Raw genomic sequence first — 461373 nt, 5'->3', positions numbered from 1 at the left:
CGCCACCGGCGAGATGATCCGGATGCTGGAACGCTTCTCCAGCGAGACCGCGCGGATGGCCGTGCTGCACGCCGACAAGGACATGTCCCACCGCATGCCGGAGGATTTCCCCGGCGTATACGGCGAACTGGCCGCCAGCATCAACCGCATGATGTTCGAGCACCTGGATGCCATCGTCGATGCCATCGCCGTGCTCAACGAGTACGCCAACGGCGACCTGCATCGCGACGCGCGCCGCCTGCCCGGCAGCCGTGCGGTGCTGCACGAATCGATGGACGCGGCCAAGGCCAGCTTGCTGGCGATCAACACCGAGATCAAGCGCCTGGCCGCGGCCGCCGCGGCCGGCGACTTCAGCGTGCGCGGCGACGCCGAGCACTTCCAGCACGACTTCAGGCTGATGGTGCAGGACCTCAACGCGATGATGGAGGTCAGCGACCGCAACCTGGGCAAGCTCTCGGCCCTGCTGCAGTCCATCGCCGCCGGCGACCTGAGCGCGCGCATGCACGGCGACTTCCACGGCGTGTTCGCGCAGATGCGCGAGGACGCCAACACCACCGCCGACCAGCTCGCCGACATCGTCGGCCGCATCCAGACCGCGGCACGCAGCATCCACGGCGCCACCACCGAACTGGCCGCCGGCAACGAAGACCTGTCGCGCCGCACCGAACAGCAGGCGGCCAACCTGGAAGAGACCGCCGCCTCGATGGAGGAACTGACCTCCACCGTCAAGCAGAACGCCGAGCACGCGCGCCAGGCCAACCAGTTGGCCGCCGGCGCCGCCTCGGTCGCCTCGCAGGGTGGCGACGTGGTCGGCCGCGTGGTCGAGACCATGAGCGGTATCGAGGCCTCGTCGAAGAAGATCGCCGACATCATCTCGGTGATCGACGGTATCGCCTTCCAGACCAACATCCTGGCCTTGAACGCGGCGGTGGAAGCCGCGCGCGCTGGCGAACAGGGCCGTGGCTTCGCCGTGGTCGCCACCGAAGTGCGGACCCTGGCGCAGCGCTCGGCCAACGCCGCCAAGGAGATCAAGACGCTGATCGACGATTCGGTCGGCCGCGTCAGCGAAGGCTCGGTCCTGGTCGACCAGGCCGGCCGCACCATGCAGGAGATCGTGGCCTCGGTGCAGCGGGTGACCGACATCATGGGCGAGATCTCGGCGGCCTCGCAGGAGCAGTCGATGGGCATCGAGCAGGTCAGCCGCACCGTGGCGCAGATGGACCAGGCGATCCAGCAGAACGTCGCCGTGGTCGAGGAAGCCAGCGCCTCGGCGCGGGCGCTGGAAGACCAGGGCCGCCGGCTCGGCGAGGCCGCGGCGGTGTTCCGGCTGGACGCGATCCCGGCCGGCCCGGGCGCTGCGGCGGCGCATGCGACTGGCACGCCGGTGCGCGGCGCGGCGCGGCCGGCAGCGCTGCGGCTGGTCCGCACCGCCGCCTCGACCACCGAGACCGATTGAGCGGGCATACCGTTGCAATAGACACAATCAGGCACGGCATGGCGATTGGCACCCTGGCACGGTTCAAGCAATCGCCGCACTAGTCGATATCAGATCACGCTCCGTGCCCGGTATGACACCGCCGGGTCACGGCCGCGACCGTTCAGGGAGCACGTGATGCCTTGCCGTCCACATCCACCATCGTCCAGTCTCCTGCCACCGCGCCGCGTCGACGCGTGCCCGCAGGTTCTGTCCGTGGTTTCGCGCCAGCCATCCAGGCACTGGAGCCGCGCGCGCATGGCACGCGCCGGCCTCGACCGGTGGCGCGCCTGCGCGCCGCCCTCGCCTCGCCCCCTCGCCGCCAGCTGACGCCGCGGCCCCCCTTCTCCCCCCCGGTTTCCACCCCGTTACCGCACATGGAACGCCCATGAACGTGCTCCCGCATCTGAAAATCCGCGACAAGCTGATCTGCGCCTTCGCCCTGACCACTCTGCTGACGCTGGTGCTGGGCGCGTTCACCTATTCCCGCACCAACCTGTCGATCTCCGAACTCCGGCACATCGAGCGGGACTGGGTGCCGGCGACCCAGGCCCTGTCCGAGGTGCGCGCGCAACTGGGCGAGTTCCGCACCTACGAACTGGCGCAACTGGCGCGCGCCAACGATCCGCAAGCCCAGGCCGACTATTTCAAGCGCATGCAGAAGGTGCGCAACGAGGTGGCCAAGCACCAGCAGGTCATCGCCGCGATGATGCGCGACCCCAAGCAGGTGCAGATGTACGCCGGCGTCCAGGAAACGCTGAAGGCCTATCTGCAGGCCAATACCGAGATGGGCACCGCCTTGCGCGCCGGCGACGTGGCGGCGGCGCAGAGCATCTCCGATGACCGCTCGCGGGCGCTGCGCCGGACCTTGTTCGAGCGCATCGTGGCGTTGACCGAGTACAACGTCGCCGAACTGAACCGGGAGATGGAGCTCGCCCATCGCCAGATGGCCAATACCAAGACGCTGATCCTGGCGCTGCTCGCGCTGGCCGTGCTGTTCGCCGGCGTCACCGCCTGGCTGATCGCGCGCGGCATGGCCCGCCAGCTGCACGCGGCCAAGCGCCTGTCGCAGGCGGTGGCCCGCGGCGAACTGGAGGGCGCCACCTACCCGCACGGCCAGGACGAGATCGGCGAATTGATGGACGACATGCTGGTCATGCGCTCGCGCATCCACGCGGTGATCCGCGCTCAGGACGAGATGGCGCAGCAGCACGCGCGCGGCACCATCAGCTATCGCATGGACGAGACCGCCTTCCCCGGCGAGTACGGGCAGATGGTCAAGGGCACCAACGAGCTGGTCGCCTCGCACATCGCGGTGAAGATGCGCCTGCTGCAGATCATCCAGCGCTATGCCATCGGCGACCTGTCCGAGGACATGGACCGCCTGCCCGGCGAAAAGGCCGTGCTCACCGAAACCATGGACATGGCCAAGCAGAACCTGACCGCGATGAGCGACCAGATCAAGCAGCTGGCGGAGGCGGCCGCGGCCGGCGCGTTCGGCACGCGCGGCGATCCGGACCGCTTCCAGTTCGGCTTCCGTGCGATGGTGCAGGACCTCAACGCGATGATGGCGGTCAGCGACCGCAACCTGGGCGAGCTGTCGACGCTGCTGCAGTCCATCGCCGCCGGCGACCTGACCGCGCGCATGCACGGCGAGTACCACGGCGTGTTCGGGCGCATGCGCGACGACGCCAATGCCACCGCCGCGCAACTGGCTGCGATCGTCGGCCGCATCCAGGCCGCCGCCGCCAACATCAATGTCGCCTCGACCGAGATCGCCGCCGGCAACCACGACCTGTCGCGTCGCACCGAGCAGCAGGCGGCCAGCCTGGAGCGCACCGCCGCGTCGATGGAGGAACTGACCTCCACCGTGAAGCAGAACGCCGAGCATGCACGCCAGGCCAACCAGCTCGCCGCCGGCGCCGCCGCGGTCGCTTCGCAGGGCGGCGAGGTGGTCGGCCAGGTGGTGACCACCATGAACGGCATCGAGGCCTCGTCGAAGAAGATCGCCGACATCATCGGCGTGATCGACGGCATTGCCTTCCAGACCAACATCCTGGCGCTGAACGCGGCGGTGGAAGCCGCCCGCGCTGGCGACCAGGGCCGCGGCTTCGCCGTGGTCGCCAGCGAAGTGCGCACCCTCGCCCAGCGCTCGGCCAGTGCTGCCAAGGAGATCAAGACCCTGATCGACGAGTCGGTCGGCCGCGTCGCCGAAGGCTCGGCGCTGGTGGACCAGGCCGGCCGTACCATGAGCGAGATCGTGACCTCGGTGCGCCGCGTCACCGACATCATGGGCGAGATCGCCGCGGCGTCGCAGGAGCAGTCCGCCGGCATCGAACAGGTCAACCAGACCGTGGTGCAGATGGACGAGAGCACCCAGCAGAACGCCGCGCTGGTTGAGGAAGCCACCGCCGCGGCGCGCTCGATGGAGGACCAGGCCGGGCAGCTCGGCGCGGCCATCGCCGCGTTCAAGCTGGACACCTACCACGGCGCAGCCGCCAACGCGCCGCTCGCGCACGCCGCGCCTGCCCCGGCCCGGGCCAGGACCCGGCCGGCGCCACGGCCGCGCCCCGTTGCCGCGGTCGCCGCCAGCGCCAGCGAGGCGCAGTGGCAGGAGTTCTGAGCAGCGACGCCACCGCCGGCGGCCGTTCCTGACCGCCGGCTGTCAATTTCGTCCATTCCCGGCCGATAACCCGGTTGACCGACCATCGCTGCGCACCATGGCCATCCAGACTCCCGCTTCGCCCTCCTCCGGTTCCGACAATCGCGACTTCGACTTCAGCGACCGCGATTTCAAGCGGGTCTGCGACCTCATCTACCAGAAGGCCGGCATCGCCCTGGCCCCGGCCAAGCGCGACATGGTCTACGGCCGGCTGTCGCGGCGCCTGCGCGTGCTCGGGCTGCGCTCCTTCCGCGACTACCTGGACTGGCTGGAGCGCGACGGCGGCGACGAATGGGAGGCGTTCACCAATGCGCTGACCACCAACCTGACCTCGTTCTTCCGCGAACCGCACCATTTCGAGCGGCTGCGCGAGGAGCTGCAGAAGCATTCCGGCGCGGCGCCGCTGAAGATCTGGTCCTGCGCCTCGTCCACCGGCGAGGAACCCTACTCGCTGGCGATCACCGCCTGCGAGGCGTTCGGCACGCTGACCCCGCCGGTGCGGATCCTGGCCACTGACGTCGACACCCAGGTGCTGGCCACCGCCTCGCGCGGCGTGTACGCGCTGGAGCGCGTCGCCAGCCTGGACCCGGCGCTGAAGCGCAAGTACTTCCAGCGCGGCAGCGGCGCCAACGAGGGCCAGTGCCGGGTGCTGCCGGCGCTGCGCGACCTGCTCGAGTTCCGCCAGCTCAACCTGCTGGAGCCGCGCTACGACGTCGCCGGGCCCTACCTGGCGCTGTTCTGCCGCAACGTGATGATCTATTTCGACAAGCCCACCCAGCGCGGCATCCTGTCGCGGCTGATCCCGCACCTGGACGACGACGGCATGCTCTACACCGGCCATTCGGAAAACTATCTGCATGCCGCCGACCTGATCCAGCCCTGCGGCCGCACGCTGTACCGCCGGGCGCAAAAGGACCGCGCATGAGCCCCGCCGCCATGGCTGTAGACCAGGTGATGCGCTATCACGATACGCGCTTCCAGACGACGGCCGCCAAGCTGCTGCCCACCCAGTACCTGGTGGTGGACGACGACACCGCGCTGACCACCATCCTGGGGTCGTGCGTGGCCGCCTGCATCCGCGACCCGCTGCTGAAGATCGGCGGCATGAACCACTTCATGCTGCCCGACGGCCAGAGCGGCGACGGCGCGCCGGCGCGCTACGGCAGCTACGCGATGGAAGTGCTGATCAACGACCTGCTCAAGCGCGGCGCCGCCCGCAACCGCCTGGAAGCCAAGGTGTTCGGCGGCGGCAACGTGCTCAAGGGCTTCACCAACAACCCGGTCGGCACGCGCAACGCCGACTTCGTCCTGAACTACCTCAAGGCCGAGCAGATCCCGGTGGTGGCCGAGGATCTGCGCGGCATCCATCCGCGCAAGATCTGGTTCTTCCCCGGCACCGGCCGCGTGGTCGTGCAGCGCCTGCCGCACGCGCACGAAGAGGCCGAGATCGCCGCGGCCGAGTCGGCGGTGCGCGCCCGTCTGGCCAAAGCCCCTGTCACCGGCGCCGTGGAGTTGTTCGAATGAGCCTGGAAGCCCCTTGCCGTGTCCTGATCGTCGACGACTCCGCGGTCGTGCGGCAGATCCTCACCGAGATCCTGTCCGGCGCGCCCGGCGTGGAGGTGGTCGGCTCGGCCGCCGACCCGCTGCTGGCGCGCGAGAAGATCAAGCGCCTGAATCCGGACGTCATCACCCTGGACGTGGAAATGCCGCGCATGGACGGCCTGGCGTTCCTGGAAAACCTGATGCGGCTGCGGCCCACGCCGGTGGTGATGATCTCCTCGCTCACCGAGCGCGGCGCCGACACCACCCTGCAGGCGCTGTCGCTGGGCGCAGTCGACTTCGTCTCCAAGCCCAAGCTCGACGTGGCCCGCGGTCTGGAGGAATACGCCGAAGAGATCATCGCCAAGGTCAAGAACGCGGCCAAGGCCAAGGTCCGCGCCCTGGACCGGCCGGCCACGCCGAAGCCGGCCGGTGCCACCGCCACGCCCGCCGCGGTGTCCTCGCTGAAGTTCCGCACCACCGACCGGCTGATCGCGATCGGCGCCTCCGCCGGCGGCACCGAGGCGCTGCGCGTGGTCCTGGAAGGCATGCCGGCCGACGCCCCGGCGGTGGTGATGACCCAGCACCTGCCGGCCGGCTTCAGCACCGCCTTCGCCGACCGCCTCAACCGGCACTCGGCGATGGCCGTGCGCGAGGCCACCGAAGGCGAAGCGATCCTGCCCGGCCATGCCTACCTGCCGCCCGGCGGCAAGCACCTGCAGGTGATCCGCGACGGCGCCCGCTGGCGCTGCAAGATCGACGACGGCCCGCCGGTCAACCGGCACAAGCCGGCGGTCGACGTGCTGTTCCAGTCGGTGGCGCGCAACGCCGGTGCCAACGCCATCGGTGCGATCCTCACCGGCATGGGCGACGACGGCGCACGCGGCCTGCTGGAAATGCTGCAGGCCGGCGCCAGCACCCTGGTCCAGGACGAGGCCACCAGCGTGGTCTGGGGCATGCCCGGCACCGCCTTCCGCCTGGGCGCGGCGCAGGAGGTGCTGCCGCTGGACAAGATCGCCGAGCGCCTGATCGCGCTGTCCGCGCAGGCCCGCTGACGCATGCCGGGCCGCCGCGCCACCACATCGAGCGTCCCCAGCGACCCCAGTGTGGAAACGGCGCGCGCGGCCGCGGCCTGCTCCGAACTCGATCTGCTGCACTGCCTGCACTACGCCCCGCAAGGGGTGCTGGTGATCGATGCGAAGGCGCGCGTGGTCGCCTTCAACCACACCGCCGAAGCGTTGTGGAACCGTCCGCGCGCGCAGGTGCTGGGCTATCCGCTCGGCGAGCTGGTCGACGCCGAGGTGCGCAACGACTTCCTCGCCAGTTGCCTGCACGAGGACGGCAGCGGCAGCTACGAACTGCTGTTGCGCGACGCCGACGGCGCCGCGCGCTGGCTGGCGGTAAGCGCGGCCCGGGTGCCGCAGAACACCAGCCAGTTGCAGGTGCTGTTCGTGCGCGACGTCAGCGCCGAGCGCGCCCGCGATGCCCGGATGCGGCTGCTGTCGCTCGCGCTGGACTCCAGCGACAACGCGATCGTCGTCTGCGATCCGGAATTGAACATTCTCTACGTCAACGCCGGCTTCAGCCAGGTGTTCGGCTACGCCGAGCGCGACGTGCTGGGACACCTGCCCAGCAACGTGCTGACCGGCCCCGGCACCGACCTACAGACGGTGCAGCACACCCGCGAACGCGTGCGCGCCGGCTTCGGCCACCAGACCGACATCCTGGTGTACCGCAAGGACGGCACCCCGCTATGGGCCACCCTGGTGGCCACCCCCATCGCCGAAGAGGACGGCAGCCAACAGCACTACATCCTCTCGTTCACCGACATCACCCAGAGCAAGATGCACGAGGTGCTGCACAAGAACGTGCTGGATGCGCTGGTCCGCGAACAGCCGCTGGTCGAGGTCGCCACGCTGATCTGCAAGGAGGTCGAGCGCATCGCGCCGGAACTGATGGCCGCGATCGTCAGCGTCGACGGCAGCGGCTGCCTGCAGCCCCTGGCGGCACCGAGCATGCCGGCGCAGTTCGGCGAGACCATGACCAGCATGCGCGCGGGACCGCGCTCCGGCGCCCTCGCCACCTCGATCTGGCGCAGCAAGCAGGTGCTGGTGCTCGACCCGCGCACCGACCCGCTGTTCGCCGACTACATGGGGCTGGTGCAGCATGTGCAGTTGGGCACCTGCGTGGCCACCCCGATCAAGTCCAGCAGCGGCCGCGTCCTCGGCAGCTTCGCGCTGTGCTACCGGCAGGTGCGCGAGCCGCTGCCCTGGCACCTGCGCCTGATCGAACTGTGCGTGCATCTGTGCGCGCTGGCGCTGGAGCGCGAGCAGACCAGGGCACGCGTGCACCAGCTTGCCTTCTACGATTCGCTCACCGGCTTGCCCAACCGGGTGATGTTCAGCGCCCGCGCCGAGCAGGCGCTGGCCGCGGCCGAGCACCAGGGGGCGCCGGTGGCGATCCTGTTCGTGGACATCGATCGCTTCAAGCGTGTCAACGAAACCCAGGGCCATGCCGCCGGCGACGGCCTGCTGCGCGACATCGCCCATCGCATCGGCGACACCCTGGGCATGACCGACCTGGTCGGCCGCCAGGCCGGCGACGAATTCGTGCTGATGCTGCCGAACTGCAGCGTCGCGCAGGCCGCCGGTGTCGCCGAGCGCCTGTTGCTGGCATTGGCCGAGCCCCTGGTGGTCGGCCAGGTGACCCTGCACCCCAGCGCCAGCATCGGCGTGGCGATGTTCCCCGACGACGGCCGCGACATCGAGACCCTGCTGCGGCATGCCGACCTGGCCATGTTCCGGGCCAAGCGCGAGGGCGGCGACAGCGTGTGCTACTTCAGTTCCGACATGAACCGCATGGCGCAGGAACGCGTGGCGATGGAGACCGCGCTGCGCGACGCCCTGCATCGCGACAAGCTGCAACTGCACTACCAGCCGCAACTGGACAGCCAGGCGCCGCATGCGCTGTACGGCGTGGAAGCGCTGCTGCGCTGGGAGCATCCCAACCTCGGCGCGATCTCGCCGTCGCGGTTCGTGCCGATGGCCGAGGAATGCGGCCTGATCGACGAGCTCGGACACTGGGTCCTGCGCGAGGCCTGCCGGCAGATGGCCGACTGGCGCCTGCGCGGCATCCCGGTGCCGCGCGTGGCGGTGAACCTGTCGGCCAACAATTTCGCCGATCCGCAGCTGCCGGCGCGGGTCGAGGGCCTGCTCGCCGCCTCCGGTCTGCAGCCGGCCGACCTGGCCCTGGAGATGACCGAGAGCGTCATGCTTTCCAACCCCAATGCGGTGCTGGCCAACCTGCGCCAGCTGCAGGCCGGCGGCGTGCTGCTGTCGCTGGACGACTTCGGCACCGGCTATTCCAGCCTCAGCCATCTGCACCAGTTGCCGGTCAACGAACTGAAGCTGGACATGAGCTTCGTCAGCGACCTGGAGCACTGCCAGACCTCGCGCGCCCTGACCACTTCGGTGCTGCGCATCGGCGAAACCCTGGGCCTGCACACCGTCGCCGAGGGCGTGGAGACCGAAGCGCAACGTGCATTTCTGGCGCGGCTGGGCTGCCGCGTGCTGCAGGGCTTCCTGTTCGCACCGGCGCTGCCTGCCGCGGCGCTGGAGCACTGGCTGCAGGGACGCGCGCCCGCGCCGCAGACGTAAGCCCACGCGAGCGCGGCAGATCGACCGCGCCCCGAAACGCAGCAACACCCACAAAAAAGCCCGGCACTGCCGGGCTTCTTCGTGGCGACGGTGCCGGATGCACGGCACCGTCGCGTCAGCGCATCGCCGGACCGATCAGGCCGCGACCGTGGTGGCCACGTCCTGGTAGTCCTGGATCTGATCGAAGTTCATGTAGCGATAGATCTGCTCGCCACTGGTCTTGATCACGCCCACGTCGGCCATGTACTCGTCCTTGGTCGGGATCCGGCCCAGGCGCGAGCAGATCGCCGCCAGTTCCGCCGAGCCCAGGTACACGTTGGTGTTGCGGCCCAGGCGGTTGGGGAAGTTGCGGGTGGAGGTCGAGAACACGGTGGCGCCCTCGCGCGCCTGCGCCTGGTTGCCCATGCACAGCGAGCAGCCCGGCATTTCCATGCGCGCACCGGCGGCGCCGAAGGTGCCGTAGTGGCCTTCCTTGGTCAGCTCCGAGGCGTCCATCTTGGTCGGCGGCGCGACCCACAGGCGGGTCGGGATGTCGCGCTTGCCTTCCAGCAGCTTGGCCGCGGCACGGAAGTGGCCGATGTTGGTCATGCACGAGCCGATGAACACTTCGTCGATCGCCGCGCCGGCCACGTCGGACAGGGTCTTCACGTCGTCCGGGTCGTTCGGGCAGGCCACGATCGGCTCATGGATGTCGGCCAGGTCGATCTCGATCACCGCCGCGTATTCGGCATCGGCATCGGGCTCGAGCAGTTGCGGGTCGGCCAGCCACTCCTCCATCTTCTTGATCCGCCGCGCCAGCGAACGCGCGTCGGCATAGCCTTCGGCGATCATCCACTTCAGCAGGGTGATGTTGCTGGTGAGGTACTCGACGATCGGCTCCTTGTTCAGGCGCACCGTGCAACCGGCGGCCGACCGCTCGGCCGAGGCGTCGGACAGTTCGAACGCCTGCTCCACCTTCAGCTCCGGCAGGCCTTCGATTTCCAGGATGCGGCCGGAGAAGATGTTCTTCTTGCCCTGCTTGGCCACGGTCAGCAGGCCCTGCTTGATCGCGTACAGCGGGATCGCGTTGACCAGATCGCGCAGGGTCACGCCCGGCTGCATCTGTCCCTTGAAGCGCACCAGCACGCTCTCGGGCATGTCCAGCGGCATGACGCCGGTGGCGGCGGCGAAGGCGACCAGACCGGAGCCGGCCGGGAACGAGATGCCGATCGGGAAGCGGGTGTGCGAGTCGCCGCCGGTACCGACGGTGTCGGGCAGCAGCATGCGGTTGAGCCAGCTGTGGATCACGCCGTCGCCCGGACGCAGCGACACGCCGCCGCGGGTGGAGATGAACTCCGGCAGGGTGTGGTGGGTCTTGACGTCCACCGGCTTCGGGTACGCCGCGGTGTGGCAGAACGACTGCATCACCAGGTCGGCGGAGAAGCCCAGGCAGGCCAGGTCCTTCAGCTCGTCGCGGGTCATCGGGCCGGTGGTGTCCTGCGAGCCGACCGAGGTCATCTTCGGTTCGCAGTAGGTGCCCGGGCGCATGCCCTGGCCTTCCGGCAGGCCGCAGGCGCGGCCGACCATCTTCTGCGCCAGCGAGAAGCCCTTGCCGGTGTCCGGCGGGTCCATCGGCAGACGGAACAGGTTCGAGGCCGGCAGGCCCAGGAACTCGCGCGCCTTGGCGGTGAGGCCGCGGCCCACGATCAGCGGGATACGGCCGCCGGCGCGCACTTCGTCGAACAGCACGTCGGACTTCATCGCGAACTCGGCGATCACCTGCCCGTTCTTCAACGCCTTGCCCTCGTACGGACGCAGCTCGACCACGTCGCCGTGCTCCATCTGCGACACGTCCAGCTCGATCGGCAGCGCGCCGGCGTCTTCCATGGTGTTGTAGAAGATCGGCGCGATCTTCGAGCCCAGGCACACGCCGCCGAAGCGCTTGTTGGGGATGTAGGGGATGTCCTCGCCGGTCCACCACAGCACCGAGTTGGTCGCCGACTTGCGCGAGGAACCGGTACCGACCACGTCGCCGACGTAGGCGACCAGGTGGCCCTTGGCCTTGAGGTCGGCAATGGCCTGGATCGGGCCGCGCTTGCCGTCCTCTTCCGGCTCGAACGGCGCGCCGTCGCGCTTGTTCTTGAGCATCGCCAGCGCGTGCAGCGGGATGTCCGGGCGGGTGGTGGCGTCCGGCGCCGGCGACAGGTCGTCGGTGTTGGTCTCGCCCGGCACCTTGAACACGGTGATGGTCAGGCTCTGCGGCACTTCCGGCTTGCTGGTGAACCACTCGGCCTCGGCCCAGCTCTGCAGCACGGCCTTGGCGTGCGCGTTGCCGGCCTCGGCCTTCTCCTGCACGTCGTGGAAGGCGTCGAAGATCAGCAGCGTGTGCTTGAGGCCTTCGGCGGCGACCGCGCCCAGCTCCGGGTTGTCCAGCAGTTCGATCAGCGGATGGATGTTGTAGCCGCCGAGCATGGTGCCCAGCAGTTCGGTGGCGCGGGTGGGCGAGATCAGCGGGGTCTTCTCGCTGCCGAAGGCGACCGCGGCCAGGTACGACGCCTTGACCTTGGCGGCGTCGTCGACGCCGGCCGGCACGCGGTGGCTCAGCAGTTCGACCAGGAACTGCTCTTCGCCGGCCGGCGGATTCTTCAGCAGTTCGATGACCTGCGCGGTCTGCTGCGCGCTCAGCGGCAGCGGCGGGATTCCGAGCGCGGCGCGCTCTGCAACGTGGTGGCGGTAGGCTTCCAACATGCGGGTTCTCCGGGAAAAAACGGTGGGAATGAGCGGTAGCGGTTGCGCGGCGTCAGCCGGCAGGCTTGGGGACGATGATCTTCAAGCCCTTGAAGTAATCGCGGAAAAAACGGTCGTCGCGGGTGATCAGGCCATCGCATTGCAGCAGCGCATGCGCACCGATCAGGAAATCGGCCACGACCCGCTCGCGCTTGCCGCCGCGGGCGCGGAAGCGGCGCTGCATCTCGCCGGCGCGCAAGGCCGACTTGGCCTCCAGCGCGCTGAAGCGGATGCTCATGTCCTCCAGCACCGACAACGCCTCGGCGCCGTCGCGCAGCGCGCTGCACACTTCGGCCAGGACGATGTCGCAGACCACCACCGGGCCGGTGCTCAGGCACTGGCGCAGGCAGGCTTCGGCGGCGTCGGCCTGCGGGCCGTCGGCCAGCAGATCCACCAGCACGGACGAGTCGATGGCGATCATGCGCCGGCGTCGGGTTCGGGTTCGAACGGATCGCCCGGGGCGCGGCCGCGGATCGCACGCATCGCTTCGTCGGTGCTGGCGAAGCCGTCGAGCTTGAAGCGGCCACGGGCGCGCGAGATGGCATCGTCCACGCTCTTGCGCAGGATGATCCGGCCGCCGTCCAGCTCCACTTTCAGGATGGTGCCCTTGCTCAGGCCGAGCGCATCGCGCACGGCCTTGGGAAGGGTGATCTGACCGCGTTCGGCGACAGTGGCTTCCATCGGTGTAGGCCCGGTTCGGTATGCACGGATTATACATACTCGGGCAGCCATACCGCCAGCGACGGACGCGCCGCGGCACAGCGCCCGGTCAGGTACCCGGGCGCTGTGCCCGCCACACGCAACGACCTCGCGGCCTCCTCGGCAGCCGCCGCACGCCCGCGCGGGAACGCCGTGCCGGTGACCCGCGCGAATGCAGGGCCGCCCCTCCCTCTTTCAGCGGCTCAGAACGCCACCTGCAGGCGGGTGTTGAAGGTCGTGCCCTGGTCCCTGCCCTGCACCGTGCCGCTGCGGTTGTCGGTCTGCCAGCGGATCACGTCGAGCATCAGTCGGCTGACATCGTTGAGGTACCAATTGGTCCCCAGCGTCCAGGCATGGCCGCGGCCGCCGCTCGGCAGCTCGGCGTAGTCCACGTCTTCGTAGCGCAGCTTCAGTTCCCAGGCCCCGGCGCCGCCGGCGGTGGCCGGATCGGCGACCTTGACCCGGCCCCAGGTGCCGGTCTTGCCGGCATACGCGGGCAGCGCGCCGGACAGGAACCAGCCGGCCGACACCGCCCAGGCCTGGTGATCCAGATCGTAGCCGCCGGCCGCGTCGCGCCCGCGCAGATTGCGCGTGCCCCACTCGCCGCTGGCCCAGGCCGGGCCGACGACCCCGGCCAGCTCCGCGCCGTAGCCGTCGCTGCGCTGCGCGCCCAGCAGCGTTCCCGGCGCGATCCGGACCTGGTCGTTGAAATGGCCGGCGATCGCCGAACTGCGCAGCACGCCGCTGGCGCCGGCGGCGATCTCCTCGTGGAAGGCCCAGGCGCCCAGGTGCACGGTCGCGGCCTTGCCGGCCAGCGGATTCCAGTGCGCGCGCGCCGCCCAGGTCAGGCTGTCGTTGTCGTCGCCGGCATTGTTGAGGTCGTTGCCCGCCACCGACAGGCTGGCGTGCCAGTGGCGCCCGTAGATGCGCTCGGTCAGGCCGACGCCGAACAGGCCGCGGTGCGGCAGGATCAGCGTGCCGACCACGTTGCGGTCCTGGAACGGGGTGTTGGACGTGCTGCTGGCGCCATCGATGCCGCGGTCGTTCAGGCGATTGCCCACGCTCAGCTCTGCCGGCAGGCCGAACAGGCGATGGTCGACGCTGGCGTACACCGATTTCCAGGCCACCGCGTTGTCGGCAAAGTCGCCCTCCACCACCCAGCCGAGCTGGCCATAGCGGCCTTCGGCGCCGAGTCGCACCGAGCGGATCTCGGTGCCGGACAGGTTGCGCTGGCTGGCAGCGGAACCGTCGGTGCTGGAGGCATCGACGAACAGGCGGCCGCGCGGCCGGAACACCACGTTGCCGTCGGCGCTGGCGAACTCCGGGGCGCCCTTCGACCACGACACCTTCGGCGCCTTGGCCTGCGCCGATTCGAGCGCGGCGACGCGGCCTTCCAGCGCCGGCGCGGCGGTGGCGGACGCCGTGGTGGCGGGCGCCGGACTCGGCGCGGCGGGGGCCTGCAGCGCGTCGAGCCGCGCCTGCAGTTGCTGGATCTGCAGCGCCTGCTGCCGCACCAGCGCGGTCAGTTCGGCCTGGCTCAACGTGGCCGGCGCGGCCGGCACGGTTTGCGCAGCGGCCTCGTTGGCGCCGCCGAGCAGCAGGCCGAGCGCCAGCGTCAGCGCTGCGCGGGGCAGCACGGGATGGGGATGCATGGATGGGTCTCTCCGGCCAGCCGGGCGCCTGGCCTGGCGCTGGCCCGTTGCGATGGTGCGGGGGATGTGATGCGCGCGACAGGCGCGCCACCGGCCTGGCCGGTGGCGCGCGGCCGTGGTCAGCTGGTGGCCTGGTTCTGCGCGTTGGGACGCCAGGTGATCAGGCGGTTCTCGATCACGTCCAGCAGCGCATCGATGAGCAGCACGAAGGCGGCCAGGATGATGATGCCGGCGAACACACCCACGGCATTGAAGTTGCCCTCGGCCTGCGCGATCAGGTAGCCCAGGCCGGCGGAGGCGCCGAGGTATTCGCCGATGATTGCGCCGACCACGGCAAAGCCCACCGAGGTGCGCAACGACGACAGGATCCAGCTCGCCGCCGCGGGGAAGTACACGTGACGCAGCAGGTCGCGGCGGTTGGCGCCGAGGATGCGCGCATTGGCCAGCACCACCGGATTGACCTCGCGCACGCCCTGCATGGCGTTGAAGAACGTGGTGAAGAACACCAGGGTCACCGCCAGCGCCACCTTCGACCACAGGCCCAGGCCCAGCCACAGCACGAAGATCGGCGCCAGCACCACGCGCGGGATCGCGTTGAATCCCTTGATGAAGGGATCCAGGATCCGCGCCGAGCGCCGGCTCAGGCCCAGCCAGACGCCGCCGGCCACGCCCAGCGCGGTACCGATGACATAGCCGAGCGCGGTTTCGGTCAGGGTGATGTAGACGTGCTGGTAGAAGCCGGCATCGGACAGCCAGGTCCAGGCCTGCTGCACGATCGCGGTCGGCGCGGGGAAGAAGAACGGGTCGATCAGGCCCAGGGCGATGCCGCCCTCCCAGCCGCCGAACACGGCCACGACCAGCGCGAGCTGGATGAGTTTGTCAGTCTTGGCGTGCATAGCTCTTCTCCACTTCGCCGCGCAGGCAGGCCCAGATGTCGCGGTACAGGTCGGTAAAACGCGCGTCGAGCTTGATCTCGGCGACGTTGCGCGGACGCGGCAGGTCCACGTCGAAACTGCGCACCACGCGGCTGGCGGGGCCGGAGGACAGCACCACCACGCGGTCGCCCAGCGCGATCGCCTCTTCCAGGTCGTGGGTGATCAGGATCACCGAGCGGCGCTGCTCCTGCCATAGCCGCAGCAGTTCGTTCTGCATGAGGTGGCGGGTGTGGATGTCCAGCGCCGAGAACGGCTCGTCCATCAGGATCACCTTCGGCTCGACGATCAGCGCCTGCGCCATCTGCACGCGCTTGCGCTGGCCGCCGGAGAGCTGGTGCGGGTAGCGGTGCTCGAACCCCGCCAGGCCGACCTTGGCCAGCCAGGCATTGGCGCGCTGCCTGCGCTCGGCCTCGGCCACGCCACGGAAGCGCAGGCCCAGCTCCACGTTCTGGAAGGCGGTCTTCCACGGCAGCAGCGCATCCTGCTGGAACAGGTAGCCGACCGCTTCCTGCACGCCGGCGACCGGGCGGCCATCGATGACGACCTGGCCAGCGGACGGCGACAGCAGCCCCGCCACCGAGTTGAGGATGGTGCTCTTGCCGCAACCGGTGGGGCCGACGATGGCCAGGAACTCGCCATCGGCGACCTGGATGTCCACGTCGCGCACGGCGGTGAAATCGCCGAAGGACATGGTGACGTTGTTGATCGCGACCATCGTCTGCGCCGGATCGAGGTGCGGCGCGCCGTTGAGGCGCTGCACAGTCGCGTTGCGTGCCATGGTTCCTCCGCTCACGGTTGGGCCGCCTTGCCCGCACCGCTGGCGCGGTCGACGAAGGCGTTGGTGTAGGTCTTGGACAGATCGATGTCCGCGCGCGCCACGTCCTTGTTGAACGCGCGCAGCACGGTCAACGGCGTTTCCAGGTCGGCGGCGACGAAGCGCCCGTCGCGGGTGAAGATGGCGCGGGCGTTCTCCACCGCCCGCGTATAGGTGGCGCGGTCGCCGGAGACGTAGGCATCTGGCAAGGCCGCGACGATCTCCTCGGCGGAGTGGTCGGCGATGAAGCGCAGCGCCATCTGCTCGGCACGCACGATCTTCTCCGCATCCTGCGGCCGCTTTTCCAGGAAGCTGCGGTTGGCGTACATCACCGAGGTCGGGTACAGCCCGCCGTAGACCTGGCGCGCACCGGCATCGCTGCGCGCGTCGATCAGGATCCTGCCGATCCTGCGCTCGCTGATCAGGGTCGCCGCCGGATCGTAGTTGACCAGCAGGTCGATCTTGCCCTGCTCCAGCGCCGCCACCGCGGCCGCGCCGGAGCCGACGCCGATCAACGACACCGCGCTCTCGGGGATGCCGTTGCGCGAGAGGTAATGGCGCACGAAGAAGTCGGACGAGGACCCCGGCGCGGTGATGCCGACCTTCAGGCCCCTGATGGTCTGCGGCCTGGCCGGATCGAAGGCGGTGTCGTTGCGCCCGGCCAGCACCAGCCCGGAATTGCGCGAGAGCAGCACGAAGGCAACCACGTCCTTGCGCTTGGACTGCATCTGGATGGTGTGGTCGTAGAAGCCCACCGCCACGTCGGTGGAGTTGGCCACCAAGGCCTGCAGTACCTTGGAGCCGCCTTGGGCGAAGTTCTCGGTCTTGACCTTGACCCCGACCTGGTCGAAGTAGCCGTTGGCGTCGGCGATGAAGAACGGCAGGTTGTTGAGATTGTAGGACCCGACGCTGATGCGCACCGGGGTGGCGTCGGCGCTCGCCGCATCGCCGCCGCCCTTGCCGCAGGCGGTGAGGAGCAGCAGGCCGGCCGCGGCGAGCGCCGCGGTGAAGAACGTTCTGGACAACATCGATCCCTCCCAGGATTGAAGCGTGTGCGTTGTCGGTCGCGGACGCCTTGCGTGCATGCAGACGTCCGGCCGGTTCAGGTCATGTCATGCCGCGGAGATCCATTGGCGGGCCTCGGTGGACACGGGCGAGGTCGCGAAGACCCGCCCTTCGAACAGCCGGCGGGCGGTGCGCACCACGCTGGCGACGATCGGCGCATCGGCCGCGCTGCGGCTCAATCCCACCTCCAGGGCGCCGCTCGGATGTTCCAGGACGACGTGGCGCGGCAGCGCCGCATCGCCGACGAAGGCGTTGGCCAGGGTGCCCGGCGTGGCCGCCGCGGTGGCGATGCCGACTGCGCCGGTGATGGCCAACGCGGTGTGGCACTGCTGCGGCATGAAATAGCGCACCTGCAGGTCGCCACCGTGTTGCGGGGCCGACAGCAACACCGGCTTGGGAATCACCTTGCTGCCGGGATCGGCGATGCCCATGCGTGCGCCGGCCTGGATCCGCAGCGCCTCCAGCCGCGCCAGCAGCGCGGCATCGGCATTCAGCTCGGCAGGCGAGGCATCGCCGCACACGCCGAGATCGGTGGCGCGCAGCAACATCATCGGCATGGCGCAATCCACCAGACTCGTCGCGACACCGTCGATGGTGTCCTGCGCCTGCCCGCTCGGCAACAGCTTGCCGGTGCGCGCGCCGGCCGCGTCCAGGAACGACAGCCAGATCGGCGCCGCCGCGCCGGGCGCCCCGGCGATGCGCGTCTCGCCACGGTACACCACCCGGCCATGCGGGGTTTCCACCGTGGCCACGATCAGCTTGCCGGTGTTGACGTTGTGGATGCGCACCTGGGTGCGCGGATGCTGCGCCTGCACCAGGCCGCGCTCGATCGCGTACGGCGCCACCGCCGCCAGCATGTTGCCGCAGTTGGGCGAGGTGTCCACCACCTGCTGGTCGACCCGCACCTGCGCGAACAGATAGTCCACGTCCGCGTCGGCACGGTTGGAACGGTCGACGATGGCGACCTTGCTGGTCAGCGCGTTGCCGCCGCCGATGCCGTCGATCTGCAGCGGATGCCCGGCGCCCATCACCTCCAGCAGCAGGCGGTCGCGCCGGGCCGGATCGGCCGGCAGGTCTGGCGCGAAGAAGAACGGCCCCTTGGAGGTGCCGCCGCGCATGAGCACGCAGGGAATGCCGAGCAGATCGTTGGACATGGTGTAGATTGATGCGCCATGAAGATGAATGTCTTCGTCTGATTCGATACTGGCATGACCCCGATTGATCTGTGAATTGCTAATTTTTGGATGATTGATTACCCATGAGCATCAATTGCGAAATCCTCGATCTGCGCGCGTTCCTGCTGGTGGCCGAGACACGCAGCTTCCATCGCGCCGCCGAGGCGCTGCACATGTCGCAGCCGGCGCTGAGCCGGCGCATCCAGAAGCTGGAACAGGCGGTCGGGTCGCCGCTGCTGGAGCGCACCACCCGCAGCGTCGCCACCACCGCCATCGGCGAGAACCTGCTGCCGCTGGTGCGGCGCATGATCGAGGAGTTCGACGGCTCGCTGTTCTCGGTGCGCGGCCACGACGATGTGCGCGGCGCCACCGTCACCATCGCCTGCCTGCCGACCGCCGCGTTCTACTTCCTGCCCAGCGTGATGGCGCGCTTCCGCGAGGCGCATCCGCACGTGCGCTTCCGCATTCTCGACATCCCCGCCACCGAGGGCCTGCAGGCGGTGGAGCGCGGCGAGGTCGAGTTCGGCATCAACTTCATGGGCGCCAACGATCCCAACCTGGATTTCGACGTGCTCGCCGAAGATCCGTTCGTGCTGGCCTGCCGCCGCGACCATCCATTGGCGAAAAAACGCCGGATCGAATGGGCCGACCTCGCCCAGCACCAGTTGATCACCGTGCACCGTACCAGCGGCAACCGCACCCTGCTCGACGGCGCGCTGGCGCGCGAGAACCTGAAGCTGAGCTGGCACTACGAAGTGACCCACCTGTCCACCTCGCTTGGCATGGTCGAGGCGGGCATCGGCGTGTCGGTGCTGCCGAAAATGGCCACGCCCGACGGCGAGCATCCGATCCTGGTGACCCGGCCGATCGGCAACCCGGTGGTCTCGCGCACCATCGGCATCGTGCGCCGGCGCAGCGCGCTGCTCTCGCCCAGCGCCGAACGTTTCCTGCAGATGCTGATGAGCCGCTGGCGCGGCAAGCCGTGACACGAGCGCTACATCTGAACGTGTAAGCTTCCGCCCGACGCCTTGGGCCGCCGCGCCTTCCGGCCGCGCCGCAACGCGACGCAATGCCGGCAACGCAACGTCCCGGCACTCGCAAGCAGGCTCGCGAAAGCGCGCCAATGCAAGCCATCCGCAATCAGGAGTTCCCCGCATGAACGACTCGTTCTCCACCCGCAGCCAGCTGCACGTCGGCGGCAAGACCTACGGTTACTTCAGCCTGCCCAAGCTCGGCGAGCGCTTCGACATCTCGCGCCTGCCCTACTCGCTGAAGATCCTGCTGGAGAATCTGCTGCGCCACGAGGACGGCGGCGCGACCGTCGGCAAGGAGCACATCGAAGCGGTGGCGCAATGGCAGCCGACCGCCGAGCCGGACACCGAGATCGCGTTCATGCCGGCGCGCGTGGTGCTGCAGGACTTCACCGGCGTCCCGTGCGTGGTCGACCTGGCGGCGATGCGCGACGCGGTGGTCAAGCTCGGCGGACGCCCGGAGCAGATCAATCCGCTGATCCCCTCGGAACTGGTGATCGACCACTCGGTGCAGGTGGACGTGTTCGGCAAGCCCGACGCGCTGGATCTCAACGGCAAGATCGAATTCCAGCGCAACAAGGAACGCTACGGCTTCCTGCGCTGGGGCCAGAAGGCCTTCGACAACTTCAAGGTGGTGCCCCCGAACACCGGCATCGTGCACCAGGTCAACCTGGAGCACCTGGCGCGGGTGGTGATGACCGGCGAACGCGACGGCGAGGCGCTGGCCTACCCGGACACCGTGTTCGGCACCGACAGCCACACCACCATGATCAACGGCATCGGCGTGCTCGGCTGGGGCGTGGGCGGCATCGAGGCGGAAGCGGCGATGCTCGGCCAGCCCTCGTCGATGCTGATCCCGCAGGTGGTGGGCTTCAAGCTCACCGGCAAGCTACCCGAAGGCGCCACCGCCACCGACCTGGTGCTGACGGTGACGCAGATGCTGCGCAAGCACGGCGTGGTCGGCAAGTTCGTCGAGTTCTTCGGCGACGGTCTGCAGCACCTGCCGCTGGCCGACCGCGCCACCATCGGCAACATGGCGCCGGAGTACGGCGCCACCTGCGGCATCTTCCCGATCGACGCCGAATCGCTGACCTACCTGCGCCTGTCCGGCCGCAGCGAAGAGCAGATCGCGCTGGTCGAGGCCTACGCCAAGGCGCAGGGCCTGTGGCACGACGCCGACAGCGCGCATGCCAGCTACAGCGCGACGCTGGAGCTGGACATGGGCGACGTCAAGCCGTCGCTGGCCGGCCCCAAGCGCCCGCAGGACCGGGTGCTGCTGGAAGACATGCAGCGCAACTTCCGCGACAGCCTGGTGCCGTTCGCCGACGCGCGCGCCAAGCGCCGCAGCGACGCCGCGCAGGAAGACCGGCTCAAGAACGAAGGCGGCGGCGGCACCGCGGTCGGCGCCCAGGCGGCGCACGCGCAGGACGCCGAGGCCAGCGGCGCCGGCTGGCGCCTGCGCGACGGCGCGGTGGTGATCGCGGCGATCACCTCCTGCACCAACACCTCCAACCCGGCGGTCATGCTCGGCGCCGGCCTGCTCGCGCGCAACGCCGTGGCCAAGGGCCTGAAGGCGCAGCCCTGGGTCAAGACCTCGCTCGGGCCGGGCTCGCTGGTGGTCACCGACTACCTGAAGAAGGCCGGGGTGATGAGCGACCTGGAACAGCTCGGCTTCTACGTGGTCGGCTACGGCTGCACCACCTGCATCGGCAACTCCGGCCCGCTGCCGGAGGACGTGTCCGCGGCGATCGCGCAGGACGACCTGGTGGTGGCCTCGGTGCTGTCGGGCAACCGCAACTTCGAAGGCCGCGTGCATCCGGAAGTGAAGATGAACTACCTGGCGTCGCCGCCGCTGGTGGTCGCCTACGCCATCGCCGGCACCACCGACATCGACCTGACCCGCGAGCCGCTGGGGACCGGCAGCGACGGCCAGCCGGTGTACCTGCGCGACATCTGGCCGAGCAACAAGGAGATCGGCGACACCATCGCCGCCACGGTCGGCCCGGAAATGTTCAAGCAGAACTACGCCGACGTGTTCAAGGGCGACAGCCGCTGGAACACCATCGCTTCGCCCGACGGCGAGCTGTACGCCTGGGACGGCGCCTCCACCTACATCAAGAACCCGCCCTACTTCGACGGCATGACCATGCAGGTCGGCCGCATCGAGGACGTGCATGGCGCGCGCGTGCTCGGCCTGTTCGGCGATTCGATCACCACCGACCACATCTCCCCGGCCGGCAACATCAAGAAGGACTCGCCGGCGGGCCGCTTCCTGCAGGAACGCGGCGTGCAGCCGGCCGACTTCAACAGCTACGGCAGCCGCCGCGGCAACGACGACGTGATGGTCCGCGGCACCTTCGCCAATATCCGCATCAAGAACCTGATGTTCGGCGGCGAGGAAGGCGGCAACACCCTGTACTACCCGGCCGGCGGCGGCCAGCCGGAAAAGCTGGCGATCTACGATGCAGCGATGAAGTACAAGGCCGACGGCGTGCCGCTGGTGGTGATCGGCGGCAAGGAATACGGCACCGGCTCTTCGCGCGACTGGGCGGCCAAGGGCACCAACCTGCTCGGGGTCAAGGCGGTGATCGCCGAGAGCTTCGAGCGCATCCACCGCTCCAACCTGGTCGGCATGGGCGTGCTGCCGCTGCAGTTCCTCGACGGCCAGAACGCGCAGAGCCTGGGCCTGGACGGCTCGGAGACGTTCGAGATCACCGGCCTGCAGGACGGCGCCAGCAAGCGAGCCAAGGTCGTCGCGACCAAGGCCGACGGCAGTGCGCAGTCCTTCGAGGTGGCGGTGATGCTGCTGACGCCGAAGGAAGTGGAGTACTTCCGCCACGGCGGCCTGCTGCAGTACGTGCTGCGGCAGTTGGCTGCGCGCTGACACCTGCACGGGTTTCCCATACGGAAGCCCAGTCCCTGCGCCTAGCGTGCGGGCGATGCTCGGGTACGTGAATTGACACTTGCATGCGCGCGCACTCGAGAGCAAAGGCTTTCGCCTTTCGGCGAGTTACTTTTCTTTGCTTGTGCAAAGAAAAGTAACCAAAAGAAAGCACACCCTGCCTCGCGCCCTCCGCGCTGCGCGCTCCGGGTCCGCGTCCAGCCCGGGGATCCGCGGAAGGGGCATCCTGCCCCTGCCGCGGACGGCGCACGTCCCTGTGCGCCGCCCCTTCGGAGTTTTTCCCCGCGCTGGCCGCCGCTTCGGAAGGGAACCGGTAAAAGCAATAGCAACAGCAACAGCAACAGCAGAAATAGCCTTCGGCACACCCTAGCGGCACAAAACACGCTCGCCCACAAGGCATCCACCCCGCCCCTGTTCGCCTTTTCCCTACGGAACGGTATGCTCCCATTACGGGATTTCGGCGGATACTGTCCGCTGCGCGCCCATCAATACATTTCCTGGAGGGGGAATATGAGTCTGGATCGTCCGTGGTTGCAGAGTTATCCGGCCGGCGTTGGCGCCGACATCAACGTCGACGAGTACCGCTCCGTCGCCGCGGTCTTCGAAAGCTCCGTGGCCAAGTTCGGAGACCGCCCCGCCTACTGCAACTTCGGCAAGACCCTGACCTACCGCGAGGCCGGCGAACTGGCCCGGCAATTCGCCGGCTACCTGCTGGGCGAACTGCAACTCAAGAAGGGCGACCGCGTCGCCCTGATGATGCCCAACTGCCTGCAATACCCCATCGCCACCTTCGGCGTGCTGCTGGCCGGCATGACCGTGGTCAACGTCAATCCGCTCTACACCCCGCGCGAACTGCGCCACCAACTGATCGACTCCGGCGCCAGCGCGCTGGTGGTGATCGACAACTTCGGCACCACCGTGCAGGAAGTGCTGGCCGACACGCCCGTCAAGCAGGTCATCACCACCGGCCTGGGCGACATGCTCGGATTCCCCAAGGGCCCCTTGGTCAACTTCGTCCTGAAGTACGTCAAGAAGCTGGTGCCTGACTACGACATCCCCAATGCGATCCGCTTCCGTGACGCGCTGACCCTCGGCCGCCTGCACACGCTGCCGCCGATCGACATCGCACCGGACGACATCGCCTTCCTGCAATACACCGGCGGCACCACCGGCGTGGCCAAGGGCGCCATGCTGACCCACCGCAACCTGGTCGCCAACATGCTGCAGGCCGGCGCCTGGATCGCGGCGACCGGCAAGCTGGAGGAAGGCAAGGAAGTCATCATCACCGCGCTGCCGCTGTACCACATCTTCGCGCTGACCGCGAACGGGCTGGTCTTCATGAAGCTCGGCGGGCTCAACCACCTGATCAGCAATCCGCGCGACATGCCGGGCTTCGTCAAGGAACTGCAGAAGACCCGCTTCACCGCCTTCACCGGCGTCAATACCCTGTTCAACGGCCTGCTCAACACGCCAGGCTTCGACAAGGTGGACTTCTCCTCGCTGAAGTTCACCCTCGGCGGCGGCATGGCGGTGCAACGCGCGGTGGCCGAGCGCTGGAAGCAGGTCACCGGCGTCACCCTGGTCGAAGCCTACGGCCTCACCGAAACCTCGCCGGCGGCCTGCATCAACCCGCTGACCCTGACCGAGTACAACGGCGCGATCGGCCTGCCGATTCCGTCCACCGACGCCTGCGTCAAGGACGACCAGGGCCAGATCCTGGCCCATGGCGAGGTCGGCGAGCTGTGCATCCGCGGGCCGCAGGTGATGAAGGGCTACTGGCGCCGGCCGGAAGAAACCGCCAGCGCCATCGATGCCGACGGCTGGCTGCACACCGGCGACATGGCGCGAATGGATCCGCAGGGCTTCTTCTATATCGTCGACCGCAAGAAGGACATGATCCTGGTGTCCGGCTTCAACGTGTACCCGAACGAAGTCGAGGACGTCATCGCGATGATGCCGGGCGTGCTCGAAGTGGCCGCGGTCGGCGTGCCCGACGAGAAATCCGGCGAAGTGGTCAAGGTGGTCATCGTCAAGAAGGACCCCAACCTCACCGCCGAGGACGTCAAGGCCCACGCCCGCGCCAACCTCACCGGCTACAAGCATCCGCGCATCGTCGAGTTCCGCAAGGAACTGCCCAAGACCAACGTCGGCAAGATCCTGCGGCGCGAGCTGCGCGACGCGCCGCCGCCGCAATAAGCAGGTCCAACGGGCGCCCACGCGGCGCCCGCGCAGGCGCTGGCGGGCCGAATTCCGGCCGCGGCACCCGGGTGTAGCATCCGCCGGGTGGAAACGCACTCGCCCGCTGCGCCACGCCATCTCCGCGGGCGTCTTTCCGAGAGCCCGCCATGAGCATGACCGACACGCTGCCCTGTACCCGCGCCTATTCCAGCATCCGTATCGATGCGGACGACGACGACGATAGCCACTGGTTGTACATGCATGCAGGCAACGCCGCGACGCAACGGCCCTGCTTCCATCCCACGTTGATGCGCGAGATGCACAGCTATCTCGCGTCCCTCAGCCAGCCCCGCAACCTGGCGTCGGCGCGGCTGGGCACCCTGGTGCTGGCGTCCGATGGCAGCGCGTTCAACCTGGGCGGCGATCTGGAACTGTTCGGCCACTACATCCGCCGCCGCGACCGCGCCGGCCTGATGGCCTACGCGACAAGCTGCATCGATGGCGTGCACCGTTTCCACGAGGGACTTGGCGGCAGTTTCCGCACCATCGCCCTGCTGCAAGGCGATGCGCTCGGCGGCGGTCTGGAGATGGCGCTGTCGTGCCACCTGATCGTGGCCGAAGAGGACGTCGGCATGGGCCTGCCGGAAATCATGTTCGGCCTGTTCCCGGGCATGGGCGCGTATTCGTTCCTCAGCCGCCGCATCGCACCGCAGGCCGCGGAAAAGCTCATCCTGGGAGGTCACGTTTTCAGCAGCCAGGAGATGCACGCCATGGGCATCGTCGACGTGCTGGTGCCCAAGGGCCAGGGCAAGGACGCAGTGCGCGACCTGATCCAGCAACAGCGGCGCGCGCCGCTGGCGCATCTGGCGATGAATGCGATGCGCAAGGTGGTGCAGCCGGTGCGCCGCGAAGAGTTGCTTGCGGTGACGGAAATCTGGGTGGACGCCGCGCTGGCCCTGGGCGAAAAGTCACTGCGGACGATGGATCGGCTGGTGCGTGCCCAGCTCCGGCGCGCCCAGGCGGGCGTCTTTGCCGCCTGAGCCCGGGGCGCTGCTTTCGGCAATGGGGATGACCCGGCTCCGCGTCGGGCATTCCTCAGCGCAGTTCGCCGTCCTGCACGGCGCTGTGCCGTGCACGCAGATCCAGGGCCTCGCGGCCTTCGGTCAGGCTGGCATTGAGCGCCATCAGCCGTGCCCGCCACTCGCTGCGCACCTGCCATTCCGGCATCTGCATCAATTCGCCGCCGAGGCTGGCGAGCCGTACCAGGCCGAGATTGCTGGCGACGCCCTTGATCGCATGCGCGTGCTCGCGCAGGCGTTCCCAGTGCTCGGCTTCACCGGCGATCTGCATGCCACCGAGGCAGCCTTCGGCATCGTTGAGGCACTGCGAGATGAATTCGCGTTCGAACCCGTCGCCCATGCCGAGCCCGGCGAGTTCGTCCAAAACCGATGCATCCAGCACCCCTTCGCTCGACACCGCAATCTGCCGCACGCCGGCCTCGCTGCCCGCACGCAGGCGTCCCTCCATCGCGATATCGGAAAGCGTGTCCAGCAACCGGTTGGCCACCACCGGCTTGGCCAGGAAGGTGCGGGCGCCGGCCTGCTCGCAGCGCTGGATCGACTCGGGGGTGACATCGGCGCTGAGCACCACGACGGGCGTGCGCGGCCCGCCGGCCTGCATCACCCGCAACTGCCGCAGCATGTCCAGGCCGCTCATGCCGGGCATATGCAGGTCGACGATCACCGCATCGAACTCGCTCTCGGCCAGCGCATCCAGCACCGCCTCCGCACCGTCGACGCAGATGGCGCGATGGCCGGCCTTCTGCAGCATGCGCTGCAGCACCATGCGGTTGGCGGCGTGGTCGTCGGCGACCAGGATGCGCATGCCACGCACCCGCGCACGGTGGCGCAGGAACGGGTCGGAGAACGCGATGACGTTGCCGTTGGTGTCGAACTCCTCGGCCGCCGTCGGCACGCTCGCCGCCGGCGCGCCGATCTCCGGCGATGCCGGTACCGCCGCGGCCACGAACGGCAGTTCGAACCAGAAGTGGCTGCCGCGCGGGGCATTTTCCTGATAACCGATGCTGCCCCCCATTGCCTCGACCAGGCCCTTGGCAATCGTGGTGCCCAGGCCGCTGCCTTCGTAGCGGCGCGCCAGGCCGACGTCGGCCTGTTCGAACGCCTCGAACAGGCGCGGCCGCATGTCCGGCGTCACCCCGATCCCGGAATCGACGATGTCGAAACTCAGGCGCTTCGGCTGCCCGTGCTCGTTCTTGTGCAGGCGCACCCGGATATCGACCCGGCCGGTCTCGGTGAACTTGATGGCGTTACCGGCCAGGTTCAGCAGCACCTGGCGCAGATGACCCGGATCGCCGGACAGATAGTCCGGCACGTCGGGAGCGACATCCACCTGGTAGGCCAGGCGCTTGGCCCGCGCCTGCGGCTGCAGGATCAGGCTGATTCCTTCCAGGGTTTCGCGCAGCGAGAAATCGCGCTTGTCGAGCCGCAGCTTGCCGGCCTCGATCGCGGAAATGTCCAGCACCTCCTCCACCAGCGACAGCAGGCTGCGCGCGGAAGCCTGGATGGTGTTGACGCACTCGCGCTGCTCGGCGTCCAACCGTGTCGTCGCCAGCACCTCGGTCATGCCCGACAGGCCGTTCAACGGGGTGCGGAACTCGTGGCTCATGTTGGCCAGGAAGCGGCTCTTGGCCTCGCTGGCGCGGCGCGCCTCGGCGGTCGTCGAGGTCAATTGCCGCAACAGCCCGGACAGATACAGCGGGATGGCGGCCAGGCCGACCAGCAGGCCGATGCCCAGCCCGCGATTGGCGATCCAGTAGTCGCTGGCCATCAGCGTGATGCTGAAACTGGCCACCGCCATGGCCACGGCCAGGTACAGGTAGCGGTTGCCGTAGCGCAGGCCGTTGCCGATGGTGACCCACATGATGACGACGTAGATGCACGCCATCGGTTCGCCGATCGCGCTCATCGCCATCGACATGAGCCCGTAGTCGGCGACCATGCCGATGATCCGGCGCATGTCCGAGCGCTGCGGCCGGGCCACGATCCAGGTCATCAAGGCCAGAGCCACCGCCTGCGAGATCAGGGTCAGGCCGATGACGTAGGCGCGCTGCCGCGGGGCGATGTCCCAGGTGTGCGAGAACGACAGTTCGTACACCAGGATCAGCGCGACCATGCAGATGCGGACGAACGCCTGGCCGTGCTCGGTATCCTTGCGCTCCGCGAACCGTTGCCGCACCCACCTGATCGCCGAGGTCATGTCAGACTCCTGGTCGCGCCGAGGCGGTGGAGAATTTCTCGCAGATCACCTGCAGTTGCTCGCGGCCGCGGAACAGCGCGTCCACGCAGCGCGGGTCGAACAGGCGGCCGCGCTGGGCGTACAGGTAGGCCAGCGTCGCGTCCATGGTCCAGGCCTCCTTGTAGGGACGCGGCGAGATCAGCGCGTCGAACACGTCGGCGACCGCCACGATGCGCGCTTCCAGCGGAATCGCCTCGCCGATCAGGCCGTCCGGGTAGCCGCTGCCGTCGTAGCGCTCATGGTGGCGCAGGGCGATCAGCGCGCCGACCTGGATGAAACGGTTCTGGCTGCCGCTGAGCAGTTCGTAGCCGATGCGCGGGTGCATGCGCATCACCGCCATCTCGTCTTCGTTGAGCTTGCCCGGCTTGAGCAGCACCGCGTCGGGGATGGCGATCTTGCCCATGTCGTGCAGGCTCGCGGCCATCTCGATGACCCGCACCTCGTCCTCGGACAGGCCCAGCTGCTCGGCGATCAGGCCGGCCACGTGCGCCATCCGTTCCAGGTAGGCGCTGGTGCCGACATCGCGGTACTCGATGGCCCGCGCCAGCCGCGACAGGGTCTCGCGCTCGCGTTCCTCGACCTCGCGCATGCTGGCCAGCAGGCGCTGCTCCAGCGACATCGCGCGCTGCTTGATGTTCTCGCTCTGCAGCCGCAGCTGCAGCAGGTTGTGGCAGCGCGCCCGCAGTTCGCGCGGGCGGATCGGCTTGACCAGGAAGTCGATCACCCCCGCCTCCAGGGCGGCCTGGCGGATCGGCTCGTCACCGACCACGGTGATCAGGATGATCGGGATGTCACGGTGCTTGGGCAGCCGGCGCAGGCGCCGCGCGAACTCCAGCCCGTCCATGCCCGGCATGCGGTAGTCGAGCAGCAGCAGATCGACCTTGCCGGCTTCGCACCAGGCCAGCGCGGCCTGCGAATCGCCGAAATCGCGCACGGTCAGTTCCGGGGCGATGTCCTCGATGACATGCCGCAGCATCGTGCGCGCGGAGGTCTGATCGTCGACGATGACGATGTTCAAACGATTGTCGTTTCCGTCCGCCCATTGGAGACGGTCCCCGTTCGAGGACGCGCCGGAGAGGCTCATGCTGGCATCATGCATCTGCAATCCTCCGCCCGTCGCATCTGCGCGAGCTGCTGAGACGACAACGGGAACGCGCCGGCGCCCATTCACGCCGACCCGTCCACCTCACTTCCTTTTGCGTGCAACGCCTGCTGCAAGAACCGCGCCACCTCGTCCGGGGCTAGGTTAAGCCTCCGGACGCATGTACGGAAACAGCAGCACGTCACGGATCGAACTGCTGCCGGTAAGCAACATTACCAGCCGGTCGATGCCGATGCCCAGGCCGCCGGTCGGCGGCAGCCCCACCTCCAGCGCCCGGATGTAGTCGGCATCGAAGTGCATGGCCTCGTCGTCTCCCCCGTCCTTGGCGGCCACCTGGGCCTGGAACCGCGCCGCCTGGTCTTCCGGGTCGTTGAGCTCGGAGAAGCCGTTGGCGATCTCCTTGCCGTTGATGAACAGCTCGAAGCGATCGGTATAGCCCGGCTCGGTGTCGCTGGAGCGGGCCAGCGGCGACACCTCGACCGGGTGGTCGGTGATGAAGGTGGGCTGGATCAGGGTGTGCTCGACGGTGGCCTCGAAGATCTCCAGCAGCAGCTTGCCCCAGCCGTAGGACGGCTTGGTGCGGATCTTCAGCCGCTCGCAGTGGCGCAGCAGCGCCTCGCGGTCGGTGCAGTCGGCGACGCTGATCTCCGGGTTGTGGTGGCGCACCGCCTCGTCCATGCGCCAGCGGCGGAACGCCGGCGCCAGGTCGATGTCGGCGCCGTCCCAGTGCACCTGGATGGTACCCAGCACCTCGCGGGCGACGTCGCGGATGACGTTCTCGGTCAGGTCCATCACCTCGTGGTACGTGGCGTACGCCTCGTACAGCTCCATCATGGTGAATTCCGGATTGTGCCGGGTGCTGACGCCTTCGTTGCGGAAATTGCGGTTGATTTCGTAGACCCGTTCCAGGCCGCCGACCACCAGGCGCTTCAGGTACAGCTCCGGGGCCACTCGCAGGTACAGGTCCAGGTCCAGCGCGTTGTGGTGGGTGGTGAACGGCTTGGCCGTGGCGCCGCCGGGGATGTAGTGCATCATCGGCGTCTCCACTTCCAGGAAGCGGCGCGCGTCCAGCCAGGCGCGCATGGCACGGATGATCTTGGAGCGCTTGACGAACACCTCGCGCGCCTCCGGCGACACGATCAGGTCCACGTAGCGCTGGCGGTAGCGCTGCTCCACGTCCGACAGGCCGTGCCACTTGTCCGGCAACGGGCGCAGCGCCTTGGTCAGCAGCCGCAGCCCGGTGGCCTTGATCGACAGCTCGCCGGTCTTGGTGCGGGTCAACCCGCCCTCCACGCCGATGATGTCGCCGATGTCCCAGCCCTTGAAGGCGTCGTAGGCCTCGCCCAGGGCGTTGGCCTGCAGGAACAGCTGGATGCGCCCGGACTCGTCCTGCAGCTGCACGAAGCTGGCCTTGCCCATCACCCGCTTGGCCAGCAGGCGCCCGGCCAGGCGCAGGCTGCGGCCCTGCCCCTCCAGCACCTCGGCGGTCCAGCGCTCGGCGTCGGCGAACTCGGCCTGCAGATCGCCGGCGAAGTCGCTGCGGCGGAAATCGTTCGGATAGGCCACGCCCTGCGCGCGCAGTGCGGCGAGTTTGGCGCGCCGTTCGGCGATGAGGCTGTTCTCGTCGACGGGAAGGGACGGCGCGGGGGTCTGCTCGGTCATGGGATGGGGGATGCGTGAGGAAGGGAAAGAATGCACCAGCCGACGGGGCCGTGTGCCGTCGCACGGCCTCCGTCGCCAGGACGGAGGCCGCCGGTTCAGGCGTCGCTGCGTTTCGCGCCGGCTTCCAGGCCGGACTTGAGGCTGGCCTCGACGAACTCGTCCAGGTCGCCGTCGAGCACCTTCTGGGTGTCCGAGCGCTCCACGCCGGTGCGCAGGTCCTTGATCCGGCTCTGGTCGAGCACGTAGTTGCGGATCTGGCTGCCCCAGCCGATGTCGGACTTGGTCGCCTCGACCGCGTCGCGTTCGGCATTGCGTTTCTGGATCTCCAGCTCATAGAGCTTGGCGGCCAGCATCTTCATCGCGTTGTCGCGGTTCTGGTGCTGGCTGCGCCCGGTCTGGCAGGCCACCACGATGCCGGTGGGCACGTGGGTGATGCGCACCGCCGACTCGGTCTTGTTGACGTGCTGGCCGCCGGCGCCGGAGGAGCGGTACACGTCGGTCTTCAGGTCGGCCGGATTGATGTCGATGTCGATGTTGTCGTCCACTTCCGGCGACACGAACACCGAGGTGAAGCTGGTATGGCGGCGGTTGTCCGAGTCGAACGGCGACTTGCGCACCAGCCGGTGCACGCCGGTCTCGGTCTTCAGCCAGCCGTAGGCGAAATCGCCTTCCACGCGCAGCGTGGCGGACTTGATCCCGGCCACTTCGCCGCCGGAGACTTCCATCAGCTCGGTCTTCCAGCCGCGCGACTCGCACCAGCGCAGGTACATGCGCAGCAGTATCTCGGCCCAGTCCTGGGCCTCGGTACCGCCGGCGCCGGCCTGGATGTCGACGAAGGCGTTGCTGGCGTCCATCTGCCCGGAGAACATGCGCTGGAATTCCAGCTTCTCCACCTGCGCCTGGAAGCGGTCGACGTCGGCCAGCACCGCCTGCGCGGTGGCCTCGTCGTTCTCGCTCTCGGCCAGTTCCAGGAATTCCAGCGATTCGTTCAGGCCATCGAGCACGCTGGCGATGCCGCCGACGGTCTTCTCCAGGCTGGCGCGTTCGCGGCCCAGGCCCTGGGCGCGCTCGGGGTCGTTCCAGACGTCGGGGCTTTCCAGCTCCCGGGTGACTTCCTCTAGACGCTCTTTCTTGGCGTCGTAGTCAAAGAAACCCCCGTAGCGACAGCACCCGATCGGACAGATCGGCGATGCGGTGGCGAATCGGATTGAGTTCGATCATTGCGGCTTTTTCCGGCAGACAAGAGCGCGATTCTAGCAATTCCGGCCGCTGCGCCACAGCGCTACTCGACCGGGGCGACCTCACCCTCCCCGGCCGCCACGCGCAGCGCGGCGCGGTAGCGGCGGCTGCACGGCACCTGGCTGCCGTCGCGCAGGTGCACGCGCGCCTCGCCCGCCTCCAGCGGCTCGATCGAGACCACGCTGGCTAGGTTGACGATGTAGCTACGGTGGATGCGCACGAACCGCGCCGGGTCCAGCCGCGCCTCGATCGCAGCCATGGTGCTGCGCAGCGGGTAGTCGTGGCCGCGCACGCGCAGGTTGACGTAGTTGCCGGCCGCCTGCAGCCACTCGATGTCGGCGGCGGCGACCAGGAAGTCGCGGCCCAGCTTGCGCACCAGGAAGCGCTCCGGCCGCTCCAGCGAGCCCACCGGCGGGCCGGCGTCGGGGGCACCCAGCAGTGCCGCCTCGCCCTGCCAGCGCCGCAGCAGGAACCGGTACATCTCCACGCACAGCGTGATCGAGGCCAGGCTGCGCACGTCCTTGAGGTATTCGTAGGCCAGCCCTTGCGGCCACGGGCCGAAGTCGTAGTGCTGGCCCTGCAGGCGGTAGACCAGGCTGCGCAAAGCGACCATGCCCAGCACGTGCAGCACCGACAGCGCCACGCTGCCCAACAGATAGCCCGGCAGCCGGCGTCGCCAGGTGTCCCAGTGCAGCGGATAGCGTCGGGTCAGCAGCACCACCAGCGGCACGATCAGCAGGAACATCAGCTGGCTGGACCATTCCCAGACCACCGGCTCCCACGCGGCGAAGTGCAGCCCGGTGTGACGGATGTCGATCAGCACCGTCACGCTGTTGGCGATGGCATTGATCAGGGTGAGCGCGACCCAGAAGCCGATCTCGAAGCTGCGGCGCCAGGGCTGGAAACGGGAATAGGCGCTGGCACCGGAGGGGGCTGACATCGGCAAAGTGTAGCGGCAGATCCTCGCTCGCCGATGCGCCAGGGACGATCAGCGCATCGGATTTGCGAGGCTTCGCCCCGTCCCCTCATCCGCCCCTACGGGGCACCTTCTCCCGGTGGGAGAAGGGAGACGCCAAAGCCCCTCTCCCATCGGGAGAGGGGTTGGGGTGAGGGTGCGGCGCCACGTGCGCCGGCGGACACCCAGCGACTCAGCCCCCCAGCGGCTGGCAGTGCTCCACCACCAACTGCACCGCACTGCCCCCGCGGTAGTCATCCGCGACAAGGCGATAGGCGATATGCACGCGACGGCCGGGTTCGCGACCGTGCCAGCCGTTGAAGTGGATGGCGTTCAGGGGCTCGGCGCGGCCGGGGCAGCGCAGGCTCAGCTTGAGATGGCGTTCCTTCAGCACGCGCCACTGCAGCACCTCGAATTCGCCGTCGAACAGCGGCTCGGGAAAGCCCTGCCCCCATGGCCCACCCTGGCGCAACGCCTCGGCGTGGCGATGGTCGAGTTCGTGCGGGTCCAGCGCACCATCGCTGAGCAGTTCGGCCTGCAGCAGTTCCGCGTCCAGGCTGGCCAGCGCGTGCGCGCGGAACACCTGTTCGAACTCGGCCAGTGCGTCCTGCGGCAGGCTCAGGCCCGCGGCCATGGCATGGCCGCCGAACTTCTCCAACAGCCCCGGCCGCTGCGCCTCCACCGCCGCCATCGCATCGCGGATGTGGAACCCGGGAATCGAACGCGCCGAGCCGCGCAACTGGGTGCTGCCCGGCTCGGCCGGGGCAAAGGCGATCACCGGCCGGTGCAGGCGATCCTTCATCTTCGACGCGACCAGGCCGATCACGCCGGGATGCCACTGCGCATCGAACAGGCACACCGCCACCGGCGGCTGCTCGGGCGCGGCCAGCAACGCCTTGGCCACCACCGCTTCGGCCTCGTCGGTCATCTGCTGCTGCACGGCGCGGCGCTCGGCGTTGATCTCTTCCAGCGTCGCGGCGATCGCACGCGCCTGCTGCGGGTCTTCGCACAGCAACAACTCGATGCCCAGGGCCATGTCCTCGAGGCGGCCGGCGGCGTTGAGCCGCGGCGCCAGCGCGAAGCCGATGTCGCTGGCGCTGAGCCGTGCCGGATCGCGACCGCTGGCTTCGATCAAGGCGCGCAGGCCGATGCAGCCCTCGCCACGCTGTAGCCGGCGCAGACCGGCCGACACCAGCGCCCGATTGTTCGGATCCAGCGGCACCAGGTCGGCGACGGTGCCGACCGCGACGAGGTCCAGCAGCACGCCCAGGTCCGGCGGCGCCGCCGCGAACGCGCCATGCGCGCGCAGGTGCCGGCGCAGCGCCAGCAGCACGTAGAAGATCACGCCGACGCCGGCCAGCATCTTGCTCGGGAACGCGTCGCCGGCCAGGTTCGGATCGACGATGGCATCGGCCGGCGGCAAGGCCGGCCCCGGCAGATGGTGGTCGGTGACCAGCACCTGCCAGCCCAGCGCCTTGGCCGCGGCGACGCCGGCATGGCAGGCGATGCCGTGGTCCACCGTGACCAGCAGGTCCGGCTGCAACGGCGCCAGTTCCGCCACCAGCGCCGGCGACAGGCCGTAGCCATGGACCATGCGGTTGGGCACCGCGTGCAGCACCTGCGCAGCGCCGAGCAGGCGCAGCCCGCGCACCGCCACCGCGCAGGCCGTGGCGCCGTCGCAATCGAAATCGCCGACCACCAGGATGCGCTTGCGCGCCGCGATCGCCTCGGCCAGCAACGCGACCGCGGCGTCGATGCCGCTCAGCGCATCGGGCGGCAGCAGTTGCGCCAGCTTGGGCTGCGCCAGGCCGCTGTCGTGGGCGCCGCGCGCGGCATAGATGCGCCGCAACAGCGGCAAGGTGGCCTCGTGCCACGGGCCGGCCGCGGCCGCCGCGGGCCGCCGCACGATGCGCGCGATGGCATTCATGCGTCCAGGCGCGACAGCGGCCGCCGCCACAGGCGCCAGCGTTGCGCGTGGGCGATGCGGAAACAGGTGCCGTCCTCGAAATCCAGCTGCAGTTGCTGCAGTTCGCCATCGCGCAGCGCCTGCAGCAGCGGCTGCACCACCTCGCCGACGAACTGCTCGGGCGCGCGCAGCTGGCGCAGGTCGACCAGCGCATCGACCCGCGGCGCCTGGCCCTCGGCGACCCCGATGCCGGCGGCCTGGGCCAGCGCACGCAACAGCGGATCGCGGCTGCGCACCTGCGCATGCGCGGTGCCGACCGACGCCGGCAGCCGGCCACCGCCCCAGAACCACAGCGAATTGATCGCCGGCTGGCCGCGGGCGACGCGCTCGCGGTTCCACGGATGCTGGTGCAGCACGATCTGCGCCTCGGTCAGCAACGCACGCCAGCGGCGCGCGTCCTCGCCCTGCGGCAGGTGATCGAACAGGTCCGCGCCGAGTACCTGCGCTGGCGCCGTGAACACCGGCAGCACGCTGTCGGCCGGCAGGCGCAGGTACCAACGGGTCGGATCGGGCGCATCCAGGGTCAACCCGCTCTCGGCGAACAAGGCCTGCACCGCCGGCAGCAGCGCGTCCAGGTCCACTGCGTCGAGCGGCAGCATGTCGCCATGCGCCATCAGCCGCGCGCCCTGCATGTCCGGCACCACGTAGGCCGGATCGGCGCGCAGCCACAGCAGGCCGTCGCCGGCATCGCCGGCGTCCAGTTGCCGGGTCAGCGCCGCGGCCGGCAGCGGTTGCTCCGCCAGCGCGAAATGGCGGCGCAACTGCGCCTCGCCACCCGGCGCGGCCTGCGTGCGGTCGGCACGGCCGAACGCGCGCGCCACCTCGCCGGCCAGCACGGCGCCGGCCAGGCGGACCCGCTCCGGCAACAGCAAGGTGGCGACCGCCATCGGATCAGCCGACGTAGGCGACGCTGACGATCTCGTACTCGCGGCGTCCGGCCGGGGCGTCGATGCTGACGCTGTCGCCTTCCATCTTGCCGATCAGCGCACGCGCCAACGGCGAGGAAATCGCGATCAGGCCCTGCTTGATGTCCGCCTCCAGGTCGCCGACCAGCTGGTAACGCTTCTCCTCGTCGGTCTCCACGTCGGCCAGGGTCACGGTGGCGCCGAACACCACCTTGCTGCCGACCGCCAGCTTGCTGACGTCGATGACCTCGGCGTGCGAGAGCTCGCTCTCCAGCTGCTTGATGCGACCTTCGATGAAGCCCTGCTGCTCGCGCGCGGCGTGGTACTCGGCGTTCTCCTTGAGATCGCCGTGCGCACGCGCCTCGGCGATCGCGGTGATGACCTCGGGACGCTTGACCGACTTCAGGTGATCCAGTTCCTCGCGCAACCGCTGCGCGCCTTGCATGGTGATCGGGGCTCTCACGCTTCCAGCTCCTTGTGCAGTTCCTGCAGCGCCCAGACCGGACCGGTGCCGCGGAATTCCAGTGAATGCACCAGCGCACGCGCGCCGGCGACCGTGGTCGAATAGGTGACGCGATGCTGCAGGGCTTCGCGACGGATCGAGAACGAGTCGGAGATCGCCGCCCGGCCCTCGGTGGTGTTGACGATATACACGATTTCGCCGTTCTTGATCAGATCGACGATGTGCGGGCGGCCCTCGGCGACCTTGTTGACCTGCTCGCACTGCAGGCCGTGCTGCTGCAACCAGGCGCAGGTGCCGCGGGTGGCGACGAGGGTGTAGCCGCGCTCGACCAGCGCCTGCGCCACCGGCAGCACGCGCTGCTTGTCCGGATCGCGCACCGACACGAAGGCCTTGCCCAGCGGCGGCGCCTTGATGCCGCCGGCTTCTTGCGCACGCGCGAACGCCGCGCCGAAGCTGCGGCCCACGCCCATCACCTCACCGGTGGAACGCATCTCCGGGCCGAGGATCGGATCGACGCCCTGGAACTTGGCGAACGGGAAGATCGCCTCCTTCACCGAGTAGTAGTCGGGCACGATTTCCTTCAGCGCGCCCTGCTCGGCCAGGGTCTTGCCGGCCATGCAGCGCGCAGCGATCTTGGCCAGCGGCACGCCGATCGCCTTGGACACGAACGGCACGGTGCGCGAGGCGCGCGGGTTCACTTCCAGCAGGTAGACGATGTCGTCGCCGGCATCGTTGACCTGCACCGCGAACTGGGTGTTCATCAGCCCGACCACGTTCAGCGCCTTGGCCAGTTCGACCACCTGGCGGCGCAGCTCGGTCTGGATGGCCGGCGACAGCGAGTACGGCGGCAGCGAGCAGGACGAATCGCCCGAGTGCACGCCGGCTTCCTCGATGTGCTCCATCACGCCGCCGATCAGCACCTGGCCGCTGTGGTCGGCGATGATGTCCACGTCCACTTCCACCGCGTTGTCGAGGAAGCGGTCCAGCAGCACTGGCGAATCGTTGGAGACCTTGACCGCGTCGCGCACGTAGCGCGCCAGGTCGGATTCGCCGTAGACGATCTCCATGGCGCGGCCGCCGAGCACGTAGCTCGGGCGCACCACCAGCGGATAGCCGATCTCGCGCGCCAGCACCAGCGCCTCATCGGCGTTGCGGGCGATGCGGTTCGGCGGCTGCTTCAGGCCCAGCTTGTCGACCAGCTGCTGGAAGCGCTCGCGGTCCTCGGCCAGGTCGATCGAGTCCGGCGAGGTGCCGATCACCGGCACGCTGTTGGCTTCCAGCGCGCGCGCCAGCTTCAGCGGGGTCTGCCCGCCGTACTGCACGATCACGCCCTTGGGCTGCTCCAGCTCGACGATCTCCAGCACGTCTTCCAGGGTCAGCGGTTCGAAGTAAAGGCGATCGGAGGTGTCGTAGTCGGTGGACACGGTCTCCGGATTGCAGTTGACCATGATGGTCTCGTAGCCGTCCTCGCGCAGCGCCAGCGCCGCGTGCACGCAGCAGTAGTCGAACTCGATGCCCTGGCCGATGCGGTTGGGACCGCCGCCGAGGATCATGATCTTGTCGCGGTCGCTCGGCGCGGCCTCGCACTCGTCCTCGTAGGTCGAGTACAGGTAGGCGGTGCTGGTGGCGAACTCGGCCGCGCACGAGTCCACCCGCTTGTACACCGGGCGCACCTTGTGCGCGCGGCGCAGCGCGCGCACCGCCGCTTCGTTGGTGCCGCACAGCTCGGCCAGGCGCGCATCGGAGAACCCGGCACGCTTGAGCGTGCGCAGGCGCTTGGCGTCCAGCGCACCGAGGCCGTCGGCAGCCAACTGCGCTTCCTGCGCGATCAGGTCTTCCATCTGGTCGAGGAACCAGGGATCGATGAACGACAGCGCGTGGACCTGCTCCACGCTCATGCCGGCGCGGAACGCATCGGCGACATAGAACAGCCGCTCCGGACCGGGCGCCTTCAGCTCGCGCTTGAGCGTGGCTAGGTCGTCTTCGCTGCTCAGGTCCAGGCCGGTCGGGTCCAGGCCGATCTTGCCGGTCTCCAGGCCGCGCAACGCCTTCTGCAGCGATTCGGAGAAGGTGCGGCCCATCGCCATCACCTCGCCCACCGACTTCATCTGCGTGGTCAGGCGCGCGTCGGCCTGCGGGAACTTCTCGAAGGCGAAGCGCGGGATCTTGGTGACCACGTAGTCGATCGACGGCTCGAACGAGGCCGGAGTCAGCCCGCCGGTGATCTCGTTCTTCAGCTCGTCCAGGGTGTAGCCGACCGCCAGCTTGGCCGCGACCTTGGCGATCGGGAAGCCGGTGGCCTTGGAGGCCAGCGCCGAGGAGCGCGACACGCGCGGGTTCATCTCGATCACCACCACGCGGCCGGTCTGCGCGTTGATGCCGAACTGCACGTTGGAGCCGCCGGTATCCACGCCGATCTTGCGCAGCACCGCGATCGAGGCATCGCGCAGGCGCTGGTATTCCTTGTCGGTGAGGGTCTGTGCCGGGGCCACGGTGATCGAGTCGCCGGTGTGCACGCCCATCGGGTCCAGATTCTCGATCGAGCAGACGATGATGCAGTTGTCCGCGGTGTCGCGGACCACTTCCATCTCGAACTCCTTCCAGCCCAGCACCGACTCCTCGACCAGCACTTCGCTGGTCGGCGACAGTTCCAGGCCGCGGCCGACGATCTCGATCAGTTCTTCGCGGTTGTAGGCGATGCCGCCGCCGCTGCCGCCGAGGGTGAAGCTGGGGCGGATAATGGTCGGGTAGCCGACCGTGGCCTGGATCTCCAGCGCCTCTTCCAGGGTATGCGCCACCGCCGCCTTGGGGCACTCCAGGCCGATCTCGCCCATCGCCACGCGGAACAGCTCGCGGTCTTCGGCCATGCGGATGGCCTCGCGCTTGGCGCCGATCAGCTCGACGCCGTACTTCTCCAGCACGCCGTGGTCGGCCAGGTCCAGCGCGCAGTTCAGCGCGGTCTGCCCGCCCATGGTCGGCAGCAGCGCATCGGGCTTTTCCTTGGCGATGATCTTCTCGACCGTCTGCCAGTTGATCGGCTCGATGTACACGGCGTCGGCCATGTTCGGGTCGGTCATGATCGTGGCCGGGTTGCTGTTGACCAGCACCACGCGGTAGCCCTCGTCGCGCAGCGCCTTGCACGCCTGCGCGCCGGAATAGTCGAACTCGCAGGCCTGGCCGATGACGATCGGGCCGGCGCCGATGATGAGGATGGTTTGGAGGTCGGTGCGCTTGGGCATTTCTTTCTCGAAGTCTGGACTTTCGACGTGTGTGAGGCTGAGCGTCTAACGTTTAGAGTCGTTCAGGAAAAATCGGATTCGGACAATCGACAACGATTGACCAGCTCATCCCCAAGCGCTGCCTGCTGCGCTTCCGTCATGGCAGGGGGAGTCAGCGGCGGTGCCGCGCGGAACACCATGCCTGCAGGCGAAGCGATGAACTCCTGCGTCTGCGCCGCTTGAGCAGGGCTCATTCCAAGCAGCAATTCGGCGCGATCAGGCACGGGTCGGCTCAGAAAAACGGCCTTTGCAGCCGCGGCCACATACTGCATGTAGCGCTGACCAGCAGCTGTCTTGGAAAACTGGATCCAGCGCTCTGCCTTGTCGTCATCCTGGAAGAGGGTCTTCAACTGCGCCACGGTATTCCGCGCGATCGTCTCTCCCACGAGCCCAGCAATGCAGCCTTTTTGATCTGAACCGAGTTTTTGGAACAACGGCGCTGATGCCACCGAGTCCTTGGCGTAGATGGACACCGCCTCTTTCAATCCGAGGATCTGGAAAAGTTGCGACGCTTGCCCATCCGATACGTCGGAGGCCGTTGCAGCTCCACTGCACGCGAGAAGAATCGCCAACGTCAGCTGGCGAAGGTTCATGCGCCAGCCGCCGCCATCAGCGCGGTGAAGCGATCGAACAGCGGCGCCACGTCGCGCGGACCCGGCGAGGCTTCAGGATGGCCCTGGAAGCTGAAGGCCGGCGCGTCGGTGAGCGCGATGCCCTGGTTGCTGCCGTCGAACAACGAGCGATGGGTGACGCGCACGTTGGCCGGCAAGGTCGCCTCGTCCACCGCGAAGCCGTGGTTCTGCGAGGTGATCATCACCCGGCCGCTGTCCAGGTCCTGCACCGGGTGGTTGGCGCCGTGGTGGCCGTGGCCCATCTTCAGGGTCTGCGCACCGGCGGCCAGCGCCAGCAACTGGTGGCCCAGGCAGATGCCGAAGGTCGGGATCTTGCGCGCCAGCAGTTCCTGGATCGCGGCGATCGCGTAGTCGCAGGGCGCCGGGTCGCCGGGACCGTTGGACAGGAACACGCCGTGCGGGTTCATCGCCAGCACCTCGGCGACCGGCGTCTGCGCCGGCACCACGGTCACCTCGCAGCCGCGCTCGGCGAGCATGCGCAGGATGTTGAGCTTGACCCCGTAGTCGTAGGCGACGACCTTGAACCTGGGCTCGGCCTGCACGAACGCGTTGCTGTCCAGGTCGAGCTGACCGTCACGCCAGGGATAGGCCTTGTCGGTGGACACCACCTTGGCCAGGTCCATGCCCTTCAGCCCCGGAAACGCGCGCGCCGCTTCCAGCGCGGTGTCCACGTTGACCTCGCCGGCCATCAGCGCGCCGTTCTGCGAGCCCTTCTCGCGCAGGATGCGGGTCAGCTTGCGGGTGTCGATGCCGACGATGGCGACCACGCCGCGCTGGATCAGCCAGTCCGGCAGCGCCACCTGGTTGCGCCAGTTGCTGGGGCGGCGCGGCACGTCGCGCACGATCAGGCCGGCCGACCAGACCTGGGCGGCCTCGTCGTCCTGGTCGGTGCAGCCGGTGTTGCCGATATGCGGATACGTCAGCGTGACCAGTTGGCGGGCGTATGAGGGATCGGTGAGGATCTCCTGGTAGCCGGTCATGGCGGTGTTGAACACCACTTCGCCGACGGACAGGCCGGCAGCGCCTACGGATTCGCCCTCGAACACGGTGCCGTCTTCAAGGACAAGGATTGCGGGTTGAGTCACGGGGTTCGCCTTGGGGAGAGAGGAACCCTGCCCCACCAACTTGCAGGCTGCAAGAAACCGCGAACTCGGCGCTTCTCCGGGTCCGTGGCGATGGGTAACAGGCGAGCGAGAATTGTACCGGCGCGGGGCGGTCCGCGCCAGCCGTTTGGGTGAAGCGCCTGTTCAGCCGAGCAGGTCGCGCAGCCGGTAGGCCCCGGGCGCACGCCCCGGCAGGCGCGTGGCGGCATGCAAAGCGCCGCGGGCGAAGATGTCGCGGTTGCTGGCGCGGTGCACCAGTTCCACCCGCTCGCCGAGCCCGGCGAACTGCACCAGATGCTCGCCGACGATGTCGCCGGCGCGCAGGCTGGCGTAACGCGGGGTGGCACCGCCTTGCGCCGCCGCGTCGCCGAGGGTCAGCGCGGTGCCGGAGGGCGCGTCCTGCTTGTGCACGTGGTGGGATTCGACGATGTCGCAGTCCCAGCCCGGCAGCGCCGCGGCGGCGCGCTCGACCAGATCGTGCAGCACCGCCACGCCCAGGCTGAAGTTCGACGCCCAGATCAAGGGAATGCGCTCGGCGGCGGCGGCCAGCGCCTGCCGCTGCGTCTCCTCCAGCCCGGTGGTGCCGGACACCAGCGCCGCGCCGCGCGCGGTGCACAAGGCCAGCACCGGGTCGAAGCCCTGCGGCAGGCTGAAATCGATCGCCACGTCGAAGGTCGGCACCCCGCCCAACTCGGCCGCGGCGAAGTACGGCACCCCGTCGATCACCCGCTGCGACGGCGCCCGCCGCACCACCGCGGCCACCACCTGCAGCGCCGGGTCCTGCGCGGCCAGCCGCAACAACGCCTGGCCCATCCGGCCGGACGCACCATGGATCAACACACGCAGCGGAGAAGTCGTCATCGGCACAAGGCTAGCGGTTTGCGCGCGGGTGCGACAGAGGGCGCGTGCCGTGGATGGCAGGCGGCGGGCGCCGAAGCGTCCCCGGGTCGTCGATGAAAGAGGTGACGCGTGCCCGCGTGGACAGTGCTCGGTGCCGGCGAGCGCCGCGCTTGGTTCGTCGCGGCTGAAGCCGCTCGTACAGACCATCAACGGCGTCGCTTGCCGGGAAGTGGGTGGGAGGGGCTTCAGCCCCGACGCGGTGCCACCCAATCACGCCACACACGACGACAGACATAGGAATGGCGGCGCCTTGCCTGCCCTACTCCGGCGCCTGCCCCTGCAAGCGCTTGTCCCAATCCTCCACCGCGCGCTGCGCCAGGCGCCGCTCGAACAAGGTGCGCCAGTTCGGCACCAGTGGCAGCGCCAGCACCTCCTGCAGTTGCGCCGGGTCGATCTCGCGCCGGTACAGCAGGCCGACCAGGCGCGCCAACGACCACTGCGGATACGGACGCTCCAGCAGCGCCAACCTGTCGCCGGCGGCGACCTCGCCGGGCTGCAGCACCCGGTAGTACCAGCCGGTACGGCCGCTGTCCTGCACGCGCCGCGCCAGCGCGGCAACGCCGAAACGGTCGGACAGCTTCCAGCACGGCTGCCGCGACTGCGAGACCTCGACCATAGCCGTGCCCAGGCGCAGCCGGTCACCCAGGCACAGGTCGGCTTCGGTCACGCCGCAACTGCTGAGGTTTTCGCCGAACGCGCCCGGCGCGTCCAGCAAGGCATGCGCGCCCAGTTCCTCGCGCCAGGCCGGGTAATGGTCGCGCGGATAATGGTGCAAGGCCTTGTCGGGGCCGCCATGCACACGGCGGTCGCCCTGCTCGTCCAGTTCCAGCCCCTCCAGCCCGATGCGCAGGCGCCCGGCCTGCGGTCGCTTGTCGATCGCGCTGCGGCTGCCCGGGCGGGTGAACGCCTGGGCGCGGCCGACCAGGACCGCATCGATGGTCCACGCTGCCACGGCGGAACCGGAGGGTGTCATGGACGGCACGACGCCGGACTCAGGCCGTCGCGCGCAGGTGCGCGGCGACCTCGTCCTGCAACAGAGCGCCGAGGATGCGCACCCCCATTTCGATGCGTTCGGCCGGCACGGTCACGAACGAGAGCCGCAGGGTATTGCGCTGCGGCGCGACCGCGAAGAACGGCGCACCCGGCACGAAGGCCACATTGCGCTCGATCGCCTTGCTCAGCAGCGCGCCGCCGTCCATGCCCGCCGGCAACTCGACCCAGATGAACATGCCGCCGGCCGGGCGATTCCAGCGCACCTGCGCGGGGAAATACTTGCCCAGGGCGGCGAGCATCTGCTCGCAGCGGCTGGCGTACAGCGCACGGATGCCAGGGATGTGTGCATCCAGGAAGCCGTCCTGCACCGCCTCATGGACGATGCGCTGGCTGAACGACGGGGTGTGCAGGTCGGCGGCCTGCTTGGCCTGCACCAGCTTGGCGTGCACCGCTTCCGGCGCGACCACGTAGCCCAGGCGCAGGCCGGGCGCGAACACCTTGGAGAACGAGCCCATGTAGATGGCGCCGTCCGGGTTCATCGACAGCAGGCTCGGCAGCGTGTCGCCGCCGTAGCACAGCTCGCCGTAGGGATCGTCCTCGACGATCGGCACGCCGGCCTCGGCCGCACGCGCCACCAGCGCCTGGCGCCGGTGCAGCGGCAGGCGCCGCCCGGTCGGATTCTGGAAGTTCGGCAGCACGTACATGAAGCGCGCGCCGGCCAGTTGCGCATCGTCCAGCGCGTCCACCACCACGCCGTCGTCGTCCGACTGCATTGCCGCGAACGCCGGCTGAAACAGCGAGAACGCCTGCAGCGCACCGAGATAGCTGGGCGTTTCCACCAGTACCTTGCTGCCCTCGTCGATGAACACCTTGCCGAGCAGGTCCAGGCCCTGCTGCGACCCGGTGGTGATCAGCACCTGGCTGGGTCGGATGCTGGCGCCATCGCGGCTCAGCCGCGCCGCCACCCATTCGCGCAGCAACAGATAGCCCTCGGTCGGCCCGTACTGCAGCGCCGCCTGCGGCGCATCGCGCAGCACCTTGTCGCAGGCCTCGCGCATGCGCGCGACCGGGAAGGTATCCGGCGACGGCAGGCCACCGGCAAAGGAGATCACTTCCGGACGTTCGGTGACCTTGAGGATTTCGCGGATCGCCGAACTGGTCAGCGCCTGCGCACGGCGGGAGAACGGGAATGGATTGGTCATCGGAATAGGATAGTCGCCGCCCTCGCCGCGCGCATGTGCGGCGCACAAGCAGGCGCAGGCCGGCAACGCGTGGCGCGACTCAGTGTCGCCGCGGCGGCGTCGGCCCGCAGCTGTCGCAGCCGCCGCAGGCGCCAGCGCCGGCGCTGGCCGGCGGTGCGATGCGCCGCCCCAGCGCCTGCAGCCAGGCCGCCCGGCCGGGCCTGAGCAGGCGTAGTGCGAGTGCGCCGCGCAGCTTGCGCGCGGCGCCCGGGAATTGCTTCTTCAGCACCACCCAGGCGCTGACCAGTACCGCCAGCGCGATCACCAGGTACTGCAGCAGCAGCGAGGTGCTCACTTCAGCCGGCTCCCAGCGCCACCGCGACCTGGTAGGTGACCAGCGAGGCCAGGTACGCCAGCGCGAACAGGTAGAACGCAGCGAAGCTCATCTGCTTCCACGAATTGGTCTCGCGCTTGATCGTGGCCAGGGTGGAAATGCACATCGGTGCGTAGATGTACCAGACCAGCAGTGACAGCGCGGTGGCCAGCGACCAGCCGTCGTGGATCAGCGGCGACAGCGCCTGCGCGGCGGCATCGTCGTCGGCCGCCGACAGCGCGTACACCGTCGCCAGCGACGACACCGCCACCTCGCGCGCGGCCAGGCCGGGGATCAGCGCGATGCAGATCTGCCAGTTGAAGCCCAGCGGCGAAAACACCGTGGTCATGGCGTGGCCGATGCGGCCGGCGAAGCTGTAGTCGATCGCCGGCAGGGTGGCGTCGGCCGGCGGCGCCGGGAACGACAACAGGAACCACAGCAGGATGGTCAACGCCAGGATGATGCCGCCGACGCGCTTTAGGAAGATCGCCGCGCGCTCCCACAGGCCCAGCGCCAGGTCGCGCAGGTGCGGCACGCGGTAGGACGGCAGCTCCAGCAGCAGCGGATGCTCGCCCTTGTCGCGGCGCCACTTCTTCATCGTCCACGACACCAGCAGCGCACTGGCGATGGCGGCGAAGTACAGGCCGAACAGCACCAGGCCCTGCTGGTTGAACACGCCCCACACCTGCCGCTGCGGGATGAACGCGCCGATCAGCAGGGCGTACACCGGCAGGCGCGCCGAACAGGTCATCAGCGGCGCCACCAGGATGGTCGCCAGGCGGTCGCGCGGGTCCTGGATGCTGCGGGTGGACATGATCCCGGGCACGGCGCAGGCGAAGCTGGACAGCAGCGGGATGAACGAGCGCCCGGACAGGCCGGCGGCGGCCATCATGCGGTCGAGCAGGAACGCCGCGCGCGGCAGGTAGCCGGACTCCTCCAGCGCCAGGATGAAGGCGAACAGGATCAGGATCTGCGGCAGGAACACCACTACCCCGCCGAGGCCGGCGATGATGCCGTCCACCAGCAGGCTGTTCAGCGGCCCCTCCGGCAGCGTTCCGCCAACCCAGGCACCGAGCGCCTTGGTGCCGCCATCGATCAGGTCCATCAGCGGCGCGGCCCAGGCGTAGACCGCCTGGAAGATCAGGAACATCACCACGGCCAGGGTCAGCAGGCCGGCCACCGGGTGCAGCAACCAGCGGTCCAGCGCGTCGTCGATGCGCGAGGTACGGGTCGGCATCGACACCGCCGCGGCGAGAATCGCGCGCACCTGCTGGTGGTAGTCGCCCTGCCCCTCGGCCGGCGCCACCGCCGGCGGCAGTGCCGGCGCCAGCGTGTCCAGCCGCTCGACCAGGGCGCGCGCGCCGTTGCGGCGCACCGCCACGGTCTCGATCACCGGCACGCCCAGCGCCTGCTCCAGCGCCTGGCGGTCGATCTGGATGCCGCGGCGCTGCGCCGCATCCACCATGTTCAGGGCCACCAGCATCGGCTTGCCCAGCTCGCGCAGCTCCAGCGCAAAGCGCAGGTGCAGGCGCAGGTTGGTGGCGTCGACCACGCACACCAGCACGTCCGGCGCCGGTTCGCCCGGGTAGAAGCCGCGGCACAGGTCGCGGGTGATCGCCTCGTCCAGGCTGGCCGGCTGCAAGCTGTACGCGCCCGGCAGATCCAGCACCGCGAACTCGCGCCCGGACGGCGCGCGGAAGCGGCCCTCCTTGCGCTCCACGGTGACGCCGGCGTAGTTGGCGACCTTCTGCTTGCTGCCGGTCAACTGGTTGAACAGCGCGGTCTTGCCGCAGTTCGGGTTGCCGACCAGGGCCAGCCGCAGCGGCACGGCGACCGCGCTCACGTGCGCACCTCGTCCAGCGTACTGACCTGCACCCGCGCCGCCTCGCTGCGGCGCAGCGCGAAGCGCGTATAGCCCACCTGCACCAGCAGCGGTTCGCCGCCGATCGGCCCGCTGGCCAGCATCTGCACCTGCTCGCCGGCGACGAAGCCCAGCTCGCGCAGACGCCGCGCGATGGCGTCGTTGGGCTGGCGGTCGTGCACGGATTCCACCAGGGCGCTGCTGCGCAACGGCATATCGGACAACGTCACAGCACGTTCCGTCGATAAGAATGGTTATCAATTGTAGCATCGCCGCGGCGCGTCATGGCGGCGCGGGCACGGCCGGCTATCATTCCGTATGGCTGCCGTTTTCCCTGCGTACGAGCGTGTTCGATGAGCGATGTCCTGTTGTTGCAACGATCCGGCAAGGTCCTGACGCTGCAGTTGAACCGACCCGAGGTGCGCAACGCCTTCGACGCCGCGCTGATCGCGCAGCTCAGCGACGCCCTGCTGCAGATCGGCACCGATCCGCAGGTGCAGGTGCTGGTCCTGGCCGGCGGCGGCGCGGCGTTCTCGGCCGGGGCCGACCTGCAGTGGATGCGCTCGATGGCCGGCGCCAGCGAGCAGGAAAACCTGGACGACGCGCTGGCCCTGGCGCGGCTGATGCGCCTGCTCGACGAACTGCCCAAGCCCACCGTGGCACGGGTGCAGGGCGCCGCGTTCGGCGGCGCGGTCGGCCTGGTCGCCTGCTGCGACATCGCCGTGGCTGCCACCGATGCGCGCTTCGCGCTCAGCGAAAGCCGGCTGGGCCTGCTGCCGGCGGTGATCTCGCCGTACGTGATCGCGGCGATCGGCGCGCGCCAGGCGCGGCGCTGGTTCGCCAGCGCGGAAACCTTCGACGCCGCCACCGCGGCGCAGATCGGCCTGGTCCACCAGGCGGTGGCGCCGGAGGCGCTGGACGCGGCGGTGCAGCGCCAGGTCGCCCTGCTCGGCCAGGCCGGGCCGCTGGCCGCTGCCGGCGCCAAGGCGCTGGTGCGGCGGGTTGCCGCCGGCGGCGAGCGCGATGCGCTGGACCAGGCCAACGCGGCCCTGATCGCGCAACTGCGGGTCTCGGCCGAGGGCCAGGAAGGACTGACTGCGTTCCTGGAGAAACGCGAACCGGCCTGGAGGGCCAGCCCATGAATCCGCTCGATCATCTCGGCCTGCGCTGCAGCGACCTCGACCGCAGCCTGGGCTTCTACCGGGCCGCCCTTGCCGCGCTGGACCTGGACGTGGTGATGCAGGTGAGCGCCGAACAGAGCGGCGGCCAGCGCCACGTCGGCTTCGGCCGCGACGGCAAGCCCAGCTTCTGGATCGCCGACGGCGGCCGCGACGCTGGCGACCACGGCGTGCACGTGGCCTTCGTCGCCGCCAGCCGCGCGCAGGTGGATGCCTTCCATCGGGCCGGCCTGGCCGCCGGCGGCCGCGACCACGGCACACCGGGCCTGCGTCCGCACTACCACCCCGACTATTACGGCGCGTTCCTGCTGGATCCGGACGGCCACAACATCGAAGCGGTCTGCCACCACCCGGCAGCGGCCTGATCCGCGCTGCCGCGTCGCGCCGGCGTAGATGGCGCCGCTCGAGCGTGCCGCTGTTTCACCGCCTCTCTCTATCAGGAATCCCCATGACCCTCGTCGCTTCCCGTTTCTTGTGCAGTGCCCAGCCAACGGCACAGGAATCTCGGCGATGAGCGACCGCGTGCGCATCGTCGAGGTCGGCCCGCGCGACGGCTTGCAGAACGAGAAGGCCTGGGTCGCCACCGCCGACAAGATCGAACTGATCGCACGGCTGGGGCGCACCGGCCTGCGCAGCATCGAGGCGACCAGCTTCGTCAGCCCCAAATGGGTGCCGCAGCTGGCCGATGCGGCCGAGGTCTACGCCGGCATCGCGCAGGTGCCGGGGGTGGACTACCCGGTGCTGGTGCCGAACCTGCAGGGCTACGAACGCGCCGCCGCGGTCGGCGTACGCGAGGTAGCCGTGTTCACCGCCGCCTCGGAGGCCTTCAACCGCACCAATACCAATGCCGGCATCGACGAATCGCTGGCGCGCTTCGCCCCGGTGCTGGAGCGCGCGGCCGCGGACGGGGTCAAGGTGCGCGGCTACGTCTCCACCGTGCTCGGCTGCCCCTACCAGGGCGAGGTCCCCCTGGCCGACGTGGTGCGGGTGGCGCAGCGGCTGCACACGATGGGCTGCTACGAGATCTCGCTGGGCGACACCATCGGCGTGGGCACGCCCGGCAAGGCGCGGGCGATGCTGCGCGCGGTCGCCGCGGCGGTGCCGATGGCGGCGCTGGCGGTGCATTTCCACGATACCTACGGCCAGGCCCTGGCCAACATCGCCGCCTGCCTGGAAGAAGGCGTGCGCGTGGTCGATGCCGCGGTGTCCGGCGCCGGCGGCTGCCCGTATGCCAAGGGCGCCAGCGGCAACGTGGCCAGCGAGGACGTGGTCTACCTGCTGCACGGCAATGGCGTGGAGACTGGCATCGACCTGCCGGCGCTGGCCGCGACCGGTCGCTGGCTGGCGCAGAAACTCGGCCGCCCGACCAGCAGCAAGGTCGGCCAGGCGCTAGCCGCCGAGGCCTGAGCCGCGACAGCTCCGCGCCCGACGACAGGCCTGCGCGCCGCGCCGGTCGGCGCGTCTCGCCGCAACGGGGCGGCACCCTCTAAACTGGGCGTTTTCCTGGGAGGGAACATCCATGCAGCTTGCCGATCTGAAAGCGGTGGTCACCGGCGGCGTGTCCGGCCTCGGCCTGGCGGTGGCGCAACGCATCGTCGCCGAAGGCGGGAAGGTGGCGCTGTTCGATCTGAACGACGACAAGGGCGCGGCCGCGGTCGCCGCGCTGGGCGCGGAGCGGGCCCGCTACCTGCGCACCGACGTCAGCGACGAAGCCCAGGTGGCCGCGCAACTCGGCGCGGCACGTGATTTTCTCGGCGGGCTCAACGCCGCGGTCAATTGCGCCGGCATCCTCGGCGCCGGTCGCGTACTCGGCAAGGAAGCGCCGATGCCGCTGGCCACCTTCCAGGGCACGGTGATGGTCAACCTGGTCGGCAGCTTCAACGTCGCCAAGGCCGCCGCCGACCTGATGCAGCACAACGCCCCGGGCGAGGACGGCGAGCGCGGCGCCATCGTCAACACCGCCAGCGTCGCCGCCTACGAAGGCCAGATCGGCCAGGCCGCCTATGCCGCGTCCAAGGGCGGCGTGGTGGCGATGACCCTGCCGATGGCGCGCGAACTGGCGCGCTTCGGCATCCGCGTCAACACCATCGCCCCGGGGATCTTCTGGACCCCGATGGTCGACGGCATGCCCGAGGCCGTGCAGCAGTCGCTGGCCGCGGCGATCCCGTATCCTTCGCGTCTCGGCCGCCCGGACGAATTCGCCGACACGGTGATGTTCCTGCTGCGCAACCGCTACCTCAACGGCGAGACCATCCGCCTGGACGGCGCGGTGCGGTTGGCGCCCAAGTAGCCGGGAATGGAGAATCGGGAATGGGGAATCGCAAAAGCGCTTCCCTCCCGCTGATCCTTTCCGGCCGCTTGACGCCGTTCCGATTCCCTATTCCCCATTCCCGATCCCCAGCTCCCATGAAAGCCAACGAAATCAAGAAAGGCAACGTCGTCGAGTACAACAACGGCGTGTACCAGATCCGCGACATCGAGCGCAGCTCGCCGCAGGGCCGCGGCGGCAACGTGCGCTTCCGCTTCGTGATGTACAGCGTGCCGGGCGGCAACAAGCTCGATGCCAGCTTCGACGGCGACGACGACCTGCGCGAGGTCGAGCTGATGCGTCGCCAGGCCACCTTCTCCTACAAGGACGGCGAGGCCTTCGTGTTCCTCGACGACGAGGACTACACCCCCTACACCCTGGACGCCGATGCGATCGGCACCGACGCCGGCTACATCACCGACGGCCTCAGCGGCATCTACGTGCAGGTCATCGACGACCAGCCGGTGGCGATCCAGCTGCCGCAGAGCGTGACCCTGGAAGTGATCGAGACCCCGCCGGAACTCAAGGGCGGCACCGCCACCAAGCGCCCGAAGCCGGCCAAGCTCAACACCGGCATCGAGATCATGGTGCCGGAATACATCGGCAACGGCGAGCGCGTGCTGGTCAACACCACCACCGGCGAATTCGCCGGCCGCGCCGACTGACTCCATGCGCGGGCGCCGTGCCGGTCACGCCTCCCGCACCGGCAGCGCCGGGCATGCGCCGCAGCGCGCCTGCCTTGGCCTGCTGCTGGCCCTGCCGGCGCTGGCGCTCGCCGCGCCGGCGAGGCCGGCCGCCGCGGCCGCGGCCAAGCCCGCATGCACGATTCCGGACGCGGTCGATCCCGAGCACCACGCCGGCTTCTGCGCGATGCCGGCGCCGATCCGTGCGTTCGTCGCGCGCCAGGACACCTGCAACCATTTCGCCGGCGAAGAACCGTACGACGCGGCGCGGCGTCGCGAACTGGAAAAGGCGATGGACACGTACTGCGACGGCAATGAACAGACCTGGGCGAAGTTGCGCGCGCAGTACCGCCAGGATCCGCCACGCGATGCCTGGCTGCGCCGCTACGGCAAGGATGTCGATCTCGAGTTGCCGTGACGGCGGCCTGCGGGCCGGCAAGGTCGTGCCCTAGCGGGAACGGATCTCGGCCCTGAGGGTGGTCGATATCGCGTAGCTTCCCGGCTTGCGCGTCGCCGCTGAAGCCGCTCCTGCAAAATGGACGGAGGCTGTGCCGCGTTTGTTGTGGAAGCGACTTCAGTCGCGACGACTGCCCCAGCCGATTCGCCTTCGCGCTTCGCTCTCGCGGCCGAAGCCGCTCCCTCAAAGATGGGCGAAAAAAATGGGCCGCTCGCTGTGGGAGGGACTTCAGTCCCGACGACTGGAACTATCGGCCTCCTTTGATGACGACAAGGCTGCACCTGCAACCAGCCGATGCCGCGGACTCACCGCCGGCCGCGTCGCGGTCCCAGCTTCAGCCGCGACCGCGACGTCGTCGACCAAATGCGAGATGCTCCCTTCGGCCTCCCTGACCAACCGCGCATGCCGCACTACGGTTGCCCGCCCCCCTCCTGCAACACCGAAGGCGACCGCAACTGCAGCCCGCCCCCCTCGCGATTGAGCGTGCGCAAGCGTTCGCCCAACGTCGTCAGGTTGGCATCGATCTGCACCAGGTCCGCCTGCAGCGGCGTCGGCAGCAACCCGCGCAGGCGCGTCTGCAGCGCGGCACCGTCGTCATGCAGCGCCGCGATCCGCGCCTGTCCCTGGACCTGCAGCCAGGCGCGCTCCTGCGCCTGCGGCAGGCCGTACCCCGGCTGCCCCTGCAGCAGGCTCGCCGGCTGGCTCAGCAGCCCTTGCTCGGCCAGGACGGCACGCACGGCGCTGGTCGCATCGCGGGTGTCGGCGCCCGTATCGCCCCCACCCGCAGCGGCCGCCGCGGACGGCAGCGGCTTGCCCAGATAACGCCGCTTCAGCGCATCGCGACCGCGCTGTTCGGCACGACGGCGGGCGGCGTTTTCCAACACAAGCAGGGCGGCACTGGCGCGCAAGTCGCCGCGCTGCAGCCACGGCGCGCGTTGCGCGGCGGGCAGGTCCAGCCATGCGTTGGCATTGCGGGCCGGCAGCGCCAAGGAACCGCGCGCCACCGCGAACATCTCCGCAAAATGCGCGCTCGCCGCCGGGAAGAAGTAGCCATTGCGCACCGCCGCGTCGGCATCCTCGAACACCGAGGCATCGGCGATGCCGGCGCGCAGCAGGCGCCGGCGCAGCCCGGTCGGGCTGATCCCGGACAGGTGCGCGGCCGCCAGCCGCGGCACGCCGTCGTGCAGCAAGGCGTAGGTCTCCACCGCGCAGTTGTTGCTGAGGAAATAGTAGCGGCCGTCGTAGCTCCAGTGCAGTTGCGCGGCACGCTCGAGCAGCGCGGCGATCTCCTCGTGCGAGAGCCGCAGCGGCAGCGACTGCAGGCCGCGCAGTTGCACCTGGGTGTAGTCGTCCACCACCTGGCGCAGCGGCAGCACGAACAGCCGCGACGGGTAGGAGCCGGTAAGCCCACGCAGGCTGGAGATCTGCACGTCGTCGACGAAGGCCCGGAACGACAGCACCCGGTGCTCGGCCAGGTCCAGTCGGCACTGCGGCCCCAGCGGATGGCCTGGCGCACAGATCACCAGGCGCAGCATGCTGTGGCCCCAGTGACTCATCGGCTGTGCGTTGCCTTCGGCCAGCAGGTAGTCCACCGCGTAGACCCGCGCCGGGTCCAGCTGCAACAACGCGGCCGCGTCGGCCAGCGGATCCTGCACGAAGACCTGGTCCGGCGCGCACGCAGGCGCCGGGGGCGTCCAGGCCAGGCGCGCGGCGAAGTAGCGGGCCAATGCCGGTCGCCGGCAGGCGTAGTCCGGGTCGAGCAGGAAGTGTTCGAGATTCACCGCCACGAACTCGGCCGGCGACTGCAATTCGTAGCGGTCCGGGCTGCGCTCGGTGAAGCGGTTCTGGCCGCGGCGCAGGCCCAGGCGCATCGGACTGACCTGCCAGCCGGCCAGATCCAGCAGGCGCGGATCGGACGACAACCGCCCCGCCACGGCGCGGTCGTAGAAATGCGCCAGTTCATGCAGCACCGCCGCCAGCGCCGGCCGCCGCGCCGGATCGGCGGCCGGATCGGTGTCGCCCGCCGCCGCCATCCAGTCGCGCAGCAGGCGCTTGTTCAACAGCAGGCGACGCGCCTGCGCGCGCCCGTGCACCTGTGCGGGGAGATCGTCGCGCCATTGCAGCGGCAGCCCTGCCGGCAGCGCCGCGGCCCAGGCCAGCGGCAGCCGCGCCTGCGCCGCGGCCAGCACGGCCTGGCTGGCGGTGCGTTCGGCTGGGCTCAGCCCGCGCTCGTCGACGACCAGCGGCGCGGCCGCGGCGTGCACCGCACCGGCCAGCACCAGCACCGCCAGCCACCGCGCGACTAGGCGCCGTGGCCGGCGCGCGCTCACAGCGCCAGGATCGCCTGCGCCAGTTCCAGGTCGCTGGCCTGCTGCGCCTGCGGGTTGCGCTCGCGCAGCACGCGCAGCGCCGCTTCCAGTTGCGCGCCGCGGATGCGCCCGGCGCTGGCGACGAAGCCGGCCGCGTCGTCGCGCGCCTGCAGCACCACCTTGTCGTTGTTGGAACTGCTGTCCGAGGACGCCGAGCTGCCGGCCGAACCGGCCGAGGCCGACCCGGCGGAGGTGCCGGCGAAGCTGGACGCCTGCGCGAACGCGGGCAGGATCAGGGCGAACAGCAGGGCGCAGCGCGCGGTCACTCGGGTCATCGCAATCGTTCCAAACAGGATCGTGAAAAGGGGGACGGCCGGCGCCGCGCCGCATAGCCTAGCGGTCCGCTGCGCGCAGCGCCTGAACGGGTCGCGCCGGCAGCGGCGCGGCTGGGCTCAGGGATCGAACAGCTTGCCCGGATTGAGCAACCCGGCCGGATCGAACATGCGCTTGACCGCGCGCATCAGCGCGATCTCCTCGGCGCTGCGGGTGCTCTCCAGGTACGGCTTCTTGACCAGGCCGATGCCGTGCTCGGCGGAAATGCTGCCGCCGTGCTCGGCCAGCACCTGCGCCAGCAGCTTGGTGACCTGCTCGCAGGCGGCGATGAACTCGGCCGGCGCGGTGGCGTCGGGCTTGAGCACGTTGATGTGCAGGTTGCCGTCGCCGATATGGCCGAACCACACCACCTCGAACTGTGGATAGGCCTCGCCGAGCAGCGCCTGGGTGCGCGCCAGGAACGCCGGCATCGCCGAGATCCGCACCGACACGTCGTTCTTGTAGGGCGTGTAGCGCGCTACCGCCTCGGTGATGCCTTCGCGCAGGCGCCACAACTGCGCGGCCTGCGCCTCGCTCTGGCTGATCACCCCGTCCAGCACCCAGCCCTGCTCCATGCAGGCCTCGAACGCGGCCAGTGCCGCCGCCTCCTGCACCTCGTTGCCGCTGGCGTACTCGGTGACCACGTAGTACGGATAGACGGTATCGAACGGCGCCTGCGCACCATGCGCGAGCACGTGCTGCAGTGCGCGGTCGGTGAAGAACTCGAACGCCTCCAGCTGCAGGCGGCTGCGGAACGCGGCGAACACCTGCATCAGCACCTCGAACGAGGGCAGCGCCAGCAGCATCACGTTGCTCGGCGGCGGCGGATCGGTGAGCCGCAGGGTGGCCTCGACCACGATGCCCAGGGTGCCTTCGGAGCCGATCAGCAACTGGCGGAAATCGTAGCCGCTGGAATTCTTGATCAAGCCACGGTTGAGCTCGAGCAACTCGCCGCTGCCGGTGACCACCTTCAGCCCGGCGATCCACTCGCGGGTGTTGCCGTAGCGGATCACGCGGATGCCGCCGGCGTTGGTGGCGATGTTGCCGCCGATCGAGCACGACCCACGCGCGGCGAAGTCCACCGGATACAGCAGACCGTGCTCGCGCGCGGCGTTGTGCACCGCTTCCAGCGGCATGCCGGCCTGCACGGTGAGGGTGCGGTCGACCGGGTCGAACGCCAGCGCCTTGTTCATCCGCTCCAGGCTCAGCACCAGTTCGCCGTGCGCGGCCACGGCGCCACCGGACAGGCCGGTGCGGCCGCCGGACGGCACCACCGCCACCGCGTGTTCGTTGGCCCAGCGCAGCACCGCCTGCACCTCCTCCACCGTCGCCGGCAGCGCGATGGCCAGCGGCGCCGGGGTCCAGCGCCGGGTCCAGTCGCGGCCGTAGTGCTCCAGGTCGGCAGGATCGGTCTTCAGGCGCAGGCCGGGAACGGCGAGGGCCAGGGCATCCAGGCGCGGATCGGTCATGGGCGGAGAGGTCAAGGCGTAGACAATCGTTCAAGCGTGCCAGCGTTGCGCAATAACGTCCAGTTGCGGCGTCGACGCCGCCGTTCTTGCGAATCCCCAATCCCCACTCCCGACTCCCACGCCGGCCCAGCTCAATCGATGCACCTGAAACCGTCCCCCGGCGTTGCATCCACGGTTTCCCGGCATCCTATTGCGGCGCACCAAAGCGCGGAGCCATCTGGCATAGTGACCGGCCCGTTGGCCATCGCTCCCTCGCCGCAATGTCGCCCAAGAAAACCTCGTTTCCGAAGCAGGATATCCGCGTGCTGCTGCTCGAAGGCATCAGCCAGACCGCCGTCGACGTGTTCCGCGCGGCCGGCTACTCGCAGATCGAGCTGCACGCCAAGTCGTTGCCGGAAGACGAGCTCAAGCAGCGCATCGCCGAGGCGCACATCGTCGGCATCCGCTCGCGCACGCAGCTCAGCGCCGAGGTGCTGGCCCACGCCAAGCGGCTGATCGCGGTCGGCTGCTTCTGCATCGGCACCAACCAGGTCGACCTGGACGCCGCCGAACTGGCCGGTATCCCGGTGTTCAATGCGCCCTACTCCAATACCCGCAGCGTCGCCGAGCTGGTGATCGCCGAGGCCATCCTGCTGTTGCGCGGCATTCCGCAGAAGAACGCCGAGTGCCACCGCGGCGGCTGGTCGAAGTCGGCCGCCGGCAGCCACGAGACCCGCGGCAAGGTGCTGGGCATCGTCGGCTACGGCCACATCGGCACCCAGGTCGGCGTGCTGGCCGAGTCGCTGGGCATGCAGGTGATCTTCCACGACATCGAGACCAAGCTGTCGCTGGGCAACGCCCGCACCGCCACCGACCTGGACGACCTGCTGGCGCGCTCGGATGTGGTCACCCTGCATGTGCCGGAAACCGCAGCCACCCGCGACATGATCGGCGCGGCGCAACTGGCGCAGATGAAGCCGGGCGCACACCTGATCAACGCCTCGCGCGGCACCGTGATCGACATCGACGCGCTGGACGCGGCGCTGCGCAGCGGCCACATCGGCGGCGCCGCAGTGGACGTGTTCCCGATCGAGCCCAAGGGCAACGGCGACCTATTCGAATCGCCGCTGGCCGCGCACGACAACGTGATCCTGACCCCGCACGTCGGCGGCAGCACGCTGGAGGCGCAGGACAACATCGGTGTGGAAGTGGCGGCCAAGCTGGTGCGCTACAGCGACAACGGCAGCACCCTGTCGGCGGTGAACTTCCCCGAAGTGACCCTGCCCGAGCACGCCGAGAGCCTGCGCCTGCTGCACATCCACCGCAACGTGCCGGGTGTGCTGTCGCAGATCAACGAACTGTTCTCGCGCCACAACGTCAACATCGACGGCCAGTTCCTGCGCACCGACCCCAAGGTCGGCTACGTGGTAATCGACGTCGACGCCAGCGAGGAACTGGCGGCGGTGCTGAAGGACGAACTGGCGCAGGTGGCCGGGACGTTGCGGACGCGCATTCTTTACTAGCGGGGATTGGGGATTGGGGATTGGGGATTCGTGGGTGCGCTGCGCGCCCGTACCCTCACCCCAACCCCTCTCCCGGGGGGAGAGGGGCTCAGCCATCCGACCGCAGCCGGCTTCTCCCTTCTCCCGCCGGGAGAAGGTGCCCCGCAGGGGCGGACGAGGGTCCGGGCGCAGCCTCATGCAGCCCAAACACCGCCCGCGCTGCCCGCCCCACCCTCACCCCAACCCCTCTCCCAGGGGGAGAGGGGCTCTGCCACCCGACCGAAGCCGGCTTTTCCCTTCTCCCGCCGGGAGAAGGTGCCCCGAAGGGGCGGATGAGGGTACGGGCGCAGCCTCGTGCAACCCAAACACCGCCCGCGCTGCCCGCCCCTACCCTCACCCCAACCCCTCTCTCGGGGGGAGAGGGGCTCTGCCATCCGACCGGAGCCGGCTTCTCCCTTCTCCCGCCGGGAGAAGGTGCCCCGCAGGGGCGGATGAGGGTACGGGCGCAGCCTCGTGCAACCAAAACATCGCCCGCGCTGCGCGCCCCACCCTCACACCAACCCCTCTCCCGGGGGGAGAGGGGCTCAGCCATCCGACCGAAGCCGGCTTCTCCCTTCTCCCGCCGGGAGAAGGTGCCCCGAAGGGGCGGATGAGGGTACGGGCGCAGCCTCGTGCAGTCGAAACACCGCGTGCGCTGCGCGCCCCACCCTCACCCCAACCCCTCTCCCGGGGGGAGAGGGGCTTATCGTTGCAGCCACTTGCGCGCCATGCGCTGTAGCGACGGATCCAGGTCTGCTTCGTCCATCAGGTCCGCGATCCGGCGCCAGGCCAGGGCCAGCGATTCTTCGCTGACCGCGAAGGCTTCGTCGGCGCCCGCACGGACCACGTAGCGTGCGTCGTAATGCCAGTGCCCCGGCACGTCGCCGCGGGCGGGAATCCAGTGCCGGTCCAGGTCGAAGATCGCGCCATCCTCCAGCGCCAGGCCAGGCAGCCCCGACTCTTCCTCGGCCTCTTTCAACGCCACCCGCGCCAGATCGCGGTCGCCGTCGGCGTGCCCGCCCAGTTGCAGCCAGCGCTGCAGCTTGCGGTGATGGGTCAGCAAGGTGCGCATACCGTCGGCGCTGACCAGCCAGGCCGAGCCGGTGAAATGGCCGTCCAGGCGTGCGCGCACGAACGGATCGGCGGCATCGTCCAGCAAGGCCAGGAACTGCGCGGCGACCTCGGCCTGATCCGGGCTGTGCCGGGCATGGGCCTGCAACTGCTGGCGTAGGGACGACTCCGGCATCGGCGTTCTCGCGTTCGGGGGCGGCCATTATCGCCGTCCACGGTGCGGCGCGGCTTGTGGCGGCCGGCCGGCTTTGGCATGGTACGACGCTTGCGTCGCCCGCTGTGGGCTCGGCGCTTCGCCATTGCCGGGGCCGCTTGCCCCGTACCGCCACCTGGGGATGCACCGAATGCTCAAGTCTCTGCTGAGGGTCAAGCCGATCGAACCCGCCGGTCACGTCGATGCCGGCGAACCGTTCGAAGGCAGTCTGGAGGGCGAAGCCACCCTCAAACGCACCCTCACCGCCAGACACCTGATCCTGCTCGGCATCGGCGCGGTGATCGGCGCCGGCATCTTCGTGCTCACCGGCCAGGCCGCGGCCAATCATGCCGGCCCCGCGGTGATGCTGTCGTTCGTGTTCGCCGGCCTGGCCTGCGCCTTCGCCGGCCTGTGCTACGCCGAGTTCGCGGCGATGCTGCCGGTCTCCGGCAGCGCCTACTCGTATTCCTACGCCACGCTCGGCGAAGGCGTGGCCTGGTTCATCGGCTGGTGCCTGGTGCTGGAATACCTGTTCGCCGGCTCCAGCGTCGCGGTCGGCTGGTCGGCCTACCTGATCAGCTTCGTCACCGGCACCCTCGGCCTGCCCTTCCCCGCGGAACTGGCCAGCGCGCCGCTGACCTGGACCGGCCATGCGTTTGTGGCCTCGGGCAACATCGTCAACCTGCCGGCGGTGCTGATCGTGGCCGCGGTCAGCACGCTGTGCTACATCGGCGTCACCCAGTCGGCCTTCGTCAACGCCATCGTGGTGGCGATCAAGGTGCTGGTGATCTGCCTGTTCGTCGGCGTCGGCATCTTCTACATCAACCCGGACAACTGGCATCCGTTCATCCCGGAAAACACCGGCCCGGGCGAGTTCGGCTGGAGCGGCATCTTCCGCGCCGCCTCCATCGTGTTCTTCTCCTACATCGGCTTCGATGCGGTCTCCACCTCGGCCGGCGAGACCAAGGACCCACAGAAGAACATGCCGATCGGCATCCTGGTGTCGCTGGCCATCTGCACCATCATCTACATCATCGTCTGCGCGGTGCTGACCGGCCTGCTGCCCTACACCCAACTCGGTACCGCCAAGCCGGTGGCCACCGCGCTGGAGCACTACCCGCACCTGGCCTGGCTGAAGACCTTCGTCGAGATCGGCGCCATCGCCGGCCTGTCCTCGGTGGTGCTGGTGATGCTGATGGCGCAGCCGCGCATCTTCTACACCATGGCGCGCGACGGCCTGCTGCCGAAGCTGTTCGGCAAGGTGCACCGCCGCTTCCACACCCCCTACGTCGGCACCGTGGTGGTCGGCGTGCTGGCCGCGCTGCTGGCCGGGCTGATCCCGCTGGACGTGCTCGGCGAACTGGTGTCGATGGGCACCCTGCTGGCCTTCGCCACGGTCTGCGTCGGCGTGATGGTGCTGCGCTTCACCCGTCCCGATCTGCCGCGTCCGTTTCGGGTGCCGCTGTTCTGGGCGGTGTGCCCGCTGGGCGCGCTGTTCTGCGTGGGCCTGTTCTTCCAGGCGTTCCAGGAGCATTGGAAGGTGTTCGTCGGCTGGACCCTGATCGGCCTGTGCATCTACTTCTTCTACGGCATCCGCAACAGCCGCCTGGCTGCCAAGGCCTGATCCGCTCCCCCGAAGACCGGCGCCCGCGCCGGTCTTCGCGTTCGTCCCCTCTTCCTCGCGCGCCGCGCCCGGCTGGAACCGCTCCATGCTCAAACAACTCTTGGCCACCAAACACCCCCACGCCAGCCACGAGGACGCCGGCGGGCTGGGCCTGCAACGCGCGCTCGGCCCCTGGGGCCTGACCGCGCTGGGCATCGGCGCGGTGATCGGCGGCGGCATCTTCGTCATCACCGGGCAGGCCGCGGCCAACCACGCCGGGCCGGCGATCATGCTCTCGTTCGTGCTGGCCGCGGTGTGCTGCGCGTTCTGCGCGCTGGCCTACGCCGAGTTCGCGGCGATGGTGCCGGTCTCCGGCAGCGCCTACACCTACACCTACGCCACCTTCGGCGAGCTGGCGGCCTGGTTCATCGGCTGGATGCTGGTGCTCGAGTACGGCGTGTCGGCCTCGGCGGTAGCGGTCAGCTGGACCGGCTATTTCCTCAGCCTGCTCGACCACTTCAACATCCACCTGCCCGCGGCCCTGGTCAACGCGCCGCTGGACGGCAAGCTGCAGCCCACCGGCGCGATCGCCAACCTGCCCGCGGCCGGCATCGTGCTGCTGCTGACCTGGCTGTGCTACGTCGGCATCCGCAAGTCCTCGGCGATGAACATGGCGATGGTGGTGCTGAAGAGCGGCCTGATCGTGCTGGTCATCGCCGCCGGCTGGAAGTACGTGGACCCGGCCAACTGGCATCCGTTCATCCCCGCCAACGAAGGCCCGGGCAAGTACGGCCTGGACGGCGTGCTGCGCGGCGCGGCGATGGTGTTCTTCGCCTACATCGGCTTCGAGGCGGTGTCGGTGGCGGCGCAGGAATCGCACCGGCCGCAGCGCGACCTGCCGATCGGCATGATCCTGTCGCTGGTGATCTGCACCGTGCTGTACATCGCCATGGCCGCGGTGATGACCGGGCTGGTGCCGTTCGCGCAACTGGGCACCGACGAGCCGGTGGTGACCGCGGTCGCGGCGCATCCGCAACTGGGCTGGCTGCGCGTGGTGGTGGAGGTCGGCGCGCTGATCGGCCTGTCGTCGGTGGTGCTGGTGATGATCATCGGCCAGCCGCGCATCTTCATGATCATCGCCCGCGACGGCCTGCTGCCGCCGGTGTTCACCAAGATCCACCCGACCTACCGCACCCCGCACATCAACACCGTGATCACCGGCATCGGCATCGCCCTGCTGGCGGCGCTGTTCCCGCTGGACGTGCTCGGCGAACTGACCTCGATGGGCACCCTGATCGCCTTCGCCGCGGTCTGCGCCGGCGTGCTGATCCTGCGCCGCACCCAGCCGGATCTGCCGCGCCCGTTCCGCATCCCGTTCGCCTGGCCGATCTGCATCGCCGGCGTGCTCAGCTGCCTGGCGCTGCTGTCGGCGATGACCGCGCACAACTGGATGCTGATGGCCGGCTGGACGGCGATCGGCCTGGCGATCTACTTCGGCTACGGCTACCGCCACAGCCGCCTGCGCGGCAGCCAAGGCTGAGCGCTATAAGCCCCTCTCCCTCCGGGAGAGGGGTTGGGGTGAGGGTACGGCGCGCGAAGCGCTGCACCCATCTGGCAACATGAGGCTTCGCCCGGACCCTCATCCGCCCCTGCGGGGCACCTTCTCCCAAGGGGAGAAGGGAGAGGCTAGAGCCCCTCTCCCCCCGGGAGAGGGGTTGGGGTGAGGGTCCGACCGCTCATGACCCGTCTGGAGACGGGTTGGCGGGAGGGTACGGCATGAGCAGATGCGCTTGGATCCAGCCACCTGTCATCCCAATCCAACCCCCAAGCCCTACACTACGCGTATGAACGCACTGCCCTACGATTCCGAGCGCCTGCGCACGCTGGCGCACCTGCTGATCGACAACATCCGCGAACTCTCGCAGGCCGGCTGGACGCCCGCCACCAGCAGCAACTTCTCGCACCGCCTGGACGATCGGCATGCCGCGATCACCGTCTCCGGTCGCGACAAGGGCCGGCTGGTCGAAGACGACATCATGGTGGTGGACTTCGACGGCCAGGCCGTCGGCCGGCCGCTGCGCCCCTCCGCCGAGACCCTGCTGCACACCCAGCTGTACCGGCGCTTCCCCGAGGTCGGCTGCATTCTGCACACGCATTCCCCGGTGCAGACCATCGCTTCGCGCCTGTACGCGCCGCAGGGGCATATCCGCCTGGAAGGCTATGAGTTGCTGAAGGCGCTGCACGGCAACCAGACCCACGAGACCGCCGTGGACCTGCCGGTGTTCGCCAACACCCAGGACATGACCGTGCTGGCGGCGCAGGTCGACGCCCTGCTCGACCGCACGCCGCTGTGGGGCTACCTGATCGACGGCCACGGCCTGTACGCCTGGGGCCGCGACATGGCCGAGGCGCGCCGCCATCTGGAGGCCTTCGAGTTCCTGCTGCACTGCGAGCTGGAGCTGCGCAAGCTGCGCGCCGCCGGCTGATCCGCCGCAGCGCGACAGCGTTCCAGCGCCGCAACGGCCGCCGGCTGCGCACCTGCTACCCTTTTCGTCCCCCTGCCGCTTTCGCCCACCGCCATGAGCCGACTCCGCATCTTCGCCGACACCACTCCCGACGCGCCGCTGTTCGACAGCCGCGATGGCGACGCGATCGCCGCCGAACTGCGCAAGATCGGCGTCACCTTCGAGCGCTGGCAGGCCAACCAGCCGATCGAGGCCGGCGCGTCGCCGGAGGCGGTCATGGCCGCCTACAAGACCGACATCGATCGTCTGGTCGCCGCCAACGGCTTCAAGACCGTGGACGTGGTCAGCATCGCGCCGGACAACCCGCAGCGCGAGGAAATGCGCAAGAAGTTCCTCGACGAGCACTTCCACAAGGAAGACGAGGTCCGCTTCTTCGTCGCCGGTTCCGGCCTGTTCACCCTGCACGTGGACGGCAAGGTCTACGAGATCGAGTGCGTGCAGAACGACCTGATCGCCGTGCCCGACGGCACCCACCACTGGTTCGACATGGGGCCGGAGCCGCGCTTCGTGGCGATCCGCTTCTTCACCGAGCCGGACGGCTGGGTCGGCCACTTCACCGGCACCGACATCGCCCAGCGCTTCCCGCGCTACGAGGCGAAGCTGCGCGGCGAGGCGCACTGAGCGATGGCCGATCCGCGCGTCGTGCTCACCGACATCGAAGGCACCACCAGCAGCATCTCCTTCGTCAAGGACGTGCTGTTCCCCTACGCGCGCCGCGCCCTGCCCGGCTTCGTGCGCGAGCACGGCCAGCAGCCGCAGGTACGGCAGTGGCTGGACGCGGTCGCCAGCGAGTGCGGCGGCATCTGCACCGATTTGGTGATCGTGGAGACCCTGCAGGGCTGGATCGACCAGGATCGCAAGCACACCGCGCTGAAGGCGCTGCAGGGCATGATCTGGGAAGCCGGCTACCGCGATGCCGACTTCACCGCGCACATCTATCCCGATGCCGCGCCGGCGCTGCGCCGCTGGCACGCCGACGGCCGTGCGCTGTACGTGTACTCGTCCGGCTCGGTGCCGGCGCAGAAGCTGTTCTTCGGCCACAGCGACGCCGGCGACCTGCGCGGGCTGTTCTCCGGCTGGTTCGATACCGAGATCGGCGGCAAGCGCGAGCAGCCCAGCTACGCACGCATCGCCGAGGCGATCGGGGTGGCGCCGGCGCAGATCGTGTTCCTGTCCGATGTGGTCGCCGAACTGGATGCGGCCCGCGCCGCCGGCCTGGACACGGTGCTGATCGACCGCCGCGAGGATTACCCGCAACCGCGCCAGGGCGAGGCTTGCAACGGCCACCGCCGCGCGGAGAGCTTCGCCGACCTGGGCTTCTGAGCCCGCGCATGCGCAGGCCCGTCGCTGACTCGATCGCCGCGCTGGCGGCGTTGCGGCACCCGCTCGCCGTGTTGCGCGGCCGGCTGCTGCCGGCCGCGCTGCTGGCACTGGCGCTGCCGGCCTGCCATTCCGATGCCGGCGCCATGCCGGCCGGCGCGGCCGACACCGCGCAGGACGAGGCAACGCAGGATCCGGTCGACCAGGCGCAGTTGCGCCAGGCGCTGGACGCGCTGCAGCCGCAGCGTCCGGGCATCCCCGACCTGTACGTGGTCGGCTTCGCCGGCGACGCCAGCGAGGACGTGTTCCGCAACGAAGTGCTGTACCTGCGGCAGTTGTTCGCGCAGCGCTTCGGCGCCGCCGGGCGCATCGCCACCCTGATCAACCACGGCGACAATCTCGGCACGCACGCCTACGCGCCGCAGGCCTCCTACGACAATCTGGCCGATACCCTGGACCGCATCGGCAAGCGGATGGACCCGCGCGAGGACGCGCTGCTGCTGTTCCTGACCAGCCACGGCACCGAGCAGCACGAGCTGTATCTGCAGTTCGGCCCCGGCGAGGATGCCGAGTACGACACCATCACCCCGCAGGAGCTGCGCCGCCTGCTCGACGACGCCGGCATCCGCAACCGCATCATCGTGATCTCGGCCTGCTACTCCGGCGGCTTCGTGCCGGCGCTGAAGACCGCCGACACGCTGGTCATCACCGCCGCGCGCCGCGATCGCCCTTCGTTCGGCTGCGGCAACACCGCCAGCGCCACCTATTTCGGCCGCGCCTGGCTGATCGACGCACTGGCGCGCACCACCGACATGGTCGAAAGCTATCGCCTGGCCAGCGCCGAGATCAGCGCACGCGAACAGGCCGAGGGCGAAGCGCCGTCGTATCCGCAACTGTACGTCGGTGCACGTATCGGCACATGGCTGCAGCACTGGCGCGCGCAGCTGCCGAACGTCGCCGCGCCCGCCTATCCGTATCCGGAACCCGATGCGGAGGACGCGGCGGGTGCGGCCGATGGCGAGCAGACTGGCGAGCGTAGCGCAGCGGCCGCGCCCGCCGCGCCGATGCCAGCGCACGCCTCGGCACCGCCCGCGGCGACCACGCCCGCACGTTGACGCCACCGCGCGGGACGCGGGGGCGCCTGCAGGCGACGGTGCGTGCGGATACCTCGCGTTTGCCGGCCGGTGCGGGTCTCGGCCGCGCCAGCCCTCACAGGTCCAGCGCGCCGAAAAGATGAGAGTGATTCGCGTTCGATCGCGGCGCGCACGGGATCGCTAGAATCCCTCCCGCAGCAAGCCAGCCCGTGTTCGCCAGCCAGCTGCGCTCCGATCCAACCGCCCGCCAGCCTCCGCTCGCCAGCCAGGATCACCTCGCTTCGTCGGCCTCCTTCGTGGAGGTTTTTTTGTTTCTGGGATTGGGCGTGGCACGAGCGCGCTGGCCGCGGCTTGGCCGGGCGCGTCCCGCTCATCACGCTTGTCGCGGCTGAAGCCGCTCCTACAGGTGCGTCGCGATGGCGGCAGGCGGGCTGCGACACCCCCACAGAATGCACCGCCGGCGAGAGATTCCCGTTGTGCCCAGCGCGGACGACACCGGCTGGCATCGTCGCTTCGCTCGTCGCGGCTGAAGCCGCTCCTACAGCAGGCAAACGTTGCGAGATGCTGATCGGCCCACTGTGGGAGGGACTTCAGTCCCGACGCCTGGAGCACATGACCGCCTGAAACCCTGTCGCGGCAGTCACGGTGATCGAGCACGCAGCACCGCTGCGCGCTTGTCTGCCGATCACGGCCTACAGCCGCCGTCCCATCACGGGCTGGCGTCCTGCAAGCGGTAGCTGCCGCTGGCGCGCTGCTCGCCGCGCCAGCGGTCGAACGCACGCACATCGATGCGGTGCGCGCCCACGCTCAGGTCGGTCGGCAAGGCGCCACGCCACAGGTGCTGCGAAGGAATCGCTTCGGGCGAGCGGTCGTAGCCGCGCAGCGCGTCGGCGGCATCGTCGCGCGCGTTCTCGGCCAGCAGCGTCGGGTCGGGCTGTTCGACGCGCTGCATCGGCTTCCAGGCGCCGTCGTCCACGCGGTACTCGACGCGGCTGTCGTTCTCGCCCATGTACACGTTCGCGTATACGCCCCAGGCCGGATAGGCACCGCGGCGCAACACCTTCGGCGCATGCAGGCCGATCTGCGTGTCCTCGGCGGCGCGCGCGGCGTGGTAGGCCAACGCATAGCCGCCATCGCGGCGCACGGTCAGCAGCGCATAGCCGTTCGGGGTGCCGTCGGCCATGGTCGCGGCGGGGATGCCGTCGGCATCCTTGACCCCGGACCAGAACGCGCCGCAGGCCGCGCCGACGTTGTATTCGTGCAGCGGCTGCGCGCCGTGCCAGCCCTCGTCGGCACCATGATCGTAGTGACGCTGGGTGTGGCTGTGGCCGCTGAGCACCAGCACGTGCGGGAACGCCTGCAGCAGCGCGAACAGCCGCGCCCGATCGGCATGCCGGAAGGTTTCCTTGCCGGGCGCCGCGTCGAACAGCGGGATGTGCATGCCCAGCACCACCAAACGGTCCTTGGGCACGCTGGCCAGGTAGGCCTGCAGGAAGGCGAACTGGTCCGCGCGCAGGCCGCCGATGTACTTGGGCTGTTGCGTCGGCTGGTAGACCACGTCGTCCAGGAACACGAAGCTGGCACCACCCTCTTCCACCGCGTAGGTGTCGGGGCCGTAGACCGCACGCCAGCTCGACAGCGAGTCGACATCGTTGGCCGCGTCGAAGTTGAGGTCGTGGTTGCCCGGCACGTGGAACCATGGCACGCCGAGCTTGGCGGTTTCCGCATTCAGCGCCGGATACAGCGACAGGTCGTCGCTGACCACGTCGCCCAGGGTGGTGCCGATGCGCGCATGGGTCTTGCCGCGCAAGGGCGCGACGATGTCGCGGGCGTAGTAGCCCACGTCGGTCATCGACGCGGTCTGGGTATCGGCGAACACCAGCACCTCGGTGCTGTCGGCCTTGGATTGCGCGCGCAACGCGAAGTCCCAGTGATCGGTGGCGCCGCTGGTCGGGGCGATGCCCGGGTACTTGAGCGTGGGCGAGCCGGCCGGCGCGTAGTGCCGCCAGTAGTCCGGCAGGCCGTTGCCGGCGCTGGCGAAACTGTAACCGTCCGGCTTGATCACGAACACGGTGCGGCCGGGCTCCACCTGCAGGCGGTAGCGGCCCTGCGCGTCGGTGCGGACGATGTGCACGCCGTCGGACACCTGCACGCCGGCGATGCCGGCATCGCCCGGGCCGCGGCCCGGGGCATTGTCGCGTTCCTGGTAAACGCTGCCGCTGATCGTGGCGGTCTGCGCCACGGCGGGGGCGGCCGCAGCCAACAGGCAGGCGAGGACGACGGGACGCAGCATGCGGAACATCCGGGGAGGCCGAGGGCCCCCGATTGTAGCCAGGGACGCCGACGCGGCGATGACCGCGCCGGACCGGCTCAGCGGTGCCGCGCCTCCAGCACCGCCACCGCGTCGGCCAGGCCCAGGCCGCGCGCGCGCAGCAGCACGGTCAGGTGATAGAGCAGATCGGCGGATTCGCCGAGCAGTTCGTCGTCGCCCTGGGCGACGCCGGCCAGCGCGGTCTCCACGCCCTCCTCGCCCACCTTCTGCGCGATGCGCCGCGTGCCTTTCTCGAACAGCTGCGTGGTGTAGCTGCCCGCCGGCCGCTCGCGTTCGCGCTGCGCGACCAGGCGATCCAGCGCGCCCAGGAACTGGCCTGGCGCGTACGGGAAGCAGCTGTCGCGGCCGAGGTGGCAGGTCGGCCCGCGCGGATGCGCCAGCACCAGCAAGGTGTCGCGATCGCAATCGGTGTCGATCGCCACCACGTCCAGGACATGGCCGGAACTCTCGCCCTTGGTCCACAGCCGCTGCTTGCTGCGGCTGTAGAAGGTGACCTGGCCGCTGCGGCGCGTGGCCGCCAGCGCCTCCTGGTTCATGTAGCCCAGCATCAGCACGCGCAGGGTGGCGGCGTCCTGTACCACCACCGGCAACAGGCCGTCGCCCTTGCCCCAGTCCAGCGCCGCGTCGGCGACGTCCGCCTCGTGGGAGTGTTCATGCGCCATCGCGCACCTCGATCTGTCGTTGGCGCAGGAAGCGCTTGAGTTCGGGAATGGGAATGGCGCCGCTGTGGAAGACGCTGGCGGCCAGCGCGCCGTCCACGTCGGCACGCTCGAACACATCGGCGAAGTGCTGCATCTCTCCAGCGCCGCCGGAGGCCACCAGCGGCACCTTGCACAGGGCGCGCACCTCGTGCAGTTGGGCGATGTCGTAGCCGCGGCGCACGCCGTCGCTGTCCATGCAGTTGAGCACGATCTCGCCGGCGCCCAGGCGCTGCGCCTCCACCACCCAGTCCAGGGTGCGCACGCGCAGCGCCTGGGTCTTGCTGGGATCGCCGGTGAAGCGGCGTACGCGCCACTGGCCGTCGTCCTCGCGGATCGAATCGATGCCGACCACCACGCACTGCACGCCGAAGGCCTCGGCCAGCTCGGCGATCAGCGCCGGCCGCTCCAGCGCCGGCGAATTGATCGAGATCTTGTCGGCGCCGGCGTGCAGCACCGCGCGCGCGGTGGCGACGTCGCGGATGCCGCCGGCCACGCAGAACGGGATGTCCAGCAACCGCGCCACTTTCTCGACCCAGGCGTAGTCCACCGAGCGCCCTTCCGGGCTGGCGCCGATGTCGTAGAACACCAGTTCGTCGGCGCCCTGGTCGCGGTAGCGCAGCGCCAGCTCGGCGATGTCGCCCATGTCCACGTGGTCGCGGAACTTGACGCCCTTGACCACGCGCCCCTCGCGCACGTCCAGGCACGGGATGATGCGTCGGCTCAGCATGCCAGCGCCTCGTCCAGCCGCAGCCGCCCTTCCAGCAGCGCCTTGCCGAGCACCGCGCCGGCACAGCCGGCCTCGCGCGCACCGCGCACGTCGGCGGCGTCGCGGATACCGCCCGAGGCCTGCACCGCCAACGTCGGCGCGAGCTGGCGCAGGTGCGCATACAGCGCCAGGTTCGGCCCCGACAGCATGCCGTCGCGGGCGATGTCGGTGCACAGCAGATGGACCAGCCCGGCCGCGGCGTATTCGCCGGCCAGCGCATCCAGGCTCAGCGACGAGGTCTCGGTCCAGCCGTGCACCGGCAGACGCCAGACGCCGTGCGTGTCCTGGCGGCTGTCCAGCGCCACGGTGATGCGCTCGGGGCCGAACTCGCGCAGCCACTCCAGGACCGACTCGCGGTCGCGCACCGCCAGCGAGCCGATCACCACGCGGCTGGCACCGGCATCGAGCAGGCGCTGCACGTCCGCGTGCGAGCGCACGCCGCCGCCGGTCTGCACCTGCAGGCCGGTCTCGCTGCGGATCCGCTGCAGCAGCGGCGCCAGGGTGTAGCCGCCGGCGCGGGCCGCATCCAGGTCGACCAGGTGCATCCACTGCGCGCCGGCCTCGGCGAAGGCCTGGGCGCGGCGCAGCGGATCGTCGCCGTAGTGGGTCTCGCGGGCGTAGTCGCCCTGCGCCAGCCGCACCACGCGGCCGTCGCGGATGTCCAGGGCGGGATAGACGACGAAGCTCATGGGAAATCGGTCTCGAGGAAGTTGCGCAGGATGCGCGCGCCAGTGTCGGCCGAGCGCTCGGGATGGAACTGCGCGCCGCAGCGGCGGCCGTGCTGCACCACCGCGGTGAACAGGCCGCCATGGTCGCAGGCGGCGACGGTGTCGGCGGTGACCGGCGCGGCATAGCCATGCACGAAGTAGGCGCTGGCGCCGTCGGGGACGCCTGCCAGCAGCGACGACGGCCGCAGCGGCAGCAGCCGGTTCCAGCCCATGTGCGGCACGCGGATGCCCAGCGCCGGCGGCATGCGCCGGACCACGCCGGTCAGCAGGCCCAGGCAGTCGACATCGCCTTCTTCCGAGCACTCGAACAGCAACTGCATGCCCAGGCAGATGCCGATCAGCGGCACCTGTAGCGCGCGCAATGGCTCGATCAGACCTTGCTCGCGTAGCCGCGCCATCGCGTGCGGCGCGGCGCCGACACCCGGCAAGATCACCCGGTCCGCGCCTTGCAGCCCGGCGGCGTCGCGCACCAGCCGGGCTTCCACGCCGAGGCGCTCGAGCGCGTAGCGCACCGAACCGAGGTTGGCGCCGCCGGCATCGATCAGGGCGACATCGCTCATCGCACGCTCCCTGCGACACCCGCGCGCATCACAGCACCCCCTTGGTCGAGGGCAGCGCCGCACCCTCGCGGCGCAGCGCCTGGCGCAGGGCGCGCGCCAGCGCCTTGAAGCAGGCCTCGACCTTGTGGTGGTCGTTGTCGCCGCGCACGCTCAGGTGCAGGTTCAGCCCGGCGGCGTCGCACAGCGAGCGGAAGAAGTGCGGCACCAGCTCGGTGGGCATGTCGCCGACCCGCTCGCGCTTGAACTCGCCTTCGAACACGAAGTACGGGCGCCCGCTGAAGTCCAGCGCGGCACTGGCCAGGGTCTCGTCCATCGGCAGGGTGAAGCCGTAGCGGCCGATGCCGCGCTTGTCGCCCAGTGCCTGGCGCAGCGCCTGCCCCAAGGCCAGGCCGGTGTCCTCGATGGTGTGGTGTTCGTCGATGTGCAGGTCGCCCTCGGCACGCACGTCCAGCGCGAAACCACCGTGCTTGCCGATCTGCTCGAGCATGTGGTCGAAGAACGGCAGGCCGGTGGCGCAGTGCGGGTCGCGCGCCAGGTCCAGGTCGAGTTCCACCGCGATGCGGGTTTCCTTGGTGTCGCGCTGCACCCGCGCACGCCGCGGTGCATCGGCCAGCTCGTGAGCGATGCCGGCCCAATCCCATTCGCCACCGAACTGCGCGGTGCGCAACTGGAAGCCGCGGATGCGCAGGTTCTCGGCGAACTGGATGTCGGTGGCGCGGTCGCCGACCATGGCCGAACGCGCCCAGTCGATGCTGCGGTCCTGCAGGTACGGCAGCATCAGGCCGATGCCAGGCTTGCGCGTGGGCGCATTGTCGGCCGGCCAGCTGCGATCGACCAGCACCTCGCGGAACACGATGCCCTGGCTGGCGAAGATCTGCAGCATCAGGTCGTTGGGACCGTCGAAGGCGGCCTGCGGATAGGCCTCGCTGCCGAGGCCGTCCTGGTTGGTGACGATGACGAACTGGTAGCCGGCGTCGCGCAGCTTGAGCATGGCCGGGATCACGCCCTGCACGAAGCGCAGCTTCTCGTAGGCGTCGATCTGGAAATCGGCCGGCTCCTCGATCAGGGTGCCGTCGCGGTCCACGAACAGGATCGGGGTCATGCCGCCGCCCTCCACGCCTGCAAGGCACCGAGCACGCGCTGGTTCTGCGCCGGCGTCCCCAGGGTGATGCGCAGCGCATCGCCCAGGCCCGGCGCGGCGCGCTGGTCGCGCACCACCACCCCGGCCGCCAGCAGCGCCTGGAACGCGCCCTCGGCGTCGTCGAAGCGCAGCAGCAGGAAATTGCCCTGCGACGGATACACCTGGCGCACGCCCGGCAACGCCGCCAACGCCGCCTGCATGCGCGCACGCTCGGCGCGCACCTCCTGCACCCGCGCCGCGGTCTGCCGCAGCGGTTCGGGCTGCAGCGCGGCCAGGGCCAGCTGGGTGCACGGTGCCGGAATCGGATACGGCGCCTGGCAGCGGCGCAACACCGCGATCAGCGCCGGATCGGCGATCACGCAACCGATCCGCGCCGCGGCCAGCGCGTGCGCCTTGGACAGCGTGCGCAGCACCGCCAGATTGGCGTGACGCGCCAGCAAGGTCGTGGCCGAGGCTTCGTCGGAAAACTCGCCATAGGCCTCGTCGACCACCAGCACCGCACGGCCCTGCAGGCGCTCGGCGGCGCGGGCGATGTCGGCCAGCGCGATCGCCGCGCCGCCGGGGTTGCCCGGCGAACACAGGAACACCAGCTTGGCCATCTGGCTCAGCGCGGCGTCCACCACCGCGTCCACGTCGGTGAGCAGGCCGTCGGTCGTATCGCGCAGCGGCACCTCGACCACGCGTGCATTCTGCAGCCGCGCGCACACCGCGTACATGCCGAACACCGGCGGGGTGATGACGATGGCGTCGCGGCCCGGCTCGCACAGGGCACGCAGCAGCAGATCGATGGCCTCGTCGCTGCCGCGGCCGAGCAGCAGTTGCTCCGGAGCACAGGCGTACAGCGCGGCCAGGGCGGCGCGCAGCGCCGGCGGTTGCGGATCCGGGTAGCGGCGATTGCCGGCCTCGCCGTCGGCGGCGTTGGCCCAGGCCGATTCGTTGGCGTTGAGCCAGACCTCGCCCTGCAGCGCGCTGCTGCGCGCGGACGAATACCCGGCGAAGTCGCGCAGGTCCGGGCGGACCAGCGCCAGCACCGCGCGTGCGTCGGAGGCCGCGCTCATGCCGCCTTCTCCATGCGCAGCGCCACCGCGTTGGCGTGCGCATCCAGGCCCTCGGCGCGCGCCATCAGCACCGCACAGCCGCCGATCGTGGCAATGCCGGCGGCACTGGCGCTCTGCACGCTGACGAAATTCTGGAAGCTGGCCACGCTCACGCCGCTGTAGGCACGCGCGGCGCCGCTGGTGGGCAGCACATGGTTGGTGCCGCTGCAGTAGTCGCCCAGCGCCTCGGGGGTGTAGTCGCCGAGGAAGACCGAGCCGGCGGCCTCGACGCGCGGCAGCCAGTCGCGCGGGGCACGCAACGCCAGGATCAGGTGTTCCGGCGCATAGCGGTTGCTGATCGCAAAGGCATCGTCCAGCGTGTCGACGCGGATCAGCCGCGACGCGGCCAGCGCCTGCCGGGCGATCGCCGCGCGCGGCAGCGTCGCCAGCTGCCGCTCCAGTTCGTTCTCCACCGCCTCGATCAATGCGGCGCTGTCGGACAGCAGCAGCACCTGCGAATCCGGGCCGTGCTCGGCCTGCGACAGCAGATCGGCGGCGACGAAGGCGGCATCGGCGCCGGCATCGGCGATCACCAGCACCTCGGACGGACCGGCCAGCATGTCGATCGCCGCCGCGCCGGCCTGCGCCACCTGTTGCTTGGCCTCGGTGACGTAGCTGTTGCCGGGACCGAACAGCTTGTCGCAGGACGGCACGCTCTCGGTGCCGTAGCCCATCGCCGCGATCGCCTGGGCGCCGCCGAGCTTGAACACCCGGTCCACCCCGCACAGGGCCGCCGCGACCAGCACCGCCGGATCGGCCGAGCCGTCGGCACGCGGCGGCGTGCACAGCACCACTTCGCGACAGCCGGCCAGCGCCGCCGGCACGCACAGCATCAGCGCGGTGGACGGCAGCGGTGCGCTGCCGGCCGGCACGTACAGGCCGACCCGGCCGATCGGCCGTACCACGCGCTCGCAGACCACGCCCGGCGCGGTCTCGACCGCGTACGGCTGCGCCATGCCGGCGCGGTGGAACGTGTCGATCCGCGCCGCCGCCTCGGCCATCGCCGCGCGCAGCGGCGCCGGCACCGCGGCCTCGGCGGCGGCGAACTCCTCGGCGCTCACTTCGAAGGTATCCAGCACCACGCCGTCGAAGCGCGCGGTGAGTTCGCGCAGCGCGCTGTCGCCGCGGCTGCGCACCGCATCCAGCACCTGCGCCACGGCGCTGCGGGTCTGGTCGGCGACGCGCTGCACCGGCCGGGTCAGCGCCTGGGTGCGCTCCTGCGCGTCGAGCGCGCTCCACTCCAATCGATTCATGCCAGCGACCGCTCCACCGTCAAGACCATCAACCCCTGCGCGCCCGCGCGCTCCAGTTCCTCCATGCGCTGCCAGGTGATCGCCCCGTGGCACATGGTCTGCAACTGCAGTGGGCCATCGGCGTCGCCGGGCAGTTGCACCAGCGGTTCGGCATCCGGCAGCAGCCGCGCCAGGTCGGCGACCCGCTCGCGCGCGGCGCGGAACATCAGCAGCTTGCTGTCGCGCAACTTGAGCACGCCGTCGAGCCGGCGCAGCAGCATCGCCGCCAGGCCGGCGCGGGCGTCGGCCGGTTCGCGCACCGGACCGGCCAGCACCGCCTCGCTCTCCAGCAGCGTCTCCACCGGCTTGAGCTGGTTGGCGGCCAGGGTGGCGCCGCTGGAGACCAGATCGCAGATCAGGTCGGCGGTGCCCAGGCGCGGCGCGATCTCCACCGAACCGGACAACTCCACCACCTGCGCGGCGATGCCGCGCGCGTCCAGCCAGTCGGCCAGCACCGACGGGTAACTGGTGGCGATCCGCAGCCCCTGCACTTGTTGCGGGCCACTCCACTCCCAGCTCTCCGGCACCGCCAGCATCAGCCGGCATTGCCCGAAGTTCAGCCCACGCAGGGCGCGATACGCCTCCGGCAGGCCATTGCGGCGGCGCTCGCCGGCCTGCTCGTCGAGTTCGTTGCGGCCGACGATGCCGAAGTCGCACACGCCATCGGCGATCAGGCCGGGGATATCGTCGTCGCGCACCAGCAGCAGGTCCACCGGCAACGATTCGCCGTAGCAGAACAGCTTGTCGCGGCTCTCGCGCCAGCTCAGCCCGCAGGCGGCCAGCACCGCACGGGCCGGCTCGGCCAAGCGGCCACTCTTCTGGATCGCGATACGCAGCCGGTCGCGGGCCGGTGCTGCCAGGGAAGCACTCATCAGGACATCTCAGTGGGAATCGGAGGGGCGCGCCGTCTGCCGGCGCAGCGCCGCGGCATAGCCGCCGGCGCCGTATTCCAGGGTCCGTGCGACACGGCCGATGGTGGTGACGCTGACCTGGGTCAGGTCGTGGATCTCGCGATACGGCACGCCCTTGAGCAGCAGCGGCACCACCCGCCAGCGGTCCGCCATCGCCTCCAGTTCGGCCGGCGTGCACAGGTCCTGCAGGAACGCCGCCACTTCCTGCGGCTTGCCGAGCTGGGCCAGGGTGCGCGCCAACGCCTTGAACGAGGCGTCGCTGGCACGGTCTTCTGCAGGGGCGGGGCGTTGTTTCATTGCGCTAATGTAATAGCATGCTATTACAAGGTCAAGTTCGCGTGGATGGCGCGGTTCAGCCGTTCGGCGCTGCTGCCTGCCGCCCCGCCCCAGGCCCCGCTCTTTCGCAGGCGTTGCGGAGGTTGGCGCCTGCAGCCTGTGGAAGCCCGGCGCGGCGACCATTAGGATCGGCACGATCACCCCGCTGGAGCACCGCATGCGCCACGCCTGGCTTGCCGGTCTTGCCCTGTGCCCGGCGACGCATGCACCGGCGCAGCCGCCGCCTCCGACAGCACCCGCCCACGTGATTGCCAGCGATACCGAGGTCGCCGCGCAGGGGCTGCCGATCCGCTCCAGCGCCCAGCTCAAGGCCTACCTGCGCGCCCACGCCGGCCAGCGCACGCCGCTGGACGCACTTACCCCCGGCGCCCGCGAACGCTTCCTCGATGGCCTGGTCTTCGGGCGCAACGGCCTGGGCGGATTCGACACGCAAGACCTGCCGCAACTCACCCGCGCGCAGGGCCGCTCCCTGCTGGCCCTGTTCGGAGTGGAACGCTACGCCGAGACCTTGCCGCACTGGGCGACGCAGCCGCGCGCCAGCGCTCCAGCCGCCCGGATCGGCGACCTGGAGCGCCGCTACAACCGCTACAACCGGGCGCTGCACGGCCTGGGCCGCACTGGGCGCGATCCATGGCCCGCATTGCGCAGTGCGCTCCCCGAAGCCTTCGACCGCAGCGCCACCGCGCCGTTGGACGATGCCGCACTGGAACTGCTGTACCGGGCGCTGGTCGCCACCTACGCGCTACGTCCTAACCCCACGGGACTCGAGGCCCAGCTGCAGGTGCTGGCGCAGTTGCGGCGCCGCGGCCACGCCAGTGCGGCGCAGGTGGATGCCGCCGGTCATGCGCTGCTGCTGGCGCATCGCGTGGAGGACGCACGGCGCCTGCTGGCCGATGGCGGCAGCGCCGACTGGCCGCATTGGCTGCGCTTCGAGGACCGCCTGGGCGAGTCGGCGCAAGGGCCGACGCTATGGTCGCTGGACGCCGATGGCCGCACCCTGCATCGGCAGCGCATCGATCTGGGGCCGACCCAACTCCTGGTCACCGCCGGCTGCCATTTCGCCGCCGACGCCGCGCGCGCCATCGCCGCCGATCCCGAACTAGGCCCGGCGTTCCGCCGCCATGCGCTGTGGCTGACCCTGCCGCCCGGCAGCGAGGACCTGGATGCACTGCGCGCCTGGAACCAGGCGCAGCCGCAGACGCCGCTGCATCTGCTCTACGACGTGGAGGAATGGTCGCTGCTGCCGCGCGAATGGCGCATGCCGACGTTCTTGCTGGTGCGCGAATGGCGCATGCCGACGTTCTTGCTGGTGCGCGACGGCAAGGTCGTCGCGCAATTGCAGGGCTGGCCGGTGGACGACGCCGCGCAACGCAGCGCACTGAAAGCGATGCTGCAGGGTGCGGGCCTGCTGTCGCCCGCGCCTGGGGGATCCGCCACGGCCGGGTTTACCGGCCATGCTGGTCGCGGCTGAAGCGCTCCTACGAGAATCTTGCAGAGCGCGACGGCCGTCGCCGGCCGTCGCCACCAGACTCAGGCCATCACCTTGGCCTGCTCCAGCTCCACCTGCAGCGTGCTGGCAAGTTCGTCGCGGGCCACCTCGAACTGCTGCTCGCGCAGCAGGTCCTTGACCGCGACCACACTGCGCGCCAGTTCGTCGTCGCCGGCCAGCACCACGAAGCGGATGCCGGCGCGGGCCGCGTACTGGAACTGCTTGCCGATCTTCTTCGGCTCCATCTGCACTTCGGTGTTGATGCCGCCGGCGCGCAGCCGCCGCGCGATGTCCAGCGCGTCGTCCAGCTTGGCCTCGTCCATCAGCGCCACCATCGCCTGCACGCTGCTGGAGGCGATGCCGTCGATCAGCCCGGCCTCGCGCAACTGCCAGAACAGGCGGGTCAGGCCGATGGAGATGCCCACGCCGGGCAGCCTGGACTTGCTGTAGTGGCTGGCCAGGTCCTCGTAGCGCCCGCCCGAGCAGATCGAGCCGATCTGCGGGTAGTCGGTCAGCAGGGTCTCGTAGACGGTGCCGGTGTAGTAGTCCAGGCCGCGGGCGATGGAGAAATTCAGGCAGTACGCGCTCTCCGGCACGCCCAGCGCCTTGACCAGGGCCAGCACTTCGCGCAGTTCGGCCACGCCCTCGCGCAGGATCGCGCTGGACGCCGCATCGGCCTCCAGCGCCTGCAGCCGCGCCAGCGCATCGGCGTGACCGCTGGAGCGCACCGCAACGAAGTCGAGAATGCGCTGCACCTGCTCGGCGGGAATGCCGAAGCCCTCGCCGGTGAGCGTCTCGCGCACGTAATCGGCGCCGCGCTTGTCCAGCTTGTCGACCTCGCGCAGCACGGCGAGCTGGCGCTCGCCCTCGGCCACGCCCAGGCTTTCGAAGAAGCCGCGCATCAGCTTGCGGTTGTTCAGCTGCACGGCGAAATCGCCGATGCCCAGTTCGGCGAACACCGCGTGGATCACCGCCAGCACCTCGGCGTCGTAGCGGATGCTCAGCACGTCCTTGCCGATCACGTCGATATCGCACTGGTAGAACTCGCGGAAGCGGCCGCGCTGGGCGCGCTCGCCGCGGTACACCCGCTGCATCTGGTAGCGGCGGAACGGGAAGCTCAGCTCGTGCTCGTGCTCGGCCACGTAGCGGGCCAGCGGCACGGTCAGGTCGAAGCGCAGCGCCAGTTCCGGCAGCCCGCCCTCGCCGCCCTCGGCGGCGGCGTTGGCCAGCGCGCCGGTGGACTGCACGAAATACACCTGGCGCTCGGTCTCGCCGCCGGACTTGGTCAACAGCACATCGGACAACTCGAACACCGGCGTCTCCACCGGCAGGAACCCGAACCGCTCGTAATTGCGGCGGATGACGTCCAGCATGCGCTGGAACGCGATCTGCTCGCGCGGCAGCAATTCCATGATGCCGGGCGGCGTACGGGGCTTGATCACGTGCGGAACTCCTGCGATTCGGGGGCGAGCGGGACGCCAATTCTAGCCGCACCGGCCACGCCCGGCCGCATCGGCGTATCATTCGCGGGTGCCGAAGCCGCTGCCACGCCCATGAACAGGCCTCCTTCCGGATTCGCCCTGCCCTATGCCGAGCCGGCCGCCCCGCGCGCCGCGCGCGGCAACGAATGCCTGCATTGCGCGGTCCGCCACCTGGCGATCTGCTCGGCGCTGGCCTGCGACGAGGTGCAGGCGCTGGAACGGGTCACCACCTCGCTGACCTATCCCGCCGGCGCCACCCTGGCGCGCACCGGCGAGGCCCGCCAGGCGGTCTATACCGTCACCGCCGGCGCGCTGCGCCTGGTCCGCACGCTCGCCGACGGGCGCCGCCAGGTGGCCGGTTTCGTCCTGCCCGGCGACTACGTCGGCCTGAGCGAATCGGCCCGGCACCGCCACGACATCGAAGCCATCGCCGACAGCCGGGTGTGCCGGGTGTCGGTGGCGCAGATGCAGCAGTTGCGCGCCCAGTTCCCGCAGCTGGAGCGCAAGCTGCTGCAGCGCGCCTGCCTGGAACTGGACGCGGCGCAGGACGCGGCGCTGGCGCTGGCGCGGCTGCAGCCGGCCGAGAAGCTGGCCGACTTCCTGCTCAAGCTGGCCGCCCGTGCGGCGCGCCAGGGCGATGCCGGCAACAAGGTGGTGCTGCCGATGGGCCGCGGCGACATCGCCGACCATCTCGGCCTGACCATGGAGACGGTCAGCCGCACCTTCACCAAGCTGCGCCAGCAGGGCCTGATCGCGCTGCCGCAACTGCACGTGGTCGAGATCCGCGACTTTGCCGCGCTGCACCGGCTGGCCTCGGACGAAGACTGAGCGGGTCGCGGCGGCGATTTTTTCGCCATGCTGTCACAAGCGCCGACGCCACGCGGCGCCCAGCCACTTATCCACAGGATTCCAGAACAACGCTCCACACCAGGTGTGGACAACCTCGTCGCGCCGGCCGAGGCGGCGGACGGCGGGTGCCGGCGCGGCAACCACCTTGCCACCTCTGAACGCTTCAGACAGTCATCGCGGCGGCGGCGCCCAGCCGGCATAGACTGCGTGCGCAATACACCTGCGGCGCCGCCGCGGTGCCGGTGGGGGGACCACTCGGAGGGCCAACATGGCCGTCGCCATCGAGATGCAACACGCCTCGCGCGCCTGCGTGATGCTGGACCGCGAACGCGAACTGGAGTTCTGGAAGGCGCAGTTCGCGCACAGCAGCTTCCATCAGCCCGGGTACGTCTTCCACGACTACGAGCCGGCGCTGAAGCTGGCCTACGACGCCTACCTCAAGTACCACGGCCAGCGCGTGGAGGACGTGGTCGCGCAGCTGCGCGACGTGTTCCTGCGCGACCACCCGCGCTCGCGCCTGGACTGGCTGCAGGTGCGCGGCATCGTCCTGGCCGCCTGGCAGCGGCTGCAGCCGTCCGACTGAGCCACCACGTGCGCAGGCGCCGCCGCCTGCGCACCGCTCAGCCGGCGAGCAGCCGCGCGCGCAAGGCCGCGTAGTCCGGCGCGATCGGCTCGGCCTGTGCCGGCCGCTGCAGCAACGCCGCCAAGGCCGGCGGCACCGGCACCGGCTGCCCGATCAGCGGCTCCACCACCCCTTCGAACTTGGCCGGATGCGCGGTGGCCGCCACCGCCCAGTCGCCGGCGTCGGCCTCCGCGCCCTCGGCGCGCAGTTGCTGCAGCACGTGCAGCGCGGTGGCGGTATGCGGGCAATGCACCTCACCGTAGCGGCGGAAGCGTTCGCCAATGGTCTGGCGGATCTGCGCATCGTCCACCGAGTACGCCTGGAACTGGGTGCGCAGCGTGGCATCGTCGCCCTGGTACAGCCAGCGCAGACGCTCGACGTTGCTCGGCGCGCCGACGTCCATCGCATTGGCCAGCGTCGCCACGCTGGGCTGCGGCGCATAGTCGGCGCCGGCGAAGAAATCGGGCAGCACGCGGTTGGCATTGGTCGCCAGCACGATCCGGCCCAGCGGCACGCCCAAGGCGCGCGCCAGGATCGCGGCCAGCGCATTGCCCAGATTGCCGGTGGGCACCACTAGGTTCAGCGGCTGCGCATGCGCGGCATGGTGCTGCAGCGCTGCGTGCGCGTAGTAGCTCATCTGCGGCAGCAAGCGCCCCAGGCTGATGCTGTTGGCCGAACTCAACGGCGCCTGCGCCTGCACATCGGCGTCGTTCAGCGCCTGCTTGACCAGCGCCTGGCAGTCGTCGAAGGAGCCGGCCACGCGCAAGGCGTGGATGTTGTCGCCGAAGCAGCCGAGTTGGTGCGCCTGCCGCGGCGACACGCGCCCGTCCGGATACAGCACCACCACGCGCAGCCCGGGCTGGCGATGGAACGCGGCCGCGACCGCGGCGCCGGTGTCCCCGGAAGTGGCGACGAGGATGGTCAGCGGCGTCGCCGCGCCACGCCGCAGCCGGGTCAGGCAGGCGGCCAGGAAGCGCGCGCCGAAGTCCTTGAACGCGGCGGTCGGCCCATGGAACAACTCCAGCGCATGGTCGCCGGGGGTGGCCAGCGGCTGCAGCGGCGCGGCGAAGTCGAAGGCTTCGGCGCAGATGGCCGGCAGTTCCGGGGCCAGGGCGTCGCCCTCGAAGAACGGCGCCAGCAGCTCCGCGGCGGTCTCGGCGAGGCTGGCACCGGCGCGCAGGTCGCGCGCGGCGGGCATGCGCTCGGGCACGTACAGGCCGCCATCGGGCGCGAGTCCGGCGGCGATGGCCTGGCTGAGCGAGACGGGGGGTGCGGCGTTACGGGTGGAAATGAAGTTCATGGGGGTTCCATTAACAGGGGAATTCGATCGCACTATCGTCTTTGGCTGTTGCTGTTGCTGTTGCTGTTGTTGCTCGGCTTTGGCTGTTGCTTTGGCTTTGGCTTTGGCTTTGGCTGTTGCTGTTCTGCTCTACCCGGGCCCCCTCGGCGCGGCAGCCGCGGCGGGCGAATACCCGAAGGGCGACGCGCAGGATGCGCGTCGTTTTTCGCCGGCACATGGATGTGCCGTCGAAAAATGCCCGTCGTGGCTGCGGACCCGGAGCGTGTCAGCGCGGAGGGCGCGCTGCGGGGTGTGCTTTCTTTTGGTTACTTTTCTTTGCACAAGCAAAGAAAAGTGACCCGCGTTAGCGGAAGCTGTTGCTCTTGCTTCAAGCTTTAGAGCTTTAACAGCAAAAGCATCAGCAACGGCAAAGGCTTTCGCCCTTGCGGGCGAGTTACTTTTCTTTGCTCGCGCAAAGAAAAGTAACCAAAAGAAAGCGCGACCTGCCTCGCGCCCTCCGCGCTGCGCGCTCCGGGTCCGCGTCCATCGCGGGGATCCGCGGAAGGGGCATCCTGCCCCTGCCGCGGACGGCGCACATCCCTGTGCGCCGCCCTTCGGGTGTTTCCCCACGATGGCCGCCGCTTCGGAAGGGAACCCGGTACGGCAACAGCAACAACAAGAGCAAGAGCAAGAGCAACAACCAGAGCAACAGCAACGACAAGAGCTACTGCGACAGCAAAAACAAAAGCAAATTCGAAATCAGCAACAGCAGCAGTGGCACTAGCGGGAGCAACAAAGTCGTCGTCGTGCCGCGCCAACACTCAGCTACAACAACGTCGCTCCCGGACACTGCAGCGGCGAGACCCAGTGTTGGCTGCCGAAGCCGGCATCGGCAAAGGCCGCCTGCACCGCCGGTGCCGCCGCCTCGGCCTCGGCGCGGCTGGCGAACCAGGCAAACACGCTGGGGCCAGCGCCGGAAATGCCCGCGCCCATCGCCCCTGCCGCCAGCGCCGCCGCCTTGGCCGCGTCGAAGCCCACGATCAGCGGCGCGCGCCGCGGCTCGATCAGCACGTCGCACAAGCCGGCGCGCACCAGGGACTCGTCGCCCGCATGGCAACCCGCCAGCACCAATGCCAGGTTCGCGCTCTGCGCCACGAACTCGCTCAGCCGGTAATCGCCGGCCAGCGCCGCGCGTGCGTGACGGGTCTCCAGCGTCGCGTCCGGGTGCACCAGCAGGCTGTGCCAACCGCTCGGCACCGGCACCGGCACCAGCCGCTCCAGCGTCGACAGCACCAGCCCGCCCAGCAACATCGGGCCGAGGTTGTCGCCATGGCGGCTGCCACTGGCCACCGCCTCGCCGTCCAGCGCATAGCGATACAGCTGATCGCGCGACAGCGGCGCGGCGAGCAAGGCGTTGGCCGCCACCAGCGCGGCCACGCACGAGGCGGCCGAGCCGCCCATGCCGGAGCTGAGCGGGATGCCCTTGTCGATCTCCAGTTCGAAGCCGAACGGCAGCGCCAACGCCTCGCGCAGCGACATCAGGGCGGCGCCGGCGGTGTTGCGCGCCGCCTCCAAGGGCAACGCCACGGTGGTGCCGCGGATCGCGGCGATGCGGACCTCGGGGGCGTCGATACGGCGCACCGTCACCGTGTCGCCCACGCCCTCCACCGCATAGCCCAGCAGATCGAAGCCCACCGCCACGTTGGCCACCGAGGCCGGCGCGAACGCGCGGGCCTGCGTCGGCAGCGCGGCCGTGCCAACGGTGTGAGCCGGCAGCGTCTGCATCCGGCTCACAGGCGCGCGCCCTCGCCCGCCGCCACCCGCAGCAGGTCGGCGAACACGCCGGCGGCGGTCACTTCCGGGCCGGCGCCCGGGCCCTGCACCACCAGCGGATTGGCGCAGTAGCGGCGGGTGGTGAACTGCACCACGTTGTCGGTCAGGCGCAGGTTGGCGAAGGCATGGTCGGCCGGCAGTTCCACCAGGCCGACGCTGGGCGCATGGCCCGGCGCCAACCGCGCCACGTAGCGCAGCACGCAGCCGCGCGCCTTGGCCGCCTGCAGGCGCTGCGCGAACGCGGCATCGACTTCGTGCAGGCGCGCCATGAAATCGTCCACGCTGGCCTGGCGCAGCGCTTCCGGCACCAGGCTCTCCACCGCCACGTCTTCCAGGCTCAGCTCGTGCCCGGCCTCGCGCGCCAGGATCACCAGCTTGCGCGCCACGTCGGTGCCGGACAGGTCGTCGCGCGGGTCCGGTTCGGTATAGCCCATGCCGCGCGCCTCGGCCACCAGCTGCGCGAACGGCACGCTGCCGTCGTACTTGTTGAACAGCCAGGCCAGGGTGCCGGAGAAGATGCCTTCGATCGCGGTGACGGCATCGCCGGTATCGACCAGGTCGCGCAAGGTGGTGATCACCGGCAGGCCGGCGCCGACCGTGGCCTCGTAGCGGAAGCGTGCGCCGCTGGCGGCGGCCGCGGCGCGGATGGCATGGAAGCGCGGCAGCGGCCCGGCGCCGGCCTGTTTGTTCGGGGTCACCACGTGGATGCCGGCGGCCAGCCAGCCGGCATAGCGGTCGGCGACGTCGGCGCTGCCGCTGCAGTCGATGATCACCGCATGCGGCAGGTGCGCCGACAACAGGTGCGCGGTGAACGCGTCCAGATCGGTCGGCTGCGGGCCGGCGGCCAATGCCTGCCGCCAGTCGCCGGCGAAGGCGCGCGGCTCCAGGCGCATGGTGCTGCGCGAGGCGACCGCGCGCAGGCGCAGGTCGAGGTTGGCCTTGGCCAGCAGTTGCGGCTGCGCCGCGCGCAACTGGTCCAGCAGCGCGGCACCGACGTTGCCTGGGCCGATCACGCCGACCGAGAAGGTCTGCGGCGACAGCCAGAAGCCGGCATGCGCGGCGCGCAACGCCTTGGTCGCATGGGCGCTGTCGATGGCCACGGAGATGTTGCGCTCGGACGAGCCCTGCGCGATCGCCAGGATGTTGACCTGGGCGCGGCCCAGCGACTCGAACAGGCGCGCGGCCACGCCGGGCTGCCCGGCCATGCCGTCGCCGACCGCGGCCAGCACGCTGATGCCGGTGGTCAGTTGCACGCGCTGGACCTGGCCTACCACCAGTTCGTGGGCGAAGGCCGAGAGCACCGCGTCGCGCGCGCGCTCGGCCTCGTTCTGCCGCACCACGCAACAGATGGAATGTTCGGACGAGCCCTGCGAGATCATCACCACCGACACCCGCGCGTTGCGCAATGCGGCGAACACGCGCTCGGCGGTGCCGGGCACGCCGATCAGGCCGGTGCCTTCGAGGTTGAGCACGGCCAGGTCCGGGCTCAGCGTCAGCCCCTTGATCGGGCCGCTGGTGGCGCTGCTGGCGGTGATGCGGGTGCCCGGATGCTCGGGCTGGAAGGTGTTGCGGATGATGATCGGCAGGCCGCGCTCGATCGCCGGCGACATGGTCTGCGGGTGCACCACCTTGGCGCCGAAATAGGCCAGTTCGCAGGCTTCGTCGTAGCTGAGCGTCTCCAGTTGCACCGCTTCGGGGACCACCCGCGGATCGGCCGACAGCACGCCGTCGACGTCGGTCCAGATGTGCAGTTCGGCGGCCTCGAACAGCGCGGCGAAGATCGCGCCGGAGTAGTCGCTGCCGTTGCGGCCGAGCGTGGTGATGCGGCCGGCGCGGTCGCGGGCGACGAAGCCGGTGACCACGATGCGCTGCTGGGGGTGCTGCGCGCGCCACTGCGCCAAGCGTTGCGCGCTGGCCTCCCAGTCCACGTCCACGCCCAGTTCGCCGCGATCGACCACCAGCACCTCGCGCGCATCCAGCACCGCGCAGTCTTCGCCCAGCGCCCGCAGGTGATCGCCCAGCAGTTGCGCCGAGTACACCTCGCCGAGGCCCTGCACGCGGTCCAGCACTTCCCGCGGCAACTCGCCGATCACCGCCAGTGCGGCGAGGATCTCGGCCAGGTGTTCGAAGCGCGCGTCCAGCCATTCCACCGTGGCGCCGGCGTGCTCGCCCAGCAACGCGACCGCGGCGGCGCGATGGCGCGCGCGGGTCTCGTGCCAGCGTTCGCGCCAGTCGCCATGGCCGCGCGCGGCCAGTTCGGCCAGGCCGATCAAGGCGTCGGTGACGCCCTTCATCGCCGAGACGACGGTGACTTGGAGACGCTCCGGGCGCGCCAGCAGCAGCTGCGCGACATGGCGATAGCGTTCGGCATCGGCCACCGAGGTGCCGCCGAACTTGTGCACGACGGTGGCGGCGGCGAGCGCGGGGTCGGCGGCGGAATCAGGCGAAGCGGCGACAGCGGGAGCGACGGCGGGGGACGACATGGGAGACCTCGGAGTGGAGGCCCCGCTCGCATCAGGCCGAGGGATTCCCCCGCATCCTGATCCGGGTGCGGGGCCGTGGTGTTCGACGATCAGACGAAGACGACGGGCCGCACCGGGCGAATGGTGAGGGTGGTAATACCGGTGGTAATGCCCGCAGCGACCGCGGCCGCGTGCCGAAGCGAGCGCGGAAGCGAAGTGGCGATGAGGGCAAGGACCAGGGGCATGGACGCAAGAGGACATCATGCGCCGGGGCGCTGTCAAGCGCCGCGTGTGCAATCGCAGCATCGGCCGACTGGCCAAGCAAGACGGTTGCAAAAGTGACTATCGCGAAAGGCCGCAAAACCCGGCGTTGCACCGGATCGCGCTGCTTCCGCCGCACCCGGAGAACACCAGGCACGGCCAATGTCGAAGCATGCCGCAACAAGCGCGCGGCGCCCATGGCGCCGCGCGCTTGCGCATGTCCTTACTGCTGCTTCTGATCTGCCGGCGGCGTCTGCGTCGGCTGCTGCGGATCCGGGTTGGCCGGGTCCTGCGGCGTGGTCGGCGACGTGCCGTCCTGCCCCTGCATCGTGCCCTGGCCGGCATCGGTGCCGGTGGTGCCGGTCGCGGTGCCGCTGGCGTCGCCGCTGGTGCTGCCCGCCGGGGCCGTACTGCCGGCCGGGGCGGTGCTGCCGCCTGCCGGGCTGCCATCGGCCGCAGCCGGCGGGTTGGCCGCATTCGGGTCGTTGGCCGGGTGATCGCCATCGCGCTTGCATGCGGCCAGCGCGGCCAGCATCGAACCGACCAGGACCATCTTCATCGCTGTTTTCATCTGTGACTCCTGCTTCGCATAGGGGTGGAAATCGCCGTGTGCATGCCGGCAAGCCGGCAATGGCGCCAAGGCGACCAGGACCGCCGATGCGCGGCGGCGATCGCCCCGCCGCAGGCAGTGCGGACGGGACGCTTGTCGCGGACGGGGCGGATGCGACTCCGTCGTCGTCCGTCGCCGCTGCGGCGACCCGGGATCGCAAGGCGAGCCGTCGGGATGCCACAGTGGCGGACGTACGCAGCCTACGCAGGGCGATGCTCAGGCCGCGTCGGCACAAGGTGTAGAGGGTGTTATTGCAGGCCGGCGCGACAACGCGCGATTCAGCGTCGTAGAATCTCCGGCAGGCCAATGGCCCCGTAGCTCAGCTGGATAGAGCGGTCCCCTCCTAAGGGACAGGTCGTGCGTTCGAATCGCGCCGGGGTCACCATTCCGTTTATGCCGGCGGCCGCGACGTCGTGCCCTCAGCCCCCTTACTCGCCTATGCACGCCGTGCAGCCCCGCGCGGCGGCATGCCTGCGCGTTTTTGCGCTTGCCGGGCGCCCAGGCCGGCGGCGGCGGCCGGGCGCGTGCGGTCTGCTAAAATTGCCGGCTGCGCGTCCCGCGTCCCCCGCCTGCGGTCGCCTTCCCTGTCGCAACGAACCCAGGAGATTCCATGTCCGCTGACCTGCTCAAGGCGCTCGGCCTCGCCGCCACCAACTCCGGCACCTACCTCGGCAACGGCGAGTGGTCCAGCGCCACCGGCGCCGGCGTGCTGCAGCCGCTCAACCCGTCGAGCAACGCCATCATCGCCGAGGTCCAGGCCACCACCGAGCAGGACTACGAGACGGTGATCGCCCGCGCCCAGGCCGCGTTCAAGGTCTGGCGCACCACCCCGGCACCGCGCCGCGGCGAGGCGGTGCGGCTGTGCGGCGAGGCGCTGCGCAAGCACAAGGACGCGCTGGGCTCGCTGGTCGCGCTGGAAATGGGCAAGAGCAAGCCGGAAGGCGACGGCGAAGTGCAGGAGATGATCGACATCGCCGATTTCGCGGTCGGCCAGAGCCGCATGCTGTACGGCTACACCCTGCACTCGGAGCGTCCGGGCCACCGCATGTACGAGCAGTACCAGCCACTGGGCCTGGTCGGCATCATCAGCGCGTTCAACTTCCCGGTCGCGGTGTGGAGCTGGAACGCGTTCCTGGCGGCGATCTGCGGCGACATCTGCATCTGGAAGCCGTCCAACAAGACCCCGCTGACCGCGATCGCGTCGATGAAGATCTGCAACGAGGCGCTGCGCGACGCCGGCTTCCCGGACATCTTCTTCCTGGTCAACGATGCCGGCGTGGCCCTGTCCGAGCGCCTGGTCGAGGACACCCGCATCCCGCTGATCAGCTTCACCGGCTCCACCCAGGTCGGCCGCGTCGTCGCCGAGAAGTGCGCGCGCCGCCTGGGCCGCTGCCTGCTGGAGCTGGGCGGCAACAACGCCATCATCCTCGACGAGAGCGCCGACCTGAAGCTGGCCGTGCCCGGCATCGTGTTCGGCGCGGTCGGCACCGCCGGCCAGCGCTGCACCACCACGCGCCGGCTGATCGTGCACGAATCGATCTACGACACCGTGCTGGCGACCCTGGTCAAGGCCTACAAGCAGGTCGAAGGCAAGATCGGCGACCCGACCGACCCGGCCAACCTGATGGGCCCGCTGAACAGCCGCGGTGCGGTCGAGCAGTTCCTGGATTCCATCGCCAAGGCCAAGGCCGCCGGCGGCACCGTCGAGACCGGCGGCACCGCGCTGGACCGTCCGGGCAACTTCGTGTTGCCGGCCATCGTCACCGGCCTGAAGAACAGCGACGAGGTGGTGCAGCACGAGACCTTCGCGCCGATCCTGTACGTGATGAAGTACAGCACCCTGGACGAGGCCATCGACATGCAGAACGGCGTGCCGCAGGGCCTGTCCTCGTCGATCTTCACCCAGAACCTGAAGGCGGCGGAGAAGTTCCTGTCCGCGGCCGGCAGCGACTGCGGCATCGCCAACGTCAACATCGGCACCTCCGGCGCCGAGATCGGCGGCGCCTTCGGCGGCGAGAAGGACACCGGCGGTGGCCGCGAATCCGGCTCGGACGCCTGGAAGGTGTACATGCGCCGGCAGACCAACACGATCAACTACTCCGATTCGCTGCCGCTGGCGCAGGGCATCAAGTTCGATCTGTAAGATGCGCCTGGCCGCGCTCTCCGATATCCACGGCAACCTGCCCGCGCTGGAGGCCGTGCTTGCGGATATCGGACGGCGCGGCGTGGACCGGATCGTCAACCTGGGCGACATCGTCTCCGGCCCGCTGTGGCCGCGGGAAACCGCCGCGCGGCTGATGCCGCTGGCGCTGCCCACGGTGCGCGGCAACCACGAGCGCCAGTTGAGCGAACTGGAACCGGCGGCCATGGGCGCCAGCGACGCCTATGCCCATGCGCAGCTGACGCCGGCACAGCGGCACTGGCTGGCCGCACTGCCGCCGACCCTGTCGTTGCCGCATGCGCTGCTGTGCCACGGCACGCCGCACGACGACCTGTGCTGGCTGCTCGACGAACTGGAACCGCCGCGGCTGCGCGCCGCCGATGCGCAGCGCGTGCGCGAGCGACTGGGCGACGCGCCGCCGGCGGCGCTGGTGCTGTGCGGACACAGCCACCTGCCGCGCACGCTGCGCCTGGACGACGGACGCCTGCTGTGCAATCCCGGCAGCGTTGGTCTGCCCGCCTATGCCGAGACCCATCCGCAACCGCACCGGGTCGAGACCGGCACGCCGCAGGCGCGCTACGCCGTGCTCGACTACCGCGACGGCCAGTGGCACGCGCAGTTGCACGCGATCGACTACGACCACGCCAGCGCCGCCGCGCAGGCCGAGCGCAACGGCCGGCCGCACTGGGCGCATGCGTTGCGGCACGGGCGCATCCCCGCATGAGCGGCGCACGCCAGGCGCGCTTCTGGGATAATTCGCTCATCCCGCGCACGCGCGCGTCCGCATGGCGCATGCCGCCTTGCTCGCACGAGGAATCCAGATGAGCACCGTTCGCGAAACCAATTCCCTCGCCGTGGTCAGCCTGGTCGCCGGCATCCTCGGCTGGACCCTGATGCCGGTGCTGGGCAGCCTCGGCGCGATCGTCACCGGGCATCTGGCGCGCGCGGAGATCCGCCGCCAGCCGCAGCGCTTCCAGGGCGACGGCCTGGCGGTGGGCGGGTTGATCCTGGGTTGGGCCGCGGTGGCGCTGGCCGTGCTGGCGGTGCTGGCCTTCGTGCTGTTCTTCGGCGGGCTGGCGTGGTTCGCCAGCACCCAGTCGTGAGCCGGGACGCCGCCGCGCCGCGCGAGCGCTTCAGCGACCGCGTCGCCGATTACGTGCGCTATCGCCCCAGCTATCCGCCGGCCCTGCTCGACTGGGTGCACGGCGAGCTGGGCGTGGCCGGCGACGCGCTGGTCGCCGACATCGGTGCCGGCACCGGGATCTCCACCCGCCTGTTCCTGCAGGCCGGGCACCCGACCCTGGCGGTGGAGCCGAACGCGGCGATGCGCGAGGCCGCCGTCGCGTTGCTGCAGTATCTGCCTGGCTTCCGCGCCATCGACGGCAGCGCCGAAGCCACCACCCTGGCCGACGCCAGCGTCGACCTGATCAGCGCCGCGCAGGCCTTCCACTGGTTCGACCTGGAGGCGGTGCGCCGCGAATGGGCGCGGGTGTTGCGCCCCGGCGGCCTAGCGCTGGTGTACTGGAACTCGCGCCTGCTCGACGCCACCCCGTTCCTGGAAGGCTACGAGCAGTTGCTGCTGGAGTACGGCACCGACTACAGCGCGGTGGCCGAGCGCTATCACGACGATGCCACCATGCAGCGCTGGTTCGGCACCGGCCTGCGCGGCACCGCGCAGTTTCCCAACGAACAGCGCATGGACTTCGAGGCGCTGCGCGGACGCCTGCTGTCGTCCTCCTACGCGCCGCTGCCCGGCCACCCGCGCCACGCGCCGATGCTGGAGGCGCTGCGTACGCTGTTCGACAGGCACCAGCGCGACGGCGTCGTCGCCTTCCATTACCGCACCCGCGCCTTCGCCGGGACGCTGAACTGAGCCACACGCCATGTATTCCCTCGCCCGACCGTTCCTGTTCGCCTTCGATGCCGAGCGCGCCCACGCCCTGGGCCTGCGCGCGATCGAGCTGGCCTACCGCACCGGCACCAACCCGCTGCTGGCGCGCACGATCGCGCCGATGCCCACGCGCGCCTTCGGCCTGGACTTCCCCAATCCGGTCGGACTGGCCGCGGGCCTGGACAAGAACGGCGAACACATCGATGCGCTGCTGGCGCTGGGCTTCGGTTTCGTCGAGATCGGCACCGTCACCCCGCGCGCGCAGGCCGGCAATCCGCTGCCGCGCATGTTCCGCCTGCCGCGGCAGCAGGCGGTGATCAACCGCATGGGCTTCAACAACCTGGGCGTGGACGCGCTGGTGCGCAACGTCGAACGCGCGCGGCGCCGGCGCGGCCTGCTCGGCATCAACATCGGCAAGAACAAGGACACGCCGAACGAAGACGCCGCGTCCGATTACCTGCACTGCCTGGAGAAGGTCTACGCGCTGGCCGACTACATCACCGTCAACATCTCCTCGCCCAACACCGCCGGCCTGCGCGAACTGCAGGAAGAACAGGCGCTGCGGCAGTTGATCGCGCGCCTGCGCGAGGCGCAGGAAGCGCTCGCCGCACGTCACGGCAAGCGCGTGCCGATGCTGGTCAAGGTGGCGCCGGATCTGAGCGACAGCGACATCGACGCGGCGGCGCGGGTGCTGTCGGACCTGCAGGTGGACGGCGTGATCGCCACCAATACCACGGTTGCCCGCCCCGGCCTGGAGCATGAGCCGCTGGGCGCGGAAAGCGGCGGCCTGTCCGGCGCACCGTTGCTGGGCCAGTCCACCCTGGTGCTGCGCCGGCTGCGCGCGCGCCTGCCCGAACACATCCCGCTGATCGGCGTCGGCGGCATCCTGTCCGGAGCCGACGCGGTGGCGAAGATGGCCGCCGGCGCGGCGCTGGTGCAGTGCTACAGCGGCCTGGTGTTCCGCGGGCCGGAACTGATCGGCGAGTGCGTGGAGGCGATGCGCCGGCGCCGCGAAGCGCCCAGCCGCGGGGACGTGGTCGTCTCATGAGCACGACGGCCTGGTCGCTCACCGCGCAGGCGCCGCTGCAGGCGCTCAACACCTTCCACGTCGCGGCGCAGGCGCCGTGGCTGCTGCAGATCTTCGCGCCCGAGGCGCTGCCCGAGGCGCTGCTGGCGCCGGAACTGGCCGGCGCCGCGCTGCTGCCGCTGGGCAGCGGCAGCAACATGCTGTTCGCCGGCGATGCGCCCGGGGTGGTGCTGTGCTTCGCCAACCGCAGCATCGACACCCTGGAGCACCGCGCCGACTACGCGATCGTCCGTGCCGGCGCCGGCGTGGGCTGGCACGAACTGGTGATGTGGTCGCTGGCGCAGGGCCTGTCCGGCCTGGAGAACCTGGCGCTGATCCCGGGCACGGTCGGCGCCGCACCGATCCAGAACATCGGCGCCTATGGCGCGCAGATGGGCGAGTTCGTGCACGCGGTCGAAGCCTACGACCGTGCCGATGCGCGCTTCGTGCGGCTGGACGCGGTCGCCTGCGAGTTCGGCTACCGCGACAGCCTGTTCAAGCGCCAGCCCGACCGCTATCTGATCGCCGCGGTGGAGTTCAACCTGCCGCGGTTGCACGCGCTGCGCCTGGACTACGCCGGCATCGGCGAGGAACTGCAGGCGATGGGCATCACCACGCCCGGCGCGCCCGACGTGGCCCAGGCGGTGATCAACATCCGCCGGCGCAAGCTGCCCGACCCGGACGTGCTCGGCAACGCCGGCAGCTTCTTCAAGAACCCGTTGCTGCCGCTGGAACAGGCGCTGGCGTTGCAGCACGAGTTCCCGGCCTTGCCGGTATTCCCGGGCGAGGACGACAGCCAGCGCAAGCTGTCGGCAGCCTGGCTGATCGAGGCCTGCGGCTGGAAGGGCTATCGCGACGGCGACGCCGGCGTGTCCGCCGCGCATGCGCTGGTGCTGGTCAACCATGGCCAGGCCAGCGGCGCCGAGCTGCTGGACCTGGCGCGGCGCATCACCGCCTCGGTGCGCGAGCGCTTCGGCGTGGTGCTGGAACCGGAACCGCGCATCGTCGGCGCGCAGTGGTAGCCGCGCCCACGCCGCTGCGCGCGGCGCTGCTGATGCTGGCCAGCACCATGGCCTTCGGGCTGATGGTGGTGGCGATCCGGCTGGCGTCGGCGCAGCTGTCGACGCTGCAGATCGCGTTCTTCCGCAACCTGTTCGGCCTGCTGTTCCTGCTGCCGATGCTGCTGCGCCCGGGCCGGCCGCTGCCGCGCACCGCACAACTGCCGCGCTACCTGCTGCGCACCGCGATCGGCCTGGTGTCGATGCTGGCCGGGTTCTGGGCGATCGGCCACCTGCCGCTGTCGCAGGCGATCGCGCTGTCCTACTCCACCCCGCTGTTCGCGACACTGGCCGCCGCGCTATGGCTGGGCGAGACGGTGCGCCTGCGGCGCTGGCTGGCGGTGCTGTGCGGCTTCGCCGGGGTGCTGCTGATCGTGCGCCCCGGCGCCGCCGCGTTCAGTCCCGGCACCCTGGTGGCGGTGCTGGCGGCGGTAATGAGCGCGCTGGTCGCGATCCAGATCAAGCAACTGGCACGGGTGGACGACGCCAACACGGTGGTGTTCTACACCTACGCGTTCTGGGTGCCGATGTCGCTGCTGCCGGCGCTGTTCGTGTGGCGCTGGCCGCAGGGCATCGACTGGCTGTGGCTGCTGGCCACCGGCCTGTTCGGCACGCTCGGGCAGTTGCTGTGGACGCACGCGCTGCGGCTCGGCGAGGTCTCTGCGCTGACCCCGATCAGCTTCACCCAACTGCCGCTGGTGGCACTGTTCGGCTGGTGGCTGTTCGACGAGACCCTGGACGGCGGTACCGTGCTGGGCGCGCTGGTGATCCTCGGCGCCAACGCCTATATCGCCCACCGCGAGGCGGTGCTGGCACGGCGTGCAGCGCGCGCCGGCGCCGGCACCCCGCCGACACTGGACGCCTGAGTGCCGCGCATGACGCCGCGCCGCGCTCCGGCGTCGTGGCAGTCGCCGGCACGGCCGCCGCGCGCGGTCGCTGCACGCAGCCGATGCCGCTACCATCCTCGCGCACGCGCAACCACGGCAGGCGACGCACGATGAAGACCATCGGCATGATCGGCGGCATGAGCTGGGAATCCACCCTGCCCTACTACCGGCACATCAACGAGACGGTCCGCGCACACCTGGGCGGGCTGCACTCGGCCAGGATCCTGCTGCACAGCGTGGATTTCCACGAGATCGCGCAGTACCAGCGCGACGGCGACTGGGATGCGGCCGGCGTCGCCCTGGCGGCGTCGGCGCGCGCGCTGCAGGCCGGCGGCGCCGATTTCCTGGTGCTGTGCACCAACACCATGCACTGCGTCGCCGACGCGATCGCCGCCGCGGTCCCGCTGCCGCTGCTGCATATCGCCGACGCCACCGCCGATGCGCTGCAGGCCGCCGGCATCGCCCGCGTCGGCCTGCTCGGCACCCGCTTCACCATGGAACAGGCGTTCTACCGCGACCGGCTGCAGCGGCGCGGCTTCGAGGTGCTGATCCCGGATGTGCCGGCGCGCGAGGACGTGCATCGCATCATCTACGAAGAGCTGTGCCAGGGCCTGGTGCTTGCGCCGTCGCGGCTGCGCTACCAGGAGGTGATCGCGGCGCTGCAGGCGCAGGGCGCGGAGGCGGTGATCCTGGGCTGTACCGAGATTTCCCTTTTGATCGGCCCCACCGACGCGGCGATGCCGCTGTTCGATACGACCGCACTGCACGCGCGCGCCGCCGCGCTGCACAGCCTGGCCTAGCGATGCGCAATCAGGCCCCTGCCCTTGTCCCGCGCCGCGATGTTGACGCTGCACGCGCGTGGGCGCCGTTCCGGCTTGGCGCCCTGCTGGTCCTGGCCCTGCTGCTGTGGCCGGCGCTCGGCCGCTGCGCCGTCGCCATTCCGCCGTACACGCCGAACGTGGTCGATCCCGCCGGCACGCTCAGCGCGGACGACACCCAGCGGATCAACGCGGCGCTGCAGCGCCTGCGCGAGCGCCAGCACATCTGGGGCGCGGTCTACCTCGTGCCGTCGCTGCAGGACGAGCCGATCGAACGCCTGGCCGAACGCGCCTTCCGCACCTGGCAGCTCGGCCAGAAAGGGACGGACAACGGCCTGTTGCTGGTGCTGGCGATGCAGGACCGGCGTTCGCGCTTCGAAGTGGGCTACGGGCTGGAAGGCGTGCTGCCCGACGTGGTCGCCCGGCATGCGCTGGACGACTACCTGGCGCCGCGCCTGCGCCAGGGCGACACCGCCGACGCGATCGTGGCCGCGTTCGACTTCATGGGCCGCGCCGCCGCGCAGGATCCCGCAGCCGTCGCCGAACTGGCGCAACCGGCCGACGACGGCATGCACTGGCGGCGCGGCGCCATCGCCTGGGCGGGCCTGCTGGTGCTGGTGTGGCTGCTGCTGCCGCTGCGCAGTGCCTGGACCGGCGTCCTGCGCAGGCGCCTGCTGCGACGGCACCCGCGCCTGTCGGCCCAGCCCGAGGAACTGGTCCAGGACACCAAACCTGGGGGTTTCTGGGCATGGTTCATCCGCCTGTTCCTGAGCGCCAACCCCGGCATCTTCGTGATACTGCTGTCGGCCAGGTCGATGACGATGACGGTAATCTTCCTGGCGCTGGAACTGCTGATCCTGGTACTGACCCTGGTCATCGCCGCGCAGCGCTACCGCTCGCCGCGGCGCTACAGCCGCTTTCTGCAGGCGCTCACGCGGCGGCGCAATGCGCTGATCCGCAAAGGGCATATCGCCGAGACCGCGCCCGGGGTGTTCGCCTACACCGCCAGCTACTACGCCGATCAGGCCGCCAAGGAACGCGCCGCGGCCGAGTCCGCGGGATCGTCCTCGTCCTCCTCCTCGTCCTCCAGCAGTAGCTCGTCCTCCGGCGGCGGCAGCTCCGGCGGCGGCGGCGCCAGTTCGAGCTGGTAGGCGGCGCGCGCGGCGCGTTCAGCGCCACGCATCCTCAGGCGACCGGCGACACGGCTGGCGCCGGGAATCAGTCGACGGACCCGGCGTTGGCGATCATGCGGTGGAGCAAGCCGAGCAGCAGTTGCTGCTCCTCCGGCTGCAGGCCGGCGCAGACCTGCTGGTCGACGCCGCGCAAGGCCTCGCGGCCAGGTTCCAGCAGCGCGAGTGCCTGGTCGGTCAGGGAGATCGCCGCGCTGCGCTTGTCCGCGGCCGCGCGTTCGCGCTTGATCAGTCCGTCGCGCTCCATGCGCGCGAGCAACTGCGCCATGCTCGGCTGTTCGACGCCGGCCATTCGGGCCAGTTCGCCCTGCGTGCGCTGCTCGCCGTGCTTCAACGCCACCAGCACCGGGAGCTGTGCCGCAGTGATGCCGGCCAGGCGCAGCCGCTCGTCGCTCAGCTTGAGCAGCAGGCGCGCCAGGCGACCGACCACCAACGTCGGCATGGCATGCGGCGTCCACTCGGCAGGCGCGTCGGGCATTGCATAGGATCCTATGTATCTATAAGGTGGCGTCCATGCGCAGCCCCACTCCAACCCGCTCAACCCATCCCAGCGTCGCGATCGTCGGTGGCGGCCCCGCCGGACTCACGGCCGCGGTCATCTTAAACCGCCATGGTTGGCCGGTCTCGGTGTTCGAAGGCGACGCCTCGCTGGAGGCGCGCGACCAAGGCGGCACGCTCGACCTGCACCCGGAAGATGGCCAGTTGGCCCTGCACAAGGCCGGGCTGCTGGAGCGGTTCAAGGCGATTGCGCGCTACGAGGACCAGGAGCAGCGATCGCTGGACTACGCCACCGGTGCCGTCCTACGCGAGGAAGTGCCGCTTCCGGGGACCGGCGATCGCCCGGAGATCGACCGTCTGGTGCTGCGCCGACTCCTGCTGGAAGCGACCGATGGCACCGCCATCCGCTGGGACAGCAAGGTGACCGGCGTGATCGGCAACCGCAGCGGGGGCTACCGCTTGCAGTTGCAAGATGGGCTCACGCCCGCCTTCGACATCGTGATCGGCGCAGACGGCGCCTGGTCGCGCGTGCGCAGCGCAGTGACCCCGGTGGTCCCGGCGTACACCGGCGTGACCTTCGTCGAACTGTGGCTGTCCGAGGTGGATACCCGGCATCCGCACAGCGCCGCTCTGGTCGGGCACGGCACGATGTTCGCGCTGCACGGCCCCACCGGGATCATCGCGCAACGCAACGGCGGCGGGACGATTCGCGTCTATGCCGCCTTCCGCACCGGCCCCGAACACGGCGATTGGCCGGACAGCGCCTTGCAGGGCATCGACAAGCCCGCCCTGCTGGCGCGCTTCGATGGCTGGTCGACGACGTTGCGGCGCCTGATCGCCGATGCGGACCGCATTGCCGCCATGCGCCCGATCGTGGCCTTGCCGCCGGGACTGCGCTGGCCGCACCGCAGCGGGTTGGCGCTGGTCGGCGATGCGGCGCACGTCATGCCGCCGTTGGGCGTCGGCGTCAACCTGGCCATGCTCGACGCCGCCGAACTCGCCGAAGCCCTGGTCGGCGCCGCGGACTGGCGCGACGCGATGCAACGCTGGGAAGTGGCGATGCTCGACCGTGCCGCCGGGTTCGCCTCGCTGTGCCGCGACGGGTTTGCCGAGATGTTCCCCGACGCAGCGCCCCCGAGCGTTTGAGTGCCACGCCTTGCGGTTGCGCAGCGCGCGCGCCAAGCGACGCGCAGCCGGCGGTGTCCGGCCTTGCGACGCCATGGGTCACAGCGCCGCGATCGCGCTGCCGCGCGTCAGCTCGCCAGCCGTCGTGCGCGCCAGCGCGGCCGGCGCTCGCCGCGAAACAGCAGCAGGTACAGCCCCACCACCCACACCAGCGCCGCGCTCCAGCCGCCGAGGATGTCCGAGGGGTAATGCACGCCCAGGTACACCCGCGACACGCCGACCAGCAGCGTGAAGCTGCCGGCCAGCCACAGCACCGGCCAGCGCCAGCGGGTGCGCCAGCTCAGCGCGATCAGCACCGCCGCCAGGGTCATCGAGCCCATCGCGTGGCCGCTGGGGAAACTGAAGGTGTGGTGCTCGGGCGCGATCGACTCCCACAGGCTGGGCCGGTCGCGCTGGAAGAACTGCTTGGCGCCCATGTTCAGCAGCGCCGAACCGATGAAGGACAGCGCCGCGAACAGCGCCTCGCGCCAGCGGCGCAGGCCCAGCAGTACCAGCACGATCAAGGTGTCCAGCGGGATCACGCCGTACTGGTAGCCGGCCTCGGTGACCACGGTGAAGAACCGGTCCCAGCCGGGGCTGGTCAGGCCGCGCATGCTCCACAACAGCGGCTCGTCGAAGTAGAGGTCTTCCAGCGCATGCACTTCGTCGGCCAGGGCCACGAACACGCCCAACGGCAGCAGCACCCCGGCGAACAGCAGGATCACGCGCCAGGCATTGCGCCGCAGCCAGCGGCGCAGCCCGGCCGCCTCGGCGGCGGACTCACCCGGTGCGGCGGACATAGGTGCGTTCGACGTAATCGTCGATCAGCGCGACGAACTCGTGGGCGATGTTCTCGCCACGCAGGGTCACCTTCTTCTCGCCGTCGATGAACACCGGCGCGGCCGGCGCCTCGCCGGTGCCGGGCAGCGAGATGCCGATGTTGGCGTGGCGCGACTCGCCCGGCCCGTTGACCACGCAGCCCATCACCGCCAGGGTCATGCTCTCGGCGCCGGGATGGGTCACCTTCCACTCCGGCATCTTCGCGCGGACGTGGTTCTGCACCACCTTGGCCAGCTCCTGGAAGAACTCGGAGGTGGTGCGGCCGCAGCCCGGGCAGGCGGTGACCAGCGGGGTGAAGGCGCGCTGGCCGGTGGTCTGCAGCAGTTCCTGGGCGACGATCACTTCCTGCGTACGCGACTGCCCCGGCTCCGGGGTCAGCGAGATGCGGATGGTGTCGCCGATGCCTTCCTGCAGCAGCACCGCCAGCGCCGCGCTGGAGGCGACGATGCCCTTGCTGCCGATGCCGGCCTCGGTCAGGCCCAGGTGCAGGGCGAAGTCCGAGCGCTGCGCCAGGTCGCGGTACACCGCGATCAGCTCCTGCACGCCGCTGACCTTGCAGCTGAGCACGATGCGGTCGCGGCCCAGGCCCAGTTCCACCGCGCGCTCGGCCGAATCCAGCGCCGAGCGGATCAGCGCCTCGCGCAGCACCCGGCCGGCATCCCAAGGCACCTCGCGCCGCGAGTTCTCGTCCATCAGCTGCGCGGCCAGCGCCTGGTCCAGCGAGCCCCAGTTGGCGCCGATGCGCACCGGCTTGTCGTACTTCAGCGCGAATTCGATCAGCTGCGCGAACTGGGTGTCCTTCTTCTTGCCGAAGCCGACGTTGCCGGGATTGATCCGGTACTTGGCCAGCGCCTGGGCGCAAGCGGGCTCGGCGGCCAGCAGCTGGTGGCCGTTGTAGTGGAAGTCGCCGATCAGCGGCACCTCGATGCCCATCATCCGCAGCTTGTCGACGATGCGCGGGATCGCCGCGGCCGACTCCGGGTTGTTGACGGTCAGGCGCACCAGTTCCGAGCCGGCGCGCCACAGTTCGGCCACCTGCTTGACCGAGGAGGCGACGTCGGCGGTGTCGGTATTGGTCATCGACTGCACCACCACCGGCTTGCCGCCGCCCATGGTGACGCCGCCGATGCGGACCGGCTGGGTGAGACGGCGCGCCCAGGGCGCGGCGTCGGCGGGAGGCGTGGGGCGGCTGACGGCGTCGTACATGCGCCCATTTTAGCCTGCGCGGCGCATCCTGCCGCACGCGCCGGCACCGGCGATTCAGCGAGGCGGCGCCGCTGCGACGGTTTGTCGCAGGCAGGCCCTGGGCCCAGCGCATACGATGCGCAGCATGGATTCCACCGACGCCTCCTTCCTGCGCACCCTGTGCAGCCTGCGCTGGCTGGCCACCGCCGGCCAGGCCGCGACGATCCTCGTGGCGACCTGGCCGCTGCAGTTGCCGCTGCCGCAGGCGCCGCTGTGGGCCGGCGTGGCGGTGCTGGCGCTGTTCAACCTGTACGCGCAACTGCGCCTGCGCCATGCCGACTCGGCCGCGCCGGCCACCGCCTTCGGCCACATCCTGGTCGACGTGACCGTGCTGACCTGGATGGTCGGCTGGAGCGGCGGCATCGGCAACGCCTTCGGCTCGCTGTTCCTGGTGCTGATCGCGCTGGCGGTGCTAGCCCTGCCGCTGCGCTGGGCGCTGGCGGTGGCGCTGGCCTGCGTGGCCGGCTATGCGGTCAGCGCGCTGTTCGGCCTGCCGCTGCCGCACGGCCCCTACCAGGCGCTGGACCTGCAACGCTGGGGCATGGCGGCCAATTTCCTGCTGTCCACGGTGGTGGTGCTGGTGTTCTCCACCCGCCTGGCGATCGCCATGCGCGAACGCGAGCGCGAGCTGGCGCTGCTGCGCGAGCGCTTCACCCGCAACGAGGGCATCGTCGCCCTGGCCACCCATGCCGCGTCGGTGGCGCACGAGCTGAACACGCCGCTGGCGACGATGACCCTGCTCACCGACGACATCGCCGAACAGAGCGACCAGCCGGAACTGCGCGAGGACCTGGACACCCTGCGCGAACTGCTGGTGCAGTGCCGCGAGCGGGTGCTGGCGCTGGCCGCGCCGGCGCAGCGCGCCGGCGGGCAGACCGTGTCGCTGGCGCAAGTGCTGCACCAGTGGCAGTTGGTGCGGCCCACCGTGCGCCTGCGCCGCAACGACGACGCGCCGCTGCAGCTGCGCATGGAAAGCGCGATCGGCCACCTGCTGCAGGTGCTGCTGAACAACGCCGCCGACGCCGGCGAACGCGCCGGCCACCCACAGGTGGACCTGAACGTGCGCGTCACCGGCAGCGAACTGGTCGGCGAAGTGCGCGACTACGGCGGCGGCTTCGACGCCAACCAGGTCGGCCTGCCGGCCACCCTGTTCCGCAGCGGCAAGCCCGAGAGCATGGGCGTGGGCCTGGCGCTGTCGCATGCGACCATCGAACGCCTGGGCGGCGAGCTGTGGACCGAGCCGGCGCCGGACCACGGCGCCCGGGTCGGCTTCCGCCTGCCGCTGCTCGCCCTGGAGACCTCCGCATGAACACCGACACCCCGCTGGGCCTGCTGGTCGACGACGATCCGCTGTACCTGCGCACCCTGCAGCGCACCCTCGCCCGCCGTGGCCTGGACACGCGTACCGCCGACAGCGCCGCCGCCGCGCTGGCGCTGGCCGCCGAAACGCCGCCGGACTATGCGCTGATCGACCTCAAGCTCGGCGACGAATCCGGCCTGGCGCTGATCCAGCCGCTGCGCGCGATCCGCGCCGACATGCGCATCCTGCTGGTCACCGGCTACGCCAGCATCGCCACCGCGGTGGAGGCGATCAAGCTCGGTGCCGACGACTACCTGCCCAAGCCGGCCACCGTGCCGATGATCCTGCGCGCGATCGGCCTGGAGGCCGAGGAGGACGAGGACGAGGACGGCAGCGACGTACCGGACGCGATGACCCCGCTCAGCCGCCTGCAGTGGGAACACATCCAGCAGGCCATGCACGAGACCGGCGGCAACGTCTCCGCGGCCGCACGCCTGCTCGGCATGCACCGCCGTTCGCTGCAACGCAAGCTGGCCAAGCGCCCCAGCCCGCAGCGCGACCCGCCGCGCTGAGCCGCGCGGCGCGGCCTGAACCGCGCCCGCGCCTGGCGCTCAAGTCCCCCAGCGCCGGGCCGCTAACTCGGTATGTTGAAATCTCCGCCCGCCTTGCTGGACGAGCCACAACGGCTCAGCGCCCTGCACCAGCTCTGCCTGCTGGATACCCCGGCCGACCAGGTCTTCGACCTGGTCACGCAGCTGGCGTCCCGCTACCTGCGGGTGCCGATCGCGCTGGTCTCGCTGATCGACGAAAAGCGCCAGTGGTTCAAGTCCCGGGTCGGCCTGGAGGCGGCGCAGACGCCGCGCAGCCAGGCGTTCTGCGCCTACGCGATCCACAGCCCGGAGCTGATGGTGGTGCCCGACGCGCGCCAGGATCCGCGCTTTCGCGACAACCCGCTGGTCACCGGCCCGCCGTTCATTCGCTTCTACGCCGGCGCGCCGCTGCTGATGGCCGACGGTGCCAGCCTCGGCACGCTGTGCGTGATCGATACCGAGCCGCGCCACGAGCTCGACGAGGTCGCGCGCCGCACCTTGCAGGACCTGCGCGACCTGTTGATGGTGCGCATCGACACGTTGCGCAACAGCGGCTTCGTCGACGCCCTGACCGGCCTGCCCAACCGCGGCCGCTTCAACGACGACCTGACCATGTGGCTGTCGCTGCAGAGCGCGGACCAGCACGACACCGCGGTGGCGATCGACGTGTGCGGCATCGAGTATTTCCGCGACATGGTCAAGGCGCTGGGCTGGGAGTACGCCGAGGGCTACCTGCTGGCCGCGCGCGATCGCCTGCGGCAGGCGCTGGACCGCCTGCCGCTATACCGCATCGACACCACCACCTTCGTGTTCATCATGGAAGGCAGCGACACGGCGCACCTGGAGTACTGGTGCGAACACGTCTGCGACGCCTTCGCCGCGGCGATCGACCACCAGGGCATCCCGCATGCGGCCAGCCCCTCGCTGGGCGCGGTGCGCCTGGACGGGGCGCTCAGCGCCAACCATACGGTGCGCTCGCTGACCACCGCGGTGGACATGGCGCGCCAGCGCGGGCAGCACTGGAGCCTGTACGAACGCAATCACGACGCCAACCAGCGCAATGCCTTCCGCATCCTGGCCGCCTTGCCCGAGGCGCTGGAGGCGCAGGGCCAGCTGAGCCTGCACTACCAGCCGCGGGTGAGCCTGCGCAGCGGCGAATGCGTGGGCGTGGAGGCGCTGCTGCGCTGGCAGCATCCGCTGCTGGGCACGGTGGCGCCGAACGACTTCATCCCGCTGGCGGAAAAGACCGCGCTGATGAGCCGGATCACCGCCTGGGTGCTGCGCACCGGCATCGCCCAGGCGGCGCAGTGGCAGCAGCGCGGCTATGGCTTCAGCGTCTCGCTGAACGTGTCGGCGGTGGACCTGGAGCAGGTCGACTTCATCGTCCGGCTGCAGGCGCTGCTGCAGCAGCATGCGCTGGCGCCCGGCGCGCTGGAGATCGAATTCACCGAGAGCGCGATGATCCGCGATCCGCAGCGGGTGGCCGAACAGCTGCAGCAGATCAGCGCGCTCGGGGTGAAGATCGCCATCGACGACTTCGGCACCGGCTACAGCAATCTCGGCTATCTGAAGAACATCCCGGCCAGCGCGCTGAAGATCGACCAGTCGTTCATCCGTGCCCTGCCCGGCAGCCGCAGCGACGGCATGCTGGTGCCGTCGATGATCCATCTCGGCCACGATTTCGGCCAGCAGGTGGTGGCCGAGGGCATCGAGAGCGAAATCGTGTACCGGATGCTGCGCGACTGGGGCTGCGACGAGGGCCAGGGCTACTGGATCGCGCGACCGATGACGGCCGAGGCGCTGGACGCCTGGCTGGCCGAGCCGTGGCAGGGCGGCGACGCCTGAGCGCGCCGCGCCACGGCCCGCCCGTGGCTCACCAGAACACCGCGTACAGCGCCACCAGGATCGCGATCACCGCGGCCGCGCCAAGCTTGAAACCGAGCGTGGTGCCGTAGCGCACGTCGTCGGTGCGGATCAGGTCGCGCGCTGGCGCCTGCGGGGTCAGCAGCGACACCACCACCGCCGCAACAAGCGACAGCACGAACACCAGGCCGATGCGGTCCATGAACGGCAGTTCCGGCCACAGCTTCTTCAGCGCGAACGACAGCAGCACCGAGCCGATCGCCGCGGTCAGCGCGCCGGCCTCGTTGGCGCGCTTCCAGAACAGGCCGAGCATGAAGATCACCACCACGCCCGGGGTGAAGAAGCCGGTGAACTCCTGGATGAACTGGAAGCCCTGGTCGAAATTACCCAGCAGCGGCCGCGCGGTGAGGATGCCGATCAGCACCGAGGTCACCGCGGCCACCCGGCCGACCCGCACCAGCTGCGGCTGGTCGGCCTGCGGGCGGAACTTGGCGTAGAAGTCCAGGGTGAAGATGGTCGCCACCGAATTGATCTTGGACGCCAGCGAGGCCACGATCGCCGCCACCAGCGCAGCGAACACCAGGCCGAGGATGCCGCTGGGCAGCAGTTGCATCATGGTCGGGTAGGCCTGGTCCGGCTTGGCCAGGTCCGGCGCCAGCACCACCGCGGCGATGCCCGGCACCACCACCACCACCGGCATCAGCAGCTTGAGGAAGGCGGCGAACACCATGCCCTTCTGCGCCTCGCCGATGTTCTTGGCCGCGAGCGCGCGCTGGATGATGTACTGGTTGAAGCCCCAGTAGCTGATGTTCATCACCCACAGGCCGCCGAGCAGCACGCTCAGGCCCGGCAGATCCTTGTAGAACGGGTTGTCCTTGGACAGGATCATGTGGAAGTGCTCGGGGTGCGCGTTCCACAGGTGGCGGAAGCCGGCGAGCACGCCGGCGCCGTCGCCGATCCGCGACAAGGTGAGCCCGGCAACCAGCAGGCCGCCCAGCACCAGCAGGGTGACCTGGACGATGTCGGTCAGCGCCACCGCCTTCAGCCCGCCGTACAACTGGTAGACCAGCGCGAACACGCCGATCAGCGCCAGCGCCAGGGTCTGGTCCATGCCGGTGACCTGGCTCACCGCGATCGAGCCCAGCCACAGGATCGAGGTCAGGTTGACGAACACGTACAGCAGCAGCCAGAACACCGCCATCAGCGTGCGGATCCACTTGCCGTAACGCTGCTCCAGGAACTGCGGCATGGTGTAGATGCCGTTGCGCAGGAAGATCGGCAGGAAGAACTTGCCGACGATCAGCAGGGTCAGCGCCGCCATCCACTCGTAGGAGGCGATCGCCAGGCCGATCGCATAGCCGGAACCGGCCATGCCGATGATCTGCTCGGCGGAGATGTTCGCCGCGATCAGCGAGGCGCCGATCGCCCACCACGGCAGGGTCTTGCTGGCCAGGAAGTAGTCCTCCGCGCTCTTGCGATGCCCGGCCTTCTCCCGCGACACCCATTGCGCGAGCAGGAAGATGCCCGCCAGGTAGACCACCACGATCGCCACATCCAACGTCGCCAACCCCACTGCCTTCTCCTACGGGCCGCAGCCCTGTCGCACCGTTGTCCATGACGCCGCCCGCATGGGCGGCGCCGCTCGTTCAAGAAATCCGTCCGCGGCCGTCGCGCCGCCGCTCAGTGCAGCGGGCAGTCGACCACGCTCTGCGCGTCGTTGCTGCTGCCCAGCGCGATCCGCGACAGCGCCAGGTCCAGCGCGCCGTCGCTCTCGATCTCCGGCAGACGCTCCAGCCGGGTCAGGTCGGCGCCGGCCGCCGCGAAGCACTTCAACGGCACGCCCAGCGTGCGCCACTCGCCCTTGGGCAGCGCGGCCAGGGCCTTGCCCAGGTCCACGCGCGCGCCGCAGTCGTGGCCGCAGGCCACGCCGATGCGCGCGGCTGCGCCGGGCGCCGCGTCCACCTTCAACGTCAGGATCAGTTGCACGTCGCCATTGCTCTCGCGCGAGACGTCCAACGGCTTGGGCAACACCAGCGCCATGCCGGCCTTGCCGCCGCCGGACCAGACGAAGCGCCGCGCATCCTCCTGCGCCTTGTCGTCGATCGCGGTGACCTTCAGCGATCCGTCGGCCAACGCCGCCGGAAAGGTCGCCGCCGGCAGGTTGGTCTGGGTGCCGCCGAACAGGATCAGGTTGATGCCGGTCGCCGGCTTGCCGCGGTCCAGGTACACCCCGCCCACCGCCTGCGCGCCGGACACGCCCGACACCTCGGAGAGGCGGCTCAGATCGCCCTTGTCCTCGTAGGTGAGGCCATAGCCGAAGGCGAACTGCGGGTTGTAGTTCTTCTGTCCGACGTTGTTGGCGAACTGCACCGCGGTGCGCGGCCAGGAGAAGCTCAGCTTGCCGTGGAAGTCGTACTGCACGCTGCCGTCGGGCTTGCGCAGCAGCACGTCGGCGATGCCGCCGCCTTCCGAGCCGGGCAACCAGGCCGCGACGAAGGCGTCGGCCGCATTGATCTCGCGGTTCACCCACAGCGGCCGCCCGCTCAGGAACACCGCCACCACCGGGATGCCTTGCGCCTTGAGCGACTTGATCAGGTCCAGGTCGCTGTCGTCGCCGGGCTTGTACAGCAGCGTGGCGACGTCGCCCTGGAATTCGGCGTAGGGATGTTCGCCGAACACCACCACCGCCACGTCCGGCTTGGTGGTGAACTTGCCGTCCACCGCCAGTTCGGCGCTGCCGCCGGCGGCGCTGACCTGCTGCTGCAGGCCCTCCCAGATGGTGGTGCCGTTGGGGTAGTCGGCGCGCTTGGTGCCGGTACCCTGCCAGTTGAGGGTCCAGCCGCCGGCCTGCTTGCCCATGTCGTTGGCGCCGTCGCCGGCCACCAGCAGCTTGAGTTGCGGCTTCAGCGGCAACACCTGCTGCTGGTTCTTCAGCAGCACCAGCGATTCGCGCACGGCCTGCCGCGCCACCGCGCGGTGCTCGGGCGCGCCCAGCAATGCGAACTTGCCGCCCAGCGGACGCTGCGACGGCTTGCCGGCCTCGAACAGGCCCAGGCGCAGCTTCACCCGCAGGATGCGCCGCACCGCATCGTCCAGCCGCGCCATCGGGATCTGGCCCGACTTCACCGCCTTCAGCGCGTTCTCGTAGACGCCCTTCCAGCTGTCCGGCGCCATCAGCATGTCGACGCCGGCGTTGAACGCGGCCGGGCAGTCGTCCTTGCGGCAGCCGGGGACCTGGGCATGGCCGTTCCAGTCGCCGACCACGAAGCCGCCGAAGTGCATCTGCCCCTTCAGCACGTCGGTCAGCATGACCGTGTTGCCGTGCATCTTGACCCCGTTGACGCTGTTGAACGAGGCCATCACCGTCTGCGCCCCCGTGGCGATCGCCGGCGGATAGCCGGCGCCGTGGATGTCGCGCAGTTGCTGCTCGCTGATGCGGGTATCGCCCTGGTCCTTGCCGTCGGTGGTGCCGCCATCGCCGAGGAAGTGCTTGACCGAGGAGATCACGTGCGACCCGTCCAGGAAACCCGGCGTGCCGGGCACGCCCTGCAGCCCCTCGACCACCTTGCCGGCGAAGCTGGCCACCACCTCGGGCGACTCCGAATAGCCCTCGTAGGTGCGGCCCCAGCGGTCGTCCTGCGGCACCGCCACGGTCGGGGCAAAGGTCCACTCCATGCCCGTGGTGCGGGTCTCGACGGCGGTGATCTCGCCAATCTTGCGCATCAGGTCCGGGTCGCGGGTCGCGCCCAGGCCGATGTTGTGCGGGAACAGCGTGGCACCGACGATGTTGCTCTGCCCGTGCACCGCATCGATGCCGAAGATGATCGGGATCGCCGGGCCGGTGCCGTCGGTCTGCATCGACGCCGTGTAATAGGCATCGGCCAGCGCCAGCCACTGCGCCGGGCTGGCGTCGTACTTGCCGCCGGGATCGGAATTGCCGCCGGCCAGCACCGAGCCGATGTGGTACTTGCGCACGTCCTCCGGGGTCATGCTGCCGATGTCGCCCTGCACGGTCTGCCCGACCTTCTGCTCCACCGACATCTGCGCCATCAGCTTGGTGATGCGCGCCTCCAGCGCCGGATCCTCCTTCAGCGGCCAGGCCGGCGACGGCCACCGGTCTGGATGGATCGGCGGCGGCGGCGCGGCCGCCGGTGCGGCCGGGACGGAGCGACCCGGAACGGCGGCGGCCAAAACGAGCAGGCCCAGCGCTGCGGCGACGGCCAGCGCAGTGCGAAGCGGCGCGCGCGCGCCAGCAGGCTGTGTATGCAAGAGACTCCCTCCCAGGAACGGCGAACGCATGCCATGTCGCGGCCGGACCGCCCACGCCGAAGTGCGGCCGGCGCCTACGCTTCCCGAATCGCCCCAAGCCTGTCAACCGCGGCGCGAGGTATGCCCCAATGCCAGCGGGATATCGATTGACGCTATAGCGATGGAATACCGGCCGCGCTTGCCTGGGGCCGCGTCCCGGTCGTCACCAGCGCTCCCGGCCGCCATCCGCGGCCCCGCGTTTGTTGCGCCGCAATATCGACTGGGCGGCGCACTGCGCAAGGCGCGGCGCCGTCCGGCGCCCGTCGCCCGTCGCCGGCCGCGGTGCGTTCGCAGGTTTCAAACAAATGTCACCAAGCACGTCTAGGTTGGGCCTGGCCGGCACAGGGGGGAGTGGCCGGTATCCCGCCCGCTCTGGAGAGTCCCCCGATGTCGCATCTCCCCGATTCCGGTCGCCGCCGTGCCCTGCGCCTGCTGGCCGGTACCTCCCTGCTGCCGCTGGGCAGCCTGTCCGCCGCGGCGTTGGCCAGCGACCCCACGACTGCGCGTCTGCCGGCCCAGCCCCTACCGCGGCCAGGCCACCCGCCCCGGCCGCGCGTGCGCGCGGTCCGCTTCGACGGCATGGCGGCGCCGTCGCTGGCCGAGCCGGCGGCGATGGCCACCACCAGCGTGCGCTCGCATGTCGATGTGGTCCTGCACGACGGCAGCCGCCAGCGCTACGCCGTGGCCTACCGCCCGTTCTTCATGACCGGCGACCAGGTCCCCGACGGCGCCGGCGGCAGCGTGCTGGCCGGCGGCTACTACGACATCCACAACCGCCCGATCCTGGACCGCTCGGTCCCCGGCAGCGAACGTCCGTTCTTCTCGGACTGTCCCGACGGCTCGTCGCTGCTGACCCTGCCGCACGCGCACGTGCCCGGCGTGCGCGGCAACACGGTGTTCGCGGTGGTGCAGTTCGAGTACACCACGCGCGATCTCGCCGGCAACGGCACCTATCGCCAGTTGCCGGCGCCGATCGCGGTGCTGACCCTGGACCAGGACCCGCGCACCGGCCACCTGCGCCTGGTCAAGTACCACAACGTCGACACCTCGGCGGTCCACGGTCTGTGGACCACCTGCGGCGCCAGCCTCTCGCCCTGGAACACGCATCTGTCCAGCGAGGAGTACGAACCCGATGCCGCCAGCATCGCCGGCAATACCCAGTTCCAGCGCTTCAGCGCACACCTCTATGGCGATCCCAAGCGCGCCAATCCCTACCACTATGGGCACCTGCCGGAAGTGACCGTGCACGCCGACGGCAGCGGCAGCATCCGCAAGCACTACTGCCTGGGCCGCATCTCGCACGAACTGGTGCAGGTGATGCCGGACCGGCGCACCGTGCTGATGGGCGACGACGCCAGCAACGGCGGCCTGTTCCTGTTCGTCGCCGACCGCCCCTGCGACCTGTCCAGCGGCACCCTGTACGTGGCGAAGTGGCGGCAGCGCTCGGCCAGCGGCCCCGGCGCCGCCACCCTGGACTGGATCCGCCTCGGCAGCGCCAGCAGCGACGAGATCGAGGCGATGGCCGACGTGTTGCGCATCGACGACATCATGGACGTGGCCACGCGCGATCCGGGCGACACCAGCTACACCCGCATTCCCTACAGCGGCGGCTTCAACTGGGTGCGGCTGCGCCCGGGCATGGAACAGGCCGCCGCCTTCCTGGAAACCCACCGCTACGCCGCGCTGGTCGGCGGCAGCCTGGGCTTCACCAAGATGGAAGGCACCACGGTCGATCCCCGCGACCGCATCGCCTACTCGGCGATGTCCTACATCCAGGGCAGCATGCTCGACGGCTCCGGCGACATCCGTGTGGAAGGGCCGACCGCCGGCGCGATCTACGCGCTGCCGTTGCGCGGCGGCCAGCGCGACCAGCTCGGCCGGCCGATCTGCAGCGACTGGGTACCGGTGTCCATGAGTGCCCCGCCCGCACTGACCGGCCGCGACCTGCCCGCGGCCGACGCGCTGGGCAATCTGGCCGACCCCGAGCGCATCGCCAATCCGGACAACATCAAGTTCTCCGAACGCCTGCGCACGCTGTTCATCGGCGAGGACAGCGCCATGCACGTGAACAACTTCCTGTGGGCCTACAACGTCGACACCGGCACGCTGTCGCGCCTGCTGTCGGTGCCGGCCGGCGCCGAATCCACCGGCCTGCATGCGGTCGACGAGATCCATGGCTGGACCTACGTGATGAGCAACTTCCAGCATCCGGGCGACTGGGAAAGCCCGCTGCACGACAAGGTCAAGGCGCAACTGGATCCGCTGATCCGCGCCAACTACAAGGACCGCTACGGCGCCGCGGTGGGCTACCTCACCGGCGACCCGGTCGGATTGCGCCTGGACGAGGTCTAGGCGCAGCGCCCGGCAGCGGTGAACGATCGCGCGAGCCGCTCAGGCTCGCGCGATCGGGATGTGGACCCGCTCAGCCCTGCAACCGCGCCAACACCGCGCGCGTGACCGGGTCGGCGACCTCGGTGGACTGGCCCTGCAGCGCCGGCAGCAACTGGCTGGCCAGTTGCTTGCCCAGTTCGACGCCGAACTGGTCGAAGGCGTTGATGCCCCAGACCACCGACTGCACGTACACGCTGTGCTCGTACATCGCGATCAGCGCGCCCAGCGCCTGCGGGGTCAGCGCGTCGAGCAGGATCAGGGTGCTCGGGCGGCCGCCCGGGTAGTCGCGGGCCGGATCGTCGCTGCCCTGCCCGTTCGCCAGCGCCTCGGTCTGCGCCAGCAGGTTGGCCAGCAGCGCCTGGTGGTTGACCGTGTACGGGTCGTCGTTGCGGATGCAGCCGATGAAGTCGGCCGGCACGATGCTGGTGCCCTGGTGCAGCGCCTGGAAGAAGCTGTGCTGCACGTCGGTGCCGGCGCCGCCCCACCACACCGGCACGGTGTCGGCCTCGACCGGGCTGCCGTCCAGGCGCACGCGCTTGCCCAGGCTTTCCATCACCAGCTGCTGCAGGTAGGCCGGCAGCAGCGCCAGGCGCTGGTCGTAGGTCATCACCGCCTGCGTCGCGTAGCCGAGCAGGTTGCGGTTCCACAGCGTGGTCAGGCCGTGCAGCACGGCCACGTTGCGCTCCAGCGGCGCGGTCAGGACGTGTTCGTCGAACTGCGCGGCGCCTTCCAGCAACTGTTCGAAGGCGTCGGCGCCGATCGCCAGCGCGATCGGGAAGCCCACCGCCGACCACAGCGAGTAGCGGCCGCCGACCCAGTCCCACATCGGCAGCACGCGGCCGGCGGCGATGTCGAAGGCCTTGGCGGCGCGCTCGGGGTTGGCGCTGACCGCGTACAGGCGCTCGCTGCCGCCCAGCCAGTCGCGCAGGATCTGGCCGTTGAGCAGGGTTTCCTGGGTGCCGAAGGTCTTGGAGATCAGCACGCCGGCGGTGCGCGCCGGATCCAGCGTGGCCAGGGTGCGCTGCATCGCCGCGCCGTCCACGTTGGAGACGAAATGCACGCGGAAGCGCGCGCCAGCGACCGGACGCAGCGCGTCGGCGACCAGGCGCGGGCCGAGATCGGAGCCGCCGATGCCGACGCTGACGATGTCGGTGACCTCGGTCTGCGCCAGGGCGTCGATCAGCGCGCGCATGCGCTGCTGCACCTCGCGGGCGCTGGCGTGGGCCTGGCTGGCCACCGGCGCGCCGGTGAGGTCGCCGCGCAGCGCGGTGTGCAGCGCGGCGCGGCCTTCGGTGACGTTGACCGTCTCGCCACGGAACAGGCGCTGGAAGGCGCCGGCCAGGTCGTGCTCGGCGGCCAGCGCCAGCAGCGCGTCGAGCGCGGCGCGGTCGTACTTCTGCCGCGCGAAATTGAAGTACAGCGGTCCGACCTGCAGCGCCAACGTCTCGGCACGGCCGGGTTCGGCCGCCAGCAGGTCGGGAAGGCGCGCCCCGCGCAAGCGCTGGGCGTGGGAATGCAGTGCGTCGAAACCGGTGGACTGTGTCATGCGGCCTGCTTTGGGATGCTGTGGTTGGTATGGGTGATCTTGTTGTTGCCGTCCACGTAGACCAGGGTCGGCTGGAAGCGCGCGGCTTCCTCTTCGCTCATGCCGGCAAAGGCGGCGATGATGATCAGGTCGCCGACCTGCACGTGGCGCGCGGCGCCGCCGTTGAGCGAGATGATGCCGCTGCCCTCGTCGGCGCGGATCGCATAGGTGCTGAACCGCGCGCCGTTGGTGACGTCCCAGATGTGCACCTGCTCGAACTCGCGGATGCCGGTCGCGTCCAGCAGCAGCCCGTCGATGGCGATCGAGCCTTCGTAGTTCAGCTCGGAATGGGTGACGGTGGCGCGGTGGATCTTGGTCTTCAACAGGCTCAGTTGCATGGGGCGGACTGCGGTCAGGAAAGACGCGCAGTTTAGCAGCCGAGGGTTAGGTGGCGGTGGTGACCGGGCCGCCTCGCATCCAGCACCGCAGGAGCGGCTTCAGCCGCGACAGGCGTTCACGGGAAGCCCGGTCGCGGCTGAAGCCGCTCCTACGACACCGGCCCAGGGCCTGCCGCGCTCAGAATTCCAGGTTGTCGATCAGCCGGGTGCGGCCCAGGCGTGCGGCGATCAGCGCCACGCGCGGGCCGGTACCGTCCTGCGGCTCGCTCAGGTCGGGCGCACGCAGCACGCTGTAGTCGACCTCGAAGCCGGCCGCCTGCAACTGCGCGGTCGCGTCCGCCTCCACCTCGGCGCGCGGGCGCCCGGCCAGGTGACCGTCGCGCATCGCCCGCAGGGTGCGGTGGATCTGCGCCGCGCGCGGCCGCTCCTCGACCGACAGGTACTGGTTGCGCGAGCTCATCGCCAGGCCGTCGGCTTCGCGCACGATGCTGCCGCCCAGGATCTCGATCGGGAACGCCAGGTCGGCGACCATCTGCCGGATCACCGCCAGTTGCTGGTAGTCCTTCTTGCCGAACGCGGCCAGGTCCGGCTGCACCTGGTTGAACAGGCGTGCGACCACGGTACAGACGCCGTCGAAATGGCCGGGCCGGCAGGCGCCCTCCAGCACTTCGCTGACGCCGGGCGTGTGCATGCGCAGCGCCAGTTCCACGCCCAGCGGGTACATGCTCTCCACCGTCGGCAGCCACAGCACGTCGCAGCCGGCGCCTTCCAGGCCGCTGGTGTCGGCTTCCGGGGTGCGCGGGTAGCGGGTGAAATCCTCGTTCGGGCCGAACTGGGTCGGGTTGACGAACACGCTGGAGACCACGCGGTCGGCGTATTGCCGCGCCAGCATCACCAGCGAGAAATGCCCGGCATGCAGGTTGCCCATGGTCGGCACGAAGGCCACGCGCAGGCCCTGCCGCTTCCAGCCGGTGACGACGGCGCGCAGTCGCGCCAGGTCGGTGATGGTCTCGATCATTTGGCGTAGGCGTGTTCGGCGTCGGGGAAGGTGCCGGCGCGCACCGCGTCGGCGTAGGCGCGCGCGGCGCCGGCGATGGAACCGCCCTCGGCCAGGAAATCCTTGACGAAGCGCGGGCGGCGGTGGCCGCTGTCCAGGCCGAGGAAATCGTGCATCACCAGCACCTGGCCGTCGCACTCGGGGCCGGCACCGATGCCGATGGTGGGGATGTCGATCTCGGCGGTGATCCGCGCGGCCAGCGGCGACGGCACGCATTCCAGCACCAGCAGCGCGGCGCCGGCCGCGGCGACCGCCTTGGCGTCGGCGAGCAACCTGGCCGCGGCGGCTTCTTCGCGGCCCTGGATCTTGTAGCCGCCGAAGGTCAGCACCGACTGCGGGGTCAGGCCCAGGTGCGAGCACACCGGGATGTCGCGCTCGCTGAGGAAGCGGATCACCTCCAGCTTGTGCCCGGCGCCCTCCAGCTTGACCATCTCAGCACCGGCCTGCAGCAGCCGGGTCGACGCGTCCAGCGCGCGCTCGGGCGTGGCATCGGACTGGAACGGCAGGTCGGCCACCAGCAGCGCGCGCTGCAGCACCCGTGCCACCGCGGCGGTGTGGTAGACGATGTCGTCCACGGTCACCGGCAGGGTCGAGTCGTGGCCCTGCACCACCATGCCCAGCGAATCGCCGATCAGGATCAGGTCCACGCCGTTGGCATCGAACGCGCGCGCGAAACCGGCGTCGTAGGCGGTCAGCATCACCAGCTTCTGCTGGCGGCGCTTGGCCTCGGCCAGGGCGGGAACGGTCCAGGGCTTGCTGTCGGCGTGGCTGCTCATAAGCTCATGTGCTGCGGTAATGAGCCGAGCATTATCTACCGATTGGCACGATCCCGCCGGTTTCGATGCGGTCGCGTGCGTCACGCACCGTTCCATGCCCCGGAATGACCGCCTCCGCGGCGATCTCGGCCAGCGGCAGCAGCACGAAGGCACGCTGGTGCAGGAACGGATGCGGCACCTGCAGCCCCGGCAGTTCGATCATCGCCTCGGCGTACAGCAGCAGGTCCAGGTCCAGGGTGCGCGGACCCCAGCGTTCGCCGGGCTGGCGTTGGCGGCCGTGGCGCGCCTCCAGCTCGAGCAGGGCCTGCAGCAGGTCCGGCGCCGGCAGCGTGGTGGCGACCTGCGCCGCGGCGTTGATGAAGTCCGGCTGGTCCTCGCGGCCCCAGGCCGGGCTGCGATACAGCTGCGAGGCGCGCAGCAGGCGGGTCTGCGGCAGGGTGTCGAGCGCGGCCAGGGCCGCGCGCAGGGTCGCCGCGGCGTCGCCAAGGTTGCCGCCCAGGCCGATGCAGGCCTGGACCGGCGTCTCCGCCACGGTACTCACTCGACGGGCGCGGTGGCGTCCGGGCGGCGGCGCCGGCGCCGACGGCGCTTGGGGGTCTCCTCGCTGTCGGCCGGCGGCGCGAACGCCAGCTCGTCGCCGGCGTAGTCCACCTCCGGATCGAAGCCGCGCGGCGGCGGCGCATAGCCCGGCTGCTGCTGCAGCTCGCGCCAGTAGGCGATGTCGGCCGCATGCTCGTCGGAGGCCGACTGGCGCACGATCAGGAAGTCGAACGCGGCGCGGAAGCGCGGATGCGACAGCGTGCGCACCACCCGCTTCTTCTGGCGCGAGGTGAAGCGCGACTGCAGCAGCCAGATCTCCTGCATCGGCAGCGAGAAGCGCCGCGGCAGCGCCACCGTGCTCAGCTGGTGCAGGGTCACCCGGTCGGCGGCGCGGCGTTGCGCCTCCTCCATCTGCATGCCCTGCTTCTGCAGGGTCATCAGCGCGCGGCAGTAGGCCGGCCACAGCAGCAGCGCGAACAGGAACGCCGGCGACACCGGCTCGTCGTTGGCGACACGGTTGTCGGTGTTGCGCAGGCCCTCGATCAGCATCCGCCGCAATGCGCCGCTGCGGTTGGAGCGCAGCGCCGCCGCGCTCTCCGGGAACAGCGCGGCCAGCAGGCCGTGCCGTTCCAGGCCCTCGAAGCTGGCCACGCCGTGGCCGGACAGGAACAGCTTGAGCACTTCCTCGAACAGCCGCGCCGGCGCGGCCTCGGCCAGCAGTCCGGCCAGGCGCGGGATCGGCTCGGCGGTGCCGGCCTCGATCTCGAAATCGAGCTTGGCCGCCAGGCGCACCGCGCGCAGCATGCGCACCGGGTCCTCGCGGTAGCGCTGCTCGGGGTCGCCGATCAGCTTCATCAGCCGCGCCTGCACGTCCTCGAAGCCGCCGGTGTAGTCGCGCACCGAGAAGTCCTCGATGGCGTAATACAAGGCGTTGCAGGTGAAGTCGCGGCGCACCGCATCGTCCTCGATGCTGCCGTAGACGTTGTCGCGGACCAGGCGGCCGTTGTCCACCTCGCGGTCGCCGCTGCCGTCATCGACATTGGCGCGGAAGGTGGCGACCTCGATGATCTCGCGGCCGTAGACCACGTGCGCCAGGCGGAAGCGGCGGCCGATCAGGCGGCAGTTGCGGAACAGCTGCTTGACCTGCTCGGGGGTGGCGTCGGTGGCGACGTCGAAGTCCTTGGGCTGGACCTGGACCAGCAGGTCGCGGACCGCGCCGCCGACCAGGTACGCGCCGAAGCCGGCTTCGCGCAGCCGGTACAGCACGCGCAGGGCGTTGGGGCTGATGTCCTTGCGCGAGATGGGGTGCTGATCGCGCGGGATCGCGCGCAGGGTGAATGGCGATGGAACTGGCGGATTGATGATGGCGCTTCCGTATCGGGTTGCGGGATTGCCGAAGGGCGGCGAGACCCATATACTAGCGCGCTGCAATCGACGCGACCAAACGCTCCCTTCGTCTAGTGGTTAGGACGTGGCCCTCTCAAGGCTAAAACAGGGGTTCGAGTCCCCTAGGGAGCGCCATCCTCGCCTCGGCTGCAGCGCGACACAGCAAAAACCCCGCCTTGGCGGGGTTTTTTGCGTTTCGGGGAACTGCGGCATGGGCAGGACGGGGCGCAGGCGCCGGCCATCCTGGACCCGGCGCATCGCGGCTTGGCCCATCCCCGGCAAACGGCCGCGGTCGCCACGCCGCCCGGATGATCGCGGCCAGCCAGGCCGTCGCCACGAACCGCGCGGCCCGGTGGACGGCCAGCAAACGCCTGGCACCGGATCTCAGCGAACGGCCTCGGCCAACGCCCCCGCCGCCGACGCGGTCTCTGCCACCGCATCGTGCGCATGCAGGCTCTCCAGATGCCGCACCTGCACCTGCACGTCCGCGTAGTGCGCGCCCAGCGCCTGCTGCAGGCGCCGCGCAGCGTCCTCCACGTACATCAGATTCTCGCCGTTGCGGCGCGCGAACGCCTGTTCGTCGGCGCGGCGCACCGCCGCCTGCACCGGCGTGGCCAAAGCCTGCTCGGCCAGCGCGATCACGCCCTCGGCGTCGAAACGCACCGCGCGCGCCGACAGGCCGACCCGGACCGAGGCCACGCTGCGCTGGCTATGCGGGGTGGCATGGCTGCCGTGCCGGAGCAGCCAGTCCGCCACCGCCTCGCGCGGGACCGCGGCCTGGTCCTGGTGCTGCTGCACGAAAGCCTCGCTGAGCAGTTGCCGCGCAAGCGCCGCCGAGCATGGGCAGGTCGAGGAGTACAGCAACTCCACGCCCAACCCCAGGCGGACCACGCCGCCGCGCAGTTCGGCGTCGATCCGCAGCGGATACGCCCGCCATCCGGCCAGCCCCGGCGTGTGCAGCGCCGGGCTGCGCCGCAGCAGGTCCAGGCGCAGCGACACCCGCGCTGCGGTCGAGGCGCAGTCGGCATGGCTGTGCACCATCGCCCGCAGCAACTGCGACAGCCGCGACGGCGACAGCGGCTGCTGCGCGCTCTCGTCGAGGAGGCGGTACAGCCGCGACATATGAATGCCCTTGACCTGCGCTGACGGCAGGTCGACGGCGAGCGCGGCCTGCGCCGGCACGGGTGCCGCAGGCGCGCCCTCGCCCACCTCCAGGCACAGCGGCAGCGCGATGCCGTCCATGCCCACCCAGTTCAGGGGTGCGGCGATCTGCGAAGGTTCGTCGGCAGCGACATCGGGCAACGGCGAGGGGATCTGCAGGTTCATCGGATCGACTGGAGCGGCAAGGAGCAAGGGACGGCAAGCAAGCCGGAGTGACAATTGTTATAAAGTAACACAACAAGCGCACGCCGACGGGACCATCGATCGCACACCTCAGCCGTTGGGAGTGCCCGGCACCATCGCCGGGAGAACATCAATGAACGTCTATGGGCTGCGCGGACCTGCTCGCAAGGATTCGCCAGGACCCTCATCCGCCCCTGCGGGGCACCTTCTCCCGGTGGGAGAAGGGAGAGGCCAAAAGCCCCTCTCCCACCGGGAGAGGGGTTGGGGTGAGGGTACGGCGAGCGCAGCGCCCTCGCCGATCTGGGACTGCCTTCAGCCGCTCGCTGCAGGCACCTCGATCCGGACACGGCATGCACGCCGCGTGCGCGTGCGTATCGGCCTCAGCCCTGCATCTGTTCCAGTTCCTTGCCCTTGGTCTCGTACACGTAGCGCAGCACGAAGAACACCGACAGGAACGCGGCCACGGTGTAGATGCCGTAGGCGCCGGCCAGGCCGATGCTGCCGAGCAGGACCGGGAAGGTCACGGTGATGGCGAAGTTGGACATCCACTGCGCCGCACCGGCCACGGCCAGGCCGGAACCGCGGATCTGGTTGGGGAACATCTCGCCCAGCATCACCCACATCACCGGGCCCCAGGACATGTTGAAGAAGACCACGTAGACGTTGGCCGCGATCAGCGCCAGCCGGCCCATGCCCGGCGACAGCGCCAGCTTGCCCGCCGCATCCAGCGAGGCGCTGGCGAAGGCGATGGTGACCAGCGCCAGTGACACCGCCATGCCGGCCGAGCCGATCCACAGCAGCGGCTTGCGCCCGATCCGGTCGATCAGCACCACGGTGACCAGGCAGGCACCGATGCTCAGCGCGCCGGACAGCACGTTGATCAACAGCGCATCGCTCTCGGAGAAACCCACCGCCTGCCACAGCACCGCGCCGTAGTAGAACACCACGTTGATGCCGACCAGTTGCTGGAAGGTGGCCAGGCCGATGCCGATCCACACGATCGGGCGGACCTTGCCGGTGACCTTGCTGACCAGGTCGGACAGGCGCGGCTTGTGCTGGTCGGCCGACAGCGACCCGGAGATCTCGGTCAGCTTGGTCTGCGCGGCGCCGGCGCCGTACAGCCGGGTCAGCACCGCCAGCGCCTGCTCGCGACGGCCCTTCACCACCAGGAAGCGCGGGCTCTCCGGAATCGCCAGCAACAGCAGCAGGAACGCCGTGGACGGCACCGCCTGCATCCAGAACATCCAGCGCCAGGCCGGCTGGCCCAGCCACAGCGCCTCGGTGGACGCGCCGGCGGCCTTGGCCAGCAGGTAGTTGCTGAGGAAGGCGCAGAACAGGCCGCCGATGATGGCGATCTGCTGCACCGTGGCCAGGCGCCCGCGGTAGCGCGCCGAGGCGACCTCGGCGATGTAGGCCGGCGACATCACGCTGGCCGCGCCCACCGCGAAGCCGCCCATCATCCGCGCCAGCACGAACACCGCCGAGTTGTGCGCCGCGCCGGCGCCCAGCGCCGACAGCAGGAACAGTGCCGCCGACACGATCAGCACCGTGCGCCGGCCCCAGCGGTCGGCCAGCGAGCCGGCCAGGAACGCGCCGACCGCACAGCCCAGCAGCATCGACGCGACCTCGAAGCCGGTGCCGGCGGAACTGGACTGGAAGGCCTCCTTGAGGCCATCGACGGTGCCGTTGATGACGCCGCTGTCGAAGCCGAACAGGAAGCCGCCGATGGTGGCGACGCAGCTGATCAGGATGATGAGGCGGGTGTTCTCGCCGGCGTCGGCGTGGCGATCGATCGGAACACTGGACATGGATTCACCTGGTGGCGTGCAAGAGGGAGACGGCCGGCGCGCGGAAGCGGCGTGCGCAGCGACGGCACCGGGCCGCCGCTGCGCACCCGGTTCAGCGCAGCAGGTACTGGTTGATCAGGTTCTCGTAGGCTTCCTGGCGGCCGCTGCGCTGGGTCGGCTCGCCGGCCTGCGCGGCGTGCGCCACCAGGTCGGCCAGCGTGCTCTTGCCGGCGGCGAAGGCCGCACCGGCGCCGCCGTCGAAGCTGGCGTAGCGCTCGCGGCGCCACCGCTCCAGCGGCGAGGCGGTCAGCAGCGCATGGGCGACTTCCAGGCCGCGCGCGAACGCGTCCATGCCGCCGATGTGGGCGATGAACAGGTCCTGCGGATCGGACGACTCGCGGCGCACCTTGGCGTCGAAGTTGAGCCCGCCCGGGGCCAGCCCGCCCTGTCGCAGCACCACCAGCATCGCGCCCACCGTGTCGTACAGGTCGACCGGGAACTGGTCGGTGTCCCAGCCGTTCTGCGGATTGCCGCGGTTGGCATCGATGCTGCCGAGCAGGCCGGCGTCGCTGGCCACCTGCAGGTCGTGCTCGAAGCTGTGCCCGGACAGCGTGGCGTGGTTGGCCTCGATGTTGAGCTTGAAGTCCTGGTCCAGGCCATACTGGCGCAGGAAGCCGACCACGGTGGCGCTGTCGAAGTCGTACTGGTGCTTCATCGGCTCCATCGGCTTGGGCTCGATCAGGAAGTTGCCCTTGAAGCCGATGCTGCGGCCGTAGTCGCGGGCCAGGGTCAGGAACCGCGCCAGGTGCTCCTGTTCGCGCCGCATCTGCGTGTTGTGCAGGCAGGCGTAGCCTTCGCGGCCGCCCCAGAACACGTAGTTCTCGCCGCCCAGTTCGACGGTCGCGTCCAGCGCGGCCTTGACCTGCACCGCCGCACGCGCGACCACGTCGAAGTCCGGGTTGGTCGCCGCGCCATTCATGTAGCGCGGGTGCGAGAACAGGTTGGCGGTGCCCCACAGCAGCTTGACCCCGGTGTCGGCCTGGCGCTGCCTGGCGATGCCGACCATGTGCTTGAGGTTCTTCTCGTACTGGCCGATGTCCTCGGCGTCCGGCGCCAGGTCCACGTCGTGGAAGCAGTAGTACGGCACGCCGAGCTTGGTGAAGAACTCGAACGCCGCATCGGCCTTGGCCTCGGCGCGGCCCAGCGCATCGCTGCCGGCGTCCCAGGGATAGGCGCGGGTGCCCGGGCCGAACGGATCGGCGCCGTTGCCGCAGAAGCTGTGCCAGTAGGCCACGGCGAAGCGCAGGTGCTCGGCCATGGTCTTGTCGCCGATGCGCTTGCCGGCGTCGTAGACCTTGAACGCCAGCGGATTGTCCGAGGCCTTGCCCTCGAACGGAATGCGGCCGATGCCCGGGAAGTACGCCTTGGCGCCGGTGTAGACGGAAGTGCTCATCACGAAGTCCTGGTGCGTTGCGGGGGAAAGGAAATCACGCGGCGTACAGCGGGCCGATGGCCTGCAGATGCCGCTGGAACGTCTGGTAGTGCGCCTGGTACTGCGCGCCGCGCTGCGTATCCGGCTGCGCGGACCGCGCCGCATCGTCCTGCTGGTGCCGCAGCACCACCTCGGCCAGGCTGGCGCGCTCGCCCTGCGCCCAGCCATCGGCCCACAGCGCCTGCAGCGCGGCGCCGAACGCCGCGCCTTCGGCCTGTGCCGGCACCTGCACCGGCAGCCCGAACAGGTCGGCGATGAGCTGGCGCCAGCCGGCGCTGTTGCTGCCGCCGCCGGTGAGGGAGATGGCATCGAAGTGCAGGCCGGCGTCGACGAAGGCGTCGAAGCCGTTGCGCAGGCTGTAGCTAGCGCCCTCCATCGCCGCGCGATAGAAATGCGCCGGCGTGCTGTTGTGCAGGTCCATGCCGGTCACGCAACCGCGCGCGGCCGGCAGGTTGGGGGTGCGTTCGCCGTTGAAGAACGGCAGCAGCACCAGTCCGTCCGCCCCGGGCTCGGTGGCGGCGAGCAATGCCTCGCCCTGCCCGGTCTTGATGCCGAACAGGCGCGCGATGGTCTCGGTGGCCACCGTGCAGTTCATCGTGCAGATCAGCGGCAGCCAGCCGCCGCTGGAGGAGCAGAACGCGGCCCAGCGCGCGTCGGGATCCACCACCGGGCGCTCGGCGTAGGCGAACAGCGTGCCGGAGGTGCCCAGGCTCATGCTCAGGCGCCCCGGCACCACGTTGCCGGTGCCGATCGCCGCCATCATGTTGTCGCCGCCGCCGGTGGCCACGCGCACCTCGCGCGGCAGGCCCAGCGTCTGCGCCGCGGCGGCGGACAGGGCGAAGCTGGTCTCGGTCGGCACCAGCGGCGGCAGCGCCGCGGCCAGGTCGCGCTGCGGATCGATCGCCTGCAGCAGCGGCGCCGACCACTGGCGGGTGCGCACGTCCAGCCAACCGCTGCCGGAGGCATCGCCGACCTCGGCGTAGCGCTCGCCGGTGAGCCAGAAATTGACGTAGTCGTGCGGCAGCAGCACCGAGGTCATCGCGGCATAGGCATCGGGGCGATGCTTGCGCGTCCACGGCAGCTTGGAGGCGGTGTAGCCGGCCAGGATCGGGTTGCCGGCCAGTTCCACGCAGCGCTGCGCGCCGCCGACCGCGTCCATGATCTCCTCGCACTCGCGCTGCGTGCTGGTGTCGCACCACAGCTTCACCGGCGCGGTGACGTGGCCCTGCGCGTCCAGCGGCACGAAGCCGTGCTGCTGCCCGGACACCGCGATCGCCCGCACCTGCGCCCGCTGCGCGGCGCTCAACGCGGCGAAGCATGCAACGATGCCGTCGATCCACCACTGCGCCTCTTGCTCGCGGGTGCCGTCGTCGCGGCTGATCAGTTCCAGCGCATGGCCGTGGGTGGCCACCACCTGCCGAGTGTCGGCATCGTAGGCGAGCAGCTTGACGCTCTGCGTGCCCACGTCCAGACCGATGTACAGACTCATTGCCCTACTCGCCACATCGTGCACACACCCAGTTCCATCGTCGCTCCAGGAGAAAGGCCGGCGTGCGGGGACCACCCGCCATGACGCCGAGTGTAGTGCGCACTGCATGCATCACGTAGCGGTGCATGATGACGGCGTGCGTCGCGCCAGGCCAGACTGTGCCATCGTGCGCCGCATGTATGAGGTGCGCGCGGTGCGTCATAGGTCATGCCGCACGCGTTGCAGTCGCAATACGGACTTCGGATGGGGCCGTCCGCCATGCACGCACAGGTTGTGGGGGTTGCAGCAGATGTGTCGATGCGCATCCACATGCCCCCGTTTTGATGCACTGCATCAAGCACACGCGCAAGCCGTGCGCAGTTGCGCCGGACCGCATTCGCTTCATCCCTTCTCCCACGGGACGATGGCCGCTTTTCGGGACAAGGTGCCCCGCCCGAAACGGATGAGGGTGCGGCGTAGCCCGCGCCCTGTGACGATCTGCGCTGATGTCGGCACGAGGGCTGCGCTCCGTACCCTCACCCCAACCCCTCTCCCGAGGGGAGAGGGGCTGAAGCGCGCTGCGGCTCTTTGCCATAGCAAGGACCACGCCTTTGCGTCCGAGCATGCGCGTCGCTGCATCGCGCCCGCGCAACACACCACGACCGCCGGCATGCGGTAACGGATGTTGGCAACCCCTCGTGCATCGCCCCAGGCTCATCCGGCCTGCGCCGCGGCGGCATGGCCGCTCCCCTTGCGTGGCACCTCCAGGGGCTGACCGCTGTAGTCCACGCTGGCATCGGCAGTGGGCTCGAGCGCACCACCCTCCTCGCGCGTGCCGTCGACGAAGTGCACGTGCATGGTGCGCCGTGCCTGCATGCCGGGCCAGCGACCTTCGCGCGCACCGATGCGCAACACGCCCCGTGCCTGGTCCCACTGCAGCGGGATACGGCTGAACTCGCCCTTCTCGTAGCCGTAGCCGGTGCCGTCGTCCTCGTACAGCGAGAAGCGGCCGTCGGCGCCGGTGTAGACCACCACGGTCAGCGGCGCATCCGGGATCTGGTCGACGTACTGCTGCACGCGGGTCATCGGCACGATGGCGCCGGCGCGCACGAACAGCGGCATGCGCTGCAGCGGCGCGGCAGCGTCGATGGTCTTGCCGCCAGCGTGGCGCGCACCGCTGTTGAAGTCGATCCAGTCGGTACCCGCCGGCAGGTACACCTTGCGCGAGGTCGCGCCGAAGCGGGTCACCGGTGCGACCAGGAACGCCGGCCCGAACAGATACTCGTCGTCGATGTCGGCGACCTTGGGGTCGTGCGGGAAGTCCATCGGCAGGCCGCGCATCATCACCCCGTCGCGGTGATAGGTGTCGCCGGCGAGCGTGTAGATGTAGGGCAGCAGTGCGTAGCGCAGACGGCTGTAGTAGGCCATGCTGGCGTAGTACGGCGTCCCTTCCGGCGCGATGTTCCAGATCTCGCGGTACGGGAACTGGCCGTGCGAGCGGAACAGCGGCACGAACGCGCCGAACTGGAACCAGCGCGTATTGAGTTCGCGCCACTCGGGCAGGTGCGCCGGGTCCTGGGTTTCGTAGCGCTTCTCCACGGCGAAGCCGCCGATGTCGAAGGTCCAGTTCGGCAGGCCCGACATCGACAGGTTGACGCCGGCGGAGATCTGCTCGCGCATGTCCTCCCAGCGCGAGGCGATGTCGCCGCTCCACACCGCTACCGCGTTGCGCTGGATGCCGGCGTAACCCTTGCGCGAGAGGATGAACACGCGCTTGCCATCGGCGGCACGATCGCCGGCATAGACGCCGTGGGTATGTGGCAACGGATAGGCGTTGAAGAATTCGGTGGACGGCCCCAGCGCGGTCGGCGTGGTGCGTGCCTTGCGCTCGGCGATGTCCAGGTTGGAATGCACGTCGGGCTCGTCGGCATCCAGCCACCAGGCATCGATGCCCTTGCGGTTGAGTTTTTCGTCGATCTGCCGCCAGTAGATCGCCTGCGCATCGGCCGCATACGGATCGTAGAACGCGTTGGTGTAGCCCTTGCCGATCCAGTCCAGTTCGCCCACCTCGACGTTGCGCCGGTAGATGTGTCCGGCCGCGTCCAGTTCCTTGTAGTGGGCGGTGCTCGGATAGAACTTCGGCCAGACCGAGATCATCAGTTGCGCATGGCTGGCGTGCACCGCCTTGACCATGCCGTCCGGATCGGGAAAACGGCTGCGATCGAAATCATGCGAGCCCCAGGCGTTCTCCGGCCAGTACGACCAGTCGAGCACGATGTTGTCGATCGGCAACTGGCGCCGGCGGTACTCGGCCAGCGCGCCGAGCAGTTCGTCCTGGGTCTTGTAGCGCTCGCGGCTCTGCCAGAACCCATAGGCCCACTTCGGCAGCAACACCGCCTTGCCGGTCAGTTGCCGGTAGCCGGCGATGACCTGGTCGGCGTTGTCGCCGGCGACGACGTAGTAGTCGATCATCTGCCCCGCTTCGGACCACAGCGACAGGTTGCCGGCCTCGGCCGCCGGCAGCGGATCGCGATGCAGCAGCGCGATGTAGCTGGGATCGATCAGGTCCCACTCGACCTTCAGGGTATGCCGCTGGCCAGGCTGCAGTTGCAGCGCGAACTCGTGGTGCCAGGGGTTCCAGTTCTGCCGCCAGCGGTCGACGCGCAACTTGCCGTCGACCCACAGCCTGGCGTATTCGCTGGCGTAGAGCGAGAAGGTATGCGTGCCGCCGCGCTCGGCCTCGACCTGGCCTTCCCAGCGCACCTGGACGCGGCGCTTGTCGCCGGGCTTGGCGGCCGCGGGAAACCTCGCCAGGTCCTTGATGTACTGATAGTCGATGTCGGGCTCGCGACGCTCCAGCACCGGCTTGCCGTCGATGGCGTAGTGCGCGGTCAGCGCACCGGGCTTGCCGTGCGCGTCGTACAGGCGCAGCGACGCCGGCAGCGGTTGCAGCCCGCGCGGATCGCCGAAGCGGGTGATCGCATTGTTGTCCCAGAGGATGCCGTAGTTGCGACTGGACACCAGGTACGGCACCGCCATGTCCAGATTGCTCTGCAGCAACTCGATGTCGTGGCCCTTCTGGTTCATCCAGCCCTGCTGGTGCTGGCCGAATCCGTAGAAGGCCTCGTCGGGCGGCGAGACGAAACGCTGGCGCACGCTCAGGTAGTGGCGCCCTTCGACCTGCAGCGGCGCGAAGCTGCGTCCGCCCGCCACTTCCGCCAGCAGCGGCGTGCCCTGCGCATCGGCGAAGCCGACATGGCCGTCGATGGTGGAGACCTGCGCGGTCATCCGCGCGGTCTTGAGCTGCACCGTGTCGCCGCGTTGCTCCAGCGTAAAGCCGGTGTCGCCCTGCACCGGCACCCGCATCAGGCTGGGCGTGCGCTGGAACGTACCGGCCGGATCGGCGCTGACGCGGACGATGCCGCGGTCGATCACCTGCAGGCGCACCGGCGCCGCGCCCTTGGCGCTGGGATGCACGGTGACGCCATCGGCATCGCGGGTCACCTGCTGCGCGGGAGCGGACGCGGCGACAAGCGAGAGCGACAGCAGCAACAGGCCTCGCAACGAGGGCGGCAGGGGGCGATTGGCGTTGTGCATGTTCACTCCATTGGATCGTCACGCAGCGCGGCACCACAGGCGCCGCCGCGTCGTCAGTAGGTCGCCAGGGTGACGCGCAGCAACTGCGGCACGTCGGAGAAGTTGAGGCCGTAGTCGGTCTGGTCGCCGTTCCAGTTGCGCCGGAACTGCCAGTGCTCGCCGTCGTAGACGCCCTCCTCGACCCGGTCGTAGAGCAGGTTGGCGGTCGCTGCGCTGGCCGGGTGCAGGGTCACCCGCGCGTGCTGGGCGGTGATCAGGAAGGTGTCCGGGCCGAGTTCGGCGATCAATGCCGCGCCGATCGGTGCGGCATTGCCCGGCGGCGTGCCCTGGAACCAGAACTGCGGCACGCCATAGGTGATGGTGGCACTCCAGCGCGCGTTGAGCGGCAGCTCCTGTACCGCCTGGCCCGGCGCCTCGGCAGTGCCGTGCAGTTTGCCCGCGGCCGCGGCGCGGGCGAACACGCGCATGCCCATGCCCACCGCACGGTAGCCCAGCGCGAACGGCGCCAGCGCCTGCGCGTCCACGCGCTTGGCGCCGAGCGGATAGTTGGAGTAGCCGCTGTAGTCGATGCCGAAGGTCGACCAGCCGATGCCGTCATGGCCCAGCGCCGGATACAGGTAGCGCGCGTATTCGGGCCGGTTGCCGGTCTCGGCCACGAACAGCGCGTTGTCCGTCCGCGCGTAGCGCTGCAGCACCGTGGTGTACAGCGGGTACTCGGGCATGTAGATGTCCGGTGCCAGCAGGTCGATGTGCGGCGCCGCCGCCTTCCACACGTCCAGCACGTTGTCGGTGGGGCCGCCGCTGGCGTACTGCCCGGGCTGGCCGGGATTGAACGGACCGCGCAAGGCCGCGTTGACGTAGATCGGCAAGGGATAGGCGGCCTTGCCGGCCTCGGCGATGCGGTCGATGAAGCGCGCGATGTGCCAGGCATGGAAGATCTCGTCGGCATCGGCGCCGAACACCTGCGCCCAGCTGCCCGGCGACTTGCCGAGCCGCTGCAGCAGCGCCTGCGGCACCGGGCCGTCGAACTCGCGCTGCGCCATCGGCGAGAAGTCGCGCACGCTGCCGTAGGTGCCCGGCTCGTTCTCGGCCTGGACCATGATCACGGTGCGCTGCGGATCGGCCTGGCGCAAATACCGCATGAAGGCAACGAAGGCGGTGCGGTCGGCCTCCAGCGTGGCCGGCGCCAGCGGCGACAGCGAGCCCAGGCGCCGTCCGTCGCGGGCGACCACCCGCGGGAAGCGCGCATCGTCGGTCTTGACCCAGTGCGGTGCGTAGTTGGGCCCGTTGTTCTTCCAGGTGCCGAACCACAGCAGCACCAGCCGCACCCGCTGCGCGCGCGCCTGCGCCAGCAGCGTGTCGACGAAGGAGAAATCGAAACGGCCCTCTTCCGGTTCCACCTGTTCCCAGGCGATCGGCACCTGCACGGTGTTCGGCCCCAACGCGCGGATCGCCGGCCACACCTGTGCCAGCGCCGCCGGATAATTGCTGGAGTTGTTGACCTGCGCGCCGAGGATCAGGAACGGCGCGCCATCGACCAGCAGCGCGTGGCGGCCGTCGCTGCTCACCAGGCGCGGGATCGGCGCCTGCGCCTGCGCCGATGGCGCGGCGTTGGCGGCAACAGCGCGTGTCTGGGCCGGCGGCGCATCCGGCGCGGCCCGGCAGGCCGCAAGCAGCAGCGACAGCAGCACGGGCAGCAGGCATCGACGGCGGGCGGTGCGCGGCTGCGGCCCGGTGTCTCCCATGCGACGCGTGCCCTGCCTCACCAGCTGTCGGTGCGGAACGGGCCCACCGGCAACTGCTCGCGGTTGACCAGGTTGGCGTCCTCGGGGTTCTCGCTCCAGGCGTAGCGCAGCGCCTGCGGCTGCGGCACCTCGGCGCTGCGGACCACCACCTGGTCGCCCTCGATGCGCGCCTGCGCCGGATGGAAGCGGCGATCGGCGCCGGCCAGGGCGAAACCGCGCACCGCGTTGCCGCCGCGCACCGCCAGCGCGCTGCCCATCAGGTCGAACATCACCCGCGCCTGGCCGTCGGCAAACGTGGCACGCGCGAACACCGGCGCGCTGTAGACCAGGGTTTCACCGTAGGCCACGTGCCGCGCGACCAGCGCCAGGCGATGCCCCACATCCTGCTTGTTGGTGGGATGGATGTTGTCCGGCATGCCGATGTCGATGGTCACCGCCTGCCCGGTCGCCGGCAGCGCCAGCGTCCTGGTCTGCGATTCGCGCAGTTGCGCCCACGGGCTCAGGTCGCCCTGGTCGTTGCCGGCCTTCCAGTTGGCCAGTTGCACCCACAGGAACGGCAGTTGCGGCTGTCCACGCTCCTGCCGCCAGCGGCCGATCAGCGACGCGAACTGCTCGCGGTAGCGCAGCGCACCGTACGGATAGGCGTTGCTCTCGCCCTGGTACCAGATCACACCCTTGACCGGGAACGGCTGCAAGGGATGGATCATCGCGTTGTACAACAGCGTCGGGATCTGGTTCTTGTCGTCGTTGGCAGCCAGCGTGACCTTGCCCGGACGGAACTGCCAGTCGCCGGCGAGCGAGTGCGGCTGGCCACCATCGGGCTGCACGAAGAATGCCGCCGCGTCGCCGGGAATGCCGCCGAAGCCGCCGGTATCCAGGATCCGGATCGCGATGTGGTTGACCCCGGCGCGCAATGCCGTCGGTCGTACGCGATAACGGCGCGGCTCGGTGTAGCGCCCTTCGGTATGGCCGACCACGACGCCGTTGACGTAGGTGGTGTCGGCATCGTCGGCCGGGCCGATGCCCACGACCGCGCCGGCCCTGGCTTCGGCCGCGCTCAGGGTGAAGCTGGTGCGGTACCAGGCGACGCCGTCCATGCCAACGTAGCCGTGCTGCTCCCACAGCCCCGGCAGCGGCTGGCGGTCCCAGTCGCGGTCGTCCAGATCGGCGGCGGCCCAGCCTGCATCCGCATCCGCGGTAGCCGGCGGCGGCCAGCGCGCCAGGCGCCGCCTGGTCTCGCCAAGCTCCTTCGCGTCCTTGACCTGCATCTGCGCGATGCGCGTGCGCACCTGCGCCGCGTCCACGCCGGGCGAGTCCGCGTCCATCCAGGCCTCGATCGCGCTGCCCCCCCAGGTGCTGTCGATGATGCCGATCGGCACCCCGGTGCGCTGGCGCAGGTCGCGCGCGAAGAAGTACGCCACCGCCGAGAACGCACCCGCGGTGCTCGGCGTCGCCGCGACCCAGTGGCCCCCGGGCAGGCGCGGCTGCGGTTGCGCCGCCCAGGCCTTGGGGACCTTAAAGTTGCGCAGCTGCGGATCGGTCGCCGCCGCCACCTCGCGCGCACCGTCGCGCGCCTGCGCCAGCGGCCATTCCATGTTGGACTGGCCACTGGCCAGCCACACGTCGCCGATCAGCACGTCGCCGATGCGGCGCTGGCCGCCGTCGCCCTGCACGTCCAGCACGTACGGACCGCCGGCCGCATGCGCCGGCAACTGCAACTGCCAGCGGCCATCGACGCCCGCGACCGCACTGGCGTTGGCGCCATCCAGGCGCGCCTGGATGCGCGCGCCGGGCGTGGCCCAGCCCCACACCGGGATCGGCGCATCGCGCTGCAGCACCGCGCCGTCGTCGAACAGCAGCGGCAGTTGCAGCGCGGCCGCGGCCGGCCATGACGCGGTCGCCAGGGCCAGCAGGGCCAGGCGGCGGACGGTGGAAAACAATGGGACGGCCATGAGCGGATCCTGCATCGGGGGAGAGCCCGGCCGCGGCCCCCGCCTCGCCGCAGGCGGACCGCGTGCCGGATGCGGCGCGGCGCCTACCAGTTGGCGCGCAGCACCAGCGAGTAACGGCGATCGTTGACGAACCAGCTGCGCGTGTACAGGCGGCGGTCGACCTCGCCGTCGCTGTACGAGGTCGGCCCCATCAGCACCTTGGTCACCGAATTGGTGAGGTTGTTGGCCTGGATGCCCAACTGCAGGTGCGGGGTGAAGCGGTAGAACACCGAGCCGTCGAGCTGGCCGTAGTCGTCCGACCAGGTCGGCAGCTTGGTTGCCACGTCGCTGGCGGTGAGCAGGTAGCGCGAGCGCCAGTTGTAGGCCAACCGCACCGACAACGGCCCCTTCTCGTAGATGCCGGCCAGGTTGTAGCTGCGCCGCGACAGGCCTTCCAGCGGCAGCGCCACGCCGGTCACGGTGGTCTTGGTGTACGGATCGGTGGCGGTGTTCACGCCGCCGCTGCTGTCGACGAAGGTGAAGTTGGCATTGACGCCGAAGCCGCTCATCCAGCCCGGCAGCGAATCGAAGAACTGCGTGTAGCCGTACTCGAAGCCGCGGATGCGGCCCTTGTCCATGTTGTACGGGCGCGTCACCAGGAAGTCCTGGCCGCCGTAGTTCTCGGTGACGGTCTGGTTGGAGAAGTAGTCCTTGACGCTCTTGTAGAACAGCGTCAGGTACATCATGTCGCTGCTGTCGAAATACCACTCCAGCGCCGCGTCGTACTGGTCGGCTTTCATCGGCTTGAGGTTGGGGTTGCCGGCGGTGCCGGTCCATTCCTTCGGCGTTCCGTCGTCGTTGAAGGTCGCGGTCAGCAGCAGGTACGGCTGCAACTGCGTGTAGTCCGGTCGCGCCATCGCCTTGGAGGCGGCCAGGCGCAGCTGCAGCGCATCGGAGAACTTGAAACGCAGGTTCAGGCTCGGCAACACGTCGGTGTAGCGGCCGCGCGCGTTGTTGGGGAAGTACTGACCGTCGTACTGCGCCTTCAGCGCCTCCGAGGCCGCGGTGGCGGAGAGGTCCGGATACTGGCCGTAGCCGGCTGCCTCGGTCCTGGTCTGCACCACGCGCACGCCGATGTTGCCGTCCACCGGCACGCCCAACGTCTCGTCGTTGCCGAAGTACATCACCATGTACGCGGCCTGGGTGCGTTCGAACTGGCGGTTGGTGTCCTGCAACTGGTATTGGTCCGGCGCCCAGCCGGAGCCGCGCAGCGCCACGATCTGCTCGATCAGCGCCGAGGTGCCGGCGTAGTCCTTGACCGCGCTGTTGCGCGGAAAGACCAGTTGGGTCGGCACGTTCACCTTGCCGCGGAACAGGTTCGAATAGGTGTACAGCGACGACGAGGCGGTCATGTAGCTGGCCAGGTCGGCCAGGCCGGTGGCGGTGCCGGGGACGGTGGCCCAGTTGTCGGTGATCACGCCCCAGTTGTAGCCGGAATTCTTGTTGGTCTGGGTCCGATCGGTGGCGCGGATGCCGGCGCGGAAGGTACGCAGCCACGGGTTGTCGTCGTAGCTGTATTCCAGGTCGAAGCGCGTGGCCAGTTCGCGGCCGCGGTTCTTCGCCAGGTGGTCCATCGCCGCGCTCCAGAAGTAGTTGGAGGGGTTGGCGGTGTAACCGGGATCGGCCAGGGTCACCGCCGGGTAGCGGCCACCGAGGTCCACGTTCAGGCCCGGCAGGTAGATCGAACTGAACAAGGTGAAATCCAGCACGTCGCTCTGCGAGCGCACCAATTGCATGTCGCCGCGCACGGTCAGCCGGTCGGTCAGGCGATGGGTGAAGCCGCCGGACAGGTCGGAGGTCGTGGTGCTCTGCTGGGCATAGCGGTTGTCGGTGTAGAAGCGCACGCCGTCGTTGCCGGTGACGTTGCCGCGCCAGGAGGTGGACACCGGCGAGCCGCTGACGAACCGACCCTCGCTGTCGTAGGTGAAGGTGGTGCCCGGCGCCGGCACGATGGCGTTGGTGTCGTCGTTGAAGAACGCGGCGCGGTCGCGCCAGTTCATGTCGTAGGACGAGCGCAGGTATTGCACGTACACGTCGGTGGCGTCGCTGGGGCGCCACTGGAACGCCGCCGCCACGCCCTTGCGCTTGCGCTCGAAATCCATCTGCCGCCAGTTCACCCCGCCCGGCACGTAGACCTTGTCGAAGGTGGTGCCGGCCAGCAGCGCCGGATCGGTGCGGCGCACGAACGGCTCGACCTGGATGCCGTCGCTGCGCGTGGCCAGTTCCGAGTGCGCCACGTCGAGCATGAGGCCCATCTCGCCGAGGCCGGTGTTCCAGCGATCGCTGAACAGGAACGAGCCGGACGGCTTGTAGGTCTTGCTCATGTCGCCGTAGTTGACGTCCGCGGTGGCGCCGACCACCCGCCCTGGCTGGTCGAACGGCATGCGCGTACGCAGGTTGACCGTGCCGCCGAGGCCGCCTTCGATGATCTCGGCCGACGGGTTCTTGTACACGTCCACGCCGGCCATCAGTTCGGCCGGCACGTCCTCGAAACTGAGCCCGCGCCCGCTGGCGGCGCTGAAGCTGTCGCGTCCGTTGAGTTCGCCGCGCACCTGGGTCATGCCGCGGATCATCACCCCGCTGCCTTCGGCCGAGAAGTGGTCCGGATCGTTGCGCGCCATGAAGTGATCGATGGTCACGCCGCTGACCCGCTGCAGGGTCTCGGTGACGCTGCGGTCCGGCAACGCGCCGATGTCCTCGGCGCTGACCGAATCGACGATCTGCTCGGCATCGTGCTTGATCGACTGCGACTTGATCAGGCTGCCGCGCACGCCCTTGACCTCGACCGCGTCGAGCTGGGTCACCGAGCCAGGCGTCTGCGCCTTGGCGGCGCGCTCCGCGTCCTGCGCCAGCGCCTGCGCGCTGAGCAGCAGGCCGATGCTGAGCGCCATGATGGAACGCGGCAAAACGCGGGTACGGCGTGACGCTGCGGTCGGCCAGGCCGGACCACGGGGATGCTGCGAGGCCATGCTGTTTCCCTCCCAGGAGACATGCACACAGACACGGGCGACGGTCGCCAAGGGCGCCGTCCTGCGAGTTGTGACGGCATCGGTCTCGGCCGCTGCCGTATCGGATGGCGCCGCTGCACGGATCGGCAGGTCGCTCGCTATCGCGATCGGCCGAGACTAGGGAATGACAAACGCGTGAAGCAAATGAAGATTTCACGCCCAGCTATGCGATTCCCGACTAACGGGATGCGCACCACGGCATGTCTACGAAATCGTCCGCTTGTGTCAGGAAAGTGCCTGCAACGGCGCCGTTCAGATGCCTGCCGCCCGCTCGGGGTACAGCCGCTTGGCGGCGTTGCGCAATGCCAGCAACACCCGTTCGGCACCGGGCGGCAACAGATAGTCGCAACGGCGCACGATGCCGAACGATTCCATGCGCACGCCCAGCGCGATCGGCAACACCGTCAGCAGCTTGGCCTGCACGTACGGCGCCACCGCCTCGGCCGGGAGCGCGGCCAGCAGGTCGCTGCCGCGCAGCAGGCTGGTCATCACCGGCAGCGACGAGGTCTCGATGACGTTCTGCGGCGCCGGCACCGCGTGCTCCAGGAACATCGCGTCCAGCCGCGCGCGCAGCACGCTGTCGGCTGGCGGCAGCACCCAGCCGTAGCGCGCCAGGTCGGCATGGCGCAGGTCGGCGCGGGTGGACAGCGGGTGCCCGGCGCGGGCGATCACCGAATGCGGCTCGTCGGCCAGCGGCTCGAACTCCAGCGCCTCGGCGCCGTAGGGGCCGAGGATGCGTCCGATGACGATGTCGAGCTGGCCGTCGAGCAGTTTGGCCACCAGCGGCCGGCTGTAGTCCATCTCCACCCGCACCAGGATGCCGGGGAACTCGCGCTTGACCTCGGCGATCGCCTGCGGCACCAGGTTGGTGCCCGGATTGACCACGGTCCCGATCGAGACCTGGCCCATGCGCCCTTCGCACAGCGCCGCGATCTCTTCCTGGGCGCGGCCGATCTCCGACATCGCCGCGCGCGCGCGGCGGATCAGCACCTGCCCGTACCAGGTCGGCTCGACCCCGCGCGCATGGCGCTCGAACAGCTTCACCCCCAGCAGGTCCTCCATTTCCGCCAGCAGCTTGGACGCCGCCGGCTGGGTCATGCTGGCCGCCTCGGCCGCGCGCAACACCGAGCGGTGCTCGTGCAACTGCAGCAGCAGCAACAGGTGCCGGGTCTTCAGGCGCGCGGCGTTGAACCAGGGATTGGCGGAGGCATTCATCGTGGGCAGGCATCCTGAGGGCGGCGCCGCGTATTCGGCGGCGGAATAGAATATGCCTAAAATTTCATTTGCAGAGCATAGCTCACGCGCGCAGGCTACTGCCCGTCGCGCCCCCTGCTGGCGTCGCCGCCGCCCCCGCTCGCGCAGGCAGGCCGATTCAGCCGGGTTCGCGCCAGCGCCGATGCAGCGGGCGCGGACCGCGGCCTTGCCGACCGGCCCCACCGCGGCACCGCGCTGACCGCGCGCCTTCTTCACCGCCGCTTCCGTCAGGTACCCCGATGTCCGCCGCTTCCCCGTTCCGACTCCCGCTGATCGCGATCCTGCGCGGCCTCACCCCGGAGGACGCGCTGGCGCACGTCGGGGCGCTGGCCGATGCCGGCTACGACGCGATCGAGATCCCGCTCAATTCGCCGCGCTGGGCCGACAGCATCGGCCCGGCCGCGCAGGCGTTCGGGCAGCGCTGCTGGATCGGCGGCGGCACCGTGCTGCAGATCGGCGACGTCGACGCGCTGGCCGATCTGGGCGCGCGCTTCATCGTCACCCCCAACACGCGCCCGCCGGTGATCCGCCATGCGGTGGCGCGCGGCCTGCAGGTGGTGGCCGGCTTCGCCACCGCCACCGAGGCGTTCGACGCGCTGGACGCCGGTGCGCAGATGCTCAAGCTGTTCCCCGCCGCCACCTACGGCCCCGGCCACGTGCGCGCCCTGCGCGCAGTGCTGCCGGCGCAGGTACCGCTGTTCGTGGTCGGCGGCATCAACACCGAGACCCTGCACGATTACCTGGGCGCCGGCGCGATCGGCGCCGGCATCGGCGGCGAGCTGTACCGCCCCGGCCAGTCGCTGACACAGACCCAGGCGCATGCCGCCGCCTTCCGCCTCGCCTATCTGGACCGCGCATGAAGATCGTCCGCCTCACCACCTACCACGCCGCGCCGCGCTGGCTGTTCCTGAAGGTCGAGACCGACGAAGGCATCACCGGCTGGGGCGAGCCGGTCATCGAAGGCCGCGCGCGCAGCGTCGAGGCCGCGGTGCGCGAACTCGGCGAGAGCCTGATCGGCAAGGACCCGGCGCGGATCAACGACATCTGGCAGATGCTCTACCGCGGCGGCTTCTACCGCGGCGGCCCGATCCTGATGAGCGCCATCGCCGGCATCGACCAGGCGCTGTGGGACATCAAGGGCAAGGCGCTGGGCGTGCCGGTGTACGAACTGCTCGGCGGGCGCGTGCGCGATCGCATGAAGACCTACCGCTGGGTCGGCGGCGACCGCCCCGCGGCGACCATCGCGCAGATCCAGGGCTACCGCGACCTCGGCTTCGACACCTTCAAGTTCAACGGCACAGAGGAAATGAAGCTGATCGACGGCCCGCGCGCGGTGGATGCGGCGGTGGCCAAGGTGGCGCAGATCCGCGAGGCATTCGGCACCGCCATCGACTTCGGCATCGACTTCCACGGCCGCGTCGCCGCGCCGATGGCGCGCGTGCTGCTGCGCGAGCTGGAGCCGTTCAAGCCGCTGTTCGTCGAGGAGCCGGTGCTGCCCGAGCAGGCCGAGTACTACCCGCGGCTGGCCGCGTCCACGCCGATCCCGCTGGCCGCCGGCGAGCGCATGTTCTCGCGCTTCGACTTCAAGCCGGTGCTGCAGGCCGGCGGCCTGTCGCTGCTGCAGCCGGACCTCTCGCACGCCGGCGGCATCACCGAATGCCTGAAGATCGCCAGCATGGCCGAGGCCTACGAAGTCGGCCTGGCGCCGCATTGCCCGCTCGGCCCGGTGGCGCTGGCCGCCTGCCTGCAGGTGGACTTCGTCTCGCACAACGCGGTGCTGCAGGAACAGAGCATCGGCATCCACTACAACGAAGGCGCCGACCTGCTCGACTACGTGCTCAACAAGGACGACTTCGCCTGCGACAATGGCGGCAGCATCGCCGCCCTTCCCAAACCGGGCCTGGGCGTGGAAATCGACGAGGAGCGCCTGCGCCATGCCAACGCCAACCCACCCGACTGGCACAACCCCATCTGGCGTCACGCCGACGGCAGCATCGCCGAGTGGTGAGCCGATGAACGTTTCCGCCGCGCCCCGCCACACCGCCACCCTGGCGGTGGACAGCCGCTGCGAGCATGGCGAAGGCATGCTGTGGTGCGAGCGCCGCGGCGTGCTGTTCTGGGTCGACATCAGCGGCCGCCGCCTGTGGCGCCACGATCCCGCCAGCAACGTCAGCCGTCATTGGGACCTGCCCGACCGCCCCGGCTGCCTGGGCCTGTTCGACGACGGCCGCCTGCTGCTGGCGCTGGCCAAGGGCGTGTACGCCGCCGATCCGGATGCCGCCGCCGAGGCCGACGGCGCGCTGCCGCTGCAGCACCTGGCGGACGTGGAACCGGAGCGCGACGACACCCGCAGCAACGACGGCCGCGCCGACCGCCACGGCAACTTCGTGTTCGGCACCATGAGCGAGCGCGCGGACCAGGCGCCGGTCGGCAGCTTCTACCAATGGTCGGCGCGCCACGGCCTGCGCCGCCTGCCGTTGCCGGGCGTGGCCATTCCCAACGCGATCTGCTTCAGCGCCGACGGCCGCACCCTGTACTACTGCGATTCGGTGCAGCCGCGCATCCTGTGCTGCGACTACGACCCGGACAGCGCGCACACCGCCAACAGCCGCGTGTTCGCCGAACTGGATCACCCCGGTGCCGAGCCGGACGGCGCCATCGTCGATGCCGAAGGTCACCTGTGGAACGCGCAGTGGCGCGCCTGGCGCGTGGTGCGCTATCGCCCCGACGGCAGCGTCGAGCGCAGCGTCGCCCTGCCGGTCAAGCATCCCACCTGCCCCACCCTCGGCGGCGCCGACGGCGGCACCCTGTATTTGAGCACCTCGCGGCAGGACCACAGCGAGGACGAACTGGCGCGCACGCCGCAGGCCGGCGGCGTGTTCGTGGCCGCGGTCGGCATCGCCGGCCTGCCCGAAGGACGCATCGCCAGCGCATGATCGTCGTCGATTGGGGCACCAGCAGCCTGCGCGGCTATCGGCTCGACGCCGACGGCGGCATCCGCGACCAGCGCCGCAGCGACCAGGGCATCGCCGCCTGCCAGGGCCGCTTCGCCGCGACCCTGGCCGCCTTGATCGACGGCTGGGACGGCGACGTCGTCCTGTGCGGGATGATCGGCAGCCGCAACGGCTGGATCGAACTGCCGTACGCGCCCTGCCCGGCCGACGCCGCCGCGCTGGCCGCGGCGATGCAGCCGCTGCAGGATCCGGCCCTGCCCGGTCGCACGCTGTGGTTCGTGCCCGGCGTGGCCAGCGACGCCGACGCCGTACCGGACGTGATGCGCGGCGAAGAGGCCCAGTTGATCGGCCTGCTCGCGTCGCTCGCGCAGGAACCGCCGACGGCCGAGGCCCACCACGTCTGCCTGCCCGGCACCCACAGCAAGTGGGTGACCCTGCAGCATGGGCGCATCGCCTCGGTGGCGACGATGATGACCGGCGAACTGTACGCGCTGCTGCGCACGCACAGCCTGCTGGCGCGACTGATGGACGCCGACGATGGCGCCTTCGATGCGGCCGCGTTCGATGCGGGCGTGCAGCGCAGCGGCGACCCCGGCGGCTTGCTGCACCATCTGTTCGGCGTGCGCAGCCTGGGCCTGTTCGAGCGACTGAGCGGTGCCGCGGCACCGTCCTACCTGTCCGGCCTGCTGATCGGCCACGAGTTGCGCGCGCGCGCCTTGCCGCCGGTGGTGCACCTGGTCGGCGGCAGCGGCCTGCTGGCGCGCTATGCGCATGCGCTGGCCGCGCTCGGCAGCGGCGTGCGCACCCACCCGGAGGATCTGGCCGCGCGCGGCCTGTATCGGCTGGCACAGCAGCACGGCGGCCTGACCGGCTGAGCCGCGCGCGTCGCCCGGCTCCTGCCCGGCTGCCCCGCACACACGGCGGCGAGCGCCGCTTTGCATTAGAATTACCGGGTTAATCGCCGGATCCCGCCATGCCTTTCGTCGTCACCGAAAACTGCATCAAGTGCAAATACACCGACTGCGTGGAAGTGTGCCCCGTGGATTGCTTCCACGCCGGCCCGAACTTCCTGGTGATCGATCCGGACGAATGCATCGACTGCACCCTGTGCGAGCCGGAGTGCCCGGCCAACGCCATCTATCCCGAAGACGACGTGCCGGCCGGCCAGGAAGGCTTCGTCGCGCTCAACGCGGAACTGGCCAAGGCCTGGCCGGTACTGACCACGCGCCAGGAACCGCTGCCCGATGCCGCCGAGTGGGACGGCAAGCCGAACAAGCTGCCGCTGCTGCAGAAGTAACTGCGCGCGGCGGCGCAGAAGCCGCTTCAGCCGCGATGGATGTGCCGGATACACGCGGTCGCGGCTGAAGTCGCTCCTACAGAAGACAAAACGGGCGCCCCAGGGCGTCCGTTTTGCGTTTCAAGCGGCGGAAGCGACACCAACGTCGCATCGGTGCGCAGCTCGGCCTTTACTGCGCGATCAACGCGACCGCCCATTGCCGCTAGCACACCGCGCAGATCAACCGCCAAGACTTGCACGCCAGCCTTTACCGCCATCGCATAGTCGTAGGAGCGGCTTCAGCCGCGACACAAGCGCCGGTACGGCGGTCGCGGCCAAAACCGCACCTGCTCCAAACAAAACGGGCGCACAAGGCGCCCGTTTCGCATGCGAATCGCATGGCAGCCCGGCGCATGCGCCGGACCCGTACCGGATCAATGACCCAGCTTGGCCTTCAGCGCGGCGATCAGCTTGACCGGCGCATCGCCGGTGGCCGGCAGGCCGCGTGGATCCACCGCCGAAACGTAGACGCCGGCATCCACCGCCACCACGCGGATGAGGAAGTTGCTGCCTTCGTAGGCCACGTCGTAGGAGCCGAGCAACTGCGCGCGGCTGGCGATGGTCACGCCGGGAATGGCACCCAACGCGTCGCCGACCTGGCCGAACACCTGGTCGCGCGCGCCCGGCACCACGAAGCCGCTGTTCGACGCCGCCGGCGCCTGCCCGGCCGGCGCGGCAGGACGCTGCGCCGAAGCCAGCGCCGGCACCTTCATCGCCGCCGAGGTATCGGGCGTGGTCAGATCCGGCGGCACTTCCAGCGGGCGCATCTCGGGCGCCAGCGCATAGTCGCCGCGCGGCTTGCCCTTGTGGAACCAGCTGCAACCGCTGGTGGCCGCGACCATGGTGGTCGCCAGCACGGCGGCCGACAGCACGCGGACGTAGGGAACGGAAGCACGCATCAATCAATCTCCTGGGGTCAGGCCGCGAGCGTTTCGCGGCTGGATAGGTCTTCCAACGCGGCAGCGTCGGCGGCAAGTCGGTCGGCCGTGGCGTGGTGCGCCGAGGACAGCGGCAGCAGCGGCAGCCGCAGCCCCTGGCCGATCCCGGCACGCTGCAGCAGTGCCTTCACCGGGATCGGGTTGGATTCGATGCCGCAGAACGCATGGAACGGCTGCAGCCGCGCGTCCCAGGCCTGCGCCGGCTCGGCCTGGCGCGCGCGCGCCAGGTCGCACAGGCGCCGGTAGGCGCGCGGCAAGGCATTGGAGGCGACCGAGATCAGCCCGTCGAAGCCGGCCAGCATCGCCTGCGCGGCGCTGCCGTCGTCGCCGCTGAGCACGGCGAAGCGGTCGCTGCGCAGGGCGGCGAGCGCGGCGATGCGCTGCGGATCGCTGCTGGCGTCCTTGATGCCGACGATGTTCGGGTGCTGCGCCAGTTGCGCCACGGTCTCCGGCAGCAGATAGCAGCCGGTGCGGCCGGGCACGTTGTACAGCACCACCGGCAGGCCGCCCTGCTCGGCGACCTGGGTGTAGTGCGCGATCAGCCCGGCCTGGGTCGGGCGCACGTACGGCGGCGTCACCACCAGGGCGTACTGCGCGCCGCCGGCGGCGGCGCGCTGGGTCAGCGCCACGGTCTTGGCGGTACCGGACAGGCCGGTGCCGGCCAGCACCGGCACGCGCCCGCCGATCGCCTGCACTGCCTCGCGCAGGATGCGGTCGTATTCCTCGTCCAGCAGCGTGGCCGCCTCGCCGGTCGATCCCGCCACCACCAGCCCCTGCACGCCGCCGTCGAGCTGGCGTTTGAGCAGGCGCTGCCAGGCGTCGAGGTCGAGGTCGCCATTGCCCTGAAAGGGCGTGGCCAGGGCGGTGATGATGCCGGAGAGGGACAAGATGCCGGGTGCTCGCTGGGAGATGAGGGCCGCGCAGGTTGCGCGGACGGATCGGCCCCGCACGCGGGGCAGGGTCGCCCCGCATGTTACTTGCGGCCCGAAAGCGCGGGCAAGTATGCTGCACACCATGCCGGGCGACCGCCCGGATGCCGTTCAGCCTTACGCAATGCCGGAAGCCCCTTTGACCGACACCACACCCCGGCCCGCGCCGACCGAAAACCACCTCCTGATCAACGCCTACACGACGCATCCGGAGTCGCCGCTGTTGCCGGTGACGCGTCGCATCGCCGATAGCGGCTGCAATCTCGTCGATGCGCGCCTGGCCACGGTCGGCCGCGACGTGTCGGTGACCGCGCTGGCGACCGGCTCGTGGGACTCGGTGGCCAAGCTGGAAGCCATGCTCACCCGCCTCGACCGCGAGGAAGGCATGAAGCTGGTCTGGTACCGCACCGGCGCCAAGCAGGCGCAGTCGAACCTGCTGCCGTACATCGTCGAAGTGATCGCCGCCGACAAACCGGGCATCCTGTTCCAGTTGGCCGACTTCTTCGACCGCCAGGGCATCACCATCGAGAACCTGCAGAGCACGCGCTACCGCGCTATGCAGACCGGCGCGGAGATGTTCTCGGCGCAGGTGACGATCGGGGTGCCCGCGAACATGCACATCGCCGCCCTGCGCGACGACTTCCTCGAGTTCTGCGACCACCTCAACCTGGACGCGATCATGGACCCGATGAAGTTCTGAGTGCACCGCGCTGGACACCGACGCAATCGAACGCAGATGATGGCGATGCACGCGGAGGAGACCCCATGAAGGACGGCGATACCCTGGACCGCAGCACGCTGGCCTTGCCGCTGGCGCTGTCCGGCGGCGCCAGCGCCACGCTCGGCGACTACGCCGGCCGCTGGCTGGTGCTGTATTTCTACCCGAAGGACAGCACGCCCGGCTGCACCACCGAGGGCATCGAGTTCAACGCGCTGCTGCCGCAGTTCGAACAGGCCAACGCCACCGTGCTCGGCGTGTCGCGCGACTCGGTGAAGTCGCACGACAACTTCTGCGCCAAGCAGGGCTTCCGCTTCCCGCTGATCAGCGACGCCGACGAAGCGCTGTGCCGCGCCTTCGACGTGATCAAGGAAAAGAACATGTACGGCCGCCAGGTGCTGGGCATCGAGCGCAGTACCTTCCTGATCTCGCCGACCGGCCAACTGCTGCGCAGCTGGCGCAAGGTCAAGGTTCCCGGCCACGCCCAGGCCGTGCTCGACGCGCTGCAGGCCGCCGCCAAGCAGTGACCACTGCCGTTTCCCGCACCCCGCATCGCCCTGCCCCGCAGGCAGCGATGGCTCGTCCCTGCTCCTCTTTCAGGAATCCATGATGACCCGAGGCAAGCGCATCTACGTGCTGGATACCAACGTGCTGATGCACGATCCGACCGCGCTGTTCAAGTTCGAGGAACACGACGTGTTCCTGCCGATGCAGGTGATCGAGGAACTGGACAATGCCAAGAAGGGCATGTCCGAAGTCAGCCGCAACGCGCGCCAGGTCAGCCGTTTTCTCAACGAGCTGATCGAGGGCGCCGGCGCCGAGCAGATCGAATCCGGCATTCCGCTCAGCCACCCGCAGGGCATCCAGCTCAAGAGCACCGGCAGCATCGGCCGGCTGTACTTCCAGGTGCGCCCGGTCGAGCCGGGGCGCAGTTTCGGCACCGTGGCGCCGGACAACAAGATCCTGGCCGCGGTGCTGGCGCTGCGCGAGGAGCACCCGGACATCCCGGTGATCCTGGTCTCCAAGGACATCAACCTGCGGATCAAGGCCGCGATCAGCGGCCTGGTCGCCGAGGACTACGAGAACGACCGCGCGCTCGACGATTTCAGCCTGCTCTACACCGGCGCGATCGAACTGCCCGAGGATTTCTGGCAGAAGCACAACCAGGACCTGCGCAGCTGGAGCGACAAGGGCCGCACCTGTTACGAGATCGCCCTGGCCGCCGACGAGGACTGGCACCCGAACCAGTACCTGTACCTGCCCGGCGAGGACGAAGTGGAACTGCGCGTGGTCAAGGTCAATGCCGAGCGCAAGGCGACGCTGGCGCTGGTCGACGACTTCCGCAGCGGCCAGCACGCGGTGTGGGGCATCGCCGCGCGCAACCGCGAGCAGAACTTCGCGCTCAACGCGCTGATGGATCCGGAAATCGACTTCGTCACCCTGCTCGGCACCGCCGGCACCGGCAAGACCCTGCTGGCGCTGGCCGCGGGCCTGGCGCAGACCATGGACCAGCAGCGCTACCGCGAGATCATCATGACCCGCGCCACGGTCAGCGTCGGCGAGGACATCGGCTTCCTGCCCGGCACCGAGGAAGAGAAGATGACGCCGTGGATGGGCGCGCTCACCGACAACCTGGAAGTGCTCACCCACACCCAGGAAGGCGGCACCTGGGGCCGCCAGGCCACCAACGACCTGCTCGCCAGCCGCATCAAGATCCGCTCGATGAACTTCATGCGCGGGCGCACCTTCCTGTCGCGCTACCTGATCCTGGACGAAGCGCAGAACCTGACCCCGAAGCAGATGAAGACGCTGATCACCCGTGCCGGCCCCGGCACCAAGATCGTGTGCCTGGGCAACGTCGAACAGATCGACACCCCGTACCTGACCGAGACCACCTCCGGCCTGACCTACGCCGTGGACCGCTTCAAGGCCTGGCCGCACAGCGCGCACATCACCCTGCGTCGCGGCGAGCGTTCGCGCCTGGCCGACTACGCCTCGGAGGTCCTGTGAACGCGGCCGCCGGCATGCGCCTGGCCGGCGCGGCGCTGGCCATGGCCCTGCTCGGCGCCTGCGCCACCGCGCGCGGGCCGGCCACGGTGCCGACCGCGGTCAAGGCCGGGCAGTCGTGGATCGTCACCCGCAACAGCACCGCCGCGCAGGTGCTGGACACCTGCTCGCGCGACAGCCCGGCGCGCCAGGATGGCGCAGTCACCGGCTACTGGATCCCGACCCCGGAACAGATCGCGCAGCTGGAAGCGCACCTGGCGCAACTGCAGCCGCAGATCGCCGACCCCACCGCGTCCGATCGCCAGTACGTCGGCATCCTGTACCGCGGCAAGCAAGCGATCTACATCAATGCCTTCGCGCCGGACGACACCAGCGAGCGCGATCCCACGGTCGATGCGGTTCGCGCCTGCGGCGGCGGCGGCCGCTTCTGGGGCGCGGTCTACGATCCGGCCAGCGCCAGCTTCTCCGAGATCGCGGTCAACGGCGCACGCTGAGATGGCCGCGGGCAGGCGCCAGTGGCGGCGCACTGGCGCCGCCGCACACCGCGGCCGCCGCGCCGCAGCTGCACGGCGCGCGGCATGAACCTGGAACTGCCGCGCTGGGCCTGGGCGTTCGCCGGCGCACTCGCCGCCGTCGCCGGCATGGTCAACGTGGTCGGCTATCTCGGCTTCGAGCACCAGGCGGTCACCCACCTCACCGGCACCACCACCCTGCTCGGCGCGGCGCTGGCCGACGGCGACGCGCGCGCGATCGCACAGCTGGTCGGCGTGGTCCTGGCCTTCCTCGGCGGCTCGATGCTGGGCGGCTTCATCGTGCAGGACAGCCGCCTGCGCCTGGGCCGCCGCTACGGCGTGGCGCTGGCGCTGGAGGCGCTGTTGCTGCTGGCGGCGATGCAGGCGTTCAAGCAGCAGCAACTCGCCGGCGCCGTGCTCGCCGCGATCGCCTGCGGCCTGCAGAACGCCACCACCACCATCTACAGCGGCGCGGTGGTGCGCACCACCCACCTGACCGGCATGTTCACCGACCTGGGCATCGGCATCGGCCAGGCGCTGCGCGGCCTGCCGCTGCCGCGCCGGCGCATCCGCCTGAGCCTGCTGATCATCGGCGGCTTCCTGTGCGGCGGCGTGCTCGGCGCCTGGGCCTACCGACAGGTCGGCTTCGACGCACTGCTCGGCCCCGCCCTGCTGACCGGCACGGTCGGCATCCTGTACGCGCTGCAGGCGCACTACCGCAGCCACGAGCGCTGAAGGCGCGGCCGAGTGCATAACCCGCGCCAGCCCTGCACAATCGGCGCATGAGCGAACCCACCGTCGTCTCCGCGCTGAGCATCGCCGGCACCGATTCCGGCGGCGGCGCCGGCATCCAGGCCGATCTCAAGACCTTCGCCGCGCATCGCGTGCACGGGCTGGCGGCGGCCGCCGCGCTGACCGCGCAGCACACCCGCGGCGTCACCGCGGTGCACGTGCCGCCGCTGTCGTTCCTGCGCGCGCAGATCGACGCCTGCTTCGCCGACTTCGACATCGCCGCGGTCAAGCTCGGCATGCTCGCCAACGCCGAGGTGATCCACCTGGTCGCCGATGCACTGGAGGAGTACCGCCCGCCGTGGGTGGTGCTGGACCCGGTGATGGTGGCCACCAGCGGCGCCAAGCTGTTGCAGGACGACGCCCTGGACGCGCTGCGCAGCCGTCTGTTGCCGCTGGCCACGCTGGTGACGCCGAACGTGCCGGAAGCGCAGTTGCTGCTCGGCCGCCCGATCAACAACGCCGACGACGCCGAGCACGCCACCGCCGCGCTGCTCGCGGCCGGCGCGCAGGCGGTGTTGTTGAAGGGCGGCCACCTGCAGGAAGGCCAGCGGGTGATCGACCGCTACGACGACGGCGTTAGCCGCAGCGAATTCAGCCATGCACGGCTGGCGCTGGAGGCACACGGCACCGGCTGCACCCTGGCCGCGGCGATCGCCGCACAACTGTGCCAGGGCCTGGCCCTGCCGGCCGCCTGCGAAGCGGCGATCGACTACGTGGCGCGCGCGCTGCACGGCAGCTACCGCCCCGGCCGCGGCGATGTGGCGGTGCTGGATCACTTCGGCGCGGCGCGCGGCCCATGAGCGCCGTACCCATCGGCTCGCCAATCGCCGAACACGCCCTGCCCGTCGCCGCGGCCGACGGCCATCGCTGGACCTTGCTGGCGCGCGTGCCCGACGCGCCGCGGCAGGCGCTGCTGTGGCTGCCGGCGCTGGGCGTGGCCGCGCGTCACTACCTGCCGTTTGCCGACGTGTTGGCCGCGCACGGTGTCGCCGTGTTCCTGCACGAATGGCGCGGCAACGGCAGCAGCACACTGCGGCCGTCGCGGCAATGCGACTGGGGGTATCGCGCGTTGCTGCAACTGGACCTGCCCGCCAGCCAGGCGGCGATCGCCGGAGCCGGCATCACTATGCCGCTGCTCGTCGGCGGCCACAGCCTGGGCGGACAGCTCGCCTGTTGCTATGCCGGCCTGCAGCCGCAGGCCTTCGCCGCGTTGTGGCTGGTGGCCAGCGGCACCCCGTACTGGCGCCGTTTCCCCGCGCCGCGCGGCTATCTGCTGCCGCTGGCATACCGCCTGCTGCCGTGGCTGGCGCAGCGGCAAGGCGTGCTGCACGGCCGCCGTCTCGGCTTCGGCGGCACCGAAGCGCGCGGCCTGATCGCCGACTGGGCGCGCGTGGGCCGAAGCGGCCGCTACGCCGCGGCCGGCCTGGCGGCCGACCTGGACGCACGCCTGGCGCACCTGACGCTGCCGCTGCGCGGCGTGGTGCTGCAGGACGACTGGCTGGCGCCGGAATCCTCGCTGCGCGGCCTGCTGGACAAGCTGGCCACGCCGACAGCGCAGATCCGCTGCCTGGACGCCGCGCAGCTGGGCACGGCCGCCGACCATTTCGCCTGGATGAAGCGCCCCGCGGCGGTGGCCGCAACGCTGCTGACAGAGCGCTGGTGAAATTTTTCGGAAAGAGCATTGACGGGCCAGATCGACTCCCGCATAATTCCGCTCCTGACGACGCGCCCGTAGCTCAGTTGGATAGAGTACCTGGCTACGAACCAGGCGGTCGGGAGTTCGAATCTCTCCGGGCGCACCAGTCAGATGAAAAACGACAAGCCACCGCTTGTCGTTTTTTTTTTGCTCTGTCGCGGCACCGCGATCGCATCGGGACAGGCTGCGGCAGCGCATTCGCTCGCGATTGGTCATGCCAACGACACGCAGGTGTAGACGAATCGCCGCAACTCGTGAATAATCCCGCGCCTGACAACGCGCCCGTAGCTCAGTTGGATAGAGTACCTGGCTACGAACCAGGCGGTCGGGAGTTCGAATCTCTCCGGGCGCACCAGTCAGATCAAAAACGACAAGCCAGCGCTTGTCGTTTTTTTTGCCTGCGCTTTGGCGATTTGCACGCCGCGCGCAGGGACCGGTGACGCATCCGCACCGTGGCGTTGCGCCGATCACGGCGCCCGTCTCGCACACGGGCGTCCGCACCACCCACGCGCACTCCAGAACGCGACGCAGCTTGCACACCGCCTCGCCCTCGCCTGCGCGAACGCCGAGGCCGCCAACCGACTCAGGCGATGGTGTCCACCACGCCACCGTCGACGCGCAGCGCCGCACCGGTGGTGGCGGATGCCTGCGGCGAGGCGACGTAGACGCAGAGATTGGCGACCTCCTCCACGGTGGCGGCGCGGCGGATGATCGAGCTGGCACGATGCGCCTTCACGAAATCGGCGGCGACCTCTTCCAGCGGCTTGCCGGACTGCTCCACCTGCTCGGCCAGCATGGCCGCGACGCCCTCGGTCAGCGTCGGCCCCGGCAGGATGGCGTTCACGGTGACGCCGGTACCGGCCATGCGCTTGGCCAACCCGCGCGCCAGGGCGAGATCGGCGGTCTTGGTGACCCCGTAGTGGATCATTTCGACCGGGATATTGAGCCCGGACTCCGAGGAGACGAACAGCACGCGTCCCCAGCCCTTGTCCGCCATCCGCGGCAGGTACGCGCGCGACAAGCGCACGCCGGACATCACGTTCACCGCCAGGAAGCGCTCCCACTCCGCGTCGGGCGTGTCGAAGAAATCCTGCATCCCGAAGATGCCGGCGTTGTTGACCAGGATATCGGCCGCAGGAAGCGCCGCGACGATCGCATCGCAGCCGGCTGCGGTCGCCACGTCGCCCGCCACGGCGCGCACGCTGGCAGCGGAGACATCGCGCTTGAGTGCGGCAACCGCCGCCTGGGTGCGGGCCTCGTCGCGGCCGTTCAGCGCCACTTCGGCGCCCGCCGCGGCCAGCCCCTTGGCGATCCCGAAGCCGATGCCGGCGGTGGAACCGGTGACGAGGGCGGTTTTCCCGGATAGATCGATCTTCATGGCTGTCTCCATGCATGAGGGTGAGGGTGAGGATCCGCTGCGACGCCCTTGCGGGATCGCCACCCGACACGGGCTTGCCGCGCCGGTGTTGCCGTCGCCGGATCATGGACGCATCCGCGGGCGAGCAAGTGAACGCCCCCTGGTCGCCACGCCAGCTCGGCCACGCCAGCGGAATGCGGCGACGCAGGCGGAAGGATCGAGCGTATCAGGGCATGACGGGCGCCCCTGCCCACCTCGCCCACGCCTGCAGACGACCCACGCGCCGGCATCGACGGGCATGCATGCGCCTGCGCCTCGTGATGTCACTGGAACGCATGACGCTCGCGCTGCGGCGACTCACGCCGCGATCGTGTTGCCTTTCGGCGGTGGCGCCACTGCAGCAGCGGAGCCCAGCGCAACCAGCGGATGACCCGCCGCACGCCACGCCTCCAGGCCACCGCGCAGCGGCAGCACATCCTCGAAGTCGTGCTGGCGCAGGCGCTTGGCCAGCACCGCGGCCGAGACCTCGTTCGGGCAGGCGCAGTAGATGACGATCGTGCGATCGCGCGGCAAGCGCGCGACCAGTGCATCGACCTGACGCTCGTCCACTTCCAGTGCGCCGGGAATGGCGTACGGCTCCAGCGTGCGGTAGCCCGGGGCGCGAATGTCCAGCAGCAGCGGCGGCGTCTCGCTCTGCAGCAGCGCATGCAGCGCGTCGACGTCGATGCGCAGGGTCTCCATCGCCTTGCGCAGCGTATGCCGGCGCCAGGCGCGGTAACCGATGTACAGCGCCAGCAGGCCGACCAGCAGCAGCGCCGCGCGCCTGCCGAGCAGGCTCAGCCAGTCCAGCAAGTCCTGCACCTGGTCGGCGAAGCACAGACCCAGCAACAAGCCGCCACCGGCCCACAGCGCCGCGCCCAGCGCGTCGTAGCGCAGGAAGGCTGCAGGACGCACGCGCATGGCGCCGGCCATCGGCACCGACACCATCGACAGGCCGGGCACGAACTTGGCCACCGCCAGCACGCGCACGCCCCAGCGCGAGTAGAAGCGCTCGGTGCGCTTCATGCAGGTGTCGCGCGACAGCGACAGCCGGCACAACGATTGCAGCGTGCGGTTGCCGTAGCGACGGCCCGCGCCGAACCACAACAGGTCGCCGAGCAGGCTGGCCACGATCGACACCGACAAGGCGCCCAGCAATGCGCTCCACATCGCTGCCCCATCGAGCAGCGCATAGGTCGCGCCGACCAGGATCAGCGTGGGCAGCGCCGGCACCGGCAGGCCCAGCGACAAGGCCAGGACATTGACGAAGACCAGCCCGAGTCCGTAGCGCGCAATCAGGTCCTGCATGGCGTGGCGGGCGGAGAGAAGAGGATGCCGCGCATTATCCTCCCGGCATCCGCGGCGCGCATGGGCGCGACGGCATCACCGGCGGAACAGACCCATCCATCGCCGCCCTGAAGCACGCGTTGCCGGTGCCCCGACGTGCATCACCCGCCCTCGTCCAGCCGCGCCGCCATCTGCGCCAGCCACGCCGAGAACACGCCCGGCGCGCGCATGCGCGCGCGCCACCAGGCCAGCGCCGCGCCCTCCTCGCCGCTGCGCCAGGCCAACTGGAACACCTCGTCCGGCTTCGGCTCCTCCACGGCCTTGCGCACCAGCGCGCCCCGCGCCAGCGCCGCGCGCGCATAGGGCTCGGGCAGGAAGCCGAAGCCGAGCCCGGCCAGTTGCAACCGATACTTGCTGCGCATGTCCGGTACGGTCAGTGCGTCCTGGCCGAACAGCAGCCCCACCGTGCGCGGCAGCAGCCGCCGCGCCGAATCCGCCACCGCGATCGCGCGATGCGCACTCAACTGGCTGCGGCTGAGCGGTTCCGGCGCCTGCGCCAGCGGGTGCCCGGGCGCGACCGCGAACACGAACGGCAGCGTGCCGAGCGGCTCGGCCACGTAGCCGCCGCCGCTCGGGCCTTCGCCGGCCGCCCCGACCAGCAGATCCACCCGCCGGTCCAGCAGCGCCTCCCAGGTGCCGGACAGCGATTCCTGCACCACCCGCAACCGGGTGCGGTCGGCGACCGCGTAGAACGCCGCCATGTCCTGCGCCAGGCACTCCGGCGCGAACACCGCATCCAGGCCCAGCGCGAACTCGGTCTCCCAGCCCGAGGCGACGCGGCGCACGCGCAGTTCCAGGTCGCCGGCCGCGCGCAGCAGATGGCGGCCTTCGCGCAGCAGTTCGGCGCCTGCGGCAGTCGGCACCGCCTTCGGCCCCAGGCGCTCGAACAGTTGCACGCCCAGGTCCTCCTCCAGCTTGGCGACCGTGTAGGAGATGGTCGACGGCACCTTGTGCAAGGCCTTGCCGGCAGCCGAGAACGAGCCACGACGGTCGATGGCGTCGAGGATCTGCAGGGCATCGAGGCTGAGCTTGAGCATTCGAATTTTTCGATGATGGATGCCGAATCTATCCGTTTTTCAAAGCCGGCGACAGCGCGGATACTTGTTTCCAAGCCAGAGCGCACGCGAAATCAATGCAAACGGCGCTTTCGATCCACTTGCACATCAACGTCACCAAGGAGTCTCCCATGCTGCAGATCCGCCCCGCCAACACCCGTGGCCGCGCCGAACACGGCTGGCTGTCCTCGCGCCACACCTTCTCCTTCGGCCACTACCACGACCCGCGCCACATGGGCTTCGGGCCACTGCGGGTGATCAACGAAGACCGCGTGCAGCCCGGCGAGGGCTTCGGCACCCACGCCCATCGCGACATGGAGATCCTGTCCTACGTGGTCGACGGCGCGCTGGAGCACAAGGACAGCATGGGCAACGGCTCGGTGCTGCGCTATGGCGACGTGCAGCGCATGAGCGCCGGCTCCGGGGTCACCCACAGCGAGTTCAACCATTCGGCCAGTGAGCCGGTGCACTTCCTGCAGATCTGGGTGATGCCCGAGCGCGCCGGAATCGAGCCGGGCTACGAGGAGAAGCACTTCGCCCCGGACAGCAAGCGTGGTCAGTTGCGGCTGATCGCGGCCCCGCAGGGCGAGGATGGTGCGGTGCGCATCCATCAGGACGCGCGCATCTACGCCTCGATCCTCGACGGCGACGCGCGCCTGGACTATCCGCTGGCGGCCGGGCGCGGCGCCTATGTGCAGGTGGTGCGCGGCACCCTGACCGTCAATGGCCAGACCCTGCAGGCCGGCGACGCCCTCCAGGCGGTGGACGAGGCCAGCCTGCAGTTCGCCGACGCCCAGGACAGCGAGTTCCTGCTGTTCGACCTGCCGCGCTGAGCGCTGCAGCCCAGGTCGTGCCCGGGGCCATGGACCGGGCCACGACCGCGACCACGCGTGATCGGACCGCGCAGCTGCGCCACGGCGTCGCTGCACCGGTTGCGCCTCGCGCCGCCGGTGTCCTCACGCCACCCTCGGCACCCCGTAACGCGTCCTGCACGGCCTCCGCGGCGATGCTTCCGCTCTCCCTCCCCTACTGCCGGTATGCCGGCCGAGAGCCGCCGATGCGCCACCCCACCAGCGCCGCCTACGCCACCCCTTCGCGCATCCGCGAAGGGCGTCCCTTTCCGCGCGGCGCCGTGTTCGACGGACAGGGCACCAACTTCGCCCTGTTCTCGGCGCACGCCACCCGCGTGGAGCTGTGCCTTTTCGACGAGGCCGGCACCGAGACGCGCCTGGACCTGCCCGAATACACCAACGAAATCTGGCATGGCTACCTGCCCGACGTGAAGCCCGGTCAGCGCTATGGCTATCGCGTGCATGGCCCATACGCCCCCAGCGAAGGCCACCGCTTCAATCCCAACAAGCTGCTGCTCGATCCCTATGCGCGCGAGCTCGAAGGCGACCTGATCTGGGCCGACGAGCTGTACGGCTACACCGTCGGCCACCCAGACGGCGACCTCAGCTTCGACGAGCGCGACAGCGCGCCGTTCATGCCCAAGTGCGTGGTGGTCGAGGACACCTACGATTGGGAAGACGACCAGCGCCTGCTGACGCCCTGGAACCAGACCCTGGTCTACGAGACCCACGTGCGCGGCTACACCATGCGCCACCCGCAGGTGCCGGACGAACTGCGCGGCACCTGCGCCGGGCTGGCGCAGGAACCGGTACTGCGCTACATCAAGGAACTGGGCGTCAGCGCGGTGGAGCTGCTGCCGGTCCACGCCTACCTCGACGACCAGCACCTGCTCGACAAGGACCTGCGCAACTACTGGGGCTACAACACGCTCGGCTTCTTCGCGATCAAGTCGCGCTACCTCGCCAGCGGCCACCGCGACGAGTTCCGCGACATGGTCAAGGCCATGCACCGCCAAGGCCTGGAGGTGATCCTGGACGTGGTCTACAACCACACCGCCGAGGGCAGCGAACTGGGGCCCACCCTGTCCTTCCGTGGCATCGACAACGCTAGCTACTACCGCCTGGCCGAGGACAAGCGCTATTACATCAACGACACCGGCACCGGCAACACGCTCAACCTGAGCAACTCGCGGGTGATCCAGTTCGTCAACGACTCGCTGCGCTACTGGGCCGGCGAAATGCACGTGGATGGCTTCCGCTTCGACCTGGCCACCATCCTCGGCCGCGAGCCCACCGGCTTCGACCAGCGCGGCGGCTTCCTCGACGCCTGCAACCAGGATCCGCTGCTGTCGCAGGTCAAGCTCATCGCCGAACCCTGGGACTGCGGCCCCGGCGGCTACCAGGTCGGCCACTTCCCGCCAGGCTGGTCGGAGTGGAACGACAAGTTCCGCGACAACGCCCGCGCGTTCTGGAAGGGCGACGACGGCAAGCTCGCCGAATTCGCCACCCGCTTCACCGGCTCGGCCGACCTGTTCGACCGGCGCGGGCGACGGCCGTGGGCCTCGGTGAACTTCATCACCGCGCACGACGGCTTCACCCTGCACGACCTGGTCAGCTACAACGGCAAGCACAACGACGCCAACGGCGAGGACAATCGCGACGGCTCCGATCACGACAGCTCCTGCAATTACGGCGCCGAGGGCGAGACTGACGACGCCGGCATCCTGCAGCTGCGCGAGCGGCAGATGAAGAACCTGCTGGCGACGCTGTTGCTGTCGCAAGGCACGCCGATGCTGCTGGCCGGCGACGAACGCGCGCAGACCCAGGGTGGCAACAACAACACCTATTGCCAGGACAACGAGATCACCTGGATCGACTGGGAGCGCGACCCGAGCGAGGGCCGCCTCACCGCCTTCGTCAAAGCCCTGACCGCGCTGCGCCGGCGCTACCCGATCCTCACCCGCGGGCGTTTTCTCAACGGCCAGTACAACGAGGAAGCCGGCGTGCGCGACCTCACCTGGCTCAATCCCGGCGGCACCGAGATGGACGAGGCGCACTGGACCGACGCCGGCGCGCGTTCGGTCGGCCTGCTGCTGGAAGGCAAGGCGCAGACCTCCGGCGTCAAGGAACTGGCCAACGACCACACCTTGCTGATCGTCATCAATGCCTACCACGAGGGCGTGAGCTTCGTACTGCCCTCCTCGGAAGATGAGCTGCACTGGAAGCTGGTGCTGTCCACCGACGACGCGCTGCAGGTCGACAGCATGCCGGCCGGTGCCAGCGAGTTCCTGGCCCCGCCGCGCAGCGTCAGCGTGTTCGAGTGCCAGGCGCCCGCGTCGGCGTGACCCCACACCGCGTCGCGCACTGACAGCGTTTCGCCCTCGCCGCCAGCATGCGACGCTGGCGGCGAGCGCGTGTCTGTGCGCATGACCGACAGCACGGCAGCATGGCTGACGCCTCGCCGCGTAGACCTCAGAGTCAGCTGCGCTGTCGAAGCACGCAGCATGGACTGCATGCGCAGATGCGCTCCGTGCGTGCGCGCGACTGCCCGTTTGACTCGTTGCCTGGTCGTGGCCGTGACTCGTCTCGCGGAGCGCAATGCAGGAAGTCCGCCTCGCGAGAATTGCGGCGGCGCCTGGTAGCGTCGCGATCGAACCCGGTCACATGCGTGCCGAACCCGCCACATCCGGCAAGCGCCAGCCGCGTCTGATTCGAAAGACGCCTCGCACGAAACCACGATGCAGCACCCGCTGCTGACGGCGAAGCACTACTGAAAGAGCGCGCTCGGTTTTCAGCTTCTATCTGCACGGCACGGCACGGCTGCCGGCGCCGGCCACGCCGCTGCGCCGGTGACACGACATCGCCTCGCGCCACTACAACGCCGCCGCAGTGCAGGTGCAATTGGCCTGCATGGCCTTTGGCACAGTGTTGGAGAGCGCAAGCTCGTTACGCTGAGCGCCCACCCGCTTCCCCATCCGGCATGCGCGACTCGACTCAGCACAGCACTTTCCACCCGACCCACGGCATCGCCGTCATGCGCCACCCGTTGCTGCGCATCGCACTGAGCGCCGCAATTCTCGCGCTGGCGTCCTACCCATGGCTGCCGTTCCCCTGGCGGATGCCGGTGGTCGGCCTGCTCGGTCTCGCCCTGGTGTGGCTCGAGACGCGTTCGCCCGCGGCCTGCGGCGTGGCGCGCCCTCGCCTGCTGTCCATGATCGGCTGGACGGCCCTGCTGGTGCTGCTGACCGTCGGCTTCATCACGCCGGTGCTGCAACCGCTGATCGATACCATCACCGGACACAAGACCGACTACAGCGCCTACGGTGCGCTCAAAGGCAACGTCCAGGCCACGACCCACTTGATCGGCGCGGCATGGCTGAGCGCGGCACTCGGCGAAGAACTGGTGTTCCGCGCCTTCCTCATGCACCAGCTCGATGCCCTGTTCGGGCGGCTGCGCGGCGGCCGCTGGATCGCCGCACTGGCCGGCGGCGTGGTGTTCGGCCTGATGCACGCCGCGCAAGGCACCTCCGGCATCCTGCTGACCGGCGTGGTCGGCATGATGTTCGGGTATGCCTATCTGCGTTCCCGGCGCAACCTGTGGGCGATGATCCTCGCGCACGGCCTGATCGACACCTGGGGCGTGACCACCCTGTATCTCGGCTGGTACTGACGCAGCGCAGGCGCAGACGCAGACGCAGGCCGCCGATCGGCCTGCCGATGCTGACGAACGGCTCCGCTCGGAGCTGGAGGACGGAAGATCGCGCCGCTATCCCTGTGCCTCCGGTGCAAGACCCCTAGCACCCCCGCATAAGGAATGCGCCATGACGCGTTTGATGAATAGCGCAGGCGTCAGCGCGCAACCCGTCCGCCGCCTAAATGGCGCGTGCGCATCGGCTCGATTTTCACACGGGCGCTACCGGCCGGCGCGCAGTTTGGCGATGCCCACTTGAGGGCATCCCTACTGCGGAGTCAACGATGGACAAGAATCGCACCGAAGGCGCCAAGAACCAGATCAAGGGCACCGTCAAGGAAGTCGCCGGCAAGGTGACCGGCAACAAGATGAAGGAAGTCGAAGGCAAGATGCAGAAGAACGCCGGCAAGGTACAGAGCGAAGTCGGCAAGGCGCGCGACCACGCGCGCGGCTGAATAGCAGGCCTTGGTGCTCCCCTGCCGTACATCGCTGGGGAGCTTCTGCTAGCGGCGTCAGCTTGCCGACTCACTGGTTTGCCGATTTGCTTTGCGCATTGGACTCTCTGGATTTGCTCAGCCCTCTAGAGCAATTGGCGAATCGACCGACGTATCGAACATTGCCGCCATGCAATCAGCTATGCCGTCACACCAGTCGGTCGGCGACGCGCATGGCGAGCAAACACCAGGACGCCCACCTCCAAGCTGGTGGACCGCGTCCACAACGACCTGATGCACTGCGCACTCGACTAGGTCCGTAAGCAGCCCAACTGCACCACCAATCGAGTTCGCATGAAGATCGTCACGGCGGCAGTTCGCGCCGGAACTGCATGCTGCACGCCCGCCCACGCGCAGTGGCGTCACTCCAGGTGCAGACGTACGCCGCAGTGCCACACGCAGTGGCGCCTCATGACATCGCCCAGGAGTCGCTGCTGACGTGGGAGCCACCGCGAAACGTGGCAGTGCTCGCGATCGCCGTCACGATGGACGGCACCAGGTCATCCGCCGCGCGTTGCCTGGCCTGAGCCAGCAACCCGATAATGTTCGGCAGCTTTTCCAACACAAATCTACCGATGATGCTCCTCGCCTCAATTGAACAATCGATCGCCATCACCGCCCCACCCAGAGGTGCAACACGTTTGCTCTTTTTACTACTTGCTGCCACCCAGGCCGGCATGACTGCGGCGGCAGCAACGGGCGCAGCACCCGCCGAAATAACGGCCAATGATTTCACCGTGGAAATCAACAGCCATGCTTTCGCCCTCGGTGAAAGCTGGACCGACCAGGCCAGGAAGCAGGCAGGCGCTCAGATCAGCGAAAGCTTCGTGGGAGATGTGCCTGCCGGGGACACCAGCTACAGGTACTACCAGCACCGGTATGCCGGCTTTGAAATCCACACTGCCAACTTATTCTGGCAAACAGCGCAGCGCGACATTGACAGCTACATGATTGCGCAGATCACCATCACCGCACCCGCGATCAAAACAGCCAGGGGCGTCACGGTAGGCGATACGCAGAATGTGCTGATCGGCAAGTATGGCCCAGGCACGGCAGATGACAGAGACGATCAGCACTGGCGGTATTATGAAGCCGGCAATAAGCGAATCTCTTTTCAGCTTGAACATGGAAAAATCAGCCACATCATGATGACCCTCGACCCGGGCAACTGAAAGCAAGCCCGTGTGGCGCGGCAGGCAGGATCAAATCATCGCCGCTGCCGATGCCACCGAACTGGCCGTTTTCGCCATGCCTGCAACACCTGCCCAGACGTAGCGACCATCCGCCGCCCAAGCGAAGCCACCCAGATGCGTCACTGCCGTCCATCCGTCGAAGGTGACGTGAGCGACCCAACCTTGATGCGACTCCACTGCGCACGATCACGGCAAGCCCGCTGAAGTACGCAATGCGCGGTCGGCGGCGCAACAGGGATGTTGAGGCTTAACCCGCCAGGCGGGCCCGGTCGCATGTCACGCCGGTGCTGCGCGTTATGGCCTTGCAGCCGCAATGCACTCGCCGCTCGACAGGAACGCGCAACGAGTGGAGCAGACGCCACCCTCGCCACGTTTTGAGGGAATGCGCTACACCAATGAAAGCTCCAGGCGAGCCTCCAAGGGGATCAAAGAGCACACGCGCAGAAGGCGCTCGCCTGCTGCGAGCGCCATCCGGCTTCGGCCTGGCTACAAGCGCCTCGACCCGAGAACGCACCGCTGCACCATGAGGCGTCTTCCCAAGAGAAGAGAAGCCCCGATACTGCCATTCTCCAACCCCCTTGGCGTTGGTTATGCCTTGCGAGCGAGATGCAGGAAGTACCCCGCCCCCGCCAATGCGAGCAGCCCGAAGATGATCCCGTTTTTGCCGTTTTCGCGCCGCGCTTGCAGCGCTTGGTCCGGCGTCACAACCACGCGATCGCCCAGCCGCAATCCCCACACTTCGCGCTCGCCGTCTTCTTCGGAAAAGGTGACGCGCACCGGTGCTCCTGCCCTGATCTCATTCCACAGCGGATCGATACCTGGAAGGATGCTGGAATACTTGAATTCGTCACCCGCGGGCGCCACGGTAAAGTTGACGCTTTGCAACCTTGACTTGCTACGCGATGCGCGGACCGAGCCCACCGTGCCACTCGACTCGAGCAGCCTGTCCGGCACAGCCGATGGTCGGCTCAAGAAGGTGACCACGCTGGCAACCGTCATGCAAAAGCAGAGCACCGCGATGATGATGAAACGAATCCTGTGTGATTGCATCTAGATACCAGAGTAGAAACGAAACGCCGCCAGTCTGCGGCGTGCACATTCTTTAGAGAGCGGCCGCATTGGTCAATGCGAAGTTGCCCGCTCGATCGCACACGACCGTCTTCATCGCGCCCTGCCAAAGGTGCGCTGTCATCAGGCTCAGCTGGAGCGACCGAATGAACTTCATGCAAGCAGCACCATGGAAACTCAGTGCAACACGCGCTCTCTTCTCTTTGCGCAAGGAGATGGCCATGGGGCACAACGGTGAGTCCACGCATGCTCTTGCCGACCCGAGATGAGCGCTCGTCGCTACTCACCATGTCAATCACGAGACTGCCCATGAGGATTGCCGCGCGCAGCGATAGGCCACCACGTGCTTGCGGTCGAACGCGCCCTGTTCTGGTCAAATCCTGCAACATGTCCAGGTATCGATGGCGCTGAACTGCTGTCGCTGGAACATCTGCAGAAAATTCGGAGTTCTTGTGCCCCCCCCCCATAGAGCGGCACATGCGTGTGATGGAGCGCGATCCACCGCGTCGCGCCGTTCCTCAACTGCGCGAGATGTCCAGGCCGAGATGCGCTAGATCGGGCCGCAGGTGAGTACATGCTGCAGGGGCTCCTTACCCGCTGCTTTTGCGCTGCCAGCCCAGGACGCGTGCAGAGAAGCCGCCTCGCAGGCAGTGGTGCGCTTTGCGTGCCTTCAATGCGCTTCGTGCACGCGAGAGCCCGGCACCGATGCAGGCAGGGACATGCCTCCGCGCCGTCTGGCGCAAGAACCAATGCGAGAAGTCGTTCCATGCAAGCTCGTTCGGCAACACGATCTGCTTGCCCTCATGCTGGTTGGCCACGCACAGCGCTGTACAGCCCTGAGCCCGCGGGTCTTATGGACGATTGTCCTGGTGGGCGCTTGCCTTAGATGTTGACCGGCAGTTATCGCGATGGCGGAGGCCACGCCGACCAGAGGGCCTCGCCGATGGGCATGATGACCTTGCACGAGGGAAGCGAGGTGGACGCTAGACGAAGGCACGGGCAGTGGCACGATGGCCGCGTCGCCAGTCGCCGAAACGGCGACCGAACCTTGGTCTCGCCTCTCCACCGGCCCGCACAGGCTCTGCTGGTGGCTGCACGCACTTGAGGTCCGCGCGCGATGACACGCCCTTCCGCCGCCGCAACGATTCCTTAGCGCCGCCCCATGCGGCTTGTCCTGATACGGAAGCGCTGTAACGGCTTGAGCGTGGGCACAGCAGACGACAAGCGTCACCGCATGGTCGAGTGCAGCACGATCGCAGGTCGCACGGCACTGACTGCGCTGCCGCTCTCGCGTTCAAAGCGCGCCTGCAGCTCAGCGGGAACGCGCAAACAAGCGCAGCAACGACGTCTCGCCGCACGTCAGGGAGTGCGCGACTCGCATGGAAGTGTCCAAGCGAGTGTCCAAGGTCGGGAAAAAGAAAAACGCCCACAAATCGTTGATTTGCGGGCGTTTCCTTGACACTGGCGGAGTGAGAGGGATTCGAACCCTCGATAGAGCTTTTGACCCTATACTCCCTTAGCAGGGGAGCCCCTTCAGCCACTCGGGCATCACTCCGGATTTATGCGCTGCGGATATTCCGCGACCGGGCGCGAAGAATACCGGGTTGTGGGGGCTCAGGTAAACCCTTTTGACGCATCAATCGGCAGATTGATCGCCGTGACCGCCGCCGTGCGAGTTCGGCTCGTCGCCGCGCTGGATGCGCTGGTAGATCTCTTCGCGATGCACCGCCACGTCCTTCGGCGCGGTGATGCCGATGCGCACTTGATTGCCCTTGACCCCAAGCACCGTCACGGTGACCGAATCGCCGATCATCAAGGTTTCGCCTACCCGGCGAGTCAGGATCAACATTGTTTGAATTCTCCAGGGAACCGGTGGGTCTCACCGGCACGGCGCCCGCGCTGCGGCACGCCCCATAATGAAAGGGAAAAGAGGGGTGATGTTACGGGAAGCCGCGCCTTGCCAGCAAGGCACGCGGCTCGGGTGTTCAGGGGAGATGTTGCTTGACCCAGGCCGGGACGCCGGCGAGCGCAGGGGCAAGGGCGGGCCCGTCCTCGCCACCACCCTGGGCGAGGTCCGGGCGGCCGCCGCCCTTGCCCGAGATCTGACCGGCGATGTGGCTCAACAGTTCCCCGGCCTTGACCCGCCCCATTGGGCTGCCGTTCACGCCTGCCACCAGGGCGACCTTGCCCTCGCTGGCACCGGCCAACACGATCACGCTGTCGCCCAACTGCTGCTTCAGGCGGTCCATGGCCTCGCGCAGGGCCTTGGCGTCGAAGCCTTCCAGCCGCACCGCCAGCACCTTCACGCCGGCAACGTCGACCGCCGAACCGGCCAGGTCGGCGGTGGCACCGGACGCCAGCTTGGCCTTCAGCGCCTCCAGTTCGCGCTCCATGCGCTTGTAGCGGTCGCCGAGCTGGCGGATCTTGTCGACCACGTCGTGGCTGTTGCCGCCGACCAGGTCGGCCGCCTCGCGCAGCCGGGCTTCCTCGGCCGCCACGTAGTCCAGCGCGCCCTGCCCGGTCACCGCCTCGATGCGGCGCACGCCGGCAGAAACACCGCCTTCGCTGGTGATCTTGAACAGGCCGATGTCGCCGGTCCGCCCGACATGCGTGCCGCCGCACAGTTCGGTGGAGTAGTCGCCCATCTTGAGCACACGCACACGCTCGCCGTACTTCTCGCCGAACAGCGCCATGGCGCCGAAATCCAGCGCCTCCTGCATGCCCATCTGATGCACTTCGGCGGCGTTGTTGGCCCGGACCTGCTGATTGACCTTGCGCTCGATCAGCGCCAGTTCCTCGGCCCCGATCGGCTGGAAATGCGAGAAGTCGAAACGCAGGCGATCCGGCGCCACCAGCGACCCCTTCTGCTGGACGTGGGTACCCAGCACCTCGCGCAGGGCAGCATGCAGCAGGTGCGTCGCGGAGTGGTTGAGGATGGTGGCGCCGCGGCGCTCGGCATCGACCTGGCCGGCCAGGACGTCGCCGATCTTCAGGCTGCCTTCTTCCAGCGTGCCGACATGGCCATGGAACTGGCCGGCGAATTTCTGCGTATCGGTGACCGTCAGGCGAGTGCCGGCGGCGGTCAGTGTGCCGAGATCGCCGACCTGGCCGCCGGATTCGGCATAGAAAGGCGTTTTGTCGGTGAGCACGATGACTGCGTCGCCGGCCTGGACCGACTGCACCGGGCGACCGTCCTTGAGCAGGGCGACCACGCGCAGGCCGTCGGCCTGCAGGCTGTCGTAACCCAGGAACACGGTCGGGGCCAGGGTCGCCACCAGGTCCGCCGGCAGCTGCACGCCACCGCCGAACTTGCCGGCTTCGCGCGCCCGCCGGCGCTGCTCGTCCATTGCCGTCTCGAAGCCCTGCTCGTCCACGCGCAGGTCGCGCTCGCGGGCGATGTCCTGGGTCAGGTCCAGCGGGAAGCCGTAGGTGTCGTACAGGCGGAAGGCATCTTCGCCGGCGATCACCCCGCCCTGCGCCTTGGCGGCGACGTCCTCGAAGATCTTCATGCCGGCATCGAGGGTTTCGGCGAAGCGCTCCTCCTCGGCCTGCAGGGCGCGCAGCACGGTGTCCTGGGCCGCAGTCAGCTCCGGATAGGCCTCGCCCATCAGTTCCACCAGGGTCGGCACCAGCTTGCTGAAGAACGGCTGGCGCACGCCGAGCATCCAGCCATGGCGCAGGGCGCGGCGGATGATCCGGCGCAGCACGTAGCCGCGGCCTTCGTTGGACGGCAACACGCCGTCGACGATCAGGAACGCGCAGGCACGGATATGGTCGGCGATCACACGCAGCGACTTGTTCTCCAGGTCGGCGGTGCCGGTCAGCTCGGAGGCCTTGCGGATCAGCGTCTGGAACAGGTCGATCTCGTAGTTGGTGTGCACGTGCTGCAGGATCGCCGCCAGGCGCTCCAGGCCCATGCCGGTATCGACGCAGGGCGCCGGCAGCGGCACAAGGGTGCCGTCGGGCTGGCGGTCGAACTGCATGAACACCAGGTTCCAGATCTCGATGAAGCGATCGCCGTCTTCGTCCGGCGAGCCCGGAGGACCGCCGGCGATGTGCGCGCCGTGGTCGTAGAAGATCTCGGTGCACGGGCCGCAGGGACCGGTGTCGGCCATCTGCCAAAAGTTGTCCGAGGCGTACGGCGCGCCCTTGTTGTCGCCGATGCGCACGATGCGCTCGGCGGGTACGCCGATCATGTCGCGCCACAAGGCATAGGCCTCGTCGTCGGTGTGATAGACGGTGACCAGCAGGCGCTCGGCCGGCAGCTTCCAGACCTGGGTCAGCAGTTCCCAGGCCCAGGCGATGGCGTCCTTCTTGAAGTAGTCGCCGAACGACCAGTTGCCGAGCATTTCGAAGAAGGTGTGGTGGCGCGCGGTGTAGCCGACCGAATCGAGGTCGTTGTGCTTGCCACCGGCGCGCAGGCAGCGCTGCACGTCCGCCGCGCGCACGTAGCTGCGCTTCTCGGCGCCCAGGAACACGTCCTTGAACTGCACCATGCCGGAATTGGTGAACAGCAGCGTCGGGTCGTTGCCGGGCACCAGCGGCGCGGACGGCACGATGGTATGGCCCTTCCCCTTGAAGAAGTCGAGGAAGTCGCTGCGGATCTGGGAGGTGGAGAATTTGGCGGGTGCGTTCATGGGCTGGCTATAGACGAGCGGACGGGCTTCCGGCAACTCCCTCCTAGATGAGGGCGCCACGGAAACCGGACAAGACAACTCGCCAAGGGTAGCAGGCCCGGCCCGCTCAGTCCTCCGTAGCGTCGCGGACCGCGGCGCGGATGCTGTCGCCATCGAAGCCACGCCGTGCCAGCAGATCGGCGGCCTTGCGCCGCTGCGGCAAGTCCATCGCCCCGGCAGCGCCGAAGCGGCGCCGCACCAGATCGCGGGCGTTTTCGGTCCAGTCGCCTTCGAAAGCGCCCATCGCGGTGGCGATGGCCTCGCTGTCCAGGCCGTGGGTACCGAGCTCGGCACGGATATGCAGAGGGCCGTAGCCGGACCCGGCGCGACTGCGCACCAGCAGTTCGGCGAAGCGGCCATCGTCCTGCCAGCCCTCGCCGCTCAGGCGCTCCACCGCCTCGGCGGCGGCCTCGGCCTCCACGCCGCGCGCGCGCAGCTTGCGGGTCAGTTCCTTGCGCGAATGCTCGCGCCGCACCAGCAGGCCCAGCGCTTTCTGCAGCGGCGTCTGCTCAGCTTGCCGGCGACGCCGGCGTGGTTCCTGCGCGTGTTCGTCGCTCATGCGCCAGCCACCCTACTCTGAAAAATGCGCCGTCCCTGGCGCGCGCCCTCCTGGCTTGCTCAAGACTGCCGAGGGAGACGAGCGGCACTGACTCCACCGCTCCCCCGGCAGAAAACCGTTACGCGTCGTCGTCTTCCGCCTCGGCCTCGCTCGGCGCGATCTCCGTGGGCTGGAACTTCTCGCGCAGCTCGCTTTCCAGCTTGGCCGCGACCTGCGGGTTGTCGCGCAGGTAACCACGGGCGTTGTCCTTGCCTTGGCCGATGCGCTCGCTGCCGTAGCTGTACCAGGCACCGGCCTTCTCGACCAGCTTTGCTTCCACGCCCATGTCGATCAACTCGCCCTCGCGGCTGATGCCTTCGCCGTAGAGGATTTCGGTGATGACCTGCTTGAACGGAGGCGCCAGCTTGTTCTTGACGACCTTGATCTTGGTCTGGTTACCGATGATCTCGTCGCCCTTCTTGATCGCGCCGATGCGGCGGATGTCCAGGCGCACCGAGGCATAGAACTTCAGCGCGTTGCCGCCGGTGGTGGTTTCCGGGCTCTGGCCCGGCATCATCACGCCGATCTTCATGCGCAACTGGTTGATGAAGATCACCAGGGTGTTGGAGCGCTTGATGTTGCCGGTGAGCTTGCGCAGCGCCTGGCTCATCAGGCGGGCCTGCAGACCCGGCAACTGGTCGCCCATCTCGCCTTCGATTTCGGCCTTCGGGGTCAGCGCGGCGACCGAGTCGACCACCACGATGTCCACCGAGCCCGAGCGCACCAGCATGTCGGCGATTTCCAGCGCCTGCTCGCCGGTGTCCGGCTGCGACAGCAGCAGCTCGTCGACGTTGACGCCCAGCTTGGCGGCGTAGATCGGGTCCAGCGCGTGCTCGGCGTCGATGAACGCGGCGGTGCCGCCGTTCTTCTGGCACTGGGCGATGGCCTGCAGGGTCAGGGTGGTCTTGCCCGAGGATTCCGGACCGTAGATCTCGACCACGCGGCCCTTCGGCAGGCCGCCGATGCCCAGCGCGATGTCCAGCATCAGCGAGCCGGTCGGGATCACTTCCACCGCTTCGATGACGCGATCGCCCATCCGCATCACCGAGCCCTTGCCGAACTGCTTCTCGATCTGGCTCAGGGCGGCAGCGAGCGCGCGCTTCTTGTTCTCGTCCATTGTGGTGTCCTTGGAAGGTGAGGAGGATTTGCGGAGTGAGGTCAATGTAAGGGCCTGGTATCGCACGGACTGAGACAGTGCGTGGCGAGATGAAAATAATTCGTCCGCACCGGGCTGCGGCAGCGGCGAATGGCGATATCTGGGGTCGGAAAAGTCCGGCCGGCGCTGTAGTGCATGCCCTGTTCCACGCGCGGCATCAGCGATTGGGGCGCAGCAGGCCGCAGTACAGGCCTTCGATGGCGAACTCCTGATCCGGCAACACCTCGATCGGCGCGTAGTCCGGGTTGCGCGGCAACAGGCGGATGCGGTCCTTGCCGATCTTCAGCAGCTTGACCGTGATCTCCTCATCGATGCGTGCCACCACGATCTGCCCGGAGCGGGCATCGCGGGTGCGGTGCACGCCGATCAGGTCGCCGTCGAAGATGCCTTCGTCGCGCATGGAGTCGCCCTGCACCTTCAGCAGATAGTCCGGCGCCGGCGAGAAGAACACCCGGTCCAGCACCACGAAGTCGTCCGAGCCGATGTCCGCGCCGATCGGCAGGCCGGCGGCGACGCGCCCGAGCACCGGCAGGCGCAGCACGTCGGCGCTGTCCACCTGTGCCGCCGGCGGCGGGGTCGCCGCCCCGCCGAGCAGGCGGATGCCGCGCGCCTGCCCGGGCACGCGGCGGATCGCGCCGGCCTGTTCCAGCGCTTCCAGGTGGTATTGGGCCGCGCGCACGCCTTTGAAGCCGAAGGCACGGGCGATCTCGGTCTGCGACGGCGGCACGCCATCGTGTTCGATGCGCTCGGCGATCAGATCGAGGATCGCCTGCTGGGTTTCGGTCAGGTCCATGGTTAGTAGTAATACTACTAAATAGACTGGCGAGCAACTGGCGCGTGGAACCGGAGTGCCGGTGCGCAGCGTTGCCGGCGGCTTGGGCAGGTCCGCACGGCAGCCTGCCTTCGCTGCAGGCGCCTCGCGGCCTCTGCTTCGCGCGTCCTTCCAGGCGGCTCTGCATCTCGTCATAGCGCTGTGGGCAGAGCGACTTGGCCACATCGCGCCGGGGCTGAAGCCCCTCCCACAGTGGGAGTACGTGTGCGCTGGCTCGTGTGGACGCGGCGCGGTGCCCGACCCACAGCCTCGACGCCTTGCGGCGGAGCGTGCTCGACGGTGTGTGCCGCGCTCAGCGCCCGCTGCGCCAGATCGAGAACAGGATCCACACGCCGGACAACGCCGCGCCGACGAAGCCGCAGACGCCGATCGCCAGCAGCCAGCGGCTGGAAATGCCGCCGACGCTGTTCATCACGATCGACGAGCCGATGATCAGTGCGGCGGTGACGATGCCCATGGTCAGGCGGTTGGCGGCGCGGTTGACCTGGTCGCCGAAGCCTTTCAGCGAACCGGTCTCCACGTTCAACTGCAGGCGCCCGCGGCGCGCCGCCTGCAGCAGCCGGCGCGTGTCGCGCGGCAGGTCGCCGAGCAGTTCCAGCGCGCCCAGTACGGTGCGCCGGCCGCGCCGGGCCATCGCCCGCGGCGCGAACCGCTGCAGCATCACCCGCTCCAGGTACGGGGCGGCGGCGCCGGCCATGTCGAAGTCCGGATCGAGCTGGCGCCCCACCCCTTCCAGGGTCAGGAAGGTCTTGATCATCAGCGCCAGGTCGGCCGGCAGCGCCAGCGCGTGCTGGCGCAGCAACGCGGTGACGTCGCCGAGCATGGCGCCCACCCGCAGGTCCTTCAGCGCCACGCCGCGGTACTGGTCGACGAAGGCGGCGATCTCCAACTGCAGGCGCGCCTCGTCGACCTCGACCTCGCCGTCGGTCCACTCCAGCAGGATGTCGGCCACCGCTTCGGCGTCCTGGGTGACCAGCCCGTGCAGCAGTTGCACCACCTGGTAGCGGCGCTGCTCGGAAATGCGCCCGACCATGCCGAAGTCGATCACCGCGATGCGCTCGCCGGGCAGGTAGAAGATGTTGCCCGGATGCGGATCGGCGTGGAAACAGCCGTCCTCCAGCACCATCTTCAGCACGATGTCGGCACCGGTGCGCGCCAGCCGGCGCCGGTCCAGGCCGGCGGCTTCGACCCCAGCCAGGTCGCGACCGCCGATGCCGGCGACGAAGTCCTGCACGTTCAGCGTCTCGCAGGTCCACTGCCAATGCACCCGCGGGATCACGATCTCGTCGTGTCCCTGGAAGTTGGCGGCGATGCGCTCGGCGTTGCGGCATTCGCCGGCGAAATCCAGCTCGCGGCGCAGCGACAGGGTGAACTGGTGCACCACCGCGGCCGGGTGGTAGCGTTTCAGGTCCGGCGCGCGCGCCTCGACGATCTCGGCCAGCCGCGCCAGCAGTCGCAGGTCGGCCTCGATCACCTCGCGGATGCCGGGGCGACGCACCTTGATCACCACCGCGGTGCCGTCGTGCAGCCAGGCGCGATGGGTCTGCGCCAGCGAGGCGGCGGCCAGCGGGGCTTCCTCGACCTCGGCGAAGATCGCCGTCGGCGCCTCGCCGAGCGCCTCGATCAGTTGCGGCAGGATCTGCGGATAATCCAGCGCCGGCGCCGCGTTCTGCAGTTCGCCGAGTTCGTCGATCCACTCCGGCGGCAGCAGGTCCACGCGCGTGGCCAGCACCTGGCCCAGCTTGACGAAGGTCGGGCCGAGATCCTGCAGCGCGCGCCGCACCCGTTGCGGCGCCGACATGCGCAGCATCTCCTCGGCGTTGTGCCAGTGCAGCAGGCGCCCGGCGCGTTCCAGCACGTCGGCCATGCCGATGCGCCGGACCACGTCGCCGAACCCGTAGCGGATCAGCACCGAGGCGATTTCCTGCAGACGCCCCAGGTCGCGGACGGTGCTCAAGGCCTCCCACATCGCGCTCATCCTCGGGGAAGGCGCGCGGCCATGATCACAGCAACGCGTCCAGGCCGTGCAGGGCCGCGGCCACGGTCTGCCGGCGCACCGCATCGCGGTCGCCCGGGAAATGGAACAACTGCGCGCTGGCGTAGCCGCCGCGGCGCTTCCAGCCCAGCCACACGCTGCCGACCGGCTTGTCGGCCGAACCGCCACCGGGGCCGGCGATGCCGGTGACCGCCACCGCGACGCTGGCGCCGGAATTGACCAGCGCCCCGGACACCATCTCGATCACCGTCTCGCGGCTGACCGCGCCGTGATGCTCCAGCGTCTGCGGACGCACGCCCAGCAGCGCCTGCTTGGCCTCGTAGCTGTAGGCGACGATGCCGCAGTCGAACCACGCCGAGGACCCGGCGACGTCGGTCATCACCTTGGCGATCCAGCCGCCGCTGCAGCTTTCGGCGGTGACCAGGCGCTCGCGCGCGGTGCGCAAGCGGTCGCTGAGCGCGGTGGCCTGTTGCAACAACTCCGAATCGGTGGGAAGCGTCATGGCACAGCTCGGGAAACCAGTGCGCTTTGTAGCCCAATTCGCCGTGGCTGTCGCGCCTGTGCGCGCCGGCGGACGGCTGGGCGTCAGCCGACGCGGCGCAGGTGTAGCTGCCACGCCGGCCGTCACTCGCTCGATCGCGGTGGCCCGACGCACCGTGCACCGCTAGCGCTGCTGCCACTCCTCCTGCTCGCGCGGCGGCAGCAGCGCGCGGATCGGCGCGCCGTCGGCCGCGGCGGCCAGGCGCTCGGCCTCGGTGATCGGGATGTCCACCTGCAGCAGCCAACCGTCCTCGTCGGCCAGCTCGCTGCGGATCACCTGCAACTGGTGCAGTTGCGAGCGCAGGCGTCCGGCACTCGGCGGCAGGCGCAGGCTGCCCTGCACGTGGCGCAGGCCCAGGCGCTGGCCGAGCACGTGCTGCAGCAGGTCCAGGCCGCGGCCGTCGCGTGCGGAGATCCACACCCGCTCGCGCCGCGCCGTGTCCGGCACGCCGTCCTGCGCATCGTGGCGCACCTCGGCGCCGTCGATACGGTCGATCTTGTTGAACACCAGCAACTGCGGCAGTTCGCCGGCGCCGACCGCGTGCAGCACCTCGTCGACCTGGGCGATGCGCTCCTCACGCAACGGGTCGGCGGCATCGACCACGTGCAGCAGCAGATCGGCTTCGCGGGCCTCGGACAACGTCGAGCGGAACGCCGCGACCAGTTCGTGCGGCAGGTTGCGCACGAAGCCGACGGTGTCGGCCAGCATCGCGTTGCCGCCAGGCAATGCGATGCGCCGCACGGTCGGGTCCAGCGTCGCGAACAACTGGTCGGCAGCGTAGGCCTCGGCGCCGGTCAGGGCGTTGAACAGCGTGGACTTGCCGGCGTTGGTATAGCCCACCACCGCGATCCGCGGCAGTTCGCTGCGCACCCGCGCACGGCGCATCTGGGTGTGCTGCACCTCGACCTTCTCCAGCCGCTTCTGCAACTGCTCCACCCGCTTCTGCAGCAGGCGGCGGTCGGTCTCCAGCTGGGTTTCGCCGGGCCCACGCAGGCCGATCGAACCGCCGCGCTGGCGCTCCAGGTGGGTCCAGCCGCGCACCAGCCGCGTGGCCATGTGCCGCAACTGGGCCAGCTCGACCTGCAGCTTGCCTTCGTGGCTGCGCGCGCGCTGGGCGAAGATGTCCAGGATCAGCCCGGTGCGGTCGATCACCCGCCGCTCCAGGATCTTCTCCAGGTTGCGCTCCTGGCCGGGACTGAGCGCGTGGTTGACCAGGACCAGGTCGGCGCCGCTGGCGTCGGCGGCGGCCTTGACCTCCTCCAGCTTGCCGCTGCCGATCAGCGTCGCCGGACTCGGCTTGTCGATACGCGCGGTCACGGTGGCGGCGATGCTGGCGCCGGCCGAGCGCGCCAGGTCGGCGAACTCTTCCAGCACATCGTCTTCCAACGGACCGCCCGCGTAGGGCTGGATCAGCAGTGCGTGTTCGCCGCGGCGGGACCGATCAAACACCCGCGGCTCCGCTCTTTACCACCGAACTACTCGACTTCGTCATCACCCGCACTGCCACCTTCGTTCTGCTGCACATAACCGCCGCCCGGTCCCACGCGCACGTTGCGCGCCGGCACCACGGTGGAAATGGCGTGTTTGTAGACCATCTGGCTGACGGTATTGCGCAGCAGGACCACGAACTGATCGAACGACTCGATCGTGCCCTGCAGCTTGATGCCGTTGACCAGATACACCGAGACAGGCACCCGTTCGCGACGCAACGCGTTGAGGAAAGGATCCTGCAAGGATTGCCCCTTGGACATGCTTCACTCCCAAATTATTGTTTTTATTGTCCGGGACGGCACTGCAGCTCCCCTGCCGTGGTCCGGAACGTCGATGTTACACAACCGCGGGCGCCAGCACAGCGCGACCGGCCGCCGGATCAGCCGAGGAAGGCGTCCACGGCCGCCCGCAGGCGCCCGGCGTCACACGCCGGGTCGAACCAGCGTGCGTCCTGCTCGCCGCGCAGCCAGGTGAACTGGCGCTTGGCCAGTTGCCGGGTGGCGGCGATGCCGCGGGCGCGGAAGTCCGCCGCATTGCCGATGCCGTCCAGGTACTCCCAGGCCTGGCGGTAGCCGACCGCGCGCACCGCCGGCAGCGCCAGCGGCTGCGCGACCGCCTGCATCCCGGGCAGCGCGCGCAGGGCGCGCACTTCCTCCAGGAAGCCCTGCTCCAGCATCGCGTCGAAGCGGGCTTCGATGCGCCCGTGCAGCACCGCGCGCTCGGCCGGCGCCAGCACCAGCTTCAGCACCCGCAGCGGCAACCGCGGCGGCCCCGGATCCGCCTGCCAGGCGCTGATCGGCCGGCCGCTGAGCCGGTACACCTCCAGCGCACGCTGGATGCGCTGGGCGTCGCCGGGGCGGATGCGCTGCGCGGCCAGCGGATCGATCCGCTGCAGTTCCGCGTGCAGCGCCGCCCAGCCTTCGGCCTGCGCACGCGCGGCCAGCGCCGCACGCAGCTGCGGGTCGGCCGCCGGCATCGGCGCCAGCCCCTCCAGCAGCGCCTGGAAGTACAGGCCGGTGCCGCCGGCCAGGATCGGCAGGCGGCCGCGGGCGGCGATCGCCTCCAGCGCGGCGCGCGCGTCGGCGGCAAACTCGGCCGCCGAATAGGGCTGCCAGGGATCGCGCAGGTCCAGCAGATGGTGCGGCACCCGCGCGCGCTCTGCCGCATCGGGTTTGGCCGCGCCGATGTCCAGGCCGCGGTAGACCAGCGCCGAATCGACGCTGACGATCTCGCCGCCGTAGCGTTCGGCCAGGGCGATCGCCGCGGCGGTCTTGCCCGAGGCGGTCGGGCCCATCAGCGCGATCGCGCGCGGGCGCCGGTCGGCCGCCATCAATCCTCGTCCGGCCAGCGGATCGCCGCTGCGGCGGACGAGCCGGTGGCGCGCGGCAACGGCACCGCCTGCAGCGCCTGCCAGACCTTCAGCGCGTCGACGGTGGCGGCGACGTCGTGCACACGCAGCAGCGTGGCACCGCGTTGCGCGGCCAGCAGGTGCGCGGCGACCGAACCGGCCACCCGCTGCTCCGGCGCCTCGCGCCCGGTCAGCTCGCCGATGCTGCGCTTGCGCGACAGCCCTGCCAACACCGGCACGCCCAGCTCGACCAGCCGCGCCAACTGCGCCAGCAACTGCAGGTTGTCGGCGGTGCTCTTGCCGAAACCGAAGCCCGGATCGACCAGGATGCGCCGCTTGTCGATCCCGGCCATCTCCGCCGCGAAGATGCGCTCGGCCAGGAACCGGTGCACTTCGCCGACCACGTCGTCGTAGCCGGGCGCGCTGCCGGCGGCGTAGGCATCGGCGGGCATGTGCATCAGCACCACCGGCACCCCAAGTTCCGCAGCGGCATCCAGCGCGCCGGGCTGGCGCAGGGCCTGCACGTCGTTGATCATGCCGGCGCCGGCGGCGACCGCGGCGCGCATCACCTCCGGCTTGAAGGTGTCCACGCTCAGCGGCAGCGCGGTCTGCGCAGCCAGCCGCTCGATCACCGGGATCACCCGTCGCAGTTCCTCCTCCACCGGCACCGGGGTGGCGCCCGGGCGCGTCGATTCGCCACCGATGTCCAGCAGGTCGGCGCCCTCCGCGGCCAGGCGCAGGCCATGCGCCACCGCCGCGTCCACGCTGGCGTGCGCGCCGCCGTCGGAAAACGAGTCCGGGGTGACGTTGACGATGCCCATCACCCGCGGGCGATCGAGCAGCAGCCGGTGGGCGCCGCACTGCAGGCTGGGCGAGGTGTCGAACATCGGCAGATCTCCTGGAGGATGGCCGCCGCCTGCGGCGAGCACGGCGCCGGCGATGGCCGCAACGTGGGTTCGCGGCTGCGCCGCGCGCCGCGCATGGCAGCGGGTCGTGAATCAAGCGGCCATTGTCGCGCACCCTCGAGCGGACGACGAGCCGGCGGGCGGCATCGCCAGCGGCCAGCGACAAAAAAGCCAGGGATCGCTCCCTGGCTTTTCGGTGCTTGCAGGTTCGCCGCGCTTAGACCTGTTCGGCGGGCCCGGCGATCGGCGGCAGTGGCCGCGAATTGCCCTTGTCGTTGCCGCCGTCCTTGCCGGACCGGTTCCAGCCCATCGGCGGCGGCGGATCGCGGCCTTCCATGATCGCGTCGATCTGCGGCGCGTCGATGGTCTCGTACTGCAATAGCAACTGCGACATGGTGTGCAGCTTGTCCAGATTCTCGGTGAGAATCTGGGTGGTCTTGGCATATGCCTTGTCGAGGATCGACCGCACCACTTCATCGATGCGCCGCGCGGTGTCGTCGGAGACGCTCTTGTGCTGGGTCACCGAACGGCCCAGGAACACCTCGTCGTCCTCCTCGCCGTAGGCGATCGGACCCAGCTCGTCGGACAGGCCCCACTTGGTGACCATGTTGCGCGCCATCTTGGTCGCCCGCTCGATGTCGTTGGACGCACCGGTGGTGACCTTGTCGGTGCCGAAGATCAGTTCTTCGGCGACGCGGCCGCCGTACAGCGAGCACAGCTGCGATTCGATCGCCACGCGGTTCATCGAGTACTTGTCGCCCTCGGGCAGGTACATGGTCACGCCCAGCGCACGGCCGCGCGGGATGATCGTGACCTTGTAGACCGGGTCGTGTTCGGGCACCAGCCGGCCGACGATGGCGTGGCCGGCCTCGTGATAGGCGGTCAGCGTCTTCTCGTCCTCGCTCATCGCCATCGAGCGGCGCTCGGCGCCCATCAGGATCTTGTCGCGGGCACGGTCGAAGTGATCCATGCGCACTTCCTTGACCGACTCGCGCGCGGCGAACAGGGCCGCCTCGTTGCACAGATTGGCCAGATCGGCGCCGGAGAAACCCGGGGTACCGCGGGCGATCACCATCGGCTCAATGTCGTCGGCCAGCGGCAGCTTGCGCATGTGCACCTTGAGGATCTGCTCGCGGCCGCGCACGTCCGGCAGGCCGACCACGACCTGGCGGTCGAAACGGCCCGGACGCAGCAGCGCCGGATCCAGCACGTCCGGACGGTTGGTCGCGGCGATCACGATCACGCCCTCGCCGCCCTCGAAGCCGTCCATCTCCACCAGCAACTGGTTGAGGGTCTGCTCGCGCTCGTCGTGACCGCCGCCCAGGCCGGCGCCGCGGTGACGGCCCACCGCATCGATTTCGTCGATGAAGATGATGCACGGCGCGTGCTTCTTGGCCTGCTCGAACATGTCGCGCACGCGGCTGGCACCGACGCCGACGAACATTTCCACGAAGTCCGAACCGGAGATGCTGAAGAACGGTACCTTGGCCTCGCCGGCGATGGCCTTGGCCAGCAGGGTCTTGCCGGTACCCGGCGGGCCCACCATCAGCACGCCGCGCGGAATCTTGCCGCCGAGCTTGGTGAACTTGGTCGGGTCGCGCAGGAAATCGACCAGCTCGCCGACCTCTTCCTTGGCCTCGTCGCAGCCGGCGACGTCGGCGAAGGTGATCTTGATCTGGTCCTCGCCCTGCAGCTTGGCCCGCGACTTGCCGAAGGACATCGCGCCCTTGGCGCCGCCGCCACCGCCCTGCATCTGGCGCATGATGAACAGCCAGAAGCCGATGATCAGGATGACCGGCAGGAAGTTCAGCACCAGCGACCAGAAGCTCGGGCCGTTGTCCGGCTTCTGCCGGGTGATGTCCACGTTCTTGCTGTACAGCACGTCGATCAGCTTGTCGTCGCTCGGACCATAGACCATGCCCTCGCTGTTGTCGGCGCGCTTGAAGCGGATCGCGTTGACCGAGAGATTGGTGGCGTCGGTGAAATCGACCGACTTCACCCGCCCGGCATCCACGTCCTTCAGGAACTGGGAGTAGGTGACGTTGTCGACGCCCGCGCCGCCGGCGAGACGCGGCGAGAAGCTATTGAACACCACCATCAGCACGACGGCGACGACTACCCACAACAGCAGATTCTTGGTCAAGTCGTTCATCCTCATTGGCTCCGGTGTCCCTTCAACTCTGTCTCGATGCGTAGCATTGCGGGTTCAGCCTTGCGTTCAGCTTACTTGATCTGGGCGCGCTTGCCCTGTCCGAGGGCATAGACCTCCGGCGAGCGCTTGCGCGACGCGGCCGGCTTGCGGATGGTCACCTTTTCATAGCGGCGGCGCATGTCGCGGATGTAGTCGTCGAACCCCACGCCCTGGAACAGCTTGATCAGGAACGCGCCATTCGGCTTCAGGTGGCTGTCGGCGAATGCCATCGCCAATTCCGCCAGATGCATCATCCGCGGCTGGTCGACCGCATCCATTCCGCTCTTATTGGGGGCCATATCCGACAGCACAAGGTCCACCGGGGTATCGCCCAGCATGGCCTCGAATTGCGATAGCACCGCGTCCTCCCTGAAGTCACCGTGAAGGAACTCCACGCCGGCCAACGGCGGCATCTCCAGGATGTCCAGGGCCAGGACCCGGCCGCGGTCGCCCATCGACTTGCGCACCTGCTGCGACCAGCCGCCCGGGGCGGCGCCGAGATCGACCACCACCATGTCCGGCTTCAGCAGCCTGTCGCGCTGCAGCAACTCTTCCAGCTTGTAGGCCGCGCGCGAGCGCATGCCTTCGGCCTGGGCCTTCTTCACGAAGGGATCGGCGAAATGTTCGCGGAGCCAGCGTTGGCTGCTTTTGCTGCGGGTGGCCATGGACGCACGGTCGGGAGGGGCGGCCATGATACCCTGATCGCCCTTGCCAACCCTGCTCCCACCTGCATGTCGATCAGCCTGACCTCGGCCCAGAACCGCTTCCTGCGCGGCCTGGCCCACGACCTCAAACCCCTGTTGCAGATCGGCAGCAAGGGCGTCACCCCGGCCTTCCTGGCCGAACTGGACGAGGTGCTGGAGCGCCACGAACTGGTCAAGGTGAAGGTCGGCGGCGACGACCGCGAGGCCCGCAACGCCGCCATCGGCAGCCTGGTGGAGCAGTCGCACAGCGTGCTAGTGCAGCGCATCGGCCATACCGCGATCCTGTATCGCCCGGCCAAGGAAGACCGGCAGATCGTGCTGCCGCGCGCCTGAGCGCGCCCTCGGTGACCCCATGCAACTGACCCAGGACCTGCCCGACTACGCCTACGCCCTGCGCATGGCCGACGGCCGCCAGGCCAAGGTGAACGACCGGCTGCTGACCCGCAGCTTCATCCTCGCCCCGGACACCCTGGTCGAGGACTGGCAGGCGCCGCTGGCCGGCGACCTGCAGCCGCAGCATCTGCAGCCGCTGCTCGCGCTCAACCCTGCCCTGGTGATCCTCGGCACCGGCGAACGCCAGGTGTTTCCTGCTGCGGCGGTGATGGCGCTGTTCCTGACCCGCGGCATCGGCATCGAAGTGATGAGCAACGCGGCCGCGGCGCGCACCTACAACGTGCTGGCCGCCGAAGGCCGGCGCGTGGCGGTGGGGTTCCTGCTCGAAGGCTGAGCCCGGCGTCTCTGCGGACCCGTCCCACGCCCTCCACAGACATTCACTCCCGTAGGAGCGGCTTCAGCCGCGACCTGTGACATTCGCTAGAACCCCGGTCGCGGCTGAAGCCGCTCCTACGAAAGCCGGAGATGAGGACCGGCTACACGCTGCGCCAGGGCGGCAACCCATTGGTCGCGCCGGCGTTACTTCGGCGGAAGATACAGCAGCGGGTCGACCCGCTTGCCGTTGTAGCGGGTGAGCCGGCGGCGCTTGCGGCCCACTGGGCCGCGCCGTTGGCGAACGCCCGGCGCGCTGCGCCGGGCCGGGGATCCGCCCGCTTGAGGATGCGACCGGTTACTTCGGCGGAAGATACAGCAGCGGGTCGACCGGCTTGCCGTTGTAGCGGATCTCGAAGTGCAGCATGTCGCGCGCCGCGCCGCTGTGGCCCATCTCTGCGATCTGCTGGCCGGCCTTGACGTTCTGGCCTTCGTTGACCAGGCGCTTGCGGTTGTGGCCGTAGGCCGACAGCCACTGTTCGTTGTGCTTGACGATGATCAGTTCGCCATAGCCCACCAGGCCGGCGCCGGAATACACCACCACGCCATCGGCGGCGGCCCGCACCGCTTCGCCGTTGCTGCCGGCGATGTCCACGCCCTGCTTGGTGGTTTCGCCGCTGACGAAGCGGCTGACCACCACGCCATCGGCCGGCCAGCGCCAGGAGAACCCGCTGCTGACCGGTGTCGGCGACGCGGCGATCGGCGGCCGCGCCGCCGCTGCCGTGCCGGCAGCCGGCGGTACTACCGCGGTGCCGCTGCCGGGCCGCGCGGCACCCGCGCCGCCGGGCGGATACAGCCGCAGCGATTGCCCCGGGTAGATCGTGTACGGCGGCTGCAGGCCGTTCCAGCCCGCCAGGTCCTGCGGGGTGATGTTGTTGGCACGGGCGATCGCATACAGCGTGTCGCCGCGGCGCACGGTGGCGCTGACCCCGGGCTTGGGCACGGACACCCGCGGCGCCGAGGCGGCGCTGCCGCGTACGGGCGCACCGCCGGGGGTGCGGACCACCGTGGCGCTGCTGCAGGCGCCGAGCGCCACCGCCACCAGCACACCCAGGCCGCAACGCAGGCCGTTCCGCACCACCCGATCGACGCTCATCCGAACTTGGCTCTCCATATGACCCACACCACCAGCAGCGCCAGGATCGCCGAGGCGACCCAGCCGAGCGGCTCGATCCAGCGGCGCAACGCGGCTTCCGCGCGCGGCCCGCCGAGGCGAATCGCTCCGGCCACCAGGTACACGCGCTTGCCGCGCCCGACCAGCATGCTCGCCAGGAACGGTAGCAGCGGCACCCCGACGATGCCTGAGGCCCAGGTGAATATCTTCAGCGGGATCGGCGTGAACCCGGCCAGCACCAACAGCCAGAACGCGCGCCACGGCGACTCGGCGATGACCTCGCGCAGGTGGCTGACCTGCGCGTCGATCTTCTGCGTCCAGCCCAGCCATTCGATCAGCGGCTGCACCGCGGCGAAGGCGAAATGCCCGAGCAGGTAGCCGATCATCGCACCGGCCAGCGAGCCGAGCAGGCTCAGCGTGGCGAACCACAGCGCGCGCCGCGGCTGCGCCAGCGACATCGGCGCCAGCATCACCTCCGGCGGCACCGGGAACACGATGGCCTCGGCAAAACTGAGCCCGGTCAGCAGCGCCGGCGCGCGGCGGTGCCGCGACCAACTGATGGCGCGTTCGTACAACGGCCCAAAAATCTTCATCCAGTGCGGCTCCGGGAGGTCAATCCAGCATGCCCGACAGCAACGGGACGAAGGTCACCGGCGCCAGGACGTCTTGTTCGATCTGGCCGTCGGCAGCGCGGCGCAGGCGGATCAGCGATTGCGCGGACGGGCCGCCGACCGGCGCCACCAGGCACCCGCCCGGCGCCAGTTGCTCGATCAGGGCATCGACCAGCGCCGGCGCCGCGGCGGTGACCACGATCGCATCGAAGGGACCGTGCTCGGGCCAGCCGATGCGGCCGTCGTCGTGCTTGCTGCGCACGTTCATGCCGAGCTGGCGGAAGCGCTTGCGCGCCTGCCGCAGCAGGTCGCCGATGCGCTCGACGGTGTGCACCTCCAGGCCCAGTGCGGCCAGGATCGCCGCCTGGTAGCCGGAGCCGGTGCCGACTTCCAGCACCTTCTTCGGCGCCGCTTCCAGCACCGTCTCGGTCATGCGCGCCACCACCCACGGTTGCGAGATGGTCTGGCCGTGGCCGATCGGCAGCGCGGTGTCCTCGTAGGCGCGCGAGGCCAGTGCCTCGTCGATGAACAGGTGCCGCGGCACGGTGCGTACCGCGTTGAGCACGCTCTCGTCGCGGATGCCGGCTTCGCGCAGGCGCTCGACCAGGCGGTCGCGCACGCGTTGCGAGGTCATGCCGATGCCGATCGCTTCCGGCTGCAGGCGCAACCGCGGGGTCATGCCGGGCGGTCCAGCGCGGCGGTCAGGCCGCCGACCCAGCTGGCGACCTTTTCCAGCGCCTGATAGCGGGTCAGGTCGACCTGGATCGGGGTGATCGAGATGAAGCCGGTACGCACCGCGTGGAAGTCGGTGCCGGGGCCGGCGTCCTGCTCGCGTCCGGCCGGGCCGATCCAGTACACGGTGCCGCCGCGCGGGTCGGTCTGCGGCAGGCAGGGTTCGGAGCGGTGGCGGTTGCCGAGCCGGGTGACCTCGAAGCCCTTGATCTCCTGCCACGGCAGGTCGGGCACGTTGACGTTGAGGATGGTGTCGGCCGGCAGCGGATCGGCCTTGAGCCGCGCCACGATCTCCACCGCCGCGCGCGCGGCGGTCTGGAAATGCTTGGGTTCGTGGTTGTGGGTGACCAACGACACCGCCACTGCAGGCAGGCCCAGGAAGCGGCCTTCCATCGCCGCCGAGACGGTGCCGGAATAGATCACGTCATCGCCGAGGTTGGCGGAATTGTTGATGCCGGAGACCACGATGTCCGGGTCGAACTCCAGCATGCCGGTGAGCGCCAGATGCACGCAGTCGGTCGGGGTGCCGGCGACGCTGCAGGTGTAATGGTCGATGCGCTTGAGCCGGATCGGCAGATCCAGGGTCAGCGAATTGCTGGCGCCGGACCGGTCGCGGTCGGGTGCGACCACCGTCACTTCGTGGCCGGCGCCGCGCAACTGCTCGGCCAGCATGCGAATGCCGGGGGCGTCGACGCCGTCGTCGTTGCTCACTAATACGCGCATGGTGCTCCTCGAAAACCGGTGCATGATACCGGATGCGTCCGGCCAGGTCGCTGACAGCGCGCCGACCATCGCGATGGCCGCCTTTGCGCGGGACGCCGCACAGGCAACACGGCACGACCTCCTGCGCGCTGGGCGCCGAGAACGCCGCGCCCCGCGGCGCAGGCACTGTCGGCGCTACCGTACTCACCTCAAACCACGCAGCACGCTCTAAGCTGTGCGCATGGCGCATTCCGACGACGAAGACCCCGCCGCGCTGTTCCGCGCGGCCATCGGCAAGGTGGCCCCGCTCAATGCGACGCCGCCGGCCAATGCCAAGCCACGCCCCAAGCCGCGCGCACGCATGGCCGAACGCGACGAGGCCGAGGCGCAGGGCGAGTTCCAGCAATTGCTGCGACAGAGCGCGCCACTGGAAGCCGGCGATGTCGCCAGCTACCGCCGCGAGCATCTGCCGGCGCGGGTGTTCCAGCGCCTGCGCAAGGGCCAGTTCTCGGCCCAGGACGAACTGGATCTGCACGGCGCCTCCGCCGCGCAGGCCGAGGCGCTGCTGCGGCAGTTCCTGGCCGAGGCGCACGCGCACGAGTTCGGCTGCGTGCGGATCGTGCACGGCAAGGGCCTGCAATCCGGCGGCGTGCCCCTGCTGAAGAATCTGGTGGACCGCCTGCTGCGCCAGCGCAACGACGTACTGGCCTTCCATTCGGCGCCCACCACGCAAGGCGGCACCGGCGCGATGCTGGTGCTGCTGGCACGCCGCTGAGCGGCGCTGCGCGCGACGCCGGTCACGCTCGGGCCAGGCGTGGCGCCTGCGTTCCAGTTCGGGTCGCACGCTCTGCCTGACTGCGCGAGCGCACGACGGCGCGCATCGGCTCGCGCGGGACGGATGTAGGAGCGGCTTCAGCCGCGACGTGCGTTCTCGATAGCGCCCATCGCGGCTGCAGGGCATCTCGCGCATCCCCTGCTTTCGCCACACATGAGCCGGATGCCGCTGGTCCTGTGGGAGCGTCTTTCAGCCGCCACCGGGGGGCGTTACCGGGAAGGCCGGTCGCGGCTGAAGCCGCTCCTACAAGAGATTTTTCGTCTCCTAGTTAGTTGGAGGCGCCCTGAAGCCCTCCCTGTCGGTCGCGGCAAAAGCAGCAGCCGAGGCGCCTTCGCCCCCGGCGCGGCAGCCTCCAGTTCGACAACACGCCACCCGACAGGGGCATCGTCGCGCGCCCCGCGCTGGAACTGCACGCGCGCATTTCAATTTTCGCCCGCTGAAACGTCTTGCCAGAGAGTACCGCCCCTCTGCGAGCCAAAAGTGACCGACGCAACCACCGAATTCCTCCTGCAACCCACTGATAACGTGGACGTTTCCGCAAGCGCCGCGAGCTTCGCGGCAGCGCCGACGCACATCGCCCGGCCACGGCGGCCGCTCCCGGCGCCGTCCCGGGCCGCCGGCTCCACCGCGCCCACGCGGTGGCCGGCACTGTTCCTGGCCTCGCTCAAGGGGCGCACGGACTGGCACGGCGATCGCTGGCAGCGCGTGATGAAAGCGGGCAAGTACCTGGTGCGCGCGCTGTCCGTGCCGATCGCCCACGGCCGCTTTCTGGAGGAACTGCAGCGCGAGCCGCGCATGCACGGCTATGCGGCGCGCGATCCGCGCCTGCTCGAGCGCCACCTGCACCGCTTCGTCAACACCCGCTGGAACCGTTCGACGCGCCTGCGCCATCTGCAGCAGCACTACCGGCTCCTGCTCGATCGCCTGCCGCACGCCCTGTTCGACGCGATCTACCGGCAAGGCCAGGCGGACCTGGGGACGCTGCCGCTGCACGACGGCAGCGCGCTGACGCTGTCGCTGCTGCCACCGGCGCCGATGAGCTGCGAAGGCGAGCTTTGGTTGCAGCTCAGCGACGCGGCGGGACGCGAGCTGTATCGCCTGGTGCTGACCGTGACCGGCGACGATGCCCATCCGACGGTACTGATCGGTTGCCTGCAAGGCCCCAAGGGTACCGACGCCCGCGACGTGGTGCGCGCGCTGACCAAGCAGATGCACGGGCTGCGGCCCAAGCAACTGATGCTGTCACTGGCCTGCACCTTCGCCGAGCGCCTCGGCGCGCACGCGATCCGTGCCGTCTGCAATGGCGCGCATCCGCTGCAGCGCAAGCGCGACGTGTTCCTGGCCGACTACGACGCGTTCTGGATCGAGCAAGGCGGTACGCCCATCGCCGATGGCTGGTTCGCGTTGCCGCTGACCCCGGCGCGCAAGACCGTGGCCGATGTCCCCAGCCAGCATCGCGCGGCGTTTCGTCGCCGCGAGGCATTGCGGGCGCACGCCGAGGGCTTGCTGGCTGCCGCGCTGCCGACGGCGTGCGCCGGTGCGTCGCGTGGCGGCCGGTGAGCCTGGCTATACTGCCGCGGCCGCTTCCCTCCAGGAGCACCAGCAGTCGTGAGTCGGCTCGAGCACACCGAGGGCGCGCCGTCGCCGGAGCGGACGCATGCGCATCACGTCGACGCATTGTTCAAGGAGCATCACCGCGCCCTGCTCGCCTTCCTGCACTGCAAGCTCGGCTCGATGGCGGACGCGCAGGACGTGGCGCAGGAGGCGTACATGCGCATCGTGACCCTTGAGCGCCCGGACGCGCTGGCATCGCCGCGCGCCTATCTGTTCCATGTCGCCTCGAACCTGGCCGTGGACCGACTGCGCATGCGCAAGGTGCGCGAGAACGCGGCCGTGGAACTCCCGGAGCAGGACCTGCCGCTGCCGCCGATTCCCGAGCGGCACGCCACGGCCAGCGAGCAGTTGCGCGAACTGACCCGGGCACTGAAGGAACTTCCCGCCAAGACCAGCCGCGCCTTCGTGCTGCACGTGATCGAAGGCAAGGACTTCGGCATGATCGCCAAGGCGATGAACGTGAGCGAACGCATGGTCCGCTACCATGTGGCCAACGCCCTCGCGCATTGCCGCAAACGCTTCGACGAAGCGGAGATCCCGTAATGGACAGCGGCATCGACCAACACATCCTCGACGACGCGGCGCGCTGGTGGACCCTGCTCCGCGAACCCGACAGCAACGAGGACACCATCGCGCGCTGGCTGGACTGGACCGCGGCCGACCCGCGGCATCTGCAGGCGTTCGAACGCATCAATGCGCTCGGTGGCGACCTGGGCGCGCTCGACACCGCCGCACGGGGCGACCTGCTGCGCAGGTTCGCGGCGCCGCGTGCGCGCTGGCGGCCGCTGCAGGTGGCGGCCTGCATCGGCGCGCTGGCGCTCGGCGGCGCCCTGGCCTGGCGGCAGCTGAACCCGCCGCCGGTCACCCAGGTCTACAGCAGCGCGATCAGCCGCCACCGGGACATCGTGCTGGCGGACGGCTCGAAGATCGCGCTCGGCGGCGCATCGCGGCTGAGCACCCGGTTCAGCGCCGCGCAGCGCCGGGTGGAGCTGATCGCCGGCGAGGCGTTCTTCGACGTGGCGCATCACGCCGGGCGACCGTTCGTGGTCGACGCCGGCGGCGTCTCGATCCTGGACGTGGGCACGGCATTCGATGTCAGCCGCGACGGCGAACGCGTCGCGATCGCGGTCACCGAAGGCCGGGTGCGCATCTACGGCGCCGGCCAGGTACCGGCCGACGGCCGCGGCGGGCTGGAAGCGGTGGCCGGACAGCGCGTGTCCTACGATCCGGCCAGGCCGACGTTGCAGGTCGGCCAGATCAGCGTGGCGCAGGCCATCGCCTGGCGCGATCACCGGCTGGAATTCGTCGATACGCCGCTGGACACGGTGATCGCTCGGGTCAACCGCTACAGCGACCGCCCACTGCGCCTGGCCGACCCGGCGCTGGCGCGGCTGAGCTTCACCGGCACCGTCGACACCCGGGCCACGGCGCAGTGGATCGAGGCCTTGCCGCAGGTCTTCCCGCTACAGGTGCGCCAGGGCAAGGACGAGATCGTGCTGAGCCGCCGTTAGGCGATACTGGTCCCCATCCTGGCCCCGCCGAGGCGGCGTCCACGCCGCCCGGGCACCGCATCGGCGATGCCGCGCATGGCATAATCCGTGCTTCCGCTGGGGGGCGACGGGCAGTGCGTGGGCTGAGGCGACTGATCATCTGTGGCAGCCTGGCGCTGCAGCTCGTTCCCTGGAACCGCGCCCTCGCCGCCCCCCTCGCGTCCGACGCACGGCAGATCGCCTTCTCGATCCCGCCGCAGGCGTTGTCCACCGCGCTGATCGCCTACGGCAAGCAGGCCGACGTGCAGATCCTCACCGCCAGTCCGACCCTGGCCGGGCTGCGCAGCGACGGGGTGCAAGGCGTATTCACCCGGGACGCGGCGCTGCGGCGCCTGTTGCAGTCGAGCGGCCTCGCCTATAGCGCGCTCGATGCGAACACGGTGGCCATCACGCCCGCCACCGTGGCGCCGCCCGATCCTGCCGAGGCCGCCGACGAGCATCGCGCCGGCACGCCCCCCAAGCTGCTGGAACAGGTCGATGCCGCGGCGCTGACCGCGCGCGCCATGGGCGACGCGCCCGCCTATGCCAGCGACGCGCTGCGCTATGCCACCGACGCCATCGCCGTGCCGCAATCGGTGAATGTCGTCGCCCCCCACCTGATGGCGACACAACAAGTCTGCACCGTCGCCGACGCACTGCGCAACGTGGCCAGCGTGCAGCACATCGAAAACCCGTTGCGCGCGCCGCTGTTCAAGATCCGCGGCATCTACACCGGCAACGGCATGACCGACGGGATGCCGAACAGCTTCGTCGGGCTCGGCGGCTATCCGCCGATGATCGGCGTGGAGCGGGTCGAGGTGCTCAAGGGCCCGGAATCGATCCTCGGCGACAGCAATGGCGGCGACATGAGCGGACTGGTCAACGTCGTCACCAAGCAGCCGCTGCGCAAGCCGCAGCGTGAACTGCGCTATGCCTTCGGCGAACGCGGCGACGTGCAGGCCGGGCTCGATGCGACCGGACCGATCGGCACCACGGCGCTGAGCTACCGGCTCGTCGTCTCCGGCCAGCATGCCGATTCCACTGCGCAGGGCTACGGTCCGCGCAACGCCGCCTACCTGGCGCCGTCCATCGCCTGGCAGAGCGACGGCACCCGCCTGGTGCTCGGCGTGCAGCGCGTGACCGATCGCCAGCCGGCCGCCGATCACGCGCTGCTGCTGCGCAACCGCGTGTCGGCGATGACGCCCAGGTCCTTGCGCCTCGGCAATTCGCAGGACCACACCGCCTACCGGACCCAACGCGCCTACTACCTGCTCGATCAGCGGCTCAGCGACCGCTGGCAACTGCGCAGCCGTGGGCAGTACGTGAACCAGGCGGTCGACGCACGCAACTGGGGCATGTTGTCGCCGTCGCCGACCGGCCTGGTCCGTGCCTATGCCGAGGCCTATCGCAACGAAACGGCGTACTACACCGTCCAGAACGACCTGGTCGGCAGCTTCGGCGACGGGCCGCTGCAGCAGACCGTGACCCTGGGCCTGGACTACACGCGTGCGCGCCTGGGCAGCAGCGATTACTTCATCCGCATGCGCCGCAACCGCTACGACGTCTTCGGCGACGCGCCGCTGGGACCGGTGCACTGGCCGCATTCGCGGCGCGGGATCCGGCATTACCCCGGCAGCCCCTGGTCGAGCCGCAGCGGCATCCTGCTGCAGGACCAGATCAGCGTGGGCGAGCGCTGGGACGTGTTGCTGGCGCTGCGCCGCTCGGCATACGAGATCTCCAGCTACGACGCCAGGGGCAAGCTGCGCCAGTTGCGCCGGCGCCGCTGGGTGCCCAACGTCGGCGTGGTCTACAAATTGAGCCCGGAGGCGTCGCTGTACGCCAGCAGCATGAACGGCTTCGCGCCGAGCGCGGTACTCGGCAAGAACGGCCGGCCATTGCCGCCCGCGCTGTCGCGGCAGGTGGAGGCCGGGGCGAAGCTCGACCTGTTCGACCACCGGGTGCGACTCAACATCGCGTACTACCAGATCACCGTCGACCGCAGTTTCGACCTGGTGCTGGCGCATCCGTCGTACTTCGCCAAGCCGATCGACAGCCAGAGCAACCGCGGGCTCGATCTCGACGTCGTCGGCGCACTCGCTCCCGGCCTGGAACTGAGCAGCAGCCTGGCACTGGCGCGCATCGGCCGGCACGACGGCACGCCCACCACCGGCGTGCCGCGCGCGCGCTTCACCCTGTGGAGCAGCTACCGGTTCCAGGACAGCCGCTGGAGCGGCTGGGGCGTGGCGGGCGGCATCCTGGCGCGCGACCACACCCTCGGCCGCCGCCTGGCCGGCGGCTACTTCAAGATCCCCGGGCAGGCCAGCGTGGACGCGAACGTGTCCTACCACACCGAGACCTGGGGGGTGACCGTAGGCATGCGCAACGTCTTCGACCGGCGCCTGTATGCCGACGATTTCGACGAGACCTTCGTCCCGTTACCGGACGGTCGCAGCCTGCTGCTGACCGGCTCCTACCGCTTCTAGCGCGCGTCGCGGACCTGCGTGCCGCGCTCAGGCCTCGGTGGAGGCCTGCGGCGCTTCCTCGACCTGGCCGAGTTCGTGCAGCAGCGCCGTGGCGTAGCTGCCCGGCGGCAGTGCGAAGCGCAGCTCCAGGGCCTCGCCCTGCCCGTCCAGCCAGCGCCACTGCAGGTCGGCCACGCGCAGGCGGGTCGCCCGCCGCTCCTGCTTCAGCCCCTCGCGCTCCAGGCCGTCGCGCAGGCGCAGCGCCACCGCCTCGTCCAGCGCCGCCAGCTCCAGCGCACGCGCCGCCTCGGCGCTGCGCAGTTCACCGGCACCCCACAGCGGCGCGGACGGGTGGATGTCGAAGCGCTGCAGGCGCTCGGCCAGCGCCTCCGACCACGGCTCCGGACCGAACACGCTGCGGCTGCCGTCGAGCATCCAGACTTCGCCGTCCAGCGCACTGTCCCAGTTGCCGGCGGCCACGCGGGCGGCCAGCACCCGGTTGAACAGCTCCGAACGGGCGGCCGACAGCAGCAGCGAGCGCTGCTCGCGCCGCACCCGGCGGCCGCCGAACATCGCCAGCGCGGCACCGACGTTGCCGCCATCGCGGCCGAAGCGCTGCTCGCCGAACCAGTTGGGAATCCCGCGCGCGGCGATCTGCGCCAGCCGCGCCTCGATCGCCGTGCGCTCGCCGCGCACCTCGCGCAGCACCAGCACGAAGCCGTTGCCGGCCAGCGCACCGCGCGGCAGCTTGCGGTTGTGCCAATGCGACTCCAGCACCTGCAGGTCCGCGTCCTGCAGGCTCTCCAGCGCTGGGGCCACGCGCTTGGGCAGATGCACCGAAAAGCGTTGGGTGGTGACCGCATGGCGGTCCTTCATGCCGGCATAGCCGATCGCCAGCTCCGCCACGCCGGCCCACTGCGCCAGGCGGCGCGCGGCAAAGGCGGTGTTCATGCCGCGCTTGCGCACCGTCAGCAACAGATGCTCGCCCTCGCCACTGGGCGCGAACGCGGGCAGCTCGTCGACCTGGAAATCCTCGGCGCTGCTGCGCATGCGCGCCTGCAGCGGCGCGGCACCGAACGCGCGCGGCAACTCGCTCACAGTGCCACCAGCAAGGCCACCGCCTGCGCCGCGATACCCTCGCCGCGGCCGGTGAAGCCCAGCTTTTCGCTGGTGGTGGCCTTGACGCTGATGCAGTCCAGTTCGACCTGCAGCAGCGCCGCCAGGCGTTCGCGCATCGCCTGCGCGTGCGGGCCGACCTTGGGCCGTTCGCAGATCACGGTGACATCGGCATTGCCCAGGCGCCAGCCGCGCGCATGCAGCAGGCCCACGCAGTGATCGAGGAACTGCGCGCTGTCGGCGCCCTTCCAGCGCGGATCCGATGGCGGGAAATGCTGGCCGATGTCGCCCAGCGCCAGCGCGCCGAGCAAGGCGTCGCACAGCGCGTGGATCACCACGTCGCCATCGCTGTGGGCAAGCACGCCGCGCTCGTGCGCCACGCGCACGCCGCCGAGCATGATGTGGTCGCCCTCGCCGAAGGCGTGGACGTCGTAGCCCTGGCCGATGCGGAAAGAAGGAGGAGCAGAGGTACCGTGTGACATGGGAGTCCTGTTCGTGAGAAGCGTCGACGCCTGGCGGTCAGACGCCGGGGTGCAACGTGCGCATGTAGACCGGCAGGGCCGCGGACGCCGGCATCGCGTCGTCGTCCACGTCCGCTGCCCCCCACTGCGGGTTGCGCCAGTCGGTCTGGACGATGCGCGCGACGAGCGCCGGCAACGACGTCTGCTGGATCGGCACGCCAAACGGCAGGCGGCCGTGCGCCGCCGACACCAGGCTGAAGCGCAACTGCCGCGCCTGCCCGTCGTGCCAGCAATAGAAGATCATCGAAGGCGCCCCCTGGGCGCGCAGCCTGGCCTGCCGATCGTCGGCGACCGCCTCCACGAACCGCGCCACGCTCGCGACGTCGATCCCCGCCGATTGCGCCTCGCGCGGCGAGAACGCCCACAGGTTGGCCTGGGCCTCGTGCTGGATGGCGTCGCCATCGACCACGATCGCAGCGTCCGCGGCCTGCCGCAGCCAGGCATGCGCCACCGACGTTTCGAACCGCATCAGCCGCCCTGCCGCTGGAACAGTTCGAACTCGAAGCGCGCCAGGTCCGCGGGTGTGGTGACCTTGAAATTGTCTTCGGCGCCTTCCACCAGCAGCGGCCGCAGCCCCAGCAACTCCATCGCCATGGCGTCGTCGGTGACCTCCACGCCGGCCGCGGCGGCCTGCTCCAGCGCGCGGCTGAGCTGCATGCGCCGGAACAGCTGCGGGGTCAGCGCGCGCCACAGGCGCTCGCGCGGCTCGGTGCCGTCGATGCCGCCGTCGTCGCCGGCGCGCTTGAGCGTGTCGCGCACCGGCGCGGCCAGGATCGCGCCGACCGGATCGCCGCGCCCCGCTTCCAGCAGCCGGTCCAGATCGGCCAGCGCCAGGTTCGGCCGCGCCGCATCGTGCACCAGCACGAAATCGTCCGCCTTCACCGAATCGGGCAAGGCGTGCAGCGCGGCCAGCACCGAGCCGGCGCGGCTGCCGGCGCCCAGGCAGGTCAGCACCGGCTTGCCGGCCAGTTCGGTCCAGCCCGGCCACTGCGCATCGTCCACGCCCAGCGCGACCATCGCCCCAGCCACCGCCGGATGCGCCAGCAGCGCTTCCAGCGCATGCGCGAGCAACGGGCGCCCGCCCGCCTGCAGATACTGCTTGGGGGTGGCGCCGCCGAAACGGGTGCCGCGGCCGGCCGCCGGGACCACGGCCCAGACCGTGGCCATCAGGGTTGCTCGCCCGGCGCTGGCGTGACAGGCGCAGGCTGCGCAGCCGCGGCCGTGCCGGCCGGGGTCGACACCGGCGCATTCTCGACCACGCGGTAGAACTTTTCGCCCGGCTTGATCATGCCCAGTTCGCTCCGCGCGCGCTCCTCGATCGCCGCCTCGCCGTCCTTGAGATCCTTGACCTCGGCGGCGAGCGCGGCGTTGCGTTGCTGCAGTCCTTCGTTGTCGCGCTTCTGGTGCTCGACCTGGCTTTCGAGCACCAGCACCTCGCCGGAATTCCCCGGACCGAGCCAGAAGCGGTACTGCAGCCACGCCAGCAGTCCCGCCAGCACCAGCAGCAGCCAGCGCCAGTTGCGCACGGCTTATCGCTTGAGCGAGACGAACGCGCCGCGCCCGGCATAGCGCGCGGCGCTGCCCAGCGCTTCTTCGATGCGCAGCAGCTGGTTGTACTTGGCCACGCGATCGCTGCGGCACAGCGAACCGGTCTTGATCTGGGTGGCGGTGGTGGCCACGGCGATGTCGGCGATGGTGGTGTCCTCGGTCTCGCCGGAACGGTGCGACACGATGGCCGCATAGCCGGCCTTGTCGGCCATGGCGATGGCTTCCAGGGTCTCGGTCAGGGTGCCGATCTGGTTGACCTTGATCAGGATCGCGTTGGCGGTGCCGGACTCGATGCCCTGCTTGAAGATCTTCGGGTTGGTCACGAACAGGTCGTCGCCGACCAGTTGCACCTTGCTGCCGATGCGGTCGGTGAGCAGCTTCCAGCCGGCCCAGTCGTCCTCGGCCAGGCCGTCCTCGATGCTGACGATCGGGTACTGCGCGGCCCAGTCGGCGAGGAAGTCGACGAACTGCTCGCTGGTCAGGCGCTTGCCCTCGCCCACCAGGTGGTACTTGCCGTTGTCGTAGAACTCGCTGGAGGCCACGTCCAGACCCAGCAGCACGTCTTCGCCGGCGGTGTAGCCGGCCTTGCCGATCGCTTCCAGGATCGTGTCCAGCGCTTCCACGTTGCTGCGGAAATCCGGCGCGAAGCCGCCTTCGTCGCCGACCGCGGTGGACAGGCCGTGGCCCTTCAGTACCGACTTCAGCGCGTGGAAGATCTCGGTGCCGGCGCGCAGCGCCTCGGAGAACGAGGCGGCGCCGACCGGCAGCACCATGAATTCCTGGAAATCGACGTTGTTGTCGGCATGCGCGCCGCCGTTGATGATGTTCATCATCGGCACCGGCAGCGCCAGGTTGGCGGTGTTGCCACCGGCCAGCGACTGCCACAGCGGCTGCTTGCGCGAGGCGGCAATGGCATGCGCGTTGGCCAGCGAGACGCCGAGCAGCGCATTGGCGCCGAGGCGGCCCTTGTTCTCGGTGCCGTCCAGGTCGATCAGGCGCCGATCCAGGCCCTGCTGGTCGGCGGCGTCGAAGCCCTTCAGCGCGCTGGCGATGGTGGTGTTGACGTTCTCCACCGCCTTGCGCACGCCCTTGCCGAGATAGCGGGTCTTGTCGCCGTCGCGCAGCTCGACCGCTTCCTTGGTGCCGGTGGACGCGCCCGAGGGCACCGCGGCACGACCGAACGAACCGTCCTCCAGGATGACATCGGCTTCCAGCGTGGGATTGCCGCGGCTGTCGAGGATTTCACGGGCGTGGATGCTGCGGATCGTACTCATGGGCGGGCCGGTTACCTGTAGGAAGAGGGGGCGGAAACGAATGCCGGCTGATTATCCCCGGCTGCCCGTTCCTTGCCAAATGCCGCCTCAGCCAAGGCGCACCGCGCCCAGCGGGATCCCGCCGAGGAACAGCAGGATCAGGACCAGCATCGCCAGCAACAGGCCGGCGCCGATGCCGGCCAGGACGCGGCCACGCCGCAGGGCCCAGCCCAGCGCGGCGGCGATCAGCGTGCCCAGCGCGGCGACCGCCAGCACCAGCAGGCCGCCGACGATCCAGGGCTGCATGGCCAGGATGCCGTGGTCGCCGTCGCCGGGCGGACCGATCGCGCGGATAAAGGCGAACAGCACCACGCCCAACGCCGCCCAGGCCAGCAGCGACAGCAGCAGCGCGCACAGGCCCCACGAGAAACGGGTCCGGGTGCGTGCGCTCATCGCCCGCGTCCCACGGCCCAGGCAGGGACCCGGCAGGACGCGTCCCGCCAGGCGTGGGACGGATGCCGCGGCAGCAGCCAGGGCCTCACGCGAAGCGCGAGAACCCGTGCTTCTTGGTGACCGCGTCCAGTTCCATCAGCGTTTCCAGCAACGCTTCCATCTGGTCCAACGGCCACGCGTTGGGGCCGTCGGACAGCGCCTTGGACGGATCCGGGTGGGTCTCGGCGAACAGGCCGGCCACGCCCACGGCGACCGCCGCGCGCGCGAGGACCGGCACGAATTCGCGCTGGCCACCGGAACTGCCGCCCTGCCCGCCCGGCAGCTGCACCGAATGGGTGGCGTCGAACACCACCGGGCAGCCGGTCTCGCGCATCACGCTCAGCGAGCGCATGTCGCTGACCAGGTTGTTGTAGCCGAAGCTGGCGCCGCGCTCACAGACCATGATCTGCTCGTTGCCGGTGGACTTGGCCTTGTCCACCACCGGCTTCATGTCCCACGGCGACAGGAACTGGCCCTTCTTGATGTTGACCGGCTTGCCGGCGGCGCACACGTTCTTGATGAAGTCGGTCTGCCGCACCAGGAACGCCGGGGTCTGCAGCACGTCGACCACCGCCGCCACCTCGTGCATCGGCGTGTATTCGTGCACGTCGGTCAGCACCGGCACGCCGATCTGCGTCTTCACCGCCTCCAGCACCTTCAAGCCTTCTTCCAAGCCGGGGCCGCGGAAGCTGGTGCCGGAAGTGCGGTTGGCCTTGTCGAAGCTGGACTTGAAGATGAAGTTGATGCCCAGCCGGCCGGTGATCTCCTTGAGCCGGCCGGCGACGTCGAGCTGCAGCTGCATCGACTCGATCACGCACGGGCCGGCGATGAGGAACAGCGGCTGGTCCAGGCCGACGTCGAAGCCACACAGTTTCATTGGATCACCTATCGGTTGAGCCCCGTACCGTTCGGGCACGAGATGTTTGGCGAGGTTACTCCCCTCTCCCACCGGGAGAGGGGTCGGGGGCGAGGGTCCGGGCGAAGCCTCGTGCAATCAAGCCCCTCTCCCGCCGGGAGAGGGGTTGGGGTGAGAGTCCGGGCGAAGCCTCATGCAATCTAGCCCCTCTCCCGCCGGGAGAGGGGTTGGGGTGAGGGTCGGGGCGGAGCCTAGGGAACTCAAACGACGCGAGGCTTCGCCCCGTACCCTCATCCGGCGCTTCGCGCCACCTTCTCCCACAGGGAGAAGGAACTACGCGCGCGCTTCCTTCAATAGCTTCCCACCCGCCTTGCGCTCGCGCGCAGCGCGGACGAAGCCGATGAACAACGGATGGCCGTCGCGCGGCGTGGACAGGAACTCCGGGTGCGCCTGGCAGGCCAGGAACCACGGGTGCGTCTCGCGCGGCAGTTCCACCATCTCCACCAGGGTGTCGTCCATCGACTTGGCGGCAATCACCAGGCCGGCGTCCTCCAACTGGGTGCGGTAGCGGTTGTTGAACTCGTAGCGATGGCGGTGGCGCTCGGCCACCACGTCCTTGCCGTACAGTTCGCGCGCCAGCGTGCCCGGCTTGAGCCGCTGCTCCTGCAGGCCCAGGCGCATGGTGCCGCCGAGGTCGGACTTCTCGTCGCGCTTCTCGACATCGCCGCTGGCGGTGCGCCACTCGGTGATCAGGCCGATCACCGGATACGGCGACTGCCGGTCGTTCTCGGTGCTGTTGGCCGCATCCAGGCCGGCGACATGCCGCGCATAGTCGACCACCGCGGCCTGCATGCCGTAGCAGATGCCGAAATACGGCACGCCATGCTGGCGCGCATAACGCGAGGTCAGCACCTTGCCTTCGAAGCCGCGGTCGCCGAAGCCGCCGGGCACCAGGATGCCGTCCACGTCGGCCAGCGCCGCCATGTCGCTGCCTTCCAGGTCTTGCGCCTCCAGCCACTTCAGGTTGACCTTGGTGCGCTGGCGCAGGCCGCCGTGCTTGAGCGCCTCGCCGACCGACTTGTACGCGTCCTGGTGGTCGACGTACTTGCCGACCACGGCGATGGTGACCTCGTCGAGCGGATGCTTGATCGCGTCGACCACCGCCTCCCATTCCGACAGGTTGGCCGCGCCGACCTTGTCGCGCAGCTTGAACTGCTCGATGACGATCTCGTCCAGGCCCTGCCGGTGCAGTTCCAGCGGCATGCCGTAGAGCACGTCGATGTCGGCGGCGCTGATCACCGCGCGCTCCGAGACATTGGTGAACAGCGCGATCTTGCGCCGCTCCGAATCGGGGATCGCCTGCTCCGAGCGGCACAGCAGCACGTCCGGCTGGATGCCGATCGAGCGCAGTTCCTTGACCGAATGCTGGGTCGGCTTGGTCTTCAGCTCGCCGGCCGCGGCGATGTACGGCACCAGGGTGAGGTGCATGAACATGGCCTTCTCGGCGCCGCGCTCGGTGCGCACCTGGCGGATGGCCTCCAGGAACGGCAGCGACTCGATGTCGCCGACGGTGCCGCCAATCTCGACCAGGGCCACGTCGTAACCGGCGGTGGCCTCATCCACGCAACGGCGGATCTCGTCGGTGATGTGCGGAATCACCTGCACGGTGGCGCCGAGGTAGTCGCCGCGGCGCTCCTTGCGGATCACGTTCTCGTAGATGCGACCGGTGGTGACCGAATTCTTGCGCGACAGGCGCGTGCGCACAAAGCGCTCGTAGTGGCCCAGGTCCAGGTCGGTCTCGGCGCCGTCGTCGGTGACGTACACCTCGCCGTGCTGGAACGGGCTCATCGTGCCCGGGTCGACGTTGATGTAGGGGTCCAGCTTCATCATCGTGACCGACAGGCCACGTGCTTCGAGAATGGACGCAAGCGAAGCGGCCGCGATGCCCTTGCCAAGCGAGGACACTACGCCGCCGGTAACGAAGATCAGGGGGGTCATGGCTCAAAGGCCTCCCGGAAAGCCATAGTTTAACGGGTGAAGCGGATTTGCCCAAGCGCTTTTGCGCAACAGCCGCCCCACAAAAAAGCGACGCCCCGGGCGACCGGGGCGTCGTGTGCAGGAAACCGTGCGCAGACTCAGGGCTTGCGCGCTTCCTCTTCCTCTTCCTTCTTGGGCGCCGCCGCATCCTTGCCGGCCTTGTGCTCGGCGGCGGCAGCGGCGCGGCGCTTGGCCTTGGCGTCGGCCTCGGCCTTTTCCTTGGCGACCTGCGCCTCGTAGGCGGCGGCACCGGAGGCGGCCGGATCGGCGCTGCGCGCCTGGGCCATCGCGACCGGCACGGCCACCGCGGCGGCGACCAGGGCGGCCAGGGTCAACAGCTTGCGAACGTTCATGGCGGACTCCTTTGGGACGTGCGACGAAGATGTGGGCGACGTCGCGGTTTTTCCAGGGCCAGCCTAGCGTGACGCCCCCGCACCCGCCCTGAACACCGGCGACGTGCAAAAAACCGCCGCAGACCGCACACTTCCGGATCTGCTTCGCGCCACCTGCTGAGACGCATGAATACCCGCTACAACGCCGCCGACATCGAAGTTCTCTCTGGCCTGGACCCGGTCAAGCGCCGGCCGGGCATGTACACCGACACCGCACGCCCCAACCACCTGGCGCAGGAAGTCATCGACAACGCCGTGGACGAGGCGCTGGCCGGCCACGCCCGGCACATCGAGGTGACGCTGTACAAGGACGGCAGTTGCGAGGTGTCCGACGATGGCCGCGGCATGCCGGTGGACATCCACCCGGAAGAGAAGATCTCCGGCGTCGAACTGATCCTGACCCGGCTGCACGCCGGCGGCAAGTTCAGCGACCGCAACTACACCTTCAGCGGCGGCCTGCACGGCGTCGGCGTCAGCGTGGTCAACGCGCTGTCCAAGCACGTGGAACTGTTCATCAAGCGCGAAGGTAACGAATACCGCATGGCCTTCGCCGATGGCCACGCCGCCTCCAAGCTGGAGATCGTCGGCAGCGTCGGCAAGAAGAACACCGGCACGCGCCTGCGCTTCTGGCCGGACCCGAAGTATTTCGACACGCCGAAGTTCGCGGTGCGCGCGCTGCGCCACCTGCTGCGCGCCAAGGCCGTGCTGTGCCCCGGCCTGACCGTCAAGCTGCACGACGAGGCCACCGGCGAACAGGACACCTGGTACTTCGAGGACGGCCTGCGCGACTACCTGCGCGGCGAACTGGCCGAGCGCGAGCTGCTGCCGGCCGAGCTGTCCGTCGGCAGCCTGAAGAAGGACCGCGAGATCGTCGACTGGGCGGTAGCCTGGGTGGTGGAAGGCGAGCTGGTGCAGGAGAGCTACGTCAACCTGATTCCGACCGCGCAGCACGGCACCCACGTCAACGGCCTGCGCAGCGGCCTCACCGATGCGCTGCGCGAGTTCTGCGATTTCCGCAACCTGCTGCCGCGCGGCGTCAAGCTGGCGCCGGAAGACGTGTGGGACCGCGTCGCGTTCGTGCTGTCGCTGAAGATGACCGACCCGCAGTTCAGCGGCCAGACCAAGGAACGCCTGTCCTCGCGCCAGGCCGCCGGCTTCATCGAGGGCGCCGCGCACGATGCCTTCAGCCTGTGGCTGAACCAGAACGTGGAGACCGGCACGCGCATCGCGCAGATCGCCATCGACCGCGCCAGCGCGCGACTGAAGACCGAGAAGCAGATCGTGCGCAAGAAGGTCACCCAGGGTCCGGCGCTGCCGGGCAAGCTGGCCGACTGCATCAGCCAGGACCTGTCGCGTACCGAGCTGTTCCTGGTCGAGGGCGACTCGGCCGGCGGCAGCGCCAAGCAGGCCCGCGACAAGGATTTCCAGGCGATCCTGCCGCTGCGCGGCAAGATCCTCAACACCTGGGAAGTGGCCTCCGGCAGCGTGCTGGCCTCCGAGGAAGTGCACAACCTGGCGATCGCGATCGGCTGCGACCCAGGCAAGGAAGAGATCGACGGCCTGCGCTACGGCAAGGTGGTGATCCTGGCCGACGCCGACTCCGACGGCCTGCACATCGCCACCCTGCTGACCGCGCTGTTCCTGCGCCACTTCCCTGCCCTGGTGCGCGCCGGCCACGTGTTCGTGGCGATGCCGCCGCTGTTCCGCGTGGACGTCGGCAAGCAGGTGTTCTACGCGCTGGACGAGGAAGAGAAGCGCTCGCTGCTGGACAAGATCCAGCGCGAGAAGATCAAGGGCCAGGTCAGCGTCACCCGCTTCAAGGGCCTGGGCGAGATGAATCCGCAGCAGTTGCGCGAGTCCACCATCCACCCGGACACCCGGCGCCTGGTGCAACTCACCGTGGACGACGGCGACCAGACCCGCTCGCTGATGGACATGTTGCTGGCCAAGAAGCGCGCAGGCGACCGCAAGCAGTGGCTGGAGACCAAGGGCGACCTGGCTTCGCTGGAGGTCTGAGGCGGGCGCAGCTCGATTGCTTGCTGCCGTCGTAGGAGCGGCTTCAGCCGCGACAGGGCTTTCCCGAACAAGCCGGGTCGCGGCTGAAGCCGCTCCTACGATGGAAGACGGCGGCATTGGCGGGCTTACGCACCGACTTCCTCGTTCGTCACGCCGGCTATCCGGCGATGGATTGCCATCCACGCAATCAGCCGTGCGCAGGCGCCGCCGGGACCACCCCGGTGCAGTCGTGATCCTGCAACTCTTCCGCGCCGACCCCGTCGCCAGGAAGCGCGGTGGCGGCCAGCAGCACGAAGCCAGGGTGGCCATCGAACGTCGCGCCGACCACCGCCAGGGTCTGTTGCGCCATGCCCTGCTGCGGCGGTAACGCGCGCGCCAGCAACGTCAACGGATTCGCATCAAGCGCCTCGCCCTCCACGCGCATGGCCCGATAGACATGGCCGTGCAGCGGTTGCGGCAACGGTGCCCAAGCCGGGCCGATCGACGCCTGCATCGCCTGCAGTTGATCGCGCACCTGCGGCGCCAGGCAATCGATGTGGATGTGCAACTGGTCCTGCGAGCGCGCCGAGGGCGGGTTGATCGTCAGGCTGGCCAGGTCGCGCGGCAGCGGCCTGCCCAGTGCAGTCGCGACCCGGCTGCGCGCCTGCCAGGCCAGGTCCAGCCAGTTCGGCGCACCGGCGGCACGCGCGCGCGGATCCTCGATGCCGCTGACCGGCACGGTCGGGATCAGCAGGTACTGGTAGGCGCCGCGCAGGTCCTTCATCAACGCGTAGCGCTGGCCGGGCTCGGCATGGACTTCGCTGCACGGCGCCGGATCGGCGCCGGCCCGTGCCTGCGGCAGGCAGCGGGTGCTCAGCAGCCGCCACAGGCGCTGCCGATCGTGGGCATGCGGATCGTGTGCCGCTGGCGAATCGGTTACGGACTGCGGCGATGGCAGGCTGGTGCAGCCGGCCAGCAGCGTCGCCAGCAACAGGCATAGCGGCAGGCGGAAACGAAAGACGGGCATGCGCAGCGGACCGGACGCGGGACGAACTGGCGATTGTAGCCAGCGCCGATGAACCGGCATGCCGCGGTGGCGCCGCCAGCGACCATGGCTTTGTGCACATCCGCCATGCCGACGCCGCGGCCTAGCATGCCGGCTCCCTCCCTGCGAGCGACTGCCCGTGCCGACCTTCCCCTCCGTCCTGCTGGCCGCGCTGCTGGCCGCGACGCCGATGACCGCGGCGCTGGCCGCCGATGCCGATGCGGCGAATGCCGACAAGCCCGACAAGGCCGCCGTCGAACCGGCGCCGCTGCCGGCCGACGCGCAGACCAGCCAGTCCACCCAGCTCGACGGCCGCACCCTGCGCTACACGGTCAAGGTCGGCACGCTGCCGGTGAAGGACAAGCAGGGCAAGGTCGTGGCCGACGTGGTCTATACCGCCTACACCATGGACGGCAAGGACCGCCCGGTGACCTTCGCGCTCAACGGCGGCCCCGGCGCGGCCTCGGTGTATCTCAACCTGGGCGCGATCGGGCCGAAGGTGGTGGCGTTCGGCAGCGAGGGCGACAGCGCCTCGGCACCGGCGCAACTGCGCGACAACCCCGGCACCTGGCTGGACTTCACCGACCTGGTGTTCATCGACCCGGTCGGGACCGGCTTCAGCCGCTCGCGGGTGCCCGACGAGCAGGCCAAGAAGCAGTTCTACAACCCGCAGGCCGACGTCGAGTACCTCTCGCGCACCATCTACGACTGGCTGCTGAAGAACCAGCGCCTGCAATCGCGCAAGTACCTGGTCGGCGAAAGCTATGGCGGCTTCCGCGGCCCGCGCATCACCCACTACCTGCAGACCAAGCTCGGCGTGGCGATGAACGGCGTGGTCCTGGTCTCGCCGTATCTGAACCCGACGCTGGACGACAACGGCGACGTCTCGCCGCTGCCGTGGATGCTGACCCTGCCGTCGATCGCCGCCGCGCACCTGGAGCGCGAGGGCAAGCTGACCCCGGAAGCGATGCGCCAGGTGATCGACTACACCCGCGGCGATTACGTCACCGCGCTACTGCGCGGGCGTTCCGACCCGGCCGGCACCACCCGCATGATCCAGCAGGTGACGGCGATGACTGGCCTGGACCCGGCCTTCGTGCGCCGCGCCGGCGGTCGCCTGGAGACCCAGGCCTATCTGCGCGAGGTGTTCCGCGACAAGGGCGAACTGGGCAGCCGCTACGACTCCAACGTCACCGCCTTCGACCCGTTTCCCAACGCCCCCGAGCAGCGCGCCAACGATCCGCTGCTGGACAGCATCATTGCCCCCACCACCACCGCGATGGTCGATTTCGTGACCCGCGTGGTCGGCTGGAAGATCGACGCCCGCTACGAGGCGCTGAACTACGACGTGAACCGGTTGTGGGACTGGGACGACGAGCTGCGCAAGGGCTCGGTGACGCAACTGCGCCAGTCGGTGGCGATCGATCCGAAGCTGCGCGTGCTGATCGTGCACGGCTGGAACGACCTGTCGTGCCCGTTCATGGGCTCGGTGCTGACCGTGGACCAGATGCCGGTGATGGGCAACGACCCGACTCGCGTGCAGGTCAAGAACTACCCCGGCGGCCACATGTTCTACAACCGCGCCGACAGCCAGCGCGCGTTGCGCCAGGACGTTTTGGCGATGTATCGGGCTAATTGATGGGAATGGGGAATTGGGAATGGGGAATCGCAAAAGCGATTCCCCAGTCGTCGAGACAATACCCCGACCTGCGTGGTTCGGGAGTGCTATCGCGATAGAGTCACTGCGACGTCGCCACGCAGGCAACACTCCTTGCGACAAGAGGACGTAAGACGTATCCAGATTCCTTTCGGAGGGCGACATCGTCACCGTTCGCGGGAAATCTATGCTTTTACGATTCCCGTTTCCCCACTCCCGATTCCCGGCTCCCTCACACCCACCCAGCCAGCGCGAATCCCCGAAAAATCAGATACGCCACGCCGGCGGCGGCGGGGATGGTCAGGATCCAGGCCCAGACGATGCGTTCGATGACGCCGAAGCGCAGCGAGCGCGGGTTCTTGGCGAAGCCCACGCCCATGATCGCGGTGGAGATGCTGTGGGTGGTGGACACCGGCATGCCGAAGTGCGCGGCCAGGGTCAGGATCGTGGCCGAGCTGGTCTCCGCGGCGAAGCCGTGGATCGGATGCAGCTTGACCATCTTGTGGCCCAGGGTCTTGATGATCTTCCAGCCGCCGGAGGCGGTGCCGGCGGCCATCACCACCGCGCAGGTCAGCACGATCCAGGTGGCGATGCCCTGCCCCTGATGGGCGTCGGGGTGCAGGAACGCCAGCCACGACGGCAGGTCGTCCAGGGCGCCGGTGCTCTGCGCGCCGATCAGGGTCATGGCGATGATGCCCATGGTCTTCTGCGCATCGTTGTGGCCGTGCGCGTAGCCCATGTACGCGGCCGAGGCGATCTGCGCCTTGCCGAAGAAGGCGTTGACCCAGCGTGGCCGCGCCAGCCGCCCCAGCGGACCGCCCAGCTTGGCCAGGCCGGCGATCGCCGCCCACAGCAGCAGCATCACCGCGATGCCGAGCAGGAAACCGGCGATCGGCGAAGTGACCATCGGCACGAACACCTTCCACAGCAGGCCCTTGTTCTTGGCCCAGTCGCCGACGTTCTGCGACCAGATCAGCGCGCCCCAGTTGTTGTGCGCGGCGGCCAGGCCGGCGCCGCACAGGCCGCCGATCAGCGCGTGCGAGGACGAGGACGGCAGGCCCTTCCACCAGGTGATCAGGTTCCAGACGATGCCGCCGAGCAACGCACACAGCACCACCTGCGGGGTCACCGCGACCACGTCGGTGTTGAGCAGGCCCGAGGCGATGGTCATCGCCACGGCGGTGCCGGTCAGCGCGCCGACCAGGTTCATCGCCGCGGCCAGCATCACCGCCCAGCCGGGGCTGAGCACCTTGGTGGCGACCACGGTGGCGATCGAGTTGGCGGTGTCGTGGAAGCCGTTGATGAACTCGAACACCAGCGCCGCCAGGATCACGATCAGGACCAGGGTCAGCATCGGCGCGCCTCCGCGCACGGACCAGCGGCGGCCGGCGCGCACAGGGCGCCGCGGCCGCGCAGGCAGCAACTCCGCAGCGCGTCCATCAGGAGTTCTTCAGCACGATCTGGTAGACCACCACGCCGGCCTCGCGGCAGCGGTCGATGGCCTTCTCCAGGATTTCGAAGAACTCCTTGAGCAGGAACATCTGCAGGTTGTCCAGGCGCCCGGAGTAGATGTCGCGGTACAACTCCAGCATCAGCCGGTCGGCCTCGTTCTCCAGCGAGCGCAGCTTGTCGTTGAGCGCGCTCATCCGGTCCAGGTTCATGTTGCGCAGGTCGTGGACCATGTCCACCACCACCGCCGCGGCCTGCTCGAGCATCGCCGCGCGCGGGGCGAAGTCGATGTGCTCCAGGTGCTGGATCGCCAGCGAGTAGCGGTCGGCGAACTTTTCGACCTGCTTGGGGATCTTGTACAGCGCCGAGCCCAGCGCCTCGATGTCCTCGCGCTCGATCGGGGTCATGAAGCTGTCCACCAGCGCCTGGCCGATCTTGTCGGAGGCCGCGCGCTCGCGCAGGCGCGCCAGCTTGAAGCCGTCCAGCGCCGGCTGCCGGTCGGACTCGCGCATCATCGCGTGCAGGGCCTTGGTGCTGTCGTAGGCGGCCTGCGCCGCCTCGTCGAGCAGAGTGTAGAACTGCTTGCCGGAACCGAAGATGGTCTGCAACGAAAACATGCAACGCGCTTCCCGCCGTCGCGGGAAGGACGGCACTGGGGCGGAATTATGACTGTTTGCTGACACCTGCGGGTAGTCGCGGCCGCCAGGCATGCCCCTGGCGGCGTCGCGGCGGCGTGGACGCGGCCCCCGCCCGGGTTTGCTACCATCGCAGCCGCGCCCTCCGCGGGCGCACCCTATGGACGATCACCCTAGCCCCCCTCCCCCGCGCCGCAACGGCGCCCATGTCCCCGCTTTCCTTGGCGCCAAGGAGCGCGCGCATGCTTGAACTGTTGATCGTGGCAGCCCTGGTGCTGCTGAACGGTTTCTTCGCGATGTCCGAGATGTCGCTGATGACCTCGCGCAAGAGCCGCCTGAAGCAGATGGCGCAGACCAGCACGCGCGCGGCCAAGGCGTTGGCGCTGGCCGAGAACCCCGAGCACTTCCTGTCCACCGTGCAGATCGGCATCACCGCGATCGGCATCCTGACCGGTGTGTTCGGCGGCGAGGCCATCGGCGTGGCGATCGCGACCAAGCTGCAGGCGCTGTTCCCGGCGCTGTCCGCCAACTTCACCCTGTTCGGCGATCCGCAGCCGTGGTCGGCGCTGATCGGCAAGACCCTGGCGATCGTGCTGATCACCTTCCTGACGCTGATCTTCGGCGAACTGGTGCCCAAGCGCCTGGCGCTGACTCGTTCTGAGGTCATCGCCGGCTTCGTCGCCATCCCCATGGGCTGGCTGGCCTGGATCGCCGCGCCGTTCGTCTGGGTGCTGTCGCGCACGACCCGGCTGGTGCTGCGCCTGCTCGGCCTGGGCAAGGAGGAGTCGGCCTCGGTGTCCGAAGAAGAGATCCGCATGCTGGTGGCCGAGAGCCACGAGGCCGGCGTGATCGACGCGCACGAGCGCGACATGATGAACCGGGTCATGCGCCTGGGCGACCGCACCGCCGACAGCCTGATGACCCCGCGCAACCGCATCGCCTGGCTCGACGCCAACGCCGAGCCGCAGCGCAACCTGCAGGTGATGCGCGAGCACGAGTTCTCGCGCTACCCGGTGTACCGCGGCAGCGACCAGGACATCGCCGGCGTGCTGGAGGTGAAATCGTTGGTCACGCGCATGGACGGCGACGCCACCCAGCTGTTCCAGAGCCTGCGCGACACCCTGTTCGTATCCGAGTCCACCCACGCAATGAAGCTGCTTGAGATCTTCCGCGAGGAGCAGCAGTCGATGGCGCTGGTGGTGGACGAGTACGGCGAGATCCAGGGCCTGGTGACGATCAGCGACCTGATGGGCGCGGTGGTCGGGCGCCTGCAGTCGGCCGACAACGCCGACGAGGACGCACTGGTGGTGACCCGCGCCGACGGTTCGCTGCTGATCGACGGCTCGCTGGCGATCGAGGACCTGCGCGAACTGCTGGGCGGCGCCGAGCTGCCCAGCGCCGAGGAAGGCGACTACAACACCCTGGCCGGGCTGTGCATCTACTACTTCGGGCGCATCCCGCACGCGGGCGAGTTCTTCGACTGGGCCGGCTGGCGCATCGAGATCGTCGACCTGGACGGCGCGCGCGTGGACAAGCTGCTGCTGCGCAAGCTGCAGGACGAGAACAGCGATGACATCACCGGGTGACGCACCCGGCGGTGAGCAGCACGACGGCGACTACGGCTACAGCGCCGAGGGCATCCGCACCCTGCTCGACACCTTCGTCCTCGGCGATCCGGACGAACACCTGCGGCTGCGGTTGATCCTCGCCGACCTGCAGCAGAGCGCGTTCGGCGTGTTCCTGTTCGTGGCGATCCTGCCGGCGTTCCTGCCGGTGCCAGGCCTGGCCGGCGGCATCAGCGGGCCGCTGGTGACGCTGATCGGCGTGCAGATGCTGATCGGCCTGCGCAAGCCGTGGCTGCCGCGCTTCATCGGCGAGCGCGGGCCGCGCCGCCGCACCATGCAGCGCTTCGTCGGCCGTATCGCGCCGTGGCTGCGGCGCCTGGACCGTCTGCTCAAGCCGCGCCTGCCGGCGCTGGTCGACACGCTGCCGGCGCGCGCCTTCAGCGGCCTGTTGCTGATCGTGCTGGGGATCCTGCTGTCGCTGCCGATCCCGTTCACCAACTACGCCTTCGGCGCGATGCTGCTGCTGTTCGCGCTGGCGCTGCTGGAACGCGACGGCGGGCTGATGCTGCTGTCATGGCTGGGCAGCATCGCCGTGGCGCTGAGCCTGGGATTGGCCTCGGATCAGGTGGTCGACCTGGGCCGGGAATGGATGCAGAAGCTGCGTTGATCCCGCGGCCGCAGCGGCGCTGCGCCGCTGGCCTGGCTCACTTCACCAGAGACAGTTCCACATCGCCGGCGAAGACGTTGCGTCTGTACGACGGGCGCGGCGGTGCGCTCTGCGCGGCGCGTTCGCTCGCCTGGCTGCGCGCGCGCTCGAAATACTTGCTCATCTGTTGCAAGGCCGCTTCCAGTCCACATTCGTGCGCCGGCGCCATCGGATGTTGTGCCTTCATTGCCGATCCCCTGTTTGCGTCGTTGTACGGCCATTTCATGAGCCGAACGCCACGCTGATGCGCGGCGCGAGACGATCACATACCCGGGAAAATCAAGACGTCGTGAAAGCAGCACATGCTGTGATGCGCATCAACACAGATGCGGCATTGCTCGCTCGAGTGCGTCTGCGCTCGTAGACACGCGCGCAGAGCTGCGCATCAGGCGGCCGCAGCCACCTGCGTCCACGCTTCTGCCGCCAGTTGGAACGAGCGCAAGCGCGCGGCGTGATCGTGGATGTTCGCGGTCAGCAGCAACTCGTCCGGCCGGTGCCGCGCGACGAAGTCGGCCAGGCCCTGCGCGACCGTGCCGGGATCGCCCAGCACCGTACAGGCCAGCGCCCGCTCCACGCCCAGCTTCTCGTGCGGCGCCCAGAACGCCTCGATGTCGTCGATCGGCGGCGGAATCAGCCCGGGGCGGCCGCGGCGCAGGTTGACGAAGCTCTGCTGCTGGGTGGTGAACAGGCGCCGCGCCTCGGCCGTGGATGCAGCGGCCACCACGTTCAGGGCCAGCACTGCATACGGCGCCTGCAGCCGCGCCGACGCGCGGAATTCGCGGCGATACACGGCCAGCGCCTCGTCCATCGCATCCGGCGCGAAATGCGAGGCGAAGGCGAACGGCAGCCCCATCGCCGCGGCCAGGCGTGCACTGAACAGGCTCGAGCCGAGCAGCCACACCGGCACCTCGATGCCCGCACCCGGCACGGCACGTACCAGTTGCCCGTCCACCGCCGGCTCGAAGTAGCGCAGCAACTCGGCCACGTCGTGCGGGAACTGGTCGGCGCTGTCGAAGTAACGGCGCAAGGCACGCGCCGTGGCCTGGTCGGTGCCGGGCGCGCGGCCCAGGCCCAGGTCGATGCGTCCGGGATACAGCGAGGCCAGGGTGCCGAACTGTTCGGCCACCTGCAGCGGCGCATGGTTGGGCAGCATGATGCCGCCGGCACCGACGCGGATGCGCTTGGTGCCGCCGGCCACATGCCCGATCAACACCGCGGTGGCGGCGCTGGCGATGCCGGGCATGTTGTGGTGCTCGGCCAGCCAGTAGCGGTGGTAGCCCCAGCGTTCGGCGTGTTGGGCCAGGTCCAGCATGTTGGCGAAGGCGGCGGTGGCGTCGCTGCCTTCGCAGACCGGGGCGAGGTCGAGGATGGAGATCGGCATCATGGTGAGGCGTGTTCCTGCAGGCGATGCGGTCGAATTGGGGGCGCCGGCCGCCGATTGCAGCGGCTGCGGCCGGAACGCTGATTTGCGCTGGGCGTGGGGTGTGGGTGGCGGGGCAGGAAGCTTGGCTGGCGGTCGTACCCTCACCCCAACCCCTCTCCCGGGGGGAGAGGGGCTTTTACTGCCTGCACCACCGCGCTACCACGCGGGTTGCACGGCACGCCGGCTACGCTGGCGCCCCCGCCCTCGCCTGGTCATCCCCATGTCGCTGATTCCGCCGCCCGCCCCCGTTCCCGCCCTGCCCCTGCGCGACCGTGTGGTGCTGGTCACCGGCGGCGCGCAAGGCATCGGCCGCGGTGTGGTGCAGGCGGTGCTGGGCGCCGGCGGTCGGGTCGCCTTCTGCGACCTCGACGCCGATGCCGGGCGTGCCTGCGTGGCCGAACTGGACGCCGGCGAGCGCCTGCTGTTCCGCCGCGTCGACGTGGCCGCAGAGGCCAGCGTGCGCCGCTTCGTCGATGTGGCCTTGGCCCGCTTCGGCCACATCGACGGCCTGGTCAACAACGCCGGCATCGCCGATCCGCATACCGGACCGCTGGAGCGGCTGTCGCTGCGCGAATGGAACCGGCGCCTCGGGGCAAGCCTGGGCGGCGCATTCCTGTGCAGCAAGCACGCCCTGCCGGCGCTGCGCGACAGCCGCGACGGCGGCGCCATCGTCAACATCGCCTCCACCCGCGCGCAGCAGTCCGAACCGGACACCGAGGCCTATGCCGCGTCCAAGGGCGGGCTGGTGGCCTTCACCCATGCGCTGGCGATCAGCGCCGGCCCGGCGGTGCGGGTCAATTGCATCAGCCCCGGCTGGATCGCCACCGACGCCTGGCGCATGCCGAACGCGCGGCGCACGCCAAAGCTGTCGCGGCAGGACAATGCGCAGCACCCGGCCGGGCGGGTCGGCACGCCGCAAGACATCGGCGCATTGGCGGTCTACCTGCTCTCGGCGCAGGCCGGCTTCATCACCGGCCAGGAGTTCGTGGTCGATGGGGGCATGACGCGCAAGATGCAGTACGCCTGACGGCGCTGGGATTGGGGAATCGGGAATGGGGATTCGTTGGAGCGGCTGGTGCCTCACCTGACGGGCCGAGTGCACCATCTGGCAGCAAACCGCCTTTGCCAATCCCCAATCCCGACTCCCGAATCCCCGCCGCGGCAATCAATCGCTGGCCGACGCCACGACATCCACTAGCGGCCGCAATTGCGGATCCAGCGCCACGCGTTCGTCGAAGACGAAGCAGCGGCCTTCGTAGCCGTCGCCGCCCACCTCCTCGAAGTAGCCGAGGATGCCGCCGTCCAGTTGCAGCACGTTGTCCATGCCATCGGCGCGCATCCACAGCGCTGCCTTTTCGCAGCGGATGCCGCCGGTGCAGAAGCTGACCACGGTGGCGTCGGCCAGCGCCGCGCGATGCGGGGCCAGCGCCTCCGGCAGGTCGGTGAACTTGACGATCGGCAGGGTCAGTGCGCCAGCGAAGGTGCCGTGGACCACTTCCTGCGCATTGCGCGTGTCCAGCAACACCACGCGCCGGCCGGCGTCGTCGTGGCCCTGGCGCAGCCAGCGCTGCAGCGTGGCCGGCGCCACCGCCGGCGCGCGCGCCGCCTCCAGCGGCGAGGCGGCGTCGCGGCGGAAGCTGATGATCTCCGGCTTGACCTTGACCTTCAGCCGCGCGAACGGCTGCCGTGCGCTGGCGCTGGTCTTGATGCGCAGATCGGCGAAGCGCGGATCGCCGCGCAACTGCGCGTAGAAGCCGTCGATCGCCGCCGGCGCGCCGGCCAGGAACAGGTTGATGCCCTCGCCCGCCACCAGGATGGTGCCGCGCAGACCGCCGTCCTGCGCCCAGGCGTGCAGTTGCGCGGCGAGCGTGTCGGGGTCGGCGATGGCGACGAAGTGGTAGGCGGCGGTATTGGCGATCATCGGCGCATTTTAGAGCCTGCGACGTGCAACCGCTGCAGGACATGCTGCTGCCCACGCGCCGGCGAAGCGCGCCCAGGCAGGGCCCGCAGCGCCAGCGCCGCCGCTAGCCGCGCAGCAGCAGGAACGGCAGCAACACCAGCGAGGCCACCAGCAGCATGCCCAGCAAGGTCGCCAGCACGAACAGCGGGCGCTGCCGCAGCAGGCTGGCGAAGGTCTCGGCGCTGCCGTCGCGCAGCGCCGCGGCGCGCTCGGCACGGGCGCGTTGGCCACGTTCGGCCTGGTACTCGGCCAGCAGCGCCTTGGCTCGCGCCTGCTCGGCGTCCTCGCGCAGCCAGATGCCGCCGGCGGAGATGCCGAAGGTGCCGGCGCGGGTTTCGTAGTAGCCGATGCCGGCGGCGTCTAGCAGCGCGCAGACCTCGGCGCGTTCGTCGTCGGGCACGTGGCGCAGATTGAGCAGCAGTTTGGCCATGCGCCGATGATAGCCGCTGCGGCGATGCGCTACCCTTGCACGCCCTGCCCGCCGTGGACGTCCCGCATGCGCCGAATCCTGCTGCTGTTGAGCCTGTCGTTGCCGGCGTGGCTGCTGAGCGGCTGCACGCCGCCGGGTCCGCCGCCCGGCGGCAGCATCGCCGCGTTCCAGGCCACCGACGAGCGCGTCGGCGACGGCGCCGAGGCCCGGCCCGGCAGCCGCGTCACCGTGCACTACACCGGTTGGCTGTACGACGAGCACGCCAAGGACAAGCGCGGCGAGAAATTCGATGCCTCCGCCGACCACGGCCAGCCCTTCAGCTTCGTGCTCGGCGCCGGCCAGGTGATCCGCGGCTGGGACGACGGCGTGGCCGGCATGCGCGTGGGCGGCAAGCGCCTGCTGATGCTGCCGTCGGATTACGGCTACGGCGCCAGCGGCGCCGGCGGGGTGATCCCGCCGGGCGCCTCGCTGGTGTTCGAGGTCGAGCTGCTCGATGTCCAGCCGCGTTGAGCCGCGCCCGCACATGTCCGCTGCCAAACACGCCGCGCCGGTGCGCGGCCGACTCGCCATCGTCGGCGGCGGCCCGGCCGGGCTGATCGCCGCCGAGACCGCGCGCGCCGCCGGCGCCGAGGTCGATGTCTACGAGGCCAAGGGCTCGGTCGGACGCAAGTTCCTGATCGCCGGCAAGGGCGGCCTCAACCTGACCCACTCCGATCCGTTCGCCCGTTTCGTCGCGCGCTATCGCGAGCGCGCCACGGCGGTCGGCGACTGGCTGGCCGACTTCGATGCCGATGCGCTGCGCGCCTGGGCGCAGGCGCAGGGCGTGGAGACCTACGTCGGCAGCTCCGGACGGGTGTTCCCGCTGGACCGCAAGGCGGCGCCGCTGCTGCGTGGCTGGGTGCGGCGATTGAAGGACGCCGGCGTGCGCTTCCACGTGCAGCAGCGCTGGCTGGGTTGGGACGCGGACGGCGCGCTGCGCTTTGCCGGTGCCGACGGCGAGCAGCGGGTGCAGGCCGATGCCTGCGTGCTCGCGCTGGGCGGCGGCAGCTGGCCGCAGCTCGGCTCCGACGGCGCCTGGCAGGACACCCTGCGCGCGCGCGGCGTGGCGGTGGCGCCGCTGCAGCCGGCCAACTGCGGCTTCGACGTGGACTGGAGCGCGCATTTCCGCGAACGCCATGCCGGCGCGCCGCTGAAGCCGGTGGTCGCACACTGGCACGATGCGCAGGGCCAGGCGCAGTCGCTGCAGGGCGAATGCGTGGTCGGCGAGCACGGCATCGAAGGCAGCCTGATCTATGCGCTGGCTGCGGACCTGCGCGAGGCCATCGCCGCGCACGGCCCGGCCACGCTGTGGCTGGACCTGGTACCCGGCCGCGACCTGCCGCGGCTGCAGGCCGAGCTGGGCAAGCCGCGCGGCGGCCGCAGCTTCGGCGAGCACCTGCGCCGCCAGGCCGGCATCGACGGGGTCAAGGCGGCGCTGCTGTTCGAGATCCTCGGCAAGCAGGCCGGCCAGGATCCGGCGCTGGCCGCGGCCACGCTCAAGCGCCTGCCGCTGACCCTGCAGCGTCCACGCCCGCTGGCCGAGGCGATCAGCAGCGCCGGCGGCGTGCGCCTGGAGGCGCTGGATGCGCAACTGATGCTGCACGCGCTGCCCGGCACCTTCTGCGCCGGCGAAATGCTCGACTGGGAAGCGCCGACCGGCGGCTACCTGCTCACGGCGTGCTTCGCCAGCGGCGTGCGTGCCGGGCGCGGCGCGGTGGCCTGGCTGCAGCGCCAAGCCGCGCACTGACCGCCGCTGCGCGTGGTGCTCAGAGCACCGCGATCTGCACCCGCGCCTGCGGGTCGCGCTTGGCCACGTACATGGCCTCGTCGGCGCGCTGGGTGAGCAGCACCGGGTCGAAGCCCGGTCCCGTCTGCACGGCGATGCCGATGCTCGGTTGCAGCGGCAGATGCCGGCCGCTGACCACGCAGCCTTCCGCACACGCCTCCATGATCCGCGCGGCGGCGGCCAGCACTTCGTGCCGGGCGTCGGCCAGCCCTTCCAGCAGGACCACGAACTCGTCGCCGCCCAGCCGGGCGATGCTGTCCTGCCCGCGCAGGCAGCGCTGCAGCAGCCGCGCGAAGTGCACCAGCAGCGCATCGCCGACGTGATGGCCGAAACGGTCGTTGACGCTCTTGAAGTCGTTCAGATCCAGGAACATCACTGCCACCTGGCTCTGGCTGCGGCGCTCGTTCATGCGCCGCCGCAGCGTCTGGTTCCAGGCCATCCGGTTCGGCAGCCCGGTCAGCTCGTCGCGCAGTGCACGCTCTTCCAGCAACCGTGCCAGCCGGGTCTGCCCGGTGATGTCGCTGATCATCAGGTGCAGGCCGACCCGCTGCGGTGCCAACGCCACGTCCGGGATCAGGCTGAAATGCATGATCCGCAGGGCGTCGGTGGCATCGCACAGTTCGGCGTCGAACTGCGCCGGGACGCCCTGCAGCGCTGCCGGCAGATGCGCTTGCAGCAAGGCCTGCTGCTGCGGATCCAGCACCTCGTGCAGGCGGCGGCCGATGATGCGCTCCGGCGCCAGCCCGAACCACGCCGCATACGGTCGGTTGACGAACTGGTAGCGCAGGTCGTGGTCGAGGTAGGCGATCAGCGCCGGCGCGTTGTCGGCGATGGTGCGCAGTTGCGCCTCGCTGGCGCGCAGGCGGTGCTCGGCCTGGTGCTGCTCGGTGATGTCCTGGATATGGGTGACGAAGTGCAGCGGGCGCTGCTGTTCGTCGCGCACCAGCGACACCGCCAGGCGCGCACGCACGGTATGGCCGTCGCGGTGGTGATAGCGCTTTTCGCTGTGGTAGTCGTTGCGGCGGCCGTCGATCAACGCGGCCACCTGATCCATGTCTTCGGCGAGGTCCTCAGGATGGGTCAGATCCTGGAAGCGCAGCTCCAGCAGCTCCGCGCGGCTGTAGCCGAGCATGGCGCACAAGGCGTCGTTGACGTCCAGCCAGCGCCCTTCCAGCGACACCAGCGCCATGCCGTGCGCGGCCACCGAGAACGCGCCGGAGAAGCGCTGCCCGGCCAGCAGCGCCGCGTGCGACGCCGCGCGTTCGGCGCTGACGTCGCGCATCACGCAGACCGCGCCCAGGCTGCGCCCATCGCCGCCTTCCAGCCGTTCCGCATTGCACAGCACGCTGCGCGGCGCTTGCCCCTTGGCGGCGATCATGATCTCCGCATCGCGCACCGATTCGCCGCGCCAGGCACGGACCAGCGGCACCTCCTCGCTGGTCAGCAGGCGCTTGCCGCTGGCGTCGAACAGGTCGAAGTACTGTGGCCACTGCTCGGGCGGCAAGGCGCGCGGATCGGCGCCATGCCACTGCCGTGCCACCTGGTTGAACTCGCCCAGGGTGCCGTCGGCCATGCACGATACGACGCCGTCGGGCATGGTTTCCAGCAGCAGGCCCAGGGTCTTGGCCTGGTCGTGGGCGATGCGCGCGTCGCGGCGCGCTTCCAGTTGCGCAGTGACCTGCCTGGCCAGCCGCCGCAGGCCCTCGCGCTGGCGCGCGTCCAGCTGCCGCGGACGGATGTCGATCACGCACAGGGTGCCGTAGATGTGGCCCTGGTCGCCGACCAATGGCATGCCGGCGTAGAAGCGCAGGTGCGGCGCACCGAGCACCAGCGGGTTGCCGGCGAAGCGCGGGTCCAGCGTGGTGTCCGGCACCTCCAGCAACTGCGGCGACAGCAAGGCATAGGTGCAGAACGCGATCTCGCGTGGATAGCCGGTGGTGCCGCCGGGCAGGCCACAGCTGGCCTTGAGCCATTGCCGGCGTTCGTCGATCAGCGAGATCAGCGCGATCGGCACTTCGCACAGCTGGCTGGTCAGCCAGATCAGGTCGTCGAAGGCCGGTTCCTGCGCGGTGTCGAGCATGCCCAGTTCGGCCAGCGCGTGCAGGCGGCCCGCTTCGTCGGCGGGCAGCGGCACGGAAGCGACGTCGGGGACCGAGGGTGGGTTCATGCGCTGCACGCTGAGGAGATAGCGGCACGATAACGGGCGGCGGTGATGATGGCGAGCACGCCGCGAAATGCTGCAGTGCAAAAAGCACGCGATGGCCGGCTGGAACGCCGCCATGGCTGCCGGCGGCGAACCGTCAGGCGTACTAGGCCCTTCCGGTCCGACGCCGCACCGGCTGCAATCGATCACCCGGTCGCGACGGTCTTCTCCATGAACACGCAAGCGAGGACGATTCCGCTCGGGTGCGGATAGCCGCCCTCGCGCACCACCGCGTAGCCCTGCGCACGGTAGAACGCCACCGCATTGAGCGCCGCCGCCACCTGGATGCGCGGGCACGCGGCCAGGCGCTGCTCCAGCGCCTGCAGCAGTTGCCGGCCGAGGCCGCTGCCGCGCAGCGCCGGGTCGACGAACAGGCCGTCGATCTCGGCACCGGCCAGGTCGACCACGCCGAACCCGAGCACGCGACCGTCGGCGTCCTCGGCGACGATCGCGCCGCCGGCGGCGACCAGCCCACGGTACGAGGCCGGTGCCGGTGCCGCCGACCAGCGCGCGATCACCTCCGGCGGATAATGGCTGCTGCAGACCTCGCGGACACAGCGGGTGCGCAACGCCCAGAGCGTGGGGATGTCCTCGGACAGACCCGGCCGCAACCGCGTCGGCAGCGCCACGCCGCTCATTCCGATTTGCTGTCGCGCAGGCGCCGGATCCGCTCCGGCGGCTGGAACGAATCGCTGCGCGCGTCGCCCCAGTAGTCGTGGAAGACCGCATGGTCGGGCACCGTGCGCAGCAGTTCGCCCGGCTCCAGGTAGCGGTACAGCGAGGCCAGCGAGCGGATCTCCACCTGCGAGATGCGGCGCAGGATGTGCTCCGGCCCCAGTTGCGAGGGATGCGTCAGCCCGGCGGCGCTGAGCAGTTCGCGCAGCGCCTTGAGCGTGTTGGCGTGGTAATGCGCGACCCGGGTGGCCTTGTCGGTGGGGTCCAGATGCTGCCAGCGGCGCCGGTCCTGGGTGGCGATGCCGGTGGGGCAGCGGTCGCTGTGGCAGCTCAGCGACTGGATGCAGCCCAGCGCGAACATGAAGCCGCGCCCGGCATTGCACCAGTCCGCGCCCAGCGCCAGGGTGCGCGCGATGTCGAAGGCGCTGGTGATCTTGCCGGCGGCGCCGAGCTTGATGCGCTCGCGGATGTCCAGCCCGACCAGGGTGTTGTGCACCAGCAGCAGGGCCTCGTGCATCGGCACGCCGACGTGGTCGATGAATTCCGCTGGCGCCGCGCCGGTGCCGCCCTCGGCACCGTCGACGACGATGAAATCCGGGTACAGGCCGCTTTCCTGCATCGCCTTGGCGATGGCGAACCACTCCCAGGGGTGGCCGATCGCCAGCTTGAAGCCGGTGGGCTTGCCGCCGGACAGCTCGCGCAGCCGGGCCACGAACTGCAGCAGTTCCAGCGGCGTGGAGAACGCCGAATGCCGCGACGGCGACACGCAGTCGCGGCCCATGGCGACGCCGCGGGTGGCAGCGATTTCGGCGCTGACCTTGGCCGCCGGCAGCACCCCGCCATGGCCCGGCTTTGCGCCCTGCGAGAGCTTGATCTCGATCATCTTGACCTGCTCCAGCGTCGCGTTGGCGACGAAGCGCTGCGGGTCGAAGCGCCCGTCCTCGTCGCGGCAGCCGAAGTAGCCCGAGCCGATCTCCCACACCAGGTCGCCGCCGCACTCGCGGTGGTAGGGCGAGATCGAGCCCTCGCCGGTGTCGTGGTAGAAGCCGCCCTGGCGCGCGCCGGCATTGAGCGCGCGGATGGCGTTGGCCGACAGCGCGCCGAAGCTCATCGCCGAGATGTTGAACACGCTGGCCGCGTACGGCTGCGCGCACTCCGCGCCAATGGTGATGCGGAAGTCGTGGTCGGCGATCTCGCTAGTGGCCAGCGAGTGGTTGATCCATTCGTAGTCCGGCGCATAGGTGCTGCGCTGGGTACCGAACGGCACCACATCCATCACGTTCTTGGCGCGCTGGTAGACCAGGGCACGCTGCTGGCGCGAGAACGGCGCCTCCTCGATGTCGCTCTGCAGGAAGTACTGGCGCATCTCCGGGCCGACCGATTCCAGGCCATAGCGGAAATGCGCCAGGATCGGATAGTTGCGGCGCAGGGTGCTGCGGGTCTGCAGCAGGTCCACCGTGCCCAGCACCGCCAGCACGGCGAAGGCGGCCACGCCCCAGCCCCACAGCGGCCAGATCGCGCACAGGGCGATGGACAGCGCCAGCAGCAGGCAACTGGCGATATAGGCTAGGTAACGGTGCATCGCGTTCCTCGCAGGAGTCGGAAGCCGGCGAGTGTAGAGGGTGTCGCGGGTCAGGCGCGGCGGTGGCGGCGCGGTCCGCTCCGCCCGGGTACAGCTTGCCGGTGCCGCCGCCCGCGGCGCGCCGGCGGCGCGGGAGCGCGGGCCGCGCGCGGCGGCATGCTAGAGGCGGTCGTCCACCGCCGCGCGCGGCCACACCGACTTGACGTCGTAGACCACCAGGTCGGGCTTGCCGAGCGCCCGGATCTGGGCGGCGTCCAGGTCGCGGTAGGCCGCGTGCGCCACCGCCAGCACCACCGCGTCGTAGCGGCCGGGCACCGGGTCGGGCAACAGGGCGACGCCGTGCGTCTGCGCCGCCTGCGGATCGGCCCAGGGATCGCAAGCGTCGACGCGGGCGCCGGCCGCGGCCAGCGCCTGCACCAGTTCCAGCGCGCGGCTGTTGCGCAGGTCCGGGCAGTTCTCCTTGAAGGTGACGCCGAGCACCAGCACGGCCGCATCGGCCATCGCCACGCCCTTGCCGGCCAGCAGCGCCTGCACCCGCGCGGCGACATGCGCACCGACCCGGTTGTTGACCTGGCGCGCGGTGTGGATCAGGTCCGGGTGGTAGCCGACGCTCTCGGACTTGTGCAGCAGATAGTAAGGATCGACGCCGATGCAGTGGCCGCCGACCAGGCCCGGCCGGAACGGCAGGAAGTTCCACTTGGTGCCGGCCGCGTCCAGCACGTCCTGAGTGTCGATACCGAGCCGGTCGAAGATCAGCGCCAGTTCGTTGACCAGGGCGATGTTGACGTCGCGCTGGATGTTCTCCACCACCTTGGCCGCCTCGGCCACGCGGATCGACGGCGCGCGCCAGGTGCCGGCGGCGATGATGCCGGCATACAGGGCGTCCACCGCCTCGGCGGCGGCCGGGTTCGAACCGGAGGTGATCTTGCGGATGTCGGCCAGGCGCCGCTGGCGGTCGCCGGGGTTGACCCGCTCCGGGCTGTAGCCGCAATGGAAGTCGATGTCGCAGCGCAATCCCGAGCCCTGCTCCAGCAACGGCACGCACACTTCTTCGGTGGTGCCCGGATAGACGGTGGACTCGTAGATCACCAGGTCGCCGCGCTTGAGCACGCCGGCCAGCAGTTCGCTGGCCTGACGCAGCGGCTGCAGGTCGGGCTGTTCGTGCGCATCGATCGGGGTCGGCACGGTGACGATGTACACGTTGCGGTCGCGCAGTTCCGCCGCGTCGTTGCTGTAGCGCAGGTGCACGCCGGCGCGCAATTCCTCGGCCTCCAGTTCCAGGGTCTGGTCGTGCCCGGCGCGCAATTGCGCCACGCGCTGCGCATCGATGTCGTAGCCGAGCGTGTCGTGGCGGGCACCGAAGGCCACCGCCAGCGGCAGGCCGACGTAGCCGAGGCCGATCACGGCGATGCGCGGCGGCGCGGAATCGAACACGGGGGCAACGGGCATGCCAGTCCTTTGCGGGCACCGGCAGCGGCGGCCGTCGGCGCATGGTGGTGGTAATCGGAGTGCCCGCGCGTGCGGACCTCGCCATGGTAAGCCGCGCCACCCGCACGGACCAAGTCGATCTGCGCCATGCTGGACGCGCCGCGCGCGCGGCGCGTCTTCACACGCGCTGGCGCCTGCCTTCACAACGCCGTGTGTGAAAGTCGGCGCGCCACATCACGCTTTGTGACCTCGCGCGCGCGACTTTTGTCACGCACACCACACCAGCACCACCTGGCCTTTACGCATCAGGGCCTAGGGTGGCGGAGCGGTTGCTGCCAGGGGGGGCACCATTCGCCTCCCTCTACCCTCTTACTCAAGGAGAACTCGCGTGAGTCACGCTCCGAGCCTGCTCGTGGATGTCGAAGCCGAATTGGCGCATTGGAAAGCGCTGCACGCGGCGGGCAAACTGGGGTCGCAATCGTTCAGCGAGCATGCGCGTCTGATCAAGATGGCCTGCGACGTGTTCCTGCAGTTGCCGCGCGAAACCAACGATGTGCGGCTGCAACGCCTGCGTCAGCGCTACGACGCCGAGCACCCCTGGCCGCGCATCGCCTGGAGCGATGCCGAAACCCTGGTCGTCGCCTGCTGGGCACGCCTCGACGGATCGGAGCAGCGCGACCGCAGCCCCGATCCGGCGCACACCCCCGCCTGATCCACGAGGTCCGCCATGTCCCCGCCCGCCAACCGCGACAACGCCCACGATCCGCAGCAACGCAGCCAAACGCCCGACAAGATCCACAACGACGACGCGCAATGGACCGATCGCGATCAACCCGATAGCGACCCCAAACGCGACCACGCCGATCCGGAACACGACTATCCGCGCCCGGACGGCAGCGAGTAACTGATAAGAAGCAAGCCACTCCCGCTGCGGCAGACCCTCGTCCCCGCAGCGGCAACCTCCCGCTGCCCTACCGACCAGACGTGCGGCGTCAGCGCAGGCTCGAGCCGCGCACGATGCAGCGGCCGCTGAGCACCACCTTGCGGGTCGGCTGCGTCGGCGCGTTCATCCGCTCCAGCAGCAACGACATGGCGGTGCGGCCCATCTCTTCCACCGGCTGTTCGATCACGGTGATGCCGGGTTCGACCAGATCGGTCCAGCTTTCGTTATCGAAACCGGCCAGGGCCAGGTCCTGCGGAATGCGCAGGCCGGCGCCGCGCGCGGCCTTCATCGCGCCCATCAACAACAGGCTGTTGCTGGCCACCAGCGCATCCGGCCGCGGCGTCTGCGTCAGCCAGGCCTGGACTTCGGCGATCGCCGCCTCCGCGCTCGGTGCCACCTCGCGGTAGTCCGGGGCCAGGCCATGCCCGCGCATCGCCTCCAGATAGCCGTCGCGGCGCTCGGCAGCGGTGCTGCTGGTCTTGCCGAACAGGCCGCCGATGCGGCGCACGCCACGGCCGACCAGATGGTCGACCAACGCGGCCATCGCCGCCGCGTTGTCGAGCACCACGCTGTCGTGAGCGCCGCCCTTGCCGGCGCGGTCCAGCAGCACCACCGGATGATCGAACGTCAATTTGCCCAGTTGGCCCTGGGTGGTGCGGGTGGGGGCGAAGATCAGCCCGCTGACCCGCTCTTCCTGCATCAGTTGCAGATACAGCGCCTCGCGCTGCGGATCCTCGTCGGTGTTGCACAGGATCACACGCATGCCGGCGCGGTAGGCCACGTCCTCGACCGCGCGGATGGCCGCGGTGAAGAACGGATTGCGGATGTCGGCGACGATCAGGCCCACCACCCCGGAACGCTGCGAGCGTAACCGCCGCGCCATCAGGTTGGGGCGGTAGCCGGTCTCGCGCACCGCCGCTTCCACCCGTGCCCGGACCTCTTCGCTGACCGGGCCGTGGCCCAGCGCGCGCGACACCGTCGAGGTCGAGACGCCGGCGACCCGGGCCACGTCGTGGATGCTGACGCTCACTGGCAACGTTCCCGCATCATTTTCATTTCCACTCCCTGTCGCCTAGCGTGAGGAGATAGTAGCACCGGGCTTTTCCGAAGGATTTGTGCACTGCACATTGACGATTGACTGGGAACGTTCCCACACTGCGCCCACTCGCCGCCCACCCTCAAGGAACCCGCGTGTCCCAGACGCCCTCCTCCCCCCTGGTTTCCAGCGATCTGGTCCGGATCGATGTCCAGGCCCGCGACAAGGCCGACGCGATCGCCCAGGCGGCGCAGTTGCTGGTCGCCGCCGGCTGCGTGCCGCCGGCCTACGAGGCCAGCATGCTGCGCCGCGAAGCGCTGGCCAACACCTTCCTGGGCCACGGCGTGGCGATCCCGCACTGCACCGGCGAAGACCGCCACCTGGTGCGCCGCGACGGCATCGCGGTGCTGCAGCTCCGCGACGGCGTGGAGTGGAACCCGGGCCAGACCACGCGCCTGGTGGTCGCCATCGCCGCCCAGTCCGACACCCATATCGCCCTGTTGCGGCGGCTGACCCGGTTGATCCAGGACCCGCCGCGGCTGGAGGCGCTGTTCGCCAGCGGCGATCCGCAGGCGATCGTCGCCGCGCTGAGCGAGGACGCGGCCCCCACCGCGCCCGCCGCCCCGGCCAGCGACCTGGCCGAACGCTTCGACTGGACCGTGCGCTACCCCACCGGCCTGCACGCGCGTCCGGCCACGCGCTGGGTGGAAACCGCGCGCGGGTTCGCCGCCCGCATCCAGGTGCGTGCCGGCGACCAGGTCGGCGACGCCAAGAACCTGGTGTCGCTGCTGCAGCTGGGCCTGCATGCCGGCGACACGGTGACCATTTCCGCAGAAGGCCAGGACGCCGCGGCGGCGCTGGCGCGGCTGCGCAGCGTGATCGACGGCCTGACCGCCCAGGAACAGGCCGACGCCGAGGCGGCGGCGCAGCGCCGCGCCGCGCCGGTCGCCGGCTGGACCCCGCCGCAGGCGCAGCCGGCCATCGTCGGCATCGGCGCCAGCCCCGGGCTGGCGATCGGCGTGGTGCACAAACTGGCCGGCCACGCCGTCGCGGTGGCGGACACGCCGGTGCCGCTGAGCGACGGCGGCGCCCTGCTGCACGACGCCCTGCAGCGCACCCGCGCGCAGTTGCAGGCCATCGAGGAGGACACCCGGCGCCGGCTCGGCGCTGGCGACGCGGCGATCTTCCGCGCCCAGGCCGAACTGCTCAACGACACCGACCTGATCACCCTGGCCTGCCAGCTGATGGTCGAGGGCCACGGCGTCGCCTGGTCCTGGCAGCAGTCGGTGGAGCGCCTGGCCAACAAGCTCTCGGCGCTGGGCAATGCGGTGCTGGCCGGGCGCGCCAGCGACCTGCGCGACGTCGGCCGCCGGGTGCTGGCGCAACTGGATCCGAGCCTGGCCGGCGGCAGCCTGGAGCAGCTGCCGGCCGCGCCGTGCATCCTGCTCGCCCACGACCTGTCGCCGTCGGATACCGCCAACCTCGACACCGGTCGCGTGCTCGGCCTGGCCACCGCCGTGGGCGGCCCGACCTCGCACACCGCGATCCTCTCGCGCACCCTCGGGCTGCCGGCGCTGGTCGCCGGCGGCGCCGACCTGCTGGACCTGGAGAATGGCGCCACCGTCATCGTCGACGGCAGCAGCGGCCGCCTGTACCTGGCGCCATCGGAAGCCGACCTGGCCTCGGCCCGCGCCTACATCGACGAACAGCAGCAGCTGCGCGCGCGCGAGGCCGAGCAGCGCAACCAGCCGGCGCAGACCGAGGACGGCCATCGCCTGGAGATCGGCGCCAACGTCAACCTGCCCGAGCAGGTCGCCGCCGCACTGGCGCAGGGCGCCGAGAGCGTGGGCCTGATGCGCACCGAATTCCTGTTCCTGGAGCGCGGCAGCACCCCCAGCGAGGACGAGCAATACGCCACCTACACCGCGATGGCGCAGGCACTGGACGGCCGCGCGCTGATCGTGCGCGCGCTGGACATCGGCGGCGACAAGCAGGTCGCGCACCTGAACCTGCCGCGCGAGGACAACCCGTTCCTGGGCGTGCGCGGCGCGCGCCTGCTGCTGCGCCGTGCCGACCTGCTGCAACCGCAGCTGCGCGCGCTGTACCGCGCGGCCAAGGACGGCGCGCGCCTGGCGATCATGTTCCCGATGATCACCTCGGCGGCGGAACTGCTGACGCTGCGCGCCGAATGCGAGCGCCTGCGCGCGGAGCTGCAGGCGCCGGAGGTGCCGCTGGGCATCATGATCGAAGTGCCGGCGGCGGCGATCCAGGCCGATGCGCTGGCCAAGCACGCGGACTTCTTCTCGATCGGCACCAACGACCTGACCCAGTACACCCTGGCCATCGACCGCCAGAACCCGGACCTGGCCGCCGAGGCCGACAGCCTGCACCCGGCGGTGCTGCGCCTGATCCGCACCACCGTCGAGGGCGCGGCGCGCCACGGCCGCTGGGTCGGCGTGTGCGGCGGGCTGGCCGGCGATGCATTCGGCGCGGCGCTGCTGGCCGGGCTGGGCGTGCACGAACTGTCGATGACGCCCAACGACATCCCCGCGGTGAAGGCGCGCCTGCGCGGCAGCCGCCTGGACGCGCTGCAGGCGCTGGCGCAGCGCGCGCTGGACTGCGAGGGCGCGGCCGAGGTGCGGGCGCTCGATGGCGGAGCCGGCGCATGAGCGTCGATGCCGTCACCGTGACCCTGAATCCGGCGATCGACCTGACCGTGGCGATCGACCGGCTGCAACCGGGCCAGGTGCACCGCGCACGCAGCGCCTACGCCATCGCCGGCGGCAAGGGCATCAACGTCGCCGCCTGCCTGGCCGATGCCGGCCTGCGTTGCGCCGCGCTCGGCGTGCTCGGCGCCGGCAATGCGCCGGTGTTCGAAACCCTGTTCGCCGAGCGCGGCATCGACGACCGCTGCCTGCGCGTGCCCGGCGACACCCGCAGCAACCTCAAGCTGGTCGCCGCCGACAGCGGCGCCACCACCGACATCAACCTGCCCGGCCTGGCCCTGGATCAGGCGCAGCTCGACACCGTCGGCGCGCGCCTGGGCGAACTGCTGCGCCCCGGCCTGCCGGTGGTGCTCAGCGGCAGCCTGCCCGCCGGCCTGGCCGAGGACACCTGGCGGCAACTGCAGGCGCAGGCCGCCGCCGCCGGCGCGCGGGTGCTGCTGGACACCAGCGGCGCGCCGCTGCACGCCGCCCTCGACGCGCCGCGCGCGCAACTGCCATTCGCGATCAAGCCCAACCGCCACGAACTGGAGGAATGGGCCGGTACGCCTTTGACCACCACCGCCGACCTGCTCGGCGCCGCGCGCGCGTTGCTGGCGCGCGGCATCGGCCTGGTCGCCGTGTCGCTGGGTACCGACGGTGCGCTGTTCGTGCGCGGCGAGCAGGCGCTGCTGGCGCAGCCGCCGCAGGTGACCGGCGGCAGCAGCGTCGGCGCCGGCGATGCGATGGTCGCCGGGCTGGTCGCGGCCTTGCGCGCCGACGCCGACCTGGCGACCTGCGCGCGCCAGGCCACCGCCTTCGCCGTGGCCACGCTGGGCAGCGGCGTCGCCCGCCGCCTGCCGCGCGAGCGCCTGCCGGCGCTGGCCGCCGCGGTCCGCCTGGAGACCCTGGCATGACTTCCGCCGCGTCGCTGCTGTGCGCCGCGTCCTCTTGCGCTCATCGGGAGCCCGCATGAATCCGATTCTCGTGGTGATCGCCGCTGGCGATCGCAGTACCGAAGCCGTCCTCGCCGCCGAGGCGCTGCGCCATGCCGCCACGGCGCGGGGCGCGGTGCTGCAGGCCGAGGTGCGCACGCCGCAGGGCGTGATCGCGCCGCTGGACCTGGCCGCGGCATCCGCCGCCGCGCCGCTGCTGCTGGTCGGCGACGACGACGCCGATGCCGCCCGCTTCGCCGGCCGCCGCGTGCAGCGCAGCAGCCTGGACGCGGTGCTGGCCGATGCCGAGGCGGTGCTGGCGCCGCTGCTGGCGGGCGCCGCGGCGACCACGGCCGCGGCCGGCAGCGCCGAGGGCGCCGGCAAGCGCATCGTCGCCATCACCTCCTGCCCCACCGGCATCGCCCATACCTTCATGGCCGCCGAAGGCCTGCAGCAGGCGGCCAAGGTGCTGGGCCACCAGATCCGGGTGGAAACCCAGGGCTCGGTGGGCGCGCAGGACGCGCTCAGCGCCGAGGAGATCGCCGCGGCCGACCTGGTGCTGATCGCCGCCGACCGCGAGGTCGACCTGGGCCGCTTCGGCGGCAAGCGCCTGTTCAAGAGCGGCACCAAGCCGGCGATCAACGACGGCCCGGGGCTGATCCGCAAAGCGCTGGCCGAGGCCAGCGTGCACGCCGCCGGCAACGGCGCCAGCGCGCCGACCAAGGCCCAGGGCGGCCGCTCCGCCGGCCCGTACAAGCATCTGATGACCGGCGTGTCGTTCATGCTGCCCTTCGTCACCGCCGGCGGCCTGCTGATCGCGCTGGCGTTCGCGCTCGGCGGCATCTACGCCTTCGACGACGCGCACAAGGGCACCCTGGCCTGGTCGCTGTTCCAGATCGGCGCCAAGGCCGGCTTCACCCTGATGGTGCCGGCACTGGCCGGCTACATCGCCTACTCCATCGCCGACCGCCCCGGCATCGCCCCGGGCATGATCGGCGGCATGGTCGCGGCCAACCTGGGCGCCGGCTTCATCGGCGGCATCCTGGCCGGCTTCATCGCCGGCTACGGCGTGGCCGCACTGAACCGCGCGATCAAGCTGCCGCGCACCCTGGAGGGCCTCAAGCCGGTGCTGATCCTGCCGGTGCTGGGCACCTTGCTGGTCGGCCTGGCCATGCTCTACGTGGTCGGCCAGCCGGTGTCCGAACTGCTGGCCTGGCTCACCGAGTGGTTGCGCGGCATGCAGGGCAGCAGCGCGGTGCTGCTGGGCCTGCTGCTGGGCGCGATGATGGCCTTCGACATGGGCGGGCCGGTCAACAAGGCCGCCTACGCCTTCTCCACCGGCCTGATCGCCAGCCAGGTGTACACGCCGATGGCCGCGGCCATGGTCGCCGGCATGACCCCGCCGCTGGGCATCGCCCTGGCCACCTGGGTGTTCCGCAGCCGCTTCACCCAGGACGAGCGCGGCAGCAGCGCCGCCACCGGCGTGCTTGGCCTGGCCTTCGTCACCGAAGGCGCCATCCCGTACGCCGCGCGCGACCCGCTGCGCACCATCCCCGCGCTGATGCTGGGCTCGGCGCTGGCCGGCGCGATCTCGATGGCCGCCGGCGCCGAACTGAAGGTCCCGCACGGCGGCGTGTTCGTGCTGCCCATCCCCAATGCGGTCAGCCACCTGGGGATGTACCTGGTGGCGCTGCTCGCCGGCACCGTGGTCACCGCGGTGGCGCTGCGGGTGCTGAAGAAGCCGGTCGTCGCCTAGTCCCGTCCATGCGCCGGCGCGTCGCCATGCGATGCCCCTCCCCCCGTCGCCGCTGGCGGCGCGCCGGCCTTTCCCTGCTCAGGAGTTCCGCCATGTCTCGTCCCCTCGTCTCGCACCTGCCCCTGGCCACCCTGGCGCTGGCCCTCGCTGCGCCGCTGGCCCATGCCCAGGACGCCAGCGATGCGTTCACGCCCAAGCTCGCCTACACCGGCGAAGGCGCGGTCTCGCTGGATGGCGGCAAGCACCAGGGCAGCGCCTACGCCGGCCAGCTGATGTTCGGCACCGACGTGGACCTGCAACGGCTGATGGGCTGGAACGGCGCCACGCTGAAGGTCTACGGCATCAACCGCCACGGCACCAACCTGGCCAACGGCAACATCGGCAACAGTACCTCGGTGCAGGAAATCTACGGTGGCCAGGGCACCCGCCTGGCCAATTTCACCATCGACCAGAAGCTGTTCAACGACCGCCTGGAGCTGGAGGCCGGCCGCAGCGTGGCCAACATCCACTTCCTGGGCTCGGACCTGTGCGGCTACTTTCAGGGCAACTCAGCCTGCGGCAACCCGACCTTCGTGTTCCGCACCAGCAACTTCACCTACTGGCCGGTGTCGAGCTGGGCCGCGCATGCCAAGGCCTGGGTGACCCCGAACGTCTACGTCCACGTCGGCGCCTACGAGGTCAACCCGATCCAGGCCGAACGCGGCCAGCACGGCCTGAACTGGAGTACCAACGACCGCACTGGGGTGATCGTGCCCTACGCGATCGGCTATACCACCCAGGCCAGCGGCGCGCGCCTGCCGGCGATGTACGAGATCGGCGGCTGGCAGGACAACTCCGATTACCGCGATCCGCTCAACGACCGCAACGGCAACCCGGCGCGGCTGAGCGGACTGGACTACGCCAATCGCAACGGCCGCTCCGGCGCGTTCGTGCGCTTCGAGCAGCAGGTCACCCGCCCCGACCCGGACAGCAACCGTGGCCTGGTGCTGTTCGGCTCGGCGCTCAAGGGCACCTCCGGGCAGTTGATCGAAGACCACTTCCTGGAACTGGGCCTGGTCCAGCGCGGCACCTTCGCCAGCCGCCCGCAGGACAACATCGCCTTCGTCGTCACCCAACAGCACTACAGCGACGACGCCCTGGAAGACCTGCGCCTGGCGCGCGCGGCGGCCGGCGGCAGCGGCACCCCGCACCGCTCCCAGACCATGATGGAACTGAGCTACGGCATCGCGGTGACCCCGAAACTGCGCATTGCCCCGAACCTGCACTACATCGTGCACCCGGACCAGTTCAACGAGCCGGCGCGCACCCGCGACCTGCCCAATGCCTTGGTGGCGGGGTTGCGGCTGGACTGGGCGCTCTGAGGGGCCGGGATTTGGGATTCGGGATTGGGGATTCGCAAAGGCGGCGGATTGCGGCCTGAGGGAGTGCGTGCAGACGTGGCGGGCGGTGCGGCGGGACGGTACCGGAGCAGCTCGACCCTGCTAGCGCATGATGCCGACATGATTCCTGCTCGATGGCAGCACGTTGAACGCACGAGGCCCTGGCATGCCAGGGCCTCGTGCGTTTTCTTCCCTCTGATTCCGATCGCAGTGGCGCTGCGCCGATCCTTCGGCGCCTGCGGGAGCGAAACGTGGCCGGCGAATCGAGATCCGTTCGATTCCGTGCGAGCCGCCTCCCTGGCGCGGGAGCGGTGACGTTGCCGACGCATGCATGATGCCGCCGCCGCGGGGGCGTGAGGATCGGCGGATGCCGTGGCCGGCTATAGGATTTTTCCTACCCTGCGGAGCCAGGACCGGCGAGCGCGGGAACGATGTCATGGATGACAATCGTCATCACCGCATCGCAGAATCTGGATGCAGTCTCCATCGAAGCTACATCGACGTATGTGAACGTACTGACTTCGCGGCCGCCGATTACGACGGTTTTCCCACATCCCCGTTGCAAGCATTCGCGTCATGCGCATCCTGGTTGCCGAAGACGATACGTCCATTGCCGTTGCCTTGCGCGACTCGCTCGCCGAGTGCGGGCACGTGGTGGACCATGTCAGCGACGGCGCCGCCGCCGAACGCGCGCTCGGTAGCGAAAGCTATCAATTGCTGGTCCTGGACCTGGGCCTGCCGCGCCGCGACGGGCTGCAGGTGCTGCAGCGCCTGCGCGCCCGCCGCGACGAGATCCCGGTGCTGGTGGTGACCGCGCGCGACGCGGTGGAAGACCGTATCCACGCGCTCGACCAGGGCGCCGACGACTACCTGATCAAGCCCTTCGAACTGTCCGAGTTCCTCGCCCGCACCCGCGCGCTCCTGCGCCGCAGCAGCAGCGGCGGCGTGCCGGAACTGGTGCTGGGGCAACTGCGCATCAACCTGGCCGGGCGCCGGGTGTGGCTGCAGGACCAGCCGCTGGACCTGACCGCACGCGAGTTCGCGCTGCTGGAGACCCTGTTGCTGCGCAGCGGGCGCGTGGTCAGCCGCAGCCAGCTGACCGAGGCGCTGTGCGACTGGCAACACGAAATCACCGACAACGGCCTGGACATCTCCATGCACCGCCTGCGGCGCAAGCTGCATGGCGCCGGCGTCGGCATCCGCACCATCCGCGGCCTGGGCTACCTGCTGGAGGAGTCGCGCGCCGCCTCACCGGCCGCCGACCACGCACAGATCCCGCAGTGAGCGCGACCACTGCCGCGCAGGCGCCGGCCTACCGCCATCCCAGCCTGCGCCAGCGACTGCTGGCGTTCCTGCTGATTCCGACCGTGCTGCTGATGCTGGTGGTGTCGGCGCTGTTCTACCTGCTGATGCTCAAGTACACCAATCACGTCCACGACATGGACCTGAAGGAGGACACGCAGGGCTTGGCCAACGCGGTCAACGACCCCGGCGAGCGCATGCCGCTGACCCTGCAGGCGCGGCAACTGTTGGAGTACAGCAGCGACGGCCGGGTGTTCTTCAAGCTGGACAGCCGCCGCCACGGGGTGATCAGCGGCAGTACCCAGCCGATTCCGATGCACCCGGATCCGGCCGAGATCGGCCGGGTGATGCTGTACGACGACCGCATGGACAACGGCGTGCCGGTGCGCGTGGCCAGCCTGTTGCTGCCCTCGGCGCTGGAGCCGGGCGACTGGCTCACCGTGTCGGTGGCCGAGACCCTGGACGACCGCCATCGCCGCGCCCGCGAGATCCTGGTGCTGATGCTGCCGACCGAACTGCTGCTCACCTGCTCCCTGCTGGTGCTGGTCTGGCACGGCGTGCGGGTCGGCCTGCGCATGCTGGAGCCGGCGGTGCGCCGGCTCGACGACAGCCAGCGCGACCTCAGCCCGGTGTCCGGGCCGGACATCCCGGTGGAGATCCTGCCGCTGACCCAGGCCATCGACGGCCTGCTCGGCCGCCTCAAGCACATGATGGCGCTGCAGGAGCGCTTCCTCGCCGACGCCGCACACCAGCTGCGCACGCCGCTGGCCGGGCTGAGCATGCACGTGCAGCGCGCCCAGGCCAGCCAACGCCCGGGGGACACCGCTCAGGCGCTGCAGCACATCCGCCAGCTGACCGACCGCGCCACCCGCACCTCCACCCAGTTGCTGGCGCTGACCCGCACCCAGGCACCGCGCGAAAGCATCCGCCCGCTGCTGCCGCTGGACCTGGCGCAATGGCTGCCGCAGGCCCTGGCCGAGCGCATCCCCGACGCACTGCACGCCGGCGTGGACCTGGGCTACGACGGCGGCGACGACGACACGCCTGCCTGGGTGGCCGCCGATGCCTATGCGCTGCGCGAGCTGCTCGACAACCTGCTGGACAACGCCTTCCGCCATGCCGCCGGCCGCGTGGTCACGGTGAGCCTGCGGCGCGAGCCGCAGGCCGTGCGCCTGGCGGTGGACGACGCCGGCAGCGGCATCGACGAGGCCCTGCTGCCGCGCCTGGGCGAGCGCTTCTTCCGTGCCCCGGACGCGCCCGAAGGCGGCACCGGCCTGGGCCTGGCGATCGTCGCCAACATCGCCGCCCGCCACCACGCCACGCTGCGCTACCGGCGCTCGGCGCTGGGCGGCTTGCGTGCGGAGCTGGACCTGCCGGCCGGCGCGGAGCCGCAGGCATGAGCCGGATCCGCGTTTGTCCGGCCGGCGTGCTGGCGCTGGCCGCCGCGCTCGCGCTCGCTGGCTGCGCCAGCCAGCCCATCCCCGACCTGCGCCAGCCGTCGCTGCCCGCACAGTGGAGCAGCGCGACGCCGCAGGCGGCCGCGCCGCGTCCGCCGGGCAGCGCCTGGTGGCAGGATTTCCACGATCCGCAACTCGACGCGCTGGTCGCGCAGGCGCTGCGGGACGATCTCGAGGTCGGCCAGGCGCTGGCACGGCTGCGCGCGGCGCGGCGGCTGGACGCGGTCGCCGACGCCACGCTGCGGCCGCAGCTGCGCGCGCGCACCGAGGACCCGATCGACCCGGACGCCAGCGCCTCGTTCCTGGTCGTGGGTGTCGATTCGGAGTGGGAGCTGCCGCTGTTCGGCCGCGGCGAAGCCACCAACCGCGTCGCCCGCGGCGACCTGCAGAGCGCCCAGGCCAACCTGGCGCAGGTGCGCGCGGCGACGATCTCCGACGTGGCGCACAACTGGATCGACCTGCGCCACGCGCAGCAGGCCGAACGCCTGCTGCAGGACATCGCCAGCGCACGCCAGCGCCAGGCTGGCCTGCAACAGACCCTGGTCGACCTGCATCTGGCCGCGCCGGCCACCGCCGCGCAGGCGCAGGCCGCGGCGCTGCAGGCGCAGGGCGCGGTGAACGAGCCGCGCGATGCCGCCGCCGCCGCGGCGCGGCGCCTGGCGGTGCTGCTGGGCCGCGACACGCCCGACCCGGCATGGAGCGCGGCCGCGGCCACCACCGTGCCGGGACAACTGCAGATCGCGGCGGTCGACAGCGTGCCGGCCGACCTGCTGCGGCGACGCCCGGACATCGCGGCGCGCGAGGCCGAGGTGATCAGCGCCGCCGGCGCGCTGGGCATCGCCCGCGCCGACCGCTACGGCAGCATCGGCCTGGGCGGCGCGATCCGCTGGTCGACCAGCCTGCTGAGCCACCGCCGCACCGCCACCCACGGCATCGCCTCGTTCGGCCCGGTGATCGACATCCCGCTGTTCGACTGGGGCATCCGCCAGGCCAGGGCCAAGGCGCGCGGCGACCTGCTGGAAGCGGCCACCCTGGCCTACCGGCAGACCGTGCTGGACGCGGTCAACGAGGTCGAGACTGCGCTGACCACGCTGGAGCAGCAGCGGCGCAACACCGAGACCCAGCAGCAGGTGCTGCAGGCGCAGCAGCAGGTCGCCGAGGCGGCGCAACAGCGCCGGCGGCTGGGCCTGGGCAGCGACCTGGACGTGGCCACGCAGCAGGCCGCACGCGACCAGGCAGCACTGGAACTGCTGGAAGCGCAGCGCCAGCGCGACCTGGCCTACGTCGCCCTGCACACCGCGCTGGGCAGCGCCACCGCGCCGATCCCCGGCGCCGGTGACGGCAGCGACCGCAGAGGCGCGCATCCCTGATGGTCGCGCTGGCCCGACAGACACTGCGCTACGAGTGGCGCCGTTTCCTGCCGGTGGTGGTATCGGTGGGCTTCGCCAGCCTGTTGCTGCTGCTGCAGACCGCGCTGGTGCTGGGCATCTTCGGCAGCGCCAGCGTCTATGTCTCCGGCTCCGACGCCGACCTGTGGCTGGGCTATCCCGGCACGCAGAGCGTGGACCAGGGCCGCGCCATCGATCCGGACGCGGCCGCGCCGCTGTACCTGGACCCGCGGGTGGCGCAGATCGAGCCGTTCATCTGGTTCGACGGCGACTGGCGCGGCCCCGGCGACACCGGCGCGGTGTCGGTCTACATCTCCGGCATCGACACCCGCGATGGCGGCCTGATGTTCTCCCGCCTGCTCAGCCCGGCGCTGCGCGCGGCGCTGCGCGAGCCGGACACCGTGGTGGTGGACCGCGCGGAACTGGACAAGCTCGGCGTCGGGGTCGGCAGCAGCGCGCGCATCAACGGCCACCGCGTGCGGGTGATCGGGGTGGGCCGCGGCCTGCGCGCGCTGGGTGGCGTCAACGTACTGGCCTCGCTGGACACCGCGCGCGCGCTCAACAGCGACACCGCGCATCCGGACTGGCCGACCTACATGGTGGCCAGGCTGCGCCCCGGCGCCGACCCGCAGGCGGTGGCGCAGGCGATCGACGGTGCGGTCACGCGGCCGCGCGTGGAAGCCTGGAGCGCCGACGATTTCGCCCGGCGCAGCATCCTGTTCTGGATGTTCGACACCGGCGCCGGCTCCGGCGTGCTGTTCCTCGGCGGCATCGTGCTGCTGGTCGGCGTGGCCATCACCAGCCAGACCCTGCTCGGCACGGTGCTCGGCGCCGCGCGCGAGTACGCCACGCTCAACGCGCTGGGCGTGAGCATGCGCAACCTGCGCTGGGTGGTGCTGGAACAGGCCGCCTGGGTCGGCGCGCTGGGCCTGATCGGCGCCAGCGCGCTGGGCGCGGCGCTGGTCGCGCTGGCCCGTGCGCACGACGTGCCGGTGGCGTTCAACGCCAGCGGCTGGGGCCTGTGCGTGTGTGCGGTGATGCTGCTGACCGTGGTCTCGGCCCTGGCCGCGCTGCGCGGGCTGCGCCGCGCCGATCCGGCGTTGCTGCTGCGATGAACCGCATCGCCGCCCCCGCCGCGCTGCACCCGGCCGCCGCCACGCTCAGCGGCAGCGGCCTGTGCAAGAGCTTCGTCTCCGGCAGCCTGCGCACGCCGGTGCTGCGCGACGTGGCGCTGCAGGTGTGGCCGGGCGAGCTGACCCTGATCTCCGGCCCGTCCGGCTGCGGCAAGAGCACCCTGCTGTCGATCCTCAGCGGCCTGCAGCGCGCCGACGCCGGCCAGGTGCTGGCGCTGGGCGAGGAACTGGGCACGCTCGGCGCCACCGCGCTGGAGCAGTTCCGCCTGCGCCACACCGGCTTCATCTTCCAGGGCTTCAACCTGTTCCCGGCGCTGTGCGCGCTGGACCAGGTGCGGCTGCCGCTGCAGTACATGGGCCTGGCCCCGGCCGAGGTGCGCAGCCGCGCCGAAGAAGCGCTGGCCGAGGTCGGCATCGCCCACCGCCAGCACCTGCGCCCGGCCGAGCTGTCCGGCGGCGAGAAGCAGCGCGTGGCGATCGCCCGCGCGCTGGCCAAGCATCCGGCGCTGCTGTTCGCCGACGAACCGACCAGCGCGCTGGATGCCGGCAACGGCCAGATCGTGATCGACCTGCTACACCGCATCGCGCGCCGCCACAACACCATGGTGCTGTGCGTGAGCCACGACCCGCGCCTGATCCGCCACGCCGACCGCGTGCTGTCGATGGAGGACGGCCGCATCCTCGACGACCGCCGCGTGAACGCGCCGCCCTCGCCCCTGCCCTCACGGAATCCCGCACCATGAAAGCGTTCGCCGCCGCGCCCCTGCTGAGCCTGCTGCTGGCCGCATGCGCGCCATCGGACCGCACGCCGGCCCCGGCGCCGGCCGCCGCCCCCGCCGCCTACCTGGCAGTGGCGCGCGGCCGCATCGACGTGGAGGGCGGCGTGCTCAAGCTCGGCCTGCCGGTCGCCGCGACCCTGCGCGCGGTGCCGGTGCACGAGGGCGACGCCGTGCAGAAAGGGGCCTTGCTGGTCGCCGGCGACGACCGCGCCGCCGCGGTCGACCTGGACATCGCCCGCACCCGCGCGCAGGCCGCGGCCACCCACTTGAAACAGCTGCAGCAGCGCCTGCAAAGCGTCCAGCAGAAGCAGCGGCGGCTGGCCGAGGCCGCGCGCCTGGGCGCCAGCGACGGCCAGAGCGCCGACGACGCCAGCGACGCGGTGCAGAGCCTGGTCGACGCACTGGACACCGCACGCAGCGATGCGGCCCTGGCCGACGCGCAGGTGCGCGCGGCCGAGCTGCAACGCGCGCAGTACCGGCTGCAGGCGCCGGTCGCCGGGCGCGTGCTGCAGCTGTCGGCCGCGGTCGGCGCACGCAGCGAGGCCAACGCGCCGCTGCTGACCCTGCTGCCGGACGCGCCGCGCCTGGTCCGCGCCGAATTGAACGAAAGCTATGCCGGCAGCGTCGCTCCGGGCATGGCCGCCGAGGTCATCAGCGACGACGGCCGCCAGACCGTGCTCGGCCAGGCGGTGGTGCGCTGGCTGGCGCCGGCCTACGGCCCCACCCAGTTGCACGACGACGCCACGCCCGCCGGCAACGACCGCAGCGTGGCCTGCGTCCTGGCCTTCACCCAGCCCTCGACCCTGCGCATTGGCCAGCGCGTGCTGGTACGCTTCCGCAATCCGGCCGCGGCCAAGCACTGACCCGTTCGCCGCGGCGGCGGCGAAAGGCTGCTGAAACGCGCAGCGGCCACCCTGCACGGATTGCCGAGACTGCGCAGCCGCGCCCATTCCAATGATCGAATCTGCCGAGTTCCACTTCGAAGGCGGCCGCAACGGCGTGCTGCTGATCCATGGCCTGACCGGCACGCCCAGCGAGATGCGCCTGCTCGGCAAGAGCCTGAACCGCGAAGGCTTCAGCGTCCACGGCGTGCAGCTGGCCGGCCACTGCGGCGACGAGGACGACCTGCTGGCCACCAGTTGGCGCGACTGGTACGCCAGCGTCGAGGCCGCCGCCGCGCGGATGCGTCCGCAGGTCGACCGGCTATTCGTGGCCGGGCTGTCGATGGGCGCGCTGCTGGCGTTGCGCCTGGCCCAGGAGCGGCCGCAGTGGGTGGACGGCGTCGGCGTGCTCGGCGCCACCTTCCGCTACGACGGCTGGAACATTCCCAAGCGCGCGCGCCTGGCGTTCCTGCTGCCGTGGTTCAAGCGCCTGGGCATCGGCAAGCGCCGCATGTTCCTGGAAGAGCCGCCGTACGGCCTGCGCGACGAGCGCATCCGCGCCCAGGTCAGCAGCGCCATGCTCGGCGGCGACAGCAGCGCCGCCGGCCTGCCCGGCAACCCCTGGCACGCCCTGGCCGAGATGTACCTGCTCTCGCGCGACGTGCGCCGCAACCTGCCCAAGGTCGTCGCGCCGTGCCTGGTCGCGCACGCGGCCGAGGACGACATCGCCGACCTGCGCAACGCGCGGCTGGTGATCGCCAACGTCTCCGGGCCGACCGAACTGCTGCTGCTGCACGACAGCTACCACATGATCACCCTGGACCGCGAACGGCGCGTGCTCGGCGCGCGCCTGGCGCAGTTCTTCGCGGCGCTCACCCCCCCGCAGCAGGCCGCCGCCTGATGGCGATGACCGGCTCGGTGGTGGCGATCTGGCTGGCGACGGTGGCGCTCGACACCGCCGGCCAGTTGGCCTTCAAGTATGTCGCCAGCCACCCGCAGGGCACCGGCATGGCGCGCTGGCAGCACATGGCGCGGCAGCCGCAGCTGTGGTTCGGCGTGGCCTGCTACGTGTTCGAATTCCTTGCCTGGACCGCGTTCCTGTCGCTGGTGCCGCTGGGCCGCGGCGTGCTGCTGGGCTCGATCAACATCGTGGCGATCATGCTGGCCGGGCGCTGGCTGTTCGGCGAACGCCTCGGGCGCATGCAGGTGGCCGGCATCTGCCTGGTCAGCGCCGGCGTGGCCGTGGTGGGGCTGGGCTCATGAGCCGGCCGCCGCTGCATCGCTATGCGGTGGGCTTCGCCCTGCTGCTGAGCTTCGACACCCTGGCCCAGATCGGCTTCAAGTTGGCCGGCACCCACGCGTTTCCGCCGCAGGCCGAACTGGCCTGGGTGCTGCGCCTGCTCGGCAGCCCGTGGCTGTACGCCGCGCTGCTGGGCTACGTCGGTGCGTTCTTCACCTGGATGAAGCTGCTCGAGCACGCGCCGATCGGCCCGGCCTTCGCCGCCTCGCACCTGGAGGTGGTCAGCGTGATGCTGCTGTCGGCCTGGTGGTTCAACGAGCACATCGGCCTGTTGCAGGCACTGGGCGCGGCGCTGATCGTCGGCGGCATCGTCTGCCTGGCGATCGGCGAACGCGCGGATCCCGCCGATGCGCATTGAGGTGCCACCGACCGCGGGCCTGCCGCTGCAGTGGCAGGACCTGTGGCCAGGCCGCCCGCGCACGCGGCTGGCCACTGCGCTCGGCCTGCCGCAGGCGCTGCTGACCTGCTCCGGCACCGCCGCGCTGATCGTGGCGCTGCGCACCCTGACCGCGGCCAGCCGGCGCCGGCAGGTGCTGGTGTCGGCCTACACCTGCCCGCTGGTAGCGTTGGCGGTGGCGCACTGCGGCCTGCAGCTGGTGCTGTGCGATCTGCTGCCCGGCTCGCTGGAACTGGACCCGACGCAGTTGGCACAACGCTGCGGCAGCGACACCCTGGCGATCATCGCCACCCACCTCGGCGGGCGCCTGACCGACCTGGCGCCGCTGCGCCGCGCCGCCGAAGGCTGCGGCGCGTTGCTGATCGAGGACGCGGCGCAGGCGCTGGGCGGCGTGCACCCCGACGGCCGCCCGGCCGGCCTGGGCGGCGACATCGGCTTCTGCAGCCTGGCCGCCGGCAAGGGCCTGACCCTCTACGAAGGCGGGTTGCTGATGTCGCGGCATGCGCCGCTGCAGCGCAGCCTGGCCGACACCGCCGCACGCCTGGGCCAGCGCGACTGGCGCTGGGAACTGCGCCGCAGCCTGGAACTGCTCGGCTACGCGGCGCTGTACCGGCCGCAGCCACTGCGCTGGGCGTACGGCGCACCGGTACGCCGCGCACTGCGTCGCGGCGACCGCGTGGGCGCGGCCGGCGACCGCTTCGGGACGGCCATCGCCCAACACGCGGTCGGCGCCTGGCGCGAAGGCGTCGGCGTGCGCGCCAGCGCGCGCTGGCCGGCATTCCTGGCGCAGATCCGCGAGCAGGGTCGGCGCCGCAGCGCCCACCTGGCCAGCATCCCCGGCCTGACCGTGATCGCCGATACCCCCGGCGCCCAGGGCAGCTGGCCGATCCTGATGGTGCTGCTGCCCGATGCGACCGCGCGCGAATCGGTGCTGGCCGCGCTGTGGCCGCGCGGGCTCGGCGTGGCGGTGCCGTTCGTGCATGCCCTGCCCGACTACGACTACCTGGACGGCATCGTCGAGCGCACGCCGATGCCCAACGCCAGCGACTTCGCCGCACGCTGCCTGAGCATCAGCAACAGCCCCTGGCTGGACGAGGCGCGCTTCGAGACCATCGTGGCCACGCTGCAGGCGGCCTGCGCCGCCACAGTCGGACCGGCGCCGCTGCATGTCGATCTGGTGCATGCCGCTGCGCCGAGCGCTTGATCGAGCGACGGGCGGCTTCGCCAGCGTCGCGATGACAATGCGCCGCTCGTGACGACGGGAAGACTCCTGTAGGAGCGGCTTCAGCCGCGAGGGCATTACCGGTGATGCCCTCGCGGCTGAAGCCGCTCCTACACACCGACAAGGCCGCGCTAGCCGACGCTGGCCGCATCCAACGCCGCCAGCAACCGCAGGTTCAACGCATGCTGCTGCGCCTGCCACGCCGACAGATCCGCCGGCGATGGTTCCGGCTGCGCGTCCAGCGCCGCCAGCTTGCGCTTCCACCACTGCGGGTAATGGGCGAGCGAGACTTCGCCGGTGATGTCGCTGCCGCACACCTGTCCGCGCAGCGCGTCGATCGCCTGCAGCAGCTGCGGCACGCGCAGTTGGCCCTGGTCCCAGTTGGTGCGCACGTCCTGCGGATCCAGCACGTCCTTGTCCAGCGACAGATAGGTCGGCATCGGCGTGCGCCGCAGGTGTTCGACGAAGGCGTCGCTCAGTTCGCTCACGCTGGCGAAGCCGCGCACCGCCTGGCCCAGGCCCAGCCGTCGCGCCCAGCCCACGTCCACGCCGCTGCACCAGTAGCGCAGCTTGCCGCGGTACAGCGGCAGCAGATGATTCTCCCAGGCATGGCCAGGGCCGACGTCGCCGGAGGTGATGCCGGCCACTTCGACCTGCGCCACCTGCGGCAGCGCGGCGATGCGCCGCACCCATGAGCCGCAGTGCACCCCGAACGGGAAGCGCATGTTGTCCGGATGGTTGTCGAACACCACGACCCGCAACGGCGCCTGCGCGCGCTGCGCCAGGCGCACGATCAGCGGCAGGCTCAGGTGATGGAAATCGCCGCTGCCCAGCAGCACGGTGCCGTACTGCGCCGGCAGCGCCTGCTCCAGCGCCGCGCCGAAGCGGCGCAGCCACGCCATCGAGCAGGCGAAGCGCAGGCCGTCGCACCAGTCGCGCAGCGGCAGGCGCACGGCATCGGGCACTGCGCCCAGCGAATCATCGAGATCGAGCAGGACCGGAGTGCGCATCTCAGTCCTCCTCGGCGGCATCGGCCGCCGGCCCGACGTCGTCGGATTCGAACAGCGGCCGCAATCGGCGCAGCACGGCGCGCAGCAGCGGATTGCGCAGGTATACCGCATGCCAGGTGTAGGTGAAGCTGGCGCCGAGCTGGGCCTTCACTTCCGGATCGGTCCAGCCGGCGACATAGGCGGTCAGGCCGTGGCGGCAGGCGTAGTCGAGGTTCTCGATCCAGCTCAGCGCGTACAGGTTGTGCTCGCGCGCGTCCGGGTAATGCAGGCCGATGTACTTGTCCAGCAGCCGGCCTTCGTGCACGTAGCACAGGTTCCAGCCGATGATGCGGCCCTGGTGCCGGTACACGAACACCTGCCCGCCCGACGCGGCGTCGGTCAGCAGCGCGTCGAAGAACGGCGCGGTGAGCAGGTCGAAATGGATCTCGCTCTGCGCATACACCTCCTGGTACAGCGCATAGCAGTGCGCGCGCAGCGCCGCATCGGCGAAGGCCGGGCCGGTCGGCAGCACCTCGATCTCCAGATCGGCGCGCGAGCGCAGCTTGCGGCGGATGTTGCGCCGGCGCCCGCGCGAAAGTCGCGCCAGGTACTCGTCGGTGGAGGCGAAGTCGATCGGCACCCAGGCCAGCGCCTGCCCGCGCAGCAGCACATAGCCGTTGCGCTCGCAGGCATCCAGGAACGCCTGCGCCCAGGCGTTGTCGGCGTCGTCGAGCAGCGGCGAGCGCTGCGGCACGTCCTTGACGATCAGCAGCGCGCGTTTCCGCCCCAGTTGCGCGCGCCATTGCCGCGGCAACTGCGCCGGGTCGGCCGCACGCGGCAGCCAGGCGTATTCGCTGACGGTGCTGCCGACGAAGCTGGTGCGCGGCCGCAGCAGGCGCTGCCACAGGCGCTGCAGCGGCAGCCGCGCCACCTTCGCGCGCAGCGCCGGTTCGGCGGTGGTGAGCAGGTCGAAATCGGCCTCGAAGGCCGGCACCCCGTGCTCCAGGGGCTGGATCAGGAAACCGGCCGGCGGGTGCTGCAGGAACTGCCGCTGCAAGGCCGGCGGCTCGAGTTGGTTGACGAAAGGCATCTGCAAGATTGATCGTCTAGCGTGGAGAATGGATGCTGCGGCCCAGGCCGCAGCGTGCGATCCACCGGCGGCGGGCGCCGCACGGTGGCCCTTCATTTCGCGGAGCACTGCCATGACCCCGTCCATCGAGTCGCAAATCCACAGCATCGTCGCCAAGCATGGCGAGATCGACCCGGCGCGCCTGACCCCCGATGCCAAGCTGCAGGACCTGGGCGTGGATTCGCTCGAGGCCATCGAAATCCTGTTCGACATCGAGGAACACTTCGACATCACCTTCCCGCAGCGCGACCCGAACCTGGACGACGGTTCGCTCGGCAAGCTGGTGCAGGCGGTCGAGGACGCGCTGGCGGCCAAGGCGGCCAGCGCGGCGCAACCGGCGCACTGACGCGCCATGGGCGCCTCTCCGCACGCGCGGCGCGTCGTCATCACCGGCATGGGCGCGGTCAGCGCGCTCGGCCTCGGCGCCGCGGCGCTGTGGAGCGCGATGCGCGAGGGCCGCAGCGGCATCGCCGCCCTGCCCTCGCCCGATCCGCTCAGCACCCTGAAGATGCGCCTGGCCGCGACCCTGCCCGGGTTCGCGCCCGACGCCACGCAGACCGGCGGCATCGCCCCCGGCCAGCTCGATCGCATGACCCAGATGGCGTTGGTCGCCGCCCGCGAGGCGATCGCCCAATCCGGCCTGGCCGTGGATGCCGCGCTCGGCGCGCGCTGCGCGGTGGTGGTCGGCACCGGCGTCGGCGCCGAACTCAGCCGCGACGAGCAATCGCGCCGGCTGTACCGCGACCAGGCCGAACGCCTGCATCCACTGACCATCGTGCGCAGCATGGCCAACGCCCCGGCCAGCCAGATCAGTATCGCCTTCGGCCTGCGCGGCCCGGCCTTCGCCGTGTCCAGCGCCTGCGCCTCGGCCAACCACGCGTTCGCCCAGGCCGTGCTGATGCTCCGTCACGGCCTGGCCGACGTGGCCATCGCCGGCGGCAGCGAAGCCTGCCTGAGCCTGCCGCTGATCCGCGCCTGGGAAGCGATGCGCGTGGTCAGCGACGACACCTGCCGGCCGTTCTGCGCGCAGCGCAGCGGCCTGGTGCTGGGTGAAGGCGCCGGGATGTTCGTGCTGGAAAGCGCCGAACACGCCGCTGCCCGCGGCGCGCGGCCGCTGGCGGAACTGGCGGGATTCGGCATGAGTTCCGATGCCGGCGACATCGTCGCGCCCAGCATCGACGGCGCCGCCACGGCGATGCGCCTGGCCTTGCAGGACGCCGGCCTGGCCCCGGAGCAGATCGACTACATCAACGCCCACGGCACCGGCACGCAGGCCAACGACCGCTGCGAGACGCAAGCGCTGCGCCAGGTATTCGGCGCGCACGCGGAGGCGCTGGCGGTGAGTTCGACCAAGGCGGTGCACGGCCATGCGCTCGGTGCGGCCGGCGCGCTGGAACTGGTGGCGGCGCTCGGCGCGCTGCGCGAGCAGGAGGTCCCGCCCACGGCCAACTTCCTCGATGCCGATCCGGAATGCGATCTGGACTACGTGCCCAACCAGGCGCGCGCCCGCCATGTGCAGGCGGTGCTGAGCAATTCCTTTGCCTTCGGCGGACTCAATGCGGTGATCGCGCTGCGCGCGGCGGGCTGAAGCGCCCGCCGCCGCGGCGAACGGCGGGAGGCAACGCGAACCGCGCGCGTCGTCTCCCGCCCGGCTCATGCGACCTGCTTGGCGCGGGTCAGCAACTGGTCCAGCAAGGACAGGCCCAGGTCGATCTCGTCGTGGCTGATGTGCAGCGACGGCGCCAGCGTGATGACGTTCTTGTAGTAGCCGCCCACGTCCAGGATCAGGCCGATGCGCTTGCCGTTGTGGCGCAGTTCGCCTTCCAGGCCCATGTCGACCATGGTGTCGAGCAGCTTGCGGTTCGGCGTGAAGCCGTCCGCCTGGCAGATTTCCGCACGCAGGGCCAGGCCCAGGCCGTCGACGTCGCCGATTTCCGGGTGCCGCTTCTGCAGGTCGCGCAGGCCGTCCAGGAAATGCGCGCCCTTGGCCATGACCATGGACTCGTAGTCGGTCTCGGCCAGCATGCGCATGGTCTCCAGGCCGACCGCGGTGCCCAGCGGGTTGGAGGCGAAGGTGGAGTGGGTCGAACCCGGCGGGAACACGGTCGGGTTGATCAGCTCCTCGCGCGCCCAGATGCCGGCCAGCGGATTGAGGCCGTTGGTCAGCGCCTTGCCGAACACCAGCACGTCCGGGGTCACGCCGAAATGCTCGATCGCCCACAGCTTGCCGGTGCGGAAGAAGCCCATCTGGATCTCGTCGACCACCAGCAGGATGCCGTACTTGTCCAGCACCCGCTTCAGGCCGGTGAAGAAGTTCGGCGGCGGGATCACGTAGCCGCCGGTGCCCTGGATCGGCTCGACGTAGAACGCCGCGTACTCGCACTGCCCGGCCTTGGGATCCCACACGCCGTTGTACTCGGTCTCGAACAGGCGCTCGAACTTGGCCACGCACTGCTCGCCGTACTCTTCCTTGGACATGCCCTTGGGGCCGCGGAAGTGATACGGAAATTCGATGAACTGGGCGCGGTCGAAATGGCCGAAGCGGCGGCGGTAGCGGTACGACGAAGTGATCGCCGAGGCGCCGAGGGTCCGGCCGTGGTAGCCGCCTTCGAAGGCGAACACCAGGCTCTTGCCGGCGCTGGCGTTGCGCACCAGCTTCAGCGAGTCTTCCACCGACTGCGCGCCGCCGACGTTGAAGTGCACGCGGCCCTTGCGGCCCCACTTGCGCTCGGCGTCGACCGCGATGGTCTTGGCCAGCTCGATCTTGGTCGGGTGCAGGTACTGGCTGGCGACCTGCGGCAGGGTCTCGATCTGGCGGGTCAGCGCCTGGTTCAGGCGCGGATTGGCGTAGCCGAAGTTGACCGCCGAGTACCACATCTGCAGGTCCAGGTACGGCACTTCTTCGGTGTCGTACAGGTAGCTGCCGTCGCAACGGCCGAAGATGCGCGGCGGCTCGCTGTAGTGCACGGTGTCGCCGTAGGAGCAGTACTGGGACTCGTCGGCCAGCATCTGCGCATCGCTCAGCGCGCGCTGGTGGTCGGCACCGGTGCGCAGCAGCGCCTCCGGATCGGGCGCGGCATCGCCATGCAGCGGTGCGAGCGAGGAAAGCGAAACATTCCGGTTCATCGGGATCAGGCTCGTTGGGTGACGGGAAGCGGGAAGGACACGGCGGCCGTGGCCGGCACGGCCAGGTCGGGCAACAGGGCGATGGCGTCGTCGAAACCGGTGATCGCGCAGTGGGCGATCCCGTTGGCGCGGCAATGGCGCAGCAGCCCGTCCTTGGCGAACACCAGGTCGGCCTTGCCGGCCAGGCAGAAATCGGAGCGGCCGTCGCCGATCAGCAAGGTGGCGCGCTCGGGCGGCTGCTGCGCCATGACCGCGCACTTGCAGGTGCCGCTGGGGCAGTCCGGCCGCGCATGCGGCGAGGCCATGCGCCATTCACCGGCGTCGGTGCGCAGCAGGCGGTTGGCGATGATCGGCAGATGGTGCAGGCCGTGGCGGGCGAGGATCCGGGCGATACCGTAGTCCAGGCCGTCGCTGACGATGCTCAGCGGGATGCCCAGGCGCTCGGCCTGCGCGACGAAGCGCACGAAGGCCGGGTCGATCCGCACCGCATCCAGCACCCGGTGCAGCGCATCGACGTCGCCGTCGAGCAACGCGACCTGCTTGCTCATGCATTCGCGGGCGCCGATCCGACCGGCGACCCAGTCGTCCTCCAGCGCCTGCCAACCGGGGCGCCCGAGGTGCTCGAGCAGGCTGTCGGTCACGTCCTGCAGGGACACGGTACCGTCAAAATCGCAAAGGATGTTCCATTGGGCGCGCAAGGTGGCTCTCCGGCTGATGGGGGCAGAGCCTAGGCACGCTGTCTTTCGCACTCCTTTCGGCGAGGTGAAAGAAAGCGGAGCGTTCACATTGGGCGTGGTACGGGGCTGCGCGTTGCGCCTGGGTTTGCTTGGGACGCTGGCACGGTTCCCAATTCGGACGCGATCGGGCAACCTACTCGCACCAGGCCCGGATGGCGAAACTGGTAGACGCATCGGACTTAAAATCCGCCGGGGGCGACCCCATGCCGGTTCGATTCCGGCTCCGGGCACCATTCACTGGCAGGCCAAACACGCCAACGGCAGCGCATCTGTGCCGTCCAGGGCGCCATTCCTCCCGACAATGCCGGATTCGCCTCGCGGAGCGATGTCCCACATTCCGGCTGTGCAACAAGAACTGCCAAGCGCAGGGTTGCACTCTCTCATTAAGCCAACGATGCCGCCGGAAAGGCGCATCCGATTATGGAATGACCCGCAAACTGTCGAAACGCAAGGCACAGGCATCGCATTGCTCTGGCCGGCACCGTGCTAAAAACCTCGCGACACCAGCCACGCCGGCTGCTTAGGGAGAAGCGAGTGAACGAGACCTACCAGAGAGAGAAGCATGCGCATGCGTTCGCCCAATCCATCAGGGACACGTGGAGTGGCCCGCTTTCCCGCGACGAAAAGAAACAGTTGGGCGAGATGATCCGGGACGAAGTAGATGGCGCACCGGATCGCGACAGCCTGGAGTACATCATCATCGCGGCGCTCAGAGAGAAGGATATCGATCCCGACGACCTGGGCATCCGCTGGTCTTTGGATTGAGATTGAAACCCGTTGCACGACGCTCTCGAGGATACCGCCCAGCTTGAACGCCCGAAACAAAGTGGGTAGGCAACTCATCGCGGACTGACGTCGGATCCCCTCGCAACGCCACCCCACCGAAAAATCCCCGGCGCCGCCGCCACGGCGGCACCGGGGTTGCCAACGGCAAGCGAAACGCGCGGCGCGTTCAGATCGCGCGCGAATAGCGCGCCGGCTGGTCCGGCTGGCGCAGGTAGCGGTCGAAGCACATGGCGATCAGGCGCAGCAGCGGGCGGCCGCGGGCGGTGGCCTGGACCACGCCGTCGCGGTCGTCGGCCAGGCCGTCCGCGCAGAGTGGCGCCAGCGCGCGTAGTTCCTCGCGGAAATAACTGGCGAAGTCGATGCCGTGGCGCTGCGCCAGCGCCGCCACATCCACCCGCCCCTGGCACATCAGCTGCTGGATCAGTTCGGCGCGCAGGGCGTCGTCGGCGCTGAGCTGCAGGCCGCGCAGCACCGGGCTGTCGCCGGCGTCCACCGCCGCTTCCCAGGCCGGCAGCTCGCGCTGGTTCTGGCTGTAGCTGGCGCCGATGCGGCTGATCGCGCTGACGCCCAGGCCCAGCAGGTCGGTCTCGGCGTGGGTGGTGTAGCCCATGAAGTTGCGGTGCAGGCTGCCTTGCCGCTGTGCGCGCGCCAGGTCTTCCTGCGGCAGCGCGAAGTGGTCCATGCCGATGTACTGGTAACCGGCCGCCGACAGCCTGCGCACTGCCAGGCCGAGCAATGCCAGCTTCTGTTCGGCGTCCGGCAGGTCGGCGTCGGCGATGCGCCGCTGCGCCTTGAACAGCTGCGGCATGTGCGCGTAGCCGTAGACCGCCAGGCGGTCCGGCCGCGCGGCGATCACCGTCTCCAGGGTTTGCTTGAACCCTTCCAGGGTCTGCCGCGGCAGGCCGTAGATCAGGTCGACGTTGACCGAGCGCATGCCGTGCACGCGGCAGGCGCGCAGGATGTCCAGGGTCTCGTGCACGCCCTGGCGTCGGTTGATCGCCTGCTGCACCAGCGGGTCGAAATCCTGGATGCCGAGGCTGGCGCGGTTGAAGCCCAGTTCGGCCAGTGCGGCGATGTCCTGCGGCATCACCGTGCGCGGGTCCAGTTCGATGGACATCTCGCGGTCCGGCGCTTCGCTGAAGCGGAACAGGCCACGCAGTCCCTGCACCAGCTCGCCCAGCAACGCCGGCGCGAGGAAGTTGGGGGTGCCGCCGCCCAGGTGCAGTTGCACCACCTCGCGCTCGCCCTCGAAACACGCCGCCATCATCGCCGCCTCGCGCAGCAGCCGCTGCACGTAGGCGCGGCCGCGCTCCGGGTCGCGGGTGATCACCCGGTGGCAGCCGCAGTAGAAACAGGGACTGCGGCAAAACGGCACGTGCACGTACAGCGACAGCGGCCGCCGCGGATCGCTGGCCTGGACCGCGGCGAACAATTGCGCCGGGCCGAAGCCGGTCTGGAAATGCGGCGCGGTCGGGTACGAGGTGTAGCGCGGGCCGGGACGGTCGTAGCGGCGCAGCAGGTCGGCGTCGAAGATCCAGGCGGCGGAGGGATCGGGCGCGGAGAGGATGTCCATGGATCCAGCATGCGCGGCACCCAGCGCGGCCGCCTTGACCTGGATCAATCCGCGCACGCGGCCGGCAGCGGCGACACCGGCTCGAACGGACGCCAGCTCATCTGGTGGCGGCGCCAGAAGGTCTCGGCGATGCGCTGGGCGATGTCGTCGGCCAGCAGGCGCATCGGCTGGTTGGTCAGCTCGGCGGTGGTGGCGCGGAACAGGCCCAGCCAGCGCTGGAACAGCAGGGCGCTGAGTTCGCGCATGGCCATGTGCCGGGGCATCGGCGCACCGTGGAAGCGGCGGGTTCCGCGCAGCATCGCCGACCAGAAATCGCACAGCTGTTGCTCGTGCGCGTCCCAGTCCTCGATGTGCGCGGCGAACACCGTCGACAGATCGGCGTCGGCGCGCACGCGGCGGTAGAACGCCTCGACCAGGGCCCGCACCTCGGCCTCGCTGCACAGCTCCGGTCCAGGCAAGGGCATCCCCACGATCTCGTCCTGCATGCTGGCTCCGCGTCGCTCGACGCCCACCAGTCTCCACGCCGCCACCGCGACGGCCTTGATCAGGATCAATGTCGGACCGGCCGGCGCTGCCTAGTCTGCAGCTGCGGCATGCGCCGACGCCGGTGTCGACGGGGGATCGGCGGCCAGGCGGCTGGCAGGCGCGGCGACGTGTGGCGCCGCTGCCTTGGCGCATGCCGCACTCTCCTTTCGCAATGGAATCCACCGTCATGGCGTCTCCCGACGATCCGCTGCTCGACCCGCTCGATCCCGCCACGCCGCGCCCGCTGGTGCAGCGGCTGGGGGTGATCCTGTGGCCGAGCTTCCTGGTCGCCGGGGCCATGAGCGTGCTGTTCTTCGCCCTGGTCGATCCGCTGGCGCTGCGCGACATCACCTTCCCCGGCCGCCAGCTGAGCCGCGAACTGGGCTATACGGTGGGGTTCTTCATGTTCTGGCTGGCGACGCTGGCCTCGAGCCTGCTCACCGGCTTCCTGTTGCGTCCGGCGCCGCACGGCGACGACGCCACGCCGCTGTCCTGAGCGGGCTGCGCATGCCCCGCCCCATTCCGTTGCGCCTGGTCACCCCGCCCGTCAGCGCGGCCTGCCCGGCGCCGCCGCATCGCTACACGCAGCTGCGCCGCAGTGCGCTGTGGCTGCTGTTCGCCGCGTTCTACCTGCTGCCATGGCTGCACTGGCAGGGCCGCCAGGCGCTGCTGCTGGACCTGCCGGCGCGGCGCTTCGACCTGTTCGGCTGGACCCTGTGGCCGCACGACGTCGGCTGGCTGCTGCTGGCCCTGGGCGTCGCTGCCGCGGCCCTGGCGGTGTTCACCACCCTGGCCGGGCGCCTGTGGTGCGGCTTCGCCTGTCCGCAGACGGTGTGGAGCCATGCCTTCGCCTGGATCGAACGCCGCTTCGCCGACTGGCCGCCCGCGGCGCGGCACCTGGTGTGGGCGACCGTGGCGCTGTGGACCGGGGTCAGCTTCGTCGGCTACTTCGTGCCGATCGCCGACCTGGTCGCGCGCCTGCATCCGTTCGCCTGGAGCGGCTGGGAGACGTTCTGGGTGCTGTTCTACGCGCTGGCCACCTGGGGCAATGCCGGCTTCCTGCGCAGCCAGGCCTGCCGCTACCTGTGTCCGTACGCGCGCCTGCAACCGCTGCTGTGCGACCGCGACACGCCGCTGATCGGCTACGACGCGATGCGCGGCGAACCGCGCGGCGCCCGCGAACGCGGCCACGGCAGCATCGCCCAGCGCGGGCGGCGCCTGCTCGACCCGGTCACCGCCCGCGACTATGCCTTGCGCGCCAGCATCGCCCAGCTCGCCGGCCAGGGCGGCAGCCGCGGCGAGGCGCTGGCCGCGTATGCCGGCACCCTGCCCAAGTTCAGCGCCGAGCAACTCGGCGACTGCGTGGCCTGCGACGCCTGCGTGCAGGCCTGCCCGGCCGGCATCGATCCGCGCAACGGCGCGCACTACGCCTGCACCGCATGCGGCGCCTGCGTCGACGCGTGCGACCGCAGCATGGATCGCCACGGGTTCGCCCGCGGCCTGCTGCGCCGGGCCGGCGCCAATGCCATCGACCGCCAGCCGCGGCGCTGGTGGCGGCGGCCGCGCTTGCTGGGCGGCACTGCGACCTTGCTGGTGGCATTGCTGGCGTGGTGGTGGCTGGCGGCGTGAGCCGGGCCGGGGCGACGGTCGCGGTTCCTTGGGCGCGGCGGAACCGCCTGCCGCCCGCCTGGGCCAGCGGCGGACATTTTTTTGCAACGAAGGGCTAGCGCAGCCCCCGGCAGGCGTGTAGAATGCGCGGCTCCCAAGCGGGAATAGCTCAGTTGGTAGAGCGCAACCTTGCCAAGGTTGAGGTCGCGAGTTCGAGTCTCGTTTCCCGCTCCAAATTGCGTCACTTGCCTCCTGCGATGCGAGTGAGCCACTGAAAAAAGGAGCTTCGGCTCCTTTTTTCGTTTCCGCGATCCGCGGACGCGGCAGCAACACTGCCAGGATCAGCGCCGCTCCGGCAATCCGCCGCGGAGCGAACCCCTTACTTCAGCGGATTCTCCGGCTCCTTGCCCCGCAGCGCCTTGTCCTGCCGGCAGGTCTTCAAGGGCTGCACTGTGGCAGACACGATCGTGGTCACTTCCCGGGTGTCGTCTTGCGAGCGTAGCTCCAGACAGGCGCAGCCATAGCCGGCACTGCCGGTCCCGGTCGCCACCCAGCGCGCATGGGGAAACGTCGGCCACGTGCCGTCGGCCTGATGCCCGCCCTGCTGGCCGACCGTCCATTCGCCGTCCCTGTCCACGAGCGTGGCGTTGCCTGGCGAGGGATTGTCGAACCAGCCGCAGCGCGTCACGGCCGCCGCCGGCGGCGCGGCCTGCGCGACAGCGCACACGCTGAGCGCGGCGACCAGAGCCGCGCCACACATGCTTGCGAAATGCGCAACCGGCCGCGATGGCTTCATGACATCAGGATCGCATGACGAGGCCGGCATCATCGCAAAGTGGCGTTCGCCCACGTTGCCGAGAGACGGCCACAGGCGTCGGAGCACCGCGCCGGCGCAGCGCGTCAATGCGCCTGCTCCTGGTAATCGGTCAGGTAGTGCTCCGGGTTGCTCTGCGCCGACAGGTCCGCGTCGTAGCGCACCCAGGCCGGCTTCGGCGTGCCCGGCAGGTACAGCTCGCCGGCAGCGTCGCTGACGATCAGCAGCACGTAGGGGCGCCCGTCCAGTTGCACGGTGTAGCGGGTGTCCTTGTCGGTGGTGCGGGTGCTGGCGAGCAGGATCTTGCCATCGAGGGCGCTGTCCGCATCGATGACCTGGATCAACGCCTGCTGGCGCTCGCGCGGCCCGTAGCGCAGCGTGGACACCTTGACGCCATCGGCCGAGGCGTAGGCCTTGACCTGCTTGGCCACCTCCGGCCGCGCCGGCTCCGCATGCGCGGCAGCCGTGGCGCCGGCGAGCGGCAGCGTGCACAGCAGGAGGGCGAAGGTGTGGTGACGCAAACGGGACAGCAGGTGCATTGGCCGGGTCCTTGGTGGGAAACTAGAGGGGATGAGCGGGCCGATCGCTTCGGCCCGTGCTGGAATAGACGAAGCAGACCGCCGCGTCCCCCATGGCAGCGGCTCAAGGAGAAGCGCGTGACAGGACGCACCCTGCTTTGCCGCTGCGGCGGTTGCCTGGCATTACCGACGCCGCCGCCTGGTGCAGCGACGCGCCGGCCCCGTCGCTTGCGCCGCGCCGGCCGTGCGCGGCGCGCCTGCAGGGAGCGACGCGATGCGCAATGAACTGGACCGCTGGTTCGCCCAGCACATCCTCATTCACGAGTCGGCGCTGGTCGCCTACCTGATGCGGTGCTGGCCGCATCCGCAGGAAATCCACGATCTGCGCCAGGAGGTCTACACCCGCGTCTACGAAGCGGCGCGGCGCGCCTTGCCGGACACGCCGCAGGCCTTCCTGTTCGCCACCGCGCGCAACCTGATGGCCGACCGGGTGCGGCGCAACCGCATCGTCTCCATCGAGGCGGTGGGGAATCCGGACGACTTGAACGTCTTGATAGAAGAACGCTCGCCGGAACGCTGGCTCGGCGGCCGCCAGGTGCTGGCGCGGCTGGCACACGCGCTGGACCGGCTGCCGGACCGCTGCCGCGAGGTGCTCTGGCTGCGCCGGGTGGAGGAACTTTCGCAAAAGGAGGTGGCGGTGCGCCTGGGGATCAGCGAGAAGACCGTCGAAAAACACATGGCCAAGGGCGTGCGCCTGCTCGCCGATCATTTCCATGGCGCGGTGGTGACCGCCGCGCCGATGCCCGTGGTGGTGCAGGAACCGCAAGATGGAAAGCTGGGCGATTGAAGCGCTGGCCGCGCAGTGGCTGACGCGGCGCGAGAGCGGAAACTGGAGCGAGGCGGATCAGGCCGAACTCGACGCATGGCTGGAGGCGTCCACCGCGCACCGGGTGGCGTTCCTGCGCCTGGACGTGGCCTGGAACGAAGCTGCGCGCCTGCGCGCGCTGGGCGCCGGCATTCCCGCCGGGCAACCGGCGCCGCGCGGCTTGAGCACCGGTCTGGCGGTGACGCCGGGGCCGTCGATCCCGCCGCCGCTGCAGGTGCCGACCGTCGCGCGCTCGGCCCGCACGCACCGGCGCGCCGTGCCCCGCCGCCGTGGCTGGCTGCTGGCCGCGCTCGGCACCGTGGCCAGCGTTGCCGTTGCCGCCGGCCTGTACCTGGGGCTGGCGCCCGCGGCACCGACGGCCCAGGCCTACCGCACCGAGATCGGCGAACTGCGCACCGTCACCCTCGCCGATGGCTCGCAGGCGACGCTGAGCAGCGACAGCCTGCTCGAGGCCAGCATCGGGCCGCAGGCGCGCCGGGTGGTGCTGCAGCGAGGCGAGGCGTTCTTCGCGGTGCGCAAGGATCCGGCGCGGCCGTTCGTGGTGCAGAGCGGCGCGCGCCGCGTGGTCGCGGTCGGCACCCGCTTCGACGTGCGCCAGGACCGCGACGCGCTGCGCGTGGTGGTGACCGAGGGCCTGGTGCGCATGGAGGATCCCGGCGCCGCCGACCGCACCCAGGCCATGCTGCTGCCGGCCGGCAGCATCGCCACGGCCGGCCCGCAGGGCGCACGCGTTCACCGTGCCAGCCTCGCCGAGGCGGAGCGGCAACTGGACTGGCGCCAGGGCTACCTGAGTTTCGACGACGTGACGCTGCCGCAGGCGGTGGCCGAGATCAACCGCTTCAACCGGCGGCCGCTGGTGCTGGCCGATCCGGCGCTGCACGCGCTGCGGATCAGCGGCAGCATCCGCTGGAACGATCTGGAGGGCTTCGCGCGACTGCTGGAACGCGAGTATCCGGTGCGGATGGAATCGCATGCGGAAGCGGTGATCCTGCACAGGCGTTAGCCGTCGCGGCCGCGCCGTGCAGCGGCGCGCCGCCCTCCCCGTTCCGTCGCGCCACCAGGAGATGCATATGTCGCAGCGGTCGATCCAGCGGAGACGGACGTGGGGCGTGCTGCTCGCCACGGCCGCCGCCTCGGCGATCGCGCAGCCGGGCGGCTTCGACATCCCGGCCGGGCCATTGGCGCCGGCGTTGAACACGCTGGCGCGGCAGGCAGGCCTGCAACTGCTGTATCGGCCCGATCTGGTCCGCGACCTGTCCACCCCCGGCGTGCGCGATATCGCCGATCCGCTGCAGGCGCTGGACGCACTGCTGCAGGGCACCGGCCTGCAGGCGCAGCGCGAGGGCAGCGACATCGTGCTGCGGCGCCAGGCCGCGGTCGTCGCACCGGCGGTTGCAGCGACGCCCGCGAAGACGCCGCCTGTCGCCGCGGCGCCGGCCCAACTGGCCACCCTGCACGTCACCGGCTCGCGGATCCCGCGCGCACAACTGGAAGGACCGGCGCCGGTGACGGTGATCGACGCCGAGCAGATCCGCGCCAACGGCTTCCAGCGCCTGCCGGACGTGCTGCGTGCGCTGACCCAGAACGGTGGCGAGACCCAGAGCCAGCAATCGGCCAGTGGCGCCGACTACTCGCCCGGTGCCGAACAGGTGAGCCTGCGCGGACTGGGGCCGAACCACACCCTGGTGCTGATCAACGGCCGCCGCGTGGCCGACTTCCCGCTGCCGTTCAACGGCCGCAGCAACTTCGTCGACGTGGCCAGCATTCCGCTGGCCATGGTCGAGCGCATCGAGGTGCTGAGCGGCAGCGCCTCGGCGATCTACGGCTCCGACGCGATCGCCGGGGTGATCAACATCCTGCTCAGGCGCGACGCCGACGGCACCACGCTGGACGTGCGCGTCGGCCAGAGCAGCCGCGGCGATGCGCGCACGCTGCAGGCCAGCCTCACGCACGGTTTTTCCGGCCAGGCGCTGTCCGGCCTGGTCAGCATCGAGGCGAACCTGCAGCAGCCGCTGTGGGCCTACCAACGCGACCGCCAGGATTCCAGCAACGACGCCCCCACCGCGCGCGCGGCCGCACCACGGCGCGCATTCCTGCGCACCGATGCCGACGACCGCTACCTCGACCCGGGCGCCGCGGCCTGTGCAGGGCTGGCGTCGCTCAACGGGCACGACACCGGCTACAGCGCGCGCGACGGCGCCGGTGCCGGCGGCCTGCCCGGCTACTACTGCGGCAGTGCGCACGCCATCGCTTACGGCACCGTGCTGCACCGTCGGCGCAGCCTCGATGCCTATGCCACGCTGCACCGCACGCTGGGCACGCGTGCCGAGTGGTTCGCCGACGTGCAGGTGGGCCTGCAGGACATCGCCCTGATGCGCAGCGTCCAGACCTGGGCCTACATGCGCCCGGACGGCAACGAGGAAGGCTATTTCTACAATCGGCGTACCGCGCAGGTGGAGTACTGGAACCGGCAGTTCGCGCCGGAGGAAATGGGTGGCCTGGCGGTCGGCATGGTCCACAACCGGCAGCAGCGCCTCAGCGTGGCCACCGGCGTCGAGGGCGAGCTCGGCACCGGCGGTTGGTCGTACGAGGCGGTGCTGAGCCACGCCCAGGCGCGCCTGCGCACCACCTGGCCGCAGATCGTCGCCGCGCGCGCCAACGCCTGGTTCCTCGGCGAGCAGGTCGGCGTGGACCCGCGCTCGGGCTATCCGAGCTTCGACGCCGATCCGGCGCGGCTGTACACCGCCCTGACGCCCGCCGAGTACGCCGCGATCGCCGCGCGCACCACCTACCGCCCGCAGACGCGGGTCGACGCGGCCACGCTGACGCTGCGCCAGCCTGCGCTGTTCGGCCTGCGCGGCGGCGATGCCGGCTTCGCGCTCACCGCCGAAGTCGGCGAGCAGGCCTACGCCCTGCACCCCGATCCGCTGGCGACCCGGTCCTACTACTACAGCTGGCGCGATGCCGACGGCGCCGGCCAACGCCGGCGCTGGGCGCTGGCCGCGGAACTGCGCCTGCCGTTGCTGGAACCGCTGACCATGGACAGTGCGGTGCGCTACGACCGCTACGCCTATTCCGGCCGACAGATCGGCCGCTTCACCTGGAGCGCCGGCCTGGAGTGGCGGCCCAGCGACCGCCTGCTGCTGCGCGCCTCGCAGGGCCTGGGGTTCCGCGCCCCCGACCTGCACTACCTGTACGCCGGTGAGGGCATCGACGAAAGCCAGGGCACCGACTACGTCCGTTGCGCCCGCGAAGATGCCGCCGTGGCCGCAGCCGATTGCCGCTTCGACAACGAGCCGCTGCTGCGCCGGCGCGCCGGCAACCTGGAGCTGAAACCGGAAACCAGCCGCGCCTGGACCGCCGGACTGGTCTGGTCGCCGCTGCAGGGGCTGGACCTGAGCGTGGACTACTTCGCCATCGACCTGCGCGACCAGGTCGAGGATCTGTCCGCCGACCGCGCATTGCGCGACGAAGCCGACTGCCGCCTCGGCCGCCGCCCGCTCGCCTCGCCCGCCTGCCAGCAGAGCATCTCGCGGGTCGTCCGCACGGCAGATGGACGGCTCTACGCCGTGGCCCTGGGCCCGATGAATCTGGCCCGCACCACCACCAGCGGCGTCGATGCGCTGCTGCATGGGCAACGCGAGACCCGCTTCGGCACGTTCGACGCATCGCTCGCCTACACCTGGGTCCGCGAATACCGCACCCAGCTCTACGCCGGCGAACCGATGCAGGACGCGTTCGCGGTGAACAGCCGGGTCGACATGCCACGCACCAAGGCCAGCGCCAGCCTGACCTGGTCGCGCCAGGCCTGGTCGGCGACCCTGCATGCGCAGCGGCTGGGGCGCCTGCCCAGCTGGGCCTCCTCCGCCGGCACCTACGACCCGAGCAGCGGGCTGCCGGCGTGGATCGGCGCCAGCTACCGCGTCAATGCCACCGTGGAACGCCGGCTGGATGCGCGCAGCACGCTGTCCCTGGGCGCCACCAATCTGTTCGACGCGATGCCCCCGCGCGACCGCAGCGCCGTCGTGTACCCGTTCTACGACATGTCCTGGTTCGATACCGTCGGCCGCCAGCTGTTCGTGCAGTACAACCGACGCTTCGGGGCGGCGGCGCCCTAGGGCGTGTCGCCCAGGTACGGTACGCGCAGTCCGTCTCGCGCCCGATCGGCTCCGAGCACGGTAGGGAAAGCCGCCACTGGCTCGTCTATCTACCGCAACGTCCCCCGCGGGAGACGCTGCCGCGCGCTGCTGCCGGTTCCCGCACCGCCCTGTTCCGGAGCACCGCTGCATGCAGACCCTGATCCAACGCGGCATGGCCGCCCTTCACCAGGACGACTTCGAGGGCCTGTACACGCTGTGGTCGGGCACGAGCGCGCTCGATCACCTGCAGGAGGCCGACCTCGCGCTGCTGATGCAGCGCTGCGACGCGCGGATCCAGGCCGCGCCGGGCGACGCCGGGCCATGGTTGATGAAGTGCCTGATCTACCTGGACCGCAGCGCGCACTTCAACAACAACCGCGAGCAGGCGCTGCGCACTGTCGCCGACTGGGCCGGGCGCGCGATCGGCCTGGCCCCGGACAAGGCCGAGGCGCACCGACTGCTCGGCAGCGCGCACTACTGGCTGGACGAACACGCCGCCGCGATCGGCGCCTACCGCAATGCGCAGGCGCTGCAGCCGCAGGTGGACCTGCAGGTCCGCCTGTTCGAGATGGAGTCGCTGCCGGCCGGGCAGTCGCCGCAACTGCTGCAGCTGGACTTCCGCGACGGCAACGCTTGCCACTACTACGGTGCCGGTGTGTCCATCGGCAAATGGAAGCACGCGGGGCTGGATCCGGCCGACGCCGGCTACGTCGACGCCGTGCAGTTCGCGCTCTACGAACACTGCACCACGCTGTTCCGGCAGGGCCTGGAACTGGGCGACACCGCCACCTGCAACACCGACACCCACACCTTCGCGATGTGCTGCAACAACCTCGGCATCCTGTACATGGACCGCGGCCTCTACGCGCAGGCGCAGGCCATCCTCGAGGAGGGCCTGCGCCACAGCCAGTTCCAGTTCCTGTACCAGAACCTGCGCGAGGCCTATCGCCATCAGGGCCTGCGCGCCGAGGCGGCGGACCTGGCGCTGACCCTGATGATGGACTACGAACTGGACACGCCGCTGTTCCTGGATTGCGCGCAGGCGGCCTGCAGCCATCTCAACCGTGTCGGCCGCCATGCCGACGTGCTGGAGATCGCCGATGCGGCGCAGGAAGCGTTCGAGGCGCTGCCCGACGACGCCCAGGCCGATCCGGAACTGCTGCGGATGTACGCGCTGGTGCAGGCGCACCACCGGCTCACCGCGGCGCGGGCGCTGGGCGGGCTGCAGCCGCAGCAGGTCGACACTGCCCTGTCGCGGGCGGCGGCGGAGGCGAATCCGCACGACCTGGACACGCTGTTCGTGCACGCCAGCGCGCTCGGCGAGGCGCGCGAATATCCGGCCGCGGTCGACGCCTACACCACGCTGATCGCCCAGGCCGCGCAGCAGCAGGACGCGCAGGCGCTCAAGCGCTCGCGGCACGGGCGCGGCTACCTGCTGCTGTACTATCTGCCGGACACCAAGGCCGCGCTGCAGGACTTCCTCGCCGTGCAGCGCGACGGCACGGACGACTTCTACACGCACTACTACCAGGCCAACTGCCATTACGTGCTCAAGGACTACCGCAGCGCATTGCCGGCCTGCGACGCCGCACGCGCCCTGCTCGACGACGCGATGTTGCAGGCGGACCCCGGCTCGGCGGCGCAGCTGTACATGATGGAAGCCAATTGCCACATGAACCTCGGCGCCTACCCCGCATCGCTCGCCGCCTTCGAGCGCTCGCTGTCGCTGCACGAGCGTGCGGACGTGCGCGAGAGCTACGAGCTGGCCCGGCAACTGGCGGCCAAGCCGAAGAAGCGCCTGTTCGGGCTATTCTCGTGATGACCAGCGCATGAGCCGCGCTGCGCACAGTGCCTGCCCGTCGGTGCCGTGGCCGCGCCGCCGCCGCGTGCAGCCGTGCCTGGCCTGACCCGGCCGCCGTGTCGCTGCGCCGCGCGCTCCTCGGACTGAGTCTGCTGCTGGGCGGCTGCGCGGCATCGGCACCGGCGCCGCTGGAACAACAGGTCTACGTCTGGCAACGGCAATGGAGCGGCGCGCATGCGGTGGCGCTGGCCCAAACCCGCGCGGACTTCGCGGCGCTGCGCGTGCTGGCGTTGCAGGCGCATCCGCGCGCCGGCTGGGGCCGCGCCGCCGTGGATCTGCGGCAGCTCGCCGCCGATGGCCGCCCGGTGATCGCGGTGGTGCGGCTGGACGGGCAGTTGCCGGCACTGGATGCGACGCGCATCGACGTCGAAGTACTACAGGTAGTACGCCGCTGGCGCGCCGCCGGCGTGGCGCTGCGCGGGGTGGAGATCGACCACGACTGCGCCACCGCACGCCTGCCCGCCTATGCGGCACTGCTGCGGCAACTGCGCGGCGCGTTGCCGGCCGAGCTGACGCTGAGCATCACCGCCCTGCCCGCCTGGCTGGAGAGCTCGGCGCTGACGCTGCTGCTGCGCACGGTCGACAGCTCGGTGCTGCAGGTGCATGCGGTCAATGCGCCCGCCACCGGCCTGTTCGATCCGGTGCAGGCGCGGCGCTGGACCGACCGCTACGCCCAGCGCAGCGCCACGCCATTCTGGCTGGCCCTGCCGGCCTACGGCGTGGCGCTGGTCGACAGCGCCGATGCCGACGTTGCCCCGCTGGTCGAGAGTGAAGCGCCGCTGGCGGCACGCGGCACACGCCACGAACTGCGGGTGTCGCCGCAGCAGCTCGCCGCGTTCGTCGCTGCGCTGCGCGACCGCCGTCCGCCGCACCTGGCCGGGCTGGTCTGGTTCCGCCTGCCGCTGCCGGGCGACCGCCGCGCCTGGCCGCTGGCGACGCTGCAGGCCGTGGTGCACGGGCGCCCCTTGCACGCGGCGGTGCAGGTGCAGGCCAGCGGCACCGGCCCGGTCTACGATCTGAGCTTGACCAACCATGGCAACACCGCAGCCGCGCCGCCGCAGCACGTCGTCCTGCACGGCAGCGCCTGCGAGGCCGGCGACGCGCTCGGCGATTACCGCCTGCAACTGCCGGCACAGGCGCCCCGTTTCGACCGCACCACCGCATCCCCGCCCCTGGCCGCCGGAGAACGCCGCGCGCTCGGCTGGGTCCGCTGCCGCGCCCTGCACACAGGTGCCATCGATGTCCTGCCGTGATTCCCGACCCGCGGCCGCGCTGGCCGCCGCGCTGCTGGTCCTGCTGCCGCTGGGCGGCGCCCGCGCCTGCGGCCCGGATTTCCCGTACCGCCTGCTCGACGACCGCGCCGGCGCCCTGGCGCAGTTGCCGGAGGGCAGCTTCGCCCGCGAGGTGCAGCGCCTGGGTGCGCCGATCGACGGCCTCGGCCGCGCCAGCGCAGCGACCTTGCCGCGCTACTGGGACGCTGGCGCGCAATTCCCGCAGCAGCGCAGCGACGTCGAACGCACGCAACTGAGCGCTGCGCAATTCGCCCGGATCGAGCAACTCCGCGCGCTGGACGATGCGCGGCGCGTGGAGCGCGAAGGTGCCGACCTGCCGCCGGAACTGCGCCTTTACACCGCTGGCGCGGTGGCGTTCGCGCAGGGCCAGTACCCTTCGGCGGCGGACTACTTCCGCCAGGTGCTGGCGCTGCCCGAAGCACAGCGCCGCGCGCGCAGCACCTGGGCCGCCTACTCGCTGGGGCGCAGCCTGGCGCTGGCCGCCGAGCGCGCGCTGCCGGGCGATGCCGCCGCGCAGCGCCAGGCGGAGCGGCAGCAGGCGCAGCAGGCCTTCCAGCAGACCCGGACGTTGCGCCTGGCCGGGTTCGACGATCCGCTGGAGCTGGGCATCGCCAGCCTCGGCGAGGAGGCGCGCCTGCTGCTGGCCGCCGGCGACTGGAACGGCGCGATCGGCCTGTATGCGGTGCAGGCCGCGCAGGGCTCGGCCACCGGCATGAGCTCGCTGCAGCAGGTGGCCGCCGATCTCGCCCGCCGTAGCGATGCGGCACTGGCACCGCTGCTGCGACAGCAGGCGGTGCGCCGGCTGCTGATCGCCAAGCTGCTCAGCGACACCACCGCCTTCGATCCCGAGACCGGCAGCGCGCTGTCCTCGGCGCGCTTCCTGCGCCTGCTGCAGGAGGGGCAAGGCGATCCGGTGGAAGACGCCGACCGGCTGGCGGCGCTGGCCTATCGACAGGGCGATTATCCCGGCACCGCGCGCCTGCTCGCGCATGCCGGCGACAGCGGCCTGGCGTGGTGGTTGCGCGCCAAGATGGCACTGCGCGACGGCGATGCCGCGCGCGCGGCACAGGCCTACGCGCAGGCATCGCGGCGCTTCCCGCCGAACGAGGACTGGGGCACGCGCCGTGCCGCCGGCTGGAGCAACGAGACGGTCAAACCGCAGTGCCGCATCGACGGCGAAGCGGCGATCCTGGCATTGCAACGCGGCAGCTACGTGGAGGCGTTCGCGCAGCTGTACCGCAGCGGCGACCTCTATTGGGAAGACGCCGCCGCGGTCGCCGAGCGCGTGCTCACCGTGCAGGAACTGCAGGACTACGTGGATCGCCACGTCCCCGCCGCACCGCCGGTCGCCACGGACGCGACGACGAATGACTGGGAACGGACGCCGCCGCTGAAACTGCGCGAACTGCTGGCGCGCCGGCTGATGCGCGCCGGCCATTACGACGACGCGCTGCCCTATTTCGCCCAGCCCGAGCTGCGCGAGGCGGCACGCCGCTATCGCGATGCGCGGCGGCAGGCGGCCTCGGCCTGGACCGGCATCGGCCGCGCCGAGGGCCACTACCAGGCCGCGCTGATCGCGCGCCGCCACGGCATGGAATTGCTGGGCTACGAGCTGGGGCCGGACAACCGGGTCTACGCCGGCAACTATGCCGACACCACACTGCACGCGCGATTGCGCCCTGGCGGCCTGGTCGCCGCCGCCGAAGCCCAGCGCTGGGACGCCACCGCCGCGCAACCCTATCGCCGTTACCACTACCGCTGGATCGCCGCCGCCCTGGCCGATCGCGCTGCCGACGACCTGCCGGCACGCAGCCAGGCCTATGCCGCCGTGCTGTGCCAGGCCACCGACTGGCTGATCACCCTCGACCCGGCACAGGCACGTCGTTCCTACCAGCGCTACGTCGCGCACGGCGCGCTCAATCCGCTGCCCGGCAAGGCCTACGTGTTCGGCGTGGGCGCCTGCGAGACACCGGATTTCGACGGCGCGCGGCGGCGCCTGTGGAGCGATCGCGGCCAGGCCTTGCGCCAGGTCGTGCACGCGCACCGACTCGCCCTGGGCGCGACCGGGCTGGCGCTGCTGACCGCGGCGGGCTGGCTGCTGCGCCGGCGTATGCGACGCAAGGCGCGCACCGCCACAGCGTCGCCACCGCAGGACTGATCCATGGCGCGGGGCCGGACGCGGTCCGGCACGTGACCGCCCTCGCCTGCATCAACCGCGAAACCATCAGGCGCGCGCTGCCCCGCCCTGACCAATCCCCAATCCCGACTCCCCAATCCCCAAGGTAGGGATCGCCGCCCCTCGCTCGTCTCTTCAACAGGACTTTCCTCTTTCGGGCTGGAATCGCGTCGGCATACGCGGCACCGCCCGCTCCGCCGTCCTGGACGACCGTTCTCCCGATGCAGCACCGCACCACGCGCGACAAGGACGTCACCGCCCGCGGCATGCGCCGCGCGGTGCGCGTGTGCCTGCGTGCATCGTGTGCGCACGCGGGGTGGAGACTGCGCTCAGTTCCAGCAAGACCAGGCCAGGCAGGCCAACGCCATCGCGCCCAGGCAGCACCCACGCACCCTGCGGCGACGGCTGAGCAACGCGTGCACGCCCTGCAGCAGCACCAGCGCGACCAGCACGCACAGGCCGACCAGGCGCCCATTGCCGCTGTCCTGGAAACCGGCCGAGGACAGCGACGGATCGCTGCCGTCCACCCACGCGTACGGGCTGCCCGAGACGGCGTACAGCAGCAACATGCCCAGCACGTAGACGCTCCAGGACAGCACCTGCGCGGCGATCGCCACGGCCTTGCGCGGGCGTGCCATCGCGCGGCCTCACTCGCACACGAACAGGATGCCGGCGGTCGCATCGGCGCTGCTCGGGCGCACCGGCGTCGCCTCGCAGCGCACGACATCGCCGACACGCCGGGAGACCTGCACCAAGCCGTCCGGCCCGTATCCGCACACCAGATAGAGGCCATGCGGATCGGGCGCATCGAAGCGCCAGATCGACACGCCCGCATCGCCGGGGCGGCGGGTGTCCTCGTTGCTCGGCACCAGCGCGGCCATCTCGCGCGGCGGCCCGGAATAGACGCCGCTGGAGAACAGCCGCAGCGGCGGCGTGGCGGCGAGGTCGACGCGGGCCCCCGCCGGCAGGTCCGGGCTCTGCAATGGCGCGTCGGCGACGCGCAGGCGCTCGGGGCAATGCAGCGTCTCCCTGGCCGCGGCAGGCGCGGCGAACAGGATGCCAATGAGCAGCGGCAGTGCGCGGCTCGCCGTGGCGGACATTTCCTGCAACCCCATCGCGTGCTCCTTGTCGACTGCCGCATCGAGACCGGCCGACACCGCGTCCCGGCCTTCCACTCCCAGGGGCGTCCCTCGCAAACACCGCAGGTCGCCTCGCTGGAGCGCGCCTACGGTGCCCGCGCCGCCGGCAAAGGTCAACGCGGCACCTCCGCACACCGCCGGCGCCCTGGCGCGCACTAGCGCGCGATCACGCATCCCCCCGCCCCATCCACCCGCAGAAGAGAACCACGATGCACAGCACGACCCACGATTACAGCCAGTACAGCCCCAAATGGCAGTTCCGCTTCCACTTCTACGACACCTACGGCGAACCCAAGTCGGCGCGCTTCAAGGACGCGATGAAAGCGCTGCCGTTCAAGGAGAAGCTGCGCCTCAACATGAACTGGTTCGCCTTCTTCTTCGGCTTCATCTACCTGTTCGTCATCGGGCTGTGGCGCAAGGCGCTGGTGCTGCTCGCCATCTCGCTGTGCTGCGGGATCGCGTTGGCCTTCCTTCCGGACGCGGCCAGCCGGGCCTTCGGCATCGCCTATTCGATCCTGGTCGGCATGACCGCCAACTACGCCTACTATCTGGACAAGGTGAAGGGCAGCACCAGCTGGAACCCGTTCGAAGGCATCCGCTGGTAAGCGCTCCCTCGCGCAACGCCTTGCATGCGCACCGGTCCGCCGCCGCAGTGGCGGCGGACCACCCCATTCCCTCGCCACCCAGGCCCGCGGCCAGGCAGCCCTTCCCCCCGCCTGTGCGCCTCATCGGTCGCGCGCAGGCTCCGCAAAGGAGTCGCCTGATGTCGCCCACTTTCCACCGCCCGGCGTTCGCGCGCCGCACCCGCCGCGTCGCACCGCTGGCCGCCGCCATCGCCGTCCTCGCCACGGCCGGCTCACCCGCTGCCGGCGCGCAAACCGACGCCACCACGCTGCCCGCGGTGCGCGTCAGCGAGCGCAGCGATCCCGGCAAGCGCAGTAGCGCCGCCACCAAGACCGACACCAGCCTGCTGGAAACGCCGCAGTCGCTGTCGGTGATCGACGATGCGCGCATGCAGACCCAGGGCGCGCAGACGCTCAAGGACGCGCTGAGCTACACGCCCGGAGTGATCCCCACCCGCTACGGCACCGACTCGCGCTACGACTGGATCTCGCTGCGCGGCTTCGACGCCTATGCGCCCGGCTTCTACCTGGACGGCATGCCGCTGCGCAATAACGGCAACTGGGGCATCTGGCCGATCGAGCGCTACGGCGCCGAACGCATCGAGGTGCTGCGCGGCCCGGCCTCGGTGCTGTACGGGCAGAGTGGCCCTGGCGGGCTGGTCAACGCGGTCAGCAAGCGCCCCACCGCCGAGCCGCTGCACGAACTGCAGGTGCAGCTTGGCGATCACCGGCGGCGGCAACTCGCCGGCGACCTGTCCGGGCCGCTGAGCGAGGACGGCACCGTCCTGTATCGCCTCACCGCGTTGGCGCGCGAGGCCGAGCTGCCGGCCGGCGGCATGCGCGACGACCGCCGTTTCCTGGCCCCGGCGCTGACCTGGGCGCCCAGCGAGGCCACCCGCCTCACCCTGCTCTCGCAACTCGGCCGCACCCGCGCCGGCGTCTACCTGCGCATGCGGCCGGCGGTGGGATCGCTGGTGCCGACGGCGATCGGCACCTATCTCCCCAGCCGCCTGTTCGAAAGCGACCCGGCCTACAACCGTTTCGACCTGGACACGGCGATGGTCGCCGCGCTGTTCGAACACCGCATCAACGACGTGCTGCGCCTGCGCCAGAACGCCCGCTACGGCCGCCTGCAAGTGGACTACCGCAGCGTGCAGGGACGCGGCTTCGTCATCGACGACCCGGCCGATCCGCTGGACCCGGCCAACTTCACCCGGCTGCGCCGCACCGCTTCGGACAGCAAGGAAACGGTGCATGCGCTGAACCTGGACAACCAGCTCGAGCTGCGCCTGCACGCCGGCGCCGTGCAGCACACGCTGCTGTTCGGCCTGGACTATCAACGCACGCGCATCGACCAGGTCAGCCACAGCGGCGGCACCACCACGCCGCTGGACATCCGCCATCCGGTCTACGGCGATCCGGTGCAACTGCCCGCCCCCTGGTACGACGGCATCGCCACGGTGAGCCAGACCGGCCTGTACGTGCAGGACCAGGTGCGCTGGCGCGAGCGCTGGCTGCTCACCATCGGCGCCCGCTACGACCGGGCCGACAGCCAACTGCACAGCCGCCTGGACGGCAGCCGCAGCGACATCGTCGAACGCAAGGCCAGCAAGCGCGCCGGTCTGACCTACGTGGCCGCGAACGGCTGGGCGCCGTACCTGAGCTATAGCGAGTCCTTCGTGCCGACCGCCACGCGCGACCCGCTGAGCGGCCGCGCGTTCCGCCCGGAAAGCGGGCGCCAGTACGAAGCCGGCCTGCGCTTCCAGCCCGATGGCGGCACGCAGACGTACAGCGCCGCCGTGTTCGACCTGCGCCGGCGCAACTACCTGACCTACGACCCTGACTTCATGCCGCGCCAGACCGGCGAGACCCTGGTGCGCGGCCTGGAACTGGAGGCGTCGCTGCACCCGCTGCCGCGGTTGCAACTGATCGGCTCCTACAGCTACACGCCGACGGTGCACGTCACCGCCAGCAGCAACCCGCGCGAACTGGGCAAGCCGCTGTCGGCGGTCTCGCGCCATGCCGCCGCGCTGTGGGGCGACTACCGCTTCGACAACGGCATCCGGCTCGGCCTGGGCGCCCGCTACACCGGCGCCAACCGCGGCGACCTGGACGCCGCGCGCGCCGAGGTACCGGCATTCACCCTGTTCGACGCGCTGCTCGGCTACGACCGCGACCGCTGGAGCCTGGCCGTGAATGTGCGCAATCTCGCCGACAAGACCTACCTCAGCAACTGCGACGCCTACGACAACTGCTATTACGGCGAGCAGCGCCGCGTGATGGCCACGGCCACGTATCGGTGGTGAGGCCGCGTGTGCGCGATGGCCAGAGGAGCGATCGCGCACATGTCTCCTTATGTCGAGGCTCGGACCATGTCGCCATCGGATCTGGTCATGTCCGACCCAAGATGGATGTTCTATTGCGTCATGAACGCTTCGGAGCAGGACCTACTGGGTAAACATCGCGCCTCAGAAGCCGTCAAATGGCGTATCGAAGGCAGGCTAAGAATCCCAACTGGCTGGGCTCAGGCCTGCCACTTGTCGGACGCAACCTCCAGGTCGACTGCGTCTTCCGCTGCCTACTGGCGACTGTTCTAGTTGACATGAGTCACGAGTCTGGAATAGCTAATTAGCTGCGACTTGATGTAGCGTTTCCGACTAGGATCAAAGCCTTCCGCTTCACTAGCGACGCCTAGCCAGGAAGCCCCCAATACGCAGACGAGAGGCCGCTTGCGCATGATCAACTCAAATGTTCTGCACTGCGTTCGTCAAGTTAAGATTGGCGACAATGTGGGAACGCTATTTACCATAGAAGTCCAGGGTCTTCAGTACTTGGTGACGGCTAATCACCTGCTTGAGCAATGGGAATCGGGTGATTATATTGGCATCTGGCAAGGCAAGGAATGGCGAGGCATGCCTGTTGAGCTAGTTGGCACACACGAAGCAGGAGATGTAGCGGTGTTTGCTTCCTCCATGCAACTGTCCCAGCGCCTGCCCTTGGAGGCGAGCAGCAAAGGCCTGATATGGAGTCAAGATGTATTTTTCCTTGGCTTCCCATACGGATGGCGTGCAGAAGTGCCCCCCGAACTTAATGGAAAATACCCCCTTCCCTTCGTCAAAAAAGCAATTGTTTCCGCCATGGTCGTTGCAGATGGTTTCGAAACGATATTTCTAGACGGCCTCAACAACCCTGGATTCTCTGGCGGGCCTGTAGTTTTTATTCCACCAGGCTCAAATGATTTTCAGGTCTGCAGTGTCGTGACTAGCTTCCGATATGTAGCCGAGCCTGTATACGAGGGTGACTCGGAGCACTCATTGGTCTACAGGGCGAATACCGGAATCATCGAGTCAACCAACATCCGCATCATCTTAGAGTTGATCAAGAACAACCCCATCGGTCTAGCCCGGCCTTCAACTTAAATGCTCACATTGATCGCTGTAGATCACGACTTGGCAGATGCCGAACTGGTCGTGTGCGTCGCGAGCGAGACGAACAAAATTTCTCGCAACCTGTGCTCATAGCTGGGCGGGCGCATTACGTTCGACGCCGCCGCATGCCGACCCGCCTGCGGCGCCGCAAACCATCAAGCCCATTCACGTCCGTCAGTACGTGACCTGGTGTGCCATCGCGGGCAGTGGCACGTCAGCGCGAACCGCGAGAAAGCTCCCGATATCGTACATCTGTAATTCGCGCGTGAACGAAGTTACACCGCGATGCCGAATCAGTGCACTGGCGTCAAAGGATTGCGCGAGACCAGCGGGGACCTGTGCATCGAGGACGAGCAGTAAGAGGCTGTCAGCAGATGAGGCGGGCGACATTTGGCAGGCCCAGAAGCAGGTCAGACACAGATCGGTGGTTATGACCGAGCACTATGTGCGCAATCGCTACGGGGCAAAGTTGACCCCAAATGCGCTGACGATTGCGGAAAAGGCCCCTGGATTGCGGAAAGATCAGGACCCGCAAAAACGAACGTAAGTCGTTGAAACGAAATGGAGGCCTGGGTCGGAATTGAACCGGCGTACGCGGATTTGCAGTCCGCTGCATAACCACTCTGCCACCAGGCCGGTGGACTGACGTCTTGCCGCAACGCCAGTGGCGTCCGACAAAAACAAAGCCCCGCTGTCGGGGCCCTTGCGGCGGGCACTGGACGATGCCTTGCGGCTCTCGTTCAACGCATTGATTCAAAAGATGTTTTTGAATCAGCCCGGCGCACAACGGACTGCATTGTGTACCAAGCTCCCCGGCTTGGCAACCCTGCGCATAGGTGACCGGGACCGCGCAGAGGAAACCACGGCAGGCGCGCGGCGTCGCCAGCCGACTGGAATGCCGACCACAGCGCCATGCCAGCTGAGGTAGACAAGCGCCGCATCGCGCGCCGCCGCGCAGGATCGGCGTGCTGCCGCGCTCTAGCATGGCGCCACACCCAAACGAGGCATCGTCATGAACCGATGGACACGCTGGAGCGGGGCCGCGCTGTGCCTGGCCGCAAGCGCCACCGCCGCCGCGCAGACCTGCGCGTTGCAGACGCAGACTGTGAACCTGCCGCTGGCCTCCAAGGCCACGCCAACGTTCGCTTATCAGGTGCGGGTGCAGCTCGGCAGCGATGCCGATGGCCGCAGCAGCGGCAGCCAGGTGCTGGAGGTGGATACCGGCTCCACCGGCGTGGTGGTGCCGTTGAGCGACGCGCTGCGCAGCGCCTGGGACGCCTCCAAGACGCCTGGCTACATCTTCTATTCGAGCGACAGCAAGTATCACCCCGGCAAGTACGTGGACGTGCCGATGCGACTCGGCGTCTCCGCCGACGGCAAGACCGCCGCGGCGCGCGTGGATCGCATCACCGTGCTCGCCGCGCAGTGCACCTGCGATGTCGCCAGCGTGGCCCAGCAACCGAAGCCGCTGGCGCAGGTGCCGACCACCTGCGCCGGCTATGACGGCAGCCCCGCGCTGAGCAGCAGAACGCAGGTGCTACGCAACTGCAGCACCATCTCCCCGCACTTCGGCATGATGGGTGTGGGTTACGACCGCGGCGTCGATGCCGCGCGCAATCCGTTTCTCAATCTGGTGCAGATGCGTGCGCAGCGCATGAGTCCCGGCTACATCGTCAGCGCCAAGGGCATCACCCTGGGCGTCAGCAAGCAGGCGCTGAGCGGTTTCGCCCTGGTGCCGCTGCAGCGCGGCGCGGCCACCGCCACAGCACCGAGCGACTGGCAGGCGCCCACCGCCTGCGCCAGCTTCCCCGGCAGCGGCAGCGACTACCGCGTCTGCGGCAAGTTGCTGCCCGACACCGGCGTGTCCTACATGATGCTCAACCCGGTGGTGCCGCCCGCCACGCCCACCAGCCTGCAACAGACCGTGGAGATCGCCGGCCACCCCACGCGGGCGGTGCCGGATGCCACCCAACTTCGGCTCGACGTCGTCGACGCCAAGGGGCAGCCGGTGTTCGGCTACGGCTTCGCGGTCGGCGACGGCAAGGCGGCGACGCCGGACAGCGTGCAGTGGCGCGGACCGCTGAAGACACCACCGGCGCACATCAATAGCGGCCGTCACCTGCTCGCCGCCGGCGACTACGCCTACGACGCCGCCTGCGGGCATGCCGGCTTCAGGACGACGCAACCTGGCGATTGAATGCGCCGGCGGGTGTCGTCAGATACGCGCGGACCTCGGAGGCAGCGGTGGGGCTAGCTGTCTCTTGAGGACAAGGTGCCCATCGGGCGACAACGCCGCGTTGTTCAAGCGACCGGTGCACCTGTTTCGCGGGCGGATACGCGCGCGCTGCCCGCCCCTTCACGCGCTGTACGCAGCATCGCCCACAGCACATTTAGGCCATCCTGATTAGGTTTGCGGCTCTGCCCGAGCTGCCGATCGCGATGACGCCACCCGCTGCGCCTGCCGAATCCGCGCCTGCACCGCGGCGCAATCTGTTCCGTCTGCTCGGGTCCGGCGTGGTCACCGGCGCGGCCGACGACGATCCCTCCGCCATCGGTACCTACGCCAGCGCCGGCGCGCGCTACGGCTTCGCGTTCCTGTGGATCGCGCCGGTGCTGCTGCCGATGATGTACCTGGTGGTGTATCTGTCGGCCAAGCTCGGGCGCGTGGCCGGCAAGGGCTTGTTCGCGATCATTCGCGACCGCTACCCGCGCTGGGTGCTGTATCCGGCGGTGGCCGGCGCCTTCGTCGGCAATGTGATCGAGGCGGCCGCCAACCTGGGTGGCATCGGCGCGGCGCTGAACCTGCTGATCCCGTTGCCGGTGCCGGCGATCGTGGTGATCGCAGCGGTGACCATCTTCGCCCTGCAAGTCTTCGGCTCCTACCGCCTGCTGAAACGGATCTTCCGCTGGCTGGCGTTGGCGCTGTTCGCCTACGTCGCCGCCGCCCTGATGGCCCGACCCGACCTGCGGCAGGTGCTGCGCGGCACCTTCGTGCCGCATGCCGAGTTCAGCCGCGAGTATCTGTCGATGATCGTGGCCTGCATCGGCACTTCGTTGTCGGCCTACATCTTCACCTGGCAGTCCAATCAGGAAGTGGAAGAGCAGATCGCCAAGGGCCACCGCAGCCTTGCCGCACGCCAGGGCGCCAGCCGCGGCGAACTGCGCCATACCCGCCGCGACGTCATGGTCGGCATGCTGTTCTCCAACCTGATCCTTTACTTCATCATCCTCTCCACCGCTGCGACCCTGCACCGCTCCGGCCAGACCGAGATCGCGACGGCGGCGCAGGCGGCCGCCGCGCTGGAACCGCTGGCAGGCCCCGCCGCCAAGTGGCTGTTCGCGCTGGGCGTGGTCGGCGTGGGCTTTCTGGCGGTGCCGGTGATGACCACGGGCGCGGCCTACGACCTGGTGCAGGGCATCGGCCGCGAGGGCAGCCTGCACGCGCGACCGCGCGAGGCCAAGCTGTTCTATGCCACCATCGCGCTGGTCACGGCCATTGCCGTGGGGCTGAACTTCCTTGGCGTCAATCCGATGAAGGCGCTGGTGCTGTCGGGCATCGTGCAGGGCATGTCGGTGCCGCCGTTGCTGTTGTTGATGATGCTGATGAGCAACGACCGCACGCTGATGCGCGGTCGCGTCAACAGCCGCATCACCAACGCACTCGGCTGGATCACGGTGGTAGTGACCTTCGGCGCCAGCGGTTGCCTGCTGGTCACCCTGCTGCTGTAGGCACGCAAAAGCTGCGCGACTGAAAAACTTTCGCCGGCGCGCTGCGCCTGTCGCGCCGCGCCGGTGCAGCACAGCGCACCGTGGGGAAGAAGAAGATGCTGGCACGCATTCTGCGTTTCAAAGGCATCCGCTTTCGACGCCTCGCCGATGATCCTCAGCATTCTGCAACACCGTCTGCCCGCATGGCCGCTGCACGATCCGGTCACCGCCGGACGCACCAGCGAGATCACGGCAGGCCAGCAGGCGCAGATCCTGGTGCTGTGGGGCGGCGAAGTGCGCAACGAGCGGGCGCTGTTCGGCCGCCGCGATGCGCCGGACGGACCATTGATCACCAGCGAACGGCGCGACCGCACCTGGCCCGCCGCGCAGGCCGCGGTCTGGGAAACACAGCGCTGCCTGGTGCCGATCGCCGGCTTCAGCGTCGCCGGCGACACCGCGCATGGCGCATGGATCTGCGACACGTCCGGTGCCCTGTTCGCGGCCGGCCTGCGCAGCAGCATGCAGACCCAGGACGGCTTCCATCTGTCGTGCTTTTCCCTGCTCACCGAGGCGGCGGCGACGCCGGACCTGCCGAACGAAGTGCCGTTGCTGATCGGCGCCGACGACGTGATCGAGTGGCTGTACCTCGACGGCGCCGAGGCCCTGCGGCGCCTGCAGCACGTGCCGGCACAGCGCTTCGTCTCCATCGCTGCACTGTTACGCGGTCCGCTGCCGCACGAGCGCCCGCACTGAGTGCCACCGCGCGGCGCGGTTGCGATGCGCAAAACAACGTGAGTCAAACGCGGCATGCCGCACACATTGCATGCGCATGCGCGCGAGGATGCGGCGGCGCTTGACGACATTGCTGAAGCACCCCGAATCCGCTTCAGCATGATGAGGACGCGTCTTAGCCTGTTTTCGCCTTGCGCTCACACACGCGGAGGACGATGGAATGACCTGATCCGCAGAGTGCAATCCGCATGACAAAACCCCTGCTGGCGATCGTGGAGGGCAATGCCGCGTTGTCGGACCACGTGTCCACCTTCTCCCTGCGCCGCGGCCTGGCGTTGACCCGACTGCCCTCGATCGCGCATGCCCGGCATTGGCTGCAACAGCAACGCATCGACCTGCTGCTGCTCGATGGCGATGTCGAGCGCGTGGCCGCAATGGAACTGATCAACAGCATGGCCGGCCGCGCCGATGCGCGCATCGTGCTGCTGGCCACCGAGGCGCAGATGCCGAAATGGCGCGGCCTGGCCGGCGGCAGCGTGGAGTTGTTGCAGACCTCGCTGCCGTGGCCGCAGATCGATGCCGAACTTGAGCAGGTCCTGCACCGGCTGCCACCACGGCGCGGCAAGGCCCGCTTCGGCCTGGTCGGCGAATGCGCGGCGATCGCGCGCGTGCAGTCCGACATCGCCCGCGTCGCACCGCTGGACATCTCGGTGCTGATTGCCGGCGAAACCGGCACCGGCAAGGAGCTGCTGGCCAAGGCGATCCACGACGCCAGCGGCCGCAGCGGGCGCCTGGTCGCAGTGAACTGCGGCGCGATTCCGCCGGAGCTGCTCGCCAGCCAGTTGTTCGGTCACGAGCGCGGCAGCTTCACCGGCGCCAACCAGCGCCATGCCGGCTATTTCGAACAGGCGCAGGGCGGCACCCTGTTCCTGGACGAGATCGGCGAGATGGCGCCGGAACTGCAGGTGTACCTGCTGCGCTGCCTGGAAACCGGCGCGATCACCCGGGTCGGCAGCGATGCGGAGGTCAAGCTGGACGTGCGCATCGTCGCCGCCACCCACCGCGACCTGCTCGGCAGCGCCAGCACCCTGCGCCGCGACCTGTACTACCGACTGTCGCACTACGTCATCGAACTGCCGCCGCTGCGCGAGCGCGGCGACGACGTGCACCTGATCGCCGATGCGCTGCTCGACACGCTCAACCGGCGTTACGGCACGCGCAAGCAGTTCGACGCCTTCTCGCGCACAGTGCTGGCCCAGCATCGTTGGCCGGGCAATGTGCGCGAACTGTCCAGTGCGGTGGCGCGCAGCTACTACCGTGCCGATAGCGATGCGGTGACGGTCGAGCCCCTGCTGCAAGGCGAGGCAGCGGCGCCGGTGCGCGAGACACATGGCCGGTACGCAGCGACGGACGACGAGGTGACCTTCCGCGTGGGCACGCCTCTGAAGCAGATCGAGCAGGAGATGTTGGCGCGCACCCTGCACGTCAACGGCGGCGACAAGTCCGCGGCCGCGCGCAGCCTGGGCATCAGCGTGCGCACCATCTACAACCTGATGTCGCGCAGCGATCGCGATTTCCGCTGATCGCCGGGGCACCGCGGCACGGTGGCCGCATCTCAATGTGTCAGCGCCTCGCGGCTGAAGCCGCTCCTACAGCAGGCTGCCCGACGTCAACTCGGCAGGCTCTACGGCAGGCCGCAGGCCGCGCGCAACTCGTCCTCGATCGGCGCCACCTGCCCCGGCGGCCGCGACTGCGGCCGGCACAGGTAGGTTTCCTCGGCGATGCGCGCGTCCACGGCAAATCCGGCACTGCGCAGCATGGCCTCCACGCCGGCGTGGTTCGGTGCCCACCAGTTGGTCGGGTCGTCGGCCAGGCGATGCTCGATGAAGGCCATCTTCGGCCAGCCCGGTTTGCACATCAGGCTGCGCTCGAGCATGCCGATGTCGCGCGGCGCCGGATACACTGCCTCGCCCGGCATGGTCATGGTCTGCAGCACCAGGGCGCGGCGGCACAGGCGCCGCACGATATCCAGCGCCAGCAGCGGATGCCGCAGGTGGTACAGCACGCCCATCAGCCACACCAGGTCGTACTGCTCGGCTTCGCGCGCCAGATCGTACAGCTGCATCTGCCGGAACCGCACGCGCCGCTCCAGACCGAACTGTTGCGCCGCCCAACGCGCCTGCCGCAGGTAGTGCGGGTTCATGTCGATCGCCACCACCTCCGCGCCGCGCCTGGTCAGCTCGAAGCTGTAGAAGCCGGCGTTGCAGCCGATGTCCAGCACCCGCCAGCCCTGCAGATCGGCCGGGATATGTGCGGCCATCTGCCGCCACTTGCAGGCCGGGAAGTCGCCGTAGGGATGCGCCGGCAAGGTCTGGCGTCCATCTGGCAGGTGCAGGTTGTGGAACCACGGCCCCAGCGCCTGGATCGGGTCGGCGGGATCGGCGGACGGAACGGCGGAGTGCATGGACGGACCCTCCCGGGAAACCTGGCGTCCCGCGCTTCAGCGGTTGACCAACTTGAAGAAGCGGCTCTGGCTGCCATCGCTGGTCTTCTCCTGGTACAGGAAGGCCAGTTCCTCTTCTTCGAACTTGTCGAAGAAGTCGTCCCAGCTGATCTCCTCCAGCGCCGCATCGTCGCGGAACAGGATGCGCAGCACGCCGGCGTCCTCATCGGCTTCGGTGCCGCGCACGCTGGCTGGGCGGCCGCCGCGGGCCTCGGCCCAGCGGCGGATTTCGTCGTGATCGGTGGTGGTCTTGGCGTCATGCGAGGGCATGGGGAGCGCTCCTGGCGGGGGTGGACGTGGTGGCCGCGTCGGCGACGCGGTCGAGGGCATCGTGCAGGGTCTGCGCGCGATGCGCGGCGGTGTGTTCGGCGAGCACGCGGCGGCGCCCTGCCTCGCCGATCGCCAGGCGCTGCGCCTCGGGCAGGTCGCGGATCCAGCCCAGCACCTCGGACGTGCGCCGCGCGATCAGGATGTCCTTGCCGGGCGCGAACAGCGTCTCCAGCCCGTCCCATGCGTCGGAAATGATCGGGGTGGCGCAGGCCGCCGCTTCGAACAGGCGCACGCTCGGCGACCAGCCCGCCAGCACCATGTCGGCGCGGGTCAGATTGAGGGTGAAGCGCTGTTGGTTGTAGAAGGCGCCGTGCTGCGCCGGCGGCAGATGCTCGCAGCGCGGCACGTTGTCCGGCCAGACCAGATGCGGCGGATACAGGGGGCCGGCGACCACGAAACGGCCCTGCGGCCAAGCCATCGCCGGCTGCAGCAACAGCCGCTCCAGCGGCGGCTGTCGGTCGTCGCTGTAGGTGCCCATGTAGCCCAGGTCGTAGCGGTGCGCCTGCGGCTGCGGTCGGTATTGCTCCGGGTCGAACGCGCAGTACAGCGGCACGGCGCGCGGCGCGCCGTAGACGCGTTCCAACCGTTGCAGGGTCGGGCCGCCGGTGAAGGACAGATACAGGTCGTAGTGCGGAATCAGCGCCGGCGACAGATAGGCGCAGTCGCCGCGCTGCAGCGCCGCCAGGGTCACCGGCGTGTCGATGTCGTAGAAGCCGACCACGCCGCGCGCGGTCTGCTGTACCCACGCGCCCACCGCGATGCCGTCGGGCACGTAGGAGCCCACGATCACCAAATCCGCCGCGGCGATCGCCGCGGCGTGCCGATCCTGCAGTTCCTCGAGGCTGGCATACAGCACCGGCGCGCACGGCAACTGCGCCGGCGGATCCTGGTGCTCGGCGTACCACGGCACGTCGCGCTCCAGGAACACCACGCGGTCGCCACGCGCCTGCAGCGCGGCGATCAGTCCGCGGTAGGTGGTGGCGTGGCCGTTGCCCCACGACGAGCGCAGGCTCAGGCCGAGGATGACGATATCGCGCGCGGCCATCACGCCGCCTCCCGCTGGCGCGCATCCAGCAGGGCTTCCACCTCGCGCGCGCGGTGCGTGTAGGTGTGATCGCGCAGCAGGCGCTGCCGCGCCCGCGCGCCGATCGCCTGCGCCTGTACGGCATCGATACGCTGTAGATAATCCGCCACCTGCTCGCTGTCGTGCGCGACCAGCACCTCGCGCTGCGGTTCGAGGAACGCCTCGATGCCTTCCCAGGCATCGACGATCAGGCAGGCGCCGGCGCCGGCCGCCTCGAACACCCGGGTCGGCGGCGACCAGCCGAAGCGCGCCATGCTGTCGCGGTTGACGTTGAGCACCATCCGCACGCTGCAGTTGAAGGCATTGTGGTCGCGCGTGGACACGTGGCCGAGCGTGCGCACGTTGTCCGGCAGCGCATCGTCCCAGCCGCTACCGCCGAGCAGGAAGCGCGCCTGCGGCAGGCGCCGCGCCGGCTCGAGGAAGAACTGCCGCACCCGTGCTTCGCGGTCCGGCAGCCGATTGCCGAGAAAGCCCAGGTCGGCGGCGAAGGACGCCTGCGCCGGCGCCGGGTGGTGGCTCAGCGGATCCAGCGCGTTGTAGATCGGCACGCACTCGGCTGCGCCCAATGCACGATACGCCGCCACCACGCGCGGCCCGCCGCCGTAGGTCAGCACCAGGTCGTAGCGCGGGATCTGCGCGCGGAACGGATCCTCGGCATCGGCCTGCACGCGCTCCAGCGTGGCCGGTGCGTCCACGTCCCAGAACAGCACCTGGGTGCGCGAGGAGCGCAGTCCCAACACCTCGCGCTCCAGGAATGCATCGAACACGCCGACGCCGCTGGCCTTGACCACCACGTCGGCGCCGCGTGCCTGCTCCAGTGCGCGCGCCGCGTCGGCTTCGGCCGCCCCGGGATAGACGGTGACCTGGGCCCAGTCCGGATCGTCGATGTCGCGGTGCTGCTGGCGCCCGAACGCATCGGGTTCGAAGAAGTGGATGCGGTGGCCACGCTGCGCCAGCGCGTGCAGCAGGCCGCGGTAGTAGGTGGCGGCGCCGTTCCAGTACGAGGACACCAGGCTGGAACCGAAGAAGGCGATGTGCAACGGACTAGGCATGACGGAGGCTCCGTTCGTCGGGAAGCGTGGCGCGCGGGCTGGGCGCGTCGAGTTCGGCGAGCACCGCCAGCAGTTCGTCGACGCGGTGCGCGCAGCTGTGGCGGGTGCGGATGGTATGCAGGCCATGCATGCGCAGCGCCGCGGCCAGTTCGGCGTCGTGCAGCACGTCGTGCAGGTGGCGCTGCATCTGCGCGCCGTCGCGCGCCACCAGGTAATCGCGCCCGGGCGTGAGCAACTGCTCGACGTCGTCCCACGGCGCACACACCAGCGGGATGCCGCAGGCCAGCGCCTCGAACACGCGGATCGTGGGGATGCCGGGCAGCGCGCGCACATACGGCCGTCGCGGCACGTGCACGGTGACCCGGAAATGCGCGAACGCCTGCGGCGCGCGATGGTTGGGCAGCCAGCCGGCGTAGTCGATGCCGGCCTCGGCCAGCGCCTGCAAGGCCTGTGGCGGATAGCGCACGCCGTGGATGCGGGCGCGCAGGCGCAGCCGCCGTACCGGCTGGATCAGGAACGCGTCCAGTTCCTGCGCGCGCTCGTCGTCGCCCCAGTTGCCGATCCATAGCAGGTCGCCCTGCTGCGCCTGCCCGAGCTGCGGCTGGAACACGCGCAGATCCGCCGCCTCGTGCCAGGTCCACACGCGCCGGCTCCAGCCATGGCGCAGATACTGCTGGCGCACCGCTTCGCCGAAGGCGAGCACGCCGTCGTAGTCGGACAGATCGAACCGCGCCATCTCGTCGGGGGCGCTGACCGAACGGTGGTGGGTGTCGTGGAACAGCACGCGGCACCCGGCAGGCGCCTCGCGGCCGATCCGCGCGATCAGCGCGGGCGCGTTCCATTCGTGCACCAGCACCACGTCGGCGCCGTCCAGCACCTGCGCCAGATCCAGCGTGGCCAGGTCGTAGCGCGTGCTGCGCAGCTGCGGAAAGGCATCGGCGAAGGCCTGCAACGGCGCCTCGCCCTCCTCCGCCTGCAGTTGCGCACGGCTCCAGCTGTCGTGCGGCTCGTACACCGCCAGCGCATGCCCGCGCGCCTGCAGTTCGGCGACGATGCCACGCAGGAAATGCGCGTTGCCGTGGTTCCAGTCTGACACCAGCGAGTGATAGAACAGCACGAATTTCATGCACCGACTCCGATCGAGGAAAGCATGGGGACCGGCGGGCCGGCCCGTCCGGCCGCGCGGGGCGTGCCGCGATGCGCGATCAGCGCCCGATAACGCTGGCGGTAGGCCGCGGCCATGGCGGTGGCGGTGTAGCGCCGCGCCTGCGCAACCGCGCGCCGGGCCATGCGCTGCCGCAGCAACGGATCGCCGATCAGGCGCTGCAACTGCGCCGTCAGCGCCCGTGCGTCGTCCGGCGCGACGTACAGCGCCGCATCGCCCCAGACCTCGCGCAGGCTGGGGATGTCGCCCAGCACCAGGGCGCAGCCGGCCTGCGCCGCTTCCAGCGCCGACAGCCCGAACGGCTCGTAGCGCGCCGGCAGCGCATACACGCTGGCGCGGGCCATCCAGCGGCGCAGACGCGACGGCGGCAGCTGGCCCAGCAGCAACGCCGGCGCGATCGCCGCGGTGCCGCCGTCCGGATGCGCCGCTTGCCCGGCGATGCGCAGCGCCCAGGGCAGCTGCGGCGCTACCGCGGCCAGCGTGCGCAGATTCTTCGCCTCGTCCCACAGCCGCCCTGCCGCCAGCACCAGGGGCCGCTTGGCGCTGGCCGGCACCGGCCGCGACAGCGGCGCGGCGCCATTGGCGATCACGCTGCACGGCACGTCCAGCGGATACTGCGCGCGCAACGCCGCCAGCATCGCCTGGGTCGGCGCGACCACGTGATCGGCCGCCGCCAGACCCGCGGCGACCGTGGCGCGGTAGTGATCCCATTCGGGCGGCAGCGCCTCGCCGCGCACCGCCTGCCACCAGGAGCCGACGCAGGAATGCGCGGTCATCAGCACCGGCGCAGGCCACGCCAGGGCGCCGTGCGCATAGTCGTTCAGATGCACCACATCCGGGCGCACCTGCGCCGCCAGCGCCTGCAGCCAGCGCCCGGCCGAGGACACATCGGCCCAGGGATCGTCCATCCACAGCAGCCGGTAGCCGCTGGCATGCAGGCGCAGCCCCTGGATCGCCGCGGCCTCGCGCCACTGCGCCGGCGTCGGGCTCGCGCCCATCGTCGCCAATTCCACGCGGTCGCCCTGCGCGGTCAGCACGCGGCACAGGCTCAGCGCGTACTGCCACACGCCGCCGACGGTGTCGGCGGTCATCAGGATCCGCAGCGGACGCTCAGCGTCCATAGAGCGCATCCACGGTGCGAGCGACCTCGAGCAGGTGCAGCGCCGCCGGGTCGAAGCCGGGGTCGGCGCCCAGGCGCTCGGCCCAGTCCAGCAAGGCGCGGCCGCCCCAGGCGTCCGGTGGCGAGGCCAGGCGCTCGCAGCGTGTGCCGTCGAAGCGGTCCACGGTGAAGTCGAAGAACGAGCCGTCGACATTGCGCAGCGCCGCGCCGCCACCGGTGCCGTACACATGCGCCTGGATCACCGCATCGCAGCCGGCCGGCAGGCGCCAGGAGCAGGCCATGCGCACGCTGGAGCCGTTGTCCATGCGCCACTGCGCGCTGGCGTAGTCCTCCACCTGCTGCACCGGCCGGGTCAGTTGCCGGCCTTGCGCGTACAGCGCCGCCTGCAACTCGCGATGGCCGCCGCTGCCGGTCAGCCACATCGCCAGATCCAGCAGATGGATGCCCAGGTCCATCACGCAACCGCCGCCGGAACGGGCGATGTCGTAGAACCAGTCCTTGTCCGGGCCGTAGGCGTTGTGGAACAGCAGGTCGATCGCGAACACCTCGCCCAGTGCGCCCTGCGCGATCTGCTCGCGCAGCGTCGCCATGCCCTTGGCGAAGCGGTAGCTGAAATCCACCGCGAGCAGGCGGTCGTGGCGTTGCGCCAGCGCCAGCACCTGCTCGGCTTCGGCGGCGGTGCGGGTCAGCGGCTTCTGGCAGAACACCGCCAGGCCGCGCTGCAGGGCCGCGGCGGCCTGCGCGGCGTGCGCGCCACTGGGCGTGGCGATGACCACGCCGTCCAGGTCCTCGCGCGCCAGCAGCGCCTCCAGGTCAGGCAGCAGGTCGGCGGCCGGTGCGTCCTGGCGTGCGTCGAGCAGCGCCGTCGCGCTGGCATCGGCGATCGCCACCACCTGGCCCAGTCCGCTGTCGGCCAGGGCGCGCATGCGCGCACGGCCGATCCAGCCGACGCCGAGGAACCCCAGCCGCGGCGCACGCCAACGCGGTTGCGCCCACGCGTTCATGCCAGCACCACGCCTTTGAGGAAGCCCTCGGGGCGCGCCTCCATGTCCGCGAATGCCTGCGGCAGCCGATCCGGCGGATAGCGGTGGGTCAACAGCGGAAACGGATCCAGGCGCCCGTCGGCGACCGCGTCCACCGCCTCCTGCAGGCCACGTCGCGCCACCCGCGGATCGCGCTCGTGCGCGTTGACCACGTCCAGGCCGCGCCAGTTCCACTGCTGCATGTCGACCTGGCGCGGGCCGTCCTGGTGGTAGCCGGCGATGACCAGGCGCCCGCCTTCACCGCACAGCGCGCTGGCGATGTCGAGGGTGACCTGCTCGCCGGCGGCCTCGATCACCCGCAGGCAGCCGCTGCCGCCGGTGAGTTCGTGCACCGCGCCGATCGCCGCGTACCGATCCTCGGTGGCGAGCGTGGCGCTGGCGCCGCACTGGCGCGCGATCTGCAGCGCGTACTCGCGCCGCGACAGCGCGATCACCTGCGCGCCGAGCCCGGTGGCCAACTGGATCAGCAGCGCACCGATGAAGCCGACGCCGACCACCGCGACGGTATGGCCCGGCTGGATGTCGCTGCGGCGCAGGATGTTCATCGCGCAGGCCAGCGGCTCGCCGGGCAGATCGCGGCCGGACAGCGACGGCGGCAAGCGCACCAGCGCGTCGGGTTCGGCCAGGTCGTACTCGGCATAGGCGCGGCCGGACAGCAGCACGACGCGGTCGCCCGGCGCCCAGTCGCGGACGTCGGCGCCGACCGCGTCGACCTCGCCCCAGCCTTCGTGGCCCGGCGCACCGGGTTCGAACGGATAGGCGAACCATGGCCGGCCGGCCCATACCGGCAGATTGGACGCACACACGCCGCAGCCGTGCAGGCGCACCCGCACCTGCTGCGGCGCGGGTTCGGGGCGTGGCTGGCGCTGGGCGACGATGCGGCCCGGGCCTTCGAAGACGGCGGCATGCATGCTGTTCATGCGGCGTGGATCCTCCGTTGCGGTGGGGAAACAGGTGCGGCGCGCTCGGCCTGCGTGTGCAGCCAGCGGTGCAGCCGCGTGATGCCGGCATCGGCGCCGACGCGAGGCGACCAGCCCGTGGCCGCGGCGAAGGCGCGGGTGTCGGAGACGTAGTAGCGCTGGTCGCCGACCCGCGGCGCGGCATGCGCCAGTTCCAGGCGATGGCCGACCAGGACCTCGATCCGCCGCAGCACCTCGCGCAGGCTGGCGGCATTGGCCGGCCCGCCGCCCATGTTGAACGCCCGCCCGGACAGCCGCGGCATCTGCGCCTGGCACTGCAAAAACGCCTCGACCAGGTCGTCGACGAACAGCAGGTCGCGGACCTGGCGGCCATCGCCGTACACGGTGATCGGCTGCTGCTGCAACGCGCGGATCAGGAAGTGCGCGACCCAGCCCTGGTCCTCGTTGCCGCACTGGTGCGGGCCATAGATGCAGCTCATCCGCAGCACCACCGCCTGCAGGCCGAAGCTGCGCGCGTAATCCAGCACGTACTGGTCGGCACCGCCCTTGGAGCAGCCGTAGGGGCTGTGGAAATCCAGCGCGCGGCGCTCGTCGATGCCGCGCGCGCGCAGCAGCGGATCGCTGGGCTGGTAGCGCTGCGCGTCGGCCTCCAGCGGCACGTCGTCGAGCGCGCCATACACCTTGTTGGTGGAAGTGAACAGCAGCGGCGGCGGCCGCCGCGCGCAGCGAATCGCATCGAGCACGTTGAAGGTGCCGCGCAGGTTGACCTCGAAGTCGTGCGACGGATCCTCCAGGCTGGAGGTCACCGCCACCTGCGCGGCCAGGTGGAACACCTGCGCCGCCTGCGCCACCGCATCGCCGAGCAGGTGCCGGTCGCGCACGTCGCCCACCTCCACGTGCAGGCGTTCGGCGGGATAGTGGCGACGCAGCCATTGCAGGTTGTGCTCCACGCCGGGCCGCGACAGGTTGTCGTAGACGATGACGCGGCGCCCGCTGTCGAGCAGGCGCGCGGCCAGGTTGGTACCGATGAAGCCGGCGCCACCGGTGATCAGCACTGCATCGGCGCGCGGACGCGACAGCGCATGCACCGGCGCGCGGCCAGTTGCGCTGGGCGCTGTGGCGAGCGGCTCCTGGGCGACCTCCGGGCGCGGCGCGCGCGACAGGTTGGCGCCGTGCTCGTGGTGCAGCGACGCCAATGCCTCGATACCGTCGTAGCCCTGCTCGGCCCACAGCCGGTACAGCAGCTTGGCGCGGCCGCGCTCGTCGCGCAGGCCGAAGTGATAGTGGCGCTCGTCCTCGTGGAAACCGTCCTGGTGGCTGATGCTGCCGTGCAGGTCGCACGCGGCGTACCAGTACAGCCGCTCCACCGGCGCATCCAGCGTCTCGCGCAACTGCCGCACCTGCTCGATCTCGTCGTGGCGCCAGGTCGAGTAACCGGTCTCGCTGAGCCAGACCTGCGGCTGCAACCCGTGCGCGGCGAGCACCGCGCGTACCTCGCCGAGGACGTCCGCCCAGGGCCGGCGACGGAAATCCCAGGTGCCGGGGAACCCATGCACGCCGATCGCATCGATATGCGCCAGCGCACCGCGCCGCGCCATCAGCGCCAGCCAGTTGGGATCGGTCGGGCACATGCCGCCCAGCAGGGTCTTCTTGCCCAACTGGTGCGCCCAGTGCGCGGCCTGGCCGATCATCTCGGCGAAGCGCTGCCAGTCGTGGTCCAGGTGCCAGTCCCAGTCGTTGAGGTTGTTCGGCTCGTTCCACAGCTCGATCCACTCGAAGCCGTCGCCGAAGCGCCCCACCACTTGGTCGATGAAATCGGCGAAAGCCTTGCTGTCGCGCGGCGGCGACGCGGTGCGCGGCTCCAGCCCCAGCGATGGCGGGGTGTAGCAGAAGCACGGCAGCACCTCGCAGTGCGCGCTGAGCAGCGGTATCAGCCACGCATACCAGCGCTCGCCCTCGGCGGTGTGCCAGTCGGCCCAGGAAAACTGGGTGCGCAGCCGGCGCACGCCGAGCTCGCGCATGTCGTGCAACAGCGCATGCACGGCGTCCTCGTCGCCGATCCGCAACCATTCGATCAGGCCGATCTCGGCCAGCCGTTCGCGTGCCTGCGCGCTCATCCCTGCAACCCCCGCCGTGCCAGCTCGGCATTGGCCGCTTCGATGCCATCGGCGGCGGTCTGCTCGCGCAGCCACGTCACCAGCTCGCCCAGCCCCTGCTGCAACTCCATCTGCGGCGTATAGCCGATGCGGTCGCGGGCCAGGGAGATGTCGGCGAAGCAGTGCCGGATGTCGCCCACCCGGTAGTTGCCGGACACCTGGGGCGGCAGGTCGTCGATGCCCATGGCCGCGGCGATGCGCTGCGCCACCTCGTTGATGCTGATCGCCTGGCCGCTGCCGATGTTCAACGCCAGGCCCGCGGCGGATTCGCTTTCGTAGGCCAGGCGGCAGGCGCGGGCGACGTCGCTGACATGCACGAAATCGCGGCGTTGCGCGCCGTCCTCGAAGATCACCGGCGGTTTGCGGTTGAGCAGCCGCGCCGCGAAGATCGCCAGCACCCCGGTGTAGGGATTGGACAGTGCCTGGCGCGTGCCGTAGATGTTGAAGAAGCGCAATGCCGTGGTCGGGATCGCATAGGCCTGGCCGACGATCAGGCACAGGCGCTCCTGGTCCAGCTTGGACAGCGCGTACACCGACGAAGGTTCGGCCGGCTTGCCCTCGTCGGTCGGCACCGGCTGCAGCGGGCGTCCGTCCACGCTCGGCTCCCACTGCGCGCGGCGCAGTTGCGCCAGCGGCCGTTCGCGCACCGGCACGCGCGTGCCGTCGGCATCGACGTAGGCACCTTCGCCGTAGACGCTCATGCTCGACGCCACCACCAGCCGCTGCACCGGTCGCTCCACCAAGGCTTCCAGCAGCACCGCGGTGCCGAGATTGTTGGTGTGGGTGTAGTGGGCGATCTGGTACATGCTCTGGCCCACGCCGACCGCGGCGGCGAGATGGAACACGCCGTCCACGTCCTGCAGCGCCTCGCGCACCGTGGCCGGATCGCAGACATCGCCGACGATCAGTTCCACCTGCGCGGACAGGTAATCGGGCCGCGTCGCATTGGCGCCGTGCACCTACGCGCACAGGTTGTCGAGCACCCGCACCCGGTAGCCCTGCGCCAGCAACTCGTCGGCCAGGTGGGAGCCGACGAAGCCGGCGCCGCCGGTTATCAGCACGCGCTTGCCGGCGTGCGGGCGGCCCGTGCCGCCCCTGAGTTCATGCACAGTCACGTTGCACCTCCAGTTCCGGGATGTCGTGCAGATGCGCCTGAAACCAGGCGATGGTGCGGCGCAGGCCGTCGTCCAAGGCCACCTGCGGCTCCCAGCCGAGTTCGCGCCGGGCCAGGCCGATGTCCGGGCAGCGCCGGGTCGGGTCGTCCTTGGGCATCGGCCGGCGCACGATGCGCGAGGACGAGCCGGTCAGGGCCAGGATCCGCTGCGCCAGCTCGGCCACGGTGATCTCGTGCGGATTGCCGAGGTTGACTGGGCCGGTGAAGCCACGCGGGCTGCGCATCAGTTGCACGATGCCCTCGACCAGATCGGAGACGTAGCAGAACGAACGGGTCTGGCTGCCGTCGCCGTACAGGGTCAGCGGCTGCTCGCGCAGCGCCTGCACGATCAGGTTGGAGACCACCCGACCGTCGTCGTTGCGCATGCGCGGGCCGTAGGTATTGAAGATGCGGCCGACCTTGATGTCGGTGGCGTGCAGCCGGTGGTAATCGAAGAACGCCGCTTCGGCGCAGCGCTTGCCCTCGTCGTAACAGGCGCGCGGCCCGATCGGGCTGACCGCACCGCGGTAGTCCTCGCGTTGCGGATGCACCTCCGGCTCGCCGTAGACCTCGCTGGTGGAGGCCTGGAAGATGGTCGCGCCGTTGCTGCGCGCCACCTCCAACAGGTTGATCGCGCCTTCCAGGCAGGTCTGCAAGGTATGCAGCGGACGCGCCTGGTAATGCACCGGCGAAGCGCAGCAGGCCAGGTTGAACACCCAGTCGACCTTGGCCTGGTACGGCTGCACCACGTCGTGGGCCACGAAACGGAAGCGCGGCTGTCCCAGCAGGTGCGTGAGATTGTCCAGCGAGCCGGTCAGCAGGTTGTCCAGCACGGTGACGTCGTAGCCGTCCTCGAGCAGGCGCTCGCACAGATGCGCACCGACGAAGCCGGCACCGCCGGCGACCAGCGCGCGCGGTGGCGCTTGGGTGGTAGGGGAAGCAATTGCGCCATCCATCATCGACTCCTCGCAGAGGCCGGGCGTCATCGCCTGGCGTGGGAGAGGTCAGCGCAAATGGCGTGCCAAGTGCGCGCGGTACGGGCCACGCACATGCAGATGTGGCGTCCTGTCAGGGTTTGGGGGCGGATCGCGACTGCCGCGGCGCACGCGCCTTGGCGGCACTCGTATGGAGGGCGTGCACGCCGCTGTCAGCGGCCCGTGAAACGACGATGCCGCGTTGCAGCGACCGAGGAAAAATTTGCCAACGCGGCGATGCCGCGCCAGACAACTCGCAAACACGCGAGCCAACGGCGCGACCGTCGGCGCCGACGTCGCGCCGCATCATCGACGCGTCAGCGCACGCTGCGCATGCGCCGCGGGTGCACGAGCACCGCGCGGCACGCCGTCGGTCTGGAACGCGATCGCGTGCGCGGATCGCAGGCCTCGGCGTTGCGGCGCCCGAACGCCGGGCACAAAAAAAGAGGCTTGCGCCTCTTGGTTTGATCGGCCCTGCCGTGACGGCAGCACCGAGACTCTGGAGCGGGAAACGAGACTCGAACTCGCGACCTCAACCTTGGCAAGGTTGCGCTCTACCAACTGAGCTATTCCCGCTTGAGGCCGCGAATTCTACCGGGACCACGCAGGCTGTCAACCATTGCCTTCGATTTTTTTCGCGTTCTTTTCCGCCATCGCCGCGCGCTCGTCGTCGCGCAGGCTCGGCCAGGCCGCATGCAGGTACTGGATGCCCGACCACAGCGTCAGGATCGCCGCGATCGCCAGGGTCCAGTCGCCGACGTGGAAGATGAACAGGCCCATCCACACGCTCTCCGGCGGCGAGCCGTCGGGCATCACCGAGTACAGCAGGCACAGCAGCGCCACCATCTGCGCGGTGGTCTTGATCTTGCCGATCATCGCCACGCGCACCTTGGCGCGCTGGCCGATCTCGGCCATCCATTCGCGCAGCGCCGACACGGCGATCTCGCGGCCGACGATCACCGCCGCCCAGAACGCCATCCACGGCGTCGGATGGCCCTGCACGATCAGGAACAGCGCCACCGCCACCATCAGCTTGTCGGCCACCGGATCCAGGAACGCGCCGAACGCGGAGTACTGGTGGTAGCGCCGCGCCACCCAGCCGTCCAGCCAGTCGGTGAACGCGGCCAGGCCGAAGATCGCCGCCGAGGCGAAGTTGGTCCAGTTGTACGGCAGATAGAACACCAGCACCAGCACGGGGATCATCACGATCCGCAGCAGCGTGAGCCAGGTGGGGATGGTCAACTTCATTGCGCTGCTCTACTCGCCTGCCGGATCGGGTACCGGCAGCCCGTGCAGGTTAGCGTAGATTCGTGCGGCCAGTGCGTCATTGATGCCCTCCACCCGCGCGATCTCGGCCTCGCCGGCGGCCTTTAGCCCGGCCAGTCCACCGAAATGCTTGAGCAGGCTGGCGCGGCGCCGCGGGCCGATGCCGGGGATGTCCTCCAGCTTGCTGGTCATGCGCGCCTTCTGGCGGCGCCCGCGGTGGCCGGTGATGGCGAAACGGTGCGCCTCGTCGCGCACCTGCTGGATGAACTGCAGCGCCGGCGACGCCGCGCCCGGCCGCAGTTCGCGCCCGTCCGGCATCACCAGGGTCTCGTGGCCGGCGCGGCGCTCGGCGCCCTTGGCCACGCCGATCAGCAGCACACCGTCCACGCCCAGGTCGGCGAGCGCGCCCGTGGCCTGCGCCAGCTGGCCGGCACCACCGTCGATCAGCAGCACGTCCGGCAGCACCACGTCGCCCTTGCCCTCGCCTTCGGCGGCGCGACGGAAGCGGCGCTCGATCGCCTGGCGCATCGCCGCGTAGTCGTCGCCCGGCTCGATGCCGCTGATGTTGTAGCGCCGGTACTGGCTGCGCACCGGGCCGCTGGCATCGAACACCACGCACGAGGCCACCGTGGCCTCGCCCATGGTGTGGCTGATGTCGAAGCATTCCACCCGCTTGACCGGCTCGGCCAGGCCGAGCATCTCGCGCAGCGCCTCGCTGCGCGCGTGCTGGGCGTTGCGGCTGGTCAGTTCGGTGACCAGGGTCGCCTGGGCGTTGCGGCTGGCCAGTTCCAGGTAGCCGGCGCGCTCGCCGCGCACGTTCCACTTCAACTGCACCTTGCGCTCGGCGGCCGAACTCAGCGCCGCCTCGATCAGCTCGGCATCGGGGATCTCGCGGTCCAGCAGCACCTCGCGCGGCGGCGCGTGCTCGACGTAGTACTGCGACACGAACGCGCCCAGCACTTCGGCGGCGCTGTCCTCGCCGTTGGTCTTGGGGAAGAACGCGCGGGTACCGAGGTTGCGGCCGTCGCGGAACGCCAGCAGCAGCACGCAGGCGTTGGCGCCCTGGGTGGCGCAGGCCAGCACGTCCAGGTCGGCGGCGCGGCCGTCCACGTACTGCCGGCTCTGCATGCTGCGCAGCGAGCCGAGCAGGTCGCGCAGGCGCGCGGCGCGCTCGAACTCCAGGCGTTCGCTGGCGGCCTGCATGGCCTGCACCAGTTCCTCGCCGAGCTGGTCGCTGCGCCCTTCCAGGAACAGCGTGGAGCGGCGCACCGCCTCGGCGTACTCGTCGGCCGCCACCAGCGCCACGCACGGCGCGCTGCAGCGGCCGATCTGGTACTGCAGGCACGGCCGCGAGCGGTTGCGGAACACGCTGTCCTCGCAACTGCGCAGCTTGAACAGCTTGTGCATCAGGTTCAGCGTCTCGCGCACCGCGGTGACGCCGGGATACGGGCCGAAATAGCGCCCCGGCACCGCGCGCGGGCCGCGATGCAGGGTGATCCGCGGCCACTCCTCGCGGGTCAGCAATACGTAGGGATAGCTCTTGTCGTCGCGCAGCGACACGTTGTAGCGCGGCGACAGCGACTTGATCAGCTGGTTTTCCAGCAGCAGCGCCTCGCCCTCGCTGCGGGTGACGGTGACGTCCATGCGCGCCACCTGCGCCAGCATGGCCATGGTCCGCGCGTTCTTCGGCGAACCACTGAAGTAGCTGGAGACGCGCTTGCGCAGCGCGCCGGCCTTGCCGACGTAGAGCAAGGTGTCGTCCGCGGCGTACATGCGGTAGACGCCGGGCGCGGTACTGAGGTTGGCGGCAAAGGCCTTGCCGTCGAACGGCGGCGCTGCAGGAGTACTCATTCGCCGATCGCGACGTCGCGCAGTTCGCCGCTGGCGATGTCGTAGCGCAGCACCGCATGCGCGTCGGTCTCGGCGATCCACACCGTGCCGGCGCCCACCGCCAGCCCGCCCGGGCCGTGCAGGCGCCGCGGCAAGGCCGCGGTGGACAGTTCGCCGCCGCCCAGGCGCAGGCTGCGCAGGCTGCCGTTGCCGCTGTCGGCGATCCACAGCAACGGCGCGTCCGGGCTCAGCGCGATCGCCTGTGGGAACTGCAGCCGGGCGCGGCTGCGCGGCCCGTCCTCGTCGCCGAAATCCCACGGCCCCTGGCCGCCGAGCAGGGTCTGCACCAGGTCGCCGCGCAACTGCATCGAGCGCACCGCCGAGCCCAGCGCATCGCACACGTACAGCACCTGCTGCACCGCGGCCAGGCTGCACGGCTGCGCGAACGCGGCCAGGTGGCCGCTGCCGTCGCGCAACTCCAGCGCGCCCGCGCCGGCCCGCCAGCGCAGGCTGCGGCTGCCCAGGTCGTAGCTCCAGATACGGTTGTCGCCGGCCATCGCCAGGTGCACCTGGTTGTCGGCGATCACCACGTCCTGCGGATGGTTCAACGGCGCCAGCAGCGGTTGTTCCACTGGCCCTTCCACCGGCTCGCCGGCGCGGCCGTTGCCGCACAGGGTGTCGACCTGGCCGGTGAGCAGGTTGATCCGGCGCAGCGCATGGTTGCCGGTGTCGGCCACGTACAGCACCCCGCGCTCCAGGGCCAGCCCGCGCGGGCGGTGGAACGCCGCCTCGCCGATCGCGCCGTCGATGAAGTCGGCGGTGCCGATGCCGAACTGGCGCAGCACGCGGCCGCTGGTGCTGCACTCGAGGATGCGGTGGTGGCCGCTGTCGGCGACGTACAGGCGGTCCTCGGCCAGCGCCAGGCCGGTTGGGAAGCGCAGCGGCAGGCGCGGCTCCGGCTGGGTCTCGCGGGCGTCGCGCAGGTCCTCGTCCAGCGGCAAGGGCTGTCCGGCGCACAGCGCGTGCAGCGCCTTGTCCAGTTCCGCGCCGCCGATCCCGACCAGGCGCTCGCGTTCCACCCCGCCGGCATCGATCAGGACCAGGGTCGGCCAGGCCTGGACGCCGAAGCGCTGCCAGGCGGCCCAGTCGGCATCGAGCAGGATCGGCGCGGACACGCCCTGGCTGCGCAGCAGCTTCAGCGCCCGCTGCGGCTCGCGCTCGCTGTCGAAGCGCGGTACCTGCACCACGATCACCTGCAGCCGCCCGGGATTGCGCGCCTGCCACTGGCCGAGTTCGGCCAGGCGCTGCGAACACCACACCGACGCGGCGTTGACGAAGGCCAGCACCAGCGCCCGGCCCTGCAGGTCGCGCAGCCGGATCGGCGCCGCGTTGAGCCAGGCGCCGGACGCGGGAAGTTCCAAGGCGGCGATGGAATTCATCGGCCGATTATGCCGGAGCCGAGGTCCACGGACAGTCGTGCCACGCTGCCGGCGGCGGCTTCGTCTACCAGTTGCCAGACCTGCTCGAACTGGGCGCTGCCGCCGGTGTACGGATCGGGGATCTCGCGATGGCTGCGCACCCCGGCCCACGGCAGCCACAGCGCCACGCGGTCGTGCGCCGATGCCGGAGCACGCTGGAGCACGTCGCGCAGGTTGGCCGCATCGGCGCACAGGATCCAGTCGAACTCGGCAAAGTCGCGGTCGTGCAGCTGGCGCGCGCGCAGCCCGGCGATGTCCACGTCGTGGGCGGCGGCGCAGGCCACCGCGCGCCGGTCCGGCGGTTCGCCCCGGTGCCAGTCGCCGGTGCCCGCCGAGTCGACCTGGACCAGCCCGGCCAGCGGCGAGCGCTGCAGGTGATGGCGCAGCGCGCCCTCGGCCATCGGCGACCGGCAGATGTTGCCCAGGCACACCAGCAGCAGCTTCATGCCTGGCCCTGCAGGTGGGCCTCGGCGCGCGCCAGGTCCTCGGGCGTGTCCACGCCGGGCGGGAACGGCGCCGGCGACAGCGCCACCGCGATGCGGAAGCCGGCTTCCAGCACCCGCAACTGTTCCAGCGACTCGATCCGCTCCAACTGCCCCGGCGGCATCGCCGCGAACCGGCGCAGGAAGCCCGCGCGGTAGGCGTAGATGCCGATATGCCGCAGCCACGGGCCCGGCAGCGGCCGCTGCGCCTGCGAGGCGGCGAAGGCGTCGCGGTGCCAGGGGATCGGCGCGCGGCTGAAGTACAGCGCATCGCCAGCGGCACTGCGCACCAGCTTGACCACGTTGGGATCGAACAGATGCTCCGCCGCGTCCACCGGCGTACCCAGGGTCGCCATCTCGGCGCCGCTGTCGGCCAGGGTCCGGGCCACCGCGACGATGCCGGCGACCGGCGCGAACGGCTCGTCGCCCTGCAGGTTGACCACCAGGGTCGCGTCGTCCCAGCCGGCGATGTCGGCGCATTCGGCCAGGCGATCGGTGCCGGACGCGTGGTCGGTGGAGGTATGGGCCACGTGCACGCCGTCCAGGTCGGCCACCGCGGCGGCGATGCGCGCATCGTCGGCGGCCACCCACACCTGCGAAGCGCCGGCGGCGAGCGCACGCCGTGCCACGTGGCGGATCAGCGGCTCGCCGCCGAGCGCGCGCAAGGGCTTGCCCGGCAGCCGCGACGCGGCATAGCGGGCCGGGATGGCGACGACGAAGGACGGGACGGCGGCGTTCATGCCGCCACCGCGCCGACGGCGGGAAGGTCGATGGCGGCGGCAGGCAGGTGCGGGAGCGGGGCGAATCCGGCCATGAATTGATCTTTCTCCGTCAATTATTGAGAATAGTTCGCATTCGCCATTTGACGACCGAACTGCCCCGGCACATGTGCCGCTGCGACAGCCTCTGGCGCGACGGCGTTGCCTCCCGCCCATTCTATAGACCCCACCGATGAACCTCCCTGCCCCCTCCCTCCGATCCGCTGCGCAGCTCCCTTCCGCCATCACGCGCCGCGCACTGTGCCTGGCCATCGCCGCACTGCTTCTGCCAGCCGCGGCCAGCGCCGCCGAGGCCGGCGTTGGCGCGGCCGACGCCCTGGCGACCGGCGACCGGCAACCCACCGAGTTGGAGAAACTGGATGTGGTCGCGCAGCGCAAGGACGGCTATACCGCGCCGTCCAGCGCCACCGGCACCGGCTTGGTGCTCAGTCCGCTGGAGACGCCGCAGTCGGTGAGCAGCATCGGCCGCGAGCAGATGGACGACTTCGGCCTGCGCAACGCCAACGACGTGCTGGCGCTGGCCACCGGCATCAACGTCGAGAAGATCGAGACCGATCGCACCTACTACAGCGCGCGCGGCTTCGACGTCGTCAACTTCCAGGTCGACGGCCTCGGTCTGCCGTTCACCAACGGCGGCGCCGAAGGTGACCTGGACACTGCGATGTACGAGCGGGTGGAGGTCTTGCGCGGTGCCAACGGCTTGCTGTCCTCGACCGGCAATCCGTCGGCCACGATCAACTTCGTGCGCAAGCGACCCACCGAGGACCTGCAAGGCAGCGCCGGGGTGACGGTGGGCAGCTGGGACACGCGGCGGCTGGACGCCGACCTGTCCGGCCCGCTCAACGCCAGCGGCAGCGTGCGCGGCCGCGTAGTCGCCGCTGGCCAGGACGGCGACAGCTACCTGGACCGCTATGCGCTGAAGAAGCACAGCCTCTATGGCATCGTCGAGACCGATCTCGGCGATCGCACCCGCCTGAGCGTCGGCGCAAGCTATCAAAAAAACGACGCCACCGGCGGCATGTGGGGCGCACTGCCGCTGTACTACAGCGATGGCAGCGCCACGGATTTCGCGCGGTCCACCAGCACCTCGGCCGACTGGTCGTACTGGACCACCGAAGACAAGCGCGGGTTCCTGGAACTGCGGCAGGACCTGGGCGCGGACTGGCAGCTCACGCTGGCGCTGAACTACCGCAAGCTCGACAACGATGCCCAGCTGTTCTACGTCTACGGCACCCCCGACCGCGCGACCGGCCTGGGCCTGTTCTCCTATCCCTCGCAGTACGGCAGCACCGAAACGCAGAAGTACGCCGACGTGTACGCGAGCGGCCCGTTCGCGCTCGGCGGGCGCGAGCACGAGTTGGTGGTGGGCGTGAAGTGGGGCCGCGTGGAGGCCGACCAGGTGTCCTGGTACGGCAACGACATCGGCACGCCACTGCCGCCTCTGCAGGACTGGACCGGCGCCTATCCCAAGCCGCGGTTCGATGCCTTCTCCGACGGCGCGCAGTTCGACATCACCCGGCGCACCGCCTACGCCACTGCGCGCTGGAACCTCGGCGAGACGCTGAAGCTGATCACCGGCGTCAACCACACCCGGATCGAGAGCCGCGGCCAGAACTACGGCGTGCAGCACGCCTACGACGACAGCAAGACCACGCCGTTCGTCGGTGCGGTCTATAACTTCGCTCCGAACTACGCGCTGTACGCCAGCTATGCGGAGATCTTCAACCCGCAGACCGAACTGGACCGCACGCTGCGGGTGCTCGACCCCATCACCGGCAGCAACGCCGAACTCGGCATCAAGGGCCAGTGGTTGCAGCAGCGCGTCAATGCCTCCTTCGCCCTGTTCCGTGCCAAGCAGGACAACACCGCCGAAGCCGATGTCTTCGTCGGCACCCTGCAGACCTACCGGCCGATCGACGCCACCTCCACCGGCTACGAGTTCGACGTCGCCGGCCGGATCGGCGCGCACTGGCAACTCAACGCCGGCTATACCCAACTGGGCATCAAGGGCGACGACGGGCGCAACGTGCGCACCTACGTGCCGCGCCGCACGTTCAAGCTGGCGACCACCTACACCGTGCCGCAATGGGACGCCTTGCAGTTGGGCGCGACCCTGACCTGGCAGGACGCCATCGTCCGCGACCAGGAGGCCGTGGACACCGCCGGCAATCCCATCTACACCCGCCAAGGCAGCTATGCGCTGCTGGGGCTGATGGCGCAGTACGCCATCACGCCGCGGCTCAGCGCGACGCTCAACGTCTACAACATTACCGACCGTAAATACATCAACAGCCTGTACTGGGCGCAGGGCTACTACGGCGCGCCACGCAACACGGCGCTGTCGCTGACCTACCGGTTCTAGCGCAGGCCGCTGGCGGAACGCGTCGCGCCGGGCCCCTGCCGCGACGCGGGGTGCCGTCGCTGGTAATTGCGAAACGTGCGACGGCCGCTGGCGGAAGCGCGGTACGCGCGGACAGCGGAACGCGCCGTCGGCACGGCGCGACAGGTGGAGCGTGGCGCGCCGCGAGGACGCCGCTCATCACGCCGAAAAGTGCCTCGTAGGAGCGGCTTCAGCCGCGACGGGCGTTACCGGAAACGCCCCATCGCGACTGAAGCCGCTCCTACGGGGCATGCGGATCCGGCGCGATGGTGGCGGAAACCGGTGCCGAGAGGCGCCGCTAGTCGGCGGACTCGCCGGCGCGGCCGCGCAGCTTGTCCAGCCGGTCCAGCAGGCCGATCCAGAACGCCGCCGGCAGTTCGGCAACCAGCGGCACGCTGAAGCACCAATCGTTGACGAAGGCGGCGCACTTGACCGCATCCTTCTCGGTCATCAGCACCGGCAGTTCGCTGCCGAAGGCCAGGTCCGCGGCGCGGTACTGGTGATGGTCGGGAAAGGCATGCGGGACCACGCCGATGCCCTGCGCCCGCAGCATGTCGAAGAAGCGCTGCGGATGGGCGATGCCGGCGACGGCATGCACGCGCTGGCCGGCGAAGCTGCGCAGCGGCCGCGCACGGCCGCCGCGCAACGGCTGCGCGCTGTCGATGCGCAGGCGCATCGCCCATTCGCCGAAGCCGGCGTCGAGCGTGCCGCTGTCGCTGGCCTGGCCCAGGTTGATGACCCGGAAATCGCATTCGTTGCCGCGCGCCACCGGCTCGCGCAGCGGCCCGGCCGGCAGCAGGCGGCCGTTGCCGTAGCGGCGCTGGCCGTCCACCACCTCGATCTCGATGTCGCGCTGCAGACGGTAGTGCTGCAGGCCATCGTCGCAGACCACGATGTCGCAGCCGGCCTGCAGCAGCGCGCGCGCCGCGGCCACGCGGTCGCGGTCCACCCGCACCGGCACGCCGGTCTTGCGCGCGATCAGCACCGGCTCGTCGCCGCCCTGCTCGGCCGACGTGCCCGGCTCGATCCAGCGCGGTTCCTGCGGCTGGCTGCGGCCGTAGCCGCGGCTGGCCACGCCCGGGCTCCAGCCGGCCTCGCGCAGGCGCTGCACCAGGGCGATGGTCAGCGGCGTCTTGCCGGTGCCGCCCGCGGTGAGATTGCCCACCACCACCACCGGCGCGGCGATGCTGTGGCGCTTGCGCCAGCCGCGCCGGTACAGCGCACGGCGCAGCGCGATCGCCGCCGCGTACAGCGGGGTCAGCACGCGCGCGTGCAGCGGCGGCGCGCCCGTGCCGTACCAGTAGGCGGGGGTGTGTGGCCCGCGCTCGCTCATCCGAACTGCCTTTCGCGGAACTGCATGCTGTGCAGGTGCGCATACACCCCGCCCAGCGCCAGCAGTTCGTGGTGGGTGCCGCGCTCGACGATGCGGCCATGGTCCATCACCAGCACCTGGTCGGCGTGTTCGATGGTCGACAAACGGTGGGCGATGACCAGCGTGGTGCGATCGGGCATCAACCGGTGCAAGGCGTCCTGCACCAGCCGTTCGGATTCGTTGTCCAACGCGGCGGTGGCCTCGTCGAGGATCAGGATCGGCGCGTCCTTGAGCATCGCGCGGGCGATCGCCAGGCGCTGGCGCTGGCCGCCGGACAGGCGCCCGCCCTTGGCCCCGACCTGCGCCTGCACGCCCTCGGGCAGGTGCTCGACGAACTCCATCGCGTTGGCGTCGGCGATCGCCTGCTGCAGTTGCGCCGGGCCCGCCTCGCGCATCTCGCCATAGGCGACGTTCTCGGCGATGCTGCCGTCGAACAGCATCACCTGCTGGCCGACCAGGGCGATCTGCCGGCGCAGATCCTCCAGGCGGTACTCCTGCAGCGGATGGCCATCGAGCAGGATCTGCCCGGACTGCGGATCGTAGAAACGCGGGATCAGCTTGACCAGGCTGGACTTGCCGCTGCCGGAGCGGCCGACGATGGCGGTGACGGTGCCGGGCTCGGCGACGAAGCTGACCTCGGCCAGCGCCGGCCGTGCCTGCCCCGGATAGGCGGCGGTGACCTCGCGGAATTCGATCCGCCCCTGCGCGCGCTCGATGTGGCGGCTGCCGCTGTCCTGTTCCTCGGGCGCATCCAGCACCACGAACAGCCGCTGCGCCGAGGCGACGCCCCGCTGCAGCATGTTCTGCACGTTGGTCAGGTTCTTCAGCGCCGGGATGATCGCCATCATCGCGGTCATCAGCGAGACGAACTCGCCGGCGGTCAGGCGCCCGGCCAGTGCCTCGTGGCCGGCGATCAGCAGCAGCGCGGCCAGGCCGATCGCGCCCAGCAACTGCACCGCGGCCGAGGAGATGCCGCGGGTAGATTCGACCTTCATCGCCAGATGCAGGTTGGTGTCGGCCAGGTGCTGGTAGCGCTCCATCTCGCTGGCGCGCGCGCCGTAGACCTTGACCTCCTGGTTGCCGGACAGCGCCTGCTCGGCGGCCTGCATCAGTTCGGCGTTGCTCTCCTGGATGCGGTGGCTGACCCGGCGGTAACGCTTGGCCACGCGGTCCATCACCCAGGCCAGCGGCGGCGCCACCAGCAGGATGGTGACGGTCACGGTCCAGCTGTACCACAGCATCACCGCCAGCGCGCCGACGATCTGCAGAGTCTGCTGCACCATCACCTTCATCGCGTCGACCGCGGCCTGCGCCACCTGCTCGCTGTCCGAGCCCAGCCGCACCAGCATCGAGGCCACCGGCTCGGCGTCGAAGCGGCTGCCCGGCAGGCGCAGGTACTTGTCCAGCACGTTGACCCGGAAATCGCGGGAGATGCTCCGCGCCGCGCGCCCCATCGACATGTCGGTGACGTAGCCGGCGATGCCGCGCAGCACGAACAGGCCGACGATCTGCAACGGCAGCCACATCGCCACCTCGCGATTGCGCGCGATGAAGGTCTCGTCGGTGATGGGCTTCATCAGCGCCAGGAAGCCGGAGCCGGCCAGCGCCTCCAGCAGCGCGCCGACCGCGGCGATCAGCAGCAGTCCGCGGTAGCCGCCGGCATAGGACAACAGGCGGCGATAGGTCCGCCAGGGGGAATCCTGGACGGGCACGTCGGTAGGTACATTCACTTGGAGCTTCCGTCCCTGTTGACTTCGGGAGCAGTGGCGATGGCGATGCGGCGGAACCCGAGCTGGCCCAACGCGTCCTGGGCGGTGACCACCGCCTGGTACGGCGTGCGCGCGTCGGCGCGCAGCAGTACCGGCTGCTCGCGGTCGTCGCCGGCGACCTGGGCGATGCTGCGCTTGACCGACTCCACGTCGGTGCGCAGCACTTCCTGGTCGTTGATGAAGTAATGCCCGTCGGCGTTGATCAGCACGCTCAGCGCACGCGCCGGCGGCGGCGCGTTGCGGTCGCTGGCATTGGGCAGCTGCAGTTGCAGCGTGGAACGGGCATCGAAGGTGGTGGTCACGACGAAGAAGATGATCAGCACCAGGATGACGTCGATCAAGGGCACCAGGTCGATATGCGGCTCGTCCTGGCCACGGTCGTCGCGGATCCGCACCGGCTCAGCCCTTGGCCGCCGCGGCGTTCGGCGCGGCGCCACGCGCCGGCGCGGCCGGCGCCGTGGCACGGCCGTGGCCGTCCAGCGCGTCGGTCAGTGCGGTGGCTTCCTGCTCCATCTCGATCACGTAGCCGGCGATGCGGCCCTTGAAATGGCGATGGAAGATCAGCGCCGGCACCGCGATGATCATGCCGGTAGCGGTGCACACCAGCGCCTTGCCGATGCCGCCGGCGAGCTGGTTCACGTCGCCCAGGCCATGGTCGAGGATGCCGAGGAACATCTGGATCATGCCGACCACGGTGCCGAGCAGGCCCAGCAGCGGCCCGGCCGAAGCGATCGTGCCCAACGCGTTCAGGTAACGCTCCATGCGGTGCACGACGTGCCGGCCGGTGTCCTCGATGCGCTCGCGCACGATCTCGCGCGGTCGGTTGCGCACGTCCAGGCCGGCGGCGAGCAGCGCGCCCAGCGGCGAATTGCGCCGCAGCGATTCGATGTGGGTGGGATCGAGCTTGCCGCGCGTGGCCCAGTTGCGCACTTCCTGGCCCAGTCCCGGCGGCAAGACCTCGCTACGGCGCAGGCTCCAGAACCGCTCCAGGACGATCGCCAGCGCGACCACGCCCAACAGCAGCAACGGCACCATCGGCCAGCCACCGGCCTTGACCAGTTCCCACACGTCGCAATCCTCCGGCACGCTCGGCCGTTCGTTCACTGACCGATAGGATAGCAGCCGTCCGCGCCCGCTCCGCCGCATCCCACAGCCGCGCCCGCCAGGGCCGCCGCTCGCGCAGTTGCAGGCCGGCGCGCCCCAGCCACACGCGCAGCGCCCCGCCCTGCGGGGTGCCGACGACTTCGGCCCCGGCCGCCTGCCAACGCGCCACCACGCCCGGATGCGGATGGCCGAAGCGATTGCCGTAGGCCGCCGAGACCAGCACCAGCCGTGCGCCGGTGGCGGCGACGAAGGCCGGCTGCGAGGAATGCGCGCTGCCGTGGTGCGGCGCCACCACCACGTCGGCGCGCAGCGCCTGCGGCGCCTCGCGCAGCAGCTTGCGCTCGACCACATCGCCGATGTCGCCGGCCAGCAACAGCGCACCGTGCGCGGTCTCCACGCGCAGGACGCAACTGGACTCGTTGCGCAGATAGGGAAAGTGCGGCGTCGGATGCAGGAACCGGAAACGCACTCCATCCCACTCCCAGGCCTCGCCGGCCACGCAGGCCCGGTCCACCGGCAACGGCGCGCCGGCGGGAGCCTGAACCAGGCCGATCGGCAACGCCGCGCGCACCGCGGCCAGGCCGCCGGCGTGGTCGTTGTCGCCATGACTGATCACCGCGCCATCCAGCCGCGCCACGCCGAGCGCGTGCAGCGCCGGCACCACCACGCGCTCGCCGGCGTCGTAGCCGTCCTCGACCGCCGGCCCGGCGTCGTACAGCACCTGGTGATGCGCGGTGCGCACCAGCAAGGACAGCCCCTGCCCCACGTCGAACATCACCAGATCGACCTCGCCCTGTCGCGGCCGCTCCAGCGGTGGCCACAGCAACGGCAGCCACAGCAACGCCGCCAGCGGCTTGCCCGGCACCGCGCGCGGCAGCAGCAGCCAGAACGCGCCCAGCAGGGCCAGCGGCAGCGCCCAGCCGCGCGCCTCCGGCAGCCAGTGCAACGCGAAGCGGCTTTCGCCCAGGGCGACGAACCACGGCCAGGTCAGGTCGAAACAGGCGGCGGCCAGCCGCCACAGCCAGACGCCCGCGCCGGCATGCAGTGCCTCCAGCGCAGTGCCGAGCAGGGCCAGCGGCACCACCACCAGGCTCCACCACGGGATCGCCAGCAGATTGGCCAGCGGCCCGACCAGCGACGCCTGCCCGAACAGCATCGTGCTCACCGGCAGCAGGCCGACCGTGGCCACGCCCTGCGCGGTCAGGAAGCTGCGCAGCGTCTCGCGCCAGCCGCGACCGGCCTCAGGCATGCACCAGGCCAGCCAGGCGACACCGAGGAAGCTCAGCCAGAAGCCGGCCGAGAGCACCGCCAGCGGGTCGCAGAGCAGCATGGCGATTGCCGCCAGCGCCAGCGCGTCGACCACCCGCACCGGCCGCCGCCACAGCCGCGCCGCGACCACCACCGCGATCATCAGGGCGGTGCGCACGGTCGGCAGGGCCATGCCCGACACCAGGGTGTAGCCGCCGGCACCGAGCAGCGCCAGCGCGGCCGCGGCCTGGCGGCGCGGCCAATGGCGGCCCAGTTGCGGCCACAGCCGCCACAGGCCGCCGCCGAGCAAGGCGAAGGCGCCGGCCACCAGCCCGACGTGGAAGCCCGAGATGGCGATGAGATGGGTCAGGCCGGCGGCACGCAGGATGCGCCAGTCGCGATCGTCCAGCCGCCGCGTATCGCCCAGCGCCAGTGCCTGCACGAAGCGCGCCGAGGCCTGCGGCACGGCCGCGGCGATGCGCGCGGACATGCCCGCACGCCAGGCGTCGATGCCCTGCCCCGGCGCCAGCGGCGCTGCCGCATGCGGCGCCACCACGTAGCCGCTGGCGCTGATCCGCTGCGCCAGCGCGTAGGTTTCGGCGTCGAAGCCGCCGGGATTGCTCAAGCCGCGCGGCGCGCGCAGGCGCACCTGCAGCTGCCAGCGCGCGCCGGCGCGCAGGGCGCTGCGCCGCCCGGCCTGATGCGTGCCGAAGTCGTCGTACCACGCCAGTTGCAGCAAACGCCCGCGCAACGGCGCCGGCTGCGCCGCATCGGCCTCCACGCGGAACAGGAAGCGGGTGCGCCGGGTCTCCGCCTGCGGCAGTTCCACCACCTGGCCACGGACGGTGACCACGCGCTTTTCCCAGTCGGCCGGCAACTGCCGCGCCAGCACCACGCCGGCGACCAGCGCCAGCCAGCCGGCGCCGATCGCGAACGCCCCCAGCCAGCGCCAGCGCGGCGCTGCCACGTACAGCACCGCTCCGGCGAGCAGGAGTGCCAGGGCCAGCGGCCAAGGCGGCAGGCGCGGCAACCACAGCGCGGCCAGCACGCCGGCGGCGAGGCTGGCGGCGACCGCAGCACCCAACTGCGCCAGGGCCGGCCAGCCCGAGGCGCCAGCACCAGTGTCAATGCCACCGGCGTCTGGGCGCGGCACGGCTTCTGCAGAGCGATGCATCTACTTGCCCTCCTTGGCATCGGCAGATCGGAAACAGCAACCACGTCCGCGCTGACATCCGCATCGTGCACTGCCATCGCGTTCGCCACGCCAGCGTCGCATCGCGGCTCGACGCGGGCCATCGGTCTACGCCGGGGGACTGCGTCAGAATTTGCCTAGGCCTGGGTGCGCGCCGCGTCACAGTCCCGGCGAAGTTCGCCGCAGCTTCATCGGCGGGCGCCTATGGTGCGGTGCCCAACGTCGTAAGGAGTGCGCGCATGCGCAAGGGCATTGCACTGATCGTCGGAGTCACCGGCATCTCCGGCTACAACCTCGCCAACGTGCTGGTCGCCGATGGCTGGACCGTCTACGGGCTGGCGCGCCGCCCGGTGCCGCAGGAGGGCGTGATCCCGGTGGCGGCCGATCTGCTCGACCGCGAGGCCACCGTGGCCGCGCTGCGCGGGCTGCCGATCACCCACGTGTTCTTCTGCACCTGGACCCGGCGCGACACCGAGAAGGAGAACGTCGCCGCCAACGGCGCGATGTTGCGGCATCTGTGCGAAGGCCTGGACGGCGCGCCGCTGCAGCACATGGCGCTGGTCACCGGCACCAAGCACTACCTGGGCTCGTTCGAGCACTACGGCAGCGGCAAGGCGGAGACGCCGTTCCGCGAGAGCGAGCCGCGGCAACCGGGCGAGAATTTCTACTACACGCTGGAAGACCTGCTGTTCGACGCCGCCGCGCGCCACGGCTTCGGCTGGAGCGTGCACCGCTCGCACACCATGATCGGCCAGGCCAACGGCAGCAATGCGATGAACATGGGCGTGACCCTGGCGGTGTATGCGACGTTGTGCAAGCACACCGGGCAGCCGTTCGTGTTCCCCGGTTCGCGCGCGCAGTGGGACAGCCTCACCGACCTCACCGACGCCGGCCTGCTCGGCCGCCAGCTGGCCTGGGCCGCGACCAATCCGGCCGCGCGCAACCAGGCCTTCAACACGGTCAACGGCGACGTGTTCCGCTGGCGCTGGATGTGGGGCGAGATCGCCGCGTTCTTCGGCCTGCAGCCGGCGCCCTATCCGGAGGCACCGATGCCGCTGCAAGCGCGTCTGCAGGACACCGCGCCGGCCCTGTGGCGCGAGATCGCCGAGCGCCATGGGCTGGTACAGGCGGACGTGAACCAGCTCGCGTCGTGGTGGCACACCGATGCCGACCTCGGCCGCGAGATCGAATGCGTCAACGACATGACCAAGAGCCGCGACCTGGGCTTCCTCGGTTACTACGACAGCCGCGCCTCGTTCCTGGAACTGTTCACGCGGCTGCGCGTGCAGCGGGTGATTCCCTGAGCCGCGCGACCGGATGAGGAGTCGTCTCGGCAGCGGGAACGCGGCAATCCGAAAGGTTGCCGCCCCACGGCGCATGCGATGCGCTGCAGGACGGTCGCCGTTGTAGGGACATCCGCGGCATGACCGCGGCGGCGCGTTTGCAGGGCTGCTGTGCGAGGGTTTCGGTGCCGACAGCAACGAAGGCCGGCGACGTGCCGACTCCGTTCGTCGCGGCTGAAGCCGCTCCTACGTGGGGTGCACGTGTAGGAGCGGCTTCAGCCGCGACAGGCTCTACCGATGACGCACCGTCGCGACCGCAGCCGCTCCTATGAGGCAATGGTGTGTCTCGCCACCTAGGGCGAAAGAAAGCGATTAGATGTGCCTCGGAGTCACGCCCAGAAACGTACCGCGACGGCCAGTTTCGCGACAGGGAAAGGTGGTTGCGGATCGCGCACTGAAACGTCGCGTTCTCCGACTTGGTTCGTCGCGGCTGAAGCCGCTCCTACGGGGCGCTTGCGACGAGGTGCTTTCGCCTGTCCGAGGCTCTTTGGCGTCGGCAGATGCAGTGAAGCCACTGCGGCTCGCTGCCTCGTTCGTCGCGCCTGGCGTCGCTTCACCGCTCGGCGAAGCGGCGATGTGCACTGTGGGAGGGGCTTCAGTCCCGACGCACACTGCACCGGGTCGCAGGACACTGCTCTTGTCGTGACCCCGAGCGCTGCACAGCAAGCCAAGCTGTCACGCCCGGCCCCGCATGCACCAGACTTCAGCGGCTCGCGACCTCAGGCCGCGATCCTGCCCGAGAACATGCAAGACGGCGGCACATGCGGCCGCCACCGCGCTCGTTCACACGTCCGCAGGCGCCAGTTCGCGCAGCTTGCCCTGGTGCAGTTCCAGCACACGGTCCAGCTTGCGCGCCAGGCTGCGGTCGTGGGTGACCAGGACCAGGCTGGTGCCCTGCGCGCGGTTGAGTTCGAGCATCAGCGCGAACACGTTGGCCGCGGTCTTGTCGTCGAGGTTGCCGGTCGGCTCGTCGCCGAGCACGCAGGCCGGGCGATTGACCAGGGCACGCGCCACCGCGGCGCGCTGGCGTTCGCCGCCGGACAGTTCGCCCGGCTTGTGCTCCAGGCGATGACCCAGGCCTACCGATTCCAGCAGCGCGCGTGCGCGCGCATCGGCATCGGGCATCGCCGCGCCGCCCAGCAGCACCGGCATCATCACGTTCTCCAGCGCGGTGAACTCCGGCAGCAGGTGATGGAACTGGTAGACGAAGCCCAGCGAGCGGTTGCGCAGTTGCCCGCGCGCCGCGTCGGTCAGCGCCGACATGCGCTGCCCGGCCACGTAGACCTCGCCGGAGGTCGGCACGTCGAGGCCGCCGAGCAGGTGCAGCAAGGTGCTCTTGCCGGCACCGGAGGCGCCGACGATGGCCACGGTCTCGCCCGCCGCCACGCTCAACTCCAGGCCGTCGAACACCGGCGTGCGCATCTTGCCTTCGGCGTAGGTCTTGGCCAGGCCTTCGGCGCGGATCGCCGCGTCCGCTTGTGGCTTCTGCATTCCCGACTCCCGATTCCCCATTCCCGATTCCCGGCCCTCATTCATAGCGCAGCGCCTCCGCCGGCTGCGTGCGCGCCGCGCGCCAGGCCGGATACAGCGTGGCCAGGAAGCTCATCAGCAAGGCCACGATGGTGATCACCATGACGTCGTGCGGCTGCATGTCGGTGGGCAGGCCGGTGATGTAGTAGACGTCCTCCGGCAGCAGCTTGATGTTGAACACCGCCTCGATGCCGGCCAGGATCCGCTCCAGGTTGAGCGTCAGCACGATGCCGCCGATCACGCCGGCGACGGTGCCGATCACGCCGATCAGCGTGCCCTGCACCATGAACACCTGCATCACCCCGCCCGGGCTCAATCCCAGCGTGCGCAGGATGGCGATGTCGGCCTGCTTGTCGGTCACCAGCATCACCTGCGAGGACACCAGGTTGAACGCGCCCATCGCGATGATCAGCGACAGCAGGATGCCCATCACCGTCTTTTCCATCTTCAGCGACTGGTACAGGTTGGCGTTCTCGCGGGTCCAGTCGCTGACCATGTAAGGACCGTGCAGGTTCAGCGCCAGGTCGCGCGCCACGTTCCAGGCCTGGTCCATGTCGTACAGCTTCAGGCGCACGCCGGTGACGCCGTCACCCATGCGCAGCACCCGCTGCAGGTCCGGCATGCTGGTCACCGCCAGGCCACGGTCGATCTCGTTGTAGCCGGCCTCGAAGATGCCGCTGACAGTGAAGCGCTTGTAGCGCGGCACCATGCCCATCGGGCTGGCCTGCGGCTCGCCGAGCATCACCACCACCTTGTCGCCCACGCCCACGCCCAGCCACAGCGCCAGTTCCTGGCCGAGCAGGATGTTGTACGAACCCGGGGTCAGGCTGTCGACCGAGCCCTGCTTCATCTTCTGCGCCAGCACCGAGACCTTGGCCTCTTCCTTGGGCAGGATGCCGCGGACGATCGCCGGCTGGTTGCGCTGGCCGGTCAGCAGCGCCTCTTCCTCGACGTAGGGCGCGGCGCCGGCGACGCGCTTGTCGCGCATGGCCACGTCCACCGCGTGCTGCCAGTCCTCCATCGGTGCGCCCTGCGCGCTGACCGTGGCGTGCGCGGCCATCTGCAGCAGGCGGTCGCGGATCTCCTTCTGGAAGCCGCTCATCACCGCCAGGGTGGTGATCAGCACGGTCACGCCCAGGGCGATGCCGAGGATCGAGGCCATGGAGATGAAGGAGATGAAATTATTGCGGCGCTTGGCGCGCAGATAGCGCAGGCCGATGGCCACGGGTAAGGGTTTGAACATGCGCAGCCACCATCCAGGGAGCGCTATGGTGCCATTTGCGGCGGCGCAGACGAAGCGGCATGGGCCGAAGCGGCCAGACGCAGTTCACGTCGTGCCGCCGGCGGCAGCGTGTCCGGCCACCACGCCAGGCGCTGGGTGCGCCCCTGCGCATCGCGCCAGCGCACGAACGCCAGCGGCCCGCGCCAGGCGACCTGCAGGTCGTTCACCGCCGCGCCGTCGACGCTGGGCGCACCGGCGCCGGCAGGAAGCACCAGCGTGCGCGGCGCCCGCCCGGCCTCACGGCGCAGCAGCCACGCCGCATACAGCAGCGCCAGCGCGGCGGCCGGCCAGGCCAGGTGTGGCGGCAGGTCGGAACCGAGCAGCGCCAGCGGCGCCAGCGCGCCGAGCAGGGTCAGCGCGGCCAGCAGCCAGCGCGAGGGACGCCAGTCAAGCCGGCATGGCGCGGATGGAAGCGATGAGATCGGCGGCGCGTGCATCGGGACAGGCCTCGTAGCCCATGAACCAGCGCCACAACTTATCGTCCTCGCAATCGAGCAGGTATAGGAAAACCCCGCGCTCGTCTTCGGAAGCCTGCGCCCAGCGCCGGTCCAGGTAGCGGCCGAACAGCTGGTCCAGTTCGCGCATGCCGCGCCGGCAGCGCCAGCGCAGCTTCTTCAGTTCGGTGGTCTCGTCCATCGCATGCGCCCTTGCCTGGGGGCGGCGCCGCACGGCAGCCGCCGAAAACGAACGCGGCACCGAACCCGAAAGCCGGTGCCGCGCGGTCGGCGGGCAGGCCCGCCGCTTGGAATGTGCGCCGCTGCGATCAGGCGCGGCGCGCCATCATCAGCTTCTTGATCTCGGCGATGGCCAGCGCCGGGTTCAGCCCCTTCGGGCAGGTCCGCGCGCAGTTCATGATGGTGTGGCAGCGGTACAGCTTGAACGGATCTTCCAGATCATCCAGACGCGCACCGGTGTCCTCGTCGCGCGAGTCGATGATCCAGCGGTAGGCCTGCAGCAGGATCGCCGGACCCAGGTAACGCTCGCCGTTCCACCAGTAGCTCGGGCAGCTGGTCGAGCAGCACGCGCACAGGATGCACTCGTACAGGCCGTCGAGCTTCTTGCGGTCTTCCGGCGACTGCAGCCGCTCGCGGTCCGGCGGCGGCGGGGTCTGGGTACGGATCCACGGCTTGATCGAGGCGTACTGCGCGTAGAAATGGGTCAGGTCCGGCACCAGATCCTTGACCACGCTCATGTGCGGCAGCGGGTAGATCGGCACTTCCTTCTTGCCGCAGTCGCTGATCGCCTTGGTGCAGGCCAGCGTGTTGGTGCCGTCGATGTTCATCGCGCACGACCCGCAGATGCCCTCGCGGCACGAGCGGCGGAAGGTCAGGGTCGGGTCGATCTCGTTCTTGATCTTGATCAGCGCGTCCAACACCATCGGGCCGCACGCGTCCAGATCCACCTCGTAGGTGTCGGTCCGCGGGTTGCTGTCGTCGTCCGGATTCCACCGGTAGACCTTGAAGGTCCGCACATTCTTCGCGCCCTTGGCGGGAAAGTGCTTGCCCTTGCCGATCTTGGAATTCTTGGGGAGGGTGAACTCTGCCATGGCTTTAAAATCCGGGAATGGGGATTGGGGAATGGGGAATGGGAAGCGGGGGCGAAGAGCGCATGCGCTGTTCTCGATTCCCGATTCCCTACTCCCGTTTCCCGGCTGTGGTCAGTAAACGCGCGGCTTCGGCGGCACCACGTCCACGTCCTTGCTGAGCGTGTACATGTGCACCGGGCGGTAGTCGAAGCTGCACTGGCCCTTGTCGTCGACGGTGACCAGCGTGTGCTTCTGCCAGTTGACGTCGTCGCGGTCGGGGAAATCCTCGTGGGCGTGCGCGCCGCGGCTTTCCTTGCGCTGTTCGGCCGAGTTGATCGTCGCCACTGCGTTGAGCAGCAGGTTGTTCAACTCGTAGGTCTCGATCAGGTCGGAATTCCACACCAGCGAGCGGTCGGAGACCTTCACGTCCTCGAAGCTGGCGAAGATGTCGGCCATCTTGTCCACGCCTTCCTTCAGCGTCTTGCTGGTGCGGAACACCGCCGCGTCGGACTGCATGGTGCGCTGCATCTTGTCGCGGATCACCGAGGTCGGGGTGCTGCCGTTGGCGTTGCGCAGCTTGTCCAGCAGGCCCAGCGCCTTGTCGCAGGCGTCGCCCGGCAGGCCCTTGTGCGGCGCGCCGGTCTTGATCGTCTCGGCGCAGCGGTTGGCCACCGCGCGGCCGAACACCACCAGGTCGAGCAGCGAGTTGGAGCCCAGGCGGTTGGCGCCGTGCACCGACACGCAGGCGGCCTCGCCGATGGCATACAGACCCGGCACCACCGCATCGGGGTTGTCGCCGTCCTTGCGCACCACTTCGCCGTGGTAGTTGGTGGGGATGCCGCCCATGTTGTAGTGCACGGTCGGGATCACCGGGATCGGCTGCTTGTGCACGTCGACGCCGGCGAAGATGCGCGCGCTCTCGGCGATGCCCGGCAGCTTGTCGTCGATCACGCCCGGGCCGAGATGGGTCAGGTCGAGCAGGATGTGGTCCTTGTGCTCGCCGACGCCGCGGCCTTCGCGGATCTCGATGGTCATCGAACGCGACACCACGTCGCGCGAGGCCAGATCCTTGTAGTGCGGGGCGTAGCGCTCCATGAAGCGCTCGCCGCTGCTGTTGCGCAGGATGCCGCCTTCGCCGCGCACGCCTTCGGTGATCAGGCAGCCGGCGCCGTAGATGCCGGTCGGGTGGAACTGCACGAACTCCATGTCTTGCATCGGCAGGCCCGCGCGCATCACCAGGCCACCGCCGTCGCCGGTGCAGGTGTGCGCGGAGGTGGCGCTGAAGTAGGCGCGGCCGTAGCCGCCGGTGGCCAGCACCACGCCGTGGGCACGGAACAGGTGCAGCGAGCCTTCGGCCATGTCCAGGGCGAGCACGCCGCGGCAGGCGCCTTCCTCGTCGAAGATCAGGTCGAGCGCGAAGTACTCGATCATGAAGCGCGCGTTGTGCGCCAGCGACTGCTGGTACAGCGTGTGCAGCATGGCGTGGCCGGTGCGGTCGGCGGCGGCGCAGGTGCGCTGCGCGGACGGGCCTTCGCCGTACTTGGTGGTCATGCCGCCGAACGGACGCTGGTAGATCTTGCCGTCCTCGGTGCGGCTGAACGGCACGCCGTAGTGCTCCAGCTCGATGATCGCCGGGATCGCCTCGCGGCACATGTACTCGATGGCGTCCTGGTCGCCCAGCCAGTCCGACCCCTTGATGGTGTCGTAGAAGTGGTAGCGCCAGTCGTCCTCGCCCATGTTGCCGAGCGCGGCGGAGATGCCGCCCTGCGCGGCCACGGTGTGCGACCGGGTCGGGAAGACCTTGGTCAGGCAGACCGTCTGCAGGCCCTTCTGGGCCAGGCCGAAGGTCGCGCGCAGGCCGGCGCCGCCGGCGCCGACCACGACCATGTCGTACTTGTGTTCGGTGATCTTGTAAGCAGACATCGAAATGTGGTTCCTAGAGGGGGCGCCGATGGATCAGGCGATGCCCAGCGCGATGCGCGCCACGGCGAAGATGCTGACGATGGCGCCGAGCACGGCGACGAAGCGCACGATGGTCTGCGCGGCCAGGGCCAGCAGCGAGGTGTGCACGTAGTCTTCCAGCACCACCTGCATGCCGAGCTGGGCGTGCCAGAACGCGGCGATCAGGAAGCCGACCAGCAGGATCGCGTTCCACGGCTTGGCCACGGCCTCGGTGGCGGCGACATAGTCCGAGCCGAGCAGGCTCAGCACGAAGATCAGGAACCAGATCGACAACGGCACCAGCGCGGTCGCGGTCAGGCGCTGCACCACGAAATGCTCGGTGCCGGTCTTGGCCGCGCCCAGGCCGCGGACGTTCTTCAACGGAGTGCGATAGCGGCTCATGCGGTGGCTCCCAGCAGCACGTAGGCCCACACGGCGGCGGTCAGCACGAAGCTGAGCACGACCGACAGCCAGCCGATGGTGACGAAGGCGCGGACGGCGTAGCCCTGGCCGAAATCCTGCAGGATGTGGCGCAGGCCGCCGAACAGATGGAAGGCGAAGCACCAGGTCCAGCCGAACAGGAACACCTGGCCGTACCAGGCGCCGGCGATGTCGCGGAAGAGATTCCAGGAGGCGGGGCCGAGCATCAGGGCCAACAGGCCGGCGGCGATGATCAGGGCACCGATCGACAGCACGATGCCGGTGGCCCGATTCAGGATCGAGGTCACCATCTGGATCTGCCAGCGATAGACCTGCAGATGCGGGGAAAGAGGACGTTCGCGCGTAGCCATTCGCTGGGCTCGTTGTCTCGGCTGGGCGGCGTGCTTAAGGCCGCGTTGGCTCAAAGCTGCTCAAAAATCGATGCAGCGTCCGTTTTTCTCCCAGTCGCCGTAGCGCGTCGGCTCGAGGCCGCCGCGCCCGCCGATCTCCCGCGGCGCAGGCGTGGTCTGCGGAGGGGTCTCCTCGGCGGGCCGCTGCGTTTCGGGATCGGACTCGGGTGTGGGGGTTGGTTGGCCTATCATGCGGGTCTCACAACTCGTCAATTTTAGTCCTCCCCTCTCGTGCCTGACAACCTGAATCTCGATTCCGGCGGTTTTTCCGCCTTGCCACACCTGCAATACGTCGCCTTGCGCGGTCCGGATGCAGTGGCCTTCGCCCATGCGCAGTTCGCCAACGACGTGCAGGCGCTGGCCGCGGGCCAGTGGCAGTGGAACGCCTGGCTCACCGCCAAGGGCCGGGTGATCGCGGTGTTCGCGCTGCTGCGCCAGGCCGACGACGCCTTGCTGATGCTGCTGCCCGACGGCGGCGCCGAGGACCTGGCGGCGGCACTGGGCCGCTTCGTGTTCCGGCGCAAGCTGCACATCGCGGTCGAGGACACGCTGCTTGCCTTGGGTCGCCTGAGCCTACCGGAGCAGGCCCGGGGCGCGACGTCGGCGCGCGATGAGGCCGGCGTGATCGAATTGGACATGGGCGGCGACGGCCTGCCGCGTACGTTGCGGCTGATGCCGGCGCCGGCACCGGCGTCGGATATGCCGGCCGCCGCCCCGGCGCTGGCGGAGGCCTGGCGCGCGGCCGATCTGCGCCTGGGCCTGGCGCGGCTGGCGCCGCGCCAGCGCGAACAGTGGACGCCGCAGCAACTGGGCCTGGACAGGCTGCATGCCTTCAGCGTCAAGAAGGGCTGCTACCCGGGCCAGGAAATCGTCGCCCGCACGCACTTCCTGGGCAAGGCCAAGCGCGCCGTGCAGTTGCTGGAAACAGAGGCCGCGGTCGCGATCGACGCAGCGGTGCTGCGCGACGGCCAGTCGTTCGGCAGCGTGGTCAGCGTCGCCGGGACCCTGGCGCTGGCGGTGCTGCCGCTGGACGAGACGCCACCGGCGGGGCTGGACGTCGACGGCCACCCCGCACGTTGGCAGCCCCTGATCGACGGCCTGGCGCGCTGAGCGCGCCGGCGTTTCGCGCTGCTGCTTTTGCTATTCCCGATTCCCGATTCCGGAGTCCGGCGCCTCCAGACGCACCCCACTCTCGGCATCGAAGAAGTGCAGCGCGTCGCCGCGCACCGCCACCCGCAGGCGCTCGCCCAGGCCCGGCAGCGCGCGCGGCGCCACCCGCATCACCAGCGGCTGCGCGCCGTGGCTGAGATTGACGAAGATTTCGTTGCCGACCGGCTCAATCACCTCGATGGTGGCCTCGAAGCCGCCCTGCGCGTCGTCGCTGGGCTGCAGGTGTTCCGGCCGCACGCCGACCGCCAGTTCGCGGCCCAGCCACTGCGGCGCCAGCTGCGCGCCCGGCAGCGGCACCCGGCCGCCGTCCTGCAAGTGCAACTGCAGGCCGCCCTCGTCGACCAGCCGCCCGCGCAGCACGTTCATCGCCGGGCTGCCGAGGAAGCCGGCCACGAACAGGTTGGCCGGGCGGTCGTACAGCGCCATCGGCGTGTCGATCTGCTGGATCACCCCGTCCTTGAGCACGACGATGCGCTGGCCCAGGGTCATCGCCTCGACCTGGTCGTGGGTGACGTAGATCATGGTGGTGCCGAGCTTGCGGTGCAGCTGCGCGATCTCGGTGCGCACCGAATGGCGCAGCTTGGCGTCCAGGTTGGACAGCGGCTCGTCGAGCAGGAACACCGCCGGCTCGCGCACCAGGGCGCGGCCCAGCGCCACGCGCTGGCGCTGGCCGCCGGACATCGCGCGCGGCAGCTTGTCCAGCATCGGGGTCAGGCCCAGGGTGTCGGCGGCGGCGGCCACGCGCTGGCGGATGACATCCTTGCTCTCGCCGCGCAGCTTGAGCCCGAACGCCAGGTTCTCGGCCACGGTCATGTGCGGGTACAGCGCATAGCTCTGGAACACCATGGCGATGTCGCGATCCTTCGGCGCCACCTCGTTGACCACGCGCTCGCCGATGCGCAGCTCGCCGCCGCTGATCTCCTCCAGGCCGGCGATCATCCGCAGCAGCGTGGACTTGCCGCAGCCCGAAGGCCCGACCAGCACCATCAGTTCGCCGTCGGCCACTTCGAAGCTGGCCCCGTGCACGGCGACCTGGCCGTTGTCGTAGACCTTGCGGATGTTGTCCAGTTGTACTTTCGCCATGTATCCGGTTTCCGGCAGTGAGGAACGGGCTGCCGCCGGTCCCTCCCGAGGGCAGTGCATACGAATGCGGGTCGCATCGTGCCAGCGCGCAGGCAACAATGGATCGCGATGCGGTATTCTGCCATGTAACCGTTTTCACGGGGCAACCTCGAGCCTGGGAGGGCACGCAATGCGATCCGCCGCCAGCCGCCGATCCGGCGCGCCGTCGTTATCCGGCCTGCAGCATGAGGCATGGGAGAGGTATGCTCAGAGGTCTGGCAGTCGTATTCATCTCCTGGATCGTGCGTCCCCGCCTGGCGGCCGTCCCGCGTCACGCCTTCGCCCGAACCGGCCGGATACAGGCCGTTCCCGCCGTTCGCTTTCCCACGCCACGTCACTTCTAGCCCCCAGGTGATCGACACCATGTCACCCGAAACCGAAACCCGGTCGATGCACGATACCTTCCTGTTGTTCGGCGCCACCGGCGATCTGGCCCAGCGCTACCTGTTCCCTTCGTTGCTGCGCATGCTCGACGACGGCTTCCTGCCGGAAGACTTCCGCATCCGCGCGCTGGCGCTGTCGCCGCACGACACCGCCAAGTTCCACGAACTCCTCAAGCCGCGCCTGCAGGCGGCGATGCCGCAGATCGGCGAATCGATCGTGCAGGCGCTGCTGGCGCGCATCGACTACCGCTCGGTGGACCTGCGCGACGCCGAATCGGTGGCCGCCGCGGTGCGCGACCTGACCGCGCGCCGCTGCGTGAGCTACCTGGCGATCCCGCCGGGGCTGTACATCAGCACCTGCCAGGGCCTGGCCCTGGGCGGGGCGCTGGCCGCGCCGCACCGGCTGATGCTGGAGAAGCCGATCGGCCACGATTCGGACAGCGCCCGCGAGATCGTGCAGGCGATCGGCGCGCTGATCGACGAGGACCGCGTGTTCCGCCTGGACCACTACCTGGGCAAGGCCGCGGTGCAGAACCTGATCGCGCTGCGCTTCGGCAACACGCTGCTGGAGGCGGTGTGGAACCGCACCTACATCGAGTCGGTGGACATCCTGGTCGCCGAGAGCGAGGGCGTGGACGGCCGCGATGCCTACTACGCGCGCTCCGGCGCGCTGCGCGACATGGTGCAGAGCCATATCCTGCAGCTGCTGTGCCTGGTGGCGATGGAGCCGCCGGCGTCGCTGGAAGCCGACCGCATCCGCGACGAGAAGGTCAAGGTGCTGCGCGCGCTGCGGCCGCTGAGCGCGGAGCATGCCGCCCGCGACAGCGTGCGCGGGCGCTACACCGCCGGCACCATCAACGGCCAGCCGGCGCAGGCCTACCAGCCGCCGGAAGGCAGCGACGTGGAAACCTTCGCCGCGGTCACCGCCTACATCGACAACTGGCGCTGGGCCGGGGTGCCGTTCCGGCTGTGCACCGGCAAGCGCCTGGCCGAGCGCTCCACCCGCGTGGTGGTCACGCTCAAGCCGGTCACCCACTGGCTGTTCGAGCGCCCGGCCGCACAGCAGGCCGCGCCGAACCGGCTGACCTTCCAGCTGCAGCCGCAGGAGAACATCGAACTGGGGCTGATGAGCAGCCTGGCCGGCCCGGAATGGGGCGCGCTGGAACTGCAGCCGCTGGAACTGGAACTGTCGGTGCCCACCGGCCTTCACCGGCGCATCGCCTACGAGCGGCTGATGCTCGACGCGCTCAACGGCAACCACGCGCTGTTCGTGCGCGACGACGAGGTGCGCGCCGCCTGGGCCTGGATCGACAGCGTCAGCGCCGCCTGGGCGCAGGCGCACCTGCCGTTGCTGCCCTACCCGGCCGGCAGTTGGGGGCCGGAGGAAGCGCAGGCCTACGTGTCCTGCGACCAGTCCGGCGCCGCGCCGCGGGTCGCTTCGTGAGCGCCCCGCAGCGCCCGGTGCTGGTGGCCGACATCGGCGGCACCAATGCCCGTTTCGCCCTCGCCGATCTCGACGCCTCGGTGCCGCTGCTCGACGACAGCACGCAGACCTACTCGGTGGTGGAGTTCCCGTCGCTGGGCGACGCCGCCCGCCATTATCTGGAACAGACCGGGGTGGACGCGCGCAGCGGCACCTTCGCGGTGGCCGGCCGCGTCGACGGCGACGAGGCACGCATCACCAACCACCCGTGGGTGATCTCGCGGGCGCGCACCCGCGCCATGCTCGGCTTCGACGAACTGCACCTGATCAACGACTTCGCCGCGCAGGCGATGGCGATCAGCCTGCTGCGGCCGCAGGATGTGGTCCAGGTCGGCGGCGCCAGCTGGACACCGGCGCCGGTCGAGGTGCCGCGCAACTACGGCGTGATCGGCCCCGGCACCGGCCTGGGCGTGGGCGGTCTGCTGATGCGCGGCGGGCGCTGCTTTCCGCTGGAGACCGAGGGCGGCCACGTCAGCTTCCCGCCGGGCACGCCGGAGGAGATCCGCATCCTGGAACTGTTGTCGCAGCAGTTCGGCCGCGTCTCCAACGAGCGCCTGATCTGCGGCCCGGGCCTGGTCAACATCCACCGCGCGCTCAGCGAGATCGCCGGCGACGATCCGGGCCCGCTGCAGCCGGAAGACATCACCGCGCGCGCCGCGCAGGGCGACTACCGGGCGATGCGCACGGTGGACGTGTTCTGCGCCGTGTTCGGCGCCATCGCCGGCGACCTGGTGCTGATGCAGGGCGCCTGGGACGGCGTGTTCCTGACCGGCGGGCTGGTGCCGAAGATGCTCGACGCGATCCAGCATTCCGGGTTCCGCCAGCGTTTCGAGCACAAGGGCCGGTTTTCGTCGATCATGGCGCGGGTGCCGTCGCTGGCGGTGATCCACCCCCGTCCCGGCCTGCTCGGCGCCGCCGCCTACGCGGTGGACGCCGCGCGGCAATCCCCAGGAGCCATTGCATGAGCCCCACGCTGTCCGACCGCATCACGCTGATCCGCTACGACGATCCGGACGAATGGATCGACGCGGCGGCGGCCGAGATCGGCACCGCGCTGCGCGAGGAGATCCAGCGCCGCGGCGGCGCGCGCCTGCTGCTGTCCGGCGGCACCACCCCGGCGCCGGTGTACCAGGCGCTGGCCGAGCTGCCGCTGGACTGGTCGAAGCTGGAAGTCGGCCTGGTCGACGAGCGCTGGCTGTCGCCGCAGGACAGCGACAGCAACGCCTACCTGATCCGGCACAGCCTGCTGGACCGCGCCGAGGAGGCGCGCTTCGAGCCGCTGGTACGGGTCGGCAAGCCGCTGCAGGACTGCGTGCATGCCGCCAACCTGCATGCGCGGCACGCCCCGGCCGCGTGCATGGCGGTGCTGGGCATGGGCGGCGATGGCCACACCGCCTCGCTGTTCCCCGGCGCCACCGACCTGAACAAGGCCCTGGCCAATCCCCTGCCCTACGCCGCGCTCGACGCCACCGGCTGCCCCGGCGCCAACACCTGGCCGCTGCGCATCACCCTGACCCCGGCCGGCCTGGCGCCGATCGGCCAGCGGATGCTGCTGTTGCGCGGCACGCAGAAGCTGGAGGTGCTGGAGCGTGCGCTGGCCGGCACCGATCCGCACGAGTATCCGATCCGCGTCGCCTTCGATACGCCGGGTGCGCGCTTGCGCGTGCATTGGTGCGAGTGAGGCGGGGATTGGGGAGTCGGGAGTGGGGATTGGCAACAACTGCGCGCTGACGCATTTCCGCCCTTCCGATTCCCGATTCCCGATTCCCGCTCTTGCGATTCCCGATTCCCGTTTCCCGATTCCCCCCTTCATAGCCATTTCCGCCAATGAGCCTGCATCCGACCCTCCACGCGATCACCGAACGCATCCGCCAGCGCAGTGCGCCGTCGCGGCGCGCCTACCTGGCCGGCATCGACGCCGCGCTGCGCGACGGTCCGTTCCGCAGCCGCCTGAGCTGCGGCAACCTCGCCCACGGCTTCGCCGCCTGCGGCCCCACCGACAAGAGCCGGCTGGAAGGCGGGATCACCCCCAACCTGGGCATCATCACCGCCTACAACGACATGCTCTCGGCGCACCAGCCGTTCGAGCACTACCCGGAAATCATCCGCAGCACCGCGCGCGCGCTCGGCGCCACCGCGCAGGTCGCCGGCGGCGTGCCGGCGATGTGCGACGGCGTGACCCAGGGCCGTCCCGGCATGGAGCTGTCGCTGTTCTCGCGCGATGTGATCGCCCAGGCCACCGCGATCGGCCTCAGCCACGACATGTTCGACACCAGCCTGTACCTGGGCGTATGCGACAAGATCGTGCCCGGCCTGCTGATCGGCGCGCTGGCCTTCGGCCACCTGCCGGCGGTGTTCGTGCCGGCCGGGCCGATGACCCCGGGCATCCCCAACAAGCAGAAGGCCGAGGTGCGCGAGCGCTACGCCGCCGGCCAGGCCACCCGCGAGGAGCTGCTGGCCGCCGAATCGGCGTCCTACCACGCTCCCGGTACCTGCACCTTCTATGGCACCGCCAATTCCAACCAGGTGCTGCTGGAAGCGATGGGCGTGCAGTTGCCCGGCGCCTCCTTCGTCAACCCCGGCACCCCGCTACGCGAGGCGCTGACCCAGCAGGCGACCGAGCGCGCGCTGCGCATCACCGCGCTGGGCAACGACTTCCGCCCGCTGGGCCGGTTGATCGACGAGCGCGCCATCGTCAACGCCGTGGTCGCGCTGATGGCCACCGGCGGCTCCACCAACCACACCATCCACTGGCTGGCGGTGGCGCGCGCGGCCGGCATCGTGCTGACCTGGGACGACCTGGACGCGCTGTCGCAGCTGGTGCCGCTGCTGGCGCGGGTGTATCCGAACGGCGAGGCCGACGTGAACCACTTCGCCGCTGCCGGCGGCATCGGCTTCGTGTTCCGCGAGCTGATGGACGCCGGGCTGATGCACGACGACCTGGCCACCATCGTGCCCGGCGGCATGCGCGCCTACGGCGACGAGCCGTGCCTGCAGGACGGCAAGCTGGCCTACGTGCCGAGCCCGGCCAAGAGCGCCGACGAAGCGGTGGTGCGCCCGGCGTCCAACCCGTTCGAGGCACAGGGCGGCCTGCGCCTGCTGCGCGGCAACCTGGGCCGCTCGCTGATCAAGCTGTCGGCGGTGAAGCCGCAGTTCCGCACCATCGAAGCCCCGGCCGTGGTGATCGACGCGCCGCAGGCGCTGAACAAGCTGCACGCCGCCGGCGCACTGCCGCACGACTTCGTGGTGGTGCTGCGCTACCAGGGCCCGCAGGCCAACGGCATGCCGGAACTGCATTCGCTGGCGCCGTTGCTGGGCCTGCTGCAGAACCAGGGCCGGCGCGTGGCGCTGGTCACCGACGGACGCCTGTCCGGCGCGTCCGGCAAGTTCCCCGCGGCCATCCACGTGACCCCGGAAGCGGCGCGCGGCGGCCCCATCGCCCGCGTGCGCGAGGGCGACATCGTGCGCCTGGACGGCGAGGCCGGCACCCTGGAAGTGCTGGTGGACGCCGCCGAGTGGGCGGCGCGGCCGCTGGCGCCGAACACCGCGCCGGCCGCACACGACCTGGGCCGCAACCTGTTCGGGCTCAACCGCCGCATGGTCGGCCCGGCCGACCAGGGCGCGCTGTCGATCTCCTGCGGCCCGCCGGCCGCCGACGGCGACCTGTGGAACTACGACGCCGAGTACGACCTGGGCCGCGATGCCGAGGCCGCCGCCGCGCCGCACGAATCCAAGGACGCCTGAGTCGCGCCGCCTGCCCCACCCTGCCCTGGCCGGTCGCGGCCAGGGCCTCCCCCTCGCAACCGAGACCGTCATGACCATCGCCGAACACCAGACCAAGGCCGAGCAGCTGCTGCGCGCGGCCGGCATCCTGCCCGTCGTCACCGTCCACACCCTGGAGGAGGCGCGCCGCGTCTCGGCCGCGCTGCTTGAAGGCGGCCTGCCGGCGATCGAGCTGACCCTGCGCACGCCGGTGGCGATGGAAGCGCTGGCGATGCTCAAGCGCGAACTGCCGGACATCGTGATCGGCGCCGGCACCGTGCTCAACGCCACCCAGCTGCAGCAGTCGATCGACGCCGGCGCCGACTTCATCGTCACCCCCGGCACCACCCCGACCCTGGCCGACGCCCTGGCGCAGGCGCCGCTGCCGGTGGTGCCGGGCGCGGCCACCCCGAGCGAGCTGCTGGCGCTGATGGAGCGCGGTTTCCGCGTGTGCAAGCTGTTCCCCGCCTCCGCCGTCGGCGGCCTGGCGATGCTCAAGGGCCTGGCCGGCCCCCTGGCCGAGCTCAAGCTGTGCCCCACCGGCGGCATCGGCGAAAGCACTGCCGCCGAGTACCTGGCGCAGCCCAACGTGGTCTGCATCGGCGGCTCGTGGATGGTGCCCAAGGACTGGCTGGCCGACGGCGCCTGGGACAAGGTGCGGGAGAGCTCGGCGAAGGCGGCCGCGATCGCGGCGGCGGCGCGGTAGCGCTGCGGCGGCGTGGCCGCCGCCGGGATTGGGGATTCGGGATTGGGGATTCGTAAAAGCAACTCCACCCAGCACCCTGAAAAAAAAGCGCCGGCATGCCGGCGCTTTTTTTTGCTTTTAGCTGTTACGAATCCCCAATCCCGAATCCCCAATCCCGGCCTCACCGCACCTCAATCTGCACATCCGCCGGCAACGCGTGAATGCGCAGTTCGCCGTGTTCCCACTGCGCCGCTTCGCCGTTGACCAGCGTGCGGCCCGGTTCGCCCGGGTACGGCCACGGCAGCACCAGGCCGCCGCTGGGCATGCGCAGGCCGTCGGGGATGTTCAGCAACAGCCGGTTCTTCTGTCGCCGCAGCTGGTAGCTCAGCGGTCCCTGCGGGGTGCGCAACTGTTCGATCGCCACGCCCTTGCCGTCGAACCAGTCGGCCGGGATGCCGGCGGCCAGCACCAGGCTGTCGTCGACGTCGCGGGCGTAGGCGAACATGTCCAGCACCGAGCGCACGAAGTCCGAGGCGACCCAGGCATGCGGCAGGTCGCCCAGGAAGAACGGCTTGCGCGGCGTGCGCGAGACCACCTCGGCCCACTGGTTCCAGGGCTGCGGCGCGCGGTCCTTGAAGAAGAACGCGGTCGCCTCCCAGGCGCGCTCGCGCCAGCCCAGGCGCACGAACGCGGACACGTTGCGCCACTCGTAGGGGGTGTAGTCCTTCCACTCGCGGGTGCCGTCGCGGCGGCCGACGAATTCGCTCCAGTAGCGCTCGAAGGTGTTGTCGAGCAGCGCCTGCGGCAGCCGGCCCTGCTCGCCGCCCGGCGCCAGCGCGATGGTGGTCGAGGTCGGATCGAAGTCGCCCAGCTCCGCCGAACCCGGCAGGAAGTTGATGTGGTGCTGCTGGGTGGCCGCGTCCAGAGAGGCGTACAGGTCCTGGCGGAACTGGTCGCGCGAGGCGGCGAAACGCGCGGCGTCGTCGATGCGGCCCAGCTCGGCGGCGATGCTCACCGCGTCCTTGTAGCCGCGCAGCGCCCAGAAGTTGTCCCAGTACGAGTGCATCGGCTTGGCCGAGTAGCCCTCGTGGCTGATCGACACCGGCATCATCCCGTAGAAGGCCGCATTGCGCGCGCGGTTCTCGTCGGTGCGCTCGCTCAGCCGCAACTGCTCCATGTAGTCGTAGGCGCCAAGCACGTGCGGCCACATCTGCTCGAGGAAGGCGCGGTCGCCGGTGTAGCGGTAGTAGTCGGCGACGCTGTAGATCAGCTCGCCGTGGCTGTCGTTTTCCGGCACCGGGTCGCTGCCGCGATCGTCCACGCAGCACGGCACCATGCCGTTGGCGAACTGGTACGGCGCATACCACGCCACGTACTCGCGGACCACGTCGGCGCGGCCCAGCCGCAGCAGGCCTTCGGAGATCATCGCGCCGTCGCGGATCCAGCTGCGCGAGTACGAGCGCGTGCCCGGCTGCAGGCGCGGCCCGATGCGCGAGATCAACATGTGCGCCAGCGCGGTGCGCAGCGTATCGGCGACCGCCTTGCCCTGTGCCGGCACATGCAACTGCACGCGGTCCAGCTTCTCGTGCCACTGCGCGGCGACCTGCTGCTGCGCGCGTGCGGCATCGAAGCCCGCCGGCAGCGCGGCGTTGCCGGTCTGCGGGATCACCAGCGCCACCTCGCGCACCTCGCCCGGGGCCAGGCGTCCGCGGTACAGCAAGGCGCCGGACGCCAGCCCGTCCGGATCCTGCGCCTGCTGCGGCAGGCTGCCGGCATCGGCGCCGAGCCGTTCGATGTCCATGCCGGCGTCGAACGCGCTGGCGTAGGCGGCATCGGGCTTCTGCACGGCGAACACCCGCGGCTGGCCGTTGACCTGCACCTGCGTGCCGGCGAAGGCGAGCGAGCGGATCGGGCTGACCCCGCCGACGGTGTTGAGGAACTGGCTGGGCGGATTGACCTGGAACGGGCGCACCGCCAGCGCCAGGGTGTAATCGTGCGGCTGCTTGCTGGGGTTGCTGAGCCGGTAGCGCGCCACCAGTTGCGCCTGCTCCGGCTCGCCCTGCACGAAGGCGGTGACGCGCAGCGCGGCGTTGTCGTGGGTCCAGTCCACGCTGGGAATCGGCAGATAGTCGTCCTGCAGGCTCTGCGCGGCCTTGACGTCGGCCCAGCTCAGGCGCTTGCCGTCCAGCAGCAGGAACGGTTCGATGCTGAAGCCGCCCTTGCCCACCTCGATCGCGCCATCCTCGCCGACCAGGCCCTGTTCGCGGCCGCCGTCCAGGCCGATGATGGTCCAGTACGGTTGCTCGCCGCTGAAGCCGCGCGGGAACCAGCCGCGGGCGGACTGCGCCGCCACCGACTTGATGAAGTCGTTCTGGGTCGCGGCGAAGGCCAGCGGCTGCAGTGCGATGTCGGCGATGCCGTAGCGGAAGCTGGGGCCATCCTGCAGGTCGAAGCGCACGTAGCGCGCCTCGGTGTCCGGCAGCGCCAGCCAGTCGGTGCCGCCGTTGCCGGCGGTCACCGCGCGCAGTTCGCGCCAGCTGCGCCCGTCGGCCGAGCCCTGCACGGTATAACGCGAGGCGTATACGCCCGGCGCCCACTGCACCTTGGCGCCGCCGAACTCGCGCACCTTGCCCAGGTCCAGCATGATCGTCTGGGTCTTGGCGTTGCCGCTGTACCAGACCGTATCGGGCTTGCCGTCGGCGATGCGCTGCTGCAGCGCCGGCGCGGTATCGGCGCTGACCTTGACCGTCAGCGGCGAGGTGTCCTGCGGCGGCAACGGGGTCAGGGTCAGTTGGTCGAAGCACACCGTGCCGGCGCCGCCGACCTGGTTGTAGATGGTGAACTCGATCTGCGCGCTGCGGGTCAGCTCCTTCTCCGGGCTCGGGCCCCAGGCCTTGTCGATCTGCCGCTTCTTGAAGGTGACCGTGCTCCACTGCGTGGGGAACGCGTAGCGCGGCCGGTTGACCCACCACACGTTGTCGCCGCTGGCGTCGACCAGCTTGAACTGCAGGTCGTTGCTCGGCGAATCGCCGCGCAGTTGGAACGCGAACTCGTAGTTGTCCGGATAGTCGATCGGCACGTTGCGGCGGATCCCGGCATAGCCGGAGACGCCGTTGAAGTCGTAGTCCAGGCACAGCGCCTTGGCGCGGCCGCCGCTGGGCGCCTGCACCAGCCGGGTCGAGGCGGTGACCTGGTTGGAGACGACGATCTGCCATTTGTCCAGATCGTTGAAGCTGTCCAGCGCCACCGTGGAGGTCGGCGGCGCGGCGACGGCATGGGCGGCCGCCAGTCCCAGCATCGCCAGCATCGCACGTGCGCACGTCATCGCCATCCCGTCCATCATCGCCTTCCCCGTTGCTGTCGTCGTGTCTGCTTCTGTCGGAGGGGCATCGGCCCCGATGGAGTATCCGGTCCTGCTGTCGCGGCTGACGCCGCTGCGACAGGCGCGCGCCCAAGACCGCGCGCGGCGTGGTATGGGCTTACGGCGCCCGATGATACGCATCCATGCTGCCGTCCATGGCGTGACAGTCCCACGCCAGAACGTCCGGCCCGGCCATGCATGGCCGGGCGTTCGGCAACGCGCGAGCCAGTGGCTCGCAAGCGCGCCGCCGCACTCGCCTCTTTCCCATGCCATCCCTGGCGCAACTGATCGGCTCCGGACGACCCGGCCCGGCCATCCGTGGCCGGGCGTTCGGCGCAACGCGCGCCAGTGGCGCTCGATGTTTCGCTTCACCGCTGCCATCCATGGCGCAACACTCCCACACCAGAACGTCCGGCCCGGCCATCCATGGCCGGGCGTTCGGCAACGCGCGAGCTAGTGGCTCGCAAGCGCGTCGCCGCACTCGCCTCGTTCCCATGCCATCCCTGGCGCAACTGATCGGCTCCGGACGACCCGGCCCGGCCATCCGTGGCCGGGCGTTCGGCGCAACGCGCGCCAGTGGCGCGCAAGCGTTGCGCCTCACCCCTTCACGCTGCCGAGCAGCAGGCCCTGGATGTAGTAGCGCTGCAGGGCCAGGAACAGGGCCAGCACCGGGATCACCGTGACCACCGCGCCGGCCATCATCATCTCCACGTCCATGATGTGCTCGCGCGACAGCGCCGCCAGCGCCACCGGCAGGGTGTAGTGCTCCTGGTCGGTCAGCACGATCAGCGGCCACATGAAGTCGTTCCACGCCGCCATGAAGGTGAAGATGGTCAGCGTCACCAGCACCGGCTTGAGCATCGGCAGCACGATCTGGAAGAAGATCCGCAGCTCGCCGGCGCCGTCGATGCGGGCGGCCTCCAGCAGCTCGTCCGGGATCGAACGCGCGTACTGACGCACCAGGAAGATGCCGAACACCGTCGCCAGCGCCGGCACGACCACCCCGCCGAAGCTGTTGACCAGGTGCAGCTGCTTCATCAGCAGGAACAGCGGCAGCATCGCCACCTGCGCCGGGATCACCAGCGCCGCCAGCAGGACCTGGAAGATCCGCTCCTTGCCGACGAAGCGCAGCTTGGCGAAGGCATAGCCGGCCATGGTGTTGATCAGCAGCGAGCCGAAGGTAATCGCGCACGACACCAGCAGGCTGTTGGCGAAATTGCGCGCCATGCCGGTGCGCGAGAACAGCTCGCCGTAGTTGGCCAGGGTGGCGCCGGTGGGCAGCATCGGCGGCGGGAAGCGACTGGCCTGCCCGGCCGGCATGAACGACACCGACACCATCCACAACAGCGGCGCCAGGCTGATCACGGCGAGCAGCAGCAGCCCGCCGTTGACCAGCAGCGTGTTCCAGCGCGAGGCGCCGATCTCCCGGCTCATACCAGGTCCCTCTTGCGGCCGAAGCGCAGCATCACCGTCGTCACTCCCAGGATGATCAGGAACAGCAGGAACGCCACCGCCGAGGCGCGGCCGAGGTTCCACCACTTGAAGCCTTCCTCGAACATGTAATACAGCACGCTCACCGTGCTCTGCAGGGGGTCGCCACGGGTCATCACGTAGGGTTCGGCGAACAGCTGGAAGTAGCCGGACACGGTAATCACCCCGACCACCAGCAGCACCGGCCCCAGCATCGGCAGGGTGATGTGCAGGAACTGCCGCCACTTGGAGGCGCCATCGATGCGCGCGGCCTCGTACAGGTCCTGCGGGATGGCCTGCAGGCCGGCGAGGAAGATCACCATGTTGTAGCCGAAGTTCTTCCACACCGCGAACAGCATGATGGTCGGCATCGCCCAGTGCGGGTCGCCGAGCCAGTCGATCGGGCCGATGCCCAGGTGCGCCAGGCCGTAGTTGACCAGGCCGTAGCTGGTATGGAACAGGTAGCGCCAGATCACCGCCACCGCCACCAGCGTGGTCACCACCGGCGCGAACAGCGCGGTGCGGAACAGCGCCTTGAAGCGTGCCACCGGTGCGTTCAGCAGCAGCGCCGCGCCCAGCGAGGCGCCGATGGACAGCGGCACGCCGACGATCACGAAATACGTGGTGTTCCACAGCGACTTCCAGAACATCGGCGTCTGCAGCAACTCGATGTAGTTGCCGAAGCCGACGAAGCGCAGGTTGTGGCGGTCGGCCAGCGCATACAGGTCGAAGTCGGTGACGCTCAGCGCCAGTGCCGACAGCACCGGCAGGCCGAAGAACACGCCGATCACGATCAGTGCCGGGCCGGCGAACAGCCAGCCGATCAGGGAACCGCGCTTCATGGCGTGGCTCCCGCGGCCGGCGCCGCCGTGGCCTCGCGGTGCTGCTGATGGATCCAGCGGCGTTTCTCCAGGATCTCGTCGACCCGCTTGTCCAGTTCCCGCATTGCCTTCTCCTGCGGCTCACCGCCGCGCACCACCCGCTCGGTGGCCAGCCGCATCTCCTGCACGATGCGCTCCCACTCCAACACCTTCGGTGCCGGCTTGACCCGCTCCAGCTGATCGCGGAACGCATGCGCCAGCGGATCGTCGGCCAGCGACGGATACGCCCAGGTGCTGCGCCGCGGCGGCATGTCGCCGATCAGCGCGTGGAAGCGCGCCTGGATCTGCGGCCGCGACAGGAACTCGATCAGCTTCCAGGCCGCGTCCTTGTGCTCGGACTTGCGGAAGATCACCAGGCTGGTGCCGCCGGCGATGCCGGCGCCGGGGCCGTCCGGACCGGGCAGCGGCATGGTGCCCCACTGGTCCTTCAACGCCGGCGGCTGCACCTTGCGGAACTCGCGGATGTTCCACGGGCCGGAGATGTAGAAGGCGTAGAAGCCGTTGAAGAACTCGTCCCAGACGTTGGAGATCTGCGTCTCCGACATCTTCGGCGCCCAGCCCTGGTCGAACGTGTTGGCGTAGAACGCCAGCGCCTTGCGGAAGCCGGGGCTTTCGAAGTTGCCGTAGTTGTTGTGGTCGCGCAGCAGCGGATCGGGCAGTTGCAGGCCCAGCGACAGCTGCTGCTCGAACTCGTTGAGCGGCATCAGGATGGCGTAGCGCTTCGGGCCCACGTGCTTCTTCACCGCCGCCATCGCCTGCTCCCACTCGGCCCAGGTCTGCGGCAGCTTGGTCACCCCGGCGTCGCGCAGCATGTCCTTGCGGTAGAACAGCAGGCGCGTGTCCACGTACCAGGGGATGCCGTAGAGCTGGCCGTCGATGACGCTGGTGTCCCAGATGCCGGGGAAGTAGTCCTTCGGGTCGACCACCTTGGAGCGGTCGACGTAGGGCTGCAGTGGCTGCAGCGTGCCCAGCTCGGCGAATTCCGGAATCCAGGTGTTGCCCAACTGACACACGTCCGGCAGGCCATCGGCCGCGAACGCGGTCAGCAGCTTCTCGTGCGCGGCAGTCCAGGGGATGTTCTGGATATCCACATGGATGCCGGGATTTTCCTTCTCGAACTCCGGGATCAGCTCGGCCACCACCTCGGCCTCGCGGCCCATCGCCCAGAACCGCACCACCTCGCCCTGCGGCGCGCGTGCGCAGCCGCACACCGCCAATACAACCAGACCCAGCGAAATCCAACGACCGATCATGCGTGCTGTGCTCATTCCGGCTGCTGCGGCTGGCGCTGTGGAGGGGTGGACTGCGCCTCGGCGGCGGCGGCGCGCGACTCGGCGATGCCCAGCGCACGCGCATTGGCCGCCTGCTCGTCCTTCTTGGGCAGCGGCTGGGCCTCGCCTTCCGGGGTCAGCCAGCCGCCGGTGAAGCCGGCGCGCTCCAGCCCGGTGCGGATGTACTTGTTCTTCTTCATCACGTTCCAGACGAACTCATTGCGGTAATTGGCGATCATGGTGACGATCGCGCCCTGGTCGATGCCGATGTAGTCGCTGGCCACCCAGCCGCGGTTGGGGATCATGCGGCCGGTCTTGAGCGGGATATCGTAGTTGAAGCTGGGATTGAACGAATCCAGGAAGCCGTAGCTCGAATACAGGAAGTCGCCGAAGCGCTTGTGCATTTCCTGGGTCGCCGGAATCACCACCTCAGGTGCGAACACGATCGAGGACACCGCCGCGGTCGGCGCGATGGTGCCGTCGTCGAACGCCTCGAACAGGCCGGCGCCGCGGGTGCGGTAGTGGAAGAACTGGCGCTGCTCGCCGCGGTACTCCTGGGTGGTGTTCTGCGGACCGTCGCTGGCGGTCAGGCCCCACACATTCTCGCCGTACTCCTTCCACTTCATCGGGTTGTCGATGGCGTACTCGCGCTGCGCCAGGGTGGCGCGGCGGCTGTTGAGGAAATAGTCGATGCCATGCTCGCGCATGTACTGGTCCTGGATGTCGCGGAAATCGATCCAGACGTGGTTGTACTGGTGCGCGAACAGCGGGCCGAACGCCAGGTATTCCTGGCCGTAGTACACGCCCCAGTCCTTGTTGTAGGTGCGGGTCCACTCCTGCCACGCGTCCGGTTCCACCGGATGGGTCGGCGAGCCCAGCGCCAGCAGGTACACCATCATGCCTTCGTTGTAGCCCATCCAGTCGTGCTGGATGAAGCCGCGCTCGGGATACCAGCCCATCGAGATCAGCGGCTTGCGCTGCTGCATCCACGGCCAGTCCACGCGCCGGTACAGCGTGTCGGCGATCTGGCGGATCTCCTTCTCGTCGGCCGTGTCGCCTTCGTAGTAGGACTGGGCGAACAGCACGCCCATCATCAGCAGCGCGGTGTCCACGCTCGACAGTTCCACCCACTGGTCGTAGCGCAGCCCTTTTTGCATGTCCAGGAAGTGGTAGTAGAAGCCCTTGTAGCCGGCGCGCCCGGTGCGCTGCGGGCCGACCGGCACGTCGCGCAGGAAGCGCAGCGTGGTCAGGGTGCGTTGCACGGCCTGCTCACGGCTGATCCAGCCGTTCTCGTAGCCGATGGGATAGACGGTGAGCGCGAAGCCGACCGACGCGATCGACGCGAACGGCCGCGACGGATAGCGGTCCACCGCCATGCCGTTCTGCTCGTTGGTGGTGTCCCAGAAGAACTGGAAGGTGCGGCGTTCGATGTCCTCGAACAGGGGCGGCAGCTCCGGCTTCAGCAGTTTCGGCGGCAGTTCGGCCTCGACCAGGATGACCTTGACCGGCTTCTTCTCCACCGCCTTCGGCTCCTCGGTCTTCTTGCAGGCCGTCAGCAGCACCCCTGCTGCCATCAGCATCAACGAAAACCTGATGAAACTGCGCTGCTTCTTCATCGTGCCCCCCGTGAAATCGTTTACACGCACGCAAAAAATACCCCACTTCCGCATCGCCGCGGCCCCCGTGCGAGGGAGCCGCGGCGACCTTGCTTACCAGTTCAAGCCAAACGACAGCTTGAACGTCCGCATCGGCGAGGCGAGCACGCCGTTCGGCGTGCCGAACGCCGTGTTCAGGTCGGCATAGGTGCCGGTATCGGTGCTGTAGTCCGCGTAGTTGGTCCAATTGAACAGGTTGATGACATCGGCGCGGACGTTGAACTTGATGCCCGAGCCGGTATCCCATTCCTTGTTCGCCGCCAGGCTGAATTCCTTGTAGCCCAACGTCGCATCCGGCTTGTACTGGATGATATAGCACTGGTCGTTGCCCGCCAGGCAGTTGGTGCCGTAGCGCGGGGTCTGGCTGGCCAGCGACAGCTTGGCCGACAGGGTGACGTCGTACGGCAGGTCGTAGATGCCGGTGACCACCAGGCGGTTCTTCGGGATGCCGCCGGCCTCACGCCAGCCGTAGCCGGCCATCGACGGTTGGTCCAGCGCGTAGTGCTCGCCGTACTGACGGTTCTCCTTGGCATCGGAGAAGGTATAGGCCACGGTCAGGCCCCAGCCGGACTCCTTGTCGTAGGGCTTGTCCAGCTTCAGCGCCAGTTGGTTGTTGCGCGTCTTCAGGCCATTGGTGCCGAGCACGATCGCGCTGTAGCCATTGGGCGAGTCGGTGGGCACGCCGGAGGTGGTGCCGGGCAGGAAGAACGAGCCGTCGGCACGACGGTTGCCGCGCAGGAACACGAAGCCGTCCTCGCTGACGATGCGGCTCAGGGTCACGTCCGTGTACCAGTCGTTGCCCCAGAAATGCACCATGTTGCGCATGCCCAGGCTGAACTGGTCGGAGTACGGCACCTTGATGTTGTTGTCGATCAGGTAGACCTCGCGGCCACCGCCGGTGCCGGCGGTGGTGGAGGCGGCCAGCCCGTTCAGGCCGGCCTGGGTCGCATAGCTCGGATCCCATGCCACGCACGGCTGGCCGAGGCACGGCGTGTTGGCGCTGTTGAAGTAGTAGCTGTAGGAGCGGAAGTTGTTGTTCAGCTGCTCCAGCGCCAGGTAGTCGAACAGGTTGCGGTCGTAGGCACGGCCGGCACCGCCGTAGATCACGTGCGCCTGGTCGCCGAACAGGTCGTAGGAGAAGCCCAGGCGCGGCTGCCAGGCATCCTTGAACGCCTTGCGGTTGTTGCCGGTGCTGATGTAGTTGGCGATGTCGTAGTTGGCGTTGTCCAGGTTGCGCCAGTTCAGCAGCGCGCTGGCGACGTCGGCCGGGGTGACGAAGTCGAGGAACGAGGGGGTCTTCTCGTAGTCGTAGCGCACGCCCAGGTTCAGGGTCAGGTGCTCGTTGACCTCCCAGTCGTCCTGTAGGTAGATGCCGTACTGCTTGTTCTGCGACTGCACCGAACCGCCGTCGCCGGTGTCGCCGAAGCGCACCCGGTACGGCGTGCCGACATCGCTGAGGATGTTGTAGTAGTACTGCGGATTGGCCGGATTGATCTGGGTCGAATCGAGCTGAATGTCCTTGTACTTCACACCCATCTTGATGGTGTGGCTGCCGTGCCAGTCGAGGCTGTTGAGGGTGAGGTCGTCCTGCAGGGTCCAGCCCTTCTGGCCCTTGTTCTGGAAGCTGCTGCCGGCGCCGGCGCTGAGGATGGTGGTCTCGTTGCCGGCCTGCGGCACGTAGGACAACACGTAGCCGCTGCCGTCGGTGAGCGGGGTCTGGGTCCAGAACGCGCTCTCGTAGCTCAGGTTCAGATCGTTGAGGAAGGCCTCGCCGCTGTACTGCCAGCGCAGGTTGGCGCGCTTTTCCTTCTGGCCGTTGGTGCTGCCGTGCTGGTAGGTGGTGGTGTCGCCGATGTCCGACAGCTCGTCTTCCTTGCGGTACTTGCCGGTCAGCTCGAACAGGTTGTTGTCGCCCAGCGTCCAGTCGATCTTGCCGAAGTACAGGTCTTCCTTGAACGGCGTGCTGTAGGTGGCGACCAGCGGCTGCAACTGCGCCGGCAACTGGTCGACGCGGTCGGCATAGATGCCGCCGGGGATGACCGTGTTGGGCGTGGTGTACTCCTTGGCCTCGTAGGCCACGAAGAAATGCGCGCGGTCCTTGAGGATCGGGCCGCTGAAGGTGGCGCCGTACTGGGTCTCGGAGAAGTCGTCGCGCTGGCCGGCCTTGCGCTCCAGCGGGCTTTCGGCGCGCCAGTCGTCGTTGGTCGTATCCCAGAAGAAGCTGCCGTGGAAATCGTTGGTGCCGGACTTGGTCGAGGCCACGATCGCCGCACTGCTGACCTGGTCGAACTCGGCCTTGTAGTTGGAGGTGATGACCTTGTACTCGCCGATTGCCGACTGCGGAAACGGATTGCCGCGGCTGGAATCCTGGCCGCTGACGCCGCCGGTCAGCACGTAGTTCTTCTGGCTGATGCCGTCGATGTAGACGTTGGTGCCGTTGGCCGAGGTCGCGCCGGAGCGCACGGTGGTGTTGCCCTTGGCGTCGCGCTGGAACTGCACGCTCGGCACGCTGTCGGCCAGTTCGAGGAAGTTGCGCGTGGCCTGCGGCAGCTTCTCGATCTGCACGTTGGAGATGTAGGTGGCGTTCTCCGAGGTGCGGGTTTCCACCAGCACCGGCGGCGCCTGCACCTGCACCGCGTCGAGCGTGGTCGCGCCCTGCCCGTTGGCGGTGGCCGCTTCGCCGCCCACGCCCAGGTCCAGGGTCGCGGTCTGGCCGACCTGCACGGTGACGTTCTGCGAGGTGGTCTTGCCGTCGGCGGTGACGTCGATGCGGTAGGAACCCGGCGGCAGGCCGCCGACCGAATAGGTGCCGTTGCTGGTCTGCACGCTGCGGGTCAGACCGGTGGCGAGGTTGGTGGCGGTGACCTGCGCGGACGCAGCCGGCGCCGAATCGACCTTGACCTGTCCGCGAATGGTGGCGCCGGTGCTTTGCGCGAATGCCGGCGCGGCGCCCAGCAGCAGGCAACTGGCGAGGGCGCAGCTCAACAGCTTGCGCGTGGGCCGGGCGGAGTGCGGGGTGTGTTGCATGTGGGGTTTTCCCTCCAGGAAGACGTGATGCTCGTTATGGGTGGTGCGTGGTGCTTCGATCAAACGAAGTGGAACAAGCGATGCGGCGCGAACCACCGCGTCGCATCAGGAACGGGCCGTGCTGGAATCGCGCACGACCAACGTAGGAACCAGGGTCTGCCGCCGTCCATCGTCCGCGTCGGGACGATCGATCAGGTGCAGTAGGCGATGCATCGCCTGCTCACCAAGCCCGGCGATGCTGACGCGCATGGTGGTGAGAGACGGGTGAACGAAACGCGCCAGCGGAATGTCGTCGAAGCCGGCCAACGCGATGTCGTGGGGCACGCGCACACCGCTCTGGGTAAAGGCGTAGAGGCAGCCGAGCGCGGTCATGTCGTTGGCGGCGAACACCGCATCGGGCAGCGTGCCGGCCTGCAGCATCGCCTGCCCCGCGCGATAGCCGGAGGCTTCGTCGAAGTCGCCCGGGAACTCCTGGCCGTGCGCCTGCCCGGGATGACGCGCGATGGTGTCGCGGAAGCCGCGCAGGCGTTCGCGCGCGTCGAAGTTCAGTTCCGGGCCGCCGATGAAGGCGATGCGGCGATGCCCCATCGCCAGCAGGTGCTCGGTCATCGCCACCGCACCGGCATGGTCGTCGATGCTCAGCACCGGGTATTCGGTGCCCGGCAGATGGGTGTTGATCAACACCGTCGGCAGCGCCTGCGGCAGGTTGTCGGTGAGGAAGCCCGGGCGCTCGGCATACGGCGACAGCACCAGCAGGCCGTCGACGCGGCCGCGCATCGCGCGCAGCGCCCGTCCCTGCTCTTCCGGGTCGCCGTGGTAACTGGACACCAGCAGGTGCTGGCGGCGCGCGCGGGCGGCGCCGTCGATGCCGCGGATCAGTTCGGAGAAGAATTCGCCGTACAGGTCGGGCAGCACCACGCCCAGGGTCTGGGTGCGGCGGCTGCTGAGGCTGCGCGCCGCCGCATGCGGGCTGTAGCGCAGGCGCTCGGCCACTTCCAGGACGAGAGTGCGCACCGGCGCGGCCACGTTCTCGTGGCCATTGAGCGCACGCGACACGGTGGCCACGGAAACCCGGGCCTCGCGTGCGACGTCTTTGATGGTGACCGCGCTCTTCGCCATCGTGCCGCCCTCCGCGGCAGAGACCTTGAGAAACTGGCGCGGACTGTAATCGTTTTCAGCGCAAGGCAGAAGCCCTTTGTTATTTTTCCAATAAAAGTCTTATTTTTCAGTTACTTGAATAATGCGAAACCGGTCGGAATCGTGCCGCAACGCAACATAATCCAGGTGCAGATTCCGCTTTTCCGCGGGGCCTACACTCCTATTTGGACCTGTGTTGGACCTGGCACCCCTTCGCCGCAACGCGTCAGCGGGCGGCGCCCGGCACCTCGGCGCGGATCGACAGCGCATGGATGTCGGTCTGCATCATCTCGCCCAGCGCCGCGTAGACGGCACGGTGCCGGGCCAGCGGCGCCATCCCGGCAAAGGCCGCGCTGACCACCCTTACATTGAAATGTCCACGGCCGTCGCGCGCCCCGGCGTGGCCGGCATGGCGATGGCTGTCGTCCTCCACCTCCAGCGCCTGCGGCGCGAACGCCGCCTCCAGCGCGGCGCGGATCCGCGCCACCCGTTCGGCGCCGACCTGGCTCATGGCAGCACCTTGCGGAACGGCCGCACCTCGACCCGCGCGTAGACCCCGGCCTCGACATACGGATCGGCCTCGGCCCAGGCCCGCGCCTCGGCCAGCGAGTCGAACGCGGCCACCACCAGGCTGCCACTGAAGCCGGCTGGGCCCGGATCCTCGGCGTCGATGGCCGGGCACGGCCCGGCCAGCAGCAGCCGGCCGGCCTCCTGCAGCTGGGTCAGCCGCTGCAGATGCGCCGGCCGCGCCGCCGCCCGCCGCGGCAGCGCATCGGCCACGTCGTACCCCTCGATCACGTACCACATCGCGTATCCGCCCTCGTTCCATCCTCAGAGACGTGCCATTGTAGGACCTGCCCCGGTGCGGCGGCGCTGGACACCGACCCCGCCGGCGCATTACCCTTGGTCCCATTGCACGCGGCCGGATGCAGCGGCCCGTCGGTGATCGGCGACCCCAAGCCCCTTCCGACGACCGATTCGCTGCCTGACACCGCCCGCGCAGACGTCCTCCTCTGCAGTTCCCGCCGCCACGACACGCGTGGCGTGCGTCGTGTGTCTTGTTGAAGTACCGAGCGCGTTGCGGGGACGACGTGCCATTGAACCGCAGCACTGCCGGCAAGGAGCCGCGCCGGGTCGCGCCTGCCCGGCCCTTCGCTACCGCAACACCGATGTCCAACCGATGACCTCCGAACTCGCGCTCGACGCGAACCCGCCAACCCAGACGACCCCGCCACAGCAGCAGGAAATGCCGCTGGCGGTCGTGCATGGGCAGCCGGTGCTGCAGATCCCGCAGGATCTGTACATCCCGCCGGATGCGCTGGAAGTCATCCTGGACGCGTTCGAAGGCCCGCTGGACCTGCTGCTGTACCTGATCCGCCGGCAGAACCTGGACATCCTGGACATCCCCGTCGCCGAGATCACCCGGCAGTACGTGGACTACATCAACGTGATGCAGGAGCTGCGCTTCGAACTGGCGGCCGAGTACCTGGTGATGGCCGCGATCCTGGCCGAGATCAAGTCGCGGATGCTGCTGCCGCGGCCGCCGGCCGAAGACGGCGAGGAAGTGGACCCGCGCGCCGAACTGGTCCGCCGCTTGCAGGAGTACGAACGCTTCAAGCAGGCGGCCGAGGACATCGACGCGCTGCCGCGGCAGGACCGCGACACCACCCCGGCGCACGCCCACGTGCCGGACCGCGCCGCGATCAAGCTGCCGCCGCCGGTGGAGTTGAAGGAAATGCTGCTGGCGCTGTACGACGTGCTCAAGCGCGCCGAACTGTTCAGCGGCCACGCCATCAAGCGCGAGGCGCTGAGCGTGCGCCAGCGCATGGGCGACGTGCTGGGCCGTCTGGACGACGGCAAGTTCCACCGTTTCGAATCGCTGTTCAGTGCCGAGGAAGGCAAGCTCGGCGTGCTGGTCACCTTCCTGGCGCTGCTGGAACTGGCCAAGGAGCAGTTGCTGGACATCGTCCAGGAGCCGCTGGCGCACGTCCCCGCCGAGGCCACCGAGCGGCCGCCGATGCCACCGATCTACGTCAAGTCGCTGGCGCTGGGCAACACCAACGCGCCGCTGCAGTTCAACAGCGAGTTCGACGACAGCGACGCCGCCGACGCCACCACCTGAGTCCCCGAGAACCCGCCCCCGCATGGATCAAGCGCTGATCAACCGCATCGTCGAGGCCGCCCTGCTCGCCGCCAACCAGCCGTTGCCGCTGGCGCAGTTGCACGGCCTGTTCCCGGAGGAGGAGCCCGCGCCGCCGGGCAGCATCGAGCGCGCGCTGGAACTGCTGCGCGAGGCCTGCGAGGGCCGCGGCGTCGAGCTGGTCGAAGTGGCCTCCGGGTTCCGCTACCAGGTGCGCAGCGACGTGCACGCCTGGGTGGCGCGGCTGTGGACCGAGCGCAAGACCCGCTACACCCGCGCCACGCTGGAGACCCTGGCGCTGATCGCCTACCGGCAGCCGATCACCCGCGGCGAGATCGAGCAGGTGCGCGGCGTGGCGGTCAGCAGCAACATCATCCAGGCGCTGGAAGAGCGCGAGTGGATCCGCGTGGTCGGGCACCGCGACGTGCCGGGCAAGCCGGCGCTGTTCGGCACCACCAAGACCTTCCTGGACTATTTCGGGCTCAAGCGCCTGGACGAACTGCCGCCGCTGTCCGAACTCAAGGACATCGGCGAGCTGGAACCGCAGCTGCCGCTGGACCGCGACGCGCTGCCGGTCGGCGACGTGGCCCAGGCCGGCGCCGCGCCGGGCGAGGACGCCGACCAGGGCAACCAGGGCGACACCACGGCGCAGGCCGCGGCCGCCAACGAATCCGCCGCGCCTGCCGCGACGGCGCAGGCAGACGCGGCCGTGGCCGCAGACGCCACGGACACCGACACCAGCGACACCGCAGGACCGAACACCCCCGCGACCGACGACGCCGACGCGCCGACGGCCACGGATTCCACGACCGCCCCGACGGGCGAACCCGAAGCCGCGCCGGGAGAGCGCGCGGCGGATGCGAACGAAGCCGAAGACAACGCCGTCGCGACGACGACCGTGGCTGTTGACGATGCCGATTCCGAACCACAGGCCGACGCGCAACGCGCCGGCCGGAGCCAAGTAAATGAGTGACACCTCCCGCAAGCTGTCGTTGAACAAGCTCTCGCTCAAGCGCGATGCCGCTGCCGCCGAGCAGCCGAAACTGGAAGAACGCCTGCACAAGGTCCTGGCCCAGGCCGGGCTGGGGTCGCGCCGGGCGCTGGAACAGCGCATCGCCGACGGCCTGGTCAAGGTCAATGGCGAGGTCGCGCAGACCGGCATGTCGATCCGCAGCGGCGACAAGATCGAGCTGGACGGCCGCAGCTTCGTCGCCAGCGCGCTGACCGAGCCCTCGCGCGTGCTGATCTACAACAAGCCCGAAGGCGAAGTGACCACGCGCGAAGATCCCGAAGGCCGCCCGACCATCTTCGAGGCGCTGCCGGCGCTGAAGGGCGCGCGCTGGATCGCGATCGGCCGCCTGGACATCAACACCACCGGCCTGCTGCTGCTCACCACCGACGGCGAGCTGGCCAACGCGATGATGCACCCCTCCTACGAGATCGAGCGCGAGTACGTGGTGCGCGTACGCGCCCCGGAAGGCGAAGAGACCGTGCCCGACAGCATGATCGAGCGGCTCTCGCGCGGCGTGCTGCTGGAGGACGGCGGCGCCAAGTTCGACGAGATCGAACGCATCGGCGGCACCGACTCGCACGACTGGTTCCGGGTGGTGGTCAAGGAAGGCCGCAACCGCGAAGTGCGGCGCCTGTGGGAATCGCAGGGCTGCCAGGTCAGCCGGCTCAAGCGCACCCGCTACGGCAAGATCGCGCTGCCGCGCGAACTGCTGCGCGGGCACTCGATGGAGCTGGCGCAGGACAAGGTCGAGGCGCTGCGCGCCGAACTGAAGCTGGAGGAAGGCACCCCGTCGGCGCTGACCCTGCAGCCGGTGATCGGCCAGCGCAAGGCGGCCAAGGCCACCGTGCAGGTCGGCCGCGGCGGCAACGCCTACGTCAACGGCCACAACACCGCCGACGAAGGCCGCGAGCTGCGCCGCTTCGACACCTTCCGCGAGGATCGCGGCCGCGGCCGCGGCGGCAAGAAGCCGCACGGCGGCCTGACCGTGAGCGGCGAAATGGCCGCCAAGCAGTCGCAGAAGCCGTTCAAGCAGCGCACGCCGAAGGGCCCCAAGCCGCTGCCGGACGGCAACCCGGCGGCGTTCCGCACCTGGTACGTGCCGGACGGCGTCAGCACCGGTCCGACCGGCCACCGCAACGCCGGTCCCGGCGGCCGCGGCGGCCAGGGTCAGGGCCAGGGGCGTCCTTATGCCAATGCCAAACCGCGTCCGGCCGGCGCCGGTGCGGGCGCTGGCGGCCAGGGTCGCGGCCAGGGCCAGCAGCGCAAGGCGCATCCCTACGGGCATCCGGGCAACGCGCCGAGCTTCCCGTCCGATCACGCCACCCCCGGCTTCAACCCCTACGGCGCCGCGCCGCGCGCCGCGCGCCCGGCCGGCGGCCAGAAGCGCGGCCCGGGTCCGGGCGGGCGCCCCGGCGGCGGCAACCGCCCGGCCGGTGGGCGTCCGGGCGGCGGCGGCCGTCCTGGTGGCGGCGGCAACCGTGGCGGCAACCGCGGCGGCTGAGTGACGGCGCCGACGCGGCCTGCGTCGGCCAGCCCGCTCCCGACAAGGGCGTCTGCGCAAGCGGCGCCCTTTTTCGTGGGCGCTACCGCCAGCCGGAATGGAGCGCGCCGCTGGACGCCGGCGTCCGCGCCATGGACGCAAGACGGTCCACATCGCGGCCGCCTGCTCGCTCACGCATCGACAGGATCGTTCCTGCAGTCCGCAAACCCCGCGGAGACCTGCCTGGCGGTCCAGTTGCCATGGGAAGATTTCGAGACCAGCAACGCCGAGGTTGCGTTGTAGCTGGGGGCGCGTGTCTCGCCGGGTCTGGCCAATCCCGTGTCATGGAAGCACAAGCGCACGGACGTGGCGTCGGCCGACAGCACCTCGAAGCGCATCATCCAGCCCTTGTCGGTCTGGAGCAGGCGCGCACCATCGGCGGTTTTCGTGACATCCACGAAGCCATAGTCCGCGAACGTCGTCTTCCCCGGCAGGCGGCGCGGGCCGACCGAATTGGGGAACGAGGTCAGGTCCAGATGCTGGATGACCGCGTCCGTGATGCCCGCCTGCGGCGGCGCGGCCGGGGACGCCGCACCGACACCAAACACGACAAGGCCAACCAGCATTCCGGCGTTCATGCGGACGATCTCGCGTGCAGAGGGAGAAGCGAGATGATAGGCAGCGCGAAGGTCCGCGCTCAATGGCGATGGCCGTGGCGCCGGCGCTCAAGCGGCGCCGATGGTGTCCCCGCTATTGAGCGACACCAGCGCGCCCGGCGTTGCGCCGTTCGCCCTGAGCGGACGAAGCCGATATCCTGGCGCATCCGGCCGCCGCTGCTGGTGGCCGCTCTCACCGACCAGGAATCCCGATGACACGGAAGATGAAGATCGCCCTGCCGCTGCTGATCGCCGGCGTGCTGAGCCTCGGCGCCTGCCAGAAGGCGCAGCAGAAGGCCCAGGAAGAGATCGCCGCGGCGCAGAACCCCTACCCTGCCGGCTCGCCGCTGCACGCGCCGTTCGATCGCATGCTGCGCAAGCTGGCCAACGATCCGCGCTACGTGGCGCTGCTCAAGCAGAGCGGCCCGCAGGCGCAGCAGGCCGGCTTCCAACTGGCGCAGAACGGCATCGCGCGGCTGGACCACGCCACGCTGGAACAGCGCCTGGAGATCCTGTCCCAGGTCAGCGACAAGGTCACCGTGCCGCAGTGTGCGGTGCTGGCCCGCGGCGGCAATCCCAACGATGCGCAGGCGCTGAGCGCGGCGATGCTGTCCGGCCTGGAAAAGCTGCCGCAGGCGCAGATCGACCGCTGGTTCGATGTCTCGCTGAAGGCCACCGACGCGGAATTGAACAAGACCCCGGCGCAGCCGGTGACCCAGGAGCAGATCCACGCGGCGATGGGCACGCTGGTCAAATCGCTGCCCGCCGACCAGCAGCAACGCCTGATGCGGGTGTTGCCGGAGATCACCAAGGCCAGCGACGAGGACGCCTGCTGGACGGCGCGCACCCTGTACCGCCAGGCGCTGGCCACCCCGGAGCCGGTGCGCGGCCAGCTGGCCTGGGTGTTCGCGCAGCAGTAAGCGCGCGGTAAGCGCGACACGCGTCCTCGCACGGGGCGCGCGTCGCCGCATCGCATTGCATCTCCAACGGCGGCCAACTTGCGGTCGATGGCCGCTGGAGCCGTTGACCCAAAAAAGAATCCAGGCGCGCTGCGCCTGGATTCGATGCACTGCTCAATCGTAACGGTCCTGCCTGCGCCGTGGCGTCAGGCAGGACGCGGCGCCTTACTTGCGGCGCTCGATCACGAAGTTGCCGACGTTGACGCCCAGATCGACGCCTTCGCCGGTGCCGGCCAGGGCCAGCGAGATGTCACCCTTGGTGACCACCTGCGCAGTGCTGGACTTCACCACGCCGGCATGCGCTTCGGCGGCGGCATAGGTGCCGAACAGATCGTTGAGGCTGTAGGCGCCAGTGAAGGTGCCGCGGCCGCCGACGATCTTCGACTTGCCGACGGTCAGGCCACCGCCCTTGCTGCTGATCTTGACCGGAATCACCGCGCCGTCGTTGCAGGTGATGGTGCCGGTGCCCTTTGCGGTCTTGTAGAACACCGACCAGCCCGACAGGTTGAAGGACAGCTTGCAATCGATGTTGCCGGCGGCCTGGGCCTGCGGCGCCAGGGCGGCCGCGCCCAGCAATGCGAGCAGGGAAAGCGACTTGATCATGTGGGCATTCCGGTGAGTGGACCAGGCGCGAGCGTAGCAATGGGATTGTCGCGGCCGCGACAAGGTTGCCGGCGCGCGGCGCACGCGTTCAGCAGGCATTTCCAATCGCGGCAGGCAGGATCGGTTCCAGCCCGGCCGGAGTACATGCAGGGCGCGACGCCGACGCCAAGCATCTTCAAAATTCGTTTGCGGCGGCTTGGCCTGATTGGCTCTGTACTTTGTAGGCGTCAACGCTCATGCAGCGGCGACGTGCGAAGCACTTTCCGATGGCGCAATGCGTCGGGACTGAAGTCCCTCCCACAGTGAAGCCGCCAAACTTGCCGCAGCATGGTGCGGGCCGGGCTATTGCCGCGTTTTCGAAGTCAGCCGCGACAGGCATTGCAGGCAGAGCCCGTCGCGGCTGAAGCCACTCCTACAACGAGGGCCTTCAGGGATAGCGCAGGTGAGCTCTCCGGCGTCACTGGAGCCGCAGGCTAGTCGTCCAGGCTGAAAGCGTCGGCATCGAGCATGGCCGGGAAACGCGCGCGGTGCGCGGCCAGCGCGGCGGCGGAGATGGTGGTGGTGGCCACCTGCTCGCGCTCGCGGATTTCCAGTTGCGGCTGGCCTAGGAAATCGATCACCGCGCTGTCGCCGGCATAGTGCAGGTCGTTGCCGTCCACGCCGACGCGGTTGACCGCGGCCACGAAGCACAGGTTCTCGATCGCACGCGCGCGCAGCAGCGTACGCCAGGCATAAGCCCGCGCCGACGGCCAGTTGGCGACGAACAATTGCAGATCGAAATCCAGTTGCCCCGGGCGCTCGACGTCGTAGCGGTTGCGGCAGAACACCGGGAAGCGCAGGTCGTAGCAGACCTGCGGATTGATCCGCCAGCCCTTCCATTCCACGCACAGGCGTTCGCGCCCGGCGGCGTAACGCAGGTGTTCGTTGCCGTAGCGGAACAGGTGGCGCTTGTCGTAATGCTGCAATGCGCCATCGGGCGTGGCCCACAGCAGGCGGTTGAACACCTTGGCCTGGCCATCGGCGCCGGGCACGCGCAACTGGACGCTACCTGTCACCGCGGCGCCCAGCCGCGCCGCCTGCTCGCGGATCCACGCCACGGTCGGCCCGTCCATGTCCTCGGCCTGCGCCAGCGCATCGTTGGAGAAACCGCTGGTGAAGGTCTCCGGCAGGATCACCACATCGGTGATGCCGGCCAGCGGCGCCAGCAGTTCGGCGTAATGCGCGCGGTTGCCGGCGGGGTCGTGCCAGCGGGTATCGCCCTGGACCAATGAGATCCTCAGATCCTGTGCTACCTGTGTCATCCCCAACGTACTCCGATGCAGATCGTGCCGACCAGGCACAGCAGGCCCAGTGTAGGCGTTACCCATGGCAGGTGGCGCACCAGGCGGTTGGCCAGCGTGCCCCGCTCCTGCGGCGTCAGCAGCGCAAGGTAGCGATCCACATAGGCCTGGCGCCGGAACGGCACCACGCCGACATCCATCCCGACACGCTGACCGCGATCAGCCAATCCGGTCAGCACATGCCCGTAGAACAGCGCCCCGTCGACCACCGCACTGACCGCCGCCACCCCAAACGTCACCCCAAAATAGATGCCAGCGATCGACATGCCCCACCCCACACCAGGAACCCGCTTCTACGATTCCCCATTCCCGAATCCCCAATCCCGGCGCTTACGCGCGCTACAGCGCGCGCAAGCGCTCGATCGCCGCATCCAGCGTCGCCTCGTTCTTGGCGAAGCACAGCCGCGCCAGGCGCTGCCCTTGCGGCGGCTCCTGGTAGAACGGCGACAGCGGGATCGCCGCCACGCCCTTTTCGATGGTCAGCCACTTCACGAACTCGGTGTCGGGCAGGTCGCTGACCGCCGAATAGTCGACCAGTTGGAAATAGCCACCCGGCACCGGCAGCGGCTTCAGCCGGGTACCCAGCAATTGTTCGCGGAAGCGGTCGCGCTTGGCCTGGTAGAACGCGCCGAGCTGCTCGTCGTGCTCGGGCTGCTCGCGGATCATCGCGGCGAAGGCGTGTTGGGCCGGGCCGAAGCTGGTGAAGGTGTTGTACTGGTGGACCTTGCGGAACTCGGCGCTGAGTGCCGGCGGGGCGATCGCGTAGCCGATCTTCCAGCCGGTGCAGTGATAGGTCTTGCCGAAGCTGGAGACCACGAAGGCGCGCGCGCGCAGTTCCGGCCAGCGCAGCACCGACTCGTGGCGGCGGCCGTCGAACACGATGTGCTCGTAGACCTCGTCGGAGATCAGGAAGATGTCGCTGCCGCGCAGCAGCTCGGTCACCGCCTGCAGGTCGTCGGCGCCGAACATCGCCCCGGACGGGTTGTGCGGGCTGTTAAGCATCAGCAGGCGGGTGCGCGGGGTGATCGCCGCGCGCACGCGCTCCCAGTCCACGGCGAAGTTCTGCGGGTCCAGCGGCACGTGCACCGCGCGCGCGCCTGCCAGGTCGATCGCCGGCTCGTAGCTGTCGTAGGCCGGATCCAGCACGATCACTTCCTCGCCCGGGCGCACCACGGCGTGGATGGCGTTGAACAGCGCCTCGGTGGCGCCGCTGGTGACGGTGACCTCGGTGTCGGCATCGACCTGGGCGCCGTAGCAGCGCAACGCCTTTTCGGCGATCGCCTGGCGCAGCGCCGGCACGCCGGTCATCGGCGGGTACTGGTTGTGGCCCTCGCGCATGGCCTGGTCCAGCGCCTCGATCAGCCGCGGCGGTACCGGGAAGTCGGGAAAACCCTGGCCCAGGTTGACCGCGCCGTGCTCGGCGGCCAGTTGCGACATCACGGTGAAGATGGTGGTGCCCACCTTGGGCAGCTTGGTCTGCGGATGCATGCGGGGGATCTGCGGGCAGCGGGAAAACGCCGAGTGTACGCAAAGCCGCTTGCGCGCGATGCGCCAGCGGCCCGCGGCTCCACTGCAACAGCGCGCGCGCATCGCCGCGTGTGGCCGCCGCCGGCATCCGCCGGACGCCCGCATGCCGATACAATGCGCGCCTTCCCTGCCCCCTTCGCCGCGCCATCCGCCGCGGCCTTCGCCGATGACCGATCCGCTGTACACCCCGCCGCCGCTGCTGGCCGCGCACGGGCTCACGTTCGCCCGCGACGACGCGGCGGTGTTCGGTCCGCTGGATTTCCACCTGGATGCCGGCGAGGCGTTGCTGGTGCAGGGCGACAACGGCGCCGGCAAGACCACCCTGCTGCGGGTGCTGGTCGGCCTGCTGCGCGCCGAGGCCGGGCGCATCGAGATCGACGGCCATCCGGTGCGGCGCGGCGACCGCGCCCGCTTCATGGCCTACCTGGGCCACCTGGGCGCGCTGAAGGCCGACCTGAGCACCCTGGAGAACCTGCACTACCTGTGTGGCCTGCAGGGGCGCCGGGCCAAGCAGATGCCCGGCAGCGCGCTGGCCATCGTCGGCCTGGCCGGCTACGAGGACACGCTGGTGCGGCAGTTGTCGGCCGGGCAGAAGAAGCGCCTGGCGCTGGCGCGGATGTGGCTGTCGCCGGCGCCGCTGTGGCTGCTCGACGAGCCCTACGCCAACCTCGACCTGGACGGCATCACCCTGGTCAACCGCATGATCGCCGCGCACCTGCGCAGCGGCGGCGCGGCCTTGGTCACCACCCATGGCGCCTATGCCGCGCCCCCCGTGCGCACCCGCATGCTGACCTTGAGCGGAGCCGCCGCATGAGCCTGGCCACGCCCGTCCCCTCCCTCTGGCAGGCCACCCGCGCATTGCTGGTGCGCGACCTGCGCCTGCTGTGGCGGCGCCGCGGCGACGCGTTGCAGCCGGCGCTGTTCGCCCTGCTGATCGTGGCCCTGTTCGCGCTAGCGCTGGGCAACCAGCCGCGCCTGCTCGGCGAGGTGGCCGGTGCCGCGCTGTGGCTGGCGGTGCTGCTGGCCGGCCTGCTGGCGCTGGACAGCCTGTTCCGCAGCGATGCCGAGGACGGCTCGCTGGAGCAATGGCTGCTGGCGCCGGTGCCGCTGGCCTGGCTGGTGCTGGTGCGGGTGCTCCTGCACTGGGTCACCACCGCCTTGCCACTGATCGTGGCCGCGCCGCTGCTGGGCGAATTGCTGCACCTGCCGCATGACCGCATGCCGGTGCTGCTGGCATCGTTGGCGCTGGGGACCCCGCTGCTGAGCCTGCTCGGTGCGGTGGTTGCGGCGCTGACGGTGGGCATGAAGCGCGCCGGCATCCTGGTCGCGCTGCTGGCCTTGCCGCTGTACGTGCCGGTGCTGGTATTCGGCGCCGGCAGCGTGGCGGCGGCGGCGCAGGGCCTGGACCCGGCCGGTGGCCTGCTGTTGCTGGCCGCGGGCCTGGTGGCGGGCCTGGTGCTGGCACCGCTGGCGGCGGCCGCGGCGATCCGCATCTCGCTGAGCTGAGCCAGCGGCGGCGCGGCGGCGGCCGTCCCATGCAAGCGCAGTGCTCCATCGCCATTCCGTTGTTGTCGCATCGACGCCCGCCTCTCGCCAGCTAGAATCGTCCGCATGGCCTCTCTCGTCCGCTGGTTCCACCAACTCGGTTCGCCGCCGACCTTCGATCGCTTCGCGGCGCGCTGGACCCCGTGGTGCTACCTGGCGGCGCTGCTGCTGGCCGGCGTGGGCATCTGGCAGGCGCTGTTCGTGGTGCCGGCCGACCGCCTGCAGAGCGACGCCTTCCGCATCCTCTACATCCACGTGCCCAGCGCCTGGATGAGCCTGTTCGTGTTCGGCCTGATGGCCGTGTACGCCGCCATCGCCCAGGTGTGGCGGATCAAGCTGTGCGAGATCCTGGCGATGGCCTGCGCGCCGATCGGTGCCGCCTTCACCCTGATCACCCTGCTGACCGGCAGCATCTGGGGCAAGCCGATGTGGGGCGCCTGGTGGGACTGGGACCCGCGCCTGACCACCGAGCTGATCCTGCTATTCCTGTACATCGGCGTGATGGGCCTGTACCTGGCCATCGAGGACCGGCGCACCGCGGCGCGCGCGGCCGGGTTGCTGGCCATCGTCGGCGTGGTGCTGCTGCCGGTGATCCGCTATTCGGTGGTGTGGTGGAACTCGCTGCACCAGGGCCAGACCATCCGCCTGTTCGGCCAGTCCAGCATGGACCCGAGCATGCTGCCGCCGCTGTGGCTGATGGTGGCCGCGACCAAGTTCTGGTTCGCCGGCTCGCTGCTGGCGCGCGCACGCGCCGACAACCTGCGCCGCGAGGCGGGCAAGGACTGGGTGACGCAGTTGGCGGAGGCACGCGGATGAACTACCTGCCGTATGTGGTCGGGGCCTATGCGGTATTCGCCGGGGTGCTGCTGGCCGATTTCGTGCTGGCGCGGCTGCAGGTGCGCAACGCCTTGCGCGCGGCGCGGCTGCGCGCGCAACGCAAGCGCCAGGCCAAGGCCGAACCGGCGCCGCCGCTGGAGCTGAGCCGATGAACCCGCAGCGCAAGCGCCGCCTGCTGTGGCTGATGCTGCTGGTGCTGGCCGCCGGCCTCACCACCACGTTGGTGGCGATGGCGCTGCAGCGCAATACCGCCTACCTGTACACCCCGGCCGAGGTGCTGGCCGGCAAGACCGGCGCGCACGCGCGTTTCCGCCTCGGCGGCATGGTCGAGAAAGGTTCCTTCCAGCGCGCACCCGGGTCGCTGCAGTCGCACTTCCGCGTCACCGACGGCGACGCGCAACTGACCGTGCGCTACGACCGGATCCTGCCCGACCTGTTCCGCGAGGGCCAGGCGGTGGTGGCCACCGGCAGCATGCACGACGGCGTGTTCGTCGCCGAGGACGTGCTGGCCAAGCACGACGAGACCTACATGCCGAAGGAACTGGCGGACAAGATGGGCAGCGCGCATCGCAAGCACGATGTGGGGGCGATGCAGTGACGTGCCGGAGGGGCGGGAACCGGGAATCGGGATTGGGGAATGGTCGAAGCAGACGCATGCCGCCGACCGTCGGCACCGCCGCGCAGCGTCCAGGCAAGCCTGTGGTCCAGGTCGTTCGCCTCGACCTCCCGACGCCGGGTTTTCCGTGTGGACACCTAGCACCGCATCCTGGCGTCTTGGATGCCGCGTGCCGGCGCGAGCGCCATGCTGCCTGAGGTCGGTCAGCTCCTGCTGATCCTTGCCCTGCTCACCGCCGTGCTGCAGGCGGCGCTGCCGCTGGCCGGTGCGCAGCGCGGCGATGCACGCTGGATGGGCGTGGCGCGGCCGGCGGCGTTCGCGCAACTGGCGCTGGTCGCCGGCGCGTTCGCGATCCTTACCCATGCCTTCGTGACCCAGGATTTCTCGGTGGCCTACGTGGCCGAGAACTCCAACTCCTTGCTGCCGCTGGTGTACCGCTACTCCGCGGTGTGGGGCGCGCACGAGGGCTCGCTGCTGCTGTGGACGCTGATCCTCGCGCTATGGACCGGCGCGGTGGCGCTGTACTCGCGGCGCCTGCCGGCCCAGGTAGTGGCGCGGGTGATCGGCACCCTGGCGCTGGTCAGCGTGGGTTTCCTGGCGTTCCTGCTGTTCACCTCCAACCCGTTCGCGCGGCTGCTGCCGGCGCCGCTGGAAGGGCGCGATCTCAATCCGTTGCTGCAGGATCCCGGCCTGGTGATCCATCCGCCGCTGCTGTACGCCGGCTACGTCGGCTTCGCGGTGCCGTTCGCGTTCGCCATCGCCGCGTTGCTGGACGGCCAGGTGGACGCGCGCTGGCTGCGCTGGACGCGGCCGTGGACCAACGTGGCCTGGGGCTTTCTGACCATCGGCATTGCCCTCGGCAGCTGGTGGGCGTACTACGAACTGGGCTGGGGCGGCTGGTGGTTCTGGGACCCGGTGGAGAACGCCAGCTTCATGCCGTGGCTGGCCGGTGCGGCATTGCTGCATTCGCAGGCGGTCACCGAGAAGCGCGGCAGCTTCGGCGCCTGGACCCTGCTGCTGGCGATCGCCGCGTTCTCGCTGTCGCTGCTCGGCACCTTCCTGGTCCGCTCGGGCGTGCTGACCAGCGTGCACTCCTTCGCGGCCGATCCCGCCCGCGGCCTGTTCATCCTGGTGTTCCTGAGCCTGCTGTGCGGTGGTGCGCTGCTGCTGTACGCGCTGCGCGGCGGACGGGTGGCGGCGGCGGCCGACGAGGCGCGGCAACGTTTCGCGCCGGCCTCGCGCGAGACCCTGCTGCTGGCCAACAACCTGCTGCTGACCTGCGCCTGCGCCATGGTGCTGCTGGGCACGCTGTATCCGCTGCTGGCCGATGCGCTGGACCTGGGCAAGCTCTCGGTGGGGCCGCCCTACTTCGGCACCTTGTTCATCGTGCTGATGGCGCCGCTGGTGGCGCTGTTGCCGTTCGGGCCGCTGACCCGCTGGCAGCGCGAACAGGCATCGCGGCCGCTGGCGTTGCTGGCGCCCTGGGCCAGCCTGGCCCTGCTGGCCGGCGCGATCGGCTTCTTCCTGGCACCGCAGGGCGCGTGGAAGACCGCCGCCGGTGTCGCCGCTGCGACCTGGGTGCTGCTGGGCACCGCGCGTTTCGTGTGGAGCCGGCGCCAGCTCAAGGGCAGCCGCTTCACCGCCGAGATGCTGGGCATGACCCTGGCCCACACCGGCATCGCGGTGTTCCTGGCCGGCGCGCTGCTGGTCGAGGCGCTGGAGCAGCAGCGCGAAGTGGCGCTGGCGCCCGGGCAGCACCTGGACCTGGGCCGCTATCGGTTCGAGCTGCAGGGCCTGGACCAGCGCAAGGGCCCCAACTACGTGGCCGAACGCGCACACGTGCAGGTACTGCGCGACGATCGCCCGCTGGCGCTGCTGCACCCGGAAAAGCGCCTGTACGCCAGCGGCGGCCAGAACATGACCGAGGCCGGCATCCACCCCGGCCTGTTCGGCGACGTCTACGTCGCCCTCGGCGAGCCGCTGGGCAACAATGCCTGGGCGATGCGCGTGCACGTCAAACCTTTTGTGCGCTGGATCTGGCTTGGCGCGGCGCTGATGGCGCTGGGCGGTTTCGTCACCGCCGCCGACCGGCGCTTCCGTCGTTCTCCGGAGACCCCCTGATGTCCGCTCCCGCTCCACGTCGCCTGCCGCTGCCCGCCATCCTGCTGGGCGCCCTGTTCTTCCTCGGCCTGCTGGCGTTGATGGTGTATGCGGTGCAGCGCTCCGGCAGCGCCGATCGCGACGCGCTGCCGTCGGCGCTGATCGGCAAGCCGGCACCGGCGTTCGAACTGCCGCTGCTGCACGACGCCTCGATCCGCGTGCGCAGCAGCGAATTGCTGGGTGCGCCATACGTGCTCAACGTGTGGGGCAGCTGGTGCCCGGCCTGCCGCGAGGAACACCCGGTGCTGACCCGCTTCGCGCTGAGCAAGCGCGTGCGGGTGATCGGCTACGACTGGAAGGACAACCGCGAGGACGCGCTGCGCTGGCTGGAACAGCTCGGCAATCCGTTCCTGGCGGTGCTGTTCGATCCCGAGGGGCGCACCGCGATCGACTGGGGCGTGGCCGCGGCGCCGGAGACCTTCCTGGTCGATGCGCGCGGCGTGGTGCGCTGGAAGCATGCCGGCCCGCTGACCGACCAGATCATCCGCGACGACCTGCTGCCGGCCTTGCAGCAGGCCGAGCGCGATGCCCCGCCGACGCGGGCGCAGGGCAAGGCCACGCCATGAGCCGCGGCCGGCGCGCGCTGCGGCTGGGCCTGCTGGCGCTGCTGGCGTGGTCCACGCTGGCCGGCGCCGAGCCGGTGTCCGATCCGACGCCGCTGGCCTACCGCTCCACCGCCGAGGAAGCGCGCTTCCATGCGCTGACTGCGGAATTGCGTTGCGTGCAATGCCAGAACCAGTCGCTGGCCGACTCGCACGCGCAGATCGCCATGGACCTGCGCCGCGAAGTGCTGGAGCTCATGCACCAGGGCAAGTCGGATGCGCAGATCAAGCAGTTCCTGGTCGATCGCTACGGCGAGTTCGTGCTGTACCGGCCGCAGCTGGAAGCACGGACCTGGCTGCTATGGTTCGGCCCCTTGCTGCTGCTGGCCGGCGGCGCCGTGCTGCTGATCCGGATGGTGCGGCGGCGCACACCAGCGGCGACCGCGCTGCCGCTGCAGGACGAACAGGAATGGTGAGGCGATGCTGAGTTGGGGCATGTCGGCCGCGGCGGTGGCGCTGGCGGCGCTGGTGTTCGCGGTGGTGTTGTGGCCGCTGCGCGGCCGTGGCCGCAACGGCGCGCTGCTGGCGGTCGCGGTGCTGGCGCTGGGCGTGGCCACGGCGGCGCTGTACGCCCTGGTCGGCACCCCGCGCGCCCTGCAGGCGCAGAACCGCGAGGCGCCACGCACGCTGGAGGATGGGGTCAAGCAACTGCAGGCAGCGCTGGCCAAGGATCCGAATCGCGCAGACGGCTGGGCCTTGCTCGGCCGCAGCCATTTGTCGCTGGGGCACAACGCCGAGGCCGCGGCCGCGTTCGCGCGTGCGGTGCGCCTGGCGCCGGAGCAGGCGCCACTGCTGATCGAAGCGGCCGAGGCACGTGCGTTGGCCGACCCGCAACGGCAGTTCGACGACCAGGCGCTGGCCTGGCTGCAGCATGCCCTGCAACTGGCGCCAGGCAGCGAACGCGGCGCCTGGTTCCTGGGCATCGCCCAACGCCAACGCGGCCAGGACGCCGCCGCGGCCGCCACCTGGGAAGCCCTGTTGCCGCGCGTGGACGCGGCCACCGCTGCGGCACTGCGGCCGCAAATCGACGCCGCCCGTCTTGCGGCCGGCCTGCCCGCCCTGCCCGCTGCCGCGGCCACCACGGCGCAGGCTGCAAAGGCGCCGGCGAGCACCGGCCTGACCGTGGCGGTGTCGCTGGATCCGACGTTCGCCGCCCGTGTGCGCCTGCGCGGCGACGCCAGCGTGTTCGTGATCGCGCGCGTCCCGGGCGGTCCACCGATGCCGGTGGCGGTGCAGAAGCATCCGCTGCAGGCCCTGCCGTTGCGGGTGACGCTGAGCGATGCGGACAGCCCGATGCCGACGCAGAAACTCTCGCAGCTCAAGCAGGTGCAGGTGGTCGCGCGGCTGTCGGCCAGCGGCAATGCGATGCGCCAGGAGGGCGATCTGGAGTCGGCACCGGTGACGGTGAGCCTGCCGGCGACTGGGCCGGTGGAGTTGGTGATCGGCACGCCGTAGCGAACGCATCCGTGCAGGAGCGACCGTGCCTGATCGGGAACGCCCGGTCGCAACTAGGCAAGACGCCAGCAAGAATGCGAAACGTCGTTGTAGGAGCGGCTTCAGCCGCGACGCGCTTTACCAAGAGGCCTGTCGCGGCAACAGCGTGTCGGACTGGATCGCTGTGGAAGCGAATGACCAGACGGGCAGTAGATTCGTCCCTGCGTCACTAACGGACGCCATTGCTGCCCGACACGCGCCATCTCGCACCACGCATACGCCGGATGCGCGATAGCGCAGCTAGAATCGGCGCATGACCGAATTCATCCCGCCCGGCAGCCGCTTCCTCGCCCTGCCCTCGCCGTTCCCGATGAAGCGTGGCGGCCAGTTGCACGGCGCGCGGGTCGCCTACGAGACCTGGGGCACGCTGTCGGCCGCCCGCGACAACGCGATCCTGATCGTCACCGGGCTGTCGCCCGATGCACATGCCGCCGCGAATGCCGACGATCCCACGCCCGGCTGGTGGGAAGGCATGCTCGGCCCGGGCAAGCCGATCGACACCCAGCGCTGGTTCGTGATCTGCGTGAACTCGCTGGGCAGTTGCAAGGGCTCGACCGGCCCCGCTTCGCCGCACCCGGACGACGGCCAGCCGTATCGCCTGCGTTTCCCGGAGCTGTCGATCGAGGACGGCGCGGATGCCGCCGCGCAGGTGGTGCACGCGCTGGGCATCGCGCAGTTGGCCTGCGTGATCGGCAACTCGATGGGCGGCATGACCGCCCTGGCGCTGCTGCACCGGCACCCCGGCCTGGCGCGCAGCCACATCAACATTTCCGGCAGCGCGCAGGCGCTGCCGTTCTCGATCGCGATCCGCTCGCTGCAGCGCGAGGCGATCCGCCTGGATCCGAACTGGAACGGCGGCGACTACGACGAAGCCACCTACCCCGAATCGGGCATGCGCATGGCACGCAAGCTCGGCGTGATCACCTACCGTTCGGCGCTGGAATGGGACGGCCGCTTCGGCCGCGTGCGGCTGGATTCGGACCAGACCGACGACGATCCGTTCGGCCTGGAGTTCCAGGTGGAAAGCTACCTGGAAGGCCACGCCCGGCGCTTCGTGCGCCGCTTCGACCCGAACTGCTATCTATACCTGAGCCGCTCGATGGACTGGTTCGACCTGGCCGAACCGGCCGGCGGCGACGTGCTCGCCGGCATCGCCACGATCCGCATCGAACGTGCCCTGGCGATCGGCGCCAACACCGACATCCTGTTCCCGGTGCAACAGCAGCAACAGATCGCCGACGGCCTGCGCGCCGGCGGTGCGCAAGCGCAGTTCCTGGGGCTGGATTCGCCGCAGGGCCACGATGCCTTCCTGGTGGATTTCGCGCGGTTCGGACCGGCAGTGCGGGCGTTTCTGGACGCGCTGTAGCGATTGAGCGCCTTGCTGACCATAAGCGACCGAGGATTCCGTTCCGATCTCGGATGATTCCACCCCAGGTCGATACTTTCGGGGCTAACGGCTCGCCTCCAGAAGGTTTTGTAGTCCACTCGTCGCGACTGAAGTCGCTCCCACAAAGACTTCCTGCAACATGGAGGCTGGCACCGGCCGGGTGTGGGAGGGACTTCAGTCCCGACTGCAGAACGCATCAGCACACGCACCGCGACGTCACGCGGGATCGCGCCATGGCTCGACCTGCAGCCGCCCCTCCTGCAACCGATAGCGCACATGCACCACGCCCTCGGGCAGCACGTCGTGGCTGATCAGCAGCAGGCTGCGCTGGCCCAGCGCCTGCGCCAGGTCGCGCAGCAGCGCCTGCGCCGTGTCCACGTCCAGGCCTTCGGTGGGTTCGTCCAGCACCAGCAGCGGTGCTTCGCGCAGCAGTGCACGGGCCAGGGCCAGGCGCCGGGCCTGGCCGGCGGACATGGTGGCGCCGTTTTCGCCGAGCCAGGCATCGAGGCCACCGACTTCGTCCAGCCAGGCATCCAGCCGCACGTCGGCCAGCACCTGCTGCAGGCGCGCATCGTCGGCCACGGGATCGCCCAGGCGCAGGTTGTCGCGCACGCTGCCAGCGAACACCGGTGCGCCCTGCGGCAGCCAGGCGATGCGGCGATGCCACTGCGCCTCGGCCACCTCGCGCAGGTCCAGGCCGGCGTAGCGGACGCTGCCCTGTTGTGGATCCCACAAGCGCAGCAGCAACGCCGACAGGGTGGTCTTGCCGCTGCCGCTGTCGCCGGAGAGGGCGATGCGCTCGCCCGGCGCGATGCGTAGTGTCACACCGTCGAGCACGCGCCGGGTCTCGCCCGGCCAGGCGAACGCCACGTCGTCGAACTGCACCTCGCCACTGGCCGGCAGCGCCTGCGGGTGCGCCGGATCGACCACCGGCGGCGCCTGCCCGGCGATCGCCTGCAAACGCCGCGCGGCGACCCGGCCGGACTGCAGCGCCTGCCAGGCCAGGCCGGCGCCGGCCCAGACCTCGAGCAGGGCCACGGTCAGGAACACCAGGCCGGCCGCCTGTTCGGCGCTGATCGCATCGGCGCGCGCCGCACCCAACGCCACCCACAGCATCGCCAGCAGGCCCGCCGCGGCGCACAGCGCGTGCAAGGCGTTGCCGCCGATCAGCCGTTGCCGCTGGCGCCGGTCCTCGGCGCGCAGCGCCTGCGCGCTGGCGTCCACGCGCGCGATCCAGGCGGCCTGCGCTTCGAGCGCGGCCAGGTCGGCGGCGCCCTCCAGGCCTTCGTAGGCCAGCGTGCGCAAGGCTTCGCGCTGCTGCGCGCGTGCGCGTTCGCGGGCTTCGCCGCCACGCGCCACCACCCAGGGCACGCCGAGTCCGATCACCAACACCAGCGCGGTCAGCACCAGCGCCGCCGGCCAGTGGATCGCCGCCGCCGCGGCGATGCCGATCGCGCCGACGCCGAGCAGCGCCGCCAGCGGCGCCAGCGCGCGCACCACCAGGCCGTCGACCTCGCCGATGTCCGACATCAGCCGTGCCAGCAGTTCGCCGGTGCGGCTGGCGCCGAGCCGTGCCGGGGCCAGCGGTAGCGCGCGACGGAAGAACCACACGCGCAGGTCGCGGGCGATGCGCAAGGTGGCATCGTGCCCGACCAACTTTTCGCCGTAGCGCGAGGCGATGCGGGCGAAGGTCAGTGCGCGGATGCCGGCCGATGGCGAAAAGAAATTGAAGCCGCTGCCCATGCCGACCCCACCGGCCAGCGCCGCGGCGGTGAGGAAGCCGCCGGACAGGCCGAGCAACCCGACCCCGGCCAGCATCGTGCACAGCACCAGCAGCGCGGTCAGCAGCAGCCGGCCGAGATGGCGGCCGAACACGTCGCGCAGGGTGTCGCGCTTGGTGCGGCTCATGGCCGTGCTCCCTGCGCCGCGGCGGACGCGTCGCGCGCCGGCAGCCGCAGCACGGCATCGGCCCACCGCATCGCCGCCTCGCTGTGGGTGGCGACGATCACGCTGCGGCCGCGGGCGAAGGCCGCCAGCGTGCGCAGCAGCGCCGCCTCGGTGTCCGCATCCAGGAACGCGGTCGGCTCGTCCAGCAACAGCAGTTCCGGATCGCGCAGCAGCAACCGCGCCAGGCCGATGCGCCGTGCCTCGCCGCCGGACAGGCCGAAGCCGCGCTCGCCGATCGGCGTGTCCAACCCCTGCGGCAGGCGCGCGGCGAAGCGCAGCACCTGCGCCGCTTCGGCGGCGGCATGCAGCTGCGCTTCGCTGGCCTGCGGATCGGCCAGGCGCAGGTTGTCGGCGATGCTGCCGTGGAACAGATACGGCCGCTGCCCGGCGTAGCCGATACGCAGTCCCGCACGCACCTGCAAGGTACCGGCACGCGGCGACAACCACCCCGCCAACGCCTCCAGCAGCGTGCTCTTGCCGCTGCCGCTGGGCCCGACCAGGGCCAGGCGCTGGCCGGCATCCAGGTCGAAATCCAGGTCCTGCAGCGCATCGCAGCGCGCGCCCACTGGCCGCAGGCGCAGCGCGCGCGCCTGCACAAGCGGTGCCGCACGCGATGCGATGACGGCGGGCGCGGCGACGGGCGCAGTCGCGACATCGTTCGGCTCGACGACACCCTCCTCGCGCGCTGCCGGCGCGTCCGTGGCCGGCGGCAGGCCCTCCAGCAGACGCTCCACCTCCGCCGCCGCGGCCAGCGCATTGGCGCGGTCGTGGTAATGCGCGGCCAGGCGCCGCAGCGGCGCATAGAACTCCGGTGCCAGCAGCAGGCAGAACACGCCCGTGCCCAGGGTCGGCACGCTGCCGTGCAGGGCGATCATGCCGAGGTAGCTCAGGCCCAGGTAGAGCGCGACGATCGCCACGCTGACCGAGGCGAAGAACTCCAGGACGGTGGAGGACAGGAACGCGATGCGCAGCACTTTCAGGGTGCGCTCGCGCACACCCTCGGCGGCATCGGCGATCCCGCGCAGCTCGTCGTCGCCGCGTCCGTACAGGCGCAACAGGCCCAGGCCCTTGAGCCGGTCGGCGAAGTGCCCGCCCATCCGCGCCAGTTCGCGCAGTTGGCGGCGGCCGGCGGCCTCGGCGCCCCACCCCACCAGCATCATGAAGATCGGCACCAGTGGCGCGGTGAACAGCAGGATCAGGCCCACCACCCAGTCGCTCCACGCCACCGCCAGCACGATCAGCAGCGGCACCACGCTCACTTCCCAGCGCGCAGGCCGGTAGCCGGCGTAGTAGCCGTCCAGCGCATCGCCATGCGCCAGCAGCAGTTCGCCCAGTTCGCCGTTGCGCTGTCCGCGCAGCCACAGCGGCCCGCGCTGCAGCAGCTGCCGGTACACGCGGCGACGCAGTTCGAGTTTGGCCGCATCGGCGACATCGCCGGCGGCACGCTGCGCGGCGGCGCCGAGCCCCGCGCGCAGGACCAGCATCAGCGCCAGCAGGCCGAAGGCCGGCAGTGCCTGCGCCAGCTCGCGGCGCTCGACCAGCAGGGCCTGCACCAGCCAGGCGATGGCGCCGGACTGCACGATGAGCAGCGCGCCGGACACGCTGATGGCCGACGCGGCCAGGCGCTGGCGGCCGCGCGCCGCCGCGGCCAGGGCATCCAGCCAACGCATGCGCTGCTGCCGCTGTTGCGGCGCGTCGGCGGGCGGTGCGGCGGACGGCTCGGCGGAATCGGTCAAAACGGGCTCGGCGCGGCGAACGAAGCCGCCAGTTTAGCGGGGAAGGCGGTTCCGGGCTGGAACCGCCGTGGCCGCCACGATGCCGGGCCCCCATGGCGCACATTGATCTGGATCAAGGTCGAACGCGCCGGGGCGGCGGAAGATCGCCTCCAATCTCCCGCCACTCGGCCACCCAGATGCACATCTTCCACGAGGTAGCACAGCCATGATCGACACCACTGTCGTAGAGCTGTCGCGGCTGCAGTTCGCCATGACCGCCATGTACCACTTCCTGTTCGTCCCGCTCACCCTGGGCCTGTCCTTCATGATCGCGATCATGGAGAGCGTGTACGTCATGACCCGCAAGGACGTGTGGCGGCGCATGACCCTGTTCTGGGGCGTGCTGTTCGGCATCAACTTCGCGATGGGCGTGGCCACCGGCATCGTGATGGAGTTCCAGTTCGGCATGAACTGGTCCTACTACAGCCACTACGTCGGCGACATCTTCGGCGCGCCGCTGGCGATCGAAGGGCTGATGGCGTTCTTCCTGGAAGCGACCTTCATCGGCCTGTTCTTCTTCGGCTGGAGCAAGCTCACGCCGGTCAAGCACCTGATGGTGACCTGGCTGATGGCGCTGGGCACCAACCTGTCGGCGGTGTGGATCCTGATCGCCAACGGCTGGATGCAGAACCCGACCGGCGCGGTGTTCAACCCGGACACCATGCGCATGGAAGTGGTCGACTTCATGGCAGTGGTGTTCAACCCGGTGGCGCAGGCCAAGTTCGTGCACACGGTCAGCGCCGGCTATGTGACCGGCGCGGTGTTCGTGATGTCGATCAGCGCGCTGTACCTGCTGCGCGGCAAGCACCGCGACATCGCCCGGCGCTCGTTCGCGGTGGCCGCCGCGTTCGGCATGGCGTCCTCGCTGTCGGTGGTGGTGCTGGGCGACGAGAGCGGCTACGCCGCCAACGAACACCAGAAGATGAAGCTCGCCGCGATCGAAGCGATGTGGGAAACCGAGCAGGCGCCGGCCGACTTCACCGCCTTCGGCATCCCCAACCAGGCCACCGGCAAGAACGACTACGCGATCAAGGTGCCGTACCTGATGGGCCTGATCGCCACGCGCTCGTTGAACACGCCGGTGCCGGGCATCCTGGAGTTGGTCAAGCGCGCCGAGCACCGCGTGCGCGGCGGGCAGATCGCCTACGGCGCGCTGCAGCGGCTCAAGGCCAACCGCAACGACGCCGAGGCGCGCGCGGTGTTCGACCGTCACTGGCAGGACCTGGGCCACGGCCTGCTGCTCAAGCGCTACCGCGAGGACATCCTCAACGCCACCCCGGAGGAGATCGCCAAGGCCGCGCTGGACACGGTACCGCGCGTGCTGCCGCTGTTCTGGACGTTCCGGGTGATGGCCGGCCTGGGCTTCTACCTGATCGCCTTCTTCGCCGCCGCGCTGTGGTTCTCGTGCAAGCACAACTTCGAGGACAAGCGCTGGTTCCTGACGCTGGCGCTATGGACCCTGCCGGCGCCGTGGATCGCGATCGAGTGCGGCTGGTTCGTGGCCGAGTACGGCCGCCAGCCGTGGGCGGTGGAAGGCGTGCTGCCGACCTTCTATGCCGCCTCCGGCCTGGCCCTGCACGACATCCTGATCACCCTCGCCGGCTTCGTGGCGATCTACACCACGCTGCTGATCATCGAGATCAAGCTGATGCTCAAGGCGATCCGCAAGGGGCCGGACGCGCTGCCGGCCCTGCTGCAACCCGCCCCGCGTCCCGTTCCCCCGATCGCCGCACCTGCGGCCGCCGGCCACCTCTGACCCCGGCAGGAGACACACCATGGACTTCATTGCATTGGACTACACCACGCTGCGCGTAATCTGGTGGCTGCTGCTGGGCATCCTGCTGATCGGCTTCGCGGTGATGGACGGATTCGACCTGGGCGTGGGCGCGCTGCTGCCGTTCGTGGCCAGGACCGACGCCGAACGCCGGCTGGTGGTGAACACCATCGGCCCGGTCTGGGAAGGCAACCAGGTCTGGTTGATCCTGGGCGGCGGCGCGATCTTCGCCGCATTCCCGCCGCTGTACGCGGTCAGCTTCTCCGGCTTCTACCTGGCCATGTTCGTGATCCTGTTCGCGCTGATCCTGCGCCCGGTCGGGTTCAAGTTCCGCGGCAAGCTGCCCGGCCAACGCTGGCGCAACGGCTGGGACTGGGCGCTGTTTCTCGGCGGCTTCATCCCGGCGCTGATCATGGGCGTAGCGGTGGGCAACGTGCTGCTGGGCGTGCCGTTCCACTTCGACGACACCCTGCGGGTGTTCTACACCGGCAGCTTCTTCGGCCTGCTGATGCCGTTCGCCCTGCTCGCCGGCCTGCTCAGCGTGAGCATGCTGGTGGCGCACGGCGCAGCGATGCTGGTGCTGAAGACCGACGGCCCGGTGGCCGAGCGCGCCGCGCGCTACGGCAGCGTCGCCGCCCTGACGGCCTGTACGCTGTTCGCCGGCGCCGGGGTGTGGGTGGCCACCGGCCTGCCCGGCTACGCGGTCACCTCGCAGGTGGTCACCGACGGCGCCACCAACCCGCTGCTGAAGACCGCCGTGCTCGGCGAGGTCGGCGGCTGGATGCACAACTACCAGAGCATGCCGCTGACCGCCCTGGCCCCGGCCGCCGGCCTGCTCGGCCTGTTGCTCAGCGCGGTGCTGCTGCGCAAGCGCCGCGGCGGCCTGGCGTTCATCGCCTCCGGTGCGGCCATCGCCGGCATCATCCTGACCGTGGGCTTTGCGATCTTCCCGTTCCTGTTGCCGTCCTCCAGCCAGCCGGGCTCCAGCCTGACCGTGTGGGACGCCTCCAGCAGCCACCTGACCCTGTGGATCATGCTGCTGGCCACCGTGGTGTTCCTGCCGATCATCCTCGGCTACACCACCTGGGTGTACCGCGTGCTGAAGGGCAAGGTCACCGCCGCCTCCCTGGACGACAACCCCAACGCGTACTGACGCACCCGCAAGGAGAAACGATCATGTGGTACTTCGCCTGGATTCTCGGTGTCGGCCTGGCTTCCACCGCTGCCATCCTCAACGGCATGTGGTTCGAGGCGCGCGAGCGCAACGCGGCGGATGCCGCCGCCGACGCCGCCGACGCGACGGACTGAAATTTTTTTGCAAAGGCGCTTGCCGAATGCGGAAGACCTCCGTATCATGTGCGGCTCCTTCGGGGTGTAGCTCAGTCTGGTAGAGCGCTACGTTCGGGACGTAGAGGTCGCAGGTTCGAATCCTGTCTCCCCGACCAGTTTCAAGGTCACAAGAAGCCTGGAAAACCACCGTTTTCCGGGTTTTTTTGTGCCCGCAATCCGGCACTGGCCGCGCATCGCGGCAACCGGCCGTCCGCGCCCGGCTGCCCCGATCCTCTCGCGGCAGCCGGGCCTTGACGCCGGGGCCTGGCGTCTCGCCACAATGGCGACGGGGGAACCGGCGCATTCATCACGCCCTGCGTCTTCGGCGACGACACGTACCGAGGCGAGGCGGCGGGCATGTCCGTTTCGACGCTCACGACTCAGACAAACGGACACGACACCATGAAACTGCAAGCGACGCTCTGCCTCTCACTGATCGCGTTCTACTGCGCGCCCGCGGCCGCGGTGAGCGAAACCGACAAGGCGGTGGACCGCCTCGGCGTGCAGGGGGGCACCGCTTACTTCAGCACCAAGGATGCGTTCTCCACCACCTGCAAGTTCGACGTCGTCTATTTCAGCATCGGCGACGATTTCGGCAAGGCCGCCTATGCGAGCCTGCTCGCCGCACAGACCTCGGGCAAGAAGCTTTCGCGCTTCGATTACGCGCAATCCGCTCCAGGCGAAACCTGCACCCTTTCGCTGGTCGAATCGCGCAGCTGAGCGGTGCCGGCCGCGGTTGCGCTCAGCGCAACCGCGCCTTCAACAGCGGCCGCAACAGGTAGTTCAGCACGCTGCGCTTGCCGGTGAGGATGTCGACCTCGGCGACCATGCCCGGGATGATCGGCAGCGTGTCGCCGTCGCGACGCAACTGGCTGCCGTCGGTGCGGATCAGCACCTGGTAGAACGACTCCTTGCCGTGCGCGGTCTGCTCCTCGATGGTGTCGGCGCTGATCTGCTCGACGGTGCCATTCAACTCGCCGTAGATGGTGTAGTCGTAGGCGGTGATCTTGACCCGGGCCTGCATGCCCGGCACCAGGAACGCCACGTCGCGCGGCTTGATCCGCGCCTCCACCAGCAACCGCTCCTCCACCGGGATGATCTCCATGATCGGCTCGCCGGGCGGGATCACCCCGCCGCGGGTATTGATCAGCACCGTGTTCACCCGTCCGCGCACCGGCGACAGGATCTCGGTGCGGCGCAACTGGTCGTGGCGCTGTTGCACGATCGGCTCCAGCGCGCTGAGATCGGCCTTGCGCTTGGCCAACTCGGTGTAGGCCTCCTGGAAATAGCTGTTGCGCAGCTCGCCAAGGCGCCCGCGCAGGGTGGCGATGTCCTGGCTGAGCTTGAGCGCCTCGACCTGGCTGACCGCCCCCTTGGCTACCAGCGGGCGCACGATGTTCAACTGGTCCTGGGCCAGGGCGATCTGGTGCTGGATCGCCTGGGTGCCTTCGGCCAGCTTGCTGCGCCGCGAGTCGAACAGGTCGCGCTCGGACCGCAGCAGGGCGCTCTCGCCGGCGATCTGCGCCGGGAAGGCGATGCTGGTCTTGCCCAGCACTTCCGCCTCCAGCCGCGCGATCGCCGCATGCAGCACCTGCGCCTGGTTGACCGACTCCTGGTAGTTGGTCAGGAAGTGGGTGCGCTCCAGCCGCAACAGCGGCTGCCCCGGCTTGACCAGTTCGCCCTCCTGCACCAGCAACCGATCGAGGATGCCGCCCTCCAGGCTCTGGATCTTCTGGATGCGGCTGTACGGCACCACCCGGCCATCGCCACGGGTGACTTCGTCCAGCTCGGCCCAGGCCGCCCAGCCCAGGAACAGCGCCACCGTCGCCAGCACCGTCCACAGCAGCGGCCGATACCAGGGATGCGTGGACGCCAGCAGCGGGTCGCCCAGCCGCCGCCGCACCGCCACTGCCGCGCGCTCAGCCATGGCTGCCCGCCATTGCCGTCGCCGGCACCTGCACCCGGTTGCCCTGCAGCACCTGCTCCACCGGCCCGTCCACCACCACCCGCCCCTGCCGCAGCACCACGGCGCGTTGCGCCAGCTCCAGCATGCTGCGCTTGTGCGTGCTGACGATCAGCGTGCGCGTGCCCAGCCAGCGCTGCAGGTAGGCGATGAACACGTGTTCGCTGTGCTGATCGAAGGCCGCGGTGGGTTCGTCGAGCAGCACCACGCTGGGGTCCTGCAGCAACAGCCGCGCCAGTCCCAGCGCCTGCCGCTGTCCGCCGGACAGGCTGGCATTGCCCTGGATCGGCAGGTCCAGCCCGAACGGATGCGCGCGCACGAACGTGCCCAGCCCGACCCCGTCCAGCGCCGCATACAGTTCCTCGTCGCCGAGCGCGGCGCCGTGCAGGTTGAGGTTGTCGCGCAGGCTGCCATGGAACAGCGCCACGTCCTGCGGCAGGTAGCCGATGTTGCGCATGCGGTCGGCCGGGTCGATCTGCGCGATCGCCACGTCGTCCAGCAACAGCCGCCCCGCGTGCGGATCCAGCAGGCCGGCCAGCACCCGCAGCAGCGTGGACTTGCCGGCGCCGTTGCCGCCCAGCAGCGCCACGCGCTCGCCGGCGCCGATGCGCAGCGCCTGCACGTCCAGCACCGGCGGCTGCTCGCCGTAGCGCAGGCTCACCGCCTCCAGGCGGTAGTCGCCGCGCACGCGCAGCTTGTGCACGAAGCGCTTGCCCGGCGGCCGCTCCTGTTCGGCCCCCAGCAACTGGTCCAGGCCCTCCATGGCCACGCGGGTGTGCTGCCAGCGCCCCAGCACCGCCGCGGCCTGCCCCAGCGGCGCAATCGCGCGCGCGGCCAGCAGCGAACAGGCCACCAGCGCACCCACGCTCATCTCGCCCTGCTGGATGCGGTAGACGCCGAACACCACCACCCCGACATAGGCCAGTTGCTGCACCACCGATGCGGCATAGCTGAGCGCGGTGGTCAGCGCGTACGTCCGCATCGCCGAGGCGGACAACTGCGCGGTCAGCGCTTCCCACAGCCCCTGGCAGCGGCCTTCGCCGCGTGCGGCCTTGATCGACTCCAGATGCTCGAAGGCCTCCAGCAGCAGGCCGTTCTTCATCGCCCCCTCGCGCAGGTTCTGCCGCGACAGCTCGCCCAGCAGGCGCTGCGCCAGCAGCCCCGGCAACACCATCAGCACGCAGGCGACCAGCGGCACCCAGACCACGTGGCCGCCGATCAGGGCGATGATCCCCAGGAAGATCGCCACGAACGGCAGGTCGCTGATCAGCGCCGCACTGGAACTGGTGAAGAACTCGCGCACCGATTCGAACTCGCGCACCTGGGTGCTGAACGCGCCCATCGACGCCGGCTTGGCGGCCATGCGCATGGCCAGCACGCGCGAGAACAGCAACGTGGACAATTGCAGGTCCAGGCGCTTGCCCAGCACCGCCAGCAACTGCCCGCGCAGGGTGCGCAGCACGCCTTCCATCACGATCGCCAGGACCACGCCGCTGGCCAGGATCCACAGCGTGTCGAAGGCGGCGTTGGGCACCACGCGGTCGTAGACCTGCATGGCGAACAGCGCGGTGGCGATGGCCAGCAGGTTGGCGACCATCGCCGCCAGCGCCACCTCCGCGTAGGAGCGCCACAGCTTCTTCAGCGGCCCGTAGAACCAATGCTCCGACGCGCTGCCGGCGTACCCGCCGATGCGCCCGTCGTCGCGGAAGCGCGGTTTGGCGAAGACCGCCGACCCGCTATACAGCGTCTCCAGTTCCGCCACCGGCACCGCCTGCTCGCCACCGCCGGCATGCGGCAGCAGCAGCCGTGCCTGCCCCGCCTCGACCGCCTCCAGCAGCACCGTGCGCCCATCGTGCAACAGCAGCAGTGCCGGCAGCAGGTAGCGGTCCATGCCGTCCAGCGGGTACGCCAGCACCTCGGCCGTGAGCTCGGCACGGCGCAGCGCGCGTGGTACCAGGTGCAGTGGCAGGCGTCCCTGCACCAGGGCGATGCCGTCCACCAGTTCGGCATCGCTCAACGGCCGTCCCAGGCGTTGGCACAACAGCAGCAAGCCCTCGCGCAGTCCGTCCGCGGCGCCGGCCGGCGGCGTCGCCACGGATGCCTCGATTCCCCCTTCACCCTGCATGCGTCGTCTCCTGGAACAGCGCGTGCAAGGCGCCGATCTGTGCCGCCGCGCGGTAGCGCAGGCGCTTGCGTTCGATCCGCAGGCTGATCAATTGCCGCTCGGCTTCCAGGCGTTCGCGCTGCACGTTCAGCAGCTCGATCACCTCGCGCCGGCCCACGCTCAACTGCTCGCGGTACAACTCCGCCACTTCCACCGCCTGCTGCGCCTGCCGCAGCAGCGCCTGCTCGCGCCCGCGCAAGGCCTCGCCGCTGTCGGCGAGGGTCTGTACGGTGCGCCGCACCTCGCGGCGCATCGCCTCCAGGTTCCACTGCGCCGCTTCCAGGCGCTGGCGCGCGGCCTGCGGGCGCAGGAACGTGGACATGCCCTGGAACACGTCCATGCTCAGCCGCAGCGAAATGGTCGAATCGTTCTGCAGGCGGCCGCCGACGTCGCGACGCAGCGCGGCGGCCTCCAGATTGAGTTGCGGCTTCATCGCCGCGCGCGCTTCGCGCACTTCGGCCTCGGCCGCGCGTACCTGTTCGCCGGCCTTGCGCAGCAGTGGCGAGGCGTCCACCGCCTGCGCCAGCAGCGGCGGCGCCAGTTGCGGCAATTCCAGCGTCTCCGGTTCGACCAGATCCTCGGCCTCGGCCCCGACCAGCAGCAGGAACTGGTTGCGCAGCTCCTGCAGCGCGCCCTGCTCGGTCGCCAACTGATCCTGGCCGCGGGCCAGTTCCAGCCGCGTGCGCTCCAGTTCGCTGCGATCGGCATAGCCGCCGCTGCGCGCCTCGCTGAGGTCGGCGATCACCTGCAGGCGTTGCAGATGCGCCTGCACCGCCTGCAGCCGTTGCTGCGCCGCCAACACGTCCAGATACACCTCCACAATCTGCAGCGCGGCGTCGTCGGCGGCCACCTCCACCGCCGCGTCCTGCCCGCGCTGCTGCGCGCGTGCATTCGCCACCCGGCTCGACACGCGCCCCCAGTCGTACAGCATCTGCGAGAGATTGACGTCGTAGACCATCTCGCCCGGGTCCAGCGCCTTGGGCCCGGCGGCGACCGACAACGCCGGGTAGTAGCCGCTGCGGGCGATGCGCACGTCGGTGGCGGCGCGCGCCGCGTCCGCCATCGCCGCGCGCAACTGCGGCTCGATCGCCAAGCCGCGCTGCACGGCCTGCGTCAGCGACATCGCGCAGGCGCACGCCGGCAGCGCCAACCACAGGCCGACGGCCAGCGCCGGGCCGGACCGGCGCGTGCGCCTGTCCCCATCCCCCTTCCTCGCCATCAGGCCGTCACCACCGCGAGCGTGTTGTCCTCCACCAGCAAGGTCGCGGTGCCGAAGCTGTAGACGTGATAGGTGATGCCGTCGATCGCCTGGGTGGTGCCGCTGTCCACCGCGCCGATCACGTTGAGCACATCCGCCCCGTCGCCGGTGATCTGCAGGGTGTCGTTGCTGTCGGTAATCGCCAGCACTTCCGACGCGGTCAAGGTCAGCGTGCTGCCGGAATCGCCCTTGCCGAGGTCCACGCGCTCGATGTTGCTCAGGGTGCCGATGCCCGCGGCGTTGTAGTCCAGATCGATGCCGTTGGCGAACAGCAGCGTGTCGAAGCCGGCGCCACCGTCGATGCTGACGAACGTGTTGCCGGTGATCTGGATCGTGTCATCGCCGTTGCCGGCCAACACCTGATCGCCGCTGCCGACGTTGAAGATCAGGTCGCTGCCGTCGCCGGCGAGGATGCGTTCGCTGCTGCCGTCGGCACCGGACAGGATGTCGATGCCGCCGGTGCCATTCACGCTGATGGTGCCGATGCCCAGGCTGGCGCCGTTGTTGGACAGGGTGATGCCGTAGCGGGCGCTGTCGTTGCCCTGCGTATCGGTGCCCACCACCTCGAACGACACCTGGGTTCCCAGGTTGAGCAGGCCCGAGGCAGTGAGCCCGAGCTGGTTCAGCACGCTGGAACTGAGCAGGTTCAAGGCGAAGTCGCCGTTGGCGTCGGCCTGGATCGGCGTGAGTTCGACATTGAGTGCGGGCGTGATGACCCGGATCGCCAGGGTGGCGTTCGGCTCGGCCTGCCCGCTGAAGCCGAACGTCGCCGGCAGCAGCGCGAAATTCACGCCGAAGTCGCCGAGCGTCAGCGGCTGCGCGATGTTGGCGCCCACGCCCAGCGAGACGACCGGGCTGGGATTGCCGGCCGGGTCGGCACCGACCACCGAGACCTGCGCGTTCAGCAGTTGCGCCCAGCTCAGGTCGATGTCCAGGCCGGTCAGCAGGTCCAGCGAGGCCAGGCCGCTGTTGTCGGCGGCGAGCGTGGCGGTGGCCTGCACGCCGCCGACATTGACGTTGACCGTCAGCGCGACGCCCGGCTCGCTGGAAATCGTCAGCAGGCTGCCGACCAGCGACAGCACCGGCGTCGCCGGCGCGACCGTGTCGATGGTGAAGCCGACCGAGGACGACAGCGGGCCGCCGTTGAGGTCGGCCGTGACCGTCGCCGCCCCTTGCGGCAACGCCGCGCCGCCGCTGGGCGGCAGCACCGACACCAGCACGTTGCCGGCGCTCAGGTCGGCGCTGGTCAGGGTGTGGCTGACGTCGACCTCGTAGCCGTTCTGGCCGGCGAAGTGCACGGTGACCACCTGCCCGACCAGCATGTTCGGCCGCAGTTGCACCGCCACCTGGATGCCGTTGCCGATCTCCGCAGCGTTGATCCAGGTATCGCCCGCCTCGGGCACGCTGAGCAGCGGCGGCGACAGGTCGGGTGCGTTGAGCAGCGCCGGTGCGCTGACATTGCCGGCGGCGTCCACCGCCACCACCGACAGCGCCTGACCGATCACCAGCGGCGGCGACAGCGGCAGGCTGAAGCTGCCATTGCCATCCACCTGGATCAGCAGCGGATTGGCGGTATCGCCGTTCACCACCACGCGCAGTTGCGCATTGGCCTCGGCGGTGCCGCTGAGCAGGCTGCCATCCAGGCTGATCGACACCACCGGCGCCGCCGGCGCCAGCGCATCCACGGTCAAGGTCGCCGGCGGGCTGGCATTGCCGGCCGCGTCGGTGGCGATGGCGCTGATCACGGTGCCGTTCGGCAATGCAGCCCCCGGGGTCACACTCCAGTTGCCGGACGCGTCGGCCGTGGCCTGGCCGATCAGCGTGCCGTTGCCGTCGGTCACGGTGATCGTCGCCCCCGCTTCCGCGGTGCCGACGATGGCCACGCCATTGCTCGCCTGCAGGATCGGGGCGGCGGGCGCCACTGCATCCACGATCAACGTCGCCGGCGCACTGGCGTTGCCCGCGACATCGGTGGCGATGGCGGTCACCACCGTGCCGTTCGGCAATGCAGTGCCAGGCGTCACGCTCCAATTGCCGGACGCATCGGCGGTGACCTGGCCGATCAGCGTGCCGTTGCCGTCGGTCACGGTGATCGTCGCCCCCGCTTCCGCGGTGCCGACGATGGCGACGCCATTGCTCGCCTGCAGGATCGGCGCCGCCGGCGCCAGTGCATCCACGGTCAACGTTGCCGGTGCACTGGCATTGCCGGCCGCATCGGTGGCGATCGCGTTGATCACGGTACCGTTGGGCAACGCCGCGCCCGGCGTCACACTCCAGTTGCCGGACGCATCGGCCGTGGCCTGGCCGATCAGCGTACCGTTGCCGTCGGTCACGGTGACCGTCGCGCCGGCTTCGGCGGTACCGACGATCGCCAGGCCATTGCTGACCTGCAGGATCGGGGCGGCCGGGGCCACGGCATCAATGGTCAGCGTCGCCGGCGGGCTGGCATTGCCGGCCGCATCGGTGGCGATGGCGCTGATCACGGTGCCGTCCGGCAATGCGGCCCCCGGGGTGACGCTCCAGTTGCCGGACGCGTCCGCCGTGGCCTGGCCGATCAGCGTGCCGTTGCCATCGGTGACGGTGATGGTCGCACCCGCTTCCGCGCTGCCGACGATGGCCACGCCATTGCTCGGCTGCAGGATCGGGGCGGCGGGCGCCACTGCATCCACGGTCAAGGTCGCCGGCGCACTGGCATTGCCGGCCGCATCGGTGGCGATGGCCGTCACCACGGTGCCGTCGGGCAACGCGACGCCCGGCGTCACGCTCCAATTGCCAGACGCATCGGCGGTGACCTGGCCGATCAGCGTGCCGTTGCCGTCGGTGACGGTGACCGTCGTACCGGCTTCCGCGGTGCCGACGATGGCGACGCCATTGCTCGCCTGCAGGATCGGGGCCGCCGGCGCCAGCGCATCCACGGTCAACGTTGCCGGTGCACTGGCATTGCCGGCCGCATCGGTGGCGATGGCGGTCACCACGGTGCCGTCGGGCAACGCCGCCCCCGGGGTGATGCTCCAGTTGCCGGAGGCATCGGCGGTGGCCTGGCCGATCAGCGTGCCGTTGCCGTCGGTCACGGTGACCGTCGCCCCGGCTTCGGCGGTGCCGACGATCGCCAGGCCATTGCTGACCTGCAGGATGGGGGCGGCCGGGGCCACGGCATCGACGATCAGCGTCGCCGGCGCACTGGCGTTGCCAGCGGCATCGATGGCGATCGCCGTCACCACGGTGCCGTCGGGCAACATCGCCCCCGGCGTGATGCTCCAGTTGCCGGACGCATCGGCGGTGACCTGGCCGATCAGCGTGCCGTTAGAGTCGGTCACGGTGATGGTCGCACCGGCCTCCGCCGTGCCGACGATCGCGCTGCCATTGCTCGGCTGCAACACCGGCGCCGACGGCGCCAGCGCGTCGATGGTCGTCGTCGCCGGCGCGCTGGCATTGCCGGCTGCGTCGGTGGCGATGGCGGTCAGCACGGTGCCGTCGGGCAATGCCGCCCCCGGGGTGATGCTCCAGTTGCCGGAGGCATCGGCCGTGGCCTGGCCGATCAGCGTGCCGTTAGAGTCGGTCACGGTGACCGTCGCACCGGCTTCGGCCGACCCGACGATCGTCAGGCCGTTGCTCGGCTGCAGGATCGGCGCCGACGGTGCCGTCGTATCCACGGTGGTCGTGCCCGGCGCGCTGACGTTGCCGGTCGCGTCGGTGGCCACGGCGTTGATCACCGTGCCATCGGGCAGCGGTGCTCCGGGCGTCACGCTCCAGTTGCCGGACGCATCGGCGGTGGTCTGGCCGATCAGCGTGCCGTTGCCGTCGGTCACGGTGACCGTCGCCCCGGCTTCGGCGGTGCCGACGATCGCGGTGCCGTTGCTCGGCTGCAGCACCGGCGCCGCTGGCGCCACGGCATCGACGGTCAGCGTGGCCGGCGCACTGGCGTTGCCGGCCGCGTCGGTGACCACGGCGTTGACCACCGTGCCGTCGGGCAGCGCCGTGCCGGGTGTGATGCTCCAGTTGCCGGACGCATCGGCGGTGACCTGGCCGATCAGCGCGCCGTTACCATCGGTGACGGTGACCGTCGCACCGGCTTCGGCGGTGCCGACGATCGCACTGCCGTTGCTCGGCTGCAGCACCGGGGTGGCCGGCGCCACGGCATCCACCGTGGTCGTCGCCGGCGCGCTGGCATTGCCGGCTGCGTCGGTGGCGATGGCGGTCAGCACGGTGCCGTCGGGCAATGCCGCCCCCGGGGTGATGCTCCAGTTGCCGGAGGCATCGGCCGTGGCCTGGCCGATCAGCGTGCCGTTAGAGTCGGTCACGGTGACGGTCGCGCCGGCTTCGGCCGACCCGACGATCGTCAGGCCGTTGCTCGGCTGCAGGATCGGCGCCGACGGTGCCGTCGTATCCACGGTGGTCGTGCCCGGCGCGCTGACGTTGCCGGTCGCGTCGGTGGCCACGGCGTTGATCACCGTGCCATCGGGCAGCGGTGCTCCGGGCGTCACGCTCCAGTTGCCGGACGCATCGGCGGTGGTCTGGCCGATCAGCGTGCCGTTGCCGTCGGTCACGGTGACCGTCGCCCCGGCTTCGGCGGTGCCGACGATCGCGGTGCCGTTGCTCGGCTGCAGCACCGGCGCCGCCGGCGCCACGGCATCGACGGTCAGCGTGGCCGGCGCGCTGGCATTGCCGGCCGCGTCGCTGGCCACAGCGTTGACCACCGTGCCGTCGGGCAGCGCCGTGCCGGGTGTGATGCTCCAGTTGCCGGACGCATCGGCGGTGACCTGGCCGATCAGCGCGCCGTTGCCATCGGTGACGATGACCGTCGCCCCGGCTTCAGCGGTGCCGACGATCGCACTGCCGTTGCTCGGCTGCAGCACCGGGGTGGCCGGCGCCACGGCATCCACCGTGGTCGTCGCCGGCGCGCTGGCATTGCCGGCCGCGTCGGTGGCGATGGCGCTCAGCACGGTGCCGTCGGGCAATGCCGCCCCCGGGGTGATGCTCCAGTTGCCGGAGGCATCGGCCGTGGCCTGGCCGATCAGCGTGCCGTTGGCGTCGGTGACGGTGACCGTCGCGCCGGCCTCGGCGCTGCCGGCGACGACGCTGCCGTTGCTCGGTTGCAGCACCGGCGCCGCCGGCGCCACCGCATCCACGGTGGTGGTCGCCGGCGGACTGACCGTGCCTGCGGCATTGCTGGCGACGGCGGTGATCACCGTGCCGTCCGGCAGCGGCGTGGCCGGGGTGAAGCTCCAGTTGCCGGCGGCATCGACGACGGCCTGGCCGATCGGCGCGCCATTGCCGTCGCTCAGCGTGATGGTGGCACCCGCTTCGGAGGTGCCGGCGATCACGCTGCCGTTGGTCGCCTGGATGATCGGTGCCGCCAGCAGATCCGGCGCCTGCACGCTGGTCGGGGGGCTGTTGTTGCCGGCCGGATCGGTCACCACCACGGTCAGCGTCTGGCCGTCGGTCAGGGGCGGCTGCAACGGCACGCTGAAGCTGCCGTCGCCGCCCACCACGACGGTGAAGTCGGGCACGCCGTCGCCGTTCGCATCGACGCCCACCGTCGCGCCCGCCTCGGCGGTGCCGGTCAAGGTACCGCCATCGGCCGAGACCTGCAGATTCCCCGCCGCCGTCGGCGGCGTAGTGTCGGGCGCATTGACGCTGGCGCCGGGGCCGGTGTTGCCGGCCGTATCGGTCACCACCACGGTCACGGTCTCGCCGTTGGTCAGCGGTGGCTGCAACGGCACGCTGAAGCTGCCGTCGCTGCCGACCACGGCGGTCACGTCCGGCACGCCATCGCCATTGGTGTCCACACCCACCGTCGCACCCGCCTCCGCGGTGCCGGTGAGGCTGCTGCCGTCCGCCGCGACCTGCAGGTTGGCGGCCGCAGCGGGCGGGGTGACGTCCGGCGCCTGCACCATCGCCGGCGGGCTGGAGGCCCCATCCGGGCTGGTGACCACCACGGCCACCATCTGGCCATCGACCACCGGCGCCGGCAGCGTCACGGTGAAGCTGCCGTCGGTGCCGACCACGACCACCGTGTCCACCTGTCCGTCGCCGTCGGCATCGACGCCGACCGAGTGGCCGGGAGGCGCGTTGCCGCTGATCTGGGTGCCGTCCGGGGAGATCTGCAGATTGCTCGCCACGGCCGGTGCCGACGGCTGCGGTTGCGGCTGGGGCTGTGGCTGCACGATCTCGTTGCGGTCGTCCTCGCTGCTCATGCTGGCCAGCGCGCCCGCGCCGAGTGCGACGCCGCCCGCCATCAGCCAGGGCGCAGCCAGCCCACCGGCCGCGCCGCCCGCGCCGGCCGCGGTCAAGGATTCGAACCCGGCATCGCCGCCCACCGGCGCATAGCTGGCCAGCAACACGGCCCCTTCGCCGCCGGCGAACTGCACCGCCAGCAGATCCTGCTCCTGCGTCAGGAACAACGCGCTCGGCTCGGACGCAGAGTCGAAGAAATGAACGATGCGCACCGTCTCGCCGTTCTTCATCCGCACCAGCAGATCGTCGCCTTCGCGGCTGTAGGCGGCGACCCTGTCGGGCGGCACATCCAGTACCACCTGGCTGGCCTGGGTCAGTCGCACCACGCCGTCGGCCGGCAGCGGGACGGCGTGGGCGCGGGCGATGTCGGCACCGTGCGGGACAACCTTGACCTGGATACTCATGGCGAACACTCCTATCGCGAAATGGGACGGCAGCGTGCGAGCGCAAGCCAAAGGTGTTGGGCGGTCGGCGCGACAGCACGCCGTGCCGGCCGCTGCGCAGGCAAGACCTCACCTGCGCGGCCCGATTGGTCCACGACAAGCATTGGGATTGACGATCAGGCGACGCGGAAGGCGACGAACGCGCTACCGCGGCACGTCTGCAGGCAGAACGCGCCTAGCGTCGACAGCGTGGAGGTGCCCGATCGGGCGGGCGGCGGCAGCGGAACGCGAGGCACGGCGAACGGGACACACCGGCGGTATCGGTAGACATCACGGACCCTCCTTCCTTGAGTCGCTCACACTTCGAAAGCGGTACAGCAAACACGCGTGCAAAGACAATGCGCCTAGCTCCCCCCGGGCCGCCCCGACGGAACCGCCGATGGTGCCGGCCCCGCCTTTCACTACTGAAGCGATCACGCACATATGGATGCTGGCAACAGCGCCGACGTCGTATGCGATGCACCTCCGTCTGCACGCGGCGATCTTTGCCAACGACGCCACGCGATGGCAATAAAGCGTTACTTACTGTTTCTGAAAATGTGTTGAGCACCAACAAAAGATGACGGTTTTTTCACCATGTCGTCTACGCAATTCAAGGCGTGTTTGCGCAAGACCGCGCGGCAGTGCGCGGCGTGGACGACAATGACGACGCGCGCCGGTGCGCTCTGCAAGCGATTGCAACGATGTCGAAACAGCGCCGTACCTGTGCGTACGCAAACCATGCACACACGCATCGTGCGCACACACGCTGGAGTGCAGCTGCGCACCATGGAGCGATCGCGCGCGATGGCGTGGTCAAGCGACGACCAGGATGGATCTGTACGCCAGCGCATGGCGGGACGCGCAGCGTGGGAGGCATGACGCAGTCGTGCGGAAGCAGCCGGTTTCGAGCGCTTTTTGCAGACACTGTCTGCTGCCACGTTCGCATCCTGCGGCAAGACTGCACGACCAGCATCGACGCGGCCACGGGCAACTTGGGTGTCGTATCGCGTCGCGATCTCCCTTGTTATGCCTTGGCGCTCGGCGAGATCGGTGATGCCGGCGATGACCCATCGCGCCTGGTCGAACAGATGATCAGACATGCGATGAGGTCGCGCCGGGCGACAGCGTGGCAGTGACATCCATGCACCTGGCTTCCATCGTCGGCATGATCCTTCGTCGCTGTCGAAGGCGACCGCGCTGGTGTAGGAGAGCCTGTTGCGCCCCTTCCGCAGCACCGTCTTCGATCCGATGGAGACGATGGCACTCGACGCGCTCGCGCTGAGCAGCCGCATCATGATCTCGGCTCTCTTTCAGTCCGGCGATGCCCAGCGCCCACGTCGTGCAGACGCTCCTCGCCGGCGCCAGCGGACCGATCGCTGCGGATGGACGCGAGAGCTGTGCGAAGGGTGCATCGCCTGTTCGCGCCCGGCAGCGAATTCCTGCAGTTCGCGGGGTCGGCCATCGTCAACACCCTGAACACGCACTGCCATCCCGACGATCGCCCGCCGTCTCGGCCACGGCCATGCGCGCCGGGCGCGCGCATGGCTGCGAAGACCTGCATGCGTCCGCACCGCCAGTGACGCATGCATCGCGCCCCGAGCCAGGCGGCGGCGCCGGCAGCGCCGCCGTCTGGCCATCGACACCCCCGGGCGCGACGGCGCAGGCGGCAACCGCCGCGCATTCAGTCCACCGGCAATGCGATGTAGCTCGCCTGCTGCGGCGTGTGCCAGATCCGCTGCGTCGCCTTCTGGTAGTCGCCCGGCTTGGCGAAGTAGATGTTCGGCACGTAGGTCTGCGGGTTGCGGTCGTACAACGGGAACAGCGTGGACTGCACCTGCACCATGATCCGGTGGCCGCGTTCGAAGGTGTGGTTGGCGGTGGGCAGGCCGAAGCGGTAGGCCAGCGGCTGGTTCGGGGTCAGCGGCGCCGGATGCTCGAAGCTCTCGCGGTAGCGGCCGCGGAAGATCGCCAGCGACACCGGCAGCTCGTAGCCGCCCAGCTTCGGCTCGGAGGCCATCTGGTCCGGGTACACGTCGATCAGCTTCACCACCCAGTCGCTGTCGCTGCCGCTGGTGGACGCCTGCAGGTGCACCTGCGGCGCGCCGGCGATGCGCAGCGGGGCCTGCAGCGGTTCGCTGACGAAGGTCAGCACGTCCGGGCGGCCGTCGACGAAGCGCTGGTCGTGCACCAGCCAGGTGGTCCACATGTCGCGATCGCCGAACACCACCGGGCGCGGCACGAACGGCACCGGCTTGGCCGGGTCGGACACGTACTCGGTGTACTCGCCCTGCCCGGCCTTGGGCGCCTCGAACGAGACGCGGCCGCCGGCCTGCAGGTACAGCGGCTTGCTCTGCGCCGGGCAGCCCTGCGCGCAGCTCAGCGGCCAGCGCTGCAGGCGGTCCCAGTGGTTGGCACCGGTGTCGTAGATCAGCACCGGCGGCGTGTCGGCCTTGGGCGCGCCATCGACCAGGTACTGGTCGAAGAACGGCTTGAGCACGTCGCGGCGGAACTGCAGCGCGGTATCGCCGTCGAACTGCAGCGCGCCCAGCGAGGCGCCCTCGTAGTTGACCTGGCTATGCCGCCACGGCCCCATCACCAGGTAGTTCTTGTCGTTGCCGGTGTCGCGCGGCTCCATCGCCTCGTAGCTGTGGATCGCGCCCCACATGTCTTCCTGGTCCCACAGCCCCTGCAGCCACATCGTCGGCACCTTCAGCGGAGTACGCGCCATCACCTTGTCCAGCGCCTGCTCCTGCCAGAACGCATCGTAGGCCGGGTGCTCGGTGAGCTTGCGCCACCACGGCAACTGTTCCAACCCGGCGGCCTTGGCGTAGTCGCCGGCCGAGCCGGCGCGCAGGAAGTTGCTGTAGTCGTCGTAGCCCTGGCGCGGGATGCCTTCGCCCTTGCCGCGCCGGGTCATCTGCCCGGTGAAGTAATCCAGGTTGACCTGGCGGAAGGCGCCGTAGTTGAGCCAGTCGTCGCCCATCCAGCCGTCGATCATCGGGCTCTCCGGCGCGGCCACCTTCAGCGCCGGATGCGGATCGGCCAGCGCCATCACCACGGTGAAGCCCTCATAGGACGAGCCGATCATGCCGACCTTGCCGTTGGATTCGGGCACGTGCTTGACCAGCCAGTCGATGGTGTCCCAGGCATCGGTGGCGTGGTCGACCTTGGTCGGATTGAGCGGCCCGCGCAGCGGCCGGGTCACCACGTAATCGCCCTCGGAACCGTACTTGCCGCGGATGTCCTGGAACACGCGGATATAGCCGCCATCGACGAACACCTCGTCGCCCTGCGGCAGCAGATCGCGCATGTGCGGCGAGGCCAGCCGGCTGGCGCGGCCGCTGGCGTCGTAGGGCGTGCGGGTCAACAGGATCGGCGCGCCGTGCGCGCCCTTGGGCAGCACGATCACCGTGTGCAGCTTGACCCCGTCGCGCATCGGGATCATCACCTCGCGCTTGATGTAGTCGTTGGCCGCGGTCGGCGCCACGAACGGCTTGCCGGTGATGTCCGGGGTCATCGGCGCGGTCTGGGCGAACGCGGTGCCGGCAGTGGCGAAGGCGACGGCAGCGGCGAGCAGGCAGGGAGCGAGGCGGCGCATGGGCGTTGGATCCCGAAAGGAGGCGAATCCGCGACGCTAGGCGACGGCGCCTCGCTCGGCAAGTGACAAAGGCTGGGTCGTCGGTCGCGCCTGGCCGCCGCCACGCCATGCAGGGGCGCCGCGCGCTTCCGTCCGGGTCGCTCAGCCCAGGCCGACGCCCGGCCCCATCGCCGCCACGAACAGAACGCTGGCCACGTGGCTGTTCGCCGCGTGACCGCACCCCATCTCAGTGCCGGACCTGCCCTTCGCCGCGCACCACGAAGCGCTCCACGGTCAGCGCTTCCAGGCCCATCGGGCCGTAGGCGTGCAGGCGCGTGGTGGAGATGCCGATCTCCGCGCCCAGGCCGAGTTCGCCGCCGTCGGAGAAGCGCGAGGAGGCGTTGACCATCACCACCGCCGCGCGCAGCGCCTGCACGAAGGCCTCGGCATTGGCGGGATCGCCGGTCGCGATCACCTCGGTATGGTCCGAGCCGTAGCGGCGGATGTGCGCGATCGCCGCGTCTAGGTCCGGCACCACCGCCACCGCCAGGATCAGGTCCAGGTATTCGGCGGCGTAGTCGTCGTCGCTGGCGGGGGCGATGTCCGGCAGCAGCGCGCGGGTGGCGGCATCGCCGCGCAGGGCGACGCCGCGCTCGCGCAGCGCCTGCGCCGCCAGCGGCAGGAAGCGCGCGGCCACGTCGGCGTGCACCAGCAGCGTCTCCAGGGAATTGCAGGCGGCCGGCCGCGTGGTCTTGCCGTCGATGAGCAGCTTCACCGCCAGGTCCAGGTCGGCCGAGGCGTCGACGAACAGATGGCACACGCCCTTGTAGTGCTTGATCACCGGCACCCGCGCATGTTCGGCGACGAAGCGGATCAGGCCCTCGCCGCCGCGCGGGATCGCCAGGTCGACGATGTCGTGGAGCTGCAGCAGTTCCAGCATGGTCTCACGGCGCAGGTCTTCGACCAGGGTCAGCGCGGCCTCGCCGATGCCGGCCTCGCGCAATGCCCGGCGCAAGGCCGCGGCGATGGCGGTGTTGGAGTGGATCGCTTCGGAACCGCCACGCAGGATCACCCCGTTGCCGGCCTTGATGCACAGCGCCGCGGCATCGGCGGTGACGTTGGGGCGCGCCTCGTAGATCATCGCGACCACGCCCAGCGGCACGCGGATCTTCTGCACGCGGATGCCATTGGGGCGCACGTCGTCGCGGGTGACCTGCCCCACCGGATCCGGCAAGGCCGCCACCTCGCGCAGCGCCGCGGCGATGCCGTCCAAGCGCTTGCGGTCCAGCGCCAGGCGATCCAGCATCGCACTGCCGACCTCCTTGGCCCGCGCCGCGGCCAGATCGCGCGCATTGGCGGCGAGGATCACCTCCGCATCCGCTTCCAGCGCCGCCGCCATCGCCTCCAGGAGTTCCTGTTTGGCCGAGGACGACAACTGCGCCAGCGCTTGCGCGGCATCGCGGCAGTGCAGGGCCTGGGTGCGGATGGAGGTCATTGGGGGCTCCGATGGCTGGATTCGGGATTCGGGATTCGGGATTCGGGATTCGGGATTCGGGATTCGGGATTCGAAAAGGCTACGCGCGGCGCCGGGTCATCAGAGACGGCGAGCGCGAGACGCGACACGCGGGTGTCGGCGTTGCGGCGCGACGCGCGGCGCCATCGCGGACGGCACGGGGCTGGCGCACTCAGGCCGATTCCCCATTCCCCATTCCCGATTCCCGCAGCACCACCAGATCGTCCCGATGAATCACGTTCTCGCCGTAGTTGTAGCCCAGGATCGCGTCGATGTCGCGCGAGTGGCGGCCGGCGATGCGGCGGATGTCCACCGCCGCGTACTGGCTGACCCCGCGCGCCACGCAGCGCTCGCCGGCCGCGTCGCGCAGCCGCACCTCGACCATGTCGCCGCGGCGGAACTCGCCCACCGCGCCGGCGACGCCGCCCGGCAGCAGCGAGGCGCCCTTGTCGCGCAGCGCGGTCGCAGCGCCGGCATCGACCAGGATCGCGCCCGGCTCCACCGGCACATGGCGCAGCCAGTATTTGCGCGCGGCGATGCGGGTGCGCGCGGCATGGATGCGGGTACCGCGCAGGCGGTCCTGGGCCAGGCCGCGCACGACGTCGGCGCTGCGGCCGTTGAACAGATAGGTCTCGATGCCGGCGGCGCCGGCCTTGGCCGCGGCCTCCAGCTTGGTGCGCATGCCGCCGGTGCCCACGCCGCTGCCGCTGCCACCGGCCATCGCCAGCACCGCCGCGCTCAGCTCCTGCACCTCGTGCAGCGGCTGCGCCTGCGGGTCGCGGCGCGGGTCGGCGGTGTACAGGCCATCGATGTCGGTGGCGATGAACAGCGCATCGGCGTCGACCAGGGCGGCAACGATCGCGGCGAGATTGTCGTTGTCGCCGAGCTTGAGTTCGTCCACCGAGACCGTGTCGTTCTCGTTGACCACCGGCAGCGCGCCCAGCCGCAACAGCTCGCCCAGGGTGGCGCGCGCGTTGAGGTAGCGGCGGCGGTTGCGCAGGTCGTCGTGGGTCAGCAGCACCTGCGCCACCGGCCGCTCGAAGAAACGCTGCCACAGCGCGATCAGCTGCGCCTGGCCGAGCGCCGCCAGCGCCTGCCGCGCCGCCAGCGCCGCGCCGGCTTCGGCGGCCTTGGGCACGATGGCGCGGCCGGCGGCGACCGCGCCGGAGGACACGATCACCAGTTCGCGCCCGGCCGCCAGATTGGCCGAGACGAACTGCGCCAGGCCCAGCGCGAAACGCGGGGTCAGCCCGCCACCGTCTGCGGCCAGCAGGCTGCTGCCGACCTTGAGCACCGCGCGCCGCCAGGGCGGCAGGCGTTGTTCGGCGAAGGGCGATGGCGTTTGTGTGGTCATTGGATCAGCGCGTGTTCCATTCGTGCACGGTGAGGTCGGAGCAGCCCTGGATCGCCAGCGGATCGGCGGCGACGATCGCCTGCGCCTGCGCCAGGTCGTCCACGCCCTGCAGCAGGTAGGCGCCGCCGCTGCGGTCGCTGAAGCCGCCGGTCAGCGCCAGCAGGCCGCGTGCGCGCAGGTCGTCGAGAGGAAGGTCAGGTGCGGGGCGACCACGCTCTCGTCGAAGTTGGGGTTGCGCATCGCCAGGACCAGGTAGTACTTCATCGTACGGTCTTCCTTCTGCAATCGGTTTGAATGGTCGGCGTCGCAGCGAATGCTGTGTGTGGGAGGGGCTTCAGCTCCAGCGCGTTCGCGCTGAGGCGTCGGGGCTGAAGCCCTCCCTCGCATCAGCCGCCCAGCGCGTGCCAACGCGCCTGCAGCGCGTCCAGGCGCAGATCCGCCGCCGCCCCTGGCGAGACCCGCGCGGCCAGGCTGCCTTCCGGCGTACGCCCCTGCCCCGCGCTGTCGGCGGACGCGGCGGCGGCCTGGTAGGCCTCGCGGAACGGCACGCCGGCCACCGCGGCTTCCACCGCCACGTCGGTGGCGTACATGCCCGAATCGATCGCCGCGCGCAGCCTGTCCTCGCGCCACTCCAGGTTGGCCAGCAGCGCCGGCAGCAATTCCAGCGCGGCCAGGCCGCGGCCGAAGCCGTGGAAGATCGCGCCCTTGCTGCTCTGCAGGTCGCGGTGATAGCCCGAGGGCAGCGACAGTAACTGTTCGATCTCGGTGCGCGCGGCGGCCACGCTGGCGTGGGTGGCGCGCATCAGCTCGATCACGTCGGGGTTGCGCTTGTTGGGCATGATCGAGCTGCCGGTGGTGTACTGCGCCGGCAGCGCGACGAAACCGAATTCGCCGCTGGTGAACAGCGACAGGTCCCAGGCCAGGCGACGCAGGTCCAGGGTGGCGCTGCCCAGCGCTTCCAGCGCGGCCATCTCGAACTTGCCCCGCGACAGTTGCGCGTAGATCGGGCTGACCTGCAGGCGCGCGAAGCCCAGCGCCGCAGTGGTGTGTTCGCGGTCCAGCGGCAGGTTGACGCCGTAGCCGGCGGCGGTGCCCAGCGGATTGCAGTCGACCAGGCGCAGAGTGTCGCGGGCGCGCAGCGCGTCGTCGATGAACGCCTCGGCCCAGCCCGCCCACCACATGCCGGCCGAGGACACCACGGCGCGCTGGATGTGGGTGTAGCCGGGCACCGGCAGCTCGCGCTCGGCCTGGGCGCGGTCCAGCGCCACCTTGGCGATCTCGGCGCTCAGTTGCGCCAGGCGCGCCAGCTTGTCCTTCAGCCACAGCCGGGTGGCGACCAGGATCTGGTCGTTGCGGCTGCGCCCGGTGTGGATCTTGCGCCCGGCATCGCCCAGGCGCTCGGTCAGCCGCGCCTCGATCGCCGAGTGGCCGTCCTCGAAGCGCGCATCCAGCACGAACGCGCCGCTGCGGAAATCCTCGGCCAGCACCGCCAGCTCGCGCTGCAGCCCGGCCAGTTCGTCGGCGGACAGGATGCCGATGCGCTGCAGGCCTTCGGCGTGCGCGCCGCTGGCGGCGATGTCGTGCAGGAAGAACTCGCGGTCCAGGAGCACGTCGTCGCCGGCCAGGAACGCCTGGATCTGCGTGTCGACGGCGACGCCGGGTTTTTGCCAGAGGAGGTTGGTCATTGGGGAGCCGGGATTGGGAATTGGGGAATGGGGAATCGGAAAGGCGGCAGGCTGCGGCGGTGATGGATGCCGCGCTGACATGGCGCCCTACTCCTGAGCGTCCATCCGGGGGATCGACGTCAGTTCGTCCACGCCCAGCGCCAGGTTGAGGTTCTGCATCGCCTGCGTCGCCGCGCCCTTGAGCAGGTTGTCCAGCGTCGCCACCAGCACCAGCCGCTTGTTGCCCGGGGCCAGGGTGAAGCCGCCGAGCTGCACGCCGTGGCGGCCGGCGATGCGGCTGACCCACGGCGCCTCGTCGACTACCTCGATCAGCGGCTCATCCGCATAGCGGGCGCGATACAGCTGCTGCACCGCCTCCCGCTTCAGCGGCTGCTGCAGCCACAGGTTCACAGTCATGGTGATGCCGCGGAAATGCGGCGCCACATGCGGCATGAATTCCACCGGCACCCCGAGCTGCGCGGACACCTCGCGCTCGTGCATGTGGTCGGTCAGCGCGTACGGCATCAGGTTGTCGTGCAGCAGCGCGGGGTTGTTCTTGTCCGACGGCGTGGTGCCGGCGCCGGAATAGCCGGACACGCCGAAGCACTGCGGCGGCCCGGCGAGCTGCTCGCGCAGCGGCGCGATCGCCAGCTGCATCGCGGTGGCGTAGCAGCCAGGATTGCTGATGCGGCGCTGCCCGGCATAGCGCGCGCGGGTCAGTTCCGGCAGGCCGTAGTACCAGGCCGGGTCGAAGCGGTAGTCGGCGGACAGGTCGACCACGATCGGATCGGCCGCACCGGCGGCGACCGCGGCGTCCAGCGCCGCCACGTAGGGCGCGGCCTTGCCGTTGGGCAGCGCCAGCACCACCACGTCGGCGCGCTTGGCCGCCACCGCCTCGGGATCGAGGTTCTCGTAGCGCAACTCGCCCTGGTAGGCGTCGTGGTGCGCATCGACGCGCTGCCCGTCCAGCTCGCGCGAGGACAGGAACGCCAGGCGCAACTGCGGATGCGCGGCGATCAGGCGGATCAGTTCGGCGCCGGTGTGGCCGCGGGCGCCGACGATGCCGATGGAATAAACGGGAATGCTCATGCGTGCGAATCCAGGCGGAACTGCAGGTGGCGTTTCACCCCGGCCCATTCCGTATCGATGATGGAGAAGATGACGGTGTCGCGCGGGGTGCCGTCGGCGTGGCGCTTGTGGTTGCGCAGCACGCCGTCCTGCTTGGCCCCCAGCCGTGCGATCGCGGTGCGCGAGGCGTGATTGAACCAACTGGTCTCGAACACCACGCTGAGGCAGCCGAGCGTGTCGAAGGCATGCCCGAGCAACAGCAGCTTGGCCTCGGTGTTCAGGCCGCTGCGCTGCACACGCGGCGCATACCAGGTGTAGCCGATCGACAGCGTCGGCACCTGCGGATCCAGGCCGTAGAAGCGCGTGCTGCCGACGATCTCGCCCTGCGCATCGCGTACCACGAACGGCAGCACTCGGCCCAGTGCCTGCACCTCCAGCGCGGCGGCGACATAGGCGTCCACGCGCTCCGGCGCCGGCACATTGGTGTACCACAGTGCGTCCAGGCCGCTGCCGCGCACGGCGTTGCGCAGGCCCTCGGCGTGCGCCGCCTGCAGCGGCTCCAGGCTGACGTGGCGGCCGCGCAGCGTCGGCACCTGGCGCCAGGAGTCGGGAAGCTCGGGATCGATGCTGGACATGGGGTCGGTCCTAGGCGAAAGGTCGCTCAACCCTGCAGGGTCGGCGTGCGCGTGGCGCAATGCGCCACGCAGTGCTGGATCTGCTCGAAGGTGTCCAGGCCATACCAAAACACCTTCCACTTCTCCTGCTTGAAGCAGCCGTCGGACTCGGCGTAGTAGAAGATGTTGACCTGGTTGTTGTGGCGCGAGCGCCAGAACAGCTGCGGCGTCTCCTCGCGCATCACGTTCCACACCGCCCGCCCCAGGCCCTCGCCTTGCGCGTCGTCAAGCACGGCGAACTTGTCCAGGTAGGTATAGCCACCCTCGTCGGTCAGGATCACCGCGGTGCGATAGTTCTCGCTGACATAGGCGCGCAGCAGCTTGGTGGTGTCGAAGTAGTCCGGCACCAGGGTGCGGCCGAAACTGGATTCGATCAGGGTCTTCAGCCGCGGCAGGTCCAGCTCGCTCCACGCCGTGGCGCGCAGCACCTTCTCGCCGCGCCGCACCAGGGTACCCGAACCCTTGTGAGTGAACAGTTCCTTGGCCAGGTCGGCCGGGCGCGTGATCGACACCGACGACTCCAGCGGCAGCCGGTCCAGCAGGTCCTTGATCTGCTCGATCTTCACCTTCATGCCGCCATGGATCCACGGCTGCGCGATCAGGTGGTCATACTCGGTGGACAGGTTGATCGAATCGATCACCGTGCCGCGCTCGTCGAGCAGGCCGCCGGTACCGGTGAGGAAGATGATCTTGTAAGGCTGCAGTTCCTGCACCAGTTCGTTGGCGGCGAAATCGGCATTGATGTTGAGGATCTGCCCGCTGGGGGTCTCGCCCAGGCTGGTGATGACCGGGATCGAGCCGGCCTGCAGACTGGCCTCGATCGGCGCCAGGTTCACCGCGGTGACCTCGCCGACCAGCCCGTAGGTGTCGCGGTCCAGGTACTGCGCCTCGAACACCCCGCCGGTGATCGAGGTGGCGCGCGCGCCGTTCTGCTGCAGCGCTTCGACCAGCTTGAGGTTGGAGGCCTGGAACACCCGGCGCACGATCGCCAGCGCTTCCGGCGAGGTCACCCGCAGACCGTTGACGGTCTGCTTCTCGATGCCGGCGGCGGACAGCTCCGTGTCCAGTTGCGGGCCGGCGCCGTGCAGCACGATCGGGGTCAGGCCCACTTCCTGCAGGAACGACAGCGAGGAGGTCAGCGCCTCCAGGTCGTCGCGCAGCACCGCGCCGCCGACCTTGACCACGGCGAAGCGCTTGGCGTCCAGTTGCGAGAAGCGCTTGAGGTACTGGCTGATCTCCTTCGCGCTGGCCATGCTCGAGAGCAGGCGCACGATGGTCTGGCGGGTTTGGCGGTTGGCGTGCATGGCGTGGGGCGGTGTCCGAAGGAATCCAGGGTGGCGCCGATCGCGGGACCGGTCCGGGCGACGTGGGAAGGCGCGCGGCTCAGCGCGCGCCGTTGATGATGCGGTGTACCGAGGCGGCGTAGCGCTGCAGTTGCTCCAGCGTCACGAACTCGTCGGCGGTGTGCGCCTGGGCGATGTCGCCCGGGCCGTAGACCAGCGCGGTGTAGCCGCCGGCGGAGAACAGCGAGGCCTCGGTCCAGAAGTCCACCGCGTTGCCGATCGGCAGCTCCAGCGCATCGGCGACATCGCGCGCGGCCAGGCGCTTGTCCTCGGCGCGGGCGATGTCGCCGGAGGGCAGACTCGGCCCGCGGAAGGTCTCCTCGAAGTGCGCCGCGGCCGGCTCGGCGAAGCCGGCGAAGGTCGCCAGCAGCGCGTCCACGTCCATCGACGGCAGCGGGCGGAAGCCGAAGCGCAGCTCCGCCGCCGGCGCGATCATGTTGGCCTTGATCCCGCCCTCGACCCGGCCGATGTTGAAGCGCAGCCCGGTCAGCCCGCCGAAGCGCGCGTGCGCCAGCGACTCCACGTGGTCCAGCGCACGGCCGCCCCAGCGCATCGCCTGGTGCAGCGCGCTGGCCGCGGCGTCCTGCTTGCCGGAGGCATGCCCGGCGCGGCCGGCGAAACGCATCAGCACCGAACTGATGCCACGGTGCGCCAGCACCGCCTCGCTCATGGTCGGCTCGGCCACCAGCACCGCCTCGTAGGCGATACCGCGGGCCAGGAACGCGGCGATGCAACGCGGGTCGTTGGCTTCCTCGTCGCTGGAGAACAGGAACGCGGCATCGCCGTCGCCGGCATTGGCCGCGGCCAGCAGCGCCGCCGCCGCGCCCTTGATGTCGCATACGCCCAGGCCGACCACGCGGTCGTCCAGGCGCCGCATCACGTGCGGATCGGCGCTCCAGTGCGGCGAATCCGGCACCGTGTCCAGGTGCACGTTGAACAGGTACTTCGGCGTGCCGCGCACCGCATACAGGCTGACCGCGCCGGCGCCGTGGTCGATCACCTCCACCGCGAAACCGGGCAGCTGCGCGCGGAGGTAGTCGAAGATGCCATCGGTCCCGATCGCACGCGGTGGATTGCGGGTGTCGAAGGACACCAATTCTTTCAGGTGGGTCAGGGTGGATTCGAGCAGGTCTGTCATGGCGGATCGGATCAGGCGGCCGTCGCATCGGCCTGGTAGATGTCGGGACGCAGCACTTCCATCAGCGTCTGCGGCCGCGCCGGCGCGGCGAAGCCGTACTGCGCATACAGCGCATGCGCATCGGAGGTGGCGAGCATGAAGCGACGCAGGCCTTGCAGCTGCGGGTGGGCCATCACCGCCGCCACCAACTGCTTGGCGTAGCCGCGGCCGCGGTAGGCGTCGAGCACGAACACGTCGGCGAGATAGCCGAACGTCGCCCCGTCGGTGATCGTCCGCGCGAACGCCACCTGCCCCACGCCGTCGAGGTAACCGCCGAAGCACAGCGAGCCGGCGATCGCCCGCTGCACCGTGTCCAGCGGGATGCCCAGGCTCCAATAGGCCTGTTCGCTGAGGAAGCGATGGATCAACGGCAGATCCAGTTCCTGCTTGTCGGTGCTGATGCGCAGTGCGTGCATGGGTTCCATCGCAGTGGCCCCCTTCTCCCACTGGGAGAAGGTGTTCCCGAAGGGGGCGGATGAGGGGCGCCTCGCGACACGTCGAGAAGCGCCCAGGCCGAACGCGTCGCCACGCGCCCGGATGGCGAACGATGGGAGCAAATGCTGCAGCAGTTCCCCATGGCTGGCGCGTGGCGACGCGTTCGTCATGTCGGTTCCGAAGGCTTCCTGCGGCGCCCCCAACCCCTCTCCCGAAGGGAGAGGGGCTCTAAGCGTCAGCGGTTGACCTGCGCGTACAGCGTCGAGCTCATCCCGAACAGCTTGATGAAGCCCTCCGCCTCGGCCACGCCCCAGTCCGCCGACTGCGCGTAGGTGGCGCCCTTGGCGTTGAGCAGGTGCGGCGACTTCACCGCCACCGCGTCGACGCGGCCGCCGCGGGTCTCCAGCGTCACTTCGCCGTTGACCATCGCCTGCGACGACTTCAGGAAGGCTTCCAGGTCGGTCTTCAGCGGATCGTGGTAGAAGCCTTCGTAGACCAGCTCCACCCACTTGCGCGCCACGTCCGGCTTGAAACGGTTCTGCTGCTTGGTCAGCACCGCGTCCTCCAGCGCGCGGTGCGCGGCCAGCAGCGCCACCAGGCCCGGCGCCTCGAACACGATGCGGCCCTTCAGGCCGATCACGGTGTCGCCGGTGTACACGCCGCGGCCCACGCCGTAGGGCGCGAACAGCTTGTTGAGCTTGGCCAGGATCTGTTCGCCCGGCAGCGCCTTGCCGTCGAGCTCGACCGCCTCGCCCTGCACGAACTTCAGCTTCACCGTCAGCGGCTCGGTCGGCCACGCGCTGCGCGGCGCGCACCAGCCGCGGGCGCCCTCGCCCGGCGCTTCCCAGCGGTCGATCTCGCCGCCGGACATGGTCAGGCCGAGCAGGTTCTCGTTGATGGTGTAGGCCTGCTGCTTGGCGCGCACACCGAAGCCGCGCTCTTCCAGGTACTTCTGCTCGTAGGCGCGGGTCTGGGTGTGTTCCTTCTGGATCTCGCGGATCGGCGCGACGATCTCGTAGTCGCCCAGCGCCTTGACCGCCAGGTCGAAGCGCACCTGGTCGTTGCCCATGCCGGTGCAGCCGTGCGCGATGGTCTTGGTGCCCAGTTCCTCGGCGCGCTTGAGCGCGGCATCGACGATCAGGTAGCGGTCGGACACCAGCAGCGGATACTGGCCCTGGTAGCCCTCGCCGGCCCACACGAACGGCTTGACGAAGCCGGCCCAGATCGCCGGGCCGCCATCGACGGTGACGTGGCTGGCCGCGCCCAGTTCCGCCGCGCGCTTCTCGATGAAGTCGCGCTCCTCGGCATCCACGCCGCCGGTATCGGCGAACACCGTGTGCACGGCGTAGCCCTTGGCCTGCAGGTAGGGAATGCAGAAGCTGGTGTCGAGACCGCCGGAGAAGGCAAGGACGATGTCCTTGAGGCCGGGAGTGGGGAGTGGGGAATCGGGAATGGTAGAAGCGGTGCTCATGGTTGTTTCCTTATCACGCGTAAAAGTGGGGGCTAACGCTGTTGCTGTACCGATTCTCTATTCCCGATTCCCGATTCCCGCTTGCGAAGCAAGCGCCGCCATGATCGCCTTCTGCACATGCAGGCGGTTCTCGGCCTCGTCGATGGCGATGCAGTTGGGCGAGTCCATCACGGCGTCGGTGGCCTTGACGTTGCGGCGCAGCGGCAGGCAGTGCGAGAACACGCCGTTGTTGGTCAGCGCCATCTTGCGTTCGTCGACGATGAAGTGCTGGTACTGGTCGCGGATCGGCTTCTCCGGGCCCCAGTTGCCGAAGAACGGCAGCGCGCCCCAGCTCTTGGCGTAGACCACGTCGGCGCCGGCGTAGGCGCTGTCGATGTCGTGGCTGACGGTCAGCGAGCCGCCGCTCTCTTCCACGTTCTGCGCGGCCCAGCCCATGTAGCGCTCGTCGAGCACGTAGTCCGGGGTCGGGCACAGCAGGGTCACGTCCATCCCCAGGCGGGTGGCGATGGTCAGTGCGGAATTGGCCACCGCGGTATTCAGCGGCTTGGGATGGTAGGTCCAGGTCAGCACGTACTTCTTGCCGCGCAGGTCGCGGGTGCCGAAGTGCTCCTGCAGCGCCAGCGCGTGCGCCAGCTCCTGGCACGGGTGGGTGATGGTCTCCATGTTGATCACCGGCACCGGCGAGTACTTGGCGAAGCTCTTCAGCACCAGGTCCTCGCGGTCCTTGGCCCAGTCGACGAACTTCGGGAACGCGCGCACGCCGATCAGGTCGACGTAGCGGCCCAGCACCCGCGCCACTTCGGCGATGTGCTCCTCGGTGTCGCCGTCCATCACCGTGCCCAGGTCGAACTCGATCGGCCACGCGTCCTTGCCCGGCTGCAGCACCACCGCGTGGCCGCCCAGCTGGAATGCGCCCAGCTCGAAGCTCGTGCGGGTGCGCATGGACGGGTTGAAGAACACCAGCGCGATCGACTTGCCCTTGAGCTCGCTGCCGAGACGGTTGCGCTTGAACAGCGCCGCCTGGGTCAGCAGCGCGTCGAGGTCGGCGCGGCTCCAGTCCTGGGTGTTCAAGAAGTGCTTCAGAGACATCGATCGATCCTTTGCAGCGGTGGGGACGCGGGACGCGCGGGAGGTTCTACAGCCTGGTTCTTTACGGGTGAAACTTTTCCGGGCGATGAAAACGAAAAAACCCAGCCTCGGGCTGGGTTTTCAGAACGAACGGCACGACGCTCCGGTTACCCAGCGAGAATGTGGGATTCCGGTCGACGCGCGCGCGACGTCATGCCCGAGGCCATGCGTGCGGCGCTGAGATCGTGCTGGGGCAGGTTCGCTTTCATCGGCGCGCATCCTCGCACGCGCACGCCACAGGCGCAAGCGCACGCGGCGCTCAGCGTGGCGGCACCACCACCGCATCGGGCACGTACGGGGCCACCGAGACGCGGATGCGCAGCCGGTTGCCCGGATCTTCCGGCAGCCGCGAGCGGTACTTGGTGCCCTTGTAGACATAGTCCACGTCGTAGGCGATGGGCCGGCGGAACTCGCGGCCGACCTCGACCATCCGGCAGTTGCGTCCGCCCGCCGGCGCCGTGGTCGGCGTGGCCGCCGGAGCCGGCTCCTCGTGGCGACGGCTGAAGATGTCCTTCACCGAATCCATCAGCCGGTTGAAGCGGCTGTCGTCCTCGGCCGGTCTGGGCGCCGGGGCCGCCGGGGCCGGCGCGGGGGCCGGATCGCATTGCTGCTCGGTCCGGGTGGCGCGCAGGGTCTGGTAGACCGGCTCCACGTTCAGCACCTGGGCGTAATCCAGCTTGACGTTCTCGATCACCACCACCCGGTTGCGCGCCTCGGAGTCCTGCGCCCAGGCCGGCGCGGCGGCGCAGGCAAGGAGGCCGACCAGCGGCAACAACGGGTTCGGACGCATCGGCAGCAGGCTTCGCAAGGGCAGACCAGTGAGTGTAGGCATGCCGCCTTGCGTCGGGCTGAACGCGAGCCGACAACCGCGCCACTTGGCCAGGACCCGTCCCGCATCCCCGGGCACCCCGCGTCGGATCCCCAGGCGCTCGGCCCCCGCGTGGCGCAGCGCCCGACCGGCCGTCGGTCAAACCGTGCGGCCAGCGTGCCAGCCCACCCCGACGGGCATGAGTGAGGCGCCCGTGGCGGCGGCGTCGCTCCGGCATGAAGACATGGCCGCGTCCTAGCGCTGTTGCCCTACCGGCACGTGCACCGGCGGCGCGGCGCGCTCGGGAATGGATGGCCCGTCCTGGGGCGGCTGCCGGTAGAATCGGGCGGTTTCCCCACCGCCGATGCCGATGAGCCTGCGCCTGCACAACAACCTGACCCGCCGGGTCGACGCCTTCGAACCGCTCGATCCGGTGGCCGGCCCGACGCTCTACGTCTGCGGCCCCACCGTCTACAACTACGCGCACATCGGCAACGCCCGCGGCCCGGTGGTGTTCGACGTGCTGGCGGCGCTGCTGCGGCGCCGCTACGGCAAGCTGCGCTACGCCCGCAACATCACCGACGTGGACGACAAGATCAACGCCGCCGCGCAGGCGCAGGGCGTGCCGATCTCGGCCATCACCGACCGCTTCGCCGCCATCTACCGCCAGGACATGGCCGCGCTGGGCGTGACCCCGCCGGACATCGAGCCGGCGGCCACCGCGCACATCCCGCACATCGTGGCGATGATCGAGCGGCTGATCGCCAGCGGCCACGCCTACGCCGCCGAGGGCCACGTGCTGTTCGCGGTGGCCAGCTTCGCCGACTACGGCAAGCTGTCGCGGCGCGACCCGGAGGAGATGCTGGCCGGCGCCCGCGTCGAGGTGGCCCCGTACAAGCGCGACCCGAGCGACTTCGTGTTGTGGAAGCCCTCCAGCGACGACCTCCCCGGCTGGGACTCGCCGTGGGGCCGCGGCCGCCCCGGATGGCACATCGAGTGCTCGGCGATGGCCGCCGCGCACCTGGGCGAGACCATCGACATCCATGCCGGCGGCGTCGACCTGCAGTTCCCGCACCACGAGAACGAGATCGCGCAGAGCGAATGCGCCCACGGTGGCGCCACCTTCGCCCGCGTCTGGCTGCACAACGGCATGCTGACATTCAGCGGCGCCAAGATGAGCAAGTCGCTGGGCAACATCGAGACCGTGCACGACCTGATCGAGCGGCATCGGCCAGAGGCCCTGCGCTGCGCGCTGCTCAGCGCGCACTACCGGCAGCCGCTGGACTGGTCCGACGCCCTGATCCAGGCCCAGGTCGCCCGGCTCGACGGCCTGTACGGAACGCTGCGCGACCTGCAGGGCATCGACGCCGCGCCGGTCATTCCGGCGGAGATCGAAGAAGCGCTGGACGACGACCTCAATACGCCGCTGGCGCTGTCGGTGCTGTCGAGCCTGGCGACACAGGCGCGGCAGGCGCTGCGCGAAGCGGCACCGGCCGGCGGCCCCGACCCTGCCGATGCCGCGCAACGTGCCGACGCGCTGCGCCAGGCCAAGAGCCACCTGCTCGGCGCCGGCCTGGCCCTGGGGCTGTTGCAGCAGGATCCGCAGGTCTGGTTCCAGGGCGCCGGCAGCGACGACGACGCCCGCATCCAGGCGCTGATCGACGCCCGCAGCGACGCCAAGAAGGCCCGCGACTTCGCCCGCGCCGACGCCATCCGCCAGGAACTGGCCGAGGCCGGCATTGTCCTGGAGGACACGCCACAGGGCGTACGCTGGAAGCGTGGGTGAACGCCACACGCGCAGTCAGAGGAAGCGCGGCTGTCCCTTCTCCCCTTGGGAGAAGGTGCCCCGCAGGGGCGGATGAGGGTACGGGCGCCGGATGAGGGTACGGCGCGAAGCGACTCGCATGGACAGTTCGCGAGGCTACGCTCGGACCCTCACCCCACCCCCCCTCCCGGAGGGAGAGGGGCTTTACATCGCTTGATCTTGGATTGCTGATGACCGATACCGACTTTCCGCTCGAACCCACGCCTGCCGACGCCCAGGCCGCCATCGCCGAGGAATTCGGCTTCTTCGGCGACTGGTCCGAGCGCTACCAGTACCTGATCGACCTGGGCCGCAAGCTGCCCGCCTTCCCCGAGCACTGGAAGACCGAGGAACATCGCCTGCACGGCTGCCAGTCGATGGTGTGGATCGTGCCGGAGGGCAATGCCGAACGCCTGGTGTTTCATGCGATCAGCGACTCGGCGATCGTCTCCGGGTTGATCTACCTGGCGCTGCGCGTCTATTCCGGGCGCAGCGCCGCGGACATCCTCGCCACCGCGCCGGACTTCGTCGCCGCCATCGGCCTGGGCAAGCACCTGTCGCCGACCCGCAGCAACGGCCTGGCCGCGCTGCTGGCCTTCATCCAGGACACCGCGCGCGCCCAGCAGGCATGAGCGCGCCGCTGCCTACCCCACCGCAGACCTTGCGCACGCTGCTGGCGCACCCCGGCTTCGCCCTGGTGCTGGCCTACCGCATCCTGGCGATGCTGTCCTACCAGATCGTCGCGGTCACGGTCGGCTGGCACATCTACGAAATCACCCGCGATCCGTTCTCGCTGGGCCTGATCGGGCTGGCCGAGATCCTGCCGTTCTTCTGCATCGCCCCGTTTGCCGGCTACCTGGTCGACCACCTGCCGCGGCGCTATCTCGGCATGCTCGCCAGCGTCGGCCTGATCGCCACCGCGGCGGTGCTGCTGGCGGTGAGCCGCGGCTGGCTGTCGGCGCACGGGGTGTGGCCGATCTACGCGGCGATCGCACTGACCGGCGCCGCGCGCGCGTTCCTGTCGCCGGTGTACAACGCGCTGTTCGCCCGCGTCCTGCCCCGCGAGGCCTATGCGCGCGGCGCAAGCGTCGGCAGCGTCGCGTTCCAGGCCGGCATGGTGATCGGCCCGGCGCTGGGCGGGCTGCTGGTCGGCTGGGGCGGCAAGAGCCTGGCCTACGGCACCGCCATCGGCGCCTCGTCCGCGGCGCTGCTGGCGCTGTGGCTGCTGCGCGTCGCCGAGCCGGTCCACGAAGGCCCGCGCGCGCCGATCTTCCGCAGCATCGCCGAAGGTGCGCAATTCGTGTTCTCCAACCAGATCATGCTCGGCGCGATGGCGCTGGACATGTTCTCGGTGCTGCTGGGCGGCGCGGTGTCGATGCTGCCGGCCTTCATCCACGACATCCTGCACTACGGTCCGGAAGGCCTGGGCATCCTGCGCGGCGCGCCGGCACTGGGTTCGATCCTGGTCGGCGTATGGCTCGCGCGGCACCCGCTGCAGCGCAACGCCGGACGCGTGTTGCTGCTGGCGGTGGCCGGCTTCGGCCTGTGCACCATCGCCTTCGGACTGTCGCGGCACTTCTGGCTGTCCGCGGCGATCCTGCTGGCCTACGGCATGTGCGACGGCGTCTCGGTGATCGTGCGCCAGACCATCCTGCAACTGGCCACGCCGGACGCGATGCGCGGCCGCGTGTCCTCGATCAACGGCATCTTCATCGGCTCGTCGAACGAGCTGGGCGCGTTCTACGACGGCGTGATGGCGCGACTGATCGGCCTGGTACCGGCGGTGGTGCTCGGTGGCTGCGTGACGCTAGGCGTGGTCGGCGTTACCAGTTGGAAGGCGCCCAAGCTGCGCAACCTGGATCTGCGCGACCTGCAGTAGGCTCGCCTGCGTCGTCGCCCGGCGGGCGCGGCGACGGCGCGGCCTCGCCGCACCTCACGCGCAGCGCCACCGGCCTGCGCGCCATCCAATGCACGTCGGCTCCCCCGCAACGGCTGCGCTCAGTGCGCGGCCGCCACCGCATGCGCCTGCGCCTCGTCGTCGGCCCAGGCATGCGCGCAATCCGGCACGCCGACCGGCTGGGTCAGGCCACCCTGCCCCGCCAGGAACCGGCAGGTGGCGGCGAACACTGCCGGCACCGCCCGCGAACGGATCGGCGAGGCCAGCACGTGATTGTCGGCGCCCGGGAAATCCACCGCCTGGCGCAAGGCCGGCGGCGTGCCCAGTTGCTTGAACATCGCCTGCAGCGCCGCCACCGACACCGTGCGGTCCTGGTGCTGCGGATCGCGGTAGTAGTAGCCGAGGAACACCGGCACATGGATCCGTGCATACGTCGCCGGCTGCATGCCGCCACGGGTCAGCGCCGCCAGCGCGCGATAGCCGTCCAGATGGGTGGCGTCGGCCCAATAGGCGCTGTCGACCGGATAGCGCAGGATCGGGTTGCCGCCGTTGTGCGTCCACGCCAGCACCTGCGCGCCCCAGGGCCACAGCATCGGCTGCAGCTGATCGCCGTACTCGCGCACCAGCGGCGACCACAGCACCAGCGCCTGCACCTGGCGCGGATTCGCCGCCACCGCCTGCACCGCCAGCGCGCCGCCCATCGAATTGCCGATCACCACCACGCGGTCGCCCAGCACCCGGGTCACCGCCAGCGCCTCGGCCGCGCCGCCGAGCAGGCGCCCGGCATCGACGCCGCGCAGGGCGTCGGCCTCGACCAGCCCGTGCCCAGGCAGCCGCGGCAGATACAGATTGCAGCCGAAGCTGCGCGCCAGCCGCACGTGCGTGGGCGCGCCCTCGCCCTGGCTGGCGGTGAAGCCATGCAGATAGACCATCGCGCATGCGCGTCGCCCCGGATGCGCCGGATCGGCCCAGACGATCCGCGCCTGGTTGTCCGGGCGCAATCCCGGGGTGGCGCGCTCGCGCGCGTCGATCCACGCCTGCAGCGCCAGCGGATCCTGCGGCACCGCCGGCGCCGCCACCTGCGGCAGCGCCACGCTGACCCGTGGTCCCAGCGCAATGGCCGCGAGCAACAACAAGGCGATCAGGATCGGCAACCGCCAACGACGGCGGCGCGTGCGCACGGATGACTCGGCCAGGTCGGCATTGCGGTTCAAGGACGGCACTCCATTATCGACGCAACCCCGGATACATGATTGAAATAATTTGCGTGCAATGACATTGATTGCCAGCAGCGACACGGCGATATACCACTTTCCGCATTATGCGACACCGTCATGACAGGCACATTTAAAACCTTTCTACCGCTATCGAAGACGCTGCAATTCCAACACTAAACAGCTGAATTTCAAGATCAAATCAGCAACCCACCAACGCCACGATAGCGCAATTTGTAGACAAGATAAAAAGCCCTCAAGTACGGAAAGGAAGAAGAAAGAAGCCGCCGAAATTATCTCCCACCAATTAAGTTTCAACCCGCTTTCGAAAAACGGACGCGCATCGAAACAAGCGCCCCCTATCAAACACGGATGGAATCAGCCGAATGGAACATTCGCTTTTCCGTGACGAGGCAGTGGACGCCCGAAGCCAGGCATGGCTGGGGACGGTGCGACTGGCAACTCCCCTTTCGACCAGAGCATGGACCTTGGTCGCCCTCGGCATCGCCGCTGCTATTCTGATGTGGTTGTTTTGCGGCCATTACACGCAGCGCATTCATGTCACCGGCCTCCTGGTCCCGCGCGCGGGCTTGATCAGCCTGACCGCCAATACGCTCGGCGTGATCGATCACGTCGGCGTCGCCGAAGGCGATCGGGTCGCGAGCGGACAGGTCCTGGTCTCGCTGTCGGGCGAGCACACCAGCAAGGCACTCGGCAACACGGCAGCCAGCGTCAGCGCGCAGTTGCAACGCCAGGCCGGCAGCCTGCGCCAGGACATCGGCGATACCCAGCAGTTGCAGGACAAGCAGGCAGAGGACAACCGCACGCAGCAATCCGCGCTGAAAGAGCAACTGGTTCAAATCGATGCGCAGATCGCGATCGAGAAGAAGCAGATGCAGTTGGTGCAGGAGTTGGTGGACAAGTGGTCGGGCCTGGTCGCCGGTGGCTACATTCCGGCGTTGCAAGTCGAGCAGGAGCAATCGGCGTTGCTCGCCGACGAATCGCAGCTGCGTTCGTTGCAGCAGCAACGCGCCAGTACGCAGCAGCAACTGAGCGTGCTCAACGATCAACTGACCCAACTGCCACTGGCCGTGTCTGCCAAGCTCAACGACCTGCGCCGGCAACTCGCGCAGGTCGAACAGACCCTTGCGCAGAACGAAGCCGCACGCGCCAGCGAACTGCGCGCGCCGGCCAGCGGCACCGTCTCCACCTTGCTGGTCAAACCTGGCGCTTCGGTCGCACTTGGCCAACCGCTGCTCGCCATCGTCCCGGACGGCTCGACCCTGCAGGCGCAGATCCTGGTTCCCAGCCAGGCGGTCGGCTTCGTCCATCCGGGCATCCAGGTCACCCTGCATTACCAGGCATTCCCTTACCAGAAATTCGGCCTGCACCACGGTGTGGTGCGCAGCGTCTCGCGCAGCGCACTGACGCCGGGCGAAGTTACCTTGCTGCTCGGCGGCGGCAATCCGCCCTCCTCCGATCCCCTGTACCTGGCCCGCGTGGACCTGGCGGATCAGAACGTCGAAGCATACGGACGCAAGGAACCCTTGCGCCCGGGCATGGCGCTGGATGCGGACATGTTGCTGGACCGGCGCCGGATCGTCGAATGGATCTTCGAGCCGCTGTACGGCATGGGCCATCGCTGGAGCAGTGGCGCATGAACGCGGCCCCCACGCATCACAGCACGAAGGCACAGACCGCGAACGCGCAGGACGCGCGCGCCGCGAAACTGCGCTTCTGGCGTATGCGCGTCCTGCCGAACGTGCTGCAGGCCGAAGCCGCAGAGTGCGGCCTGGCCTGCATCGCGATGATCGCCGGCTATCACGGACACCATACCGATCTGCCCGCGCTGCGGCGCCGCTTCAGTCTGTCGCTGAAGGGCATGACCGCGCGACGCCTGATCGAGATCGCGCATGCGCTTGGGCTGCAATGCCGGCCACTTCGGCTGGACCTGGAAGAGCTCGGTCAGTTACAGACGCCCTGCGTGTTGCACTGGGACATGGATCACTTCGTGGTGCTGCGCAGCGTCGGCCAGCACGGGATCGTCGTGCACGACCCCGCGGTGGGCGTGCGCAACTTGAGCATGAGCGACGTCGGCAGGCACTTCACCGGCGTGGCGATCGAGTTTTCCAGAGGGCCGACCTTCCAGCGCCAGCGCGAGACGCCGCCGGTGTCGCTGCGCGCGCTCGCCGGCTCGGTGCAGGGGCTGGGCCGCGGACTGGCGCAGATCTTCGGGCTGGCCTTGGTCCTGGAAGTCTTCGCGCTCCTGGCGCCCTTGTTCATGCAACTTGTGGTGGATCAGGTGATCGCCGATGGCGACCACGACCTGCTCACGTTCCTCGGCCTGAGCTTCGCACTGCTGATCGTGCTCGAAACACTCGTCTCGGCCTTGCGCAGTTGGACCGTGATGTGGCTCAGCACGCACTTCAACCTCGGCTGGACCGGTAACGTGTTCCAGCATCTGATGCGCCTTCCGCAGTCCTACTTCGGCACGCGCCATCTCGGCGACATCGTGTCCCGCTTCGGTGCGATCGATACGATCCAGCAGACGCTCACCACCCGCTTCGTCGAGATCCTGCTCGACGGACTGCTCGCCAGCGTCACCCTGGTCGTGCTGTTCGTCTACAGCCCCTTGCTGTCGGCCATCGTACTCGGCGCGGTCGCCGTGTATGCGGCACTTCGGCTGCTGTACTTCCGCGTCTACCGCGAGGCCAACCTCAGCCAGATCACCGTCACCGCCAAGCAGCACAGCCGATTCCTGGAGGCGGTACGCGGCGTGCAGACGATCCGCCTGAACAACCAGGAGGCCGAGCAGACCGCGCGCTACCTCAACGCTGCGACCGACACGCTGAACACGTCCATCGCCGTGCAACGCCTGGACATGCTGTTCACCGCACTGCAGAACCTGGCGGCAGGCGCGCAGCGCCTGGGCGTGCTCTGGCTGGGTGCTTGGCTGGGATTGAAAGGCCAGTTCACCGTCGGCATGTTGACCGCCTTCGTGGCTTACGGAGACCAGTTCAGCAGCCGCGTCGCCAGCCTGGTCGACTATGCGATCGAACTGCGCATGCTGCGTCTGCAGGCCGAAAGACTGGCCGACATCGTACTGACGCCACCCGAGGCGCACGCCGTCAGCGAGCACGCGGGTCCGTTGCCACAGCCCAGCATCACCTTCAACAAGGTCAGCTTCCGCTATGCCGAAGGTGAGCCCTGGATCTTGCGCGAGTGCAGCTTTGCGGTGCAAGCGGGCGAATCGGTCGCCATCGTCGGCCCATCGGGGTGCGGCAAGAGCACCCTGGTGAGGGTGCTGCTCGGCCTGCTCGATCCGCAGCAGGGCGCAATCGAGATCGGCGGACTCGATCTGCGCCGCCTCGGCAAGTCCCGCTACCGCGCGATCACCGGCAGCGTGATGCAGGACGACCACCTGTTCACCGGGTCGATCGCCGAGAACATCAGCATGTTCGACGTCCTCGCCACGCCGCAGGACATCGAGGACGCGGCCAGCCTGGCCGGCATACACGAGGACATCATGGCCATGCCGATGGGCTACCACAGCCTGGTCGGCGACATGGGATCCTCGCTTTCCGGCGGCCAGCAGCAACGCCTGTTCCTGGCGCGCGCTCTGTACCGGCGCCCGCACATCCTGGTGCTCGACGAGGCGACCAGCCATCTCGATCTCGCGCTGGAGCGCCAGCTCAACCAGGCGATCAAGGCCCTGAACATCACGCGCATCGTCATCGCGCACCGCCCCGAAACGATCGCGCATGCCGATCGCGTCATCGAATTGCACGAAGGAGCAGTCCGCACGCGCCAGCCTGCGGCGCATGCGCCAGCCGTCCCCGTCACCTCCTAGCTCGCCGCCGGCGCGACAGCCAGCTCGTCGCGCCGCCTGGTCCCATCCCGTATCGCCAACGTGAGGTCGCCATCGTGTCAGCGTCGGAAGCGTCGTCCCTGCAAGTCGTCAACAATTTCGTCGAAGTCCAGCATCTGCCGGAACTGCTGCGCGGTCGCGGCGGCTGGTCCTACGGCCTCTATCCAGGATTGCTCGGCGACGCAGCGCCGTCCTGGCATATCCATCTGTGCGGCAGCCGCAAAGCGCACGAGCGTGCGATCCACGACGACGTCCTCGCCGCAACCCCGGGCATGGAACCGCTGCATGAACTCTGGACGCAGATCAAGGACAACCTGGCGCAGGACTACGGCCTGGTCCGCGCCTACGTCACCGGTCACACGCATGGACAGGACGGCGTGGCGCACCACTACGCCAAGCCGTCGGATCAGGAGCGTGTCGCACTGCTCTACGCCAGCACCGAATGGAAGGACGACTGGGCCGGCGAAACCGTGTTCTACGACACCGCGCGCGAGTGCATCTCGATCCGCCCGCGTCCTGGCCGGCTGGTGTTGTTCGACGGCGCCGTCACCCGTGCCTCGCGTGCCCCGGCACGAGAGTGCCCGACGTTGTGCTCGACCATCACCTTCCACATGCGACGCGTCCGTCGCTGAGACCGACGCAGCGGGGAACTCCACCATGTCATCCACCTGCCGACGCTGCCTGTTGGCCACGACTGTCCTGCTGCTCTTCTGCGGCATGGCGCCCTGCATCGCCTCGGCGCGCGGCTTCGGCGGCACGCATGCCGATCTCGGCGAGCCACTGCAGATTCCCATCGCCGATCCGGACGGACACCCCTGGACCTTGCAGGGACGGCTGTGCCGCCCTGCCGGTGTCAGCCGCCCACGTGTGGTGGTGATCGCGCACGGCTCACCGGCGAAGGCCTCCGACCGACCCGGCATGACCCTGGAAACCTGCGATGGCGAATCGGCACGCTGGTTCCTGCGACACCACTATGCGGTGGCATTGGTCCTGCGCCTCGGCTACGGCGCCACCGGCGGCCCCTGGAGCGAGGGCTACGACGGCTGCGACCGTGCCGACTATGTCAAGGCCGGATTGGAGACCGCACGCCAACTCAAGCGCATCGTGGACGCCCTGACCGCACTGCCAGACTACAGTCCGACCGGCGCCATCGTGGTCGGACAGTCGGCCGGTGGCTGGGGCACGCTGGCGTACGACAGCCTGCCGCATCCCAACGTCAGCGCATTCGTCAACATGGCCGGCGGCCGCGGCGGCCACTTCCAAGATCGGCCCAACAGCAATTGCCATGCCGACAGGTTGATCGCGGCAGCCGCCACCTTCGGCCGACAGGCCACCACCCCGATGCTGTGGATCTATACGGCCAACGACAGCTTCTTCGGGCCTGACCTTGCAGCGTCGTTGCATCGCGCCTTCACCGAGGCAGGTGGCCATGCGGTTCTGGTGACGCCGGCCGCTTTCGGCGACGACGGTCACCATCTGTTCTTCGGCCATGGCGGTTCCTCGATCTGGGGACCGGCCGTGGACCGCTATCTCGGCTCGATGGATGCTCCGGCGTCTCCTTGACCCTCCGTCACCCACATCCTCCCATTCCCAGCAGGGCGGCACGATGACCATGCAATCGCTTCGGGACCTGATCCAGACCGTCGGCCTGCACACCAGCGCCGAGAACATCCACCTCATCACCAAGAAGGGCGGCTCCTACCTCTGGCTGTTCGACCTGCGCCGGGTGTTCATGCGACGCGCTGCGCTCGAGCAGATCGCCGCAGCGTTCTGGGAGCGCAATGCCGCACGCCCGCCTTTCCAGCTCGGCGGCCTGGAAACCGCGGCGATCCCGCTACTCACCGCGCTGCTGTTGACCGCCCCGAAAGAACGCGGCCCGGTCAACGGCTTCATCATTCGCAAGGATCGCAAGACCACGGGGATGGGCAACGCCATCGAGGGCGATGTGCTCGACCTGCCCATCGTGCTGGTCGACGACTCGCTCAATTCAGGCAACAGCGCCGAGAAGGCGCGTGCGGTGATTGCGGCGGCCGGACACGCGCTCGACGAGGTGTTCGTGGTGGTCGATTTCCTGTCCAAGGCCGGCATGCAGTGGCGCAAGACGCACGCGATCTCGGTGCAAACACTGTTCACGCTCAAGGATTTCGACCTGCCGCCGGAACAAAGCGCGCCGCCGCCCACCCAGGCGTATCGCGAACTGTGGCGGACGGCGACGCCGGGAGGCTTCGCCTTCCACGTGGTCCCCAAGTCCGCGCCGCTGCTGGTCGGCGACATGATCTACCGCGGCTGCGACGCCGCCAAGATGCAGGCGTTCTCCGCCGAGACCGGCGGGTTGGTCTGGGAATACCCGGTGACCGGTGCGGCGTACACCAAGAAGGGAATCTGGTCTTGCCCCGCCTACCATGACGGACGCCTGTACTTCGGCGCGTACAACGGCACCGTCTATTGCCTGGATGCGGCCAGCGGCGAGGAGATCTGGACACATCCGGATGGCGACTGGGTCGGGGCTTCGCCGCTGCTGGTGCCGCGCCACAAGCTGATGTACGTGGGCATCGAATATGTCCGCCCATGGGCGCAGGGCAGCCTCGCCGCCTATGCGATGGACACCGGCGAAAAGATCTGGGAGCACCAGGTGCAGAAGCTGCAGCACGGATCGCCCGGCTACTGGGAAGGCGGCGACCTGGTGATCTGGGGCAGCGCGGACCATGAGACGCTCGCGCTCGACGCCAGGACAGGACGCATCGCCTGGCGCTTTAAGACGCGGCGCTCGGTGAAGTACGCGCCCGCAGTGGACGAGCGTCGCGGGCTGACCGCCTTCGCCTCGTTCGACAAGTCCATCTACGTGCTGGATGTCGCCACCGGCGAAAAGCGTGGCGAGTGGCAGACAGACGAAATCTGCTACACCACGCCGCTGTTCGCCGGCAACAAGCTGTTCTGCGGCTCGGGCGACCGCCATCTGTACGTGATCGACATCGACACGATGCAACTGATCAAGAAGATCAACCTGCGCTCGCGCGTGTACGCCTCGCCCAAGCGGATCGGCAACCGGGTGATCGTCGGCAGCAACGGCGGCCGCGTCGTCGAGATCGACATCGACACGCTCGAAACCGTGGGCGTGCTGCAGTTGCCCGACGCAGTGACCAACGGTGTCGCGATCTCGCCTGACGAACGGCGCATCTACGTGTCCACCTACATGAACCATCTCTATGCGTTCGAGCGCCTGAGCGACGTGCACGCGCAGTCCGCGCGCCCCGCCCTCGTCGCATCCTGACGTGCGGCACGCGTGAACGGGACCGGTCCACGCCTGTGGCGCCATCGTTGCATGCGCGGATCAGCCGAAGCGAGGACGGCCTCTTCCCCGCATACCTGTTCGAGGATCACCATGAGAACGCTCGATATCATCGAAATCGACCTGGTCGCAGGTGGAACGCGCACATCGATCGGCGCACACCCGCTGTCCAGTTCGATCCACCATGCCAAGGCGCACAACAAGACGCATCACGCCAAGGCCAAGCTCCATCACCACCACACCGCGATGCACAAGTCCGCGGCCGCGCAGATGGCGCGGATGGAAGAGGTCGAACCGATCGGTGAAGGCGGTGAGGGGGGCGAAGGTGGAGAAGGTGGAGAAGGTGGAGAAGGTGGAGAAGGTGGTGAGGGAGGCGAAGGTGGTGAGGGAGGCGAAGGAGGCGAAGGCAGCGAAGGAGGAGAAGGCGACGGCAGCGGCGGTTACGACGACGGCAACGATGCCGACGGCAACGGCCCGGCCGATACCTCGATAGGCAGCAGCCATACCACGTCCGATGGCCGGACGGTCTCGATCACCTACCAGAACACCCAGGACGGTGCGAGCAGCAACAACCCGGTCACGTCCAAGATGGCCTCGACCCTGGGCTCGGTGCTCGACGGGGATCAGAGCGTCGACAGCATCGACATCTCGGCCACGACCAACGGCAGCCACAACCCCAATTCCGCCCACTACACGGGCAACGCCGTCGACATCAACATTATCAACGACGTCCATGTCGGGACGAGCGGCGAAGGCTTCCAGAACGCCCAGGCGCTGGAGAATGCGGCGATGGCCAATCCCAACGTGAGCTACGTGGAAGGCCCTGCGGGCAATTTCATCCGGTCCAGTCCCACCGCGGACTGGACCCAGGCTAGCCGGGAAAGCGGCGATACCACCCACGTCCACATCAGCGTCTTCAAGTAACACGCACCCCACCCTCTCCCGGGCCGGCGCACGCCAGCCCGGGAGACACTCGCCTATCGGAGCTCTCCGCATGACGTCTTTCTGGTTACCGCGCATCTGCACGGCCTTGGCGCTCACCGTCGCCGCGCAAGGATCGTCGCAGGCGAAGCAAGTCCCTTCCCAAGCCGGCGGAGAACAGGCGATCGCCTATGTGCTGAAGAACGACATCGCCCTGTCGAGGTTGTTCGGCGACTGTCCTACGCTGAAATTCACCCGCACCGGCGCCGAAGCCGGCAAGGCCTTCCTGATCGAAGGCAACTGCGACATCAAGAACAACCCGGAGGAAGACGCGGACTGCCCCGCCTATCACGTCCATGCGACCGGGACGATGGACACGCCGTCGCATTGGACGGTCCGTCGCCTGGACCTGACCTTGGTGTGCTCCAGCGAGGGGGCGACGACGCAGCGGATGTAGCCACCGTATCGGCGCTTGGCGCCATTGCTGCGGGACGCAGTGTGGGGAACAGCACGGTGCCTGCTCACGCAGTTCGACCCCGTGTGCGCAGCCCACGCGCAGCGCAGCGTGCGACATGGCGGCGCTGTCCGTGTCGCTTGGCGCAGCAGCATGCCCCAAGTTCCATGCGTTCGAACACGTCGCCACGCGCGGCACCGGGGCCGTACGCCCTGCCCGCGCCCTGGGACGCGCCGCGCGCAGCCCGAACCGATCCGATCGTCGGCCACGCCGAACGCACCGGATCAGCCGAAGCGGGGACGGCGCTTTTCCCGCACCTCTGTTCAAGGATCAACATGAGAACGCTCGATATCATCGAAATCGATATGGTTGCAGGCGGCACGCGCACGTCCATCGGCGCGCATCCGTTGTCCAGTTCGATTCACCACGCCAAGGCGCACAAGAAAACCCACCACGCCAAAGCCAAGACCCATCACCATCACCACATGGCGATGCACAAGACTGCGACGGCCCAGATGGCCATCAGCGACGAAATCGCACCGGTCGAATCGGAGGGCGGTGGCGAAGGCGGCGAAGGCGGCGAAGGCGGCGAAGGCGGTGAAGGTGGTGAAGGTGGTGAGGGAGGCGAAGGCGGTGAAGGTGGCGAAGGCGGTGAGGGCGACGGTGGTGAGGGCGACGGTGGTGACGGTGATGGTGACGGCGGCGACGGCGACGGCGACGGTGATGGCAGCGATGGCGACGGTGCCGGCAGCAACGACAAGCCCGCGACGTCCGCGTCGGCCAGCGGCACCACGGTGACCTATACCGCGGCCGATGGCACCACGCAGGAAGTCACCGGCACCCACCCCAACCGCGACAACAACCCGCTCGACATCCGCTCCGGCACGTTCGCGGACAATCACGGCACGCTCGGCGACGACCGCGGCTTTGCGATCTTCTCCAGCCCGCAAGCCGGTCTGGACGCCGCGGCGGCCAACATGGACCGCCTCAACAACAACGCCGGTGGCACCGCCACGCTGAGTGACCTCATCACCAGCTGGTCGCCGCCGAGCGAAAATCCGACCTCGGAGATGATCACCACGATCACCACCAATTCGGGCCTGAATCCGTCCGATCAGTGGTCATCGTTGAACAGCGACCAGCGCAACGCGTTCATTACCGCCTACGGGCACCGCGAAGGCTGGCACGGCAATTAATTCACCCTGTGGCGAGGCCGGGGTTTTCCGGCCTCGCCACGCACGACTCGTCAATGGAGATGTCTCATGGAACCCCGATTTCTTTCGCTGTTCGGCCTGCTCGTGCTCTGCATGGTCTTCCCGCAGGCCCATGCCGCCGGCAGCGATGCTGCGGCCTGCACGCACGCGCTGCACCAGGCCTTTGCGAGTTCCAGCAGCGCCGCCACGCTGCCCAGCTCATGCACGCGTCTCGGCCCGGTCGCGCTCGGCATGCGCAAGCAACAGGTCCTGGCCGCGCTGGGCCAGCCGGACATCAGCCGCAGCGATGCGGCGCATCCGGACACGCTCAGCGTGGTGTATCTGTATCCGCGCGAGTTCAATGCGCAGCTGGCGCAGCAACCGCGGCCGGCCGCCGCCCTCGCCTACAGCCAATTGGCGGTGCGCTTTCATGACGACCGGGTCACCAACCTGATCGCCGTCGCCAATCCCGACGTGCCTTTGCCGTTCGATCTGCTCGGCCAGCCGGCCGGCACGCACGTCGATCGCGTGCTGCAGGCGATCGGCGGCCAGCCGCAATGGAACGCCAGCCGCGACTACGTGCAGTTCGCCACGATGCCGCTGGGCCTGGAGGTCGACCCGGACACCTCGGCCCTCATCGGGGTCTACGTCGCAGCCACCAAGCAGGATCTGGACAGCTTCGCCCTGCCCGGCTTGCAACTGAGCAAGGACACGCAAAGCGGGCTGGTCAACGGCGTACGTTGAAGGGCGCCGTGACCCATGTAACGGCACGCCTCCCACACCCACGCGCCATCCATGCAGCCGCAGGTGGCTGGCAGCAACGGGCCGCGGCTGCGCACCGTGCACCGACGCTGCGAGCAGCGGCTCCCGAGGCGGCATCGCCTCCCAGGCATGTGCCACCCGCGGGCAGGCGCTGCGCCCGGACCGGCTGTGCCCAAAAAACGCAAAGCCCCGCATGCGCGGGGCCTTGCCTTGACACGCTGGAGCTGGTGGGGACTCAGTCGCCCTGCTGCTTCTGCAAGTGCTCCCAACGCTCCTGCGCGTCGATGGTGCGCTCGGCGGTCAGGCGCGCTTCCAGGCGCTCCAGGCCGATCTCTTCGCCGGTGTCCACGCAGTAGCCGTAGTCGCCGGCGTCCAGGCGCTTGAGCGTGCTGTCGATCTTGCCGATCAGCTTGCGGTAGCGGTCGCGGGTCCGCAGTTCCAGCGAGTTCTCGGTCTCGCGGGTCGCGCGCTCGGCCTCGTCGCCGATGTCGCGGACTTCGTCGCGCAGGTTCTCGATGGTCTGCTTGGATTCCTCGACCAGGTCGGCGCGCCAGGTGAGCAGGCGCTGGCGGAAGTACTCCTGCTGCAGCGGGCTCATGTACTCCTCGTCCGCCGCCGGCTTGTAGCCCTTGGGCAGGATCGGACGGCCGGTGGCCTCGTCGGTCTTGTACTCGACCACCTTGTACTTGGCCGGCTTGGCCGGGGTGTTGGACTTGGCGGTCACGGCCACGGCGACCTTGCCGGTGGGCTTGGCGATCGGCGCCTTCGGGGTGGATTCGGACTTGGTGGGGGTCTTCGCGGAGGATTTCGAAACGGACACGGGATTCTTTTGTGGCGGGGTCGACGGCGCGGCGGACTTGGCGGCAACGGGCTTGGGGGCCGGTGCTGCGGCAGGCGCGGCGGGCTTGACCGGGACAGGCTTGGCCGCAGCCGGCTTGGGCGCCGACTTCGGTACGGAGGTGGTCACCGCGGGTGCGACGGGGGCGGTGGCCGGTTTGGATTTGGCGGGGGCGGCCGCGGCCTTGGCCACGGGCTTGGCCGCCGGCGTCTTCGCTGCCGGCTTGGCGGCGGGGGCGGGCTTGGCCGCGGCCTTGGCGGGCGCGACCGACTTGGCGGGCGCCTTCTTGGCCGGGGCTTTCTTGGCGGGAGCGGGCTTGGCCGGTGCAGCCGCGACCGGCTTGGCCGCCGGCTTCTTGGCCACGGCCTTGCTGGCCGATTTGGCCGGCGCGGACTTGGCCGCCGGCTTCGCGGGCGCGGCTTTCTTCGGCGGTTTGCTGGCGGCGGACACCGGCGCTTTCTTGGCGACGGGCTTGGCGGGCTTCTTGGCGGCCTGGACGGCCTTCTTTGCAGGTTTTTTAGCAGCCACGAACGCTCTTCCTTGGTCTTCCCGGGGCCCGGGAAAGCGGGCCTTTATAGCCTACCCTACCCCCCGCGGCAACAACGCGGCGTATACGCCGAGCGACCCGCCTAGTCGAGCACAGTGGCATATCATGGCGGTGTGATCGCCCGCGCTCTCATCGCCTTGCTGCGCCTGTACCAGCGCTTCATCAGCCCGCTGCTGGGGCCGCGCTGCCGTTTCGTGCCCAGTTGCTCGGCCTACGCGGTGACCGCCATCGCCCGTTTCGGCGCATTGCGCGGCGGCTGGATGGCCGCCCGCCGTGTCGGCCGCTGCCATCCCTTCCATCCTGGCGGGTTCGACCCGGTGCCCGACCCCACGGCGCCGCCACCCTGCCGCTGCCAAGGAAAACACTGATGTCCGCTTCCACACTGATCGTCAACGCGCGCCTGGTCAACGAAGGCCGCGAAACCCAGGGCGACCTGCGCATCGCCGACGGCCGCATCGCCGCGATCGCCCCGCAGCTGGCCGCGCGCGACGGCGAGACCGTGGTCGACGCCGCCGGGCGCTGGCTGCTGCCCGGCATGATCGACGACCAGGTGCACTTCCGCGAACCCGGCCTGACCCACAAGGGCGACATCGCCACCGAATCGGCGGCGGCGGTGGCCGGCGGCCTGACCAGCTTCATGGACATGCCCAACACCAACCCGCCGACGCTCGACGCCGCCGCGCTGCAGGCCAAGTACGACGCCGCGCGCGGCCGCGCCTGGGGCAACTACGGCTTCTACCTGGGCGCCAGCAACGACAACCTGGCCGCGATCCAGACCCTGGACCCGAAGACCGCGCCCGGCATCAAGGTGTTCATGGGCGCCTCCACCGGCAACATGCTGGTCGACAACCCGCAGACCCTGGACGCGATCTTCCGCGACGCGCCGACGCCGATCATCACCCACTGCGAAGACACCCCGACCATCGACGCGACCCTGGCCGCGTTCAAGGAAAAGTACGGCGATGCGCTGACCCCGGACATGCACCCTGACATCCGCTCGCGCGAGGCCTGCCTGAAGTCCTCGCAGCTGGCGGTGTCGCTGGCGAAGAAGCACGGCACCCGCCTGCACGTGCTGCACATCTCCACCGCCGACGAGCTGGCGCTGTTCACGCCCGGCCCGATCCAGGGCAAGCGCATCACCGCCGAGACCTGCATCCACTTCCTGCGCTTCGACCGCGCCGACTACGCCACGCTGGGCAACCTGATCAAGTGCAACCCGGCGATCAAGGACGCCAGCGACCGCGAGGCGCTGATCCGCGCGATTGCCGAGGACGTGATCGACGTGCTCGCCACCGACCACGCGCCGCACACCTGGGAAGAAAAGAGCAAGCCGTATGCGCAGGCGCCGTCCGGCCTGCCGCTGGTGCAGTACGCCCTGGTCGCGGCGCTGGAACTGGTCCACGAGGGCCGGCTCAGCGTGGCCCAGGTGGTGCACAAGTTCGCGCACGCGCCGGCGCTGTTGTTCGACGTGCACGAGCGCGGCTTCCTGCGCGAGGGCTACCACGCCGACCTGGTGCTGATCGACGACACCGCCTTCACCGTGCGCCGCGAGGACGTGCTGTCCAAGTGCGGCTGGTCGCCGTTCGAGGGCCGCAGCTTCCGCTCGAAGATCGCCGCGACCTGGGTCAACGGCGTGCTGGCCTGGGACGGGACCCGCCTGGTCGGCAGCCCCAACGGGCAGCGCCTGGCGTTCGACCGCTGATGCGCGGCGCCCTGGTGTCCGGCGCCGCACTGGCGCTGGTGCTGCTGACCGTACCGGTCGCCCCGGTACTGCACGCGCAGACGCCGGCCGCGGCCGCGGCCGAGGCGCGCAGCGTGTTCCCGCACAGCGCCTCGCAGGGCGCGCTGGTGATCGGCAAGGTGGCGCCGGGCAGCCGCGTGCAGTACGCCGGCCGCACCCTGCGGGTCAGCGACTACGGCAGCGTGGTGTTCGGCATCGGCCGCGACGAGCGCGGCCCGCTGCGCATCGCCGTGCAGCGCCCGGATGGCGGCAGCGAAACCATCGAGATCGCGGTGACGCCGCGCGACTGGCCGCTGGAACAGGTCAACGGGGTGCCGCCGAAGACGGTGAACCCGCCGCCGGCGATCGCCGAGCGGATCAAGCGCGAACAGGCCCAGGTCACCGCCGCGCGCGACCGCGACGACCCGCGCACCGATTTCGCCGCGCCCTTCATCTGGCCGGTGCAGGGCCGCATCAGCGGCCGCTTCGGCAACGCCCGGGTCTACAACGGCCAGCCTGGCGCCGGCCATTCGGGCATGGACATCGCCGTGCCCACCGGCACCCCGGTCAAGGCCCCGGCGGCCGGCGTCATCACCTTCGCCGCCCCGGACCTGTACCTGACCGGCGGCACCGTGCTGCTGGATCACGGCTACGGCGTCAGCTCCAACTTCCTGCATCTGTCGCGGATCGACGTGAAGGTCGGCGACCGCATCGCCCAGGGCCAGGTGATCGGCGCGGTGGGCGCCACCGGGCGTGCGACCGGGCCGCATCTGCATTGGGGGATGAATTGGTTCGATGTACGCATCGATCCGTTGTTGGTGCTGGAGCGTACGAAGCAGCCTTGAAGCGCTTGTGTATCAGGTGCACTGACGCGCGGCGGCGCGTTCATCAGATGAAATGACGTACAGCAGCGCATGCATTTTGTAGGAGCGGCTTCAGCGGCGACGGGCATTCCCGGGAACGCTCGTCGCGGCGGAAGCCGCTCCTGCAATCGCGGCGATACATCGTGCCGAGCGGCGGCAATGACGCGTTATTCGGGATGTCCCGACGTCGCTCCCACATCGGAACGCTGCGCGGCATCCACATCGCGCCGCGCCTGGAGCGGCGGGTCTTGGCGCAGGAACGCAAGCGGCGGCGGAGAGGTGCGCCGGCGCTTGCTCGAATGGCGGCGCGCGGCACGGGCGGTGTGGCGCGAGGCCGCACCCTCACCCCACCCCCTCTCCCGGTGGGAGAGGGGCTTGCTGCCGTTCCTTCTCCCGTCCGGACCGCGGCCCCCTTTGTGGAGAAGGTGCCCCGCAGTGGGGGATGAAGTGGCGCATGCAGCCTCGCGCAATGCGCTGGCGCGCAGCCTTTCCGCTACGCAGGCGTGACCACCTCCAGCAGCCGTCCCAGCACCACGTGCGATGGGCTGTTGGCCAGGTCCAGCGGCATCACCAGCTTGGGATTGGGATGCGGCAAGGGCGTTCCCGGGGCCTCTTCACCGGCTTCTTGCAGCAGCGTGCCGTTGTCGTCCACCTGATTGGTGACCGGCGGCAGCGGCGGCAGACCCAGCCCGGCACGGACCGCGTTGGCGCGGCTGAGCAGTTCGTCGTCGGCGACCGTGGTCAGCGCCGAGGCGGCCAGGCTGGCCGGGGCGCCCTCCACCGCTGCCAGGCGCTGCGCCACGTCGGCCAGGGCCTGCTGCCGATGCGGATGCAGCAGCTGCCACCCCTCTTCCCACAGCGCCTTCCAGTCCAGGTGCGGGAACGGCATATGGGTCGGCCCGCTGAGCACGATCTGCGGCGCCAGCCGGCCCGGCGGCGTCACGTCGCATTCGGCCAGCGCGCGGTACACCACCTCGCTGCACACCATGTGCGAAGGATTGTCGCGCACCAGGTAATCCAGCGCCTCGCGCACCACGATCCGCGCCAGCCAGTGTTGCGGCCACTTGCCGCGGATGGCGACCAGCAGGCCGAGCGTGGCCAGGCTGTCCAGCGGGTACGGCACGCCCAGCAGCGACTGCGCCTTGGCCAGCACGCTGGCGCGGTCGGTGTCGTCCAGCGCCACGCCGGCATAGCTGAGCGGCCGGTAGGCGTCGATGATGAGGTAGTCGGTGGTGTCGGTCAGCCGCTGCGACAGCGGATAGCGGCGCACGCCGCTGGCCGACGCCTCGATCAGGTCGCCCTGATCGGCGACGATGGCGGCATGGCTGTAGATGCTGTCGCCGCACCAGGCGATCAGTTCGGACACCGGGCCGCAGCCCAGTTGCAGCAGGATGTCGCCGACCTGCAACTGATCGGGAGCGAACGCGGGCAAAGCGGGCTGTGCAGTCATGGCTGAGGCTCCTGGTGGGTGACGCGGTGGGGGGTGGACACGCTGACGCGGTTGCGGCCGGCGGCCTTGCTGGCGTAGAGCGCGGCATCGGCCCGCTGCAACAGCGCCGCGACGCTCTCGCCGCGCTGCCATTGCGCCACGCCGACACTCAGCGTGCATGACAGCGCCTGGCCTTCGCGCGGCAACGGCTGCGCGGCCACGTGCTGGCGGATGTCCTCGGCCACGCGGCGCGCGGCCTCCAGGGTGGCGCCGGGCATCAGCAGCAGCATTTCGTCGCCGCCCTGGCGGCCGAGCGTGTCGGTGCTGCGCAGGCGCGCCCGCGCGCAGGCGGCGACCCAGCGCAGGCAGGCATCGCCGCTGGCGTGGCCATGGATGTCGTTGATGCGCTTGAAATGGTCGATGTCGATGTAGGCCAGCGCCAGCGGCCGTTCGCTGTGCGCGGCCTCCTGCAGCGCGTCGGCCAGGCGCTGCTGCAGGGCGGCGCGGGTGAGGATGCCGGTGAGTTCGTCCACCGTCGCCATGCGGCTGGCACGGTCGCGGTCGCGGCGCAGCTCCAGGATCTGCTCGGCCAGGCCGAAGGTCACCAGCAGGCAGGAGATCGCCAGGGCCAGGCTGATGCCGTGCGCCAGCACCGGCGCGGCCAGATCCAGGCGCAGCCAGCCGGTCAGCTCCAGGCAGCGCAGCACGCACAGCATCCACAACGGGGTCCACGAGGCCAGCAGCGGCCAGGCGTAGCGCTGCCCGCGCAAGGCCAGCAGCAGGCAACACGGCAGCAGCAGCGCTGCGCCGACGATCAGCCCGAGGTTGCCGAGCAGGCTCAGCACCGCCGCGTCCGACAGCAGGCAGGCGATGGCGATGACCAGCAAATACAGCGCACACAGCCGCAGCACCCGGTCCAGCCGCGGCAGTTGCCGCTGCATCTCCAGTTGCCGGCGCTGGAAGGTGATGATGAAGAAGCCGCCGAGCGCGGCGACGATGCGCATCGGCGTCGGCGAGGACGCGAACACGCTGGCCAGGCCGGGCACCGCGCGCGCCTCGCCGCCGAGGCCGAGCAGGTACAGCAGCACGCACATCACGTTGGCGGTGAAGTAGCCGTAGATCGACTCGCGCAGGCGCGCCCACAACGCGATCGCCAGGATCGCCAGCACCGCGGTCGAGCCGAGGATGAAGGCGCGCCAGCCGACGTAGTGCAGGTCCTCGCGCTGCACCTGCGCCAGCGGCACGATGCCCACCGGCATCGGCATCGCCGCCGGCGCATGCACCCGCAGCCAGATCGAGGCGCCGCGCGGCAGCCCCTGCGGCAAGGCGATCACCAGGGCGCGGGTGGAATAGCGCAGGTCGGCGTCGGCACCGTAGATCGCGCGCCGGATCGGCGCGGCGCGTCCCGGCACCCAGGCCTCGACCCGGGTCAGGTACGGCGACTGCAGCACCAGTTGCGGCTGGCCTTCGCTGCCGATCGCGCGGTCGGCGCGGATGCGCCACCAGGTGGGCTGCTTGCTGCGCTCGTACAGGGTCGCGCCATGGCCGGCATCGGCAAACGCGGCATCGTGGCGCCCCGCCACCACCTCCTGCGCCGGCGGGTCGGCGGCCAGCCGTTGCAACAGCAGTTCCTGCCCCAGCGCCGACCCGACCATCCCCAGGCACAGCAGCAGGCAGCACCAACGGCACAGGCGCTTCAATCGACGGGTTCCAAGTGGGATGGGCGTCGAGCGTAGCGCAAGCCGCGACGACGTTCGTATCCAAATTCACACCGCCATCACACCGAGACGCCGCATCGGCCTACATGCGCAGATCCATGCCGCAGTGCCGCGACGGGCTGGCGATCGACGGCCCGAAAGTGCGGCAACTCCCCTGCTCTCCCGGCGATCTGCGCCGTCGCTCAACGGCGAACGTGATGGAGACGGCACAACCGATCGCTGGCTGCGGCATCGGCCGGACGCGGTAGGCAAAGGCCCCTACCATCGCCGGTCCGCTGACGACGCCGTATCACGTGACCGGATGACACCGGTATCATTCCGAGCGTCGCCGCGGGCCCTTATCCTTGAGCGGAGGCTTTCCATGACCGTATCGCGCTGGTTGCTGCTTTCCTCCACCCTCGCCCTGGCGGCGGGGGTCGTCACCGACGCCCCGGCTGTGACCGGGACCGCGTCGCGCCCGCAACTGACCAGCAGCGAGGCGGCCAACCAGACCGTCGCCCGCCACCTGGCCCAGGCCGGCCCGATCGGCGCGCTGGTTACCGACAACTGGGATCCGAGCGCCGGGGTCGCGCTGCTGCAGTCGGACTACGCGGTGGCGGCCGACGGCAGCACCCGCTACCGCACCGTGCAGGCCGCGGTGGACGCCGCAGTCGCCGCCGGCGGCAGCATGCGCCGCTACATCAGCGTGGCGCCGGGCACCTACACCGAACTGGTCTGCGTCCCCGCCACGGCGCCGCCGCTCACCCTGTTCGGCCTCGGCGGCAGCCCGGCCAGCACCACGATCCGCTTCGGCAACGCCAACCCAACGCCCAAGCCCACCGGCAGCGCCACCCACCCCTGCGCCAGCAATGCCGCCAGCAGCACCGTCGGCACCTCCGACAGCGGCACCGTCACCGTACGCGCCGCGCAGTTCCAGGCGCGCAACCTGGCGATCGTCAACAGCTACGTCGAAGGCACCTACAGCGGCAGCAACCAGTCGGCGGTGGCGCTGGCGTTGCGCGGCGACAAGGCGGTGATTGAGAACGTGGTGCTGACCGGCAACCAGGACACCCTGCTGGTCAGCGCCGGCAGCGCCAACACGGTGATCCGCGCCTATTTCAAGGGCGGCACCATCGAGGGCGACACCGACTTCATCTTCGGCTCGGGCGTGGCGGTGTTCGCCGGCAGCACCATCCGCTACACCGCCGCGCGTCGTGGCGCCAACGATGGCGGCGTGATCTTCGCACCCAGCACCCGGCCGGGCAGCAGCTACGGCTTCCTCGCCGTCGGCAGCACCTTCGATGCGGTCGGCGCTCCGGGCAGCGGCACGGTATGGCTGGGGCGGGCCTGGGACGAGAGCGTGGGCAGCCTGTCCAACTACGTCGACGGCACCTCGCCCAACGGCAAGGTGGTGATCCGCGACTCGGCGCTGGGCGGCCACATCCGCAAGAGCGCGCCGTGGAACGCCTCGACCATCGGCCGGCCGTACTGCAGCAGCGGCTGCAGCACCTCGGCCAATCGCTTCTACGAGTACGCCAACAGTGGCGCCGGCAGCGCGCCCTGAGGCAAGGCCGCGGCGCGGGCTGGCGGACTCAGCCCAGCCCGGCCCACCAGGCGCGCCACAGCGTCGCCATCTGCCCCGGTGGCTTGGGCGCGGTGGCCGCCTGCTGCGCGATGCGCGCACGCGCCAGCGCCGACAGGATGCGTCGCGGCCGCGGCCCGCGCACGCGACGCGGCCACGGCTTCAGTAGCGCCTGTGCCCAGCGCTGGCGCTGCTGCGCTTCATCGCCGCCGCGCAGCGCCAGCGGCGCGGTGGCGGCGCCAGCCTCGGCCAGGCGCTGGGCCAGCACCTGCAGCGCGACCGGCACCGCGGCGCCGTCGGCCGGGCCATCGAACAACACGCGCTCGACCGCGACCACTGCCTGCGCGAACGGCTCCAGCCGCTCCAGCGCATGCGCCGTGTCGGCCGCGGCCGCGCGCGACTGCGGCAGGCTCGGCAAGGCCTCGGCCAGTTGCGTCCACGGCGCGGCCACCGGCTCCAGCACCCGGCCCAGCGGATGCCGCGAACGCTGCCCGGCCCAGCTGCGCAGCTCCTCGCCCCACCAGGCCAGCTTGGCGTCGGCCGGCAGCGGATCGCCGGCGATGTTGAGGATGTCGTCGAATTCCTGCAGCAGGGCGAACCAGGCCACGGTGCGGGCGCGCTGCGGCGCCGGCACGAAGGCCTCGGCCACGGCCCATTCCGGCCAACGGCGGCGCCATTTGTCGAGGAAGGCATCCAGGGCGGACGTACTGCTCATGCGGTCGGTGAATCCGGAGTCAAGCGCGCGCGACGAAGGCATCGCGCAACGGGGAAGTGGGCGCGGTTGTCGCGCAGAACGCGCAGTTTACGTGCGTGGCCGGTGGATGCCGAGCGGTGTCGGCGTGCAGGCGGCGACGCGGCGTTCGCGGCCTCCGCGCGGCGGCGTCGCCAACGCGGCGACAGCCCCTGTCTCAGGAAGCGACTGCGCTGACCGGCCAGGCCGCAGCGTCGTACAGCTCGGCCGGCGCGGCGACCATCGCATCGGCGCGCCAGGCCAGCGGGTCGTCCTCGTCCAGCCGGTAGCCCCACAGCACCGCGACCGAGGCCATGCCGGCGGCGCGCGCGGCAAGGATGTCGCGTTCGTCGTCGCCGACGTAGACCACCTCATGCGGCGCCACGCCCAGGCGCTGCGCCGCGATCTGCAGCGGCAACGGATGCGGCTTGCGCTCGGGCAGCGTGTCGCCGCCGATCAGCACCGCGCAGCGCCGCTCCCACTGCAGTTGCGGCAGGATCAATCGCGCCAGTGCCTCGGGCTTGTTGGTGACGATGCCCCACACGCGGCCCGCGGCCTCCAGCCGCTGCAGCAGCTCGGCGATGCCGTCGAACAACTGCGAATACCGGCCGATCAGCGCCTCGTAGTGGCGCAGGAACACCGGAATCAGCGCATCGCGCTCGGCCGCTGGCAGATCCGGAAACGCGACGCCGAGCATCGCCCGCGAGCCCTTGGACACCACCGGCCGCAACTGCGCCAGGGTCAACGCCGCGCGGCCCTGCTCGGCCAGCACCGCATTGGCCGCGGCCAGCAGGTCCGGCGCACTGTCCAGCAGCGTGCCATCCAGATCGAACAGCACCACCCGCGGAAACCCTCGCCGCGGCAGCGGCGCTTCCCTATTCCCCATTCCCGATTCCCGGCTTTGCAGCACACGCCAGGTAATTGACCTCGGTGCGCGAGGACAACCGCGCGCGGTTGCGCCACGGCTCGTAGGCCAGGCCGCTGACGTCGCGCAGCTGCAACTCGGCCTGGCGCAACCAGGCAGCCAATTCCGCCGGCTTGATGAAATCCTGATAGCGGTGGGTGCCGGTGGGCAGCAGCCGCGCCACGTACTCGGCACCGACGATGGCCAGGGCGAACGCGGCCGGGGTGCGGTTGAGGGTGGACAGGAACAGCTGTCCGCCCGGCTTGAGCAGGGTCGCGCAAGCGCGCACGATCGCCGCCGGATCGGGCACGTGCTCGAGCATCTCCATGCAGGTGATCGCATCGAAGCTGGCCGGCTGCGCCGCCGCCAGGTCCTCCACCGACTGCACGCGGTAATCCACCTCGACCCCGGATTCGAACTGGTGCAGGCGCGCGACCTTGATCAGTTCCGGCGACAGGTCGATGGCGGTGACCTGCGCGCCCTCCTTGGCCAGCGCCTCGCTGAGCAGGCCGCCGCCGCAGCCCACGTCCAGCACCGTCGCACCGCGCAGCGGCAGGCGCTCGGCGACGTAGCGCAGGCGCACCGGGTTGAGCGCGTGCAGCGGCTTCTGCGGGCCGTCGGCATCCCACCAGCGGGTGGCCAGGGCGCCGAACTTGTCCAGTTCGGCCTGATCGAAATTGGCGGAGGCGTTGGCGGCGGAAGCGGTCATGGCGGACTCTCGTTGGGGCCGCGCTCGCGGCGCGGCACGGCGAACATAGGGGATCAGGCGTGGACGCTGCGGATACGTTCGCGCCACTGCCGGGCATTGGCGACCAGCGCGTCGACGTCCATGTCCACCAGCACGCGCTGGCTCAGCTTGGGCTGGCCGGCGATCCACACGTCGCTGACCTGCTGCCGGCCGGTGGCGTACACCAGCTGCGACAGCACGTTGTGCAGCGGCTGGGTCTCCAGCGCCGACAGGTCCACGCAGATCAGATCGGCCTGCTTGCCCGGCTCGATCGAGCCGATCGTCTCGCCGAAGCCCAGCGCGCGCGCGCCGCCCAGGGTGGCCGCGCGCAGCGTGCTGGCCGCGTCCAGCGCGGTGGCGTCGTTGGCCACGGCCTTGGCCAGGATCGCCGCGGTGCGGTTCTCGCTGAACATGTCCAGATCGTTGTTGCTGGCGCAGCCGTCGGTGCCGATCGCCAGGTTCACGCCCGCACGCTGCAGTGCGCAGGCCGGGCAGAACCCGGAGGCGAGCTTGAGGTTGGATTCGGGGCAATGCACCACGCTGACCCCGCGCTCGGCGCACAGATGGATCTCCGCGTCGGTGAGCTGGGTCATGTGCACCGCGATCAGGCGGTCGTTGACCAGGCCCAGCCGGTCCAGCCGCGCCAGCGGGCGTTGCCCGTACTGCTTGAGCGAGTCGGCGATTTCCTGCGCGGTCTCGTGGGTGTGCAGGTGCACCGGCACCTCGAGCTGGTCGGACAGCATCCGTACCCGCTCGAAGTTGGCGTCGTTGACCGTGTACGGCGCATGCGGGGCGAAGGCGATGCCGACCAGCGGATCGTCGCGCCACTGGTCGTGCACCTCGCAGGCGCGCGCGAAGTATTCGTCGGAGGTCTTGGCCCAGGCGGTCGGGAAATCGATGATCACCGTGCCGACCCGCGCGCGGAAGCCGTGCTGCTTGTACACGGCGGCCTGCACGTCGGCGAAGAAATAGTTCTCGTTGGCGCAGGTGGTGCCGCCGCGCAGCATCTCGGCGATGGCCAGCGCGGTGCCGTCGGCGACGAACTCCGGGCCGATCACCGCGGTCTCCACCGGCCAGATGTGCTGCTGCAGCCACACCATCAGCGGCAGGTCGTCGGCGATGCCGCGCAGCAGGGTCATCGGGTTGTGCGTGTGCGCGTTGACCAGGCCCGGCAGCAGCGCCGCGTCCGGGCGCGAGACGGTGCGTGCGGGGGCGAAGCGCGTGCGCGCCTCGGCCGTCGGCAGCACCGCCACGATCTCGCTGCCGCGTACCGCCACCGCGTGGTCTTCGAGCACCACCGCATGCGGTTCGATCGGGACCACGTAGCCGGCTTCGATCAGCAGGTCACAGGATTCGGGAATGGAGGTCATCGCAGGGGCTCTAGAAAAGGAAGGATCACGGTGCCGGTGCCGCCTGGGCCTGGCGGATGCGCCGCTGGTACACGCGCATCACCCCCCACTGCAGCAGGAAGATCGCCAGGAAGCCGACGCGGCCCAGCCAGGGCGCGGCCATGCCCACGGGGATGCACAACGCAAACACCACCGGCGACACCGCCGCACGCAGCTTCATCGCCTGCGCCTGCAGCGGGCCCAGCCGCTGCGCCAGGCCTTCCTTGCGCACCGCATAGGCGTGCAGCCAGACCCGGCCAGGCCGATCGCGGCCAGGTGCGCGCAGTACACCGAGAAAGCCTCGTGACTGCCGAAATAATCCGAATACAGCGCGGTGGAGAACGGCAGCAGGCCGATCAGCAACAGCTGCAGCACGTTGAGCCAGATCAGCCGGTCGTCGAACTGGCGGATGTGGCGGCACAGCTGCAGGTGCGACTTCCAGAACAGCGCGGTGACCAGGAAGCTGACCGCAAAGCCGATGAACAGCGGCAACATCCGGTGCAGGGCAGCGAGGATGCCGCCGGCGGCCTCGACCTCGGCGTGTCCCGGCACCTTGATTTCCACCGCCAGCAAGGTGATGGCGATGGCGAAGACCGCATCGCTGAAGAACACGACCCGATCGTGCGGGTACTTGCTGTCGGCGCTGTCGGCGTGGCTGGTGGTCACGGGGTTTCCTTGGGAGCGAGGTGGTCCTTCACCGCCGCGCGGCGCTCCGGCGCATGGCGCTGCCTCGCCGCCGCACGCCAGCGCGTGCGCATGCCCGCGGCCGGCGGCGGCCGCGGGCACGTCGCCTTACTTGACGCGCGAGACGTATTCGCCCGAGCGCGTATCGACGCGGATCACTTCCTCCTGGCCGACGAACAGCGGCACGCGCACCACCGCGCCGGTCTCCAGGGTCGCCGGCTTGCCGCCGCCACCGGAGGTATCGCCGCGCACGCCCGGGTCGGTCTCGACGATCTTCAGTTCGACGAAGTTCGGCGGGGTGACCTGGATCGGCGTGCCGTTCCACAGCGTGACCACGCAATCTTCCTCGCCCTTGATCCACTTGGCGGCGTCGCCGACGCCGGCCTTGTCGGCCTGCACCTGCTCGAAGGTTTCCTGCTGCATGAAGTGCCAGTACTCGCCGTCGCTGTACAGGTACTGCATGTCGGTGTCGACCACGTCGGCCGCTTCCACGCTGTCGGTCGCCTTCATGGTCATTTCGACCACGCGCCCGGACTTGATGAAGCGGTACTTGACGCGGGTGAACGCCTGGCCCTTGCCGGGCTTGACGTATTCGGTATCGGTGATGATCGCAGGCTCGCTGTTGACCAGGATCTTCATCCCGTTCTTGACGTCGTTCATGCCGTAGCTGGCCATCTGAAACTCCTCGGGTAAGGCAAACCCGCCGCGTTCGGCGGCCGGCCGGATAGAATGGAAGCTCCGCCGCAACGGCGGGCGCTCGTGTGATGACCGCCTATGATAACCGCAGCCCCCCGCCCGATGCAGCCGTTCCCGCCCCTGCCCACCGCCGCGCCGCCGCGCTGGCAGCAGGCCTGGCGCGATGCCGTGCGCGATCCGTGCGAGCTGCTGGCCCTGCTGGACCTGGATCCGCAGGCGCTGGGCGTCTCCGAACAGGCTGCGACGCAGTTCGCGCTGCGCGTGCCGCGCAGCTTCGTCGCGCGCATGCGCCCGGGCGATCCGCACGATCCCCTGCTGCGCCAGGTCCTGCCGATCGACGACGAGCAGCGCCGGGTCGCCGGCTTCTCGCTGGATGCGGTCGGCGACACGGCGGCCAAGAAAGCCGACGGAGTGATCCACAAGTACCGCGGCCGCGCCCTGCTGGTGGCCACCGGCAGCTGCGCGGTGCACTGCCGCTACTGCTTCCGCCGGCATTTCCCGTATGCCGACGAGACCGCTGCGCGCGACGGCTGGCGCACGGCGGTGGCGGCGATCGCCGCCGATCCCAGCATCGAGGAAGTGATCCTGTCCGGCGGCGATCCGCTGTCGCTGGCCACGCCGAAACTGGCCGAACTGACCGAGGCGCTGGCGACGCTGCCGCAGCTCAAGCGCCTGCGCATCCACAGCCGCCTGCCGGTGGTGCTGCCCGAACGCGTCGACGCGCCGCTGCTGGCCTGGCTGCGCGCGCTGCCGTGGCCACTGGCGTTCGTGATCCACGCCAACCACGCCAACGAATTCGACGCCGGCGTCGATGCCGCGCTGGCGCGCCTGCGCGAGGCCGGCGCGCAGCTGCTCAACCAGGCGGTGCTGCTGCGCGGAGTCAACGACAGCGTGGAGGCACTGGCCGCGCTGAGCGAGCGCAGCTTCGCCGCCGGCGTGCTGCCCTACTACCTGCACCAGCTGGACCGGGTGCAGGGCGTGGCCCATTTCGAAGTGGACGACGCCACCGCACTGGCGCTGCACCAAGCGCTGGCCGCGCGCCTGTCCGGCTACCTGGTGCCGAAGCTGGTGCGCGAGATCGCCGGCGACACCGGCAAGCGCCCGCTGCTGCCCTGACCCGCGTGACGACGGTCGCCGCGCGCGCGGCGGCCGCAGGCCGCGGTGCCGCGGCAGCACTCAGGCATCGGCCGGCGGCGCGTCCTCGCTGGCCAGCAACTGGCGGAATTCCTCCGCGCTGAGCGGGCGGCTGAGCCAGAAGCCCTGCCCCAATTCGCAGCCGCGCTCGCGTAACAGCTCGAACTGCGCCTCCTGCTCGATGCCCTCGGCGACCACGGTGATGTCCAGCGAATGCGCCATGGCGATGATCGCGGTGGTCAGCGCCAGATCGTCCGGATCGCGCTGCAGGTCGGCGACGAAGCTCTTGTCGATCTTGACCCCGTCCACCGGGACCTGGCGCAGGTGGCTCAGGCCGGAGAAGCCGGTACCGAAGTCGTCCAGCCAGACCTTGACCCCGGTGCGGTGCAGCCGCGCCAGCATGCTCGCCGCCTGCAGCTCGTCGCCGATCACCGCGGTCTCGGTCAGCTCCAGGTGCAACTGCGCCGCGGGCAAGCCGGAGTCGCGCAGGCAGTCGGCCACCAGTTCGGGCAGATCGCCGCTGCGCAACTGCCGCGGCGAGACGTTGACCGAGACGAACAGGTCGCGGCTGCCGTCGGTACGCCGCCACTGGGTGGCCTCGCTGCAGGCCGCGCGCAGCACCTTGGGACCGATGCTTTCGATCAGCCCGCTCTGCTCGGCCACATCGATGAACACCGTCGGCGAGATCGTGCCCATCGCCGGATGCTGCCAGCGCAGCAGCACCTCCACGCCGACCATGCGCCGGTCCTGGGTGCGGAAGATCGGCTGGTAGACCAGCTTGAGTTCGTCGCGTTCCCAGGCGCCGCGCAGTTCGTGCTCCATGTGCACGCGCCGCTCCACCGCATAGTCCATCGCGCGGCTGTAGAAACGGTGGCAGTTCTTGCCGGCCAGCTTGGCCTGGTACATGGCGATGTCGCCGTTCTTCAGCAGCGCCGAGGCGTCCTCGGCATCGCCCGGGTAGACGGTGATGCCGATCGAGGTGCCCATGAACACCTCGCGGCCCTGGATCCGCAGCGGTTCGCGCAGTTCCTGCACCAGCCGCTGCGCCAGCGCGGTGGCGACCTTGGCCGCCTGCGCATCCTCCACCAGGATCACGAACTCGTCGCCGCCGAAGCGCGCCAGCAGCGCGTCGTCGCCGCCCAGTTGCTCCACCGCCAGCTGGATGCGCCGCGCGAACTGCAGCAGCGCTTCGTCGCCGGCCTCATGGCCCAGGGTGTCGTTGATCCGCTTGAAATCGTCGATGTCGGCGAACAGCAGCGCCAAGCGGCGTTGCGAGGCGCGTGCCGACAGCATGCGGTGGTCCAGCGCCTCGCGGAACGCGAGCCGGTTGGTCAGCCCGGTCAACGCATCGGTGTAGGCCATGTGCCGTACGTCGCGGTCGTGCCGGGCGATCGCCTCGCTCATGCGCCCGAACGCGCGCAGCAATTCGCTGACCTCGTCGTGGCGGCCGCTGTCGCGGCGCTCCACCGCGTAGTTGCCGGCCTCGATCTGGCGCGCCGCCGCCGCCATCCAGCGCAACGGCGCCACCAGCGTGCGCTGCACGTACACCGTCACCATCGCCGCGGTCAGGCCCAGGGCGGCCAGCAACAGCAGCAGCCAGCCGAGGTGGCGCTTGCCCAGCGCGCCCAGGCGCTGATCCAGGTTCTGCCCGGCCTTGCGCTCGTATTCCTGCGCCCGCGCCCAGGACATGCCCACCCGCACCCCGCCCACGCGCTGGTCGCCGATCATGATCGGCATCGACACGTCGAGGAACTCCGGCGACTCCTGCGCCAGCAGGCCCTTGGCGCGGATCGCGGCGTCGGCCATCGGCCCGCGCATGCGCTGGCCATAGTCGAGTAGGTCCTCGCTGCCGTCGTGGATCAGCCGCCCGTCGGCGTCGTAGACCAGCACATAGGCCACCGCGACGTAGCCGAGCGCGCCGCGCACCTGGGTGCCGATCGCGTCCAGGTCGGAGTAGTACACCGGGTTGGTCAGCGAGTCCGCCAGTTGCCGCGCCAGCGACTCGCCACGGGTGCGCATGCTGCTGTCGAACAGGTCGTGGATGGCATTGCCGCTGAGCGTGCGCACCTCGTGCTGCATCGCCGCCTGGCGCTCCAGCAGCAGGGCCAGGATCGCCATCACCAGCAGCGCAGCCACGCCCATGGCCAGCAGGAACCTGGCCTGCAACCCGAAACGCATCGTCTTCATTCCACTTCCAGCCTCACCCGCGCCACACCGGCACGCAGCGTGTCCAGGCGTTTCTGCGACGCCGGATCGATCGGGTAGAAACCGGAGGTGCCGAAGAACTGGCGCAGCGCGGCGCGTCCCTGCGGGTCGTCGGCGGCGTGCAGCAGGACCTCGCGCAGGCGCGTCTCCACCTCGCTCGGCAGGTCATTGCGGACCATTTCGATCGCACGCGGATACGGCTCGCTGCGGTAGATCACCCGGAAGTCGCGACGGAACGCCGGCGGAATGCGGCGGTCGTCGTCCCAGTCGAGATTGCTGAACGCCCCGGCATCCACCAGGTGCTTGTGCACGAAGGCGGCGATGTTGAGTTCCGAGCGCGCGAACACGTAGCCGACCGTCTCGGCCGAGGGCTGGTCCTTGGTCGAGAGCAGGATCTCAGGGTGCAGGCCGTGCTCGAACAGGGTCATCATCGGCACCATGTAGGCGCTGGTGGACAGCGCGCTCTGCAGGGCCAGCGTGCGTCCCTTCAGGTCCGCCAGGTCATGCACGGGCCCGTCGCGGCGCACGAAGAACACGGTGTGGTACTGGCGTACGCCGTTGCGCTCGGTCAGCAGCAGCGGCTTGGCGCCGCCGCGCTGCTCCAGCGCCATCGCCGTGGCGGCAGTCTCGGTGACCCAGTCGATGCGGCCACGGCGCAGGTAGCTGCTCATCTGCTGGCTGTCGCGGGCCATCAGGATCTGCCCGGAGGTGATGCCGACCTCGCGCATGCGCGGCACCACGTAGTCCAGCAGCGGCTTGAGTTGCTCGTAATGGGCCTTGGGGTTGTCGCTGATGCGCCCCAGCACCAGGACCGAGGGCCGCGCGTGCGCGGACGCGGGCCAGCAGATCGCCAGCGCCAGCCACACCACGACCACCCGCCAACGCGAACTGGACAAACCACGATCCCCAAGTAGACCTTGCAAAGCCTAGCCGAAAGCGCATGCCGGTGACAGCGTCACAGAATGGCGCCTGCCGCGCGTGCGGCAGACCCCAGGCGAACGCGCCGCGACGCGCGCCGCGATGGGGCCGTCGCGCCCTGCCCGGCCTCAGTGTCCGGCCTGTCCGGCGAGCCGCGCCATCCGCTGCGCATCGGACAGCACGCCGCGCAGCAGGCGCACTTCCTGCTCGGTCAGCTCGGTGCGCAGGAACAGCCGGCGCAGTTTGCGCATCGCCGAGTCCGGGGCGCGCCCCTTGTGGAAGTCGATGTCGTCCAGGGTCTCGGCCAACTGCCCGAACAGCCCTTCCACCTGCGCATGGCTGGCCGGCGCCTCACGGAAGCCCGGGGCCGGCGCCGGCGCCGGGGCGGCGCCGCGCAGTTGCGCCAGGCGCAGTTCGTAGGCCAGCACCTGCACCGCCGCCGCCAGATTGAGCGAGCTGAATGCCGGATCGGAGGGAATGTGCACGGCCGCGTGGCACAGCTGCAGTTCCTCGTTGGTCAGGCCGGTGCGCTCGCGTCCGAACACCAGCGCCACTTCCGCCGGCTCGGCGCTGACCGCGGTCAGCCGCTGCGCGGCATCGGCCGGCAGCAATTCCTCCAGCGACACGCGGCGGCTGCGCGCGGTGCAGCCCAGCACCAGCCGGCAATCGGCCACCGCGTCGGCCAGCGCCGGCAGCACCGGCGCCTGCTGCAGCAGGTCCTCGGCCCCGGCAGAACGCCGGTAGGCCTCGGTGTCCAGTTCGCACTCCGGCGCCACCAGCACCAGCCGCGACAGGCCCATGGTCTTCATCGCGCGCGCCGCCGCACCGATGTTGCCGGGATGCTGGGTCCCGACCAGGACGAAGCGGATACGCAGGGAATCGGTCATGGCGGCACGGCAGACGAAGCGAACGGGGGTGTAGATGGTAAACTGCGCGGCCGGCCTTGGCGCCGGACTGCTCTTTTCCTCCTCCAGACCCACCTCCGCCTTCTCGGGAGCGCTTGCCATGCAAAAACCCGCCGTCACCGTCATGGTCAAGGCCGCCCGCCTCGCCGGCAACGTCCTGTTGCGCCACATCAACCGCCTGGAAGCGCTGAACGTGGTGCAGAAGGACCGCATGGACTACGCCAGCGAAGTCGATGCCGATGCCGAGAAGGTGATCGTCAAGGAGCTGCGCCGCGCCTACCCCGATTACGGCGTGATGGGCGAGGAAAGCGGCGTGCAGGGCGGCGGTCGCTACATGTGGGTGATCGATCCGCTCGACGGCACCAGCAACTACCTGCGCGGCTTCCCGCACTACTGCGTGTCGATCGCCCTGGTCGAGAACGGCGAGCCAGTGGACGCGGTGATCTTCGATCCGCTGCGCAACGAACTGTTCACCGCCAGCCGCGGCAACGGCGCCGTGCTCAACGACCGCCGCATCCGCGTCAGCGAGCGCAAGGAACTCAACGGCGCCATGGTCCACACCGGTTTCGCCCCGCGCGAGCGCAAGCGCGCCAGCCCGCAGCTGAAGTGCGTGGACGCGCTGCTGGTGCAGGCCGAGGACATCCGCCGCACCGGCTCGGCGGCGCTGGACCTGGCCTACGTCGCCTGCGGTCGCAGCGACGCCTACTTCGAAGCCGGGGTGAAGGCCTGGGACATCGCCGCCGGCGTGCTGCTGGTGCGCGAGGCCGGCGGCCGCGTCACCGACTTCAAGGGCGGCACCCTGGGCCGCATCGACGACCGCGGCCCGCCGCAGTTCCAGGTGGTCGCCGGCAACCTCAAAGTCGGCGATGCGCTGCAGAAGCTGATCGCCAACACCGGCTACGCCGGGGAGTTCGACGCGAAGTTCTGAGCGCGGGGCCGCACGGCGGCCCTAGCCACTGCCAGCGGCGCGCCAAGCCGGTGCGTTCGGCCCGCCGGCTCGGCATCTCCCCTACTGCCGGCGCAACAGATAGACCGACTGCAGATACAGCAGCAACTGCAGCGTATTGAAGCCGGCGCCGCTCAGCGCGTCGGCGACGGGCCCTTGCAGCAACTGCGGCCCGCCGATGACCAGCAGGCCCAGCACCACGGGATTGCCGCTCAGCGCGAACCAGCGCGGATAGGCGCTGCGGCCGCTGGCCACGACCAGTGCGAACGCCAGCAAGCCCAGCGCCGTGCAGGCCACCGACGGCACATAGACGATGAGCAATGCCTGACGGAATTGGCCGGCCAGCGCCAGCAACGGCGGGTGTGCCGCCGCATCGGTCAGCAGCAGCGTCTGGTACACCGCGCCGACGAAGTAGAACGCCGCATGCGCCAGCGGCGACCAGGCATAGCCGAGCAACAGCAGCACCGCCGCCGGCAACGCCCAGCGGCGCCCGGCCGGGCGCAGCCCACGCCACAGATGCCAGTTGCCGGCCAGGTACAAGGGCAGCGCGAACACCGGCAACAGCGCACCGGCGAGCAGCCGCCAGCGCGGCACACCGACCAGGCGCTCGGCCATCTCCGCATCGATCTGCGTGGCGTAGTGCTGGAACAGCAACGGGAACTGCGCCCGCGCCGCGACCTGGCCGACGACCAGCACATCGCCCGCGATCCAGGCCAGAGCGCCAAGTACGCCGGCCCAGCCCGCCCACGCCACCCAATCGCGCTCGCCGGCTGCCGCGCTCACGACTGCGCCCTTTTCGCTGCCGCGCCGGACCGGCGCAGCCACCACCAGCATCCGGCGCCGACCAGCAGCGGCGATGCCGCCAGCGCAAAGCACAGCCGGTCCAGCGCCCCTTCGGCCAGCAACATGCCGACGATGCCGCCGACCGCCGCCAGCGCCAGCACCGCCAGCAGGCACAGCGCGCGCAGACCGGTCATGGCCGGCCTGCCCGCACGCCCGCCGCTCGCAGCGATCCGGTGCCCGCCGGCATCGCCGGCGCACGCCGATGCCGGCGCCGGCGGTCCCACCACAGCCAGGCGCCGTTGGCGGTGACGAACAGGGTCAGCCAGGCGCACAGCGTCCACAGCAGCTTCAGCGGTAGGCCGCCGTAGTCGCCGAAATGCAGCGGCTGCGCCAGCGCGATCGCCTTCAGATAGCCCGGCAGTTCCACCACCGCCGGCACCTGGCCGCTGGCCGCGTCTACCAGCACCACCCGGAACAGCCGCTGATCCAGCCCCTGCCCTGCGACCAACACCGTGTAGTGACGGTCGGTGGAAAATTCCGTCTGCGGGAAGACGATCGAGATCGCATGCCAGCCGCGCGGCATCGCCGCCAGCGCCGCGGCCTGCGCACGGTCCACATCGACTGGCGGCCGCAGCCGGTCGACCGCCGGGCCGGCATGGCGGCGCTGCAGCGCGACCAGCTCGGTGCGCTGCCACACACTCTGCGCCAGCGTGCCGAAGCCCAGCAGGAAACCGCTCAGGCCGACCGTCAGCGCCCAGCCCATCACCACCACGCCGAGCGTGTTGTGCAGATCCAGTTGCCGCAACCGCGGCCCACGCCCGCGCCGCAGCAGCCCGAACGCCACCTTCTTCACGTGCGGCCAGTACACCACCACGCCCGACAGCAACGCGATCAGCACCAGCAAGGCGACCAGCGCGCCGAGCAGTTCGCCGGGCAGCCCGAGGAACCAATGCGCATGCAGCTCCAGCAGGAAGCCGGTCAAGGTCCCGGTCTGTCGCGTCGCCGCGTCGGTCACCGGCCGTGCATCGGCCAGCCGTGTGTAGCGCATCCGGTAATGGTCGAAACCGCGTTCGTCCGCCGGCGCGGTCACCAGCAGCGCCACCCCCGGATGCGCCTGCGGATCGAGGCCGATGCTGAGCACGCGCTCGCCGGGGAACGCCGCCAGCACGCTGTCGACCGAGCGTGCCAACGGTAACCGCGGCGCGCGATCGGCGCCATGCGCCTCCGGCACCGTGCCCAGCGCCGCATCGATCTCGTCATGGAAGATCAACACCGTGCCGCTCAGGCACAGGATCAGGAACGGCAGCGTCGCCACCAGGCCGCACCAGCGGTGCAGCCACAGGTTCAGCCGAAGCCAGCGCGAGGCGCCGACGGCGTCAGGAGCGCCCACGCGACGGCGGCGCATCAGCGGAAATCCACGCGCAGACCGGCATACCAGGTGCGTGGCTCCGGCATCGTGCCGGTGTTGTAGGCCGAGTACGCGCCGGCCTTGGCATACACATAGATCATCAGCGGATCACGATGATCGAACAGATTGTTGACGCCGGCGAACAGGTAGACGTTGCCCAGGTGGTAACCACCGCTGGCTCGCCCCAGCCAATACGGACCGATCCGCGCCAGCGGCGTGTTCTGCACGTCGGAGTAATACGCACCGCTGTGCCGAAGGTCGAGACTCAGATCCAGGCCGGACGCGCCGCGCCAACTGGCGCCGATGCCGCCGGTGACCCTCGGCGCATTGGCGAAGGCGTTGCCCCGGGTGCCCCAGCCGGCATCGTGGGTAATGCGCGTGCGCAGCAGGCCGAGGTTGGCATGCAGGTCGAAGCGCGACGTGGCCAGCCAGCGCAGCCCCACCTCGGCGCCGGCGTTGTGGGCACGTCGCGCATTGCGGATCACGAACTGGTAATAAGGCTCGGTGCTGGTCAGGAATGGCAGTTGCAGCCCGCGGTAGTCGCCGTGGAACAGATTGCCGTTCACTTGCAGCCTGCCCTCGGCCAGCTCGCCGCGCACATACAGTTCGTAGTCGCGCACATATTCCGGGGCGTAGCGGTAGATCGTCGCCTGCGGGTAGCCGAGGGTCACCCCGCCACCGCCGGCGTTGTAGCCGCGCTGGGCGAGCAGGCCCACGGTCCACGCCGCACTCGGGTGCCAGGCCAGGTCGAGCTTGGGCAGGAAGGTGCGCCAGGCCTCGTCGAAATCCAGGGCGATGTAGCGCGCGGCATCGCCGCCATCGCGGCGGTGGCGTTCGCGCTCATAACGCGCGCCTACCGTCAGCTCCAGGCGCTCGCTCAGCGCCAGCGTCGCTTGCGCATAGACCGCCGCGGTGTCCACGCGGTCGTGGAAGCGCTCGTCGAACGGGTAGTCGATGCGCTCGTCCTGTCGCGCGCGGAACAGATACAGCCCGACCAGCCCACTGAAGACCGAATCGCCGCGCGCCAGCACCAGGTTCGGCTCCAGGGTGTACTGGGTGGCGTGCAAATCGGCGATTCCCAAGCGCGGCATCGCCTCGCGATCGACATGCAGGTCGGTTGCGGTGAACAGGCTGTGGAACGCGAGCCGTTCGCCGAGCGGCCACAGCGTGTCGGACAGCAAGGCGTTGGCGCGGGTCCGGAACACCGGCATCTGTGGCGTGCTGGCGATGCGGGAGGTGTAGGGAAAACTGGTGGTCTCCGATTGCGGCGCAATCGCGTCGGTATGTTGCAGGGTGAGCAACTGGCGCACGCCGGGAAGCGCCTTGGGCGTGTACAGCAGCTTGGCACGGACGTCGCGGGTCTCGAAGCGCCCCGGGCGGCTGACCCCCCGGTAGCCGCTGTAGGCCAGAGCGCTGTCGTGATGCTGCACGTCGGCCGCGGCGCGCAAGGCCAGTTCGTCGGCCAGCAGCGGTGCATTGAAATACAGCGCGCCCTGGTAATGCGCCAGATTGCCGGCGGAGAACAGCACTGCGCCCTCCGGCACGAAGACCGGATCGTGGGTCTTGATCGCCAGCGTACCGGCGATGGCATTGCGTCCCTGCAGCAGGCTCTGCGGACCGCGCAGCAGTTCGGTCTGCTCCACGTCCCACAGACCGCTGCTGCCGAACACGATCTCGTTGAAGCTCAGCGGCCGCCCGTCCAGGGTGATACCCAGGCGTGGACGCGAGCCAGCAAAGTAGGCATCGACGCCGACCGCCGCGCCGGAGCCGTCGATCCCGCGGATGGCCGGCGCAGCGTTGTCCTGGCCCAGATACACGACGTTGGCCGCCGCGCCGAACACGTCGCGGCTGCTGAAGAAGCCGCGCCGACGCAGTTCCTGCTCGCTCAGCACATCGGCACTGGTGGCGGTGTCGTGCTGCGCGCGCGCCTGCTTCTCAGCCGTCACCACGATGCGCGTCAGCGTGGTCGTCTCGCCCCGGTCGGCCGACTGCGCGGCAGCGCCACAGCAGGCCAGGCCGGCGACGACCGCGCAGGCGAGCGGTACCGGGCGAAATGCGGGGAGGCACGACAGGGGACGTCGCGCGCGTGCAGCGAGCAGCATGGAGGACCTCATCGGGACGGTGGACTGGCTCGCGACAAGGGACGCTGGCGACTCCCGCTAGCCTAGCGCCGAGGTGGCAGCACGCGCTTTCGCGCGGCGCAATCCTGCTTTCGCGCGACGCAATTTTTGCGCCGTGCGCTCACTGCGGCGCGGGCGGACGCCGTCTTGCCGCCATCGGCGGATGCCCGAACCGGCGCTTGTAGGCGGTGGCGAAGGCCGCCGGATTGGAAAAGCCGACACGGCGACCGATCTCGGCCGCCGCCATGTCGCCTTGCTGCAGCAGGGAGCGCGCCATCAGCAGGCGTTGCTCGCGCACGTAACCGAAGACGGTGGTGCCATGCACGTACTTGAAGTTGATCTGCAGCGTGGTCACGTTCACGCCGACCAGCCGGGCCAGCGCCAGCGTCGACGGCGGCGCGGCGATGCGTGCGTCGAGAATGGCGCGGGCCAGCATGGCCTGTTCGTAGCGGCGCTTGCCGATGCGCGGAACCTGGTGGTGCTCCTGCGTCAGCAGCGCCGCCACCTCCGCCACCAGGGCAAGCGCGCTGCTTTCGAGGAACAGGCGGCCCAACGAACCGTCGTACGGACACTCGAGGATCTGCCGGGCGATGTCGAGCAGCCGCGGCGAACGCGCCAGCGTCGTGGTGCGGTAGTCGGTGTCGGCGAACGCGCACAGCGCGGCCAGATTGTCCTCGGCCAACTGCGCACCGAAGCGTTCGAAGAACGCCGGCTTGAGCATGAAGCCGGCATCGCAGCTGCGATGCGCGCGAACGACCTCCGGCCGTTCGACATGCACCTGCCCGGCATGGCCGATCAGCACCGGCCGCTCCAGGCACTTCGCGACCACGGCATGCTGGTCGATCCGCATCTGCTCGGGCTCGCCCGCGAGCAGGATGCTGCAGCTCAACGCGGGCCCGGCGTGCAGCTGCGCTGCGCCTCCTTCGAGATGGAGGACGTCGCTGGCGGTGACGATCAGCCCGGGCTGCACCTCGTGCATCAGCAAGCGCCCGGAAAGCCACGGCGTGCGCAGCACACGCGCGGACATGTCGACCGGCGTCAGTTCCACCGCAAGGTCGGCAGCGCACCGCAGCAGGCGCTCGCCAGTGAAACGCTCCTGGATATCCCAAAGTCCGGTCGCCATCGCGCGCACCCGTTGTTTCGCGTTCGCCGCAAATGATACGCAGCCGCATCGGCGGCGCAACTGCAGATGTCCACGGCTGCGTGGCGCCACGATGCGCGCTGCGCGCTGCGCGCAGCCGCCCCTTCGAGCGGCTGCGGCACCACGCGGCTGACAACACCACGAAAAAAGACTGCACGCCACCTCCGCGGGGCCTGCACGACGCGACAAACGGCCGCGCGCCCACTCACGTCGCGCTCACGCCATACGCGCTGCGCGCTTCACTCTTGCTTGATCGGCGCTTGCGTAGAAAACGGCGACACGCGGCGCTCCGTGCAGGTGCCATGGCCTGTGCGATGCGCCCGATGCGACCGGCGAACACAGCCCTAAAGATCCAGGGAACGCGGCCGATACCGATGCGGGTTTTTACCCGAACCTCCCCCGCTGATCCGCGCTGCGTTGCCGTCCCTGCGGCGATGGAGCCGGTGGCGCCCGCTCTCGCATCTTTCGGAGATCTCGCGTGTCCTTCCATCATCTCACCGTCACCAAACGCCTGGCAATCGGCTTCTGCGGCGTGATCGCCATGTTATTGCTGGTCGGCATCACCAGCCTGATCGGCTTCCGCAAGTTCACCAGTGCCGCGGCACTGGACGCGCACACCTACAAGGTCATCACCCTCGGCGACCGCATGCTGGTGAGCCTGCTCAACATCGAGAGCGGCGCGCGTGGCTTCGCCCTGACCCGCGATCCGTCCTATCTTGCGCCACTGGAACTCGGCGAACGCGAGTTCAGCGCACAGTGGCAGGAGTCCAAGCAGCTGACCGCGGACAACGCGGCGCAGCAGGCGCGCCTGCAGACCCTGATACAGGACTACACGCAGTTCATGGCGACCAAGCGCAAGGCCGTGGAGCACATGCGCAACACCCCCGCCGACAGCGACGACGCCCAGTTGGACGCGTTCCGGACCGTCGGCAAGCAGCAGATGGACGGGATGCGCGCCACGATCGGCCAGTACGAGGACGCCGAACGCGCGCTGCTGCAGGTGCGCAAGGCCGAGAGCGAGGCGCGCGCGCGGTCCGGCGAATGGACCAGCCTGGGCGGCATGCTGATCGGCATCGTCGCCGCGATGCTGCTCGGCCTGCTGGTGCGCAACAGCCTGATGCGCCAGCTCGGCGGCGAGCCGGCCTACGCGGCCGACGTGGTGCGCCGCATCGCCAGTGGCGACCTGTCGCAGGAGGTGCGGGTGCGCACGCAGGCGCCGTCGCTGCTCAACGACATGCGGCAGATGCAGGAGGAGCTGCGCACGGTGATCCAGGCGCAGACCGAGATGGCCCGGCAGCATGCCGCCGGCCAGATCAGCTTCCGCATGGACGAGGCGCGCTTCCCCGGCGATTACGGGCGCATGGTGCGCGACACCAACGCCTTGGTGCACAGCCATATTTCGGTCAAGCAGCGGCTGATCGCGCTGATGGGCGAGTACGCCGAAGGCGACCTCAGCCGCGACCTGGAGCAGTTCCCGGGCGAGATGGCGATCCTGACCGAGACCATGGGCAAGGTGAAGCGCAACCTCGGCGCGATCAACCACGAGATCGACCTGCTGGTGCGCGCCGCCGCGCAGGGCGATTTCTCCCGCCGCGGCGAGGAGCAGCGCTTCCAGCATGCCTTCCGTGGCATGGTCGCCAACCTCAACACCATGATGACCGGCACCGAGACCAACCTGGCCGCGCTGTCGCAGTTGTTGCGTGCGATCGCCGCCGGCGACCTGACCCAGACCATGCAGGGCGATTTCCACGGCGTGTTCGCGCGGATGCGCGACGACGCCAACGCCACCGTCGCGCAGCTGACCGACATGGTCGGCCGCATCCAGCAGGCCGCGGCCAGCATCGACACCGCCGCAGGCGAGATCGCCAGCGGCAACGACGACCTGTCGCGCCGTACCGAGCAGCAGGCTGCCAGCCTGGAGGAAACCGCCGCGTCGATGGAGGAACTGACCGCCACGGTGAAGCAGAACGCCGAGCATGCGCGCCAGGCCAACCAGCTCGCCGCCGGCGCCGCCTCGGTCGCCTCGCAGGGCGGCGCGGTGGTCGGCCAGGTGGTCACGACCATGGACGGCATCGAGGCAGCCTCCAAGAAGATCGCCGACATCATCGGCGTCATCGACGGGATCGCGTTCCAGACCAACATCCTGGCGCTGAACGCCGCCGTCGAAGCCGCGCGCGCCGGCGAACAGGGCCGCGGGTTTGCCGTGGTCGCCAGCGAGGTGCGCACCCTCGCCCAGCGCTCGGCCAGCGCCGCCAAGGAAATCAAGACGCTGATCGACGATTCGGTCGAGCGGGTGAGCGCGGGCTCGGCACTGGTCGCCCAGGCCGGCACGACGATGCAGGACATCGTGGCCTCGGTGCAGCGCGTCACCGACATCATGGGCGAGATCGCCGCCGCCTCGCAAGAGCAGTCCGCCGGCATCGAACAGGTCAACCACACCGTCACCCAGATGGACGAGACCACCCAACAGAACGCCGCCCTGGTCGAGGAAGCCACCGCCGCGGCACGCGCGATGGAACAGCAGGCCGGCGACCTGGTGGAGATCGTCGGCCAGTTCCAGGTGCGCAGCGAGCCCTACCCGGTGGTGGCACACCTGGTCGCCCGCGCCACCGCCAACGCGGCCTAGTCAGAACGCCCCACGCGGCACGCACGGGGACGGGCCGTCGTCGACGGCCCATCTCGCGGCACAGCAAGGCATGGCACCCGCCCGACGTGGCCGCAACGCTGTAGGAGCGGCTTCAGCCGCGACGCGTTACCGGTAAGGCATCGCGGCTGAAGCCGCTCCTACGACAAAGCGGAAGTCGCCCTGCCCCAACCAAAGCGCTGACAGCCGCACAAAGAAAAAGCCGCGAATCCGCGCGGCTTTTCTTGTTCGCTGGAGGAAGTTTCAGGGCCAGGAAATCACGCTTTTGCGAATCCCCACTCCCGAATCCCCAATCCCGGCCCAATCAGGGCCGACGCGCCAGCGCCTCCACATCCTTCGACTTCGGCAGCAGGTCCTGCTTGGTGACCTGGAACGGCCCGATCGACAGCAGCGGCACCGCCACGATCACCGAGGACACCACCACCACCACCGCGCCGATCATGTGGGTCAGCGCCAGGCCTTCCATCGACTCACCGCCGTACAGGTACAGCGCCAGCGCCGACAGGAAGAACATCACCGCGGTGATCACCGTACGCGACAGGGTCTGGTTGATCGACCGGTTCAGCACCTCGACCGGCTCCACGCGCAGGCTGCGGAAGTTCTCGCGCACGCGGTCGAACACCACGATGATGTCGTTGATCGCAAAGCCCATCACCGACAGCAGGCCGGCCAGCACGGTGAGGTCGAACTCGCGGCCGGTGACCGACACGTAGGCCACCGTCACCAGCAGGTCGAACAGCGCGGTCAGGCTGGCCACCACCGCGAACTTCCACTCGAAGCGGAAGCCGATGTAGATCAGGAAGCCGACCAGCATGAACACCGTGGCGTAGACGCCGTTCAAGGCCAGGTCCTTGCCGACCTGCGGGCCGACGAACTCGCCCGGCTTGACCGTGGCCGGGTTCTGCGGCGTGCTCACCGCCTTGCGCACCTGCTCGGCGAGGTTCTTGGTGATGTCCTCGTTGTTGTGCTCGCCCTGCGGCTGCAGGCGGATCACCACCTCGTTGCCGCTGCCGACGTTCTGCACCTGCGCGTTGTCGAAGCCGGCCTTGGCCAGCTGCTCGCGTACCTGGTCCACGTCGACCGGCTTCTGGAAGCTGGTCTGCACCAGCGCGCCGCCGGTGAACTCCAGCGCGTAGTTGAAGCCCTTGGCGAAGATCACCGCGAACGAGGCCAGCGCCAGCACCAGCATCAGCACCAGGGTCGGGTGCCGCCAGCGCATGAAGTCGATCTTGGTGTCGTTGGGGATCAGGTGAAGCGGGAAGATTTTCATTGGAGACCGCTCTGCGTTTTTTTGGAGCCCGCGCCTGCCGGCGCGGGGTCGTGCGGAAGATGGCGTACGCGGCTCAAATCGCCACGGACTTGAGCTTCTTGCGACGGCCGTAGATCAGCACCGCCAGCGCGCGCGACACGGTGATCGCGGTGAACATCGAGGCGAGGATGCCGATGATCATGGTCAGCGCGAAGCCCTTCAGCGGGCCGGTACCGAACGCGTACAGCGCCACGCCGACGATGATGCCGGTGAGGTTGGCGTCGAGGATGGTGCCGCCGGCCTTCTCGTAACCGGCCGCGATCGCCGACTTGGGCGGCACGCCCAGGCGCAGTTCTTCGCGGATACGCTCGTTGATCAGCACGTTGGCGTCCACCGACAGGCCCACCGACAGCGCCAGGCCGGCGAAGCCGGGCAAGGTCATGGTGGCGCCGAACAGCGACATCACCGAGACCACGATCAGCAGGTTCATCAGCAGCGCGACCGAGGTGATCAGGCCAAACATGCGGTAGTACACGCTGAAGAACACCAGGGTGAACAGGAACGCGTAGACCACCGCGGTGATGCCGCGCTCCACGTTCTCCGCACCCAGGCTGGGGCCGATCACGTATTCCTCGACGAAGTCCATCGGCGCGGCCAGCGAACCGGCACGCAGCAACTTGGCCAGGTTCTCGGCCTCGGTCTTCTCCAGACCGGTGGTCTGGAAGTTCTTGCCGAACACGCCGGCGATGCGGGTCGGCGCCAGCGCCTCTTCGTTGACCCGCACGCTGCGCACTTCCTTGCCGTCGACCATGGTCACGGTGGGGATGCGCTCGATGTAGACCACCGACATCAGCTTGCCGGTATTGGCGCTGGTGTAGTCGAACATGCGCTGGCCGGCGGCGTTGTTGAGCGTCACCGCCACGGCCGGCATGCCGTTCTGGTCGGTGCTGACGGTGGCATTGACCATCTGGTCGCCGGACACCAGCACGCGCTTGCTCAGCAGAACCGGGGCGCCGCTGTCGCGCAGGCGGTAGACCTTGGCGTCGGGCGGGATGTTGCCGCTGCGCACCGCGTCCTCGGCATTGCCGTCGACCACGCCGCGGAACTCCAGCGTGGCGGTGGCGCCGATCATGCGCTTGGCCTCGGCGGTGTCCTGCACGCCCGGCAGCTCGACCACGATGCGGTCGTCGCCCTGGCGCTGGATGATCGGCTCGGCCACGCCCAACTGGTTGACGCGGTTGCGCAGCGTGGTCAGGTTCTGCTCGATGGCGCCGGCGGCGATCTGCTTCAGCTCGGCCTCGGGCACGGTCACGGCGATGGTCTGCCCGGACACGGCATAGCTGAGGGTCGGCTGCGCCTTGGCGATGGCCGCGCGCGCGGCGCTGGCGTCCACGCCCTCGCCCAGGCTGACCTGGATGCTGTTGTCCGGACGGCGCTCGACCGAGCGGTAGGCCAGGCGGTTGTCGCGCAGGGTGGTGCGGATGTCCTCGGCGAAGGCGTCCAGGCGCTTTTCCAGCGCCGCCTTCTGGTCCACCTGCAGGGCGAAGTGCACGCCGCCGACCAGGTCAAGACCCAGCACCATCGGCTTGCCGCCCAGCCGCGACAGCCAGTCCGGCACGGTCGAGGCCAGGTTCAGCGCCACCGTGTAGTTCTCGCCGACCTGCTGACGCAGCACGTCGTTGGCGCGGGTCTGCGCCTGCAGGTTCGGCAGGCGCACCATCAGGCTGTCGCCTTCCTTGTCAACCCGCTTCGGGGTGATCCCGGCCGTCTTCAGGTCGGCGAGGACCCGCTCGCGCAGGGCGTCGTCGATCTTGCCGCCGCGGCTGGCGGTGATCTGGACCGACGGATCCTTCTGGTACACGTTGGGCAGCGCGTACAACGCGCTCAACGCCAGCACGATCAGGATGAGGACATACTTCCAGCGCGGAAACTCGAGCATTGCGGGACCCCGCACGACGCCACGCCGGCGTCGCGCCTAGCAGTAGGAGAAATGGATCAGGCGGACTTCAGCGTGCCCTTCGGCAGGACATTGCCGATGGCGCCCTTCTGCACGCGGATGCGCACGTTGTCGGCCACTTCGATGGTGACGAAGTTGTCGCCGATATCGGTGACCACGCCGGCCACGCCGCCGGAGGTGATGACCTCGTCGCCGCGGCCGAGCTTGTCCAGCATCGACTTGTGTTCCTTCTGGCGCTTCATCTGCGGCCGGATCATCACGAAATACATCACCGCGATCAGGATGATGGGCAGCAGGAACATCTGCAGGCCGCCACCGGCCGGCGCGGTGCCGCCGGCGGTCTGCGCCTGGGCGACGGGAATCAGGAAATCGAGCGGATTCATCGGGTGTGTCCTATGGTTTGGGCAGCCCGCCGCCCTGGGGGCACGGACCGCTGGTTTGCCTTGAGGCGGCAAGCAGCCGCCGATTATGCCACGATCTTCCCCCAACCCCCGGAACGGCCGCGGCGCCCTTCCCTGCGTCCTTCGCGGCCCACGGCCCCTTCCTGGGGAAAGGGGCCGCGTGGCGGCGAATCGGGGATGGGTGAAGCCTTGTGCGGTCGACATGACACGAGGCTGCGCCAGGACCCTCACCCCAACCCCTCTCCCGGGGGGACAGGGGCTTAGCCTTGCTCCGAGGGGAGCGGCGTGGCCTCGACCCCGCGCGCCGCATAGAAGGACCGCCGGAACTGGGCAAAGGTTCCCGCGGCGATCGCCGCGCGCATGTCGGCCATGAGCTTCTGGTAGTACCAGAGGTTGTGCAGGGTGCCCAGCATCGGCGCCAGCATCTCGTTGCAGCGGTCCAGGTGACGCAGGTAGGCGCGGGTGTAGCCGCTGCTGCAGGCATGGCAGCCGCAGCCCGGCTCGATCGGGTCCAGGTCGCGCTCGTACTTGGCGTTGCGGATGCGCACCGTGCCGAACGAGGTGAAATAATGGCCGTTGCGCGCGTTGCGGGTCGGCATCACGCAGTCGAACATGTCCACGCCGCGGGCCACGCCCTCGACCAGGTCCTCCGGCCGGCCCACGCCCATCAGGTAGCGCGGGCGGTCGGCCGGCAGGCGCGGGTGCAGGTGCTCGAGCATGGCGTTGCGCTCGTGCTCCGGCTCGCCCACCGCCAGGCCGCCGATCGCGTAGCCGTCGAAGCCGATCGCCTGCAGGCCGTCGATCGAACGGCTGCGCAGGTCCGCATGCACCCCGCCCTGGACGATGCCGAACAGCGCCGCGTCGTTGCCCAGCGCATCGTGCGCGTCGCGCGAGCGCTGCGCCCAGCGCAGGCTCAGTTCCATCGAGCGCCGCGCCACGTCCTCGGTGGCCGGGTACGGGGTGCACTCGTCGAAGATCATCACGATGTCCGAATCGAGCACCCGCTGGATCTTCATGCTCTCCTCCGGCCCCAGGAACACCTTGGCGCCGTCGGTGGGCGAGGCGAAGGTCACGCCCTGCTCGCTGATCTTGCGCCGGTGCGCCAGCGAGAACACCTGGAAGCCGCCGGAATCGGTCAGGATCGGCCCATCCCAGCGGGCGAAGCCGTGCAGGCCGCCGTGGTCGCCGATCACGTCCAGGCCCGGGCGCAGGTACAGGTGGAAGGTGTTGCCGAGGATGATCTGCGCGCCCAGCGCCTTGATCTGCTCGGGCAGCACGCCCTTGACCGAGCCGTAGGTGCCCACCGGCATGAACGCGGGCGTCTCCACCGTTCCGCGCGGGAAGGTCAGGCGGCCGCGGCGGGCGGCACCGTCAGTGGTGTGAAGTTGGAACTGCAATCGGGACATGGTCTGGCGAATCTGGGTAAGCCCGGCATTGTCGCATTGCCGGGCCACAGGCGCCGAAACCGACGCCGCGCCGCGGTGACCCGCGCGGGCGCCGACCGACCGCCGGCCAGGCAGCGAATCGTGCGACGCCCTGGTTGTGCAAACCTAGTCCGCCGCGACGAAGCCGCCGGTCTGGCGCGCCCACAGCCGCGCGTACAGGCCGCCGCGGGCAACGAGTTCGGCATGGCTGCCGGTCTCGACGATGGCGCCGCGGTCCATCACCACCAGCCGGTCCATCCGTGCGATGGTCGAGAGCCGGTGGGCGATCGCGATCACCGTCTTGCCGGCCATCAGCTCGTCCAGGCTGTCCTGGATCGCCGCTTCCACTTCCGAATCCAGCGCCGAGGTGGCCTCGTCCAGGATCAAGATCGGTGCGTCCTTGAGCAGCACGCGGGCGATGGCGATGCGTTGGCGCTGGCCGCCGGACAGCTTGACCCCGCGCTCGCCGACCTGCGCGTCGTAGCCGCGCAGGCCCTCGCCGTCCTGCAGCTGTTCGATGAACTCGTCGGCGCGCGCCTTGGCCACCGCGGCGCGCAGCTGCGCCTCGCTGGCATCGGGGCGGCCGTACAGCAGGTTGTCGCGGATCGAACGATGCAGCAACGAGGTGTCCTGGGTGACCAGGCCGATCTGCTGGCGCAGGCTCTCCTGGGTGACGCCGGCGATGTCCTGCCCGTCGATCAGGATGCGGCCCTGCTCCAGGTCGTACAGCCGCAGCAGCACGTTGACCAGGGTCGACTTGCCGGCGCCGGATGGCCCGACCAGGCCGATCTTCTCGCCCGCGCGCACCTGCAGGTCGAGCCCGGCGATGACCCCGCCGCGCTTGCCGTAGTGGAAGTGGATGTGCTCGAAGCGCACCTCGCCACGCTCCACGCGCAGCGGCGCCGCGTCGGCGCGGTCCTGCACCTGCGCCGGCTGCGCGATCGTCTCCATGCCGTCCTGCACGGCGCCGATGTCCTCGAAGATGCCGTTGACCGTCCACATGATCCACCCGGACATGTTGTGGATGCGGATCACCAGGCCGGTGGCCAGGGTGATCGCGCCCACGCTGATCTGGCCGCGGCTCCACAGCCACAGCGCCAGCCCGCAGGTCACCGCGATCAGGAAGCCGTTGATGATGGCGATGGCGCTGTCCATCGCCGTGGTCATGCGGGTCTGCCCGCGGTGCTTGACCGCCAGTTCGTCGATCGCCTCGCGCACGTAGGCCTGCTCGCGCCCGGCATGCGAGAACAGCTTGAGCGTGGCGATGTTGGTGTAGCCATCGACGATGCGGCCCATCGCCTTGGAGCGCGCGTCCGAGGCGATCCAGGCGCGGTGCTTCATGCGCGGCACGAAGTAGACCATCAGCGCCACGTAGGCCAGCACCCACACCAGCAGCGGCGCCATCAGCCAGGGATCGGCCTGCGCGAACAGGTACAGCGCGCTGCCGGTGTAGACCACGATGTACCAGAGCGCATCGACCATCTGCACCGCCGACTCGCGCAGCGAGGTGCCGGTCTGCATCACCCGGTTGGCGATGCGCCCGGCGAAGTCGTTCTGGAAGAAGCCCAGGCTCTGCCGCACCACGTAGTTGTGCATCAGCCAGCGCGCGCGGTTGCTCAGGCCCGGCACGATGGCCTGGTTCACCAGCAGGTTGTGCAGGGCCACGAACAGCGGCCGCGCCACCAGCACGATGAAGGCCATCCACAACAACTCGCCGGCATGGCGCTGAAAGAAGTCCGGCCCCGGCTGCTCGGCGACCATGTCGACGATGCGGCCAAGGAAGTCGAACATCGCCACTTCCACCAGTGCCAGCGCCAGACCGGCCAGCAAGGTGGCCAGCAGCAGCGGCCACAGCGGGCGCAGGTAATGCAGATAGAAGCGCACCACGCCACGCGGCGGCATCTGCGTCTCGATCTTCGGGAAGACCTCGATCAGGGACTCGAACCAGCGGAACATCGCCACGTCACGCAAAAAGGGGCGTCAGGGTAGCGTATCGGGCGTCACGCTTCGTGACGCTGGGAATGGGGTGTGGGGAATGGGGAATCGCAAAAGCGGCTGCCTGTGCGCATCGCTTCCCCTTGCAGGAGCGGCTTCAGCCGCGACGCGGTAGCGCCGGGAGTGGGGATTGGGGATTCGCAACAGCGGCTCCTCTATCGCCCCCCCTCGTAGGAGCGGCTTCAGCCGCGACGGGCTTCACCGAGGAAGCCCGGTCGCGGCTGAAGCCGCTCCTACCACTCCCTATTCCCCATTCCCGATTCCCAGCAGTCACTCCACCGGCGTCAGCACCAGGTCCTGGAAATCGAAGCTGAAATCGGTCAAGGGCGAAATCGCCTGCATGCGTGCCTCGCGCACCTTGCCGTCGGCGGTCAGGGCGAACGTCAGGAAGGCGTCGGCATTGAGCGAGCGGTCGCGCCAGCGCACGATGAAGGTGTCGTGCTGCCAGTGCTCCAGGGTGCCGACCAGTTGCGCGGTCTTGCTGAACTGCAGCTCCAGGCGCTTGCCCTGCTGGCGCACCACCACGTCGCCGTACCACGCGTCGCGGTAGGTGCCGGCATAGCCGGACAGCGGCAGCGACGGCGTGGATTTGGCGTCGCGCGCGGCCACATGCTTGGCCCAGTCCTCGTCGGCGTTGGCGTCGGCCTTGGCCACGGCCTTGGCGTAGGCGGCGGTCCAGTCGGTCGCCGGCGCGCCCAGGTAGGCATCCAGCACGCGCAGGGTGATCGCGTTGAAGGCGGCGCCGACCTCCTGGTTGGTCAGCACGATCACGCCCAGCTTGCGCTCCGGCACCAGGGTCAGCCGCGAGACCATGCCCGGCCAGCCGCCGGTGTGCCAGACCAGCTTGGCGCCGCGGTAGTCGCTCAGGCTCCAGCCCTCGCCGTAGCCGGCGAAGTTCGGCTTGGCCGGCAGCAGCTCCGGCACGCTCGGCTCGGACACCGCGATCGGCGTGATCATCTGCCACATCTCCTGCTGGCGCTGGGCGCTGAACAACTGCCGCGCCTGGCCGTCGGCCGACGGCAGGCGCCCGCCGTCGAGCTGCACCTGCATCCACTTGGCCATGTCGTGCACGTTGGCGTAGATGCCGCCGGCACCGGAATTATTGGACCAGGTCAGCGGCGCCACGGTGCGCAGCTCGCGGAAGTCGAACTTGGCGTGGCCGACCGCGGCTTCATCGCCCGGCTGCAGGTGGTCGCTGTTGATGCGCGCGCCGGTCATGCCCACCGGCACGAAGATGCGCTGGCGCACGAACTCGGCGTAGCTCTGCCCGGAGACCTGCTCGATCAGCTTCTGCGCCACCGCGTACAGGATGTTGTCGTAGGCGTAGCGGTCGCGGAAGCCGCCCTTCAGCGGCACGTGGGCCAGGCGCCGCACCACCTCCTCGTTGCTGTAGCTGGTGGCCGGCCAGAACAGCAGGTCGCCCGCCCCCAGGCTCAGGCCGCTGCGGTGGCTGAGCAGGTCGCGCACGCGCATCTCGCGGGTGACGTAGGCATCGGACATCTGGAACCACGGCAGGTGGTCCACCACCCGGTCCTCGAGCTTGAGCTTGCCTTCGTCGGCCAGGATCGACAGCGCCGCGGAGGTGAAGGCCTTGGTGTTGGAGGCGATGGCGAACAGGGTCTGCGCGTCCACCGGTTCCGGCTTGCCGAGTTCGCGCACGCCGTAGCCGCGCTCCAGCACCACCTTCCCGTCCTTGACGATGGCGATGGCGATGCCCGGCACGTCGAACTGCTTGCGCACGCGCTCCACTTGCGCGTCCAGGTCCTGCAGCCCCGGCGGCAAGGCGGCCGGGGCCGGTACGGGAGCCGCGGCGGGGGCAGGCGCCTGCGCCTGCACGGTGGCGCTCATTGCCAGCAACAGGCCGCAGCCCATCGAGATGCTCTTCAACTGCGTCGCTCCTGAAGAAAGGGAACCAAGGCCGCGCGCAGCCGCACGCGTCCCGGGCGAGTGTAGAGCCTGTCAGGCCGTTTGCGACGGTGCCACGACGCGCCGTGGCGGCACCACGCAGTGCTGGGTGCCGTCCCGGCGGGTACCGACGCTGCGGCCCACCTCGCAACCAGCACGCCGCCACGGCGACCTCCCACCCGCGTGCAAGCCTGTCCCCCCATATGCTGCACGGCACGGGGCGCACACCATCTCACTGGGCCTCGAGGCCCCTGGCGTCCGCGACGACACCCCGCAACGCCGCGCTGCGGCACAATCGCCGCCCGCCTGCAGCCGGACACGCCCGCATGAACGATCTCTTCGACTCCGCCCCGGCCGCGCCGGACGGCATCCGCGTCGGCATCGGCGGCTGGACCTATGCGCCGTGGCGCGGCGGCATGTTCTATCCGCAGGGCCTGGTGCAGCGCCGCGAGCTGGAATACGCCAGCCGCCACGTCACCAGCATCGAGATCAACGGCACCTACTACGGCGCGCAGAAGCCGGAGACCTATGCGCGCTGGCGCGACGAGACGCCGCCGGGCTTCCTGTTCTCGGCCAAGGCGCCCAAGCGCATCACCACGCTGCGGCGGCTGGCCGGTGCCGGCACGCAGATCGAGGACTTCGTCGGCGGCATCGCCAGCCTCGGCGACCGCCTCGGCCCGCTGCTGTGGCAGTTCGAGCACGGCCATCGCCTGGACCTGGACGACCTGGCCGCGTTCCTGGAGCTGCTGCCGCGCAAGGCCGGCGGACACCGGCTGCGCCACGTGCTGGAAGTGCGCGATCCGGCCTGCGTGGGCCCGGAACTGCTGCAACTGACCCGTCGGCACGGCGTGGCCACGGTGTTCACCGATTCGCCCGAATTCCCCTCCTTCGCCGACCTGAGCACCGACTTCGTCTATGCGCGGCTGATGCGCAGCCGCGCAGACCTCGCCCATGGCTACACGCCCAAGGACCTGCAGGCCTGGGCCGCACACGCGCAGGCCTGGCGCCGCGGCGAGGATCCGCAGGCGCTGCCGCACGCCGATGCGACGATGGCCAAGACCACGCCGCGCGAGGTCTTCGTCTACTTCATCAGCGCCGCCAAGGAACGCAATCCGGCCGCGGCGATGGCCTTGCTGAAGATCCTGGGGTCCGCCGCCAAGGCGTGACGCGTTCGGCCGCACGCAGACGACGTGCGGCACAGCGCAAGCGCGACCGGCGACGCGACGGTCGCAAGACGCCTGAACCGGGCCCCGACTGCGTGCACCCATCGACACCCGGCGGCCGCCGCGCTGCGGTACAACACCGCCCGTCCGGCGCCGTCGCCGGGCCGCGGCCGCGGGCCGCGCCTCCACACGCGGAGCCCCTCGATGCGGATCAAGCGCACGCTCGAACGTCTTCCCGGCGGCATGATGCTGGCACCGCTGCTGCTCGGCGCCCTCTGCCACACCGTGTGGCCGCAGGCCGGCGCCTGGTTCGGCTCGTTCACCCAGGGCCTGATCGGCGGGCTGGTGCCGATCCTGGCGGTGTGGTGCTTCTGCCTGGGCGCCTCGATCCGGCTGCGCAGCGGCGGCCGCGTGCTGCGCGCCTCCGGCGTGCTGGTGCTGACCAAGCTCGCGGTGGCGTGGATCGCCGCGGTGATCGCCGCGCGCCTGCTGCCGCCGGGCGGCATCGTCGCCGGCATGTGGAGCGGCATGTCGGTGCTGGCGCTGGTCGCGGCGATGGACATGACCAATGCCGGCCTGTTCGCCGCGCTGATGCAGCAGTACGGCCGCCGCGGCGAGGCCGGCGCGATGGCGCTGATGTCGCTGGAATCCGGGCCGCTGATGACCATGCTGATCCTCGGCACCGCCGGCGTCGCCAGCTTCGAGCCGCGCCTGCTGCTGGGCGCGGTGCTGCCGCTGCTGGCCGGTTTTGCGCTCGGTAATTTGGATCCGGCGCTGCGCGCCCTGTTCGCACGGGCGGTGCCGGCGCTGATCCCGTTCTTCGCCTTCGCCCTGGGCAACACGCTGGACCTGCGCATGGTCGCCCACGCCGGCGTGGCCGGGGTCGCGCTGGGCCTGCTGGTGATCGTGGCGACCGGAATCCCGCTGCTGCTGGCCGATCGCTGGCTGGCCGGCGGCAACGGCAGCGCCGGCCTCGCCGCGTCCAGCACCGCCGGCGCGGCGGTCGCCACGCCGGCGCTGGTGGCGGCGGTGGCGCCGCAGTTCCGCGCCACCGCGCCCGCCGCGACCGCGTTGGTGGCGACGTCGGTGGTGGTGACGGCCCTGCTGGTGCCGCCGCTCACCGCCGCCTATGCGCGCAGGATGGCGCGGACCGCGTCGCCGCCGGCAGCGGACGGCTGACCCGCGCGTGCCGATTGGCGACCGCCGCGCCGCGCTTTGCGCGACAATACGCCGATGCCGATGCACCCCACCACCAAAGCCCAGTTGCAAATCCATTTCTGTGTCCTGCTGTGGGGGATCACCGCGATTCTCGGCAAGCTGATCACCCTGCCCGCGCTGCCGCTGGTGTGGTGGCGAATGCTGATGGTGGTGGCCGCACTGGCCCTGCTACCGCGGGTATGGCGCGGACTGGCGGCGCTGACGCCGAAGCTGGCGCTCGGCTACGCAGTGGTCGGCGCCCTGGTCGGCCTGCACTGGCTGACCTTCTATGGCGCGATCAAGCTGGCCAACGCCTCGGTCGCGGCGACCTGCATCGCGCTGGCGCCGGTGTTCACCGCGGTGATCGAACCGTGGGTGGCGAAGCGGCCGTTCCGCCCCAGCGAACTGGCCTTCGGCCTGGCGGTGCTGCCGGGCGTGGCCCTGGTGGTCGGCGGGGTGCCACACGGGATGCGCGCCGGCGTGGCGGTCGGGGCGGTGTCGGCGCTGCTGGTGGCGGCCTTCGGCTCGCTCAACAAGCGCCTGGTCGACCATGCCGATCCGCTGACCGTGACCGCACTGGAACTGGGCGCCGGCACCCTGACCCTGACCGCGCTGGCGCCGTTGCTGCCGTTCGTGCTGCCGGCCCTGAGCGGACCGTTGCTGGTGCTGCCCAGCCTGCACGACACCGCGCTGCTGCTGGCGCTGGCGCTGCTGTGCACGCTGCTGCCGTTCGCCCTGGCCCTGGTCGCGCTGCGCCGGCTCAGCGCCTACGCGGTGCAACTGGTCACCAACCTGGAACCGGTCTACGCGATCGTGTTCGCGATCGTGCTGCTGGACGAGCAACGCCAGCTCACCGGGCTGTTCTATCTCGGCGTGGCGGTGATCCTGGGCGCGGTGTTCCTGCATCCGCTGCTGACCCGCACGCGCGCGGTGCAGCACCCGGAACTGCTGGCGACCTGCGAGGCGAAGAACGTGGTGGAGTGAGCGCGGCGGCGCTCAGTCCGGGATTGGGGATTGAGGATTGGAGATTCGGGATTCGAGATTGGCCCGGTCCTGTGCATGTGCGGCATGGCCGCAGGCCCAACGCGAAGGGCACCGCATGCTCGGGAAATAGCCCCTCTCCCCCAGTGAGAGGGGTTGGGGCGAGGGTACGGCGCGAAGGCGCCTTGCGTCATCCGAGTTCGCGAGGTGGCGTGCCTACGCCGCCAGCGACACGCAATCGCGGCCGGCGCGCTTGGCCTGGAACAGGCCGTGGTCGGCGCGCTTGAGCAGGTCTTCGGCACTCTCGCGGCCCTGCAACGTGGCCACGCCGATGCTGGCGGTCAGCGGAACGCCCAACTGCAGCAGGCTGGTGTCCTGGCGCAGGCGCTCGCAGGCGCGCATCGCCTGTGCCGCGTCCAGACCGGGCAGCAACAACCCGAACTCGCCGCCACCGTAGCGCGCCACCACGCTGTCCGGCGGCATGCGCGCACGCAGCATGTCGGCCAGCGCCAGCAGCACCTCGTCGCCCTTGTCGTGGCCGTGCAGGTCGTTGACGCTCTTGAAGTAATCCAGGTCCAGGATCGCCACGCTGAGCGGCGCGGTGCCCAGTTGCGCGGCCTCGGCGTGGATCATCAGCGCGGTGGCGAAGGCGCGGCGGTTGAGCAGGCCGGTCAGCGGATCGGTGCGCGCCTGCTCCAGCAGTTCGGCGTTGAGCGATTCCAGCGACTGCTGGTACTGCAGCAACTGCTGCTCGTACCAGGCGCGTTCGCGCAGTTGCAGCGCCAGCGCATGGCTGGTGCGGCGCAGTTCGATCAGTTGCATCACCTGCCGCGACAACGCCTGCAGCGCCGCCAGTTGTCCGGGCTGGAGGGTGCGCGGCTCATTGTCGAGCACGCACACGGTGCCGACCGGCAGGCCGTCGCGGGTCAGCAGCGGCGCGCCGGCGTAGAACCGCACCCCACCCTCGGTGACCAGGGGATTGTTCTGGAAGCGCGCATCGGCGGTGGCGTCGGCGACCATCATGACCTGCTCCGGGGTCAGGATGGTGTGCCCGCAGAACGACTCGTCGCGCGCATTGCTCAACAGGCAGACGTTGCGCTGCGCCTTCAGCCATTGCCGCTCGTCGTCCACCAGCGAGATCAGCGCCGAGGGCGTGCCGCACAGCTTGGCGGCGATGTCGACCAGATCGTCGTAGGACGCTTCCGGCTCGGTATCGAGGATCTGCAGCGCATGCAGCGCCTGCAGGCGTGCGGCTTCGTTGTCGGGCTTGCGGGGCTTGATCACGGGGTACCCAGCGGCGGCGTTGGTTCGCGTTGCGCAGTATGGCCAAATCCGTGGCGGACGCCAGCCCTGGCCGGCGCGGCGGCGGCCGGCCGCGGACACTGAGACGCGGTTACCACTCCTGGCGCTGCGGCAGCAGGCCGCGCAGTTCCTGCTCGGTGAGATTGCGCCACTGGCCCGGCTTCAGCGCGCCGAGCTTGATGTTGTCGATGCGCACGCGGCGCAACTGGGTGACGCGGTAGTCGAACGCCGCCGCCATCAACCGGATCTGCCGGTTGAGCCCTTGCTCCAGCACGATGCGGAATCCGAACTTGGCGATGCGCGCGGTGCGGCACGGCAGGGTCATCTGGTCGTGCACGCGCACGCCGCGCGCCATGCCGCGCAGGAACTCGTCGGTGACCGGCTTGTTCACCGCCACCAGGTATTCCTTCTGGTGACGATTCTCCGCGCGCAGGATCTCGTTGACGATGTCGCCGTTGCTGGTCATCAGGATCAGCCCCTCGGACTCCTTGTCCAGGCGCCCGATCGGGAAGATGCGCTGCTCATGGCCGACGAAGTCGACGATGTTGCCCTTGACCGCGCTCTCGGTGGTGCAGGTCACCCCGACCGGCTTGTTCAGCGCGATGTAGACGTGGCGGCGCCCGGTCTTGGCCTTGGCGCGCGCGCGCAGCGGCTGCCCATCGACCTTGACCTCGTCGCCCTCGCCCACCACCGAACCGACCCCGCCAGGCAGGCCGTTGACGGTGACGCGGCGCGCGGCGATCAGCCGATCGGCCTCGCGGCGCGAGCAAAAACCGGTCTCGGCGATGTGCTTGTTGAGGCGGACTGACATGGGCTGGGAGTGGGGAATCGGGAATGGGGAATGGCAACAGCGGGCTGCGGCCGACTGGGCCATGGCTAACGTTGGGAACGGCGGCAGGGAGCGACAGCGGGGACGTCCCCCATTCCCGATTCCCTACTCCCAATTCCCAGCTTCTCAGCGCTTCGGCGGCCCCTTGCGCGGCGGGCGGTCGGCGGCGAAGCGGCCGGCCGGGCGTGGGCCGGCGGCATTGGGCTTGCCGCCGGGCTTGCCGGTGCGCGCGAACTTCGGCTTGAACGGGGCGCCGCCGGGGGCGTCGTCGTCGAGCTTGCGCATCTGCAGTTGCTGGCCGGAGACCCAGACCTTCTTCAGGTGCGTCAGCAGTTCGCGCGGCATGTCCGCCGGCAGGTCCAGGATCGAGTGGTCGTCGTGGATGTCGATGCGGCCGATGTACTTGCTCTCCAGCCCGGCTTCGTTGGCGATCGCGCCGACGATGTTGGCCGGCTTGACCCCATGCTGGTGGCCGACCTCGATGCGGTAGGTCTCCATGCCCACGTCCGGGGCACCGCGCGGCGCTTTCGGCGCCTTGTCGCGGCGCGGGGCCTCGAAGCTGCCGACGTCGCGGTGGTAGTCGAAGTCCTCGCCACGCGCGGGCGGCGCCGGACGGGCGGCGCGCTCGCCGTCGTCGCGGCGCGGTGCGCGCGGTTCGCGCTCGAACTTCGGCTCGAAGCGGGCGCGCTCCGGGCGCTCGCCGCGCTCGGGCCGCTCGCGGCGTTCGAAGCGTTCGCCCTGCGGCGGGCGCGGGCGGTCCGGGGCCAGCAGCAACGGCGTCTCGCCCTGCAGCAGGCGCGCCAGCGCCGCGGCCACTTCCACCATCGGCACGTTCTTCTCGGCCTCGAACTTCTGCAGCAGGTCGCGGTACATGTCGATGCCGCCAGCGGCGATGGTCTCGCTGATCTTCTCCATGAAGCGGCTCACGCGCTGGTCGTTGACCGCGTCCACGCTGGGCAGCTGCATTTCCTCGATCGGCTGGCGGGTGGCGCGCTCGATCGCGCGCAGCATGCCGCGCTCGCGCGGGCTGACGAACAGGATCGCCTCGCCGCTGCGCCCGGCCCGGCCGGTGCGGCCGATGCGGTGCACGTAGCTTTCGGTGTCGTAGGGAATGTCGTAGTTCAGCACGTGGCTGATCCGCTCCACGTCCAGGCCGCGCGCGGCCACGTCGGTGGCGACCAGGATGTCGAGCTTGCCGTCCTTGAGCTGCTGGATCACCCGCTCGCGCTGCGCCTGCTGGATGTCGCCATTGATCGCCGCCGCGGCCAGGCCGCGCGCCTGCAGCTTCTGCGCCAGCTCGTCGGTGCCGGCCTTGGTGCGGGCGAAGATGATCATCGCGTCGAACGGCTCGACCTCCAGGATCCGGGTCAGCGCGTCGAGCTTGTGCAGCCCGCTCACCGCCCAGTAGCGCTGGCGGATGTTGGCCGAGGTGGTGGTCTTGGAGGCGATGATCACCTCGGCCGGGTCGTTCAGATAGGTCTGTGCGATGCGCTTGATTGCCGGCGGCATGGTCGCCGAGAACAGCGCCACCTGGCGCGAGTCCGGCAGCTTCTTCAGCACCGCCTCGACGTCGTCGATGAAGCCCATGCGCAGCATTTCGTCCGCTTCGTCCAGCACCAGCGTCTTCAGCTCGGACAGGTCCAGGGTGCCGCGATCGAGATGGTCGATGACCCGTCCCGGGGTGCCCACCACCACGTGCACGCCGCGCTTGAGCGCCGACAGCTGCTGCACGTAGGGCTGGCCGCCGTACACCGGCAGCACCTGGAAGCCGGGGATCGCCGCGGCGTAGCGGTGGAACGCTTCGGCCACCTGGATCGCCAGTTCGCGGGTCGGCGCCAGCACCAGCGCCTGCGGCTTGCGCTGGGCAAAATCCAGCCGCGACAGGATCGGCAGCGCGAACGCGGCGGTCTTGCCGGTGCCGGTCTGCGCCTGGCCGAGCAGGTCGCGGCCGGTCAGCAGCGCCGGGATGGTGGCGGCCTGGATCGGCGACGGCGACTCGTAGCCGACGTCGGCGACCGCCTTCATCACAGCAGGGGAGAGGCCGAGATCTGCGAACAGCAGCGGCGCGGGGGTATCTTGGGACATGGGAGACTCCGGGGGCGCCGCAGAGAACCGGCAGGCGCAAAGAAGCCCCTATTGTGCGCTCTGCCGGGCCGCATGTCGAAATCAGGTGAACGGCACCGTTCAGGCGTGACCCGCTCCGCACTGCCGGCCACCGCCATTGCGGCCGGCCACGGGCGTCCCGACGCCGCAGCCAACCGCCGCGGCAGGTGAGCTCGGACGATCGACATGGTGGGCGTTTTGCCGCGAATGACCGACAATGGGCACCGATTTCCGAGCAGCCCCCAATGCAGACCATCGATCTCCAGCTAGAAAGCGACTACGTGGAACTCAAGCACCTGTTGAAACTGACCGGCCTGTGCGACAGCGGCGGCGCGGCCAAGGCCGTGATCAGCGACGGTCAGGTGCGCGTGGACGGCGAGGTCGAGCTGCGCAAGGCCTGCAAGGTGCGCGCGGGCCAGGTGGTGCAGTTGGGCGACGTGCAGGTGCAGGTGCTCGGCAAGGCATGACCGGCATCGGCGCGCGCGGCCTGCCACTTGCTGGCCGACGCTGCCGGGCAACGCGGAGCGCCGGACGATGCTGATCGAGCTCGGCGCCCGCAACATCGCGCCGTCCGCGGCACATCCGCGGCACGACGTGTACATCGTGCAGCTCGATCCGGACGCGGCGCGTCCGTTCTGCCTGGGCCAATCCATCTGCGGCGGGCATGGCGAGCGCGGCGGCTCCATCCACCTGGCGCTGGACGAACTGGAGGCCTGGCCCGGCGACTGGCGCCAGCACCTGCGCCAGGCCGGCTGCGCCTGGGCCATCGCCCCGATCGAAGCGGCGCAGCGCTCGGGCGACCTGCAAACCGCCCTCGCCCAACTCGTCGCCGGTGCGGCGCAACCGCGTTCACCCTGAGGTTGCCGGACCCAGGAGGCATGCCTCCACCTCGTAGGAGCGGCTTCAGCCGCGACCGGGCTTTCCTGGTAAAGCGTGGTCGCGGCTGAAGCCGCTCCTACGAGGACGCGCACGACAGGCTCAGCCCGCGCGACGACCACCACAGCGCACGCGCCGACGCGTCGCTCCGCTCGCCGCGGCCTGACCTCAGCGCGCCATGGCCGCCACGCGCTGGGTCAGGTGCGCGGCGATCGCGCGCTTGAACGGCGCGACCCGGTCGGCCACGCGCAACGCGGCACTGCGCAGGGCGCGCGCCGGCAGGCGGTCGTCGGTGTACAGCGCGGCGATCGCATTGGTCGCCTCGTACAGCGGGCGGGTGGCCAGGCGGTGCCCGCGCTGGTAGCCGGCCAGCAGCGCGGGCGCGGCGATGTCGCCACCGCGTGCCACCGCCTGGTGCAGCGCGCGGGCCAGCCGCGCCTGGCTCTGCAGGCCGAAGTTGAAGCCGTGCGCGGTCACCGGATGCATGCCGACCGCAGCATCGCCGATCAAGGCATAGCGCTCGGCGACGAAGCGCTGCGCATACACCGCCACCAGCGGATAGGCCTGCGGCCGCACCAACGGGGTCATCGCGCCCAGGCGATGCTCGAAGCAGGCGCTGATCTCCGCCCCCAACGCCGCCTCGTCCATCTGCAGCAGCGCCTGCGCGCGCTCCGGCGGCAGGGTCAGCACCGCCGAGGCGGCGTTGCCGTGCAGCGGCAGCAACGCCATGGTGCGGCCGTAGCCGAACCACTCCCAGGCGGTCTGATGGTGCGGACGCGCATGGCGCACCCGGCATACCAGCATGGTGCGGCCGAAATCGCGCAGCTGCGCGCCAATGCCGCTCATGCGGCGGGTGCTGGAAAAACGACTGTCGGCCGCCACCACCAGCCGCGCAGCCACGCTGCGCCCGTCGGAAAGCTGCAACTCCGCCTGGCGCGCGTCGCGGCGCAGCGCCTGCACCGAAACCCCGTCGAGCAACGTCAGGCCGGGCTGGTCCTGCACCGCGGCGAACGCGGCGCGGCGGATCAGGTGATTGGGCACCAGCCAGCCCAGGTCGCCACGGCTGCCCTCGCCCGCCGCGAAGGTCAGCGCGAACGGCGAGGAGCCGTTCATCACCCGCGCATCGCGCAGCGGCGCGATCGCCTGCGGGTCGATGCGTGCCCACAGGTCCAGCTGCTCCAGCAGCGCCCGCGAGGCATGGGTCAGGGCGATCTCGCGGCCGTCGAAGGCGGCCTCGGCCAGCGCCGCGCGCGGCTGCGGCTCGATCAGCGCCAGCGACAGGCCGCTGCCGGCCAGCGAGCGGGCGAAGCACAGGCCGGCAGGACCGGCCCCGACGATGGCGATATCCACTTGCATGCGGCAACTCCCTGATCGGACCCGGCCAGGATACGACCGCCGCGCACCGCGTCCTTGATCTGGATCAGCGCTGCGACGATCGGTCGCAGCCTGCGAGGTTCAGAGCAAGGCCCACACCAGCTGCAGGATCGCCCACAACGACACCACCCACACCAGGCTGCGCACGTACGGCACGCCGGCCGCGTACAGCGGCACGTAGGCCACCCGCGCCCACACATAAATCTGTGCCGACAGCGCGGTGTGCGCATCGCCCTTGCCCAGTGCCGCCACCGCCACCGCCGCGGCGGCGAAGAACGGGAAGGTCTCCAGGAAGTTGCGCAGGGCGCGATCCAGGCGCCCGGCCACGCCGGCCGGCGGCGGCTGCGGCGCATCGCGTGCGCCGGCGTTCCACTTCAAGCCGCGCTGCGCGGTGACGAAGGCGGACGCGAGCAGCAATTGCGCGATGCCGAGCAGGATCGCCCAGGCCAGCATGCGGATTTCGGTAGGCATCGGAGCCTCGTCGGGAAAGGGAAGACGGCGCGCAGCATGCCGCTCAATCGGGCATGGCGACGTGATAACCGACCAGGCGCCAGGTCTTGTCCTCGTCCAGCCGCAAGGACACCAGCTCGCGCACCGGCTGCGGCGCGTTGGCGAAGCGGCTGGGGAAGCTGATGTTGACGTAGGTGCCCGGCGGCACCTGCGAGCCGGCGGCGTACTGCACCCGCGCCACACTGGCCACGCCGCGGCCGAGCAGCGCGCCCAGCCGTGCACGCGCGGCGTCGATCTCGCGCACGAACACGGCACGCGTCACCGCCTTCTTCGCCACCGCCGAGGCGCCGTCCCACAGTTCGCCAGTGCGCCCGGCGTCGACCAGCTGCGCGGCGCGCAGCCCGGCCTGGGCCATCTGCGCATCCTGCTTGGCCAGCGGTCCGGGGGCGGGGGTCGCGGTGCCGGCATGGCGCGGCGCCGGCTTCGCTGTCGCCGCGGGAGCGCCGGCGGGCGCGGCGGGTGCCGCTGGCGGGGCAGTCGTCGGCGTCGGCGTGGGTGCGGACGACGGTGCCGGGGACGCGGTTTGCGCGGAGGCGGCGCCGGCCATCAAGGCCAGCAGGACGACAGGAAAGCGGAACGGGACGGACATGGGCAAGGACATCGCTCGGCAGCGGCGGTGGCGAGGGCCGCAGTCTACGCCGCCATGGCGGACCGACGCAGCGGCGCCTACGGCGTTTCCTCGCTCGCCACCACCGCGGCCGCGGCGGCGTAACGCTGGCGGTGCCAGGCGCGCCAACTGGCCCACAGCGCCCAGGCGGTGGCCGCGAGCAGGCCGAACAGGCTCAGCAGCGAGCCGGTCCGCGCCAGCCAGGGCGCATGCAGGCCATTGGCGAGGTGCAGCAGCACTTCGGCGATCACGAAGCCACCCAGCGCCAGCAAGGCCGGGGGCAGATACAGCCGCAGCATCAAGCGGGTTCCGGCGGCCATGCGCGCGCTCCGGGGTGGTGATGCGGCGACGCTAGTCCCGCATCGATGCGCGCCACGTGAACGCGCGGAACGCGCCGCAGCCGCCGTTCAGGCCCCGGGCGAGGCCAGCGGCAGGGTCGCCACGTCGATCTCCGACAGCGGGCTTTCCATCGGGCAGGCCTGGTCCGGGAACCCGAAGCGCTGCTTCAGCGCCTGGCCGCAGGCGGTCAGGCTCTCCAGATCCACGTCCTTCCTGGTCTTGCACTCCTGGTCGAACGCGACCAGGAAGGCATCCTTGCGCCGCACGAAGTCGTCGCCGCACTTGCGCAATTGCTTGATGCGCTCCAGATCGTCCTGCACCGCGTTGGTGCCATCGAGCCCGTACTGCTTGAGTTCGTCGTTGCTGAGCAGGCGCAGGCTGCGGTTGGGCACGGTCATCATCAAATCCGCCACCGCCACCGCCACGCCGTTGCGCTCCAGGTAGTCCTTGACGTTGCCATAGACCTCCTGCAGTTCGCGGTTGAGTTCGGCGCGCGAGGTCGCGGTGGAGCTGATCCGCATCATCCGGTGGATGCCGACCTTGCCGGAAATCAATCGGTTGTCGCCGGCGGCCAGCACGAACACGCAGGCGCTGTGGCAGACCGAGCCCTCGCGCACCCACACGGTCCAGCCGGATTCGCCGATGGCGTCGCCGGCGCGAATCGCCGCCTCGACCTGGCCGCCGCTGGAATCGAGGTCGAGCACGCGCTTGCCGATGCCGGTTTGTCTGGCCACCTCGGCCAGCCGTCGCACCAGCTCGGCGAAGCCGGCGTTGATCTTGCCGACATAGCGCACCCGCATCAGCCCGCGCTCGCGGCACGGCGCCAGCGCCGCTTCCACCGCGGGCCGGTCCAGCCCGGCCAGCGGCTGGCCGTCGCCGGCCTCGTCGGCATAGTCGATATCGCAGCTGATGAAGGCCTCGCCGTTTTCCAGGGTGGCCTCGTCCCAGGCTTGCGGATCGTGCTTGGGCGCGACCGCATGCGGCGGCGGTGCCGGCGGTGCGCCGATCGAGACCATGTGCTCGCCGTCGGCCGAGGGGCTGTCGGCGACGGTCCGCGGCGCCGACGCCGGCTGCTGCCCGCAGGCCAACAGGCCCAGGCAACATAGCGACAACCAGCAGAGTCTGAACGGAGCGGCCAAACAGGGATCCAGGGCGAACACGAAAAAGCCAGGCGCCAGGCGCCCGTGGACCTAGTCTAGTGCGGCAGCGCGGAGCCTCCCCAACTGCGCCTAAACCGCGGTCACCACGGCGACGCGCACGCGGCGGCATTGCTGTCCGAAAACGGCCAGTGCGCCGCGTCGGGGCCGACTAGACTGGCGCCATGCCCGCCCTCGCCGCCACCGACCACGCCCTCTACGACCGCGCCCGCCAGTCGCGCGATGCGCGCTTCGACGGCGTGTTCTTCACCGCCGTGCGCAGCACCGGCATCTACTGCCGGCCGGTGTGCCCGGCGCCGCCACCCAAGCGCAGCAATGTGCGCTACTACCCCAGCGCCGCGGCCGCCGCAGCGGCCGGCTACCGGCCGTGCCTGCGCTGCCGCCCCGAACTGTCGCCGGAGGCGCAGCAGCACCTGGGCGAGGAGGTCGTGCGGCGTGCGCTGGCGCTGATCGCCGAAGGCGCCCTGCAGGACGCCAGTGTCGCCGCGCTGGCCGCCGAACTGGGGATCAGCGCGCGCCAGCTGCAGCGCCTGTTCGTCGCCCAGCTCGGCGCCACCCCGGCGGCGGTGCACGCCACCCGGCGCCTGTTGCTGGCCAAGCAACTGCTGACCGAAACCGCACTGCCGATCACCCAGGTGGCGCTGGCGGCCGGCTTCAACAGCCTGCGCCGCTTCAACGCCGCCTTCCTCGACGGCTGCGGCATGCCGCCCTCGGCGATCCGCAAGCAGCGCGCCGAGAGCCCCGGCGGCGACCTGGTGCTGCGCCTGGGCTATCGGCCACCGCTGGACTTCCCGGCGATGCTGGCGTTCCTGCGCAAGCGCGCGATCCCCGGCATCGAGCGCATCGGCGAAGCCAGCTACGAACGCGTGCTCGGTCCCTGCGCGGCCTCTACCCGCATCCGTGTCGAAGCCGATCCGCAGCGCCACGAACTGCGCCTGCACATCGCCGCGGCCGATCCGCGCGCCATTCCCGACATCGTGCGCCGGGTGCGCCGCGTGTTCGACCTGGATGCCGACCTGCGCGCGGTGCACGCCACGCTCGGCGAGGATCCGCTGCTGGCGCGGGCCATCGCCCGGCGCCCCGGGCTGCGCGTGCCGGGCGGCTGGGACGGCTTCGAAGTGGCGGTGCGCGCGGTGCTCGGCCAGCAGGTCAGCGTGGCCGGCGCCGCGACCCTGGCCGCGCGCCTGGTCGATCGCCATGGCGCCGCGCGGCCCGGCCAGCCGCCGGGGCTGGATCGCGCCTTCCCGACCCCGCAGGCGCTGCGCGACGCGCCGCTGGAAGCGATCGGCCTGCCGCGCTCGCGGGCGGCGACGATCCGTGCGCTGGCGCAGGCGGTGCTGGACGGCCGCCTGTCCTTCCGCGCCGGCCAGCGCCTGGACGACTTCGTCGCCCACGCCATCACCTTGCCCGGCATCGGTGCCTGGACCGCGCAGTACATCGCCCTGCGCGCGCTCGGCCAGCCCGACGCCTTCCCCGCCGGCGACCTGGTGCTGCAACGCATGCTCGGCGAAGGCGGCTCGCGCCTGAGCGAACGCGCCACCGAGGCGCGCGCGCAGGCCTGGCGGCCCTGGCGCGCCTATGCGGTGCTGCACCTGTGGCACCTGGCCAACGATCCTCCCGAGGAGACCCGCGCATGACCACGTCCCCGCTGTCCTACGACTGCTTCGCCACCCCGATCGGCGAGCTGACCGTCGCCGTCGGCGCCGATGGCGTGCGCCACATCCTGTTCCCGGAGAACCGCTATGACGCCCGCGGCCGTGCCGACTGGGTGCACGATCCGACCCCGGTGCGCGCCGCGCGCGAGCAGTTGCTGGCCTACTTCGCCGGCGAGCGCGAGCGCTTCGACCTGCCGCTGGCCCCGCACGGCACCGAGTTCCAGCGGCGGGTATGGCTGGCGCTGGCCGAAATCCCGTTCGGCGCGACCTGGAGCTACGCGCAGTTGGCGCAGCACCTCGGCCAGCCGCGTGCGGTGCGTGCGGTGGGCGCCGCCAACGGCCGCAACCCGCTGCCGATCGTGCTGCCCTGCCATCGGGTGATCGGCGCCAACGGCGCACTGACCGGCTTCGGCGGCGGCCTGCCGACCAAGGCCGCACTGCTGGCGCTGGAGCGGCGCGACGGCGGCGGCGCGGCCACCGGCACGATGGCCTCGCTGTTCGGCTGAGCGCCGCGGCACGCGGTGGGCCTGCCGCCAACGCCGTGGCCTTGCCGCATTCGCCAGCCGATGGGCGCGCGGCGGGCGCTGTCTTCGCCACGTCACCGTGCGCGCTTTATGATGCGGCGATGATGTCCTCCGTCCTGCGCTCCACGCTCGTCTGCGCCACCCTGCTGCTCGGTGCCTGCGCCTCCGCCCCCTCCACGCCCCCGCATGCGACTGCCGCGGCCAGCGCCGCCGCGCCGGCGGCGCTGCCCACGCCGGTGCTGTTGATCTCGATCGACGGCCTGCGCGCGGACATGCTCGATCGCGGCATCGCCCCGAACCTGAGCCGCCTGGTCCACGACGGCGTGCGTGCGCAGTGGATGACGCCCTCGTATCCGTCGCTGACCTTCCCCAACCACTACACCATCGCCACCGGCCTGCGTCCGGACCATCACGGCATCGTCCACAACAGCATGCAGGACCCGGTACTGGGCACGTTCCAGATCAGCGATCGCGCCGCGGTCGGCGATGGCCGCTGGTGGGGTGGCGAACCGATCTGGGTCGGCGTCGAGAAGGCGGGCCTGCACGCGGCGACCTGGGCCTGGCCGGGCAGCGAGGCGGCCATCCAGGGCGTGCGCCCCAGCCGCCGCCAGACCTTCGACGCGGACATGCCGCCGAACGCGCGGGTCGATCAGGTACTGGGCTGGCTGGACGATGCCAGCGCGCCGCGGCCGCAGCTGCTGACGCTGTACTTCGAACAGGTGGACGAAGCCGGCCACGACCACGGCCCGGAGTCGCGGGAATACGCGCAGGCCATCGCCAGCATCGATGCCGCGATCGGGCATCTGCTCGACGGCCTGGCGCAGCGTGGCGAACTGGACCACATCAACCTGGTGCTGGTGTCCGACCACGGCATGGCCGCGGTGCCGCCCAGGCAGGTGCTGGCGGTGGAGGAGATGGTATCGCCGCAACAGGCCACGGTGATCAGCTACGGGCAATCGGTGGGCATCGCCCCGCGCCCGGGCCAGGAGGCCGCGGCCGAGGCGCGGCTGCTCGGCGCGCACCCGCAGTACGACTGCTGGCGCAAGGGCGAGCTGCCGGCGCGTTGGCATTACGGCAGCAACCCGCGCATCCCGCCGATCGTGTGCCAGATGCACGAGGGCTGGGATGCGCTACCGCGTGCACGCATCGCCGAGAAGCCGCGCGGCCTGCGCGGTTCGCACGGCTACGACCCGGCGCTGCCGTCGATGCGCGCGGTGTTCGTCGCCCGCGGTCCGGCGTTCCGCCGCGGTGTCACCCTGCCGCCGATCGACAACGTCGACGTCTATCCCTTGCTGACCCGCCTGCTCGGCATCCCCGCCGCGCCCAACGACGGCGATCCGCAGGCCCTGTTGCCGGCGCTGCGCTAGGGCGGGCCACCCATCCCCGAGCGATGACGCGGCCACAGGCGCGCGCAGCCGCGGCGCGGCATACTCGGGAATGGGTGACTCGCCCTAAGCGCCAGGGCAACGGCGTCGGCGCGCCGACGCCCGCCCGGGGCAACGCGTGCGACAATGGCCGCATGCACTCGCCCGACTCCGCGCAACCACCGCGCCTGCGCCAACTGATCTCGCAGGAGAGCTGGAAGCAGCGCGCCGTGCTGTGGGGCGGCGCGGTGGCGGTGGCACTGGTATCCATCGTCTTCGCCAAGGCCAGCGACGCCGCCTTCCACGTGTTCCAGCGCATCACCGCGCATTCGCCGTGGTGGGCGCTGCTGCTGACCCCGAGCGTGTTCGCCCTGCTCGCCTGGCTGACCAACGGCGCCCTGCGCCCCACCCGCGGCAGCGGCATTCCGCAGGTGATCGCCGCGCTGGACCGCACCGACGACGGCTTCCGCCAATCCAACCTGTCGCTGCGCGTGTCCGCCGGCAAGCTGATGCTGACCACCATGGCCCTGTTCGGCGGCGCCTCGATCGGCCGCGAAGGCCCGACCGTGCACGTCGGCGCCAGCCTGATGTACGTGTTCGGGCGCTGGTTCGGCTTCCGCGACGCACGGCAGGCCAGTCATTTCCTGCTGGCCGGCGGCGCCGCCGGCATCGCCGCCGCGTTCAATACGCCGCTGGCCGGCGTGGTGTTCGCCATCGAGGAACTGAGCGGGCGCTTCGAGCACCACTTCTCCGGCACCCTGCTGACCGCGGTGATCGTCGGCGGCGTGATCTCGCTGGGCCTGCTCGGCGACTACACCTACTTCGGCCGGGTCGCCACCGCCGGCCTGCCGCTGGGCAAGGCGTGGCTGGCGATCCTGCTGTGCGGCGTGGTCGCCGGCCTGCTCGGCGGCGCCTTCTCGCGCATGGTGCTGGCCAGCGCCGCCGGCCGGCCGCGCTGGCTGGGCGACCTGCGCCGGCGGCAGCCGGTGCTGCTGGCCGCGCTGTGCGGCCTGGCGCTGGTGCTGCTGGGCCTGATCTTCGGCGCCGGCGCGTTCGGCACCGGCTACGAGCAGGCCCGCAGCCTGGTGCAGGGGCACGCCAGCGTCGGCCACGAGTTCGGCCTGATGAAGCTGCTGGCGAACCTGGTGTCCTACGTCGCCGGCATCCCCGGCGGCCTGTTCTCGCCGGCGCTGGCGGTCGGCGCCGGGCTCGGCCACAACCTGGCCGTGCTGATGCCGGGCGTGGACCCGCGCATCTTCGTGCTGCTGGGCATGTGCGCCTATCTCACCGGGGTGACCCAGGCGCCACTGACCTCGGCGGTGATCTCGCTGGAACTCACCGACAGCAGCGACATGCTGCTGCCGATCCTGGCCACGGTGCTGATCGCCCGCGGCGCCTCGGCGCTGGTGTGCCGCACGCCGATCTATCGCGGCCTGGCCGAGCTGTTGCTGGTGGCACCGCCGCCGGCGTCGGCGCCGCCCGCCGAAGAGGAAGCGCCGACCTCGCTGGTCGCCGATCTGGCCGGTAGCGACCACGACGACCGCGACGACGGCCCGACCGCGCCACGCCCGCACTGATTGCCGGCGCGTCTCCGGCACTGGCGCGATCCGCAAGCGCGCCGCCACTCCCGCTTTCGCAAGGCCGCTGCCTGGCGGCGGCCGGGCAGCAAAAAACAGACATAAAAAAACGCGGCGCAAGCGCCGCGTTCTTCGTCGCAACCGGTGGCTGGCTCAGCCGGCCTTGGCGACCGTCTTCTTGGCCACGGCCTTCTTGGCCGCCGGCGCCTTGACCACCGACTTCTTCGCGACCGGCGCACCAGCGCCCACGGCCACCTTGCTCACGCTGTGCGAGCGCGCATTGCCGTAGCTGGCGTTATAGCGCTTGCCCTTGGCGGTCTTGCGGTCACCCTTACCCATGCTCATCGACTCCTGAATGTATGTGCGAAAACCCCCGCGCGACGCACGGGGTTTGGCGAGGCCAACGCGGTCGGCGCCCTCGCGCAAGGGCGGCAAGCCTACCACGTGCGCTCAGTGGGCGCAGCTTGCGTCGTGCACGTGGCCGTGATTGAGGCGCAGGTTGAGCAGGTGGGCAAGGCCGACCAGGGTGCCGCCGAAGGTCATGATCGCCGCGTGCGGCGCCACCGCGTGGTGCAGCGCCGGCACCAGCAGGCCGGCCCACAGCGCCAGCAGGCCGAGCACCAGCAGGCCCAGCGCCTGCCAGGCGCGGTGCCGGCGATAACCGAGCACCAGGCTGAACAGCCCCAGGCAGGTCACGAACAGCACCAGGCTGCGCTCCACGCCCTCGCCCAGCCACATCGCCAGACCCAGCGACGGCAGCACCGCCAGCGCCAGCGGCAGCACCGCGCAATGCACCGCGCACAGCAGCGAACCGGTGGCGCCGAGGCGGTCGAGCGTGGCGCGCAGATCGAACGGTGAGGACATGACGAGCGGCACGGGTTGAAAGTGTTACGGAATAATATAACATTCGGCCGCCGGCGACCAGCGCGTCCCGTGCCCCTTCCCCGACCGTCCACCGCCGCTGTGCGGTGTCGGCAGCGCGCACGTCGCCCCGACTGTCCCTCCTGATGGAATGCCCATGCCCTCTCACCGTCCCGCCCTGCTCCGCCGTTCCGCCCTGTCCCTGGCCCTGCTTGGCCTGTTGAGCCCGTCACTGGCCCTGGCCGCCGATCCCACCACTGCGACCGCCGCGGCCGACGCCACGCCGCCGGCCAGCGACAGTCGCCACGGCGCGGGCCACAAGCAGGACCGGCACGTGAAGGACATGGACCAGGTCGTCGTCACCGCCAGCCCGCTGCGCGATGCGGCCGGCGCGCTGAGCCAGCCGGTGGACGTGCTGGCCGGCGAGCGCCTGGACGAAAACCGCGGCGCCAGCATCGGCGAAACCGTGGCCAGCCTGCCTGGCGTGCAGAGCTCCAACTTCGGCCCCGGCGTGGGCCGGCCGATCATCCGCGGCCTCGACGGCCCGCGCGTGGCGGTGCTCAACGACGGCCTGTCCTCGCAGGACGTGTCCACGGTCAGCCAGGACCATTCGCCGGCGGTGGAGCCGTTCCTGGCCGACCAGATCGAAGTGCTGAAGGGCCCGTCGACGCTGCTGTACGGCTCCGGAGCCATCGGCGGCGTGGTCAACGTGGTCGACGGGCGCATCGCCGAGACCCCGGTCGACGGCGTGCACGGCCGTGCCGAAGCGCGCTGGGAAGGCGGCGACAAGAGCGGCAACACCGACATGTTCCGCGTCGATGCCGGCAACGGCAGCGGCCTGTCGATCCACGCCGATGGCGTGTATCGCAACCTGAAGGACTACGACACGCCGCAGGGCCCGCAGCTGAACTCGTTCGTCAAGTCCAAGGTCGGCTCGATCGGCAGCTCGCTGGCCGGCGACTGGGGCTTCGTCGGCGTGTCGATCTCGCGCTTCCGCGACAACTACGGCAACCCGGGCGAACCCGGCGACCCGGCTGCCGGCGAGCGCGGCGTGTCGCTGCAGCTGCACCAGGACCGTTTCGAACTCAAGGGCGCGCTGAACGACCCGTGGGGCGACGGCAGCGCGCTGCGCTACAGCTTCGGCCACACCGCCTACACCCACACCGAGTTCGAAGGCGCGGAAGTGGGCACCAAGTTCGACAAGCGCGCCAACGAAGGCCGCGTGGAGGCCTCCTTCGGTTTGGGCGGCGGCTGGCAGACCGCGGTCGGCGTGCAGGGCAGCGATTCCACCTTCCAGGCCATCGGCGAAGAAGCCTTCGTGCCGAAGACCGACACCCGCGCCCTCGGCGTGTTCGCGCTGGCGCGCAACAGCTGGGACCGCGTGCAGGCCGAGGTCGGCGCACGCGTGGACAAGACCAAGTACGAGACCGACACCGGCGTGGACCGCGACTTCACCCCGAAGAGCCTGTCGCTCAGCGGCGGCTTCCGCTTCAACGACCAGTGGCGCCTGACCGCCAACCTCGACCACGCCGAGCGCGCCCCGGCCGAGGAAGAACTGTTCGCCAACGGCCCGCACATCGCCACCCTCGCCTACGAGATCGGCAACCCCGACCTGAAGACCGAGAAGGCCAACCAGGCCGAACTGGGCCTGATCTTCAAGAACGACTGGGTCGACGCCAAGGTGGCCGGCTACTACAACCGCTACGACGACTTCATCTACATCGTCGACACCGGTGGCCAGTGGTACCACGAGGAAGACAACGACTTCCTGCCGATCCGCCAGTGGACCCAGGCCGATGCGATCTTCCACGGCTTCGAGGGCGAAGCCACCTTCCACCTGGCCAACAACGACAGCGGCGCCTGGGACCTGCGCGTGTTCGGCGACACCGTGCGTGCGCGGCTGAAGGACGGCGGCAACCTGCCGCGCATCGCGCCGGCGCGCTACGGCGCGCAGCTGCGCTGGGACGCCAGCAACTGGCGCGCCGCGCTGGGCGCCACCCGCTACCAGAAGCAGGACAAGGTGGCGGTCAACGAGACCCCGACCGCCGGCTACACCCTGGTCGATGCGCACCTGGCCTATCACATCGACAGCGGCAGCACCGCCTGGGAAGTGTTCCTGGACGGCAACAACCTGACCAACCAGGATGCGCGCGTGCACACCTCGTTCCTCAAGGACGACGTCATGCTGCCCGGCCGCAGCGCCTCGTTCGGCGTGCGCCTGTTCTTCTGACCGGGCACGCTCGCCGCAGCGTGAGGAGGCCGCCTTCGGGCGGCCTTTTCTTTGGCTAATGCGGCGCGCTGCGCGAGAACACGTTGATCACCACCACGCCAGCGACGATCAGCGCCATGCCGACGATCGCCGGCGGATCCAGCGCCTGGCCGAACCGCCACCACGCCAGCAGCGAGATCAACACGATGCCGATGCCCGACCAGAGCGCATAGGCCACGCCCACCGGCACGCTGCGCAGGGTCAGCGACAGCAGGTAGAAGGCGATGCCATAGCCGCACAGCGCCAGCAGCGTCGGCCCCAGCCGGGTGAAGCCCTCGCTGGCCTTCAGTGCCGAGGTCGCGACCACCTCGGCGAGGATGGCCACCAGCAGGAACAACCAGTTCTTCATTGCGGGACGCTCCTGGAAATACGCGCGCGACCATAGCAAGTGCGGCGTGGCGACGATGGCGACGGCGCGCCTGCCCTGGTCGCGCGACACCGCATTGCGCAGCGCAGGCCGTGCATGGCCGTGCGATGGCGGCCTGCGTGGGCAACCTGTCACGCAAACCCGGCGCGTACCGCGCTGCACAACAGCCCGCTCGCTGGACGGGGGTACAAAGAGCGCCGCGCGTTGCCCCCTGTCTCGCGCCGTCGCGGCCGCTGCGACGTGGCCACGCGCTGCACGCGCGTACCGCCTGCCGGCCGCCCGTTCCGGATGAAGAAAGGAGAGATTCTTCATGCAATTTGCCCCGCTCCGCCAGCTGCTGCCCCTGTCCGTCGCCGCCGCCCTGCTCGCGCCCCCCGCGCTGGCGCAGACCGCCGATGCCCCCGCTGCGCCTGCCGCGCAGCCCGACGCCACCACCCTGGATACCGTGGTCGTCAGCGGCACTGCACGCTTCAGCGGCCTGCGCAAGCGCGATGCGAGCTTCTCGATCACCACCGCCACGCCCGAACAGATCCAGCAGGCGGTGCCACAGAGCAGCGCCGACCTGCTGAAGATCGTGCCCGGGGTGTGGGCCGAGCCCAGCGGCGGCGGCACCGGCGCCAACATCTTCGTGCGTGGCATGCCGTCCGAAGGCGATGCGCCGTTCGTCACCTTCCAGCTCGACGGCGCACCGCTGTTCCCGCCGCCGACCCTGTCATTCCTGGAAAACTCCACGCTGTTCCGCACCGACGACACCATCGAACGCATGGAGGTGCTGCGCGGCGGCTCCAGTCCGATCTTCTCCAACGGCCAGGCCGGCATCACCGTCAACTTCATCCAGAAGAAGGGCCAGGACGAGCCGGAAGGCAGCGTGCGCCTCACTGGTGGCAGCGACGCCCTGCGCCGCATCGACCTGTTCGACAGCGGGCCGATGGGCAATGGCTGGTACTACAGCGTCGGGGGTTTCTTCCGCGAGACCGACGGCGTGCGCGACCCGCAGTTCCCCGCCGACAAGGGCGGCCAGTTCAGCGCCACCCTGAGCAAGCGCTGGGACAGCGGCGAACTGTCGTTCTATGCGCGCCACACCGACGACAACAACGCCTTCTACACCGCGATCCCGCTGCTGTCGCGCAACAACGGCCGCGACCTGTCCAGCTTCCCCGGCCTCAATGCGCAGCGCGGCACGCTGCTGAGCGACGATTTCCGCAACGTCACCCTGCCGGTCGGCCCGAACGGCCAGACCATCCGGCGCGACCTCGGCGACGGCCGCGGCGTCAACATCGACGTGTTCGGCGGCGAGCTGAACTGGCAGCTGGGCGACTGGACCATCGCCGACCGCTTCAACGTGATGGGCGGCACCGCACCGACCTATGCGCTGTTCACCGGCGACGCGCCGCAGCGGCTGGGCGACTTCATCGCCGGCTACGGCAGCACCGGCAGCGCGCGCTATACCAATGGCGGCGGTGCGGTCGATCCGAACCAGCAGGTGCTGGAAGCCGGCTGGTGGTCGGTGGACAAGCGCCTGAACTCCTTCACCAACGACCTGCGCCTGAGCCGCGCGCTGTTCGCCGGCAACACGCTCACCGTGGGCAGCTACTACGCCAGGTATACCTCCAACGACACCTGGTACCTCGGCAACACCATGCTGCTGACCGCGCGCAACCATGCGCGGCGCATCGACGTGACGCTGGACGACGGCCGCCAGCCCACCCGCGACGGCTTCACCAGCACCGCTTTCCTGGCCCTGCGTGCGCACTACGAGGGCGAGAACGCCGCGGTGTTCGTCGCCGACGAATGGGAGCTGGACGAGCGCCTGCGCCTGGACCTGGGCGTGCGCTACGAGCGTCAGCACGTCACCGGCACCGTGCACGACACCGCCACCGTGGACCTGGACGGCAATCCGGCCACGCTGTACGACAATGCCACCTCGATCTCGCTGCCGAGCGCGCGGCGCATCGACCAGGACGACAATGCGCTGTCGTGGACCGCCGGATTGAACGTCAAGCTCGACGCGCACAACAGCGTATTCGCGCGGGTCAATTCCGGGGTCAAGTTCCCAGGCTTCGACAACCTGCGCGACGGGCAGACCAAGGTGCAGGACATCCGGCAGTACGAACTGGGATTGAAGTCGGGTGCGGCCAACTACGATCTGTACCTGACCGCGTTCTACAACACCTTCAAGAATTCGCCGTTCCAGGCCTTCCTGGCCAACGGCAGCAACTTCACCACGGTCGGCGATTCGCGCGCCTACGGCCTGGAGGTGGAAGGCGCGATCCGCCCGTTCGGTGGCTTCGAGCTGGCGGGCACCGGCGTGTGGCTGGACGCGAAGTACCGCAACTACCGCGAGTACACCGGCAACCAGGTCATGCGCCAGCCCAAGCGCCAGTTCCGGCTGACGCCGAGCTACTACTGGATGCTGCCGTTCGGCGATCTGCGCGTGTTCGCCACCTACTCCTACATCGGCGAGCGCTACGCCGACCTGGCCAACAGCCAGCGCCTGCCGTCCTACGACATGCTCGATCTCGGCGCCAGCCTGCACAGCGGCGAGCACTGGGAGTTCACCGTCAGCGGCAGCAACGTGACCGACACCCTGGGCCTGACCGAGGGCAATGTGCGTGTGCCCGGTGCGGCCACCGGGGGCGTGTTCATGGGCCGCCCGATCGCCGGCCGCCAGTACCAGCTGTCGGTGGCGTACCGCTGGTAGCGCCCGCACGGTGGCACACGCATGTGCTGCCATCGCCACGGCGCGTGGCACGGCGTCCGCCGCGACAGGCGCGATCGATGCCTGTCGCGGCGGTGACCGCTCCTGCAGATGCGCTCGACGCCGCGCATGTGCGCCGTTCCCGGTCCCGCGCATCCGCCTGACCGCGTCACTGCCTCGACACCCTGCCTTCGCGATCTCTTCGCAATCCCTTCGCGGTATCGCCGCGATGCTGGCGCTCGGGTGCCGATGCGCGCCCCTACGCCGGCGTCGCGATGGCGGCGCCGCTACCCAGGTCGATTCGCTCCATGCTGCGCCACGGCGCGCGTGGTGGCGGTCCCCAGGCAGGAGAGACCGATGCAGCATGACCCCCGCCGTTCCGAGGCCGCGTCCGGCGCCGCCGACAGCGCGCCCGATACCCCGCTGAGCGAGGACGAGGCAGCGCTCGCGCGCCGGCTCGGCATCAATGGCCTCTCGCGCCGCGAATTCATTGCCCTGCTCTCGGCCGCCGGGCTGAGCAGCGCGGGCGGGCAGATCCTCTTCAGCGAGGCCGCATTCGCCGCGCCGGTTGCCAAGGCCGCACCGCCGCAGAATGCGCTGCCGGTGGTCCTGGAGGTCAACGGCCAGCGCCACGCGTTGCAGTTGGACCCACGGACCACCCTGCTGGACGCGCTGCGCGAACATCTGGCGCTGACCGGCACCAAGAAGGGTTGCGACCACGGCCAGTGTGGCGCCTGCACGGTGATCGTCGACGGCGAGCGGCGCCTGTCCTGCCTGACCCTGGCCGCACAGGCCGAAGACGCGCAGATCACCACCATCGAAGGTCTGGCCGACGGCGAACGGCTGCATCCGATGCAGGCTGCGTTCGTGCAGCACGACGGGTTCCAGTGCGGCTATTGCACGCCTGGGCAGATCTGCTCGGCCGTGGCCCTGCTGAACGAGATCAAGCGCGGCGACGCCAGCCACGTCAGCGCCGACGTCAGCCGGCCAGTCACCGAACTCAGCGACGCCGAGGTGCGCGAGCGGATGAGCGGCAACATCTGCCGCTGCGGCGCCTACCCGAAGATCGTCGCCGCCATCCAGGACGTGCACAGCGGCGGCGCGCCGCGGCCGCTGACCTGGCGCTATGTCGACCAATCCGAACTGACCGCCCTGAAGATGGCCAAGGAGGTGGCGGATGACGCCGTTTAAGTATCAGCGCGCCACCTCGCCGGAGGAGGCGGTCCGCCGCGTCGCCGCCAACCCGAACGCGCGCTTCCTCGGCGGCGGCACCAATCTGCTCGACCTGATGAAGGAAGGGGTGACCGGCGCCGACGAGATCGTCGACCTGACCCGGCTCAAGGGCCTGGCCGAGATCGCCGAAACCGCCGACGGCGGCCTGCGCCTGGGCGCGCTCGCCAACAACACCCAGACCGCCAACCATCCGCTGGTGCGCCAACGCTATCCGCTGCTGAGCCAGGCGATCCTGGCCGGGGCCACGATGCAATTGCGCAACATGGCCAGCAACGGCGGCAACCTGCTGCAGCGCACGCGCTGCGGCTACTTCTACGACATCGCCCTGCCCTGCAACAAGCGCGAACCCGGCAGCGGCTGCGGCGCGCGCGAAGGGCTCAACCGTACCCACGCGATCTTCGGCCACAGCCCGCACTGCGTGGCGGTGCATCCGTCGGACATGTGCGTGGCGCTTGCCGCGCTGGACGCGACCGTGCACGTGCGCACGCCGGCCGGCGCACACCGCGAGATCCCGTTCGCCGAGTTTCACCTGCTGCCCGACGCACGCGCCGACCTGGACAACCAGTTGGCGCACGGCGAGCTGATCGAGTCGATCACGCTGCCGGCGCAGAGCTTCGCCGCGCATAGCCACTACCTGAAGGTGCGCGACCGGGCCAGCTATGCGTTCGCGCTGGTCTCGGTGGCCGCGGCGCTGGCGCTGGAACCGGATGGACGCATCCGCGAAGCGCGCATCGCCATGGGCGGGGTGGCGCACAAACCCTGGCGCGCGCGCACCGCCGAACGTGCGCTGGTCGGGCAGCATGTCGGTGAAGCCGCCTTCGCCGCCGCCGCGCAGGCCGAGATGGCCTCGGCGCGGCCGCTGACGCACAACGCCTACAAGATCCCGATGGGCACGCACGCGATGATCCGCGCCCTGCACCGCGCCAGCGGCAGCGACGCCGCGTGAGCGGCCAAACCGGAGAACCGGCAATGAACTACATCGGCAAGGAAATGCGCCGCGTCGACGGCTACGCCAAAGTCACCGGCAAGGCCCGTTATGCGGCGGAATTCCAGATCCCGCACCTGGTCCACGGCTACATCCTCACCAGCACCATCGCCAAGGGCCGCATCGTGCGCATCGACACCCGCGCCGCCGAGGCCGCGCCGGGCGTGATCAAGGTGCTGACCCACCTCAATGCGATCAAGCCGGTCTCCGACGCGGTCAAGAAGAAGGGCGAGGACCTGTCGTTCCGCGCCCTGGTCGACGACCGCATCCATTTCAACGCGCAGCCGATCGCGGTGGTGGTGGCCACCACCTTCGAGCAGGCACGGCACGCGTCGCGGCTGATCCAGGTCGAGTATGCCGCCGAGACCGCGCACACGGATTTCGACGCGCTGCTCGACCAGGCGCACGATCCGACCCCGGAAGACTCGCCGAAACCGCGCGGCAACCCGGCCGCGGCGTTTGCTGCCGCGCCGGTGAAGCTCGAGGCCGCGTACACGATGCCGGTCGAGCACCACAACCCGATGGAGCCGCACGGCGGCATCGGCTATTGGATCGGCGACACCCTGACCGTGGTCAACAAGAGCCAGAACGTCTACCAGGACCGCGAACAGTTGGCCGGCTACTTCGGCATTCCGGTGGACAAGGTCAACGTGGTGTCGCTGTTCGTCGGCGGCGCGTTCGGCTCGTGCCTGCGTCCGAACTACTACACCTTCCTGCTCGGCGCGGTGTCCAAGGCGGTCGGGCTGCCGGTAAAAATCGTCTACACGCGGCGGCAGATGTTCAGCGGCCACGGTTACCGTCCGTACTATCGCGTGGAACTGGGCCTGGGCGCCGATGCGGCCGGCACGCTGCAGGCGATCCGCTACCGGCACGTGCTCAACACCTCGCGCATCGAGGCGTTCAACGAGGCCATCTTCCGCAATGCGCGCTCGCTGTACGCCTGTCCCAACGTGGAGGATCGCTTCGAGGTGGTGGAGACCGACCTGCCGACACCGCAGGCGATGCGTGCGCCCGGCACCATCAGCCAGATGTTCGGCATCGAGTGCGCGATGGACGAACTGGCCTATGCGCTGAAGATGGACCCCTTGCAACTGCGCCTGGCCAACTACGCCGAGACCGACCCGGAAAGCGGCAAGCCGTTCTCGAGCAAGGCGCTGCGCGAGTGCTACGCGCTCGCCGCCGAGACCTTCGGCTGGAGCAAGCGTTCGCATGCGCCGCGCTCCATGCGCGATGGTCGCCTGCTGGTCGGCTGGGGCATGGCCACCGGCACCTGGGCGGCCATGCAGATGCCGGCGCTGGCGCGGGTCGTACTGAAGGCCGACGGCAGCGCACGGGTCGGCAGTGCCACCGCCGACATCGGCCCCGGCACCTACACGGTGATGACCCTGATCGCCGCCGAGTATCTGGGCATCGACGCCAAGCGCGTGCAGTTCGAACTCGGCGACACGCGCCTGCCCAAGGCGCCGGCACAGGGCGGCTCGTGGACCACCGCCAGCGTCGGCAGCGCGATCCATGGCGCAGCGCGCGAGATCCGCGGCAAGCTGCTGGAACTGGCCAGGCAGGATGGGCAGACCGCGTTCAGTGGGCTGGACGTGGATGCGGTGGAACTGGTCGATGGCCGGCTGCGCCCGGCCGGCAAGCCCGAGGCCGGCCTGGAGGTCGCCAAGCTGATGCGTCAGCACGGCCTGCAGGAACTGGAGGTGGTGCACGAATCCAAGCCCTCGGCCGAGCGCAAACAGTACGCGACCGCCGCCCACGGTGCGCAGTTCATCGAGGTCAAGGTCGATCCGGATACCGGCATGGTGCAGGTGACGCGGGTCATCGAGGCCACTGCCTGCGGCAAGATCATGAATCCGCTGACCTCGCACAGCCAGGAAATCGGTGGCGTGGTGATGGGCATCGGCATGGCGCTCAGCGAAGGCACCGAGATCGACCATCGCTACGGGCGCATGCTCAACGCCTCGCTGGCCGACTATCACGTGCCGGTCAACGCCGACGTGCACGAGATCCAGACCATGTTCGTCGAAGAGGACGACACCATCGTCAACCCGCTCGGGGTCAAGGGCATGGGCGAACTGGGCATGGTCGGCATTCCCGCAGCCATCGCCAACGCCGTATTCCACGCCACCGGCAAGCGCATCCGCGACCTGCCGATTACGCCGGACAAGTTGATCGGCTGAGCGCGGGCGCCCCTACGGCGTCGCGCTCCAGAAACGTGCCGTGCACCCTTCCCCCTCGTAGGAGCGGCTTCAGCCGCGACAGGCATCCCCGTTAATGCCTGTCGCGGCTGAAGCCGCTCCTACGACGGGGCTTCCGGCGGCGTGAGAGGCGCCTTTCAGTCGCGACGAGCGAAGCAGGACGTTCTTCCAACGTCAGTCGTCGTCCGACGGCACCCAGCTCGGCTGCACCTCGCACAATGCAATGCAAGCTGCGCGGAAACCACCGCCACGCCACGCCCGACCGCAACCGCTACGGATCCAGCCACCCCCGCGCGACCGCCGCCTGCACATCTTCCGGCGTATCCAGATCCAGCGCCAACGCCGGTGCGACGATGCAGCCGAGGCTGTCCGGCGCCAGCGTTGCGAACAACGCGCGCAAGCCCTGGTCGCCGCCCAATGGCAGTGTGCGCCAGCGCTGCTGCGCCACCACCGCCGGCATGCCGCGCACGCCGGCGTAGGCGCTGACCGCGCAACCGGAGGCCGCCCGCGCAGCCGCCGCCAGCAGGTCGTGCAGATGCGCCGCGGCCAGTGCCGGCTGGTCGCAGCCGAGCACCAGGCTGCGGGTGATCGCGGCATCGTCGCGTACCGCCGCACGCAGGCAGTCGAGGCTGCCGCCCATGCCGGTGGACCAGCCCGGATTGCGCACGCATTCCACCGGCAATCCCTCCAACAGCGGGCGCAGCGCCTCGGCCTGCGCGCCCAGCACCACCACGCAGCGCGCCGGCGCGGTGGACAAGGCCAGCCGCACGACCTTGCGCAGCAGCGGCTCGCCGTCGCTGGTCAGCGCCTGCTTGGCGCGGCCGAGGCGGCGGCTGGCGCCGGCCGCCAGGATCAACGCCGCGTGCGCCTGCGCCATCAGCCGCCGCCCTCGGCCAGCAAGGGCCGTGCTGCCGCCAGCGCATCGCGATGCGATCGCCGCGGCCTGTCGCTCGCCTGCACGACCGCGCTCAGCCGCGGCGGCGCCGCCCGGCTGGCCTGCAATTGCGCGGCAATGCTCAGTGCGATCGCCTCCGCGCCGTTGCCCCCCAGGCGCAGCCCGACCGGCGAATGCAGGCGCGGCAGCAACTGCGCGCATTGCGCCGGGCTCAGCAAACGGAACAGGTCCTCGCGCCGCCGCACCGGCCCCAGCAGGCCGACGAACGGGATCGTGCTGCCGGCCAGCGCATCCAGTGCTTCGCGGTCCAGTTCGAAATGATGGTGCATCACCAGCGCCGCATCGCTGCCGGCACAGTCGGCCACCGCGCGCGTCGGCGTGCATGTCAGGGCACGATCGGCCAGCGCGGCCAACCCAGACCAGCGCGGCCGCTGCTCGACCAGGGTGGTCATCCAGCCCAACTGCCGCAGCAAGGGCAGCAGCAAGGTGGTTTCCGGGCCGGCGCCGAAGACACTGACCCGGGGTGCAGGCGGCACGTACACCTCGCCGACACGCGGCGACGCGGCCGAGACCGTGCGCCACGGCAGGCACCACCGCGCCGCCTGCTCGGCGACCCTGGCGACGATGCCGCCGTCGGCGTCCAGCGCCAGGGTCAGGCCACCGCGGCCCTGCAGCCAGGCCTGGGCCACCCCGTCGAAACCCGGCAAGGCGTGCAGCGGCAACAAGGCCAGGTGCAAGCGCCCCCGGCAACCGGCTGCCGAGCCGGACAGCAGGTCTTCGTCCTCGCGCGTGTCGATCTCCATCCACACCGGCGTACCGGCGTCGGCGGCCTCTGCGGCGCAGCGCGCGATCTCCGGCTCCAGGCAACCGCCGCTGAGCCAACCCTGCTGCATCCCATCGGCACCGAACAGGGCCATCGCCCCGGCATGCGCGTAGGTGGAGCCTTCGCGGGCCATCGCCACGGCCAGGACCGCAGGCGTGCCACGGCGGCAGGCGTCGAGGGCATCATGGAGGCAGTGTCGGGCAGCGGACATGCGGCGGCCGGGCGAAGGGGGAATCCAGAGCCTAAGCGGCGGCTTGTGGTCGCGAGGTGACCCTCTGGCTGCTCGTGGGCATCGCGTTCGCGGCGGCGGCGCAGGGAGATCGACGATGCGCGGCGCGATGCCGGAGTCCGGCGCGGCGCTGCGGATGCGGCGCCCGCCGACCTTGCGCCACCGGCACGCCACACACTCGCGGCGGCGACGGCCCGCTACGACAGATGGAAGCGCTCGAACCGCTGCAGCGCCGCGTCGATCGTCGCCTGCAGCGCCGCCCGTCGCGGTTCCAGCCAGGTCCATTGCTGGATCAGCAGGCGACCGGCACGGCGATCCATCTTCAGGTCGAGCGCGGCGACGATGCGGTCGCCGACCAGGACCGGCAGCGCGAAATAGCCCAGCACCCGCTGCGGCGCCGGCACGTAGGCCTCGAAGCGGTGGGTATAGCCGAAGAACTGCTGCAGCCGCTTGCGCTGGATCACCAGCGGATCGAATGGCGACAGCAACAGCGCCCGGGTCGGATCCGGCGGCGGCGGCGCGCTGTCCAGCACCTCGGGCTCGGCCCACAGGGCCACGCCTTCCTGGCCCTGCAGATGCACCGGGATCAGGCGCTTGCGCGCCACTTCCGCGGCGATCAACGCACGTACCGCCGGTTTGGCGGCGGTCTCGCCATAGCAGATCGACTCCACGCCGACGATGGCTTGCGCGCGCAGCGCACGCTGCAGCAGGTAACGCGCGTACTGCGCCTCGCTGACCGGACGCGGCCGCTGCCGCCAGCCGAAATGCCGCGCGGCCAGTTCGTAGGTCTTGAGCATGCCGCTGCGCTGGCTGATCACCAGGTCGCCGCTGAAGAAACCGTATTGCAACGCCGCCCGGGACGGCTTGCGGCTGCCCCAGGGGTGGGTCTTCTCGACCAGCACGTCGTCGTCGATGTCGCGGATCGACAACGGCCCCTCGCTGCGGATACGCCGCAGCAGCCGCGCGTAGTCCTGCGCATCCACCGCGCCCCTGGCGTCGGCCTGCGCCCGTCGGCGGGCCATCTGTGCCACGTACATGCGGTAGTCGGCGACCGGCACGTAGGCCAAGGCATGGGTCCAGTACTCGAACAGCGACTTGTCCTGCGACTGCGCCTGCTCCAGGTCCTGTTCGCGGTACTCGGGAATGCGCGTATAGAGCACGTGGTGATGGCTGCGTGCGATCACGTGGATGGTGTCGATCTGCACATAGCCCAGGTGCGCAGTGGCCTGCCGCACCGCCTCGGCACCATCGCCGAACGGCGCCGGCGTGCTCAGCCGCTGGGCATGCAGCCACAGTGCGCGCGCCCGCGCGGGCGCGAGTGGGACAGAAGCGACGGGAGTGCGCATCGAAACGACCTTCCTGGTAACGCGGCAGCGCCGGCCAGGATAGCAATCCCGGATGCGCAGCGCGGGCCGCAGAGCACGCGTCGCATCCGGCCGTCGCAGCCCTCGTCGCTTCGATCACCCTAGCCCACGCCGAGTCCTGCGTAACATGCCATCGCCACGATTCACGGCGGACAGGACGTACCGGCATTGCGGTGATAGCAGGCATTGCCGACCGCAACCCATCCCGATCCAGTCACGCTCAAATCAAGCGCATGCCTCGCCCCGCGGGCCTGCAACCCACGGCGATGCAGGCCAGGCTCAGCCCGCGCACTTCGCGCACAGCCCGTGCACTTCCAGGGTCTGCGCCTGCGGCTGGAAGCCCAGGGCCTTGGCGCGCTGCTCCAGTTGCGCGACCACGTCGCGGTCCTCCAGCTCCACCGCGCTGTGGCAGCGGTCGCAGATCAGGAATGGCACCGAGTGCTGGGCGCTGCTCGGGTGGTGGCAGGCGACGAAGGCGTTGACCGATTCGAGCTTGTGCACGAAGCCGTTGGCCATCAGGAAGTCCAGCGCGCGGTACACGGTGGGCGGGGCGTCGGCGCCCACGCCCTTGCCTTCGCGCACCCATTCCAGCAGGTCGTAGGCCTTGACCGGGCGCCCGGCCTCGGCGATCAGCCGCAGCACGTTGGCGCGGATCGGGGTCAGGCGCAGACCGCGCTCGCGGCTGACCCGCTCCACCACCTTGACGAAGTCGGCAGCGTCGTGGACGTGGTGGTGCGGCTCGGTGCAGGCGGTCTTCTTGCTGGACATGGCGGTCTCCCGGGAATCAGCTTCCCGCTGGGATCTTGATGAGCGCGGCGTCGATGCGTTTCAAGGCCTCCTCGCGACCGGCCAGGTAGACGGTCTGCGAGATGTCGGGGCTGACCTGGGTGCCGGTGATGGCCACGCGCAGCGGCTGCGCCACCTTGCCCATGCCGATCTCCAGGGCGGCGGCGGTGTCGTGCAGCGCGGCGGCGACGCCGTCCAGGCTCCACTGCGGCAGCGCGGCCAGCAGTTCCCGGGCCTTGCCCAGCGCCAGTTCGGCGCCCGACTTGAAGTGCTTTGCCACCGCCGCGTCGTCGTAACTGGTCAGCGGGCGGTACCAGACCTCGGCCTTCTCGGCCATTTCCTTCAGGGTCTGCACGCGCTCGCGCAGTGCCACCACCACCTCGGCCGCGGCCGGGCCGGCGGCCGGGTCGATGCCGAGCTTGCGCAACTGGAACTCCAGTTGCGGCGCGATCGTCGCCGGGTCGTCGCTCTTGAGGTAGTGCTGGTTGACCCAGCCCAGCTTGGCCATGTCCAGGCGCGCGGCCTTGGAATTGACGTCCTTCACGTCGAACAGGTCGATCAGCTCCTGCCGCCCGAACAGTTCCTGGTCGCCGTGCGACCAGCCCAGCCGCGCCAGGTAGTTGATCAGCGCGTGCGGCAGGTAGCCGGCATCCTTGTACTGCATCACGTCGGCCGCACCGGTGCGCTTGGACAGCTTGGCGCCCTGCTCGTCGAGGATCATCGGCATGTGCGCGAACTTCGGCACCGGCGCGCCCAGCGCCTGGTAGATGTTGATCTGCCGCGGGGTGTTGTTGATGTGGTCGTCGCCGCGGATCACCTCGGTGATGGCCATGTCCCAATCGTCCACCACCACCGCGAAGTTGTAGGTGGGATAGCCGTCGGGACGGAAGATCACCATGTCGTCCAGTTCGCTGTTGGCGATCTCGATGCGGCCCTTGATCAGGTCGTCGAACGCCACCACGCCCTCGGTCGGGTTCTTGAAGCGGATCACCCGGTTGGGATCGTCGCGATACGGCAGGTTCAGTTCGCGCGCGGCGCCGTTGTAGCGCGGCTTTTCCTGCCGCGCCATCGCCGCTTCGCGCATGGCGTCCAGTTCCTCGCGGGTCTCGTAGGCGTAGTAGGCCTTGCCCTGCGCCAGCAACTGCTCGGCGACCTCGCGGTAACGGTCCAGGCGCCGGGTCTGGTAGATCGGGCCTTCGTCGTAGTCCAGGCCCAGCCACTCCATCGCCTCCAGGATCGCGTCGATCGCCGCCTGGGTGCTGCGCTCGCGGTCGGTGTCCTCGATCCGCAGCACGAATTCGCCGCCGCGGTGGCGCGCCTCCAGCCAGCAGTACAGCGCGGTACGCGCGCCGCCGATGTGCAGGTAACCGGTGGGACTGGGGGCAAAACGGGTGCGGCAGGCCATGGAACGCTCGAAACGACGGGAATCGGGCGATTTTACTCTGCCGTGGCGGCGCCTGCTGGCGCCGCGGGATTCGGGAGTGGGGATTCGGGAGTGGGGCAAGCGGCTTGGTGCCGGGGCGACAGGTCCTCGCGAACCGGGTGCGCAGTCGATTGCAGGGAACTTCCCGCTATGCGAAGGCGCTCAGCTCCGCGCGGAGCACGGCTGGCGCCAGTTGGCCGCGCCAGTCGCGGTCGTTGGCTACCTGCGCGGTGGCGCGGCTGGCCTCGAACGCCGCGAAATCCAGTTCGGCGATCGCCCAGACCTGCTCGCCGCGGGTCTGCGCGACGATGCCGTCGGCGGGGAAGCCGACGTCCATCGGCGCGTACAGCGTCGCCTCGCCGGTGTTCACGTCCAGCGCCGGGCTCCACTCGGCGACGCCAGCGGTCACCGACTGGGCCACGAAGATGCGGTTCTCCAGCGCCCGCGCCAGGCAGCCCACGCGCACGCGGGTAGCGCCGGCCTCGGTGTCGGTGCAACTGGGCACCACCAGCAAGCGCGCGCCGGCCTCGTACTGGGCGCGGACCGGCAGGGGAAACTCGCTGTCGTAGCAGACCGCCACGCCGGCGCGCACGCCCTCGGCCTCGAACACCTTCAGCGCCTCGCCGCCGTGGATCAGGCCGGTGGCCTTCTCGAACCCGGTCAGCTGCAGCTTGTCCTGCCAGCCGTGGCCCCCGTCGGGGGTGAACCAGTAGGCGCGATTGCGGTAGCGGCCCTGCCCGTGGGCGAGCAGGAAACTGCCGGCAACCACGTGCAGGCGGAAGCGCCGCGCCAGGTCGGCAAACAACCTCATGTACGGCGCATGCAACGCCTGGATCGCGGCCAGCGAAGCCGGCAGCCGCGCCGACACCTCGGCGCCGAAGGTCGCGGCCAGTTCCAGCGACAGATACTCGGGCAGCACCGCCAGCCGCGCGCCAGCCTGCGCGGCCTCGCCGAGCAGCGCGGCCTGCTTGTCGGCGAAGGCGGCGAAATCGGCGGGCGCGCCGATCGGATACTTGGCGACGGCGACTTTCATGCGGCAGGCTCCAGCGCGCGGGTCCAGAAACCCAGGGTATGCGGCGTTTCGCCCCGGTCGACTTCGTTCCACGGCAGGTGCATGCGCAAGGCCGGCTGCGGCTGGTAGCCGCGCTTGCGCCAGAACGCGTCGTTGCCGCGATAGTCCGGCGGCCGTCGCGGATCGTCGGCTGACCGCTCCACCGAACAGAACGCGGTCAGGCGGAAGCGACCGAGCGCGCGCGCATGCGCCTCGCGCTCGTCGAAGAAGGCATGGCCGACGCCGCGACCGCGGTACTGCGGCAACAACACCGATTCGCCGAAATAGAACACCTCTGCCGGGTCGATCTCGCTGCCGGCGAAGGCCGCGGCGAAGGCCTCGGCGTCGTCGGCCAGCGGCAGCCCGGTGGAGGCGCCGATCACCTGGTCGCCGTCGCGCGCCAGCACGAACACACTGTCCGGCGACGCCGCATAGGCCGCCAGGTACGCGCGTTCGTAGCCCAGGTCGCCGTCGTAGAGGTAGGGCCAGTCGCGGAACACCGCGATGCGCAGCTGCGCGACCGCGTCCAGGAACGGCACGATCCCGGCGCCGCGCAGGCGCTGAATGGAGAGCGGAGAGTGCATCCGTGCACTCTACCGCAAGCGTTTCCCTGGCGCTGCCTGCCTGGCGATGCCCTTGCACATGCGTCGTTGCTGCGTCCCTGCATGGGCGTCCTGTCCGTCCTACGACGCACGCGCTTCCTTGCCCTGCCTGCCTGCGAAGCCCTGGCGTGTGCGTCCTTGCCGCATCCGTGCGTGGACCTCCTGCCCGTCCTGAGACGCAAGCGCCTCCTTGCACTACTGCCTGGCGAGCTCCTTGCGCCTGCCTCCTTGCCGCCTCCCTGCGTGCGCATCCTTGCGCGTCCTGTGACGTACGCGTTTCCTTACGCTGCGTGGCCTGCGGCGTCCTTGCGCATGCTCTTGTCGCTTCCCTGCGCGGGCGTCCTACCCGTCCCATACCCGGTGGTGGCGTCCTGCCACCGCCGGCATTCCTGTCGTCCATGGCCGATCGCCATCCGATCCTCCCGCCGTGGCGGCGATCGACGCAGGTGCCCTGCCTCAGCGCCACCATCGGCACAGCAGTGCCGCCTGTGCCGGCAGCACCAGCAGCCGCGCGCGCCCCTGCGTCTCCCAGGTGACGAAGCCGGGCGCGGACGTAACGCCGGCGTTCTCCGCGTCCACGTCCGCGGCCGGATCGCGGCGCACCGCGCGCCAGGGGCGGTAGCGCCACGGCACGGCGTCGCCGGGCAGGGCCGCACGCGCCTGCAATGCGCCGCCCAGAAACGCCGCCGCGTCGCCGGCCAGGGCCGCACGGCTGCGTTCGCTCAGGCGCAGCCACAGGGCGCCGCCGCGGTCGGCGGCGGTGACCAGCGCGGCCTGCGCACTGCGCGCCAGCATCGCCGGCAGGTTGCCGTGATGCAGGCCATGGGTTTCGAATGCGGCAGGCAGCAGTGCCTGCAGGCGACGATGCAGATGACGGTGCGCGACCACGTCCGGTGCTCCTCGCGGCGGCTCAGCGCAGCGACGCGCCGAGCGCGTACCAGTCGATCCGGCGGGTGATCCACATGATCGCGCCGAGGATGCCGAACAGCAGCAGCGAGCCCATCAGCAGGGCGTTGTCTTCCGAGGCCAGCAGCCCGTACAGCGCGCCATAC

At 69.9% G+C, this 461373-nt stretch carries 391 protein-coding genes, 10 tRNA genes and 2 pseudogenes (2 of these 403 running past the window's edge); 171 read left to right on the top strand and 232 right to left on the bottom strand.

Annotation, left to right across the window (positions count from 1 at the left end; genetic code table 11):
• The 6 genes from M3U25_RS05450 to M3U25_RS05425 form a co-directional block, all read left to right on the top strand.
• A protein-coding gene (locus M3U25_RS05450) for a methyl-accepting chemotaxis protein (protein WP_355499332.1) crosses the window boundary here: on the top strand, positions 1–1456 show its 3' portion. The gene continues 770 nt to the left of window position 1, outside the view; 1456 of the gene's 2226 nt are visible here — the last part of the coding sequence; the start codon falls outside the window, past its left edge; it ends in the stop codon at positions 1454–1456.
• 406 nt (positions 1457–1862) lie between these two features.
• On the top strand, positions 1863–4097 hold the full coding sequence (locus tag M3U25_RS05445) for a methyl-accepting chemotaxis protein (RefSeq protein WP_355499335.1): 2235 nt from the start codon (positions 1863–1865) through the stop codon (positions 4095–4097).
• Positions 4098–4194: 97 nt separating this feature from the next.
• Complete coding sequence (locus M3U25_RS05440) at positions 4195–5061, top strand: CheR family methyltransferase (protein ID WP_017917563.1); 867 nt, start codon at positions 4195–4197, stop codon at positions 5059–5061.
• Positions 5058–5660, top strand: a complete 603-nt coding sequence (gene cheD / locus M3U25_RS05435) for a chemoreceptor glutamine deamidase CheD (protein WP_048489105.1) — start codon at positions 5058–5060, stop codon at positions 5658–5660. Before M3U25_RS05440 ends, cheD begins: the two co-directional genes overlap by 4 nt.
• Positions 5657–6730: a chemotaxis response regulator protein-glutamate methylesterase gene (locus M3U25_RS05430; protein WP_242161293.1), complete on the top strand. Its 1074-nt coding sequence runs from the start codon at positions 5657–5659 to the stop codon at positions 6728–6730. Before cheD ends, M3U25_RS05430 begins: the two co-directional genes overlap by 4 nt.
• A 3-nt stretch (positions 6731–6733) precedes the next feature.
• Positions 6734–9331 carry an EAL domain-containing protein gene (locus M3U25_RS05425; protein WP_355499341.1) on the top strand — a complete coding sequence of 866 codons (2598 nt, stop codon included), beginning with the start codon at positions 6734–6736 and terminating at the stop codon, positions 9329–9331.
• Positions 9332–9466: 135 nt separating this feature from the next.
• Here M3U25_RS05425 and acnB read toward each other — a convergent pair whose 3' ends face one another.
• The 8 genes from acnB to M3U25_RS05385 all read right to left on the bottom strand — a co-directional run bounded on the left by acnB (position 9467) and on the right by M3U25_RS05385 (position 18416).
• Positions 9467–12058: a bifunctional aconitate hydratase 2/2-methylisocitrate dehydratase gene (gene acnB / locus M3U25_RS05420; protein WP_355499344.1), complete on the bottom strand. Its 2592-nt coding sequence runs from the start codon at positions 12056–12058 to the stop codon at positions 9467–9469.
• 52 nt (positions 12059–12110) lie between these two features.
• Positions 12111–12518 carry a type II toxin-antitoxin system VapC family toxin gene (locus M3U25_RS05415; RefSeq protein WP_019798091.1) on the bottom strand — a complete coding sequence of 136 codons (408 nt, stop codon included), beginning with the start codon at positions 12516–12518 and terminating at the stop codon, positions 12111–12113.
• Positions 12515–12778 (bottom strand): AbrB/MazE/SpoVT family DNA-binding domain-containing protein, encoded by a 264-nt coding sequence (locus tag M3U25_RS05410; RefSeq protein WP_010343322.1) that lies wholly within the window; start codon positions 12776–12778, stop codon positions 12515–12517. Before M3U25_RS05410 ends, M3U25_RS05415 begins: the two co-directional genes overlap by 4 nt.
• A 221-nt stretch (positions 12779–12999) precedes the next feature.
• Positions 13000–14448, bottom strand: a complete 1449-nt coding sequence (locus M3U25_RS05405) for a porin (protein ID WP_355499348.1) — start codon at positions 14446–14448, stop codon at positions 13000–13002.
• A gap of 119 nt (positions 14449–14567) precedes the next feature.
• Positions 14568–15344, bottom strand: a complete 777-nt coding sequence (locus tag M3U25_RS05400) for an ABC transporter permease (RefSeq protein ID WP_355499351.1) — start codon at positions 15342–15344, stop codon at positions 14568–14570.
• On the bottom strand, positions 15328–16161 hold the full coding sequence (locus M3U25_RS05395) for an ABC transporter ATP-binding protein (protein ID WP_160946664.1): 834 nt from the start codon (positions 16159–16161) through the stop codon (positions 15328–15330). Before M3U25_RS05395 ends, M3U25_RS05400 begins: the two co-directional genes overlap by 17 nt.
• A gap of 11 nt (positions 16162–16172) precedes the next feature.
• On the bottom strand, positions 16173–17225 hold the full coding sequence (locus tag M3U25_RS05390; protein ID WP_355499354.1) for an ABC transporter substrate-binding protein: 1053 nt from the start codon (positions 17223–17225) through the stop codon (positions 16173–16175).
• Between the two features lie 84 nt (positions 17226–17309).
• A complete protein-coding gene (locus M3U25_RS05385; RefSeq protein ID WP_355499357.1) occupies positions 17310–18416 on the bottom strand; it encodes a 4-oxalomesaconate tautomerase in 1107 nt (368 codons plus the stop codon).
• A 104-nt stretch (positions 18417–18520) separates the two neighbouring features.
• Here M3U25_RS05385 and M3U25_RS05380 point away from each other — a divergent pair, with 104 nt between their 5' ends.
• The 4 genes from M3U25_RS05380 (at position 18521) to M3U25_RS05365 (ending at position 25588) form a co-directional block, all read left to right on the top strand.
• Positions 18521–19423, top strand: coding sequence for a LysR substrate-binding domain-containing protein (locus tag M3U25_RS05380; protein ID WP_355499360.1), 903 nt, complete (start codon positions 18521–18523; stop codon positions 19421–19423).
• 169 nt (positions 19424–19592) lie between these two features.
• Positions 19593–22352 carry an aconitate hydratase AcnA gene (acnA, locus tag M3U25_RS05375; protein ID WP_355499363.1) on the top strand — a complete coding sequence of 920 codons (2760 nt, stop codon included), beginning with the start codon at positions 19593–19595 and terminating at the stop codon, positions 22350–22352.
• Between the two features lie 528 nt (positions 22353–22880).
• Entirely contained in the window at positions 22881–24566 is a 1686-nt protein-coding gene (locus M3U25_RS05370) for a long-chain fatty acid--CoA ligase (protein WP_160946660.1), read from the top strand.
• Positions 24567–24715: 149 nt separating this feature from the next.
• Positions 24716–25588, top strand: coding sequence for a crotonase/enoyl-CoA hydratase family protein (locus M3U25_RS05365; RefSeq protein ID WP_242161285.1), 873 nt, complete (start codon positions 24716–24718; stop codon positions 25586–25588).
• Between the two features lie 55 nt (positions 25589–25643).
• On the opposite strand, the gene M3U25_RS05360 is transcribed toward M3U25_RS05365, so the two are convergent.
• The 17 genes from M3U25_RS05360 to M3U25_RS05280 all read right to left on the bottom strand — a co-directional run bounded on the left by M3U25_RS05360 (position 25644) and on the right by M3U25_RS05280 (position 46706).
• Positions 25644–27824: an ATP-binding protein gene (locus M3U25_RS05360; protein WP_355499368.1), complete on the bottom strand. Its 2181-nt coding sequence runs from the start codon at positions 27822–27824 to the stop codon at positions 25644–25646.
• A gap of 1 nt (position 27825) precedes the next feature.
• The gene (locus M3U25_RS05355; protein WP_160946657.1) at positions 27826–28962 is read right to left on the bottom strand and encodes a two-component system response regulator; all 1137 of its coding nucleotides are present in this window, start codon (positions 28960–28962) and stop codon (positions 27826–27828) included.
• Between the two features lie 147 nt (positions 28963–29109).
• On the bottom strand, positions 29110–30627 hold the full coding sequence (lysS, locus tag M3U25_RS05350) for a lysine--tRNA ligase (RefSeq protein WP_355499372.1): 1518 nt from the start codon (positions 30625–30627) through the stop codon (positions 29110–29112).
• Positions 30628–30722: 95 nt separating this feature from the next.
• Positions 30723–31848 (bottom strand): peptide chain release factor 2 gene (prfB, locus tag M3U25_RS05345; protein ID WP_100224025.1). Its coding sequence is split into 2 segments (ribosomal slippage): positions 30723–31772 and positions 31774–31848, totalling 1125 coding nucleotides; the frame shifts between segments, so codons are not numbered across the junction.
• 61 nt (positions 31849–31909) lie between these two features.
• Positions 31910–32806 carry a LytTR family DNA-binding domain-containing protein gene (locus tag M3U25_RS05340; protein WP_355499375.1) on the bottom strand — a complete coding sequence of 299 codons (897 nt, stop codon included), beginning with the start codon at positions 32804–32806 and terminating at the stop codon, positions 31910–31912.
• 208 nt (positions 32807–33014) lie between these two features.
• Positions 33015–34748 (bottom strand): single-stranded-DNA-specific exonuclease RecJ, encoded by a 1734-nt coding sequence (recJ, locus tag M3U25_RS05335; RefSeq protein ID WP_355499379.1) that lies wholly within the window; start codon positions 34746–34748, stop codon positions 33015–33017.
• Positions 34745–35674 (bottom strand): phosphoglycerate mutase, encoded by a 930-nt coding sequence (locus M3U25_RS05330; protein WP_355499382.1) that lies wholly within the window; start codon positions 35672–35674, stop codon positions 34745–34747. The genes recJ and M3U25_RS05330 overlap by 4 nt, the downstream gene beginning before the upstream one ends.
• Before the next feature lie 4 nt (positions 35675–35678).
• A complete protein-coding gene (gene greA / locus M3U25_RS05325) occupies positions 35679–36143 on the bottom strand; it encodes a transcription elongation factor GreA (protein ID WP_184502593.1) in 465 nt (154 codons plus the stop codon).
• An 8-nt stretch (positions 36144–36151) separates the two neighbouring features.
• Entirely contained in the window at positions 36152–39394 is a 3243-nt protein-coding gene (gene carB / locus M3U25_RS05320; RefSeq protein ID WP_355499385.1) for a carbamoyl-phosphate synthase large subunit, read from the bottom strand.
• Between the two features lie 62 nt (positions 39395–39456).
• Positions 39457–40026, bottom strand: a complete 570-nt coding sequence (locus tag M3U25_RS05315) for a hypothetical protein (RefSeq protein WP_355499388.1) — start codon at positions 40024–40026, stop codon at positions 39457–39459.
• Entirely contained in the window at positions 40023–41150 is a 1128-nt protein-coding gene (gene carA, locus M3U25_RS05310; RefSeq protein WP_355499391.1) for a glutamine-hydrolyzing carbamoyl-phosphate synthase small subunit, read from the bottom strand. Before carA ends, M3U25_RS05315 begins: the two co-directional genes overlap by 4 nt.
• Positions 41151–41312: 162 nt before the next feature.
• The gene (dapB, locus tag M3U25_RS05305) at positions 41313–42029 is read right to left on the bottom strand and encodes a 4-hydroxy-tetrahydrodipicolinate reductase (RefSeq protein ID WP_355499395.1); all 717 of its coding nucleotides are present in this window, start codon (positions 42027–42029) and stop codon (positions 41313–41315) included.
• A gap of 298 nt (positions 42030–42327) precedes the next feature.
• Positions 42328–43041, bottom strand: coding sequence for an MOSC domain-containing protein (locus M3U25_RS05300; RefSeq protein WP_355499397.1), 714 nt, complete (start codon positions 43039–43041; stop codon positions 42328–42330).
• A 19-nt stretch (positions 43042–43060) separates the two neighbouring features.
• Positions 43061–44263 (bottom strand): PLP-dependent aminotransferase family protein, encoded by a 1203-nt coding sequence (locus M3U25_RS05295; protein ID WP_355499400.1) that lies wholly within the window; start codon positions 44261–44263, stop codon positions 43061–43063.
• Between the two features lie 79 nt (positions 44264–44342).
• Positions 44343–44597 carry a DUF6587 family protein gene (locus tag M3U25_RS05290; protein WP_355499403.1) on the bottom strand — a complete coding sequence of 85 codons (255 nt, stop codon included), beginning with the start codon at positions 44595–44597 and terminating at the stop codon, positions 44343–44345.
• 1 nt (position 44598) lies between these two features.
• Positions 44599–46458 carry a ferrous iron transporter B gene (locus M3U25_RS05285; RefSeq protein ID WP_160946645.1) on the bottom strand — a complete coding sequence of 620 codons (1860 nt, stop codon included), beginning with the start codon at positions 46456–46458 and terminating at the stop codon, positions 44599–44601.
• Complete coding sequence (locus M3U25_RS05280) at positions 46455–46706, bottom strand: FeoA family protein (protein ID WP_184502436.1); 252 nt, start codon at positions 46704–46706, stop codon at positions 46455–46457. The genes M3U25_RS05285 and M3U25_RS05280 overlap by 4 nt, the downstream gene beginning before the upstream one ends.
• 123 nt (positions 46707–46829) lie before the next feature.
• Between M3U25_RS05280 and M3U25_RS05275 the strand changes: the two genes are divergently transcribed.
• The 6 genes from M3U25_RS05275 (at position 46830) to M3U25_RS05250 (ending at position 51063) form a co-directional block, all read left to right on the top strand.
• Positions 46830–47618 carry an enoyl-CoA hydratase-related protein gene (locus tag M3U25_RS05275; RefSeq protein WP_355499408.1) on the top strand — a complete coding sequence of 263 codons (789 nt, stop codon included), beginning with the start codon at positions 46830–46832 and terminating at the stop codon, positions 47616–47618.
• Positions 47615–48019 carry a VOC family protein gene (locus M3U25_RS05270; protein WP_355499411.1) on the top strand — a complete coding sequence of 135 codons (405 nt, stop codon included), beginning with the start codon at positions 47615–47617 and terminating at the stop codon, positions 48017–48019. The genes M3U25_RS05275 and M3U25_RS05270 overlap by 4 nt, the downstream gene beginning before the upstream one ends.
• A gap of 145 nt (positions 48020–48164) precedes the next feature.
• The gene (locus tag M3U25_RS05265) at positions 48165–49061 is read left to right on the top strand and encodes a hydroxymethylglutaryl-CoA lyase (RefSeq protein WP_355499414.1); all 897 of its coding nucleotides are present in this window, start codon (positions 48165–48167) and stop codon (positions 49059–49061) included.
• Positions 49062–49173: 112 nt separating this feature from the next.
• Positions 49174–49944 (top strand): SDR family oxidoreductase, encoded by a 771-nt coding sequence (locus M3U25_RS05260; RefSeq protein ID WP_242161268.1) that lies wholly within the window; start codon positions 49174–49176, stop codon positions 49942–49944.
• Between the two features lie 116 nt (positions 49945–50060).
• On the top strand, positions 50061–50627 hold the full coding sequence (gene yeiP / locus M3U25_RS05255) for an elongation factor P-like protein YeiP (RefSeq protein WP_010343353.1): 567 nt from the start codon (positions 50061–50063) through the stop codon (positions 50625–50627).
• A 4-nt stretch (positions 50628–50631) separates the two neighbouring features.
• Complete coding sequence (locus tag M3U25_RS05250; protein WP_355499418.1) at positions 50632–51063, top strand: hypothetical protein; 432 nt, start codon at positions 50632–50634, stop codon at positions 51061–51063.
• 449 nt (positions 51064–51512) lie between these two features.
• Here the strand turns inward: M3U25_RS05250 and M3U25_RS05245 are convergent, their stop codons facing one another.
• The 3 genes from M3U25_RS05245 to M3U25_RS05235 form a co-directional block, all read right to left on the bottom strand.
• On the bottom strand, positions 51513–53432 hold the full coding sequence (locus tag M3U25_RS05245) for a DUF4105 domain-containing protein (protein WP_355499421.1): 1920 nt from the start codon (positions 53430–53432) through the stop codon (positions 51513–51515).
• Entirely contained in the window at positions 53429–53746 is a 318-nt protein-coding gene (locus tag M3U25_RS05240; RefSeq protein WP_160946638.1) for a DUF2388 domain-containing protein, read from the bottom strand. The genes M3U25_RS05245 and M3U25_RS05240 overlap by 4 nt, the downstream gene beginning before the upstream one ends.
• Positions 53747–53863: 117 nt before the next feature.
• On the bottom strand, positions 53864–55252 hold the full coding sequence (locus tag M3U25_RS05235; protein WP_355499884.1) for an FAD-binding oxidoreductase: 1389 nt from the start codon (positions 55250–55252) through the stop codon (positions 53864–53866).
• A 260-nt stretch (positions 55253–55512) separates the two neighbouring features.
• Between M3U25_RS05235 and serA the strand changes: the two genes are divergently transcribed.
• On the top strand, positions 55513–56754 hold the full coding sequence (gene serA / locus M3U25_RS05230) for a phosphoglycerate dehydrogenase (RefSeq protein WP_184502437.1): 1242 nt from the start codon (positions 55513–55515) through the stop codon (positions 56752–56754).
• Positions 56755–57475: 721 nt separating this feature from the next.
• Here serA and M3U25_RS05225 read toward each other — a convergent pair.
• Positions 57476–58018 (bottom strand): NUDIX hydrolase, encoded by a 543-nt coding sequence (locus M3U25_RS05225; RefSeq protein WP_355499426.1) that lies wholly within the window; start codon positions 58016–58018, stop codon positions 57476–57478.
• Positions 58019–58187: 169 nt separating this feature from the next.
• On the opposite strand from M3U25_RS05225, the gene M3U25_RS05220 reads away from it, so the two are divergent.
• The 6 genes from M3U25_RS05220 (at position 58188) to M3U25_RS05195 (ending at position 64599) form a co-directional block, all read left to right on the top strand.
• Positions 58188–59660, top strand: coding sequence for an amino acid permease (locus tag M3U25_RS05220; protein ID WP_242161262.1), 1473 nt, complete (start codon positions 58188–58190; stop codon positions 59658–59660).
• Positions 59661–59745: 85 nt separating this feature from the next.
• Complete coding sequence (locus tag M3U25_RS05215) at positions 59746–61179, top strand: amino acid permease (protein WP_242161261.1); 1434 nt, start codon at positions 59746–59748, stop codon at positions 61177–61179.
• A 304-nt stretch (positions 61180–61483) separates the two neighbouring features.
• The gene (locus M3U25_RS05210) at positions 61484–62125 is read left to right on the top strand and encodes a methylthioribulose 1-phosphate dehydratase (protein ID WP_017912143.1); all 642 of its coding nucleotides are present in this window, start codon (positions 61484–61486) and stop codon (positions 62123–62125) included.
• Between the two features lie 93 nt (positions 62126–62218).
• Positions 62219–62785 (top strand): acireductone dioxygenase, encoded by a 567-nt coding sequence (locus M3U25_RS05205; RefSeq protein ID WP_160946631.1) that lies wholly within the window; start codon positions 62219–62221, stop codon positions 62783–62785.
• 3 nt (positions 62786–62788) lie between these two features.
• Entirely contained in the window at positions 62789–63487 is a 699-nt protein-coding gene (gene mtnC, locus M3U25_RS05200; RefSeq protein WP_355499432.1) for an acireductone synthase, read from the top strand.
• Between the two features lie 8 nt (positions 63488–63495).
• Complete coding sequence (locus M3U25_RS05195; RefSeq protein ID WP_355499435.1) at positions 63496–64599, top strand: C13 family peptidase; 1104 nt, start codon at positions 63496–63498, stop codon at positions 64597–64599.
• A 688-nt stretch (positions 64600–65287) separates the two neighbouring features.
• On the opposite strand, the gene M3U25_RS05190 is transcribed toward M3U25_RS05195, so the two are convergent.
• The 10 genes from M3U25_RS05190 to M3U25_RS05145 all read right to left on the bottom strand — a co-directional run bounded on the left by M3U25_RS05190 (position 65288) and on the right by M3U25_RS05145 (position 74403).
• Positions 65288–66880, bottom strand: a complete 1593-nt coding sequence (locus M3U25_RS05190) for a calcineurin-like phosphoesterase family protein (RefSeq protein ID WP_355499438.1) — start codon at positions 66878–66880, stop codon at positions 65288–65290.
• A 68-nt stretch (positions 66881–66948) separates the two neighbouring features.
• Positions 66949–67572, bottom strand: a complete 624-nt coding sequence (hisIE, locus tag M3U25_RS05185) for a bifunctional phosphoribosyl-AMP cyclohydrolase/phosphoribosyl-ATP diphosphatase HisIE (RefSeq protein WP_355499441.1) — start codon at positions 67570–67572, stop codon at positions 66949–66951.
• Complete coding sequence (hisF, locus tag M3U25_RS05180; RefSeq protein WP_209029142.1) at positions 67562–68338, bottom strand: imidazole glycerol phosphate synthase subunit HisF; 777 nt, start codon at positions 68336–68338, stop codon at positions 67562–67564. The genes hisIE and hisF overlap by 11 nt, the downstream gene beginning before the upstream one ends.
• Positions 68332–69066: a 1-(5-phosphoribosyl)-5-[(5-phosphoribosylamino)methylideneamino]imidazole-4-carboxamide isomerase gene (hisA, locus tag M3U25_RS05175; protein WP_355499445.1), complete on the bottom strand. Its 735-nt coding sequence runs from the start codon at positions 69064–69066 to the stop codon at positions 68332–68334. Before hisA ends, hisF begins: the two co-directional genes overlap by 7 nt.
• Positions 69063–69665: an imidazole glycerol phosphate synthase subunit HisH gene (gene hisH, locus M3U25_RS05170; RefSeq protein ID WP_355499448.1), complete on the bottom strand. Its 603-nt coding sequence runs from the start codon at positions 69663–69665 to the stop codon at positions 69063–69065. The genes hisA and hisH overlap by 4 nt, the downstream gene beginning before the upstream one ends.
• A gap of 28 nt (positions 69666–69693) precedes the next feature.
• Positions 69694–70767 carry a bifunctional histidinol-phosphatase/imidazoleglycerol-phosphate dehydratase HisB gene (gene hisB / locus M3U25_RS05165; protein ID WP_355499451.1) on the bottom strand — a complete coding sequence of 358 codons (1074 nt, stop codon included), beginning with the start codon at positions 70765–70767 and terminating at the stop codon, positions 69694–69696.
• Positions 70764–71864 carry a histidinol-phosphate transaminase gene (hisC, locus tag M3U25_RS05160; RefSeq protein ID WP_355499454.1) on the bottom strand — a complete coding sequence of 367 codons (1101 nt, stop codon included), beginning with the start codon at positions 71862–71864 and terminating at the stop codon, positions 70764–70766. Before hisC ends, hisB begins: the two co-directional genes overlap by 4 nt.
• Complete coding sequence (gene hisD / locus M3U25_RS05155; protein WP_355499457.1) at positions 71861–73156, bottom strand: histidinol dehydrogenase; 1296 nt, start codon at positions 73154–73156, stop codon at positions 71861–71863. Before hisD ends, hisC begins: the two co-directional genes overlap by 4 nt.
• On the bottom strand, positions 73153–74067 hold the full coding sequence (gene hisG, locus M3U25_RS05150) for an ATP phosphoribosyltransferase (RefSeq protein ID WP_355499460.1): 915 nt from the start codon (positions 74065–74067) through the stop codon (positions 73153–73155). Before hisG ends, hisD begins: the two co-directional genes overlap by 4 nt.
• Before the next feature lie 9 nt (positions 74068–74076).
• On the bottom strand, positions 74077–74403 hold the full coding sequence (locus M3U25_RS05145; protein WP_048489062.1) for a YerC/YecD family TrpR-related protein: 327 nt from the start codon (positions 74401–74403) through the stop codon (positions 74077–74079).
• Between the two features lie 196 nt (positions 74404–74599).
• Here M3U25_RS05145 and M3U25_RS05140 point away from each other — a divergent pair, with 196 nt between their 5' ends.
• Positions 74600–75913, top strand: coding sequence for a hypothetical protein (locus M3U25_RS05140; protein ID WP_355499463.1), 1314 nt, complete (start codon positions 74600–74602; stop codon positions 75911–75913).
• Between the two features lie 59 nt (positions 75914–75972).
• Here M3U25_RS05140 and hisS read toward each other — a convergent pair whose 3' ends face one another.
• Complete coding sequence (gene hisS, locus M3U25_RS05135) at positions 75973–77373, bottom strand: histidine--tRNA ligase (RefSeq protein WP_355499466.1); 1401 nt, start codon at positions 77371–77373, stop codon at positions 75973–75975.
• Positions 77374–77484: 111 nt separating this feature from the next.
• Between hisS and M3U25_RS05130 the strand changes: the two genes are divergently transcribed.
• Positions 77485–78240 (top strand): helix-turn-helix domain-containing protein, encoded by a 756-nt coding sequence (locus tag M3U25_RS05130; RefSeq protein ID WP_355499469.1) that lies wholly within the window; start codon positions 77485–77487, stop codon positions 78238–78240.
• A 289-nt stretch (positions 78241–78529) separates the two neighbouring features.
• The gene (locus M3U25_RS05125; protein ID WP_160946619.1) at positions 78530–78844 is read left to right on the top strand and encodes a hypothetical protein; all 315 of its coding nucleotides are present in this window, start codon (positions 78530–78532) and stop codon (positions 78842–78844) included.
• 37 nt (positions 78845–78881) lie between these two features.
• On the opposite strand, the gene thrC is transcribed toward M3U25_RS05125, so the two are convergent.
• The 4 genes from thrC to M3U25_RS05105 all read right to left on the bottom strand — a co-directional run bounded on the left by thrC (position 78882) and on the right by M3U25_RS05105 (position 85289).
• Positions 78882–80183: a threonine synthase gene (gene thrC / locus M3U25_RS05120; protein ID WP_355499472.1), complete on the bottom strand. Its 1302-nt coding sequence runs from the start codon at positions 80181–80183 to the stop codon at positions 78882–78884.
• An 804-nt stretch (positions 80184–80987) separates the two neighbouring features.
• On the bottom strand, positions 80988–81947 hold the full coding sequence (locus tag M3U25_RS05115; protein ID WP_355499475.1) for a homoserine kinase: 960 nt from the start codon (positions 81945–81947) through the stop codon (positions 80988–80990).
• A gap of 5 nt (positions 81948–81952) precedes the next feature.
• Positions 81953–84478 (bottom strand): bifunctional aspartate kinase/homoserine dehydrogenase I, encoded by a 2526-nt coding sequence (thrA, locus tag M3U25_RS05110; protein WP_355499478.1) that lies wholly within the window; start codon positions 84476–84478, stop codon positions 81953–81955.
• Between the two features lie 463 nt (positions 84479–84941).
• Positions 84942–85289 (bottom strand): hypothetical protein, encoded by a 348-nt coding sequence (locus M3U25_RS05105; protein ID WP_242161360.1) that lies wholly within the window; start codon positions 85287–85289, stop codon positions 84942–84944.
• Positions 85290–85636: 347 nt separating this feature from the next.
• Here M3U25_RS05105 and M3U25_RS05100 point away from each other — a divergent pair.
• From M3U25_RS05100 to M3U25_RS05055, 10 genes are all read left to right on the top strand, one after another.
• A tRNA-Arg gene (locus M3U25_RS05100) sits at positions 85637–85713 on the top strand.
• 225 nt (positions 85714–85938) lie between these two features.
• The gene (locus M3U25_RS05095) at positions 85939–87471 is read left to right on the top strand and encodes an aldehyde dehydrogenase family protein (protein WP_355499483.1); all 1533 of its coding nucleotides are present in this window, start codon (positions 85939–85941) and stop codon (positions 87469–87471) included.
• A gap of 1 nt (position 87472) precedes the next feature.
• Positions 87473–88213: a metallophosphoesterase family protein gene (locus tag M3U25_RS05090; protein ID WP_307550735.1), complete on the top strand. Its 741-nt coding sequence runs from the start codon at positions 87473–87475 to the stop codon at positions 88211–88213.
• A gap of 97 nt (positions 88214–88310) precedes the next feature.
• Positions 88311–88592 carry a DUF4190 domain-containing protein gene (locus M3U25_RS05085; protein ID WP_355499486.1) on the top strand — a complete coding sequence of 94 codons (282 nt, stop codon included), beginning with the start codon at positions 88311–88313 and terminating at the stop codon, positions 88590–88592.
• On the top strand, positions 88589–89362 hold the full coding sequence (locus M3U25_RS05080; protein ID WP_355499489.1) for a class I SAM-dependent methyltransferase: 774 nt from the start codon (positions 88589–88591) through the stop codon (positions 89360–89362). The genes M3U25_RS05085 and M3U25_RS05080 overlap by 4 nt, the downstream gene beginning before the upstream one ends.
• A gap of 10 nt (positions 89363–89372) precedes the next feature.
• Positions 89373–90428: a quinone-dependent dihydroorotate dehydrogenase gene (locus M3U25_RS05075; RefSeq protein WP_242161356.1), complete on the top strand. Its 1056-nt coding sequence runs from the start codon at positions 89373–89375 to the stop codon at positions 90426–90428.
• Positions 90425–91468 carry a UDP-N-acetylmuramate dehydrogenase gene (gene murB, locus M3U25_RS05070; protein ID WP_355499493.1) on the top strand — a complete coding sequence of 348 codons (1044 nt, stop codon included), beginning with the start codon at positions 90425–90427 and terminating at the stop codon, positions 91466–91468. The genes M3U25_RS05075 and murB overlap by 4 nt, the downstream gene beginning before the upstream one ends.
• Positions 91462–92370: a DMT family transporter gene (locus M3U25_RS05065; protein WP_311195524.1), complete on the top strand. Its 909-nt coding sequence runs from the start codon at positions 91462–91464 to the stop codon at positions 92368–92370. Before murB ends, M3U25_RS05065 begins: the two co-directional genes overlap by 7 nt.
• Positions 92371–92501: 131 nt before the next feature.
• Complete coding sequence (locus tag M3U25_RS05060) at positions 92502–93191, top strand: aspartate/glutamate racemase family protein (protein WP_355499497.1); 690 nt, start codon at positions 92502–92504, stop codon at positions 93189–93191.
• A gap of 2 nt (positions 93192–93193) precedes the next feature.
• Complete coding sequence (locus tag M3U25_RS05055) at positions 93194–94360, top strand: TPM domain-containing protein (protein ID WP_355499500.1); 1167 nt, start codon at positions 93194–93196, stop codon at positions 94358–94360.
• Positions 94361–94427: 67 nt separating this feature from the next.
• Here M3U25_RS05055 and M3U25_RS05050 read toward each other — a convergent pair whose 3' ends face one another.
• Positions 94428–94877, bottom strand: a complete 450-nt coding sequence (locus tag M3U25_RS05050) for a MarR family transcriptional regulator (RefSeq protein ID WP_355499503.1) — start codon at positions 94875–94877, stop codon at positions 94428–94430.
• A gap of 35 nt (positions 94878–94912) precedes the next feature.
• On the opposite strand from M3U25_RS05050, the gene M3U25_RS05045 reads away from it, so the two are divergent.
• Entirely contained in the window at positions 94913–96043 is a 1131-nt protein-coding gene (locus M3U25_RS05045; RefSeq protein WP_355499507.1) for an NAD(P)/FAD-dependent oxidoreductase, read from the top strand.
• 107 nt (positions 96044–96150) lie between these two features.
• Here M3U25_RS05045 and M3U25_RS05040 read toward each other — a convergent pair whose 3' ends face one another.
• A complete protein-coding gene (locus tag M3U25_RS05040) occupies positions 96151–96861 on the bottom strand; it encodes a phosphatase PAP2 family protein (protein ID WP_242080931.1) in 711 nt (236 codons plus the stop codon).
• Positions 96842–98107 carry a flavodoxin-dependent (E)-4-hydroxy-3-methylbut-2-enyl-diphosphate synthase gene (gene ispG, locus M3U25_RS05035; RefSeq protein WP_355499511.1) on the bottom strand — a complete coding sequence of 422 codons (1266 nt, stop codon included), beginning with the start codon at positions 98105–98107 and terminating at the stop codon, positions 96842–96844. Before ispG ends, M3U25_RS05040 begins: the two co-directional genes overlap by 20 nt.
• A gap of 124 nt (positions 98108–98231) precedes the next feature.
• On the opposite strand from ispG, the gene M3U25_RS05030 reads away from it, so the two are divergent.
• The 3 genes from M3U25_RS05030 (at position 98232) to M3U25_RS05020 (ending at position 101881) form a co-directional block, all read left to right on the top strand.
• Positions 98232–99455, top strand: coding sequence for an ATP-binding protein (locus tag M3U25_RS05030; protein ID WP_242080933.1), 1224 nt, complete (start codon positions 98232–98234; stop codon positions 99453–99455).
• Positions 99452–100018, top strand: coding sequence for a response regulator transcription factor (locus M3U25_RS05025; protein ID WP_242161349.1), 567 nt, complete (start codon positions 99452–99454; stop codon positions 100016–100018). The genes M3U25_RS05030 and M3U25_RS05025 overlap by 4 nt, the downstream gene beginning before the upstream one ends.
• Positions 100019–100090: 72 nt before the next feature.
• Positions 100091–101881: an EAL domain-containing protein gene (locus M3U25_RS05020; RefSeq protein ID WP_355499515.1), complete on the top strand. Its 1791-nt coding sequence runs from the start codon at positions 100091–100093 to the stop codon at positions 101879–101881.
• A gap of 28 nt (positions 101882–101909) precedes the next feature.
• On the opposite strand, the gene M3U25_RS05015 is transcribed toward M3U25_RS05020, so the two are convergent.
• Together M3U25_RS05015 and M3U25_RS05010 are read right to left on the bottom strand one after the other, a co-directional pair.
• Positions 101910–103472 carry a sodium/sugar symporter gene (locus M3U25_RS05015; protein ID WP_242161347.1) on the bottom strand — a complete coding sequence of 521 codons (1563 nt, stop codon included), beginning with the start codon at positions 103470–103472 and terminating at the stop codon, positions 101910–101912.
• A gap of 107 nt (positions 103473–103579) precedes the next feature.
• The gene (locus M3U25_RS05010) at positions 103580–106198 is read right to left on the bottom strand and encodes an exo 1,3/1,4-beta-D-glucan glucohydrolase (RefSeq protein WP_355588494.1); all 2619 of its coding nucleotides are present in this window, start codon (positions 106196–106198) and stop codon (positions 103580–103582) included.
• Between the two features lie 396 nt (positions 106199–106594).
• Here M3U25_RS05010 and M3U25_RS05005 point away from each other — a divergent pair, with 396 nt between their 5' ends.
• Positions 106595–108559 carry an alkaline phosphatase PhoX gene (locus M3U25_RS05005; protein ID WP_355499521.1) on the top strand — a complete coding sequence of 655 codons (1965 nt, stop codon included), beginning with the start codon at positions 106595–106597 and terminating at the stop codon, positions 108557–108559.
• Positions 108560–108629: 70 nt separating this feature from the next.
• Here M3U25_RS05005 and pgi read toward each other — a convergent pair whose 3' ends face one another.
• The 6 genes from pgi to pcnB all read right to left on the bottom strand — a co-directional run bounded on the left by pgi (position 108630) and on the right by pcnB (position 114310).
• Positions 108630–110144, bottom strand: coding sequence for a glucose-6-phosphate isomerase (gene pgi, locus M3U25_RS05000; RefSeq protein ID WP_355499524.1), 1515 nt, complete (start codon positions 110142–110144; stop codon positions 108630–108632).
• A complete protein-coding gene (panD, locus tag M3U25_RS04995; protein WP_019798646.1) occupies positions 110141–110521 on the bottom strand; it encodes an aspartate 1-decarboxylase in 381 nt (126 codons plus the stop codon). The genes pgi and panD overlap by 4 nt, the downstream gene beginning before the upstream one ends.
• A gap of 178 nt (positions 110522–110699) precedes the next feature.
• The gene (gene panC, locus M3U25_RS04990) at positions 110700–111539 is read right to left on the bottom strand and encodes a pantoate--beta-alanine ligase (RefSeq protein ID WP_355499529.1); all 840 of its coding nucleotides are present in this window, start codon (positions 111537–111539) and stop codon (positions 110700–110702) included.
• On the bottom strand, positions 111536–112354 hold the full coding sequence (panB, locus tag M3U25_RS04985) for a 3-methyl-2-oxobutanoate hydroxymethyltransferase (protein WP_355499532.1): 819 nt from the start codon (positions 112352–112354) through the stop codon (positions 111536–111538). The genes panC and panB overlap by 4 nt, the downstream gene beginning before the upstream one ends.
• A 31-nt stretch (positions 112355–112385) precedes the next feature.
• On the bottom strand, positions 112386–112886 hold the full coding sequence (gene folK / locus M3U25_RS04980) for a 2-amino-4-hydroxy-6-hydroxymethyldihydropteridine diphosphokinase (RefSeq protein WP_355499887.1): 501 nt from the start codon (positions 112884–112886) through the stop codon (positions 112386–112388).
• A 5-nt stretch (positions 112887–112891) separates the two neighbouring features.
• On the bottom strand, positions 112892–114310 hold the full coding sequence (gene pcnB / locus M3U25_RS04975) for a polynucleotide adenylyltransferase PcnB (protein WP_355499890.1): 1419 nt from the start codon (positions 114308–114310) through the stop codon (positions 112892–112894).
• 30 nt (positions 114311–114340) lie between these two features.
• Here pcnB and M3U25_RS04970 point away from each other — a divergent pair.
• A tRNA-Glu gene (locus M3U25_RS04970) sits at positions 114341–114415 on the top strand.
• A gap of 249 nt (positions 114416–114664) precedes the next feature.
• On the opposite strand, the gene folE2 is transcribed toward M3U25_RS04970, so the two are convergent.
• From folE2 to M3U25_RS04925, 9 genes are all read right to left on the bottom strand, one after another.
• On the bottom strand, positions 114665–115594 hold the full coding sequence (folE2, locus tag M3U25_RS04965) for a GTP cyclohydrolase FolE2 (protein ID WP_355499893.1): 930 nt from the start codon (positions 115592–115594) through the stop codon (positions 114665–114667).
• Positions 115595–116004: 410 nt separating this feature from the next.
• Complete coding sequence (locus tag M3U25_RS04960; protein WP_242080939.1) at positions 116005–117432, bottom strand: sugar porter family MFS transporter; 1428 nt, start codon at positions 117430–117432, stop codon at positions 116005–116007.
• 91 nt (positions 117433–117523) lie between these two features.
• Positions 117524–118864, bottom strand: coding sequence for a xylose isomerase (gene xylA, locus M3U25_RS04955; RefSeq protein ID WP_355499535.1), 1341 nt, complete (start codon positions 118862–118864; stop codon positions 117524–117526).
• Between the two features lie 34 nt (positions 118865–118898).
• The gene (gene xylB, locus M3U25_RS04950; protein ID WP_355499538.1) at positions 118899–120392 is read right to left on the bottom strand and encodes a xylulokinase; all 1494 of its coding nucleotides are present in this window, start codon (positions 120390–120392) and stop codon (positions 118899–118901) included.
• A 693-nt stretch (positions 120393–121085) separates the two neighbouring features.
• Entirely contained in the window at positions 121086–123968 is a 2883-nt protein-coding gene (locus M3U25_RS04945) for a TIM-barrel domain-containing protein (protein ID WP_355499541.1), read from the bottom strand.
• A 53-nt stretch (positions 123969–124021) separates the two neighbouring features.
• Entirely contained in the window at positions 124022–125713 is a 1692-nt protein-coding gene (locus tag M3U25_RS04940; protein WP_355499544.1) for a DUF5597 domain-containing protein, read from the bottom strand.
• Between the two features lie 17 nt (positions 125714–125730).
• The gene (locus tag M3U25_RS04935; RefSeq protein WP_355499547.1) at positions 125731–127665 is read right to left on the bottom strand and encodes a sialate O-acetylesterase; all 1935 of its coding nucleotides are present in this window, start codon (positions 127663–127665) and stop codon (positions 125731–125733) included.
• An 83-nt stretch (positions 127666–127748) separates the two neighbouring features.
• The gene (locus M3U25_RS04930) at positions 127749–130595 is read right to left on the bottom strand and encodes a TonB-dependent receptor (RefSeq protein ID WP_355499550.1); all 2847 of its coding nucleotides are present in this window, start codon (positions 130593–130595) and stop codon (positions 127749–127751) included.
• Between the two features lie 369 nt (positions 130596–130964).
• A complete protein-coding gene (locus M3U25_RS04925; RefSeq protein WP_355499553.1) occupies positions 130965–131927 on the bottom strand; it encodes a LysR substrate-binding domain-containing protein in 963 nt (320 codons plus the stop codon).
• A 278-nt stretch (positions 131928–132205) separates the two neighbouring features.
• On the opposite strand from M3U25_RS04925, the gene M3U25_RS04920 reads away from it, so the two are divergent.
• The 5 genes from M3U25_RS04920 to fdxA all read left to right on the top strand — a co-directional run bounded on the left by M3U25_RS04920 (position 132206) and on the right by fdxA (position 136217).
• Positions 132206–132826 (top strand): 2-dehydro-3-deoxy-6-phosphogalactonate aldolase, encoded by a 621-nt coding sequence (locus M3U25_RS04920; protein ID WP_355499556.1) that lies wholly within the window; start codon positions 132206–132208, stop codon positions 132824–132826.
• Positions 132823–133974, top strand: coding sequence for a galactonate dehydratase (dgoD, locus tag M3U25_RS04915; RefSeq protein WP_160946586.1), 1152 nt, complete (start codon positions 132823–132825; stop codon positions 133972–133974). Before M3U25_RS04920 ends, dgoD begins: the two co-directional genes overlap by 4 nt.
• A 4-nt stretch (positions 133975–133978) precedes the next feature.
• Complete coding sequence (locus tag M3U25_RS04910; protein WP_242161334.1) at positions 133979–134902, top strand: SMP-30/gluconolactonase/LRE family protein; 924 nt, start codon at positions 133979–133981, stop codon at positions 134900–134902.
• The gene (locus M3U25_RS04905; protein WP_355499561.1) at positions 134899–135795 is read left to right on the top strand and encodes a 2-dehydro-3-deoxygalactonokinase; all 897 of its coding nucleotides are present in this window, start codon (positions 134899–134901) and stop codon (positions 135793–135795) included. Before M3U25_RS04910 ends, M3U25_RS04905 begins: the two co-directional genes overlap by 4 nt.
• 98 nt (positions 135796–135893) lie before the next feature.
• Positions 135894–136217 (top strand): ferredoxin FdxA, encoded by a 324-nt coding sequence (gene fdxA / locus M3U25_RS04900; protein WP_017909525.1) that lies wholly within the window; start codon positions 135894–135896, stop codon positions 136215–136217.
• A 413-nt stretch (positions 136218–136630) separates the two neighbouring features.
• On the opposite strand, the gene M3U25_RS04895 is transcribed toward fdxA, so the two are convergent.
• Both M3U25_RS04895 and dapA read right to left on the bottom strand, forming a co-directional pair.
• Complete coding sequence (locus M3U25_RS04895; RefSeq protein ID WP_242161332.1) at positions 136631–137155, bottom strand: hypothetical protein; 525 nt, start codon at positions 137153–137155, stop codon at positions 136631–136633.
• 17 nt (positions 137156–137172) lie between these two features.
• The gene (gene dapA / locus M3U25_RS04890) at positions 137173–138081 is read right to left on the bottom strand and encodes a 4-hydroxy-tetrahydrodipicolinate synthase (protein WP_355499566.1); all 909 of its coding nucleotides are present in this window, start codon (positions 138079–138081) and stop codon (positions 137173–137175) included.
• A 166-nt stretch (positions 138082–138247) separates the two neighbouring features.
• On the opposite strand from dapA, the gene M3U25_RS04885 reads away from it, so the two are divergent.
• The 9 genes from M3U25_RS04885 (at position 138248) to M3U25_RS04845 (ending at position 144203) form a co-directional block, all read left to right on the top strand.
• The gene (locus M3U25_RS04885; protein WP_087943489.1) at positions 138248–138823 is read left to right on the top strand and encodes a glycine cleavage system protein R; all 576 of its coding nucleotides are present in this window, start codon (positions 138248–138250) and stop codon (positions 138821–138823) included.
• A gap of 65 nt (positions 138824–138888) precedes the next feature.
• Positions 138889–139368, top strand: coding sequence for a peroxiredoxin (locus M3U25_RS04880; protein ID WP_160946581.1), 480 nt, complete (start codon positions 138889–138891; stop codon positions 139366–139368).
• 82 nt (positions 139369–139450) lie between these two features.
• Positions 139451–140851, top strand: coding sequence for a PhoH family protein (locus M3U25_RS04875; protein ID WP_160946580.1), 1401 nt, complete (start codon positions 139451–139453; stop codon positions 140849–140851).
• Positions 140848–141342, top strand: a complete 495-nt coding sequence (locus tag M3U25_RS04870) for a hypothetical protein (RefSeq protein WP_355499571.1) — start codon at positions 140848–140850, stop codon at positions 141340–141342. Before M3U25_RS04875 ends, M3U25_RS04870 begins: the two co-directional genes overlap by 4 nt.
• Positions 141343–141426: 84 nt before the next feature.
• A complete protein-coding gene (locus M3U25_RS04865) occupies positions 141427–142095 on the top strand; it encodes a YoaK family protein (RefSeq protein ID WP_355499574.1) in 669 nt (222 codons plus the stop codon).
• Between the two features lie 47 nt (positions 142096–142142).
• Positions 142143–142952, top strand: coding sequence for a bifunctional hydroxymethylpyrimidine kinase/phosphomethylpyrimidine kinase (gene thiD, locus M3U25_RS04860; protein WP_355499577.1), 810 nt, complete (start codon positions 142143–142145; stop codon positions 142950–142952).
• A complete protein-coding gene (locus M3U25_RS04855) occupies positions 142949–143815 on the top strand; it encodes an alpha/beta fold hydrolase (protein WP_355499580.1) in 867 nt (288 codons plus the stop codon). Before thiD ends, M3U25_RS04855 begins: the two co-directional genes overlap by 4 nt.
• A gap of 62 nt (positions 143816–143877) precedes the next feature.
• Positions 143878–143954: transfer RNA gene (locus tag M3U25_RS04850), tRNA-Arg, on the top strand.
• 172 nt (positions 143955–144126) lie between these two features.
• Positions 144127–144203, top strand: a tRNA-Arg gene (locus tag M3U25_RS04845).
• Positions 144204–144431: 228 nt separating this feature from the next.
• Here M3U25_RS04845 and M3U25_RS04840 read toward each other — a convergent pair.
• The 3 genes from M3U25_RS04840 to M3U25_RS04830 form a co-directional block, all read right to left on the bottom strand.
• The gene (locus tag M3U25_RS04840; RefSeq protein ID WP_355499897.1) at positions 144432–145226 is read right to left on the bottom strand and encodes an SDR family oxidoreductase; all 795 of its coding nucleotides are present in this window, start codon (positions 145224–145226) and stop codon (positions 144432–144434) included.
• A 336-nt stretch (positions 145227–145562) separates the two neighbouring features.
• Positions 145563–146552, bottom strand: a complete 990-nt coding sequence (locus tag M3U25_RS04835; RefSeq protein WP_355499583.1) for a VTT domain-containing protein — start codon at positions 146550–146552, stop codon at positions 145563–145565.
• Between the two features lie 140 nt (positions 146553–146692).
• Positions 146693–147628, bottom strand: a complete 936-nt coding sequence (locus tag M3U25_RS04830) for a LysR substrate-binding domain-containing protein (protein ID WP_160946573.1) — start codon at positions 147626–147628, stop codon at positions 146693–146695.
• A gap of 149 nt (positions 147629–147777) precedes the next feature.
• Here M3U25_RS04830 and M3U25_RS04825 point away from each other — a divergent pair, with 149 nt between their 5' ends.
• The 5 genes from M3U25_RS04825 to M3U25_RS04805 all read left to right on the top strand — a co-directional run bounded on the left by M3U25_RS04825 (position 147778) and on the right by M3U25_RS04805 (position 153854).
• Positions 147778–148479, top strand: a complete 702-nt coding sequence (locus M3U25_RS04825; protein ID WP_355499587.1) for a pirin family protein — start codon at positions 147778–147780, stop codon at positions 148477–148479.
• A 224-nt stretch (positions 148480–148703) separates the two neighbouring features.
• Entirely contained in the window at positions 148704–150842 is a 2139-nt protein-coding gene (gene glgX, locus M3U25_RS04820; RefSeq protein ID WP_242161323.1) for a glycogen debranching protein GlgX, read from the top strand.
• Between the two features lie 773 nt (positions 150843–151615).
• Positions 151616–152167, top strand: a complete 552-nt coding sequence (locus M3U25_RS04815; RefSeq protein WP_355499900.1) for a CPBP family intramembrane glutamic endopeptidase — start codon at positions 151616–151618, stop codon at positions 152165–152167.
• A gap of 305 nt (positions 152168–152472) precedes the next feature.
• Complete coding sequence (locus tag M3U25_RS04810; RefSeq protein WP_019797255.1) at positions 152473–152643, top strand: CsbD family protein; 171 nt, start codon at positions 152473–152475, stop codon at positions 152641–152643.
• 581 nt (positions 152644–153224) lie between these two features.
• Entirely contained in the window at positions 153225–153854 is a 630-nt protein-coding gene (locus M3U25_RS04805) for a hypothetical protein (RefSeq protein WP_355499591.1), read from the top strand.
• A gap of 609 nt (positions 153855–154463) precedes the next feature.
• Here the strand turns inward: M3U25_RS04805 and M3U25_RS04800 are convergent.
• The 15 genes from M3U25_RS04800 to rlmE all read right to left on the bottom strand — a co-directional run bounded on the left by M3U25_RS04800 (position 154464) and on the right by rlmE (position 171342).
• Positions 154464–154925, bottom strand: a complete 462-nt coding sequence (locus tag M3U25_RS04800) for a hypothetical protein (RefSeq protein WP_355499594.1) — start codon at positions 154923–154925, stop codon at positions 154464–154466.
• Between the two features lie 1480 nt (positions 154926–156405).
• Positions 156406–156498: transfer RNA gene (locus tag M3U25_RS04795), tRNA-Ser, on the bottom strand.
• 81 nt (positions 156499–156579) lie between these two features.
• Positions 156580–156792, bottom strand: a complete 213-nt coding sequence (gene csrA, locus M3U25_RS04790) for a carbon storage regulator CsrA (protein ID WP_010341308.1) — start codon at positions 156790–156792, stop codon at positions 156580–156582.
• A 136-nt stretch (positions 156793–156928) separates the two neighbouring features.
• Positions 156929–159580: an alanine--tRNA ligase gene (gene alaS / locus M3U25_RS04785; protein WP_355499597.1), complete on the bottom strand. Its 2652-nt coding sequence runs from the start codon at positions 159578–159580 to the stop codon at positions 156929–156931.
• A gap of 106 nt (positions 159581–159686) precedes the next feature.
• Entirely contained in the window at positions 159687–160178 is a 492-nt protein-coding gene (gene recX / locus M3U25_RS04780; RefSeq protein ID WP_019797330.1) for a recombination regulator RecX, read from the bottom strand.
• Between the two features lie 118 nt (positions 160179–160296).
• A complete protein-coding gene (gene recA / locus M3U25_RS04775; protein WP_160946567.1) occupies positions 160297–161334 on the bottom strand; it encodes a recombinase RecA in 1038 nt (345 codons plus the stop codon).
• A 196-nt stretch (positions 161335–161530) separates the two neighbouring features.
• Entirely contained in the window at positions 161531–162166 is a 636-nt protein-coding gene (gene lexA, locus M3U25_RS04770; protein WP_160946566.1) for a transcriptional repressor LexA, read from the bottom strand.
• A gap of 331 nt (positions 162167–162497) precedes the next feature.
• A complete protein-coding gene (locus M3U25_RS04765) occupies positions 162498–164174 on the bottom strand; it encodes an AarF/UbiB family protein (protein WP_355499602.1) in 1677 nt (558 codons plus the stop codon).
• A 34-nt stretch (positions 164175–164208) separates the two neighbouring features.
• Positions 164209–164703 carry a CinA family protein gene (locus M3U25_RS04760; RefSeq protein WP_160946565.1) on the bottom strand — a complete coding sequence of 165 codons (495 nt, stop codon included), beginning with the start codon at positions 164701–164703 and terminating at the stop codon, positions 164209–164211.
• 162 nt (positions 164704–164865) lie between these two features.
• Positions 164866–166191, bottom strand: a complete 1326-nt coding sequence (gene hflX, locus M3U25_RS04755; protein ID WP_355499606.1) for a ribosome rescue GTPase HflX — start codon at positions 166189–166191, stop codon at positions 164866–164868.
• Positions 166192–166217: 26 nt separating this feature from the next.
• Positions 166218–166493 (bottom strand): RNA chaperone Hfq, encoded by a 276-nt coding sequence (gene hfq, locus M3U25_RS04750; RefSeq protein ID WP_010341316.1) that lies wholly within the window; start codon positions 166491–166493, stop codon positions 166218–166220.
• 119 nt (positions 166494–166612) lie between these two features.
• Positions 166613–167563, bottom strand: a complete 951-nt coding sequence (gene miaA, locus M3U25_RS04745) for a tRNA (adenosine(37)-N6)-dimethylallyltransferase MiaA (protein WP_355499610.1) — start codon at positions 167561–167563, stop codon at positions 166613–166615.
• On the bottom strand, positions 167563–168468 hold the full coding sequence (folP, locus tag M3U25_RS04740) for a dihydropteroate synthase (protein WP_160946562.1): 906 nt from the start codon (positions 168466–168468) through the stop codon (positions 167563–167565). Before folP ends, miaA begins: the two co-directional genes overlap by 1 nt.
• 235 nt (positions 168469–168703) lie before the next feature.
• Entirely contained in the window at positions 168704–170638 is a 1935-nt protein-coding gene (gene ftsH, locus M3U25_RS04735) for an ATP-dependent zinc metalloprotease FtsH (RefSeq protein WP_160946561.1), read from the bottom strand.
• A gap of 71 nt (positions 170639–170709) precedes the next feature.
• Positions 170710–171342: a 23S rRNA (uridine(2552)-2'-O)-methyltransferase RlmE gene (gene rlmE / locus M3U25_RS04730; protein ID WP_017910618.1), complete on the bottom strand. Its 633-nt coding sequence runs from the start codon at positions 171340–171342 to the stop codon at positions 170710–170712.
• Between the two features lie 66 nt (positions 171343–171408).
• Here rlmE and yhbY point away from each other — a divergent pair, with 66 nt between their 5' ends.
• Positions 171409–171714 (top strand): ribosome assembly RNA-binding protein YhbY, encoded by a 306-nt coding sequence (yhbY, locus tag M3U25_RS04725; RefSeq protein WP_355499615.1) that lies wholly within the window; start codon positions 171409–171411, stop codon positions 171712–171714.
• 19 nt (positions 171715–171733) lie between these two features.
• On the top strand, positions 171734–172108 hold the full coding sequence (locus M3U25_RS04720; protein ID WP_019796326.1) for an Mth938-like domain-containing protein: 375 nt from the start codon (positions 171734–171736) through the stop codon (positions 172106–172108).
• A 336-nt stretch (positions 172109–172444) separates the two neighbouring features.
• On the opposite strand, the gene M3U25_RS04715 is transcribed toward M3U25_RS04720, so the two are convergent.
• The 4 genes from M3U25_RS04715 to surE are packed head-to-tail and all read right to left on the bottom strand — an operon-like array spanning position 172445 to position 175326.
• Positions 172445–173242, bottom strand: coding sequence for a peptidoglycan DD-metalloendopeptidase family protein (locus M3U25_RS04715; protein ID WP_355499618.1), 798 nt, complete (start codon positions 173240–173242; stop codon positions 172445–172447).
• Positions 173239–173853, bottom strand: a complete 615-nt coding sequence (locus M3U25_RS04710) for a YqaA family protein (protein ID WP_242080964.1) — start codon at positions 173851–173853, stop codon at positions 173239–173241. The genes M3U25_RS04715 and M3U25_RS04710 overlap by 4 nt, the downstream gene beginning before the upstream one ends.
• Positions 173854–173872: 19 nt before the next feature.
• The gene (locus M3U25_RS04705) at positions 173873–174550 is read right to left on the bottom strand and encodes a protein-L-isoaspartate(D-aspartate) O-methyltransferase (RefSeq protein ID WP_026143980.1); all 678 of its coding nucleotides are present in this window, start codon (positions 174548–174550) and stop codon (positions 173873–173875) included.
• Positions 174547–175326, bottom strand: coding sequence for a 5'/3'-nucleotidase SurE (gene surE, locus M3U25_RS04700; RefSeq protein WP_160946557.1), 780 nt, complete (start codon positions 175324–175326; stop codon positions 174547–174549). Before surE ends, M3U25_RS04705 begins: the two co-directional genes overlap by 4 nt.
• Positions 175327–175546: 220 nt before the next feature.
• Between surE and M3U25_RS04695 the strand changes: the two genes are divergently transcribed.
• From M3U25_RS04695 to M3U25_RS04675, 5 genes are all read left to right on the top strand, one after another.
• Positions 175547–176080, top strand: coding sequence for a Smr/MutS family protein (locus M3U25_RS04695; protein ID WP_355499624.1), 534 nt, complete (start codon positions 175547–175549; stop codon positions 176078–176080).
• A gap of 213 nt (positions 176081–176293) precedes the next feature.
• Positions 176294–177700, top strand: coding sequence for a DUF535 family protein (locus M3U25_RS04690; RefSeq protein WP_355499626.1), 1407 nt, complete (start codon positions 176294–176296; stop codon positions 177698–177700).
• Positions 177701–177748: 48 nt separating this feature from the next.
• Complete coding sequence (locus M3U25_RS04685) at positions 177749–178297, top strand: RNA polymerase sigma factor (RefSeq protein WP_355499629.1); 549 nt, start codon at positions 177749–177751, stop codon at positions 178295–178297.
• Positions 178297–179265, top strand: coding sequence for a FecR domain-containing protein (locus M3U25_RS04680; protein ID WP_355499632.1), 969 nt, complete (start codon positions 178297–178299; stop codon positions 179263–179265). Before M3U25_RS04685 ends, M3U25_RS04680 begins: the two co-directional genes overlap by 1 nt.
• 113 nt (positions 179266–179378) lie before the next feature.
• Positions 179379–181766, top strand: a complete 2388-nt coding sequence (locus tag M3U25_RS04675) for a TonB-dependent receptor (protein WP_355499635.1) — start codon at positions 179379–179381, stop codon at positions 181764–181766.
• A gap of 27 nt (positions 181767–181793) precedes the next feature.
• On the opposite strand, the gene truD is transcribed toward M3U25_RS04675, so the two are convergent.
• From truD to M3U25_RS04625, 10 genes are all read right to left on the bottom strand, one after another.
• Positions 181794–182843: a tRNA pseudouridine(13) synthase TruD gene (gene truD, locus M3U25_RS04670; RefSeq protein WP_355499638.1), complete on the bottom strand. Its 1050-nt coding sequence runs from the start codon at positions 182841–182843 to the stop codon at positions 181794–181796.
• Positions 182840–183343, bottom strand: a complete 504-nt coding sequence (gene ispF, locus M3U25_RS04665) for a 2-C-methyl-D-erythritol 2,4-cyclodiphosphate synthase (protein ID WP_355499641.1) — start codon at positions 183341–183343, stop codon at positions 182840–182842. The genes truD and ispF overlap by 4 nt, the downstream gene beginning before the upstream one ends.
• Before the next feature lie 37 nt (positions 183344–183380).
• Positions 183381–183851, bottom strand: a complete 471-nt coding sequence (locus M3U25_RS04660) for a hypothetical protein (protein ID WP_355499644.1) — start codon at positions 183849–183851, stop codon at positions 183381–183383.
• Positions 183851–184552, bottom strand: coding sequence for a 2-C-methyl-D-erythritol 4-phosphate cytidylyltransferase (gene ispD / locus M3U25_RS04655; protein ID WP_355499903.1), 702 nt, complete (start codon positions 184550–184552; stop codon positions 183851–183853). The genes M3U25_RS04660 and ispD overlap by 1 nt, the downstream gene beginning before the upstream one ends.
• A complete protein-coding gene (gene ftsB / locus M3U25_RS04650) occupies positions 184549–184908 on the bottom strand; it encodes a cell division protein FtsB (protein WP_160946552.1) in 360 nt (119 codons plus the stop codon). Before ftsB ends, ispD begins: the two co-directional genes overlap by 4 nt.
• A 3-nt stretch (positions 184909–184911) precedes the next feature.
• The gene (gene eno / locus M3U25_RS04645; protein WP_242159927.1) at positions 184912–186204 is read right to left on the bottom strand and encodes a phosphopyruvate hydratase; all 1293 of its coding nucleotides are present in this window, start codon (positions 186202–186204) and stop codon (positions 184912–184914) included.
• An 87-nt stretch (positions 186205–186291) separates the two neighbouring features.
• On the bottom strand, positions 186292–186636 hold the full coding sequence (locus M3U25_RS04640) for a hypothetical protein (RefSeq protein ID WP_355499649.1): 345 nt from the start codon (positions 186634–186636) through the stop codon (positions 186292–186294).
• An 85-nt stretch (positions 186637–186721) separates the two neighbouring features.
• The gene (gene kdsA / locus M3U25_RS04635; protein ID WP_184643229.1) at positions 186722–187552 is read right to left on the bottom strand and encodes a 3-deoxy-8-phosphooctulonate synthase; all 831 of its coding nucleotides are present in this window, start codon (positions 187550–187552) and stop codon (positions 186722–186724) included.
• A 312-nt stretch (positions 187553–187864) separates the two neighbouring features.
• Positions 187865–189529: a CTP synthase gene (locus M3U25_RS04630; RefSeq protein ID WP_019799956.1), complete on the bottom strand. Its 1665-nt coding sequence runs from the start codon at positions 189527–189529 to the stop codon at positions 187865–187867.
• A gap of 137 nt (positions 189530–189666) precedes the next feature.
• Entirely contained in the window at positions 189667–189921 is a 255-nt protein-coding gene (locus tag M3U25_RS04625; protein WP_355499653.1) for a hypothetical protein, read from the bottom strand.
• 165 nt (positions 189922–190086) lie between these two features.
• Here M3U25_RS04625 and parE point away from each other — a divergent pair, with 165 nt between their 5' ends.
• Positions 190087–191976, top strand: coding sequence for a DNA topoisomerase IV subunit B (parE, locus tag M3U25_RS04620; RefSeq protein WP_355499656.1), 1890 nt, complete (start codon positions 190087–190089; stop codon positions 191974–191976).
• 187 nt (positions 191977–192163) lie between these two features.
• Here the strand turns inward: parE and M3U25_RS04615 are convergent, their stop codons facing one another.
• Positions 192164–192982 carry a CDP-diacylglycerol diphosphatase gene (locus M3U25_RS04615; RefSeq protein ID WP_355499659.1) on the bottom strand — a complete coding sequence of 273 codons (819 nt, stop codon included), beginning with the start codon at positions 192980–192982 and terminating at the stop codon, positions 192164–192166.
• 157 nt (positions 192983–193139) lie between these two features.
• On the opposite strand from M3U25_RS04615, the gene M3U25_RS04610 reads away from it, so the two are divergent.
• Positions 193140–194639: a S10 family peptidase gene (locus tag M3U25_RS04610; RefSeq protein WP_355499661.1), complete on the top strand. Its 1500-nt coding sequence runs from the start codon at positions 193140–193142 to the stop codon at positions 194637–194639.
• Between the two features lie 250 nt (positions 194640–194889).
• Here M3U25_RS04610 and M3U25_RS04605 read toward each other — a convergent pair whose 3' ends face one another.
• Complete coding sequence (locus tag M3U25_RS04605) at positions 194890–196011, bottom strand: inorganic phosphate transporter (RefSeq protein ID WP_242159921.1); 1122 nt, start codon at positions 196009–196011, stop codon at positions 194890–194892.
• An 85-nt stretch (positions 196012–196096) separates the two neighbouring features.
• Positions 196097–196723, bottom strand: a complete 627-nt coding sequence (locus M3U25_RS04600; RefSeq protein ID WP_160964949.1) for a DUF47 family protein — start codon at positions 196721–196723, stop codon at positions 196097–196099.
• 260 nt (positions 196724–196983) lie between these two features.
• Here M3U25_RS04600 and M3U25_RS04595 point away from each other — a divergent pair, with 260 nt between their 5' ends.
• A complete protein-coding gene (locus M3U25_RS04595) occupies positions 196984–198327 on the top strand; it encodes a hemolysin family protein (protein ID WP_242159920.1) in 1344 nt (447 codons plus the stop codon).
• A complete protein-coding gene (locus M3U25_RS04590) occupies positions 198311–198973 on the top strand; it encodes an exopolysaccharide biosynthesis protein (RefSeq protein WP_355499667.1) in 663 nt (220 codons plus the stop codon). The genes M3U25_RS04595 and M3U25_RS04590 overlap by 17 nt, the downstream gene beginning before the upstream one ends.
• A gap of 37 nt (positions 198974–199010) precedes the next feature.
• On the opposite strand, the gene M3U25_RS04585 is transcribed toward M3U25_RS04590, so the two are convergent.
• Positions 199011–199238: a hypothetical protein gene (locus M3U25_RS04585; RefSeq protein ID WP_355499670.1), complete on the bottom strand. Its 228-nt coding sequence runs from the start codon at positions 199236–199238 to the stop codon at positions 199011–199013.
• 159 nt (positions 199239–199397) lie between these two features.
• A complete protein-coding gene (locus tag M3U25_RS04580) occupies positions 199398–200396 on the bottom strand; it encodes an LLM class flavin-dependent oxidoreductase (protein ID WP_242159917.1) in 999 nt (332 codons plus the stop codon).
• A 259-nt stretch (positions 200397–200655) separates the two neighbouring features.
• On the opposite strand from M3U25_RS04580, the gene M3U25_RS04575 reads away from it, so the two are divergent.
• Entirely contained in the window at positions 200656–201462 is an 807-nt protein-coding gene (locus tag M3U25_RS04575) for an SDR family oxidoreductase (RefSeq protein WP_355499674.1), read from the top strand.
• A gap of 138 nt (positions 201463–201600) precedes the next feature.
• Here the strand turns inward: M3U25_RS04575 and M3U25_RS04570 are convergent, their stop codons facing one another.
• Positions 201601–202356, bottom strand: coding sequence for a sulfurtransferase (locus tag M3U25_RS04570; RefSeq protein WP_355499677.1), 756 nt, complete (start codon positions 202354–202356; stop codon positions 201601–201603).
• Between the two features lie 103 nt (positions 202357–202459).
• Entirely contained in the window at positions 202460–202825 is a 366-nt protein-coding gene (locus M3U25_RS04565; protein ID WP_242080978.1) for a DUF6164 family protein, read from the bottom strand.
• Between the two features lie 66 nt (positions 202826–202891).
• On the opposite strand from M3U25_RS04565, the gene M3U25_RS04560 reads away from it, so the two are divergent.
• Together M3U25_RS04560 and M3U25_RS04555 are read left to right on the top strand one after the other, a co-directional pair.
• Positions 202892–203335, top strand: coding sequence for an FKBP-type peptidyl-prolyl cis-trans isomerase (locus M3U25_RS04560; RefSeq protein ID WP_184502444.1), 444 nt, complete (start codon positions 202892–202894; stop codon positions 203333–203335).
• A 13-nt stretch (positions 203336–203348) separates the two neighbouring features.
• Positions 203349–204611, top strand: coding sequence for a TIGR03862 family flavoprotein (locus M3U25_RS04555; protein ID WP_355499682.1), 1263 nt, complete (start codon positions 203349–203351; stop codon positions 204609–204611).
• Positions 204612–204630: 19 nt separating this feature from the next.
• Here M3U25_RS04555 and M3U25_RS04550 read toward each other — a convergent pair whose 3' ends face one another.
• From M3U25_RS04550 to M3U25_RS04535, 4 genes are all read right to left on the bottom strand, one after another.
• Positions 204631–206817: a diguanylate cyclase gene (locus M3U25_RS04550; protein ID WP_355499686.1), complete on the bottom strand. Its 2187-nt coding sequence runs from the start codon at positions 206815–206817 to the stop codon at positions 204631–204633.
• 182 nt (positions 206818–206999) lie between these two features.
• Complete coding sequence (locus tag M3U25_RS04545; RefSeq protein ID WP_355499688.1) at positions 207000–207491, bottom strand: GNAT family N-acetyltransferase; 492 nt, start codon at positions 207489–207491, stop codon at positions 207000–207002.
• Positions 207488–209110, bottom strand: a complete 1623-nt coding sequence (locus M3U25_RS04540; protein ID WP_242159911.1) for an FMN-binding glutamate synthase family protein — start codon at positions 209108–209110, stop codon at positions 207488–207490. The genes M3U25_RS04545 and M3U25_RS04540 overlap by 4 nt, the downstream gene beginning before the upstream one ends.
• Positions 209111–209269: 159 nt before the next feature.
• A complete protein-coding gene (locus tag M3U25_RS04535) occupies positions 209270–210559 on the bottom strand; it encodes a nucleotide sugar dehydrogenase (RefSeq protein ID WP_355499692.1) in 1290 nt (429 codons plus the stop codon).
• A gap of 367 nt (positions 210560–210926) precedes the next feature.
• Here M3U25_RS04535 and M3U25_RS04530 point away from each other — a divergent pair, with 367 nt between their 5' ends.
• Positions 210927–211250 carry a transposase gene (locus M3U25_RS04530; RefSeq protein WP_355499695.1) on the top strand — a complete coding sequence of 108 codons (324 nt, stop codon included), beginning with the start codon at positions 210927–210929 and terminating at the stop codon, positions 211248–211250.
• Positions 211251–211265: 15 nt separating this feature from the next.
• A complete protein-coding gene (locus M3U25_RS04525; RefSeq protein ID WP_019797532.1) occupies positions 211266–211442 on the top strand; it encodes a hypothetical protein in 177 nt (58 codons plus the stop codon).
• A gap of 88 nt (positions 211443–211530) precedes the next feature.
• Here the strand turns inward: M3U25_RS04525 and M3U25_RS04520 are convergent, their stop codons facing one another.
• Entirely contained in the window at positions 211531–212511 is a 981-nt protein-coding gene (locus M3U25_RS04520; RefSeq protein ID WP_355499699.1) for a LacI family DNA-binding transcriptional regulator, read from the bottom strand.
• 161 nt (positions 212512–212672) lie between these two features.
• Here M3U25_RS04520 and ptsP point away from each other — a divergent pair, with 161 nt between their 5' ends.
• The 14 genes from ptsP to M3U25_RS04450 all read left to right on the top strand — a co-directional run bounded on the left by ptsP (position 212673) and on the right by M3U25_RS04450 (position 229130).
• On the top strand, positions 212673–215186 hold the full coding sequence (gene ptsP / locus M3U25_RS04515) for a phosphoenolpyruvate--protein phosphotransferase (protein WP_355499702.1): 2514 nt from the start codon (positions 212673–212675) through the stop codon (positions 215184–215186).
• A complete protein-coding gene (gene pfkB, locus M3U25_RS04510) occupies positions 215183–216136 on the top strand; it encodes a 1-phosphofructokinase (protein ID WP_355499705.1) in 954 nt (317 codons plus the stop codon). Before ptsP ends, pfkB begins: the two co-directional genes overlap by 4 nt.
• 55 nt (positions 216137–216191) lie before the next feature.
• Positions 216192–217910, top strand: a complete 1719-nt coding sequence (locus tag M3U25_RS04505) for a fructose-specific PTS transporter subunit EIIC (protein WP_355499708.1) — start codon at positions 216192–216194, stop codon at positions 217908–217910.
• Positions 217911–218002: 92 nt separating this feature from the next.
• Positions 218003–219271 (top strand): carbohydrate porin, encoded by a 1269-nt coding sequence (locus tag M3U25_RS04500; protein ID WP_355499711.1) that lies wholly within the window; start codon positions 218003–218005, stop codon positions 219269–219271.
• A gap of 594 nt (positions 219272–219865) precedes the next feature.
• On the top strand, positions 219866–220573 hold the full coding sequence (locus M3U25_RS04495; protein ID WP_242159902.1) for a response regulator: 708 nt from the start codon (positions 219866–219868) through the stop codon (positions 220571–220573).
• Positions 220570–221991: a sensor histidine kinase gene (locus M3U25_RS04490; protein ID WP_355499715.1), complete on the top strand. Its 1422-nt coding sequence runs from the start codon at positions 220570–220572 to the stop codon at positions 221989–221991. Before M3U25_RS04495 ends, M3U25_RS04490 begins: the two co-directional genes overlap by 4 nt.
• Positions 221988–223418, top strand: coding sequence for an efflux transporter outer membrane subunit (locus M3U25_RS04485; RefSeq protein ID WP_355499718.1), 1431 nt, complete (start codon positions 221988–221990; stop codon positions 223416–223418). The genes M3U25_RS04490 and M3U25_RS04485 overlap by 4 nt, the downstream gene beginning before the upstream one ends.
• A complete protein-coding gene (locus M3U25_RS04480) occupies positions 223418–224551 on the top strand; it encodes an ABC transporter permease (protein ID WP_355499721.1) in 1134 nt (377 codons plus the stop codon). Before M3U25_RS04485 ends, M3U25_RS04480 begins: the two co-directional genes overlap by 1 nt.
• Positions 224548–225312, top strand: a complete 765-nt coding sequence (locus M3U25_RS04475; RefSeq protein ID WP_355499724.1) for an ABC transporter ATP-binding protein — start codon at positions 224548–224550, stop codon at positions 225310–225312. Before M3U25_RS04480 ends, M3U25_RS04475 begins: the two co-directional genes overlap by 4 nt.
• Positions 225309–226211 carry an HlyD family efflux transporter periplasmic adaptor subunit gene (locus M3U25_RS04470; protein WP_355499727.1) on the top strand — a complete coding sequence of 301 codons (903 nt, stop codon included), beginning with the start codon at positions 225309–225311 and terminating at the stop codon, positions 226209–226211. Before M3U25_RS04475 ends, M3U25_RS04470 begins: the two co-directional genes overlap by 4 nt.
• 91 nt (positions 226212–226302) lie before the next feature.
• A complete protein-coding gene (locus M3U25_RS04465) occupies positions 226303–227130 on the top strand; it encodes an alpha/beta fold hydrolase (protein ID WP_355499730.1) in 828 nt (275 codons plus the stop codon).
• Positions 227130–227492 (top strand): EamA family transporter, encoded by a 363-nt coding sequence (locus tag M3U25_RS04460; RefSeq protein WP_010342593.1) that lies wholly within the window; start codon positions 227130–227132, stop codon positions 227490–227492. Before M3U25_RS04465 ends, M3U25_RS04460 begins: the two co-directional genes overlap by 1 nt.
• On the top strand, positions 227489–227887 hold the full coding sequence (locus M3U25_RS04455) for a DMT family transporter (protein WP_152181106.1): 399 nt from the start codon (positions 227489–227491) through the stop codon (positions 227885–227887). The genes M3U25_RS04460 and M3U25_RS04455 overlap by 4 nt, the downstream gene beginning before the upstream one ends.
• On the top strand, positions 227877–229130 hold the full coding sequence (locus M3U25_RS04450; protein ID WP_355499735.1) for a DegT/DnrJ/EryC1/StrS family aminotransferase: 1254 nt from the start codon (positions 227877–227879) through the stop codon (positions 229128–229130). The genes M3U25_RS04455 and M3U25_RS04450 overlap by 11 nt, the downstream gene beginning before the upstream one ends.
• A gap of 149 nt (positions 229131–229279) precedes the next feature.
• On the opposite strand, the gene M3U25_RS04445 is transcribed toward M3U25_RS04450, so the two are convergent.
• Both M3U25_RS04445 and M3U25_RS04440 read right to left on the bottom strand, forming a co-directional pair.
• Entirely contained in the window at positions 229280–230158 is an 879-nt protein-coding gene (locus M3U25_RS04445; protein WP_355499738.1) for a hypothetical protein, read from the bottom strand.
• Between the two features lies 1 nt (position 230159).
• Positions 230160–231227: a GNAT family N-acetyltransferase gene (locus M3U25_RS04440; RefSeq protein ID WP_355499906.1), complete on the bottom strand. Its 1068-nt coding sequence runs from the start codon at positions 231225–231227 to the stop codon at positions 230160–230162.
• Positions 231228–231339: 112 nt separating this feature from the next.
• On the opposite strand from M3U25_RS04440, the gene M3U25_RS04435 reads away from it, so the two are divergent.
• Both M3U25_RS04435 and M3U25_RS04430 read left to right on the top strand, forming a co-directional pair.
• Positions 231340–231612: an acyl carrier protein gene (locus M3U25_RS04435; protein ID WP_160947413.1), complete on the top strand. Its 273-nt coding sequence runs from the start codon at positions 231340–231342 to the stop codon at positions 231610–231612.
• A gap of 6 nt (positions 231613–231618) precedes the next feature.
• Positions 231619–232854 carry a beta-ketoacyl-[acyl-carrier-protein] synthase family protein gene (locus M3U25_RS04430; RefSeq protein ID WP_355499742.1) on the top strand — a complete coding sequence of 412 codons (1236 nt, stop codon included), beginning with the start codon at positions 231619–231621 and terminating at the stop codon, positions 232852–232854.
• Positions 232855–232919: 65 nt separating this feature from the next.
• On the opposite strand, the gene M3U25_RS04425 is transcribed toward M3U25_RS04430, so the two are convergent.
• Positions 232920–234392, bottom strand: a complete 1473-nt coding sequence (locus M3U25_RS04425; RefSeq protein ID WP_242159891.1) for an aminotransferase class III-fold pyridoxal phosphate-dependent enzyme — start codon at positions 234390–234392, stop codon at positions 232920–232922.
• A 5-nt stretch (positions 234393–234397) separates the two neighbouring features.
• A complete protein-coding gene (locus M3U25_RS04420; RefSeq protein ID WP_355499746.1) occupies positions 234398–235303 on the bottom strand; it encodes an MtnX-like HAD-IB family phosphatase in 906 nt (301 codons plus the stop codon).
• On the opposite strand from M3U25_RS04420, the gene M3U25_RS04415 reads away from it, so the two are divergent.
• Together M3U25_RS04415 and M3U25_RS04410 are read left to right on the top strand one after the other, a co-directional pair.
• Positions 235276–235362: transfer RNA gene (locus M3U25_RS04415), tRNA-Leu, on the top strand. The two genes, M3U25_RS04420 and M3U25_RS04415, sit on opposite strands and share 28 nt — an antisense overlap.
• A gap of 301 nt (positions 235363–235663) precedes the next feature.
• On the top strand, positions 235664–235894 hold the full coding sequence (locus tag M3U25_RS04410; protein ID WP_242159889.1) for a hypothetical protein: 231 nt from the start codon (positions 235664–235666) through the stop codon (positions 235892–235894).
• A gap of 187 nt (positions 235895–236081) precedes the next feature.
• On the opposite strand, the gene hemN is transcribed toward M3U25_RS04410, so the two are convergent.
• On the bottom strand, positions 236082–237488 hold the full coding sequence (gene hemN / locus M3U25_RS04405) for an oxygen-independent coproporphyrinogen III oxidase (protein WP_355499749.1): 1407 nt from the start codon (positions 237486–237488) through the stop codon (positions 236082–236084).
• Positions 237489–237532: 44 nt separating this feature from the next.
• Positions 237533–237973 (bottom strand): group III truncated hemoglobin, encoded by a 441-nt coding sequence (locus M3U25_RS04400; RefSeq protein ID WP_184502447.1) that lies wholly within the window; start codon positions 237971–237973, stop codon positions 237533–237535.
• A 227-nt stretch (positions 237974–238200) separates the two neighbouring features.
• On the opposite strand from M3U25_RS04400, the gene M3U25_RS04395 reads away from it, so the two are divergent.
• The 3 genes from M3U25_RS04395 (at position 238201) to M3U25_RS04385 (ending at position 239855) form a co-directional block, all read left to right on the top strand.
• Positions 238201–238509: a hypothetical protein gene (locus M3U25_RS04395; protein ID WP_242159886.1), complete on the top strand. Its 309-nt coding sequence runs from the start codon at positions 238201–238203 to the stop codon at positions 238507–238509.
• An 11-nt stretch (positions 238510–238520) separates the two neighbouring features.
• Entirely contained in the window at positions 238521–239642 is a 1122-nt protein-coding gene (locus M3U25_RS04390) for a 4Fe-4S dicluster domain-containing protein (protein ID WP_355499754.1), read from the top strand.
• A 137-nt stretch (positions 239643–239779) separates the two neighbouring features.
• Positions 239780–239855: transfer RNA gene (locus M3U25_RS04385), tRNA-Gly, on the top strand.
• A 145-nt stretch (positions 239856–240000) separates the two neighbouring features.
• Here the strand turns inward: M3U25_RS04385 and M3U25_RS04380 are convergent.
• A complete protein-coding gene (locus M3U25_RS04380) occupies positions 240001–240525 on the bottom strand; it encodes a DUF4087 domain-containing protein (RefSeq protein WP_355499757.1) in 525 nt (174 codons plus the stop codon).
• Entirely contained in the window at positions 240522–240974 is a 453-nt protein-coding gene (locus M3U25_RS04375) for a hypothetical protein (RefSeq protein WP_242159883.1), read from the bottom strand. Before M3U25_RS04375 ends, M3U25_RS04380 begins: the two co-directional genes overlap by 4 nt.
• Positions 240975–241227: 253 nt before the next feature.
• Between M3U25_RS04375 and M3U25_RS04370 the strand changes: the two genes are divergently transcribed.
• The 6 genes from M3U25_RS04370 (at position 241228) to M3U25_RS04345 (ending at position 251289) form a co-directional block, all read left to right on the top strand.
• Positions 241228–241800: a sigma-70 family RNA polymerase sigma factor gene (locus M3U25_RS04370; RefSeq protein ID WP_242159882.1), complete on the top strand. Its 573-nt coding sequence runs from the start codon at positions 241228–241230 to the stop codon at positions 241798–241800.
• Entirely contained in the window at positions 241781–242842 is a 1062-nt protein-coding gene (locus M3U25_RS04365) for a FecR domain-containing protein (RefSeq protein WP_355499763.1), read from the top strand. The genes M3U25_RS04370 and M3U25_RS04365 overlap by 20 nt, the downstream gene beginning before the upstream one ends.
• A 67-nt stretch (positions 242843–242909) precedes the next feature.
• Complete coding sequence (locus M3U25_RS04360) at positions 242910–245957, top strand: TonB-dependent receptor (protein ID WP_355499766.1); 3048 nt, start codon at positions 242910–242912, stop codon at positions 245955–245957.
• A gap of 169 nt (positions 245958–246126) precedes the next feature.
• Positions 246127–247797, top strand: coding sequence for a hypothetical protein (locus M3U25_RS04355; protein ID WP_355499769.1), 1671 nt, complete (start codon positions 246127–246129; stop codon positions 247795–247797).
• Between the two features lie 98 nt (positions 247798–247895).
• Complete coding sequence (locus tag M3U25_RS04350) at positions 247896–249092, top strand: DUF3142 domain-containing protein (protein ID WP_355499772.1); 1197 nt, start codon at positions 247896–247898, stop codon at positions 249090–249092.
• Positions 249079–251289 carry a hypothetical protein gene (locus M3U25_RS04345; RefSeq protein WP_355499775.1) on the top strand — a complete coding sequence of 737 codons (2211 nt, stop codon included), beginning with the start codon at positions 249079–249081 and terminating at the stop codon, positions 251287–251289. The genes M3U25_RS04350 and M3U25_RS04345 overlap by 14 nt, the downstream gene beginning before the upstream one ends.
• Positions 251290–251636: 347 nt before the next feature.
• Here the strand turns inward: M3U25_RS04345 and M3U25_RS04340 are convergent, their stop codons facing one another.
• Entirely contained in the window at positions 251637–251945 is a 309-nt protein-coding gene (locus tag M3U25_RS04340) for a hypothetical protein (protein WP_242081013.1), read from the bottom strand.
• Between the two features lie 9 nt (positions 251946–251954).
• Positions 251955–252563 (bottom strand): STY0301 family protein, encoded by a 609-nt coding sequence (locus M3U25_RS04335; protein ID WP_355499779.1) that lies wholly within the window; start codon positions 252561–252563, stop codon positions 251955–251957.
• A 92-nt stretch (positions 252564–252655) separates the two neighbouring features.
• Between M3U25_RS04335 and M3U25_RS04330 the strand changes: the two genes are divergently transcribed.
• The 3 genes from M3U25_RS04330 to M3U25_RS04320 all read left to right on the top strand — a co-directional run bounded on the left by M3U25_RS04330 (position 252656) and on the right by M3U25_RS04320 (position 256488).
• On the top strand, positions 252656–253051 hold the full coding sequence (locus tag M3U25_RS04330) for a DUF2628 domain-containing protein (protein WP_242159874.1): 396 nt from the start codon (positions 252656–252658) through the stop codon (positions 253049–253051).
• Between the two features lie 158 nt (positions 253052–253209).
• On the top strand, positions 253210–255375 hold the full coding sequence (locus M3U25_RS04325; RefSeq protein ID WP_355499783.1) for a TonB-dependent siderophore receptor: 2166 nt from the start codon (positions 253210–253212) through the stop codon (positions 255373–255375).
• Between the two features lie 429 nt (positions 255376–255804).
• A complete protein-coding gene (locus M3U25_RS04320) occupies positions 255805–256488 on the top strand; it encodes a serine protease (RefSeq protein WP_343242788.1) in 684 nt (227 codons plus the stop codon).
• A 571-nt stretch (positions 256489–257059) separates the two neighbouring features.
• Here the strand turns inward: M3U25_RS04320 and M3U25_RS04315 are convergent.
• Positions 257060–257133: transfer RNA gene (locus M3U25_RS04315), tRNA-Cys, on the bottom strand.
• Between the two features lie 376 nt (positions 257134–257509).
• Here M3U25_RS04315 and M3U25_RS04310 point away from each other — a divergent pair.
• The 4 genes from M3U25_RS04310 (at position 257510) to M3U25_RS04295 (ending at position 262520) form a co-directional block, all read left to right on the top strand.
• A complete protein-coding gene (locus M3U25_RS04310) occupies positions 257510–258694 on the top strand; it encodes a hypothetical protein (protein ID WP_355499786.1) in 1185 nt (394 codons plus the stop codon).
• A 242-nt stretch (positions 258695–258936) separates the two neighbouring features.
• Entirely contained in the window at positions 258937–260226 is a 1290-nt protein-coding gene (locus tag M3U25_RS04305) for a divalent metal cation transporter (protein ID WP_355499789.1), read from the top strand.
• Positions 260227–260373: 147 nt separating this feature from the next.
• Positions 260374–260958 carry a hypothetical protein gene (locus tag M3U25_RS04300; protein WP_355499792.1) on the top strand — a complete coding sequence of 195 codons (585 nt, stop codon included), beginning with the start codon at positions 260374–260376 and terminating at the stop codon, positions 260956–260958.
• A gap of 227 nt (positions 260959–261185) precedes the next feature.
• Positions 261186–262520, top strand: coding sequence for a sigma-54 dependent transcriptional regulator (locus M3U25_RS04295; protein ID WP_355499795.1), 1335 nt, complete (start codon positions 261186–261188; stop codon positions 262518–262520).
• A gap of 101 nt (positions 262521–262621) precedes the next feature.
• Here M3U25_RS04295 and M3U25_RS04290 read toward each other — a convergent pair whose 3' ends face one another.
• The 17 genes and pseudogenes from M3U25_RS04290 to kdsB all read right to left on the bottom strand — a co-directional run bounded on the left by M3U25_RS04290 (position 262622) and on the right by kdsB (position 280233).
• Positions 262622–263401, bottom strand: a complete 780-nt coding sequence (locus tag M3U25_RS04290; protein WP_355499798.1) for a TIGR04290 family methyltransferase — start codon at positions 263399–263401, stop codon at positions 262622–262624.
• 36 nt (positions 263402–263437) lie between these two features.
• A complete protein-coding gene (locus tag M3U25_RS04285; RefSeq protein WP_019797294.1) occupies positions 263438–263710 on the bottom strand; it encodes a hypothetical protein in 273 nt (90 codons plus the stop codon).
• On the bottom strand, positions 263697–264815 hold the full coding sequence (locus tag M3U25_RS04280; RefSeq protein ID WP_355499801.1) for a glycosyltransferase: 1119 nt from the start codon (positions 264813–264815) through the stop codon (positions 263697–263699). Before M3U25_RS04280 ends, M3U25_RS04285 begins: the two co-directional genes overlap by 14 nt.
• On the bottom strand, positions 264815–265906 hold the full coding sequence (locus M3U25_RS04275) for a glycosyltransferase (protein ID WP_355499804.1): 1092 nt from the start codon (positions 265904–265906) through the stop codon (positions 264815–264817). Before M3U25_RS04275 ends, M3U25_RS04280 begins: the two co-directional genes overlap by 1 nt.
• Positions 265899–267032 (bottom strand): glycosyltransferase, encoded by a 1134-nt coding sequence (locus M3U25_RS04270; protein ID WP_355499807.1) that lies wholly within the window; start codon positions 267030–267032, stop codon positions 265899–265901. Before M3U25_RS04270 ends, M3U25_RS04275 begins: the two co-directional genes overlap by 8 nt.
• On the bottom strand, positions 267029–268192 hold the full coding sequence (locus tag M3U25_RS04265; RefSeq protein ID WP_355499810.1) for a glycosyltransferase family 4 protein: 1164 nt from the start codon (positions 268190–268192) through the stop codon (positions 267029–267031). The genes M3U25_RS04270 and M3U25_RS04265 overlap by 4 nt, the downstream gene beginning before the upstream one ends.
• Positions 268182–269195 (bottom strand): Gfo/Idh/MocA family oxidoreductase, encoded by a 1014-nt coding sequence (locus M3U25_RS04260; RefSeq protein WP_355499812.1) that lies wholly within the window; start codon positions 269193–269195, stop codon positions 268182–268184. Before M3U25_RS04260 ends, M3U25_RS04265 begins: the two co-directional genes overlap by 11 nt.
• Entirely contained in the window at positions 269192–270154 is a 963-nt protein-coding gene (locus M3U25_RS04255; protein WP_355499815.1) for a zinc-binding dehydrogenase, read from the bottom strand. Before M3U25_RS04255 ends, M3U25_RS04260 begins: the two co-directional genes overlap by 4 nt.
• Positions 270151–272271: an NAD-dependent epimerase/dehydratase family protein gene (locus tag M3U25_RS04250; protein WP_355499817.1), complete on the bottom strand. Its 2121-nt coding sequence runs from the start codon at positions 272269–272271 to the stop codon at positions 270151–270153. Before M3U25_RS04250 ends, M3U25_RS04255 begins: the two co-directional genes overlap by 4 nt.
• A pseudogene (locus tag M3U25_RS04245) lies at positions 272268–273371 on the bottom strand (NAD-dependent epimerase/dehydratase family protein). The gene M3U25_RS04250 and the pseudogene M3U25_RS04245 overlap by 4 nt, the downstream one beginning before the upstream one ends.
• 40 nt (positions 273372–273411) lie before the next feature.
• Positions 273412–274419, bottom strand: a complete 1008-nt coding sequence (locus M3U25_RS04240; RefSeq protein ID WP_355499823.1) for a UDP-glucuronic acid decarboxylase family protein — start codon at positions 274417–274419, stop codon at positions 273412–273414.
• Between the two features lie 518 nt (positions 274420–274937).
• Positions 274938–275013 (bottom strand) — tRNA-Gly (locus M3U25_RS04235).
• A 36-nt stretch (positions 275014–275049) separates the two neighbouring features.
• Positions 275050–275685 carry a CDP-diacylglycerol--glycerol-3-phosphate 3-phosphatidyltransferase gene (gene pgsA / locus M3U25_RS04230; protein ID WP_355499826.1) on the bottom strand — a complete coding sequence of 212 codons (636 nt, stop codon included), beginning with the start codon at positions 275683–275685 and terminating at the stop codon, positions 275050–275052.
• A gap of 9 nt (positions 275686–275694) precedes the next feature.
• The gene (gene uvrC, locus M3U25_RS04225) at positions 275695–277554 is read right to left on the bottom strand and encodes an excinuclease ABC subunit UvrC (protein ID WP_160947383.1); all 1860 of its coding nucleotides are present in this window, start codon (positions 277552–277554) and stop codon (positions 275695–275697) included.
• Positions 277551–278972, bottom strand: coding sequence for a hypothetical protein (locus tag M3U25_RS04220; RefSeq protein WP_355499830.1), 1422 nt, complete (start codon positions 278970–278972; stop codon positions 277551–277553). Before M3U25_RS04220 ends, uvrC begins: the two co-directional genes overlap by 4 nt.
• Positions 278969–279457: a low molecular weight protein-tyrosine-phosphatase gene (locus M3U25_RS04215; protein ID WP_242159856.1), complete on the bottom strand. Its 489-nt coding sequence runs from the start codon at positions 279455–279457 to the stop codon at positions 278969–278971. Before M3U25_RS04215 ends, M3U25_RS04220 begins: the two co-directional genes overlap by 4 nt.
• Positions 279454–280233, bottom strand: coding sequence for a 3-deoxy-manno-octulosonate cytidylyltransferase (gene kdsB / locus M3U25_RS04210; RefSeq protein WP_355499834.1), 780 nt, complete (start codon positions 280231–280233; stop codon positions 279454–279456). The genes M3U25_RS04215 and kdsB overlap by 4 nt, the downstream gene beginning before the upstream one ends.
• A gap of 211 nt (positions 280234–280444) precedes the next feature.
• Between kdsB and M3U25_RS04205 the strand changes: the two genes are divergently transcribed.
• The gene (locus M3U25_RS04205) at positions 280445–282634 is read left to right on the top strand and encodes a TonB-dependent siderophore receptor (protein ID WP_355499837.1); all 2190 of its coding nucleotides are present in this window, start codon (positions 280445–280447) and stop codon (positions 282632–282634) included.
• Positions 282635–282950: 316 nt separating this feature from the next.
• On the opposite strand, the gene lpxK is transcribed toward M3U25_RS04205, so the two are convergent.
• The 5 genes from lpxK to M3U25_RS04180 are packed head-to-tail and all read right to left on the bottom strand — an operon-like array spanning position 282951 to position 289319.
• Positions 282951–283985 carry a tetraacyldisaccharide 4'-kinase gene (lpxK, locus tag M3U25_RS04200; protein ID WP_242159853.1) on the bottom strand — a complete coding sequence of 345 codons (1035 nt, stop codon included), beginning with the start codon at positions 283983–283985 and terminating at the stop codon, positions 282951–282953.
• Positions 283982–285754, bottom strand: a complete 1773-nt coding sequence (gene msbA, locus M3U25_RS04195; RefSeq protein WP_242159852.1) for a lipid A export permease/ATP-binding protein MsbA — start codon at positions 285752–285754, stop codon at positions 283982–283984. The genes lpxK and msbA overlap by 4 nt, the downstream gene beginning before the upstream one ends.
• Complete coding sequence (locus M3U25_RS04190; RefSeq protein ID WP_010342642.1) at positions 285751–286188, bottom strand: biopolymer transporter ExbD; 438 nt, start codon at positions 286186–286188, stop codon at positions 285751–285753. Before M3U25_RS04190 ends, msbA begins: the two co-directional genes overlap by 4 nt.
• Before the next feature lie 4 nt (positions 286189–286192).
• Entirely contained in the window at positions 286193–286861 is a 669-nt protein-coding gene (locus tag M3U25_RS04185; protein ID WP_355499843.1) for a MotA/TolQ/ExbB proton channel family protein, read from the bottom strand.
• Complete coding sequence (locus tag M3U25_RS04180; RefSeq protein WP_355499846.1) at positions 286755–289319, bottom strand: DNA internalization-related competence protein ComEC/Rec2; 2565 nt, start codon at positions 289317–289319, stop codon at positions 286755–286757. The genes M3U25_RS04185 and M3U25_RS04180 overlap by 107 nt, the downstream gene beginning before the upstream one ends.
• Before the next feature lie 257 nt (positions 289320–289576).
• On the opposite strand from M3U25_RS04180, the gene M3U25_RS04175 reads away from it, so the two are divergent.
• Positions 289577–290641, top strand: coding sequence for an SDR family oxidoreductase (locus M3U25_RS04175; RefSeq protein WP_355499849.1), 1065 nt, complete (start codon positions 289577–289579; stop codon positions 290639–290641).
• Positions 290642–291463: 822 nt separating this feature from the next.
• Here M3U25_RS04175 and lolD read toward each other — a convergent pair.
• The 9 genes from lolD to M3U25_RS04130 form a co-directional block, all read right to left on the bottom strand.
• Entirely contained in the window at positions 291464–292192 is a 729-nt protein-coding gene (gene lolD, locus M3U25_RS04170) for a lipoprotein-releasing ABC transporter ATP-binding protein LolD (RefSeq protein WP_184502452.1), read from the bottom strand.
• A 16-nt stretch (positions 292193–292208) separates the two neighbouring features.
• Positions 292209–293453, bottom strand: coding sequence for a lipoprotein-releasing ABC transporter permease subunit (locus M3U25_RS04165; RefSeq protein WP_010342649.1), 1245 nt, complete (start codon positions 293451–293453; stop codon positions 292209–292211).
• A gap of 23 nt (positions 293454–293476) precedes the next feature.
• On the bottom strand, positions 293477–293929 hold the full coding sequence (locus M3U25_RS04160; protein ID WP_355499854.1) for a hypothetical protein: 453 nt from the start codon (positions 293927–293929) through the stop codon (positions 293477–293479).
• On the bottom strand, positions 293880–294128 hold the full coding sequence (locus M3U25_RS04155) for a succinate dehydrogenase assembly factor 2 (protein WP_160947372.1): 249 nt from the start codon (positions 294126–294128) through the stop codon (positions 293880–293882). Before M3U25_RS04155 ends, M3U25_RS04160 begins: the two co-directional genes overlap by 50 nt.
• A gap of 127 nt (positions 294129–294255) precedes the next feature.
• Positions 294256–295038: a succinate dehydrogenase iron-sulfur subunit gene (locus M3U25_RS04150; RefSeq protein ID WP_017908442.1), complete on the bottom strand. Its 783-nt coding sequence runs from the start codon at positions 295036–295038 to the stop codon at positions 294256–294258.
• Between the two features lie 111 nt (positions 295039–295149).
• On the bottom strand, positions 295150–296940 hold the full coding sequence (sdhA, locus tag M3U25_RS04145; protein WP_010342654.1) for a succinate dehydrogenase flavoprotein subunit: 1791 nt from the start codon (positions 296938–296940) through the stop codon (positions 295150–295152).
• A gap of 33 nt (positions 296941–296973) precedes the next feature.
• On the bottom strand, positions 296974–297360 hold the full coding sequence (gene sdhD / locus M3U25_RS04140; RefSeq protein WP_048488910.1) for a succinate dehydrogenase, hydrophobic membrane anchor protein: 387 nt from the start codon (positions 297358–297360) through the stop codon (positions 296974–296976).
• Positions 297357–297749 (bottom strand): succinate dehydrogenase, cytochrome b556 subunit, encoded by a 393-nt coding sequence (gene sdhC, locus M3U25_RS04135; RefSeq protein WP_010342656.1) that lies wholly within the window; start codon positions 297747–297749, stop codon positions 297357–297359. Before sdhC ends, sdhD begins: the two co-directional genes overlap by 4 nt.
• 60 nt (positions 297750–297809) lie before the next feature.
• Positions 297810–297980 carry a DUF1674 domain-containing protein gene (locus M3U25_RS04130; protein ID WP_242159845.1) on the bottom strand — a complete coding sequence of 57 codons (171 nt, stop codon included), beginning with the start codon at positions 297978–297980 and terminating at the stop codon, positions 297810–297812.
• Between the two features lie 39 nt (positions 297981–298019).
• On the opposite strand from M3U25_RS04130, the gene M3U25_RS04125 reads away from it, so the two are divergent.
• On the top strand, positions 298020–298898 hold the full coding sequence (locus M3U25_RS04125) for a folate-binding protein (RefSeq protein ID WP_355499864.1): 879 nt from the start codon (positions 298020–298022) through the stop codon (positions 298896–298898).
• A 30-nt stretch (positions 298899–298928) separates the two neighbouring features.
• Here the strand turns inward: M3U25_RS04125 and ugpC are convergent, their stop codons facing one another.
• A complete protein-coding gene (ugpC, locus tag M3U25_RS04120; RefSeq protein WP_355499867.1) occupies positions 298929–300041 on the bottom strand; it encodes a sn-glycerol-3-phosphate ABC transporter ATP-binding protein UgpC in 1113 nt (370 codons plus the stop codon).
• A gap of 429 nt (positions 300042–300470) precedes the next feature.
• Here ugpC and zwf point away from each other — a divergent pair, with 429 nt between their 5' ends.
• The 5 genes from zwf (at position 300471) to M3U25_RS04095 (ending at position 306414) form a co-directional block, all read left to right on the top strand.
• Positions 300471–301907, top strand: a complete 1437-nt coding sequence (zwf, locus tag M3U25_RS04115; RefSeq protein WP_355499910.1) for a glucose-6-phosphate dehydrogenase — start codon at positions 300471–300473, stop codon at positions 301905–301907.
• Complete coding sequence (glk, locus tag M3U25_RS04110) at positions 301904–302911, top strand: glucokinase (RefSeq protein WP_242081120.1); 1008 nt, start codon at positions 301904–301906, stop codon at positions 302909–302911. Before zwf ends, glk begins: the two co-directional genes overlap by 4 nt.
• Positions 302908–303627, top strand: coding sequence for a 6-phosphogluconolactonase (gene pgl, locus M3U25_RS04105; protein WP_160947366.1), 720 nt, complete (start codon positions 302908–302910; stop codon positions 303625–303627). Before glk ends, pgl begins: the two co-directional genes overlap by 4 nt.
• Positions 303628–303773: 146 nt before the next feature.
• Positions 303774–305690 carry a phosphogluconate dehydratase gene (gene edd / locus M3U25_RS04100; RefSeq protein WP_355499872.1) on the top strand — a complete coding sequence of 639 codons (1917 nt, stop codon included), beginning with the start codon at positions 303774–303776 and terminating at the stop codon, positions 305688–305690.
• A gap of 70 nt (positions 305691–305760) precedes the next feature.
• Positions 305761–306414 (top strand): bifunctional 4-hydroxy-2-oxoglutarate aldolase/2-dehydro-3-deoxy-phosphogluconate aldolase, encoded by a 654-nt coding sequence (locus M3U25_RS04095; RefSeq protein ID WP_263390993.1) that lies wholly within the window; start codon positions 305761–305763, stop codon positions 306412–306414.
• 160 nt (positions 306415–306574) lie between these two features.
• On the opposite strand, the gene M3U25_RS04090 is transcribed toward M3U25_RS04095, so the two are convergent.
• The 9 genes from M3U25_RS04090 to M3U25_RS04050 form a co-directional block, all read right to left on the bottom strand.
• Entirely contained in the window at positions 306575–309691 is a 3117-nt protein-coding gene (locus tag M3U25_RS04090) for a discoidin domain-containing protein (RefSeq protein WP_355499912.1), read from the bottom strand.
• Between the two features lie 660 nt (positions 309692–310351).
• Complete coding sequence (locus M3U25_RS04085; RefSeq protein ID WP_242081123.1) at positions 310352–311188, bottom strand: carbohydrate ABC transporter permease; 837 nt, start codon at positions 311186–311188, stop codon at positions 310352–310354.
• Positions 311185–312066: a sugar ABC transporter permease gene (locus tag M3U25_RS04080; protein ID WP_160947363.1), complete on the bottom strand. Its 882-nt coding sequence runs from the start codon at positions 312064–312066 to the stop codon at positions 311185–311187. Before M3U25_RS04080 ends, M3U25_RS04085 begins: the two co-directional genes overlap by 4 nt.
• Complete coding sequence (locus M3U25_RS04075; RefSeq protein ID WP_355500379.1) at positions 312063–313358, bottom strand: sugar ABC transporter substrate-binding protein; 1296 nt, start codon at positions 313356–313358, stop codon at positions 312063–312065. Before M3U25_RS04075 ends, M3U25_RS04080 begins: the two co-directional genes overlap by 4 nt.
• Positions 313359–313369: 11 nt before the next feature.
• Complete coding sequence (locus M3U25_RS04070; RefSeq protein WP_160947361.1) at positions 313370–314992, bottom strand: glucoamylase family protein; 1623 nt, start codon at positions 314990–314992, stop codon at positions 313370–313372.
• Positions 314993–315085: 93 nt separating this feature from the next.
• On the bottom strand, positions 315086–318058 hold the full coding sequence (locus tag M3U25_RS04065; protein WP_355499931.1) for a TonB-dependent receptor: 2973 nt from the start codon (positions 318056–318058) through the stop codon (positions 315086–315088).
• A 105-nt stretch (positions 318059–318163) separates the two neighbouring features.
• Positions 318164–319177 (bottom strand): LacI family DNA-binding transcriptional regulator, encoded by a 1014-nt coding sequence (locus M3U25_RS04060; RefSeq protein ID WP_242159945.1) that lies wholly within the window; start codon positions 319175–319177, stop codon positions 318164–318166.
• Positions 319178–319421: 244 nt separating this feature from the next.
• The gene (locus M3U25_RS04055) at positions 319422–319706 is read right to left on the bottom strand and encodes a BolA family protein (protein ID WP_160947358.1); all 285 of its coding nucleotides are present in this window, start codon (positions 319704–319706) and stop codon (positions 319422–319424) included.
• Positions 319703–320002, bottom strand: coding sequence for a YciI family protein (locus M3U25_RS04050; protein ID WP_242159834.1), 300 nt, complete (start codon positions 320000–320002; stop codon positions 319703–319705). Before M3U25_RS04050 ends, M3U25_RS04055 begins: the two co-directional genes overlap by 4 nt.
• 373 nt (positions 320003–320375) lie before the next feature.
• Here M3U25_RS04050 and M3U25_RS04045 point away from each other — a divergent pair, with 373 nt between their 5' ends.
• Genes M3U25_RS04045 through M3U25_RS04035 form a run of 3 tightly spaced genes read left to right on the top strand, consistent with a single transcriptional unit; the run spans position 320376 to position 323848 of the window.
• Positions 320376–321317 carry a ScpA family protein gene (locus tag M3U25_RS04045; protein ID WP_355499936.1) on the top strand — a complete coding sequence of 314 codons (942 nt, stop codon included), beginning with the start codon at positions 320376–320378 and terminating at the stop codon, positions 321315–321317.
• 22 nt (positions 321318–321339) lie between these two features.
• Positions 321340–322308 carry an SMC-Scp complex subunit ScpB gene (gene scpB / locus M3U25_RS04040; RefSeq protein ID WP_242159833.1) on the top strand — a complete coding sequence of 323 codons (969 nt, stop codon included), beginning with the start codon at positions 321340–321342 and terminating at the stop codon, positions 322306–322308.
• Positions 322301–323848: a pseudouridine synthase gene (locus M3U25_RS04035; RefSeq protein WP_160947354.1), complete on the top strand. Its 1548-nt coding sequence runs from the start codon at positions 322301–322303 to the stop codon at positions 323846–323848. The genes scpB and M3U25_RS04035 overlap by 8 nt, the downstream gene beginning before the upstream one ends.
• A gap of 170 nt (positions 323849–324018) precedes the next feature.
• Here the strand turns inward: M3U25_RS04035 and M3U25_RS04030 are convergent, their stop codons facing one another.
• Positions 324019–324465, bottom strand: coding sequence for a pesticin immunity protein (locus M3U25_RS04030; protein WP_355499941.1), 447 nt, complete (start codon positions 324463–324465; stop codon positions 324019–324021).
• Positions 324466–324695: 230 nt separating this feature from the next.
• Between M3U25_RS04030 and M3U25_RS04025 the strand changes: the two genes are divergently transcribed.
• Entirely contained in the window at positions 324696–325403 is a 708-nt protein-coding gene (locus M3U25_RS04025) for a hypothetical protein (protein ID WP_355499944.1), read from the top strand.
• 204 nt (positions 325404–325607) lie between these two features.
• Here M3U25_RS04025 and M3U25_RS04020 read toward each other — a convergent pair whose 3' ends face one another.
• The 4 genes from M3U25_RS04020 to M3U25_RS04005 all read right to left on the bottom strand — a co-directional run bounded on the left by M3U25_RS04020 (position 325608) and on the right by M3U25_RS04005 (position 328873).
• Positions 325608–326045, bottom strand: a complete 438-nt coding sequence (locus M3U25_RS04020; RefSeq protein ID WP_017914143.1) for a hypothetical protein — start codon at positions 326043–326045, stop codon at positions 325608–325610.
• A 473-nt stretch (positions 326046–326518) separates the two neighbouring features.
• On the bottom strand, positions 326519–327346 hold the full coding sequence (locus tag M3U25_RS04015; RefSeq protein ID WP_355499949.1) for an amidohydrolase: 828 nt from the start codon (positions 327344–327346) through the stop codon (positions 326519–326521).
• On the bottom strand, positions 327343–327651 hold the full coding sequence (locus M3U25_RS04010) for a hypothetical protein (RefSeq protein ID WP_242081130.1): 309 nt from the start codon (positions 327649–327651) through the stop codon (positions 327343–327345). The genes M3U25_RS04015 and M3U25_RS04010 overlap by 4 nt, the downstream gene beginning before the upstream one ends.
• Positions 327652–327724: 73 nt before the next feature.
• A complete protein-coding gene (locus M3U25_RS04005) occupies positions 327725–328873 on the bottom strand; it encodes a pyridoxal phosphate-dependent aminotransferase (protein ID WP_355499951.1) in 1149 nt (382 codons plus the stop codon).
• Positions 328874–329078: 205 nt separating this feature from the next.
• Between M3U25_RS04005 and ccmA the strand changes: the two genes are divergently transcribed.
• The 10 genes from ccmA (at position 329079) to M3U25_RS03955 (ending at position 337532) form a co-directional block, all read left to right on the top strand.
• Positions 329079–329726 (top strand): heme ABC exporter ATP-binding protein CcmA, encoded by a 648-nt coding sequence (gene ccmA, locus M3U25_RS04000; protein ID WP_355499954.1) that lies wholly within the window; start codon positions 329079–329081, stop codon positions 329724–329726.
• Positions 329723–330418 (top strand): heme exporter protein CcmB, encoded by a 696-nt coding sequence (ccmB, locus tag M3U25_RS03995; RefSeq protein ID WP_048488885.1) that lies wholly within the window; start codon positions 329723–329725, stop codon positions 330416–330418. The genes ccmA and ccmB overlap by 4 nt, the downstream gene beginning before the upstream one ends.
• Before the next feature lie 105 nt (positions 330419–330523).
• Positions 330524–331273: a heme ABC transporter permease CcmC gene (ccmC, locus tag M3U25_RS03990; RefSeq protein ID WP_010343777.1), complete on the top strand. Its 750-nt coding sequence runs from the start codon at positions 330524–330526 to the stop codon at positions 331271–331273.
• Entirely contained in the window at positions 331270–331446 is a 177-nt protein-coding gene (locus M3U25_RS03985; RefSeq protein ID WP_010343776.1) for a heme exporter protein CcmD, read from the top strand. The genes ccmC and M3U25_RS03985 overlap by 4 nt, the downstream gene beginning before the upstream one ends.
• Positions 331443–331892 (top strand): cytochrome c maturation protein CcmE, encoded by a 450-nt coding sequence (gene ccmE, locus M3U25_RS03980; RefSeq protein ID WP_242159826.1) that lies wholly within the window; start codon positions 331443–331445, stop codon positions 331890–331892. Before M3U25_RS03985 ends, ccmE begins: the two co-directional genes overlap by 4 nt.
• A 204-nt stretch (positions 331893–332096) precedes the next feature.
• Positions 332097–334031 carry a heme lyase CcmF/NrfE family subunit gene (locus tag M3U25_RS03975; protein WP_355499960.1) on the top strand — a complete coding sequence of 645 codons (1935 nt, stop codon included), beginning with the start codon at positions 332097–332099 and terminating at the stop codon, positions 334029–334031.
• Entirely contained in the window at positions 334028–334636 is a 609-nt protein-coding gene (locus tag M3U25_RS03970; protein ID WP_184502603.1) for a DsbE family thiol:disulfide interchange protein, read from the top strand. Before M3U25_RS03975 ends, M3U25_RS03970 begins: the two co-directional genes overlap by 4 nt.
• A complete protein-coding gene (locus M3U25_RS03965; protein ID WP_355499963.1) occupies positions 334633–335088 on the top strand; it encodes a cytochrome c-type biogenesis protein in 456 nt (151 codons plus the stop codon). The genes M3U25_RS03970 and M3U25_RS03965 overlap by 4 nt, the downstream gene beginning before the upstream one ends.
• A gap of 4 nt (positions 335089–335092) precedes the next feature.
• Positions 335093–336127, top strand: coding sequence for a tetratricopeptide repeat protein (locus M3U25_RS03960; RefSeq protein ID WP_355499966.1), 1035 nt, complete (start codon positions 335093–335095; stop codon positions 336125–336127).
• A gap of 292 nt (positions 336128–336419) precedes the next feature.
• Entirely contained in the window at positions 336420–337532 is a 1113-nt protein-coding gene (locus M3U25_RS03955) for a homoserine O-acetyltransferase (RefSeq protein ID WP_160947342.1), read from the top strand.
• 237 nt (positions 337533–337769) lie between these two features.
• Here the strand turns inward: M3U25_RS03955 and cydC are convergent, their stop codons facing one another.
• On the bottom strand, positions 337770–339461 hold the full coding sequence (gene cydC / locus M3U25_RS03950; RefSeq protein WP_355499971.1) for a thiol reductant ABC exporter subunit CydC: 1692 nt from the start codon (positions 339459–339461) through the stop codon (positions 337770–337772).
• A complete protein-coding gene (cydD, locus tag M3U25_RS03945; RefSeq protein ID WP_355500383.1) occupies positions 339458–341170 on the bottom strand; it encodes a thiol reductant ABC exporter subunit CydD in 1713 nt (570 codons plus the stop codon). Before cydD ends, cydC begins: the two co-directional genes overlap by 4 nt.
• A 271-nt stretch (positions 341171–341441) precedes the next feature.
• Between cydD and M3U25_RS03940 the strand changes: the two genes are divergently transcribed.
• The 5 genes from M3U25_RS03940 to M3U25_RS03920 all read left to right on the top strand — a co-directional run bounded on the left by M3U25_RS03940 (position 341442) and on the right by M3U25_RS03920 (position 345098).
• Complete coding sequence (locus tag M3U25_RS03940; RefSeq protein ID WP_355499974.1) at positions 341442–343031, top strand: cytochrome ubiquinol oxidase subunit I; 1590 nt, start codon at positions 341442–341444, stop codon at positions 343029–343031.
• Between the two features lie 19 nt (positions 343032–343050).
• Positions 343051–344202, top strand: coding sequence for a cytochrome d ubiquinol oxidase subunit II (gene cydB, locus M3U25_RS03935; RefSeq protein WP_355499977.1), 1152 nt, complete (start codon positions 343051–343053; stop codon positions 344200–344202).
• 23 nt (positions 344203–344225) lie between these two features.
• The gene (gene cydX, locus M3U25_RS03930; RefSeq protein ID WP_355499980.1) at positions 344226–344357 is read left to right on the top strand and encodes a cytochrome bd-I oxidase subunit CydX; all 132 of its coding nucleotides are present in this window, start codon (positions 344226–344228) and stop codon (positions 344355–344357) included.
• 60 nt (positions 344358–344417) lie between these two features.
• Positions 344418–344494: transfer RNA gene (locus M3U25_RS03925), tRNA-Pro, on the top strand.
• Positions 344495–344780: 286 nt separating this feature from the next.
• Complete coding sequence (locus tag M3U25_RS03920) at positions 344781–345098, top strand: hypothetical protein (protein WP_355499983.1); 318 nt, start codon at positions 344781–344783, stop codon at positions 345096–345098.
• Positions 345099–345120: 22 nt separating this feature from the next.
• Here M3U25_RS03920 and M3U25_RS03915 read toward each other — a convergent pair whose 3' ends face one another.
• The 18 genes and pseudogenes from M3U25_RS03915 to M3U25_RS03830 form a co-directional block, all read right to left on the bottom strand.
• Positions 345121–346305: an HlyD family efflux transporter periplasmic adaptor subunit gene (locus tag M3U25_RS03915; RefSeq protein WP_355499986.1), complete on the bottom strand. Its 1185-nt coding sequence runs from the start codon at positions 346303–346305 to the stop codon at positions 345121–345123.
• Positions 346298–348436 carry a type I secretion system permease/ATPase gene (locus tag M3U25_RS03910; RefSeq protein WP_355499989.1) on the bottom strand — a complete coding sequence of 713 codons (2139 nt, stop codon included), beginning with the start codon at positions 348434–348436 and terminating at the stop codon, positions 346298–346300. The genes M3U25_RS03915 and M3U25_RS03910 overlap by 8 nt, the downstream gene beginning before the upstream one ends.
• Before the next feature lie 19 nt (positions 348437–348455).
• Entirely contained in the window at positions 348456–349628 is a 1173-nt protein-coding gene (locus tag M3U25_RS03905) for a TolC family protein (RefSeq protein WP_263391009.1), read from the bottom strand.
• Positions 349629–349723: 95 nt separating this feature from the next.
• Positions 349724–356404 carry an Ig-like domain-containing protein gene (locus M3U25_RS03900; protein WP_355499993.1) on the bottom strand — a complete coding sequence of 2227 codons (6681 nt, stop codon included), beginning with the start codon at positions 356402–356404 and terminating at the stop codon, positions 349724–349726.
• A 557-nt stretch (positions 356405–356961) separates the two neighbouring features.
• The gene (locus tag M3U25_RS03895; protein ID WP_355499996.1) at positions 356962–357525 is read right to left on the bottom strand and encodes a hypothetical protein; all 564 of its coding nucleotides are present in this window, start codon (positions 357523–357525) and stop codon (positions 356962–356964) included.
• Positions 357526–358106: 581 nt separating this feature from the next.
• Positions 358107–360023, bottom strand: coding sequence for a CocE/NonD family hydrolase (locus tag M3U25_RS03890; protein WP_355500000.1), 1917 nt, complete (start codon positions 360021–360023; stop codon positions 358107–358109).
• Between the two features lie 226 nt (positions 360024–360249).
• Entirely contained in the window at positions 360250–361497 is a 1248-nt protein-coding gene (locus M3U25_RS03885) for a glutamate-5-semialdehyde dehydrogenase (RefSeq protein ID WP_355500003.1), read from the bottom strand.
• A gap of 190 nt (positions 361498–361687) precedes the next feature.
• Entirely contained in the window at positions 361688–362869 is a 1182-nt protein-coding gene (gene proB, locus M3U25_RS03880) for a glutamate 5-kinase (RefSeq protein WP_355500006.1), read from the bottom strand.
• Positions 362870–362873: 4 nt separating this feature from the next.
• Positions 362874–363133, bottom strand: a pseudogene (locus M3U25_RS03875) (YciI family protein).
• A 122-nt stretch (positions 363134–363255) separates the two neighbouring features.
• Positions 363256–364554: an argininosuccinate lyase gene (gene argH, locus M3U25_RS03870; RefSeq protein ID WP_355500008.1), complete on the bottom strand. Its 1299-nt coding sequence runs from the start codon at positions 364552–364554 to the stop codon at positions 363256–363258.
• An 87-nt stretch (positions 364555–364641) separates the two neighbouring features.
• Positions 364642–365622: an N-acetyl-gamma-glutamyl-phosphate reductase gene (gene argC, locus M3U25_RS03865; RefSeq protein ID WP_355500011.1), complete on the bottom strand. Its 981-nt coding sequence runs from the start codon at positions 365620–365622 to the stop codon at positions 364642–364644.
• Positions 365619–366236, bottom strand: a complete 618-nt coding sequence (locus M3U25_RS03860) for a GNAT family protein (RefSeq protein ID WP_355500014.1) — start codon at positions 366234–366236, stop codon at positions 365619–365621. The genes argC and M3U25_RS03860 overlap by 4 nt, the downstream gene beginning before the upstream one ends.
• A 26-nt stretch (positions 366237–366262) precedes the next feature.
• Positions 366263–367579, bottom strand: a complete 1317-nt coding sequence (locus M3U25_RS03855) for an acetylglutamate kinase (RefSeq protein WP_242159810.1) — start codon at positions 367577–367579, stop codon at positions 366263–366265.
• Positions 367580–367658: 79 nt separating this feature from the next.
• Positions 367659–368756, bottom strand: coding sequence for an acetylornithine deacetylase (locus M3U25_RS03850; protein WP_017917307.1), 1098 nt, complete (start codon positions 368754–368756; stop codon positions 367659–367661).
• A gap of 11 nt (positions 368757–368767) precedes the next feature.
• Positions 368768–369220, bottom strand: a complete 453-nt coding sequence (locus tag M3U25_RS03845; protein ID WP_355500019.1) for a GNAT family N-acetyltransferase — start codon at positions 369218–369220, stop codon at positions 368768–368770.
• 245 nt (positions 369221–369465) lie between these two features.
• Positions 369466–370701 carry an argininosuccinate synthase gene (locus M3U25_RS03840; protein ID WP_017912497.1) on the bottom strand — a complete coding sequence of 412 codons (1236 nt, stop codon included), beginning with the start codon at positions 370699–370701 and terminating at the stop codon, positions 369466–369468.
• Positions 370702–370758: 57 nt separating this feature from the next.
• A complete protein-coding gene (locus M3U25_RS03835) occupies positions 370759–371790 on the bottom strand; it encodes an N-acetylornithine carbamoyltransferase (RefSeq protein ID WP_242159807.1) in 1032 nt (343 codons plus the stop codon).
• 298 nt (positions 371791–372088) lie between these two features.
• A complete protein-coding gene (locus M3U25_RS03830; RefSeq protein WP_355500386.1) occupies positions 372089–372619 on the bottom strand; it encodes a hypothetical protein in 531 nt (176 codons plus the stop codon).
• Between the two features lie 388 nt (positions 372620–373007).
• Here M3U25_RS03830 and cysS point away from each other — a divergent pair, with 388 nt between their 5' ends.
• The 3 genes from cysS to M3U25_RS03815 all read left to right on the top strand — a co-directional run bounded on the left by cysS (position 373008) and on the right by M3U25_RS03815 (position 376320).
• Positions 373008–374423, top strand: a complete 1416-nt coding sequence (gene cysS, locus M3U25_RS03825; RefSeq protein ID WP_355500022.1) for a cysteine--tRNA ligase — start codon at positions 373008–373010, stop codon at positions 374421–374423.
• A gap of 209 nt (positions 374424–374632) precedes the next feature.
• The gene (locus M3U25_RS03820; RefSeq protein WP_017912501.1) at positions 374633–375073 is read left to right on the top strand and encodes a SufE family protein; all 441 of its coding nucleotides are present in this window, start codon (positions 374633–374635) and stop codon (positions 375071–375073) included.
• A complete protein-coding gene (locus M3U25_RS03815; protein WP_355500026.1) occupies positions 375070–376320 on the top strand; it encodes an MFS transporter in 1251 nt (416 codons plus the stop codon). Before M3U25_RS03820 ends, M3U25_RS03815 begins: the two co-directional genes overlap by 4 nt.
• 119 nt (positions 376321–376439) lie before the next feature.
• On the opposite strand, the gene M3U25_RS03810 is transcribed toward M3U25_RS03815, so the two are convergent.
• Entirely contained in the window at positions 376440–377492 is a 1053-nt protein-coding gene (locus M3U25_RS03810) for an alpha/beta fold hydrolase (RefSeq protein ID WP_355500389.1), read from the bottom strand.
• Between the two features lie 650 nt (positions 377493–378142).
• On the opposite strand from M3U25_RS03810, the gene M3U25_RS03805 reads away from it, so the two are divergent.
• The 9 genes from M3U25_RS03805 to M3U25_RS03765 all read left to right on the top strand — a co-directional run bounded on the left by M3U25_RS03805 (position 378143) and on the right by M3U25_RS03765 (position 388021).
• Positions 378143–379213: an HlyD family efflux transporter periplasmic adaptor subunit gene (locus M3U25_RS03805; protein ID WP_355500029.1), complete on the top strand. Its 1071-nt coding sequence runs from the start codon at positions 378143–378145 to the stop codon at positions 379211–379213.
• The gene (locus M3U25_RS03800; protein WP_355500031.1) at positions 379210–381402 is read left to right on the top strand and encodes a peptidase domain-containing ABC transporter; all 2193 of its coding nucleotides are present in this window, start codon (positions 379210–379212) and stop codon (positions 381400–381402) included. Before M3U25_RS03805 ends, M3U25_RS03800 begins: the two co-directional genes overlap by 4 nt.
• A gap of 74 nt (positions 381403–381476) precedes the next feature.
• Entirely contained in the window at positions 381477–382052 is a 576-nt protein-coding gene (locus M3U25_RS03795) for a hypothetical protein (protein ID WP_010343551.1), read from the top strand.
• Between the two features lie 25 nt (positions 382053–382077).
• Complete coding sequence (locus M3U25_RS03790) at positions 382078–382983, top strand: hypothetical protein (RefSeq protein ID WP_355588484.1); 906 nt, start codon at positions 382078–382080, stop codon at positions 382981–382983.
• On the top strand, positions 382910–384691 hold the full coding sequence (locus M3U25_RS03785) for a PQQ-binding-like beta-propeller repeat protein (RefSeq protein WP_355500037.1): 1782 nt from the start codon (positions 382910–382912) through the stop codon (positions 384689–384691). The genes M3U25_RS03790 and M3U25_RS03785 overlap by 74 nt, the downstream gene beginning before the upstream one ends.
• 111 nt (positions 384692–384802) lie before the next feature.
• Positions 384803–385633, top strand: a complete 831-nt coding sequence (locus tag M3U25_RS03780; protein WP_355500040.1) for a hypothetical protein — start codon at positions 384803–384805, stop codon at positions 385631–385633.
• A gap of 70 nt (positions 385634–385703) precedes the next feature.
• Positions 385704–386087 (top strand): hypothetical protein, encoded by a 384-nt coding sequence (locus M3U25_RS03775; protein ID WP_355500042.1) that lies wholly within the window; start codon positions 385704–385706, stop codon positions 386085–386087.
• Between the two features lie 164 nt (positions 386088–386251).
• On the top strand, positions 386252–387280 hold the full coding sequence (locus M3U25_RS03770; RefSeq protein ID WP_355500045.1) for a hypothetical protein: 1029 nt from the start codon (positions 386252–386254) through the stop codon (positions 387278–387280).
• Positions 387281–387346: 66 nt separating this feature from the next.
• Complete coding sequence (locus M3U25_RS03765) at positions 387347–388021, top strand: secreted signal peptide protein (RefSeq protein ID WP_355500048.1); 675 nt, start codon at positions 387347–387349, stop codon at positions 388019–388021.
• Between the two features lie 253 nt (positions 388022–388274).
• Here the strand turns inward: M3U25_RS03765 and dksA are convergent, their stop codons facing one another.
• A complete protein-coding gene (dksA, locus tag M3U25_RS03760; RefSeq protein WP_355500051.1) occupies positions 388275–389405 on the bottom strand; it encodes an RNA polymerase-binding protein DksA in 1131 nt (376 codons plus the stop codon).
• Between the two features lie 114 nt (positions 389406–389519).
• Here dksA and yidD point away from each other — a divergent pair, with 114 nt between their 5' ends.
• From yidD to M3U25_RS03745, 3 genes are read left to right on the top strand one after another with little or no spacing between them, the layout of a single operon-like run.
• The gene (yidD, locus tag M3U25_RS03755; protein WP_106407029.1) at positions 389520–389792 is read left to right on the top strand and encodes a membrane protein insertion efficiency factor YidD; all 273 of its coding nucleotides are present in this window, start codon (positions 389520–389522) and stop codon (positions 389790–389792) included.
• On the top strand, positions 389792–391126 hold the full coding sequence (locus M3U25_RS03750; RefSeq protein ID WP_355500054.1) for a dihydroorotase: 1335 nt from the start codon (positions 389792–389794) through the stop codon (positions 391124–391126). Before yidD ends, M3U25_RS03750 begins: the two co-directional genes overlap by 1 nt.
• A complete protein-coding gene (locus M3U25_RS03745; protein WP_355500057.1) occupies positions 391126–391989 on the top strand; it encodes a M23 family metallopeptidase in 864 nt (287 codons plus the stop codon). Before M3U25_RS03750 ends, M3U25_RS03745 begins: the two co-directional genes overlap by 1 nt.
• A 511-nt stretch (positions 391990–392500) precedes the next feature.
• On the opposite strand, the gene M3U25_RS03740 is transcribed toward M3U25_RS03745, so the two are convergent.
• Both M3U25_RS03740 and M3U25_RS03735 read right to left on the bottom strand, forming a co-directional pair.
• Positions 392501–393457, bottom strand: coding sequence for a hypothetical protein (locus tag M3U25_RS03740; protein WP_355500060.1), 957 nt, complete (start codon positions 393455–393457; stop codon positions 392501–392503).
• A complete protein-coding gene (locus M3U25_RS03735; RefSeq protein ID WP_355500063.1) occupies positions 393454–395136 on the bottom strand; it encodes a diguanylate cyclase in 1683 nt (560 codons plus the stop codon). The genes M3U25_RS03740 and M3U25_RS03735 overlap by 4 nt, the downstream gene beginning before the upstream one ends.
• A 379-nt stretch (positions 395137–395515) precedes the next feature.
• Here M3U25_RS03735 and M3U25_RS03730 point away from each other — a divergent pair, with 379 nt between their 5' ends.
• On the top strand, positions 395516–396697 hold the full coding sequence (locus tag M3U25_RS03730; RefSeq protein ID WP_355500066.1) for a putative acyl-CoA thioester hydrolase: 1182 nt from the start codon (positions 395516–395518) through the stop codon (positions 396695–396697).
• A gap of 28 nt (positions 396698–396725) precedes the next feature.
• On the opposite strand, the gene M3U25_RS03725 is transcribed toward M3U25_RS03730, so the two are convergent.
• The 7 genes from M3U25_RS03725 to efp form a co-directional block, all read right to left on the bottom strand.
• Positions 396726–397430: a phytoene/squalene synthase family protein gene (locus tag M3U25_RS03725; RefSeq protein ID WP_355500069.1), complete on the bottom strand. Its 705-nt coding sequence runs from the start codon at positions 397428–397430 to the stop codon at positions 396726–396728.
• A 193-nt stretch (positions 397431–397623) separates the two neighbouring features.
• A complete protein-coding gene (locus tag M3U25_RS03720; protein ID WP_355500071.1) occupies positions 397624–398331 on the bottom strand; it encodes a phosphoglycolate phosphatase in 708 nt (235 codons plus the stop codon).
• On the bottom strand, positions 398321–399058 hold the full coding sequence (ubiG, locus tag M3U25_RS03715) for a bifunctional 2-polyprenyl-6-hydroxyphenol methylase/3-demethylubiquinol 3-O-methyltransferase UbiG (RefSeq protein ID WP_242159784.1): 738 nt from the start codon (positions 399056–399058) through the stop codon (positions 398321–398323). Before ubiG ends, M3U25_RS03720 begins: the two co-directional genes overlap by 11 nt.
• Before the next feature lie 53 nt (positions 399059–399111).
• Positions 399112–400446, bottom strand: coding sequence for a TRZ/ATZ family hydrolase (locus tag M3U25_RS03710; RefSeq protein WP_242159783.1), 1335 nt, complete (start codon positions 400444–400446; stop codon positions 399112–399114).
• Positions 400447–400471: 25 nt separating this feature from the next.
• On the bottom strand, positions 400472–400645 hold the full coding sequence (locus M3U25_RS03705; protein WP_355500075.1) for a hypothetical protein: 174 nt from the start codon (positions 400643–400645) through the stop codon (positions 400472–400474).
• A complete protein-coding gene (locus M3U25_RS03700; protein ID WP_355500078.1) occupies positions 400642–401130 on the bottom strand; it encodes a TMEM175 family protein in 489 nt (162 codons plus the stop codon). Before M3U25_RS03700 ends, M3U25_RS03705 begins: the two co-directional genes overlap by 4 nt.
• Before the next feature lie 126 nt (positions 401131–401256).
• A complete protein-coding gene (efp, locus tag M3U25_RS03695) occupies positions 401257–401823 on the bottom strand; it encodes an elongation factor P (protein WP_010343528.1) in 567 nt (188 codons plus the stop codon).
• Between the two features lie 99 nt (positions 401824–401922).
• On the opposite strand from efp, the gene epmB reads away from it, so the two are divergent.
• Complete coding sequence (gene epmB, locus M3U25_RS03690; RefSeq protein ID WP_355500082.1) at positions 401923–402960, top strand: EF-P beta-lysylation protein EpmB; 1038 nt, start codon at positions 401923–401925, stop codon at positions 402958–402960.
• 60 nt (positions 402961–403020) lie between these two features.
• Here the strand turns inward: epmB and M3U25_RS03685 are convergent, their stop codons facing one another.
• The 3 genes from M3U25_RS03685 to M3U25_RS03675 form a co-directional block, all read right to left on the bottom strand.
• Positions 403021–405165 carry an EAL domain-containing protein gene (locus tag M3U25_RS03685; protein ID WP_355500085.1) on the bottom strand — a complete coding sequence of 715 codons (2145 nt, stop codon included), beginning with the start codon at positions 405163–405165 and terminating at the stop codon, positions 403021–403023.
• A complete protein-coding gene (locus M3U25_RS03680) occupies positions 405162–406052 on the bottom strand; it encodes a phosphate/phosphite/phosphonate ABC transporter substrate-binding protein (protein ID WP_355500391.1) in 891 nt (296 codons plus the stop codon). The genes M3U25_RS03685 and M3U25_RS03680 overlap by 4 nt, the downstream gene beginning before the upstream one ends.
• A 177-nt stretch (positions 406053–406229) precedes the next feature.
• Positions 406230–406988, bottom strand: a complete 759-nt coding sequence (locus M3U25_RS03675) for an RNA methyltransferase (protein ID WP_242159779.1) — start codon at positions 406986–406988, stop codon at positions 406230–406232.
• Positions 406989–407106: 118 nt separating this feature from the next.
• On the opposite strand from M3U25_RS03675, the gene M3U25_RS03670 reads away from it, so the two are divergent.
• Positions 407107–407934: an inositol monophosphatase family protein gene (locus M3U25_RS03670; RefSeq protein ID WP_242081165.1), complete on the top strand. Its 828-nt coding sequence runs from the start codon at positions 407107–407109 to the stop codon at positions 407932–407934.
• A gap of 81 nt (positions 407935–408015) precedes the next feature.
• On the opposite strand, the gene M3U25_RS03665 is transcribed toward M3U25_RS03670, so the two are convergent.
• From M3U25_RS03665 to M3U25_RS03645, 5 genes are all read right to left on the bottom strand, one after another.
• Entirely contained in the window at positions 408016–408735 is a 720-nt protein-coding gene (locus tag M3U25_RS03665) for a DUF6796 family protein (RefSeq protein WP_355500089.1), read from the bottom strand.
• Entirely contained in the window at positions 408732–408929 is a 198-nt protein-coding gene (locus tag M3U25_RS03660) for a hypothetical protein (RefSeq protein ID WP_242081167.1), read from the bottom strand. The genes M3U25_RS03665 and M3U25_RS03660 overlap by 4 nt, the downstream gene beginning before the upstream one ends.
• On the bottom strand, positions 408926–410140 hold the full coding sequence (locus tag M3U25_RS03655) for a PepSY-associated TM helix domain-containing protein (protein WP_355500091.1): 1215 nt from the start codon (positions 410138–410140) through the stop codon (positions 408926–408928). The genes M3U25_RS03660 and M3U25_RS03655 overlap by 4 nt, the downstream gene beginning before the upstream one ends.
• Complete coding sequence (locus M3U25_RS03650; RefSeq protein ID WP_355500093.1) at positions 410140–412245, bottom strand: TonB-dependent receptor; 2106 nt, start codon at positions 412243–412245, stop codon at positions 410140–410142. Before M3U25_RS03650 ends, M3U25_RS03655 begins: the two co-directional genes overlap by 1 nt.
• A gap of 139 nt (positions 412246–412384) precedes the next feature.
• The gene (locus M3U25_RS03645; protein ID WP_355500095.1) at positions 412385–413476 is read right to left on the bottom strand and encodes an AraC family transcriptional regulator; all 1092 of its coding nucleotides are present in this window, start codon (positions 413474–413476) and stop codon (positions 412385–412387) included.
• Positions 413477–413882: 406 nt separating this feature from the next.
• Between M3U25_RS03645 and M3U25_RS03640 the strand changes: the two genes are divergently transcribed.
• On the top strand, positions 413883–416030 hold the full coding sequence (locus M3U25_RS03640; RefSeq protein WP_355500101.1) for a methyl-accepting chemotaxis protein: 2148 nt from the start codon (positions 413883–413885) through the stop codon (positions 416028–416030).
• Between the two features lie 322 nt (positions 416031–416352).
• Here M3U25_RS03640 and secF read toward each other — a convergent pair whose 3' ends face one another.
• The 6 genes from secF to M3U25_RS03610 form a co-directional block, all read right to left on the bottom strand.
• The gene (gene secF / locus M3U25_RS03635; RefSeq protein WP_242159776.1) at positions 416353–417318 is read right to left on the bottom strand and encodes a protein translocase subunit SecF; all 966 of its coding nucleotides are present in this window, start codon (positions 417316–417318) and stop codon (positions 416353–416355) included.
• A gap of 73 nt (positions 417319–417391) precedes the next feature.
• The gene (gene secD / locus M3U25_RS03630; protein WP_160948470.1) at positions 417392–419236 is read right to left on the bottom strand and encodes a protein translocase subunit SecD; all 1845 of its coding nucleotides are present in this window, start codon (positions 419234–419236) and stop codon (positions 417392–417394) included.
• Positions 419237–419292: 56 nt separating this feature from the next.
• Positions 419293–419637, bottom strand: a complete 345-nt coding sequence (gene yajC / locus M3U25_RS03625) for a preprotein translocase subunit YajC (RefSeq protein ID WP_019798110.1) — start codon at positions 419635–419637, stop codon at positions 419293–419295.
• Positions 419638–419915: 278 nt separating this feature from the next.
• Positions 419916–421061 carry a tRNA guanosine(34) transglycosylase Tgt gene (gene tgt / locus M3U25_RS03620; protein WP_242081171.1) on the bottom strand — a complete coding sequence of 382 codons (1146 nt, stop codon included), beginning with the start codon at positions 421059–421061 and terminating at the stop codon, positions 419916–419918.
• A 144-nt stretch (positions 421062–421205) separates the two neighbouring features.
• Positions 421206–423035: an ABC transporter ATP-binding protein gene (locus M3U25_RS03615; protein ID WP_355500108.1), complete on the bottom strand. Its 1830-nt coding sequence runs from the start codon at positions 423033–423035 to the stop codon at positions 421206–421208.
• A 309-nt stretch (positions 423036–423344) separates the two neighbouring features.
• Positions 423345–424961 (bottom strand): serine hydrolase, encoded by a 1617-nt coding sequence (locus tag M3U25_RS03610; protein WP_355500110.1) that lies wholly within the window; start codon positions 424959–424961, stop codon positions 423345–423347.
• Positions 424962–425305: 344 nt separating this feature from the next.
• Here M3U25_RS03610 and M3U25_RS03605 point away from each other — a divergent pair, with 344 nt between their 5' ends.
• From M3U25_RS03605 to M3U25_RS03595, 3 genes are all read left to right on the top strand, one after another.
• A complete protein-coding gene (locus M3U25_RS03605; protein ID WP_355500112.1) occupies positions 425306–426145 on the top strand; it encodes a DUF72 domain-containing protein in 840 nt (279 codons plus the stop codon).
• Between the two features lie 201 nt (positions 426146–426346).
• Positions 426347–427321: a 2-keto-3-deoxygluconate permease gene (locus M3U25_RS03600; protein WP_355500115.1), complete on the top strand. Its 975-nt coding sequence runs from the start codon at positions 426347–426349 to the stop codon at positions 427319–427321.
• A gap of 54 nt (positions 427322–427375) precedes the next feature.
• Entirely contained in the window at positions 427376–428323 is a 948-nt protein-coding gene (locus M3U25_RS03595; RefSeq protein WP_242159771.1) for a DMT family transporter, read from the top strand.
• Positions 428324–428536: 213 nt separating this feature from the next.
• Here the strand turns inward: M3U25_RS03595 and M3U25_RS03590 are convergent, their stop codons facing one another.
• From M3U25_RS03590 to M3U25_RS03580, 3 genes are all read right to left on the bottom strand, one after another.
• Entirely contained in the window at positions 428537–429604 is a 1068-nt protein-coding gene (locus M3U25_RS03590) for a sensor domain-containing diguanylate cyclase (protein WP_242159770.1), read from the bottom strand.
• A 109-nt stretch (positions 429605–429713) separates the two neighbouring features.
• Positions 429714–430433: a pseudouridine synthase gene (locus tag M3U25_RS03585; protein WP_355500120.1), complete on the bottom strand. Its 720-nt coding sequence runs from the start codon at positions 430431–430433 to the stop codon at positions 429714–429716.
• Between the two features lie 144 nt (positions 430434–430577).
• Positions 430578–432536, bottom strand: a complete 1959-nt coding sequence (locus tag M3U25_RS03580; protein ID WP_355500123.1) for a DEAD/DEAH box helicase — start codon at positions 432534–432536, stop codon at positions 430578–430580.
• A 263-nt stretch (positions 432537–432799) separates the two neighbouring features.
• Here M3U25_RS03580 and M3U25_RS03575 point away from each other — a divergent pair, with 263 nt between their 5' ends.
• Positions 432800–433021, top strand: coding sequence for an RNA-binding S4 domain-containing protein (locus M3U25_RS03575; protein ID WP_160948465.1), 222 nt, complete (start codon positions 432800–432802; stop codon positions 433019–433021).
• Positions 433022–433088: 67 nt separating this feature from the next.
• Positions 433089–433412: a hypothetical protein gene (locus M3U25_RS03570; protein ID WP_355500127.1), complete on the top strand. Its 324-nt coding sequence runs from the start codon at positions 433089–433091 to the stop codon at positions 433410–433412.
• Positions 433413–433598: 186 nt separating this feature from the next.
• On the opposite strand, the gene ubiM is transcribed toward M3U25_RS03570, so the two are convergent.
• From ubiM to M3U25_RS03545, 5 genes are all read right to left on the bottom strand, one after another.
• Positions 433599–434786 carry a 5-demethoxyubiquinol-8 5-hydroxylase UbiM gene (gene ubiM / locus M3U25_RS03565; protein ID WP_355500130.1) on the bottom strand — a complete coding sequence of 396 codons (1188 nt, stop codon included), beginning with the start codon at positions 434784–434786 and terminating at the stop codon, positions 433599–433601.
• Between the two features lie 99 nt (positions 434787–434885).
• A complete protein-coding gene (locus tag M3U25_RS03560) occupies positions 434886–435275 on the bottom strand; it encodes an MAPEG family protein (RefSeq protein ID WP_242081181.1) in 390 nt (129 codons plus the stop codon).
• Positions 435276–435318: 43 nt separating this feature from the next.
• A complete protein-coding gene (locus tag M3U25_RS03555) occupies positions 435319–435903 on the bottom strand; it encodes a DUF4019 domain-containing protein (protein WP_355500132.1) in 585 nt (194 codons plus the stop codon).
• Positions 435904–435980: 77 nt separating this feature from the next.
• Positions 435981–436241: a hypothetical protein gene (locus M3U25_RS03550; protein ID WP_184502461.1), complete on the bottom strand. Its 261-nt coding sequence runs from the start codon at positions 436239–436241 to the stop codon at positions 435981–435983.
• An 87-nt stretch (positions 436242–436328) separates the two neighbouring features.
• The gene (locus M3U25_RS03545) at positions 436329–437357 is read right to left on the bottom strand and encodes a hypothetical protein (RefSeq protein ID WP_355500395.1); all 1029 of its coding nucleotides are present in this window, start codon (positions 437355–437357) and stop codon (positions 436329–436331) included.
• A gap of 224 nt (positions 437358–437581) precedes the next feature.
• Between M3U25_RS03545 and M3U25_RS03540 the strand changes: the two genes are divergently transcribed.
• The 4 genes from M3U25_RS03540 to M3U25_RS03525 all read left to right on the top strand — a co-directional run bounded on the left by M3U25_RS03540 (position 437582) and on the right by M3U25_RS03525 (position 442537).
• Positions 437582–439054, top strand: coding sequence for an AlkA N-terminal domain-containing protein (locus M3U25_RS03540; protein WP_355500136.1), 1473 nt, complete (start codon positions 437582–437584; stop codon positions 439052–439054).
• Positions 439051–439578, top strand: coding sequence for a methylated-DNA--[protein]-cysteine S-methyltransferase (locus tag M3U25_RS03535; protein WP_355500139.1), 528 nt, complete (start codon positions 439051–439053; stop codon positions 439576–439578). Before M3U25_RS03540 ends, M3U25_RS03535 begins: the two co-directional genes overlap by 4 nt.
• A 122-nt stretch (positions 439579–439700) precedes the next feature.
• Entirely contained in the window at positions 439701–440963 is a 1263-nt protein-coding gene (locus tag M3U25_RS03530) for an ectonucleotide pyrophosphatase/phosphodiesterase (RefSeq protein WP_355500398.1), read from the top strand.
• 152 nt (positions 440964–441115) lie between these two features.
• Entirely contained in the window at positions 441116–442537 is a 1422-nt protein-coding gene (locus M3U25_RS03525; protein ID WP_160948183.1) for a chloride channel protein, read from the top strand.
• Between the two features lie 153 nt (positions 442538–442690).
• Here M3U25_RS03525 and M3U25_RS03520 read toward each other — a convergent pair whose 3' ends face one another.
• Both M3U25_RS03520 and M3U25_RS03515 read right to left on the bottom strand, forming a co-directional pair.
• Positions 442691–442876, bottom strand: coding sequence for a 30S ribosomal protein THX (locus tag M3U25_RS03520; protein WP_160948184.1), 186 nt, complete (start codon positions 442874–442876; stop codon positions 442691–442693).
• A gap of 111 nt (positions 442877–442987) precedes the next feature.
• Positions 442988–443401, bottom strand: a complete 414-nt coding sequence (locus M3U25_RS03515; RefSeq protein ID WP_160948185.1) for a MerC domain-containing protein — start codon at positions 443399–443401, stop codon at positions 442988–442990.
• Between the two features lie 154 nt (positions 443402–443555).
• On the opposite strand from M3U25_RS03515, the gene M3U25_RS03510 reads away from it, so the two are divergent.
• Positions 443556–445628 (top strand): TonB-dependent receptor, encoded by a 2073-nt coding sequence (locus M3U25_RS03510; protein ID WP_355500145.1) that lies wholly within the window; start codon positions 443556–443558, stop codon positions 445626–445628.
• Between the two features lie 55 nt (positions 445629–445683).
• Here M3U25_RS03510 and M3U25_RS03505 read toward each other — a convergent pair whose 3' ends face one another.
• Entirely contained in the window at positions 445684–446016 is a 333-nt protein-coding gene (locus tag M3U25_RS03505; protein ID WP_355500148.1) for an SMR family transporter, read from the bottom strand.
• Positions 446017–446344: 328 nt separating this feature from the next.
• Between M3U25_RS03505 and M3U25_RS03500 the strand changes: the two genes are divergently transcribed.
• The 4 genes from M3U25_RS03500 (at position 446345) to M3U25_RS03485 (ending at position 453130) form a co-directional block, all read left to right on the top strand.
• The gene (locus tag M3U25_RS03500) at positions 446345–448735 is read left to right on the top strand and encodes a TonB-dependent receptor (RefSeq protein ID WP_355500151.1); all 2391 of its coding nucleotides are present in this window, start codon (positions 446345–446347) and stop codon (positions 448733–448735) included.
• 354 nt (positions 448736–449089) lie between these two features.
• Complete coding sequence (locus M3U25_RS03495; RefSeq protein ID WP_355500154.1) at positions 449090–449923, top strand: 2Fe-2S iron-sulfur cluster-binding protein; 834 nt, start codon at positions 449090–449092, stop codon at positions 449921–449923.
• Complete coding sequence (locus tag M3U25_RS03490; protein WP_355500157.1) at positions 449910–450911, top strand: xanthine dehydrogenase family protein subunit M; 1002 nt, start codon at positions 449910–449912, stop codon at positions 450909–450911. Before M3U25_RS03495 ends, M3U25_RS03490 begins: the two co-directional genes overlap by 14 nt.
• A 23-nt stretch (positions 450912–450934) precedes the next feature.
• Positions 450935–453130: a xanthine dehydrogenase family protein molybdopterin-binding subunit gene (locus tag M3U25_RS03485; protein ID WP_355500160.1), complete on the top strand. Its 2196-nt coding sequence runs from the start codon at positions 450935–450937 to the stop codon at positions 453128–453130.
• A 289-nt stretch (positions 453131–453419) separates the two neighbouring features.
• Here M3U25_RS03485 and M3U25_RS03480 read toward each other — a convergent pair whose 3' ends face one another.
• From M3U25_RS03480 to creD, 9 genes are all read right to left on the bottom strand, one after another.
• Positions 453420–454025 carry a nucleotidyltransferase family protein gene (locus M3U25_RS03480; RefSeq protein ID WP_242081190.1) on the bottom strand — a complete coding sequence of 202 codons (606 nt, stop codon included), beginning with the start codon at positions 454023–454025 and terminating at the stop codon, positions 453420–453422.
• A complete protein-coding gene (locus M3U25_RS03475; RefSeq protein ID WP_355500163.1) occupies positions 454025–455077 on the bottom strand; it encodes an XdhC family protein in 1053 nt (350 codons plus the stop codon). The genes M3U25_RS03480 and M3U25_RS03475 overlap by 1 nt, the downstream gene beginning before the upstream one ends.
• Positions 455078–455292: 215 nt before the next feature.
• A complete protein-coding gene (locus M3U25_RS03470) occupies positions 455293–456441 on the bottom strand; it encodes a crosslink repair DNA glycosylase YcaQ family protein (RefSeq protein ID WP_355500166.1) in 1149 nt (382 codons plus the stop codon).
• Positions 456442–456738: 297 nt separating this feature from the next.
• A complete protein-coding gene (locus tag M3U25_RS03465; protein ID WP_010343476.1) occupies positions 456739–457227 on the bottom strand; it encodes a transcriptional repressor in 489 nt (162 codons plus the stop codon).
• A gap of 16 nt (positions 457228–457243) precedes the next feature.
• Positions 457244–458650, bottom strand: a complete 1407-nt coding sequence (gene gltX, locus M3U25_RS03460; RefSeq protein WP_355500169.1) for a glutamate--tRNA ligase — start codon at positions 458648–458650, stop codon at positions 457244–457246.
• A gap of 166 nt (positions 458651–458816) precedes the next feature.
• A complete protein-coding gene (locus M3U25_RS03455; RefSeq protein ID WP_355500172.1) occupies positions 458817–459701 on the bottom strand; it encodes a carbon-nitrogen hydrolase family protein in 885 nt (294 codons plus the stop codon).
• On the bottom strand, positions 459698–460303 hold the full coding sequence (locus M3U25_RS03450; RefSeq protein ID WP_242156934.1) for a GNAT family N-acetyltransferase: 606 nt from the start codon (positions 460301–460303) through the stop codon (positions 459698–459700). Before M3U25_RS03450 ends, M3U25_RS03455 begins: the two co-directional genes overlap by 4 nt.
• Before the next feature lie 474 nt (positions 460304–460777).
• Positions 460778–461209: a hypothetical protein gene (locus tag M3U25_RS03445; protein WP_355500176.1), complete on the bottom strand. Its 432-nt coding sequence runs from the start codon at positions 461207–461209 to the stop codon at positions 460778–460780.
• Positions 461210–461231: 22 nt separating this feature from the next.
• Positions 461232–461373, bottom strand: the 3' end of a protein-coding gene (gene creD, locus M3U25_RS03440) for a cell envelope integrity protein CreD (RefSeq protein WP_355500179.1). It continues 1217 nt past the right edge of the window; the window shows 142 of its 1359 coding nt (coding positions 1218–1359); its start codon lies beyond the right edge, outside the window — the gene reads right to left on this strand; the stop codon is at positions 461232–461234.

The sequence above is a fragment of the Xanthomonas sp. PPL134 genome, from assembly GCF_040595915.1.
GTDB classification, from domain to species: domain Bacteria; phylum Pseudomonadota; class Gammaproteobacteria; order Xanthomonadales; family Xanthomonadaceae; genus Xanthomonas_A; species Xanthomonas_A indica.
The sequence above is the reverse complement of the archived record's forward strand: the minus strand, read 5'-3'. Positions and strand labels throughout refer to the sequence as shown.

Excerpts from the sequence above, each read along its gene's own strand:
- M3U25_RS05445 (WP_355499335.1), top strand. The coding sequence starts at position 1,863 with ATGAACGTGCTCCCGCATCTGAAAATCCGCGACAAGCTGATCTGCGCC.
- M3U25_RS05440 (WP_017917563.1), top strand. The coding sequence starts at position 4,195 with ATGGCCATCCAGACTCCCGCTTCGCCCTCCTCCGGTTCCGACAATCGC.
- cheD (WP_048489105.1), top strand. The coding sequence starts at position 5,058 with ATGAGCCCCGCCGCCATGGCTGTAGACCAGGTGATGCGCTATCACGAT.
- M3U25_RS05430 (WP_242161293.1), top strand. The coding sequence starts at position 5,657 with ATGAGCCTGGAAGCCCCTTGCCGTGTCCTGATCGTCGACGACTCCGCG.
- M3U25_RS05425 (WP_355499341.1), top strand. The coding sequence starts at position 6,734 with ATGCCGGGCCGCCGCGCCACCACATCGAGCGTCCCCAGCGACCCCAGT.
- acnB (WP_355499344.1), bottom strand. The coding sequence starts at position 12,058 with ATGTTGGAAGCCTACCGCCACCACGTTGCAGAGCGCGCCGCGCTCGGA.
- M3U25_RS05415 (WP_019798091.1), bottom strand. The coding sequence starts at position 12,518 with ATGATCGCCATCGACTCGTCCGTGCTGGTGGATCTGCTGGCCGACGGC.
- M3U25_RS05410 (WP_010343322.1), bottom strand. The coding sequence starts at position 12,778 with ATGGAAGCCACTGTCGCCGAACGCGGTCAGATCACCCTTCCCAAGGCC.
- M3U25_RS05405 (WP_355499348.1), bottom strand. The coding sequence starts at position 14,448 with ATGCATCCCCATCCCGTGCTGCCCCGCGCAGCGCTGACGCTGGCGCTC.
- M3U25_RS05400 (WP_355499351.1), bottom strand. The coding sequence starts at position 15,344 with ATGCACGCCAAGACTGACAAACTCATCCAGCTCGCGCTGGTCGTGGCC.
- M3U25_RS05395 (WP_160946664.1), bottom strand. The coding sequence starts at position 16,161 with ATGGCACGCAACGCGACTGTGCAGCGCCTCAACGGCGCGCCGCACCTC.
- M3U25_RS05390 (WP_355499354.1), bottom strand. The coding sequence starts at position 17,225 with ATGTTGTCCAGAACGTTCTTCACCGCGGCGCTCGCCGCGGCCGGCCTG.
- M3U25_RS05385 (WP_355499357.1), bottom strand. The coding sequence starts at position 18,416 with ATGTCCAACGATCTGCTCGGCATTCCCTGCGTGCTCATGCGCGGCGGC.
- M3U25_RS05380 (WP_355499360.1), top strand. The coding sequence starts at position 18,521 with ATGAGCATCAATTGCGAAATCCTCGATCTGCGCGCGTTCCTGCTGGTG.
- acnA (WP_355499363.1), top strand. The coding sequence starts at position 19,593 with ATGAACGACTCGTTCTCCACCCGCAGCCAGCTGCACGTCGGCGGCAAG.
- M3U25_RS05370 (WP_160946660.1), top strand. The coding sequence starts at position 22,881 with ATGAGTCTGGATCGTCCGTGGTTGCAGAGTTATCCGGCCGGCGTTGGC.
- M3U25_RS05365 (WP_242161285.1), top strand. The coding sequence starts at position 24,716 with ATGAGCATGACCGACACGCTGCCCTGTACCCGCGCCTATTCCAGCATC.
- M3U25_RS05360 (WP_355499368.1), bottom strand. The coding sequence starts at position 27,824 with ATGACCTCGGCGATCAGGTGGGTGCGGCAACGGTTCGCGGAGCGCAAG.
- M3U25_RS05355 (WP_160946657.1), bottom strand. The coding sequence starts at position 28,962 with ATGCATGATGCCAGCATGAGCCTCTCCGGCGCGTCCTCGAACGGGGAC.
- lysS (WP_355499372.1), bottom strand. The coding sequence starts at position 30,627 with ATGACCGAGCAGACCCCCGCGCCGTCCCTTCCCGTCGACGAGAACAGC.
- M3U25_RS05340 (WP_355499375.1), bottom strand. The coding sequence starts at position 32,806 with ATGTCAGCCCCCTCCGGTGCCAGCGCCTATTCCCGTTTCCAGCCCTGG.
- recJ (WP_355499379.1), bottom strand. The coding sequence starts at position 34,748 with ATGAATGCCATCGCGCGCATCGTGCGGCGGCCCGCGGCGGCCGCGGCC.
- M3U25_RS05330 (WP_355499382.1), bottom strand. The coding sequence starts at position 35,674 with ATGGCGGTCGCCACCTTGCTGTTGCCGGAGCGGGTCCGCCTGGCCGGC.
- carB (WP_355499385.1), bottom strand. The coding sequence starts at position 39,394 with ATGCCCAAGCGCACCGACCTCCAAACCATCCTCATCATCGGCGCCGGC.
- M3U25_RS05315 (WP_355499388.1), bottom strand. The coding sequence starts at position 40,026 with ATGAACCTTCGCCAGCTGACGTTGGCGATTCTTCTCGCGTGCAGTGGA.
- dapB (WP_355499395.1), bottom strand. The coding sequence starts at position 42,029 with ATGACGACTTCTCCGCTGCGTGTGTTGATCCATGGTGCGTCCGGCCGG.
- M3U25_RS05300 (WP_355499397.1), bottom strand. The coding sequence starts at position 43,041 with ATGACACCCTCCGGTTCCGCCGTGGCAGCGTGGACCATCGATGCGGTC.
- M3U25_RS05295 (WP_355499400.1), bottom strand. The coding sequence starts at position 44,263 with ATGACCAATCCATTCCCGTTCTCCCGCCGTGCGCAGGCGCTGACCAGT.
- M3U25_RS05275 (WP_355499408.1), top strand. The coding sequence starts at position 46,830 with ATGAGCGATGTCCTGTTGTTGCAACGATCCGGCAAGGTCCTGACGCTG.
- M3U25_RS05270 (WP_355499411.1), top strand. The coding sequence starts at position 47,615 with ATGAATCCGCTCGATCATCTCGGCCTGCGCTGCAGCGACCTCGACCGC.
- M3U25_RS05265 (WP_355499414.1), top strand. The coding sequence starts at position 48,165 with ATGAGCGACCGCGTGCGCATCGTCGAGGTCGGCCCGCGCGACGGCTTG.
- M3U25_RS05260 (WP_242161268.1), top strand. The coding sequence starts at position 49,174 with ATGCAGCTTGCCGATCTGAAAGCGGTGGTCACCGGCGGCGTGTCCGGC.
- yeiP (WP_010343353.1), top strand. The coding sequence starts at position 50,061 with ATGAAAGCCAACGAAATCAAGAAAGGCAACGTCGTCGAGTACAACAAC.
- M3U25_RS05250 (WP_355499418.1), top strand. The coding sequence starts at position 50,632 with ATGCGCGGGCGCCGTGCCGGTCACGCCTCCCGCACCGGCAGCGCCGGG.
- M3U25_RS05240 (WP_160946638.1), bottom strand. The coding sequence starts at position 53,746 with ATGACCCGAGTGACCGCGCGCTGCGCCCTGCTGTTCGCCCTGATCCTG.
- M3U25_RS05235 (WP_355499884.1), bottom strand. The coding sequence starts at position 55,252 with ATGACCGATCCGCGCCTGGATGCCCTGGCCCTCGCCGTTCCCGGCCTG.
- serA (WP_184502437.1), top strand. The coding sequence starts at position 55,513 with ATGTCGCCCAAGAAAACCTCGTTTCCGAAGCAGGATATCCGCGTGCTG.
- M3U25_RS05225 (WP_355499426.1), bottom strand. The coding sequence starts at position 58,018 with ATGCCGGAGTCGTCCCTACGCCAGCAGTTGCAGGCCCATGCCCGGCAC.
- M3U25_RS05220 (WP_242161262.1), top strand. The coding sequence starts at position 58,188 with ATGCTCAAGTCTCTGCTGAGGGTCAAGCCGATCGAACCCGCCGGTCAC.
- M3U25_RS05215 (WP_242161261.1), top strand. The coding sequence starts at position 59,746 with ATGCTCAAACAACTCTTGGCCACCAAACACCCCCACGCCAGCCACGAG.
- M3U25_RS05210 (WP_017912143.1), top strand. The coding sequence starts at position 61,484 with ATGAACGCACTGCCCTACGATTCCGAGCGCCTGCGCACGCTGGCGCAC.
- M3U25_RS05205 (WP_160946631.1), top strand. The coding sequence starts at position 62,219 with ATGAGCCGACTCCGCATCTTCGCCGACACCACTCCCGACGCGCCGCTG.
- mtnC (WP_355499432.1), top strand. The coding sequence starts at position 62,789 with ATGGCCGATCCGCGCGTCGTGCTCACCGACATCGAAGGCACCACCAGC.
- M3U25_RS05195 (WP_355499435.1), top strand. The coding sequence starts at position 63,496 with ATGCGCAGGCCCGTCGCTGACTCGATCGCCGCGCTGGCGGCGTTGCGG.
- M3U25_RS05190 (WP_355499438.1), bottom strand. The coding sequence starts at position 66,880 with ATGTTCCGCATGCTGCGTCCCGTCGTCCTCGCCTGCCTGTTGGCTGCG.
- hisIE (WP_355499441.1), bottom strand. The coding sequence starts at position 67,572 with ATGGCGCATGAACACTCCCACGAGGCGGACGTCGCCGACGCGGCGCTG.
- hisF (WP_209029142.1), bottom strand. The coding sequence starts at position 68,338 with ATGCTGAGCCGACGCATCATCCCGTGCCTGGACGTGCGCGAGGGGCGC.
- hisA (WP_355499445.1), bottom strand. The coding sequence starts at position 69,066 with ATGAGCTTCGTCGTCTATCCCGCCCTGGACATCCGCGACGGCCGCGTG.
- hisH (WP_355499448.1), bottom strand. The coding sequence starts at position 69,665 with ATGAGCGATGTCGCCCTGATCGATGCCGGCGGCGCCAACCTCGGTTCG.
- hisB (WP_355499451.1), bottom strand. The coding sequence starts at position 70,767 with ATGACCCCGATCCTGTTCGTGGACCGCGACGGCACCCTGATCGAGGAG.
- hisC (WP_355499454.1), bottom strand. The coding sequence starts at position 71,864 with ATGAGCGCGGCCTCCGACGCACGCGCGGTGCTGGCGCTGGTCCGCCCG.
- hisD (WP_355499457.1), bottom strand. The coding sequence starts at position 73,156 with ATGAATCGATTGGAGTGGAGCGCGCTCGACGCGCAGGAGCGCACCCAG.
- hisG (WP_355499460.1), bottom strand. The coding sequence starts at position 74,067 with ATGAGTGCTTCCCTGGCAGCACCGGCCCGCGACCGGCTGCGTATCGCG.
- M3U25_RS05145 (WP_048489062.1), bottom strand. The coding sequence starts at position 74,403 with ATGAAACAACGCCCCGCCCCTGCAGAAGACCGTGCCAGCGACGCCTCG.
- M3U25_RS05140 (WP_355499463.1), top strand. The coding sequence starts at position 74,600 with ATGCGCCACGCCTGGCTTGCCGGTCTTGCCCTGTGCCCGGCGACGCAT.
- M3U25_RS05130 (WP_355499469.1), top strand. The coding sequence starts at position 77,485 with ATGAACAGGCCTCCTTCCGGATTCGCCCTGCCCTATGCCGAGCCGGCC.
- M3U25_RS05125 (WP_160946619.1), top strand. The coding sequence starts at position 78,530 with ATGGCCGTCGCCATCGAGATGCAACACGCCTCGCGCGCCTGCGTGATG.
- thrC (WP_355499472.1), bottom strand. The coding sequence starts at position 80,183 with ATGAACTTCATTTCCACCCGTAACGCCGCACCCCCCGTCTCGCTCAGC.
- M3U25_RS05115 (WP_355499475.1), bottom strand. The coding sequence starts at position 81,947 with ATGCAGACGCTGCCGGCTCACACCGTTGGCACGGCCGCGCTGCCGACG.
- thrA (WP_355499478.1), bottom strand. The coding sequence starts at position 84,478 with ATGTCGTCCCCCGCCGTCGCTCCCGCTGTCGCCGCTTCGCCTGATTCC.
- M3U25_RS05105 (WP_242161360.1), bottom strand. The coding sequence starts at position 85,289 with ATGAAAACAGCGATGAAGATGGTCCTGGTCGGTTCGATGCTGGCCGCG.
- M3U25_RS05095 (WP_355499483.1), top strand. The coding sequence starts at position 85,939 with ATGTCCGCTGACCTGCTCAAGGCGCTCGGCCTCGCCGCCACCAACTCC.
- M3U25_RS05090 (WP_307550735.1), top strand. The coding sequence starts at position 87,473 with ATGCGCCTGGCCGCGCTCTCCGATATCCACGGCAACCTGCCCGCGCTG.
- M3U25_RS05085 (WP_355499486.1), top strand. The coding sequence starts at position 88,311 with ATGAGCACCGTTCGCGAAACCAATTCCCTCGCCGTGGTCAGCCTGGTC.
- M3U25_RS05075 (WP_242161356.1), top strand. The coding sequence starts at position 89,373 with ATGTATTCCCTCGCCCGACCGTTCCTGTTCGCCTTCGATGCCGAGCGC.
- murB (WP_355499493.1), top strand. The coding sequence starts at position 90,425 with ATGAGCACGACGGCCTGGTCGCTCACCGCGCAGGCGCCGCTGCAGGCG.
- M3U25_RS05060 (WP_355499497.1), top strand. The coding sequence starts at position 92,502 with ATGAAGACCATCGGCATGATCGGCGGCATGAGCTGGGAATCCACCCTG.
- M3U25_RS05055 (WP_355499500.1), top strand. The coding sequence starts at position 93,194 with ATGCGCAATCAGGCCCCTGCCCTTGTCCCGCGCCGCGATGTTGACGCT.
- M3U25_RS05050 (WP_355499503.1), bottom strand. The coding sequence starts at position 94,877 with ATGCCCGACGCGCCTGCCGAGTGGACGCCGCATGCCATGCCGACGTTG.
- M3U25_RS05045 (WP_355499507.1), top strand. The coding sequence starts at position 94,913 with ATGCGCAGCCCCACTCCAACCCGCTCAACCCATCCCAGCGTCGCGATC.
- M3U25_RS05040 (WP_242080931.1), bottom strand. The coding sequence starts at position 96,861 with ATGTCCGCCGCACCGGGTGAGTCCGCCGCCGAGGCGGCCGGGCTGCGC.
- ispG (WP_355499511.1), bottom strand. The coding sequence starts at position 98,107 with ATGTACGACGCCGTCAGCCGCCCCACGCCTCCCGCCGACGCCGCGCCC.
- M3U25_RS05030 (WP_242080933.1), top strand. The coding sequence starts at position 98,232 with ATGGATTCCACCGACGCCTCCTTCCTGCGCACCCTGTGCAGCCTGCGC.
- M3U25_RS05025 (WP_242161349.1), top strand. The coding sequence starts at position 99,452 with ATGAACACCGACACCCCGCTGGGCCTGCTGGTCGACGACGATCCGCTG.
- M3U25_RS05020 (WP_355499515.1), top strand. The coding sequence starts at position 100,091 with ATGTTGAAATCTCCGCCCGCCTTGCTGGACGAGCCACAACGGCTCAGC.
- M3U25_RS05010 (WP_355588494.1), bottom strand. The coding sequence starts at position 106,198 with ATGCGTTCGCCGTTCCTGGGAGGGAGTCTCTTGCATACACAGCCTGCT.
- M3U25_RS05005 (WP_355499521.1), top strand. The coding sequence starts at position 106,595 with ATGTCGCATCTCCCCGATTCCGGTCGCCGCCGTGCCCTGCGCCTGCTG.
- pgi (WP_355499524.1), bottom strand. The coding sequence starts at position 110,144 with ATGACACAGTCCACCGGTTTCGACGCACTGCATTCCCACGCCCAGCGC.
- panD (WP_019798646.1), bottom strand. The coding sequence starts at position 110,521 with ATGCAACTGAGCCTGTTGAAGACCAAGATCCACCGCGCCACCGTCACC.
- panC (WP_355499529.1), bottom strand. The coding sequence starts at position 111,539 with ATGATCGAGACCATCACCGACCTGGCGCGACTGCGCGCCGTCGTCACC.
- panB (WP_355499532.1), bottom strand. The coding sequence starts at position 112,354 with ATGAGCAGCCACGCCGACAGCAAGCCCTGGACCGTTCCCGCCCTGGCC.
- M3U25_RS04960 (WP_242080939.1), bottom strand. The coding sequence starts at position 117,432 with ATGTCCAGTGTTCCGATCGATCGCCACGCCGACGCCGGCGAGAACACC.
- xylA (WP_355499535.1), bottom strand. The coding sequence starts at position 118,864 with ATGAGCACTTCCGTCTACACCGGCGCCAAGGCGTACTTCCCGGGCATC.
- xylB (WP_355499538.1), bottom strand. The coding sequence starts at position 120,392 with ATGAGTCTGTACATCGGTCTGGACGTGGGCACGCAGAGCGTCAAGCTG.
- M3U25_RS04945 (WP_355499541.1), bottom strand. The coding sequence starts at position 123,968 with ATGCACAACGCCAATCGCCCCCTGCCGCCCTCGTTGCGAGGCCTGTTG.
- M3U25_RS04940 (WP_355499544.1), bottom strand. The coding sequence starts at position 125,713 with ATGGGAGACACCGGGCCGCAGCCGCGCACCGCCCGCCGTCGATGCCTG.
- M3U25_RS04935 (WP_355499547.1), bottom strand. The coding sequence starts at position 127,665 with ATGGCCGTCCCATTGTTTTCCACCGTCCGCCGCCTGGCCCTGCTGGCC.
- M3U25_RS04930 (WP_355499550.1), bottom strand. The coding sequence starts at position 130,595 with ATGGCGCTCAGCATCGGCCTGCTGCTCAGCGCGCAGGCGCTGGCGCAG.
- M3U25_RS04925 (WP_355499553.1), bottom strand. The coding sequence starts at position 131,927 with ATGAATGCCTCCGCCAATCCCTGGTTCAACGCCGCGCGCCTGAAGACC.
- M3U25_RS04920 (WP_355499556.1), top strand. The coding sequence starts at position 132,206 with ATGTCCGCCGCTTCCCCGTTCCGACTCCCGCTGATCGCGATCCTGCGC.
- dgoD (WP_160946586.1), top strand. The coding sequence starts at position 132,823 with ATGAAGATCGTCCGCCTCACCACCTACCACGCCGCGCCGCGCTGGCTG.
- M3U25_RS04910 (WP_242161334.1), top strand. The coding sequence starts at position 133,979 with ATGAACGTTTCCGCCGCGCCCCGCCACACCGCCACCCTGGCGGTGGAC.
- M3U25_RS04905 (WP_355499561.1), top strand. The coding sequence starts at position 134,899 with ATGATCGTCGTCGATTGGGGCACCAGCAGCCTGCGCGGCTATCGGCTC.
- fdxA (WP_017909525.1), top strand. The coding sequence starts at position 135,894 with ATGCCTTTCGTCGTCACCGAAAACTGCATCAAGTGCAAATACACCGAC.
- M3U25_RS04895 (WP_242161332.1), bottom strand. The coding sequence starts at position 137,155 with ATGCGTGCTTCCGTTCCCTACGTCCGCGTGCTGTCGGCCGCCGTGCTG.
- M3U25_RS04885 (WP_087943489.1), top strand. The coding sequence starts at position 138,248 with ATGCCGGAAGCCCCTTTGACCGACACCACACCCCGGCCCGCGCCGACC.
- M3U25_RS04880 (WP_160946581.1), top strand. The coding sequence starts at position 138,889 with ATGAAGGACGGCGATACCCTGGACCGCAGCACGCTGGCCTTGCCGCTG.
- M3U25_RS04875 (WP_160946580.1), top strand. The coding sequence starts at position 139,451 with ATGACCCGAGGCAAGCGCATCTACGTGCTGGATACCAACGTGCTGATG.
- M3U25_RS04865 (WP_355499574.1), top strand. The coding sequence starts at position 141,427 with ATGAACCTGGAACTGCCGCGCTGGGCCTGGGCGTTCGCCGGCGCACTC.
- thiD (WP_355499577.1), top strand. The coding sequence starts at position 142,143 with ATGAGCGAACCCACCGTCGTCTCCGCGCTGAGCATCGCCGGCACCGAT.
- M3U25_RS04855 (WP_355499580.1), top strand. The coding sequence starts at position 142,949 with ATGAGCGCCGTACCCATCGGCTCGCCAATCGCCGAACACGCCCTGCCC.
- M3U25_RS04840 (WP_355499897.1), bottom strand. The coding sequence starts at position 145,226 with ATGAAGATCGATCTATCCGGGAAAACCGCCCTCGTCACCGGTTCCACC.
- M3U25_RS04835 (WP_355499583.1), bottom strand. The coding sequence starts at position 146,552 with ATGCAGGACCTGATTGCGCGCTACGGACTCGGGCTGGTCTTCGTCAAT.
- M3U25_RS04830 (WP_160946573.1), bottom strand. The coding sequence starts at position 147,628 with ATGCTCAAGCTCAGCCTCGATGCCCTGCAGATCCTCGACGCCATCGAC.
- M3U25_RS04825 (WP_355499587.1), top strand. The coding sequence starts at position 147,778 with ATGCTGCAGATCCGCCCCGCCAACACCCGTGGCCGCGCCGAACACGGC.
- glgX (WP_242161323.1), top strand. The coding sequence starts at position 148,704 with ATGCGCCACCCCACCAGCGCCGCCTACGCCACCCCTTCGCGCATCCGC.
- M3U25_RS04815 (WP_355499900.1), top strand. The coding sequence starts at position 151,616 with ATGCCGGTGGTCGGCCTGCTCGGTCTCGCCCTGGTGTGGCTCGAGACG.
- M3U25_RS04810 (WP_019797255.1), top strand. The coding sequence starts at position 152,473 with ATGGACAAGAATCGCACCGAAGGCGCCAAGAACCAGATCAAGGGCACC.
- M3U25_RS04805 (WP_355499591.1), top strand. The coding sequence starts at position 153,225 with ATGTTCGGCAGCTTTTCCAACACAAATCTACCGATGATGCTCCTCGCC.
- M3U25_RS04800 (WP_355499594.1), bottom strand. The coding sequence starts at position 154,925 with ATGCAATCACACAGGATTCGTTTCATCATCATCGCGGTGCTCTGCTTT.
- csrA (WP_010341308.1), bottom strand. The coding sequence starts at position 156,792 with ATGTTGATCCTGACTCGCCGGGTAGGCGAAACCTTGATGATCGGCGAT.
- alaS (WP_355499597.1), bottom strand. The coding sequence starts at position 159,580 with ATGAACGCACCCGCCAAATTCTCCACCTCCCAGATCCGCAGCGACTTC.
- recX (WP_019797330.1), bottom strand. The coding sequence starts at position 160,178 with ATGAGCGACGAACACGCGCAGGAACCACGCCGGCGTCGCCGGCAAGCT.
- recA (WP_160946567.1), bottom strand. The coding sequence starts at position 161,334 with ATGGACGAGAACAAGAAGCGCGCGCTCGCTGCCGCCCTGAGCCAGATC.
- lexA (WP_160946566.1), bottom strand. The coding sequence starts at position 162,166 with ATGGACCTGACCGAAACCCAGCAGGCGATCCTCGATCTGATCGCCGAG.
- M3U25_RS04765 (WP_355499602.1), bottom strand. The coding sequence starts at position 164,174 with ATGTGGGAGGCCTTGAGCACCGTCCGCGACCTGGGGCGTCTGCAGGAA.
- M3U25_RS04760 (WP_160946565.1), bottom strand. The coding sequence starts at position 164,703 with ATGACGCTTCCCACCGATTCGGAGTTGTTGCAACAGGCCACCGCGCTC.
- hfq (WP_010341316.1), bottom strand. The coding sequence starts at position 166,493 with ATGTCCAAGGGGCAATCCTTGCAGGATCCTTTCCTCAACGCGTTGCGT.
- miaA (WP_355499610.1), bottom strand. The coding sequence starts at position 167,563 with ATGGCGGCCGACCGGCGCCCGCGCGCGATCGCGCTGATGGGCCCGACC.
- folP (WP_160946562.1), bottom strand. The coding sequence starts at position 168,468 with ATGTTCGACACCTCGCCCAGCCTGCAGTGCGGCGCCCACCGGCTGCTG.
- ftsH (WP_160946561.1), bottom strand. The coding sequence starts at position 170,638 with ATGAACGACTTGACCAAGAATCTGCTGTTGTGGGTAGTCGTCGCCGTC.
- rlmE (WP_017910618.1), bottom strand. The coding sequence starts at position 171,342 with ATGGCCACCCGCAGCAAAAGCAGCCAACGCTGGCTCCGCGAACATTTC.
- yhbY (WP_355499615.1), top strand. The coding sequence starts at position 171,409 with ATGTCGATCAGCCTGACCTCGGCCCAGAACCGCTTCCTGCGCGGCCTG.
- M3U25_RS04720 (WP_019796326.1), top strand. The coding sequence starts at position 171,734 with ATGCAACTGACCCAGGACCTGCCCGACTACGCCTACGCCCTGCGCATG.
- M3U25_RS04715 (WP_355499618.1), bottom strand. The coding sequence starts at position 173,242 with ATGAGCGTCGATCGGGTGGTGCGGAACGGCCTGCGTTGCGGCCTGGGT.
- M3U25_RS04710 (WP_242080964.1), bottom strand. The coding sequence starts at position 173,853 with ATGAAGATTTTTGGGCCGTTGTACGAACGCGCCATCAGTTGGTCGCGG.
- M3U25_RS04705 (WP_026143980.1), bottom strand. The coding sequence starts at position 174,550 with ATGACCCCGCGGTTGCGCCTGCAGCCGGAAGCGATCGGCATCGGCATG.
- surE (WP_160946557.1), bottom strand. The coding sequence starts at position 175,326 with ATGCGCGTATTAGTGAGCAACGACGACGGCGTCGACGCCCCCGGCATT.
- M3U25_RS04695 (WP_355499624.1), top strand. The coding sequence starts at position 175,547 with ATGGCGCATTCCGACGACGAAGACCCCGCCGCGCTGTTCCGCGCGGCC.
- M3U25_RS04690 (WP_355499626.1), top strand. The coding sequence starts at position 176,294 with ATGAGCCGGATGCCGCTGGTCCTGTGGGAGCGTCTTTCAGCCGCCACC.
- M3U25_RS04680 (WP_355499632.1), top strand. The coding sequence starts at position 178,297 with ATGGACAGCGGCATCGACCAACACATCCTCGACGACGCGGCGCGCTGG.
- ispF (WP_355499641.1), bottom strand. The coding sequence starts at position 183,343 with ATGTCACACGGTACCTCTGCTCCTCCTTCTTTCCGCATCGGCCAGGGC.
- M3U25_RS04660 (WP_355499644.1), bottom strand. The coding sequence starts at position 183,851 with ATGCGGTTCGAAACGTCGGTGGCGCATGCCTGGCTGCGGCAGGCCGCG.
- eno (WP_242159927.1), bottom strand. The coding sequence starts at position 186,204 with ATGAGTACGATCCGCAGCATCCACGCCCGTGAAATCCTCGACAGCCGC.
- M3U25_RS04640 (WP_355499649.1), bottom strand. The coding sequence starts at position 186,636 with ATGAGCGCACGCACCCGGACCCGTTTCTCGTGGGGCCTGTGCGCGCTG.
- kdsA (WP_184643229.1), bottom strand. The coding sequence starts at position 187,552 with ATGAAACTGTGTGGCTTCGACGTCGGCCTGGACCAGCCGCTGTTCCTC.
- M3U25_RS04630 (WP_019799956.1), bottom strand. The coding sequence starts at position 189,529 with ATGACCCCCCTGATCTTCGTTACCGGCGGCGTAGTGTCCTCGCTTGGC.
- M3U25_RS04625 (WP_355499653.1), bottom strand. The coding sequence starts at position 189,921 with ATGAACGTTCGCAAGCTGTTGACCCTGGCCGCCCTGGTCGCCGCCGCG.
- parE (WP_355499656.1), top strand. The coding sequence starts at position 190,087 with ATGAATACCCGCTACAACGCCGCCGACATCGAAGTTCTCTCTGGCCTG.
- M3U25_RS04615 (WP_355499659.1), bottom strand. The coding sequence starts at position 192,982 with ATGCCCGTCTTTCGTTTCCGCCTGCCGCTATGCCTGTTGCTGGCGACG.
- M3U25_RS04605 (WP_242159921.1), bottom strand. The coding sequence starts at position 196,011 with ATGCTGACCCTGGTCCTGATCGTGATCCTGGCGGCGCTGGTGTTCGAG.
- M3U25_RS04600 (WP_160964949.1), bottom strand. The coding sequence starts at position 196,723 with ATGTTTTCGTTGCAGACCATCTTCGGTTCCGGCAAGCAGTTCTACACT.
- M3U25_RS04595 (WP_242159920.1), top strand. The coding sequence starts at position 196,984 with ATGCTTGAACTGTTGATCGTGGCAGCCCTGGTGCTGCTGAACGGTTTC.
- M3U25_RS04590 (WP_355499667.1), top strand. The coding sequence starts at position 198,311 with ATGACATCACCGGGTGACGCACCCGGCGGTGAGCAGCACGACGGCGAC.
- M3U25_RS04585 (WP_355499670.1), bottom strand. The coding sequence starts at position 199,238 with ATGAAATGGCCGTACAACGACGCAAACAGGGGATCGGCAATGAAGGCA.
- M3U25_RS04580 (WP_242159917.1), bottom strand. The coding sequence starts at position 200,396 with ATGATGCCGATCTCCATCCTCGACCTCGCCCCGGTCTGCGAAGGCAGC.
- M3U25_RS04575 (WP_355499674.1), top strand. The coding sequence starts at position 200,656 with ATGTCGCTGATTCCGCCGCCCGCCCCCGTTCCCGCCCTGCCCCTGCGC.
- M3U25_RS04570 (WP_355499677.1), bottom strand. The coding sequence starts at position 202,356 with ATGATCGCCAATACCGCCGCCTACCACTTCGTCGCCATCGCCGACCCC.
- M3U25_RS04565 (WP_242080978.1), bottom strand. The coding sequence starts at position 202,825 with ATGGCCAAACTGCTGCTCAATCTGCGCCACGTGCCCGACGACGAACGC.
- M3U25_RS04560 (WP_184502444.1), top strand. The coding sequence starts at position 202,892 with ATGCGCCGAATCCTGCTGCTGTTGAGCCTGTCGTTGCCGGCGTGGCTG.
- M3U25_RS04555 (WP_355499682.1), top strand. The coding sequence starts at position 203,349 with ATGTCCGCTGCCAAACACGCCGCGCCGGTGCGCGGCCGACTCGCCATC.
- M3U25_RS04550 (WP_355499686.1), bottom strand. The coding sequence starts at position 206,817 with ATGAACCCACCCTCGGTCCCCGACGTCGCTTCCGTGCCGCTGCCCGCC.
- M3U25_RS04545 (WP_355499688.1), bottom strand. The coding sequence starts at position 207,491 with ATGAGCGGCGTGGCGCTGCCGACGCGGTTGCGGCCGGGTCTGTCCGAG.
- M3U25_RS04540 (WP_242159911.1), bottom strand. The coding sequence starts at position 209,110 with ATGCACCGTTACCTAGCCTATATCGCCAGTTGCCTGCTGCTGGCGCTG.
- M3U25_RS04535 (WP_355499692.1), bottom strand. The coding sequence starts at position 210,559 with ATGCCCGTTGCCCCCGTGTTCGATTCCGCGCCGCCGCGCATCGCCGTG.
- M3U25_RS04525 (WP_019797532.1), top strand. The coding sequence starts at position 211,266 with ATGTCCCCGCCCGCCAACCGCGACAACGCCCACGATCCGCAGCAACGC.
- pfkB (WP_355499705.1), top strand. The coding sequence starts at position 215,183 with ATGAGCGTCGATGCCGTCACCGTGACCCTGAATCCGGCGATCGACCTG.
- M3U25_RS04505 (WP_355499708.1), top strand. The coding sequence starts at position 216,192 with ATGAATCCGATTCTCGTGGTGATCGCCGCTGGCGATCGCAGTACCGAA.
- M3U25_RS04500 (WP_355499711.1), top strand. The coding sequence starts at position 218,003 with ATGTCTCGTCCCCTCGTCTCGCACCTGCCCCTGGCCACCCTGGCGCTG.
- M3U25_RS04495 (WP_242159902.1), top strand. The coding sequence starts at position 219,866 with ATGCGCATCCTGGTTGCCGAAGACGATACGTCCATTGCCGTTGCCTTG.
- M3U25_RS04485 (WP_355499718.1), top strand. The coding sequence starts at position 221,988 with ATGAGCCGGATCCGCGTTTGTCCGGCCGGCGTGCTGGCGCTGGCCGCC.
- M3U25_RS04480 (WP_355499721.1), top strand. The coding sequence starts at position 223,418 with ATGGTCGCGCTGGCCCGACAGACACTGCGCTACGAGTGGCGCCGTTTC.
- M3U25_RS04475 (WP_355499724.1), top strand. The coding sequence starts at position 224,548 with ATGAACCGCATCGCCGCCCCCGCCGCGCTGCACCCGGCCGCCGCCACG.
- M3U25_RS04470 (WP_355499727.1), top strand. The coding sequence starts at position 225,309 with ATGAAAGCGTTCGCCGCCGCGCCCCTGCTGAGCCTGCTGCTGGCCGCA.
- M3U25_RS04465 (WP_355499730.1), top strand. The coding sequence starts at position 226,303 with ATGATCGAATCTGCCGAGTTCCACTTCGAAGGCGGCCGCAACGGCGTG.
- M3U25_RS04460 (WP_010342593.1), top strand. The coding sequence starts at position 227,130 with ATGGCGATGACCGGCTCGGTGGTGGCGATCTGGCTGGCGACGGTGGCG.
- M3U25_RS04455 (WP_152181106.1), top strand. The coding sequence starts at position 227,489 with ATGAGCCGGCCGCCGCTGCATCGCTATGCGGTGGGCTTCGCCCTGCTG.
- M3U25_RS04450 (WP_355499735.1), top strand. The coding sequence starts at position 227,877 with ATGCGCATTGAGGTGCCACCGACCGCGGGCCTGCCGCTGCAGTGGCAG.
- M3U25_RS04445 (WP_355499738.1), bottom strand. The coding sequence starts at position 230,158 with ATGCGCACTCCGGTCCTGCTCGATCTCGATGATTCGCTGGGCGCAGTG.
- M3U25_RS04440 (WP_355499906.1), bottom strand. The coding sequence starts at position 231,227 with ATGCCTTTCGTCAACCAACTCGAGCCGCCGGCCTTGCAGCGGCAGTTC.
- M3U25_RS04435 (WP_160947413.1), top strand. The coding sequence starts at position 231,340 with ATGACCCCGTCCATCGAGTCGCAAATCCACAGCATCGTCGCCAAGCAT.
- M3U25_RS04430 (WP_355499742.1), top strand. The coding sequence starts at position 231,619 with ATGGGCGCCTCTCCGCACGCGCGGCGCGTCGTCATCACCGGCATGGGC.
- M3U25_RS04425 (WP_242159891.1), bottom strand. The coding sequence starts at position 234,392 with ATGAACCGGAATGTTTCGCTTTCCTCGCTCGCACCGCTGCATGGCGAT.
- M3U25_RS04420 (WP_355499746.1), bottom strand. The coding sequence starts at position 235,303 with ATGCGTCTACCAGTTTCGCCATCCGGGCCTGGTGCGAGTAGGTTGCCC.
- hemN (WP_355499749.1), bottom strand. The coding sequence starts at position 237,488 with ATGGACATCCTCTCCGCGCCCGATCCCTCCGCCGCCTGGATCTTCGAC.
- M3U25_RS04400 (WP_184502447.1), bottom strand. The coding sequence starts at position 237,973 with ATGCAGGACGAGATCGTGGGGATGCCCTTGCCTGGACCGGAGCTGTGC.
- M3U25_RS04395 (WP_242159886.1), top strand. The coding sequence starts at position 238,201 with ATGGCGTCTCCCGACGATCCGCTGCTCGACCCGCTCGATCCCGCCACG.
- M3U25_RS04390 (WP_355499754.1), top strand. The coding sequence starts at position 238,521 with ATGCCCCGCCCCATTCCGTTGCGCCTGGTCACCCCGCCCGTCAGCGCG.
- M3U25_RS04375 (WP_242159883.1), bottom strand. The coding sequence starts at position 240,974 with ATGCACCTGCTGTCCCGTTTGCGTCACCACACCTTCGCCCTCCTGCTG.
- M3U25_RS04370 (WP_242159882.1), top strand. The coding sequence starts at position 241,228 with ATGCGCAATGAACTGGACCGCTGGTTCGCCCAGCACATCCTCATTCAC.
- M3U25_RS04365 (WP_355499763.1), top strand. The coding sequence starts at position 241,781 with ATGGAAAGCTGGGCGATTGAAGCGCTGGCCGCGCAGTGGCTGACGCGG.
- M3U25_RS04360 (WP_355499766.1), top strand. The coding sequence starts at position 242,910 with ATGTCGCAGCGGTCGATCCAGCGGAGACGGACGTGGGGCGTGCTGCTC.
- M3U25_RS04355 (WP_355499769.1), top strand. The coding sequence starts at position 246,127 with ATGCAGACCCTGATCCAACGCGGCATGGCCGCCCTTCACCAGGACGAC.
- M3U25_RS04345 (WP_355499775.1), top strand. The coding sequence starts at position 249,079 with ATGTCCTGCCGTGATTCCCGACCCGCGGCCGCGCTGGCCGCCGCGCTG.
- M3U25_RS04340 (WP_242081013.1), bottom strand. The coding sequence starts at position 251,945 with ATGGCACGCCCGCGCAAGGCCGTGGCGATCGCCGCGCAGGTGCTGTCC.
- M3U25_RS04330 (WP_242159874.1), top strand. The coding sequence starts at position 252,656 with ATGCACAGCACGACCCACGATTACAGCCAGTACAGCCCCAAATGGCAG.
- M3U25_RS04325 (WP_355499783.1), top strand. The coding sequence starts at position 253,210 with ATGTCGCCCACTTTCCACCGCCCGGCGTTCGCGCGCCGCACCCGCCGC.
- M3U25_RS04320 (WP_343242788.1), top strand. The coding sequence starts at position 255,805 with ATGATCAACTCAAATGTTCTGCACTGCGTTCGTCAAGTTAAGATTGGC.
- M3U25_RS04310 (WP_355499786.1), top strand. The coding sequence starts at position 257,510 with ATGAACCGATGGACACGCTGGAGCGGGGCCGCGCTGTGCCTGGCCGCA.
- M3U25_RS04305 (WP_355499789.1), top strand. The coding sequence starts at position 258,937 with ATGACGCCACCCGCTGCGCCTGCCGAATCCGCGCCTGCACCGCGGCGC.
- M3U25_RS04300 (WP_355499792.1), top strand. The coding sequence starts at position 260,374 with ATGATCCTCAGCATTCTGCAACACCGTCTGCCCGCATGGCCGCTGCAC.
- M3U25_RS04295 (WP_355499795.1), top strand. The coding sequence starts at position 261,186 with ATGACAAAACCCCTGCTGGCGATCGTGGAGGGCAATGCCGCGTTGTCG.
- M3U25_RS04290 (WP_355499798.1), bottom strand. The coding sequence starts at position 263,401 with ATGCACTCCGCCGTTCCGTCCGCCGATCCCGCCGACCCGATCCAGGCG.
- M3U25_RS04285 (WP_019797294.1), bottom strand. The coding sequence starts at position 263,710 with ATGCCCTCGCATGACGCCAAGACCACCACCGATCACGACGAAATCCGC.
- M3U25_RS04280 (WP_355499801.1), bottom strand. The coding sequence starts at position 264,815 with ATGGCCGCGCGCGATATCGTCATCCTCGGCCTGAGCCTGCGCTCGTCG.
- M3U25_RS04275 (WP_355499804.1), bottom strand. The coding sequence starts at position 265,906 with ATGCCTAGTCCGTTGCACATCGCCTTCTTCGGTTCCAGCCTGGTGTCC.
- M3U25_RS04270 (WP_355499807.1), bottom strand. The coding sequence starts at position 267,032 with ATGAAATTCGTGCTGTTCTATCACTCGCTGGTGTCAGACTGGAACCAC.
- M3U25_RS04265 (WP_355499810.1), bottom strand. The coding sequence starts at position 268,192 with ATGGACGCTGAGCGTCCGCTGCGGATCCTGATGACCGCCGACACCGTC.
- M3U25_RS04260 (WP_355499812.1), bottom strand. The coding sequence starts at position 269,195 with ATGAACGCGTGGGCGCAACCGCGTTGGCGTGCGCCGCGGCTGGGGTTC.
- M3U25_RS04255 (WP_355499815.1), bottom strand. The coding sequence starts at position 270,154 with ATGAACAGCATGCATGCCGCCGTCTTCGAAGGCCCGGGCCGCATCGTC.
- M3U25_RS04250 (WP_355499817.1), bottom strand. The coding sequence starts at position 272,271 with ATGAGCGCGCAGGCACGCGAACGGCTGGCCGAGATCGGCCTGATCGAA.
- M3U25_RS04240 (WP_355499823.1), bottom strand. The coding sequence starts at position 274,419 with ATGGATGGCGCAATTGCTTCCCCTACCACCCAAGCGCCACCGCGCGCG.
- pgsA (WP_355499826.1), bottom strand. The coding sequence starts at position 275,685 with ATGAAGTTGACCATCCCCACCTGGCTCACGCTGCTGCGGATCGTGATG.
- uvrC (WP_160947383.1), bottom strand. The coding sequence starts at position 277,554 with ATGAGTACTCCTGCAGCGCCGCCGTTCGACGGCAAGGCCTTTGCCGCC.
- M3U25_RS04220 (WP_355499830.1), bottom strand. The coding sequence starts at position 278,972 with ATGAATTCCATCGCCGCCTTGGAACTTCCCGCGTCCGGCGCCTGGCTC.
- M3U25_RS04215 (WP_242159856.1), bottom strand. The coding sequence starts at position 279,457 with ATGAAGCTGCTGCTGGTGTGCCTGGGCAACATCTGCCGGTCGCCGATG.
- kdsB (WP_355499834.1), bottom strand. The coding sequence starts at position 280,233 with ATGAACGCCGCCGTCCCGTCCTTCGTCGTCGCCATCCCGGCCCGCTAT.
- M3U25_RS04205 (WP_355499837.1), top strand. The coding sequence starts at position 280,445 with ATGAACCTCCCTGCCCCCTCCCTCCGATCCGCTGCGCAGCTCCCTTCC.
- lpxK (WP_242159853.1), bottom strand. The coding sequence starts at position 283,985 with ATGAGCGAGCGCGGGCCACACACCCCCGCCTACTGGTACGGCACGGGC.
- M3U25_RS04180 (WP_355499846.1), bottom strand. The coding sequence starts at position 289,319 with ATGCATCGCTCTGCAGAAGCCGTGCCGCGCCCAGACGCCGGTGGCATT.
- M3U25_RS04175 (WP_355499849.1), top strand. The coding sequence starts at position 289,577 with ATGCGCAAGGGCATTGCACTGATCGTCGGAGTCACCGGCATCTCCGGC.
- lolD (WP_184502452.1), bottom strand. The coding sequence starts at position 292,192 with ATGGGGAATCGGGAGTCGGGAATGCAGAAGCCACAAGCGGACGCGGCG.
- M3U25_RS04165 (WP_010342649.1), bottom strand. The coding sequence starts at position 293,453 with ATGTTCAAACCCTTACCCGTGGCCATCGGCCTGCGCTATCTGCGCGCC.
- M3U25_RS04160 (WP_355499854.1), bottom strand. The coding sequence starts at position 293,929 with ATGCACGCGCCGCCGATCTCATCGCTTCCATCCGCGCCATGCCGGCTT.
- M3U25_RS04155 (WP_160947372.1), bottom strand. The coding sequence starts at position 294,128 with ATGGACGAGACCACCGAACTGAAGAAGCTGCGCTGGCGCTGCCGGCGC.
- M3U25_RS04150 (WP_017908442.1), bottom strand. The coding sequence starts at position 295,038 with ATGGCAGAGTTCACCCTCCCCAAGAATTCCAAGATCGGCAAGGGCAAG.
- sdhA (WP_010342654.1), bottom strand. The coding sequence starts at position 296,940 with ATGTCTGCTTACAAGATCACCGAACACAAGTACGACATGGTCGTGGTC.
- sdhD (WP_048488910.1), bottom strand. The coding sequence starts at position 297,360 with ATGAGCCGCTATCGCACTCCGTTGAAGAACGTCCGCGGCCTGGGCGCG.
- sdhC (WP_010342656.1), bottom strand. The coding sequence starts at position 297,749 with ATGGCTACGCGCGAACGTCCTCTTTCCCCGCATCTGCAGGTCTATCGC.
- M3U25_RS04130 (WP_242159845.1), bottom strand. The coding sequence starts at position 297,980 with ATGATAGGCCAACCAACCCCCACACCCGAGTCCGATCCCGAAACGCAG.
- ugpC (WP_355499867.1), bottom strand. The coding sequence starts at position 300,041 with ATGGCGAAAGTACAACTGGACAACATCCGCAAGGTCTACGACAACGGC.
- zwf (WP_355499910.1), top strand. The coding sequence starts at position 300,471 with ATGCACGATACCTTCCTGTTGTTCGGCGCCACCGGCGATCTGGCCCAG.
- pgl (WP_160947366.1), top strand. The coding sequence starts at position 302,908 with ATGAGCCCCACGCTGTCCGACCGCATCACGCTGATCCGCTACGACGAT.
- edd (WP_355499872.1), top strand. The coding sequence starts at position 303,774 with ATGAGCCTGCATCCGACCCTCCACGCGATCACCGAACGCATCCGCCAG.
- M3U25_RS04095 (WP_263390993.1), top strand. The coding sequence starts at position 305,761 with ATGACCATCGCCGAACACCAGACCAAGGCCGAGCAGCTGCTGCGCGCG.
- M3U25_RS04090 (WP_355499912.1), bottom strand. The coding sequence starts at position 309,691 with ATGCTGGGACTGGCGGCCGCCCATGCCGTCGCCGCGCCGCCGACCTCC.
- M3U25_RS04085 (WP_242081123.1), bottom strand. The coding sequence starts at position 311,188 with ATGAGCCGGGAGATCGGCGCCTCGCGCTGGAACACGCTGCTGGTCAAC.
- M3U25_RS04080 (WP_160947363.1), bottom strand. The coding sequence starts at position 312,066 with ATGAAGCGCGGTTCCCTGATCGGCTGGCTGTTCGCCGGCCCGGCACTG.
- M3U25_RS04075 (WP_355500379.1), bottom strand. The coding sequence starts at position 313,358 with ATGATCGGTCGTTGGATTTCGCTGGGTCTGGTTGTATTGGCGGTGTGC.
- M3U25_RS04070 (WP_160947361.1), bottom strand. The coding sequence starts at position 314,992 with ATGAAGAAGCAGCGCAGTTTCATCAGGTTTTCGTTGATGCTGATGGCA.
- M3U25_RS04065 (WP_355499931.1), bottom strand. The coding sequence starts at position 318,058 with ATGCAACACACCCCGCACTCCGCCCGGCCCACGCGCAAGCTGTTGAGC.
- M3U25_RS04060 (WP_242159945.1), bottom strand. The coding sequence starts at position 319,177 with ATGGCGAAGAGCGCGGTCACCATCAAAGACGTCGCACGCGAGGCCCGG.
- M3U25_RS04055 (WP_160947358.1), bottom strand. The coding sequence starts at position 319,706 with ATGAGCCAGGTCGGCGCCGAACGGGTGGCGCGGATCCGCGCCGCGCTG.
- M3U25_RS04050 (WP_242159834.1), bottom strand. The coding sequence starts at position 320,002 with ATGTGGTACGTGATCGAGGGGTACGACGTGGCCGATGCGCTGCCGCGG.
- M3U25_RS04045 (WP_355499936.1), top strand. The coding sequence starts at position 320,376 with ATGACCTCCGAACTCGCGCTCGACGCGAACCCGCCAACCCAGACGACC.
- scpB (WP_242159833.1), top strand. The coding sequence starts at position 321,340 with ATGGATCAAGCGCTGATCAACCGCATCGTCGAGGCCGCCCTGCTCGCC.
- M3U25_RS04035 (WP_160947354.1), top strand. The coding sequence starts at position 322,301 with ATGAGTGACACCTCCCGCAAGCTGTCGTTGAACAAGCTCTCGCTCAAG.
- M3U25_RS04030 (WP_355499941.1), bottom strand. The coding sequence starts at position 324,465 with ATGAACGCCGGAATGCTGGTTGGCCTTGTCGTGTTTGGTGTCGGTGCG.
- M3U25_RS04025 (WP_355499944.1), top strand. The coding sequence starts at position 324,696 with ATGACACGGAAGATGAAGATCGCCCTGCCGCTGCTGATCGCCGGCGTG.
- M3U25_RS04020 (WP_017914143.1), bottom strand. The coding sequence starts at position 326,045 with ATGATCAAGTCGCTTTCCCTGCTCGCATTGCTGGGCGCGGCCGCCCTG.
- M3U25_RS04015 (WP_355499949.1), bottom strand. The coding sequence starts at position 327,346 with ATGACACAGGTAGCACAGGATCTGAGGATCTCATTGGTCCAGGGCGAT.
- M3U25_RS04010 (WP_242081130.1), bottom strand. The coding sequence starts at position 327,651 with ATGTCGATCGCTGGCATCTATTTTGGGGTGACGTTTGGGGTGGCGGCG.
- M3U25_RS04005 (WP_355499951.1), bottom strand. The coding sequence starts at position 328,873 with ATGCATCCGCAGACCAAGCTGCCCAAGGTGGGCACCACCATCTTCACC.
- ccmA (WP_355499954.1), top strand. The coding sequence starts at position 329,079 with ATGACCGATCCGCTGTACACCCCGCCGCCGCTGCTGGCCGCGCACGGG.
- ccmB (WP_048488885.1), top strand. The coding sequence starts at position 329,723 with ATGAGCCTGGCCACGCCCGTCCCCTCCCTCTGGCAGGCCACCCGCGCA.
- ccmC (WP_010343777.1), top strand. The coding sequence starts at position 330,524 with ATGGCCTCTCTCGTCCGCTGGTTCCACCAACTCGGTTCGCCGCCGACC.
- M3U25_RS03985 (WP_010343776.1), top strand. The coding sequence starts at position 331,270 with ATGAACTACCTGCCGTATGTGGTCGGGGCCTATGCGGTATTCGCCGGG.
- ccmE (WP_242159826.1), top strand. The coding sequence starts at position 331,443 with ATGAACCCGCAGCGCAAGCGCCGCCTGCTGTGGCTGATGCTGCTGGTG.
- M3U25_RS03975 (WP_355499960.1), top strand. The coding sequence starts at position 332,097 with ATGCTGCCTGAGGTCGGTCAGCTCCTGCTGATCCTTGCCCTGCTCACC.
- M3U25_RS03965 (WP_355499963.1), top strand. The coding sequence starts at position 334,633 with ATGAGCCGCGGCCGGCGCGCGCTGCGGCTGGGCCTGCTGGCGCTGCTG.
- M3U25_RS03960 (WP_355499966.1), top strand. The coding sequence starts at position 335,093 with ATGCTGAGTTGGGGCATGTCGGCCGCGGCGGTGGCGCTGGCGGCGCTG.
- M3U25_RS03955 (WP_160947342.1), top strand. The coding sequence starts at position 336,420 with ATGACCGAATTCATCCCGCCCGGCAGCCGCTTCCTCGCCCTGCCCTCG.
- cydC (WP_355499971.1), bottom strand. The coding sequence starts at position 339,461 with ATGAGCCGCACCAAGCGCGACACCCTGCGCGACGTGTTCGGCCGCCAT.
- cydD (WP_355500383.1), bottom strand. The coding sequence starts at position 341,170 with ATGCGTTGGCTGGATGCCCTGGCCGCGGCGGCGCGCGGCCGCCAGCGC.
- M3U25_RS03940 (WP_355499974.1), top strand. The coding sequence starts at position 341,442 with ATGATCGACACCACTGTCGTAGAGCTGTCGCGGCTGCAGTTCGCCATG.
- cydB (WP_355499977.1), top strand. The coding sequence starts at position 343,051 with ATGGACTTCATTGCATTGGACTACACCACGCTGCGCGTAATCTGGTGG.
- cydX (WP_355499980.1), top strand. The coding sequence starts at position 344,226 with ATGTGGTACTTCGCCTGGATTCTCGGTGTCGGCCTGGCTTCCACCGCT.
- M3U25_RS03920 (WP_355499983.1), top strand. The coding sequence starts at position 344,781 with ATGAAACTGCAAGCGACGCTCTGCCTCTCACTGATCGCGTTCTACTGC.
- M3U25_RS03915 (WP_355499986.1), bottom strand. The coding sequence starts at position 346,305 with ATGGCTGAGCGCGCGGCAGTGGCGGTGCGGCGGCGGCTGGGCGACCCG.
- M3U25_RS03905 (WP_263391009.1), bottom strand. The coding sequence starts at position 349,628 with ATGTCGCTGACGCAGGCCGTGCAGCGCGGCTTGGCGATCGAGCCGCAG.
- M3U25_RS03900 (WP_355499993.1), bottom strand. The coding sequence starts at position 356,404 with ATGAGTATCCAGGTCAAGGTTGTCCCGCACGGTGCCGACATCGCCCGC.
- M3U25_RS03895 (WP_355499996.1), bottom strand. The coding sequence starts at position 357,525 with ATGTCTGATCATCTGTTCGACCAGGCGCGATGGGTCATCGCCGGCATC.
- M3U25_RS03890 (WP_355500000.1), bottom strand. The coding sequence starts at position 360,023 with ATGCGCCGCCTCGCTCCCTGCCTGCTCGCCGCTGCCGTCGCCTTCGCC.
- M3U25_RS03885 (WP_355500003.1), bottom strand. The coding sequence starts at position 361,497 with ATGACCTCCATCCGCACCCAGGCCCTGCACTGCCGCGATGCCGCGCAA.
- proB (WP_355500006.1), bottom strand. The coding sequence starts at position 362,869 with ATGACCACACAAACGCCATCGCCCTTCGCCGAACAACGCCTGCCGCCC.
- argH (WP_355500008.1), bottom strand. The coding sequence starts at position 364,554 with ATGACCAACCTCCTCTGGCAAAAACCCGGCGTCGCCGTCGACACGCAG.
- argC (WP_355500011.1), bottom strand. The coding sequence starts at position 365,622 with ATGAGCATTCCCGTTTATTCCATCGGCATCGTCGGCGCCCGCGGCCAC.
- M3U25_RS03860 (WP_355500014.1), bottom strand. The coding sequence starts at position 366,236 with ATGTCCAGCATCGATCCCGAGCTTCCCGACTCCTGGCGCCAGGTGCCG.
- M3U25_RS03855 (WP_242159810.1), bottom strand. The coding sequence starts at position 367,579 with ATGCACGCCAACCGCCAAACCCGCCAGACCATCGTGCGCCTGCTCTCG.
- M3U25_RS03850 (WP_017917307.1), bottom strand. The coding sequence starts at position 368,756 with ATGACAGACCTGCTCGAATCCACCCTGACCCACCTGAAAGAATTGGTG.
- M3U25_RS03845 (WP_355500019.1), bottom strand. The coding sequence starts at position 369,220 with ATGGAACCCATGCACGCACTGCGCATCAGCACCGACAAGCAGGAACTG.
- M3U25_RS03840 (WP_017912497.1), bottom strand. The coding sequence starts at position 370,701 with ATGAGCACCGCTTCTACCATTCCCGATTCCCCACTCCCCACTCCCGGC.
- M3U25_RS03835 (WP_242159807.1), bottom strand. The coding sequence starts at position 371,790 with ATGTCTCTGAAGCACTTCTTGAACACCCAGGACTGGAGCCGCGCCGAC.
- M3U25_RS03830 (WP_355500386.1), bottom strand. The coding sequence starts at position 372,619 with ATGCGTCCGAACCCGTTGTTGCCGCTGGTCGGCCTCCTTGCCTGCGCC.
- cysS (WP_355500022.1), top strand. The coding sequence starts at position 373,008 with ATGAGCCTGCGCCTGCACAACAACCTGACCCGCCGGGTCGACGCCTTC.
- M3U25_RS03820 (WP_017912501.1), top strand. The coding sequence starts at position 374,633 with ATGACCGATACCGACTTTCCGCTCGAACCCACGCCTGCCGACGCCCAG.
- M3U25_RS03815 (WP_355500026.1), top strand. The coding sequence starts at position 375,070 with ATGAGCGCGCCGCTGCCTACCCCACCGCAGACCTTGCGCACGCTGCTG.
- M3U25_RS03800 (WP_355500031.1), top strand. The coding sequence starts at position 379,210 with ATGAACGCGGCCCCCACGCATCACAGCACGAAGGCACAGACCGCGAAC.
- M3U25_RS03790 (WP_355588484.1), top strand. The coding sequence starts at position 382,078 with ATGTCATCCACCTGCCGACGCTGCCTGTTGGCCACGACTGTCCTGCTG.
- M3U25_RS03785 (WP_355500037.1), top strand. The coding sequence starts at position 382,910 with ATGGCGGTTCCTCGATCTGGGGACCGGCCGTGGACCGCTATCTCGGCT.
- M3U25_RS03780 (WP_355500040.1), top strand. The coding sequence starts at position 384,803 with ATGAGAACGCTCGATATCATCGAAATCGACCTGGTCGCAGGTGGAACG.
- M3U25_RS03775 (WP_355500042.1), top strand. The coding sequence starts at position 385,704 with ATGACGTCTTTCTGGTTACCGCGCATCTGCACGGCCTTGGCGCTCACC.
- M3U25_RS03770 (WP_355500045.1), top strand. The coding sequence starts at position 386,252 with ATGCGTTCGAACACGTCGCCACGCGCGGCACCGGGGCCGTACGCCCTG.
- M3U25_RS03765 (WP_355500048.1), top strand. The coding sequence starts at position 387,347 with ATGGAACCCCGATTTCTTTCGCTGTTCGGCCTGCTCGTGCTCTGCATG.
- M3U25_RS03750 (WP_355500054.1), top strand. The coding sequence starts at position 389,792 with ATGTCCGCTTCCACACTGATCGTCAACGCGCGCCTGGTCAACGAAGGC.
- M3U25_RS03745 (WP_355500057.1), top strand. The coding sequence starts at position 391,126 with ATGCGCGGCGCCCTGGTGTCCGGCGCCGCACTGGCGCTGGTGCTGCTG.
- M3U25_RS03740 (WP_355500060.1), bottom strand. The coding sequence starts at position 393,457 with ATGACTGCACAGCCCGCTTTGCCCGCGTTCGCTCCCGATCAGTTGCAG.
- M3U25_RS03730 (WP_355500066.1), top strand. The coding sequence starts at position 395,516 with ATGACCGTATCGCGCTGGTTGCTGCTTTCCTCCACCCTCGCCCTGGCG.
- M3U25_RS03725 (WP_355500069.1), bottom strand. The coding sequence starts at position 397,430 with ATGAGCAGTACGTCCGCCCTGGATGCCTTCCTCGACAAATGGCGCCGC.
- M3U25_RS03720 (WP_355500071.1), bottom strand. The coding sequence starts at position 398,331 with ATGGGGAATAGGGAAGCGCCGCTGCCGCGGCGAGGGTTTCCGCGGGTG.
- ubiG (WP_242159784.1), bottom strand. The coding sequence starts at position 399,058 with ATGACCGCTTCCGCCGCCAACGCCTCCGCCAATTTCGATCAGGCCGAA.
- M3U25_RS03710 (WP_242159783.1), bottom strand. The coding sequence starts at position 400,446 with ATGACCTCCATTCCCGAATCCTGTGACCTGCTGATCGAAGCCGGCTAC.
- M3U25_RS03705 (WP_355500075.1), bottom strand. The coding sequence starts at position 400,645 with ATGAAGCTGCGTGCGGCGGTGTCGCCGGTGGTGTTTGCGTTGTGCATC.
- efp (WP_010343528.1), bottom strand. The coding sequence starts at position 401,823 with ATGGCCAGCTACGGCATGAACGACGTCAAGAACGGGATGAAGATCCTG.
- epmB (WP_355500082.1), top strand. The coding sequence starts at position 401,923 with ATGATAACCGCAGCCCCCCGCCCGATGCAGCCGTTCCCGCCCCTGCCC.
- M3U25_RS03685 (WP_355500085.1), bottom strand. The coding sequence starts at position 405,165 with ATGAAGACGATGCGTTTCGGGTTGCAGGCCAGGTTCCTGCTGGCCATG.
- M3U25_RS03675 (WP_242159779.1), bottom strand. The coding sequence starts at position 406,988 with ATGACCGATTCCCTGCGTATCCGCTTCGTCCTGGTCGGGACCCAGCAT.
- M3U25_RS03670 (WP_242081165.1), top strand. The coding sequence starts at position 407,107 with ATGCAAAAACCCGCCGTCACCGTCATGGTCAAGGCCGCCCGCCTCGCC.
- M3U25_RS03660 (WP_242081167.1), bottom strand. The coding sequence starts at position 408,929 with ATGACCGGTCTGCGCGCGCTGTGCCTGCTGGCGGTGCTGGCGCTGGCG.
- M3U25_RS03655 (WP_355500091.1), bottom strand. The coding sequence starts at position 410,140 with ATGCGCCGCCGTCGCGTGGGCGCTCCTGACGCCGTCGGCGCCTCGCGC.
- M3U25_RS03650 (WP_355500093.1), bottom strand. The coding sequence starts at position 412,245 with ATGCTGCTCGCTGCACGCGCGCGACGTCCCCTGTCGTGCCTCCCCGCA.
- secF (WP_242159776.1), bottom strand. The coding sequence starts at position 417,318 with ATGAAAATCTTCCCGCTTCACCTGATCCCCAACGACACCAAGATCGAC.
- secD (WP_160948470.1), bottom strand. The coding sequence starts at position 419,236 with ATGCTCGAGTTTCCGCGCTGGAAGTATGTCCTCATCCTGATCGTGCTG.
- yajC (WP_019798110.1), bottom strand. The coding sequence starts at position 419,637 with ATGAATCCGCTCGATTTCCTGATTCCCGTCGCCCAGGCGCAGACCGCC.
- tgt (WP_242081171.1), bottom strand. The coding sequence starts at position 421,061 with ATGTCCCGATTGCAGTTCCAACTTCACACCACTGACGGTGCCGCCCGC.
- M3U25_RS03615 (WP_355500108.1), bottom strand. The coding sequence starts at position 423,035 with ATGTTCCGCTGGTTCGAGTCCCTGATCGAGGTCTTCCCGAAGATCGAG.
- M3U25_RS03605 (WP_355500112.1), top strand. The coding sequence starts at position 425,306 with ATGAACGATCTCTTCGACTCCGCCCCGGCCGCGCCGGACGGCATCCGC.
- M3U25_RS03600 (WP_355500115.1), top strand. The coding sequence starts at position 426,347 with ATGCGGATCAAGCGCACGCTCGAACGTCTTCCCGGCGGCATGATGCTG.
- M3U25_RS03595 (WP_242159771.1), top strand. The coding sequence starts at position 427,376 with ATGCCGATGCACCCCACCACCAAAGCCCAGTTGCAAATCCATTTCTGT.
- M3U25_RS03585 (WP_355500120.1), bottom strand. The coding sequence starts at position 430,433 with ATGTCAGTCCGCCTCAACAAGCACATCGCCGAGACCGGTTTTTGCTCG.
- M3U25_RS03580 (WP_355500123.1), bottom strand. The coding sequence starts at position 432,536 with ATGTCCCAAGATACCCCCGCGCCGCTGCTGTTCGCAGATCTCGGCCTC.
- M3U25_RS03575 (WP_160948465.1), top strand. The coding sequence starts at position 432,800 with ATGCAGACCATCGATCTCCAGCTAGAAAGCGACTACGTGGAACTCAAG.
- M3U25_RS03570 (WP_355500127.1), top strand. The coding sequence starts at position 433,089 with ATGCTGATCGAGCTCGGCGCCCGCAACATCGCGCCGTCCGCGGCACAT.
- ubiM (WP_355500130.1), bottom strand. The coding sequence starts at position 434,786 with ATGCAAGTGGATATCGCCATCGTCGGGGCCGGTCCTGCCGGCCTGTGC.
- M3U25_RS03560 (WP_242081181.1), bottom strand. The coding sequence starts at position 435,275 with ATGCCTACCGAAATCCGCATGCTGGCCTGGGCGATCCTGCTCGGCATC.
- M3U25_RS03555 (WP_355500132.1), bottom strand. The coding sequence starts at position 435,903 with ATGTCCGTCCCGTTCCGCTTTCCTGTCGTCCTGCTGGCCTTGATGGCC.
- M3U25_RS03550 (WP_184502461.1), bottom strand. The coding sequence starts at position 436,241 with ATGGCCGCCGGAACCCGCTTGATGCTGCGGCTGTATCTGCCCCCGGCC.
- M3U25_RS03540 (WP_355500136.1), top strand. The coding sequence starts at position 437,582 with ATGCCCGCCCTCGCCGCCACCGACCACGCCCTCTACGACCGCGCCCGC.
- M3U25_RS03535 (WP_355500139.1), top strand. The coding sequence starts at position 439,051 with ATGACCACGTCCCCGCTGTCCTACGACTGCTTCGCCACCCCGATCGGC.
- M3U25_RS03530 (WP_355500398.1), top strand. The coding sequence starts at position 439,701 with ATGTCCTCCGTCCTGCGCTCCACGCTCGTCTGCGCCACCCTGCTGCTC.
- M3U25_RS03525 (WP_160948183.1), top strand. The coding sequence starts at position 441,116 with ATGCACTCGCCCGACTCCGCGCAACCACCGCGCCTGCGCCAACTGATC.
- M3U25_RS03520 (WP_160948184.1), bottom strand. The coding sequence starts at position 442,876 with ATGGGTAAGGGTGACCGCAAGACCGCCAAGGGCAAGCGCTATAACGCC.
- M3U25_RS03515 (WP_160948185.1), bottom strand. The coding sequence starts at position 443,401 with ATGTCCTCACCGTTCGATCTGCGCGCCACGCTCGACCGCCTCGGCGCC.
- M3U25_RS03510 (WP_355500145.1), top strand. The coding sequence starts at position 443,556 with ATGCCCTCTCACCGTCCCGCCCTGCTCCGCCGTTCCGCCCTGTCCCTG.
- M3U25_RS03505 (WP_355500148.1), bottom strand. The coding sequence starts at position 446,016 with ATGAAGAACTGGTTGTTCCTGCTGGTGGCCATCCTCGCCGAGGTGGTC.
- M3U25_RS03500 (WP_355500151.1), top strand. The coding sequence starts at position 446,345 with ATGCAATTTGCCCCGCTCCGCCAGCTGCTGCCCCTGTCCGTCGCCGCC.
- M3U25_RS03495 (WP_355500154.1), top strand. The coding sequence starts at position 449,090 with ATGCAGCATGACCCCCGCCGTTCCGAGGCCGCGTCCGGCGCCGCCGAC.
- M3U25_RS03490 (WP_355500157.1), top strand. The coding sequence starts at position 449,910 with ATGACGCCGTTTAAGTATCAGCGCGCCACCTCGCCGGAGGAGGCGGTC.
- M3U25_RS03485 (WP_355500160.1), top strand. The coding sequence starts at position 450,935 with ATGAACTACATCGGCAAGGAAATGCGCCGCGTCGACGGCTACGCCAAA.
- M3U25_RS03480 (WP_242081190.1), bottom strand. The coding sequence starts at position 454,025 with ATGGCGCAGGCGCACGCGGCGTTGATCCTGGCGGCCGGCGCCAGCCGC.
- M3U25_RS03475 (WP_355500163.1), bottom strand. The coding sequence starts at position 455,077 with ATGTCCGCTGCCCGACACTGCCTCCATGATGCCCTCGACGCCTGCCGC.
- M3U25_RS03470 (WP_355500166.1), bottom strand. The coding sequence starts at position 456,441 with ATGCGCACTCCCGTCGCTTCTGTCCCACTCGCGCCCGCGCGGGCGCGC.
- M3U25_RS03465 (WP_010343476.1), bottom strand. The coding sequence starts at position 457,227 with ATGTCCAGCAAGAAGACCGCCTGCACCGAGCCGCACCACCACGTCCAC.
- gltX (WP_355500169.1), bottom strand. The coding sequence starts at position 458,650 with ATGGCCTGCCGCACCCGTTTTGCCCCCAGTCCCACCGGTTACCTGCAC.
- M3U25_RS03455 (WP_355500172.1), bottom strand. The coding sequence starts at position 459,701 with ATGAAAGTCGCCGTCGCCAAGTATCCGATCGGCGCGCCCGCCGATTTC.
- M3U25_RS03450 (WP_242156934.1), bottom strand. The coding sequence starts at position 460,303 with ATGCACTCTCCGCTCTCCATTCAGCGCCTGCGCGGCGCCGGGATCGTG.